The sequence below is a fragment of the Pseudomonas sp. WS 5146 genome, from assembly GCF_012985495.1.
Taxonomy (GTDB): Bacteria; Pseudomonadota; Gammaproteobacteria; order Pseudomonadales; family Pseudomonadaceae; genus Aquipseudomonas; species Aquipseudomonas edaphica.
Genome location: NZ_JAAQWL010000003.1, coordinates 171438 through 632810 on the forward strand (window position 1 = coordinate 171438; position 461373 = coordinate 632810).

Genomic DNA, 461373 nt, shown 5'->3' on the forward strand with positions numbered 1-461373 from the left:
GATCGTCGCCGAGGCCACCAATATTTCCGCGCAAGGCCGCGGTTACGCGGCCACCCCCGGCATCTGGAGCGAGGAGCAGGTTGCGGGCTGGAAGAAAGTCACGGACGCCGTGCATGCCGCCGGCGGGAAGATCGTCAGCCAACTATGGCATGTGGGACGGTTCTCCAGTGTCGAGCTGCAACCTGACGGTGCCGCACCGGTCGCACCTTCCGCGATCAAGGCTGAAGGCGACACCTATACCACCAACGGCTTCGTTCCGGTGTCGATGCCACGGGCACTTGAAACCGATGAGATCCCGGGGATCATCGAGAAGTACAAGCGTGCTGCCGAGAATGCCAAGCGTGCCGGTTTTGATGGTGTAGAGGTTCACTCAGCTAACAGCTACCTGCTGGACCAGTTCCTGCGGGACTCGACGAACCATCGCACCGACCAGTACGGCGGCTCCATCGAGAACCGTGCACGTCTGACCCTGGAAGTGACCGAAGCAATCGTCGAAATCTGGGGCAACGACCGTGTTGGCATTCGTTTGTCGCCGGTGACGCCTGACGCCGGCAACACGCCGCCCGACAGCAACGTGATGGCGATGTATGGCTACCTGATCCAGAAGTTGAACGCCTTCGACCTGGCTTACCTGCACTTCGTTGAAGGCGCTACCGCCACCTCGCGTGAAGTACCGGAAGGCGTGGACATGGACGCATTGAGCGCGCAGTTCAACGGGCCCTTCATCGGCAACAACAACTACGACCTGGACATGGCTATTGAGCGCCGCGCCCAAGGCAAGATCGACGCGGTAGCGTTTGGCCGCCTGTTTATCTCCAACCCGGACCTGGTCGAGCGCTTGCGCCGTGGGGCCGAACTGACCATCGCACCGCGCGAGTCGTATTACGGCGGCGGCGCCAAAGGCTACACCGACTGGCCTGTCGGCAACTACTGATCCGCTTACATCCGCGATAACCCCAAAAACTGCCCGCACAGACGGGCAGTCACCAACGAGAGGAACGCCCATGAACTATCTGCAGAATAAAACCGCGATCATCACTGGCGCATCGTCCGGCCTGGGTGCTGCATCGGCACGTGCCTTGTCCGAGAAAGGCGTTCGAATTGTCGCAGCAGCCCTGGACCAGCAAGGCCTGGACGCCATCGTCAGCGAACTGAAAGGCAAGGGCGGTGAAGCGGTAGGTCGCGTCAGCGACGTTACCAACCCTGAGGATATGAAAGCGCTCGCGCAATTCGCCCAGGACTCTTTCGGTTCGGTGGATATCCTGATCAACAACGCAGGCTTGATGCTGTTTTCCAACTGGGTCGACCTAGCCACCGATGATTGGGAAAAGATGATCAACGTGAACATCAAAGGCTACCTGCATGGTATCGCGGCGGTGTTGCCGTTCATGCTGAAACAGAAGTCGGGCCAGATCCTGAATATGGATTCGGTCGCCGGTCACCAGGTTGGGCCTGCTGCGGGTATCTACAGCGCCACTAAGTTTTTCGTGCAGGCCATGACTGAGTCGATGCGCAAAGAGCTAGGTGTGCAGCACGGCATCCGTGTCAACACGGTCAGCCCGGGTGTGATCAACACCGGTTGGGCCGATAAAGTCACCGACCCGGCAGGCCGTAAAGCGGCTCAAGAGCTGAATAAAATTGCTATCTCGCCGGACGATATTGGTCGCGCAGTGGTGTATGCACTGAATCAGCCTGAAAACGTCACCGTCAACGACCTGATCATTTCGCCGACCCGTCAGGATTGGTAAGTCATAAGCGTTGAAATCACCCAGCCCAGGCACCGGCGCGACGCTGTGTGCCTGGGCGCTATAGGATCCGTCCTGTGCTCCCGAGTAAAAGCACTGAGACCCTTCAATGACACTCGTATTTTGATTGTCGACGGTGGCGCTGGCGAAGAGCCTGCGTGACGCTGGAAGGATGGTTGGCGCGGGCGTTCTATGCATCGCTGTACCGCATGCCTCAAGTCGCGCGCTATGGCCTGGTACCCTATGCATTACTGATGTCGGGTAACCACCTGGGGCCAGGCACCGAGCCTCGGTTGAAACTGCACTAGATCACTGATGGGGTTAGCGCTTCTCCGATCGCATAAAAGTGGCCGCCTGCGATGTAGTGCAGGCTACGAAAGTCCGGGTGCGCACGCTCAAAGAGCCAATGACCGTCGCTGAATACCCGTGTGTCGGCCCAGGCAGCGACGACTTCACCGATAAACAGGTCGTAGGTCGACTGGTTGTGCGGTTCGGGCAATAGTTTGCACGCAAGCCAGGCCGAGCAGCCGGCCACGAATGGCACGTCATGGCCGCTGATACTGAATAGCTCCACGCCGCTATGAGCCAGCTTCTGTGGATCTTCCTGCAGGCTGACGCTGCCGACATCGCGGGTCAATTGCAGCTGTGCCACGGTGGGAACCTGAATCACAAAGAGGCCGCTACGCTCTACCAGTTCGCGGGTTTTGGCGATCTTGTCCAGCACCACAGTGACTTTGGGCGGTGAGAAATCCAATGCACAGGCCCATGCCGCGGCCATCACATTTCGAGTCTCCTCGTGTTGAGCAAAAACCAGCACGGTGGGACCGTGGTTGATCAGCCGATAAGCTTTTTCAAGCGGCACTTCGGCAATGTGATCGTGCATCGTAACTCCAGAAAAATTGAACCCCGCATCCATTGCTGGAGCGGGGTAGGGCACATTCACGCGGTGGCGGTTTGGTTCAGGTAAACCTGGAGGCTTTCATGCCCGCCGACAATGAGCGACTCGATGGTCGAGGTCCATTGCCCCTGGGGATCAGGCTCGCGCGTGTCGAAGGTCGCAGACCACAGAATCACGGTTTTCTGCTCGCCGGTCAGCGGGATCAGTCGCACGGTCAACACGTAGTTGTCGACGGGCAGTGGCGCTTCAACGAAGCGGTAGGAGAACTGCAGATTCACCGCGTCTACCGACAACAACTGCTCGCGCAGAATGGCGCCGTCCTGCAACGTCAGCCGACGAATGCAACCGACCAGACCGTCCGGCTGACCGTCTTCGATGACGCTCTGCGGGATCGCCGGGTGCCACTGGCTGATTTTCCCGAAGCGCTTGAGTACATCCCAAACGCGCTCGGCGCCGCCGTCTACCACTGCGCTGTATTCAACTTTTGCCATGATTCATCACCTTAAGAAACAGCATTACGTTCAGGCTGCTCGGGTCAGCCTTCAAACTGGTGATAAACCTTGGCGATCACCTTCCAGGTGCCGTCGATTTTGATCAGTGTCAGGTAATCGTTGTAGTCGGCACCGATCGCGTCCTTTTCCATGTCCACACGTACCACGGCGGTGGTTGGGGTGATCGCCAGCACGTCCAGGCGAGTGCTGATATCCGGGGCCTTGCCATTAGTGCGGACGAAGTCGAACAGGTTGCTGATCGGGCCGCCCAACAGTTTGCCGTTGGTGAAGCCGTACATCACCGCTTCCTTGTGGAAGGCCTGCTCCAGCACTTCCGGGCTGCCGGCACGCAGGCCGTCAGCGTATTGCTGGGCCACGGCGACAACGGCGTTGTAGTCCTGGGTGGGTACAGCTTTGATGTTTTTGCTCATGGTCAAACCCCTTTGCATGGTTTTGGCGCCAACAGGGCGCGGTTCAAACGGCTGGGTTAAGGAGCAACGTGGGTGTGGTAGATCTTGCTGATGACGGTCCACTTTCCGTCAACCTTCAGCAAGTTGAAGAAATCGGTGAAGCAGAAGCCGGAGATGTCATTGGTATCGATACGTGCGCTGGCAGCGGTGCCTACGATATCGACGTTGACGATGGCGCCTTTGGCTTCTGGTGAGGGACGGAAGGCGCTGTCGATGATGTCGAACAGACCCTGGATCGGGCCTCCGGTCAGCTTGCCTTCGCCATCTACACCAAAGATGGTGGCCTGCTCGCTGAAGGCTGGTTTCATGAGGCTGCTTTTGGCTTGCTTGCCACCTTCGTTGTAGTGGTTCAGCACCGTGACGATGGCGTTGTAGTCTTCGACGTAAGTTGGGTTGCTCATGGTGTAACTCCTAGTTTGAAGAGGGTTGAAGAAGGGCTTGGTTGATCGCTTTGCGTGCATATCTGGCGACGGTCAGTAAGGCGATCAATGCAACGACCAGACCCGTCCAAGTCATCATTTGAGTCGATCGATTGGTCGTTATCTCGCCACTGATTATCTGTGCGACGTCAGCCGCCAGAGAGCCCAAGTACGCATACAGAAATGTTCCAGGAAGCAGGCCGATCCAAGTCGCCAGGAGGAAATCTCGACGGGCGATTCGGCTGGTTCCGAGTCCATAGCTCAGCGGAGCGAACGGCACGATGGACGCTAGGCGTAAGAGAAAAACAATTCGAAAACCTCCTGACTCGATTGCGTGGTCGACCGCCGCTGATGTGGGGCTGTTCGCCAGGCGTCGTTTGACCCAAGGGCGCAGAAGCGATCTGCCCAAGGCAAACGCGACCGCTGCAGACAGCAAGCCAGCGGGCGAGATGAGCAGCGTTCCCCCCATCGGGCCGTACAAAAAACCGGCGAGCGCCGTGAGCATCGAGGCGGGTACGAAGGCGACAGTGCCCACCACAAATATCGCGGCATACAGCGCAATCCCGACGACTGCGAGCGAGCGAATAATCTCGGTCCACTGGGCGACGCTGTGTACGGCCAGGTCTATCACGTTGCCTACCCGATTCATTCAGTTTGTGGGAATGCTTCCCGTCCAGCGCATCACTGAAAGCCATTTAATTAGCGATCGCTACATATTGCGTGTATTTTATAGTGATCACTACAGTTAGTGTCAAGACATTTGCTTTCGGTGTTGGTGGGGGCGAAGTGGGCGTTCGACGGTGCTTTGCAACCAATGCCTGATGCCCTGCGGGAGAACACCATGACGCCAAGGTTTTACGCACAGGACACCTGTTTCTACAGCTCCATGGGCACCTACAGTTTTGAGGACAGGTGCGAGATGACTAAGGCGGTGGGTTATTACGCCACCTATCTTTCAATCTGCGATGGACGCAACTGGGCAGCTGTCCAGCAATTGAACAGCGTTAAGGAGCGTCACGACATTGAGGTAGCGGGCATCTATGTGGTGCTCAACCTGCGCCTTGGCGCAGAGGCGGAGCAGAACGCGGGCATTTATCAGATGCTGAAAGTGGCACCGCCACGCTCCACCGTCGAATTGGCGATTAAAACCGCGGGGGATTTCGCGCGTTCGGACCCAGTGGGCGATGAGCCTGTGGTGCGCTTGTTGGCCGAAGCCTTGTCTATCGCACAGCAGAGCAATATAGGCATCCTGATCTACTCGCATTTGTTGCACTGGAGCGAAAAGCACGACGACGCCCTGCGCATTTGTGAGCGACTCAATCACCCCAACCTGGGCCGCTGATTCACGCCAGTGTCAATATGATCACCTTCGGCCACGCGGAGTTTGCCCAGTTAATCCTGGAGGTGTTTACCCTTTTGCAAGACGGGCTTTGCTGCGGGGCTTCAACCGCAAGAAACTCATCGTGTACTTCGTCTCTGGGCTGATGCTTAAAGGGCGTCAACGCGCGCAGCGCCGGGATAATCATCTCACTGGAGCCGGTCTACGCCATGGCCTACGCGTGGTGGTGGTTCCATGGAGCGCCGTCATATCGGATGTTGACAGGAGCGGTGTTGATGGTGCTGGCGATTGTGTTGTCGGCACAGAGTGCGGGGGGAATCGCGCAGGACCAATAGCGGAGCGGCTACTTGACTCACCTATGGTGATCTCGCCACGTCTTGTGATAATCAGGGTAGGGCAGATCACAGGTGCTTCCTGTTTTTCAAAAAACTCTCAGGATTCCCACAGATATGTTGAAAGCCTCAGGCCGGTCTATCGATTTGCAGAGACTCCGATCGGAACTGCCCTTATCAATAGCCTGTTTGGCCTTAGGCTGGGGGCATCCTTTTCGAAGCATCCAATGCATGCCATCAGATGTGCCCCCAATTTAGCAATCCACCGGAAGTGAATGGAGCTCCATGGTTGGTGGAAACGCAAAAATGATCAGCCGAACAGCCTGCCAGACAACGCCTAAAGACTCTCAGGGTCGCCAAAAAACATCTGAATCCGCGACCTCAACCACCGCTCCCCCGGGTCATTATCCTGCGACCCACGCCACGCCATGTGCAGCTCAAACGTGCGCACCGGCAACGGTGGGTCTTCGGCGCGCAAACCGCCCGCGGAGGTCAGTGCTTCGGCGGCGTAATCCGGCACGGTGGCGAGGATGTCGGTGCCGGCCAGCAGTGTGCCCAGCCCGTTGAATTGCGGCACGGCCAATACCACGTGGCGTTTGCGATCGAGTTTTTCCAGCTCTTCATCAATAAACCCGCTCAGGTCGCCTGCGAAGGACACGAGGGCGTGAGGGCGGGCGCAGAAGTCGTCCAGGCTCAGGGAGCCGGGCACGCTGTCGGCGCGCAGCAGTTTTGGCAGGCTGCGGCGCAGCACTTTGCGCTTGGCGTTGGCCGGCAGGTCGGCGGTGTAGCTGACGCCGATGGAAATTTCCCCGGAGGCCAGCAGGCCCGGCATCAGGATGTAGTTGACGCGGCGCACCACCAGCACGATGCCAGGCGCCTCGGCGCGCAGGCGTTTGAGCAGTTGCGGCAGCAAGGCGAATTCAACGTCGTCGGACAGGCCGATACGGAACACGGCGGTGCTGGTGGCGGGGTCGAACTCGGCGGCGCGGCTCACCGCGGTGGAGATCGAGTCCAGGGCCGGGGAGAGCAGGGCGAAGATTTCCACGGCACGTGCCGTCGGCTCCATGCTGCGCCCGGTACGTACAAACAGCGGGTCATCGAACAGCCCACGCAGACGCGACAACGCCGCGCTGATGGCCGGCTGGCCAAGGAACAATTTCTCGGCAGCGCGGGTCACACTGCGCTCATGCATCAAGGTTTCGAATACGATCAAGAGGTTAAGGTCGACACGACGCAGGTCGTTACGGTTCATCTTGTGTCCTGGAAGAGTCAGCTAACTTGACGTGAGCGGCCACATGTAAACAATGACCGGCATGAATCTTACGGGGAAAGGCTGGTACTCTGCACCGGATAATTGAGTTTTCCTACGATACTTGAGGCAAATGCCTCAGTTGCGGAATCAATGACAGACATGTCGACTATTAATGGCGACCGGTGGCCTTACCTGGAAAGCCCAGATAGAGTTCATGGCATTAGAGGTTACTTTGACGAGGTTTGCGATGTCCCGCACGATCCGTTTTCACAAGTTTGGTCCGGCCGAGGTGCTCAAATGCGAAGAGCATGCAGCCGCGCAGCCCGCACCGGGCGAAGTGCAGGTGCGTGTCGAAGCGATTGGCATCAGCTGGTATGACATTCTGTGGCGCCAGAACCTGGCGTCTTCCCATGCACGTCTGCCGTCCGGCCTTGGCCATGAGATGGCCGGGGTGGTGGTGGCCCTCGGTGAGGGCGTAGATGACTTGGCGGTGGGCGATAAGGTGGCCAGTTTTCCGGCCGAGAGCCCCAATGATTACCCCGTGTATGGCGAGCAAATCGTGCTGCCGCGTTCGGCGCTGACCCGTTATCCGGATGTGCTGAGCCCGATTGAAGCCAGCGTGCATTACACGCCGCTGTTGATCGCCTACTTTGCCTATATGGACCTGGCGCGGGTCAAACCCGGCCAATTTGCCCTGGTGACTGACGCCAGCCACTGTGCTGGCCCTTCGTTCGTACAACTGGGCAAGGCGCTGGGCGTACGCGTGATCGCCGCCACCAAGGACAGCGCCGAGCGTGAATACCTGCTGTCGCTGGGGGCCGAGAAGGTCATTGTCACCGAAGAGCAGGACCTGCTGATGCAAATCAACAAGTTCACCGATAACCGCGGCGTGGATGTGGTGTTCGATGGCTTGGGCGGCCCGCAGATGTCATTGCTCGGTGATGTGCTGGCGCCCCGTGGCAGCCTGGTGCTCTACGGTTTGCAAGGCGGCAATCAGACGCCATTCCCGGCCTGTGCAGCGTTCCAGAAGAACATCCAGTTCTTTGTGCACTGTATCGGTAACTTCACCGGTAAGCCGGAGTTGGGCATCATTCAGGACCACGTTGCCTTGCAACGCGCCTTGCGTGACATCAACCAACTGACGGCCGATCGCGTGCTGGTGCCGCTGAAAACCACCGTGTTTGCGTTCAACCAGTTTGTAGAAGCACACCGTTACATGGACGAATGCCCGTGCCGCGAGCGCGTTGCGTTGCAGGTTGAGGCTGTTTGAGGTGTAGGAAGATTCGTAAATGAGTTTTACAAACCCTCGGCGCATGGGGCAAATGCGCCATTTGAAAGGGTTGAATCCGCGCGTTGTCTGAAACGCGCAACGGCCGTCCGGTCCCGCAAACGATGCCCTTTTTCCCGCCGCCGCCCTGAAATTCAGCGCGGCGTTGTTGTGTCTGCGCCCTGCGTATTTGGCCCGGCAACTATCTGAACTGGTTTTCGGCCAGCTTCTGTATCTGTTAATCATTATTTCAGCCCTGATAATTGGTACTTCACTTTCAACTCAAGGACTGAGTAATGAATGATTGTCTGATTCATCAGCAGGTACTTCCTGCAACTACGCGTGACGCCATTGCTATCAGGACGCGAGGTGATCGGCACGCCAAGGACTGGTTCCGATCGATGCATGACCGGAGATTGAAAATTGACAAGTTTTATTTGTCAGATGGATCTTTAAATTCGAGGTTAAAGAGCTGTAGGAGCTTGTCTGAATATTCCTAGGAGCGCTGCCGCAAATCGCTGGGATGCTTGTGGTACGGCCATTCGACTCCTGCGCTGTCGTGCAAGGAGCCCGTGCGCGGTCCTTATCGATTTGTTACCGGGTGCTAGTGTTTATCTGTCGCACACACTGCGCCGCAGGCAACGTTCTTACACATGCAATAGATCGGACAACTACGCTCGGTAGTTGTTTTGAACTGATATTTCAACTCAGGTAGTAGAACTATGAGCGCTATTCACGAGCAGGCCATGAATTATGTTTACCAGCAAGTTCAACAACGCTTGGTTGGGTATTTCACACGCGCGGAGCGCACCGCACTTCAATTGTTGATTCAGCGTATTGTCGTGGCCGCCGGCGGCATGGAACAAGTAGGCGATTACAAAGTGCTGGTGGCCCATGGCGGTGGCGAAGTCAGCAGCTACACCTTGGCGCTACTGCGTGCCGCACAGTTGAGTATTGCCGCACGTGCGCCCAGGACCTTCCAGTTACGGGTGGCAACGTTACGCCACGCGGGTATGACGCAAGAAACCCTCGACGCGATTCATCGCGGTTATAGCCGGCTGTTTTTCCATGATGACGAGCGGGTCGAGTTGTTGATGGTCGAAAACGAACAGGTGTTGCCCTTCAACCATCAGCGTCCGGCCTCCAGCCGTGGCTGTGAAGCTCACCAGCGCAACATGTTGATGGTGGGGCACCTGACCTCCGGCGATGTTCGCGCCACGCTGTGTAACGATGCCTACCTGGCACTGGGGGACTTTTATCAGCGTGTCACCGCCTGGAACGGTGGCGTGCACGCGCTGGTCAGCGGCGATTCCGCGCGCAAACAGAGCCAGCTGCTGGCCTGGCTGAAAAAAGCCGCCCAGGCCAAAAGCGTCAAGGCTGCCAAGGGTATACCGACGTCGCTTGGCGGGTTGTTCACGCGCATGGATGAGTGGAGCGGCGACTTCTACCGTGACCTGTACGGCGAGCACTATGTGCCCAAAGCTGACGTCAGCCCAGGCGGGTATCGCCACCTGGCCTATATCGGCATTGCCGACTTGCTCGAAGGCATCGACCGCGCGACTGCGCCGTTGCTCATCGACTTCATGGCTTACACGCCAGATCCGTTGGGCTTTCACTTTAGCCACCCAAGCTTTGCCAACCCACCGTTGATGGCGCACTTGCGCGGCCTGCAGGCCGAATGCCTGCGCGAGTTGCATTACGAGGAGGGCGTGGAGGAGTTCCTCGGGCAGGCGCGCAATTACCTGCGGCGTCGGCAGGTGCCCGAAGAGCTGGTGAACCAGGTCGCCAATCGCGGGGAGCGTGCGTTGTCGAGCAGCCTTGCCCAACAATTTTTCGGTCTGGACGAGAACCAGTTGGTCTGCCTGCTGTTTTCGCCTTTCATTCATCATGGCGAACGGCTGGAAGGCTATTTGCGTCAGTGCCACCCTGGCATGCTGGTGGCGTTGCCCGAGTTGCACAAGGTATTGCAGGGTAAACCGGCAGCCGAGATGCTGCAGCAATGGGTCGCCGATGCCAGTGGGTTGCCGTTGCCTTTGCTCCAGCATCTGTACCGCAAGCGGCCGATGAACCTGGCCCTCGGCGGTGCCCGCAGCGCGCCTGTGCAAAGGTCTCAAGCCCGTGATGGCATGGCCTTTCAGCTGTCTGGGCGATGACGCTGCGGGGCGCACGGCAGGCTGACTTTGCTTATCAGGCCGTCTACCGCTACATGATCAGCCTGATTAACGAGGTGAGCACGGATACGCGCGTAAAGCTGCCGTCGTTGCGCCAGTTATCCCAGCGACTCAACGTGTCGATCTCCACCATTCAATATGCGTATTCGTTGCTGGAAAAGGAGGGCAGGGTGTATTCGGTGGCCAAGTCGGGGTACTACGCCTGGCCGCTCGCCGGTGGACCCGTGGCGTGTCCCAGCGGGGATCTGCTCGAGCGTCTCTATGTGGCGTCCCGGCGCCCGGGCATGACAGTGCTCAGCGGCGATGAACCGGCCTTGCTGGCATCATTGGACGGCACCTTGCTGCGCCTGGAGCGCGAGTTGGTGCGCCAGTATCCTGGGCATCTGCAGCCTTGGTCACAGCCCTGCGGGGTGTGGGAACTAAGAGCCGCACTGGCGGCTCGCTACACCTCATCACCCACCCGCTGCTGGCATGCTGATGACGTGTACATCGGCGCGGACTTGCGCGGTGTGCTCGACATCCTTATCGAGGTATTGGGCTTGCGCGGTGCCTCGGTGGTGGTCGAGTCACCCTGCGAGTGGTCGATCCTGCGCCTGCTGCAGGATGCCGGGGTACGTGTCCTTGAACTGCCCTGGGGCGAGGATGGCCGCCTGGAACTGGCATTGCTTGAAGGGATGCTGCGTCACGAATCAGTGCAATTGGTCGTGCTGTCGTCGTCGATCAGCTTGCCGTCAGCCTTTGCCTTGCAGCCCCAAGACCGCCTGGAGGTGGCGCAACTGCTCGATCGGTACGATTGCTGGCTATTGGAAAACGATACCTGCGGCGAACTGGGATTCAAGCCGGCAGCGGTTGCCCTGCGCGATCTGGTCAACCCTGAGCGGTTGGTGGTGTTTGCCTCTTTCGAGAAAATACTCGGGCCAGAGGCGCCGTTTGGCTACGCATTGTCGCGGCACTTAAGCGGTGAGTTGCAGCGCCAGTTCCTGCTGCGCTCGTTCCGGCTATCCTCAATTCGCCAGCGCGCGATTGCGCGCCTGTACCACAGCGGCAAGATCGACCAGCACTTGCACCACTTACGCCTTCTGCTGCGTGAGCAGGCGCGCGAAATGGGCGAACTTGTGGGTCGGCACCTGGGTGATCAAGTGACTTACCGAATGCCGGCGGGCGGGGCCACCTTTTGGTTGGGCGCCTCCCGGGCGGTGGACATGCGCAAGGCTTTCCACGCCTTGCTGGCCCGTCAGGTAGTTGTGGCGCCCGGTGAGTTGTTCAGCCTGTGCGGCCTGCATCACCAGCATCTGCGGTTGAGCAGCACCTTCCATGGGCAGCCCAACCTGGACATTGCCCTGGCCTTGGTGGGCGAGGCGCTGCGTGATGCACAGATCAGCTAGATGCATGAAATTTCTCTGTGTCTTGTAGGATCAATACCGTCGCGCAGTAGTCCAACTCTCAGTAAACTGTCATTTTTTCCGAATCCTTCTTTCTCGAGGTTTATGCATGACAATCAGTCCTTTTGCGGGCAAGCCGGCGCCAGCTCAGTTGCTGGTGGATATCCCGCGACTGGTCACGGCCTATTACACCGGCCAGCCTGATGCAGCGATCTCCACCCAGCGCGTGGCCTTTGGTACTTCCGGGCACCGTGGCAGCTCGTTCGAGCTGAGTTTCAACGAATGGCACGTACTTGCTATCAGCCAGGCTATTTGCCTGTACCGTGAAGCCCAGGGCATCAATGGTCCCTTGTTCGTCGGCCTGGACACCCACGCACTGTCGACTCCAGCGGGCGCGAGTGCCCTGGAAGTGCTGGCCGCCAACGGCGTGCACGTGATGCTGGCTGAAGGTGATGAATACACGCCGACCCCGGCCATTTCCCACGCCATCATTTGCTACAACCGTGGCCGTACCAGCGGCCTGGCAGACGGCATCGTGATTACGCCGTCGCACAACCCGCCACAAAGTGGCGGTTACAAGTACAACCCGCCCAATGGCGGCCCGGCCGATACCCACGTTACCAAGTGGATCGAAGCCAAGGCCAACGAGCTGCTGGCCAACAAACTGGCCGGGGTTAAACGCATTACCCACGCCCAGGCACTCAAGGCCGACACCACCCATCGCCATGACTACCTCAACAGCTATGTGGCCGACCTGGTCAATGTGATCGATATGGACGCCATCCGCAGCGCCGACCTGCGCCTGGGCGTGGATCCGTTGGGCGGAGCAGGGGTGCGCTACTGGTCGGCGATTGCCGAGCACTACCGTTTGAACCTGGACGTGGTGAACACCGAGGTCGACTCGACTTTCCGCTTCATGAGCGTCGACTGGGACGGCCAGATCCGCATGGACCCGTCCTCCAGCTATGCGATGCAAGGCTTGATCGGCCTCAAGGACCGTTTCGACGTCGCCTTCGCCTGTGACCCGGACCACGACCGCCACGGCATCGTTACGCCCTCGGGTGGCCTGCTGGCACCGAACAACTACCTCGCCGTGTCGATTGATTACCTGTTCCAGAACCGTGCGCAGTGGCGCGCCGATGCTGCGGTGGGCAAGACCGTGGTCAGCAGTGGCTTGATTGATCGGGTTGCGGCGCGTATCGGCCGTCGCCTGTTTGAGGTGCCAGTGGGCTTCAAGTGGTTTGCCGATGGCCTGTTCGAAGGCTCACTGGGCTTTGGCGGCGAAGAAAGCGCCGGCGCGTCGTTCCTGCGCAAGGACGGCACGGTGTGGAGCACCGACAAAGATGGTCTGATCCCGGCCTTGCTGGCCGCCGAAATGACCTCGCGCAAAGGCCAGGACCCAAGCCAGATCTACCGTGGCCTGACTGACGCGCTGGGCGAGCCGTTCGCGATTCGTGTCGACGCCAAGGCGACCCCGGCGCAGAAAGCGTTGCTGGGCAAGCTGTCGCCTGCGCAGGTCACCTCCACGCAACTGGCCGGGGAGAGCATCGAGCAGATCCTCAGCCACGCGCCGGGTAATAACCAGGCAATCGGCGGCTTGAAAGTGATGACCAAAAACGGCTGGTTCGCCGCACGGCCATCGGGCACCGAGGACATCTACAAGATCTACGCTGAAAGCTTTGTGGGTGAAGACCACCTCAAGCAGTTGGTGGAAGAGGCGCAGGTGCTGGTAGACGGCGCCATCAGTTCTAACTGACGCAATGTGGGAGCTGGCTTGCCTGCGACTGCATCAACTCTGTGTACCTGATGTACCGAGTTGTGCGCATCGCAGGCAAGCCAGCTGCCACAGTTGATTGGGTTCAGTCTGTAGGTCAGGCCAGGTCTACCAGGACGATTTCACTGTCTTCAACCGCGGTTACCCGCAACACCTGCTCATCTTCAACCGCCACCCCATCTCGCGCTTGCGCACGCAGGCCATTGACTTCAATCACCCCCGTCGCCGGCACCAGATACGCCCGACGCCCGCTGTCCAGCCGATATTCGGCGCTTTCCCCAGCTTTCAGGTTAGCCGCTACCAGGCGTGCGTCCGCCCGAATGCGCAAGCTTTCAGTGTCACCGGCCTTGCCGCTGGCCAGGGTCACAAAACCCTCGCGATTGCCCTTGGGAAACGGCTTGGCACCCCATGATGGCGGCAGCCCGGCTTCATTCGGGATGATCCAGATCTGGAAAATCTTGGCGGGCATGGCTTCCAGGTTGTATTCGCTGTGGGCAATCCCGGTGCCGGCACTCATGACCTGTACGTCGCCCGCTTCGGTGCGGCCTTTATTGCCAAGGTTGTCGGCATGGCTGATGGCACCTTCACGCACATAGGTGATGATTTCCATGTCGCGATGCGGGTGCTGCGGGAAGCCCGTGCCGGGCGCAATGATGTCGTCGTTCCACACCCGCAGGTTGCCCCAGTGCATGCGCTTGGGGTCGTGGTACTCGGCGAAGGAAAAGTGATGATGGGCGTCGAGCCAGCCATGATGGGCGCCGCCCAGGGTAGTGAAAGGTCGAAGTTCAAGCATGATGGGTCTCCTGTGGATGGTGGCTATCATCCAGCAGTACATGATCGATAAAAAGCGTAAAAAATGCCGGATTCCAATCTGTTTATTCGATTGATTGCTGGCGTTTTGACTTTTACTTCATCGCCTAACTGCATGACAACAAAGCAATTGGCTGGAACTGCGCGCCGATTCCGGCGACCATGGCACCTTCGCCAGAACCAACCTCATCGCTGGAGTCCGCGTGCCGCAACAAACCCCCGATCTGCCCCCCGAACTGCGTCCCCTGGCAGAAATGCCCCTGCTGAAACGGCTCGCCGCCCGTTTGTTTGGCCATGGCCTGACGCGTTTGCGTGCCCAGCATCGGTTTTCCTGGCTGCACGGCCAGGCGGACGGCTTTCGCAGCGGGCACGAAGCCGGCGTGGAATATGGCTATCGCGAAGGCAAGGCCGACGGCCTCGAGGAAGGTCGGCAGGTGTTGCTGATCCGCGACTTTCGCCCCGACGAGCACCGCGCACCGGGGGTGGATGACAGCTTGTTCGACGATTGGCGCTTGCCACTCACGGCCGACGTGAAGAAGCGCATGAAGGCTGACGTAGCACGTCTGCTACCGGCCCACGCCCAGCCCAGTGCCGCGCAATGGAAGATGATCTTCAGTGACACCCCCTCGACCTCAGTGATTGCCGGTGCCGGGGCGGGTAAGTCCACCTCGCTGGTGCTGCGCATCCTCTTGCTTAACCACTATCTGGGCTTTGAGCTGAGTTCGATGACCGTGGTGACCTTCACCCGCGAATCGCGCAAAGACTTCATCAATAAGCTCATGGAAATTCTCGGCCTGTGGGGCCAGCCCCTTGGTTTCAAAGAAGCCCAGGCCGTGGTGCGTACCTTTCATTCGCGCATTCTGCCGATGGTGCGCAGCCTGCCGGGCTTCGAGCGGCTGCAAGCGTTTGAAAACCTCAGCAGCGGTTTCGACGATGCCGACAGCAACCCCTTCGACCTGCGTATCAGCGACGCCCAGCGCCAACAGATGAACACTTGTTATCACCGGCTGCATGGCCGCCATGCGCGCTTTCGCGAGCTGATCGCACCACTGGCCCGTCATGGCCTGCAACTCAAGGAACTGGAGCGCGACCACCCCGACGTGCAGAAACGCATCGCCGTCACCGAGTTGGCAGCCAAGCGCGATGAAGAACTTTGTGACGTGATCGAGGACCTGTGGTTTCGCGCCGGCGCCTGGCCGATCAAAGGCATAGAGCCCAGTCGCCAGACTTTCGAAATCAATGGTGCGCTATTCCACTGCCACGGCTACATCCCGGAACTGGATGCCTGGGTAGTACTGGGTTTTGATCCGCGGGAAAACGCTCAGATCAGCCGGCCGAATTCAAAGCTTTCAGTGCGCGCTGAGTGGGCGGTAAAGCGCACCTTGTTTCAAGCTTTCTGTCGCAAGCCATTGATATGGATCGATAACTACGAATCATCAAAGCGCCTTTTAAGCAGCCTGGCGGGCGATGCCAGCGCCGGGCCTGGATTTGATTACAAGGTCAAGGGCGAGCTGGCCTCGGCGCCGCTGTTGGACAGTTTCGTGATGGCGGCCGGGTTTATCGAGAATCTCGGGTTGGATGTGCCAACGGCTGTGGGCCAAATGAGCTTCGCCAAGGACGACCCGGACCGGGGCTACTTTGAAGCCTTGAGCATTTTCTGGAAGGCGCTGGAAGATCATTTGCTCGATCAATCGCCGCCGATCATGACCTATAACCGCATGTTTTCGCTGTTCGGTGAGAACACCCCGGAGAACCTCAAGCTGCTCAGCGATTCACTGCTACGGCCGATGTCGCACCTGATGATCGACGAGTTCCAGGACGTATCGCCGCAGATCGTCTCGTGGATCCGCGCCAGCCTGCGCGAGATTCGCAGCCGTGGCCCGGCGATGCACGTAGGGCGCGGGGCGCAACGCTCGTCGTTGCTGTGCGTGGGTGATGACTGGCAGTCGATCTACGGCTGGCGCGGCAGTTCACCCAAGTACTTCATGGCGTTCAACCAGGAATTCCCGTCACCCAGCACCACCCGCGTGATGCTCAGCGAGAACTACCGCAGCCACCAGCACATCATCGACGCCGCCGAACATGTGGTGCGCGCAGCCCCGGCGATCCCCGGCAAGAAGGCCAAGGCCAGTGGCGAGCCCAAGGCTTTGGTGCCCGTCGTGGTGCTGGAACGGGACGACGCCGCACTGGGGCGGCAGTTGCTGGAGCACTATCAGCGCGGTAATACAGTGCTAATGCTTTATCGAAAAAGTAGCGATAAGTTATTGATAAAAGAGCATATTCAGTCTGTAGTTAATGTGGATTCTAGCTTGAATCCACAGGATCGCCGACTCAAACAGCTGACTTATCACAGTGCCAAGGGCCTGCAAGCAGACGCGGTATTCCTGCTCGGGGATTGCCAGCACGTCACCAGCTCGCCTTACAAAAACCAGGTTTACCGCATGGCGGGCCTGGGCAAGGACGGCGACAGCGAGCCCTACGACAGCGCGCAGAAAGACGAAGTGCTGCGCCTGGCGTATGTCGGGATTACCCGGGCGGTGAGCCATTGCTATTGGTATGTGGAGAAGCCGGAAGGCCAGGGCGTGAACGTGCCAAGGGCTTCGGAGCGGGTTGATGGGCGCAAGGCGTTTTTTGATGACCGACGCAGCTAGCAGCTAAACACAGTACCCAATGTGTGGGCGGGCTTGCCCGCGATAGCAGTAGATCAGTTGGCAACTTTGCAAACTGACACTCCGCCATCGCGGGCAAGCCCGCTCCCATATTGGTTAAGATTTACCTGTTAAATCGGGTTCACGCCCGCAACGACAGCGGCGGCACAAAACACTCCAGCTCATCCTCCACCGCTTCGATGATGCGCTCCACATCGGCCGCATTCATCACCGTGGCGCAAGGAATGCCGGCAATCGCGATCAACGTCTCGCCGCTGGCCCGGTCGAACAGGCGCGCAACCATACTGCCGGGGGCGTCCATACTCCCCTCGAAGCCCATCGGATGAAAATGCCAGCGCATCAGCTGGCAGGCGTTGGGAAATGTCACTTTGTTCATGTTGCCCACCTTGTTCATTGAGCGCTTCCTTTAGCTCGCGGCAGGGGGCCATGGCCTTCACTGGTCGTGGCATCAAGACCTTCAAAATAGCATTCGTTCGCAAGCGCGCGGTGACTTTTTAGGGGCCGTTCGGCAGTTCTTTAGCGATCATATGACGTGGATCATTTCTTACTCAAAACCAGGCAAAAGGCCATTAGTCAGAAGTTCCAATTGACCATTGAATGCCGCCGGCAAATTCGGCAATCTCCCCGGCATTCCCGCCGCAGAGCCTTCCATGCAGCCCGTCTTGAGTGAAGAGTACGAACAAACCCAAGCCACCGGCGATCTGGTGTTGCGCCATCACCTGTGCTGGCGCCATCGCGACCTGGATGGCGTGATGTCCTACTACCACCCCGACATTCAGTACCACGACTTTTTCCAAAACCGCGTGGTGGGTCAGGCCGAGTTGCGCGAGTACCTGCAAGCCAGCATGCCGCGTGGCGCCGACGAGGCGATTGAGCACATCGACCGTATTCGCGCCGACGGCGATACCGCGTTTATCCAGTACCGCATTACGCTGCGCGGCGGCCAGGGCCTGGTGTCATTTCGCACCAGTGAGGCGATTACCGTGCGCGATGGGTTGATCTGGCGCGTCAACGAGTACGCCTCCCTGGTGCATGAGCAGCCGACCCAAACCCTGCGCCCGACAGTCAGCCGCCTGGGCCTGTCGCCCCAACAATTGGGGCATATGGCCAAAGATCTGCAGCAGTACTTCGAACTCAAGCAACCCTATCTCGACCCGGAGCTGGACCTGCAACGTGTGGCCAATGAGTGTGGCTACAGCCGCAACCAGATTTCCTACCTGCTTAACCAGGTGCTGGGGCAGAGCTTCTACCGTTACGTCAACCAGGCCCGGCTCCAACACCTGCTGGCTGCGCTGGACAAGGCTGTGCCGCCGATAAAGGTCGATGACCTGGCCTTTGCCGCCGGTTTTAATTCGCTGTCGGCGTTCTACAGCGCGTTCCGCCAGCACACCGGGCAATCGCCCAAGGCCTACGTCAAACAAATTTCTCTGCGTGCACGCGCGCAAGACAGCCCATAACGCCGCGCTCTAGGATCCAGCCTATCGAAATGAGGTTGGGGAGCTTGGCATGCCGGCATGGCGCAACATCAGTTTATGGATGGACCAGTTGGACGACCCGCTGGTGGCGCGGCCGTCCCTTGCGCACGACCTGGACGTCAATGTGGCGATTATCGGCGCCGGCTACACCGGGTTGTGGACCGCCTACTACCTCAAGCGCCAGGCCCCGGAGCTGAAGATTGCGATTATCGAAGCGCAGACAGCAGGCTTCGGTGCGTCTGGCCGCAATGGCGGCTGGCTGATGGGCAACCTGTTGGGCGAAGACCGCCTGCTGGCCGGCCTGTCAGCGCAACAACGGCGCGCCTCGTTTGACCTGTTGCATGGCATCCCCGACGAGGTCGCCCGGGTGCTGTCCCGTGAAGGCATCGACTGCGACTACCGCAAAGGCGGCGTGCTGTACTGCGCGGCGCGTTACCCGGAGCAGGAAGGCAGCCTGCGCCGTTACCTGGACACGCTCCACGCCCAGGGCCTCACCGAAGCGGACTACCGCTGGCTGAGCCCGCAACAGCTGGCCGAGCAAATCCGCATCGCCAAGCCGTATGGCGGTATCTATGCGCCCCATGTCGCAACCATCAACCCCGCCAAACTGGTACGCGGCCTGGCGCGGGTGGTGGAGAGCATGGGCGTGACGATCTATGAAAACAGCCCGGTCACCCATTGGCAGTCAGGCAGCATGCGCACGGCCAATGCCAGCGTGCGCGCCGCGTGGGTAGTGCCGGCGGTTGAGGGCTACGCCACCACGTTGCCGCCGCTGGGGCGCTATCAGTTACCGGTGCAAAGCCTGATTGTCGCCACTGAGCCGTTGCCGGCCAGCACCTGGGATGAAATTGGCTTGAGCCGAGGCCAGGCTTTTGGCGAAAGCAGCCGCCAGGTCACCTACGGCCAGCGTTCGGCGGATGACCGCCTGATATTCGGCGCCCGTGGCGGCTATCAGTTCGCCGGCAAGCTGCGCCACAACTTCGACCTGACCACCGACGAAGTGGAGCTGCGCCGCTACCTGTTCAGCGAACTCTTCCCACAGCTCAAACACGTCAGGATTACCCACTCCTGGGGCGGCAACCTCGGCATGTCGCGCAACTTCCGGCCGCACATGCTCTGCGATCACACCACCGGCATCGCGCTGTCCGGTGGTTATGGCGGGGAGGGCGTAGGTGCCACCAACCTCGGAGGCCGCACCCTGGCCGACATGATTCTGGGCCTCGATACGCCGCTGACCACCCAGCCCTGGGTGATTCGCGAGCGTGGCCTGGACGCGCTCAAGGCCTGGGAGCCCGAACCCTGCCGCTGGCTGGGTTACAACGCGATCATTCGCAGTTTTGTCCATGAAGACCAGGTGCTGGCCAACCCCAACAGTGCGCCGTGGCGGCGCAAATTGGCGACCGGCGTGGCCGGGTTCATGGAAGGTTTCATGCATTAGGCCGTTTCACTCACACGGGAAAACCCATGAGCATCACTCACTTCAAAGACACGCTGAACGCCCACCTGCCGGACTCGTCACCGGTGGCCGTGCCCTTGGGCGAGCCTATCGCCGTAGCCTCGACCTTAAGCGTTGAGCGCAACGATGGCGTCGAAACCGGCATTTGGGAATGCACCCCAGGCCGCTGGCGTCGGCAGATCAAATCCCAGGAGTTTTGCCACTTTATCCAGGGCCGCTGCACCTTCACCCCCGACAACGGTGAAGTCGTTCACCTACACGCCGGCGATGCACTGATGTTGCCGGCCAACAGCACCGGTATCTGGGACATCCACGAGACCGTGCGCAAGACCTACGTGTTGATTCTGTAACGCTTTGATCCTTGATCGCCTGCCATAAAAACAGCCCTAAAACCGCCAGGAAATCGAACCATGAAAGCCATTGCCCTGTTGCCCTTGATGTTGGTGGCCTCTATCAGTCAGGCCGCCGAGACGGTGAAGATCTACAACTGGTCGGACTACATCGCGCCGGACACCACCAAGAACTTCCAGAAAGAAACCGGCATCGGTTTTACCTACGACGTATACGACAGCAACGAAACCCTCGACGGCAAGTTGATGACCGGCAAATCCGGCTATGACGTGGTGTTTCCGTCCAACCACTTCATGGCTCGGCAGATCCAGGGCGGCGCCCTTAAAAAACTCGACAAGAGCCAGCTGCCCAACTGGAAAAACCTCAACCCGGTGCTGCTCAAGGCTCTGCAAAACAACGACCCGGGCAACGAGCATGGTTTCCCGTACCTGTGGGGCAGCACCGGCATCGGCTACAACATCGACAAGGTCAAGGCGGTGCTCGGCGACAACGCGCCGGTGGATTCCTGGGACTTGATCTTCAAACCCGAGAACATGGCCAAGCTGCAAAAATGTGGCGTGGCGATTCTCGACAACGGCCCGGAACTGCTGCCGGCGGCGCTTAATTACCTGGGCCTGCCGCCCCACAGCAAGAAGGCCGAGGACTACAAAAAGGCTGAAGGCCTGTTGATGAAAGTGCGTCCGTATGTGGCCTACTTCCATTCCTCGAAGTACACCGCCGACCTGGCCAATGGCGACATCTGCGTGGCTGTCGGCTTCTCCGGCGACATCCTGCAGGCCGAGAGCCGCGCCAAGGAAGCCAGGAACGGTGTGAATATCGGCTACAACATTCCCAAGGAAGGCGCCGCGATCTGGTTCGACATGGTCGCCATGCCCGCCGATGCCCCGAACGAAAAAGCCGGTTACGCGTTCATGAACTACCTGCTGCGCCCGGAGGTGATGGCCAGCATCACCAACTACGTGCACTACGCCAACGGCAACGCGGCGGCTGACAGCCTGGTAGACCCTGCAATCAAGGCCGACACCAAGGTGTACCCAAGCCCGGAAATGATGGGCAAGTTGTTTGCCCTGGAAGCAATGCCGCTGAACATCGACCGGATTCGCACGCGGGTGTGGAACACCATTCGTACCGGACGCTAGGGGTTACACCGAGCCCCTGTGGGAGCTGGCTTGCCTGCGATTGCGACCTGTCCGTCGGCTAGTGGGTGACTGACACACCGCTATCGCGGGCAAGCCCGCTCCCACATTTTGACTGTGCAATGCCGGTTTTCAGGGGTTTTCCAGATCATGCCCCAACGACTGGATAAACAACGAAAACAGCTCCGGCTGCGACGAAATATCCAGCTTTGCGTACAGGTGCCGCCGATGCACCTTGACCGTGTCCGGCGAGATTTTCAAACGCTCGGCCATGGCCTTGGATGAGAACCCACGCAGCACCAGGCGCGCCACTTCCAGCTCGCGCTCCGACAGTACACCGCTGCCAAAATGGCTCAGCGCATCGCGAATCTGCGTGTCCATCGCCGGCGCACGCTGGGTGCTTTGCTGCCAGTGCTGCTGCATCAACGGCAGCACCCAGGCCGCCAGTGTGGTCATCAACCCGGTCTCTTCAAAGTTGAAGCGTCGCTGCATGCCCAGCGACAAAGACAGCGTGCCTGTACCCGGTAACTGCAGAATGAATTGCACCTCGTCTTCCAACACGTTGTCGTGGAAGTAGTTGAGGAAGTATTCACTCTGGCGAAAATGGTCCGGTGCCACTTCCTCCAGGCGATACACGCCGCTGGCATAACCTTCGCGGTAAGCCTGGTAAAACGGGTCGATCAGGTACAGGCCATTGAGGTACACCAGCATCGAGGCCGGTTTACTGCTGGGCTGGGCGTCGTATTCTTCCAGGGCCACGGGCGGGCCATCGAGGGGGTAAAAAATCGCCAGGGCGTTATCGAACGGCAGGCATTGGTGCAGCAACAGCACCAACTGCTTCCAGAAGTGCTCGGTGCCCAGGTGTGCGACGGTGCGGCCCAGGCCTGCGTGCATGCCGACCTCTCTGAACAGGCTCATAAACACGGCTCCAGCCCTCAATAGATCAGCCAAGGGTTCGGCTTTTGCCGAGTATCGTCAAGGGGAGTACGCCAATAGGGGAATTGGCCCGCATAAACACAGCGTTTACTTTGCCGTCATCCAGCGAGAAACATATCTCGCAACCGCCCGACTTTTTTCGTTTCTGCCTCCTACCAAAAATAACGACAGAGGATAACGATATGAGTGCTTCCCCCGCGCCAGACGGCGTGCTCAAGCCAACGCTGAGTGTTTTCGATGTGGTGGCCATCACGGTTTCGGCGGTCACGCCGGCCAGCTCCGTATTCGTGATTGCGCCGTTTGCCATCCAGCAGGCGGGCAGTGGTGTGTTCATGGCGTTTGTGATGGCGGCCTTGCTCGCGCTGATGTTCGCCTTCTGTTACGCCGAACTCGGTCGCGCCCATAACAGCGCCGGTGGTGAATATGTGTATGCCAAGCGAGTGTTTGGCGGCATGGCCGGTTATGCGACGTTTCTGACGGTGCTGGTGATGCTGTTGTTTATCCCGCCGGTCTTGGCCACAGGGGCCGCGACGTACCTGAATAACGCCCTGGGCACAAAATTCGACTCGCAAACCGTCGCCCTGGTGATCGTGGTGTGCAGCTACGCCCTGGGCATCCTCAATATCAAGCTCAATGCCTGGATTACCGGCACCTGCCTGCTGTTGGAAGTGGCGGCGTTGCTGGTGATCGTGTTTATCGGCTTTGGTAATCCCGTGCAGCCCGCCAGCGTGCTGTTCCAGCCGCAGATCGTCGAAAACGGCGTGCTGCACCTGGCGCCCTGGGCATTGGTGATTGGCGCCGTCGGCATCGGCCTGTTCTCGTTCAATGGGTATGGTCCTGCGGTATTGCTGGCCGAAGACATGAAGTGCGGTGGCAAAGGCGTGCACAAAGCGGTGCTGTGGTCGCTGGGGTTGGTGGTGGTGATCGAGCTGGTGCCGATCACGGCACTGCTGATCGGCGCGCCGTCGCTGAGCGCGATGATCAGCAGCCCTGACCCGATTGGCTATCTGCTGACCAGCCACGGCAATGAAACCCTGTCACGCCTGGTCAGTGCCGGGATCTTCCTGTCGGTGTTCAACGCGATTGTCGCCATCGTCATCCAGATTGGTCGAGTGGTGTTCAGCAGCGGCCGCGATGCGCTGTGGACGCCGCGCATCAACGCGCTGTTCACGCGTATTCACCCGCGCTGGGATTCCCCATGGCTGGCGACGCTGTTCCTGGCGGTGCCTTCGGCGCTGTTGAGTTTCAGCTCGAACCTGGCGGACCTGACGTCCTTCAGTGTATTGCTGATCATCCTGGTGTACCTGGTGGTGGCGTTGAGCGCGCTGATGAGCCGGGTGCTGCTGCGTGATCGCGAGCACCCTTATCGCATGCCGTTATGGCCGCTGCCGGCAGTGCTGGCGGTACTGGGCGCCGGTTACCTGCTGGTGACCCTGATCGCCGCGGCGTCGGTGCGCGACATCATGATCATCATCGGCTTGCTGGCCTTGTCGGTGATTTTGTATTGCATCACTGGCCGGACGAGTCCGGCGTTTCAGAAATTGTAAGGAGTGGGTATGCGAGCACGTCAACTGGGCATTACGTTGGGGCTGGGCACGCCCGGCAAATTGAATGCCATCACCGATGTTCCCGGTGTCCGGGTGGGGCACGCCACGCTCAAGACCAGCATCGACGGCAAGCAGGTGCGCACCGGCGTCAGCGTGATCCAGCCGCGCGCCGGGGAGGCGCGACAGCAACCGTGTTTCGCCGGCTACCACGTGCTCAACGGCAATGGCGACGCCACCGGCCTTGAGTGGATCAGCGAAGCGGGGCTGCTGACCACACCCATCGCTATCACCAACACCCACAGCATCGGGATTGTACGTGACAGCCTGATCGCCCTGGAGCGCGAGCGCCTGGCGGACCCGGCGGTGTACTGGTGCATGCCGGTGGTGATGGAAACCTACGACGGCCTGCTCAACGATATCTGGGGCCAGCACGTCAAGCCTGAACATGTGCGCCAGGCGCTGGACGCGGCCGAGGGCGGCCCGGTGCAAGAGGGCGCAGTCGGCGGGGGCACCGGCATGATCTGCCATGAGTTCAAGGGCGGCATCGGCACCGCATCCCGGCGTGTGCCAGAGGAGCAGGGCGGTTGGACCGTCGGCGTGCTGGTGCAGGCCAACCATGGCAAGCGCCAGGAGCTGCGCGTGGATGGCTACCCGGTCGGGCGCCAGTTGATGGACATTCCATCACCCTTCGCCGAGCGCGGCACGCCGGGCATGGGTTCGATCGTGGTGATCATCGCCACCGACGCGCCGTTGCTGCCCCATCAATGCCAGCGCCTGGCGCAACGCGCCTCCATCGGTATCGCGCGCACGGGTGGCGGTACCGAGGATTCCAGTGGCGACCTGTTCCTGGCCTTCGCCACCGGCAATCACGGCCTGCCACCGGCAGATTACGGGCGCAAGGACCTGGCACTCAGCAGCGTATTGCGCATGGTCAACAACGACCATATTTCGCCCTTGTTCAGTGCCGCCGCAGAGGCGGTGGAGGAGGCGATTATCAACGCGATCCTGGCGGGCGAGGACATGACGACGGAAGACGGCATCACGGTGCCCGGACTTGCCGACGAAGTATTAATCGGCGCGTTAAACAAGTGCGGCTGGAGTCTGTCCCGGTAATGGGGGGCACGCACTTTAATAATGCGGGTGATGGCTCTTTAATATTGAACTATGACACCGTGTCAATATATTGGATCCATTATTAAAGAGGGCCGCTCAGCAAGAGCGGCTTTACCGCTATTTAATATTTAAATAACAGTCGGCGGCGATTTGCGGCGCTAGCGCAATTACCCCCAGCAAACGCTGTGTGCGACTTCCTTAAGTTGAATCTACGTCACATTTTTGTTGCGGAAATATTTGTAGACGAAAGATTTCAAGTTGTGTCAGTTTCGATACGCCTTCAAAAGAGGCGAGTGATAGGACGATCCTCGCCCGCGAGGTTCCTATCGAACAAAGACTGATGCACTTGCAAACAAGGAAGTACGTTTATGTCAAAAGTAAAAGACAAAGCTATTGTATCTGCCGCGCAAGCCAGCACTGCTTACTCGCAAATCGATAGCTTCAGCCATCTGTATGACCGTGGCGGTAACCTCACGGTCAATGGAAAGCCCTCGTTCACAGTGGACCAGGCCGCCGACCACCTGTTGCGCGAGAATGCTGCGTATCGGGACATTGATGGCAACGGCAAGATCGACCTCACCTACACCTTCCTGACCTCGGCTTCCTCGGCCACCATGAACAAACATGGCATCTCCGGGTTCAGCCAGTTCAACACCCAGCAGAAAGCACAGGCCGCATTGGCCATGCAATCCTGGGCGGATGTGGCCAACGTCACCTTCACCGAGAAATCCTCGGGCGGTGACTTCCACATGACCTTTGGCAACTACAGCAGCGGCCAGGATGGCGCAGCGGCCTTCGCTTACCTGCCTGGCACCAATGCCAAGTACAACGAGAGCGGGCTGGACGGTACTTCCTGGTACCTGACCAACAACAGTTACACACCGAACAAGACCCCGGACCTGAACAACTATGGCCGGCAGACCCTGACCCACGAAATCGGGCACACCCTGGGCCTCGATCACCCTGGCGACTACAACGCCGGGACCGGCAACCCTTCGTACAAAGACGCGGACTATGGACAGGACACGCGTGGCTACAGCGTCATGAGTTACTGGAGCGAGAGCAACACCAACCAGAACTTCAGTAAAGGCGGGGTCGAAGCCTATTCGTCCGGCCCGCTGATCGACGACATTGCCGCGATCCAGAAGCTCTACGGCGCCAACTACGCCACCCGCGCCGGCGACACCACCTACGGTTTCAACTCCAACACCGGGCGTGACTTCCTCAGCGCCACGTCCAATGCCGACAAGCTGGTGTTCTCGGTATGGGACGGTGGCGGCAACGACACCCTGGACTTCTCCGGTTTCACCCAAAACCAGAAGATCAACCTCAATGAGGCCTCGTTCTCCGACGTTGGCGGCCTGGTGGGCAACGTGTCCATCGCCAAGGGCGTTACCATCGAGAACGCGTTCGGCGGTTCGGGCAATGACCTGATCATCGGCAACAACGCCGCCAACATCATCAAAGGCGGTGCCGGCAACGACATCATCTACGGCGGTGGCGGTGCGGACCAACTATGGGGCGGCGCCGGCAATGACACCTTCGTGTACGGTGCCAGTTCCGACTCCAAGCCGGGTGCGGCGGACAAGATCTTTGACTTCACCTCCGGTTCGGACAAGATCGACCTGTCCGGCATCACCAAAGGTGCAGGCTTGAGCTTCGTCAATGCATTCACCGGGCATGCCGGCGATGCTGTACTGAGCTATGCCTCGGGTACTAACCTGGGCACCTTGGCGGTGGACTTCTCCGGGCACGGCGTGGCGGACTTCCTCGTCACCACCGTCGGCCAGGCAGTCTCCAGCGACATCGTAGCCTGATGTAAAGCGCGCGGCGCCCCGGCGCCGCGCTCTCAGGATGGAGCAGCAGATGCCGCGTTTTTCCCATTTGATCGCCTGTGCTTCACAGGTGTTGTTCGTTTCGGCAGGAGCCCACGTCATGGCGAGCAGTCTGGTTTTACCCACCACCGCGCAATTGGCCGGCCATTGGCAATTGCAGCAACAGGACCAGGTGTGTGCACTTGACCTGTTGGATGAGCCCAACGCCGTGGCCGGTGATGTCGCCTGCGCCGAGCTATGGCTGAGGGAAAAGCCCCTGACTTGGTCGCCGACCCCGGACGGTATCTGGCTGTTTAATGCAGAGGGCAGCGGGATTATTCATTTGAATCGCGAGAAAGACGGTGAATACAAAGGGCGCACGCCTTCAATACCGGAAGTTGTGCTGCAACGAACACCTTAATTAAAAAGTTATAAGCTTATAACAAGAGTTTAATAGTTGGCCGCCCACTTCAGGGCACGGGCAACTATTGCGCGTCATTGGCTTCGGGGAAGAACAGACACTATGGCGAAGTCCAATGTGGTTGCGCCCTTATTTAGGGCGCTGGGTGAATACAAGGGTATTTTGATCAGCATCGGCTGCTTTACCGCCTTGATTAACCTGTTGATGCTGGTGCCGTCGATTTACATGCTGCAAGTGTACGACCGTGTGTTGTCCTCCCAGAATGAAACCACCCTGGTGATGTTGACGCTGATGGTCGTGGGTTTCTTTGTCTTCATCGGCACGCTGGAAGTGCTGCGCAGTTTTGTCGTGATTCGCATCGGCAGCCAGTTGGAGCGGCGCTTCAACTTGCGCGTGTACAAAGCCGCGTTTGAACGCAACCTGCAACGCGGGCAGGGGCATGCCGGGCAATCGCTGGGCGATTTGACCGTGATCCGCCAATTCATCACCGGGCCTGCGTTGTTCGCGTTCTTCGATGCGCCGTGGTTTCCCATCTACCTGTTTGTGATTTTCCTGTTCAACGTGTGGCTGGGCGTGTTGGCCACGGCGGGCGCTGTGTTGTTGATCGCGCTGGCGTGCCTGAATGAATACCTGACCAAAAAACCACTGGGCGAGGCGGGTGTTTTTTCCCAACAATCAACCCAGCTGGCTACCAGCCACTTGCACAACGCCGAGACCATCCAGGCCATGGGCATGCTCGGTGCGTTGCGTAAACGCTGGTTCGCGGTGCATTCGCAGTTCCTCGGGTTTCAGAACCGGGCCAGCGACACCGGCTCGGTGATTACCTCGCTGAGCAAATCCCTGCGCCTGTGCCTGCAATCCTTGGTGCTGGGCCTGGGCGCCTTTCTGGTGATCAAGGGCGAGATGACCGCCGGGATGATGATCGCCGGGTCCATCCTGATGGGCCGTGTACTCAGCCCTATCGACCAATTGATTGCGGTGTGGAAGCAGTGGAGTTCGGCCAAGCTGGCTTACCAACGCCTTGACGACCTGCTGCGTGAATTCCCACCCGAAGCCGAGCAAATGGCGTTGCCGGCGCCCAAGGGCCAGGTGAGTTTCGAGCACGTCAGCGCCGGCCCGCCGGGGCGGCGTGTGGCGACCTTGCAACAGGTCAGTTTCAACCTCGGCGCCGGTGAAGTGCTGGGCGTGCTCGGTGCTTCGGGTTCGGGCAAATCGACCCTGGCCCGTGTGCTGGTTGGCGTGTGGCCAACCCTGGCCGGCACCGTGCGCCTGGACGGCGCGGATATCCATCGTTGGAACCGCGACGACCTCGGCCCGCATATCGGCTACTTGCCCCAGGACATCGAACTGTTCAGCGGCAGCATCGCCGACAACATTGCGCGCTTTTGTGAAGCCGACCCGGAGCGGGTGGTGAAAGCCGCGCAACAGGCCGGTGTGCATGAGTTGATCCTGCGTCTGCCGCAAGGCTACGACACCGTGTTGGGCGACAACGGTGGCGGCCTCTCCGGCGGCCAGAAGCAGCGGGTGGCCCTGGCGCGTGCGCTGTATGGCGCGCCGCGTTTGATCGTGCTGGATGAACCCAACTCCAACCTCGACACCGTGGGCGAGGCCGCCTTGGCCAGTGCCATCGTGCAGATGAAAGCCCAGGGCAGCAGCGTGGTGCTGGTCACCCACCGCTCCTCGGCGTTGGCCCAGGCCGACAAGTTGCTGGTGCTCAGTGAAGGCCAATTGCAGGCCTTCGGCCCCAGCCAGGAAGTGCTGCGCGCGTTGTCGGGCCAGCAACAGCAGGAAGCGCCACGGGAAAAGGCCGGTGTGAGCCTTAGCCGTCAGTACCAGACCGGAAGGAATCCAGGCGCATGAGCAGCCTTACTGTAGAGCCCCGCTTTAAAGAACGTGATGCCGGTTTTTTCGTAAAGATGGGCTGGTGGTTGACGATTGTCGGCGCCGGTGGGTTTTTCCTTTGGGCCAGCCTCGCGCCCTTGGACCAGGGCATCCCGGTGCAAGGCACGGTGGTGGTCTCGGGCAAGCGCAAGGCCGTGCAAACCTTCAGCCCTGGGGTGGTCAGCCGGATCCTGGTGAAGGAGGGCGAGTTGGTCAAACAGGGCCAACCGCTGTTTCGCCTCGACCAGACCCAGAACCAGGCCGACGTGCAGTCGCTGCAAGCCCAGTACCGCATGGCCTGGGCCAGCGTGGCACGCTGGCAGAGCGAGCGTGACAACCAAGCGGCGATTACCTTTCCCGCTGAGCTGAGCGCCAACCCCGACCCGGCCCTGGCCCTGGTGCTGGAAGGCCAACGCCAGCTGTTCAGCAGCCGCCGTGAAGCCTTTGCCCGTGAACAAGCCGGTATTCGCGCCAACATCGACGGTGCCACCTCGCAACTGAGCGGCATGCGCCGCGCCCGTACCGACCTGTCTGCCCAGGCGCAATCCCTGCGCGACCAACTGGCCAACCTGCAACCCCTGGCCGACAACGGCTATATCCCGCGCAACCGCTTGCTGGACTACCAGCGCCAACTGTCCCAGGTGCAACAGGACCTGGCGCAAAACACTGGCGAAAGTGGCCGCGTGGAGCAGGGCATTCTCGAATCACGCCTCAAATTGCAGCAGCACAGTGAGGAGTATCAGAAAGAAGTGCGCAGCCAGTTGGCCGACGCGCAACTGCGCAGCCTGACCCTGGAACAGCAACTGACCTCAGCGGGTTTTGATTTGCAGCACAGCGAAATCAATGCACCGGCCGATGGCATTGCGGTCAACCTCAGCGTGCACACCGAAGGCGCCGTGGTGCGCGCTGGTGAAACCCTGCTGGAGATCGTGCCCCAGGGCACGCGCCTGGAGGTGGAAGGGCGCCTGCCGGTGCATCTGGTCGATAAAGTGGGCACCCACCTGCCGGTCGATATCCTGTTCACTGCCTTCAACCAGAGCCGCACCCCGCGCGTGCCGGGCGAAGTCAGCCTGATCTCGGCCGACCAGATGCTCGATGAAAAGACCGGCCAGCCTTACTACGTGCTGCGCACCACGGTCAGCGAGGCTGCATTGGAAAAACTCCACGGCCTGGTGATCAAGCCGGGCATGCCCGCCGAGATGTTTGTGCGTACCGGCGAACGCTCGCTGCTCAATTACCTGTTCAAACCGCTGCTCGATCGCGCCGGTTCTGCGTTGACTGAGGAATGAGCATGCGCGTTGTGTTCATTTCGTTGATGTTGGTGTGCGGCGTTTCCCAGGCAGCCATGGGGCCGTTTGATGTGTACGAGCAGGCATTGCGTAACGATCCGGTGTTTCTGGGCGCCATCAAGGAACGCGACGCGGGCCTGGAAAACCGCACCATTGGCCGTGCCGGGCTGCTGCCGCGGCTGTCGTACAACTACAACAAGGGCCGCAACAACTCCGAGGCGCACCTGCCGGACGGGCGCGGCGGCAGTTATCGCGACGACCGCAACTACAACAGCTATGGCTCGACCTTCAGCTTGCAACAGCCGTTGTTCGACTACGAAGCCTATGCCAACTATCGCAAGGGCGTGGCCCAGGCGCTGTTCGCCGATGAAAGCTTTCGCGACAAGAGCCAGGCGCTGCTGGTGCGGGTGCTGAGCTATTACACCCAGGCGCTGTTTGCCCAGGACCAGATCGACATCGCCCGCGCCAAGAAAAAGGCCTACGAGCAGCAGTTCCAGCAGAACCAGCACCTGTTCCAACAGGGCGAAGGCACGCGCACCGACATTCTCGAAGCCGAGTCGCGCTATGAGCTGGCTACCGCCGAAGAGATCCAGGCGCTGGACGAGCAGGACGCGTCGTTGCGCGAGCTGGGGGCGTTGATCGGCGTACAAAGCGTCGACATCCACGACCTGGCGCCGCTGAACCAGAGCTTTGCTGCCTTCACCCTGACCCCGGCCAACTACGACACCTGGCATGAACTGGCGCTGAGCAATAACCCCACGCTGGCGTCCCAGCGCCAGGCCGTGGAAGTCGCGCGTTATGAAGTGGAGCGCAACCGCGCCGGGCATTTGCCCAAGATCACCGCGTATGCCAGCTCGCGCAAACAGGAGTCCGACAGCGGCAACACCTACAACCAGCGCTACGACACCAACACCATCGGCGTTGAAGTCAGCCTGCCGCTGTATGCCGGTGGCGGGATCTCCGCCTCGACTCGCCAGGCCAGCCGTGGCATGGAGCAGGCCGAGTACGAGCTGGAAGGCAAGACCCGCGAAACCCTGATCGAACTGCGCCGCCAGTTCAGTGCGTGCCTGTCGGGCGTGAGCAAATTGCGTGCGTACCAAAAGGCCCTGACCTCGGCCGAAGCGCTGGTGGTGTCGACCAAGCAAAGCATCCTCGGTGGCGAGCGGGTCAACCTCGACGCACTGAACGCCGAGCAGCAGCTGTACAGCACCCGTCGCGACCTGGCCCAGGCCCGCTACGACTACCTGATGGCCTGGACCAAATTGCACTACTACGCGGGCAACTTGCGCGACACCGACCTGGCGAAAGTCGATGAGGCTTTCGGCCCGGTGAAATGAGCATCCATAAGAAGAATAAGGAGGGGTTAGATGATCACCCATTCACCACGTTTCAAACCGTTTACCGCAGGCTCGTTACTCCTGTTGTCCGTTGCGGCACAGGCGGCCTATACCGAAAACGGCCAAGCGGGTAACCCCGCCAGTTGGCGCTCCGCCGAATTCCAGAGCGACTGGGGCCTGGGGCGCATGAAGGCGGATGAAGCCTATGCGGCCGGTATCACCGGCAGCGGGGTCAAAGTCGGCGCGCTGGATTCGGGTTTTGACCCCAACCACCCTGAAGCTTCCAAAGACCGCTACCACGCTGTCACCGCCAGCGGCACCTACGTCGATGGCAAGCCGTTCAGCACCACCGGCGCACTCAACCCCAACAATGATTCCCACGGCACCCATGTCACCGGCACCATGGGCGCAGCCCGTGATGGCGTGGGCATGCACGGTGTGGCCTACAGCGCGCAAATCTACGTGGGCAATACCAACGCCAACGACAGCTTCCTGTTTGGCCCGACCCCGGACCCCAAGTATTTCAAGGCGGTGTACACCGCGCTGGTGGATTCCGGCGTGCGCGCCATCAACAACAGCTGGGGCAGCCAGCCCAAGGATGTCAGCTACCAGACCCTCGGCGACCTGCACGCCGCCTATGCCCAGCATTACAACCAGGGCACCTGGCTGGATGCCGCGGCGGATGTGGCCAAGGCCGGGGTGATCAACGTGTTCAGCGCCGGCAACAGCGGGTATGCGAATGCCAGCGTGCGCTCGGCCTTGCCGTATTTCCAGCCGGAACTGGAAGGCCACTGGCTGGCGGTGTCCGGCCTGGATAAAGCCAATAACCAGAAATACAACAAATGCGGGATAGCCAAATACTGGTGCATCTCTACGCCTGGCGCGCTGATCAACAGCACCATTCCCGATGGCGGTTATGGGGTCAAGTCCGGCACCTCGATGTCGGCACCGCATGCCACCGGCGCGCTGGCGCTGGTGATGGAGCGCTACCCGTACATGACCAATGAGCAGGCGTTGCAGGTACTGTTGACCACTGCCACGCAACTCGATGGCTCTGTCACTCAAGCACCGAATACCATCGTCGGCTGGGGCGTGCCGGACCTTGGCCGAGCGATGCATGGCCCGGGGCAATTGCTCGGCAACATGAACGTCAACCTCGCGGCCGGGCAGGGCGATGTGTGGAGCAACGGCATCTCCGACCAGGCCTTGGTTCAGCGCCAGGCCGAAGACCGCGCCGAACACAGCGCCTGGCAGCAAACCCTGATCGACAAGGGTTGGCAGAACGGCGTGGGCGCGAATGCCAGCCAGCAGGACCAGACCGATTACGCCGTTGGCACTGCCCGTGATCAGGCTGCGGCCAACCGCGTGTATGAGGGTAGCCTGATCAAATCCGGCGCCGGCAGCCTGGTGCTCAGCGGCGACAGCACGTATCGCGGTGCCACCAGCGTGAATGGCGGCCTGCTGGCCGTGAATGGTTCGCTGACCTCGGCGGTGACCGTCAACAACAGCGGCACCCTCGGCGGTTCCGGGCGCATCGGCGCCTTGAGCGTCAACAGCGGTGGCACCGTGGCACCGGGTAATTCGGTAGGCACCTTGCAGGTAGCCGGTGATGTGAACCTGGGCGCAGGCTCCACCTATGCGGTGGAACTCACGCCCACCAGCAGCGACCGCATCGTCGCAGGCGGCAAAGCCGTGCTGGGCGGCGGCACCGTGACCCTGGCGCTGGAAAACAGCCCCACACTGCTCAGCCAGAGCCAAGTGCAAAGCCTGATCGGCCGCCAGTACACCATCCTCCAGGCGGCGGGCGGCGTTCAGGGCCAGTTTGGCCAGGTGCTGCCGAACTACCTGTTCCTCGGCGGCACCCTTGATTACGCCGCCAACGGCGTGCAGTTGGATGTGGGGCGCAATAACGCTGCGTTCGCCAGCGTTGCCGCCACGCGCAACCAGCGCAGTGTCGCGGCGGCGGCCGAGCAGTTGGGCGCCGGCAACCCGGTGTATGAAAGCCTGTTGCAGTCGGACTCGGTGGTCACGGCCCGCCAGGGCTTGCAGCAACTGTCGGGTGAGATCTACCCGGCGATTGGCGCGATGCTGATCAACGACAGCCTGCAGCTGCGCGATGCTGTAGGTGAACGCCTGCGCCATGTGCCGGTGAACGGCGAAAGCAACCTGTGGCTCAAGGCCCTTGGCGCCTGGGGCAAGACCGACAGCCGCAGCGAAACGGCAGGCTCGACCACCTCGATTGGCGGTTTGCTCGCCGGTGTGGACGGCGCGCTGGATGAACAGACCCGCGTGGGTGTGGTTGCCGGCTACAGCGACAGTTCGCTGAACATGGGCAGTGGCACGCACTCGTCGGCGTCCATCGACAGTTACCACTTCGGCGCGTATGCCGGGCGTGAACTGGGCGACTGGCGCGTCAGCGTGGGTGGTGCCTACAGCTGGCATCGCGGCGACGTAAAGCGTGACCTGCAGTACGGCGAAGTCAGCGGCAAGCAAAAGACCAAGCTGGATGCGCGCACGGCGCAGTTGTTCACTGAAGCTGCGTACCGCATTCACCTGCAACCGCTGGCGCTGGAGCCGTTCGCCAACCTGGCCTATGTACACCTGGACAGTGATTCCTTTCATGAAAAAGGCGCTGCGGCGGCGCTGGAACGTGGCAGCGATCGGCGCGATGCGGTGCTCAGCACCCTCGGTGTGCGGGCCTTGAAAACCCTGCCTCTGAATGACCATCAGCAGCTGGAACTGTCCGGTTCGCTGGGCTGGCAGCACAGCCTGACGGCGGTTGAATCCGAAGAACACTTGGCGTTTGTCGCCGGCGGGCCGTCCTTTGCCGTGCGCAGTTCGCCGTTGTTGCGCGATGCCGCGCTGGTCGGTGTGCAGGCCAGCCTGGCGCTGAGCAAGGCCACGCGGGTCAACCTGGATTACAACGGCCAGTTGGGTGGGCGTGCGAAAACCCAAGGCGTGGGGCTGAGCCTTAACTGGCAGTTCTAACTGTGGGAGCTGGCTTGCCTGCGATGGCGGTGCGTCAGTCGATGAAAATTTGGCTGAACTGACGCTATCGCAGGCAAGCCAGCTCCCACCTGAGCACTGCGGCGCTGAAGAAAAGTGATTCACATACCGGCAATAAGAAAACTAAGGAAGGTCACCGTGAACAAACGCAAACCAGGGTTAAATACCGCCACTCACACAGGCCCGGGCTACCCGCTCAAGGCTTTGAGCTGCGTGCCATACGGCGCGTTGCTGTGCTGCCTGGCAAGTCTGGGGACCGCCCAGGCCGCACCCTATGTGGAAACCGGCAAACTGGGCGATACCGCCAGTTGGCGCAGCAACGAGTTCAAGGCCGATTGGGGGCTGGGCGCCATCCATTCAGACACTGCGTATGCCGCCGGCTACACCGGCAAAGGCGTCAAGCTGGGCATCTTTGACCAGCCGGTGTATGCGCAGCACCCGGAGTTCGCCAGCCCCAACAAGGTGGTGACGATTGTCACCGAGGGCATCCGCCAATACACCGACCCGTATATCCCGGTGAAGGCCGGCGATGCGTTCCGCTATGACGGCACGCCGTCCAAGGACTCCAACGGCAAGCTGGGTAACCACGGCACCCACGTCGGCGGGATTGCCGCCGGTAACCGTGACGGCGGGCCGATGCATGGCGTGGCGTTCAATGCGCAGATCCTCAGCGCCGAAAACGGCGACCCAGGCCCGGAAGACGGGATCATCCTCGGCAACGACGGCGCGGTGTACAAGGCCGGTTGGGATGGGCTGGTGGCCAGCGGCGCACGCATCATCAACAACAGCTGGGGCATCGGCATTGGCGATCAATACGCCAAGGGCGGCCGCGATCCGGCGTACCCCAACTTCACGGTCAATGAAGCCCAGGCGCAGTTCAACAACATCCGGCCGATCCTCGGCACGCTTGCCGGCGGCGCCTACCAAGGCGCAATCGATGCCGCCCGCAGCGGCGTGCTGACCATCTTTGCCGCCGGTAACGACTACAACCGCAACAACCCGGACGCGATGTCGGGTCTTGCGTACTTTGTGCCGGAAATTGCACCGAACTGGCTGTCGGTAGCCGCCTTGCAGCAAAACTCGGACACCGCGAGTGCCAACCCGTATGTGATCAGCACCTTCTCGTCACGTTGCGGTTATGCGGCGAGCTTCTGTGTGTCGGCACCCGGTACCAAAATTTTCAGCTCGATCATCAACGGCACCGACCTGAGCAACCTGACCACCGACTGGGCCAACAAAAACGGCACCTCCATGGCTGCGCCCCATGTGGCCGGCGCAGCGGCGGTGCTGATGGAGCGCTTCCCGTACATGAGCGGCGAGCAGGTCGCCACCGTGCTCAAAACCACCGCCACCGACCTTGGCGCGCCGGGCATCGACGCGCTGTATGGCTGGGGCATGATCAACCTGGGCAAAGCAGTCAACGGGCCAGGGATGTTCGTGACCGCTGAGGATATTCCTGCTGAGTTCCGTATCGACGGCGCCTATGGCAGCAGCCAGTTTGTCGCCGACCTGCCAGGCATTGGTGCGGTGGTGGATGCCGGTAAACCGACCCAGCGTCTGTGCACCGACGTGCATTGCGGCCTGGATGTGTGGAGCAATGACATTTCCGGCCATGGCGGCCTGACCAAGCAAGGCATCGGTACGTTGGTGCTGAGCGGCACCAACACCTACAGCGGGCCGACCCTGGTCAACCAGGGCTTGCTGGCGATTAATGGCTCGGTCACTTCCGACGTCACCGTCAGCCAGGCCGGCGTGCTCGGTGGCTCGGGCCGTATCGGCTCGCTGACTGCCAAAAGCGGCGGCACCGTGGCGCCGGGCAACTCCATCGGCACCTTGAATGTGGCAGGCAATGTCACCTTTGATGCGGGTTCGACCTACGCGGTTGAGCTGTCGCCCACCAGCAGCGACCGCATTGTGGCCGGTGGCACCGCCACACTCAATGGCGGTACCGTGACCCTGGCCCTGGAGAACAGCCCGACGCTGCTAACCAACGCCCAGGCGCAAAGCCTGATTGGCCGCCAGTACAACATCCTGCAAGCCGCAGGCGGTATTAGCGGCAGCTTCGGCGCGGTGCTGCCGAACTACCTGTTTATCGGCGGCACGCTGAACTATGCCGCCAACGGCGTGCAACTGGACGTGGCACGCACCAACAGCTTCGCGAGTGTGGCGGTCACGCCGAACCAGCGTGCGGTCGCGGCGGCGGCGGACCAATTGGGCGCCGGCAATGCGGTGTATGAAAGCCTGTTGCTGGCGCCCAATGCGGCCTCGGCCCAAGGCGCGTTCCAGCAGCTCTCCGGCGAAATCTACCCGGCACTGCAAAGTGCGTTAATCAACGACAGCCGTTACGTGCGCGAAGCCGTTGGCGAACGCCTGCGCAATGGCGAGATGGGCGCCAGCAGCGAAACCATCGACAGCCGTGGCAACGTGTGGGTCAAGGCCTTGGGCGCGTGGGGCAAGACCGACAGCCGCAGCGACACCGCGGGCTACACCACGTCGCTGGGCGGCATGCTCGCCGGTGTGGATGGCGCACTGGATGACTCGACGCGTATCGGTTTGGTCGCTGGCTACAGTGACACCTCCTTGAACATGGGCAACGACACCCATTCCCGTGCCTCGGTCGACAGCTACCACTTCGGTGCCTATGCCGGGCATGAAATCGGTGCCTTGCGCCTGAGCGGTGGGGCGACCTACAGCTGGCATCGCGCCGATGTGAAGCGTGACCTGCAATACGGTGATGTGGCCGGCAAGCAGAAGGTCAAAGTGGACGCGAGCAGCACCCAGGTGTTTGGTGAGGCGGCTTACCGCGTCAACCTGCAACCGCTGGCCCTGGAGCCATTCGCCAACCTGGCCTATGTGCATCTGGACACTGATGGGTTCACCGAAAAGGGTGACGCCGCCGCGCTCAAAGGCCATGACGACACCCGCGATGTGGTGCTGAGCACCCTGGGCGTGCGCGCCTTGAAGACCTTTAACGTGAACGATCACCAGCAACTGGAAGTGTCCGGCACCCTGGGCTGGCAGCACAACCTGAGCAGCACCGATTCCGAGCAGCACCTGGCGTTCGCTTCGGGCGGCCCTGCGTTCGCAGTGGAAAGTGCGCCGATGGTGCGCGACGCCGCGTTGGTCGGTGCGCGGGTCAGCCTGGCGCTGAGCAAGGATGCGCGGGTCAATTTTGATTACAACGGCCTGTTGGCCAGCAAGGACAAAGTCCACGGGGTAGGGTTGAGCCTCGACTGGGCGTTCTAAAAGGCTTCACACCTTGTATGAGGTTGGGCTTATGTGGGAGCCGGGCTTGCCCGCGATGCAGACACCTCGGTCGGTCAGTTGTACCGAGGTGAGGCTATCGCAGGCAAGCCAGCTCCCACATAGGCTCACTCACCACGAGGGCCACACGTGTTTTCGCTTTCTCTACAAATCCAACAACAGAGAGGCACTACCATGGGTATCTTTGACTATAAAAACCTCGGCACCGAGGGCTCCAAAACACTGTTCGCCGATGCCATGGCGATCACGCTGTATTCCTACCACAACCTGGACAACGGCTTTGCCGTGGGTTACCAGCACAACGGCCTGGGGCTTGGCTTGCCGGCCACGCTGGTGGGGGCGTTGCTGGGCAGTACTAATTCGCAAGGGGTGATCCCGGGGATTCCCTGGAACCCTGACTCGGAAAAAGCCGCGCTTGAGGCGGTGCAAAAAGCCGGCTGGACGCCTATCAGCGCCAGTGACCTGGGCTATGGCGGCAAGGTCGATGCGCGCGGCACCTTCTTTGGCGAAAAGGCCGGTTACACCACCGCCCAGGTCGAGGTGCTGGGCAAGTACGATGACGCCGGCAAACTGCTCGAAATCGGCATCGGCTTTCGTGGCACTTCAGGGCCACGGGAAAGCTTGATCACGGATTCCATCGGCGACGTAATCAGCGACCTGCTGGCGGCCTTCGGCCCCAAGGATTATGCAAAGAACTATGCGGGCGAAGCCTTTGGCGGCTTGCTCAAGAATGTCGCCGACTATGCCGGTGCGCATGGCCTGAGCGGCAAGGACGTGGTGGTCAGCGGCCACAGCCTGGGCGGGCTGGCGGTCAACAGCATGGCGGATTTAAGCAACAACAAATGGTCGGGGTTCTACAAGGACGCCAACTACGTGGCCTATGCCTCACCGACCCAGAGCGCGGGCGATAAAGTGCTCAATATCGGCTACGAAAACGACCCGGTGTTCCGCGCGCTCGACGGCTCATCCTTCAACCTGTCGTCCCTGGGCGTGCACGACAAACCCCACGAGTCGACCACCGACAATATCGTCAGCTTCAACGACCACTACGCCTCGACGTTGTGGAATATCCTGCCGTTTTCGATCGTCAACCTGCCGACCTGGGTCTCACATTTGCCCACCGGTTATGGCGACGGCATGACGCGCATCCTCGAGTCCGGCTTTTACGACCAGATGACCCGCGACTCCACAGTGATTGTCGCCAACCTGTCCGACCCGGCGCGGGCCACTACCTGGGTGCAGGACCTTAACCGCAATGCCGAACCGCACAAGGGCAACACCTTCATTATCGGCAGCCACGGCAATGACCTGATCCAGGGCGGCAAGGGCGCAGACTTTATCGAAGGTGGCAAAGGCAATGACACAATCCGCGACAACAGCGGGCATAACACCTTCCTGTTCAGCGGCCATTTTGGCAATGATCGGGTGATTGGCTACCAAACCACGGACAAGCTGGTGTTCCAGAATGTGGAGGGCAGCACCGACCTGCGCGACCATGCCAAAGTGGTCGGCGCAGACACGGTGCTGACCTTTGGCGCCGACTCGGTGACCCTGGTCGGCGTCGGGCACGGCGGCCTGTGGGCGGATGGCGTCAGCATCGGCTGATCAGTGCCAGTGTTGCCCCCGCCAGCCACCGCCCCAATACGGCCGGTGGGGGTAGCCGTAGCCATAGCTGTAAACATGATGTGGGTAGTAATAAGGCCGTGGGGCGTAACCCCAATGCCCGTAATAAACCGGCGGCGGCGGGGGAGCAACCACGATGACCCGCGGCGGCTGACGAATGATGATGGTATCGGCAAACGCCGGCGCGCTGGCCAGCGCCGCCAGGCTCAGGGGGATGAGTAACAGCGCGCGTACCGTCCGGGACATGAGTGCCATGGCCGTCTTTCTCCGTTCTACCGCCTTCGAAGATGAAGGCGGCTTATCGGTTGAACGCCGGGTTGGCGAAAATCCTTCGGTAAATAAATCTTCACCGACCAGCGGCGCAACGCTGCGACGGGTCCGGCAGGCCTCACGCGTTTAATCACTACCCGCGAGCTGTTTCGCGCGTCATGTGAGGAACCGAACATGTCCCGACTTCGATTGCTGCTGTGCGCCTTGGTGCTACTGGGCTTGGGCGGGTGCGCGGTGTACCCGGCCTATCCTGGCCCATGCTGCTACCGGCCGTACTACCACTCGTATTACTACCATCCCTACTATCACCCGTATTACCACCCGTACTACCGGTACTGATCGTTCCCATGCTCTGCGTCACGCTTTGGGACGCGAAGCGTCCTGGGCTGCATTCCCACGCGGAGTGAGGGAACGATCAAACAAAAAGCCCCGCATTGCGGGGCTTTTTATGTTCAGGCGATTGCTTTCACTTTTCGCTGCGTACCGTCGCAACGTCATCAGCCTTGATGCGGATGTGCTTGCCGGCGATGTCGGTGAATTCATAGAACCCATCGGCTGTCTTGGTCTTGGGGGTGTCCTTGGTCAAATACTGCGTGCCATTTTGCAATGTCACTACGGTTTGCGTGGAGCAACCGGCCATTAGCAGAAAAGTGAGTGCAACCAGCGGCAGACCCAAATTCTTCATGTTCATTACCCTTACCTTTAACCCTGAAAAGTCCCGCGCCTAAGGCTTCGGGCCACAAATGTTACGCCATCAACTGTCCTATCTGATCACTTTTATACAAAAAGTTGCGTGGGCCATTTATCTATTACTGATTGCAACAGCCCGCCGCTGGCGGCACTCTGTATGCATAACCAGTATTTGATCAGTGCGCGACATGGCCAATCCCCTCGACGATCCCTTGTATTACCTGCATAACTTCCGCCAAGTCCTGCTGTGGCTGGGGCAGCGTTATGCCGATTTGCTCGACCCGGATGAAATGCAGTTTATTCAGCAATTTGACAGGTTACCGCAGCCGTCCCAGGCGTTATTGGTGCGCATGGTGATGCGCAAGGGCGCGCATTTTCGTGCGAGCAAACTCAATTACCTCGAAATTGGCTGCACTCACGCGGCGGCGCTTGCACTGGTGCAGCAGGGCTGGGTGGATCAGCAGGGCCAACTGGGTTTTGATGAATTGTTCGCACTGCTGCAAAAAGGCGAAATCCTCGCCGCCTTCGCGCCGTGGATTGACCAGCCCAAAGGCAAGAAGGCCGACTGGCTGGAAGGGCTGGCGGCGCAGTTCACTGAGTCACGCAGCTTTGCCCAGTGGTGCCCCGAACTTAGCGACACGCTCTACAGCCTCACCGTGATGGACCTGTGCGACCGCCTGCGGCTGATGTTCTTCGGCAACCTGCACCAGGACTGGTCGGAGTTCGTGCTGGCTGACCTGGGCATCTACACCTACGAAAAAGTCGAGTTCTGCGCCGAGTCCCGTGGCCTGCGCAGCCGTGACGATGTGCACGGTTTTCTGTATCTGCACCAATGCCAGCAGGCCTTCGAAGCCGGCCAGGCGTTGGACGAGGTACTGGCGCAGATCGTGCTGCTTGCCACGGATAACCCGTGGCTGGAAAAACGTCGGGCCAAGTTACTGTTCCAGATCGGCCACTATTGCGAACGCAGTGCCGAGCTGGAATTGGCGGCGCAGATCTACCGTGATTGCACCTATCCCGGCGCGCGCTCGCGGTTGATTCGCGTGCTCGAACGCCAGGAGGATTACGCTCAAGCCATGGCCCTGGCGTGCGCGGCGCAGCAAGCACCGCAAAGCGCTGCCGAACAGCAGCACCTGCTGCGCGTGCTGCCACGCCTGCGGCGCAAGCTCGGTGAACCGGCGCTGCCCAAGGTCAAGCCACGTGAAGTCACGCGCCTGGACCTGGCGCTGGTGCAGGCGCCGCTGATGTCGGTGGAATCCTGCGTGCAGGCGCACCTGAGCGCGCCCGATGCGCCGGTGCATTACGTCGAAAACGGGCTGATCAATTCGCTGTTCGGGCTGTTGTGCTGGGAGGCGATTTTCGCGCCGCTGCCGGGTTCGTTTTTCCACCCGTTCCAGCGCGGGCCGGTGGACCTGCACAGCGAAGACTTTCATCAACGTCGGGCTGTGTTGTTCGCCGCGTGCTTCGAACAGCTTACGGATGAGCGTTACAAAACCACCATCCGCCAGCGCTACGTGGACAAATGGGGCATCCAGTCGCCGTTCGTGTTCTGGAACCTGCTCAGCGAAGAGCTGCTGGAGCAAGCCCTGACGTGCCTGCCGGCCGAACACCTGCGTTACTGGTTTGAACGCCTGCTGCTGGATATCCGCGCCAACCGCGCCGGCATGCCGGACCTGATCCAGTTCTGGCCGGCGCAAAAGACCTACCGCATGATCGAAGTCAAAGGCCCTGGTGACCGACTGCAGGACAACCAACTGCGCTGGCTGGAGTTCTGCGGCGAATACCAGATGCCGGTGACTGTCTGTTATGTGCGCTGGGCGCAAACCGCTTGAGCTACAGCGTTGCGGTGCGCGCGCTGTGCGAGTTCACGGCCAAGGTCGGCGACCTGGACCTGCGCTTTACGCCGTCGCCCAGCGCCCAGGAAGGCATTATCGGCCATCGCACGGTGGCCTCACGACGCAGTGCCCATTACCAGAATGAAGTAGCCCTGGAAGGCGAATACCAGCAGCTCAAAGTGCGGGGCAGGGCAGACGGCTACGACCCGGACAGCAATCGCCTGGAAGAAGTCAAAACCTATCGCGGCGACCTCGACGCGCAACCCGCCAACCATCGCCAATTGCATTGGGCGCAGGTCAAGGTGTACGGCTGGCTGATGTGCCACAAACTCGGCCTGCAGGAAATCGACCTGGCGTTGGTGTACTTCGATATTGTTGGCGAAGGTGAAACCTTGCTGAACCAGCGCTTTCAAGCGGCCGACCTTGAGCAGTTCTTTAACCAGCAATGTGCGCTGTTCCTCGGCTGGGCACGCCAGGAAATGCAGCACCGCGAGGCGCGCAACGACGCCGCGCGGGCGCTGGCGTTTCCCCATGCGCAGTTTCGCACCGGCCAGCGTGCGTTGGCCGAGTCGGTCTACAAGGCCGTCAGCACCGGCCGCTGCCTGATGGCCCAGGCGCCTACCGGCATTGGCAAGACCGTCGGCACGATCTTCCCGCTGCTCAAGGCGCTGGCGCCGCAGCAACTGGACAAGGTGTTTTTCCTGACCGCCAAGACACCCGGGCGCAAGTTGGCCCTCGACGCCGCGCACGTGCTCTACACCAGCAGCCCCGATTTGCCGCTGCGCGTGCTCGAACTGGTGGCGCGTGACAAGGCCTGCGAGCACCTGGACAAAGCCTGTCACGGTGATTCCTGCCCGTTGGCCAAGGGCTTTTATGATCGCTTGCCGGCGGCACGCGTGGCGGCGTCCAAGGTGCGCCTGTTGGACCAGCGCAACCTGCGCGAGGTGGCGTTGGCCCATGACGTCTGCCCGTATTACCTGAGCCAGGAAATGGCGCGCTGGGCCGACCTGGTGGTCGCCGACTACAACTACTATTTCGACTTCGGCGCCATGCTGTTCGGCCTGGCCCAGTTGAACCAATGGCGCGCCGCCGTGCTGGTGGACGAAGCCCACAACCTGGTGGAGCGCGCCCGCTCGATGTACAGCGCCAGCCTTGATCAGTACAGCCTCAAGACCCTGCGCGACAGCGCGCCTGAGCCGTTGAAAAAACCGTTGCAGCGCCTGAACCGCGAATGGAACGCCGTGCACAAGGACCAAGTCGCACCGTACCAGGCCTACGCCAGCAAACCCGACAAGCTGCTGCAGGCCTTAAGCCTGTGCACCAGCGCCATGGGCGATTACTTCAACGACCACCCCTTGGCCCTCAGCGGCGACCTGCAAACCTTCTATTTCGAGGCGTTGCAGTTTGCCAAGGTGGCGGAGCTGTTCAATGAACACTTCATCTTCGATATCAGCCAGCGCCAGTTCGGCAAGCGCAGCGCCTCGACCCTGTGCCTGCGCAACGTGGTGCCCGCCGAGTTCATCCGCCCCAGGCTGACCGCCGCCCGCAGCAGCGTGCTGTTCTCCGCCACCCTGAGCCCGCGCCACTATTACGCCGACTTGCTCGGATTGCCTGCCGATACTGCGTGGGTCGATGTGGAATCACCGTTCCAGGCCGAGCAACTGCAGGTGCGCATCGTCGATGCGATCTCCACGCGTTTTGTGCATCGCCAAGCCTCCTTGGCGCCGATTGTCGAGCTGATTGCCGAGCAATTTGCCACGCAACCGGGCAACTACCTGGCGTTTTTCTCAAGTTTTGATTACCTGCAACAAGTGGCGCAGTTGATGGCCGAGCGGCACCCGCAGATTGTGCTGTGGCTGCAGTCACGCGGCATGGCCGAAGCCGAACGCCAAGGGTTTCTGGACCAGTTCACCCAGCACAGCCGGGGCATTGGCTTTGCCGTGCTGGGCGGCGCGTTTGGCGAAGGCATCGATTTGCCCGGCACGCGCTTGATCGGCGCTTTTATCGCCACACTGGGCTTGCCGCAACTGAACCCGGTCAACGAGCAAATGAAAGCGCGCATGGGCGCGATTTTCGGTGCGGGCTATGACTACACCTATTTGTATCCGGGTATCCAGAAGGTCGTACAGGCGGCGGGACGGGTGATCCGCAGCCAGCAGGACCAAGGCGTGGTGATGTTGATCGATGACCGCTTTGGCGAGGCCCGTGTGCGGCACTTGTTGCCGCGCTGGTGGGCGGTCGAGCGAGGCGCATAACTGGTATTGGGGTAACCGCGGCGTAGAGTTGCGCCATCACCCCAAGAACGGTTATGCCTCCCGCTCTTGCGATAGAGCGGCCCAGCCGAGGCCAAGACTTACCTAGATACCGACGCGCATTCCAGGCAAGCCAGCCCTCAAAGAGACCGCGTTATACCTTCAAGGTACGGGTCATGCGCAACGCCAACACACTGCCGGCCACAATCACCGCCGCCAGCAGGTACAGCGCCATGTCCGTGGACCCGGTGGCATCCTTCACGAAGCCGACGATATATGGGCTCAAGAACCCCGCCATCTGCCCCATGGAGTTGATCAGCGCCAGGCCGCCAGCCGCTGCACCCGCGCTGAGCAGGGCAGTGGGTACTGGCCAGAACATCGGCAGGCCGGTAAGGGCACCCATGGTGGCGATGGTCAGGCCGAGAATCGCAAGCGCCGGGGTGGTGGAGAAGTTCACCGCAATCACCAAGCCAATCGCACCCATCAACATCGGCACCACCAAGTGCCAGCGACGTTCCTTGCGCAAGTCGGCGGAGCGGCCCACCAACAGCATGAACACGGCGGCCAGCAGGTACGGAATCGCACTCAGCCAGCCAATCACCAGGTTATCGCTGAAGCCCAGGTTCTTGATGATGGATGGCAGCCAGAAGTTGATGGCGTACACGCCGCTCTGGATACAGAAGTAGATCAGGCCGAACGCCCAGATCGCCGGGTTCTTGAACACTTCGCCGAGCGAATCGGTGGTGGTTTTCGGTTTGTTGGCCAAGTCCGTCGCCTGATCGGCTTCCAGCACTGCACGTTCATGGGGCGTGAGCCACTTGGCGTTGGCAAAGCTGTCGCTGAGCAGGAAGTAGGCGAGGGCGCCCAGGATCACCGTGGGAATGCCTTGCAGCAGGAACATCCACTGCCAGCCCGCAAGGCCGCCCTGGCCGGCGGCGAAGTGGTTGAGGATCCAGCCGGAAAATGGGCTGCCCAGCAGGCCGGACACCGGAATTGCCGACATGAATAATGCCATGATCCGCCCACGGCGAAAGGTCGGGAACCACTGCGAGAGGTACAGCACCACGCCGGGGAAGAACCCGGCTTCTGCGGCACCGGTCAACAGGCGCAAGCCGTAGAAGTGGCTGGGAGTGGTGACGAACAGCAGGCAGGTGGAAAGCGTGCCCCAGACGATCATCATCAGTGCAATCCAGCGTCGAGGGCCGAACCTGGTCAGCGCCAAGTTGCTCGGTACACCACACAGCACGTAGCCGATAAAGAAGATCCCGGCCCCCAGGCCGTACACGGTCTCGCTGAATTTCAACGCATCGAGCATCTGCAACTTGGCAAAGCCAACGTTCACCCGGTCCAGGTAGTTGAACAAGTAGCAGATAAAAATGAAGGGGATCAGGCGCAGGGTAATGCGCTTGTAGATGGCGTTTTTATCGTCATCGGTGGCCAGTGTGGCAGCGGCGCTCTGTGACATGGCAGTCTCTCTTTATTATGATTTTTCGCGATGCGAGGGTAACGTTGATCGCCCAAAGAGTCTCGGCCACCTTGCTGGGTGCTGTCTTTGTGCCCGCGCACAGTCAAGCAGGCTTTGCGCTGTGCCTCTGAACAACAGGATGAACAACAGGATGAACACCCCATGAACAACCGCGCCTTTCAAGGAACTTAGCCTCATGTTCGAGCTCGATCATGACCTGGCGCAGGATATCGTCAATCGCACCATGGCGATCCTGCCCTATAACGTCAACGTCATGGACAGCCAGGGGCTGATTCTGGGCAGTGGCGAGCCGGAGCGAATCAACACTCGCCATGAAGGTGCGCAGTTAGTGCTGGCCAATGGTCGCGTAGTGGAAATCGACGGCCAGACCGCCAAACACCTGAAAGGCGTGCAGCCCGGTATCAACTTGCCGTTGATGCACGACCAGCGCCTGATCGGCGTGCTGGGCATTACCGGCGAGCCGGCGTTGCTGCGCACCTACGCGCAACTGGTGCGCATGACCGCCGAAATGCTGGTGAGCCATCGCCATCAGCAAGCCGAGCAGCAATGGCGGCGCCAACGCTGTGATGACCTGCTGGCCTTGCTGCTGGCCGACAGCGGTAACTCGCCGCGCCTGGTGGATGAAGCCCAGCAGTTGGGGCTCAAGCCTCAGCTGGCCCGCACGCCCTACCTGTTCGAGTTGGGCGCAGGCCAATCGGCGGAGGCATTGAGTGCCTGGCTGACCAGCCGTTACCCGGACAGCTGGTGCGTGAGTTCCGCACAATTCTCGTTGTTGTGGTGCCGGCCTGCGTTGGCCCAAGTGGATAACCCAAGACTGCTGGAAAAGCTTCAGGGTCTGGGCTGGAATATCTTGCGGGTCGCCGTCGGCGGGCAGGCCGATGGCCTCGCCGGGCTGCGTCGTTGTTACCGGCGTGTGGGGGATTTGCTGGCCTATGGTCGCGATATCCTGCCGCAATCGCAGCTGTTAACCCTCAATCGCTACCGCCTGCCGGTGATGCTCTGGCGTCATCGCAACGACGATGCCTTGGACGAACTGCTCAACCCCTTGCGCAAAGTCCTGGCCAAGGACACCAACGGCCAACTGTTGGCTACTTTGCGCAGTTGGTGTGAACACGATGGCCAAAGCCAGGCCTGTGCTGATGCCCTGGGCATTCATCGCAACAGCCTGCGTTACCGCATGGAACGCATTGCCGAACTCAGCGGCGTCGACCCGCTGACCCTTGACGGCATGCTCGCGCTGTACCTTGGCGTGCAGCTATTGCCCCAGGCTTTGTCGCAATGAACAACAAACCTCACCCGCACTTGTGCATCGGACCGGCGTCATTGCCGATGGCAACTGGCAGCATGGGCGTTATAAAAACCGGAGAAAGCCCATGAAAATCATCATCGCCCCCGACTCATTCAAGGACAGCCTGAGTGCCGAAGGCGTAGCCCAGGCGATTGCCGACGGCCTCGCGCAGGTGTGGCCGGATGCACAGGTAGTCCAGTGCCCGATGGCCGACGGCGGTGAAGGCACGGTGGACTCGGTTCTCGCCGCCTGCCATGGTGAACTGCGTCGCGAAACGGTGAACGGGCCACTGGGCGAGGCGGTGGAGGCACGCTGGGGCTGGCTTGCCGACAGCCATACCGCGATGATCGAAATGGCCGAAGCCAGTGGCTTGCAACGTGTACCGACGGGCCAGCGTGATGCTTGCATCAGCAGCACATTCGGCACCGGCGAGCTGATCCGCGCCGCTCTGGATGCCGGTGCGCAGCGCATCATCCTGGCGATTGGCGGCAGCGCCACCAACGACGGCGGCGCGGGCGCGATGCAGGCGCTTGGCGTGCAGCTGCTTGACGCCCAAGGCCAGGCACTTGCACCGGGCGGGTTGGCTCTCGCAGGCCTGGCGCGGATCAGCCTGGAACACCTGGACCCACGTTTGGCCCAGGTGCGTTTTGAAATCGCGGCCGACGTCAACAATCCACTGTGCGGGCCGCAGGGCGCCTCTGCCATTTTCGGCCCACAAAAAGGCGCCAACCCACAGCAAGTCGAACAGCTTGACGCGGCGCTTGGGCACTTTGCCGATCACTGCGCCCAAGTGCTGCCCAAAGACGTGCGCGATGAACCGGGCAGCGGCGCGGCAGGCGGTTTGGGGTTTGCCGCCAAGGCCTTTCTCGGCGCACAGTTTCGTGCGGGCGTGGAGGTGGTCGCCGAGCTGGTCGGCCTGGACTCGGCCGTGCGTGGTGCGGACCTGGTCATCACTGGCGAAGGCCGCTTCGACGCCCAGACCTTGCGCGGCAAAACACCTTTTGGTGTGGCACGGATTGCTCAACGTCATGGCGTACCGGTCATCGTGATTGCCGGCACCTTGGGCGAAGGCTATGAGCAAATGTACGCCCATGGTGTGGACGCCGCCTTCGCCTTGCCATCAGGCCCAATGAGCCTGGAACAGGCGTGCAGCGAGGCGCCGCGTCTGTTGCGCGAGCGCGCGGTGGACATAGCGCGGGTATGGCGCACAGCGTTCAGCCAGCGCAGTTAACAAGCCAGCTCCCACATTTTGACCGCGTAACTCGGCGTAACAGACCGACCGAGTTGCCTGCATCGCGGGCAAGCCCGGCTCCCATCCTAGCCAGCATGCAGCCTCGGCCCCTACACTGGCCGGCCACTTGTCTTTCATAGGATGAAACGCAATGCACACACCTGAACCCCATATCGTGATCCAGCGCTTTACCGAAGCCCACCTCGAAGGCGTCGCTGCGCTCTATAACGAACCGGCCGTGTGCCGTCAGGTGCTGCAAATGCCTTACCAATCGGTGGAGGCCTGGCGCAACAAGCTGGCGTTGGATAATGAGCGGCGGCTACAGCTGGTGGCGGTGCATGGCGGCGAGGTCATCGGCCAGCTTGGCCTGGAGCAGACCCTGCGGGTGCGGCGCAGCCATGTCGGCTCGTTCGGCATGGGCGTGGCCACGGCCTGGCAGGGCAAGGGTGTAGGTTCCAGGTTGTTGGCGGCCGCGCTGGACGTGGCGGATAACTGGATGAACCTGCACCGCGTGGAACTCACGGTGTACGCCGACAATCAAGCCGCGCAAGGCCTGTACCGAAAGTTCGGCTTCGAAGTCGAAGGCCTGTTGCGCGATTACGCTTTGCGTGATGGCAAGTTTGTCGACACCGTCAGCATGGCGCGCCTGCGCCAATCGGCCTAATCCGCCAGTGCAAACGCCACCGCAGCCTGCGCATGCAGCTCGGTGGTGTCCAGCAACGGCAGGTGGCTGTGTTGTGGCTTGATCAGCAGGCCGATTTCCGTACAGCCAAGAATGATCGCCTGGGCACCCTGTGCCGCCAATGACTCGATCACGCGTTGATAAACCTGGCGCGAAGCCTCGCTGATCACCCCGACACACAACTCCTCATAAATGATCCGGTGCACGGCCTCGCGCTCGCGCGCGTCGGGCACGAGTACGGTCAAGCCCTGCGCGGCCAGACGGGCCTTGAGAAAGTCCTGTTCCATGGTGAACGCGGTGCCCAGCAAGCCGACCGTCAGGGTGCCGGCTTCGACCGCTGCCGCTCCCGCCGCATCGGCAATATGCAGGAACGGAATCGACACCGCCGCCTCGATACGCGGCGCCACCAAATGCATGGTGTTGGTACACAGCACCACACAGTCGGCGCCACCCGCTTGCAGGCGGCGCGCGGCGTCTTCAAGGATCAGCGCGGTGTCATCCCAGCGCCCGGCGTGCTGGGCTTGTTCCACCGGACCGAAGTCCACGCTGTACATCAACAGTTGCGCCGAGCGCAGCGCACCGAGCTGGTCGCGCACGCGCTGGTTGATGATGCGGTAATACTCGGCGCTGGACTCCCAGCTCATGCCGCCGATAAGGCCGATGGTGCGCATGCGATGCTCCGGAACAGAAATGTTGCCTCACCTTACCCACAGGCCACGGATTAGTCATACGCAGTTGCCGGCGAAATTACCGGTGCAGTTGCGCAGGCGTTAATCAAACGGTCAGCCGCCGCATCTGCCATGATCACCGCTCGCAACCTGGTTAACCCAAGGAAAATGGCAATGGACGATGTACAGCAACTGGGCGAGATGCTTCGTCATTACGCCGACAGCGAAGCGCATAAAAAACAGCAATTTGACCTGCAGTCAGCGCGCTGGGCACAAAAGCTCGGTGAGTTGTTCGGGCAGATCGAACAGTGGCTGGAACCGGTCAAGCGCGTTGGTTTGCTCGAGGTTCAGCGTGAAGCCTACGTCGCCAGCGGCCCGGGCCTGCCGGCCGAGAGTTCGACCTTCAAGACCGAAAAACTCACCGTGCATATCACCGGCAAGCCCGTGGAGTTTGTCCCGGAAGTGATGGGGGCCGGTGGTTTGATATCGGTGTCGGTGATGGGCCTTACCGCTGCTCGGCACGGCAGTGTGTCGCTGGTGTTGCCGGCCGATAAAAACGATTGGCTGTGGAAGAAAACCAATGGTTTGAAAGACCCGGACACCTTTGCCTTCGATGCCAACTTCCTGGCCACGCAACTGCAGAGCCTGATCCCGCGTGAGCGCGGCTGAAGGCTATTGGCTCGACCCGGTCAAATGTGGGCGTGGAGCGTCGGCGTGATCGGGTAATCATTTTCGGGCGCGCAGGGCGAATTTCTTCGTTTTGCGCTTGATGAAACGTTTAATCAAACAAAAAAATGCACGCGCAAGCGCTTGCGTACGGAAATGCATCTGGCATAGAGTCGGCAACACTCGATTACAAAAATAATAAATCCAGGAGCTCATCCATGAGCCTTGAACCCTTGCTTGAGATGCAGGGCATCAGCAAAACCTTTAATGGTTTGCGCGTGCTCAAGAATGTCGGCCTGAAGGTTTACCCCGGTGAAATCCACGCCTTGATGGGTGAGAATGGCGCCGGCAAGTCGACCTTGATGAAAATCCTCTCCGGCGCTTACCAGGCCGACCCCGGCGGCGAAATCCGCATCGACGGCCAGCCCGTCGCCACCTTCGACCCCGCCACAGCCAAGACCCTCGGCATCGCCGTGATCTACCAGGAACTGAGCCTGTGCCCAAACCTCAGCGTGGCCGAGAACATCTACCTGGGCCGCGAACTGCGGCGTGGCTGGACCATCGACCGCAAAGGTATGCAGGAAGGTTGCATCGAAGTGTTGCAACGCCTGGGCGCCGAGTTCAAACCCGCCACGCCCGTCAGCAACCTGTCGATTGCCGAGCGCCAATTGGTTGAAATCGCCCGCGCCCTGCATGCCCACGCACGCATTCTGGTGATGGACGAGCCGACCACGCCGCTGTCATCGCGCGAAACCGACCGCCTGTTTGCCTTGATCAAACAACTGCGCAGCCAGGGTCTGGCGATCATCTATATCAGCCACCGCATGGCCGAGATCTACGAGCTGTCGGACCGGGTGTCGGTGCTGCGCGACGGCCAGTACATCGGCGAACTGACCCGCGATGCGCTGTCGGCCGAAGTGCTGGTGAAGATGATGGTCGGCCGCGATCTGTCAGGCTTCTACAAGAAGGAACACGCCGCGTACAACCCCGGCAACGTGGTGATGCGCGTGCGCGACATGGCCGACGGCAAACGCGTGCGCAATTGCAGTTTTGACCTGCATGCCGGTGAAGTGCTGGGCATTGCCGGGCTGGTCGGGGCAGGGCGCACGGAACTGGCACGGCTGATCTTCGGCGCCGACCCGCGCACCTGCGGCACCCTGGAAGTGGTCGGCAAGACCGTCACCCAACTGCGAAACCCGGCGGATGCGATTCGCGCAGGTGTCGTCTACCTCACCGAAGACCGCAAGGCTCAAGGCCTGTTCCTGGACATGAGCGTGGCCGACAACATCAACGTGTGCGCCTGTGTGCCGGATGCGCATGCCGGTGGCGTGCTGGACCGTGGGCACGCGGCGCAACGTGCCAATGATGCGATCAAGTCACTGTCGATTCGCGTGGCGTCGGGCAAGGTCAATGTCGGCGCACTGTCCGGCGGCAATCAACAAAAGGTGCTGTTGGCGCGGCTGCTGGAGGTCAAGCCGCATGTGCTGATCCTCGACGAGCCGACTCGCGGCGTGGACATCGGCTCCAAGTCCGAGATCTACCGCATCATCAATCAACTGGCGCTGGCCGGTGTGGGCATTGTGGTGATCTCCAGCGAGCTGCCGGAAATCATCGGCACCTGCGACCGTGTGCTGATCATGCGCGAAGGCCAGTTAGTGGCCGAAGTCGGCGGGGCTTCGGGCCACGTCATTTCCCAGGAACGAATTATCGACCTCGCCACTGGTGGCGATCAGGTGGCTGCCCATGGCTGATTCAATGATTGCAACAACTGGCAAGGCCGAACGCGTGCGTGAGCTGATGCGCACCGTCGGCATGCTGCCCGTGCTGGTCTTGCTGCTGGTGGGCTTTGCCCTGGCCAGCGAAAACTTCCTCACGGTGCAGAACCTGTCGATCATCACCCAGCAAGCTTCGGTGAATGTGGTGTTGGCGGCGGGCATGACCTTTGTGATCCTGACGGCGGGTATTGACCTGTCGGTGGGCGCGATTCTGGCGGCGTCTGCAGTGGTGGCCTTGCAGGCATCGATGTCGCCGCAGTTCGGCATGTTCGGGATTGCGGCGGGCATTGGTTTTGGCCTGTTGCTGGGCTTGGTCAACGGCGGGCTAATCGCTTTCATGCGGCTGCCGCCGTTTATCGTCACCCTGGGTGCGCTGACCGCCATGCGTGGCCTGGCGCGGTTATTGGCCGATGACAAGACTGTGTTCAACCCCGACCTGCCGTTTGCGTTTATCGGTAATGACTCCGTGCTCGGCGTGCCGTGGCTGGTGATCATCGCCGTGGCTGTGGTGCTGCTGTCCTGGTTCATATTGCGCCGCACCGTGATGGGCGTGCAGATCTATTCGGTGGGCGGCAACCCGGAGGCGGCGCGGCTGTCGGGCATCAAGGTGTGGAAAGTGCTGCTGTTTGTCTATGCCATGTCCGGCGCGCTGGCTGGGCTTGGCGCCGTGATGAGCGCCTCGCGGCTGTTCGCCGCCAACGGCCTGCAACTGGGGCAATCCTATGAGCTGGATGCGATTGCGGCGGTGATCCTGGGTGGCACCAGTTTTACCGGCGGCGTGGGCACTATCGGCGGCACGCTGATCGGCGCACTGATTATCGCGGTACTCACCAACGGCCTGGTGCTGCTGGGGGTATCGGATATCTGGCAGTACATCATCAAGGGCATCGTGATCATCGGCGCGGTGGCGCTGGATCGCTATCGCCAGTCCGGCGCACGAACCTGATACACCTCAACAACAATCACAAGAGAGACCGGTATGAACTTCAAACGTATCTTTCCCGTTATGGCCTTGGCTGCCCTGATGTCCCATGGCGTCGAAGCCCGCGAACTCAAAGCCCTGGGCATCAGCATGGGCTCGCTCGGCAACCCGTATTTCGTGACCCTGGCCGACGGCGCCGCCGCGCGGGCCAAAGAGCTGAACCCTGCTGTGAAGGTCACCTCGGTGTCGGCCGACTATGACTTGAGCAAGCAGTTTTCCCAGATCGACAACTTCATCTCATCCAAGGTTGACCTGATCCTGCTCAATGCCGTCGACCCATCGGCCATGGCCTCGGCGATCAAGAAAGCCAGGGATGCCGGCATTGTGGTAGTGGCGGTGGATGTGGACGCCAAAGGCGTAAACGCCACGGTACAAACTGACAATGTCGAAGCTGGCAAGCTGGCCTGCCAGTTCCTGGTGGACAAGCTGGCGGGCAAGGGCAATGTGATTATCCAGAACGGCCCGCAAGTGACCGCCGTGACCGACCGCGTCAAAGGCTGCAAAGCGGCATTGGCCGGTGCACCGGACATCAAGGTGCTGTCCGATGACCAGGACGGCAAAGGCTCACGCGAAGGTGGCTTGAATGTGATGCAGGGTTACCTCACGCGCTTCCCGAAAATTGACGGCTTGTTCGCGATCAATGACCCACAAGCCATCGGCAGCGACCTGGCGGCCAAACAGCTCAAGCGCAGCGGCATCATTATTACTTCGGTGGACGGTGCGCCGGATATCGAAAACGCGCTGAAGACCGACACCCAAATCCAGGCCTCCGCCAGCCAGGACCCTTGGGCCATGGCCCAGACTGCCGTCAACGTCGGCAATGACATTCTCAATGACAAAGCCCCGGCCGAAGCGGTTACCCTGCTCACGCCAAAACTGATTACCCGCGACAACGTTGCGACGTACAGCGGCTGGTCGAGTAAACATTGAGTTAAAGGGGAAAGCGTCGTGGTCACCATGGATGACGTGGCAAGCCGGGCCGGGGTGTCCACCTCGACCGTGTCCCACGTGTTGAACGGCACTCGCAAGGTCAGCCCGGCCACGGTGCAGGCGGTGCAGCGCGCGATCCAGGCGTTGGGCTATATCCCCAACACCCTGGCGCGCTCGCTGGCGCGTTCGAGCACCAATACCATTGGCGTGGCGATCTCGGCGCTGTCCAACCATTACTTCAGCGAAACCGTGCAAGCGATTGAAACCGAGTGCGTCCGCCACGGCTACATGATGCTGTTTGCCGACCCGCACGACGACCCGGAGCAGGAATTGCGGGTGGTCACGGCGCTGCATCACCGGCGGGTCGACGGGATTTTATTGGCGCCGTCGACCGGCTCCAGCGCGTTGGAATATCTGCAGGCCAACGAGATGCCGACGGTGCTGGTGGACCGCATGATGAGCGAGCAGTTTGATCAGGTTGGGGTGGAGAACACCCAGTCCACCCAGGCGCTGGTCGCACACTTGATTGAACATGGGCACCGGCGCATCGGCTTTATTGCCGGGCGCGAAGGGCTGAGCACTACCGATGAACGCGTGGCCGGTTATCGTGCGGCGTTACAGGCAGCGGGGCTGGTGTTCGACCCACAGTTACTGGTCAACGGCGGTTCCAACAGCGCGCCTGCGCGACAAGCAACCGCGCAGTTGTTGGCGTTACCGGTGCCACCCACGGCAATCATGGCCGGCAATAACCTGATGACGCTGGGCGCCATGCACGCCCTGCGTGAGGCACGCATTGAGGTGCCCGGCCAGATGGGCCTGGTGGGCTTTGATGATTTTGACTGGGCGGATTTCTTCGTGCCACGCCTGACCCTGATCGCCCAGCCGGTCAAGGAACTGGGCGCCCGCGCGGTGCATATGCTGCTGCAACGCATGGCCACGCCCGGCGCACCCACCCAAAGCGTGCGCCTGGCGCCGAGCCTGCAACGGCGTGACTCTTGTGGCTGTATTGAAGTGGAATAATCTACGTATGCGCAACCCTGTTTCCCTCGGCATAGACCTCGGCACGTCAGAGCTCAAGGCGATTTTGATGGACGTCGACGGCAGCGTGCTGGCCCACGTCGGTGTGCGCCTTGGCGTTTCACGGCGCCACAGCGGCTGGTCCGAACAGGCCCCCGAAGACTGGTGGCAAGCCTGTTTGCAAGCGCTGGCGCAGCTGCGCGAGCATGCGGCGTTTGCCCGTGTGGCGTGCATCGGCCTGTCCGGGCAGATGCATGGCGCGGTATTGCTGGGCAACGATGATCGCGTGCTGTACCCGGCCATCCTGTGGGATGACGCGCGCGCAGTGGCCCAGGCCACGCAACTGGGCAGCGGGTTTGCCGAAACCACCGGCAGCCTGCCAATGGCCGGGCTGACGGCGCCCAAACTGCTGTGGCTGCAACAGCATGAACCCGAGGTATTCAAGGCGATTGAGTGTGTGCTGTCGCCCAAGGATTACCTGCGGTTACGCCTGACAGGCGAGCGCATCAGCGATATGTCGGATGCCGCCGGCACCCTGTGGCTGGACGTCGCGCAGCGCGAATGGTTTGCGCCGATGCTCCACGCCACCGGCCTGACGTTGGCACACATGCCCCGGCTGGTGGAGGGCGGTGCGGCGAGCGGTGTACTGAATGTAAGCGGGTTGGGCCTGTCGCCCGAGGTGGTGATTGCCGGTGGTGGTGGCGATAACCCGGTGGCGGCGGTCGGCATCGGTGCGATCAATGCCGGTGACGGCTTTATCACCTTGGGCACCAGCGCGGCCATCGTCGCCATCACCGACCACGCCGCCGGCAACCCGGCCAGTGCCGTGCACAGTTTCTGCCACGCCTTGCCCAACCGCTGGTACACCATGGGCGCCATGCTCGCCGGGGCCAGTTGCTTGCGCTGGGTGACGCGCTTGACCGGCCAGCCGGATGAACAAACATTACTGGATCAGGTGCAGGCGCAGTTGCCCATCGAGCAGCCGGTGCCGCTGTCGACGCCGTTGTTTCTGCCGTACCTGGCCGGTGAACGCACGCCGCACAACGACCCGTTATTGCGCGGTGGGTTTATGAACCTGGGGCATGACTGCACCCCGGCGATGCTCGGTTATGCGGTGATGGAAGGCGTAGGTTTCGGCTTGCTCGATGCGCTGCGTGCGGTGCAGTCGACCGGTGCCGACGTGACCGCCTGCGCCTTGGTCGGCGGCGGGGCACGGAGTGCGTATTGGGCGCAGTTGCTGGCCAATATCCTCCAGCGGGAGATCTTCACGCTGCACGGCAGTGAATTGAGCGCGTCTGTGGGGGCGGCGAAGCTGGGGTTTATGGCGATTGGGCAGGGCGCGGATTTGCTTACGGCGGGGATGCCGGTCAAGGCGAGGTATTTGCCGAACCCTCTGCAACAGAAACTGTTAGAGGCTCGGCACTGTAAATTCAGGGGGCTCTTGGATGCTGCAAAATTTTTGAACGTTTGATTCAAGAGTCTCGTAGTTACGCACTCCTTTGTTGCCCCCGATATTAACGTCGATAAAAATTTCTTTTTTGCACATCGCTCAACATTGCACTCCACTCAGTAAAAGAGGGTTCGCCATTAACGAAGTCCGCCTCCAACCTCCAGGAACCGGCGTTACTTGAAAATTCAAGTACAGTCTCCTGCCTGCCGTCGCTATAAAAATGATAGTGCCCATTCACGTTTTGCTTTTCCCCCAAGGTCCGATCACTAAAATAGCCACTGAAATAGCCGTCCTTCTCGCGAAAGTAGTCGATTTCCAAGGTGTATTCATCATTGACACCGCTGTCGTAAAAACCGTTGATAGGATTTGACATGTTGATCGTCCTCTGCAGCGTTATAGATCATTGTGGCTATCGTTGAGTAATACACCAGCATAGGCCCGCCAGATTTGAGCACTTGTGCTTCAAAGCTCGCATCCTTAGCGTAGTTATGAGCATTGGATTCTCTCCAGTGATGCACAACGCTAACAAGTCGTACTCAGCTGAGCACCTGTGAAAATTGACAGTTTTTTATATTCAAAGGCAATAAGCGTCGCTGTTTCAGACGATTGTATCGGCTAACTCACGCAGCACCGTCAGCAACGATGTTTCCCCCTTAAGCACCTGCTCATGCTCAAAACAGATCCAGCCTTCATTGAATCCATCGACCATGCGCATACGTGGCAGTGGGTTCTGAGCGCCCTGGGCGCGCAACAAGGCTTCCCAGGTGTCACGCGCCACCCCTTCAGCGTGCACGTCGCGGCCGAGCACCTGTGACAAGCCTTGGGCGATGTCGTTGGGGCTGACCCATTGGCCTTCCAGTTCAACCACCCGATGGCCGGCCCACGCCTGTTGCAGCAACTGCGCGGCGAGGGTGCCGATATCCGCCGTGGCGATCATCGGCACCGACTTGTCCAGAGGTTGCAGAAAGCTGTGGATCACGCCGGTTTCCCGCGCAGTAATCAGGTCGTACGCCGCATTTTCCATAAACCACGCGGGGCGCAGGAAGGTGACCGGGAGGTCCAGCGCGCTCAGGGCCTGTTCCATCAGGGTACGCTGGGTCAGCAAGTTGACCTCAGTAGCCTGGGCACCGATGGTCGAGAGGCACAGCACCTTGTTCGGCGCAGCTGCCTGCAACGCCTGGCTGACTGCGGCAATCACCGCACGGGCTTCGGGAAAACCCGGCTGCGGATCAAACCCGGGAGGCGGCAGGATAAACACGCCGGTTGCGCCGATGAACGCTTCGGTTAATGCCTGTGCGTCGTCCATCTGCGCAAACACCACGTCGCAACCTTGGTCGGCCCAGTAGGCTGCCTTGCCCGCATCGCGCATCACCGCGCGCACCGGTTGTCCGGCCTTGATGAGGTTGCGCGCCAGGGCGCCGCCGACTTTGCCTGTAATGCCAGTAATCACGTACATAAGCTTTATACCTGTGGGTTCCAATCAGTGGAGCCCAGCATAAAGATCGGCCAGTGATGACAGAATAGTGATTGCGTCACTGCGTTGGTGACGCAGAATCACTAATCCGCCAAGGGCGGCAAACGGCGTTTTACCGGGGTTTTCTTGACGATGGCTGTGTTGGTTTCGGCATACACGTTAAGGCGGTCGAGCAGGCTGTCGAGTTGGTCCATGGTGCGCACATGCAGGCGCGCGATAAAGCAGTCGTCGCCGGTGACCTTGTCGCACTCGGTGAACTCGGGTATCGCCTGGATCTGGCGCTCCACCTCCTGCAACTTGCCGGGCAGGGGGCGGATACGCACGATGGCTTGCAGCAGGTAGCCGAAGTGTTTGGGGTCAATATCTACCGTGTAGTGGGTGAGCACGCCGCGCTCTTCAAGGCGCCGCAAGCGCTCGCCGACACTGGGCGATGACAGCCCGGTAATGCCCGCCAAGGCCTTGAGCGACAGGCGCGAGTCGTCCATCAAGGCGCTGATCAGTTGCTGGTCGATGGTGTCAATCATGCTGCCTGCCTAATAACAAAAGGTGAATAAAGGGTTTTGCCTTTTTTAGTCGGTGGAGCCGCTGACCAGCAGATTGCCATAATTGCGCCTCACTTGAGGAGCTTTCATCGTGGACACATCTATCCGTCGCGGGTCGTGGGAAATGGTCGCCGCCATGCTGATTTCGGGCACCATCGGCTGGTTTGTATTGGTCTCTGGCGTATCGGTGATCGAGGTGGTGTTCTGGCGCTGCGTGATCGGCGCACTGGCCTTGTTGCTGGTCTGCGCATTGTTGGGTTATCTGCGCCTGGAATTGCTCACCTGGGCCAAGTTCGGCCTGGCGATGCTCAGTGGCGTGGCCATCGTCGGCAACTGGCTGCTGTTGTTCGAATCCTATTCCCACGCCTCAATTGCCATCAGCACGGCGGTCTACAACGTGCAGCCGTTTATGTTGGTGATGCTGGCCGCGGTATTTCTCGGTGAGAAAATCACCGTGCAGAAAATGGCGTGGTTGAGCGTCGCGTTCCTCGGCATGTTGGCGATTGTCACCGCCCATGGTGAGCAGCAAAGCGGTGGCGAGGCTTACCTGGCAGGTATTGCGCTGGCCTTGGGCGCGGCATTTTTGTATGCGATTGCCGCGCTGATCATCAAGCGCCTGAAGGAAGTGCCGCCGCATTTGATGGCGTTGATCCAGGTGACAACCGGCGCACTGTTACTCGCGCCGCTGGTGCCCTGGAACAGCCTGCCGGTGTCAACCAATGCGTGGGCTGCACTGGTGACGCTTGGGGTGGTACACACCGGTTTGATGTACGTGTTGTTGTACGGCGCGATCCAGAAACTGCCCACCGCCATCACCGGGGCACTGTCGTTTATCTATCCGATTGCGGCGATTTTTGTTGACTGGATAGCGTTCGGCCATCGCCTGGGCTGGCTGCAATGGCTGGGCGTGGCCGCAATCCTGCTGGCGGCAGCGGGGTTGCAGCGGGGCTGGTGGTGGCCCCGCGCCCCAAGGGCTAGTGCGTGCCCTGAAAGATGATGTTTTCCGGGTTGAAATGCTCCACCTTACTGCCCGGCTGCGGCAACCCAAGGATATGCCCCTTGATCTTGCCCACCACGTGCATCTCGCATGGCTTGCAGTCGAACTTGAGGGTCAGCACTTCGTCGCCGTGAATCAACTGCATCGGCGCCACCTTGGTTTTCACGCCGGTCACACCCTTGGCCTGTTTAGGGCACAGGTTGAACGAGAAACGCAGGCAGTGCTTGGTGATCATCACCGGCACCTCGCCGGTTTCTTCGTGGGCTTCGAAGGCCGCGTCGATCAGCTTGACGCCGTGACGGTGATAAAAATCACGGGCCTTCTGGTTGTAGACGTTGGCCAGGAACGACAAGTGCGCTTCCGGGTAGACCGGCGGCGGTGAGGTTTCAGCTTTACGCCCACCACGCGGGTGCGCGGCAACGCGTGCGGCAGTCAATGCCTCGATCACTTCACGGCGCAAGGCCTTGAGTTGCGAGTTGGGGATGAAGAACGCCTGCGGCGCATCCAGCTCGATGTGCGTGGCGTGGTATTCGGTGGTGCCGAGTTGGCCGAGCAGATCGCGCAGGGTGTCGAGCGCCTGTTCCGGCTTGTTGGCCACGCCAAACGGACCGGGCAGGGTGACGCTGGCGCTGATGCCTTCTTCGCTGGTGGCGGTGACTTCAAGCTGGTCTTCACGCAGACGTGCCACCCAGGCCAGGCCGATGCGGCGCTCGGCGGAGGTTTTGAGCAGCGCTTGTTGCCAGTTATGGTCGAGGTTGCGGTTCAGCGGATGGTTCGGGCGCAGTTGATGCAATCCGGCCGGCATTTCATTTGGCTCGACGCGGTAGCGATAGCGCTTCTGGCCGTCTTCCTCGAACTCGCCCTTGGCTTCGGCGATGTTGGCACGGAAGCCCACCACTTCACGCTTGATCAGCACATTGAGACCGTCGCCATTGGACAGCGGCTCATGGGTGACCACCTGCAAGTCGCGCTTGCCGGCTTTTTCCACCACACCCACCGGCAGGCCGGTAAAGGTTGGGGTGTCGAAGGCGCCGATGTCGATCTTGCGGTCGCTGACGAAATAGTCGGTGCTGCCACGGTGGAAGGTTTTTTCCGGGTCGGGCAGGAAGAAGTGCGCGGTACGGCCGCTGGAGGCACGGGCCAGGTCCGTGCGGTCTTCGAGCACATCATCAAGGCGCTGGCGGTAATAGGCGGTGATGTTCTTCACATAGCCCATGTCCTTGTAGCGACCTTCGATCTTGAACGAACGCACGCCGGCTTCGACCAGGGCGCGGATGTTGGCGCTCTGGTTATTGTCTTTCATCGACAGCAGGTGCTTTTCAAAGGCCACGACGCGGCCCTGGTCATCTTTCAAGGTGTACGGCAGGCGGCAGGCCTGGGAGCAGTCGCCACGGTTGGCGCTGCGGCCATTTTGTGCGTGGGAGATATTGCACTGCCCGGAGAACGCCACGCACAACGCACCGTGAATGAAGAACTCGATGGCGGCATCGGTCTCGTCGGCGATGGCGCGGATCTCTTGCAGGTTCAGCTCACGGGCCAATACCAACTGCGAGAAACCGGCCTGGTCGAGAAACTTGGCGCGGGCCAGGGTGCGGATATCGGTCTGGGTGCTGGCATGCAGCTCGATGGGCGGAATATCCAGCTCCATCACGCCCAGGTCTTGCACGATCAAGGCATCGACCCCGGCGTCGTAGAGCTGATGGATCAGCTTGCGCGCAGGCTCCAGCTCGTTGTCATGCAGGATGGTGTTGATGGTGGTGAACACGCGGGCGTGGTAACGGCGGGCGAATTCGACCAATTGAGCGATATCGCTCACCTCATTACACGCATTATGGCGTGCGCCGAAGCTTGGGCCGCCGATGTAGATGGCGTCGGCGCCATGCAAGATAGCCTCGCGCGCGATGGCGACATCACGGGCAGGGCTGAGCAATTCCAGGTGGTGCTTGGGCAAGGACATAGTTTTTTTAGTCAGGCTTGTCACGGTTGAGGCGCGCATTGTAGCTGTGAAATGCCTGACCGGCATCTACCGCAGGGCTGTCATGTAGGAACTGGCTTGCCTGCGATGCAGGCAACCCGGTACATCAGGCATACCGAGGTGATGCCATCGCAGGCAAGCCAGCTCCCACAGTGGATGTGTGCTGAGGCTTGGAACTCAGGCTTTGGCGGCCATCGCGGTGACTTCCACACGCATGCCTTCTACCGCCAAAGCCGCCACGCCAACGGCGGCGCGAACAGGCCAGGGCTTGGCGAAAAAGCGTTTGTAGACTTCGTTGAATGCCGCGCGGTCAGCCATGTCGGTGAGATAGATGGTCAGGTGCATCACCCGGTCCATGGAGCTGCCGGCTTTCTCCAGCGCGACCTTCAGCGCTTGCAGGGTGCATTCGCTTTGCAGGGTGATATCGCCCAGTTCCAGGCTGCCGTCGGCGTGCGTCGGGATTTGGGTGGAAACCAGGATGCCATTGAAGCCGATGACGTCGCTGGAGATGGAGTCGGCATCCGGGTCGGGGGTGAAGGACAGGTCGTGGTTGGCCATGGGCGCCTCTTGTTGGCGGTTGCAGAAAGGCGCCCATGGTCCCCGAAATCTACGGCAGGGGCAAACTACACCCAGCGCCGGAACAGCACGCTGGCATTCACCCCGCCAAAACCGAAGCCATTGGACAGCGCGTATTCAATCGGCATGGGCCGCGCCTTACCGCGCACCATGTCCAGGCCGTGCGCCAGCGCATCCGGGTTGTCGAGGTTAAGGGTCATCGGGGCAATCTGATCGCGCAGTGCGAGGACGGTGAAGATCGCTTCAATACCGCCGGCGGCGCCCAACAGGTGGCCGGTGGCGGATTTGGTCGAGCTGATGGCCGGGTGGCCACTGGCGCCGAACACGGTCTTGATGGCTGCCAGTTCGCCCTTGTCACCCACGGGGGTCGACGTTGCATGCGCATTCAAATACTGCACCTGGGACGCCTCGATACCGGCCTGACGCAACGCTTGCGTCATTGCCCGCCGCGCGCCATCGCCGTCTTCCGGGCCTGCGGTCATGTGATAGGCATCGGCGCTGGTGCCATACCCGACCAGTTCGGCGATGGGTTGCGCGCCGCGTGCCAGGGCGTGTTCAAGCGCTTCGATGACCAGGATGCCGGCGCCTTCACCCATCACGAATCCATCACGTGCCTGGTCGAACGGCCGCGAAGCGAGCTCCGGCGTGTCATTGAAGTCGCTGGACAACGCCCGTGCGGCAGCAAACCCAGCAAGGCTGACCCGATGAATCGCCGCTTCCGCGCCACCGCACACCGCCACATCGATTTCCCCGGCGCGGATCATTCGCGCCGCATCGCCAATCGCCTGTACACCCGCCGCGCAGGCGGTCACCGGTGCGCCCAATGGGCCTTTCAAGCCATAGTTGATCGACACATGCCCGGCGGCCATGTTGCTCAGAAACGATGGAATGGTAAACGGCGACAACCGCCGTGGGCCTTTGCTGTCGGTGGTGCGCACCGCCTCGGCAATCGCCGGGAAACCGCCGACGCCGGAGGCAATGATGGTGGCTGTGCGTTCCTGCTCTTGCGGCGTTTCTGGCGCCCAACCGGCTTGCTTCAGGGCTTCATCCGCAGCGGCCAGGGCGAACAGGATAAAACGGTCCATCTTGCGCTGTTCCTTGGCGGCCAGCAGTCGATCGGGATCAAACCCGGCTTCGGGGTCTTGCAGCACAGTTTGCACCTGGCCACCGATGCTGACGGCCAGGTCGCCGATCAATTCTTCGGGCAGGCGACGAATGCCCGATTGCCCGTTCAACAAGCGCTGCCAGGTGGATTCCACACTCGACCCCAGCGGCGTCAGCGCGCCCATGCCTGTCACGACGATACGTTTACTCATGATCAATCGACTCCTGTTGCTTGAGGGATACACAGCTGTGGACGTCACTATCATGATGAAAGTAACATGGCGTCACACACTTTTGCACCCGCAGCCAGGAACGTCCATGCAACGCAAATCCCTTATCAGCGACGAATGCCCCATCGCCCGCAGTCTTGAACGGGTAGGGGAGTGGTGGAGCATGTTGATCATGCGTGACGCGCTGCACGGCTTGCGGCGTTTTGATGAGTTCTCGCGCAGCCTGGGCATCGCGCCGAACATGCTGACGCGCCGCCTGAATGGTTTGGTGGAGGCCGGCATGCTTGAGCGCCGCGCCTACAGCGAGCGGCCGCCACGTTACGAATACGTGCCGACAGCCAAGGGCGAGGACTTTCGTATGGTGCTGATGGCATTGGTGGCGTGGGGCAATCGGCATTACGCCGAAGAAGGCCGCAGCGTGGAGGTGGTGGAGCGCGAGACCGGCCAGTTGCTGGAGCCGATGATGGCGACCGCCGAAGGCTCGGTAGTGGGGTGGGATCGCTGCGTGGTGCAGGCCGGTCCAGCCGCCAGCGCAGGGATGCGCGAGCGGCTGAGCCTGGAGTGATTACAACAGAGTAAACGGATAGTCGACGATCACCCGCAGCTCATTCAACTTGCCATCGCGTTGGTCGGCGTTGGATGAAACCATGGCGTCACGCACACGAAACGACAGGTTCTTCGCCGGGCCGCTTTGCAGTACGTATTTGGCTTCCACATCGGTCTCGTGGTGGTCGCCGTCGGCGCCATAGTCGCCGGCGTAGGCACTGTTGGTCGGGGTGTGGGTGCCGTTGATGTCCGAGCCGTTGACGTAGCGGGTCATGAAGCTCAGGCCCGGTACGCCGTAGCTGGCCATGTTCAGGTCATAACGAATGCCCCACGACTGTTCGCCCGGCCCGTTGAAGTCGCCCCACTGGATCGAGTTGGCCAGGAACACCGAGTCGCCGCCTTCGCCCGCGCCATTGTTGCCGGTGCCGATGTAGTCGAACGGCGTGTCGCCGTGGACTTTCTGGAACGACAGCGTCAGGGTATGCGCCGTCAGGAACGAGTAGGCCGCCGCCACCGAGTAGGTGGTGTTGTTGATGGGCCCGGCCTTGGCGCTGCCGGTGTCGAGGGTGCGGTACAGGTTGCCGTCCAGCGCGAGTGACTGGTCATGCCCCAGTGGGATCACGTAGTTGAGGTTGGTGTAGTACTGGCGCCAGATGTCTTCCAGCTCGCCCGCATACAGGGTTGCACTCAACGATGGCGTAAAGGTGTATTTGCCGCCGACAAAACTTGCGCTGTTGGCCGCCACGTTGGCGTAGGTCGCGTAGATATCGTGGTCATGGTTGCTGGTCATGCCGCTGTTGGTGCTGGTGAAGTGCCCGGCTTCCAGGTCCAGGCCTGCGATTTCGCTGCTGGTCAGGTCAAACCCGGTGGCGGTCTGCGGCAGAATGCGCGTGCCGCCGGTGGCGAATACCGGCGCGGTGGGTTGCATGTCACCGAATTTAAGCTGGGTCTTGGAAACCTTGATCTTTACCGCAGCGCCCACAGAGCCATAGCCATTTTCCGGGTCGCCATTGCGGTTGGTCGGCAACTCGCCAGTGCCGGCGTCGGCATGGGTGGCGTCCAGTTTCATCGCGCCGTAGGCGTAGGCATCCACGCCAAAACCGATGGTGCCCTGGGTAAAGCCCGAGGCGTAGTTGAGCATCGCGCCTTGGGTCCAGTCGCGGTTGTCGGCCTTGCCACTTTGGCGGTCGCGGTCGAAGTAATAGTTGCGCAATAACCCGGTAATGCTGCTGCCGTCGATAAAACCTTTGGAATCGGCCTGGTCGCTGACTGACTCGGCGAGGGCCGCTTGGCTGATACTGGCGCACACCGCCAGCGTTAACAGGCACCACTGTTTGATCATGTTGTTAGTTCCCCAGAATAATTAACGCGTGCACAGAAACACCGCATGCTTGGATTGCGCTTAAGGTTGTATGGCAGATGTTTCAGGTGAGCGTAATGCTGTTTTTATTGTGCTCGACGTGGTTGTCGAAGCTGATTTTTATCATATTTTTCGAGGGCTGCAGCGGTGCCGAGGATTAAACTCGATTAATTAAACTTCACCTCTTTTAATGTCCCATGGGTGTAGCGTTGACAGGGTCTTAGCCGCTCTGCTTCGACAAAACCTTTGGTTTGCCGCCGCAGGCTCTGTGGCGGATTTTTTTAGCTGATATCAATAAATATATATCCATGTTGATACTTCTAAGTCGCCATCAGTAGTGGCGATATGCTTGCGCGCGCCTAATTATTTGTTTGTGCACTTACGCTCCAATAATCCTTCCCAGAGTGGCGTGAAAGACACACTGCGAGAAGGTGGACGTGGGAAATCCCAACGCCAATTACTGACGCAAGGCGCAACACCATCACTGTGGCGAGGGAGCAAGCTCCCTCGCCACAGTGGTTGCCTGTTTTACTTGGGTTGCAGTTGCGGCGCAGAACCCATGCCCTATCATGGCGCCCATCATCCTCTCTGAAAGGACCAGAGGCCTCATGAAAAAAGCGTCATGTATCCTGCTCGCTACCGTTTTATTGGGGCTTAGTGCCTCAGCGCTGGCGGCCGAAGGTTTTATTGGCACCGGCATCAATACAGGGAACGGTTATGAGCCGGACGGCCACGGCGGCCTTAGAGGTACCGGGGGAAACCTGGGCGGTGACTACGCGCTGCAAGAAGATGGATCACTCAGGGGCACCGGTAAAAATATCGGCAAAGGCTATATTCCCGCCGATGACGGTGGCCTCAAGGGCATCGGCTACAACAATGGCCGCGGGTTCAGCCCGGACGGCTCGGGCGGCTATAAGGGCACAGGTTTTAACACGGGTGAGGATTACCGGTCTGACGGCAAAGGCTATTTCCGTGGCGACGGCAAGGCCTCAGGCGCCAGCTGGCGCTCCGATGGCAACGGCGGGTATGAGGGCACCGGCGAGTACCGCAAGCGTGGGTACAAGTCCGATGGTCGGGGCGGCTATGTAGGCACCGGCAAGAACGAGGGCAGGGGGCTTGAGTCCGATGGTCGCGGTGGCTTTATCGGCACCGGCTTGAATGCGGGGGGCGGCTGGGAACCGGATGGAGACGGCGGCTACAAAGGCACGGGTAATAATCGCGGGGAACGCTGGAGGATTGATTGAAGCAGCCCTCACCGTGAGTATCCGGTGCTGATTGCAACAATCAGCACCGTTGCGGCAATTACTCTTTAACGTCCATGAACTCTTCAGCCCACGCCACATAGCTTTCCGGCAACGTGTAGGTATGGGTCAGCTCCGTAGCGCTGAGGTTGGACGTGCTGCTGGTCAGTTTGCGCTGGGCGCGCAGGCTGTCGTAAGTGGCCTTGATCGACGCAAAGTAGGCGCCGTGGCCGGCCACCACGATGCGCACGCCCAGGGCCGCCAGACGCTCACTGTCATTGAGCTGCGGGTTGCCGTAGGTCACCAGCATCAACGGCACCGTCAGGTTGGCGGCGATCTGCTCAAGGTGGTCGAAGTCTTTGACGCCAACCATGCAGATGCCGTCGGCGCCGGCTTTCTCATAGGCCTTGGTGCGTGCGATCACATCTTCGGTCGGCAGCACACCGGCGTTGGTGCGCGCGATGATCGACAGTTCAGGGTCGACACGCGCTTCAAGCGCCGCCTTCACTTTGCCGATCCCTTCTTCGACGGAAATCAGGTCGGTGGATTTGCGCCCGAACTGCGCCGGCAACAGCGTGTCTTCAATGGTCAGCGCGGCCACACCGGCACGCTCAAGCTCTTCGACGGTGCGCATCACGTTCAAAGCGTTGCCGTAACCGTGGTCGGCGTCGGCAATAAACGGCAGTTGGGCGACGCGGCCGATGCGGGTGGCCTGTTCAACGAACTCACTCAGTGTGATCAACGCAAAATCGGGGGCTGCAAGTACCTGCAACGAGGCGACCGAACCACCGAGGATACCGACTTCAAAGCCCAGGTCGGCGGCGATGCGCGCGGACATGGGGTCGAAGACGGAGGCGGTTTCAACGCAGATTTGTTTTGCAAGCAGTTCACGGAAGTTGCGGCGCAACGCTGAGTGAGAAATCTTTGGCATGTTCTTTCCTGGCTTTGGTCATCGTCATGTGACGATCAATGTCTATTCGTGGTGGCGCCAAGATTACCACGCAGAGGAACCTGGGATTATGACGTTTGAGCATGAGACAGGCGCCGAACACATGGATCATCGGTTCACGCTCAGGCGCTGGACAGGCCGATTGCACCGTCGCGGGGCAAAGCCGCCCCATCCTGCACAACTGCTGTGCCGGCGGAGTGCTTAATCCCCGCAAGCGCAATGCCTATAGTGGATTCAAACCCGCCCAAGCCTGAGGTGAACCATGAACAGCGAGTTCAAACCCGACCTGACCGATACAGTGCCAAACGAGCAAGTGGACGCCGAGTACTTCGAGTACAGCAAGGCGGCCAACCCGATCAGCGCCAACCTGATTACCCGGATTCCCTACCACAGCTTCCCGGCCTCGCTCTACGACAGCGGCGCCTCGCGGGTGGTCGCGCTGGACCTCAGCCAAGCGCTGGGCTGTGAAGGCCCGGCGACCGGGCCAGGGTTGTGCGCAAATTTTATCCGGTTGAACGCCGGTGACGCCCTGGACCTGCACCCCAATGCGACCTCACAGGTGTTTTATGTCATCGCAGGCGAAGGCCGCGTGGTGCAGGGCGAACATGAGATCCAATGGTCCAGCGGTTGCTTTATCGCGCTGCCTGGCCTGCAGCCCGCGCGTTTCAGCGCTTCACAGGATGCACGCCTGTACTACGTGCATGATGAACCGCTGTTGCGCTACCTGGGCGTGACCCGCAGCACTGATCGCTTCGTGCCGACGTTGTATCCCGCCGCGCTGGCCAACCAGAAGCTGCGGGAAGCAGCGGATGACCCCCGCGCCCAGGACCGCAGCCGCATCAGCATTTTGCTGGGCAACCGCAATTTTCCCCAGACCCGAACCGTCACGCATGTGCTCTGGGCCATGTACGGCATTCTGCCGGCGGGCTCGATCCAGAAGCCGCACCGGCACCAGTCGATTGCGCTGGACTTCATTATCGACTGCCCCAAGGGCTGTTACTCATTGGTGGGCACTGAGCTGGACGCTGATGGCCAGATCCGTAATCCGGTGCGGGTGGACTGGTCGCCGGGGCTGGCGTTCGTGACACCGCCGGGTTACTGGCATGCGCACTTCAATGAGTCAGACACCGAGGCATTCCTGATCCCTATCCAGGACGCCGGGCTGCAAACCTACCTGCGGGCGCTGGATATCCGCTTCAGCTGACAGTATTCGGTCAAAATGTGGGAGCTGGCTTGCCTGCGATTGCATCAACTCGGTATGCCTGATGTACCGAGTTGCTTGCATCGCAGGCAAGCCAGCTCCCACAGGTTTTGCTTTAGTACGAGCCGCTCAGGTCGGTCTTATTTCCAATAGGGCGTTTCACCCAGCTGCTCGACGACAAAGTCGATAAAACAGCGCACCTTGGACGACACGATCCGCTTGGGCGGGTAGACAAACCACACCGCAAACGCCTGTTCAGCCCCCAGAATGCTCCAGTGCGGCAACCAGACCTGCAACTCACCCGCCTCAACGCTTTTGCTCACCAGCCAATCAGGCAGCAAGGCAAAGCCCAGGCCTTGGCGTGCAGCGAGCAACTGCGCGTCCAGGTCGTTGATGCGGATACAGTCGCCGTATACCAGCGGCAGGACTTCACCACCGGCCTCGAAGGCAACATCATGCGCGCTCAGGATGGCCGGCAGGCCGGCCAGGTCTGCCGGTGTCGCTGGGGCCGCGTATTGCTCACAAAACCCCGGGCTGGCCACCAGCAGGTACTTTCCCGCGCAGATCTTGCGCGCCTTGAGCGTGGAGTCGGGCAGGGCGCCAATCCGAATGGCCAGGTCAACGCCTGCATGAATCAGGTTGACTTGGGCGTTATCCAGCACCAATTCCAGCTTGATTTGCGGGTAGCGCACCAGGAACACGTTCAAGACCGGCAGGATATGGTGCCGGGCAAACGCCGGAGGCAAATTGAGCTTGAGCACCCCACGGGGTTGCTGGTTGAGCGCCGAGGTCGCCGCCTTGGCTTGCTCCAGCTCATCCAGCACACGGCGGGCGTGCAGCAGAAACGTCTGGCCGCCTTCGGTCAGGTGCAGCGTGCGTGTCGAGCGGTTGAACAGGGCGATGCCCAAGTCCTGCTCAAGATCCTTCACATAGCGCGAGACGGTAGAGGCCTTGATGCCCAGTCGCTCAGCCGCCCGGGAGAAATTATTGCCTTCGGCGGCCTCGACAAAGGCGGTTAGCGCAGCGAAATAATCCAAGTGCCGCCTCGGTGGTCAGCGTGGGTGAGCGCTCAGGTTACCGGCTGTGGTCAGGCACCGCCACGGGCACGGATCCCGGTTGTTCGGCGTCCTTATGATGGGTTTCACCAATAAACATATACATCGCCGGCACCATAAACAGCGTCAGCAACGTGCCGATCGACAGCCCGCTGAAGATCACCAGGCCCATATCATGCCGCCCCGCAGCGCCAGCGCCCGACGCCCACACCAAGGGCACCACGCCCAACACCATGGCGGCGGTGGTCATCAGGATCGGCCGCAGCCGCACCGCCGCCGCTTCTTCAATCGCCTCACGCTTGCTGTGACCAGCGCGCTGCAATTCGTTGGCAAACTGCACGATCAGGATGCCGTGCTTGGTGATCAGCCCCAGCAACGTCACCAAACCGACCTGGGTGTACACGTTGATCGAGGCGTAGCCCATGGTGATAAAGGCCAGGGCGCCGAACAGGGCAGGCGGCACCGAGAACAGAATCACCACCGGGTCGCGAAAGCTCTCGAACTGGAACGCCAGCGCCAGGTAAACGATCAGGATCGAAAACAACAGCAGCCCGACGAAGCCGCCAGACTCCTGAATGAACTGGCGCGACTCGCCGGAGAAATCCGAGGTGTAGCCCGACGGTGCCACGTTGGTGAGGATGGTATTGAGCTTGGCCAGCAACTCGCCCTGGGCCACGCCGCTGACGCCCGATAGCGTTGCCGAGTTGAGTTGCTGGAAGTGGTTGATCGATTCCGGCTGGGTCGAGGTCTCGATGTGCGCCACCGTGCGCGCCTGGATCATGCTGCCCGAAGGCGTGCGGATGTAGTAATCGAGAATCTGGTCCGGGTTGAGGCGGTCGACTTGCAACACCTGGGGAATGACTTTGTAGGAGCGCCCGGCGGTGGAGAAGTAGTTCACATAATTGCCACCCAGTGCCGCCGACAGCGCGGCACCTACATCGGCCTGGGTCATGCCCAGCGCGGCGATTTTTTCGCGGTCCACCACCAGCTTGGCTTGAGGTTTGTCGAGTTTCAAATCCATGTCGGAGAACCAGAACAGCTGCTGTTTCTGTGCCTCGGCCATCACCGCCTGCGCCACTTCGTTGAGGTTTTCCACCGAATCGGTGGTGGTGATGACAAACTGCACCGGCAGCCCTTGGGCGCCCGGCAGCGAGGGCAGCGGGAAGGCCGCAATGGTGGCGCCCGGCACCTGGTTCCACTTTTGCTGCAAATCCAGAATCAGTTGGGCCTGGGAGCGTGTGCGCTCATCCCAGGTTTTAAGCAACACGCCGCCCAGGCCCTGGTTGAGCGCGGGCAGGCCGGTGAGCTGGAACATCTGCGCGTATTCCGGCTCTTTATTGGCGATCTGGAAGGCCTGGTCGGCAATCCGCTCCATCTGCTGCGGTGAGGCGGTGGGTGGGCCTTTGATCTGCATAAACACCAGCCCTTGGTCCTCGGTGGGCGACAGCTCACTCTTGGCCGTCATGCCACTGGCGGCCACCAGCAAGAACAGCACAAAACCAAAGGTCACCAGCACCGGCCAGATATTCAGGCCGCCCGCCAGCACGCGGTGGTAACGCTTGCGCAACCAGTCAAAATAGTCATCGAGCTTGCGCGCGAAACGACCTTCTTCCTGCCCTGGTTTGAACAACTTGGAGGTCATCATCGGTGAAAGGGTCAACGCCACCACGGCCGACACGGTCACAGCGCCCGCCAGCGAGAAACAGAACTCCTTGAACAATGCGCCCGTCAGCCCGCTGCGCAGCCCGATCGGCACATAGGCGGCAATCAGCACCACCGTCATCGCGATGATCGGCCCGCCCAACTCCCGCGCCGCCACCAGCGCGGCCTCCAGCACGCCTTTGCCTTCTTCCTTGATGTGCCGGTCGACGTTTTCCACCACGATAATCGCGTCGTCCACCACCAGGCCGATGGCCAACACCAATGCCAGCAAGGTCAGCAGGTTGATCGAATAACCCAGCAGGTACATGACAAAGAAGGTGCCGACCAGCGACAACGGGATCGCCACCAACGGCACAATCACCGCGCGGAACGAACCGAGGAACAGATAGATCACCACCGACACAATGATCATGGCCTCGACCAGGGTCTTCACCACCTCGTAAATCGAGGTGTTAATAAACGCGGTGGAGTCATACACAATTTCGCCGCGCACGCCGGCCGGCAGTTGCGATTGCAACTCAGGGAATGCCTCGCGCACGCTGCTGGCGACGGTGAGGATGTTGGCGGTGGGCGCCGCCTTGATGCCGATAAACACCGAGCGCTTGCCGGAAAACGCCACGCTGCTGTCATAGTTCTCGGCGCCAAGGGTGACGGTGGCCACATCCTCCAGGTACACCAGCGCATCGCCTTTCTGCTTGATCACCAGCCGCTTGAACTCATCCACTGTGTGCAAATCGGTGCCGGCGGTGAGGTCGACCGTCACGGTTTGCCCGCGTGTCGAACCAACGGCCGACAGGTAGTTATTGTTGGCCAGCGCCGTGGACACGTCCTGCGCGGTGACGTTATGCGCCGCCAGTTTGTCCGGGTCCAGCCAGGCGCGCAGGGCGAACTGGCGCCCGCCGAGGATCTCGGCGGTTTGCACGCCCTGGATCGAGTCCAGCTTGGGCTTGACCACCCGCACCAGGTAGTCGGTGATGTTATTGGTCGGCAGCGTGTCGCTGTAAAAACCCAGGTACATGGCGTCGGTGGTCTGCCCCACGGCAATGGTCAGCACCGGCTCCTGGGCTTGCGCCGGCAACTGGTTCTTGACCGAATTGACCTGTGTGTTGATCTCGGTAAGGGCTTTGCTGGCGTCGTAGTTCAGCCGCAGCGTGGCGGTGATGGTGGAGATGCCGGTGATGCTCGACGAAGCCAGGTAGTCGATGCCCTGGGCCTGGGCAATCGCCGATTCCAGCGGTTGGGTAATAAAACCGGCGACCGTGGAGGCGTCGGCGCCGTAGTAGGAGGTGGTGATGGTGACCACGGTATTTTCGGTGCGCGGCCATTGATTCACCGGCAGTTCAAAAATCGAGCGCAGCCCCAGGATCAGAATGAACAGCGAGACGACGATGGCCCACACCGGTCGCTGGATAAAGGTATCGGTAAGCTTCATGGGACACCTTTAATGTTCTTGGGGCGTCGGCGCCGGGTCGTTCAGCGGCGCGACGCTGTTGTCGACCTTCACCGGCGAGCCGTTCTTGAGCTTCATCTGGCCGCTGGTGATCAACAGATCGCCTTCCTTGACGCCGGACAGGATCGCGACCTGATCGCCACGGGTCGGCCCAGTCTTGATAAAGGTCTGTTGCGCGGTGAGCACCTCGTCACCCTTGTCATTCTTGCTCGAGGTGGCAATGAACACCGTGGTGCCATACGGGTTGTAGGTCACCGACGTTTGCGGGACGGTGAGGTAGCGTTGGGTGGCGCCCGAGCTGACCACGGCACGGGCAAACATGCCGGGCACCAGGTTTTGCTTGGGGTTCTCCACGGTTGCTTCAACGGTAATGTTGCGCGTGGTGGCATCGAACTGGGTGTCGATGGTGCTGATACGGCCCTTGAACGTCTGGTTGGACAGGCCGTCAGCCGTTACCGCGACGCTTTGGCCAATGGCGATGGCTTCCATCTGCGTCTGCGGTACGCTGAAGTCGATATAGACAGGATCAAATGTCTGCAACGTGGCGATCTTGTCGCCGGGGTTGAGGTATTGGCCGGGGTTGACGCTGGTGATACCGATGCGCCCGGCAAACGGTGCGCGAATGGTCTTTTTCGCCACCAGCGCACGCTGCTGCTCGGCGGCGGCAAGCTTGGCCTTCAAGTCGGCGGTGTCGCTGTCGACCTGGGCCTGGGAGATTGCGTTGACCGCCAGTTGCGCCTTGTCGCGCTTGAGCACGATGACGGCGAGGTCGGCTGTGGCCTCGAGCGAGTGCAGTTGCGCGATGTCGGAGTCGGCATTCAACTGCACCAGCAGTGCCTGGGCTTCGACATCCTGGCCCGGCTTAAACCCGATGGTGCGCACAATGCCGCCCACCTCGGTGGTCACATCCACGCCGCGCACGGCTTTCATCGAGCCCACTGCCGAGACGCTGGGTTGCCAATCGCTGAATGGCACCTGCATCGCCGTCACCACCGCTGCAGGCAAGGGCTGTTTGGACTGGGCGATCAGCGCCGAGATCTGCACGAACTTCACCCCGGCAATGATCGCGACAATCACCAGCACCACCACGATCATGATCAGCATCGGCCGCCACAGTCGCCGCTTGCGCGGACCATTGGGGGCCGGTGGTGGGGCAGAGACAGGGGTGACTTCAGCCATGGGGTTTCTCACTGTTGATTCAGTTGAGCCGCGCGGCATCGGCCGGCGCGGCTTTGCTCTTGGCCGGCATGATTTCCTGCCACGACGGCAGGCCGAAGCGATCCGGGCTGCCCTTGGTATCCGGGTTCACATCCGTACGGTTCCACCAGCCGCCACCCAACGCCTGGAACAGCGCCGTGGTGTCGCTGTAGCGGGCGGCCTGGGCCTTCACGCGTGACAGTGCAGTGTTTTGATAGGTCTGCTGGGCCGTGAGCAGGTTGATATAGGCCACCGCGCCGAGACGGAACTGGGCCTGGACCAGATCCAGGTTGGCCTGCGCGGAGCGCTCGGCCACGACCTGCTGGTTGAGCGAGTCGGCGTCGGCTTCCAGCGCCCGCAGTGCGTTGGCCACGTCCTGGAAGGCGGTCACCACCGTGCCGCGATAACGCGCCGCCGACTCGTCGTAAGCGGCCACGGCTGCGCGTTTACGGTGTTCGAGTGCGCCAGCGTCAAAGATCGGCTGGGTGATTGAACCCGCCAGGCTCCACACGCCGGAGCCCGATGAAAACAGTTTGGTGCCGCTTGCCACCGTGGAGCCCAGCGAGCCGGTAATGCTGAACTGCGGCAACTGGTTGGCGACAGCCACGCCGATATTGGCACTGGCCTGATGCAGTTGAGCCTCGGCGGAACGCACATCCGGGCGCTGGCCCACAATGGCCGACGGCAGGCTCACCGGCAGTTCTTCGGGCAGCTGCAAGGACGCCAGGTTGAAGCGTTCGCCCTGGTCCTGATTCGGGAAGCGCCCCAGGTAGGCCATCAACTGATTGCGTGTCTGCGCCAATTGCTTTTGCAACGGCGGCAAGGTCGCACGGGTTTGCGCCAGTGCGGTTTGCTGGGTCAGCACGTCGGAATCGCCAATCGCCCCCAAACGCCGCTGGGCTTGCAGCAGGTCAAGCTGGCCGCCCTGCAGGCGGATGATTTCCTCGGTAGACGCGATTTGATCACGCACAGACGCGAGGCTGATGGCGGTATTGACCACATTGGCAGTCAGGGTCAGGTAAGTCGCCTCCAGCTGGAAGCGCTGGTATTCGGCCTGCGCCGTGGTCGACTCGATTTGCCGGCGCGTACCGCCAAACACATCCGGGGCATAGGAGACGCTCAGCGACGCTGAACTGACGGTCAGTATTGGCGATTGCGGCACGCCGGAGGTGACTCCCGAGACTTTCTCACGGGCCTTCTGCACATTGCCGCTCACCGACGGGAACAACGAAGCTTGATCGGCATAGATCAGCTCGTTGGCCTGGCGCAAAGCGGCTTGCGCGGCGCTCACATCCGGGTTGGCCTTCAAGGCTTCTTCGACCAATGCGTTCAAGGCGGGCGAACGAAACAGCGTCCACCATTGGCCAGGAATATCCATCCCGGCGATCAGCCGCTGCGCGGCGCCACCGGTGTCGATATCGGCGTGGGCGGTGGTGGTGAGTTTTTCTTTTGAATAGTCGGCGTTCGCGGCCACATCGGGTCGGGCGAAATCCGGCCCGACGGTGCAGCCGGCGAGGGCCAGGCACAGGAGGCTAAGCGGAGCGAGAACGTGTGATACACGCTGCCGAGGCTGCTCTTTCATGTTGACTCTATTAATCAGTTGGCTAACTGTTTTTTTGTTGAGCAATGACTGCAGGTACATCAGGGACGCTGGACTCAAACCAGTGTAGGTGGTGCCGGGCGCTATGCAATGTCGGTACCTGAGTTTCGGCGGAACCGATGGCTATAAAATGCATTATCCGCATTGTTCTGTGTTTATTATATGCATTGTGAGTATTTTATGCGGGGTGATCAGTCCCTCATCTTCTCTGTCCTTATAAACAGGCATTTGGAGGTTTATCGCACGGCGTATGAAGGCACGACGTTGCGCGAGAGTTTGGGGTTGGGCGTTGCGTAGAGGGTTTTGGGCGCGCGTGGCCTGTTGCAACTTATCAGCGCAGGCCACCGTACCTGCAATAACAGACTCGAGGTTGCAACGGGCTCAACCCTGTCGAGGGTTGAGCAGTGTCCAGTCAAACTCGAGTTGCACACGCTTGACCATTTCGATGACCTGATAGGCAAAACCTGTCGGCTCACGGTCATTGAGCATTAGCCAGGCATCCGGATCAACGCTCCAGTCCGATGCAATGGGCAGCGAGGAGAATGCGCGGGCGTCGTATGTCCACCAGGGCCACCATTTCGTCGTGCCGCCTGACACATCACACAGTGCGTCCATGTGTTTACCGAGCCGCTGAACATCCAGCTCAGCATGTTCACCTTCGTCCCAGCGGCATATCCCGAAATAGAGCCTGCCGTGATTACCCCGATCAAACGCCCAGCCGAGGCCAAACAGGTGTGAGGGATCAAAACGAATACTGAACGACCCTTGCGGCGAACCGTCCAGCAATGTCTGGTCCCAAAACAACTCAGCATTTAAGTGACTAAGGTTGAGTTTCAGGTGAGCCAGAAAGCCTCGCCACATTTCGCGCTTGGCCTCACGCAACTGCTGGGAAATCAAGAATGCAGCCTTGATGTTTTTGTCATTGCGCAGCAACAAACGCGTGAGTTCCTGGGTTGTGTCCAAATGCCGTTCTCCATTGATGTGTTGATCTACAAACTGGGCGAGCGCCTCAACGAACACCCTTACTGAGTTTGCCCGCGTATGACGCGCACAGTCTTCGAGCCACGCCTTGAGACGGAAGAAATCAAAGGTGACGATCCGTTCAGCGAGTGAGGCTGGCGTGCCCGTGGGGAGGCTGCGTTCGCAAACATCACCATTGCTTAGGTAGATGAGCAACCACTCATCACCATGCTGCTTGTTAAGGTAGATTGCGTAGTCGAGCAATTGGTTGGGTTGATCGGGCGCCCAAGGTTTGTTCTCGATTGCTACGCTGCCAGAACTGAAGCGCAGGTACATGTCCAGACGGCGACCGCTGGGCAGCCTGAACTCCGTGTGGTTGCTCTTGTGTTCCGCTGGCGCGGGGTGAAATTTCTGATCCTGAAACAGACGCAGGAAGCTGCTCAAATACAGATCACTCTGCCCGTGTGCGCCATTCGGATCGAGCAGCAAGCTCAGATAGGCGGAGAGGGCGTTCTCGTCGCTTCGCAAAAACGCCATGAGCTGAAAGTCAGGGGCCAATTGCGCCTGGTAGCGACGTTTGGCCTGTTGGTCCACGTCATACCAGAGATGGAACTCGTTAAGCAGATCTTCAACAGCGCCGATATTCATCTCAATCCTTGTTGTTCGCAAAAAATCCGGCATTACGATCGCCGCGCCCCATTTGAATGCGTTTGCTTCATCCAGGACCCAGGGTGGCGCAGGCGCTGGCAGGCACCCCGAAGGCAGTGTCAGGCAATAAAAGCGGAGCATACCTAGGGCATGGAGGATTTACGCGAAAGTAAAGATCCGGGTTTTGCCCGCAGGCAAAAATAAAGATTGAGTATTCACACCAAATGTTATTTTAATAACACCCATAAGAGCGTCACGACCTTCCTGGACGTGCTCGCAAAAAATGGGATGCACCCTGTAAATGACAATTGAACAGCGTTTGATGGAAGAGGCCAAGCGGGCGGCCGAACGCACGTATTCGCCTTATTCCAGGTTTCCGGTCGGCGCGGCATTGCTGACCGCCGATGGTGAGGTCGTACTGGGCTGCAACGTGGAGAACATCTCCTACGGGCTGACCAATTGTGCCGAACGCAGCGCTTTGTTCAGTGCCATCAGCCAGGGCCATGCGCCGGGCAGTTTCAGGGCCATCGCGGTTTACGCACCCAACGTTTCACTGATAAGCCCTTGCGGTGCCTGCCGCCAGGTGATGCTGGAGTTGATGGCCAAGGATGCAGTGGTGATTTGCCAGGGCAGTGACCCTGCCACCACGCGTACCTGGACCCTGGCGCAATTGTTGCCGGGTGCTTTCGACGCTTTCTAATCCTGGGCAGGCCAATTGGCCTGTGTCCGCTCGGTCCATTATTGAGACGCCTGCATGATCAGTCTTGTCGGAATAGCGACCCTTATTGTCATTGCCATTGCTTTATCCCACCAGCGACGCTCGATCAACTGGCGCACGGTTTCGGTCGCCTTTGTGATCCAGGTCCTGATCGGCGCTTTTGCGCTGTACGTGCCCTGGGGCCAGACGGTGCTCGCCGCGCTGTCGGGCGCGGTAGCCTCCCTGCAGCTCTACGCCAACAAAGGCATCGAGTTTCTGTTCGGCGGTTTGAGTTCACCGCATATGTTTGAAGTGTTCGGCAATGGCGGGTTTGTATTCGCTATCCGAGTGTTGCCGATGATTGTGTTCTTCGGCAGCTTTATCTCGGTGCTGTATTACATCGGCGTGATGGGCTGGATTATCCGGTTGGTGGGCGGCGGCCTGCGTCTGTTGCTGGGCACCAGTCGCGTCGAGTCGATGGTGGTGACGTCGGCGATTTTCATCGGCCAGTCGGAGGTGCCGCTGGTGGTACGGCCGTTCATTGCCAAGCTGACGCGCTCTGAGTTGTTCGCGGTGATGGTCGGCGGTTTTGCCGCGGTAGCAGGTTCGGTGCTGCTCGGTTACGCCGGGCTTGGGGTGGAACTCAAATACCTGATCGCCGCATGTTTCATGTCGGCGCCGGGGGCGTTGTTGATGGCCAAGCTTATGGAGCCTGAGACCGAAGCGGCGCGCACCGACGAGGTGATTGAAGAGCTGGGACAGGCCGAGAATCGGCCGACCAATATCATCGACGCGGCTGCCGAGGGCGCGCAGGTCGGCTTGCGCCTGGCCTTGGCGGTGGGCGCGATGCTGCTTTCGTTTATCGCGCTGATCGCCTTGTTCAACGGGCTGCTCGGTTGGGCGGGCAACTGGTTTGGCTACCCGCAGCTGACCTTGCAACTGGTGCTCGGGCACGTGTTGGCGCCGATCGCTTTTCTGCTCGGGGTGCCGTGGCATGAGGCAGTGCTGGCCGGCGGTTTTATCGGGGAAAAACTGGTGCTCAACGAGTTCGTCGCCTATGCCGACCTGGCCAACTACCTGACCGCGGACAAGGCCGCCGCAGCCGGGGTGCCGCTGTTGTCGGCACACACCCAAGTGATCGTCACCTTCGCCCTGTGCGGTTTTGCCAACCTGTCCTCGATTGCCATCCAAATGGGCGGCCTCACGGGTATCGCCCCGCAAAGGCGTCAAGAACTGGCGCGGCTGGGCCTGCGGGCCATGATCGGCGGTACGCTTTCGAACCTGATGAGCGCGGCGATTGTCGGCTTTTTCATTTCGCTGTAAGGAGCACAGTATGTGGTTGCCACAAGAAGTGATTCGCCGTAAGCGCGACGGGCATGCCCTGGCCGCTATCGACATTCAACGGTTTGTCGCCGGCATTGCCGACGGTAGCCTCAGCGATGGGCAAGTGGCGGCGTTCGCCATGGCGGTGTTCATCAAGGGCATGGACGTGAGCGAACGCATCGCCTTGACCGAGGCAATGCGCGATTCCGGCCAAATACTGAAGTGGGAGCTGCCGGGGCCGATAGTCGACAAGCATTCCACTGGCGGCGTCGGCGACATGATCAGCTTGTTGCTCGCGCCCTTGCTGGCGGCCTGTGGCTGTTACGTGCCGATGATCTCCGGGCGCGGCCTGGGGCATACCGGCGGCACCCTGGACAAGCTCGAAAGCATCCCCGGCTACGACTGCCAACCCAGCACCGAACGCCTGCGCGCGGTGGTGGCTGAAGTCGGCTGCGCGATCATCGGCCAGACCGCCAACCTGGCACCCGCGGACAAGCGTTTGTATGTGATCCGCGATGTCACCGGTTCCGTGGAGTCGATAGACCTGATCACCGCGTCGATCCTCGGCAAGAAACTCGCCGCCGGCCTCGATGTATTGATCATGGATGTGAAGACTGGCAACGGCGCCTTTATGGCTGAGCCTGAGCAGGCGCGAGCACTCGCCGCCAGCATCGTTGCGGTGGCCAACGGTGCCGGAGTCAACACCCGTGCCCTGATCACCGACATGGACCAGCCGCTGGCCCGCAGTGCCGGCAATGCCCTGGAAGTGGCTGAAGCGGTCGCTTTGCTCAAAGGCGAGGTGCGCAGTGAACGCCTGTGGGCAGTGACGTTGGCGCTGGCCACACAGGCACTGACGATGGCCGGCCTGGCGAGGGACGAGGCTCAGGCCCGTGATCAATTGCTTCAAGCCTGGCAGAGCGGCGCGGCCTTGCAGCGATTTGAGCAGATGGTTGTTGCGCTGGGCGGCCCGCAGGGTTTTACCGACAAACCCGATGAACATTTACCCAAGGCGGTCGTGTCGGTGCCGGTGTGGGCCGAGGAGGAGGGCTGTGTCACCGAGATCGACACCCGCGCCGTGGGGTTGGCGGTGGTGACATTGGGCGGTGGACGCAGCCATCCGGACGACGTGCTGGACCTGTCCGTGGGCTTCAGCGAGTTGGCCTTCGTCGGCGAACAGGTGAATGCAAAACGGCCCCTGGGCTGGGTTCACGCGCGCACCCAAGAGCAGGCCGGGCAGGGCGCATCCGCCTTGCGCGCAGCGTATCGGCTGGGCGGTGAACGCCTGGCCGCGCGCGAATTGATCCAGGCAATCCTATGAGCAAGGCCATCGTATTAGTGCTGGACTCATTGGGCATCGGCGCGAGTGCCGACGCCGCGCTGTTTGGCGATACCGGCGCCGACACCTTGCGCCATATCGCCGAAGCCTGTGCCCGTGGTGAGGCCGATGGGCCATTGCGCCGGGGACCTTTGAACCTGCCGAACCTGGGCCAGCTGGGATTGGGCGCCGCAGCGGCGGCCAGTGGCAATGGCCCGCTGCCAGGCAACTGGGGCGACGCGACACCGATCGGCGCCTTTGGCCATGCGCGCGAGCAATCATCCGGCAAGGACACGCCGTCCGGGCATTGGGAAATGATGGGCGTGCCAGTGTTGTTTGACTGGGGTTATTTCGAGCAGCCGACCGAGTCCTTTCCACCCCAACTGCTGGCCGACCTGATCGAGCGGGCAGGGTTGCCGGGCATCCTGGGCAATTGCCATGCCTCGGGCACCACGGTGCTGGACGATTTGGGTGAATTACACATCCGCAGCCAGCAGCCGATTTGCTACACCTCGGCCGACAGCGTGATGCAGATCGCCGCCCATGAAAGCCATTTCGGCCTTGAAGCGCTGTACCGAGTGTGTGAAATCGCGCGCACCTTGTGTGATGAATACACGGTCGGCAGGGTCATTGCCCGACCGTTCACCGGGGAGCACGCGGGCCAGTTCCGGCGCACCGGCAATCGCCGCGACTACACCGTGCCGCCACCGTCAGCGACGCTGCTTGATCGCCTCTGCGACGCCGGCGGCACCGTGCACGCGGTGGGCAAGATTGGCGATATTTTCGCTCACCGAGGCATCAGCCGGTTGTACAAGGCCGATGGCAACGACGCGCTGTTCGACGCCACGCTCAAGGCCTACCGGGAAGCACCTGACAACAGCCTGGTGTTTGCCAACTTCGTCGACTTCGACATGCTCTACGGACACCGCCGAGACCTGGCCGGCTACGCTGCCGCGCTGGAAGCCTTCGACCGCAGGCTGACGGAATTACTGGCGTTGATGGACTCGCAGACATTGTTGATCATCAGCGCCGACCACGGCTGCGACCCCTCGCGCCCGGGCAGCGACCATACCCGTGAGCATGTGCCCGTACTGGCTTATGGTGCAGGCGTGGCGGCGGGGTGGTTGGGCGAGCGAGCCAGCTTTGCCGATATCGGCCAGAGCCTGGCGGTGCACCTGGGGTTGGAGCCGTTGGCATGGGGCACGTCTTTTTTGCTGCGTGAGCCATAGCATCGACAAGCGTCATCGGCTTCAAACTACGTTAAGGTGCTCATCACTTATCCATCATTACGTGAAGCATGAATCGTCCATTATTTGTTTCCCTGGATGGGCCAAAAGGCACGGGTAAAACCACGCTGTTGGAAGCCGTTACCCAAGCACTGCGGGCAGACAACAAAAAGGTGATCCGTCTTTGCGAGAGAAAAAGCGATCCCTACAGGGCCGAAACCATGGCCCTGGTCAACGCACACGCCAGAAACCCTACCGATGATTCGGAGTGGAGAGTGTGTGAGCGCTTTGCGGATAGTCGGCTCTGGATTTCCCGGCACGTGCTGACTAAACAGCCAGCCGACAGCATTATCCTGATAGACCGTTGGTACCCCTCAGATGCCGCGTTTCGCCGGACAGTCCCGTTCGCCGACATATTGCAGTTAAACCTGGACCGACACGTACGAGTGCCAGACCTGCATGTGGGCGTTATCACCGACCCCGAGATTTCATGGTCGAGGGCCGCGCAACGACGGCGCGGGATGGGCAGTACGTTGATCCATACGCTGCAGGAGCATGTCGAGTGTACCCAGGCGTTTTTGCGAGCGGCGGGTGATCAGGGCTGGGTTTTGTGCCGTAATGAAGGGGCGATTGAACAGGCGACGGGGCAGGTGATTTCCGAGATCTACAAGGTCCTTAAGGCAGTCGAAGCAGGTTAGAGAAATTGCTCCTGCCATCCCGGCCCTGGGATGGCAGAGGTACACAGCCGATACTCGAAAACCTTCAAATGAGAATGGTGCGCAGGCCGCGCTGGGTCAAGCACTGCAGAACGCCGCAGCACAGCAGGCGCGTGGCGACACGCTGGAGCAGCAGTTAGTGCAACTGCGCTCACCACCGGTAAGCGAGCGCAAGACACGCGCGAGGAAACAGCCCGAGCCCAAGCCAGCGAAGTAAGCACGCCAGGCTATATATTCAGCTTACGGCACTCTAGCTTAAACGGTTGGGAATGACACAACGCAAGGAATGTTAGATGGATGAATTGGGTTTCGCTAATGACCGGCCGATCAAGGCTGCCGAGCGGGATCTGCTGAGGCGATCAGCTTTTGCTAAAACCCTCGCGGCGGCGATTGTCGGTTGGAAAAACCAAGAGAGCCGGGTGATTACCCTGACGGGGCTATAAGGCAGCGGCAAGAGTTCGATCAAGAATCTGGCCATGCAGGAGTTAATCGCCACGCCACAGCTTGAAGTCATCGAGTACAACCCTTGGGAGTGGACCGGCCAGGAGAAACTGAGCGCGTCGTTTTTCGACGAGGTGTCGCGCGCCATTCGGCGAAAGGACAAAAGCAATGACGACAAGAAACTGGCCAAGGTCCTGCGCCAGTATGGGCGAAGGATCAATGCCAGCGCAGAATTGGTTGACGGAATGACCCGCTACCTACCACTGTTTCTCGGTTCGCCGCCACGTCACGGTGCCCGATCGTTAAACACTCAGGGTATGCGTTCCCTCGGTCTACGTCATGAGTTATCAAAAGTATGCATTCGACCGGATGACAAGCTGTGCTCTGACAGACGGTTGTTTCGCACGATTAATCATCTAATCTTTTACTCGCGTCGAAGTGTGCCCCAATATCAGGAATCGCCCGTGCTTTACCTGTCTGGACTTTTCGCTTATCTGGCGAGAATATGAGTTCTGAGCGATAAATATGCACATCTTTCGGCGCCTCGAACCCTAACTGAACACTATTACCTCGAGTGGCTAGAACTCGCAGTTTAGTCTCGCAGCCCAAGTGACAGGTGTTACCGACATTCAAATTTATGATATCCATGCGCATTGCTCTGTGGTGGTGGTCGCCTGCACATGATCCACGTGAACGAGCTGAAACTTAAATCAAAAACAATGAAAAACCAATTTAATTATCGGCCGAGAGCATGCCGTAAGCCGTGAGTCAGGCTGTCGAGCATCTTTACCATGATTTAGCTAAAAATAGAGTTTTTTAGATTTGAGCGCTCATGTTTTCGATTATTCTGGTGTGAATTTTATAGTTGGCTTGACTGACATCAGCGGCAAGCGTCTGTGACAGGCGGAATGAACGATGGAAGAAATTACAGCTGTTGCACTGAGCGGGCACTCTGAAAGGAGAGATAGGATAGCCGCTGTTTTGGAGCAAGCGTCTGTCAGCGTATTGATTAATACGCCGTGCTCGGTGAAGGTTGTTGAAGTAGCACGAATTAAACGCCCTGAAATTGCAGTGCTGGATATTCCTGCGTTCGATATCGAGGGCATCCATCTGATCAGGCAGATGCGTGAGGAGGACCGGGGGTTGAAAATAATTGTCCTGACAGAACAAAATCCCTTCCATTTTTCAGCGCGCTACAGGCGAGCCGGGGCAAGCGTACTGCTAAAAGCGTGTGGTGATATGGGGGGAGTCGCGTTTATTCTTCGAGCCATACGTTCGGGTTACGGTTATTTCGACTTTATTCATTCCCCCATAAAGACCCGCGAGCGATCTTTTGATAGTGATGCGGGCTTAATTGCAACGCTGACGGATCGCGAGCTGATGGTGTTTCAGCGCCTGGCAGCAGGATTGACCAATCAAAAGATTGCTGAAGAAATGAAAATTGGCAGTCGCTCTATCAGTGTTCATAAAACCAATATTTTCGAAAAAATCCAGCTGCAGTCAATGGCGCAATTAAACGCGTTAGCGGTTCGCAATAAGTTGATTTGATCGCCTGGCGCTCCTTCGTGCTCAAGGCCTGGCAGACCATCAAGATGGATTTATGTGTGAAAAGCTGTGATTCATTATTCTTGATTTGTGAAGCGCCGAATTGGGACTAGGGTTGCTTTAACGGAGGTGGCTACATGACTCGGCAAAACGCCGCCGTTCGTATCGTAGAGGGGTGAATGAATAATGATGTATAGATGCAATGCATGGGCAGTGACGGGTGGCCTGGTATCGCTGCTCGTAATGTCTGCCCAGACTGCCTTCGCTGCTGTAGCGATTGCAGGTGATGGCCAAATTCTGTTTGGTGGTAGTTTGGTGGCGGAGACATGCACCATTTCTGTCAACAATACGGTGGGTAGTACATCAAACATAGCGCTACCCAAGGTGAGTCGGACAGGTATGGTTGCAGAAGGCAGCACCAAGGGGGGTACTGGTTTTACGTTTAAACTGACAAGTTGTTCGGGAAGTACTGCTACTAAGGCGAAGGTATTTTTCCAAGGTGGGCCGCATGTCAATTCGGACGGCACACTGGGAAACACCATCACTGTCCATGGGGCCACGGGCGTCGCGCTAAAGTTATACGATGCTTCGATGAACCCCATTCTGATAGGAGACCCCTCTCAGTTAAATCAGCCAGCCACCACCTTTGGCGGTCTGATGGGATACACCGCTCAGTATGTTGTTAATAGCGATGCGGTAGGTTCCGGCCCATTTTCGACGAATGTAACGTATTCAATCAGCTACCAATGAAGAAGTGGGTAGTAACTTGAAGTGATTTTAAGAGATGGAGGTTATACCCTACGCGTTGGAGGAGGGCGTTGATCGGGTGGTGAATTGAAGTGTGAATGTTGTTTTTTGAGTTGTTCGAATGTCGTATAACATGATTGACTGATTGTGTCGCGCAATAGGAAGTGCGAAGGGCTCTTTATGTTGTGCTGCACCTGATTTTTAAGTTTAACCAAGGAAGTTCTTAAAATGAAACGTCAAATAATCGCTGTATCGTTGTTGATGGTTGCATCGTCTGTTCAGTTCGCTAATGCCGCTGCCAGTGACGGCACTATCAATTTTACGGGTGCAATTACTGCTGAAACGTGCACCATTAATGTTAATAACAATGGTTCGTCACCTAGTGTTATTTTGCCGACGGTCTCGACCGCAGGGATGAATGCAGTGGGCCTGACCAAAGGGAGTACTGCACTTAATTTTGCGCTGACTGCTTGTGCAGGAACGGCGTCGAATGCGTCTGTTTTTTTTCAAGGCGGCCCGGGTGTTACTGTGAACGGTACAGTGGCTAACACTGCGCCCGGCTCTAGTGCTGCAACGGGTATCGCGCTGCAAATCAACGATTCCAACAATGTTCAAGTGGCCATTGGCAGTTCCAATCAGCTGACATCGGGCCTCACGCCAATTGCAAGTGGCAATGCCTCAATGGCCTATACCGTTCAATATGTGACGACCAATGCAGCGCCAACAGCGGGTACGTTCGCGGGTGCCGTGATGTATTCCATCAACTACCAATAAGCAATAGCGTCCTGGCTTCTCTCGTTATCTTTGCCCATCAAGACAATAGCGGGAGGAGCCGGGCAGCCAGACAAGGGACTTTATGGCTTACTTCACGTTGATACGCCAAGGTGTAGTGGCAGCAATGATGTTAATGGCCTGTTGCCAAGCAATGGCCAGTGTTGTGATTAGCGGCACGCGTCTGATCTACCCCGCACACGAAACAGAAATTACCGTGACGCTGAAAAATAACGGTGAGTTGCCGGTATTAGTGCAAACCTGGGTTGACAGCGGCGACCCGGCGTCAAGTCCAACCCATTCAACCGCGCCTTTTGTGTTATCCCCTCCTGTTTTTCGTATGGACCCCAATAAAGGTCAGAGCGTGAGGATGATGTTCACCGGCGCGAGCGTGCCACAGGATAAAGAGTCGGTTTATTACTTCAACCTGCTTGAAGTGCCCGCCACCCCACCAGAGACCGGTACACCGGTCAACATATTGCAGATGGCCTTCCGTTCGCGAATCAAGATTTTCTACCGGCCCCAAACGCTAACGGGTGACGCATCGGACGCCATTGAGCGAGTTCAATGGCGGGTTGCTCGCCAGGCAGGTGGTATTGCATTGGTGGGGCATAACCCGACTGGTTTTCATATAACCGTGACCAGCGTGGTGTTAGTGGACGGTGAACAACGGTTTGCGGGGGGCAGCGAAATGATTGCGCCGGAGGCTACCCAAGCTTTTGTCTTGCCTGCGCTAAAGCATTTGCCAGGGCCTCAGGCCCAAGTGGAACTCAGCGCTATCAATGATTATGGCGCAGATGTGGTGATCAAACGGCCACTGGCGCCTTAGACGCTATTGGCGCGTACAGCGCAGACGAGTAATCCATGAAGATCCTTTTTTATTCCTGGGCCGAATTAGCTCGGTATCTGAGTGCCTCACGTTTGCCCAGGCCGATCGTTGTCTGGATGTTCACGGCGGTCATTCAGCCTTTGCAGGGGGCCCAGGCAGCTGAAGTACGTTTTAACAGTGCGTTCCTGCCTGAGGGTTCGGAGCATTTGGATCTGACGCCTTTTGAAAAGGGAAGTGTCGTTTTACCGGGAGCGTACCGGGTGGACGTGTTCGTCAACGATCAGTCCATTGGCCGAAAAAGCATTCTTTTTTCCGCGCTGGGGAGCGATGTAGTGCCCTGTTTCACAACGGTGCTGCTGGATGAATTGGGGGTCGATTCGCACGCGCTAAGTGGAGCCTTATCAGACCACCCAACGTGCCTGGTATTGCCGGATACCGTCAACGGCAGCAGCGTGGCATTCGACTCGCAGGCCTTGGCTTTACGTGTTTATGTTCCTCAGGTGGCGATGCGCCGTGACGCCAGAGGGTATGTCAACCCTGAGTTGTGGAGTCGTGGCGCGACCGCGGCGACGTTTGGCTATAGCCTCAACGCCACTCGCAACCTCAAGGGCGACGCCGAGGACTCGGCTTACCTCAACTTTGATGCCGGATTGAACCTTGGCAATTGGCGTGCCCGCCATAACGGCTCAGTAAGTTGGCAGCCCTCGAGCGGGTCAACGTATCAGGACCTGAGCACTTATCTGCAGCGTGATTTGGTGGCACTTAAAAGCCAACTAACCCTGGGCGAAGCCAATACCACGGGCGAGATATTTGACAGCGTGATCTATCGGGGAGCGCAAATAGCCACGGACGATCGAATGCTGCCGCAATCGTTGCGCGGGTATGCGCCAGTGATTCGTGGTATTGCCCGCACCAGCGCCCGAGTAGTCGTGCGCCAGGGAGGCAACGTTTTGCTGGAGACCCTGGTGGCGCCTGGCGCGTTTGTGATCGATGATCTTTACGCCAGTGGATATGGCAGTGATCTGAACGTAACCGTCATTGAAGCCGACGGCAGCGAGCAACGCTTTACCGTACCCTACGCGTCAGTCAGCCAGTTGCTGCGCCCCGGCGTTTCGCGTTACAGCCTGACGGCGGGGCAATTGCGTAACCAGTACCTTGATCATCCGCCTAGCTTCGTCCAGGCCACCTTTCAACATGGCCTGAACAACCTGTTTACGGGCGAAGGCGGCTTACAAGTCAGCGACTCGTACAATGCATTATTGGCTGGGGTAGCCATGAATACGCCGGTGGGGGCACTGGCGGTAGACCTTACGCACTCAAAAACCCGATTTTCCAGTGGTACAGAGGACGGCAGGACCTTGCGCCTGCTGTACAGCAAAAATATGCTCGCCACCGGTAGCTATTTCACTGCGGCGTCTTATTGGTACTCGGCGACGGGCGCACGGGACCTGAACGATGCCGCGCAGCGCCTAGAGCTTCAACAGAGTGCTCTGTCCGGTGGCTCTGGACTTTCGCTTGTGAGCAATCGCGTGATTCTGAGCGCCAATCAGCGTGTTGGAAACTGGGGGCAACTGGGTGTCAGTGCGTCTTCCCAGCGCTACTGGAACGCTGCCGGGAATGACTTGCAGTATCAGCTCAGCTACAGCACCCAGGTGGGACGTGTGGGCCTGAGTCTAAATGCCAACCGTAGTCGCCTGGCATTGGGGCCGATGGACACCAGCTACCTGCTGACTGTCAATTTTCCCTTGGAGTTCGGCGCAAAGCGCGGTTATTCCCAGTTGTCGGCGCGCTTGGGGCGCGATGCACAAGGCAAACTCAGCGAAGACTTATACCTGAGCAGCAGTGCCGGAGAGAATAATCAATACAGTTACAGTGTGGGTGTCCAACGTGACGGTGCAAGCGGTGCGACGGGTACTTCATGGAATGGCCAGTACCAAGGGACAAAAACTGCTATGAGCGGATCGTTGAGTCAGGGTGACGGTTACGCCGCTCTGGGGCTGAGCATGGGTGGCAGCCTGGTAGCCCACCCGAAGGGGATTACGCTCAGCCCGTTTCGTAGCGACACCATCGCAGTGGTCAGTGCAACTGGGGCGCAGGGTGCAGAAGTCCTGGGCTACCCGGGAGTCAGGCTGGATGGGCAGGGTAATGCGGTGGTGCCTTACCTGCGTCCTTATGAACTCAACGAAGTGGGCATCGACCCTCGCGGTGCATCCAGGGGGGTTGATTTGGCTGAGTCCAGCCGCAAAGTTGCGCCAACCGCTGGCGCCGTGTTGGCGGTTGATTTCGCGACCAACACGGGCAGGGCGCTGTTACTTAACGTGCATTTGGTCGATGGCAGCCCTCTGCCTTTCGGTGCGAACGTGAGCCTTCCCGCTGGACAGCCATTGGGCATGGTTGGCCAGGGCGGGCAGCTCTATGCGCGGGTGCCAGAAGGCGTGGATCAGGTACGGGTCAGTTGGGGGCGGCAGGCCAGTCAGCAGTGCCTGCTGATGCTCCCGGCGTCAGACGACAAAGGGCGAGGTTTACAGTCACAAGACGGCGTATGTACACCCATCCAACACTAATCCGTTCTGGCCTGAGGAGAGGGAACATGTTCACCCCTATCGGTATTCAATATGCATTGGCATGGGGCGTTGCACTGGCGTCCGGCACCGCCATGGCCTCTTGTGAATTGGTGGAGAGGAGCGGGTTGATCCAATCGACCCTGGCGTTGCGTGCCGTTCAGATTACCGTTGGGCGCGACATTGCAGTGGGAACCGAGGTCTACCGGCAAGTGTTCAATCTTGCAGGCAATCCCGCGATTCGCTGCGCCCCGGGGGTAGATGACATCAGTGTCAGGCGTAGCGTGGAGACCCCCGCTGCAGCGATTCCCGGCTATCAAACGCGCGCGGGGGGCAGCGTTTACCCGACCAATCTTGCAGGTATCGGCGTGCAAATTCTGGACGCAGATAATCGCCCCTTCCCATCCATCGCAAGGAGCGCCAACTGCCCTGGATCGGAAGGGTGTGTTTTGCGCAATCAGGGTCTGGATAAATTCACGCTGTCGTTTATAAAAGTCAGCGCCAACGTAGAAGCGGGGGCTATTTCTAGTGCAACATTGCCCACTGTGCTTATCGGCTATGACATCCGGGGGCAGCAGCTGCCGGTGCGCAAAGTGCGACTCTCTGGCCTGCTCAGAGTCGCGTCACAAACCTGCCGGACGCCCCATGTTCAGGTCAATCTGGGAAGGCATCCAATCAGTGAGTTCGAGCACCTCGGCTACACCCCGTGGCAGGACTTTGGCATCGCACTCAATCAGTGTCCGGGATTTCACGGCTATTACTCGGCAGGTGCGGTGGGTGGTGAACCTGGTGTGGTGTTAAACCCCAACAAAGTGGCGTTCAGAATCGACCCCACCCAACCGGCTGTGTCCAATGAAGAGGGGATCTTGAGTCTCACGCCTGGCCTGCAGGGTGCCGTGAAAGCTGCGCAAGGCATTGGCGTGCAAATCGCTCAAGAGAATGCTCAACCGATCAAGCTGTCCACCTCGCTTGACAGTGGTCTCTCACTGCAGTCGAACGAAGGAGGGAGTTATCTTATCCGTCTCAAGGCGCGTTACATCAAACAAGCCAACGCAGTGGCGCAAAGCGGTCCGGCGAATGCCACCGTGACCTTTACGATCAACTACCAGTAGTCAGAAATATCGGGCGTCCGGCCCGTTTGAATGTGTCTAAAATTGTCTATACTCTCGCTCATTAAGCGTGCCGCCGGTTGCCTAGGTGTATTCGCAATCTATCCAGGATGTCGTAGGCGGGTGCGGGGTAATAACGGTAATGCAACCCATTGAAAGCGCTGGTAGCAATACTCCACCGTCGGTGGGGCATCAGCAGGTGACACTCAAACTTCATGACACTTCGCGCTATGCGCAATTTACCCCCAGCCAGCATCTTTTGCTGGTAAGTGATGGACGCACTATCACCCGACTTGAGTTGAGCTACAGCTCAAGCAGGCTCCTTGAATTGTTGATTTCCCGGGCGGACCTGATCGTCGATCGTGAGGAGATGTTCGCCTTTGGATGGCCGGGCAGGGTGGTTGGGCAAAACAGCCTTAACCAGGCAATCTCCAATATCCGCGAACTGCTGGGTGATGATGAGCAACGGACCATCATTCAGACCGTTCCCCGACGCGGGTATCGTTTCAACTCGGCTCATCTGGACGAAGATCGCGATGAGTTCAGCGCTAGCAAAGGCGCTGAGCAGGCATGCGGCGTAATGACGGACAGTGCTGATGACGCAGTGCTGCCTGAACAAACCCAAGTGTCCTATTCGTTCCACCGCCTTTCACGGTTTACCAACCACCTGCTTGCAGCGTTAGTCGTGGTGTTGGCGGTGACGTTGGCCTGGCGTATCGACTGGTCGTTGTGGTTGCAGCAGGGCATGTACAGCGCCAGTGAAACACTGGGTGAGCTGGACGTTCAGTACATATCGGAAAGCCCACAAGAACTGCTCCAATTGCAGACCGATGTGCAGCCGTTACGCGATCGTCTGCTCACCTTCGTCAAGAACCCAGAAACCGTTATCTTCAATAAAATGCATGGGTTTTATGAAATTGTGTGCATTGACCAAGGCAAGTCAGTGCAGTTTATTACCGTTCATAAGTCAAGGCTCTCCCAATTGACGGATGAACAACTGAATAGGTGCATCAATTGAAAGCACCCAATGCTCGCTGGACAATCACCTTGTGTGCGGTCGCTAGTGTATTAGTGTTTTTGCATATCGCCTATTCGGCGCAGTCAAACAGACAAATGTTGCAAGGCACATTCTTTGCGTCAGGCATATTGATTATGAGTGGTGGCGCGGTCTATGACACCAGTCTGCGCTTACAGTCTCATGGCTACAAGTTACATGACTTTGAAGAAATCAATAAAAAAAGTCAGGACTTTTCCCTCACTCAAGTAGGCAGTTTTTTGGGGGGCGCCCGTTATGTGACCAACCAAGAACGCGGCGGTGAGTGGATTAAAGATACCATTAGCGTGGATCGGGACATTGCTTTTAACTACGCTTATTATTCCAATGAATTTTCCAGGCTGAGCTTTTATAAAATAGCGGCGCGTACCGGCAGCCAGTGTTTTTATTTGAAAGAGCTGGAAGCGCTCCGTTGTTTTGGTGCCGAACACTGAGCCTGGCTGTGATGATCCCCCTCTGAACATCCACACGTGCCCTGGTGGGCATGTGTGGCTAGTTCTTTCATATCGCTCACACCCGCGCTGGCGGTAACGTCGACCCCCTTTGAAAGTGGGTCGTACCCTCAATGAATTCTTGTGAAATCACCCTGATTGATTTGTGCGTGATGGCCTTCGCTGTCAGTTTGAGGCGGTCGGAATGGATGCAGTGAACCGATGGCTGGGGGGCTCTGAGCAACCCTTAACGTACGTAATGGATGTGTTGCACTCAATGTTCCAGCAATGCCGGCATGCTGGACGTTAAAGACGCGACTGCAGCCTACAAATCAATGGAAGTAATGTAATGAATAAGACAGTTCTGGCTCTTTGTGGCGTTGCATTTGCATTGTCCTGTGGGGGGGCGACGGCTGCGACTAGTACTACTTCTCCAACAGAAGTTGTCGGTGGGCAGATTCAATTCAATGGCAGGGTGGTGGATGCTGCTTGTGCTGTGAACACGACCAGTATTACAGTAGAAATGGGGCAGATTCGAACGGCTGCAATCGACTTGGGCATAGGTACACAGTCCGCAGCACGCGTTCCATTCAGTATCGTGCTGGAAGATTGTAACCCGACTGTTTCCGCCCAGGCAGCCGTCAGTTTCGATGCCACTATTGATACCACTAATACGAATGGCCTGGTGGCTGATAAAACAGCGATCGTTGCCGGTGAGGGGCCAGGCTCTTCAAATGGTGTTGCTTTGCAGATCTTTGATTCCAGTGGTAACCCTGTTGTGGCTGACAATACAACTAAGAGCGCGGCAACTAATTTGATTCCGGGCAAGAACACACTGATGTTTCAAGTTGGTTTTGTCTCGCTGGTCGCGGCAGGCGGTGTAACGCCGGGCGATGCCAGTGCGATTGTTAACTTTAATATGAACTATTTCTAATAGTGAATACTTCGAGTTATAAAGTGTCCCGAGCGGCATTTTGTAACTCGGCACCTATCGTTGAAGCAAGGAGTGCGCGAACTTGAATGTCCGCAGGTGTTCTGTATGGGGAGCCATCTTTCTTGGGTTTATTCAGCTGTCGGTTTATTCGAGCGCCCGCGCATCAGTCGCTAAACCCGATGAGGTGATTGCGCCGCATGTCCATGCCCTTTTTCCTGGTGGGCGAGTAACAGTGGTTGCGCAGGTATTGAATGGCGGCTGCCTGGTCAGCCTGAGTAATACCGACAAAATTGTGCAGTTGGGCGATGTGAGAAGTAACCAATTTTCAGGCGTCGGCAGCGATGCCGCGGCGGTTCCATTTAGTATTCAGTTGGATGGATGTTCCAGTAACGTCAGTGAATCCGTTGCTGTTGCATTCACAGGGGTTGTAGACACTCAGGATTTACAGGTGCTTGCTGTTACGCCTGGCCCTGGTGCGGCGGAAGGTGTCGGGGTCGCGATATTTGATGAGCGCAATCAATTACAACCCATTAATATTCCGCCTGCTCATTTTGTTTCTCTGAATAATGGCGTGAATACTCTGCGATTCTCAGCCAAATACAGAATGACCCAACTGTTTATCACGCCTGGTGCTGTCAACGCCTATGCTGATTTTACGCTGATTTATCAGTAAGTGATTCGAAACTGAACAAGGAGTAAGTCTTGAGTATTGTCTGTGCTTATAAGAAGCGATTAGGCGCGTGGGTGTTCTTATTGTCGTGTGCTGTTTCTACGGCTACGTATGCGGGCGGCGTAGGCGTTGGAACAACACGGGTTATTTACCCCTCCGACCGAGCTGAAGTCTCTATGTCGGTCAGTAATACAGACGCTGACAATGCCTATTTGATTCAATCCTGGATCGAGACGCCCGACGGCAAGATCGCGGCAGATTTCTTGATGACTCCGCCGTTATTCAAAATCAAAAGAAAATCCGAAAATACCCTGCGCCTGATGTATACAGGCGCGGCACTGGCCGAAGACCGAGAAACCCTGTTCCTGGTGAATGTGAAGTCGATTCCTTCAAAGAGCAAGGTGGCCATGCAAAAGGGCCAAAGCACTTTGCAGCTGGCGGTGGTCAGTCGCATAAAATTATTTTACCGCCCGGCAGCGCTGGTGAACGGGTCCCGTGATGCAGCGCTGCGTATTGAAGCTGAGCGAGCCGCGGATAAGGTCGTGTTTAAAAATCCAACGCCCTATTTTATTAACTTAACCAACATTTCCATCGGCGCCCATGAGCTTAAAAGCATCATGGTTGCACCTTTCTCTGAAGAGCGTGTTGACGTGCAAAAAGGGACAAATGGTGAGTTGGCCTATTCCTATTTAAATGATTATGGCGCCGTAGTAAAAATAAAATAAATCAGCGGTAAGTGACGTCACTATCTTTCTGAAAGTCGAGATGTAGTTGTGGCTGATTTTACATCGTTGTAATCGCCGTCAAGGATGATGGCGAATAAGTATTCTTCTGTAAAATGTTCCGTCTTTGGCGCGCAGCCATCTAAAAAGGCGAGGCCCGATTATGAGAGATTTTCAATCTCGATGCTCGGATGGATAATATTAAACATGGAGTGCAAAATGCAATATTGTCCCCGTCGTGACACTACGGATCAGGTTGTTGTGTATAACGCCGGACACCGATTTTATTTTCAGTATGCCAAGTTTTATATGTGCCTGACTGCTTCACTGTATGGAAACTTGGCCTATGCCGGTGATTATTTTGACCCTGCCTTTCTGTCGAAAACGCCGTCCAATGTTGCAGATTTATCAAGGTTTGAAACCTCTGATCTTGCGTCTCCCGGTTTGTACCGACTTGACCTTTATCTGAACGGGGCATTTTTTGATTCCCGGGATGTGTTATTTGAAGCCGTCACCGCACCGGGCCATCTGTCGGGGGCACTGACGCCCTGCTTTACCGCGCAGGACATCGGCAACTTCAATATTAACCCTGCTGCGGTACCTGGGTTAGCTGACGTATTGCCGGGGGCGTGTGTGCCCTTGGACTCTTTGATTCCCAGCGCCAAAACAGTGTTGACGCTGGAACAGCTAAGGTTGGATGTGAGTCTTCCTCAGGCCGTGCTGAATAAACAAGCCCGAGGTCTTGTAGCCGTCGAGAGTTGGGACAGCGGTCTCAACGCGTTTTTGCTCAACTACAACTTCACCGGTGCTCGCACCGAAGGCAGCAAAATAAAAAGTGGCGACAGCTATTTTTTGAATCTGGACAGCGGATTCAATCTGGGGGCCTGGCGCTTGAGAAACAATTCTACAGTCAGTAATGGCAACCGTTATAACAATGGTCAAGGCGCCAGTTGGAAAACCCTTAACAGCTATGCACTGCGAGCGCTGCCGAGCATTAAAAGCAGTGTGCTGCTGGGTGACACTTCAACCTCGAGCACCATTTTTAATAGCTTCAGCTTTCGAGGGGCCCAGCTTTCTTCCGACGACAATATGTTGGCGGACAGTGAGAGAGGGTTTGCCCCTGTTGTTCGTGGTATTGCCAACAGCAATGCCGAGGTGATCATCCGACAGGGTGGCAACGTTATTTATCAAACGTACGTCGCAGCAGGGCCTTTTGCGATCACTGATATTTATCCGACGGCCTCTAATGGCGATCTGCAAGTGAGCGTGGTGGAGGCTGATGGCCGAGTCAATCGATACAGCGTGCCATTTGCCTCGCTGCCTATATTACAGCGCGAAGGCCGTCTTAAATATGATCTGGTTGCCGGCACACTGCGAAACACGAATTACCAAACAAGCCCCACCATCCTCCAGGGCACAATGGGCTATGGTTTGTCTTCAGGCATGACTATTTACGGGGGGATGCAAAATGCCCAACGATACCAAGCGTACTCGATAGGCGTCGGACAAAACCTGGGATATTGGGGAGCCGCTTCGCTGGATATTACCGCAGCCAACAGTATCCTGGCCGACGACAGTGAGCATTCTGGATATTCACTGCGGATGCTATACGCCAAAACGGTTGTGAGCAGTGGTACAAATTTCAAGCTGGCGGGTTATCAATATTCCACGCGAGGGTTTTATAACTTCACCGATACGGCCAGCAAATTGATGGAGCGTCGGCCTACCTTTCTCGCACAGGACGGCGAGGTCTATGAGGCTCCGGTGTTTTCCGACTATTACAACTTGCGTTATCCCAAGCGCACCAATGCTCAGCTCAATATATCCCAGCCACTGGGAAGCCTGGGCTCGATGTATGTGAGTGGCAGTCGCCAAACGTATTGGAATACACCGGAAATGACTGATCTCTTCCAGGCGGGCTATCAAACCAGCCTCAAAGGGGTTAACTACACCTTCTCTTATAGCTACAACAAAGGTGCCTGGATTCAAAAGGCGGATCAGGTATTTGCGCTGAATGTCTCCATACCGTTGGGAAGTTGGTTGACGTCCGGTAAAGGGACGCGTTCCTCCCTGTATGCCACCTATGGCCAGACAGTCGATGATAAGGGGTATAGCCGTTACAACGCCGGCGTATCGGGCACAGCCCTGGAAAATAATAACCTGAACTACAGTGCTCAGCAGAGCTACAGCGATAGCAACCATCTGGCCAGCAGTAACGTTTCTGCCCAATACCGCGGTGGCACCGGTAACGCCAATATGGGTTACAGCTACAGTGGGCAAAGCAGTCGTCTTAACTACGGGGTTAGCGGCGGGATCGTAGCCCATGAAGACGGTGTCACCTTCGGTCAGCCGCTGGGTGAAACCAATATTTTGGTTAAAGCTCCGCGCGCCAAGGACGTTAGGGTTTCCAGTGGTGTTGGCATCACAACTGACCGGTACGGGTACGCGGTGGTGCCATCTGCTTCCAACTATCGCGAAAATCGCGTCGCGCTGGAAACCGGCACCCTGGCCAATAACATCGAGCTGGATAACCCTGTGGCCTATGTTGTACCGACCCGAGGTGCCCTGGTACGTGCAGACTTTGACGTGCGTGTTGGCGTGCGCGCATTGATGAGTATTACCCACAAGGGGCGGCCGGTTCCCTTTGGTGCCAGTGTGATTCAGGCCGGCAATGCAAACGACAATATCGTGGGTAACGACGGCCAGGTATTCCTTTCGGGACTTGCATTGAAAGGGCAGTTGAAAGTGCAGTGGAAAGCAGGGGCGGACGGGCAGTGCACAGTCGACTATCAATTAGACGATGACAGCGAATTCAAAAAAATCAGCAAGTTAGCCGCGGAGTGTGTGTAATGAGCTGGCGCTATCTGTGTGCGTTGAGTGGGTGGTTGTTTTGTCAACATGCGTCTGCTTATGACCTTCTGCTGAGTGTTCAAGGTGCAATTGCCGATAACGGCTGTGTGGTGTCGGCCGACTCGCAAAATATGACGGTAGCGATGGGGGATATCGCACTTAAACAGTTTTATGCCAATGACGTTGCGTTTGGAAAAACTCAGTTTGTTATAAAACTCGAGAATTGTGGTGTTTTGGCGAGCGGAGTGAAAGTGACTTTTCAGGGCGCTGCAAACTCTGAAAATTCAGAACTTCTTGAGCTTACTCAGGAGCCTGATACCGCCCCAGGGCTGGCGATTGAAATTTTGGATGCTAACAATGCCAGGCTGCCCATTAATACAAAAATGGCCACGGCCATTGTTATTAAACCGAGTACGTCCAATAATTTAGTATTTTATGCGCAATATCGTGCGGTGGACGTAGTGGATGCTGGGGTGGCCAACGCGACTGCGAACTTTCTTTTGGAGTATCAGTAATTATGACTATTGTGAGCGTTTTGAAAAAGCTTGGAACTGTTAGCCTCTCTGTGCTGCTTCTTATGCCTGTAGCGGGCAACGCCTTTGCTGATCTTTTTTCTACAACGTTGAATACTTTACCGATTACTATTCAGAAAGTTTCCAGTGGTTCAATAATAGGTCAAGCGTTAACAAGTTGGGTTAATACTTCGCTGCGCGTGGGGAATAACGGCGCATGGGGAGAGACAGGCATGTCTATGGATACCTCGCGGCTGACAAGTCTGAGCTACTATGAAGGAGGGCAGCAATATTCTGTTTATGGGTTAAATGACTACATCGGTTTTGTAATGAATGTTCGAGCGACAGGCTCCGGATTATTTTGCTCTCCTGATTCTGGCATTGTACCAATGCAGGGAGATGGCACTGGTGTGGGGGGGCTGCACAATGGCTGCGCCCAAGGGAGCGTAAGGTTTTCTTATAACGTTAAATTTATTTCTATCGCTGATAATATTCCGGCAGGACAGATGAATGTTCCTGAACTATATGTTGGAACTCCTCGGTTGGATGGTTTCTTTGGTCATGACAGCCCGCGGACCTCTATGGGAGCATTCTCTGTCGAATATACCGCAACGGGATGTGAAGTAAGTGCCTCCCCCTCCGTTGTCAGTATGGGGGTTATCTCTGCTAGTCGTTTCGATGCCGTAGGTGATGCAGTCGCGGGAACTCCCGTCACGGTAAATCTTCAGTGCACTGATCCAAATATGGGGATTTATGTGACGATGACAGATGAGAACGATCCCGGTAACAGCTCTCCAACGCTGAGCCTGACGCAAACAGGTAACCCAGCCACTGGAGTAGGTGTCCAGTTTGTAAAGCAAGATGGCTCATTGGTAACATACGGACCTAGCTCAAGCTTTGTAGACGCTACCTCGTCAGCCCAGTGGCAGATAAAAAGTAATACAACGATAAGTGCAAATCCCTCGTTTGTCCTGATTCCGCAATATGTAAAAACCAATACCTCCATAACCTCAGGAGAGGCCAACGCGTTAGTGAGTGTGACACTGGCCTATGATTAATGTGCAAACGCTTGATTTAAATTTTAGCCTAAGTCACATAATTGCACTGGCCTTCGCAGGTGTCGGGGCATGCTCCACACGCGTTCAACATCGAGTAAAGTGGTGAATAGTTATGAATTCACCACTCGTCACCCAGTCCTCAGCCCGATCTGCTTTATTCTCGCCCTCCCAATCAGGCAGTAGACAGATCATTCCATTCTTAGGCGGTCATGAAGAGATGTTGCTGACTTCATAGGGCCGCACGCCAGAATGAGTCATATCTGGCTTAGTTATTCGAGATGGGTCCATTCCCAGCAGGTTGATACGTGAAAGTACTCAAACGCGTTTTTAATAATGGGCATTCTATTGAGTGCCCATTGGCAAGTGAATCTAATGCTCCTTCCCGACACACGTTGTCTAGTCAGTTTAAAATAACCGGCGCCTATGGCGTACTCTGGCTGATATCAGCGTTGTTGATGGCCTGGGCTGCGCTGTACGCGGCGGAGCATTTGGCTGCGATGTACGTGGCCGAAAATATGCGCGATATTATCGATTTGGGTAATGGGAATTTCTCTGCTTATGACCCAGAAGTGCTTAATGAGTTGAGTGCCCTGGGCAATTACGACGCCATCACTCCAGCGCACTGGCCTACGTTATTAGCCAAAACCTATGCGTTTATCGAATACTGTATTCTGCTGTTTGTTTGGGCGGCAGGCCTGTTTTCCATATTGGCGGTTTTTAAGGTTTCTTGCTCGGCTTATGCCTTCTACTTTTCGCTGGAGGCAAAATTCCGCAGGGCCATAGTCAATGGCGAATTGGACATACGCTATCAACCAATGGTGGACATGAAAACCGGTATGTGGACAGGTGCCGAAGCATTACTGCGTTGGACACATAAAGGTCAAGTAGTCAGCCCGGCACTGTTTATCCCCTTGATCGAGCGGTCCGGGCTTATGCCATTGACGACCCGTTGGGTTTGCCAGCGCGTTATCGAAGATTATTCTCGCTTGATTTGGGCCTGTGATCGTTTTTACGTCAGCATCAACTTGTCGGCGCAGGATGTGCTCGATTCCACCTTCGCCGGCTATATCGAGCAACTCTTGGCTCAGTACAGAATACCTGCTTCGCGCATTGTATTTGAGGTGACCGAGGGGGTCATGCTGGATAAACAAGCTGCCACTGTGCAGTTGGATCGACTGCGAGCACTCGGCCACAAAATTGCCCTGGATGATTTCGGCACGGGCTATTCGAACTTATCTTATCTGGACTGCTTGCCCTTGGACATTATTAAAATCGACCGTTCTTTTGTGACGAGAAAAGATGATGGCCCGGCGAATATGGTGCTGGTCCATTTGTTGGATATGGCCTGGCACCTGAATCTCAAAGTCATTGTCGAGGGTATTGAGACGTCTGCGCAGGTAAAACGACTTCTCGCTTTAGGGGCGTTGACCGGACAAGGATGGTTCTACTCCAAAGACCTGGCGGCCGAAGAACTGGTCAACGGTTATTTTTCATTGGTTCATCCTGATATGAATCGAGTGATCTAAAGCAAGAAGTTAGTGCGGCAACGTAACAATCATCGTCGCAAGGAAAGAAATAATGCAATCATCGAATGAGTCGGTGTCGAGTGATAAAGCTGCGCAAGCAGAAGTTAAAAAGGTCGTGATCCAGTGTGCTGTCGGTGTACGCACTGTCGTGTTTTTGCCATCACATAACACTCTGATTATTCATGAGTACGGCAACCAACGTAAAGTCGAACTGGGGTATAGCTCCAGTCGGATTCTGGAAATTCTGATTGACAGGGCCGACAGCATCGTCAGCCGTGATGAGATATTCGCTTTTGCCTGGCCTGATCGCATCGTTGGGCAGAACAGCCTGAACCAAGCGATTTCAACGATTCGGGAGTTACTGGCGGACGAAGAGCATCGTGCAATTATTCAGACTGTTCCTCGCAGAGGTTATCAGTTCAACTCCGAGTTTCTGGTTGCGCCTGGGCAGCCCAGCGACGGCAGCGAACTCAACGCCATGCCATTGAGCAATACATTCAGCCTAGAGGTGCCCCAAGGTCGGTTCTCATGGCTCACAGCCCGAATTGGCGCTGAGAAAACGTTGATGGGAGTTGCGCTCATATTAGCCACCAGCTTTCTATGGCGGATCGATTGGAGCCTTTGGTTGCAACCGGATTTTGTAAAAAAAACGGACACGCAAGGCTTATTGACGGTTTGGTATACCGGGGCCAACACGCCAGAAGTCGAGAGGCTACAGAGCAGCATGGCGCCTGTGCTAACGCGCATAGAGAGTTTATTGGAAGCCCCCGGTACGGTAATTTTCAATACGATGCATAGCTTCTACGAAATCCTTTGTATCAGTGGCAGCACGGTAGAGTTTATTTCAGTGCACACGTCAAAGTTAGCTACCTTGACGGATGAGCAACTAGACAGGTGCCTGAAGTGAATAAGCGTACTATTGGGCTACTGGTGGGCATTGGGTTGCTCACGACCTTGCATTTTGTGTATTCATCCGCATCCCGTAACGATGTGCTTGAGGGAGCCTATTTCACTACCGGCGCCATGATCATGAGCAGCGGTGAAGCCTTTCCCGTGCTGATCAGGCTTCAGTCTCACGACAACCAAATTCATGATTTTGAGCAAATTAATAGTGACAGCCAAAAATTTTCGTTCGAATTGGTTAATAATTTTTTTGGCAGCGCACGTTTTTTGACCAAGCCGGTAGGGGGCAATGAATTGCTTAGAAGCCTGTCGGTACGTGATCGTGATATAGCGTTTAATTATGCTTATCTGTCCAGTTACGCCTCGCGGTTGACGTTTTATAAGTTAGACCTGGACCCGAAAACACCGTGTTTTTATATCAAAGAATTGGAGCGGGTATTGTGCCTGGGCACAGAGCGTAGCCGTAGGGCCCCGTAAACGGGTGGGTGTTTATAAAAATACCGCGCAGTGTGAATAGTTGTGATATTGGATCTCTTCAATTGTTTGCAAACTAATTTCCCATCAAGCTGGCTTCACACGACAAGGAAGCAGTGCGTAAAAGTTATGTTTGACAGGGAAAGTTTTCTGCAGTTATTTAGAGGTTCTCCTTATGTCTTGCAAACCCCAATCAGTGCTCTCTGAGTTGCCGTCGCGACGTATATGCCCCACCACATTCAGCCTTTTGGCGGCTGCGAGCCTTCAAGCCTCATTGCCTTCCATCGCGATGGCCGAAGGTTTGCCTACCGCCGGTGTAGTGACGCAAGGGCAGGCCAGCATCAATGCCTCCGGCGGCACCATGAACATTAACCAAAGCACTCATAATGCGGTAATTGGTTGGGGGTCGTTTGATATTGCCAGCGGCAACTCAGTGAACTTTCAGGTCCCTGGAGGTGGTGCAACGCTGAACCAGATTTCCGGTCCGGCCAGCCAGATCCACGGCAACCTGACTTCAAATGGCACGCTGTTCCTGGTGAACCCTAATGGTGTGCTTTTTGGCCAAGGGGCAAACGTAAATATCGGCTCTCTGGTCAGCAGTGCCAGTCACCTTGATCAACATGATTTCATGAATGGCAATTACCACTTTACGGCGGCCGGCGCCGGCACTATCAGCAACGCCGGCACGATTACTGCGGGCTCCGGTGGTTACGTGGTTTTGGCAGGGGCTGGGGATATTCAAAACACCGGTACTATCAATGTGCCGGGCGGCTCGATCCAGATGGTGTCGGCCGATACCTTTACCCTGAAATTGCCCACAGCTAACCCGCTGCTGGATATCACGGTAGACGGTACGGCAACCGGCACAAAAGTGAGCAATACCGGCACCTTGACCGCCAACGCAATCACCCTCAGTGCAGCCCAAGGCGTTGTCAGTACTTACGGCACTGTCAAGGCGACCTGAAAGGTTCGGTCAACCTGTCTGGCAAGCGGTTGTTCGTCAACGAACAGGTTGAGTCAGACGGTACTATCAAGCTGAGCAGCCAGGGCACCACGCGTATCGAAGGCAACCTGATCGCTGAGCAAAATATTGAGGTTAGCGCCAACGACTCGATCACTGTCGCCAATTCAAACATTGCGTCTAAAAATGGCGCCGTTGAATTGTCCACCGAGCGCAAAATTTTCATGATCGGTAGTAAAACGGCAGGCAATGACAACCGCTTGAGCGCTAAAAGCGGCGACGCAAGCCGGCAAGACGGTGCCGTGAATATTTTGAATTCGACGCTGACAGCGTCTTCCATGAACCAAGGCCACGGAAAGCTTCAGATCAAAGGTGACTTCGACGTCGTTGGACCAATCACACCGTTTGAAGACAGTAAGAAAGGTGTTGTGATTACAGGCAGCACTTTGAACGCTAATGAAATGGTTATCAAAGGCTCAGGTTCGGACGGCGTTCATCTGGCGGGCGGCAATACCTTTGTCGCAAACGACATCGACATTGTTGGTGTTGCTCCGGCGGGATACCTTGGCGATAGTTTCAGGACGGGTGACGGTGTAAAACTCACCGGCAGCAACACATTTACCGCGTTTAATAAAATAAGTATCAACGGTGATGGTGAACGCTACGGTGTATCGTTTAACGGCACATCGGTTTTCAACGCGGCCACTGTGAGTGTAACGGGTAATATTGAACTCAGTGCCCCTGAATATAATTACGGCATCAGGTTTAATGGCGCTGTTGACCTGCAAAACGCTGGAAATTTTGAATTCATCAGCAATGGTCAGGCTATCGCCGTACCGCGTTATCTCTAAGAGATACATCAAATAGCCATTGGGATAAGCACCCCGCTTTAAGAGGGCACGGTGTCTATTTGGTTGCTCCGCAGTTAACACGCGTGCTGCGGAGCAGCGTCCAAGCCCCTTCGTTTTACCCCCTCGTCCAACCTGCCTGGCAGCGTTGGCTCAGGTACTTTAATGACTCGCTTACATACTTCAGGAGGCCCGCCGGTTGCGGCGCCTCTTTTCATTGCGCTTGTTGCCGCAAGTTTGGGTGTTTCGGCACAGGCTAATCCTGCGGCCCCACCCTCTGCGGGATCGCTCGGTAACCAACTTAATCAGGAACCCATACCGCGGTTACCCTCCAGACCCATCGATACCCCCTTGCAAGACAATGCCACGCAACCCCCGATTGATACGCAGGACGCGACCACGACGGTCAGGCTTGAGCGCGTGCGCTTTGACGGAGCGCAGGCGCTGAGTGAGGACGAACTGCAGCGTGCCGTGCTGCCGTGGCTTCAGCGCGACCTCACCCTGGCTGAGCTGCATGCCATGATGGCGGCGGTAGAGCAGCTGTATCAAGTGCGTGGCTACCTGGCGGTCAGTGTGGTTTTGCCCGTCCAGACCATGCAGGAGGGGGAGCTGAGGTTGCGGGTGACGGTCGGGCGATATCAACCACCCTCAGTCGTCACCCAGAACTCGCGTGAGCAAGCATTTCTCAACGCGCTGGTGGTACGCGCCACCTGTAAACAGGCGTGTGATGGGCAAACGTTGATCGAAACCGCGCAGGTTGACCGTGCGTTGTACCTGGTTAACGACCTATCTGGCGTCAGTGCTCGGGGTACGCTGAAAGCCGGTGACCTTCCGGCAACCAGCGCATTCGGGGTGAACGTGGCGCCCATCAAACGGGTGGGGGGCTACCTGGACATGAACAATTTTGGCAATGCCTACACTGGACGCGAAGTGCTCAATGCCGGTGCGCAACTCAACTCGGCCTTGCTGGTCGGGGACCAGTTTACGCTGGATGGCGTCATTAGCCTGGAAGCGTTGCAGCATGCTACCGGTCTGCAGCAGGTCAGTGCCAAATACAGCTTGCCGATCGGCACCTTGGGCACACGCTTGGGCGGCGGCTTCAGCCACCTTGAATACCGACTTAACCAAACAGTTCGAGTCGCTGGATGCACACGGCCAGGCTGACACAGCAAGCGTCTGGGTCAACCACCCCATGTGGTTGTCACACAAAGGCCGGGTAGATGTGCGGCTGACCCATGAGCAGTCACGCTATATGGACGAACAATTACGTTACGCCCGCGCGCGTGATGTCGATACCACCACCTTGGATGTGTCCGGCACCCTGTACGGCAATCGCCAGATCGCCGGCTGGCGACTGTCCTCCACGATGGGGGCATTGGCCTATCACGACCCGCTGGATCAACTGCTCGACAGCACCACGCGCAAAAGCGCGGGGCACTTTACCCGCCATCGGTTGGTTGCCTTTGGCTTGATGGGACTGGGCTACCACTGGGAACTGTATGGCGCGCTCAGAAGCCAAGTGAGCAACCGAAACCTGGACAGTGCGCAAGGCTTCGTAATGGGTTGGCCCAATGGCGTGCGTGCGTTCGATAGTAACGCCGCCTCTGTCGACAAAGGCTGGCAGGCCAGCCTGGAAGTACGTTACCAGCGCCCCGCGTTAGGCCTGCAATGGACGGCGGCCGGGTTCTATGATGCCGCACAAGGGCGTCTCAACCACAATGCCTGGGACGCGGGCAGCGACACTCGGCTTCGGCTGTCGGGCGCCGGTGTTTACGTGGCGGGCACCCAGGCTAAGCAATACAGTGTACGGCTGACCTACGCGCAACGGTTGCGGGATAATTTGGATACGGATGTCGGCTCAGACCAACTGTGGCTGAGCCTTACCCGGTTTTTCTAAAGAACTCAGGTGTTACGGCTTGTCGTTTTCAAGCAGGGTCAGGTATTGGTCAATTAACTCAACGCCCTGTATCGGTGAATTATGCCCGGCGATAATCGCTTCAACGGGCATTTCACCGCTGTCGATCAGCCCTTGCAACTTCTTCAGGGTTTTCGGGTACTCGGTGCGATTGGCGAACGTCATGTTGCCCAGCTTTTCCTTGAGGATGCAGTTGCCATACAGCACACGCTCTTTTGGAAAGTACACAAAAATCCCATCTTCGGTATGAGCCGCGCCTAAAAACAGCGCGCGGACTTTGCCGTCCTGCAAGGCAAAGTCGCCCGGGTACACCTGGTCCGGCAGGCTTTGTTCCAGTACCGGGAAGTGCTCCATCCCTTGGCGGGTAAAGTCGACAATACTGCGCCACTGGCTTTTTTCCAGGTCATAGGTCAACTGTGTGGAAACGATACTCGCGCCGCGCTTTTTCCAGTACGCGTTACCGCCCGCGCGGTCGGTGTGGTAGTTGGTGTTGATCACGTCCTTGATGGGCAGAGGGCTGACTTTCCTGATTTCCTGCTCCAGCTTCTCGGCGGTTGCCGGGGTCCAGGTTGCACCGATAATCGTGATGTTTTGCGTACCGATGTAGACCATTGAGTTTTCCTGCACGTACTCCTTGTCTTCAACGATGTAGAGCGGACCTTTGAAGTGGGTGAGGGTCAGGTTGCTGTCGTTAGCGAGTGCCTGGCAGGTAATGCAGGCGAGGCTGAGGACTGAGAGTATGCTGGTAAACTTCATAAAGCTCCTGATAGTTGTTTATTTATGGTGTGATGAAACTGGAGTAGAACGGCAGCAGAGGGGTGCCAGTTTTAGCCGAAGGTTTATTCTCAAAAGCAGCCCACTTAATACTTTCCCAGCTTTTGTAGCCTGAGTGCCTCAGGCCAAAGTCTTTTAATCGTAATTGCATGTGAAAACCCGCCTCCATCGCCGCGACAAACGTGTGGTGACCATCCCCGCAAAGGTAGAGCTGTTCCTTAATATAAATGACGTTCACTTGGGGGATGACGTCTTGCGAAATGAACAATTTCTTTTTCTTTTCGATAATATTTTTGTTGACGCTTTCTTGGCAGGGTAAAATTAAAGAGTAATGTTTTCCTACTATGTTCGTGGGGTGAGATTTGCAGCGGAATATCCTGTTGTGTCTTGTGGCGTTGCCGGCAAGTGTCTTGAACATTGATAGGGGTATCGAGGGCATGTGCGTTACGTCCATGACCTCCATTACAACACCCATGTTGTCAGTTGCTGCCAAGGCGCACTGAGGTTGATGTCGTTTATCCAAGCCAGAATTTATTGCCGTGCTGCAACGAAAACACTCGTTGTTAATTAAATAGCTCATACAGTAAGGACAGGATGCTGGCATTGCTCGTTTCTCTCGTTGTCGAAGGGGTATTCAAAAAGTGCTCACTGCAGCCTATTCATACATTTCGCAATCCAGGACCGTCATGAAGCCTTATTGCTCTGCGGTTCTTCGCGGCCATTTACGGATTAACCATGCGCACTTCAAACTGGCCCGAGCCCTCCCATTCCTCATCAGCTCTGACGCGCGTGCCCGCACGGTCGATCCTGGCTTCGATCTCAACCTGTACAGTCAGGTATTCACCGATGGCAGGGCTTGCCCCTACGTAGGGGGATAGCGCCTGCCCAGACTGAACAAACAGTTCCGACGCGGTGGCTTCTGTGGGATCGAGGGGGCGTAAGCGAACCGGTTTGCCATCCAGTTGTGCATCAATGACCTTCACAACGAATACACCGTTGTTGGCAAAACGATAGCCTTGTTCATGATCCTGCTGCCCCTTGAAGGCCAAGGCCATAATGCTATTGGCACCGCAGGTCGCAGACAGGTTAAGTGTTCTTTTGCCCAGGCTCAGCAGGTTTGAGCCTTTGACTGGAACGGGCTGGTCGCGGTTGAACCGGCCAAGGTCGAGTGCCGACTCGCTGAGCTGAAGCTGGCATTGTTGCTCTGCCTGCGCGGGATTGCTGATAGCCAGGCCCAGCAGCGTGATGAGGGCCAATACACTCAGCTTGGCGTGCGTATAGAGGTGCGATAGTGATTTCAAGGCGTTCATCTCAAATAGGCACGCAGGTCGCTTCGATGGTTTCGATGATTTTCGACAGGTCGGCGTGCTTGGGTTGCGAATAACGGATCTGGCAGGTTTTTTCGTCGGCAAGCATGACGTTCAGCTTCGTGCCGGGTTCCAGAGTCGGGAAATAGACTTTGCCATTCCCGATGGTGGTCGTGACGTATTGCTGGTGCTCGTTGAGCACCGCCAGGCCTTTGGCCAGCGTTGCGCCCTTAGGGTCTTTGACCACGAGCATCGTGCGCCGAGTGGTACTGACGTCGAACGCGACTCGATTGACCGAGCCGCGGCTTGGCTTGAGTTTTTTCACGCCGTTTCCGATGTCGACATTGCGAGGCAGCGACTCGCCGCTCACCGACAGTTGGCTGTCGCGATGGGGCGCAAGGCTTGGTGCGATGGCTTGGCCAAACATATCGGTCCAGACCGGCCCGCGGGGCGTCATGATTTTCACGCCAGACAAATCACCCACCGAGAGCACGCCGAACGTGTCGTCGACCGGGTAGGGCGACAGCGTCACGCCGCTACTGTGAGCCACCACCGCACCGCTGAGGCGCGCGTTGTAGTTAGTACTGCCCTCGCTCGACCTGGCGTACCCCACGTTGGCGCGTACGTAGCGGGGCAGTAGGTTGGCGGATGCCGCGACATTGGTGCGATGGCTTGCATCGTCGTGATCCGCTCGTAACTGATAGCTCGCGCTGTCATTGACCTTTTCACTCAGGGTTGCACCTACACGGGTTCCGTTTTTATCGATATTGGCGTAGGTCCTTACGCTCTCACCAAAGGGCACCGTGGCGCTCACGTAAGTCGTCAGGCCTTTTTCGTAACCGCTGTTACCGATATTTTTGCGCACATTGACGCTGAACAAGGCCTTTTTATAGGAGGTCGACCAGGTAGCAGACAGGTGCTGAGTGTTTTGATTATCGAAGGTTCTCGAGTAAGACGTCGATACGCTGAAGTTTCCGACTGGCGTGTTTCCCCAGCCCAGAGAGGCGCCATATTGATCACGGGTTTGGCCTCTGAAGTTGTCGATGGCCTTTAGAGGGCCGCTGTTTTCCAGAATGTCTTCGACATCCTCGGCGCGATACACGCTGTCCAGAAAGTCTCGATAACCTTCGGTCCGTTGTGTGGTGCTCAGACCCAGCGACAGGTTTTTGCGTAATTGGGTCGACACCGATGCACTGAGCTGTGTGCCGCGCTGACCCAGCTTGCTCGCGTTGGAAGCTGCCTGAGACATGGAAAGGGTGGTCTCAGGTGTGAGTCGATAGCCCATGGACCAGGCGAACCCTTGATAGTCAGTGCCGCCCAGTGCGCCAGCGGTGACCTGAGTGGTTTGGCTGACGGGCCAGGTCCCGTTAACGCTCACTACAAACGGCTTTTCACTTTGGTTGCTGCCGGGACGATACTGCCCCGCCGCAAATGAGTAGCCCGGCGTGGTATCGAACGCGCTGCCATCGAGGCTGGCGGCAGGTAGCGTGAAGGTGTTTTTTGAGCCGTTGTCTTCAATCACGGTAACGACCACATCCTGGCGTCGATTGAGTGCGAGATCTGTCAACAAATAAGGGCCTTCCGGAATCACCGAGGTGTGAATCAGATTGCCGTTCTGTCGCACTTCAATGCGTGCTGGCGAGCGCGCGATCCCCTCTATTCGTACAGGGCTTTCGCCAGTACCGGCGCGCAAGCTGTCCTCGGGGACTACTTGTATTCCGGAAAGCGCAATGCCAGAGAATACCGAATTGGCGATATTGATTTGGCCCGCTTGCGCGGTGGCGTCAATGGCGCTAAAGGTACGTTGGCCGTAAGCATAAAGATGACTCAGCTGGCTGCCGCTGCTCGAAGCGCTATAGTTCTGGCCGCTGCGAAACAACCAGTCACCCACGTTGAGACCCGCCACGGTATTAATGTTTCGGTAGGACATGGACGTTCCTTTAGATTCTGTGACCGAATTAAAGGCCTCGTAGTTGAGCGTGGCGGCTGTACCGCCACTATTGAACTGGCGGGCCGCAGGTTCGCGGGGTTGCAGCGCTTGTACTGGAACAATCAGATGGACTTCTGATTTTCCCGGGCGCAAATCAACGACGGTCTGCGGGAATTGCGCTAGAAAACCGAGGCTGTCAACGTCGGCTGCGGATTCGCAGCTTGTCGCCTTATCAGCAGCACCTTGCGGGGTAATAAGTCCGGCATCTTCCAACAACTTGGCGTCCAGGCAGAGCTGCCCTTCATGATTGAATGACATATTCATGCTGCCCAGGCGGTTACCATTTACGATCAGCGTTACACGTTGGCGCCCAGCCAGAAACCTAGCCGAGCGCGCAAAGAACTGAACTTGCGTAGGGTCCAGTTTCCGGCCTTTGAGCCTGCCCAAGTCATACGTGATTTCTTTGACGGAGCCATTGTCACTTTCGGGCTGCGGCGCTTGGGTAGATGCGCCATGCGCCGAGGTGCTGACGCATATAAGCCCGATCATGCGAGCGGCAGGGCGAAACCAAAGAGCATGGTAAACAGACGTATTCATAAACAAGAAATCAGTGCTCAAATGCCGATGCAAAGTGCTGGGGGATATCGCACTTACTCAATTGGGGCGCTGAAAGGTTCGGCTGCGTAACCATGCAAGTTGGCCGGTTTTATCGTGACGCGGGTGGCAACGGCGCGTTGATCTTTAGGCAGATCAAGATTTAATGTTTGCCCCGGCAAGATATAAGTTTTTGGCAGCGAGAGGGTCTGATCACCTGGGAACAGCTCAACGAGCGGCAATAAACGAATGACGTAGGGACTTGGGTTTTTGACGGTCAACTTTCCAGCCGCGGATGTCCACTTTAAGTGTTTCCACGGCGTAAGGTCTTTTTTCAGGCCTTTTGGGTTAATGATAACGGGCATATCATGCATGAGCGTCATGCCCACTTTAGAGGTTTTTGACTCGGTATTAGGGGGGATGCCTTCAAACGTAACACGACGCAGCAGTTGAACTTGCAAGGGGGCTTTTTGTTCCAGAATAAACCGGACCGATTGCATATCTCCCGCTTCTACTCGTGCCATCGGAGGGTTAACCAGGATGATCTCTTCATCATCACCTTCAAGGTTGTAAATAGTACTGACCAACAATGAGGGACCGTTGTCAGTATTGGTGACGTTCATGGTGGTTTCACCTTGACCTTCATCAATCAGCAGTACGGTTTTATCCGGGCTCATGCCGCTGCCATAAGCCGGTTCAAGCCCAAAAATCAAGGCTGGCAATACCAGCGCGGTAACGGATAAGGAGTGTTTAAAGTAAGTATTCATAATGTTGCCTATGGTCCAGTGTGTTGAAGTATCAGAGGTCGGGGCAGCCTTAATCTGCTAAATGAGCAGATAATAAGATGTAGCGGTTCCAGCGTTGGGCACGCGAAAGCTTGCCATTAAGGAATGGCTCGCTAACGCGTTATTAAGTAGGGCGAGTAAGTGCGGCTTACATGTAAACCATTTTAAATGTAGTTTCGCCAACAAATTCCACGGGGGAGGCCGGGTCGAAACTAAATTGGGAGGTCGGCAGGATTTGTGATTCGACAGAGAAAACGAGTGTTAAGTCTTCGATATACTGAGGCGTGCCCGGTTCGTTGGTAAAGGTTGTCGTCGTGATGCTCCGATCTACGTCGCTTTTACTTGAGCGCAAATAGACATCCCAATAGGTGCCGTCAATATCGGTCATGTTGTAGTGATTGTCTTTCGAATCGCGGATATCTTTCATGTGCAGGACGTAACTGCCGATCAGGGCGTCTGGGTTGTTTTTGTCCACGAGTGCAAACTGCTGTGCCAGGCCACGCGCGCCAGGGAAAAGTTTGTTATGGGGGCCGGATGTCAGCGTATCCATGTGAGTGTCTTTGAGGCTCATGGTCAGCAACATTGGGCCTGCGCATGAAACGTTGAGGCTGGCGGCATGTCCAGGAATTGACTTGGAGTTGTCCTTGTCAAGCTGGCTGGGGGAGGTGAGACCCAAGTCGATGGTTTGCCCGCTGTTCAAATCAAACGTGCAGGACGGGGCGTTAATTTTGACGTTGACGTCGAGTTTCGCTTCAGTCTTCCCTTTTTTGCCGCTTTCGGTGGCCGGAAGGCCAGCGAAGGCTGACGAACTGATGGCAAGGGAGAGGGTCGAGATAAATAAAGCCTGTTTCACGTGTACTGCTCCGGCATGTCAATAGTTGGCTAAGGCCCAGAAAGCCTAAACTTGTGTGACGAAAGCCAATCCATTGCCAATCCGTATACGTTAAATCTGCTTCTGAAATTGCATCAGGTAGAGCAGTTGCACCTACGGCTAGTCCCTACGGTAGAAGTGACGCCGCAAATCATAACGAGCGGGTAGAAATAACCGGAGTGAATAGGTGTGAATTCACGGTTGTTGATGTTGTTGTGGGGGAGGCAGGTCCGTATGGGAACATGATGTCCAGTACATCACCGCGGCGCTTTATCTCGAGTCGGTTCGCCATCTCCTCGCGTGCGTTCGCTGGGGTCAATGACAAACGATCAAACAACAATGCCCAGGGTGATGGGATAAGCGCAGCGACATCCGTGGTTGAAGGTATAGCCATTCATTGATCCCTTCGTTAACACGTGCGTAATCGTTGGTTTCAGCTAGCGTTCAGATGCGGCTGAGCGGTAATTGGGAGATGTATGAGTTGACTATAACGGCGGGCGCCCGGATCTCAAGCGGTAGACGAATGAAAAGTCATGAGTGATCAATGAGAGTTCCAGTCATAATTAATAGTGGAACCCATGCTTTGAAAGAATAGGGGCAGAAAAGGCGCGTATAAGGCGGGGGAAGGGCAAGGGCCAAACAAAAAAATGCCCGCCATCAATCATTCAACTAATGGCGGGCAAAGGGGATGGTCGTTTAACGCAGTGCTATGAAATTACATGTACACCATTTTAAAGGTGGTTTCGCCGACGACATTCACGTCGCGACCAAGATCCAATTTTGAGGCAGGCAGGAACGACGCTTCAACATTGAAGACCGCTTCCATTTTTTCGGCATACACGTTGCCGTCACCGACCAGCATAATTGCCGGCTCTGTGCCTTCGTTGGTCTTGGTGGAAAAAATCTCGCCTGTTCTGCCAAGTTCAAAACCGCTCATACCGTGGTTCTGGGTGCTGCCGTCTTTATTCGATGTCGTGATTTTACCCAGGAAAAACACGTAGCTACCGAACAGTTTGGTTGGGTCGCTGGCATCCACCAAACCGAACTGATTGCGGGTAGGGTGAGGAAGGCCATCGCGTTTACTGTTGCGCAGGGTATCCAGGTAGGTGTCTTGAACGGTCATTTGGACCATCGTCTTGGCGTCGCAGGTAACCGCCACAGAAATCGCCTTGCGAGGCAGTTGGTAAATCTCGTGCAGTTTCAAGCTGCCAGGCTCAATACTGCCAAAGTCCAGCCCTGCGCCACTATTCAAGTCGAAATCACAAGTAGGTGCGTCGATCTTCGCCGTGACGGTCAGTGTCTTCTGATCTTTCCCTTTTACACCGTTGATGGCGTCTGCGTTGGCAACGATGGAAGTGCCCATGGCGGCAATGAGGGCGGAAATGGCAAAAACGTGTTTCATGGAAGGTGCTCCGGTCTATCAAAAGTTGGCACAGACTACTGAGAGTAAGTCTGATAAGCGGGGTGCGACGAATCCCAATCCTTTGCCAATTCGTTACAGGTACAGCATGAGTCAGATGACAATACAGGCGAGTGCCTTCAACACCGTCAGCTATCACATGCAGGGGCGTTACAGGTAAACCATTGAGAAGGTGGCATCGCCGATAATCTCAACGTCGTTACCTTCAGTGAACCAGGTTTTTTTCGGCAAAAAGTTAGGTTGGATAGTGAATCCGACATTCATCAACTTGCTGGCATAGCCGTTGGGGTTGTCGATGACTAACGTTTCTTGTTCGCCGCTGCCGCTATTGTCTTTGGTAGAAACAAATACGTTTGAGCGGCGGCCGCCTTGAATGTAGAGGTCATGACCTTCTTTGGTGGTGCCATTATCGGTTGTGGAGATTTTATTCTTCACAATGATATAGCTACCGATCAACGTGTCTGGGTTATTGGCATCAACCAAGCCAAATTGAGAATCAGGTCCATAATGACCAGGGAATAAGTCTTTATGCTTGTTGTCCTTGAGCAGGTTACTGGCGTAAGTGTCTTTTACCTGCAGCCTGACCAGAGTTTTGGCGTCGCACTCTACGGAAAACCCACCGGTAATCGAGCTGATGTTGCCTGCGGTCACCTGATCCATTTGTAGTTGGCTTGGGGCAATCGTGCCGAACTCAACTGCTTGCCCGCTATTCATTTCAAATTTGCAGGTCGGCGCGCCGATAGCGCCAGTGACGCTCAATACTTTGGAGCTTTGCCCTTTATCGCCGGTCAGATCCGCGGCGTTCGCTACGAATGAGGAACTCATAGCGAGGGTAAGGGCGGAAATCAAGAAAATAGGTTTCAACGGTATTGCTCCGGTGTGTCAGACATTGGCAAAGGCTTTAACAGGGCGTACCCAAATAAGCCTTATGTAAAGTGACGAATGCCAATCCGTTGCCGATCCGTTCTTGTGTACTGCATGCGCTGTACATGAGCGCAGAGTCATACTCCCCGTGTTCCGGTAGGCAGTGCTGACGAACAAAGGCTAAGTTAAAGTTCGCCAAACCCGGAGTGAATAGCTATGAATTCACGATTAATGATGATTTTCCCAGATGTGATCCAGGCTGAAAATGCCTGCGGTGTTCGTGCAGACATAGGGCTTGCGTGGTGTTGGGTGCCGATTCTGGCGAACCGTAAGAGGGCGCGCAGCGACGTCAGTGGGCGGTTAGTGTGGTGGTGGGTGGTGATAGGTTGTTAAGTTCTGCGGCGGATTAGTATTTTAGTTAAGTGATAGCGTCCGTGTGTGTAGGCTTGAGGGGTAAGAAGTTCCCATGTGGCTTACTAATCTGAAACGCTGAGGTAATGATGTTTAAAGTTGTCGTTATTGATGGGCAGCCGCTCGTACGGGCGGCTATTAAGGTTGTCTTGCGTCAGAATGATTTTGCCTGGGTGGCAGAGGCTGATAATGGTGCTGACGGCCTTGAGCTTGTGCATGAGCACAGTCCGGATTTGGTGATCTTGGATATCCATCTTTCCAGAGTCAGTGGGCTGGAGGTTATGGAAAAGATTTATAGCTTTGATAAAAACATCGAGATTCTGGTGCTGACATCCTATTCAGCGCGCCATTATTACAACCGATGCCGTGCGGCGCGGGCTTCGGCATTTTTGCCGAAAACATGCACTATCGAAGAGCTGGAAAGGACCGTCAACGTGTTGATGATGGGCGGAGCGTGCGTTCCTGATAGTGTTGATCGCCTCCCCGCAGCGGGTAGCAGCTTCGCCAATGAAGCCTTGCTTATCAATTCGCTGTCAAATCGTGAGTTAATGACATTTGAGCTGCTTATACGGGGTATGAGTAATAAAGAAATAGCGAGCTATTTGCAGCTCAGTAATAAGACGATCAGTACCTACAAAACGCGACTGCTGGAAAAGCTCAATGTGTTTTCTCTGGTTCATTTGTTCGAGTTCGCCAAGCGCAATGGCCTGGTTGGCTAGGATCTTTACGGACAGTGCATTGTAAACACTGAGGTGGCCCTGATTTCCCGTGCGCAAAGTGAGCCCGATAGTCTGCGGTTGCCGCTGTTCAGTTTATTAACGCTGATTCAAATGGCCGGCTTCGGCGTGGGGATGCTGGTGGTCGGGCCATTCTATTTGGCTTGGACGCCGGCTCAGGTGATTGTCTTGTTCCATGGTTTGCCCTTGACCGCGCTGGTCATCATGGCGATCTGGATGAAAAGACGCACATAGATGTGTGCTGGGTATAACAGCGATTTTGGCAGCGGTCATTAGCGGCCAGAATCGCTAACCGGTCGATTCTGAAAAAGTACACCCGCTCAAATTGAGCTTAATCACAGCTATTCACTTGCTGTTGTATCAGCTGCTTATGATGATTGAGGGAGGAAACGTAAACGCTATTGCTCTCGTTGCACCGCTGACAATTTAGATGTGTGGCCATACGGACGGTGTGCCACTTCAGTGAGCGGCAAGAGGGCAGCTGTACATGAAGGTCTAGGCGATGGAGTCTGCACAGGTAGAGGGGTTGCTCACGCGAAATTCTGATGTCGTGGGTTACATGCAAAAACCTTACGACAAATGCTTTGATTGCGCGGTTAAAGTCGCGAATATATTGCGCGCTAATAACGTCCGGCATCGCGTAGTAGGCATGTTGATCTGGAGCTCTTTTTCCCGGGCGACCGAGACGCACTTTGTTGTGTCGGTCTATGACCTGGATGACTCGCACAAGCGTGTTAATCGAGACGAGCCCTTTATTGTTGATCCGACTTCCGAGCAATTTCTAAACTGCGGGCCGCTGTTCAAATACTTTCATGAGTGGCGCTGTCAGTTGGTGGACGGTACGGAACTGGGGCGGAAGCTGGTCAAGCTAAAAGAATATGAAAATATCTGCCATGCTCGGCGCGATCTGGAAAGGTTTTATGGTTACCCGAGCGAGTTTGACGGCGGCTGTTTGACCACTCCCAGTTGGTACATGAAATATCGGAACGATACTGCATTGGCGGACGCTTTTGAAAATCCGAGCCTTCCAACACAGACGTTACTGGGTTCTCCGTTAGTGGGCTCGAAGGGCGTTATTCGCGATATGCTGGCGCGTCGAAGAACCCTTGGTTAATTGTCATTAGCGTCGACACTATTTAAATAGTGTGCTGAACGGCATCTTGTCAGCAAGTTGCATATCTTGTTCACGCGGTAAGTAAACACAGAGATCGCTCTGCACTCATGAATTATGTAGATGAATATATTGGCGCGCTCAGTAGCCGTTCCTGTGGCCGCGACCTTGAATATACGGCCGAATTTATCGCGCTGGAGCAGGCTGTACGCACCGCCGAAACTGTTGAATACGGCGAGCATGTGTATGTCGCGCAGGCTATCGATTGGCCGCATGTGGAGAGCCTGTGTCGAGGCCTGTATGAGCAGACGCTGGATCTGCGGGTCATGGTGCTTCTGACGCGTGCTTTGCTTGAGCGTTGTGGTTTGAATGGTTTTTTGGGCGGTTTGCGCCTGGTGGCCTGGTTGGTGCGACAACGCTGGGAAAGTGTGCACCCGCAGTTGGTGGCGGACGATCAGTTCGATCCATTGATTCGGATTAATACCCTGGCAGAGCTGGCGGTTCCGGCCACCGTGATTGCCCTGCTCAAGCGTCAGGTGCTGGCGAGGACGGAGGACGGGCAAGCGCTCTGCCTAGGGGATCTGGACGTTATATGCGGCACCGAAGGTGTGCAGCATGGCGAGCAGGTGGCGCTGTTGACCCGGTTGATCGAGCCTAACTGCTCAGCTGAATTAATGCGCAGCCTTGGGCTGATGAATGCCCTGCGTACTGTGCTTGATGAAATGACGGCGGATCTGGACGAAAAAACTGCTGTGCAGGGGATCTCTCCTTTTCTTGGGTTGAGCAAGTCGTTGCACAAATGGGCGCGGGTGATCGAGGACCGCTTACGTCTTGTGGTAACGAAACGGCCATCAGCACAGCCCCAGGAACGTTTGCCGAAGGCCCACAGCAACGAGCGCGTTGGTGGCAATTGTGATTCGCGCGAGGATGTGGTTCGCGCTTTGGATGCGATCTGCTCGTACTACCAACGGCATGAACCCTCGAGCCCGGTTCCCTTTTTGATTGCCAGGGTCCGTCGCGTTACCACCATGAGTTTCATCGATATTATCGAGGAACTGGCACCTAACTCTGTTACCGACTTGCGCCGTTTGGGCGGGCGCGTCGGTGATTAACTAACTTCTAGCAGGTTGAGTCGTATGTCGAGTAATAACAGCGGGCAAAAGTTTATTGGCCGTAACCGTGCGCCGCGCGTGCAAATTGAATATGAAGTTGAACTTTATGGCGCAGAAAAAACGGTAGCGATTCCGTTTATCAACGGTGTGTTCGCTGACTTGTCAGGGGCTAACCGCAGCCCGTTGCCGATTTTTTCAGAGCGTAAGTTTCTGGACATTGATATCGATAATTTTGATGACCGCATGGGGGCGATCAACCCTCAAGTAAAAATGACGGTGCCGAATAAACTCAGCGGTGAGGGCCAAATGGCGATCTCCCTGAGCATGAGCACGATGGAAGATTTTTCCCCAGGTGCTATCGCGCGCAATGTTGAGCCGCTGCGCGAGTTGCTTGAAGCGCGTAATCAATTGGCAAACTTGTTGACCTACATGGATGGCAAAAGCGGCGCCGAGCAATTGATGGCTCAATTGCTTGAAGACCCCGTGTTGATGGCCTCGTTATTGGCACAGAGCAATCCGCCCGCCGATTCGGCATTGGATGCTTGACGCGTACTTTCCATCTCTTCTTATACAGGTGCCCCCCATGTCAGGTGTTCTCCAGCAGTCCATTCCAGTCGTGGTTTCCAACAGTGAGTTTAATGACCTGTTGCAACGCGAATTCAAACCTCGCAGTGAACAAGCTCGGGGTCTGATTCAGACCGCCGTGCACACGCTGGCCAAGCACGCGTTGCGCAATACCCAGTTAATCGCCGATGACACCTTGAGTACCATTTCGGCGTTGATCGCCGAGATTGACCAAAAACTTGCCGAGCAGGTCAACGTGGTGTTGCATCACCCCGATTTTCAAGCCGTCGAGTCGGCCTGGCGGGGGCTTGAATACCTAGTGAGCAATACGGAAACCGACGAGCAATTGAAGATCAGATTCTTCAATGCCTCGAAGGCCGAAGTTGCTCATGAGTTGAAAAAATTCAAAGGTGCGGCATGGGACCAAAGCCCATTGTTCAAGAAGATCTATGAACATGAATACGGGCAATTCGGTGGTGAGCCATTTGGCGTGTTGATTGCCGATTACTATTTTGATCACAGCCCACCGGATATGGCGTTGCTCGCGTCCATGGCCAGGATTGCGGCGGCGGCCCATGCACCGTTGATCAGTGCGGCCATGCCGAGCGTGTTGATGATGGATTCCTGGCGTGAACTCGCCAACCCACGGGACCTGACGAAAATATTTCAAACGGCCGACTACGCCGCCTGGCGCAACTTGCGCACCAGCGAAGACTCGCGTTATGTCGGGCTGACAATGCCGAGGTTTCTTGGACGCATCCCTTACGGGGCTAAAACCGCCCCGGTAGACGAGTTCGCTTTCGAGGAAGTGACCGATGGGCAGGCTGACAACTATCTGTGGACCAACGCCGCTTACGCCATGGGCGTAAGTATTAACCGATCATTCAAAGAATATGGTTGGTGCTCACGTATTCGCGGGATTGAATCGGGTGGCGCGATCAGTGATTTGCCGCTGCACACCTACCCAACTGAAGACGGCGGTGTGGACATGACGTGCCCCACCGAAATCGCGATCAGCGATCGACGGGAGTTGGAGTTGGCAAAGAATGGTTTTATGCCGCTGGTGCATTGCAAAAATTCGACATTGGCGGCCTTTATCGGTGCGCAGTCGCTGCACCAGCCCCAGGAATACAGTGATCCCGACGCCACGGCCAACGCCAAGCTGTCTGCGCGCCTGCCTTATCTGTTTGCCACGTGCCGTTTCGCGCATTACCTCAAGTGCATCGTGCGCGACAAGATCGGCTCGTTCAAATCACGTGCTGACATGGAGACTTGGCTGAACAACTGGATTATCCGTTACGTCGAACGTAACCCAAGTACTGCGACAGATGCCGATAAGGCGCGCAAGCCACTGGCCAGTGCCGAGGTGGTGGTCGAGGACATTGAAGAAAACCCAGGGTTTTACCAGGCCAAGTTTTACTTGCGCCCGCATTACCAGTTGGAAGGCCTGACCGTCTCGCTACGCTTGGTCTCTCAACTGCCCTCCGTCAAGAACTGAGGCCGCCCGGTTTAGGGCTTGCGCCGTTATCCATCACACTATTTTTCTGAACCAGAAGGCTCATCATGATTGCACTTAAGTTTGAAACTGAAATTAAAGGCACTTGCACCGAAGCGAACCATAAGGGCGAGATTGTTATTGAATCTTACTCGTTTGGTTCTTCCCGTTACGTGGCCATTAACGATGGCGAGCGTCAAACCGGCGTCTCGAATATTTCCGAAATGAGCCTGACGAAATCCACCGACATTTCCTCCCCGGATCTGTTTTTGCAATCGACCAATGGCAAGTCGTTGGGTGTGGCCACCCTGACGGTGCTGCAAACCGGCGGCAGTACGGAAGACACCCAACCGTATTTGATTATTACCTTGAGTGATGCGCTGCTCACCAGCTATGTCATCGAAGGCTCCAAAAGTCGACCGACCGAACGCCTGCATTTGAGCTTCACCAAAATCAAGTTCAAGTACGTTGAATTTAACGGCAATACCAAGAATGGCGATGTTGAAAAGACCTACGATCTCTTGGCGAAAAAAGCCGGTTGATTGGGGTTGCCCGTTTTTGATAAGCGCTTATCGGTCTGTTGAGGTCTCTGCATGTCTATTGCCACGGCGTCACTGCTGGATCGTTTGATCAGCTCCACCGGTGCCTGTGGCAATGACCTGATGGCGCCTGCCGGCAGTGTTGAGCGCTTATGCCATGAGTTGGCACAGCTGTTCAATTCCACGGGGTTGGGCAGCCTATATGAACTGCACGGCCAGCCACGGGTTGCTCGTTCGGTCCTCAACTGCGGTCTCGGTAACTTTGCCGGTGTGCTGTTATCCAGCGTTGACCTAAAAGAATTGGAAGTGCGTATCCGTAACTTGATTCGGGACTTTGAGCCCCGGGTGCTCAGCCACAATCTGCAGGTACAGCTGTTGCCAGGTTCTGGTAGTCATAGTCACTTCACGTTTTTGTTACATGGCGAAATACGTCATCGCGCCTCACCGTGGTCGTTTCGGTTGCACGCTTCGTGGAATACCGAGAGCGGCGAAGTGAGCGTCCAGCCGTATGGCAAGCATCATGGATGACCGGTTGTTACGCCTGTATGAGCGCGAACTGAGCTTTTTGCGCGAGGCGGGCAGTGAGTTTGCCAAGGATTACCCGAAGGTTGCCGGCGCTTTGGGGTTGGATCATGACGAGGTCACGGACCCATCGGTGGAGCGTTTGCTGGAAGGCCTGAGCTTTCTCACCGCGCGCGTGCAGCTGCAAATGGAGGCTGAGTTTCCAACGTTCACACAGAACCTGTTGGCCTTGATCCAGCCTCATTTTTTGCTACCAGTGCCCTCGATGGCGGTGGTCCAGTTTACTCCCGATTTGCAAGAAGGCACCTTGGCGTCGGGTTATACCCTGCCCAGCAATACGGCCTTGCGCTCAAGTGTGGATCGCGAGGGACAGGCTCCTCGTTGCGAGTTCAGAAGCCTTGCGCCGGTCACGCTATGGCCGATCCGGCTGGAGTCTGTCGACTACCTTCCCAGCTCCAGATTGCTCAAAGGCTTGCCGCCGGCATTGGCTGGCCAAGCCGTCTCGGCGCTGCGCTTGCGTGTGCGCACGACCTCGGGGTTACGTTTCGAGCAATTGGCGCTTGAGGCGTTGACATTGTTTTTGCCGGGTGCCGATTCGTTGCCGATGCTTTTACAGGAGGCGTTGCTGGCACATGCCTGTGGCGTGATCGTGCGACCTGCCGGGAGCGATGCGCCAGGGGGACATTTGATCGAGCCGCACCAGATAACGCAAACCTATCGGGAGCCGCGCCAGGAAGGGCAGCAAATGCCTGCATCGATGAGCGGCTCGGCGTTTGCCCAACTGCGGCAGTTTTTGGCGTTCGCGCCTGCGCAACGCTTTGTGACAGTGGGTGGGTTAACGTCGGCGGTACGTGCCTGCCGCACTGATCAGCTGGAGCTTGTGGTGCTGTTTCGACCACTCACCTTACCGCTCCCGGCACGTTTGGATGTCAGCAGCTTTGCGTTGTTCTGTGCGCCGGCGATCAACCTGTTTACCAAGCATACCGATCGCATTGCGTACGACCCGCACCGTCAAGAGTTGCCGGTCGTTGTCGACAAATCCAATCGTCTGGCCCACGAGGTGCTGGACGTTCTGTCGGTGCAGGGTTATTGCGCCGGGTCCAGGGAGCGCCTGGTGTTTTTGCCGCTCTATGCGCCGCAGGCGCTGGCGGGGAGTGGTCAGCGGGCGGCGGGGTTTTATCAGTTGCATCGCAGCCTGAGTCGCAGGTCCGACCGGGCGCTGGGCCGCCCGTCCAACTATCAGGGCAGCGATGTGAGCCTTTCGTTGGTTGTTACCTCGCTCCCTGAAGACGAGAGTGACCTGCAGCAACTGGCGATGAAAGTCCGCTGCTCCAATCGTGATTTGCCATTGAGCATTCCACTGGGGCAGGGCAACACGGATTTTGCACTGGATGTGAGTGCGCCAGTGTTGTCCGTGCGCTGTGTCGCCGGCCCCTCCAGACCGGTGCCCGCGCCCCTGCAGGGCGAGCGGCAGTGGCAAGCGGTACGTCATCTTTCGCGCAATTTTCTGCCGCTGGCCGAGGGGGATGGCAAGGCCGGTGCGCGGGCTTTGTGCGATCTGCTGTCGTTATACATCGCCGACGATAGTGTGAGCAGCAAGCTGTTGCAGGCTATCCATTCGCTGCGTGCCCAAGTGATCACGCGACGCCTTCCGGGGCCGGGCCCTGTGACGTTCGGCCGTGGGTTAAAGCTGATGCTGACGCTGGACGACAGCGCTTGTGAGAGCACCGGGACTTATGCGTTCGGCTCGGTACTGGAGGCGTTCTTTGCCCATTACTCAGCACTTAATTCGTTCACCGAAACCGAGCTGCACAGTGTGACCCGCGGTCATATCAAGACCTGGCGGGCGAGGGGAACTCAATGCATGACCTTGTGACTCGCTTGCCAGCTCTGAGCAAGTGGCCATGGCGCTATGAGTTTTTCAGTGCCATGCGCTCTATTGAGTCGGCCTACCCGCAGATGCCGCGTTGGGGGACTGCGGACCATCTGCGCGACGACCCTGTGCGCCTGGCGCAGCAAGTATCCCTGGCGTTTCAGCCAGCGATGATTGCCGGTTGGCGCCTGCGTGAGGGGCAGGCGGCCTGCCTGCTGGTCAACTTCTTCGGTTTGACGGGTGTGAACGGCCCCATGCCGTTGCATTTCAGCGAAAGGCTGCTGTCGTTACAGGTCAATCATAACGATCCTGCTGCTGCGCACTTTCTGGACGTCTTTCATCATCGATTATTGAGCCTGCTCTACCGCAGCTGGGCCATGGCTCGCCCGGTTGTGTCGGCTGATCGGCCAGCACAAGACCGCTTCTGCGACTACGTATCGGCCTTTTCACCGGGACAGATGAGCGCATTGCCAGGGGCCGCAAGTTATTACGCCAGCCAGATGGTTGACCAGCGGCGCAATGCTCGCGGCCTGCTCGCGATGGTCAGCGACTTTTTGCACATGCCGGTTAGCGTGCAAACCTTGGTCGGCCGGCGGGCTGCGTTGGAGCCTGGGCAGCGCCTTAGTCTCGGGCGCCGACATGAGTCCAGCCAATTAGGCGTCGCGACGCTATTGGGCCGGCATGCCTGGAATGTTCAACACAGTTTTACGCTGCAACTGGGACCGTTGTCGTGGTGCGATTACCAGCGATTGCTACCTGCCGCAGAGTTCCTCTTGCCGCTTTATCAGTTGGTCGAGCGTTATGTCGGCCCGATTTTTCAATGGAGTCTTGAACTGCAGCTCGACCCTGCGCAGGTCGTGCACTTGCGCCTCGGAAACCGGTTACCCCTGGGCCAGGCAACCTGGCTGGCGGCTGCCGGTGATCCGCGCAGGCATCGGTATTGGCGCTTCACTCCGGCGCGATTTTTCAGTGATTGATTCAGGAGAAAGGGCATATGCCGGCACAAGTTGTCATGGGGGCTTCATTGCGTTGTTCATTCGGCAATGCACAAGCCAAGTTGCTCGTACTGCCCATCAATCGGGTGCTTGTCGAAGGCCAATTGGCGGCAACAATCATGGATCACTTACCGATGGCAAATATTCCCCCGTTTGGAATGTGCAGTTCCATCGCCAACCCTCAAGTCGCGGCCGCGACTTCGGCGGCCATGGGGGCATTGACGCCGATGCCGTGTTTGCCCGTGACGGTCACGCCCTGGATTCCCGACGTAACAAAAACCCTGATCGGCAAGCTCCCGGCTTTGGGCAGCACCGCAACCTGTTCCTGTACCTGGGCAGGCCTGATTCAGGTGGCAAATCCAGGCACCCAAAAAACACTGATTTCATGATGAAGCGAGTTGCACGATGAGCAGTTTCAAGGCCAGTCAAGTCAAGGCGCCTTCAGCGGCAGGGACGTTATCGCTGATTCGCTTCGAGGCGAGCGAGGGGCTGAGCATGCTCGGGCAATACACCCTTGAGGTACAGGGCAACAAAACCGAACTGGACGCCAATGGCTTGCTCGGTCAGACACTGGGTGTTGGTTTGAGTGCTTCCGACGGCGGCGTGCGCTGGGTTCACGGGCATATCAGCGCGGTGGCCCAGGATGATCGATTTGGCCAGCAGGGGCGTTACACGCTGACGCTGCGCCCGTGGCTGTGGTTATTGACGCTGGCGGGCCATAACCGTTTTTTCGAGGAGAAGACGGTGATCGATGTACTTAAGGCAGTGCTGGACGATTACCCCGGTACGGTGGACTGGCAAGTGACCGGTCGCTATGAGGCCCTGGAGTATTGCGTGCAGTACGCCGAAAGCGATTTCGATTTTTTCAGCCGGTTGATGGAGCGCGCAGGGCTTTACTATTTTTTCACGTTTGAGGACGGTGGCCATGAGTTGGTTATCGTCGACGCCATGAGTGCCCACAAAACGGCAGCGCATTGCGCGAAGATGAGCTACCGACCGCACCAGACTCATTTCCTCGCCAGCGTTTCCAGTTGGGTGTCGCGGTCTGAAATGACCACGGGAAAAGTCTCGCTGCAGGACTATGATTTCAGCAAGGCCAACAGCCGTGAGGCGAGCGTTCAAAGCGGTGAGGCCGCTGATGCTGCCGGGTATGAGCTGGATGATTATGAGCGCTCGTTGTACCCCGGCTTCTTTGCCGATCAACGCGCTGGCGATGCTGCTGCCAAGGTACGGGTGGAGGCTCTGCTCGCCCGCCAATGCCTGGCTCAGGCGACTCACTCGACACCGTACCTTTCGCCTGGTCATCGTTTCGAGCTGACCGGTCACCCGCAGTCGGCCCATAACGCCAAGTACCTGGTGGTGCGATCGACCCTGAAGGGCAGCTGCCCGGAATCGACGGGGGGGCTTGGTGAGCTTCGTTTTGAAGGCTGGGTTGAGGTGATCAACACCAGCCAAGTATTCCGTGCCCCTATCCTGACGCCAACGCCGGTCATTGGCGGGGCGCAGACTGCCTTTGTGGTGGGTAAGTCCGGCGAGCCGCAGTGGGTGGATAAGCATGGCCGGATCAAGGTGCAATTTCATTGGGACAACAGCGGCAAAGAGAACGAAAACTGTTCCTGCTGGGTACGCGTCGCCCAGCCGATGGCTGGCAAACGCTGGGGGGCTATGTTCTTGCCGCGGGTCGGCCAGGAGGTAGTGGTGCAGTTTCTGGACGGCAACCCGGACCGGCCTCTGGTGGTCGGTGGTGTGTACAACGCTGGAACGCGGCCGCCTTGGGATTTACCCGACTTGGCGTCACGCTCTGGCTTTAAGACGCAATCGCTCGGCGATGAGCAGGTGTACAACGAGCTGCGATTTGAGGACAAGAAGGACGCTGAACAACTGCTGATTTATGCCGGGCGCAACCAGGATGTCACGGTTGGCAATGATGCCTTCGTCAGCGTCGGCAACGATTGGCATATCAGCACGGGGGCTAACCAGTTCGTCAAGGTTGCCAAGGACCTGCACGAGTCGGTCGAGGGCAGTCGCAATGTCAAGGTAAGCAAGGACTGCTCGCTGAGTATTGACGGAGATAGCCACTCCGAAGTTGGGGGGAAACAGTATTTGACCGCCGGCAGCGTCGACGTCAAAGGGCAGCAAACGATCACCCTTGAGGCGGGCAGTGAGTTGGTGCTCAAGGTCGGTTCAAGCTCGTTGGTAATCAGTGCTTCGGGCGTAGCGATCAATGGGGTCAAGGTCACGATTGATGGCTCTGCCATGGTCGATATCAACGGCGGTGGCGGTGGTGTTGCTACCGGTGCTGATGCGGCGCAACCCGTGGCCGCGACACTGCCGGAGGAAGCCGATAATGGCCAGGCTTGAGCTGCTGACACGGTGGTGGCTGGCGAGTGGCCTGTTAGCTTGCATGAGCGGATGCAACCTGTTTGCCGACCCTGCACCCGAGCCTCCTGCGGACCCCCACCTGACCCTTACGTTGCAGGCGTCTTTGGATACTAATCGCAACCTCTACGGCAGGCCGTCGCCGGTGCGTGTTCAGGTGTTTCAACTGCTTGACCGCCGAACCTTCGAGCAAGCCAGCCTGGCTCAATTGAGTACGGCAGCCGAGCAGACTCTACGCGGTGACTGGTTGGGGCAGGAGATGATCGTGCTACGCCCCGGCGAGCGTTATCGCTACCACTTTATTCCTGAGCCACGTATGCGCTACATCGGCGTCATTGCCGAGTACCGCGATATCGACCAGGCGCGCTGGCGAGTCATCACCTTGCTGGATCAACGCAAGACCCCCGAGCTATCCGTGCTGATCGGACGGCATGCCATCGAGTTCATGGCCCCCTCAATGATAGAGCTGCAAACCAATGATTAACCAACCTAAAGTCGTGTGGTCAGAAGGCATGTTCCTTCAGCCTCAACACTTCCAGCAACACGAACGCTACATTCAAGCCCAACTGGTTCAAGCATTACGTGCCCTGCAAGTCGATGCCTGGGGGTTTACCGCGCTTAAAATTGACAAAGGGCAGTTGGCACTCGGGTGTATCGTTTTGACCGAGTGTGCAGGCGTGCTGCCGGATGGCAGTTTTTTTGTCCTTGGCGATGATGAGTTGGCGTTGTTGCGCTACACGGTGGGGGAGGGGGAACGAGATCAGCAGGTGGTCTTGGCGCTGGCCCTGCAACGTGCCCAAGGTATGGACACGGAAACCGCGCCGTCTGCTGACAGCCTGGCGCGCTATCGGGTGGTTGAGGCCTGCGTACCTGACAGCAACCTCCATGGCAGTGAAGCGGCTACGTTGCAGTTGGGTCAGCTGAACATGAAGTTGGCGCGTGAGCAGGATGTCGTGGTTTCCCATGTATTTTTGCCTATCGCCAGGGTGCTTGAGCGTTCTCCTGGAGGGCAAGTGCTGCTCGATGATGAGTTTATTGCGCCGGTAATGGCCTGGCGTCGTTCGCCGAAGCTTGCGGGGTTTGTCGATGACATCATTGGGCGTGTTCGCCAGCGTGCTTTTACGCTGGCGGCGAACCTTGGGGTGCAGGGGCTGGGCGGGGTTTCCGAGGTGCAGGACTTCCTGATGCTGCAAACGCTCAATCGTGCTCAGCCTTTGCTGGTACAGCTGGCCAGTCGCGAGGGCTTGCACCCTGAGCAGCTCTATCGTTCGCTGGTAACGTTGGCGGGCGATCTGGCGATTTTCTTTGAAGAGCAAAAACGCCCCAAGCAATACCCAATCTACCGCCACGATCAATTGGCCGACTGTTTTACACCCGTTATCCAGGACCTTCACCATGCCTTGAGTGCTGAAGCCGGCTCCGATGTGGTTCCGCTGGCGTTGAGTGACAGAGAATTGGGGGTGCGCTTTGCGTCGGTGCCTGACACGGAGCTGTATCGGACGGCGCGTTTTGTACTGGCTGTACGTGCACAGCTGCCTGACGATGAGCTACGTAAGCATTTCCCGAATAACCTGAAAATTGGTCCGATCGAACGCATGCGTGATTTGGTCGATTTGCAATTGCCTGGGCTGAAGGTGCACGTACTGCCCGCTGCGCCGCGCGAACTGCCTTACTACGCAGGATTCAGTTATTTCGAGCTGGAAAGTGAGCATCCCTTGTGGGCGGGCTTGAGCAGTAGCGCGGGGTTTGGTTTGCACCTTGCCGGAGATTTTCCAGGGTTGCAGTTGGCTTTCTGGGCCATTAAGGCCGGCCAATGAGTGCGGCCAAGCCACGTTACTGGCGTCGCTGGTTGCCGCGACGTAAACGGCCACTCAACCAGGGTGTCGACGAGCCTGCGCGTGCCTTTTCGGTATCGGCAAATGAAGTGCTGGTGCAATTGGCGGGAGATCTGCTCTACGAAGTGGTGCCGCTGCGAGGCTTGAACCATGTTCCCGATATCGACGAGCTACGCGCCCGGTTGATCACCCAGGTGCGTAGCTTTCAGCGCAATGCCATGGAAGCGGGTATCGATCAGCATACTCAGGAGCATGCCAAGTATGCGCTCTGTACGTTGCTCGATGAGGTGATTGCAAACTGTGAGTGGGGGCAGGGTGCGTGGTCCAAGCAAAGTCTATTGATGATTTTTCACAATGAAACGGCTGGGGGGGAAGGCTTCTTCGTACACCTCGATGCGGCGGAACTCAAACCGACCGAGAATCTTGCCCTGCTGGAGTTGATGTACCTGTGCCTGGCACTCGGGCTGGAAGGTCGCTACCGCATTCAGAGCGAAGGGCGTGCGGCCTTGGCGTTACGCAGACGTCAGCTGTACGAAACCATTCGGTTGCAACGGGGCCATCATCCCAAGGTGCGTTTGAATGAGCACCTGCTCTCCTTGAGCGACGACTATTTCAGTCGGCGTGAACGCTTATTCTGGTGGGGGTTTTGTCTTTCATTGCTGGTACTGGCCGCGGCCGGGGCACTTTACTTCGAAGAGCGCTCCTATCAACAGCTGCAGGCCCTGCAAGCCCTGCGTCCGCCACAGTCGACCACCGTTGCACAAACGTTGGCCGAGAAACTGGCCACCGACATCGAAGCCAACCGTCTGACGCTCATTGATGATGGGCGTAGCGTGCGCATCGTGCTCAGTTCCACCGGTTTGTTTGCCAGCGGTGGAAGCGAGATTGCCGAACAGACGCGTGCGCTGCTGTTGCGAATTGCGCAGGCGTTGGGCGACTGGCAAGGCCGGGTCCAGGTGATTGGCCACAGTGACGACACGCCAGTGGCCGGACGGCTGGGCTCCAACGAAGCGCTGTCGCTGGCACGGGCACAGTCGATCCTGAAGGTGTTGGTGGGCGACAAACGTGATCCGCTGCGGTTCAAGGCAGAGGGGCGGGGTGCAGCCGAGCCGCTGTTTCCTAACGACAGTGTGGAGCACCGCTCACGTAACCGGCGCGTCGAGATCTTGATCTTTGCTCCTGAGCCTGCGACGACCCCCTGATGGGGCAATGAAGTTTCCCCTCCTATCTGTGGATGAAAGGCGTCATGTTTTTGCGATTTTTTAAACCGCTGTCACGGGCCGTCGTGATGGTCGCGGGTTTGTATTGGGTGACGGTGTTGGTACGTGATTACGGCCCTCGCTTGTCGGTAGATGGCAGCGTGCTGTTCACAGACGCATGGCAGCAATGGGGGGTCTTGCTTGCGTTGTATGTTGGGGGGCTGATCTGGTTTTGCTGGAGATGGCGCGTTGACGTGCAGCGCGCCAAACACCGGGCTCTGGAGGTTAAAGCTGACCTGGAAAAACGGATAGCTCCCGGTGAGCGTGAATTGCAATTGCGTGAGCAGCTCACACAGTGGCGCTTGCAAACACAGGTCGAGGGCGTCCGGCCAACATTTTTGTTGTTCGATTTGCATGCCTCCTCGACCGTTGACCTGCGTATTGAACGGGTGGGGCGTTACAGCGTACTGACGGTGAGTGGCGGCTTCCTGTCGCAGGCTCAGTCGCGATGCTGGCAATGTTTGTTGGATGAGCTCAAAGGCGCTAAAGGTGACCGGTGCGCCTTGATGGGCGGCCTATTGTTATTGAATGCCCACAAGCTGCAGGCAGTAGACGGCGGTCAGGACTTGCAAGCATTGAATGTGCGCGAGCGTCTGGAGGAGCTGGCGTGCGCTATCGGTAAAGGCTTGCCGATTCAGGCCATTGTGACCCACTGCTCCAGTCTGCCTGGCTATGTCCCTTCAATCATGGGATTGCAGGGTGAGGCGCGTGAATTGGCGATCAGCTTCCCGTTGGCGGCTAACCAGTCCAACCTCTTGCGATTGGCCGAGCGCATGGGCAATCGCCTTGAGTGTCTTGATGACAGCCTGCTTGATCGGTTGCAAAAGGAGCCGCTGACCTTGCTGCGCACGCAGCTTTATGGGTTTTCACCGTTGTGGCGACAGTTCAGTGAACAGGTGCAGCTTTTTTTACAGACGGTCTTTCATGATCAGGCGCGTTTGCAGTCGTTGCGCTTCAGTGCAGGGGACTTGGTTGAGGACGCTCAAGGGGTTGGGAGCTCGACGCTGTTACTGCGGACTTTGCAGCGGTGTGAGCGTTATGGTGTATGGCGTACGTTTCTTAAGCATGCTGCAGGTTGGGCGCGTGCACATGCACGCTTGTGTTTGGCGCTGATCGTGGCAGGCGTGTGCGCGTTTGTGGCCAATCATTATTACCATCAAGCGCGGATGCTCGATAACCTGGCCGAGCAACAGGCGGCGCTGAAAACCCTGTTGCCGAATGTTCACCAGGGAGGACTTGAACGGCTCACTATCCTGGCCGATATGGTTGATGTGTCGCAGGGTAATAGCTGGCTGCCGAACCTGCGGCTGAGTCAGCACCAGCGCCTGGTGACACTGATTCAAACGTTATACGAGCAAGCGTTGAGCGAGGCCATTACACAGCCATTAGCCAACGCGCTGGAGGCGCTGATCAATGATCCCAAAGCGGATACCTACGATAGCCTGCGCCTGTATTTGATGTTGGGCGGGCAAGGTCGCTTGGATCTCAACTTCGTTGAACGCGGGCTCAAGAGTTTGTCGGATCAGCGGCTACCTCACCCACAGCGTGATTGGCTGAACGCGCATTTACAGCCTGTATTGCAGTCGATGCGTACGAATGTCAACGAAACCCTCGTAGAACAGGCGAGAGTGAACATTGCGCGTGAGCCCGTGGCGCAGCGTGCTTATCGCCAGCTATCGGCCGTGATGCAAAGTCCTGCCCACAAGGAACTGAGTGTCGCCAGCGAAATCGGTGCGGAAGGCTTGATGCTCTTTGCCTCGCGCAGTGGCCAGTCTATGACACGGGGGGTGCCCTGGCTTTTTACCCGGGAGGGCTATGAGCATTTGAACCCGCGATTGGTGCGGTTTATTGCCGATGCGCTTAGTGATGAGAATTGGGTCATGGGCGCAGCTCGTCAGCAAGACCCAGGCTACGTGCGTACGCAGGTGTTGAGTCTTTATCAACGCGACTATGTGCGGCGCTGGGAGCATTTCATCTCGGACTTGAAGGTTGCAGGCCTCAATGATCCAGAACAGTTGCCGGGGCGTCTGGAACGCCTGTCACAGGAGGAGGGGGCGTTAAGTCGGTTGTTACAGTTGATCGACCGTGAAACCCGTTTAAGCCTCAGTGCTGATAACACCGGCATGATCGAGCGTTTGCGTGCGCACACTGTTGCGTTGACGGCACCCTTGGGGGCCACTGACAACACCCAGGGGGCATCGGAGCCGAGTGCGGTAGCGCAGCACTTCGCTTCGTTTCATCGGTTGACCGAGTCTGTCGAAGGGCGTCCCGGCCTCCTGGATCAACTGCGTGAAGCGCTGGCTTACGCTGGGGTTTATCTATCTGCCCGTGAGGCGGCCATGGCGTCGGGTTTATCGGCACCCGACGTCAATGCGCTTGAGCGCCTGAATACACTGACGAACACCTTGCCGCTGCTGATAAGGCCGCTGTTGAGTGACATTGTTAACGTCGGCAAAGATTGGGTGCGTGAACACCAGTCTGTGACGCTTGCAAGAAAATGGGCACAAGACCTGGGGCCTTACTGTCAGCGTGTGGTCGAGCAACGCTACCCTTTTGAGCACAATGCGAGCACCGATGTACCATTGGAGGCGTTCAACCAGTTGTTTGCCCCTGAGGGGTTATTGCAAACATTTGCGCGCTTTTATCCTCGTCGGCACGAAGACCAGAGCACCGTGCTTCGCCCCGCTAATAGCGCGCTTGAAGCTGATGAGAACGATCCTTTGATTCTGTTGCAATTTGACCGCGCAGCGGCTATCGGCAAGGCGTTTTTTCCTGCTGGCGCCGCCAAGGCCCGGATTGATTTCGAGCTCAGCCCGGTGACCATGGACGAAGAGATCGCCTCCTTCAGCTTGGTTGTGGATGACCGTGAGTTGAGCTATTCCCACGGCCCTATTTTACCGAACTTGTTTACTTGGCCGTCCCAAACCCTGGGCACACGTCTCAAGGCCGTGGTGACGCTGTTGGATGGGCGTACCGTATCGCAATCGCAGGAAGGCGCGTGGGCGTGGTTTCGGTTACTCGACCAAGGGATGCTGAGTGCGGGGCCATCTGCTGACACGCAGTGGCTGACGCTTTCATTCGACGGCTACAAGGTCGTACTGCAAATACGCAATGGGGGGCTCGAACAGCCCTTCGGTGAGGCTAATTTGCGAGCGTTTCGCTGCCCATATTCATTGGGAACGTAATATTAAATGTTACCTGGGGTCAGTGACGTACGGGCGCAACTCTAGTGTGGAGTTATTTCCTACAAGTTGCCCTACAACACGCAGGTTTAAATATTGTTACTTTCCTCTGCGGTGTTCACCACGGAGTTCTGATTGATGAAGAAAGTAATGTTGAAAAAAACAGTTGGCCTCGCTATTACCCTGGCATCTTCACAGGCGTTTGCGAGTGGCTTTGCACTAAACGAACAAAGTATCAGTGGCATGGGAACAGGTTTTGCGGGGCGATCTTCATCGGCAGAAGATGCCAGTACTGTTTATGGCAACCCCGCCGGCATGGTTCGTCTGGAGGGCAAGCAAATAACCGGCGGTGCGGCGGTTATTGATGCCTCAACCAACATCAGCCAGGCCAGCGGCAGCTCAAACGGTAGTAACAAGGGCAATATGGTGCCGCTGACCGGCGTGCCCTTTGCTTTCTACACCCAAAAGCTCAACGAGCAATGGGCTGCAGGCTTTGGTTTCTACGTGCCGTTTGGCATGGTGGCCGATTATGAAAAAGGCTTCCAGGGCAAAGCATTCGGCAGTAAGAGTGAGGTGAAAGTTATCACCCTCCAGCCTACGGTCAGCTACGCATTCAACGATAAGCTCTCTATTGGCTTTGGCCCGACCATTAACCGAGTTGCCGGTGCTCTGGCGTCGGATGTCACCCTTCCGATCGCAGGCCTGGCTTCCAACAACATCAAAATCAAGGGGGACGATACCGCGTTAGGGTTTAACGCCGGTATTCTGCTTCAAGCCACCGACACTACGCGGGTGGGCCTGACATACCATTCGGAAGTCAAATACAAGCTTGAGGGGCACACTCAAGTCACTAAAGGTGCCAATGTTCCTGCTGGAACGCTGAGCAGCGGTCGATACGACGCTTCGCTCAAAATCGATACGCCCGAGTCCTGGGACTTATCGGTGACGCAAGATGTGAATGCAGATTGGAAACTCTATGCAGGGACCACCTGGACGCGTTGGAGCCGCCTGAAAGACATTACCGTGAACAACAAAGGCGTCACTAATAGCAACGGTATTTTTGCTCCGGCTTTGCTCAGTACCATTAAGGAAGAGCAAAACTGGCACGATACCTGGGCCTATGCCGTGGGGACCTCCTACCGGCTGAACAAGCAGTGGGTGCTGCGTACCGGTTTGACAGTTGATCAATCGCCGACCAACAACACTGACCGCTCGCCACGCATTCCTACCGGAGATCGGACCATCTTCAGTCTCGGCGCAGGTTATGACGTGACGCCGAATATGACTGTCGATGTGGCTTATGCCTACCTCAAGGAGGAAACGGTCAAGGTTAACCGCACCAACGAGCTGGGTCAGTACTACAAGGCCAAGTACGAAAACAGCGCCAATGGTTTTGGTTTGGGCGTTACTTACCGTTTCTGATTCTTCGTCACTTAAAAGCTCCGCTCTTTTTTTACAGGGCGGGGTATTTTTGTTTGTGGGTGATTTAAGTTCGTGTTGCAGACGACTGATGAGTCGGTGGGCACATGATTAACATTGGTTTTCTTGATTATGCGCAGTGAGGTTTTAGTGCGTCATTATTTTCTAAGTGCTGCTTTGTTGTTTAGCAGCTTGAGCCTCCCTGTGGCGCAGGCGGCTGAGCCTTATGTCGAGTTGCCTCGTAGCGCCTGGCTGGCACCGGGAGAAAAGGTAGAGGTGGCAGCACTGTTTTCGTACGGTTGTCGGTATTGCCGTGAACTTGAACCGCTGCTCAATTCATGGGTTGCGCAACTGCCCAGTGATGTGAATTTTACCCGCGTACCGGCGATGGCCGGAGGGATATGGAATATCTACGGTCAGTTGTTTTTGACGCTTGAAACCCTGCGGGTCGAGCCGGCGGTGCATGCGGCAGTGTTTGAGGCGATCGGCAGTCGCCAGTCATTGGCAACGCCTCACGAAATGGCATTGTTTCTGGCAGGGCATGGGGTTGATAAAGCGGTATTCCTTGATACTTACCAGTCTTTTGCGGTTCAGGCTAAAGTCAAGGAGGCCATCCGCAAGACTTCGGCTTTTGAAGTGTCGGGTGTTCCGGCATTGGTGGTGAACGGCAAATACCGTTTTGACCAAAGCGCAGGCGGAGCCCAGGGCATGTTGGCGTTGGCGCAGGAGCTGATTGACAGGGAGCGAGCTCTTCGAAAGTGAAGTGTGAATATCCAACGGTTAAATAGCCCGGCGATTGTCGGGCTGGTTTGATAGGTGCTCAGTTTTACCCTGGTATCACTATCCAATATCGACCTTGATCAGTTCTCTGATTCGCTGGTCCAGCGCCTTGATAGCGTCGGGTGTTTCTGCTTGTAACCACGCATCCACTGCAAAGACCTCTTCAAAGTCGCCACCGATGGAAGTGCCGGGTGCTATGTGAGTGCTCACGCTGAGCACGCCTGGTAACTGGCGTGCCGCCTCGGTGCCGCGGATACCTTTTAATATGCCACTGACCCGCGGATAAACCGCAGACATCGCGTAGTACCCGGACGTCGTGGGAGGTTCGGGGAAGTTAAACGGCTTACCCAACAGCTGTTGGACGTACATCGCTGCAATGTCTACGCCGCGCAAAGCCAGCAGGCTTTCTTTTACACGCATTCCACCGACGCGGGGGTTAACTTCGATGATACTGGCGCGGCCTTTGGAGTCGTATCGTAATTCAACGTGGCAGACGCAGTTCCTCAAACCCAGTGTGTTCAAGACAACGCGGGTGTAGATCAATATTTGCTGCTGTTCGTTGGGTGTCAGGCGTATGGGGGGAGTGACCAGGAGGTTTTCATAAGCTGAATATGAGCTCTGTTCCACGTCTAATTTATCGTGCATCAACAACGGCAGTATCTGATTCTCGGTGCATAAACACTCGACACTGATCTCATAACCATCAATCGCCTCTTCGCCAAGCATCTCGCGCATGGGCTCGAAATGTTCGTCACCAATGCCGTGGGCGCAAAAGTATTCGGTGTAATAGCCATCGCGGGCGTGCGCCTGGTAATGGCGAAATACTCGACGCATGTCAGCAATATTTTCACAGCGGGAGATGAAGCTGGAGCCCATACCAACCACTGGTTTCAATATCAGTGGGAAGCCCACGTGCTCGGCGGCGGTGACAAGGCTGGCGTCGCCGATGACGCGTGCGTAGCGAGCGGTATAGACATTGCGCTCACGCAAGCGTTGGCGCATGGCGAACTTGTTGTTGGCCAGGTACAGCGCTTCGATAGGAGGGTGGGTCAGGCCGCGTCGTGCGCACAGTTCTGCTACTTGGGCACCTAACAAGCCTTCGGGCGTGAAGAAGCCAATGCAGGTGCCAATGCCGACCACGGCTGCGTGCCGTTCGAGGCTGCACACCATTGTTTCCAAGCCGGCGCTGCTCCAGTCCCGAATGGGTACGGTACGAAATGGCAAGGCATCAATTTCATCGGGGCTGAGGACGTCGGGTACGATGGCGATCATCGTCACCCCGGCTTGAGTGGCCGCCGCGGCAATGGCGTGCAAGTTCGGCAGACGTATGATCAAGTTTTCTATAACAATAATAGTTCGTGGTTTCATAGAGGGCTTATTGGGTCAATAGGCGAGAAAGGCGTCGCTGCCATCTGGATAGTGCGAGACGATGTAGCCCTCGGCATCAATCTCGTGCAGTGGTGGCAAGCTTGAGTTGCCTGTGAGTGTTTTATACTTCTCGGCCTGACGGGGTGAGCGGGCGCGAACAAAGCGCTGGCCGTCAATATCTTTGTATTTAAGAACTTGATCGGGTGCGATGTAGTGTTTACCCAATGCAGTGACGTACCCATAAGGCATTGCATACGTGTCCGAACATTCCCTTAATTGGGTCATTAACGTATGGCCTTTTTGCACCGTGGTGCGCAGCAGTGCGCTGCCGGGAGCGTCTGTGCAGTGCAGTAAGTGATAAGGGGTGATACCAATCGCGAGAAAATGGTCGATCAGATTTTTAAGGCTGTGAAAATTATCGTTGATTCCTTTGAGTAGTACCGCTTGCCCACGTACGTTGATGCCATGACGGGTGAAGCGATCGAGCGCCCTGAGGGTCTCCGGTTGCAGCTCGCTGGCGTGGTTGAGTGATACATCCAGAGACACGCTTCGCGAGCGCAGAGGGTGCGTGTAATTGACGTGGTTGTAACTGGCCACGCGCTCTGCAAACTCTTCATTAATGCACTCTGGCTGGAGCAGAGCATGCCGGGTAGCAATCCGAATGCGGTTGAGGTGAGGGATGCCCGACAAGCTTTCCAGTAACGTGAACAGCTGTCGCGGTTTTGCCATGGGATCGCCGCCGCTGATCAATGCTTGGGTGATGCGTGAGTCGCCGCGCAGGTAATCAACGGCAGCATTGAGACTCTCCTCGCTCATTGATTGAGGCGAATAATGTTTAGCGCGTATTTTCCTGATGCAGTGGCGGCAGCGGCAACCGAAATAAGGCGTCAACACTGCGCTGTCTTCATCGATGCGCTCCAGTCCGTATATGCCCGTGTTCTTCTGGTTGTGCTGCATCATATTGCGTCCATTCTCAGAGTGGGCAGTGTGAGGGGGTGAGCAGCCCTACTCTGCTGTTGTTAAGGTGACGCTAAAGTGCCACCGGGTTGCCTCCTGCGGATACAGCTATTCAGTGGATTTGAGAGATATTCATAATGCATTTGATTTGGGGCGAATGTGCGCGTTCTCGAATTAGCTTCTGGCAAGATGCAACAAGATGAGAGGCGGTGAATTGTTTGTTTTCACGCGCGATGTCTGCGCACTTACCTATCGTGACACCCACCAGGGCAGGAGGGTGTCCGGTTTCATTAGACCACTACAGCCCAGAGATCGGTTACTTGCTCCATAGGGGGCCGTAGAGGCCGCCGCTATCACCTTGGAGCATTTCCAGACTACGCGATGGAGTGTGGTTTTGGAGATGCTGAGGCGAGTACAAAACCCGTGAACTCTTTTTTTTCCGCAAATCCAGGTCGCCGATCTTGTAGCTTGCGATGGCGGTTCGGTAAACAACCGCGTTTGCGTTACTTGCGACCCCCTGAAAGACAACGATGCTCTCAAGCTTCTCAAGAGCCCACTCACTTCGACCGCTTACCGTCGGGGGACACATCATGTGGACGTGCTCGACCACTACGTCTTTCACCGCGGACAGGTAGTGCTGCAATTCATACGCGCATTCGATCACTGCAGCGCGGTTTTTCTCACCCGTGCGCATAGACGTGATGGTAGCGATGAAGCAAGGACCTTCGATTTCGCCGTGAGTCCAGGTGCGAACCTCTCGATGGGCTGGGTCAAAAACAAAAATCACTCAAGGCACCGTGATAAGTGAGTTGTAACTGCTCTAGTGGACTGAGCGGTTAATTCATTTATCTAATGGTAACGATATACTGTGCGTCCAATGTCATGGATTGGTTATACGCATGGCCCGACCGACTTCCCCCTTCGCTTTAATGCCTTCCGATCTCATCGCCCTGCAAGGTTGGTTGCGTATGAGTACGCTGGAACAGAGCCTCGCCCAGAGAGCGCGCATCCTGCTTCTACTGGCTGACGGATTGACGCCCAAGGCCGTCAGCGAGCAGTTGCAGGTCACGCCGCCGACGGTATTCAAGTGGCGAAAACGTTATCTAGAGGCGAGAATCGAAGGGTTGAGCGATCTGCCGCGCAGCGGCCAGCCACTCAAACTTGGGCCCGATAAAATCAACGAAATCCTGACACTGACCACCCGGCGTGTACCCCAGGAAGCCACTCACTGGAGCGTCCGTTTGATGGCCAAGTATGCGCGGGTTACCGCGTGGCAGGTGCGGCAGGTCTGGGCCGCTTCCGACCTCAAACCCCATCGTCTGAAGACCTTCAAAATCAGCAACGATCCTCATTTCGCCGACAAGGTAGTCGACGTGGTCGGGCTCTATCTGAACCCACCGGATAACGCCCTGGTGTTGTCGGTTGACGAGAAAACCCAGATCCAGGCGTTGGATCGCACCCAACCGATGCTGCCGCTACGCCCAGGTCAAGTTGAGCGTCGGACCCATGATTACAAGCGCCATGGTACGGCGAGTCTGTACGCGGCTTTCGACATCCTGACCGGCCAAGTAATCGGACGGATTACCCAGCGCCATCGAGCCAAGGAGTTTCTGGCTTTTCTTCAACAGATTGAACGCAGCACGCCAGCCGGACTGGATCTGCATGTGATTCTAGATAACAGTTCGACCCACAAAACGGCTGCAATCAAGCAGTGGCTGGAAAAGCATCCGCGTTTCAAATTGCACTTCACACCAACCAGCGCGTCTTGGCTGAACGCCGTGGAAGGCTGGTTTGCACAACTGGAAAGACGAGCGCTATACCGGGGTGCCTTCACCAGCGTCGCCGACCTAAAAGTCGCTATCCGCCAATTTATCGAGGCTCACAATGAGCATTCAGCCAAGCCGTTCAAGTGGAATAAAACGGCTGAGGCCATCATTAGCTCGGTACATAAAGCGAAGCTGAGCGTGATAAAAAATAAATTAATGGATTAACCGCTCAGGCCACTAGCTGATACTGATGATCTGGGCTTGGTTGGTAGGGGGGGCTTTTTCGGTGACTTCGGACACTGTTAGATAGTGAGATGATGGAATGGAAAAGTTAACTGGCCGATTCACGATATATAGGGCTGAAAAGAGTACTTTGGTGACATCGGCCTAGGCGGTGAGGGAAGTTTGTCTGTGACGAATTCGCCTAGTAGAAAACCAGGTTTAAGCAATGCATTATTGAAATCAGCTGCATGGTGCACGCCCGGTGCAAACTTTTTGACCTGCCTATGGCGAAAAAAGCCAATTGGCCGAACACGTACTGTTAGCGAAAGCACTCTACGAGTAGCTACTGGCTCAGCGCGGTCTTGTGCCCAACGGATCAGCGACGACTAAGGCACTGACTTATAGTCTTAAACGCTGAGTAGCGCCGACGCGCTACTTGGAAAATGGCGCTATACCCATGGACAAAAACTCAGTCTTGAATCAGATCCGGCCGTGGGTAATGGGACGCTCCAATTGGTTGTTTTTCGGGTCGCTTCGCAGCGGCCAACCGGCGGCATTTCTTTTGGTTACGAGGAGTAACCTATGCATGAGCTTGCGATGTGGTCGAGAATACTGTTGCTAGCAGTTTTATTGTGGGCGTTATACGAGCAATTATTTCGCAGGTGAAATTTCAGAAAGTTTCTGAAGTTTCTTACTTCACAAAGTTCGGACTTTTTTCCTGATACAAATGGAGCCGCCTTTCCCAAGCCGGGAATAGAATTAAAGGTAAAGTCATTTTTACTCAAAAGACTTTATGAGGGGCTTACCGATCCACTCTTACGAGAACAAGTTAGGATGCTGAGACGTCGATATCTAATAGATTTGTATTTGGGGGTGAGTGTCTTGATTTTGATGGGGGGGTAATTTGCGTGGACAGCCTACGGTTACTGATCTCGCCTCCAGCCGGTATTGGTGGTAAAAGCTCAGCATCCAAACGACGCGCATGAACGCCCTGGAGAAACCGATAGGCAAATGTTAGAGGTCTGGAAGCGGACGTAGCGGTGATTCTGGACCCGAATGAGCTTTATGCCCTGCGACTATGAATAGTCTCGATCAGTCCGGATGAAATCCGCACTCGCATCAATGAACTTCCCGGCATGCGACGCACCGCGGTTGAATGGATCTCGTGCGGTTCCGAATTTCCGCCAATCCTGATAGGCGGAAATCGGGATCAAAGAGGAGGGCGGTCATCCCCTTTAAAAGACGCATGAAATTAGCCCCCCTGCGAAGCGCTTAAGACGTATTCGACTGCTGACACCCGATGATAGGATTATCAAAATCCTGCTTCCCGCGTGAAGGAGTAGAACCATTGAGCACTTCAGCACCTGAGCGGCGCCAAAGTGGAAAGCATGAGAGGTTGCGTAACTTAGGGGCCGAGGAGTTTTGGGCCTTCAGTTCCGGTCGCTTCGCACTTAGGGATTCTGAGCGACTGGCCCAGATTAAGAACGGATTTCCAGCCCATCTTTTTCAGGCCATGCGCCGAACTTTTAACCTTCAAGAACACGCCTTGAGTGTTCTCCTCAATACCTCGATGACAACGCTTGAACGACGAGTTCGTGAGCACCGAGCCCTTGATGCCGCCGTGTCCGAGCGCATGGATCGTATAGCGACCGTTTCACACTTGGCAGAAAGAGTCTTTGAGGACCGAGATGCCGTAGTGCAATGGATGACAAGGGCGAACAAGGCCCTGGCCGGGAACGCACCAATCCTGCTCTGCGAGACTGAAATTGGTGCTCGGCAAGTCCGCCGGGCACTCCGTGCTTTAGACTCTGGAGGCGTAGCTTGATTGCATCCGTGTCGACTAAAAGAGCAGCCATAAGCCGTCAGTCCATAATTGCTATGTCAACCCCGCTGCCCTCAGCCCCGATTCAGAGAGCTCTTAGCCGCAAGAACTGGTTCTTCGCCCAATCCCTACGCTACGGATTCGTCGTGCCTGAAGAGAGGTCTACTGTAACCGTCCGGCAAGTCACAAATCGAACTCCAGCATTAAGTGCGACGGTGTCCGCGTATGTTTAAGCGAACGCGATCATCCTTAGCGTTAGGATTTCCATGCGCCAACGTAGCTCTTATCCCAAACCGTTCAAAGTCCAGGTCGTCCAGAAAGTGTTTTGATCAGAGGTGTACTTTCATCTTTAGCAGGCAGCTCAATTTCGTTTCGATAAGACAAAAAAAATCATGGTTGTCATCTCTCAATCAGAATTATAAGGACTGCATCGGTGACGCAATTTCTCTTCCTCGAGAAAGGTCAAAAGGTCAGCAATTCTGTCTGTGCGGGAAGAGTGTCGCATTTTTGTTTTGTTAACCACTTTGTTCGAGGAGAAAGCGATGTCGCGTGAGGTCGCAACGAAGGAATCAGTCAGTGCCGCCCGACAGCACCTTTTAAGCCTCGGCATCACGCCAACACAACGCAACGTTTTGGAAATCACCGGCGGCTCTATGAGCACGGTTAACAGTTTCATGAAGGAGCTGGATGAGGAGGGCAGGGATATGCTCGGCCCCGGCGACCGCACCCAAGAGCGTCTCGGTGCCTTGGTAAAGGCCCTGCCTTCTGCTTCAAAAAATTAGGGAGGAGATGAATAACCGTCCGGGCATCACACTTTTCGAAAGAAGCTGCCGCAGACAGCGAAAACCTGAGCCACAGGCCCCTGGCCATATGATAAGTACGCGAGGAGATATCACTCGGCATAAACTTTGGAAGAAAAAATCAGTGCGGTGTAAGCTGCGACATTTTGGCCAGATGTGCACTCAAGGCTCGGAAGTAATTCGTCGGTCCCGTGTAAAACGCGTCAGTTCTCACGATTACTTCAGGTTCCGAACCAAGAATTATTTCCGAGGACTGCATGCGTGCGATCTCGAAGATACATACATCCGACAGCGTAGCTTCAAACTGGGAGCTGCAACGCTCAGCGGCGTTTCGCCTGCCGAAAGAAATGGACAGGAAACGTGCAGAACCAATCACTAGAGTTACACATTTGTACAAATTTTTACCACACAGTTTCAAATTTGCGAACACAAGGGAAGCAATAGGGGTATTCAGACTCGGAAGGTTTCAAAATCGCGCAGTCGCAAGGCAGTCGCAAGACTGAGCGCGTGGCGGTGATGACTTACCATCGCCAGTGCGTGATACATAATTTAACATAATATACATTATGCGTAACGCGATGTTACTTAATCAGGAGCAGTACGCGTCAGATTTTGAGTCAGCGTCTCCAGGCTTTTCCTCCTCTCACTGATCATCACCACTCAGTTGCCAGTACGCCGCAACCTCATCGTTTTCACCCACCACATGGCAACGCCCTCAGGTTTGATCTTTACTCGTCCCAACGCCACCCGTGCTCAAGGAAGATCTGCATGAAGCTCTATGCCGCCGTATTGCTCGCCGCTGCGTTGCTTGGCGGCTGCGATGTCAGTTTTAACAAGCCATCGCCCAAGGTCGTGGCCACTGATCCCGGAACGCCGCAAAAGCAACAACAGGTATTCGACACCGCCGTTGCGTTTCTCATGCTGCTGGATGCCGGCGAACCTGCAAAGACCTGGGCAGCCGTCAGCCCGGTTATGCAGGCGAAAACCTCTGAGCTGGCGTGGGTTGCTGGTTTGAAAGCGCTGCGTCTTGGACTGGGTTCGTTGCAGGCGCGCAAACCCGAGACCATTGGCTTTATTGTTGATCTGCCCGATGCGCCTACAGGACGCTATGCGGTGATCGAATTTGCGTCGACGTTTGCTACCGCCACCGTCAAAGAGAAAGTCATCTTTCGAGACGACGACACGCGCTGGGGCGTCGTAGGTTACTTCGTGCACAAGAGCGTCACATTTGGCGGTGATAACAAGAAGGCGCCCTAGCCTTATCGCTAATGCTCTTCATCGTGGGTGTTCAGCCTTTATTGCTTGCGCGCAATCTCATCGAGCATACGTTCACTGCCTTTGAGGTAACCCGTGAGCTCGCCATTGTCTCTTTTGAATTTGATGCCGATAACTTCATTGCCAAGTTTTGTCAGGCTGATCGATGCGCCTATGACTTCATGCGGATGTGAGATAACCGCAGCTGACTTGCCTTTTTGGAGGGAGACTTCATTGACGGTCTGCTCGAACAGGTTGCGTTCAGAGTCATACGACCAAGTGGACTTCTGGATAATCTTCTGCGAGGTATCCTGGTCGCCAACCATCAGGTAGTCTGTTGCCGTGCCGTCCTGTTTCAGGACCAACAACGCCAAACCTTGGGCATTTCCCTCATTAAGGTTGATGTACCAAACGCCGTACAGATCTGTTTTTTCATAGTGAGCAGCTGTGCTGCTGGGCGATGTGTCGCTGGCCATGACTGCGCCGACAGGCATTGACAGTGCAACCAATAGCAATGCGGCAGCCTTAATATGCTTTCTCATATCAACCTGATGTCCTTTCAGAAATAACCCGGAAACTGTTCTTATACGAGTGGTCGATGATGAACCCCTTGCTCATCAGTTGAACTACCCTCCTCCTTTTAATAACGGTTAAATATAACTCAACTAAATGTCTATTTAGTTGAGTTATATAAGCAGCGTTTCAATAACCGCCCACCGCCGCCATTTCCCCACCCACAATTGCAACCCCCGAGCTACTGCCCAAACGCGTAGCCCCGGCCTCAATCATCTTCACCGCCGTCGGATAATCACGCACGCCACCGGAGGCCTTGACCCCAACCCCAGCGCCTACTGTCTTGCGCATCAGTGCCACGTCCTCAACTGTGGCACCACTGCGGCTGAACCCGGTGGACGTCTTGACGAATGCCACGCCCAAATCCCGGCAGATTTCGCAGGCCTGGATCTTTTGTTCGTCGCTGAGCAGGCAGGTTTCCAGGATTACCTTCAATGGCACGGCGCCGCAGGCTTTATGCACCATGGCTATGTCTTCGCGCACGGCCTCAAGCAGGCCTTCCTTCAGCCAGCCGATATTGAGCACCATGTCGATCTCCCCTGCCCCGGCGGCTATCGCCCGTTCCGCTTCGAAGGCCTTGGTGTCGCTCAGGCCGGCGCCCAATGGGAAGCCCACCACCGCACAGATCACCACGCGATCGTCGGTCAGGCAGGACGCGGCGTAAGGCACCTGCCCCGAGTTCAGGCATACGGAATAAAAGCCGTGCGCCTGTGCTTCTTCGCACAAGGTGCGAATCTGTTCACGGGTGGCATCGGGGGCCAGCAAGGTGTGATCGATGTACTTGGCCAATGCTGCGGGTTGAAGCGTATTCATATAACGTGCCCTTGCCTGTATGTTGCCAATGGTGGTGTGCGCGTGTTGCGGTGCTCACATTAAGCGTTACAATATTCACAATTAATGTTACTTAGTTAACACAAACAATCAAGCCCTGGAATGCCCGTGGACAGTAAAAAAGCCGAGCGACTCAAGCTTATCCAGCAAGCCCTGCAGGACCAGAGCGCCATTCACCTGCGGGAAATGGCGGCGCTGCTGGATGTTTCCGAGATGACCCTGCGCCGCGACCTCAGCCACTTCAGCGAGCATTTGCGCCTGCTCGGTGGCTACATCACACGGGTCGGCAGTGAGGCCGGTGATTACCGGGTCGCCGACCAAGGCACGCGTCACGTCGAAGAAAAACGCCGCATCGGCAAACTCGCTGCGCGGTTGATACAGCCCGGCGACACGGTATTTTTTGACTGCGGTACCACCTCGCCGTTTGTGATTGATTTCATCCCCGACGAGTTGGAGTTCACCGCGGTGTGCAGCTCGTTGAACGTGTTGCTCAAGCTGCAGAACAAGCCCAACTGCCATATCGTGCTGTGCGGCGGCACCTTTCACCGCAAGAACCAGGTGTTTGAAAGCAGCGCCGAAAGCAGCATTCTCGACAGCGTGCGCCTCACGTGGGCCTTTGTGACGGCGGCGGGCGTCAGCCAGGAATTTGGCGTGACCTGCTTCAACTTCAATGAAGTCGAGGTCAAGCAAAAGGTCCTGCGCCAAGCCCAGCAGCGCGTGCTGCTGGCGGACTTCAGCAAGTTCGACACGGTGCGCACTGCGCACTTTGCCAGCCTTGCAGACTTTCAATACGTGGTCAGCGACAAGAAAATCCCCCAAGCGTACAAAGAAGCCATCCAGGCCAGCGGCGCGCAATTGCTGGTTTAACCCAGCAGCGTTTGGCGCTCCCGCGCATTCAAGTAGCCGGTGGTCACGCTGAACGAAGCGCTGGCCCCGGCCGCCAGCACACGCACGTGACCTTTGGCTTTTTCGGCGTTATAACCTTCGGGTTCACAGGTTGACGGCAGTACGAACGCCGCCACTTGCTGGTCCGGTGAGTGCAGGATCCAGCGTGCGGCGTGCTCGAACTCCTTGGGGCGATAACGGGTGTAAAACGCCGCACCATTCGGGTGGTCCAGCAGAAAATGCGCATGGCCGCTGGCGTCTGCGCCCACGTCGTCGAAGAAAAACACGATTTCAGGGTCGTACAACGCCGGTGTGTCGAGACACGCCAACTGCGCCGGATGCTCGGCCAGTTGCGCCATATAGGCGCTCCAGTCCGGCGTGGGCTTGACGTGGTCCGGCACGCTGGTGCGCAGGCGCAGGCGCTGCATGCCCAGCGGCTCGACAAACCGCGCGCCGGCCACATAGGCGTAGTTCATATGGGCCATGTACATCAGTTCCATGGGCTTGCCGGCCAGGTTGGTGACGTCCATATCGATATCGAACAGGGCTGAATCCGCGCGCAGTGTCACGCTCGGGGTTGCCCTGTATCGATCGCCAAAGCCCTTGGCATATTGGTAAGTGCCACCCAGGCTCACAACGCCCTCGCCTATTTCCAGCCAAGCTGTGTCCATGGGCGCGCAGGGCATTTCGCCGTGCAAGGCATGGGTGTCATCCGGCGCCGGGCAACCGTTGCGCAGCAGGCCACTGTGAAACATAAAGCAGCCATAAGTATCAATGACGGTCGGGCTGGGCCTTGGCTGCTCGAACAGGTTGGTCATGGTCAGGTCGCAGCCGTCGAACACCGCCGACCAGATCATCTGCCCTTGATAAGGCAACACCACCAGGCGTCCACGGCTGTTCTCCAGGCCCACGGCCAACACGCCGGACGGGTAAACCCAGGCACTGACCTTAAAGTCTTCGGACTGTAGCAAGACCTTTTCCTGCTCGCTGAACAGCACCGGATACAGCGGGATACGCGTGTTCATGAGGCCACCGCCGCCGCACCCGACGGCACGCTGTCCGACTGGCGCATGCACTTGAGCGCATACATCACGATCACGATAAAGCACAGCAACGGCACGCTGTAGGCCAACTGCATGTTGCCACCGCTGGCGTCAGACAACAGGCCCTGGAAGATCGGAATCACCCCGCCACCGACAATGCTCATCACCAGTAATGAACCGCCGACACCGGTGTCCTCACCCAGGCCATCGATGGTCAGGCCGTAGATGGTTGGCCAGCACGGGCCGAGAAAAATGCTCACGCCAACTGCCGCATATACCGCGGAAATGTTCGGCACCAGGATGGTGTAGGCCAGCAGCACAATGCACAGCACGCCATAAATCGCCAATACCCGGGCCGGGTGCAGGCGGCGCATCAGCAGGTTGGCGATCATCTTGCCGACAAAGTAGGCGGCAAACGTGGTCAGCAAAAACCATGAAGCGCTGCGCTCATTCATGCCGCCCATCTGCATGGCCAGGCGAATGGTGAAACTCCATACGCCGACTTGCGCACCCACATACAGAAACTGCGCGAGTACACCAAAGGTAAAACGCGGGTTGCGCCACAGGCGGCCCAGGCTTTGGCGCAGGCTGCCGGATTTATTGTCGACGGGGTTATTGCCCTTGCAGGCCGGAAACCGGGTAATGGCGATCAGGATGAACATCAGCACCAGTACGGCGATCATCCATTTGTAGGGCAACAGCGTGGACTGGATCATCTGCAACTGCTGCACCGCCGCCTCGGAGGCGCTCATCTGCGTCAGTTGCTCGGTGGTGGCATCGGTGTCCTTGAACATCACAAAGCTGCCCACGTACACCCCGGCCATGGCGCCGAACGGGTGAAAGGTTTGCGAGATATTCAAGCGCCGCGTCCCGGTTTCCCGTGGACCCATCAGGGTTGAATAGGTATTGCACGCTGTTTCCAGGAACGACAGACCGGCGGCAATCACAAACAGGGCCAGCAGGAACATGCCGTACTTGGCGGTGGACGCCGCAGGAAAAAACAACAGGCAGCCCAGCATGTACAGCAACAGGCCGATCAGAATGGTGCTTTTGTAGCTTAAGCGGCGCACCACCATCGCGGCCGGAATCGCCACGAAAAAGTACCCCAGGTAAAACGCCGACTGCACAAAGGCGGTTTGGAAATCGCTGAGCAGGAAGGCTTTCTTGAAGTGCGCGATCAGCACGTCGTTCATGCTCGCCGCTGCAGCCCACAATGCAAAAATGCTGCACAGCAGGATAAACGCGAACCAGGGCGTGCGGTTCAGATAGAAGCCATCGGGTGTCTGTTGCAGCGCAGGTTTGTTCATTATTGTTCTCCGGGCTGGGTTGAGAGTCTTACCGCTGTTGCTGGAAACGGGCGAACGCTTCGGCGTCGGGATAGGAGGTCTGTGTACCCAGCGCTGTGACCGAACAGGCGGAATACGCCACCGCTTGCTCCATGGCCTGGCGAATAGCGCCGTCGCGGCTCCAGTGCTGGATGAAACAACCGATAAACGCATCACCGGCGCCGGTAGTGTCGCGGGCCACCACCCGCTGGCCGGGCACCTGGAACTCGCCCTCCTCGCCCACGTACAGCGCGCCGTGCTCGCCGAGGGTGACGATCACGTGGCGAATGCCGCTGGCCACCAACGTACGCGCGGCGCTGCGGGCCGAGTCCGGCGAGTCCACGACGCGACCGGTGATCAACGCCAGTTCCGATTCGTTGGGAATCAGGAAATCCAACTGCGCCAAGTGCTCGGCACTCAAATCGGCCAGGGCCGGCGCCGGGTTGAGCAGCACCGTAATGCCATGACGGCGGGCAAATTCGATGGCGTAGTAGACCGTGTCCAGGTTGATCTCCAGTTGCAGCACGATCAGCGTGCATTCACGCAGGTCGGCAGCGGCCGTCTCGATGTCCGCTGGCAACAAATGCGCATTGGCGCCTTTGACGATCAAAATGCTGTTATGGGAATCGGCGCGCACAAAAATCGGCGCCACGCCGCTGGAGACGCCCGGCACACGCTGCACGTAACGGGTGTCGATACCAAAACGCTGGAAGTTGGCCAGGGTGTTGTCGGCGAACATGTCGTCACCGACTTTACTCAGCATCAGCACCTGCGCGCCAAGCTTGGCTGCCGCCACCGCCTGGTTGGCGCCTTTACCGCCACACCCCAGGGCAAAGCCCGGCGCTTCCAGGGTTTCGCCCTGGTCCGGCATGCGGTCGATGTAGGTAATCAAATCCACCATGTTGCTGCCGATGACTGCGATCTTGCCCATTGCTATCTCACCTTGTTGCGGCACGACCAGGCAGGTCGTAGCGCTCTTGTTTTGTTATTTAAATAACATTAAGTGTGATTATTCAATCTTTATTTTATGAAGATCAGTCAAGCCGCAGGAAAATGTAGCGTCTGTGTAAGCATCATCTTGTGTGCCCAGGTACAGCTCACTAAGCTGGCCGATCTTTTGCTGTGACCCGGAACCCCCATGTCTCGAAGTATTGCCCACCTCGCCTTGTTGCTCGGGTTGATCACCGCCATCGGCCCTTTCGCCATCGACAGCTATCTGCCTGCGCTACCCACCCTGGGTGCCAGCCTGCAGGCGTCGCCGGCGGCCGTGCAGATGAGCCTGACGGTGTTCTTCATGATCATTGGCGTGTGCCAGTTGTTTTACGGGCCGATCAGCGATGTGTACGGTCGCAAGCCGCCGATTTACGCGGGCCTGGCGATTTTTGCGGTGGCCAGCGTCGGCTGTGCGCTGGCGCCGACGATTGAAGTGCTGATTGGTTTTCGTGCCCTGCAAGCCTTTGGCGCCTGCGCCGGCATGGTGATCCCGCGGGCGGTGGTGCGTGACCTGTACACCGGCCACGAAGCCGCACGGTTGATGGCCCTGCTGATGCTGGTGATGAGTGTTTCGCCGATCCTCGCGCCCTTGGCCGGCAGCGTGGTGATTTCACTCTGGAGCTGGCGTGAAGTGTTCGTGGTGCTCGCAGTGGTTTCGCTGTTGTGCCTGGTGATGACCTTTGTGCAACTGCCCGAAACCCATCCTGCCGAACGCCGCCTGGGCAAGACCCTGGGCAGTGCGATCGGCAGCTACGGCGCCTTGCTGCGCGACCCGGTATTCACCGGCCTGTCGGTGGTGTGCGGGTTTGGCTTGGCGACGTTCTTTGTGTTTATCGGCAGCGCGCCGTTCGTGTACATCGAGTATTTCGGCCTGACGCCTACGCAATTCAGCCTGTGTTTTGCAGTAAACGCCGCGTCCTTCTTCGCCATGAGCCAACTGACCGCACGCCTGAGCGCGCGTTTTGGCTTGGCGCCGCTGATTCGCTGGTCGGTGATCGGCGTGGCGGTGGTTATGAGCGCGCTGGCCGTCACCACCTTGTGGAGTGACAACCTCGCCTTGATGATGGCACTGCTGTTTATCGGCTTCGGTTTTCTCGGCCTGTTATTGCCAGCCGCGGGGGTGTTGTCCATGGAGGATCACGGCGCAGTGGCAGGTTCTGCCTCGGCACTGCTCGGTGCTATCCAGATGATCACGGCGGCCGTGTCCATGACGCTGGTTGGCGTGTTTGCCGACCATACGCCTGCGCCCATGCTGGTCGGCATCGCGCTGTGTGCGGTGGCGGCGATGCTGGTGACCTTGTGGACCCTGCGTCGTTTGCCGGCTCACCTGGCGCGTGATTGACGCCATTCGTCGGGGGCGTGGCCCATCCATTACAACTATCGCGGGCGGCAAAACACCTAACTCCATAGCACCTTTGACGTTCTATGGAGTTAGACATGACCGACTACCCTCGCCCACCCTTCGCGCCTCAAGCCCAGTCCGTACCCGGCACCCAGAAGAAAATGGACCCGTACCCCGACTGCGGCGAGAAGAGCTACAAAGGCTCCGGCCGGTTGGCCAACAAGATCGCCCTGATCACCGGCGCCGACAGCGGTATTGGCCGCGCGGTGGCGATCGCCTTTGCCCGTGAGGGCGCCGACGTAGCCATCGCGTACCTGGATGAGCATGAAGACGCCCAGGAAACCGCACGCTGGGTCGAAGAAGCGGGCCGTCAATGCCTGTTGTTGCCGGGCGATATCGCGCAAAAAACCAACTGCCAGGCGCTGGTGGACAAGACCGTCGAGCAGTTTGGCCGCATCGATGTGCTGGTCAACAACGCCGCGTTCCAGATGACCCACGAAACCCTCGAAGAGATCGAGGATGAAGAATGGGTCAAGACCTTCGATATCAACATCACCGCGATGTTTAGGATCTGCAAGGCGGCCCTGCCGCATATGAAAGCCGGCAGCTCGATCATCAACACCAGTTCGGTTAATTCCGATATGCCCAAGCCAACCCTGTTGGCCTACGCCGCCACCAAAGGCGCGATTGCCAACTTCACCGGTGGCCTGGCGCAGTTGCTGGGTGACAAGGGTATTCGCGTCAACAGTGTGGCACCAGGGCCGATCTGGACGCCGCTGATTGTAGCGACCATGCCCGACAAGGATGTGCAGAGCTTTGGCTGCGAAACACCGCTCGGGCGGCCAGGCCAGCCTGTAGAGGTGGCACCGATCTATGTGCTGCTGGCCTCAGACGAAGCCAGCTATATCTCCGGCTCGCGGTACGCGGTCACTGGCGGCAAACCGATTCTCTAAACCTCACATAGCCCTAATGTGGGAGTGGGCGTGCCCGCGATTGCGGTGTATCAGGCAGTCAATCTGTCACTGACACACCGCAATCGCGAGCAAGCTCGCTCCCACAGTTTTAATCAGTGTCTGACCTGGAAGCTACAAATCAAACCTGTCCACCGCCCGGCGCCGCTCGTTGTCATCGCGCACGTCATAACTGGCGGTGGTCTGGATATTGGTGTGATGCGCCAGTTTCTGCGCAATCGACAGGTCGTGTTCTTCAATCACCCGCGTGATGAACGAGCGTCGGAAGTCATGGGGCATGATCTTCACGCCCACCTGCTCACCGCGTTGACGGGCGATGTAGTAAATCGCGTGCTTGGTGATGCGTTCACGGGTGATATGGCTGCCACGGCGAATACGATTGAACAGGAAGCTATCGTCCTGCTCACCTTCCTTGAGCTGCTCGCGACGAAACGCCAGCCAGGCCTGCAATTTGTCGAACGCCCAGGCTGGGGCGTACTTGATCAGTTCTTTGTTGCCTTTGCCAATCACACGCAAGCTGCGTTCATCGAAGTTGATCTGCGCCAGGTCCAGGTTGACCGACTCCGACTTGCGCATGCCTGAACCATACAAAATGCCGATCACGGCGGCATCCCGCAGGCCTTGAGGGCGTGGGTCGGCGGCACAGACTTCCATCATTTCGCGGATCAGGGTGCGGCGCAGGTTACGGCCCTGGCTGAGGCGTGTGCCCGGCGTGGCCTTGACCGAGCGCATCTTCAACAGGTGGTCCTGGCTGATCAGGCTCATTCGCCAGGCCTCGTTCATCACCCCGCGTACCGCATTCACATACAGCGAAGAAGTGTTCGGCGCGCAGCCGTCCTCGCGCAATGCGCCGACCAGCGCAATCACCTGTTCGGGTTGCAGCAGGTGCCAGTCGATCTCTTCCAGGTTGATATCTTCATAGCCCAGGCGGTCGGCGGCATCTTGCAGCACGTAGCGCATGGTCAGTTGGCTGGAGGGCGCCAAGCGGGTGAGGTAAAGGGTCAGTGGGTTGCGGATAGACTCAGTCAAAGTAGATCAGCCTTTGGATTAAATACCTCATTCAAGCCTTTGTTTAATCGAGGTATTTAGTGAATTGGCGGAGGTCGAGTCTAACTCAGGACCGGGCTTGGCACCAAATCACGGCACAACATCACGGCGCCGATTCGTCGTCCTCGGTCGGGTTTTCAGCCTGAGGTTGCGCCTGGGATTGGCTCCAGTCGGCATCCTGTTTGTGCATCAGTGCAAACCAGTGCTGACGCATGAACGCCAGGTAGCTGTCCGGCGCTTTGGCAAAGTCGCTTTCATCGCCATAACAGCCCGGCAGCGGCAACTCGGTGCCCTGCTCCTTGTACTGGCTGACCAGTGCCTGCTGTGCGGCAACGCTGCAGTCAGTAGGCAGCGGCATACCCCGCAGGGCACCGGCATCCTCGTCCCACCAGCTTGCACCGACGCGATCGACACCGCGCAGGCGGTACTTCTGGGACTTGCCGACATGCATGATCAGCTTGAACTCACGCGGGCTGACATCGCTGGTGCAGGTGCGCGAGTAACCCACCGTGGCCTGGGTAATGCCATCGCCGGCAAGGTCAGTGACCTTGGTTGCCGCCATATCAAAACGCAGCCCTGCATCGAATTCGCAATGCTGCACATCGTCATAGAGCATCCAGACACGCTTGGGGCGGTCGCCGCCGAGCAAATACTGGGCCGCGTAGACAAATGCCGACTGGGTACCGTCGTCATCACGCTCGCTGACTTGCTCGGCGAGTACCAGCAAGTTCTTGCCTTGGTGGTCGTCCCAGGTATAGGCCGCGACCTGTTTGCCGCGCACTTCCACGCCGTCCGGCACCTGCTCGATGCTGGTCAGCGCCACGCCATCGTCGGCTCGAACGGTGGTGACACAGGCCACTACCATCAACAAGCCCATCAATGCAGGCCGCAACTGGCCGTGCAAAATCCGCACACTATTCATCCGAGTACCCTGGCAAGAGATGGCTTACTTTACCGGCACTTGAGGGCCATTGCAGAGAAGTTTGTTGAATTACCTTGCGCGCCTGCGCAGCGGTGCAGAATCCGTCGCGGTTTTGCTTGCAGAACCAATCCCCAGGCGCTTCAGCGGTTTAGCTGAACCCTACCTGTCTACCTGTCAAATAAACGAGTTTTTCATCCGCCTTTCATATTCGTTCAACAATTTTCCGCTTAATCTTGACCGCAGGACTTGAGAACGAACCGCGTCTTCCCCGACTAACCTGTTGATTACGCTTTACCTTTCATAGTTTTCGTCTTTACTCTGCTAGCCCATGGAAGAAACCGTTGCCCGTCCTCAGGAAAGTCGAACGAATGCCGCACACCCACGCTACATTTAATCGGCCGGCGTTGTTGCCGACTGATTACTGCTGTTTTCACGCTCCAATTGTTCTAGCCCCGAGGTCATGAATCTTTGAAACCCTACCCTATTCATTGCGTGTCGATCGTTATCCCGGTCTACAACGAACAAGAGAGCCTGCCTGAATTGCTGCGTCGCACGACTGCAGCTTGCAAGCAATTGGCTTACGAATACGAAATCATCCTGGTGGATGACGGTAGCCGCGACAACTCGGCCCAATTGCTGGAAGACGCTGCCGCAGAAGACGGCAGCAACGTGGTGGCGGTGATCCTCAACCGCAACTATGGCCAGCATGCCGCGATCATGGCCGGCTTCGAGCAGTGCCGTGGCGAGGTGGTCATCACCCTTGACGCCGACCTGCAGAACCCGCCCGAAGAAATCCCGCGGCTGGTCGAGCAAGCCGCCCTGGGCTACGACGTCGTCGCCACTGTGCGTAACAACCGTCAGGATTCGGCCTTCCGCCGCTGGCCTTCGCGCCTGATCAACCTGGCCGTGCAACGCTCCACCGGCGTGGCCATGACCGATTACGGCTGCATGTTGCGTGCTTACCGACGCACCATCGTCGACGCCATGCTCGCCTGCCGTGAGCGCAGCACCTTTATTCCGATTCTGGCCAACGGCTTTGCCCGGCACACCACCGAGATCCTGGTGCACCACGCCGAGCGTGAGCATGGCGAGTCCAAATACAGCGCCATGCGCCTGATCAGCCTGATGTTCGACCTGCTGACCTGCATGACCACCACCCCGCTGCGTCTGCTGAGCATCGTCGGCTTCAGCCTCGCGGCACTGGGCATGCTGTTTGCCTTTGCGCTGGTGTTCCTGCGCTTGGTCTTCGGCGCCGAATGGGCCGGTTCAGGCATGTTCGTGCTGTTCGCGGTGCTGTTTGTGTTCACCGGCGGCCAATTCATCGGCATGGGCCTCTTGGGTGAATACCTGGGCCGCATGTACAGTGACGTGCGTGCCCGTCCACGGTTCTTTATTGAAAAGGTGCTGCGTAACCAACCCGCAGAGCCGGCTCCGGTCGTCGTGGTCGACGGCCTTACAACTTCCCACTCTCCTACTTCTCCTTCCGATCAGGTTTCGTCATGAATTCAAAAGCTGTTGTCTTCGCTTACCACGATATTGGCTGTGCAGGTATTGAAGCCCTGCTGACCGCCGGCTACGACATTGCTGCCGTGTTCACCCATGCCGACGACCCCAAGGAAAACAATTTCTACGGCTCCGTCGCCCAACTCTGCGCACGCAACGGCATCCCGGTACATGCTCCGGAAGACGCCAACCACCCGCTGTGGATCGAGCGTATTGCCAAGCTGAACCCGGATTTCATCTTCTCGTTCTACTACCGCAACCTGCTGAGCGAAGCCCTGCTGGCCACTGCCAAAAAAGGCGCGTTCAACCTGCACGGTTCCTTGTTGCCTAAATACCGTGGCCGCGCTCCGGCTAACTGGGTGCTGGTCAACGGCGAAACCGAAACCGGCGTGACCCTGCACCGCATGGTCAAGCGTGCCGATGCCGGCGCGATCCTGGCCCAGCAAAAAGTCATTATCGACCGCACCGACACCGGCCTGACCCTGCACGCCAAACTGCGTGATGCGGCCACCAACTTGCTGCGTGATGCCCTGCCACAGCTGGCCCAAGGCAAATTGGCCGAAACGGCCCAGAACGAAAGCCAGGCCACCTACTTCGGTCGCCGCACTGCCGCTGACGGCAAGCTGGACTGGAAAAAGCCGGCTGAAGAGCTGTTCAACCTGGTTCGTGCCGTGACCCAACCGTACCCAGGCGCATTCTGCGCTGTCGGCGAGCACAAACTCATCGTTTGGCAAGCTGAAGTGGTCAAGGGCAACGAAGGCCTGGCGCCAGGCCGTGTGATCAGCGTCAACCCGCTGCGCATCGCCTGCGGTGAAGATTCCCTGGTGGTCAAGTTCGGCCAGCGCAACGAAAACGGCCTGTACCTGGCCGGCCCTTCCCTGGCTGACGAACTGGGCCTGGTCGACGGTTCCGTGCTGCGCGGCGCCGAGTCCGGCCGCAAGCCACGTCGCACCCGTGTACTGATCCTGGGTGTGAACGGCTTTATCGGTAACCACCTGTCCGAGCGCCTGCTGCGTGACGACCGTTATGAAATCTACGGCCTGGACATCGGTTCCGACGCCATTGAGCGCCTGCGCAGCCACCCGAACTTCCACTACGTGGAAGGCGACATCAGCATCCACTCCGAGTGGATCGAGTACCACATCAAGAAGTGCGACGTGGTCCTGCCGCTGGTGGCCATCGCTACGCCAATCGAATACACCCGTAACCCGCTGCGCGTATTCGAACTCGACTTCGAAGAGAACCTGAAACTGGTTCGCTACTGCGTCAAGTACAACAAGCGCGTGATCTTCCCGTCGACCTCCGAAGTCTATGGCATGTGCCAGGACCAGTACTTCGACGAAGACACCTCCAATCTGGTGGTTGGCCCGGTCAACAAGCAGCGCTGGATCTACTCGGTCTCCAAGCAACTGCTGGACCGCGTGATCTGGGCTTACGGCGACAAGGGCCTGAACTTCACCCTGTTCCGTCCGTTCAACTGGATGGGCCCGCGCCTTGACCGTCTGGACTCGGCACGTATCGGCAGCTCCCGTGCCATCACCCAGCTGATCCTGAACCTGGTGGAAGGTACCCCGATCCGCCTGTTCGACGGTGGTGAGCAGAAGCGTTGCTTCACTGACATCGCCGACGGCATCGAAGCACTGGCACGCATCATTGATAACGACAACGATATCTGCAACGGTCAGATCATCAACATCGGCAACCCGGAAAACGAAGCCAGCATCCGTCAGCTGGGCGAAGAACTGCTGCGTCAGTTCGAAGCTCATCCGCTGCGCAGCAACTTCCCTCCGTTCGCCGGTTTCCGCGACGTAGAAAGCAAGGCGTTCTACGGTACCGGTTACCAGGACGTGGCGCACCGCAAGCCAAGCATCGAAAACGCCAAGCGCCTGTTGAACTGGGAGCCAACCGTTGAGATGAGCGAAACCATCGGCAACACGTTGGACTTCTTCCTCAAAGAAGCCATGCTCGAAATCGCGGACAAGAAGTAATGCAGGCAGGCTTGCGAATCGACGTCGACACCTACCGTGGCACCCGTGAGGGCGTGCCGCGGTTGCTCGAATCCCTGGATGAAGCCGGGGTAAAAGCGACGTTCTTCTTCAGCGTCGGGCCGGACAACATGGGGCGCCACTTGTGGCGCCTTATCCGCCCGCAATTTCTGTGGAAGATGCTGCGTTCCAATGCTGCCGGCCTGTATGGCTGGGACATCTTGCTGGCCGGCACCGCCTGGCCAGGCAAGCCGATCGGCCGTGACCTGGGGCACTTGATGCGCCAGGCCAAGGCCGCCGGCCATGAAGTCGGCCTGCACGCATGGGACCATCACGGTTGGCAAGCCAACACCGGGCGCTGGAGCGACGCACAGCTGGTCGAGCAGATCCGTCGAGGCGTGGACACCCTGAGCGACATCCTGGGTGAACGCATCGACTGTTCCGCAGCCGCCGGCTGGCGTGCCGATGAGCGCGTGGTGCAAGCCAAGCAAGGTTTCAACTTTCGCTACAACAGTGATTGCCGGGGCACCAGCCTGTTTCGACCAACCCTGGCCGATGGCAGTGCGGGTACCCCACAAATTCCGGTAGACCTGCCGACCTTCGACGAAGTCGTCGGGCCGGTGGTGGCTGCCAAAGATTTCAACGGCTTCATTCTTGACCGGTTCGCCGAGTCGAAGCTGAACGTCTATACGATCCACGCAGAAGTAGAAGGGATTCTGATGGCTGAAGATTTTCGCCAACTGCTCGCCCAGGCCGGGCAGCGCGGCATTGACTTCAAACCCTTGGGCGACCTGTTGCCCGCGGATGTGACCACCCTGCCCCAGCAACAGCTGGTACGCGGCGCGCTCAGCGGCCGCGAGGGTTGGCTCGGAGTACAGCAGGCATGATCCGGCGCTGGGCATTGCCCCTGCTCCTGTTGGCGTTTGCTGTGTTCTACCTGTTGCCACTGGCCAGCCATGGCCTGTGGATCCCGGATGAAACCCGTTACGCGCAGATCAGCCAGGAAATGCTGCTGACCGGCAAATGGGCCTCGCCGCACTTCATGGGTATCCGTTACTTCGAAAAACCCGCTGCCGGCTACTGGATGATCGCGCTGGGCCAGGCGATTTTCGGGCAGAACCTGTTCGGCGTGCGCTTTGCGTCGGCCTTGAGCACCGGGCTGAGCATCCTGCTGGTCTATCTGGTCTCGCGCCGGCTGTGGAACAATCCGCAAAAAAGCCTGGTCAGCAGCGTGCTGTACATGAGCTTTGTCAGCGTGGCGCTGCTTGGTGGTTACGCCAACCTGGACCCGCAGTTCACCTTCTGGGTCAACCTCACCGGCGTTGCGCTGTGGTTCTGCTTCGACAGCACCACGCGCAACGGCCGCTTGGGGTCTTGGGCCTTGCTCGGCTTTGCCTGCGGCATGGGCTTCATGACCAAAGGGTTTCTTGCCTGGCTGCTGCCAGTGTTGATCGCCCTGCCCTACGCTATCTGGCAGAAACGCTTTCGTGAATTGCTTGGCTATGGTGTGGTCGCTGTGGCCGTCGCAATTATCGTCAGCCTGCCGTGGGCACTCGCCGTGCACCTGCAAGAGCCGGACTACTGGAACTTCTTCTTCTGGCATGAGCACATCCAACGCTTTGCCGGCGATGACGCCCAGCATGCCGAGCCGTTCTGGTTCTACCTGCCGCTGATGGTTGCGTTCTCGTTGCCATGGATCGCCCTGCTGCCGTCCACGGTCAAACAGGCCTGGCTGGAAAAGCGCCTGCCCAAGACCGCGTTCCTGCTGCTGTGGCTGTTGATGCCTCTGGCGTTCTTCAGTTTGGCCAAAGGCAAGCTGCCGTCCTATGTCATGCCGTGCCTGCTGCCCTTGGCCCTGCTGATGGGGTCGACGCTAAGCGACAAGTTGGCCAAGGGCCATGGCCGCGCCTTGCGCATCAACGGCTGGTTGAACCTGGCTATCGGTATCGTGGCGTTGCTGGCCATCAGTTGGTTCCAATTGAAAAAACCGGTGTATGAGCCGGGTCAGGAGACTTTCAGCCTGGTGCTGGTGTTTACGTTCCTGTTCGGCTGGATCGTGGTCAACCTGCTGCAAGCTGCACGCCCATTGAAGCTATGGGCTGCGCCGGCCATCGGCAGTTGGTTGCTGGTGGCCCTGGTGCCGGCTGCCCTTCCGCATTCGGTGGTTTATAACAAGACCCCGGACCAGTTCATTATCGACCATTTGCCCGAACTGCAACCCACCGCGGCACTGCTCAGCAATGACCTTGGCGCTGCCTCGGCGCTGTCGTGGCGCCTGGGCCGCCCGGACGTTGCGCTGTACAACACGGTCGGTGAAGTGAAGTACGGCATTGCCTATCCAGACACTGCGTATCGCAAGATCGGCACCGCCGACGTCCAGCAATGGATGAGCGAGGCGCGTAAAAAAGGCTCGGTTGGCGTCGTCATGCGGGTCAAGGGCGACGATGAAGTGGCCGAAGTGAACCTGCTGCCCCAAGACGGCAAGCGCTATGAGCAAGGCAATATCGTCATCCTGATCTTCCCACAGGCTGCGCAATGATCACCTTGCTTCTCCTGTTGAGCGCCTGTCTGCTCACCTGCATGGGCCAGGTTTCGCAAAAGTTTGCGGTAGAAAGCTGGCGTGACCAGCCCGACGGTTGGGCGCCGAAACTGCGCTCGCCGTGGCTGTGGTCGGCGCTGGTGTGCCTGGGCCTTGGCCTGCTGGTATGGCTGCTGGTGTTGCAGCGCCTGGAAGTGGGCATCGCCTACCCCATGCTCAGCCTCAATTTTGTGCTGGTGACACTGATGGCGCGGTTTGTCTTCCATGAGCAGATCGATGGCCGTCATTGGCTGGGTGTCGCGCTGGTGATTGGCGGCGTTGTGCTGCTAGGGCGTCACGTATGAGCCGCACACAAGGGTTTGCCCTGGCCTTGGGCAGTGTTGGCCTGGTCAGTGCTGCTCAATTGGGCATGCGCTGGAGCATGACGCGCCTGCCGTTGCCCACTGAGTGGCTCAATGCGTTTAACAGTCAATCGATTGATCTTGGCGCCCTGGGCGTGGTGATCCTGGCGATCATCGCCTATGCGCTGTCGATGCTGTGCTGGCTCGGCGCGCTCAAGCACTTGCCCCTGGGCCGCGCCTATTCGCTGCTAAGCATCAGCTACGCGCTGGTGTACCTGCTGGCGGCCAGCCTGCCGGTGTTCAACGAACATTTTTCGCTTTCAAAAACCCTGGGGGTGGCCTTGGTCATTCTCGGTGTTCTGGTTATTAACTCTCGTCGTGCTAGCGTTGCAAGCCCCAGGAATGCCCCATGAAAATCAGTGTATTTGGTAGCGGTTACGTCGGTCTGGTACAGGCCACCGTATTGGCCGAAGTCGGTCACGATGTGATCTGCATGGACGTGGACAAGAGCAAAGTCGAGTCGCTGCAAAAAGGCCACGTGACCATCTTCGAGCCGGGCCTGGCTGCGATGGTCAAGGAAAACCTGGAAAGCGGGCGCCTGCACTTTACCTATGACGAAAAACTCGCCGTAGAACACGGTGAGGTGCTGTTTATCGCCGTGGGCACGCCGTCGGACGAAGACGGCTCGGCCGACCTCAAGTACGTGCTTTCGGTAGGCGATGCCGTATCCCGCCATCGCGTGGAACCGGTGATCCTGGTGGAAAAATCCACCGTGCCGGTCGGTACGGGCGACACCCTGCGTGCCCATATCGAAAAAAACCTGCACATTGCCGGTCGCCACCTGGAGTTCGATATCGTCTCCAACCCCGAATTCCTCAAGGAAGGCTCGGCCGTTGCCGACTGCCGCCGCCCGGACCGCATCATCATCGGCTGTGAACGCGAAGAAGTGCGCGAAGTGATGCGTGATTTGTACGCGCCGTTCAACCGCAACCATGACCGCATCATCTTCATGGACCTGCGCAGCGCCGAACTGACCAAGTACGCCGCCAACTGCATGCTGGCCACCAAGATCAGCTTCATCAACCAGATCGCCGAGTTGGCCGAACACTTGGGCGCCGACATCGAAGCCGTGCGTTTGGGCATTGGCGCCGACTCACGCATCGGCTACCACTTCATCTACCCGGGCTGCGGCTACGGCGGTTCGTGCTTCCCCAAAGACATGCGCGCCCTGATCCACAGCGCCAAGGAAGCCAACTGCTCCAGCGACCTGCTCGAAGCGGTCGAAGCGATCAACCAGCGCCAGAAGAGCAAGCTGTTCGAGCGTATCAATGCGTATTTCAAAGGCGAACTGCAAGGCAAGACCTTCGCCTTGTGGGGCCTGGCCTTCAAGCCCAACACCGATGACATGCGCGATGCCCCAAGCCGCGTGCTGATGGAAGCCCTGTGGGCGGCCGGCGCCAATGTCCGTGCGTTCGACCCCGAAGCCATGCAGGAAACCCAGCGCATCTACGGTGACGAGTCGCGTCTGACCCTGCTGGGCACGCCGGAATCGGCCTTGAGCGGCGCCGATGCGTTGATCGTGTGCACCGAGTGGCAGCAATTCAAGGCGCCGGATTTCGAACTGATCCACGCCCGCCTGAAAAACCCGGTGATCTTCGACGGTCGCAACCTGTACGACGGCGAGCGCCTGGCGCGCAAGGGCTTCAAATATTTCCCGATGGGCCGTGGCGACTCCTGCGAGCTGCCGATTCCACAGCAAAACTGGGTAGCGCCAGCCAAGGAAGACTAAAGACGTGAACAAAGCTCAATCGCCGCTGCTTACAGCAACGATCCGCAATCAGTCGCTGGGGCTCGGGCTCCTGGCGCTGGTGCTGTTTATTGTCGGCAACTGGCACCAGACAATCATCGGCTTTGACTCGCGTTTCGTGGTGTTTGCCCAGGAAATGCTGCGCCATGGACCGAGTTTTTTCCCCACCACCTATGGCCAGCCTTACGCGGACTACCTGGCGACCTCGACCCTGCTGACCTGGCTGTTGTCCCTGCCGTTTGGCGAGGTCAGCAGCCTCACCGCGTGGTTGCCCACCTCCATCGCCTCGGCGGTGATCGTGGTGCTGGTGTATCGCCTTACGGCGCCCTACTCCACGCGCTGGGGTTTGCTCAGCATCGCGATGCTGCTGCTCAGCAGCACCTTCATCAGCGAAACCCGCGCGGTGTCGCTGGACCAGATGCTCGCGGCCATCGCCTTGACCGTGTTCTATCTGGGCTATGCCCATGACCACTTCGGGGCAGCCAAACGCTTGCATTGGCTGTTTTTGCTGCTGATCCTGGGCTTTGCGGTGCGTGGGCCAATCGGCCTGGTGATCCCCACTGGCGTGCTGTGCAGCTATTACCTGATCAACCGCCAATGGCGCCAACTGTTCACCTTCGGCTTTATCGCGCTGGCAGTGCTGGCGGCGTGTGTCGGCCTGTTGTTGCTGCTGGCCAAGCTCAGTGGTGGCGAAGACTTCATGCAGGACGTGATCCGCATGCAGTTCCTGGGGCGTATGGACGGCACCGAAGGTTCCAGCGGGGTTTTGTATTACTTCACCAGTTCCATGGGCAACTACGCGCTGGCTTATCCGCTGGCGTTGCTGGTGCTCCTGGCAATCGCCATCGGCGGTCGTCGGTCACCCGACCCGGCACTGAAACTGGTGCTGTATTGCGCGGCGGCAGGTTTGCTGGTGATGCTCGGCCTGTCGGTCCCTCAGGCGAAGAAGGCACGTTACATCCTGCCGATGCTGCCCATGGCGGCGATCATTGCGGCCTACCCGTTCCAGGTCACCCAGGGGCGGCTGTTCGCCTGGCTGCGCGGCTTGATGCTGGGCATCTGGACGCTGCTGCCGGCGCTGCTGGTGATCGGGCTGGTGGTGGCGCGCAAGCGTTACCCGGCACAGCTGGACAACCTGGGCGTGGTCTTCGGCGTGCTTGGCGTGCTGCAAATAGTGTCGCTGCTGTCACTGCTCAAGGCGCGTCTACGCCCGCTGGGGTCGGCACTCGCGGCGGTGCTGGCGCTGTGGTCGACCTACATTGTGGTGGTCGAGCCATTGGAGCGTACGCTTTACGACACCCGCACATTCAGCCTTGGCGTCAAAGAACAGATCATGCAGCAACCGGCCCCCGTGGTGCTGCATGGCTTGGGCAAAGATGCAAAAGCCATCAAGTTCATGGTCAACTTCAACTGCGATAAGGTGCCGCTGTTTACCCAGTCGGCTGCAGACCTGGCGCCACTGCAAGGTCCGGCATGGCTGGTAATGAGCACGAAAGACTTCGAAAATCTGCAGGATCCGCGCTTGCGTTCGATCACCCCGACACTCACCGGGGAGTTCGACAAAGACCCGTATGTGTTGCTCCATCTAGAGAAAGTCAGCGCGCCGTAATTACGCTGACAGTGGTCTGACGGAAACAGCGCCCACTCCTTCAAGAGTGGGCGTTTTTCGTTATGACTGCCCGGAAAGCCCCTACATGGCTATGCGTAAACGCTGGCGCACTTTGCCTTCCGATGCCCGGAACCCAAATGTAGACTCCTTTGTCATGTGCGTTAACTATCTACTACCGGGCGCCGTCAGCCTTCCACGCACACAGACCTGCTTGATCAAAAGGGCAATGCCGTGCCAGAAGACCTGTTGCTTATCCCTGCGCCGAGGCTGGATCGATTGATGGCATTGCGCGATGCCTTGGTGGCATTGAAGGGGCCTTTGGCCGACGACCCTGCCTTGCGGGAGAACCTGCAAAGGCAGCTGTTCAACGAAGAGGCTGATAGCCGCGTGCTCGGACGCATCAGCACGCCGCTGCCGCAACCGACGCATCGCATCACCTATGACGAGGGTCACTAACTGCATTATTTTTGCATTTAACCCTCATTAATATGCATTGGCGCCATGGCATCAAGCTCGGCACACTGCACAGGTTCCTCCCCCAAATGTTGGAACGTTCAAAGGGCTTATCCGGGCAACCAGGCGAGCCTTTTTTTTCGTCTGCTGCTTTATGGATCGTGTCGATGCTCGCTCGCTGGTTACCCGCTGCAATCAATACCCGCCCCGTCGAATGGAGCCGCGCCGCCATTGGCATGGCCTTGGGCACGCTATTGAGTGTCTGGGTGTGTGCCCAGGTATTCGGTATGGAAGTCGCCTTGCACCTGCTCGGCCCGCTGGGGGCATCGGCGGTTTTGCTGTTTGCCGTGTCCTCCGGTGCGTTGGCACAGCCCTGGTCGATTATCGGCAGCTACTTGTGCGCTGCCGTTGTGGCTCTGCTGGTGGCGCGGGTGCTTGGCCGCACGCTGGGCAGCGCATGCCTGGCTGCGGGCATGACCGTCGTGTTGATTTGCTGGCTGCGCTGCCTGCACCCGCCCGCCGGTGGCTTGGCCATGACGCTGGTGCTCGCCGATCCGGCCTCTATCGCCCTGGGTTGGCAGGAAGTGGGGCCGGTGATGCTCGGGGCTGGCGCGCTGCTGGCCGGTGCGCTGGCCTATAACAACGTGACACGCACGCGTTACCCCAAAGGCGCGATCGAATCGCCCGCCGTGGTCCTGGGCAGCACAGCGCCGGTGACAGATGCCGCCATCACGGCAGCCGATCTGAAACTGGCCCTGGCCGAGATGGAACGGTTCTTTGATGTGGAGCCGACGGAGTTGGAGCAACTGATTCATGCGGCTGAAGGGCATGCCCGGCGCCGCAGCATCGGTGAAGTGCTGGGTGGCCGCAGCGCTGCATAAATGCAAAAACGACCTGCATGATTCCGGGTTGTACTGGGCAAATTTGCACTGGTACGATCGCGAGATAGTTCGTGCGCGAACATCTTGATAAAGAACAATAAAAGCAGGGAGTTAGTGATGACTGCTCAGGTTTCATCCGAAGCAAGCCACACCAGGATTCTTCAGGGCGAGGTGCTGGCCGAAGTCCGTAACCATATTGGCCACCTCACCCTCAACCGCCCCGCTGGCTTGAATGCCATCACTCTGGAGATGGTCCGCAGCCTGACCACACAACTGCTGGCTTGGGAGAGCGATCCGCAGGTGTATGCCGTGGTCCTGCGCGGTGCCGGTGAAAAAGCGTTCTGCGCCGGTGGCGACATTCGCTCTCTCTACGACAGCTTCAAGCAGGGCGACAGCCTGCACCAGGACTTCTTCGTCGAGGAATACGCCCTCGACCTGGCAATTCACCATTACCACAAGCCCGTGCTGGCCCTGATGGACGGCTTTGTCCTCGGCGGTGGCATGGGCCTGGTGCAAGGCGCCGACTTGCGTGTGGTGACCGAGCGCAGCCGCCTGGCGATGCCGGAAGTGGCCATTGGTTATTTCCCGGACGTAGGTGGCAGCTATTTCCTCTCGCGCATCCCTGGCGAGCTGGGGGTTTACCTGGGTGTCACCGGCGTGCAGATTCGCGCCGCCGATGCGCTGTACTGCGGGCTGGCGGACTGGTGTATCGACAGCGCGAAACTCGCCGAACTCGACCAGAAGCTCGACCACCTGCAATGGCAGGATTCGCCGCTCAAGGACCTGCAGGGCGTATTGGCAAAGCTCGCGGTACAACAATTGCCCGACGCCCCGCTGGCCGCGCTGCGCCCGGCGATCGACCACTTCTTTGCGTTGCCGGATGTGCCGAGCATGGTCGAGCAACTGCAGCAAGTCACTGTCGCCGACAGCCACGAATGGGCGCTCAGCACCGCCAGCCTGATGCAGACCCGCTCGCCGCTGGCAATGGCCGTGACCCTGCAGATGCTGCGCCGTGGCCGGCGCTTGTCGCTGGAGCAGTGCTTCGCATTGGAATTGCACCTGGATCGCCAGTGGTTCGAACGCGGCGACCTGATCGAAGGCGTTCGCGCGTTGATTATCGACAAGGATAAAACCCCGCACTGGAACCCCGCGACGGTCCATGAGTTGGACGCCAGCCATGTCGAGAGCTTCTTCAGTGACTTCAAGCAGAGTGGGAAATAAGCCATGCAAGATATTGAATACACTGAAGAACAAGTGATGATTCGCGACATGGCGCGCGACTTTGCCCGTGGCGAAATCGCCCCGCATGCGCAAGCCTGGGAAAAAGCCGGCTGGATCGATGACGCCCTGGTCGCGAAGATGGGCGAACTCGGCTTGCTGGGCATGGTGGTGCCGGAAGAATGGGGCGGCACCTATGTCGACTACGTGGCGTATGCCCTGGCCGTCGAGGAAATTTCCGCCGGTGATGGCGCCACCGGCGCACTCATGAGTATCCATAATTCAGTCGGTTGCGGGCCAATCCTCAACTACGGCACCGATGCGCAGAAACACACCTGGCTGGCTGACCTGGCCAGCGGCCAGGCCATTGGTTGCTTCTGCCTCACCGAGCCTCAGGCCGGTTCCGAAGCCCATAACCTGCGCACCCGCGCCGAGCTGCGCGACGGCCAGTGGGTGATCACCGGTGCCAAGCAGTTCGTCAGCAATGGCAAGCGCGCCAAGTTGGCCATTGTGTTTGCGGTGACGGACCCGGAACTGGGCAAGAAAGGTATTTCTGCCTTCCTGGTGCCCACTGACACACCAGGCTTTGTGGTCGACCGTACCGAACACAAGATGGGCATTCGTGCCTCGGACACCTGCGCCGTCACGCTGAACCAGTGCACCGTACCCGAAGCCAACCTGTTGGGTGAACGCGGCAAGGGCCTGGCCATCGCCCTGTCCAACCTCGAGGGTGGACGCATCGGCATTGCCGCCCAAGCGTTGGGCATCGCCCGTGCAGCCTTTGAGGCGGCGCTGGCGTATGCGCGTGATCGGGTGCAATTCAACAAGGCGATTATCGAGCACCAAAGCATCGCCAACCTGTTGGCCGACATGCAGACCCAGCTCAATGCCGCCCGCCTGCTGATCCTGCACGCCGCACGTCTGCGCAGCGCCGGCAAGCCGTGCCTGTCGGAAGCCTCCCAGGCCAAGCTGTTTGCTTCGGAGATGGCCGAAAAGGTCTGCTCCTCGGCGATGCAGGTCCATGGCGGGTATGGGTATCTTGAGGACTACCCGGTGGAGCGCTACTACCGGGATGCGCGGATTACGCAGATTTACGAAGGCACCAGCGAGATTCAGCGGATGGTGATTGCCAGGGAGCTGAAGAACTACCAGCTCTAAAAGCCACACAAGACCAATGTGGGAGCTGGCTTGTCGAATCGTCGCACCGCTGCGATAGCATCACCTCGGTCTAACCGATAAACCGAGGTGTCTGCATCGCAGGCAAGCCAGCTCCCACATTTTGATCTTCAGTGTTTACGGCCGGGTTACTGGTCCTTGAACTCCGGCGCACGCTTGGCCACAAAAGCCGCCATGCCTTCCTTCTGGTCCTGTGTGGCAAACGCGGCATGGAACACCCGCCGCTCAAAGCGCACGCCTTCAGACAGGCTCACCTCAAACGCACGGTTCACGCTTTCCTTGACCATCATGCTGATCGGCACGGACTTGCCGGCAATCAAGGTCGCGGTTTTCAGCGCTTCTTCAAGCAGGTCATCGGCCGGCACAATGCGCGCCACAATCCCGCAGCGCTCAGCTTCAACGGCATCAATAAAGCGCCCGGTCAGGCACATTTCCATGGCCTTGGCCTTGCCCACGGCGCGGGTCAGCCGTTGGGTGCCGCCCATGCCGGGCAGTACGCCGAGGTTGATTTCCGGCTGGCCGAACCTGGCGCCGTCACCGGCCAGGATAAAGTCGCACATCAAGGCCAGTTCACAGCCGCCGCCCAGGGCGAAACCGTTGACCGCAGCAATGATCGGCTTGCGGCGGTTGGCGACGCGGTCGCTGTCGCTGAACAGGTCGTCGAGGTAGATCTGCGGGTAGGTCAGCTCGGCCATCTCTTTGATGTCGGCGCCGGCGGCGAAGGCTTTTTTCGAGCCGGTCAGCACGATGCAGCCGATCTGCGGGTCGGCTTCCAGGCCGTCCAGTGCCTGGTTCAACTCGCTGACCAACTGGGCGTTCAAGGCGTTCAGGGCTTGCGGGCGATTGAGGGTAATCAGCCCGACGCGGCCCTGGACTTCGAGCAAAAGGGTTTCGTAACTCATGTATCGGCTCCTTAAAGGTTGCGTGAGATGACCATGCGCTGAATATCGCTGGTGCCTTCGTAAATCTGGCAGACCCGCACATCGCGGTAGATCCGCTCCAATGGGAAGTCGCTCAGGTAACCGTAACCGCCCAGGGTTTGCAAGGCGGCCGAGCAGACTTTTTCGGCCATTTCCGAAGCAAACAGCTTGGCCATCGACGCCTCGACCAAGGCCGGCTTGCCGCTGTCACGCAGGGCTGCGGCGTAATGCACCATCTGCCTGGCCACCGCGATTTGCGTGGCCATGTCGGCCAACCGGAAGGCCACGGCCTGGTGTTCGATCAGCGCCTTGCCGAAGCTTTCGCGCTCACGGGCATAGTCACGCGCGGCTTCGAAGGCGGCGCGGGCCATGCCCACCGATTGCGAGGCGATGCCGACGCGGCCGCCTTCGAGGTTGGCCAGGGCGATCCTGTAGCCTTCGCCCTCCTCGCCCAAACGGTTGGCGACTGGGACTTTTACGTCTTCGAAGAGGATCTGGCAGGTGTCGGACGCATGTTGGCCGAGTTTGTCTTCAACCCGCGCCACCGTGTAGCCCGGCGAGTCGGTCGGCACGATAAACGCGCTGATCCCACGCTTGCCTGCGGCCGGGTCGGTGACGGCAAACACAATCACGATCCCGGCGTTCTGCCCGGAGGTAATGAACTGTTTGCAGCCATTGAGCACGTAATGGTCGCCCTCAAGGCGTGCGCGGGTTTTCAGGCTGCTGGCATCGGAGCCTGCCTGCGGCTCGGTCAACGCAAAGGCACCGAGCATGGCGCCACTGGCCAGCGGCGTGAGGAACTGCTGTTTCTGCTGCTCGTTACCGAATTTGAGGATTGGCACGCAACCCACCGAGTTGTGCACGCTCATGATGGTCGAGCACGCGCCATCGCCGGCGGCAATTTCTTCCAGGGCCATGGCGTAGGCCAGGTAGCCCGTGTCGCAACCACCCCACTGTTCCGGCACCAGCATGCCGAAAAAGCCCAGCTCGGCCATTTCGCCAATGGCTTCCTTGGGGAAACGGTGCTCGCGGTCCCATTCGGCGGCGAACGGTCTCAGGCGTTCCTGGGCAAATTGCCGGGCCGCTTCGCTGATTTGCAGTTGTTCGTCATTGGGCAGCATGTTGAGTCCTTAATACAGGCATTCGACGGCCATGGCCGTGGCTTCACCGCCGCCGATACAAATGGCGGCAACCCCGCGCTTGAGGCCTTTCTGGCGCAGGGCCGAGAGCAACGTCACCAGGATGCGCGCACCGGAAGCACCAATTGGATGCCCCAAGGCACAGGCGCCGCCGTGAATATTGACCTTGCTGTGGGGGATTTCCAGCTTGCTCATGGTCACCAGGCTGACCACCGCGAAAGCTTCGTTGATTTCAAACAGGTCAACGTCGCCCAGGTTCCAGCCGGTCTTGCTCATGAGCTTGCGAATCGCACCCACGGGCGCCACCGGGAACAGCCCCGGCTCGTCGGCAAAGGCCGCATGCCCGTGGATCACCGCCAAGGGCTTGAGGCCACGCTGTTGCGCCTCGGACTGGCGCATCAACAGCAACGCCGCCGCACCATCGGAAATCGAGCTGGAGTTGGCCGCCGTCACCGTACCGCCCTCGCGGAACGCCGGTTTCAGGCTGGCGATCTTGTCCAGCTTGGCCTTGGGCGGTTGCTCGTCATGCAGGATGGTCTTTTGCTCTTTGCCGACGGTGACCTGCACCGGGACGATCTCAGCAGCAAAGCTGCCATGGGTGATGGCCTCTTGCGCGCGGGTCAGCGAGGCAATGGCGAAGGCGTCCTGGGCTTCACGGGTGAAGCCATTGTGCTCGGCGCAGTCTTCGGCAAAGGTGCCCATCAGGCGGCCCTTGTCGTAGGCGTCTTCGAGGCCGTCGAGGAACATATGGTCAAGCACCTTGCCGTGGCCCATGCGGTAGCCGCTGCGCGCGCGGTCGAGCAGGTACGGCGCGTTGGACATGCTTTCCATGCCGCCGGCGACCACCACGTCGACACTGCCGGCCAGCAGCGAGTCGTGGGCGAGGATGGTCGCTTCCATGCCCGAGCCGCACATCTTGTTCAAGGTGGTGCAGCGCGTGGCCTTGTCCAGCCCGGCGCCCAGCGCCGCTTGACGCGCAGGCGCCTGGCCCAGGCCCGCGGGCAGCACGCAGCCGAACAGCACTTCGTCCACGGCATCCGGGGCAATCCCGGCGCGTTCGACGGCGGCGCGGATCGCGGCAGCGCCCAGTTGCGGCGCGGTCAGGCCCTTGAGGTCGCCCTGGAAGCCGCCCATGGGTGTGCGCACGGCGCTGACAATAACAATCGGATCGTTCATGGGGTGTTCTCCTTACTTGGCTGCCATACGCAAGGCGCCGTCGAGACGGATCACCTCGCCATTGAGCATGCTGTTTTCAATGATGTGGCGTACCAGCGCGGCGTACTCGGACGGTTTGCCCAGGCGTGGCGGGAATGGCACACCCGCGGCCAGGGAATCGCGCACTTCGGGGGTCATGCCGGCCATCATCGGCGTTTCGAAAATGCCCGGGGCAATAGTCATCACGCGGATGCCAAAGCGCGCCAGTTCGCGGGCAGCGGGCAAGGTCAGGCTGGCGATGGCGCCTTTGGAGGCGGCATACGCCGCCTGGCCTATCTGCCCGTCAAAGGCGGCTACCGACGCGGTGTTGATGATCACGCCGCGCTCACCGTCGGCGTTCGCCGCGGTTTCAGCGATGGCGGCAGCCGCCAGGCGCAACAGGTTGAAGCTGCCGATCAGGTTGACGTTGATCACCTGGGCAAAGCTGGCCAAGGCGTGTGGGCCATTTTTGCCGAGGATTTTTTCGCCGCGTACCACCCCGGCGCAGTTCACCAGGCCGTGCAGGCCGCCAAAGGCTGCAACGGCGGCGTGTACGGCCGCTTCGGCGGCGGCTTCCTGGCTGATATCGGCCACAGCGCTGCGGGCGTTATCGCCCAGTTGCTTGGCTTTGGCCGCCACAGCGTCGGCGTTCAGGTCGACCAGCATCACCTTGGCACCAGCGGCAATCAACATCTCAGCGGTGGCCGCGCCGAGGCCCGAAGCACCGCCGCTGACCAGGAATACCTTGTTTTCAATCTGCATCATTGTTTCCTTAAAAGTGGATCAGGCGATGGCCTGTGCCTTCGCAATTTCCTGATTACGCAAAATAAAACGTTGCAGCTTGCCGCTCGGGGTCTTGGGCAAGTCGCTGACAAATTCGATTTCCCGTGGGTAGGCGTGGGCCGCCAAACGCTTGCGCACGTGCAGACGCAGCTCCTCGGCCAGCTCGGGCGTAGCGCGGTACTGTTCGTTGATCACCACAAAGGCTTTGACCAGCTCGGTGCGCTCCGGGCAGGGTTTGCCGACCACAGCGGCTTCGATCACGGCCGGGTGCTCGACCAGTGCGCTTTCGACATCGAATGGCCCTACGCGGTAGCCGGATGTGGTGATCACATCGTCACTGCGCCCGACAAAGCTGATGCTGCCGTCCGGGTTGAGCTCCACGGTGTCGCCACTGAGGTAGTACTTGCCGACAAACGCCTTGGTCTTTACGCCGTCGTAGCCGGCGAACCAGCACATCGGCGACTGTTCACGGTCGATGGCGAGAATACCGGGCTGGCCTGCCGGCAATTCCTGGTTCTGATCATCGAGCACCACAATGCGGTGGCCCGGTGAGGCAAAGCCCGCAGAGCCGACATGCACGGGGTGTTCCAGGCCGTGGTGGTTGCACAGCACCATGCCCAGTTCGGTCTGGCCGTAATGGTCATGAATGGTCACGCCCAGGTTGTCGGCAAACCAGCGGATCACTTCCGGGTTCAGCGGCTCGCCGGCGCTGCTGACGATACGCAGCTTGCCCTTGATAGCGCGCGCGAACTGTTCGCCACCAGCAATCAGCAGGCGGTAAGCGGTGGGCGAACCGGTGAGGTTGGTAATCCCATATTTATTGATCACCCGGCAGGTGCTTTCCAGGGTGAACGGCCCATCGTAGAACGTAATCGGGTGGCCCATGGACAACGGCCCGGTCACGCCAAAATAGATGCCATAGGCCCAGCCCGGGTCGGCGACATTCCAAAACGCGTCTTCGGGACGCAAATCCACCGCGTCGCGGGTGTAGCTCTGGAAGGCGACAATGGCCTTGAGCGGCACCGACAGGGCTTTTGACGGGCCGGTGGTGCCCGAGGTGAACATCAGCAGGAACGGGGCTTCTGCGCCCAGCAGCACCGGTTCGCAGGTATTCGAATAGTTCGGCAGTTCAGCCCAGAAGCTGTAGTCGCCGCGCACGATGCCTTCGCCCTTGTCCCCGGCCACCGTGACGATGGTCGGGCAGCCTTCGACTTCAGCCAGCTTGGGGCGGTTGACCGCATCCGTGACCACCAGTACGGCGCCGGAGCTGTTCAGCCGATGCTCGATGGCCTTGGGTCCGAAGGCGGTAAACAGCGGCTGATACACCGCGCCGATACGCCAGGTGGCGAACACCACCACCAATAACTCTGCCGTGCGTGGCAGCAGCCCCGCCACCTTGTCACCCTGTTGCACGCCTTGGGCCAGGAGGAAATTGGCAAAGCGCGCCGCCTGGTCCTGCAATTGGGTGAAGGTCACACTGGCGCTGCGCCCATCCTTACCTTCCCAAAACAACGCAATGCGCCCCGGCAGCGCGTGGCGATCGCAACACTCCACACAGGCATTCAGGGCTTGCAGGTTGCCGGACAGGGCGGCGTTGACGGTGTGCTGGTAGTCGAAGGCAGTGGTGGCAGCCAAATACTCACGCATGGTTCCAAATCCTTGTGTGTTTTTATTTTCAGGACATTTTTCACGACGAGAATCGCTGAAATAGTCGCTCTAGAGCGCTTTGGCGGCAATGGTCAAAGCCTTCAACTTGGCTGACTGGTTTGGCCAATCATTGATCCGGCTTATCAGCCGGTCAGCCGCAGTGATTGGACGCTCTGGGCGCAAACTCCTAATCTCCAGGCCTGCGCCGCCAAAGAAGCCGTGTCCCGATGATCGTCCGCCCCAAACCCAACCTCATGGGTATCCTGTTTTCCCTTAAAGGTTCGATTGCCAAGCGCATTGCCTTGCGCAGCCTGATGGTCACGTTGCTGGCTTCAGTGATCGTGCTGGTGGAGACCCTGCACCCGGCCTACTTCTCCAAGGTCAATGCAACGCCGTTCACCTTGCTCGGGTTGTCGTTGTCGATCTTCATGAGCTTTCGCAACAACGCCTGCTACGACCGTTGGTGGGAAGGCCGCAAGCAACTGGGGCAGATGATCATTGAGGTGCGCTCGCTGATTCGCGAAACCCAAGTGCTGGGCAACTCACCCGAGCGCGCCAGCCTGCTGCGTGGGGTGTGCGGGTTTGCCCACGGCCTGGTCGCGCACCTGCGCCGTGAAGACGAGGCCCGCGTTATCACACCCTGGATAACTGTTGACCGGGCGCATCCCAATCTCCCCGACAACGTGCTGCAACAACTGGGCGCGCGCTTTTCGCGGCTGGCCGAACAGGGTGTGATCAGTGAATGGCGCTACACCCAGCTGGAAACCCGGCTGGTCAGCCTCAGCCTGGTGCAGGCCGCCTGCGAGCGGATCAAGAGCACGCCACTGCCCTTCCCTTACACGCTGCTATTGCACCGCACCATCTACCTGTTCTGCATTTTGCTGCCGTTCGCCATGGCCGAACCGCTGGGCTGGTTGACGCCGGTGTTCACCGCCATCGTCAGCTACACGTTCTTCGGTTTGGATGAAATCGGTGATGATCTGGAAGACCCGTTCGGTTTTGATGAAAACGATCTGCCCTGCAATGCGATAGTGCGCACCCTGGAGCGCGAGATTCTCGCCGCCCTGGGCGAGATCGATCTGCCTCCTGCTCTGGAACCAGTGGAATACGTGCTCGGCTGATACGGGTTTGACACTCGTCGTGGTCTGACCGAAGCTTGAGGCTTTGCGATTAGCTGCCCCCAGCTTTTGGACGCCTGCATGTCAAAGTCACGCCGTTACTCCATCGTCGGCCTGTGCGCCCTGTTGTTGCTTGTCCTGGTCACCTGGTTTTTCTCCCGCTCCACTCCGGTGGCCGTGCCGCCGGCGATCGCCCATGGTTACGCCAAGGCGTTGAAGCAAGCACGTAACGGCGAACCCGGCGCCGCCCGTGTGCTGTATCAACAGCTAGGCCGCCCGGACCTGTCACCTGAACGCCGCGCGGCGCTACACGCCGAACTGCCCAATTACCCAAGCCCTCAGGCGTTGAAGCTGGCGGATAAAGACCTGGCTGATGAGTCGCCGTTGGTTCGTGAAGCTGCGATTCACAGTATTGTTGGCCTGGTGCCCAGCGGCCAACGCACCTTACTGCTTGGCCCGGCACTGGACGATCCTGAACAAGCCGTGCGTTTTGCCGCCGCCAATGCCCTGCTCGGCCTGTCGCCGGATACCCTGGGCCTGTATTTCGGGCCTTTGCAGCAAGTGCTCGATGAGTTTGTGAAAAAGCTCAAGGCTGAGCCCGAAACCGCCGAAGGCTGGATTCAGCTCGCGCGCTTGTACATCCACAGCGCCCTGCTGCCGGACGCGCAACATGCACTGGAGCAGGCCATGCGCCTGCAACCGGACAACCTGCAAGCTGTGGTCGCACAAATCGAATTGCTCGATAAGCAGGGCAAGACCGATGAGTCCCGCCAGTTGCTGGCGCGGCAATTGGCGGCACATCCGGAGTCGGCCTACCTGCAACACGCCCTGGGCATGTGGCTGTTGCACCATGGGGAGCGGCCATACGCGTTGCTTGGCCTGTCCAAAGCCGTGGAGCTTGAGCCTGACAATCAGGATTACCGCTTCGACCTCGCCACCACGCTGCACGACCAGGAAGAGGTGGACGCCGCCCAGCGTCAGCTGGAAGAAATCGTCCAGCGCCACCCCGCCAATCGCAAGGCGCGTGTGTTGCTGGTCAGCTATTGGAAAGAAACCGGGCAGTTGCAGAATGTGCAGGTGCTACTGGCGCAGCTGGAACAGCAGAATCCGGATGATCCGGCGTTGCAGCAGGGGCTTTAGTTTCGCGCGCTATGTGGGAGCTGGCTTGCCTGCGATACAGACACCTCGGTCTGACAGATAAACCGAGGTGATGCTATCGCAGGCAAGCCAGCTCCCACACAAAAGCAGCGCTTTGGCGCAGGTCACAAATCCACCACGATTTATACGACAGGTTGAACCGCCACAACCCGCTACGGTCAAGTAAATATGGCGCGTCCAAGCCGACGCGCCTCCCTTTACTTGTACGTGACCCGAGGGCACTTCTTGTCTACATCCAAAGAGCTGTTCAGTGAAAAGGCGGCCACCGGCATCGAAGGTCTTGATGACATTCTTTCCGGGGGGCTATCACGCAGCCACCTGTTCCTGCTGGAAGGCGAACCCGGCACCGGGAAAACCACCGTAGCGCTGCACTTTCTGCAAGCCGGCGCGAAAAACGGTGAGCGATCCTTGTACATCACCCTGTCAGAAACCGAACGCGAGTTGCGTCAGGGCGCCAAGTCCCACGGCTGGGACCTGGACGACAACATTCACATCTTCGAGCTGACCCCACCGGAAAGCCTGCTCAACGCCGAGCACCAGCAAAGCCTGCTGTATTCCTCCGACCTGGAACTGGGTGAGGCAACCCGGCAGATTTTTGAAGTGGTGGAACGGATCAAGCCCACCCGCGTGGTGGTCGACAGCCTTTCGGAAATCCGCCTGCTGGCCCAAAGCTCGCTGCGCTATCGCCGCCAGATCCTGGCGATCAAACACTACTTTGTGCGCTACGACGCCACCGTCCTGCTGCTTGACGACCTGACCACCGAATCCCTGGATAAAACCGTGCACAGCGTGGCCCACGGCGTAATTCGTCTGGAAGAGCTGACGCCCACTTACGGCGCTGAACGCCGCCGCATCCGCGTGGTGAAGTACCGTGGCCAGAAATACCGTGGTGGCTTTCACGACTTCACCATCATGCAAGACGGCATCCACGTGTTCCCGCGCCTGGTGGCCGCCGAGCATCGTGGTGGTTACGTGCGTCAGACTTTGAGCAGTGGCATCCGTGAAATGGACGCCTTGATGGGCGGCGGCGTAGAAACCGGCTCCAGCACGCTTATCCTCGGCCCGGCCGGTACCGGCAAATCGTTGATCTCGATGATATTTGCCGCCGCCGCAGTGGCGCGTGGTGAAAAAGCTGCGCTGTTTATTTTCGATGAAGAGCTGGGCCTGTTGTTCGAACGCATGAAAAATATGGGTATCGACCTCGCCGCGCTGCAAGACACCGGTAACCTGCTGATCGAGCAGGTGGATGCGGCAGAGCTGTCACCTGGCGAATTCTCCCACCGAGTCAGGCGTTGCGTCGATGAACGCGGGATCAAAACCGTGGTCATCGACAGTATCAACGGCTACCAGGCAGCGATGCCTGAGGAAAACTCTCTGATCCTGCATATGCACGAGTTGCTGCTGTACCTGAACCGTCGCGGCGCGGCGACGTTCATGACGGTGGCCCAACATGGGTTGGTAGGCGACATGCAGGCCCCCGTCGATATTACTTACCTGGCTGATACCGTGATCCTGTTGCGTTATTTCGAAGCACTCGGCAAGGTTCGCCGGGCCATTTCGATCATCAAGAAACGTACCGGCAGCCACGAGTCCACCATTCGTGAATACCGTATCGGCGGCAGTGGTTTGACAGTGGGCGAGCCGCTCGACAACTTCCAGGGCGTACTGCGCGGTATCCCGACTTATATGGGCGCCGGTTCCCCACTGCTCAAGGAAGAGGGCGTGTGACCGGCCTTTCTCCCCTCTCCGAGCGCGCAATTATTCTCGCGCCACTGGGCCGTGACGGCTCCCTGGCGCTGATGATGCTCAAGGAAGCCGGCTACACCGGCATGGTTGCCGGGAACCTGACTGAACTCTGCGAAGCACTTGGGCAAGGCGTCGGTATGTTGGTGATTGCCGCTGAAGCCCTGCGCGGTGTCGATCTGGAGCCCCTGCTGCATTACCTGCATGAGCAGCCGGCCTGGTCCGATTTGCCCATCGTGCTGATGACCCACCATGGCGGCCGTGAACAGAACGGCTCATCCCACCTGAGTGGCCTGCTGGGCAACGTGACCTTCCTGGAGCGCCCTTTCCATCCAGTAACCCTGATCAGTCTGGTGAGCGCGGCCCTGCGCGGCCGGCGCCGGCAATACGAAGCGCGTGACCGCCTGATCGACTTGAGCGAGAGCGAGTTGCGCCTGCAACGCACCCTGGAAACCCTTGAGCAGCAGGTTGAAGAACGCACGGCGCAACTGCGTAACAACGAAGATGCGCTGCGCCAGTCACAGAAAATGGAGGCCGTCGGCCAGTTGACCGGCGGTATCGCCCATGACTTCAACAACATGCTCACCGGCATTATCGGCAGCCTGGAGCTGCTGCGCAGGCGGGTGGCCCGCGGCAAGCTGGACGACCTGGACAGCTTGATCGACTTGGGCGTGACCTCGGCCAACCGCGCTGCCGGCCTGACCCACCGCTTGCTGGCGTTTTCACGGCGCCAGTCGCTGGACCCCAAACCCGTGGAGATCAACCAGTTGGTCAGTTCCATGGGTGAACTGCTGCAACGCAGTATCAATGAAAGCATCGCCTTGGACATGCGTCTGGCCGATGAACTCTGGACCGCCGAGGCCGACCCCAATCAGCTGGAAAGCGCCCTGCTCAACCTGGTGATCAATGCGCGCGATGCCATGCCCAGCGGCGGTAGCCTGACCGTTGAGACCACCAACCGCCACCTCGACAATGTGTTCACGGCCGCCTATGGCACCTTGCTGCCAGGCGATTACGTGGAACTGAGCGTCAGCGACACCGGCTGTGGTATTCCCGAAAGTCTGTTGGGCCGCGTCTTCGACCCGTTCTTCACGACCAAGCCGATCGGCCAGGGCACCGGCCTCGGCTTGTCGATGATCTACGGCTTTGCCCGCCAATCCCATGGCCATGTCACCATCCATAGTGAAGTCGGCAAGGGCACGACAGTCAGCCTGTTCCTGCCGCGTTTTATCGGGGAGCGCGTCGCGGACGCCGTCACCAACCCGGCACTGCTGCCATTCGCCAATGCCGGTGAGACGGTATTGATCGTCGAAGACGACGCCGCCGTACGCGTACTGGTCAGCGCAGTGCTCAAGGAATTGGGCTATGCCTTTGTCGAGGCTGGCGATGCCAATACCGCCGTGCCGATCATCGAATCCGACCAACGCATTGACCTGTTGATCAGTGATGTGGGCTTGCCCGGCATGAACGGGCGGCAGCTGGCAGAAATCGGGCGGCAATTGCGCCCGGAGCTCAAGGTATTGTTTATCACTGGCTACGCCGAGCATGCGGCGGTGCGCGGCGGGTTCCTGGACCCAGGGATGCAACTGATCACCAAGCCGTTCACCTTCGACCTGCTGACGGCCAAGGTGCGTGAGATGATCAAGCAATAGGGCTGCTGCGAGGCAGCCCTATTGCTTCAGGCCAGCAGGCGCTGGATATGCTCTTGCAAGGTATCCAGATCAAACGGCTTGGCCAGGATTGGCGCGTTGCGCGTGATCGGGCTGTTGCAGTCGAGTATTTCTTGCGGGTAACCGCTGATAAAGATCACTTTCAATTCAGGTCGCAGCTTGATCGCAGGCTCAGCGATCTGCACCCCGGAAATCCCGCCCGGCAGGCGGTAATCCGTGACCATCAGGTCCAGGTGCGGCTTGGTCGCCAGAATCTCGAAGGCCTGCTCCCCATCGATCGCCTTCAGCACCCGGTAGCCCAGGCCTGCCAGGTATTCACCCAGCACAAACATAATGGATTCGTCGTCTTCGACGATCAGTACGACATCTTGTGCATCTTCACTCATGGGAAGCCTTTGTCCGGTCAGTTGCTGCAAGTACGACCATGGGGTCACGCAGAGGTTGCGTCGAGGCGACGATTGATTTCATTGCGGCTCGCCAAGTGGCAGGCACACCCTGAACAACGCGCCCTCGCCTATCTGGCTTTCCACCTCGATGGTGCCGCCATGGGCCGTCACGATCTGCTCGGAAATAAACAGCCCCAAGCCCAGGCCTGCCGCTACATGGCTGGCCGAAACGCGTTCGAATTGCTGGAAAATGCGCTTCTGGTTGTCTGCGCTGATGCCGATGCCACGGTCACGCACCTCGACGCGCGCCTCACCGTGCTCGGTGTACACACGCACATCCACTGGGCTTTTGGCACCGTAACGCAAAGCGTTGGTGAGCAGGTTGGTGACCACTTGCTCAATACGGAACTCATCCCAATTGCCCTCCACAGGTTCATCGGCAACCAGGTGCATCGAAGAACCGGCGGATGCCACTTGCGGGGCGAAGTTTTTCACCAGGTTGCGCACCAGTTGCGCCAGGTCAAAGCGCGCCGGGCGAATCGACAGTTTGCCGGTGCGGATGCGCGACACGTCGAGCATGTCCTCGATCAGGCGGATAAGGCTCTGGATCTGGCGCTCGTCGCGGTCAACCATGGCGTGCATCTTGTCCAGGGTAAACGCGGCGGCGTTATCCCGAGCCAGGTGCATCTTGCGCAGCTGCGTTTCCAGGATCAGCCCGTTAAGCGGTGTGCGCACTTCGTGAGCGACGATCGACATGAAGTCGTCACGCATGCGCACGGCCTGCTCAAGCTCCGCCTGGGTGGCCTGCAGGCGCGTCAGCAGCAGCTCCTGCTCGCGGCGGCTGCGCTCCAGGGCTTCGACCTGCTGTTTCATGGCCTTGCTCTGGCGGTACAAGTCGACGAACACATTGACCTTGCTTTTCACCGCATGGATATCCAGCGGCTTGTGCAAAAAATCCACCGCACCGCTTTCATAGCCTTTGAAGGCATAGTTGAGTTCGCGGCCGGCGGCGCTGACGAACACAATCGGGATGTTCTTGGTCTTTTCGGTGCCGCGCATCAGTTCGGCCAGCTCGAAACCGTTCATGCCGGGCATCTGCACATCGAGAATCGCCATGGCGAACTCATGCTCCAGCAACAGTGACAAGGCCTCGTCAGCGCTCAAGGCCTTGAAAACCTGCCGATCTTCGCGCTTGATCAGCGCCTCAAGGGCCAGCAGGTTTTCCGGCAGATCGTCGACGATCAGCAGTTTGGCCTGGACAGTACTTAACATGGGGAAGATTCCAGGGAAGCCAGCAGTGAGCCAATCCGGCTCAAGGTGAGAATATGATCAGGTGTGTGCAAGGCCAGCGCCGCCAAGGGCATCACGGCGATACGTGCTTCTGTGGGCTCTTGGACGATGGTGGTGCCTCCCGAGTCTTTGACGTGGGCAAGGCCACGCGCGCCATCCTGGTTGGCGCCGGTCAGCAGAATCGCCAGCAGGCTGTTGCCGTAGGTGTCGGCAGCCGAGGCGAACAGGTAATCGATTGCCGGCCGCGAATGGTGCACGCGGTCTTCCTGGCTCATCGACAGGCTACGGTCGCTTTCTACCGACAGGTGATAGCCGGGGCCGGCGAAATACAGGGTGCCTGGCGTAATCGTTTCCTTGTCGCGTGCTTCTTGCACCGGAATGCTCAGGCGCCGCGCAAAGACTTCGGCCAGCTGGCTGCGGCGCTCATCCGGCAGGTGCAACACGGCAATAATCGGCAAACTGAAGGTGTCAGGCAACGTACCAAAAATCGTCAGCAACGCCTCAACACCGCCGGCGGAGGCGCCGACGACGATGGCTTCAATCCCGCGTGGCGGGTTAGTTGCGGCCTCGCTCATGATTTTCGGTAGATCCGTTCCTGTTTGACCAAGGGTTCGAATTGCTTGCTGTAGGCGGAGAAATCCAGGGTTTCCTTACTGCCCAGCACCAGGAAGCCGCGATGGCACAGCGATTCATGAAACAACCCAAACGCTCGATCCTGTAACTTTTTATTGAAATAAATCAATACGTTACGGCATGAAATTAACTGAGTTTCTGAGAAGACGCTATCGGTTGCCAGGCTGTGATCGGCAAAGGTTACGTTCTCGCGCAGCGTCTTGTCGAAGATCGCGTAATCGTAAGCCGCTGTGTAGTAGTCGGCAAATGAACGTTGGCCGCCCGCCTGCTGATAATTGGCAGTGTACGCACGCACGTTCTCCAGGGAGAAAATCCCTTGCTTGGCTTTGTCCAGGGACGCCGGGTTGATGTCCGTGGCGTAAATGATGGTGCGCTCCAGCAAACCCTCTTCGCGCAGCAGGATCGCCATGGAGTACACCTCCTCGCCCGTGCTGCACCCGGCGATCCAGATTTTGATCGACGGGTAGGTCTTGAGCAGCGGCACCACTTCCCGGCGAATCGCCAGAAAGTGCGACGGGTCGCGAAACATCTCGCTCACCGGGATCGTCAGAAACTGCAGCAACTGCATGAACGCCGTCGGATCATGCAACACCCGCTCCTGCAGCGCAGAAATGGTCGCGCAATCGAACTGGCGCAGTGCGTGGGCCACGCGGCGCTTGACGGACGCGCCGGAATAGTCGCGAAAGTCGTAGCTGTACTTGAGGTAAATCGCCTCAATCAGCAGGCGCAGCTCAATGTCGCTGCTTTTTTCCAAGAAAACTTGCTCCACTTAAATGCGTTCCATCTTCGGCAGCCATACGCGAATCAGCGAGAACAGCCGGTCCAGGTCAATCGGCTTGGCCAGGTAATCGTTGGAGCCCGCCGCGAGGCAGCGCTCCTGATCATCCTTCATGGCTTTGGCCGTCACTGCAATAATCGGCAGTTTCTTCCAGCGTGGGTCCTGGCGGATCAAGGCAGTCGCCTCGTAACCGTCCATCTCCGGCATCATTACGTCCATCAGCACCAGGTCGATGTCCTCGACTTCATTGAGTTTGTCGATGGCTTCATGACCGTTACGCCCGATCACCACCACCGCGCCTTTGTGCTCCAGGGCACTGGTCAGGGCGAAGATGTTGCGCACATCGTCGTCGACCAGCAGGATCTTGCGCCCCTCGAAGACCTTGTCGCGGCTGCGGGCGGTCTTGAGCATCTTCTGGCGGTCATGGGACAGCTGGGATTCGACTTTGTGCAGAAACAGTGTCACTTCGTCCAGCAAGCGTTCAGGTGAGCGCGCGCCTTTGATGATGATCGAGCGCGAATACTTGCGCAGCTCGGCTTCTTCGTCGCGGGTCAGGTTACGCCCGGTGTACACGATCACCGGCGGGAACGAGCAGATATCCTCGGTGGCCATGCGCTTGAGCAGCTCATTGCCGAGCATGTCCGGCAGCTTGAGGTCGATGATCATACAGTCGTAGACGTTAGTGCGCAGCAGGTCCAAGGCGGCCTGCGCGTAGCCGACGTCGGTGATTTCGATGTCATCGTCGCCGATCAGGCGGGCAATGCTGTCGCGCTGCAGGTCATCGTCCTCCACCAGCAACACGCGCTTGACCTTCTGGGTCAGCTTGGCTTCCAGGCGCGCAAACACGTCCTTGAGCTCTTCGCGGGTGGTCGGCTTCACCGCATAACCGATGGCGCCCATGTGCATGGCGGCTTCGACGCGGTCTTCAACGGAGATCACATGCACGGGAATGTGGCGGGTATTGGCGTGCTCCTTGAGGCGTTGCAACACGGTCAGCCCGGAATGGTCGGGCAGGCGCATGTCCAGCAGAATCGCGTCCGGGATGTACTCCTCGGCCAGACTGTAGCCTTCGTCTGCGCCGTGGGCGACCAGGCAGTTGTAGCCCAGTTCGTGGGCCAGGTCGTAAAGGATGCGGGCGAAATTGGGTTCATCTTCCACCACCAGGATGCAGCGGGTAGCGAACGGTGCCTTGTCGCGGTCGTCGGCAAAGCGCGGAATCTGCTTGGCATCGGCCACCGGCAGCGGTGAGATCGCGATGGGCTTGGGTGCAGGTGCCGCCACCACTTGGCGCGGCGGCTCGATCGGCGCGGCACCTTCATCGCGCTCTACATATTGCTCCGGCAGTACCAGGGTGAATACGCTGCCCTTGCCCGGTTCGCTGGTCACGCTGATATAGCCGCCGAGCAAGGTCGCCAGATCACGGGAGATCGACAGGCCCAGTCCGGTGCCGCCGTAACGGCGGTTGGTGGTGCCATCGGCCTGGCGGAAGGCTTCGAAGATACTTTCCTGCTGGTCTGGCGCGATGCCAATGCCCGAGTCGCGCACGGTAAAGGCTACGCCCTCCCCTGGTGCACGGGATACCGACAGGCTGACATCACCCTGCTCGGTAAACTTGACCGCGTTGGACAGCAGGTTCTTGAGGATCTGCTCCAGGCGCTGGCGGTCGGTGAACAGCATCGGCGGCGCATCCGCTTGAATGTCCACCTGGAAGCCCAGCTTGCGGTCAGCCGCCAGCGGCTCGAACATCCCGCGCAGGCCATCGACCAGGCGCGCCACGCTGGAGTTTTCCGGGCGCATTTCCAGCTTGCCGGCTTCGACCTTGGAAATGTCCAGAATATCGTTGATCAGGTTCAACAGGTCGTTGCCCGCCGAATAGATCGACTCGGCAAACTTGACCTGCTCGGTGCTGAGGTTTTCCTGCGGGTTCTCGGCGAGCAATTTGGCCAGAATCAACGAGCTGTTGAGCGGCGTGCGCAGCTCGTGAGACATGTTGGCGAGGAATTCGGACTTGTACTTGCTGGAGCGCTGCAGCTCGTCGGCACGGTCTTCCAGTTCCAGTTGAGCCTTGTTCAACTCGACGTTCTTGCGATCCATGGCGTCGCGCTGTTCGGCCAGAGTCTGGGTCTGTTCGGCCAGTTGCTCGTTGGTCTGCTCAAGCTCAGCCTGCTGGGTTTCCAGATGGGCCTGGGACTCCTTGAGGATACGTGACTGTTCTTCGAGCTCTTCGTTGGCGGTTTTGAGTTCTTCCTGCTGCACTTGCAGCTCTTCGTTGAGCTGCTGGGTTTCGGCCAGCACTTCCTGCAGGCGTTGGCGATAGCGCGCCGCTTCGATGGAGGTGCCGATATTGCCGGCAATCAGCTCCAGCAGCTCGACGTCACGATCATCCAACGGGCGCAGGAAGCCGAGTTCGATCACGCCGTTGACGCGATCATCGTCGCTGGTCGGTACCACCAGTACGCTGCGGGTCGAACCTTCGCCCAGGCCGGAACTGACCTTGAAGTAATCCACCGGCACATCATCCAGGCGAATCAGGCGATCAAGCTGGGCGGCCTGCCCGACGATGCCTTCGTCGCTGTAGATCGCCTGCTCTTTTTGCTCCTGCTCGCGGGAAAACCCATAGGTGGCCACGCGCTTGAGGCCGCCGTGCTCTTCGCGCACATACAGCGCCGCTACCGCCGAGCCCATGTATTGGGCGAAAAACTGCAGGATATTGCGCCCAAGCATGTTCAGCGTCAGTTGGCCGAGCACCTGTTCGGCCAGTTCGGTCTGGCCGTTACGCAGCCAGGCCTGTTGCTCCAGGCGCCGGGCGATCTTCTGTTGTGACGCGAGGTTTGCGCTGTAACTCTCTGACAATGCGAGTAAATTCTTTCTACCGATGTAGGCCAGAAAACCGCTCAGTCCAAGCACGAAGGCCAGGTACAAGGTCACGCTGATGATCGTGGTGCGGGTGACATCGGCATTGCGCGTGACACGGAACGCTTGCTCCATCGCCACCGCATCCGTGTATTCGTTGCGAATCGCGTCGGTCAGGCTCTTGCCGCGGCCGGCCTGCACCGCCCCGCGGTAATCGCCACTGCTGCGCTGCAAGTCGATCATCGATTGGGCGTACTTGTTCCACTCGTATTGCATCGACTCCAGACGCTTGAGGCGGTCGACCTGCTGTGGGTTGTCCGCCACCAGCTCCTGCAGGTTGCGCAGGTCACCAATGATGCGGGGCTTGGCCACTTCGTAAGGGTCGAGGAAATGCTCGTCGCCAGTGATCAGAAAGCCACGCAGGCCGGTTTCCAGGTCCACCGTCAGCTTGGATGACTCATTGAGGTTATTGATAACCCGGTCGGTGTGCTCCACCCACTGGATAACCGACAGCAAATAAGTGATCAGGCAGACGAAAAACACCGCGCTGAGCACGCCGACGCCCAAGGGTAACGCGACGTTTCGGCTCAACAGGGTACGGAAGCTCTTTTCATCGACGGACGACGCGGGAGTCATGGGCATGCCTTGGCCAAGTGCGGAAAAAGGGGGAGTTTGCCCGAATATCAGGGGGCAAGGCTATGTTTGTGCGTTGTTTTGAAGCGCTGGCCTACAGGCTGCGAGTGAGTTACACGCCAATTCGGGCCGGTTTCATCAGACCCCTTACATACGTGCATACAGATGCGGCGGAACGTAGGTGAAGGGTTGCGGCACTCAGGACAGCGCCTCACGAACACGGAAGATCTTTTGGAAGGCGTCTTTTTTGCCCCCCAAGGTACCCCCAATGAGCATAACCGCCCCTACCCGCACACTGGCAGACAACCCCAGCGCCTTTGTCGTCGAAGCTCCCGCGCCGGTTGCGCAAGACGCTTCACACACGTTCACTACAACCGCCTCGGATTCCCCACGCGTGGTTCAAACACCTGCCCCCGCCACCTTGCGCACACAACTGGCAGACCAGCAGAACCTGCGCAACCTGGCCGAGCAACTGCGCGGCATTGATACCCGGACGTATGGCAAGCCCGTTACTCCGGACAATGTCTCATTCGGGTTGAACAATAGTCGTCTGACGCCCCATAAAGACTCGGCGTACGCCCACGTGCAGCCGGCAGCGCAAACCCTGGCGACAGTGATCACGCACTTGGGTTTTGAACTGCCGCGCACGGTCGATGAGATGGCGGCACTCGCGCAGAAACTGGAGCAAAAGGCCTTACAGCATCCCCTGGGTGATTTCGGTGGCGCTCTCACCTGGCCAATGCCCATGGCGAAGGCGGACCAGCACAGCATTCGCGCCTTCCTCAAATCCGACACAACAGGTTTGCCAGGTTTGCCGTTGCCACCCCATGGCAATGGCGTACTGACCTATCTGCTGAGCGGCAGTTCGGTGAGCCAAAGCGACTTGCAAGACCCGACCGTGACGATACAAAAGCTGCTCGACTCGCCTAAGGCCCGAGCACTCGGCCTGGCTTTGCAGGCCCACCTGCAGGGCGCGGCCACGGACAACAGCCTCTACGACTACGTATTAGCGGCGATTCACCTGGGGCTCGACCCGGATTCACTCAGGGCACCTGAGCGCAACAAAATCGCCGAATGGCCTTTGCATGCCCCTGATCACTGGGGGCAGCGACCCTCAGAGGTTACCGCGTGTTTGAGCCGTCATCTTGAGAAAAATGGCCGCGCCAATTCCAGCACGGTCAAACTCGCTACCCATCTGTTGCTGTCCAGGGTAGCGCCGCAGTTTCTGATTAAAGATATTCCCGACAGTGTAAAAATCGGCAGCGTGGCGTGGTTCAACCTGACGGTTGCGGCCGCGGCTATCGAAGCCGAGCGGCCAGGTACCGTCGCCAATATGACCTTTGCCGAGGTCATGTGCGATGCACAAAAATGTGCACCATCGGCTGCGAATGCGCACGCTCAGACCCGCGCACTGGTGGATTGGGGAGTCGCCAACGGTGTATTCGTTGCAAATGCAGAGGACAGCTATAGCCCCGAACGACTCAATACCCTCAAGGATGAATTCAACAGACAAGTCAGCAAGCGGTTGGTTGCCAGCCAGACATTGGACAAAGCACTACCCACGCGAGAAGGTATTGCGCGGACCAAGCTCATCGAGCGATTTGGCGACCTCGGAGCGCTTTTCGACTTGAAGGTGCTCGGTACAGACCCGTATCGCGGGGAGCCTGGTCAAGTCGGGCTGGGCGGCATGCATTCGCTATTGGACATCGCCATGATGGACATGCCGAATCCGCGCCCCTTTATGTCAACTGACCCGCGTATCCCATTGGAAGCCTTGAACAGTAACCCAAGGTTTGGCGTCCAGGAGGCGTTCGATCAGCAATTTGCACGCGCAATCGCTGATAAAAAGGACGCGGTCGCTACGACCGTTCAGCACATGATCTCCCAACTTCTCTTAGAGGACCGAGAAAAATTCGATTTCGGGAAGCTCGAGTTTTTTTATGAACGCACATCCAGGCTGTCGACCGGCTTCTGGGGCAGCACGCCAGATAAAAATCAACCGGAACTGTTGGTCAAGGTTGAGCTGGAGGGGCAGATAACTACCTACGAAATCGACCTGAACCGCGGCACGATTGAAGAGGTGCCGCTGTCCAGGATCACGCAACCCAAGCCAATGATTGCCAACAGGGTATTTACCGTCAATCAGGTCAAGCTCGAGGGGGCAGACAGTCGTCTGAGCACGGAGCAACCGGTAAAGGACGGCCCCTTGGATAGCTTCAATAGCGAGCGCTCCCATCGCATAGGCACAGTATTTGCCGAACACCTTGAACTCGACGACCCCGCGATAAAAGAACTGGCGCGCGGCCAGACTACCCTGGATACATTGCAGGGCGGGCCAAAACCACTGAGTAATTTCCTGTTAAATCTGATTCCTTTCAGATCAGCCGTCATCAACTTTCAGAACGGCAACTATGGCGATGGAATATTCGACCTGACACTGGATATCTTCGGGTTCCTGAGTGCCGGTGCCGCCACCGCAGGAAAATTGATCAAGATAGGCGGCTCGGCTCTTTCCACGGGTGCCAAGGGGTTAAAGGCCGTCCAGATTATCGGCGCCTCCACGCTCGGCCTGCTCAACCCCGTGAGTGGTTTGGGTGATTTGGCGGTTGGAGGCCTCAAGCTATTGGGTAAAGGCGGCAATTACCTGTTGTCCAAAGGTGCCGATGCTATCAGCGCGCTCAAGGCAGCCAGTAATACCCACGGCATAGTGGCGACGGGGACCTTCAAACGTGCAGGGCGGGCTGTTGAAGAGGCGGCGGTGTTTCAAAAGGGCAAGTGGTATAGCTATAACCCTGGCACGCAACAACCGTATGGTACCGGGCTCACCGATTTCAAACCTGTAACCGTCGCGGCCAATGGTGAAATAAACAACAACTTCATAGATTGGCTGGCCACTTATGTCGCTCCCGTACCAAAGGCAACCGGAGATCAGTTCAGGCAAGCCTTACAGGCAGCGCAACAAAGCAACCCAGTTGCTTACGCTCGAGGTCTTTCCGGGGTTGTCGACGATATCCCGGGCTATCACTCGAGCATGAGGGTCTCGCAGATAAAAAGCTTGGCCGTCAGCAAGGCCGGGAATCCCGAAGCCATCGGCACATTGGCCAAAGAGATAGAAAAGCGCATGGCGATCCAGAGTCTTGAGAGCTTCAAGACGTTTGAAGCGGAAGTACTGGCCGAAGGTGGCAAGGCCTACATCATGCCGCAGAACTTCTATCTCAGCCAAACTGACCTGGCGTCCAATGGTGAGTGTGCAGCCCTGGTGAATACGATGGCGCTGGCCATTCTTAACAACCGCAGGGACGCCTTCATCAATAACTTTTTCAAAGCCGCCAGGAATGCTAACGACACCAAGGTTCGGGCCTTTCGCAAAGAGCTGAACGAAATGCATCAGGTGCTCCGCGAACAGTTTCACGGTATTCAACGCGTCAGCCAAGTGCCGTATACCGACGTTGCTGCGCGTTTAAGTACCGCAAGCCCTCCCACGCTCCTGAAGATCAGCACCCAGAACCATGGGCTTCTGGCAGGCGTCACGCTCGATAAAAACAACCAGAAGGAATGGTTTTTCTTTAATCCAAACTTCGGTCTTGCAACTTTTCCAAATGAAGCCTCAATGCGAAAAGGCTTGGAAGTCTCCTTGAACAGCGGGAAGACGGCGGGCACCCTTGATCCCGTGGCGGTGACCAAAGGTGTGCCGGAGTACCACATCAGCGAATTCAGTGATGGAGACTTTGTTATGACGGTGCCCTACAACAAACCGTATGCCCTGTTTAACACCACACTTTGACTTTCGCTTGACCCCCTGGTGTCAATGGCCCGCTTGTAGCGTGTCATTGACGCATTGCCCGCTCAGCACACCGCCTCCATGCCACGCGACATTTGCCCCCTTTCCCTTCACAATGCCCCACCAATGGAACTTGCCGAGATGGCCGTGACTCAGTAGAGAACGGTCTTACAACCGACAGACACCTGCCCTTCCATTTTTCAGGAATTCCCCCTATGTGCGCTGCCCCCTCCACCATCCTTGTAGTCGAAGACGACGCCATCGTGCGCATGCTGATCGTCGATGTACTCGAAGAGTTGGAGTTCTCGGTGTTTGAGGCTGCCGATGCCGAACAGGCCCTCAAGATGGCTGAAGATGCCGATCAGCATATCGACCTGATGATGACCGATATGGGCCTGCCAGGCATGAGCGGCAAGGATCTGGCCACCCAAGTACGCGTGCTTCGCCCTAGCCTGCCGATCCTGTTCGCCAGCGGCTATGCCGAAAACATCGACGTACCCGCAGGTATGCAGGTAATTGCCAAGCCGTTCTCCATTGATCAACTGCGTGACAAGGTCAAATCGATGTTGCCTGCCGCTTGAGGGCACTGCCTCACAGGCAATGCCCACAACTGCGGCACTCAAAACCGTGAACACCCCCACATCCACTACATTCCCATCGACTGGGCACGGGCACGGCCTGGAAAGCCGGCAGTCATATCCTTGGCGCTTTTGTCGAACCGCCATGGACAGTGGCACGCAAGGCCGACGGAGTCACTCAGTTCACGTTGTTTGCAGGGATTAACGTGACGTTCGGCCAATAAAACAGGAAACTCTGGGCTTTGATCCCACGCCCTCTAAAAAGCACTCAGGAAGGACGCAACAACATGATTGGAAAACCGACGCGCCTGCTGTTGGCGAGCCTCTCGATACTCATGAGCACCGGCGCCTGGGCCGATTTCACGGCGACCCCGACTGAAGCCCGGGCCATTGCCAAGGAAGCCTACCTGTATGGCTACCCGGTAGTGGAGATGTACAAGACGCTCTACACCCAGGCCGTTGATAAAGGCGGTGCCAACTACAAGGCACCGTTCAATCATATCGGCAACACCGCCCAGGTGTTCACACCCAGGGACACCGCATTCGTCACCCCGAACTCGGACACACCCTACTCTTTCGTGTGGATGGACCTGCGCAAAGAGCCGTTGGTGCTGACCCTGCCCAAGATTGAAGACAACCGTTACTACTCGGTACAGTTGATCGATCTATACACCCAGAACATCGCCTACCTGGGCACCCGCAGCACCGGCAACAATGGTGGCCACTACATGATCGCCGGGCCGGACTGGAAAGGTCAGCAACCTGTCGACGTCGATCGCGTGATCTACAGCGAAAGCAACATTGCCTATGCGCTTTACCGCACGCAGCTGTTTGATGAAAAGGACTTGAACAAGGTCAAGCAGATCCAGAATGGCTACAAAGTGCAGCCGCTGAGTGCCTACGTGAAACAGCCTGCGCCGGCCAAAGTAGCGAAGATCGAATGGCCCAAACCCATGGCAACCATGACCGAAGGCCCGCAGCTGTTTCGCTACCTCAACTTCATGCTGGCCTTTGCCGCGCCTCAGGACAGCGAGAAAGACCTGATGACGCGCTTTGCCAGGATCGGCATCGCCCCCGGCGCGCCCTTCAAGGTCAAAGACCTGACCGCTGAACAGCGCAAAGCCCTGGAAGATGGGATTGCCGATGGCCGCGCTGAGTTCGCCGCGTTCAAGAAAGACAAAATCGACACTCACCAAGTCACCAGCAGCGACCTGTTCGGCAGCCGTGACCGCCTGAAAAACAACTACCTGTACCGCTATGCCGGCGCAAACATGGGGATTTTCGGCAACTCCACCGACGAAGCCATCTACATGAGCTACTTCGTCGACAGCGAAGGCAAACCGGTCAACGGCGCACGCCACAGCTACACCGTGCACTTTGCCAAGGACCAACTGCCACCGGCCGAAGCGTTCTGGTCGCTGACCATGTACGACGCCAAAACCAAGCTGCTGGCGCCCAACCTCAAGAAGCGCTACCTGATCAACTCAGCGATGCTGCCCAACCTCAAACTGGACGCCGACGGTGGCCTGACCTTGGCCTTACAGCATCACGAGCCGCCAAAGGCCGAACAGAGCAACTGGTTGCCGGCCCCGCCCGGTCCGTTTTACGCCGTACTGCGGATTTACCTGCCCAAGCCTGAGGTGGGGAATGGCCAATGGAAGCTGCCGCCACTGACACCGCTTAAATAATGCTCGGGTGAAAGCAGCGTGCCCGTGCGCAAGGGCGGGCACGCGCCTGAAGACATCAGGCCAACAAGGGTGCTTGCGCCCTTGCCACAGTTAGTAGTCAGGGCTTTTTGAGCTTCACAAAGGACTGATGCAAGTCCGACGCCCAGCCGTCAATCACGCTTTTTACGTCATCGGCCTTCATCACCTGCGAGTCGTTGGACAACGGCTTGCCGGTGCCTTTGCGCACCACCTGGGCAATTACTTTGCCGCTGCCACCGTCGAGGAACTGCGCTTCAGTGCCCAGGGTGGTTTCCTGGTCACGAATGCCGGTGCCGGTGCTCACTGCAGCAGCCACCAGCGCCACAGGGACATACTCGTAGGGCTTGAGACTTTCGGTCTTGCTGCTGACGGCGGTAATGGCCGCGCGCACCACGATCACACCTGGGCCTGGCGCGTTGGCCAGCGGCAGCGATTTGGCCAGCTCACGCTTGAGCGCCTGGTTGTAATAGGTGTTGATGCCGTTGAGGGTGCTGTCGGGAATTTTCGCAGTAGCTTGGGGCTTGGGGTAAAACTGCGTCGGTTCGATGAACACCGCCGTGAAGTTATTCAGACTCAGCTCGGGATCAACCCAGCGCATCACCTCGGCCCCTGAAGGCGACTTCGCCTCTTTGAGGTGGCTGTAATCCGCGAGAAAGCCTGAATATTCGTCCGGTTGCGTTACCTTGCTGGCACAGCCGAGCATTGCGATAGCAACGCACAGCGTGCTGATCATTAGCCTTGATTTCATCATTGAACTCCCTGGCAGTCATCGTCGATGGCCCTGAACTGTAGGTATAGCCCACTTATCCATTGATCGAAGGCGACCTGGTTGCCGATTACGAGGGTAAATTGTGGGAGCGGGTTTGCTCGCGAATGCGGTGGGTCAGTCTACACGTCCTTCTCTAGATACTCCGCTTTCGCGAGCAAGCCCGCGCCCACAAGGGTTATGTGTAGGTCTGGGGATCTAAGGGTCCAGCACACCGCCGCTGTAGCTGTCCGACAACCGTGTGCCGGTGAATTTGGCCACCACCGCCCCCTGGGCCACCCGGCGCTCACGGTGGCGTGTCACCATGCGGCCGGTTTGCGCTGCCTGCAAAAACACTTCCGAAGACGGGTCGCCAGGGCAGCCTATAATGCGCGCGAAACGCTCGCCCTCTTCAACCAGGTCACCCAGGCTTTTTTCAAACACCAGCACACCGGCACAGGGCGCGAGGACGGTTTCCATGCAGCCCATGTCCACCACCTCGCCCTGCCATTCGCTGATCGTGGCGACTTCATCAATCACCCCATTGATGCACAGCCACGCCCACAGCCCGTCGGCGTCTTGTTGCGCGAGCGCATCGCTGACATCGGCCTGCCCGCGCAATTCGACAGTCGCGGCCAAGCGCGGCGCGCCATGGTTGATGATGGTTTCTTCAAAAGAGCCGTCACCGCCTTCATCCCAGACAATCACCACCTCGACCTGCAACGCGGCCGCCAGTGCCAGGCCTTGTTCAGGCCAGAAACTGCGATGAATATAAAGGTACAGCAAGGCCTCATCGTCGGTATGCAGGTCCAGCACCAGATCGGCGTCGGACGCCAACTGCACTAAACTTTTTTGCCAGTGCGCCAGGTTGCTCGCGGGGCGTTCCATGGCCAGGGAATGATCGAACGCACGGTTGAAGTTTTGCCCGGTGGCCTCATGGAAACGCCCGAGCAATTTGCCCTGGCGAAACTGGCCAATGCCAAAGGGGTTGGCCTGGGGCACCACGGTCACACTGCCGCGCAGGCGGCCCTGGGCCTGACACGCCTGCAAGCGCGGCAGCAGTTGGTGCAGCACCAGCATTCCGGCGATTTCATCGGCGTGTACACCCGCTTGCAGGTGCACCTTGGGGCCACTGCCGTCGCCTTCAAAGCGCCAGGCGCCGATGTGCAGTGTGTTGCCGGCATCACCTGGCACCTGCCACGAAAGGTCTTTTGCCATGCCTTGCCCTCCTCTGATCATTTAATCGCTAGAGATTGAACACACGTTCAATTAACCTGAGCACCCTGGTCTTTTATCAAAGGCATGCCCGTGACCATCGACCCTCCCAAACTGCGCCGCGCCGACCCCGATGAACGCCGCGACTTATTGGTTGCCGCGACCCTTACCTGCCTGGCCCGTGACGGCCACGCCGGGATTTCCGTGCGCCGCATTGCCGCCGAAGCCGGCGTTTCGGTGGGTTTGCTCAACCACCATTTCGGCAGCATCGACGCGTTGATCGCCGAGACTTACCACAAGCTCGCCAATGAGCTGACCAGCGCGTTATGGGCGCAAGTCGAGCTGGCCGAAGGCGCCGCTGCGCGCCTGGACGCGTTTCTTAGCGCGTCGTTTTCGCCACGGGTGATGGACCCCGACCTGCTCGGCGTGTGGGTGGTGTTCTGGAGCCTGATCCGCCACTCGCCCCACGTAAACCAGTCCCACGAAAACAGCTACCGCGCCTACCTGGCGCTGATCCAACAGCTGCTGGACGACCTGGCCCGCAGCGAAAACCTGCTGATCCACGACAGCCACCTGGCCGCCATTGGCCTATCGGCGATGCTCGACGGGCTCTGGCTCGAGGGGTGTCTGAACCCCGGTACTTTCAGCCCCGCCAACGGGCTGCACATCTGTCGTTGCTGGGTACAGGGGTTGCGTTACGGAGCATTCGGCGCCGACCACATCTTGTGATTCCGAGTGGCGGGCGCTGAGCATGGCCAGGGTGCCGCTGACCGCGATCAACACGGCGCCGATGATCAGCGACACATCCATTGACGTGCCCCAGATCAGGCTCGAAAGCAAAAACGCCCAGATCAACCCGGTGTATTCGAACGGCGCCAGCAAGGTCGCCGTGGCCCGGCGGAAACTCGCAAACAACAGGAACTGACCTATGCCGCCGACCAGACCTGCGGCCAGCATCCCCAACCAGGCGGGGGTCGGCGCTGGCGTGTGGGTCCAGGGCAAGGTCAGCGCAATACAAACCACGAACACCACATTGGTGATCAGCATCTGCTCCAGCACCGAGGTTGCCGGGTCGACCTGGCGCAGCTGGATATAGGTGAACGCCCAGCACAACGCGGCCGCCAGGGTCAGCGCGATAGGCACTGGATCGAGCATGTTGCTGGGGCGACAGGCGATCACCACACCCACAAACCCGATGATCAGCGCCACCCATTGCCCACGGCTGGCACGTTCCTTGAGGATCAGCGCGGCCAGCAGCGTGACCATGACCGGCGCGGAGAAATACAAGGTGGTCATTTCCGCCAGGGTCAGGTCCTTGGCGGCGGTGTAATACAGCAACCACGCCAGCAGCGAGAGCAGCCCACGAATGATCAGCAGCTTGCGGCTCACCGAGCTCCACACCCGACGCAACAAGCCCATGCGCCCGGCGATCACGCACGCACCGACCACCACCAGGCTGCGCCAGAACAGAATGCTGAACACCGAATAATCGGCCACCAGCCATTTGATCACCGCGTCCTGCAACGCCAGAAACGCGTAGGCCAATGAGCACAGGGCTATCCCTTGCAGCGCGCGGTCCTGTTTCATCCCGCCGACCTGCGCAGCGGCGTGCCGCGCCGTTCGGCGATGGCGTAGACGCCCTCGATGAGGAAGGTCAGGCACAGGTAAACACCGGCCACCAACAATAAGGGTTGATAGATCTGCAAGGTCTGCGCACGTACGACGTTAGCCGCGCCCAGCAGGTCGACCACGGCGATGGTCGATGCCAGCGCGGTGGATTTGAGCAGCATCACCGTCTCACCGGCCAAGGTCGGCAACAGCAGACGCATCGCCCGTGGCAAGCGCACCCGCAGCAGGGCCTGGCGCGGGGTCATGCCAAATGCCGAAGCGGCTTCCATCTCGCCCTTGGGCACCGCCAGCAGGCCACCGCGAATCACTTCACCGACGTAGGCGCCCACCGACAACACCAGGGCGAACACGATGTACCAGTAGCCGTCACGCAGGAACGGCCACAAAAAACTGCCGCGGATCATCGGGAACTGGGCAAACAGGCTGCCCAGGCCGTAGTAGAAAATGTAGATCTGGATCAGCAGCGGTGTACCGCGCAGCACACTGGTGTAGGCCAGCGCACCGCGCGCCAGCCATTTGCGCCGTGATAACCGCGCCAGAGCCACCAGCACCGCGAGGGCAAAACCCAGCACGGCGCTGATCAACAGCAATGACAAGGTGGTCTGCAAGCCCTTGGCGATCAGCCCGGCGTAGTAACTTATCCACTCAGGCATGCGCGCCTCACTCGACAACCGGCATCCAGCGACGAATACGTCGTTCCAGGCGTCCGGACAGGTAGTTGGAAGCCAGCGTCACCAGGTAATACAAGACGGCGGCCGTGAGGTAGAACAGCAAGTAATGACGGGTGGAACCCGCCGCCTGCTTGGCGGTGTACAGCAGCTCATTGGTACCGACCACGCTGATCAAGGCACTGTCCTTGATCAAGTTGATCCACAGGTTGGACATCCCCGCCAGCGCATACGGCGCCATGATCGGCAAGGTCACCCGGCGAAACAGGCCAAAGCCGCTCAAGCCAAAGGCCCGCGCCGCTTCGATCTGGCCGTGGGGAATCGCCAGGATCGCCGCGCGGAAAATCTCTGACGCATAGGCGCCCTGTACCAGCCCTAATACCAGGATCGCCACCAACGGCCCGCTGATGTTGACCTGGGCAAAACCCAGCCACAGCATCAACGCGTTGAGGCCCATGGCGCCTGCGTAATACAGCAGCAGGATCAGCAGCAGTTCCGGCACCGCGCGAAACACCGTGGTGTAACCGCGCATCAGCAGCGCAATCGGGCGCGGCGCGCTGAGCTTGGCGCAGGCCACCACCAGGCCGATCAGCAAGCCCACGGCAAACGCGCCAACGGAGATTTGCAGGGTCATCCATAACCCTTTGAGCAGTGCGTTGCCCCATCCTTGGTCACCAAAGCTGAGGAGATCGAGCATTATTCGGTCTTCTGGGCGATTTGCTGATAGGGGCTGTCACAGGTCTTGCTCACAAAGGCCGGCGTGTCACCGCGCTTGCACGGGCTGACCGACAGGCCGAAATAGTGCTGGGACAAGTCGTCATAGTCCTTGCTCACCAGCAGTTCGCCGATGGCTTTGTCCAGGCGTGCCTTGAGCGCGGTGTCTTCCTTGCGCAAACCAGCGCCGACGCCACGCCCGATGATCGGGTCGTAGGGCACGCTGGCGATATGCGCCAGGCCGCTGGCTTCCGGGGTCTTGACCATCATGGCGATGGCGGTGTCGTCGGCCATCATGTAGTCGATACGCCCGGCGATCAGGTCGGCATTCGCCGATTCCTGGGTGTCGTAGTACTTGAGGTCAGCGATGTTTTCGTAGTACTTCTTCAGGTAGTTGGCGCTGACCGTGGAGATCTGCACGCCGATCAACTTGCCCTTGAGGCCTTCGGGGGTGATGTCCACCGTAGCGCCTTTGGGGCCTGCCACGCCCAGCAGTGAATCGTAATAGGCGCGGCTGAAGGCGATTTGTTTTTCACGTTCATCGGTGACCGACATCGAGGAGAAAATCACGTCGATTTTCTTCGCCAGCAACGACGGAATGATGCCGTCCCACGCCACTTCCTTGATCTGACATTCGGCTTTCATGCCTTCACACAGCTTGTGGATCAGGTCCACTTCAAAGCCCGACCACTGGCCGTTACCGCCTTTTACGGTGAACGGCGGATAGGGTTCGGCCGCCACCGCGAACACGATGGGTTTTTCTGCCGCCAGGGTAAAACCTGCGGTCAACATCAACACTGCACTGCCCAACCACGTTGCCATGCGTTTGCATTTCATGATTTGCCCCGTCTTTTTCTGGAGTTAGCGAGTTTGATGCGCGTTGACGAACTGTCGGCAACGCTCACTGCGTGGGTCGAGGAACACCGCGTCCGGCGTGCCGGTTTCTTCGATCAAGCCTTGGTGCAGAAAAGCCACTTTGGAGGACACATCCCGGGCGAAGGCCATTTCATGGGTGACCAGGATCATGGTGCGGCCTTCTTCGGCCAGGGAGCGGATCACACGCAGCACTTCGCCCACCAGTTCGGGGTCGAGGGCTGAGGTGGGTTCGTCGAACAGCATGACTTTGGGGCGCATGGCCAACGCGCGGGCAATCGCCACACGCTGCTGTTGGCCGCCGGACAGGAACGCCGGGAATTCATTGCGTTTGGCGGCCAGGCCAACGCGGTCGAGCAAGGCTTCGGCGCGCTCGATGGCCTCGGCACGGCTTTCGCGCAGTACCTGGGTGGGCGCTTCGATAAGGTTTTCGAGGACGGTGCGGTGCGGCCACAGGTTGAAGTTCTGGAACACCATGCCCAGGGTCGAGCGGATGCGTACCAATTGCTTGGCATCGGCGACCAGCGGCGCGCCGGGCATGCCGTAGTTGAGCTTGATGCTTTCACCGTCGACATGGATGCTGCCCTGGTCGGGCACTTCAAGCATGTTGATGCAGCGCAGCAAGGTGCTTTTGCCTGAGCCGCTGGCGCCGATCAGCGAAATCACCTCACCTTCGTTGGCCGTGAGCGAGATGCCTTTGAGCACTTCGATATTGCCGAAGCGCTTGTGCAGGTCGATCACCTCAATCATCTTGCGCGCTTCGACAGGCAGCAGCACGTCGATCTCAGGCGTCGGCGCCACACGCGGCTCGCCGGCAAGCTTGGCGACGAACCTGGCGATACGCTGGCAGGCTTCGGCCAGGCGGGCTTCGCCCAAGGTGAACGACAACCGCACAAACCCTTGCGCCGGCTCGCCAAACGCCGCGGCATCCAGCACCGAAACACCCGCCTCGCGGAACAGGCGCCAGGCAAAATCCAATGAGCCCAAACCCGTGCCGCGCACGTCTACCAGCACAAACATCCCGGCTTGCGGCGCCTGTACCTTGATGCCGGGGCACGCACTCAGGCCGGCCACGACCAAGTCACGGCGGCGCCGGTAGATGTCGCGCATGCCCACCGTCACTTCGTCATGGGCCAGCACGGCTGCTGTGGCGGCTTCCATCACAAAACCCGGCAAGCCATAGAGCATGCTCAGCACCAGGGTTTCGGCGTGGGCGATCATTTCCGGCGAGGCGATCAACCAGCCGGTTCGCCAGCCGGTCATGGCGTGGGATTTGGACAGGCTGCCAATCACGATGCAGCGCTCGGCCATGCCGGGTAACGCGGCGAGGCTGTGGTATTGGCCGTCAAACACCAAGCTTTCGTAGACCTCATCCACCACCACCCACAGGTCGTGGGCGGTGGCCAGGTCGGCTATCGCTTGCAGCTCCTGCGGGTTGAGCACCACGCCGGTGGGGTTATTGGGGTTGGAGAAGAAGATGGCACGGCTGCGCGGGGTGATGGCGGCAGCCAGGCGTTGTGCATCCAGGCGAAACCCGGACTCCGGCGAGCACGGTACGCGCACCAGGGTGGCGCCGCTGGCTTTGAGCGTGGCTTCGTAGGTGACGTACATCGGGTCGAGCACCAGCACTTCATCACCGGCTTGCAGCAGGCACAGGGAACTGATGAACAACGCATTCTGTGCGCCGGGCACGATGATCACGTTGTCGGCGTTTAGCGAGCGTGCCAGGGTCTTGCTGTAGCGCGCCGCCACAGCCTCGCGCAGGGCGGCGCGGCCGGGGATTTCGGTGTAGTGCGTGTCACCGCTGTGCAACGCGCTGACTGCGGCTTCGGTGATGAAGGCCGGCGTGGCGAAATCGGGGTCGCCGACGCTGAGGATGATGATGTCTTCGCCCTGGCTGGCAGCCTGGAACGCGGCGTGGTGGATGTCCCAGGCGGCGACGCCCTGCCCTGCAATTCGTTCGACGAAGGGGGAAAGCCGCATGCCAGAGCCTCTCGTTCAAGAAGAAAAAGCGCGAACCCGGTTGTGTGCAAACGGGTGGATGCGGTCAACATAGTGCAAACTGAACAGTCGTTCAATGGGTATGTTTGAGGGGGTGTCGTTTATCGAGTGAACAGGTCGTGAATAACATTTGCGGGGGAGTTTGAGTGTGGCGGATGAGTGCATATCCGTTATCGGGGTAACGGCGGCTAAGGGTTGCGCCCTGACGGCGGTTCACCTTGGCAACAGCAGAGCTACACGCGATCAAATGTGGGGGCTGGCTTGTCGAGCCAGCTCCCACACTTGGAGCAGCAGGTAGATCAGATCAGATCAGATCAGATCAGATCAGGATAAAAATTAGCGCCAACCCAGCGAAAATCGCCCATTTTTCCAGGTAATACCGCGCACGATTACGCTTTTTCAGTTCCTTGCCACGCAAACGAATCTTGTACAACCGCGTAAACGCGCGGTTCAAACCACCGGTCTTGTCACCCTCATCATTAGGCGAACCCGCAGCCGCCATTACATTACGACTGAACCAACGGTTAAACGCCGCCGCCCAGCGGTACTTCATCGGGCGCTCAATGTCACAGAACAGAATGATGCGGTTCTGCTGCGTAGTGTTTTCCGCGTAGTGAATGTAAGTCTCGTCAAACATCACCGGCTCACCGTCCCGCCAGTAGTAACTCTCGCCATCCACATTGATGTAGCAACCCGGATCGTTCGGCGTGTCCAAGCCCAGGTGGTAACGATAAGAGCCTGCATACGGGTCACGGTGGCGCACCAGCTTGGAGCCCGGCGGCAACTCGGCAAACATCGCCGCCTTGATCGAGCCAATGCCTTGCACCAGCTCAGTGGTACGCGGGCACAGCTTCATCGCCGAAGGGTGACTGTCGCCGTACCACTTAAGGTAAAAGCGCTTCCAGCCCGACTTGAAAAACGAGTTGAAACCCACGTCATTGTATTGGTCCGAGCGCTTGATCTCGCCCGCGCGCATCAGGTTCTGACCTTCCTGGCGGATTTCCTCCCAGTGCTCCTGCAGCGGGCTCAGGTCCGGAAAGTCGCTGGGCGACAGAAACGGACGGCTTGGCTGCCTGGAAAACAAGTAGAGGAAACAGTTGATCGGCGCAAGGAACGTCGAGTGATCGCTAAGCTGGCGACCCAGCTTGTGTCGCACTCTGCCACGCAGGTGAACATACGCAATGGAGGCAACGTAGAGAACAACAATGATGAGTTTCAAGGGATTCGTCACAAGTTAGAAGAGAACAGGCTGCTCCTGCATGCCCACAACGGCCGAGGATAAATAAGCAGCACCTGAAATCACGATTACATAGTGGCGGCTGGCCGGACGAGTCACTTCCTAAACCACGCCTTAGACCTTTATTTAGCCACAGTTTGTAACCAAAGGTTAACTAAGAATTGTGAAAAGCTGTCTACGCAACGCGTAGGACTCACGTGCGCCTGCCTGGATGCAAGCCCAGAGTGAGGCTATTTACAGCGCAGGCGGTTGCGCTGGCAACCCACAAAAAACTCGGCACCCAACCAGGTTCAATCCCCTTTCAGTTATCATCGCGCCAATCAATCTCCAGCAAAAGGAACTTGCATGAAACTTCAACCAGACTCGGACTTCACCGCGCTTCAGGGCGCCTGGGAGCAGACTTCCCTGGAAGACAGCGGCGTACTCAACCCTGCGGACGCACACAGCGCGCCAGGCGCCATTACCACGATTGAGGGTGATCAGTTCGAAGTCCGAACCGTCGCTGGCAACGTATTGCTGGCTGGCCGGTTTTCCCTGGACAGCAGCACCACGCCCAAACGTATTACCTGGGTAGATTCCATGGGCGATGACGCCGGCAAAGCGTTACCCGCCAGTTATCGCCTCGAAGGCGATAATTTTGTGTTTATCGCAGCGGATGAAGGCATGCCCCGCCCAACGGTCTTCAGCACCGGGCCAGGGCAAACCATGCGCACCTTCGTGCGCCGCACCTGAAAACCGCATGCCATCCGAAACGCCGACATGCTTTTCACACGGTGTTTACTTCCTGGCCTTTAGCGTAAGGCCACCTACTCCAGTGAATCACTTGGCCCGCCTCTTCTGTCGCGGGCCTTTTTTTGAGCGCGAAAAACCCACTCAAACGGCGCGCTTGATGGCCGTCAGGGTGAAACACAACGGCAATTGGGCCGACTGGTGCTCGTACTGGTCATACAGCTCCTCGCGGTTGGAGTGCGGATACTCCTGCAGATGCTCGATCTGCAAGTGCGCCGCAATCGCCGCGGTGACGACGCTGCCCAGGGTGTGAACGTACCAGTAGGACGTCGGCCCAGGCACCTCTGTCAGCCCTTCATACACAATTGACGCCTGCAACACGAACGGATCGCGTTGAAAATACGAGCTGTCGGGCAAAAACGGGTTGCTGGCCTGAGGGTCGAAGACTTCCAGGAAAGGGTGAGTCTCGTAGATCACCAGGGTGCCGCCGGGCTTGAGGGTACTGGCCACATGTTGCATAAACAGCGCCACATCCGGCATCCAGCCGAGTACGCCAATCGTCACCAAGGCAATATCGAACCGGCCAAGCAAACGCTCAGGCAGGTGATGGATATCGGCTTCGATGAATTGCGGGTTATGCGGGGAAATATCAGCCAACTCCCGAGCTTGCGCCAGAAAGGCTGTCGATTGATCGACACCCACCACCTCACGCGCGCCCAGGCCAAACAGCGACAGGCTTTCACGCCCGTTGTTACAGCCGACTTGCACCACCGACTTGCCGGCAACGCCGACGGTTTGCAACAACGCGGTGATGGTGGGGTCGAGGCAGGAAAAAGCCGGCTCAACGACTGATTGCAGCAAGGTGTTCCAGGTCGCAGTATCTTTGTGCAGCGCGGCAGAGGCGTCCCAGGCGGCCTTATTATCGGCGATTGCCTGTTGGGCTGAGGGCATGTCCATTGCGTCTCCAGGGAGTCATTTCAGCGGGCTACGGAAAATAATCCAAACGCCCGTCAGATGAAACCCTCAGCGGCAGCGAAACTTCTGTTCAGGCCCACGGGTCACTAGCCCAATGAGTGTCCAGCCCCTGAACACCCTTTGCGAAGACAACGCCGTGGCCAATCACTCTGACTTGCGTAATACCTTGTCCCTGGACAGCCTCAATTTTTTCCTGGCCGATGTGCGCGACGGCCTCGGGCCTTACCTGGCGATTTACCTGCTGGCCGTGCACAAATGGGACCCGGCCAGCATCGGAGTGGTCATGACCCTGGCGGGCATCGCCGCACTGGTCACCCAAGGCCCGGCGGGTGCGCTGATCGACCGCACACGCAGCAAGCGCGCGGTGATTGCGGCGGCTGCCATCCTGGTGACCATCAGTTGCCTGATGCTGCCATTTGTCAGCGCCTTCAGTTGGGTGGCCTTGACCCAGGCCGCCAGTGCCGTGGCCGCCTCGGTGTTTGCACCGGCCATATCGGCCATTTCCCTCGGAATTACCGGGCCACGCGCCTTCACTCGCCGAACGGGGCGCAACGAAACCTTCAATCACGCTGGCAATGCTGTGGCAGCGCTGCTGGCCGGCGGCCTGGCGTACCTGTACGGCCCGGTGGTGGTGTTTTACTTGATGGCCTTTATGGCGCTGGCCAGTATCGTGGCCGTGAGCTGTGTGTCGGCCAAGGCGATTGACTATGAAGTCGCCAGGGGCTTTGACCCGGCCCACCACAGCGATCACGAACAACCGTCCGGTGTGAAAGTCCTGCTGGCCAACCGGCCGCTGCTGGTATTCGCCATCTGCTGCGCCCTCTTCCACCTGGCCAATGCGGCGATGCTGCCGTTGGTCAGCCAGAAGCTTGCGCAGATCAACTTGCAAATGGCTACGCCGCTGACCTCGGCGTGCATCGTCGCCGCGCAGTTGGTGATGGTGCCGATGGCCTGGCTGGTGGGGTTCAAGGCCGATGTGTGGGGTCGCAAACCGCTGCTGCTCGCAGGTTTCCTGATCCTGCCACTGCGCGGCGTGCTCTACACCTTGTCCAGTGATCCTTACTGGCTGGTGGCGGTACAGATGCTCGACGGCATCGGCGCGGGGATCTTTGGCGCGCTGTTCCCGGTGATCGTCAAGGACCTGACCCAGGGCACCGGGCGTTTTAATGTGAGCCTCGGCGCGCTGTCCACGGTGTTTGGCCTGGGTGCGGCGTTGAGTAGCAGCCTGGCCGGTTTCGTGGTGCAACAGGCCGGCTACAACGCGGCATTCCTGACCCTGGCCGGCGTGGCGGCCGTGGCCTTGGCGCTGTTATGGCTGGCGATGCCGGAGACTCTGGAGAAACCATCGTTCGCCTGCCATACAACTGTCGCCTGACATATGCGACAATGCGCGCCAAATTCCAACACACAGCCAAAATTTTCTGCTCAGCGACCGGGTTTCGCGCCTTGATGTCGCTGTTGACGCATGCCTGAAGGCTCCTGCCGCCACGCTCGCAACTCATTGATAGGTAAAGTAATTGATCTCCACAGCTAACATCACCATGCAGTTCGGCGCCAAGCCGCTCTTCGAGAACGTCTCGGTCAAATTCGGCGCCGGCAACCGTTATGGTTTGATCGGTGCCAACGGTTGCGGCAAGTCGACCTTCATGAAAATCCTCGGCGGCGACCTCGAGCCGTCCGGCGGCCAGGTCATGCTGGAGCCAAACGTGCGCCTGGGTAAACTGCGCCAGGACCAGTTCGCCTACGAAGAATTCACCGTACTCGACACCGTGATCATGGGCCACGAAGAGCTGTGGCGGGTCAAGGCTGAGCGTGACCGCATCTACTCGCTGCCGGAAATGAGCGAAGAAGACGGCATGGCCGTTGCCGAGCTCGAAACCGAATTCGCCGAAATGGACGGCTACACCGCCGAATCCCGCGCCGGTGAACTGCTGCTGGGCCTGGGTATTCCGCTGGAGCAGCACTTTGGCCCGATGAGCGAAGTCTCGCCAGGCTGGAAACTGCGCGTATTGCTGGCCCAGGCGCTGTTCTCCGACCCTGAAGTGCTGTTGCTCGACGAACCGACCAACCACTTGGACATCAACACCATCCGCTGGCTGGAAAACATCCTGACCCAGCGTTCCAGCCTGATGATCATCATCTCTCACGACCGTCACTTCCTGAACAGCGTGTGCACCCACATGGCTGACCTGGACTACGGCGAGCTGCGCCTGTTCCCGGGCAACTACGACGAGTACATGACCGTGGCGACCCAGTCCCGCGAGCAGCTGCTGTCGGACAACGCCAAGAAGAAGGCGCAGATCTCCGAACTGCAATCCTTCGTCAGCCGCTTCTCGGCCAACGCCTCGAAAGCCAAGCAAGCCACGTCCCGCGCCAAGGCGATCGACAAGATCCAGCTGGCCGAGGTCAAGCCGTCGAGCCGTGTGAGCCCGTTCATCCGTTTCGAGCAGAACAAGAAGCTGCACCGCCAGGCTGTGATGGTCGAAAAAATGGCCAAGGGCTTCGACGGCAAGCCTCTGTTCAAGGACTTCAGCTTCCAGGTTGAAGCCGGCGAGCGCGTGGCGATCATCGGCCCGAACGGTATCGGCAAGACCACCCTGCTGCGCACCCTGGTCAACGAACTGACCCCGGACGCCGGCAGCATCAAGTGGACCGACGCCGCGGAGCTGGGCTACTACGCTCAGGACCACGCCCATGACTTCGAAGACGACGTCACCCTGTTCGACTGGATGGGCCAGTGGACCCAAGGCGAGCAGATGATCCGTGGCACCCTGGGCCGCATGCTGTTCTCCAACGACGAGATCCAGAAGTCGGTGAAGGTGATTTCCGGTGGTGAGCAAGGCCGCATGCTGTTCGGCAAGCTGATCCTGCAAAAGCCGAACGTGCTGATCATGGACGAACCCACCAACCACTTGGACATGGAATCCATCGAAGCGCTGAACCTGGCGCTGGAAAACTACCCGGGCACGCTGATCTTCGTCAGCCACGACCGTGAGTTCGTATCGTCCCTGGCCACCCGCATCATCGAGTTGAGCGCCACCGGCGTGATCGACTTCAGCGGCACCTATGACGACTACCTGCGCAGCCAAGGCGTGGTGTTCTAAGCCCCCGCGGCTAGCCGGCTTGTTGTGGCGAGCAGGCTTGCCCTGCGCTGGGCTGCGAAGCAGCCCCAATAAAAAACACCGCGTTCTGCCAGGCAAAACGCGGTGTTTGGTTTTAGGGCCGCTGCGCAGCCCAGCGCAGGGCAAGCCTGCTCGTCACATCGAGCCTGTTCACTACAATAGAGCGGCTTATGATGACGGGCCTCTTCAGCAAAACCCGTTAGCCAGCTTCCTTTTCCCCCACGCCCTTGCCATCATGCCCTCACCGCCCGCCCGCGAATGAGTGACCATGCCTGCCGCCGCCCCCAGCTCCCTGTCGATCACCCTGCAGATCGTCTCCATTGTCTTCTACACCTTTATCGCGTTTATCTGCATCGGCCTGCCGATTGCGGTGATCCCAGGCTATGTGCATGAACAACTGGGCTTCAGCGCCGTAGTCGCCGGGGTCACCATCGGCTCGCAATACCTGGCCACCCTGCTCAGCCGCCCGATGGCTGGGCGCATGTCGGATAACGTCGGCACCAAACGCGCCATTGTGTTGGGTTTGGCTGGCATCCTGGTCAGTGGCGTGCTGACATTTTTCGCAACCTTGCTTGAAAGCATGCCCGCCGTGAGCCTTGGGGTATTGATCGTTGGCAGGCTGTTGCTCGGCGTGGCCCAAGGCCTGATCGGCGTTGGCACCATCAGCTGGTGCATGGGCGCGGTCGGTGCCGAACACACGGCGCGCTCGATCTCCTGGAACGGTATCGCGTCCTACGGCGCCATCGCGATTGGCGCGCCGCTGGGCGTGGTGATGGTGGCCGATTATGGCTACACCAGCCTGGGCATCGCGCTGTCCGTGTTGGCCGCCTTGGGCCTGGTGTTGATCCGCAATAAACCGTCGGTGCCGGTGGTGCGTGGCGAGCGGCTGCCATTCTGGTCGGTGTTCGGGCGCATCGCGCCGTTTGGCGCCAGCCTGTGCCTGGCGTCTATCGGCTACGGCACGCTGACCACCTTCATCACCCTGTATTACCTCAACCGTGGCTGGGTCGGTGCGGCGTACTGCCTGACGGTGTTTGGCGTGTGTTTTATCTTGTCGCGCCTGGTGTTTATCTCCGCCATCAGCCGCTTCGGCGGGTTCAGCGCGGCGATTGCCTGCATGACCATCGAGACCGTCGGCCTGACCCTGTTGTGGCTGGCGCCCTCCACCGGTGTGGCGCTGATCGGCGCCGGGCTGACCGGCTTCGGTTTGTCGCTGGTGTACCCGGCGCTCGGCGTGGAGGCTATCAAGCAAGTGCCCAACAGCAGCCGGGGCGCGGGGCTGAGTGCGTATGCGGTGTTTTTTGATCTGGCCCTGGCGATTGCCGGGCCATTGATGGGCGCCGTGGCACTGAACCTCGGCTATGGCTGGATCTTCTTCTGCGCCGCGCTGCTGTCGGTCACGGCCCTGTGCCTGACCGTGCAGCTCAAGCGCCGCGCTTACTGATCAGCGGTCTGCAAACCGGCGCGGGTCGACTGACCCAGGGTATGCTCGAAGAAGCGCCCCGCCTCCGAGATCAGGTCGCGGTGGATGCCTTCGCGGTCGACACCGTCGGCATCCGTGCAAATCGCCGGCATGGCCAGCAGTTGGTCGCTGTCACACGGCGCCATGAACACAAAGTGCCCGGCCCCGGCCAATAGTTTGAAATCCGGCGGCTGCGGCAGTTTGCGCGCCAGGGCAGCGGCGTTCTTGTCCACGGCCACCAGCTTGTCGCCGTCGCCACTGTAGAGCAGCACCGGCACGTGCACATCGGCCAACGTGTGGCGGCCAAACATCAGGCTCAACGGCGCCATCAGCATCAAGGCGTGAATACGCGGGTCGGCTTGCGGCTGCAGGTCTTCACGGTCGACCACCAGCTCACCTTTGGTGGTGCAGGCGTCGCGGTCTTCCGGGCGCTCCTGGCAATAGCGGCGCAGGCGGTCGAAGTCCGGCTTGGCCCCGGCCAGGATCAGCGCGGTTTCGCCACCGGCTGAGTAACCGATAACGCCCACCTGGTCGATATTGACGAACGGCGACAGCATCGTATCCCCGAGCGTGGCGGTAATCGCTGCGGAAATCTGGATCGGCCGCCCGTACAGGTTGCTCACCGTGCCCAGGCGGCTGTGATCCTTGTAGTTGTCGCCGGGATGCAAAACGGCCACCACCACAAACCCTTTGCGCGCCAGCGAAGTGGCCAGGTCGTGCAGCGCCAGCGGTGTACCGGTGTTGCCGTGGGACAACATCAGCATCGGGAAACGCCCGATGGCCACTTTGGAATCCTGGGTGGCAGCCACGTGGTAGGGACCCAACTGCGTGGAATGCTCGTCATCGGTAGACGGGTAAAACGCGATGGCGTTCATCGGCTGCTGATCCAGCGGGTCGAGAAAACTCATGCGATGAAAGCCCACACTCCAATGCGGGTGCGGCGCCGGGGCAGCGTGCACTGAAATCAGGCCACCGAGCAGGGAAAGAACCAAAACAGCACAAAGACGCATCATGGGGATGTCCACCTTTGCTGCGCGACCACGTTCAACACCCGCGGCATGTCGGTTTGAAAAGTCCATGGGCCAAGGCACTCGCTCCGGGTGATAAACCCATGCATGCATAACCTGGGCCAAAGTAATGACAGCGGGTAAACGAAAAAACTCCGTACTCCGGTCGCGTTCAGGCGATCAGAATACAGAGTTTAGGCGCCCCGGTTCAGATTGGAACCGAACAGAGGCGAACTTTACACAAGCCTTACGCGGCGGCGAACAATTGTTCGTTGATCACTACGTTGGCGTCGCTCAAGGCCTTGCTGCGAACTTCTTCACCGTACGCCAGGCCTTGGGCGCGGACAAATTCGATATCAGTGATGCCGAGGAAGCCAAACACCAGTTTCAAGTAATCCTCGTGCCCCACATTGCTCGCCTGGCCCGCATGCAGACCGCCAGCGGTGGAAACAATGATCAGCTTCTTGCCGCCGCACAGGCCTTCAGGGCCGGCTTCGGTGTAACGGAAGGTTTGGCCGGCCACGGCAATACGGTCGATCCAGGCCTTGAGCTGGGACGGCACCGAGAAGTTGTACATCGGCGCACCGATGACTACAGCGTCGGCGGCGATGAATTCAGCCAGGGACGTAGCGCTCAGTTCGGCCTCGTGTTTTTGTACGGCGTCGCGCAATTCGGCAGCGGTGCCCAGGGCGCCCAGGGTCAGGCCGGAAAAGTGGCTGATGCCTTCGGCAGCCAAGTCACGATAGGTCACTTCCACACCTGGCTCAGCCGCTTGCCAGGCCTTGACCACACCAGCGCTGAGCTGACGCGAAGCCGAGTTGTCGCCGAGGATGCTGGAATCGATATGCAACAGTTTCATGCGGGTTCTCCAAGTGAGGATCGCGGCTGGGCGATCGAATGAAGTTAATCCTACACATGAACCCAATAGTCGATTAGACGGCACAAATGTGATTGTTCGTCCTGCCAGCAGGACAATCAGCTCGCCAACTCAGTGCGAAGACACATAAATCGATGCCGACGTAGGCGCCGGCAGCGCATAGGTGCGTTTCATCCACTGAATCTCCTCCTGGGGCGTACGCCCGAACAAGCGCTTGAACTCTCGGCTGAACTGCGAGGCGCTTTCATAGCCCACCTGGGCACATGCCGTGGCGGCAGTGATGTCGTTGCGCAGCATCAGCAAACGCGCCTGGTGCAGGCGCGTGGACTTGAGGTATTGCATCGGTGAGGTGTCGGTGACCGTGCGAAAGTGTGCGTGAAAACTCGGCACGCTCATCATCGCCTCGCGCGCCAACGCTTCCACGTCCAGGTGCTGGTGGTAGTCCCCATGAATCTTGCGGATTGCGCGTGCCACCTTGCCGAACTGGCCTTGGCGGTTAAGCGCGGCGCGCATCGAACCGCCCTGCTCGCCTGTAAGGATGCGGTAGTAGATCTCGCGCATCAGCGCGGGGCCGAGAACCTGTGCCTCCATCGGCGCACTCATGGCTTCGAGAAACCGCAGCAGCGACTCACTGAGTTTGTCGTCCATGGGCGAGGAATACATGCCGCGCGGCTTGGCTTCGAGCAATTCGGGAAACGCATCCAGCGCCAACATCAATTCGGCGGCGAGGGTGAAATCCAGGCGCAAGTACACCGCCAGCATCGGCTCTGCTTCGCTGGCCTCGGTTTCCATGGTGAACGGCACCGGCACCGACACCACCAGGTAATGCTGGGCGTCGTACAGGTAAATCTCTTCACCCAGGTAACCGCGCTTGCGCCCCTGGCAGACGATCACGATGCCGGGGTCGTACAGCACCGACACCCGGTGCAGCGGCCGATTTGAGCGCAGGAAACGCACATCCTCCAGAGCGCTCAGGTTATAGCCTTCGACAGGCGCCAAGCGCCCCATCAGCTCGATGATTTTTTGGGTGCGGCCCATGGCGCATGGCTCCTGGCGAAAACAGCACGGTACTGCGCAAACACCGGTATGGCTATGCACTCATAGGAATAGGCAATCAGCACATTGGAATGGATATTCGCTCAAACCGCAGTGTTCCGTAGCCTGAAACAGCACTTTCAGCCTTCGGAGTTTGCCCATGCTTATCGTCTACAACCCTGCCACTGGCGAAGAAATCGGCCGTGTGACCAAGCACACCTCAGCCCAGGTCAAGGCCGCCGTTGACCGCACCTGCGCCGCCTTCCCCGAATGGTCCGGCAAACTCGCCAAGGAGCGCAGCGACATTCTGCGCCGCTGGCACGACAGCGTTAAGGCGGACAAGGAGGCCTTCGCCGAACTGCTGTGCCGCGAAAACGGCAAGTGCCTGAGCGAAGCCCGAGGTGAAATCGACTACGGTTTGGGCTTTATCGAGTGGTACGCCGAAGAGGCCAAACGCGTCTACGGCGACACCATTCCCACCCACGACCGCAATGCCAATGTCATGGTGACCAAAGAAGCCATCGGCCCCGTAGCGGCCATTACGCCGTGGAACTTCCCGTTCATGATGATCACCCGCAAAGTCGCCACGGCCCTGGCCGCCGGCTGCACCATGGTGATCAAGCCCGCCGAAGACACACCGCTCACCGCCCTCAAGCTGCTGGACTACGCACGCAAGGCCGGTATCGAAGCCGGTGTGCTTGAAGTGGTGGTGGGTGATCCCAAGGAGATCGGCCTGATCCTCACTGGCGACCCACGTATCCGCAAGATCTCGTTCACCGGCTCCACCGGTGTGGGCAAATTGCTCGCAGCGCAGTGCGCAGCGACTATCAAGAAGATGACCCTGGAGCTGGGCGGCAATGCGCCGTTTATTGTGTTTGAGGACGCCAACCTGGATGAGGCGGTAAAAGGACTGGTCGGCGCCAAACTGCGCAACTCGGGCCAGGTGTGCATCTCGCCGAACCGGATCTTTGTGCAGCGCAGCATTCTCGAAGACTTTATCGAACGCATGAAGGCTGCCGTCGCCAACATCGAAGTGGACCAGGGCCTGCGCGAAGGCTTTGTGGTCGGGCCGCTGGTCAATCAACTGGGTTTTGACAAAGTCGTGCGTCTGGTCGAGGACGCCAAGGCGGCGGGCGCCAACGTGCTGATGGGCGGCAAACCCCACGCCAAGGGCGGGCTGTTCTATGAACCGACCGTATTGACCGGCTTGCAGGACGATTCACCGCTGGCGACCGAGGAGATCTTCGGCCCCGTGTTCGCCGTCTACTCGTTCAAGGACGAAGAAGAAGTCATCGCCCGCGCTAACCAGACCGAGTTCGGCCTGGTGGCCTATGCCTACACCAGCGCGCAGGGCCGGTCGTTGCGCCTGTCACGTCAACTGGAGGCCGGCATGGTGATCCTCAACTCGGGTTCTGTGGGCACGGCGTCGGTCCCGTTTGGTGGCATCAAGCAGTCCGGCTATGGGCGTGAAGGCAGCTATTACGGGATCGAGGAGTACGTGCACGTGAAGTATGTGTTGATGGCGGGGGCGCAGTTCTAAGCCCTCTCACCCTCCAAAAGCCAGTGCCTGCAAGGTGCTGGCTTTTTTTTAGGCTGGATTTGCGCACGCCACACGCGGATAGTTCGTCCCACTGACAGGACAATAGGTTGACCATGCAAGACCTCAACGACCTCTACTACTTCGCCAAAGTCGTCGAAGCCGGCGGCTTTGCGGCGGCCGGCCGGCTGCTGGGGATTCCCAAGTCACGGCTGTCGCGGCGCATCGCCGAACTGGAAGAACGCCTTGGCGCCCGCCTGTTGCAACGCACCACGCGGCAATTGACCCTCACTGCCGTCGGCGAGCGCTACCTGCGCCATTGCCAGGCGATGCTGCTGGAAGCGGAAATGGCCGACGAGGCCGTGGCCAGCATGTCCAGCGAACCCCGCGGGCGCCTGCGCGTGAGTTGTCCGGTGGGCATGGCGCAGCACATGTTGCCAGGCATCGTTGCCGGCTTTCTCGCCGCTCACCCACTGGTGCAGCTGGAGATGACACTGGTCAACCGACGCGTCGACCTGGTGGCCGAAGGTATCGATGTGGCCCTGCGCGTGCGCGAGTTGGGCGATGAAGACCCGTTGCTGGTGACCAAGCGCCTGCGCCAGGCCCAGACAGTCTTGGTGGCCAGCCCGCAGTTCCTGCAAGGCCGCCAAATCAACACCCCGGACGATCTCAAGCAATTGCCGGTACTCGCTGCGCTTGAGGCCGATCGCCTGGTGCACTTGCGGTTGATCGACCCGCAAGGCAATACCGAAAACTTATCCATGGAAGCGCGCCTGGGCATCGACGACTTTATCGTGCGCAAAGCCTGCGCCTTGCAGGGCCTGGGCTTTACCCTGCTGCCAATGATGTATTGCGAAGAGGAGCTGGCCAGCGGCCAATTGGTGCAGTTGCTGCCGCAATGGTCTTCGCCGGGCGGCTGGTTGCAGGCGGTCTACCCGCACCGCCGTGGCGTGTTACCGGCGATTCGGGCCTGGATCGACTATCTGGAAGAAGCCTTCAAGGGTTGCGGAGACCGTTTGCTATGAAGATGAGCGAAGCACAAGTCGCGGCATTCTGCCTGGGCCTGCCCGGCGCGCGGGAAGACTACAAGTGGGGCGGCGTGCGCGTGTTCTCGATTGCCGGCAACAAGATGTTCGCCCTGCAGAACCTGCGCGGTGACTCGCTGGCGTTCAAGGTCGACAAGGAGCTGTTCCTCGGCCATGTGGACCGCCCTGGCATCCACCCCGCGCCGTACCTGGCGCGGGCGCAGTGGGTGATCATGAACACGCCCTACCCGCTGGGCGCCGAGGAACTGCGTGGCCTGTTGCAGCGCTCGCACCAGTTGGTGGTAAGCAAATTGCCCAAGCGCGCGCAGGTGGGACTGAAGCTGGATTGATGGTTCAACGCGCAAACGGCAGTGCGCGCTCAATGGCCATCGCCGCCCCCAGCGCCAAATGCTCGTGCCAGGCCCGTGCAACGATCTGTACACCCACCGGCAAACCCGAGTCAGCAGTACCGGCGCGCACCACCACACAGGGCCAGCCGGCCAGGCTGTATGGCAGCGTATGGCTGAACAACCCTGGCCGGGCGGTGCCCAGCAGCGGCGCCGGGGCCGCGTCAACCGGGCACAGGATAATGTCGTAGTCCGCCATGAACCCCAGCATGGCACTGCGAAACTGATCCCAATCCGAGAGCAACTGTATCGCCTGTGCCCCGGAGCCTTTGCCCATTGCCCAGTAGCGCTCGGTAATATCGCGAGCATTACGCAATGCCGAAGGGAACGCCTGACGGACCACGGCGCCCGCACCTGCCAGCAGGTCGGCAGCCACCTGCAGCGTGACCTGGGTACACGTGTCTACCGGTTCGATGCCGCCCTCGCTGTACCAGGCGACGCGCAAACCATTCAGTGCCTGTGGAGGCATATCCGGCAGCGGCATTGGAATCACCCCACAATCGTGCCCATCCTCACCGGCGATCACCCGGAACACCAGGTCCAAGTCTTCGACATGCCGGGCCATCGGGCCGATCTGGCTGCGGCTATCACTCAACCCACCAGGGTGATCGAAAACCCCGGTGTTGGGCACCCGGCCCGTGGTGGGCTTCAAGGTACTGACTCCGCAAAAATGCGCCGGTATGCGCAGGCTGCCACCGGAATCGCTGCCCAGTCCCAGCGGCGAAAGGCCGGCAGCCACCGCAGCAGCTTCGCCACCGCTGCTGCCGCCGGGGCCATGGGACAGCGCATGGGGGTTACGGGTAGCGCCGTAGACCGGGTTATCGGTCACTCCACCGCCACCGCCCGGCGGGCAGTTGCTTTTACCCAAAAGAATGGCGCCGGCCGCTTTCATGCGCGTCACTGCAAGAGCATCGTGCTGAGGACAATAATGAGCCCGATCAACCAGACCCGCTGCCGACACTACCCCACGGGTATCGAAAACATCTTTGACCGTGAAGGGAACGCCCTGCAACACGCCGCCATACTCGCCTTGGGCGATAGCACGATCAACCGCCCAAGCATCGGCCAACGCCGTATCGGCACAGACCTGCACCAGCGCGTTGACCGAGGGGTTGAGCGCCTCGATACGCGCAAGGTAAAAGCTGACGATGGCGGTGGAAGTAAACTTGCGTTGTTGAATCAGCGCTGCAAGCTCAGTTGCCGAATGATGGAGCAATGAATCTGAAAAAGACATTCGTGTGGGCCCCGTGCGCTCAAGTGCCCGAAGCATAACGCGAGCCTGCTGCCGGTTTACAGGGCCGTCTGGGTAAGCTGCCTCCCGCAATCGCGTAGGAAATATCCCAGACACCTCAACACTATAAAACCGAGAGCAGCGTGCCGCCCAGGAACAGCTGGTCCAGCCAGAACACTTGGTGCAGCAACACAATCACCCAGAACAGCACCTGATACGACACCTTGCGCGTCTTGTGGCGAAACACCTGCTGGGCAATCAGCGCCCCCGGCCAACCGCCCGCCAGCTCCACGGCATGCAGGATATTTTCGCGCACGCGCGGGCCTTCGGCTTGGGCCTTGCGTTTGTCGCCCCAGTACAGGAAAAACGCCACCACGCTGACCACGCCATAGGCGGCCAGCGGGATCAGCGTCTCGCCGCGATGCCACAACAGTGCCGCGCCAGTCAGCGGCGCGGCGCATAGCAAAACAAAGATGAACGCCTTCAAGCGCGGGTGTTGAATGCTCATGGCTTGACCGCCGTCCAGTCGATCCAGCCAAACTGCCAGGTCGCCAGGATCACCAGGCCAAACGCAATCCGATACCAGGCAAACGCCGCGTAACTGTGGCTGGCGATAAACTTGAGCAACGCCTTGACCGCAATCATCGCGAAGATGAACGAGGTGACAAAGCCGATAGCAAACACCGGCACGTCATCGGGCTGGAACAGGTGACGGTACTTGTAGCCCGAATACACGGCAGCGCCGACCATGGTCGGCATGGCCAGGAAGAACGAGAACTCGGTGGCGGTCTTGCGCGACAGGCCGAACAACAGGCCGCCGATAATGGTCGCGCCGGAGCGCGAAGTGCCTGGAATCATTGCCAGGCACTGGGCCACACCGACCTTGAGCGCGTCTTTCCAGGTGATCTCATCCACCGTTTCAGCGTGCACTGCATGTTGGCGGCGCTCGGCCCACAGCATGATCACCCCGCCCACCACCAGCGCGGTGGCCACCGTGATCGGGTTAAACAGGTAATGCTTGATCAGGTCGGCAAAAATCACCCCCAACACCACCGCCGGCAGCACTGCGATGATCAGGTTGACGGTAAAGCGCTGGGCGTTGCGCTGGGTCGGCAAGCCGATCACCACGTCGAGGATCTTGCGCCGAAACTCCCAGACCACCGCGAGGATCGCGCCCAGTTGAATAATGATGTTGAACGCTTCAAAGCGTTCTCCGCCGAAGCCGATCAAGTCGGCGACGATAATCTGGTGCCCGGTGCTGGAGATCGGCAGGAACTCGGTCAGCCCCTCCACCACGCCAAGAATCAATGCCTGTATGGCGGTCCAAAAATCCATGTATCCCCCAAAGATCATGCGCTGCGGCATGCCTTGTCTGTCTTTTTAATGTTCACTGACCACGTGCAATCGTGATGCGCTGCGGATTTTCACCAGCCGTGCGCAAAAATTTCGTGAAAAATCAGGGAGTACTCAGGTTTTTCGATTACAGGCCGAAAGCCTATCAGACAAGCTGGAATTGTCGATGCAGCACACAATTATAAAAAGCACGGAGTGACAGGACGATGAACAGTTTGCGCAGCATGTCGATCAGCCGCCGTCTTTGGCTGATCCTGATAGTCGCCGTGTTGATGCTGCTAACCTTGGGGCTGTTGATGCTAAAGCAGATCCATGGCGACCTCTACCAGGCCAAACGCCAGCAGACCCAGCACGTGGTGCAAACCGCCAGCGGCGTGCTGGCTTACTACCAGAACCTTGAAAAAACCGGCGTTCTCACCCGCGAGGCCGCGCAACAGCAAGCCCTCAGCGCAGTCCGTGGCTTGCGCTACGACCACGATGATTACTTCTGGATCAACGACCTGACGCCCGTGATGATCATGCACGCGGCCAACCCCAAGCTCGACGGCCAGAACCTCTCGGCCATCCGCGACCCGGACGGTTTTGCGGTGTTCAATGAATTTGTGCTCCTGGCCAAGGCCAAGGGCGCCGGCATCGTCAACTATCGCTGGCCCAAACCGGGCGCCGACGCGCCGGTGGAGAAAACCTCGTATATCCAACTGTTCGAGCCGTGGGGCTGGATTATCGGCTCGGGCGTATACGTGGACGATGTGCAGGCCGAATTCACCGGCCAGGTGTGGAAAGCCTCATTGATCGGCCTGGGCATTGCGCTGCTGATGGCGCTGTTGGTGATCCTGATCGCGCGCAGCATTGTGCATCCATTGCAGGCGGCGGTGAATGCCATGGGCAATATTGCCAGCGGCGAAAGCGACCTGACCCGCACCCTCGACACCCACGGGCGCGACGAGGTCACTCAATTGTCGCAGCACTTCAATAGCTTTACCGCCAAGCTGCGCCAGGTGGTCGGCCAATTACAGGAGTGTGCCAACGCGCTGGGCCAATCTTCCACGGAACTGGGCACCAATGCCAGCCAGGCCCACGATCGTAGCCAGCAACAATCCCAGCAGATGGAGCTGGTGGCTACCGCGATCAACGAAGTGACCTATGGCGTGCAGGACGTGGCAAAAAATGCCGAGCATGCCGCCAGCGAAATGCGCGACGCCCAGGCCCAGGCGCAGCAGGGCCAGGTGAATATCGACGGCAGCCTGCAACAGATCGACCAGCTCTCCAGCACCATCAGCCAGGCCGTGGAGGTGATCCGCACGCTGTCCAGCGAAAGTACACAGATTGGTGGTGTGCTGGAAGTGATCCGTTCGATTGCCGACCAGACCAACTTGTTGGCCCTCAACGCCGCCATCGAGGCGGCGCGTGCCGGTGAACAGGGTCGCGGGTTTGCCGTGGTCGCCGATGAAGTGCGGCTGTTGGCCCAGCGCCCGCAGAAATCCACCGCCGAAATCCAGGTGATGATTGAGCGCCTGCAAGGGCATTCGGAAGCGGCGGTCAAAGTGATCAGCGACAGCCACAGTGCCTCGCAACTGACCATTGAACAAGCTGGCCAGGCAGGTGCGAGCCTCACCGCCATTGGCCAGGCGTTGCGCAACCTCAATGGGCTGAATGCCTCGATCGCCAGCGCGACCTTGCAACAGGCGCACGTGGTGGAGGATATCAACCAGAACGTCACCCAGGCGGCGGGTTTGTCCCACAGCACGGCGCTGGCGGCGGAGCAGTCCAGTGTGGCGAGCGCGCATTTGCGTGGGTTGAGTGAGCAGCTTGGAGGGTTGTTGCGCCAGTTCAAGATCTAGCACTCATGCTCGTTCCCACGCTCCGCGTGGGAACGCCGCCACGGACGCTCTGCGTCCAGGCCTGACGCGGAGCGTCTGGGGATGCATTCCCACGCAGAGCGTGGGAACGAGCATTCCTCCGCCCCACCATCTTGGTTACAATCACCGCCCTCACCCACTCTCCCAAGGAACCGCCATGTCCGGGCTTGAATTGTTCGCCGCCGCCCTGGGGGTGATCGCTGTCTGGCTGACGGTCAAGCAAAACCCATGGTGCTGGCCCATCGGCCTGGTAATGGTGCTGCTCTACACCTGGGTGTTCTTCGACGTAAAACTCTATTCCGACATGCTCCTGCAAGTGGTCTACGCCGCCCTGCAACTCTACGGCTGGTGGCAGTGGACCCGCGCCGGTGAGGTCGCGCAGGGTCGCCAGGTCACCAGCCTGGGCTGGTCCGCGATCATGGTCAGCCTCACCGTCGGTGCCGTGTTCAGTGGCCTGCTCGGCGCCGCCATGGCCCACTGGACCGATGCCGCGCAACCCTGGCTCGACGCCGCACTCACCGGTTTCAGCCTGGTGGCGCAAATGTGGATGGCGCAAAAACGCGTGCAATGCTGGCCGCTGTGGATCGCCGTGGACGTGATCTTCGTCGGCCTGTTCCTCTACAAAGGCCTCTACCTTACCGCCGCGCTGTATGCACTGTTCACCGCGATCGCCGTACAAGGCTGGCGTGAATGGCGCGCCGACCCGGCGTTGCACGCATGAAAGTGGTGGTACTGGCCGGCCCCGAATCCAGCGGCAAAAGCTGGCTGGCCGCGCAACTGCACGCCCGTTTCGGTGGGTTGATGGTGGGTGAATACGTGCGCTACTTCATCGACCATTACCAGCGCGACACCACCCTGGCGGACATCCCGGCCATCGCCCGTGGCCAACTGGCCTGGGAAGACGCTGCGCGCGCCGAGCAGCCTCGCCTGCTGATCCTCGACACCCACCTGCTGACCAACAAACTCTGGAGCCAGACCCTGTTCGGTGATTACCCGGCGTGGCTAGATGATGAGTTGCTGGCCCGCCATTACGACCTGCACCTGTTGCTGTCCCCCGAGGACGTGGAATGGAGCGCCGACGGCCAGCGCTGCCAGCCGGAACTGGCGGATCGCCGGGTGTTTTTCCAGGGCAGCCTGGACTGGATCGAACAGCATCAGCAACCCGCCCTGGTGATTCGTGGCGACTGGGAAGCACGCCGCGCCATAGCCTTTGAGGCGGTCGAGCAACTGCTTGCCCAGCCGTGCCGAGGACATCTTGCATGACCATCTCACTGCGTATCGCCATTGTCGGCGCCGGCCCCGGCGGTTTGACCTTGGCGCGTATCCTCCACCGCCACGGCGTGGCCGCCTGCGTATTCGAACGCGAACGCGGGCCTCTGGAACGCCCCCAGGGCGGCACCCTGGATCTGCATGTCGAATCCGGCCAACTGGCGCTGCAGCAGGCCGGGCTGGAAGACGCCTTCCGGCGTATCGCGCGCTATGAAGACCAAGGTGCGCGCCTGATGGATCAGCACGGCCATCTGCTGTTCGAAGCCCCCAACCCCGATGACGGCGAGCGCCCGGAAGTCGACCGCACCCAATTGCGCCAGATCCTGCTGGATTCGCTGCCTGAAGGCTGTGTGAAATGGGGTGTGAACATCAATGACATCCGCCCGGCCGGTGTTGCACGCTGGACACTGCATCAAGGCGAGATCACCCACGGCCCCTTCGACCTGGTGGTCGGTGCCGATGGCGCCTGGTCCAAACTGCGCCCATTGCTCTCGCCCTACCTGCCGCAGTACAGCGGGCTGACGTTTATCGAATTCGGCATCGATGATGTCGACCGCCAACACCCGCACATTGCCACGCTGGTGGGGCGCGGCAGCCTGCAAGTGCTGGGCGGCGCCAAAGCGATCATCGTGCAGCGCAACGCCCATGCGCATCTGCGCGGGTATGCGATTTTTCGCGTGCCCACCGAGTGGGCAGCCGACCACCTCAGCCTGCCTGCACTCAAGGCTCAGTTTGCAGGCTGGCACCCGGACATTCTGGCGCTGTTTGAAGCGGCAAATGCAACCGTCCTGGCCAGGCACATCCACGCCCTGCCGGTGGGCCATCGCTGGGTCCACCGCCAGGGGTTGACGTTGATTGGGGATGCGGCGCACCTGATGTCGCCGTTTGGCGGCGAAGGCGTGAATGCCGCGATGCTCGATGCGGCCGAACTGGCCCAGCAGCTGCTCCACACGCCTGGCTGCTCAGCCGCAGTGCAGGCGTATGAAAACCACATGTTCGAACGGGTGATACCGGCAGCCCAGGGCAGCGCCGAGGGCGCCGCCATCCAGTTATCCCATGACAGCCTGGCGCTGTCCCTGGCCTTCCTGAATCAACACCTCACACCTCAGTAACCGAGCGACAACCCGGTATTGCGGCGTGGGTCGTTAGCCCCGTAGAAACGGTTGTTGCCCACCGGCTTGCCACCCAGCGAAGGCGCACCCACCAGGATCGCCGCCAAGTGGTTGGCATCCTGGGGGCCGGCAAACTTGTGGCCCCAGCTTTCCAGAATCTTCTGGGTGTCAGGGCTTACCGCGAAGGTTTCCAGGTTGGTGGTTTCAGGCATCCACTGCTGGTGGAAGCGTGGCGCGTCCACGGCTTCCTGGATGTTCATCTTGTAGTCGATGACATTGAGGATGGTCAGCAAGGTCGCGGTGATGATCCGGCTGCCGCCCGGCGTACCGACCACCATCACCGTCTTGCCATCCTTGGTGACGATGGTCGGGCTCATCGACGACAGCGGCGCCTTGCCCGGTGCGATGGCGTTGGCTTCGCCCTGCACCAGCCCGTACATGTTCGGCACACCGACCTTGACGGTGAAGTCGTCCATTTCATCGTTGAGGATCACCCCGGTCTTGCTCGCCATCACGCCGGCACCGAACCAGTCGTTGAGGGTGTAGGTCACGGACACCGCGTTACCCCACTTGTCGACGATCGAATAGTGCGTGGTGTTGTTGCCTTCATGGGGCGACACACCCGGCTTGATCGCCTGGGAATCACCCGCCTTCTGCGGCTCAATGGCGGCACGCAGCTTGGCGGCGTAGTCCTTGTCCAACAGGTGCGCGATAGGGTTCTTGACGAAATCCGGGTCACCCAGGTAGCTGTTACGGTCCACGTAAGCGTGACGCATCGCTTCGATCTGGTAGTGCAGGCCTTGGGCCGAGTGATAGCCGAGGTCGGCCATCGGGTAACCTTCGAGGATGTTCATGATCTGGCAGATCACCACACCGCCGGAGCTTGGCGGTGGCGCCGAGACCACGTGGTAGCCACGGTAGTCGCACTCGATGGGCGCCAGCTCGCGAGTCTTGTATTTGTCGAGGTCGGCCTGGGTGATGATGCCCTTGCCGGCCTGGCTGGAATCCACCAGCGCCTTGGCCACCCAGCCTTTATAAAAGCCGTCGGTGCCCTTGGCGGAGATTTCCTTGAGGGTCTTGGCCAGGTCTTTCTGCACCAGTTTCTGGCCGACCTGCATCGGTTGGCCGTTGTGCAGGAAGATTCCGCGCAGGTCTTTGTCTTTTTCGAACTCGCCGGTGGCGGTGTGCAGCAGGTCGATATCGCCCTGCTCCAGTTCAAAGCCGTTTTCGGCCAGTTTGATCGCCGGGGCAATCACCTGGGCGCGCTTGAGGGTGCCGTATTTGTTCAGCGCGGTTTCCATGCCGGACACGGTGCCGGGTACGCCGACGGCCAAGTGGCCCTTGGCGCTGAGGCCGTCGATCACCTTGCCGTCTTTGTCCAGGTACATGTCGGCAGTGGCCGCCAGCGGGGCTTTTTCACGGAAGTCCAGGAAGGTCTTGCGCCCATCTGCCAGCTGCACGGTCATAAAGCCGCCGCCACCGAGGTTGCCCGCTGCCGGGTACACCACGGCCAGCGCATAGCCCACGGCAACCGCCGCATCCACTGCGTTGCCGCCGGCCTTGAGTACATCCACGCCAACATGAGTGGCCAAATGCTGGGCGGTCACCACCATGCCGTTTTCACCGGCCACCGGGGCCTGTGAGGCGGCTTGCACGCCGTTGACCGTCAACACCAGCGCAGTGGCAATCAGGGTACGGCTGAAGGGTTGGTATTTCATCCATGGCTACTCTATTTATTGAGGTGCACCAAAATAGCCCGACTAGGATCCAATCCCCAGCGCAATGGCGTTTTTATTACAGAACTTGTCGGTCATAGAACGGGCACGAAAAAGCCCATGCTATATTTCGCGCCCCGACTGGCGGCAAGGCGCTTTGTGATGGCGATCAAGAAGACCGGAATTCGAACGCAACAGGCCGACCAGACACGTGCGCGTATCTTGCAGGCGGCAGTCAAGGTGTTCACTCGCGACGGCTATTCCGGTGGGCGCGTCGACACTATTTCCAAGGCCGCCGACTCCAACGACCGCATGCTTTATTACTATTTCGGCAGCAAGGAACACCTGTTCGTCTGTGTGCTGGAACATGTCTATGAACAGTTCAATAAAGCCGAAAGCAAACTCAAGCTGGACCTGGGAGACCCCGTGCAAGCCTTGCGTGAACGGGTGGCATTTATCTGGAGCTACTACGTCAAGCACCCCGAGTTCGTAGCGATCCTGAGCATCGAGAATCTGCACCAGGGCAAGCATGCCCAGCAGTCCGGCGAGATGCGCAGGTTGTCGGGCGAAGCGGTTGGCGTGTTGCGCCCGATCATCGAAGCCGGCCAGGCCCAAGGTGTGTTTCGCCAGGACATCGACCTCAAGCACGTGTATTTGATGATTGCCTCGCTCTGCTACTTCTACAACTCCAACCGCCACACGCTCAGTTCGTTCCTGGGTGAAGACTTGGGGGATAAGGAGCATCAGCAGGATTGGCTGGGGTTTATCAGTGACTTGGTGCTGCGTGGTGTAACGCCGATTCCACTGTAGCAACCGGCTCATCCTGTGGGAGCTGGCTTGCCTGCGATGGCGGTCTTTTGGTGTACATATCCGTCACCGCAGCAACGGATATACACCCATAGCCCCTCTCAAAAGCACCACCGAAACAAATAAAACAATCCCATGCTCAACAGCACCGTAATCAACACGCTACGCGTCCAAAACATCAAGGCCACCGCGCAGACTCCCGCCAGCAAGTAAGGATTCGTCGGGCTCAAATTCAGCGTGTGATCAGCGAGAAAAATAATCGGCCCGCAGATCGCCGTCAGCATGCCCGGCACCGCAAACCCCAGGAACTCCCGCGCCCCCCGATTAAGCCGTACCGGCAGGCGCGGCTCGATAAACAGGTATCGGTTAAGGAAAACCACCAGCCCCATGGCCACAATCATGATGTAGATCACTTCTGCCCTACCCCCAGCCGCTTGCAGGCAAACCCCGCACTCATGCCCAACACCCCGGACACCACCACCGCCGACTCCCAGTGCAAAAAGCTCAACCACACCGAAAACAGCAACGACACCGCCACGCACACAACCGTCGGCACATCACGCACCACGGGTGTGATCAACGCGATAAAGGTGGCGGCAATCGAAAACTCCAACCCCAACTGGTCAAGCCCAGGAATGCTTTTGCCAAGCACGATGCCAGCCAGGGTGAAGAGGTTCCAGGCGATGTAGAACGTGAGGCCCACCCCCAGCGCATACCAGCGATTGAACGTCTCGCGGTCATAGTGGTTGACCAGCGCGAAGAACTCATCGGTCAGCAGAAAGCCCAGGCTCATGCGCCAGCGGGCGTTGAGTGACGAGAGTGTCGGGCGCATGTGCATGCCGTAGAGCAAATGTTGGGAAGTCAGCAGCAGCGTGGTCAGCACGATCGAGATCAGGCTGGCGCCGCTCTTGACCATGCCGATGGCCACCAGTTGCGCGGCACCGGCAAACACGATGGCGGACAAGCCCTGGGCCTGCAGCGGGGTAAATTGCGCATCAATGGCCATGGAGCCGGCGAGCAGCCCCCACGGCGCACAGGCCAGGGATAACGGGATAACGGCGATAGCGCCGCGGGCGAAGGCGTAATGCGGTAAGGCAGTGGGCATGGAGACGGCTCGTCGACAGACAGTCGACAAGCATGCCAGCGTTTAAAGCGGGTTGTCTTGAACGATCTTGCTCACTCAGGCGAGCTTGACCGATACCTGCTCCACCGAGTCGCGCGCCTCACGCAATTCATGGGCGTCCTGATTGAGCCGGTGAATGGTGTTGAGCAGGCGTTGGCGCAGCACTTCATCGCCGAGCTTTTCGACGGCGCGCATCAGGTCAAACGCCGCGGTTTCGTTATTGTCCGCGACGGAATCGAGGGTCTTGCGCAGGTTGCGAGTGGCACGGGTCACGCGGGTTCATCCTTCATCAGCAATGGGCAGGCACTTTAGGACATTCGTGTTTCATTTTAATTTCAGTCACTTGTGGTGGATTGAGCGGGGTTTGATCCACATCAATCGAATTCAGGAATTGACCTACATATATGGATATTCGTATATTCGGATAACCATATACAAAGAAGACCCTGATCATGTCGGCCCCCTTCTCACCGCCCACCCTGTTCAAATGCCTGGCTGACGCGACTCGCGCCCGCTTGACGTTATTGATCCTGCGCGAAGGCGAACTTTGCGTGTGCGAACTGATCCATGCTCTGGACGACAGCCAGCCAAAGATCTCCCGGCACCTGGCGCAACTGCGCAGTTGCGGGCTGCTGCTGGATCGTCGTCAGGGCCAATGGATCTACTACCGCATCAACCCGGCACTACCCGCCTGGGTCACGCAAGTGCTGGACACTACCTTGCAAGCCAACCAACCCTGGTTGCACCACGACGCGCAGCGTCTTGATGCCATGGGTGACCGACCACAACGGGCCAGCACCTGCTGCTGAGCCATCGGAGCGTTTATTCATGCTTGTCGCAATTGGCATTTTTATCTTCACCATCGTTCTGGTCATCTGGCAGCCCAAAGGCCTCGGGGTCGGCTGGAGTGCAAGCATGGGCGCCATTCTGGCCCTGGCCTGCGGGGTGATCAGCCTGGCGGATATTCCGGTGGTGTGGCACATCATCTGGAACGCCACCGGCACCTTTGTTGCGCTGATCATCATCAGCCTGCTGCTCGACGAAGCCGGCTTCTTTGCCTGGACCGCCCTGCACGTGGCGCGCTGGGGCCGTGGGCGTGGCCGGCGGCTGTTTGCCTATATGGTGTTGCTGGGCGCGCTGGTCTCGGCGCTGTTTGCCAACGACGGCGCCGCGTTGATCCTCACGCCCATCGTCATGTCGATGCTGCTGGCCTTGCGCTTTTCCCCGGCGGCCACCCTGGCGTTTGTCATGGGCGCTGGGTTTATCGCGGATACCGCGAGCTTGCCGCTGGTGGTGTCGAACCTGGTGAATATCGTCTCGGCGGATTACTTCAAGATCGGCTTCAACGAGTACGCAGCAGTAATGGTGCCGGTGAACTTCGTCAGTGTCGCCGCCACCCTTGCGGTGCTGCTGTGGTTCTTTCGCCGCGACATTCCCCAAGCCTACGACCCGGCCGACCTGGAAGACCCCGCCAGCGCCATCCACGATCGTGCGACCTTTCGCGCGGGCTGGTGGGTGCTGGGTATCCTGCTGGTGGGCTGTTTCGCGCTAGAGCCGCTGGGCATTCCCATCAGTGCGATTTCTGCCGTGTGCGCCGTTTTGCTACTGGTGATCGCCGCCAAGGGCCACAAGATCTCTACGCGCAAAGTGTTGAAAGAAGCGCCGTGGCAGATCGTGGTGTTTTCCCTGGGCATGTACCTGGTGGTCTACGGCCTGCGTAACGCAGGCCTGACCACCTACCTCGCGACCTGGCTCGACACTTTTGCCACCTACGGCGTGTGGGGCGCGGCCATGGGCACCGGCGTGCTGACGGCGCTGTTGTCGTCGGCGATGAACAACCTGCCGACGGTGCTGATCGGCGCGCTGTCGATCGAGTCCAGCCATGCCGTGGGCGTGGTCAAGGACGCGATGATCTACGCCAACGTGATCGGCAGCGACCTGGGCCCCAAAATCACTCCGATCGGCAGCCTGGCCACCTTGCTGTGGCTGCATATCCTGGCGCGCAAAGGCATCACCATCACTTGGGGTTATTACTTCAAGGTCGGCATCGTGCTGACCTTGCCGGTGCTGTTGATCACCCTCGCCGCCCTCGCCTTGCGCCTGAGTCTCTGAAGGAAATACCGCTATGAAAGTCCTGTTCATGTGTACCGCCAACAGCTGCCGCAGCATCTTGTCCGAGGCGATGTTCAACCACCTGGCGCCAGCAGGTTTCGAGGCGATCAGCTCCGGCAGTTTCCCCAAGGGCCAGGTGCTGCCGCGCAGCCTGAGCACGTTGCAGGCAGCGGGCATCAGTACCGAAGGCTTGTACAGCAAGGGCAATGAGGCCTTTGAGGGCAGCCCGCCGGATGTGGTGATTACAGTGTGCGACAAAGCTGCGGGCGAAGCGTGCCCGGTGTATTTCGGGCCGGCGGTGAAGGCGCACTGGGGGTTGGAAGACCCGTCGAATGTTCAGGGTGACGAGGCCCGTGTAGACGCCGCCTTCAAGGCCACGCTCAGCACCATCGAAAGGCGTTGCAAGGCGTTCCTGGCCTTGCCCTTCGCCCAACTCAGCCCTGCCGAGTTGAAGGCAGAACTGGCCCGCATCGCAGCGCTTTAACCGGAGAACACAATGACCACCCTGCCCAACCTCAACAGCACCCTCGCAGGCCCGCTGCCTGTCGGGCCAGGCCACCCGCCGCGCATCCTGCTGCTTTACGGCTCCACACGCCCGCGCTCATTCAGCCGCTTGCTGGTGGAAGAAGCCGCGCGGCTGTTGCGCCACTTCGGAGCCGACACGCGAATTTTCAACCCTTCGGGCCTGCCGTTGCCCGACGATGCGCCCATCGATCACCCTAAAGTCCAGGAGCTGCTGGACCTGATGCAATGGTCCGAAGGCCAGGTGTGGTGCTCGCCCGAGCGCCACGGTTCGATGTCGGCAGTGTTCAAGGCCCAGCTCGACTGGGTGCCGCTGGCCCTCGGCGCCGTTCGCCCGACCCAGGGCAAAACGCTGGCGGTGATGCAGGTGTCCGGCGGCTCGCAATCGTTCAATACCGTCAATCAACTGCGCGTGCTGGGGCGCTGGATGCGCATGTTCACGATCCCCAACCAATCCTCGGTGCCCAAGGCGTTCATGGAGTTCGATGACCAGGACCGCATGAAACCATCGGCGCTCTACGATCGCGTGGTGGACGTGATGGAAGAGTTGGTGAAGTTCACCGTTTTGCTGCGTGATCGCCCGGACCTGGTGGACCGCTATTCAGAGCGTAAGGAAAGCGCCGATGAGCTGTCGCAGCGTGTCAACCAACGGTCGATTTGAGCAGCCCTGCTGGCGTATGCTCGTGCCAACCGCATCCTGAGCTGAATCATGAGCACTCTGCACCACGCCTTGCTGGGCAACTACGAAGTCAGCAGTACAGCCTGCACGGGCCTGACCTTTGCCAGACACAGCCATGATGAGTGTGTAATCGGCGTCAACCTGGTCGGTGAGGAAAAGGTCTGGCTGGACCGCCGCGAATTCGAAGCCGGGCCGGGCAGCATTACCCTGTACAACCCCGGTCAGATTCAAGGTGGCGGCGCGGCGCAAGGCGCGCCTTGGCACTTTGTCAGCCTGTATGCCACAGCCGATCAGCTGGCGGCTGACCTTGGGTTGGCGCAGCTGGAGTTCGATCGCTCGTTGTGCTTTCAACCTGATCTGGCGCAGCGCCTGGCGGTAGCGGTGAAAGGCGCCTTGAGTACCGATGCATTGGTCCGCGATCTCAATGAAGAGGCGTTGGTGTTGCTACTGGGTGAAGTGGTCGGCGTCAGTGGTGTACGTGTGCCTGGCAGCATGGCAACGGGCAAAAGCATGATCAGCCGAGCCCAGGAATTGCTCGCTGCACACTTGCATCAAGGGTTGCCCCTGGACCACCTCGGCGATGAGCTGGGATTGTCCAAATTCCATCTGCTGCGCGCTTTCCAGAAGGAAACCGGACTCAGCCCGCGCCAGTGGGCGATGCAACTGCGCACCCGCCGCGCCAAAAGCCTGTTGCGCAACGGGGTGGCGGCCGGCGAAGTCGCCCATGACTTGGGCTTTGCTGACCAAAGCCACCTCAACCGCCATTTTCGCGCCGCCTATGGCATCACGCCCGGCCGCTATCAAAGCGTGTTGAAGCGCTGAACAGCGCAATCTGGTTCAAGACGAACGCTTTCCCCATCGCCACACTGCCTGGACTTTCTTGAAGGAACGCGGGCATGTTAACGATCTTCTTTTATGCGCTGGTATTCGGTTTTGTGTTTTGCCTCTCGCCCGGTGCCGTGCTGGCGGAAACGTTGCGCCGTGGCTTGCTGCACGGTTTTACCCCGGCCTTGCTGGTGCAGATCGGCTCGCTGGTAGGCGATGCGGTGTGGGCGGTGATCGGTCTCACCGGCATTGCCTTGCTGATCCAGCATGACGCGGTGCGTGTGCCCCTGACGGTGGTCTGCGCGCTGTACCTGGCCTGGCTGGGTATCCGCAGCTTGATTGATGCCTGGCGCTTGCCCGAGGCGAGCGACGCGCCCGCCAGCTCCGGGAAAAATGCGCTGGCGGTGGGCGCGGCGATTTCACTGGCTAACCCGAAAAACATCGTCTATTGGGGCGCGCTGGGCAGCGCCTTGTCCGGCATCGTCGGGGCTGCGCCCAGCCATGGGCAAACGCTGATGTTTTTTGCAGGCTTTATGCTGGCCTCGGTGTTGTCCTGCTTTCTGATTGCAGCGTTGGTCAACCTGCTGCGCAAGAACGCCTCAGCGTTATGGCAACGCATCAGTTATGGCGCCTGTGGTGTGGTATTGATTTATCTGGCAGTTCTGGCCGCGCAAGGCATATGAAGTTATATAAGGTGAAACTTGTCTGCGCCTCTTATCTGAATGAACTCTGAACACAGGGTAATTTAACTCATCCTGCGTTGACATTTTGCAACCAGCTAAGTAGATTGCCCCTGCCCACAACTGGGGCCTTTTTTAAACCTCACAAAAGAAGCCAATGGACACAGTATCTAGTCGCTGTCCGAGCACCGTTCACGCGGGCATCGGGCGCCAAACCCAGAATATGACAGGACTCGCCTTCCAGGTCCGGTAAGCTGCGCTAGAGCTTGATGCTCCACCGTAACTGCCTCACCGGTCGCCCGTCCGGTCCCGAGGTGTGTTATGACCTTTCAACTGATTGTTTTGCCTGACATTCGCACGCTAGCCGCAGCCCTGCGCGCCAAGCTGTGCCGCGAGCCCGCTGGCTTTTCACCTACCCGCTCGGCCTTTGCTGCACCCTCTCCCCTAGCCAGTAAAGATCAGCTGCGCCCAGCTCCCCCGCTGGCGCACTGGCGTGTCTGCCCTGCCAGCGGCCAATTGCTGCAGCACTGGGACCACGCCGACCCTCAAGACCCGCAGAGACCTCAGGTTTCCACCCTGGCTCAAGCCAGCCTGTTGCTCGGTTTTTACCTGAGCAATCGCGCCGCTTAAACCAGCTGGAAACAGCAACTTCCTGATAATTATTCTGGAGTTCGTTATGAACACATCCAGTAGTAGCCCGCTGCGCGCCAGTTAACTAACGCGCACTTGGCGGGCGCTGTAGAAGTTATGTGAACACCCTATTTAAACCGATCGCGAAGTCCGCGGCTCGGCATGCTTTCGCTCGCCTGTATTCAGGTAAGTACCGGGTATGTTTTGTCGAGAATTGGCGACAGGAGTACAGACAATGAGCGCCGTAAAAAACACGCCTCTGCACAAAAAGAATGGCACCGACACCGACACCAAACTGTCGATGCGTGCCGCCCGTGAAGCCCAGAACGGCCTGTCGGCTACTATGGCCAACGTCCGCGCCACCCAGGACGGCCTGACCGAACTGGACGCTTCGGCACGTCTGCAACGCGAAGGCTACAACGAAGTGGCCCACGACAAGCCGCCTCACGCCATCGTCCAGTTCCTGCAGGCACTGAACAACCCGTTCATCTATGTACTGCTGACGCTCGCCGGGATCAGCTTTGTCACTGACTACTGGTTACCATTGCAGGCCGGTGAAGAAGTGGATTTGACCAAGGTCATCATCATCATGACCATGGTGCTGCTCAGCAGCCTGCTGCGTTTCTGGCAGGAGCACCGCTCGGCCAAATCCGCCGAAGCCCTCAAAGCCATGGTGCGCACCACCGCCACCGTATTGCGCCGCGAGCAAGTCGGCAGCCAGCCGATCCTGCGCGAAGTGCCGATGCGCGACCTGGTCGCCGGTGACATCGTGCAGCTGTCTGCCGGCGACATGATTCCGGCCGATATCCGCCTGATCGAATCCCGCGACCTGTTTATCAGCCAGGCCGTGCTGACCGGCGAAGCCTTGCCGGTAGAGAAGTACGACACCCTGGGCGATGTCACGCAAAAATCCGCCTCTACACTGGCGGCCGACCAAGGCAACCTGCTGGACCTGCCGAACATCTGCTTCATGGGCACCAACGTGGTCAGCGGTCGCGCCAAGGCCGTGGTGGTCGCTACCGGGCCGCGCACTTACTTCGGCTCCCTGGCCAAGGCAATTGTCGGCTCCCGCGTGCAAACCGCCTTCGACCGTGGGGTGAACAGCGTCAGCTGGCTGTTGATCCGCTTCATGCTGGTGATGGTGCCGATCGTGTTCTTCCTCAATGGCTTCTCCAAGGGTGACTGGGGCGATGCCTTCCTGTTTGCCCTGGCGGTGGCCGTGGGCCTGACCCCGGAAATGCTGCCGATGATCGTCAGCGCCAACCTGGCCAAGGGGGCTACCGCCATGGCCAAGCGCAAAGTGGTGGTCAAGCGCCTCAATGCGATCCAGAACTTCGGTTCGATGGACGTGTTGTGCACCGACAAGACCGGCACGCTGACCCAGGACAAGATCATCCTTGAGCATCACGTCAACGCCTTCGGCCAGCGTGATGACGCAGTGCTGTCCCTGGCCTGGCTCAACAGCTTCCACCAGAGCGGCATGAAGAACCTGATGGACCAGGCCGTGGTGCAGTTCTCGGAGCAGAACCCCAAGTTCCAGTTGCCACTGGCCTACAGCAAGGTCGATGAACTGCCGTTCGACTTCGTACGCCGTCGCTTGTCGATTGTGGTGCGCGACACGGCCGGCGACCAGTTGCTGGTGTGCAAGGGCGCCGTAGAAGAGATGTTGAGCATCTCCACGCACATGCTCGAAGGTGGCACCGCCGTGCCGCTGGATGATCAACGTCGTGAAGAACTGTTGGCATTGGCCAACGACTACAACGAAGACGGCTTCCGCGTCTTGGTGGTGGCGACCCGCAATATCCCTAAATCCATGGCGCGCCAGCAGTACACCACCGCCGATGAGCGCAACCTGGTGATCCAGGGTTTCCTGACCTTCCTTGATCCACCCAAGGAAACCGCAGGCCCGGCGATTGCCGCACTGCAACAAATCGGCGTAGCGGTAAAAGTGTTGACCGGCGACAACGCTGTGGTCACCAGCAAGATCTGCCGACAGGTCGGCCTCGAACCCGGCCAGCCGCTGCTGGGTGTGGAAATCGAAGCGATGGACGACGCCACCCTGCTGCGCCGCGTCGAAGAACGCACAGTGTTTGCCAAGCTCACGCCACTGCAGAAGTCCCGCGTACTCAAAGCCTTGCAAGCCAACGGCCACACCGTGGGCTTCCTCGGCGACGGCATCAACGATGCCCCGGCGCTGCGTGATGCCGATGTGGGTATCTCGGTGGACAGCGGCACCGATATCGCCAAGGAATCGGCCGATATCATCCTGCTGGAAAAGAGCCTGATGGTGCTGGAAGAAGGCGTGCTCAAGGGCCGCGAAACCTTCGGCAACATCATGAAGTACCTGAACATGACCGCCAGCTCCAACTTCGGCAACGTGTTCTCGGTGCTGGTGGCCAGTGCGTTCATCCCGTTCATGCCGATGCTGGCGATTCACCTGCTGCTGCAAAACCTGATGTACGACATCTCCCAGCTGGCCTTGCCGTGGGACAAGATGGACAAGGAATACCTGGCCAAACCGCGCAAGTGGGATGCGAAAAACATCGGCCGCTTCATGATCTGGATCGGGCCGACCTCGTCGATCTTCGACATCACCACCTTTGCGCTGATGTGGTACGTGTTCAGCGCCAACAGCGTGGAAATGCAAACCCTGTTCCAGTCCGGCTGGTTTATCGAGGGCCTGCTCTCGCAAACCCTGGTGGTGCATATGTTGCGCACCCGCAAGATCCCGTTCTTTCAGAGCACGGCTGCCTGGCCGGTGTTGATGATGACCACCATCGTCATCTGCCTGGGGATCTACGTGCCGTTCTCGCCGCTGGGCACCCTGGTGGGCCTGGAGCCGCTGCCGCTGGCGTACTTCCCATGGCTGGTCGGTACCCTGCTCGCCTACTGCTGCGTGGCCCAACTGATGAAAACGATCTACATCCGCCGCTTCAAGCAGTGGTACTGATCACCCCCGCCGTTTAAACGGTGGCGGTCGCCCGATCGCCACCGTGCATCACAAGGACCCTGACTATGCGCATCCTGATCTGTGCAGGTCGTCATTACGCCGACACCAAAAAGACCCGCCAAGTGCTGGACGCCTACCACCGCTTGCGCCCGGTACAGGTATTGATACACGGCGGCAACCAGTTCCTGGGCAGCGACATCGAGGAATGGGCGCGGGAAATGAGCATCGACGTGGTGCGCTACCCGCCCAATTGGCAACGCCACGGCAAGCAGGCGGAACGCCAGCGCAACCATTTCATGCTCGCCGACAGCCGCCCCGACGTGATCATCGCCCTGCCGGGTGGTGACGACACCTCGGAGCTGGTCTGCCAGGCCAAAGCCAGCGGCATTTCGGTGCTGACCGTAGAAAGCTGAATTCAAGCGAGGTGCATCATGCACAAAAAACACAGCCCTGAACGTCACGACGGGTTTGCCAAATATCGCGCGCGCCATTATCGCGGCGCTCGCCACACCCTGCTGTTGCTGCCACCGGCCAAGCGCCGCGCGCTGCAACGTAACCTGATCTTTATCGGCACCACACTGGGCCTTATTTTACTGATCGCGCTGTTTTCAAAAGCCCAGGCGGCCGGCGGCTCCTACGTGGTCGACGACGGCGGGATCAACGATCCGGGCGAGTGCAGCGTCGACGCCTGGTACACCGCCAACCGGCATCAAGGCAACATTCATAACCAGACGCTTAACCCGGCGTGTACCTTCAGCGCGCTACCTGCCGTGGAATGGAGTGCAGCACTGTCGCGCGCCAGCAATGCGGGGGAAGCCGAGACGCAAATCAGCCCGCAGGTAAAGGCCCAAGTGTGGTCGCAGGAGGCGTTGGGGCTGCAAATCGCGGTGTCTGCCACCAGCCACTTTGCCCTGGACCGCCAGCATGCATTCGACGGCGCGGACTTTAATGTACCGTTGACCTGGCAACCGGTGCAGGCATTGCGCCTGAGCCTCAATGGCGGCTGGACCCATGCCTATAATGGCGGTGAACAAAACCACCGCCTGACGTGGGGTGCAGGCTTTGAGTACCAGTTGGCAGACGCGCTCACGCTGATCGGGGAGCGCTACGGCCAGGAAGGCGGCGACCAGGCTTGGCAGGCCGGGCCGCGGTTCCATGTGGGCAAGCTGGTGGATGTGGATGTGGTGGTCTGGCAGAGCCTCACCGGTGATCACAACCAATGGTTGACCACCGGCGCGACCGTGCGTTTTTAAGGTTTTTTAGCTTGCTGCTCCAGGTGTAGTTGCAACTCTGGTTCGAGTCGCAACTGCGCCGCCAATTCGTCTAGATAGCTGCGTTCCTTCGGCGCCTGGTCATTGACCAGCATCACGCTGGCCAGGTAGACCTCGGCCGCCATCGCCCCGTCACCGGCATATTCGGCAAAATCGGCGGCGTTCAGCGGCTTGGCGACTTCTTCGTCGAGCCACTGCTGCAATTGAGGGTCGTCGGTATGGCGGCCTATCTCGGCTGAGATCATTTGCTTCTCGTTGTCATCGATACTGCCGTCGGCCTTCGCTGCCGCAATCAGAGCGCGTAACACCGCATGGCTATGAGCTTCAGCTTCCTGACCATCAAGCTGGTCAACCGTCTGGATGGCTTGCTGCGGTGCGCTGGCCTGCTGGCGTTGCCAGGCCTGGTAGGCCTGGAAAGCCGCCATGCCCAAGGAGGCCAATGCTGCGTAGTTCATCCCACCGGAGCGCGTTTGGGGGGTGCCACTTGCAGGTGCACCGCCCAACAATCCGCCCAGGCCACCTAATAAACCACCCAGCCCACCGCCTGCCGAAGCGTTGGTGCCGCTGGCGGAGCTGTTCAACAGGCCGCCCAGCAAGCCACCCAGGCCGCCGAGCCCACCGCCCTGCGCACCGCCTGAGCCGCCGCCTTGCTGGCTGGCACGCAGCAGTTGTTCCAGTAAATTGCCGGTATTCATGGTGTCACTCTCCCGCAGCGTAATATTGGCGTTCAACAACCATACCCCGCCTGCGCAGGAACACCAAGACCGCCGAGCGGGCACGCCTTATGATGGCCTCACCACGTTGAAGGAGAAACCTTGTGAACCGTCTTGAGCACATAGTGTTGATGGCTGACTACAACCAGTGGATGAACCGCAAAGTCTATGCCGCCGCCAGCCAGCTTACCGACGCAGAGCTGACCACGGACCGGCAGGCGTTCTTCGGCTCGATCCTCGGCACACTCAATCACCTGACGCTGGGGGACACGGTGTGGCTCAAGCGATTTGCCGAGCATCCGGCAGGCTTTGCCCGGCTGGCGCCATTAACGTCGATTGCCACGCCCTCTGACTTGAAGCAACTGGCTTTCGCCAACCTGCGCGAGCTGGCGGCCCGCCGCACCTGGCTGGACCAACTGATCATCGACTGGGCTAACAGCCTGCGCGAGCCCGATCTGGACCAGCGCTTGCAGTACCACAACATGCGCGGCGTGGCGAACCACAAGCCGTTCTTCGCGCTGCTGGTGCATTTTTTCAACCACCAGACCCACCACCGAGGCCAGGCAACCACGTTGCTGACCCAGGCGGGCGTGGACGTCGGTGATACCGACTTGCTGGCCCTGATTGATTGAACTCAGCGGGCACTGAAGGTGGCGTAAGCCTGCATCAAGCGCGGGAAGTCCTGCGGCTCGGGCAGTTGCGCGAAGCTTTCGAGCGCCGGCGTCGCGGCCCAAGGCAGTTTTTCGCTGGTCCAGGTTTCCATGAACGGCACGTAATCGCGGGCGTTATCCAGCAAGGTTGCGCGCACATTGACGAACTCATCGATGCCATGGGGGCGCGTAAACAGCCAGCTCATGCAGTGCGGGCAGCAATAATGGCGGTCCACGCCGTGCAAGCCACCTATCACCGGGCAACCCTGGGTCACGGTGAAGCCTGCGGCCGGAATCAACGCGCTAAGGGAAAACGCACTGGCGGTCATCTTCTGGCAGCCGTTGCAATGGCACGCCATGGTGATTACCGGCGGCAAACTCACACTGAAACGCACCCGGCTACAACGACAACTGCCTTCCAGCGGCAAGGTTTCGACGCTCATCACTCACTCCTTTTCATGATTGTTGGCACCGCAGGGTAACGTGAACTGCCCCCGGAATAAAACCGAACGCCGCGCCGCCTGCGAGGTCACAACCCTGAGGGCGCGGGGTTGTTTGCCCGCGCCCTGCCCACGCGCCGCCGCTGCTTTATGGCCGCGCGTACCCCCATAAGAAGGAGACGCTTACATGGTCACTCACTTCAAGGTCGCCGGGCATCTGGCTTGCGGCCATCACGGCACCAACCTCACGTCCAGCACCGAGCTGAACCGAGTCAAATGCCGCACCTGCCGCAATACCGACGCCTACAAAGAAGCGCGCCGCACCCAGCGCAACGCTGCCCGCCGCTCCGCGCGCAAAGCGAAAACCCATACTGCCGTTGACTGGCGCAGTGCCTGGACGCAACGCCTCACCGACTTGCCTGGGCTGCAGCGCCTGCCACGCGGTTTCAGTGGGCAGCCATTTGTCTGAGCTGTTCAGGCGTTGAAAACAGATTAACCCGGTTCCCATCGGGTTCCTGCAGCAGATGCTAGGTGTCAGTGCGCCGTGTGCTCGGCTGGCGGTGCATCGGCCTGCAACTTCTGCACGTCGCTGACCGCCAGCTCCCTCGACTGGCCACCCCAACCCTGGCGCAGATAGTTGAGCAGGTCGGTCAGCTGTTGGTGATTGAGCTTGTCGGCAAAGCCCGGCATCGGTTGCATGCGCTCGAACCCGGTGAATTGCTGCTCGCCGATGCCGTCCTCGATCACCCGCAGCAGGTTGCGCGGGTCTTCCAGGCGCAGCGTGGTGTTGCCGCGCATGGCCACCGCGATGTGCGGCTTGCCCTCGCCGTTCGGCGCGTGGCAACCGGCGCAGACGTTCAGATAGTCCTGGCGGCCGCGTTGGGCGCTTGGGCTCATGGCGTCCAGCGACGTCTCGCTCAGCACCTTGGCCACCGGCGGTTGATCGCCCAGCAGGAAAGTCGCCATGGCGGCCAGGTCCGGATCGCTCAGGCCCTGGGTGCTGTTGTGGAACACCGGGAACATCTCATTGAAAATCGTGCCCTGGGCACTCATGCCGTGCTTGAGGAACGTGCTCAGGTCCTGATGATTCCAGCCGCGAGCGGCCAGGTCATTGGCCAACAGGCTGGGTGCCAGATAGCCATTGAGCAGGCCGCCGGTCAGGCGTTTATCCTGCTGCATTGCGCCGGGCAACCCGCGTGGCGTGTGGCATTCGCCGCAGTGGCCGAGCACCTCGACCATGTATTGGCCACGCTGGAATGCTTCACTTTTGCCCTCGGTCGGGGCAAGTTTTACATCCTTGCCGTAGAGCATGTTCCAGCCCATCAGGCCCAGACGCACGTTGAATGGAAAGCTCAGGCGGGTAACCGGCGCCGCACGCTCGATAGGCTCGATGGTTTTCAGGTACGCATGGATCGCGTCCGAATCTGCACGGGGCATCAAGTGGTACGAGGTGTACGGCATCGCCGGGTACAGATTCGCGCCGTCCCGGCGTTTGCCTTCAGTGAGCGCGGCGAAGAATTCGTCATCGGTGTACAGGCCAATGCCGTGCTCTTTGCTCGGGGTGATGTTGGTGCCATAGATGGTGCCGAACGGCGAAATGATCGGCAGACCGCCTGCAAACGGTGCGCCACCCGGTGCGGTGTGGCAGGCCATGCAGTCAGCGGCGCGGGCGAGGTATTCGCCGCGTTTGACTTGATCATCCGCGTGCGCCAACAACACCGGCGTAGCCAGGCCAACCGCCAGCGCAAGACGGGAAAGTAGTTGCTTCATGCTTAACCCTCCTTGACCAGGCCGAGATCGGTCAGCACGTTGCGGGTCGCGTTGTAGTAACGCACGTAGCCGGTGCAGCGGCATATGTGGTGGCCGAGGCTGTCCTCAATGACTTTTTCCAGCTGGCTTTTGACGATGGGCTGACGCTGCAGCTTCTCGACCAGCACGGTCGCGGCATTGACGAAACCCGGCGCGCAGTAGCTGCACTGGAAGGCGAATTCATCGACAAAACGCTGCTGGATCGGGTTCAGCTCAGTGACTTTACCCTGATCGTCGCGGGTTGCGTGGCCTTCGATGGTGCGGACTTTTTTGCCTTCGAAATAGTGTGCCCCCGTGATGCAGGTGCGCACTTCTTCGCTGGTGCCGTCCGGGTTGTCGACGATCACCACACAGGCGTGGCAAATGCCCTGGCCGCAGCCGAGGCGCGAGCCAGTGAGGTTTTTGTATTCGTGCAGGTAATCGATCATCGGCAGGTCATCAGGGATGTCCACCGGGCCGACGGATTGACCGTTGAGGGTCAGTTGAAACGGACGGTTAGCCATTGAGGGCCTCCTTGATGCGCGCAGAAGTGATGGGCAGGTCGCGGACACGTTTGCCGATGGCGTGGGCCACGGCGTTACCGATGGCGCCGACAATCGGGATCATCACCACTTCGGCAATGCCCTTGGACGGGTCGCTCGGCGACAGCGGCGCCAGGATTTCGGCCGTCTGGTTCCACACCGCAACGTGGCGGGCCATCGGCAAACGGTAACGGTTGAAATTCCAGTCCCCCTCGCCCGGCCCGCCTTCGTACAGCGGCATCTCTTCCATCAACGCATGGCCAATGCCCATGGCGATCCCGCCTTCGAGCTGCCCCTTGACCAGCTCCTCTACCAGCACCCGACCGCACTCGACCCACGAGTGATGGTTGAGCACTTGCACGTCGGCGGAGCCCTTGTTCACTTTCAATTCCACCAGCGTCGCGACCGGGCTGTAGTAAGTCACCGCCGCGTTGTTCAACTGGGTGTCCGGGTAGTGGACGTTCTGGCGATCCAGCAGGTGGAAACCGTTGCTGGTCATTTGCGCCAGTTTCGCCTTCGGCGCGCCGTCGCCGTACTTCACGGCCAGACCGTCGAGCGGCAGGCGTTCACGCACGCCGTCGATGCTGTAATCGGCCTCGGCCCAGCTCCAGCGGTTGAAGCCGTGCACGGTAGCGCCGGTCACCAGGCCTTTTTCGTGGGCATGTTTGGCCAATTGCGCAAAACTCAGCGGCTGCATGCCATTGGCGGTGAGCTTGCCGTCAACCCAATGCGCGTCTTCGCGGCGCACCACATACGGGTTGGCCTGGCCGCCGTAAGGGCCTTGGCCCCAGATCTGCAACGCCGCCGGCCACAGGCCGTGGTTGAACAGCACCCGAGAGGCTTCACGGGTGGCGTGGCTGAAGTAATACGCAGAATTGGTCGCCGACGAGGCCGACGCCAGTTTGCCGACCCAACGTGGGTTGCGCAAAAAACCATCCTGCTCGGCCTGGCTCATGACGTAAGGGTTGCCGCCCGTGATCAGTTGCAACTCTTCCCATTCGGTTTCGCCGGTCTTCACTTGCGTGGCCGGAATGCCGATGAAATCCGCCACCACCAGCGCTTGCGAGGTGGACATGCCGGTGCCGATTTCAATGCCGATATGGCGCAACGTCACGTGGCCTTCGGCGGTGAATTCGATGCTGGCCATCGGCGCCTCGGAACCGGTGCCGAAGTCTTTCTGGCAGATGGCAAAACCCACGCCATACCAGTTATCCGGGTCAGCGGCTTCGCGCGTCTTTTTGATTTGGTCGCGGTTTTTCCAGACGTCGTGGGCAGCCGCTTTGTCGAGAATCTCGTGTAAGCGCAACGCCCCGGCCGGCACCGCGCCCTGGGTGTTTTTCATGCCCGAGAGCATGGCGTTTTTCTTGCGCAGGTCGATGGCGTCGATGCCCAGACGCCCGGCGATTTCGTCGACCATCATCTCGGTCGAGGCCATGCTCTGCAGGGTGCCGTAACCGCGCATCGAACCCGCTTCAACCGCGCGGGAATGGTAGGCCGTGACCTGCAAATCGTTCTGCGGCATGTAGTAGATCGACTGCGCTGCCGTGGCGCCAACCGCCGCCACCGAAGGGCTGTAGTTGATCCGCCCGCCGCCATCGACGTTCATCTCGGCGCGAAAAATCTGGAAACTGTGATCGTTCTTGTCCACCGCCAATTGGTAGCGGATGTCGAACGGGTGACGCTTGATGCCACTCTGGAACTGCTCATAGCGGTCGTTGGCCAGGCGCACCGGGACACCGGCGCCATACAACGCGGCGAGGGCTGCGTAGTAGACAAAAATGTTGTGGTCCTTGGAACCGTAACCAACGGTGTAGCCCGGGTGCATGTTCAGGTTCGCCAGGCCGAAGCGCGATGGCGCGATCATTTTTGCGGTTTCGGTGGCGGCTTCCAGCGGGCACTGAGTCGCGACGACAAAGTGCAAGGTTTTGGTGGCCGGGTCGTACCAGCCGTTGCCATTGTCCGGTTCCATCGCCGCCGGTTCAATCGACGGGGTTTTGTAGCGCTCGTCGAACACCAGCCAGTTGTCGGGCGGCGCGTCGATTTGCTGCTGCATCCGGTCGGCGTAAAACAGCCCGCGCTCGGTCAGGTTGCCGTGCAGGTCCGGCTGGGAATTCCACACCGGGCGACGGTTTTTCAGCATGGGGAACAGGATCGAATCCTTGAGGCTGGCGAATTCATCCTCGTCCGCCGAGGTCGCACCGCCGACGCGCACGTAGCGGAAGCTGCCGTATGGGTCACGTTCGTAGTACGGCACCTGGGCGCCGTAACGGATGGCTTTGTCATTGAATTTGAGTTTGGCCTTGGCCTGGCGGAAACGCTCGAAGTCGTTCCAGATCAGGATCGCCACAGGGTGACCGATGAACATCGGCACCTTGCCTTCCGGCAGCAGCGGATCCGGCGCGTGTTCTTCCGGGAAGACGATACCGTCCTTGTCCAGGTCGGCGGCGGTCACAATGCGGTCAGGCTGCAAATCGGCACCGAGCCACGACAGATCGTAGCCGGCGTAGATGCGATCGGCCTTGGTTGTTTTCAGCAACATGGCGTGGCCCTGCTGCTGCGGCCAGCCCGGCATGTCCTTGGCGCGGATGTCGCGGGCAAAGACTTTGCTGCCGCAGACCTTGGACAAGGCGTCGTTACGCGAGCGCGCCTTGCCGTTGTTGCCCAGCCATTGCTCGGACGGCACGGTCACGCTGTTTTCCATCAAGGCAGCCAGCGCCTGGGTGCTGAGCGGTGTAAGCGTCACGCTCACACCCGCCACCAGCCCGCCCTGAAGGAACGAGCGCCGGGAGATATCACGGTTGGACATGGATCATCCTCTGGGCGGTTATGGGTCCGCCCTTTTAGTTATGTTCTGGGGGTCTCGATCCTTGCAGGAGCGCTTTCGCTGGAAACAAAAGGCTGGAGTTGACAGTGCAAAGCTGACCGAAAGGTTAACTTTATAGGTTTCTGCGCCTGCCGCAAACAATCTGTTACAAAAACCGAACAAAGAATCAACGCGTTGCCGCTTTGCTCTGAGTAAAAGCAAAGGTCGCGAAGGATCAGGGGAATGTCAGGATGGCTACACACGCAAAAGGATCGGCAAACAGGTCATGCCGACAAAACGAGCGGTGGAGTTTTCTAATTTGGGGGAGCACAAACGAAAAAGGGCTCGCATGAAAAATCATGCAAGCCCTTGATATCTATGGTGCCCGAACCCGGAATCGAACCGGGACGCCCTTACGAGCGGGGGATTTTAAGTCCCATGCGTCTACCAGTTTCGCCATTCGGGCGGTAGCGCGATGTTGCAGGGTTGGGAATATATAGACCCCGGCGCTTGGATGCAAGGTCGAGGCGCACCTTTATCGTGCTCTTCCTGAGCTGAAAAACCTTGTCAGATCAGTGATCTACGCAGCCAACCTGGCATTGCACCAAGCGGGTTGGGTGACCGTCCTGGGCCGATGCCACGGGTTAAATGCAGCACTCGTTTTCCAGAATCAGCTAAGTTGAAGACTTTGGCGACACCAAAACCAATGATCAAACAGGAATGATCGCAATGCGCACCTTTTCAATCCAACATATAGATCATGTTGTTTTACGCGTGAAAGACATCACCCGCAGCCTGGCGTTTTACACCTCGGTACTGGGCTGTGAGGTCAAAAAACGCCGTGACGACCTCGGCATGATCCACCTGAGTGCCGGGACGTCCCTGATTGACCTGGTCGATGTGAACGGGTCGATCGGCCGTGAGGGTGGGGAGCCGGCGGGCAAGCAGAGGCATAACGTCGATCACGTTTGCCTCAGGGTTGAGCCTTTTGATGAGTCCGCGATTCTCAACCACTTGGCTGAGGCGGGTGTGTTTGCGGAAAAGGCGCAGAAGCGCTATGGCGCAGACGGAACAGGCTGGTCGATTTACTTCAACGATCCGGATGACAACCGGATCGAGCTGAAGGGCCCTGCCATTTAGTCTGGTTGCTTAGAGGGCGGCGAACGATACGTTTATCGTGCGCCAGGCTTTCAGCGCACTAGTCAAAAGCGCCGTTAAGCACTTCGTAGATGATCCCGGAAGCAATTGCCACGAGGATCAAATCCGTGCCTGCCTGCTGCCATTCGTAGCCGTCGTAATGAGGCAGCCTGCCGAGTAATCGGCCGTCCAGTTTTTTTGCGATCCCTGGAGGCAGCGGCTTTCCTCGAGCGAGGTTCTTTTGTATGCCAGGTGGCAGTGATGGGCCAGGCCGCCAATAATCACGATAGCCACCCAGCACGCCTAGCACGCTGCCTCGATCAATGCTGGGAGCATATTGCGAATCGCCGCCTTTGCCCTTCTTGCCCTGCCCCCCATGGCCGTTGCCGTTGCCGTTGCCATGGCCTTGCCCCTTCCCGTTACCAGGATCAGCCAACGCCGTCGCCGAGCCCGCGACCAGGGCAATGCAAGTGATGACGACTACCAACGAGCGAGATTTGAACATGATCATTCACTCCAGAAGGGACTGCCCTTTTGAATATAGATCGAATTGCCGAAATCAGTAGCGCTCGCCCATTACGGAGCGCTCAAATGCAGCACGCTCAACTTTATAAAAACGATTCTCTTGCGAACGCCCAGCGAACGTTTTTACCGAAGTATGCGAAAGCTGCCCGCCGATTTTCTCCATTGCCCGTTGCGAGCGAATGTTGTCGGCGCCGACATGGAACCATACGGTATCGACCCACTGAAAGGCGTGCTTGAGCATCAGTTGTTTAAGCTCGCCATTGGCCCCGCCGCCCCATTTTTCACGGGCCAGAAACGTGTAACCGATGGCCACCTCACGTTGCGGCTCACTGAAGTCGTAGTAACGAGAGCTGCCCACCACCCTGTTGCTCTCAAGGTCGATCACCACCAGTACGCTGGGGGATGCCAGCGCCTGCTCGAACCATTCGCGAAACACCGGTTCCTGGTAGCGCGTGGGGCTGGGGTGCTGGGCCCAGATCAACGGGTCGCAGGCGACGCCATACAGGGCCTCGAAATCCCTGGCTTCCAGCGGGCGCAGCTCAAGTAACACACCCTTGATGGAGGGCGGTATGGGTAGCGATTGCATCACTGTACTCCAGGCGCTGACAGTGCCAGATCATCGCGCATGGGCGATGGCATTCGCAACAACCGGTGAGCCACCGTGAAGCTACACCCCCACTTCTCTGTTGCGTGCAGTGGCCACAAGGCTGGGATCAACCCTGGCCATGAGCTGGGTGAGCGTGTCGAGGTCCGGCAACGGCAATGCACTGATCAATACCTTGTCCTGACGGCACACCAGAAACGCCGGGATACCCGATTGCCTTTCATCGTAGATCATTGCGTAACGCACGTACGGGTTGTCCATGCAGAACGAAAACAGATCAAATTTCACGCCTTTCACCAGTGAAGCGTTGATGATCAGCAGGTCCAAGGGTTCGCAGTCATACTCCAGCGCGCTTAATACCTCCTCCAGCCGGTGCATCGGCGCAATCCGGTAGTAACCCAGATGGTTCAGGGCACGCTCGATCCTCAACCGGGAGAAATGCTGGTCATCTGCGATCAGAATCCTGAGTGCTTTATTTGGCATCTTTCGCATCCTCGCGATTAGTCTTACGTACTCCATCACTGATAAATAATCGTAAACGTTGCCGACGCGTTGGCCGGCCCCGGCGTGACCTTGGACTGGGTTTGCAGATAACGTGCGCGCAACGGGATTGAATAGCTGCCCTCGGTCGCTCGCAGGGCCAGGCCACTGTTTTGATTCGTCGCTAAAGGCAAGCCGATTCCGTTAGGGGTTGCGACCTGCACACCTACGCCTGTGGCGGCAGGTGCACTGCCGCCCGTTGTAGAGTCGAGGCTCAGCACGCCATTGCCGCCGTTGATCGCAGTCCGCGACGGGTCGACGCGATATTGCAGGGTGTTATTGACCACGGTGCCAGGCGTGCTGCTGCCGGAGGGTGAATTGCCGCTCTGGGAAATCCAACCGGGACCTGTGGTCCTGAAGGTCCCCGTAAACGCCGGGCAATCATTTAATCGAATGGCAAAATCGACCCAGGCGCTGGCAGTGTTGACTCCCGTAAATGTCTTGGTCTGATGTGTACCCATAGGGACGTTCACATCCGGCGTGCTGCAGGTGCGCGAGACAATCTGGATAGTGCCGGAGATACCCATTTTGAAGCCCAGCATTCTGGCGTCGCCAAAACTGCCAAATAGGCTCACGGTCGGCAACGTATTACCCACCAATACACCCGGTGCCACATCGCCCAGTTTGATTAATATCAATTCAAAATTGGAAGGTCCGTCAAATGGGACCAGGCACCGCCAGCCCGGCGTACACGAGGTCCACATTTTGCTCGATGCCCTTGGCAGAGGGCCGCCCACGCTAGCAAAGGCGACTCCTAGTCCTTGAATGCTGGTTCTGTAGACTTTGTTGGCATACACCCCGCTGGTCACGTTGGCCAGGCCATAGCTCGAATCAACCGTAAGCTCGGTCGACTGTTCGTAAGGGGCATACAGGCACTCCAGCTTTACCGCCTGGCCCGCTGCCATGCTGAACTTCTGTCGATAAACTTCGGTGCCCACAGGCACATCGCGCCCGACGGTGATCGCCGATATTTGCAACGGCATGGAGCCATTCGCTGGCTGGATGCCATTCATGTAGGTGCAGGTTACCGCCATGGCCGTATTGGCTGCAGCCCACAACGCCATAACTGCCAATCCCGAGTTGATCAACGCCCTGATATTCATAACGGTACCTTTTGCATAGTGTTGGGCCGCACGCGGTCAGCGACCTGTTTGCCTGCAGCACACACGGCGTCCAACTGCTGCAACTGCTGGCCCTCGCCCGGGCCCGGTGGAATGACCAGTGCACACTGCTGATGCGCTTTGCTGCCCCAATTGATCAGCAACTGGCGGGTGTCCGGCTTGATGCGTGCGTAGAGCTGACCGCCCTGCCCGACCACGCCCACCGTGGCGCCTTCGCCGTCCGTTACGCCGGCACCGAACGGCAAACTGTTGCCATCGTCCAGGCGCACATTGAGCAGTACTGCCCGCCCCTGGTTGGTGGTGTATTTGAGGTGCACTACGGCGCCGGCACGCGGCGCGACCTGCTGGCTGGTTTCGTTGAATTCAACGTCCAGGGAACTGCCGATCGGGTCGATGGCGACCTCGTTCAGCTCATAGGGGCGCAAATACGGCACCACGGCGTTACCGCTTGCATCAAGCCTCAGACCTGGATAGCCCGACACCTTGGCACCCTGCGCACCCGGCGCGCTGATCACCGCCATGGTCTCGCCACGATAAGGCGTCATGGTCATACCGTTGGCATGGGCCACCAGCGTGCCGCTGGCACCCATGGAAGCACTGGTGTAGCCATCGCCACGCCCCAGTGCGGCACTGAGCATCGCCCTGGCACCGGTGTACTGCCCGTTGAGCGCTACACTTTTGCTATTGCTGCCACCGTCATGCCCGAAGGTTGCGCCGTAGCCGTACTGGCGATCGTCGCCCGCGGTGCCGCTGATGCCGGCCTGCTCGCTGTAGTTGCCGCGCGTGTCACGGCCAACCTGCGCCGTCATCTGTGGGCCATAACCAGACCCACCAAACTCCAGGGGCATGCTCATGGTCAGCAGGAAGCTGTTCTCCATATCGCCCAGGCCCATGCGGCTGCGATTGGCGTTCACGCTGAAACTCACGCGATTGAATTGCTTGCTGTAGCTGAACTGGTACTGCACATCACTGCCCGGCTGGTTCCAGTAGTTCTGCGCGTAACCGCTGAGGGTCACTTGGCCCCAAGGCCCCAACGTCTGGTCTGCGGTGATGGACAGGCGGCTGCGCGGGCGCCCGAACATACGGGTGTCCCAACCATTTTTCTCGGCATCCACCAGTTGCACGGCATTGCTGAAATCCAGGTAGTCACCGGTAGAAAAACGGTAAGCCGCCACCGAGAAGTTGCTGCCGGTACTGAGTACATTCTTGCTATAGGACACACGCATGCTCTGCCCTTTGGCCGTCCCGGCAGCCAGCTCGGTCTGTGCGTGAGTCACGTCCACCGCCATGGCGCCGATGGGCGTGCCAAACGCCAGGCCCGTGAGCAGCGCCGTGTAGTGGTCGCTCGACTGCAGGCCACCGAAGCCTGTGAACGTGTTGTTCAGGCCGTACTGCAGCGTGCCTTGCAGCACGCGTGCCTGTTGGTCGACAAAGTTGTTGCGGGTTTCACCGGCGGTGAAGCTGAATCGCGAGGTACCGGGGCGCAACAACTGGCTGACCGAGGCATAGGGCACGATAAAGTTTTGCTCGGTGCCGTCTGCCTCGGCAACGCTCACGTTAAGGTCACCGCCGTAGCCGGTGGAGTACAGGTCATCGATCACGAAAGCACCCGGCGCTACGGTAGTTTCCAGCAGGACGTTGCCGGCCTGGCGAATGGTCACGCGGGCGTTGGTGCGGGCAATGCCACGGATGACCGGGGCATAACCGCGCATGGAATCAGGCAGCATGCGGTCATCGCTGGCGAACTGCACGCCGCGAAACGACAAGGTGTCGAAGATCTCGCCACTGGTGTTGGACTCCCCCACCGTCAACTGGCTTTTCAGCGCCGTCACATCACGTTGGGCGTAGGTGTCCAGAGCCTGGTACTTGTTGCCCTGGCGCGACTGCCAGCTCATCGACGCGTTGTGGCGCAGGCGCCAGTCACCCAGATTAAGGCCCGCATTAAGGCCCATGAACGCCGAGTCATAGTCGCCCGTGCGGGTGCGATTACGGTTGGCGTTGAAGGTGTAACTGAGCATGCCGGCGGTCACACCGCGGTCCCATAGCTCAGGGCTGACGTAACCCCGGGAATTACGCTTCAAGGCGGCCTGAGGAATGCTGAGGTCGAGCGCCTGGTTCTCCGGTGAAAAACTCGCACTGGCACCTTGGATCAAACTGCCCAAAGACACGCAGCCTGTGGTGTCCAGCGGTTCGGACAGCTTGGACATGTCCACGCCCTGACGTTCAAGCAAGCCATGGTCCATGCACACCACCGGTTTGCTGCCGTCGGGCTGGGCCTCAATGCGAATGTCCTGGCGGCTGTTCAACTGGCCGTTGAGCAACACATCGGCGCGGTATTGCCCCGGCGTCACCGGGTTGCCGGTCTGGTATTTACCCAGGTCGAGGTTACGCGAGTCCTCAGGCAGGAATGCGTCGTTGAACTGCACCTCTTGCGCCAATGCGCCCTGTATTCCCCATGCACCAGGCGCGATGGCCAGCACCTTGAGCACCAAGGCTGTAAGCGGATTCAAGGCAAAGCGAGGCTGCGCCCGCAGGGCAAGCCTGGAGCTGGAAGAGGTTTGCATAATTAACTCGCGTGTAAAGACGTCAGGAGTTGATCAAGGCTTGAGTGCTTTCCGAGTCGGGATCAGCGCGCCGTAATCGTTGATGGCGTTGAACTCCACTTGGGCATCGGCGGCAGGCCGAGTCTTGAGAGTCGGCAGCGGGAACTGTCGGGTTTCACCCGGAGCGACCATGCCGTCCTCACTGCGAGCACGTACTGAGCCCGACACCAGTTCCAGTTCAACCAGCGATACGTAAAAGGCCGACGGGTTGAACGCCTGCAAAGCCAGGCCCAAGCCATCACGGCTGGAAACCACTTGCCATTGCACCTGTTCAATCGCTTCAGTGGCGGTTCCGGGCAACTCGGTGGGGCGATAGAACAGCTTGATTCGAGAGCGAAATGCCATTTGCAGGGTGTTAAGGTCCTCACCCGCCTCGGGCTTGGGCGGAATTTCCAGTACGTTCAGCCAGAACACCGACTCCTTGTCCGAGGCCAACGCCGCCCCCGTGAACAATACCCGCAGGCTTTGGCCTTTGGCCGGGTCGATACGTGCCACCGGCGGCGAAAGCAGAAACGGTGCCTTGGAACTAGTGGGCGTGGACTCGACACTGCCAGTATCGATCCAGGCTTGCATCAGTGCAGGCTGCGTGCCGTTGTTATTGAGTTTGACGGTGACTTCCTTCTGGCCAGCCGGGTAGATCACCCGCGTGCCGGTAATCACCACGCCCGCAATGGCTTGGGCGCTTGCCAGGGCCAGAAGGCTTGCCAGCAGCAACTGTTTGAGTGGAAGTTTGCAAGGCATGACAGTGTCCCATCGCCGCCAGAAAACACGCCCTTTTATCGACCACACAGGGCGTGTGTTCATTGGCGAGCGACTTACTGATAATTAATGGAGTACGTCACGTTACTGATAACGGTGCCCGGCGTAGTTGCGGCCTGGGCGTAGTACTGGACGGCGTAAGGCAGGTCGGCACTCAGTGTTGTTGTATCGATGCTGATACGGCTGGTAGACGCCACTTGCCCGGTGTCACCGGCTTTGATGGCTTTACCATTTGAGGCGTCAACCAATTGCAGTTGCGCCTTGGTGGCGGTGCCGCTCAAGTTCTTCAAGTTGCCGCTGGCCGGGTCCACCGAGCCACCTGCTTCAAAGAACGCAGAGGCGGTTTTAAGCGCCGCAGAGCACTTGCTCAGTTGAATGCTGAACCCGGTCTGGCCCGCCACTTGGCCCTGTGCAGCCAGCGAAGCGGTCGAAATCGTCGGCAGCGTGACGGTGCTGCCTGCTGAGCCTGCCGCGCCATTGACTGCGACTTGGCAAGTTTCGGCTTTCAGTTCACCGTTGAAGTTGATAGTACCGTCCGACGCCATGGCGGCGGAGGTGGCAGTGGCGGCGACCAGTACAGCGAGGACGCGGGCTTTGTAATCCATGAGTAACTCCAAGAGCGCAAGATGCTGAGTAGAGAGTGAGTTCCCTGTTGCAGGAGAACTGCTGTGTTGTTGCGGAGTTAAGTGTAAGGAAGTCACCGAACTGTCCAAATAGGACTGCTCCGAAAAAGCAACTAAGCCCCGCAGATTTTAATTAATTAACTTGGCGATGGCCGCGCAAAAAAAATTCAATCTACCGAGGAGGGTTTTTATTCTGCAGACAACTTTATGGTCAATAGGAGTGCTCCTAAAAACAACGCCGTCACCCCAATAATTCAAGGGCAACACTCAAGCGCTTAATGCTGCCCACTGTTCAACCATACGGCTGAGATGACCGGCAATAACGACAGTTGGCCAGGCTGTTTTATCCTGCAAGGCCGCATCGATCAGGTCAGCCGTGGTCGCGATGTCTATCCACCCCGCCACTAGCGCGGCAGCCTGCAGGTTATGCGCGGCGAGCAACGCCAGGCTGCGATCACGCAGGGCTGCCGCCTCAAGCAAGCCGCCAAGCTGTTTGCGCAGTATTTCAGGCCCGGAAGTACTCGGCGCCGATGAGGGTTGCAGCAAGTTGACCTCGCACCACAGTTCAATGGTTTCGCGTAGAAGGCCCTCGCCAATGGGTTTGCTCAGCGCGCCATCCATACCCGCTTCAAAGCAGCATTCCAGCATGTCATTGCCGGTAAGCTGTGAGACCGCGATGATCGGGCAGTGTGTACGCTGTCGCTGGCTCTGCACCTGCCTGAATTCACCGGCCAGTTTATAGCCAGCGCCTGCTGGCAGGTCGCAGTCGATAAGTATCAAATCAACCTGGTGTGCATTGAAAAACCTTAAACCCTGGTTGGCATCGTCCATTGGTAAGGGATGGCAACCTAACGCGCGCAGCTGCGTCACCAGCCCTTGCTGGTCGACATTGGTGCCCCCCACCACCAACACCGTCAAGCCCACAGGTTCGTCGGGCGAAGGCATCACCTGCGCAGGTGAATCAAGCGGCGCAGCCCATTCAACCGGCAACCTCACACCCACGCGGGTGCCTTTGCCCTGGAGGCTGCTGAGCGTCAACTCGCCCCCCATCAACTGCACTAACCGCTGGCAGATCACCAACCCCAGCCCGTTACTGCCACTGGCACGCGCGGATGAACTCAGCAATGAGGCGTGTGCCTGGTCGGACAACCCGATCCCATTGTCGATGACCTCAATCATCAGGTGGTGATCGCCCTCAAGCACCTGAAGCCGAATCTCTACATGGCCCCTGTCGGAGAACTTGATGGCATTGACGATCAGGTTGCGCAAGACCTGCGCCACGCGCAGTTCATCCAGCAATAACGGGGCGTGCAGGTGCTCACCCGTTACCGTCAGTTCAAGGCCTTTTGCCTCGGCAGACGCGCGCTGGCTGTCCACCACGCGCTGGACCAGCACACCCAGGTCCACGGCTTCCACATTCAGCGTCAATTGCCCGGCCTCCATCCTGGAGATATCCAGCACATCGTCCACCAACCGCAACAGGGTATTGGCGCCGTTGTTCGCAAGGGCCGCAAAGTGATGTTGCTGTTCGTCAAGTGCGGTGTGCTCCAGCAACTCAACAGCGGCCAGTATTGCGTTCATGGGCGAACGGACTTCGTGGCTCATAACCGCCAGGAACATCGCCTTCTCCCGTTCGTTATGGATGGCGCGCCGGCGTTGCACGCGGCTTTGCCACACCAGCGTGATGAGTATCAGCACGCTGCTGAGCAGCAACCACAACTCACTTTTGTAGTGATCAAGGATGGCCTTGATGGGCGGGATATCGAGGTTCATGTCCGCGAACCAGGCATCGTAGATCGCCTGGCGCTCATCGCCCGAAATGGACCCCAGTACCTTCTGCAGAATCGATAGCAAAATCACGTCGTTGTCGCGCACCGCCATGCTTACCCCAGTACGCTGCTCGGGCACCACACCGGAAACCTGCAGCACGCCCTGGTACTGGCGAGACAGATACGGGATCAGCAACCACTCCGAAGCAATGGCGGCGTCCGCATCGCCGTCCTTGACCATTGCCATCATGTCGATCGCGTTCTGGGCCGAAATGATCGTGATGCCCGGCGCCCGCTCACGCAAAAACGCCGAATAGCCTTCACGCCCCAGCATCACCAGGCGTTTGCCGGCGAGCTGGCCCAGTTCGGCAAACGGCTGGTCGTCAAAACGGCTGATAAGGATGGTCGAGCTGGTGTTGTAAGGCGCGGTATAGAGAACGCCGCGATCTTCAGCAGGGTCGTCCGACCGGCGCCGGGTGGACAAGATATCCACCTCACCACTGAGCAGCATGTCTTTGCGCGCACTGCGTGAGGTAGTCGGCACAGACTTGAAACGCAGCCCCGTACGCCGTGCGATCAAGTCCAGGTACTTGGCCGACAGCCCTCGCAGTTCGCCACCGCTGATGTACTCAAAGGGCAACAGGTTATCGAACACCCCCACACGCAATACCGGGTGGGCTGCAATCCAATCGAGTTCCTGTGGTGTCAACGCCAACGCCGGCGCGTTGGCTTGCGCAACACACAGACCAATCTGGCCCATCAGCGCCAACACCGCCAACAAGCGCCACATCAAGGCAGCATCCGGTGCGAACGAGTGGCAGGCAGTGCATCAACCTGCCGATCGCCGCCCAGGTCACGCCATTGCTGGAGCAGCAACCGCAAAGCCTGCGCATACGCCGGGTCATCCCATCCCGACTGCGCGCGCAGCAGGTTCTGCAGGTTTTCGGCAGCCTGACCCATCGCCGACCATTCCATGATCAGCGCTGCGCCGTGCAAACGGTGGGTCACGTGCAGAGCGGAGGAGCGATCACACAGCGCAAGCGCTTTGGTCAGGCTGCCCAGGTCAGCGGCCACTTCGCGATTGATCCCGGCCTGGTCCAGCACAGGGGCCATCAGGTTTAACCGAGGGTCTGCCAGTGTGACGTCGCACCAACGCTCAATCACCCCGCGCAATGGCTCCAGGCGAATAGGCTTGCTCAACACCGCGTCCATTCCCGCCGCCAGGCAGCGCTGAAGATGTTGCTCACCGGTCAAGGCAGAGATGGCAATGATCGGGCAACGCAGTCGGCCCACCTGCTGTTCGAATCCGCGCAGTTCGCGGGTCAGGCTGTAGCCATCCTGGTCCGGCAGATCACAGTCCATCAGGACCAGGTCGTAACGGGTATGCACAAACAAGGCGCGGGCTTGGGCGGCATCGCCGGCTATCACCGGCAGGCTGCCGAAGCTGTTGATTTGCGCGCCCAACACCTGCTGGTTCGCCCGGGTGTCCTCCACCACAAGGATCTGCAATGCTTTGCCAGCGTTTGCCGTTAATGGCGCCTCTGCCGGTTGCGATGCAAGGGGTTGCGGGGCGTTTATCACGGGCAAGCAGATCGTCACCGTGGTGCCCGCGCCCGGCGCGCTCTTGAGCGTCAACGTCCCGTGCATCAAGTTGACCAACTGCTGGCAGATCACCAGCCCCAAGCCTGAGCCGCCCGCGCGTTTGTATGACTGGCTATGCTGCGCGTAGGGTCGAAACAACGACGCCTGAACCGCCGCCGAAATGCCGATGCCGGTGTCGCGGACCTCGATCTGCAAGCGGCCGTTGCTCGCGTCCAGGCCAACCTGGCGCACGTCGATATCAATACTGCCCGCATCGGTAAACTTGATCGCATTCGAGAGCAGGTTATGCAGGATTTGCGTCAGGCGCGCACTGTCGAGCATCAACAGGGGCAACGCCTCTTGGATATGCGCATTGAGCTCCAGGCGTTTTTCCCTGGCCCGCAGGCGATGCAGCCCGACGACTGCCTGCACCAACGCTGTCACATCGGTCGACTCGACCTTCAGGCGTTTCGGCTTGACCTGCGACCCGGAGGTTTCAAGCACATCGTCCAGCAAATGCAGCATCGCGTCGGCGCCACTATTTGCCAGCTGGGCAAAGTGGCGTTGTTGCTGATTGAGCCGTGTGTGCCCCAGTAACTCCATCGCCGCCAGCACTGCGTTCATGGGCGAACGTATTTGATGGTTCATGACCGCCAGGAACATGGATTTTTCTTGTTCATTGCGCAACGCCCGCCGGCGCAACCGATGACCGCGATAGACCAGCGCGCAAAGGCTGGCCAACGCCAACACGCCGAGGATGAACACATGCGCATAATGATTGACGATGTTTGACAGGGACGGCACGTCCACTTCCAGGTCGTGATACCAATTCTCATAGATATCATTGCGCTGCTCCGCCGTTATGGAGCCCAGTACCTTTTCAAGTATGGAGCGCAACATGAGGTCATCAGCGCGCACGGCCATGCTCACATCCAGCATCTGGCTGCCGACCACGCCGGAAACTTCCAGCACGCCCTGGAATTGTCGATACAGGTAAGGCATTAAAAAGGTTTCCGAGGCCACTACCGCATCGGCCTTGCCCTCCTTCACCATGGTCAGCATCTGCAGGGCCGAGGTGCTTCTGATCAGATGGGACTTGGTCGCCTTGTCCCGGAATATCGTCTCGTAATATTCCACATCGGGAATCATCACGTTTTTGCCCTGTAGTTGTTCAAGGTCGAAGACACCCGGGCTGTCGACACGCGTGACGATGATGGGCGAGGTGGTGTGGTAAACCAGCGCAACAATGCCCTTGGTTGCAGGCTCAGAGCGAAAGCGCAAGTATGAGGACAGCAGGTCCACCTGCCCTGCCAGCAGCATGTTTTCGCGTGCGGCCATTGTATTTCCGGGCACGTAGCTGAAACGAAGGCCCGTAGCGGCCGTCACGAACTGCAAATACTGCATGGACCGCCCGCGCAGTTCTCCACCGTTCATGTACTCGAACGGAATCAAGCCCTCCACCACCCCGACGCGCAACACCGGCTGCAGTGCTATCCACTGCAGTTGCTCGTCGCTCAGCGCGACGGCAGCCGCACAGACGAGCGGCGAGCCCAGCACAATCAGCGCCAATAGCACTGCCCTCCACAACCCGATTGTCATGGCGTGCCGATGAGTTTATTCAGCTTGAACAGCTCGTTGTTCGAGGTGACCCCAAGCTTGCGAAACGCTGCGGTTTTCTGGGTGCTGATGGTTTTGATGCTGCGGTTGAATTTCTCGGCAATCTCACTCACCGTCATGCCCGCCAGGTAACAGCGAATGACTTCCTGCTCACGGCTGGTCAACTCCGCCTGGACCAACGCGTCAGGCGCATCGCCACGGCCTTGACCAGTATCGCTGGTCACCGTCTCCGCCAGGCGGTAGGTCATGTCGGTACTCAGGTACACCGCACCCGCCGCCACCTTGCGGATGGCCTTGACCAACTGCGCCATTTCTTCACCCTTGCCGACAAAGCCACGGGCACCGACACGCATGGCCAGGCTGACCGTCGCCGGGTCGTGATGCGTGGACAAAACAAGGATATGACAGCTGGGAAATTTGACCCGCAAGGCGCGGATCAGTGAGACCCCGTCCAGCTCGTCAGGGTTCAGGGAGAAGTCCAGCAGCAGCAGGTCTGCTGGCGCCGAGGCGAGGCCGGCGATCAGGTCGCGGCTGCGCGCATAAATGCCAACCACTTCAAAGTTCGCCTCGGCCGCCAACGTGGCGGCTAGCCCGTGTCGAACAACTGCGTGATCATCCAGCAAAGCAATACGTATTGGTTTCATCGTGATCGACCCACTCGGCACAACGCTGTCGGAATACGGGGATACCCCACCGCTACAACGTTCAACCCGTCTTTGAGTATAAGCAAGGATCGGTAAATCACACCCCGCTCGTTGCTGGGTGTCGGAAACCAGGATCAAATACCATCAATAATGTGTTTGATCCTGAACAACTCATTGTTCGATACCACGCCCAACTTGCGAAACGCCGAGGCTTTTTGTGAGCTGATGGTCTTGATGCTGCGATTGAATTTTTCGGCGATATCGGTAATGGTCATACCCGTCAAGTAACACCGAATCACGTCCTGTTCACGCGCGGAAAGGCTGACAAAACGCAAGGCTTCATCGCGGTTCTGATCGTCACCGATATGGTTCACCGCCGTCGCTTCGGCTACCCGGTAGGCCATGTCCGGGCTCAGGTAGACCTCCCCGGATGCCACCAACCGAACCGCACTGATCAACTGGTTGATATCTTCACCCTTGCCAAGAAACCCGCGCGCGCCGACACGCAGGGCCAGGATCACGGTGGCGGCATCGTGGTGCGTGGAGAACATCAGAATGCGGCATTGCGGGTACTTCACTCGCAACGCACGAATCAACAAGATGCCGTCCAGTTCACTGGGCCCGAGCACGAAATCCAGCAACAGCACATCGGCGGGCAGCAACGCGAGCCCAGCCATCGCTTCACGGCTGCGGGCGTAGACACCCACCACTTCAAAATCAGGTTCCTGCTGCAATCGATTGATTAACCCGTGCCGCACGATTGCATGATCATCGAGCAAAGCAATTCTTAAGCATTTCATAACGTGGAAGGCACTCTTTATAACGAGCAAAAGGATGAGGCCTGCAACATTCTCATCTTTAGTAAGTTCTCGTCATCGCAGACGAACCTATAAAATCAACGGCATCCGTGATATTGAACAATCGCACATAACACACATAACAACAGCCAAACCAACTCAGCAACCGATAGTTCTTAAACAGTGAGCGGATGCGAAAGTTAATGCACGGGCACTCATTCGGGTATCAGATCACTCCTAAAAGCGCTCAGCACCAGCACTATTTTCCCGCTGAATAACAAAGTTCAAGAAATCGTCCATTTCCATTGGGCGAGCCAACGCGTAACCCTGCCCCACTCGGCAACCCAAACGATAGAGCAACGCAATCGTCGACTCGTCTTCGATGCCCTCAGCCACCAAATTCAAACTGAGCAGTCGCGCCCAATTGACAATACCGGCAATGACTTTGCGTGAAGACGAGTGCTGTTCAACCCCACGCACAAACGATCCGTCGATTTTCATCTCATCAAACGACAGGTTCGCCAACAGGTTCAACGTAGCAGCGCCCGTGCCGAAGTCGTCCATCGATACCTGGAACCCCTTGGCCCGAATCGCCGTCAACGAGGCGGATAGGTAGAGCTCATCCGGTTCGGGTACATCTTCAGTAAGCTCGATTTTCAGCAGCCGGTTCGGCAGGCCGGCCTGGCGCATCCGCGCGGCCAGGCGCTCGGAGAAATCGGGGGTGCAAATGGTTTTAGCCGACGCGTTTACAGCAATGGGAATCCCGATATGTTCGCGTTTGAGCGCGAGCATGGCCTTGATCGTCCACATCTCCACCAGGCTGAACAGCAGCAGGTCCAGGCCCAAGCGGTTGACCAAGGGCATCAATACCGAAGGGGGGATTTCCCCAAATCGTGGATGCTTCCAACGCACCAGCGCTTCGGCCCCCACGATACGCCGGCTCAGCAGCTCAAATTGCGGTTGGAACACAAAACGCAAGCCCTCGCCTGTGGTCAGCGCGTTGATCACCTCATCTTCGGCCAAGTCATCAAAAGTGTTCATATTCAGCCTTGCATCCGGCTGCGCGCGCGTCAGCACGACCGCGCGCAAGGCGTCGCCCAGCGCCAGGGTTGCGCCTTCGCGCAGGATTTGCACGGAGATCCCCGCCGTTCGCGCCAACCGCGCATGGGACTCCAGCGCACTGACCGCAACCCCGCCCATGTACTTGATCCAGAGCGGGCTTGCAGGCGTTTTACGGGTCACGTCGACCTCGCCCGCGGGCGCGTCCAAGGCCGTCTCTCCGGTCCAGAAGATGCAGGGCAACCGGGCCAGTGTGCCTGCTTCGTGCAGCCCCCTGAGCAGGCTCGGCAACATCAGCCCATCACCGCACTCTGGGCGAATTTCGCAGACAATGACGTCGATCGGGGACTCGCGCAGCCAAGCCTCAACGGCGCTCAAGGTGCCAATATTGGCAATCGGAGTTACCCCCATGCTGCTCAAGGCGAAGGCGAGCCGATGCGCACAGGCAGCATCGGATGCCAACGTGACGACACGTAGCGCGCTGAACTCGTTGGGCACGACGGCATTTTGGATCATGACAAAAATTTCCCGAGATTGTTTCAGGAAAAAAGCTTATCAGCGCCAAAACAGAAACAAATAGGACTGGGACTAAAACCGCAGTACCGCTCAGTCGACCAGTTCGCCCTTACGCGCCAACGCCCACGGCGCAATCAACCGTTGCGGCGTCTGGCAGGCTTTACGCTTGAACACAAAGTTGCGGCACTTCTCGGCAAACTGCTGGCGGTTGTGCACCATGTCCAGTTCCATCTGGGCCAACTCGTTTTGGCGGCAGCGATCCATTGGCTCAAGGTCGATAGTGGCTTTGCGCATGCGTTGCGCGGCGTATTTCTCATCGCTCAGCGCGCCTTGGGCCGCTTGCAGCAACCATGCACTGAACGCACTCGGGCAACGTGGCCCAATGTCCTGCACCATGCCCCACTGCTGTGCCTGAATGGCGCTGATCGGCAGGCACTCTTCAGTGAGCTTATGGGCAATTTCACTGCCCACCGCACGCGGCAGGCTGTAGGTCCAGTATTCGGAGCCATACAGGCCCATGCTCTTGTAATGCGGGTTGAGCACTACGCCGGCACGGGCGAAGACGATATCGGCCGCCAGGGCCAGCATTACACCGCCGGCACCGGCACTGCCGGTCAGGCCGCTGACCACCAGTTGCCGGGCGGTCAGCAGTTCCTGGCACACATCATCGATCGCCTGGATATTTGCCCAAGCCTCCAGCCCCGGCACGGGTGCGGCCTGGATGACGTTGAGGTGTACGCCGTTGGAAAAGCTGCCGCGCCCGCCTTTGATCAGCAGCACCTGGGTGTTCCGTGCCTTGGCCCAGCGCAGTGCAGCGACCAGCCGCTGGCATTGTTCAGTGCTCATGGCGCCGTTGTAGAACTCGAAGGTCAATTCGCCGACATCGCCGCATTCACGGTAGCGAATCGGTTGATAGGCCTGTTCATTGAAGGCTTGGTGGGCAATTGAGCTGTCCAGCACGGGCACACGCGCCAGGCGCCCGGCCAACACGTGACGGGCCGGCAACTTGAAGGTTTCCTCGCCTGGCTGGGCCTTGCGTTTAAGTGAGCCGACCCACACGCTCTGATCGCCGGCTGCGACCAATACCGCATCATCCTGTACCGCGAGCATTTCACCCGGCAGGCCCCGGCGTGCATCCAGGTGCGCGTCGTACAAGTAGTACTGCTCGCCTTGGATGCTGGCCAACACACCCGGCTGGCCGTCGGCGGCGTCGATGCTGCGTTTGATGAAGCGCGCGCAGTCGTGCCAGCTGAAAGCACGGTCTACCTGCTTCATGTTCGGCTGCAAGCGCCCGATAACGTTGGGCTGCGTGTAATCCAGTGGCGCAGGGAGCACACCACGGGTGAATTTTTCCACCACGTAGCGAATACAGGTGATCGCAGCGTCACTCACCAGGCCGTTGTACAACTCGGCCTTTCGCACCTCGGCGGGCATGTCGAACTCACAGGTCGACCAGACCGGCCCTGCGTCCATCTCCTCCACCGCCTGCAACGCGGTGACGCCCCAGCGACGGGCCTGCTGGGTGATGGCCCAGTCCAACGCGCTGGCGCCACGGTCACCGACAATCCCCGGATGAATGATCACCACCGGGCGGTCGAGGTTGCTCCACAACTGCTGCGGCACGCGGTCCTTGAGAAACGGGCAGATCACCAGGTCGGCGTCCGCCGCCTCGATTTGCCGGCACACCGTGGCTTCATCGGTGAACAGCACCACGCTGGGGTCAAACCCAGACTGGCGCAAATCCAGCCAGGCCCGTTGGGTCAAACCGTTGAATGCAGAGGACAACAAGATGATCTTCAGTGATCGCATGGCAGACTCTTCCTTGAGGTGCACGGCCACAGGCTCGCATTGAGCCGTCCCTGGCCTTTGATGGAAGCGCAAGGTTAAAAGGCCTGTCAGGCGGGGCACCTGATCGAGATCAATGTTCGGTCAGCCAGGGAGAATTGCGTCGCAAGAACCGGAGTTTCAGTGGGTTGGCGCCTGCCTACACTGGCGCAAATGCACAGTGACCGAGGCTTTCATGACTCCCCTTGCCGCCACCCTGGTACACCTGGATTGGCAAACCATCGGCCTGGAACTCGACCGCGAAGGTTTCGTCGTGCTGCCCGGCATGTTCGGGCTTGAGGTCCCAGGCTTGTTCACCCACCTACTGAACGGCTTTTATCCGCCATTGGCACAGCTTTCCAACCGGTGGAACGACATCCTGCAACTGCCCTACCGCTACCCTCCCCAACTCACCGACTTTCATGCGCAGTGCCGCGCCGTCGGCCAGCAGCAAGCACTGCCCCAACTGACATGCCTGCGCAAAGACGAGCACCAGGCGCTGGGGAAGGACGCCGAGGGCGAGCACGTATTTCCATTTCAGTTGGCCGGCGTGCTGTCTGCGCCCGGCGAGGATTTCACCGGCGGCGAATGTGTCCTTACCGAGCAACGCCCCAGAATGCAATCGCGGCCGATGGTGGTGCCGTTGCAGCGCGGCGATCTGGCCGTGATCACCACGGCACACCGCCCGTTCAAGGGCAGCAAGGGTTACTACCGGGTGAATATGAAACACGCGATCAGCAGCGTCCGAAGCGGCGAACGGCGCGGTTTTTTGCTCAGTTTTCACTTATGCCCTGGGGCGGCGCATGACTGACGAGCGCATGTGGCGGCTATTGGGCAGCGATGGCCAAGCCTACTCAAGCGCCGAACCGGGCACGTTGGCTGGTCATCGACGCGGTAAACGCTACGGCACGCTGGATTGCCGTGCGGCACTGTACGCCATCGCCCGTGGCTGCTATGTGCAGCACCGGGTGTTTTTCCTCAATCAATCCAGCGCCATCGCAGCGGGCTATCGCCCTTGCGCCGTGTGCATGCCGGCCGAGTATCGCCAATGGAAACTTCAGCAGCCTTTATGAACACTCACCTGGAAAATCTCGATTGGCCAATGATCGAAGCGGCCTTGATGAACGACGGCTTCGCCCTGCTGCCACGACTGTTGACTCGGCAAACTTGCCGGCAACTCGCGGCACTCTATGCCGATGAAAGCCACTTTCGCAGCCGCATCGTCATGGAGCGCTACGCCTTCGGGCGTGGCGAATACCAGTACTTTCGCTACCCGCTGCCGGCACTCGTCGACAGCCTGCGCTCGCATCTTTACGCGCGCCTCGCACCAGTCGCCAACCGCTGGCACGCGGCGCTGAAGATGAATCAACGATTCCCCGACACCCATGTGGAATTCAAAGCGCTATGTCACCAGGCCGGCCAATGCAGGCCCACGCCGCTGATGCTGCGCTATCGGCAAAATGACTACACCTGCCTGCACCAGGACTTGTATGGCGAGCAGGTGTTTCCGTTTCAGGCGGTGTTTCTGCTGGATCAGCCAGGTGTGGACTTCGAAGGGGGTGAGTTCGTCCTCACCCACTCCGGCTCCAGCAAACCCGCACGGGCTGAGGTAGTGCCCCTTGAACAAGGCCAGGCACTGATCTTTGCCGTCAACAGCCGCCCGGCACGTTCCGCGCGTGATTTTTGCACAGTCAGCGTGCGTCATGGGGTGAGCCGCCTGCATCGCGGAGAGCGCCACACGCTGGGCATCATCTTTCACGATGCCAAATGAATGCGGTTAACGGGTTAGCTTCACGCCCTTGATCCACTTAACCGTATCATCAACCGACTGGCCTGCACCGCCGGGCGAGACGTTGTGCCCCAACTCGGGATACAGCCGGTATTCAAAGGGTTTGCCCTGGGCTTTAAGCGCACCCAGCCGTTCGATGGCCATGAACGCCGGGGTTTGCAGGTCCTGGCCGCCCAGCAACCATAGCCCCGGCACCGAGATGCTGGCGAGTGCGTCGCGTGGGTCGGTAGCGGCAAAATCATAGCGGTCCGGGTCTTGCGCGATATGTTGGCGGGCATCGGCCTCGCTGTGGGTATGCCAGAAATCTGCCTTGCCCTGGGTCAGAAACTGGAACCGTAGCTGCTCAAGTGTCGTCAGCAGTGGGCCGCTGAATAGCACCATGAAGTTGATGCTCCGATTACGCTCGGCGGCGAGGGGAATGATCCAGCCCGCCTGGCTGAAACCCACCAGCCCAACGGGCACTGGGTTGGCCGCAAGCGTGGTGGATAACACCACGAGCGCCGCATTCGCATCACCCGCCAGCGCCGCCAGATTGGAAGCGTCGAGGTTATTGCCGCCGACTTCCGGGCCAGCGTACACACCGCCAGATTGCCCGACGCCGCGTTTGTCGTAGGTCAACACCGCGATGCCACGTTGGGCCAGGGTTGTGGCAAAACTACTCATACGCGGCACCTGGCCGGAACCGTGTACCAGCACCACGCAGGCTACTGGATGCTCGGGCAGGTAAACCGTGCCGGCCAGTGCAACATCAGCATTGGCAAATGTAATGTCCCGCGTCACAAAACTGGCGGGGGCAGCCAGGGCCAACCCAGGCGTCAACATGAAAAGGCCCAGCCAAAAGCCGATGTTTCGCAGCATGATTCAATCCGCACAAAGGGACGTCCGAGTACCGGTGCGCCACTGTGCCTGGGCAGCGTTACTATCTTATGACTGGCGGCTTTTATGGGGGATACGCTGTGTCAGACACCTGGATTTTGACTGACCCACCGCATTCGCGGGCAAGCCCGCTCCCACACGAAAAGTGCGGCCCTTGGATTTGGCGCCTATAACTGCTGTAGTGAAAAAACCACCTGACGGAGCATCACTATGAACCCGACGAAAACCGCATTGGTCCTGATTGAATTCCAAAATGACTTCACCACTGCGGGTGGGGTGTTTCACGACGCGGTCAAAGGCGTCATGCACAGCACCGACATGCTGGCGAACACTGCAACCACCGTTGAGCAAGCCCGAAAACTCGGTGTGAAGATCATCCATATGCCGATTCAATTTGCCGACGGCTACCCCGAGCTGACGCACCGCTCCTACGGCATTCTCAAGGGTGTGGCAGACGGCAGTGCCTTCCGGGCCGGCAGCTGGGGCGCCGAAATCAGCGAGGCGCTCACCCGTGAGCCGGCTGACATCCTCATAGAAGGCAAACGCGGCCTGGATGCGTTTGCCACCACCGGCCTGGACCTGGTGCTGCGCAACAACGGCATCCAGAACCTGGTCGTCGCAGGCTTTTTGACCAATTGCTGCGTTGAAGGCACGGTTCGTTCGGGCTATGAGAAAGGCTACGACGTGGTGACGTTGACCGACTGCACCGCGACCTTCAGTGATGAGCAACAACACGCCGCCGAGAACTTCACCTTGCCCATGTTCTCGCAAACGCTGAAACACACCCAGTTTCTACAAGCGTTGAACGCCCAATAAAAACGGCGGCGACTCATCACTGAGTCGCCGCCTGCTTGCGGGCCTGCCTCACTCGTCGGGCACGTACTGCATCTCTCCGTTGCCAAACGACCAATCCTCGCGTTTCACATCCACCAGGTTGATCCACACATCCTCTTTGCGCAGCCCGGTTTTGGCGTGGATGCCCTCAGCGATACATTTATAAAAAGCCTTTTTTACCGCGATGCTACGCCCGGCGCTCCAGGTCACCTGGATAAACACGATATTCGGCGTGTAGGTAACCCCCAGATAACCCGCCGCCGGATACACCAACTCATCCTTGGCGTGACGATTGATGATCTGGAATTTGTCGTGTTCAGGCACATTGGCCACGCTGGTCATGGCGGCGTAGACCACATCGCCAATCGCAGCGGCGGTTTCAGTGGAGGTGTCGGCGGCCAGGTCGATTCGAACTAAAGGCATGGGAAATTCCTCGGCAGGTCAGTGGCCGGTGCTCGAAAGTGGCCATTGGCACTACGCTAGCCCGAACAACAAAATTCATCAAGCGCATATTAGTTTATTTAATAATGCGTAAATGGCATGTTATTCATTCTCCCGGCAAATGCATAATCAGCGCTGATCGACCAGGCGATCAGCGCTTCGCGCCCCTAAAGCATCGGCGACAGGCTGACCACCCGCAGCGCCAGCCCCTCATATGCGTCCAGCGTGATGGTGAACTCACCTTCAGCGGTGAGATCGCCCTCGACCCGCTCATTGATGATGTCCACCACCGGCCCCGGCGCAATGTCGGGCAGGTGCAGGGTTTCGGTCAGCGCCGTAGAGCCGAAATTGAGCGCGGTGATTTGCGTGCCCTTCCCCGCTGGCAACTCGTGAACCATGATCAGCAAACCGGGATGTTCGACATCCGGCACCAGGATCTGGCGGCTGGCGGCGATTCCGTAGGCGTTGCGCACGGCGAGAATTTTCTGCAACTGGGACGCAAACGAGTCCGGGTCCTGCAACTGGCTGTTGAGGCTGCCGTACAAGGTTTGTGCGCGCGGCATCTGGCCGGCGGACAGCTCAGCATCCGGGTTCAAATCCACCAGGTCATAGGCGCCGCGATGAATCCAGCGCGTGTCGCCATCGCCCATCAAGTGCGCAACCGCATCGGCCGCCAACGGCAACGCGCCGACCAGGTCCCAACCCGACAACGCAAACACCCCAGGCTGCATGGCGTTGTACATCACCAGCAGCACATGGATCCGGCGAATCTGCTCGATATCGGCCGGCGTGATCGCCTCCAGGTCACGGATGCCCAGGGCCGCCGTGATAATGCTGGCGGTGGTGCAGGAAACCCCATTGGTGACGAACTTGAGGTTATACGGCGCATGCTCGCCGGCCAGGCGCTCGTACATCTGCTCGCGGATATGCTCACGCAGGCTGTTGCCGGGGAACGTCTGGCCTTGGTAGAGGTAACTGTCGTGGGCGTGCAGGGTCCAGAAATGCACCAGCTCCAGGGTCAGCTCATCGTGGTTTTGCAGCGCATGGATCAAAGAGCCTGGGTCAATGCCCTGGCTGTGCATCTCACGCAGCATCAGGCGCAGAAATTCGGTGTCGCCCAGCAGTAACGCATGCTGATACGCCGGGCGCGTGATGAAGTCATAGGACAGGTCGGCGCCGCCGTGGGACATGGCGGCAATATCGTCGACAGTGAGGTTCAACTCCTGAAAGCTGAACCCGCCCGCCTTGCGAATCGCCCCGCCCAGCAACTGGTTGCCGGTGATCGACAACGGGTGGCTTTCCGACCAGGCAGTGCCGTCCAGCTTGCGTTCCACGCCGAGGAAGCCGTTGGCGTCCAGGCGCAGGATCTTGGCGCCCATCACATCAATGGCATGCAGGGCGTCGCCGATGATCATCTGCTGCGCGGCAAACGAGGGGTCCAGCCAGTTCAGCGACGGCTGGCCTTCCTTGAAGTAATGCAGGTACACCCAGCGGCGCGGCTTGTCATCCACACCGATGACCACCGGGGTTGCACTCCAGTCAGTTTCCTTGACGCCGGGTTCGAAGAAGATCACCCGCTGCAACTGGCCGACGATGTAATGCTTGTCGCGCAGCGCATCCACCTGCGCGGGGCTGAGGTTCTGCGCATCACGCCCTTCGGCGACGTCAGGTAACAGCGGCCAGTCTTCCTCGCGGATCTCGACCATGTGGTAGAGCCCCGGATAGTCCTCATACGCCATCTCGGCCAGGCGGAAGTCCGCGCCCTTGCCCGTGTGGGAGGGGATCACATCGTCGATGATCACCGCGTTGTGCGCGGCGGCCATGCGCGTCAGGGCCTGCAACTGCGCTTCGGTGCCCAGCTGTGGGTCAATCTCGAAGCTGATGCGGTCGAAATTGCCATCGATGGTCGGCGTATGCCGTGTGCCGTCGAGCCCGCCGGACTTTTTCAGCGGGCCGTTGTGAATGCCCTGGATGCCGATCTTCGACAACGCCTGCCACAGGCTTTCATCGCCCAGGGCTTCGAGCACCGTGCCGTTCTCACGGGTCACAATCGAGGCCGGATAAGCGGTGAACCATACCGACGACAACGCTGAGGCATCACGCGGCCGGGTCTGCGCATACGGCTGCTGCCACAAACGCCCTTGCCCGCTGTACAGCCTTGCCCGCTGACGCGCCGCATTGAGCATGGATTGTTGCACCAGCCAGTTCACATGATCGTTATCCGCCGCCGTCATAAGCCTGTTTCCTATTGCCGTGAAAAGGTGATTGGTAAGCATAGGAGCGGCGGAGGCCTTGATTCGTTGCATTTACTCCAATTGCCGGTACTGCCTGGGCGTAAACCCGGTCAATGCCTTGAACTGGCGGGTAAATGCGCTGTGGTCGGTGTAGCCGCATTGCAGCGCCACCTCGGTGATCGGCAGGTCGGTGTGCAACAGCCGGTGCGCATGCTCCAGGCGCACCTTCTGGATCATCTGCCGGGGTGTGAGGTGGAATACACGTTTGCAGTAGCGCTCCAGTTGCGCCACGGAAATCCCGGCAATGCGGGTCAGCTCGCCGAGGGTGACACGGCGGTTGAAATGTTGGCGAATGTGCTCATCCACGGCGGCCAGGCGCTGGTAGGCCGGATGCTTTTCGCTGGCCGATTGCAGGTCCACCGAAATACCCGCCAGGCCGATGATCGCGCCCTTGTCGTTGTACAGCGGCCATTTGTGCGTCAGGCACCAGCCCGGTTCGCGGCTGCCATACAGGTGCAGCTCTAGCTGGTCTTCTAGCACAAAACCCTGCTGCAGCACGCGCCGGTCCTGCTCGGTGTAGCCCGGCCCCAATTGTGCAGGGAACACTTCGGCGCTGGTCTTACCCAGCAGCGGCTGCAACTGTTTGAGGCCGCAGCGTTGCACCAGGGTGTGGTTGGCGAGGACGTAGCGGGCGTCGATATCCTTGATGAAAATCGCCGCGTTGGGGATTACGTCGAGCAAGGGCAACAACTGCGCGACCCCCGCCAATAGTTGCTCGATGCTGTTGGGGCGGTTGGTCTGTAGAAAGCTCGCAAATGCACTGGGCAGCATGGCCTGCACTCCATTTTTCTTAAGCAGATTGCCCTATGCCAGCCTGAGTATCTACACAAGGTTGTGGCAGCCTTGGAAGCCACACTCGATCAAAAATGTGGGAGCTGGCTTGCCTGCGATGCAGACGCCTCGGTCATTCAGGCAAACCGAGGTGATGCAATCGCAGGCAAGCCAGCTCCCACAAAAAAAAGCCTGGATCTACGCATTCAAACTGTGCCGAATTCGTCATTCACATCAACGCAAAACATCAATCGCAGCGCCCTTGATCGGTTCAGGATATCGCCACTGCATGCCTATCCAATAACTCACAAGAAGGCGCCGCCATGTCTGCTCAAGGCAAGTTCAAGAAACAACTTTCACTGATGGACCTGACCTTTATCGGGTTAGGCGCCATCTTCGGTTCGGGCTGGTTGTTTGCGGCCAGCCACGTGTCCGCCATCGCCGGCCCGGCGGGGATTATTTCCTGGCTGATCGGCGGTTTCGCCGTGCTGCTGCTGGGCATTGTGTACTGCGAACTCGGCGCCGCCCTGCCCCGCGCCGGTGGCGTGGTGCGTTACCCGGTGTATTCCCATGGCCCGCTGCTGGGCTACCTGATGGGCTTTATCACGCTGATCGCGTTCTCCAGCCTGGTGGCGATCGAAGTGGTCGCCTCGCGCCAATACGCCGCGGCCTGGTTTCCCGAGCTGACCAAGGTCGGTTCCAGCGACCCGACCACCCTGGGCTGGTTGGTGCAATTTGCACTGCTGTGCCTGTTCTTTGTGCTCAATTACCGCAGTGTGAAGACCTTCGCCATCGCCAATAACCTGGTCAGCGTATTCAAGTTCATCGTGCCGCTGCTGGTGATTGGTGTGCTGTTCACCTTCTTCAAACCGGCGAATTTCCAGACCCAGGGTTTTGCCCCGTTTGGCCTGTCGGGCATCGAGATGGCGGTGTCGGCCGGCGGAGTGATTTTTGCCTACCTGGGCCTCACGCCGATCATCTCGGTGGCCAGTGAAGTAAAGAACCCGCAACGCACGATTCCGATTGCCTTGATCCTCTCCGTGCTGCTGTCGACTGCCATCTATGTGCTGCTGCAAACCGCCTTCCTCGGTGGCGTGCCGACCGAGATGCTGGCCGATGGCTGGGCGGGTATCAGCAAGCAACTGGCGCTGCCTTATCGTGATATTGCCCTGGCGTTGGGCGTGGGTTGGCTGGCCTACCTGGTGGTGGCCGATGCGGTGATCTCACCCAGCGGCTGCGGCAATATCTACATGAATGCCACGCCGCGTGTGGTGTACGGCTGGGCGCAGACCGGCACGTTTTTCAAGATCTTTACGCGCATTGATGAGAAGTCCGGCATCCCGCGCCCGGCGCTGTGGTTGACCTTTGGTTTGTCGGTGTTCTGGACCCTGCCGTTTCCGTCCTGGGAAGCACTGATCAATGTGGTGTCGGCGGCGCTGATCTTAAGCTACGCCGTGGCCCCGGTGACCGTCGCGGCGCTGCGCCGCAATGCGCCCGGCATGGCCCGGCCGTTCCGGGTCAAGGGCATGGCGGTGCTCGGCCCGCTGTCGTTCATCATCGCCGCGCTGATCGTTTACTGGTCCGGCTGGAGCACCGTGTCGTGGCTGCTTGGCCTGCAAATCCTGATGTTTGTGGTGTACCTGCTGTGCGCACGCTGGGTGCCGACCGCGCACCTGAATCTCAAGCAACAAGTGCGCTCGTCGGCCTGGCTGATCGGCTTCTACGCGGTGACTATCCTGCTGTCCAAGCTCGGCAGTTTCGGCGGCATCGGCGCGATCAGCCACCCGTTTGACACGCTGGTCGTCGCCCTCTGCGCCCTGGGCATTTACTACTGGGGCGCCGCCACTGGCGTGCCCGCGCACCTGGTGCGCCTGGAACACGAAGACGACGAAAGCGAAGCGGTCAGCGACGCGCATTACAGCGCGCCACTGTCGCCAGCCACTCACTGATGGAGCCTGTTATGAAGCGCCTGCATGTTATCGACTCCCACACCGGCGGCGAACCGACGCGCCTGGTCATGGACGGCTTCCCTGCGCTCGCCGGCGCTACCATCGCCGACCAGTTGCACACGTTGCGCAGCGAACACGATCAATGGCGCCGCGCCTGCCTGCTGGAGCCACGTGGCAATGACGTGCTGGTCGGCGCGCTGTACTGCGCGCCGGTCACGCCAGGCGCCACCTGCGGGGTGATCTTTTTCAACAATGCCGGTTATCTGGGCATGTGTGGCCACGGCACCATCGGCCTGGTCGCCTCCTTGCACCACTTGGGCCGCATAACGCCCGGCGTGCACACCATCGACACGCCGGTCGGCCCGGTAGCCGCCACCTTGCACGACGACGGCGCGGTGACCTTGCGCAACGTACCCGCCTACCGTCATCAGCGGCAGGTGCCGGTGGACGTGCCGGGCTATGGCGTGGTGCATGGCGATGTTGCCTGGGGCGGCAACTGGTTTTTCCTGGTGTCGCAGCACGGCCACAGGCTGGCGATGGACAACGTCGACACCCTCACCGACTACACCTGGGCGATGCTCAAGGCCCTCGAAACCCAAGGCATCCACGGTGCCGACGGCGCAGTGATCGACCATATCGAACTGTTCGCCGACGACGCCCACGCCGACAGCCGCAACTTCGTCATGTGCCCCGGCAAAGCCTACGACCGCTCACCGTGTGGCACCGGCACCAGCGCCAAACTCGCGTGCCTGGCGGCTGACGACAAACTCGCGCCCGGCGCCACCTGGGTGCAGGCCAGCATCACCGGCAGCCAATTCGAAGGCCGTTATGAATGGGATGGCGAGCGCATTCGCCCCTTCATCACCGGCCGCGCCTACATGACCGCCGACAGCACCTTGCTGATCGACGAACAGGACCCTTTTGCCTGGGGCATCTGAGCCCGGGCCTTATTTAACTGAACGCTGGAGTTAGAACAATGAGCGACAACATCTTCACCGGTTGCATCCCTGCACTGATGACCCCGTGCACGCCTGAACGCAAACCGGACTTCGACGCCCTGGTCGCCAAGGGCCGTGAACTCATCGATATCGGCATGAGCGCCGTGGTGTATTGCGGTTCCATGGGTGACTGGCCGCTGCTGACCGAAGCCGAACGCCAGGAAGGCGTGGCCCGTTTGGTTGCCGCTGGCGTGCCGACCATCGTCGGCACCGGCGCGGTCAACAGCCGTGAAGCGGTGGCCCACGCCGCCCACGCGGCCAAGGTCGGCGCCCATGGCTTGATGGTAATCCCGCGCGTGCTGTCCCGTGGCGCTTCGGCCACCGCGCAAAAGGCGCACTTCTCGGCGATCCTCAAGGCCGCGCCGAACCTGCCGGCAGTGATCTACAACAGCCCGTATTACGGCTTCGCCACCCGCGCCGAGCTGTTCTTTGAACTGCGCCGTGAACACCCCAACCTGATCGGCTTCAAGGAATTCGGCGGCGGCGCCGACCTGCGCTACGCGGCAGAAAACATCACCTCCCAGGACGATGCCGTGACCCTGATGGTCGGCGTCGACACCCAAGTGGTACACGGCTTCGTCAACTGCAACGCCACCGGCGCCATCACCGGTATTGGCAACGCACTGCCGCGCGAAGTGCTGCAACTGGTCGCCCTGAGCAAAAAAGCCGCCAAAGGCGACGCCAAGGCCCGGCGCCTGGCACGTGAGCTGGAAGCCGCGCTGGCCGTGCTGTCGTCCTTCGACGAGGGTTGCGACCTGGTGCTGTATTACAAGCATTTGATGGTGCTCAACGGCGACCAGGGCTACGCCCTGCACTTCAACGAAACCGACGCACTCAGCACCGCCCAACAGCGTTACGCCGAAAACCAGTACGCACTGTTCCGCCAGTGGTACGCCAATTGGTCGGCTGAACAGAACGTGGCCTGACACCCTCGCGCGCCGCTGTGGTTCTCACAGCGGCCAACCCTCATTTTTCAAGGACACCCCATGACTCTGACGGGCAAGATGCTGATCGGTCAGCACGCAGTCTGCGGCCATCGCGAAGCGATCCAGGCCATTAATCCCGCCACCGACCAGCCCCTGGCGCCCGCCTACCCAGGCGGCGCTGGCGAGCATGTCGAACAGGCCTGTGCCTTGGCTTGGGCGGCGTTTGACAGCTATCGCGACACCTCGCTGGCAGCACGTGCGGCCTTTCTTGAAACCATCGCCGACAACATTGAAGCTCTCGGCGATGAGTTGATCGAACGCGCCATGGCCGAAACCGGCCTGCCACGCCCGCGTATCCAGGGCGAACGCGGCCGCACCTGCGGGCAATTGCGCACATTCGCCCGCACGGTGCGCGCCGGTGAATGGCTGGACGTGCGCGTCGACACCGCGCAACCGGCGCGTGAGCCATTGCCACGTGCAGACCTGCGCCAGCGGCACATCGCACTGGGGCCGGTGGCGGTGTTTGGTGCGAGCAATTTCCCCTTGGCGTTCTCAGTAGCGGGCGGCGATACCGCCTCTGCACTCGCCGCCGGTTGCCCGGTGATCGTCAAGGCCCATGGCGCGCATCCCGGCACCAGCGAACTGGTCGGCCGTGCGCTGGCCAAGGCCGTTAAAGACTGCGGTTTGCCCGACGGTGTGTTTTCGCTGCTGTATGGATCGGGTCGCGAAGTCGGCATCGCATTGGTCACCGACCCGCGTATCAAGGCCGTGGGGTTTACCGGCTCACGCAGCGGCGGTATCGCCCTGACCCAGGCGGCGCAAGCGCGGCCGGAGCCGATTCCGGTGTATGCGGAAATGAGTTCGATCAACCCGGTGTATCTGTTTCCTGCGGCGTTGCACACGCGTGCAGAGGCGTTGGCCCAAGGTTTTGTTGCCTCATTGACCCAAGGCGCCGGGCAGTTTTGCACCAACCCTGGCTTGGTGGTTGCGGTCGCAGGCCCGGCACTCGAGCGCTTTGTCGCCACGGCGAGTGAGTTGCTCCCGGCGTGCGCCGCCCAGACCATGCTGACGCCAGGTATTTTCCAGGCCTATGAAGCGGGCGTCGGCAGCTTGACTGAACACGCACAAATCGCCGCCAAAGGCTTGGCGGCGCAAGGCCCGAATCAAGGCCAGGCGCAGCTGTTTGTGACCCAGGCCAGCGCGTTTTTGCGCAATGAGCATCTGCAGGCGGAAGTCTTTGGCGCAGCCTCCTTGGTCGTGGTGTGTGCCAATGACGAAGAAGTGCGCCAGGTTTCCGAGCAGTTGGAAGGCCAGTTGACCGCCACACTGCACCTGGACTGCGCCGACCTGGCACGCGCCCAAGCCCTGCTGCCGGTATTGGAGCGCAAGGCCGGGCGCCTGCTGGTCAACGGCTGGCCGACCGGTGTGGAAGTGTGCGACGCCATGGTCCACGGCGGCCCGTTCCCGGCCACCAGCGACTCGCGCAGCACCTCGGTCGGCACCGCAGCGATCCTGCGTTTTCTGCGCCCGGTGTGTTACCAGGACTTCCCGGACAGCTTGCTGCCCGCCGCGCTGCAACACGCCAACCCGCTGCTGTTGCGACGCTTGCTCGACGGCCAGAGAGAGGCCTGAACGATGAGCGACAGCAACCGTGCTGATATCGCTGTGATTGGCGCCGGCATCATTGGCGTCGCCTGCGCCCTGCAATTGGCCCGTCAAGGCCAACGCGTGGTGGTCATCGACCCACAGGCGCCGGGCATGGGCGCGTCCTATGGCAACGCCGGGCATTTGGCCACCGAGCAAGTGTTCCCGATTGCCGACGTGTCGATCCTCAAGCGCCTGCCCGCCATGCTGATGGACCCTATGGGTCCGTTGCGCCTGGACTGGAAGTACCTGCCACGCGCCCTGCCCTGGTTCGTGCGCTTGTTGCTCAACCTACGCCCGGCGAACTACCGGCGCACGGTGGCGGGCATTCGTGCGCTCAATGAGGCCAGCCTGGGCGCTTGGCAACGTCTGCTGCAGGCCATTGAGCAGCCGCAGCTGTTGCGCGCCGAGGGTTCGTTGCTGGTATTTGAGCGTGCCGCGTCCGGGGAAGCCATCGACGCGTTGCGCCAACGCATGCAGCAGCAGAATGTGCCGGTGGATTTCTGGTCGGGCGAGGCAATACGCAAGGCCGCGCCGCAACTGAACGGTGCGATCCAGGGCGGCCTGTTCTTCCCGGGTACCGGGCATTTTATTGATCCGTACAGCGTGGTGTGCGCACTGGTGAGCGCGGCCAAGGCTTGCGGTGTGCAGTTTGTGCAGCAACGCGTGCTCGATGGGCGCCTGGAATCGGACGGCGTATCGCTGCTGACCGATCAAGGCAGCCTGACTGCCCGCCAGGTGCTGATCGCCTGCGGCGCCCATTCGGCCAAACTCACCGCTGCACTCACCGGCAAGCATGTCCCGCTGGACACCGAGCGCGGCTATCACCTGATGCTGCCCCACGAACACCAGCGCTTGCCCTTTGCCGTGACCTCGTTCGAGCGCAAATTTATCATGACCCCCATGAACGATGGCTTGCGCCTGGCCGGCACGGTCGAATTCGCAGGCCTGGAGCGCCCCGCCAATATGCAACGCGCCTGGCAGTTACACCGGTTGAGCCAGGGCTTGTTTCGCCAGGACTTGAGTACCCGGGACGCAACCCCATGGATGGGCTTTCGCCCGTCGCTGCCGGACTCGCTGCCGATCATTGATCGGGTGGCTGATGGCAAGGTACTGCTCGCGTTTGGGCATCAGCATTTGGGGTTGACGCAGGCGGCGGTGACGGCGGAGATGGTCGTGCAACTGGTTACGCTTGATAAGCGCATAGTGCTGCCGGACCTGGCCCCTTACCGATTGGCGCGCTTTTAGGTCTTTGCCGTTTTTGTGGCGAGCAGGCTTGCCCTGCGTTGGGCTGCGCAGCAGCCCCATACCGTTACACCTGACTCACCGAGTCGTCTGAATGAGGGGCGGCTTCGCCACCCAACGCAGGGCAAGCCTGCTCGCCACAGTGACAATCACAGTGGCAGTGCTCGCCCTCAACGCTACTTGACCAAGCGCTTCTCTTTGGACGGCCGATAGCCGAAATACGCGCTGTAGCACTTACTGAAATGGCTCGGCGACACAAACCCGCACGCCACCAGCACATCCACCTGTGACAGTTCGGTGTGCTGCAACAAACGCCGCGCCTCGGTGACACGTAACTCCATGTAATAGCGTTGCGGCGTAGTGCCCAGTTGCTCCTTGAACAGGCGTTCGAGCTGGCGCCGCGAGCGGCCGGCGTAGACTGCCAATTGATCCAGTTCCAAGGGTTCTTCGAGGTTGGCGTCCATCAGTTTCACCACTTCACGCAGTGGCGCGCTGACGCTGATGTTCTCTGTGGGTTTGATACGCCGGTAGCGTGACTCTTCAAACGCCAGGATGTCTTCGATACCTTCGACCAAGGCCTTGCCATGCAGGCTTTTGATCCAGTCCAGGGCCATATGGAACGCGCCCGATGGGCTGGAGGCGGTGAGGCGATCGCGGTCAATCACGTAGGGTTCGCTGGTGACCTGCGCAGCTTTGGACACTTCCGACAGCGCCGGGCGATGTTCCGGGTGGATCGCGCAGTGGTAACCCTGCAACAGCCCGGCGCGACCAAGGAACCAGGCGCCGTTCCATAGGCCGGCGAGGCTCACACCCTGTTCGGCGGCGCTGCGCAACAGCTGGATGAAATCCTCGCTGGCTTTGAGTTCGGTGCGAAAACCGCCGCAGATCACCAGCAAATCCAGGTCGGGCAATGCCGACGCTTGCAGGCGGGCATCCGGGCGGATCACCAGGCCCAGGTCGCTGATAACTTCGCCCTCGTCACACCCGAAGGTACGCGTGGCAAACAGCTCGGGGCGCAACAGGTTGGCGGTGATCAGGGTGTCGAGGGTCTGGGTGAATGCCGGCAGGGAAAAGTGTTCGAGCAGCAAAAAACCAACGCGGGTGACCGGCGACGGCTGCTGGAAGTTTTCATTCAGGTAGCGCAGGTTCTTGCCTTTCATGCCACCGCTGAACTGGCGTCTTTCCATCGAGGGTTGGCCCACTCTTTTTGTTTATGCAATGGGCGCTATCTTAGGGGCAAATGCGCCGGCTGTCGTGCCGCATTCCCACGAAGAATAATGACTATGCTGCGTGGCCGCCGCCACGATGGAGGACGCTTGCCTGTTGATAGTCAACACGACCTTTAAGCCTGATCTTTACAAAAGCAACCGCATCCCAGGCCCGCAGCCTGGCAGCTGCGGCACCATCTGATACGGTTTTTTCTTTGCTATCTGCGTCTGTATCGAAACGCCAGTGAAGCGGACAATGGGCGCCATTCCGACACTCCTGTCGACTCCCTTCCCTTCGGAGGCCTTATGACCAAGATGGCAATTTTCCTGTTCGGTTTTCTGGTGCTGACCATCGGTATCGGCTTGCTGGCAACCATCTCGCCGGTGTGAGGCACTGCTTCACGCAAAAAGCATCGGGTACAACGACAGCACCAACAGCGCCGCCATCGACCCGTTGAATACCCGCAACCAACGCGGCTCGCGCAGCACGTTGCGCAATCCACTGCCGCAGCCCACCCACACGCACACACTGGGCAGGTTGACCACCGCAAATACCAGCGCAATCACCAGTACATTGGTCACATAACCTTCGGCCGGCGTATAGGTGGTGATTGCTCCCAGCGCCATGATCCATGCCTTGGGGTTGACCCACTGAAACGCGGCCGCGCCAAGAAAGGTCATGGGTTTGCCACGCTCGTCAGGGTTCTCGGACATGCCGCCAGCGGTGGCAATCTTCCACGCCAGGTAGAGCAAATAGGCCGCTCCCACATAGCGCAACACCGTGTAGGCCCACGGGAATACCTTGAACACTTCGCCCAGGCCCAGGCCTACCGACATCACCAACAGCATGAAGCCGATGCTGATCCCCAGCGCGTGGGGCATCGAGCGGCGAAAGCCAAAATTCACCCCCGAGGCGAGCAACATGGTGTTGTTCGGGCCGGGCGTGATCGAGGACACGAAGGCAAACAGGACAAAGGCGGACAAGAGGCTGGTGGACATGAACATGGCGCGGCATCCAGGCGGTAGTGGTATGCCTGCGACAGTAGTGGGTTACAGCCCTTGCCGCCCCGTACAGCTAGGGGCGGATCGAGGCATACACTTTGGCGTTATCGAGCTGATCGGTAGAGTTGCGCGCCTTGCTTGAGTCTGCGCTGAACACATCACAACGGCGTACCGGCCGACTACGGTTCCCGCTGAGCCCGCCGGGAACCGTTGGTGTTGGCAGACAACCCACGCGTCTCAGTTTTGGGGCCGTTGCTTGGTCGAGTCCAGCTCAGCCTTTTTGCCCGTGGAGATCTCGGTGATCTGCGCGGACTTGGCGATGGCAAAGTCGAAGGTGTCCTGCATTTTGGCGATGGCGTCGGTCGAGGTGCCATCGAGCCCACCCTTGGCCGCCCAATCAAAGTTCCACACGCCGGAGAGGTTGTCGGCCCCCGCCACGTCGTGGGTTTCAATCGCGGTGAACACGTCCGGGTGGCGCTCCATGTACTTGGCAGCGTCGGACACATCCGTGGGCACTTTGCCCGAAGCGTTGTTGGCCAGTTGCGTGAGCTCCTGCTTGGTGATCGCTGACTTGCCCGTTTGGCGCATGTAGTCGGCAATAACCTTGCTGGACTTGGCAATGTTCAACTTGTCGTCGAACGTGGAAGGCGAAGACTTTGGCGTATTCGACCCGCCAGACGCGGGCGTTACGGTAGTAGACATCGGCGCTGCTCCTTCAATGGAACGAATGAAATCGTCAAGCTGACGATACCCCGACGCGGACGTTAGCATGGGCAAAGGGCCATTCCGCACGCTTCACAACATTTCACAACGCCAGGCGGGTTTTGCCGGTGTTTTCGAAGCGCCGTTACCCTGTGCTAGCTGACAACCTCTAGTATGAGTGGGCTGTTGTGGCGAGCAAGCTTGCTTGCGCTGGGGTGCGAGCGGCCCCAATAAAGGCACTGCAATGTTCCTGAAAGAACTCAGCGACTGGGTTTGGGGCTGCTTCGCAGCCCAACGCAGGCGGTGCGACGATTCGACAAGCCTGCTCGCCACAGGAGAAATTGGCTGCCTTGAAAAGTTGTGTAGGTACCTAGGGCCATCGCAGGCAAGCCAGCTCCCACATACAAGCAATTCGAAAAAATCATCAGGCCGTGCGCACATCCCGCTGCCTGGCCAACCCTTCCAGCGTAAACCGTGCCTGCATCAGCACCACATCGCGCACCGCCTCCATCTCCTTCTGATTCACCTCGGTCCACTTCAGCGCTTCCAGCAACTTGGGCTTCTGCACCCGAAACGCCAAGCCCTGGGTGAACAGCGCCATGGAGTGAATCACCGTGCGCTCGTCTTCCACGGCAAAGCCGGAAAGGCGCGCGATCAGTTGGCGTATGACCCGACCAATGCGTGCCTTGAAGCGGTCTTCAAAGGCGGTGGTTGCGCTTTGCGGGCACAGGCCGGCCTGATGACGATCCATAAATGCGCGCCAGATCGTGGTCTGGGGGCTGTCCTGGATGGTGGAGACCACCGTACCCAGAATGCCCAGCGAGACGTCGATCAAGGTTTTATCGCTCGCCTTGGCATCCGCCAACGCGGCCTCGGCCGCTTCCACGCACGGCGACATCTTGCGCCACAGCAGCGTGATCAAATGCTCGACACACTCCAGGTACACGCCTTCCTTGCCATCGAAGTAGTACTGGATCGCGGGCGCATTAACCCCGGCAGCCGTGGCGATGTCACGGGTGGACGCGCGGTCATAGCCGCGTTCGCCAAACACCTCGACCGCCGCTTCGACGATACGTGCGCGGGTTTCTTCACCGCGCTGGTAACCACCTTCGGCAGCAGGTTTATGTCGTGCCATGTGCAGCTCCTCTCGAATACCGGACCAAAATATACCAGTTGACAAAAATTCGCGAAAAATAGAATTTATTCCATCCGATATAAAACCGGCTCTCACAAACAGGAATGACTCGATGTCCGCTGCAACCCCCTCCCCTCAGGTCATTCCTGAAGACACCGTTAATGGCCAGCGCAGCAAAGCGCGCCGCATTCTCCTGAGCATCGCCACCCTCGCGCTGCTGGGCGGCCTTGGCTGGGCCGGGTGGTGGTGGCTGAACGGGCGCTTTGTCGAAACCACCGACGATGCCTACCTGCAGGCCGACAGCATCAGCGTAGCGCCCAAGATCAACGGCTATGTGGCCGAGGTGCTGGTCAGCGACAACCAGAACGTCAAGCGTGGCGACGTGCTGGTGCGCCTGGATGCGCGCAAATACCAGGCGGTGAGCGACGAAGCCTCGGCGACGATAGCTGCGCGCAATGCCGACTACGCCAAAGCCCAGGCCGACCTGGTACAGCAAGATTCCACCATTGCCGAAGCCCGCGCCCAATTGCAAGGCGCCCAGGCCGACGCACAACACGCACAAACCGAAGTGGCCCGTTATGCACCGCTGGCCCGCTCCGGCGCCGAGCCAGAAGAACGCCTGGCGCAACTCAACAACCAACTGGCGCAGGCACGCAGCACCGTGGCGGCCAAACAGGCTGCACTGCGCTCCAGCGAAACCCGCTACGGCACCCTGCAAGCCCAGCTCAAGCAGGCCCAGGCGCAACTCGGCGTGGCCAAGGCCAGCGAAGCGCAGAGCCAGCTGGATGTAGATGATGCGGTGATCCGCAGCCCGCTGGAGGGTCGGGTGGCCGACCGTGGTGTGCGCGTCGGCCAGTATGTGCAGCCCGGCACGCGCTTACTGACGGTGGTGCCGATCAGCGCGATTTACCTGACCGCCAACTACAAGGAAACCCAGATCGGCGCCATGCGCCCCGGCCAGGCTGTGACGGTACACGTGGATGCACTGCCCGGCCGCAACCTGCAGGGGCATGTCGACAGCCTGTCGCCCGGTACTGGCGCGCAGTTCGCCTTGCTGCCGCCCTCAAATGCCACCGGCAACTTCACCAAGATCGTGCAGCGTGTGCCGGTGAGGATTGCCCTTGATGTACCCGATGATATTCGCGCGTCGTTGATGCCCGGCCTATCGGCCACCGTCGAAGTCGACACGCGTAGCCACGCGGCGGATGCCAACCATGGCTGAGGCGCTGATGGCCGAGGCCGTCGCCGAAAAACCGCGCAACGCCTCGTTGACCGACTGGATCGCCGTGGCTGCCGGGGCATTGGGCGCGTTGCTGGCGACGCTGGACGTGTCGATCACCAACTCGGCGCTGCCGCAGATCCAGGGCCAGATCGGCGCGACCGGCACCGAAGGTACGTGGATCGCCACCGGCTACCTGATGTCGGAGATCGTCATGATCCCGCTCGCCGCATGGCTGACGCGGGTATTCGGCCTGCGCCGTTTTCTGATCGGCACCGCGCTGATGTTCACCGCGTTTTCGATGTTCTGCGGCTTGTCCTCCAGCCTCGGTGCGATGATCGCCGGGCGCATCGGCCAGGGCTTTGCCGGCGGCGCCATGATCCCCACCGCGCAGACCATCGTGCGCACGCGCCTGCCCCCGCACCAACTGGCGATCGGCACCACGATGTTCGGCATGACTGTGATTCTCGGCCCGTTGCTGGGCCCGGTGATCGGCGGCTGGCTCACGGAAAACATCAACTGGCGCTGGTGTTTCTTTCTCAACCTGCCCATCAGCATTGCGCTGATCACCTTGCTGATCACCGGCCTGCCGACCGAGCGCATGAACCTGCAACGCTTTATCAGCGCTGACTGGTTGGGCATCCTCGGCCTGGCCATGGGTTTGAGTTCGCTGACCGTGGTGCTCGAAGAAGGCCAGCGCGAACACTGGTTTGATTCGCTGCTGATCATCTGGCTGAGCATCGCCACCGTCACCGGGTTCTTCCTGATTGCCGTGGGGCAACTGCGCTCAACAACCCCGATCCTGCGCCTGCAACTGGTGCTCAACAAAAGCTTTGGCAGCGTGCTGTTGATCGGCACAGCGGTCGGCGCCGGCATCTATGGCACGGCGTACCTGGTGCCGCAATTCCTGGGCATTTTGTCGGGCTACAACGCGCAGCAGTCGGGCGCGATCATGCTGTTATCGGGGATTCCGGCGTTTGTGTTGATGCCGATTCTGCCGAGAATGCTGGGCCGCTACGACCTGCGCTGGATGGTCGGCGCCGGGCTGTTGCTGTACTGGGCCAGTTGCTACGTCGACACCACACTCACCACTGACAGCGTTGGCCATGACTTTATCTGGTCGCAACTGCTGCGCGGGTTCGGGCAGATCCTGGTGATGATGCCTCTGAGCCAATTGTCGATGCGCTCGGTGCAGACCCACGAAGCCGGGGACGCTGCCGGGCTGTACAACATGTCGCGCAACCTGGGCGGCACCATCGGCCTGGCCCTGCTCGGCGTGTTGATGGACCGGCGCAGCCACTTTCACGACGACATGCTGCGTGAAGGCATCCCGGCCAACAGCCAACTGGCCCAGGACCATATGGCCAGCAGCACCGCCAGCTACCTGGCACAAACCGGTGATGCCTCCACCTCACAGCTGCAAGCCTTCGCGCAACTGGCCAATGACATCGCGCGGCAAGCCTCGGTCATGGCCTACAACGACTCGTTTTATCTACTGGGACTGGCGATGCTGGCGTGCCTGCCCCTGATCTTTATTCTGAAAAAGCGCACGGTAACCCGATGATCCCTCGCAAGCTTCCTCTTCTGCTCAGCGTTGCGCTGCTGTCCGCCTGCACGGTCGGCCCCGACTACCAGGGTGCCCCCAACGTTGCGCCAAAAACCCTGGCGGCCGGGCGCCTGCCGCATGCCGATAACACCTCCGCTGGCGCACCCGCTGTCGCGCAGTGGTGGCGCACGCTGGGCGACGCGCAGCTCAACGAACTGGTGGACAAAGCCCTGCGCAACAGCCCCGACATCGCCACCGCCCAGGCCCGGTTGAAGCAATCGCGCGCCAGCCTTAGCGGCGCACAGGCCAACGCGATGCCCAAGGTCAGCGGTGATGCTGCGATGCTCAAACTGCGCTCGCCCGACACCTCCGCGCTGGGTGGCAACAGTGGCGGCGGCCGCGGCCCGCTGAACCTCTACCTCGCCGGCTTCGATGCCAGCTGGGAAGCCGACCTGTTCGGCGGCACCCGTCGCGCCGTCGAGGCTGCGCAGGCCGAAGCCGGCGCGTCCCAGGCGCAATTGGCCGATGCCCAGGTGCAACTGGCCGCCGAAATCGTCCAGGCCTACACCGACCTGCGCGACCAGCAAACACGCCTGGCACTGGTGGACTCCAGCGTCGACATCGAAAACCAGGCCCTGGACCTCACCCAGCAGCGCCGCGAGCGCGGCGTGGCCTCGCAACTGCAACTTGAACAAGTCATCACCCAAGCCGAAAACACCCAGGCCCAGCGCCTGCCACTGCAAGCCGCCATCGTCGAATCCCTCGACCAACTCGGCCTGCTTTGCGGCCTGGAACCCGGCGAACTGGATGGCCAACTCGCCACTGCCCGCGCCCTGCCCGCCTTACCCAGCGCCGTGCCGTTGGCCGACCCGGCGGCGCTGCTGAGGGCGCGCCCGGATATCCGCATGGCCGAGCGTAAACTGGCCTCCAGCAACGCACAGATCGGCGAAAAAACCGCCGACTGGTTCCCCAAGCTCAGCCTCACCGGCGACCTGTCCTTCTCCGCCAGCGACCCCGGCCACCTTGCGCGTAAAGACAGCGGCACCTGGCTGGTTCTGCCGCGCATCACCTGGAACGCCCTCGACTTCGGCCGCGTCGCCGCCAGCGTCAAAGGCGCCGAGGCCGGACGCGATGAAGCCTTGGCGCAGTACAAGAGCGTGGTATTGAGTGCATTGCGCGATGCGGATGTGGCCTTGGCACGCTATGGGCATCAGCGTCAGAATGTGGTGCTGCTGCGTAACGTGGAATCTTCGGCAGTACGCGCCGCCGACCTGACACGCCAGCGTTATCGCGCGGGCACGGCCAGCACCCTCGATTGGCTGGATGCCGAGCGCACGCGCTACCAGGCGCAAGAGAGCCGGATATCCGGCGACGCTGAACTGCTGAAGGATTTTGCCTCGCTGCACAAGGCGCTTGGGTTAGGCTGGACGCTGTAAAGGGTTCTACGCACATAAACCAAGGAACAACATGATCACCCTTCGTAAAGCGACAACGGCCGATATCGATACGCTGCGCGAGGTTGGTTGCCAGACCTATCGCGAGCATTTTTCGACATTATGGTCGCCTGCCGGTATGCACGGTTTTCTTGAGCAGGATTTTTCATCCAGTGCGCTGCGCCAGTCACTCGAGTTGCCAGGCAAGCATGCGTGGTTCACTGCTTTCGATGAACAAGGCAACGCCGTCGGGTTTGCCAAAGTGAATTGGGCAGTGCCGGCGCCGTTAACCGCTGAAGTGGGCGCGGAGCTGCAGAAAATCTACCTGCTCAAATCCGCCGCCGGCAGGGGTTACGGCAAACAACTGTTGCAGTGTGTTCGCGATGAAGTGGCGCAACGTGGTGAGCATTTACTGTGGCTGGACGTGCTCAAAACCAACGTCAGTGCACAGGGCTTTTATGAGGCATTCGGGTTTCGGCGCATGGGCGAAATCCCCTTCAGCACGGACCTTGCCGACATAGGGATGGTCGTCATGGGACTTCAATTGAAACAGCAGGCGCAGTGCTAAATGGCCGAACTGATAGAGGGGCTCGACGGGCCCAGAACCGCACAACAAGAACTGTTTTACGACCTTGACGATGCACGCGCAGTTATCGGCTGGTCGGTGGTGGAGCTGACGGCGATGGCCGCGAACGGCCGAACACCCGATGAAGCGGTGGCGCTAATGAAAATGTGTGCATTGCTGGCTGCGCAGCAGGAAAAGCTTGGCGTGTACGCCGAAGAGGTGAAGGCACAGCGTATTGTCCGCGCTGGGGCCTAGCGAGTAATAAAAAAAGGAATATATACATGCCGTTTTCATTGGAAGAAAGAACCGCTTTGCTCGCTCTCAAGGGCGTAGGTCCCACCGTGATTACACGGCTGGAGCAGTTGGGCATTGACTCATTGGAAGTGCTTGGAAAGTCCGACGTGGGTGACATTCTCGCGCAAGCATCGGCAGCAGTCGGGTCGACCTGCTGGAAGAACAGCCCCCAAGCGCGGGCGGCCATTACTGCAGCTGTGGCGCTCGCGCAAAAAGCCTGACAAGAAGGTCTAAACCACTGCCGGAATCCTGCACGTTGGTTAATGGCCGTTACCCATCACTTAAAGGCGAACACCGTTACTGTGGCGAGCAGGCTTGCCCTGCGTTGGGCTGCGAAGCAGCCCCAGCTCCCTCTAACTGACACATCACGTCGCCTGAATTGGCTTGCACCGGGCCAAGCCCGCTCACCACAAGGCCACTCAATCAATCGATAATCGCATCGCGACCTTCCGCCTTCAAACGGGCAAGGTTGTCCTTCATCTGCTGCAACCGCTCAGGCGCATGCCCCTGCCACTTCGTCACCTCAGCCACCACCCGTAGCGGCTCCAACGAGCGATAGGACAGCGTCGGGTTACCGGCAAATTTCTTATCCGTCACGTTGGGGTCATCCAAGATTGGCCCGGTGGCCTCTACCACGTAAATCCGTTCTGGACCGTCACCCAACGCCAGCTCAGCGCCCCAAATCGCAGCGTCCAACGTGCCCGCGAAATACACCCAGGACAGTGGCTTGCCCGTTGTGAAGTTGGAGGGGTAGCCGACGCGGACGGTGTCGCCTGGCTCCAGGTCAGCCCGGGTGCCGTGGAAGAACTGGCGGGTGAATACGCCGGCAGTAGTGGACATGGCTGGGTGCTCCTTGGAGGAAGGGAGTTGGGGGGTAATAACACAAAAAATGGATGAAATGGAGAAGCCAAAACAGTGATGGCACTGTAGCATCACTGCTTTTCTTTTGAGGCCCCCGCGTGAACAAGAAATTTCTATATTGCACTGGCGCGTTCATTCCGTTGGCCGCTGTCGTTTATGCCTTCCCCCTTTACGTCCGTGTTGACCCGTCGATTAAATTCTGGCTTTTCCTTGGGGTTCTGGCGCTCATCGTGATGATCATGCACGTGGCTGCGCACCTTGGCGCACTCGCTGATAACAAAGCGTTTCTGGAGGCAATAAATCGCCTTCCCACCGTGCGCATCACCCATCGACTGACTCGGGAAAACCTGATCAAGAAAATGCAGGCTGGCGTATTGATGCCCTACCCGGCAAAGCGCGGGCGCCTGCCAGAATGGTTCGCCCATTGGATGGATGGCAAACACCCCGCCACCTGGGTATCCATTGGCAAACCTGAAGACGTCAGCCCTGCTCTGCTGGGGTCCGTTCGTCAAAAAGAATGGCCCATGGCAATTTCGTTCCATGTGCCAAGTACAGACATCGTGATGCCACCTGGTTTTCTGAAACACCTGTATGGCTGCTACCAACAGCGGCTGCTCAATACGGTGAAGATCCCACACAACGCCGATCTGTATAAACGCGTCGGGAAAAATTGGCAGTTGCTGAGCCTTCAGGAACGCCAAGCACTGTACGCTCCGGTTGCTATGGCGGTGGCGGCTTAACAAAAGAAAGGGATGGATTCATGTCACTGAACATAGGTCCGCCCCTTCTCTCGGCAGCAGAGCATCAGCGCTGGTCGATTTCGATTTTTTGAGTTGGATCGGGGCTGTACTTTTGGCGTTTTAATTGCGGGTCGCCTTTGGCCAGGCAAAAGAAGAATATCTCCGCCTCCCCGCAGCCGCCGTGCAAGGCGCATTCGCTTGACTGCATGTGGTCTAGAAGAATTTCACGGCCTTGAGACTCACAAAACTGATTCGCTTCTTTCAGCGCCTGGCCTTTCGCCGAGGCCGGCCCACCAAGGGGAACTCGCGTTGAGATGGTGTAGGTGTCAGGCCCCACTTTTATAGGACCGCTGTCGGCGCAGGCTGCGAGCATCGCCGTGACTAAAACCATTAGCCAGATTTTCATTGTTATCCCCCAGGAAAGGCATGAGGGTACATGGCAGCTCGCCAGCTCGCCTTATAATTCTACTTTCTGAACGTCGCTAACGCTGCTCTGCTTGGTCTCGGACGTATCCCACAAACTAACGAGGTTGAGCCATAGGAAGTGACTTTGTTAGGATTTGCCGTCGCAGTAATTACTGTGACCGGGCGTCGCAACCTGAATTATCTGAGTATTGCCCTTTGGAGCATCACTCTTGAAAACACCCACACCTGGCAACGACCATTCGACTAACGCGTTTAAAGTGAGGACAGAGTTAAGCACGGAAGATGCGCTAGTGAATGCAAGTGAAATTTTGGCTTCGGCATCGGTTATGGCGAATGAACAAGCGTTCGGATCAACTGGATCTCGGCGCCTTCAAATATTTGGGTTGGCACAATTGATTGAGAACGCGCAACTGCTCGTGGATGATGCGCTGGATAAATTGAGTCCAACAGCCGCTGAGCATTGACCGCCTAAAAATTGAACATGGGGAAGACCACCTTTTTAACATTCAGAAATTGTGGTCTGGCCCATTTAGTCAGAGAAATCGAGTTAGTACATTCGAGCCGTTTGCTTGGCCACTCCACCGATAGGCAACCAAGAAGGTTTGCCGGCCATGGGTGAGATCGTAAAACCTAAAAACTACGTGCTACATTCCCTCCGCTGTCCCTCATAAAGAAACAGGAATTCTAGATATGGAAATGGTCATGACCATAGGTACTGGGGATGTATATAAATTCGATTTGGCCGTGGAGAAGATTTCAGATGTCGAAATAATTATTGCTGCGGCCGAGACAGAAGACGAACTGGGGTGCGTGCTACGCTTCCATCTGATGCTAGAAAGCCTCCTATCATTTTACCTTGATGAAAAATGCCAGGGCGAAGTGGGCAAATACGCTAAGCCCCCGCGAGATTTCGGCCAGAAGTTGGGCATGGCTGCTGCGTTCGGAATTCCAATGCAAATAGCAGCAGTGATCCATCAAGTAAATAATATGCGGAACAAACTCGCCCATGGTCATAGTCCGGGGCTAGACAAAGGGGATGTGAAGCAACTCGCGAGACTTGTAAATTTAATGTCCGCCATCGACCCCGAATTCACGCCCTTGGAGAAACGCTACATCGAACTCCCGGTGAAACGTCCCGGCGAAAGGATAACCTTTGGCAAGGAAGGACCACGAACCGACTTCTTAATGGCATGCACTGCATTTTGGGGCACCGCACTAAATGCACTCACTCAAGAAACGGCGCTGAATAAGCTACGACTCCTCATCGAAGCTGAGAAAGGCTCCGCGAAACAGCCTTAAGACTTACCAGTCAGCCCATTTATTGCATGGGATTGCAGAAACAATCCAAAATCACAAGCAATAAAAAACCCCGTAGACGTTAATCTACGGGGCTTTAAGAGTGGAGGCCGAGGCCGAGGCCGAAGTCGGAATCGAACCGGCGTAGGCGGATTTGCAATCCACAATTAAAACTCTAAAAATCAATTAGTTAAATAAATTACTTTTCCGCATTTGTGATGTATTTAAACGGCCGGAGACCTTTGTTTGCGCGACGTTGATTTTTCATTGCGGAACTGTTTTTCGCTCCAATCTTGGCTGATCAGCATCGCCGCCGTCGCTTCACCCACTCCCTGAGCTGGCCCTCGACACAACGGCAAGACAGGCAGCTATCGGCCCAAAACATTCCTTCACGAAGAGCAGGAATTGGCTGATTCCTGCTGCCTGCAACCGACACAAGACCGAGCGCATGGGGCTATTTTTTGGGCGCCATAGATCACTCCCCCCATATTTCTTTGAGAAAATCAGGTCCTTGCGTTTTCTTAATTTACCGGTGGCTTCCTTAGGCCAACCGAGTCGCCGGCCTATTCAATGGCTACAAGGCATCTAGATCGATCGGGGCGAAAGCGACAGGCAGTTGCACCTTCACAGCGTCCCGTTGTGCCAGGGGTATCAACATGCCCATGCTCTGATCGAAAGAGTCCAATATGCGCGGCATAGCGGTCAACGGTTGGTCCAAGGGCTCAAAAAAATTATCCCAATGGATCGGGATCACGATTTTAGCGCCCGTCTGGACAACCGCCTCTTGCCAATATTGCGCGACAAACTCCGGGGTTTGTTTACCTAACGTTCCGATGCCAAGGAACACCACATCTGCCCTGACATCCTTGAACTTGCCTGGACTGTAATTACCACTGGCGATCACCAGAAGACGACGGCTGCCATGAGTAATCAGGTACGAGAAGTTTTCGCCAACTTTGAAATCCTCCTGCCGGGCAGGAGTGTGCAGCGGATGATCGATGAAGCCTGGTGAGGTGGGATGTGGTGAATGCGGGGTCTCGAAGGCTTTGATTTGAAATTGACCAAACGAAAAAGAATCTCCGTCTTTGATTACCTTGATACGCTCAGGAGGTAATCCGGCACCCATAACGGCGTTGGCAGTCGATGCTGTACCCAATACCGTAGCGCCTGTTTTGAGAGCAACCAAGCCACTGTCCAGGACATGGTCGTAATGCGAATGCGCGACGAATATCGCTGCAAGCTTGGAAATGCCAGCGCTGCGCAAACTTGCATCAATGCGCTGCTCATTAGGCTGTATAGCCGTCAGTAGCACCGAATAAATACTTGGCCGTGAGAAAAAACCGTCCTCCATGATCGCAGTCTCCCCATCATCGAAGCTCAATGTGCCAGCGCCCAGAAAACGCACCGTCAAGTCCGGAGATCCTTGACCGACTTGCGGTCTTAGCGAAGCAAAGGGTTGAACCGAGGGTGATGAGAATTTCCATGCCCCCCAGAGCGTCCCTGCCAACACTGCCATAACAAATGCACAGCCCAACACTTTTTTGCTACGACTCACGCTACATCTCCTGATATTGATATTGAAATGGATAGGCATCGCTGCCCTCCATAGCCGGATCTAGTTTTTTATCTAAGCTGCCCGCCTCATATAAGACGAGACGCATTAAGCTACGCTGTAAGCGCCCGCTAAGTAAGCGTTTGCCAATCACACTTTGCGATGACGCCAAGACTGTGTCTATATTAAACGGATCGTTTCCCCACGTCTCATATTCGTAATCCAGTCCAGATTGCCAGGTCGGCAGAGTCAGCCCAAGAATATCAATTTCCCTGGTTACTACCCGGCGCTGGTGTCCATGTTTGCAGTAGCGCTACAGCGCTGCCCAGAATTTCAGGCTGTCATCGATTGCTTTGCTGATGGCCGAACCTTCGGGCTCGAGGTCGCACTGGGCGCTCATCCAGGCATGCAAAATATTCATCACCAATTCACACCAAAACCGGCTGTATATCTAGCACTGTCCAAGTTGCTATTATCGGATTTACCCGCGACTACCGCGTGTTCATATTTCAGATTTAAGGAAGCCCATTCCGTGACACTGTAACGCAAGCCTAGCTCAGAGTCATAAGCATAATATGCTATATCGCTGAGTGGCCTTCCCAGCTCACCCGATGTAAAAAATTCAAACTTTTTTTTCCAACCAGATATCGTTTGAAGTCCCAGCGGGCAGATGTGAAGTAAAACGTACTACTGCTACCGTCTGAGTACCCGAAACGCATACGATTCAACAGCGCTACGATGGTAAGCTTGCCTAATTGATCGTCCCAGAATTGGTAACCGGGACCGGTGCCAATTTTTCGCCTGGTTATTAGGTCTTCGAACTGATCCTTTTTGTAATTGAAGCCTCCTTCCCAAAGCCAGTTATCGGTTAGGAAACGATCCACGGAGTACTCGGCACTCCAGTTTGCCGTACTTGCAACCTCTGCGTCATCTTCGCGGACGTGAGCAGTCGCGCTATGCCGCCAAGAGCCACTGACAAAACTTGTTTGTGCCGCAAGTTCAACATTTTCACTCTCTGCCTTAGCCTTTTCGGCATGAACCGCAAGGTCAATGTTCCCCTTCCAAATTGCAGCCGTGAGGTTGGGTTGGGGCTTCATAATCTGGTCGATATTGTTAAGGTCGACAAGACTCAAACCAACGCCCACACCAACTCGCACGTTGCCTTGCGGACCGGTTTGAATCGATTCAACAGTTCCTTGCAACTGGCCCACTTGCTTTACCATGAGCGGCTGTTTGCTTTCCAAAGTTTGAATCTGGTCCTTACTGATCGTTATATCGCCTCCGTAATTCGTACTCAGAACAAGATTTGCGCCCTCCATCAAAATGATGTCTCCGCTAACACGGTCACCATTTTTCAGCATTACATTGTCCGCAGATGCGCACAGTGAAAGAACGCTCACGTAGACAGAGCACGACAATATCACCGCTGTTAATCGCATGACGAACCCACCGGGCTTGAGAAACCTGCCATATGTCACAATTACCGTGTTTTACATTATGAAGAACCGCCCTCCGTTCGCTTTGCAGCGTGAAGTCAGCATCGCAATCTCAATGCCGTCGTTAGCCGCGAGATCTGAGTTTCTAAATAGAGCTATTTAGCTTGACCGATTCGAAATCATACAGGACTGCTGCGCATCACTTATTTACTTGACAGTTGACGCTCATACCAGCATTAAAGAAAACAAGCTATTTTATCCATAGCTTGTTTCGCTTCAGGTATCGGAAGGATTGGCCACACGTGAATCATTCCTCTCCCGATATGCAACTGAACCTCACCTCCAAGCGCCAACGTTTTCTCACAGAAATTAATTGCATCGTGGTGAATAATGTCGCGGGTGCCAGCGAAAATAAGGATCGGAGGTAGATTTTCTGGATCTCCGTTAATCGGACTTACGTAGTTGTGGTCCGTACCAAGATCTCCCGCATACATCATGCCGGCCGCTCTTAAACCTCTCGCGGAGAGCATTGGATCTGACTTCTCGGTTTTTGAAATTAACTCGTTACTCAACGTGACATCCATCCAAGGGCAGATCAATACTAGCTTAGTAGGTTGCACATATCCGATATCTGTTAACGCGAAGCAGAGGGCAACTGCAAGGCCGCCGCCAGCTGAGTCGCCCATTACATTCATTGCGTGACATCGAGCGTTAAAACAAGCAAGCTTATATATAGACAACATGCGAAAAATAACGGTTTTACATTTAGTCTCTGGTGCAAGGGGATAAAGCGGCACTATGATAATATAGCCATATCTTTCGACTAACGTTTGAAGAAAGCGCCAGTGCAGAAACGTAATAGGCCAAACGTAAGCTCCACCATGAAGATAGAAAATATGTTTGGAGCTTGCTTGGTCATCTTTAGGGGCTAGCCTGTAGACTTCGATACCATCAACCATTTGGAGTTCGATGGAGATTTTCTTTTGCATTTTAATAGTTGGTCTTGCAGGGCCCTGCTCTCGTGATTTCCGAAAACTCTTCAGCACTCTATCCAAGGAGCCATAAACTGATTTTCGCCTGACCAGCAAAAGATATGCTATAAGTGCGCGACTTCTAAAACTAGATTTTTGAGGATTAGTTAGCGAGCCCACAATATATTCCAGTATAAATATTATTAAAAATTAAAATAAGTAATCGTTCAAACCAGCGTTGGTCAACCGGTCTAAGCAGTATTCGTTATTGCGAAACGACTCAACATTGGCGAATGGTACATCGCGGAACACTGCCGCCCACTCTCCAATGCCTGCTATTACCGCTTTTCATCGCACTATAGCGAGCTGGCCATCAGATGATTGGCCACCGCTCGATAGGCGGGCAAGGTAGTCGGATCGAAGTTCGAACTGCTAGCCAAGGGGTGCGAGGCATAACGCACAATGACCATTTTCGCCTTGGGGTCGATATACATGCTTTGTCCGTGGAGCCCACGTGCCGAGTAGACGCCATGAGTGTCGTGGGACACCCACCACATGTTGCGATAACTCCAGTTTGGCAGCAGCTCATAGCCTGCCTTGGCGAAGTCTTGCTGGCTGGCGCCCCCACGAATATTCGCGATCACGCTCTTGGGCACTATCTGCTGGCCATTAAACTTGCCGTCCAGGCGCATCATCTCGCCGAAACGGGCCAAGTCGCGCAACGAGGTGTTGAAACCGCCACCGGTAAACGCGGTACCCACCTCATCGACGATCAAGTAGGCGTCCTGCTCGGCCCCCAGCTTGCTCCAGATGCGCTCTTGTAGATTGACTGCGATGGGTTTGCCCGTCGCGCGCTGGATCACCCAGGACAAAACGTCGGTATTGACCGTCTTGTAAGCAAAGGCCTGACCGTGCTCGCCCTCTTTGCGCAGTTTCATCAGGTATTCGGTCACCGCGGTTGCGCCGACGTATCCCTCCGGTCGCGATGTCATATGGGCGGCTCGTAAGTACTCCCAGATTTCCGCTTTGGGGTCGGCGTAGTCTTCCGAGTAGCGAACACCGACTGTCATATCCATTACTTGGCGTACCGTGGCATCGCCAAATGCACTGTCCCTCAACTCCAGAACGTAGTGGCTGACCTTCGCCTGTGGGTCGATACTACCTTCCTCGACCAGCATCGCCGCCAAGGTGCCGATAAAAGATTTGGTGACCGACATGGCAATGTGCTGGCCCTGATCAGTCAACGCGCCGAAGTAGCGTTCATAGACCACTTGCCCGCGGTGCAGTACCAGGATCCCATCGGTGTAGTTGGCCTTCAGTGACTGTTCCCAGGTCATAGTGCGGTCGCTGCCCAGTAGGGTGAAGACCAGGGCGTCGATGTCTCCGCGTTCGGCGCGAGGTAACGGGCTGGCTGCTCCCTTTCCACGCGCGACCTGCACGCTTGGCAACAGCTCGCGCAGATGCGAGAACGACCAGCGCGTCTGGGGGAACTGCAGGATGTTGCTGAATCGCACGACCTTTTCCGGCACCGGCGGTGAACCTTGCATCCAGCCTATGACCTGCGGATCGCTGGCGTCGGCGCTGAGGAACTGCGGCTGGACGTCAGACTGGGCTATAGCGCTGCCCGGCAAGGTTTGCAGAGCGTCTATTTTCACTTGCATTTTAGTCTCCTTCGCACGCTTGATTACTCGGATTGCGTCGCAATCGGGTGGCCAGCAGGCCTTTTCTGTTCACGGCAACCAATTAGACCTAAGGCCGCAAGATCACACGGAGCTCTGTACTCAATTGCAGGTCGTGAATGCCTTTGAAGATCTTCGAGAAGGTCTCACCCTTTTTAAAGTTGAGCCGGCCGTCATCGTTTCAGGGCATCGAAACGCAAACGCACAGGTTGCCAGCCAAGCGCAAACTCTGGCGAATTTTCTGGGAGTGAGGTACAACCGTCCAATGCAAATATGAAGAGCGATTGATGCATTGAGCGACTTAATTGACTTGAAGCGAATTCGTCACCTGGTCTTGCTTGGAGAGGAACTGCACTTCTCCCGGGCCGCGGAGCGAGCCCATCTTTCGCAGACGGCGTTCAGCCGTAGCATCCAATCGCTGGAAAAAGACCTAAAGGTGCGCCTGTTTGATCGGGACACCCGCTCAGTGACGCTGACATGCGCTGGTCACCAGCTCATTGCTCGGGCGCGCGAGATGCTGGCGTGCGCCGACAAGTTGGTCGCGGAGGCCAGCGACATCGCCGGGGGGCAGGGAGGTGAACTCAACTTCGGCGTCGGCATGATGACCGCCAACACCACCCTTCCCAACGTGCTGCTGGCCTTGCGCAAGAGCGCGCCCAAGCTGGTGGTGACCCCTGAAGTCAATTACTGGCATCACTTGGCCAACCAACTGGCACAGGAAGACATCGAGTTTGTCGTAGCGAGCGTGCGGGTCGAGCAGGGGGTAGACCCACGCTTTGACGTTCGGAGTTTGCCGCCACAACCGGCCTCTATCTTCTGTCGCCACGAGCACCCACTGGCTCGACAGGCCGAGCCGGTGACGCATCAGCAACTACTCGCCTACCCGTGGGCTGCTGTGACCACGGACGACGTGCACGCCCGGGCGCTATTCGGAATGCCCTCGACGACACTACTGCCGTGGAAGTTGGTATGCAATGAGCTGAACTGCCTGCGTCAGGCCACGCTGACTAGCGACGCGCTACTGCTCACTTGGCAATCTTGGCTAGCGCCTGATTTGGAGAGTGGCGTGCTGATCGATCTAATCGAAAAAATCCAGCCTGCGATCCCCATACATTTGCGCTCTATCCCGGAAACCATCGTGTTTCATGCCGGCCGTACGTTGTCACCCATCGCCAGAAAAACCATCGCACTGATTATCGACGAGGCAGAAAAACGCCTGCCTGTCGTAACTCAGTCAGCGGCCATCTCGGACTAACTTCAGACTACGGTCGAGCTCCATCTGAGCAAACGAAGCGCTGGTCAGCATGAGAACCGAACTTTCTCTCTTTCCCCTCCGTTGTATGCAGGGCTGACTGACAAAGCAAACCCTTGCTTTGACGTTCGCCGAAACAAGGAAAAGCCACGGGACTATTATGCCGGTGAAACCGTATGGAACGCGGTATACGCGGAAGCGGTACAGGAGTTCAAGAACGGGATGGATCTGGCCTACCTGACCGGCCAACGTCCCGCCGATGTGCTCAAGATTGCAGCCACCGACTTGAACAATGGCTTTTTGCTGATTGGCCAGGGCAAGACCGAAAAACGCCTCCATCTTCGTTTGGAGGATGCCGGAATCCAATCCGGCCTGAGTAGCTTTATCGACGACCTGCAAGAACGCAGAGCCGTCAATGGAATCCGAACGTCAACCTTGATATCAAACGCGTCTGGACTTCGGATGAGCCAGCAGATGCTACGTATGACCGCTTCCGGCCGTTGTGGGCGCTTAGGCTCCTTAGTCTCAAGCACAATCCCACGTCCAATCGAGGAGAGGCATAACGATAACGGCGTCTTGAATTTCCCGAAAAAAGGCAGTGTTGCGGAAGTGATCCGAAAAATTGCGAAAGCGATGAGCAAATCTCAGACAATAAAAAACCCCGTAGACGTTAATCTACGGGGTTTTCAAGAGTGGAGGCCGAGGTCGGAATCGAACCGGCGTAGGCGGATTTGCAATCCGCTGCATAACCATTTTGCTACTCGGCCTCAAACGATCAACGCCCTGACTGCTGACATTCACCGCATAAAAACTTGAGTGGGCTGTAAAACCCTGTCTCTACTCTAACTCATTGAATGCATTGAAGTTTTAAATGCTTCGTTGCGTTCGATGGGCGCCATTATGTACGCATTTGCTTTTACCTGCAACCCCTTGATTTCAAAAATATTTCGTATAGTCATCAAGGAGTTGCGGGCCTGCCCTACTCCTGGATGCGCTGTTGCTGATAGTGCGGGTCGGCCTTGATCTGGGCTTCGGTGAAAGGCAGCGCGCGCAGCTTTTTCTCGGAGAAGGCTTGGGTCTGGTCCTTGGCGTGTTTGGATGCGGGGTTGCTGGATTCGGAGAAGGCCAGCACGCCCAGTGCCTGGGGGCCTTTGTCGTCGAAGGTGACGATTTGCAGGTAGCTGGTGCCGCTGACGACTTCGCGTTTGCCGTCGGCGCGGGGCACGGTTTGCATGGCGTTGTAGATGCCCAGCTGTTGCGGGCCGCCGTGCATGGGGGTTTGGCCGCTGACCTGGATGTCGCCCCAGCGGGTGGCCTTGAGTTTACCGACCTCTTCACTGGAGGCCAGCATGGCTTCGCGCAGGGCTTTGGCCACCTCGATGCGGTCGATGGCCAGGCCACGGGGTGTGGTCAACGGCTGCGCCGGGTCGAAGGCGACGCGCCAGGCGTCGGGGATTTGTTGCAGGTGTTCGACCAGGTTAATGAAATGCACCAGGCCGATGCCGCTGTCGAGGTTGGCGTGCTGGTCCCAGGCTTTCAGGCTGGTACACAACGGTTGCAGCGCGGCGGCGTCAGTGCCCAGATGTTTGGCGCAATATTCGAGCAGGTCTGGCATGACTTGTCCGGCGAGATACACCTCGTTGTCCATGACCATGTTTTGCAGGTCGGCCACGCTGATCGGTTGCTTCTCCAGGGATTGCAGGCGTTGCACGGCGAAGCGTGCGCGCGGGCCGAGGCCGATGTGGTCCTGGCTGATCACCGGGGAGAAGCCGTTGAGTGGCGCCTTGGGGTTGGCCAGCCACGCCGAGTCGTTGGAGTGTTGCACGTAGTCGGTGCGCTGCAATTGCGGCAACTGGTCGGCAGCGAAGATGCCCGGTTGCGCTGCACGCGGGTCAACGTCCCAGGCGCAGGCGCTGTGGGCGCCGTCGAGCATGATCATTTGCAGGCCCGCGCGAGGGTCGCTGCATTGCGCCAGTTTGGCGGCGCTGACGTTGGGCATCACCGACAGGTTCATGTAGAGGCTCTGGCCCTGGTCGTCGGCGGCCACGGTATTGACCCACGGTATGCCTTGCAGGGTGTGCACCGAGGTTTGCAGGTCTTTAAGGCTGGTGGCGCGGTTCATCGCGTACCACTGTTGCAGCACGCGGTCGTTACCCAGGTTGGCGTCGCGCAGGCTGAAGGCGTAGTGGCTGTCCCAGTCGAGCTTGCCGGGCCATTGCACCACGGGGCCGAATTGCGAACTGTAGACCGTATGAGTGACCTCTTTGAGGCTGCCATCGGGTTGTTTGACTTGGACCTTCACCGCACGATGCTCCATAGCGATGGATTTCCCATCCAGCAGATAACGCGTGGAATCCTTGGGATCGAGGGTCAGTCGATACAGCGTGAAATGCTTGGACGTGTCCACCGTGTGGGTCCAGGCCACGTGCTGGTTAAAGCCGATATTGATCACCGGCAAACCCGGCAGTGCTGCGCCCATCACGTCCAGTTGGCCCGGGATGGTCAGGTGCATCTCATAAAAACGCATGCCACCGACCCACGGAAAATGCGGGTTGGCCAGCAGCATGCCACGGCCATTAAATGAACGATCACGGCCCACGGCCACGGCGTTGCTGCCACGGTCGAGGCTGAAACGTTGTTGATTGGCTGCTGCCAGTTCAAAGGCCTTCATGCTCGACGGCACAGCGGCAGTCGCGTTAGGCGGCGTGGCGCCGACCAGGGCTTCGGCGAATTGGCCGACACCGCCTTCCACCAGCAGCCTGCGGGTCAGCTTGACCAGGTCGTCCACGACCAACGGGCGCACCCACGTGGCGTGGCACTGGGTCGGTGCGCCCTGCTCTTTCAGATAACGGTTGTAGCCGGCGACATAGCCTTCGATGCGCTGCTGCATCTGTGGGGTTTGCGCCTTCCAGAATGCGGCAACCGCCTGGGGCGTATTCAGCCAGTTGAAAAACACATCACTGGCCAGGTTGTTGCGCTCTTCGAGTGTCGCCTGGTCCGGGCCGAAAAACCGCGCACGCTCGCCGTTCACCGTGACCACTTCATTGGCCAGCAGGCACAGGTTGTCTTGCGCATACGCGTAACCAATACCGTAACCCAAGCCACGCTCATCGTTGGCGCGGATGTGCGGCACGCCGAAGGTGGTGCGGCGAATATCGGCTGAAGCCTGTGTCACCTGTTCACGCGCTGAAGCATTCAGGCTCAGCCCCAGCAACAGCCCTGCCACGCACGCCTTGGACAACCGGTTGGAAATAATCACGCAAGCTCCACAGTCAATTTGGACACCCTTACAGGGGGCAACGACCCCACCGTAAGAACGCAGGCAACCGGGAATAATTTAGCCGCAGCGGGTGTTTTTTAAGGGCGGTCGACGTGTGACAAAGCGGATACCGACAAAATTTCTACATCCAGGACTTCATGATTTCGCTCGCTCGTTCGTCTTATTCAAATAAGAGCGCCATCATTTTCCTGATCAGGCTCTGATAAGGAGTTTTTTGCATGTACAACCCGCAACCGCCCATGGATGGACATTCACCGGCTGCCGACGCCAATTACGGCGGCGGCGCACAAGCGTTCGGCAAAGCGCCGGAGCACGGCAACCAGCGTATCCGCCATTTGCTCAAGTGCTTCGGTTTGCGCACCAGCCTGATCCGGCTGAAGGTCATTGACGCCCTCCTCACTGCTGCCGACAACCAGCGCACATTGGGCGTGCGCGGCGTGCACAGCCATTTGCTGGAACTGGGCATTCCGTTGTCGTTTCTCAGTGTGCGCGAGGTGCTCAAGCGCCTGTGCAGCGAGGGCGTGATCACCCTCAATGCCGATAAAAGCTACAGCCTCCATGCAGAGGCTGCCAAAGTGCTCGACAGTCGCGCCTGACGCTTTCGCCCGGCGCTCCAGCAGGCATCAGAAGTGAGGCTTGACCTTGCGACGCATGATGCCGTTGATCACCACTACCACGACGGCAATCGCAATCGCCAGGTACTGGAACGTTTTTTCGCTGATCACGCCGGTGTTTTGCAGATAAGACAGGCCAAACATCGACGCCAGTACTGTCAGGGCGATCAGAATCGAATATTTCAAACGTTGCTTTTGGGTCATGACGGGTTCCTGAAGCTTAAGAATGTATCCACTTTGTATCGCCGAGCATGCCAAGCACATACCCGGTTACGGGGATGGCACCGGTTCGGCAGGGTCATATGTTACAGGCGCTGAGAAATTTTGGCTTGTTCCGCACCTGATTGAACCTGTCGGTACTTTAGAGGATTTGAAAATGCTCCGTCGAATCACACTGTTGATTCCATTGCTGATCATGTTGACCATGAGCGGCTGCTTCTTTTTCCCACGTGGCGGCGGTGGCGGCTGGCACGACCACGACCATCGCTACGATGGCGGCCGTGGCTACGAGCACCGCTGACACCACGCGCGTCTCGCTTTGCAGTGAGCAAAGCGAGACGCCTGCAGTCAGCCTGCGTGCACCCAACGTTGATATAGCCAGCGCGCAAAGGCATCCAGCGCAAACCCCAGCAAGCCGATCACCACCACCATCGCCATCAACTCCGAATACGCCAGGCGGTCACGCGTGTCGAGGATGTAATACCCCAGCCCCGCGCTCACCCCAAGCATTTCGCACGGCACCAGCACGATCCACAAAATGCCAATGGCCAGGCGCACGCCGGTCAACACATGCCCGACTACGCCGGGAATGATCACCCGTCGCAGGGTTTCCCAGCGCGTGGCGCTGAGGCTTTTACTCAGTTGCAACCAGCGCGGGTCCAACTGGCGTACGCCAGCGGCGGTATTGAGCATGATCGGCCACACTGCCGCAAACGCCAGCAGGAAGTAAATCGGCTGGTCACCCACCCCCATCAACATCACCACAATGGGCATCCAGGACAGTGGCGAGATCATCCGCAGAAACTGGAACGCCGGTGTGGTGGCGGCCTCCAGGTTGCGCGAACTGCCCACCAGCAGCCCCAACGGCACACCGACCAACAACGCCAGAAACAGCCCAACGAATATGCGCTTCAGGCTCACCGCGATGTGCAGGTACAGCTCGCTGCGCCCGAGCAATTCCCACAAGCTGCTTGCCGTTGCCGCCAGCGAAAAGCGCGCCGACAAGCCACCGGTATCGCCAAACACTTTCACACCCAACCACCACAGCAACAGCAAGCCGGCCAAACCACTCAGCCCCAGCCACCAGCCAGGGATTCTGCCGTTGTTCAAACGCCGATCTCCTCGTGCCGTTCGTAACCGTCGGGCAAGCCGAAGGTTTTCATGCCGCCCACGGACTCGATGGCATTGCGCACGAAGCGGTCGTCCACCAGGTCCTTGGCCACGAACGTTGGGTCCAGGTCAGCGAGGAATTTCTTGTCGCCTTCGATCAAAGTCTCCTTCAAGCGCCGTACCAATTCCTCGGTGTAGCTGGGAAATGGGTACGGCTGGAAGTCGATGCGATGCTCGTCCCAGTTGGCATGCTGGATCGCGCCGTCAGCCAGGTACGCGGCACGGTCGGCGGCGGCCGGGGCCAGCACCTTGCTCAACACCGGCTCGGCGTGCGGTGTATAGCGGTTCGGGCCGTCCTTGGACAGCAGCTTCACCGCCTCTTCGCGGTTCTCGCGAGTCCACACCTGCGCCTTGACGATGGCATTGACCACCTTCTGCGACCACTCCGGGCGGTTGGTCAGGTCATGCTCGTGCATGAACACCACGCAGCAGGCGTGGTTGCGCCACACATCGCCGGTAAAGCGCTGCACGCGGCCGACCTTGAGGTTTTCCGCCAGGGCGTTGAACGGCTCGGCGACGATGTAGCCGTCAATGCGTTTACTCGCCAATGCCGGCGGCATATCCGAAGGCGGCAACACGATCAGGTTGACCTCATTGGCCGCAATCGCAGCGCCGGCGGCACGCGCTACTGGCGTGAGGCCGTTGTCGCGGAACAGTTGCTGCACCACTACGTTGTGGATCGAGTACCAGAACGGAATCGCCACCGACTTGCCGCCCAATTGCTTCACCTCGGTAATGCCCGGCGAAACCGTCAGGCCCGAACCGCCGACATGGTTCCAGGCCACGACTTTGGCCGGCACCTTGCTACCGTAGCGCGCCCATACCGTCATCGGCGACAGCAAGTGAATCACGTTGACCTGCCCGGAAATAAACGCCTCGATCACCTGCGCCCAACTGCGCAACAGCACCGGGCGCTCGGCCTTGATGCCTTCGGCCTCGAACAAACCGTTGTTATGCGCCACCAGCAAGGGCGTGGCGTCGGTGATCGGCAAATAGCCGATGCGTACCGGCGCGTCCGGCTCGCTGGCGGCGCGGGCTTGCAGGCTGCTGAGCAGCGGCAAGGCACCGGCGGCACTGAGCACCGCCGAGAGTTTGAGAAAGTCACGGCGCGAGTGCGTAAGGTCATCCAGACACATGTGAAAACTCCTGTTGATCAATGGGGTTGGGTTGAGGGCGGCTCGCCTGCCGTAAGGTTTTCAGAATCTCGATACGCAACGCGCCGATGGCTTCAACCTGCTCTTCGCGCGGTTGCGGCAAATCGATGTGCCATTCGCCCAAGGTCCGCGCCGGGCGGTTGCCCAGTAGCAGGATGCGGTCGGACAACAGCAGCGCTTCGTCGATGTCGTGGGTGATCAATACCGCGGCCGAACCCTGCTCGCGGTTGACCTTGAGCAGCAGGTGCTGCATGTCGGCGCGGGTAACTTCATCCAGCGCGCCGAACGGCTCATCCAGCAGCAACACCTGCGGCTGGCGGGCCAGGCAACGGGCCAACGCGGTGCGCTGGGCCATGCCGCCGGACAACTGCGCTGGAAACTGCTGGCGCGCATGTTCCAGGCCGACCGCCGCAATGGCGTGGTCGACGCGCTGGCGGCGCTGCTCAGGGCTCAAGTGCGGCTGACGGGCGAAATCCAGGCCAAAGGCGACGTTCTTTTCCAGGTTCAGCCAGGGCAACAGGCTAGGGTCTTGAAACGCCACTGCCACCCGTGGATGCGGCCCGGCCAGCGGCTCGCCCAGCACCTGCACGCTACCGCCCTGGGGCGCCTGCAAACCGGCCAGCACGCGCAACAGGCTGGATTTACCCACGCCGCTGGGGCCGAGAATCGACACCACTTCGCCCGGCTGCAGCTGCAAATCAAACCCTTGCAACACCGGCCCACTGGCATAGCCCAGGCAAATACCCTCGGCGCTCAGTACCGCCTGACTCATAGGTTGGCCTGACGGTGCAGCTCGGTGCGCAGCTGCACCAGGCTTGGCGTCACGATCGGCACAAAGGCCGACTCGCGCCAGCGCCGTGCAAAGCCACTGCCATGGGCTGTGAGGTAGGCCTTGCCACCACTGGCTTGCAGTTCCAGCTGCACCGCGCTGGCGGCGGTTTCGGCCAGGGCGATGCGCAGTTTGAACAAGGGCACCGGCTCGACGGCAAAACGACCGGCCAACAGGCCGCCTTTGAGTTCTGTGACCAGGTGATCGAGGGTCGCTCGCAAGGCTTCCAACTCGTCACGCAACACCGTGCGTGAGGAGCCCAAATGGTTGGCCACTTCCGCCAGTGAGCGCCTCGCCAGGCCAATGGACATGCCGCACTGCAAACCCAGGAACGCCGGGCGTACGGCCGGCAGAAACTTGCGTGCATCTTCATGCAGCAACCAGTCGCGGCTCAGCTCCACGCCTTCCAGGCCCAGGGCCGCGGTATTGCTCGATTGCAGGCCCATCAGTTCCAGGTCACGCGAACGCTGCAGCCCTGCGACCGAATCCGGGATGGCCAGGATAAACGGCGCGCCGCCGCCGGCATGCTCAATCGCCGCCGCCGCAACAAAACCGTTCTTGCGCAGGTTGGTCACCCAGTGCAGGCGGCCGTTGAGGGTCCACCCGTCCTCGGTCGGCTCCGCGCTGATTTGCAGGGTCTCGATGCCGGACAAAAATTTCATCGCGTTCGACAGCCCGGTCGCCCCGGCCAGCTTGCCGCTGAGCAGGTCCGGCAACAGTTGCTCGCGCAGCCGCTCATTCGGGCTCTGCAACAAATATTCGATAAAAGAGCGCTGGCCCCAACACACAAACGCCGCCGCCAGGGAATGGCTGGCCACGTTGGCAATGGCTTCCACCGCGCCGGTCACATCACCGCCCAAGCCGCCCAGCGCCTTGGGCACGCCAATGCTTAATACATTCGACTCTGCCAGCCTTGGCAGCACTTCCTGTGGATCGCAACTGCCCACATCCAGGGCCTGCGCTTGAACATCGAGCCAACGGCTCAAGATAGGGTCAAGCATTCGTTTCTCCTTTTACAGCAGGTGGACCATCGCCGATTCAGCTTGCCGGTTTTTCCCAACGGTATTGCGCCAGCTCCGGGTTCAGCGGGGTACGGGCAAACACGTTAGCGAAGTTGCACAGGGTTGCCAGGCTGACGCCCAAAATAACTTCCAGCGCCTGGCCCTCGGTATAACCGGCGGCGCGGAACGCTTCAAAACCCGCGTCGCTGACATCGCCACGGGTGGCGATCACTTCGCGGGTGAACGCGGCGAGTGTCTCATAACGGGCGTTGGGCAATTCACCGCGCTGGCGCAGGGCGTCAATCACGTCTTCGGGCAGCTTGGCTTTATTGCGCGCCACGGCGGTATGGCCGGCCACGCAGAAATCGCAGCCGTGGGTGGTGGCGGCAATCAGCTGCACCACTTCGCGGTCGGCCAGGCTCAGCTCAGACTTGGCGTTGAGCCCGGACACGGTGATGTAGGTTTCCAGCGCCGCCGGTGCATTGGCCAACACGGCGAGCAGGTTGGGAATGAAACCCGAGCCTTTGAGGGCATTTTCCAGGAAGGGCTTGGCCGCTTCCGGAGCGGTTTCGGGGGTGAGCAACGGTACACGGGACATGGAGTGGTCTCCTGATGGGTTCATCGCCTAAGTCTGTTGGTTATAAAAAAACGCCTCAATAGGCTAAAGTAGCGATTACTTGCTCTAGAGTCTTTCCGTTAGATGAATTCGTCCAGTGCGCTCGTTGATTGGTTATTAGACAGCCTCGAACTCAACACCAGCCTGTTCCATGTCGGCCGCTATTGCGGCGCGTGGCATGCCAGCACCCATGGGCTGGCCAGCGCGAGTTTCCACCTGATTGTGCAGGGCCAATGCTGGTTGCATATTGACGGCGAACCCCTTCCCCATCACCTGAATAATGGTGATGCGGTGTTTCTGCTGCGTGACCTCGAGTATCGGCTGTCTGGCGAGGCCACGGCCGCGGCAGCGCAGGAATGCCCGCGCCGACCGATGCTGGCGCTGGACAGCAACGCCGAAGATGGCGTCGGCCTGGTCTGCGGTTTTTTTCACTTCCATTCCGGTTTGTCGGCGATGATCGTCGACGGCTTGCCCGCCTGGATCATCCTGCGCGCCGGCGACCCATCGCTTACTGCCGCGCGTAATCTGTTCGAATTGATCCTGCAAGAGTGCGAGCGCGTCCCGGCGCCCTCCTCGGCATTGCTCGAGCGTTTGTGCCATTTATTGTTTCTGTATGTGCTGCGTCAGCAAGTCATCGATAACAGCGAACTGGGCGGTCTGGCGGCACTGGGCCGACAACCGGCATTCGCCGAGTTGCTCGAGCAATTGATCGCCCGACCGGCAGACCCATGGACCCTGGAAAGCATGGCAGCCTGCACCGGTTTGTCGCGCTCGGCATTTTTCAAGCGTTTCAGCGAGCTGTGCGGGCAATCGCCGGGGCAGGTGCTGTTGATGATGCGCATGCGCCATGCCTGCCGCCTGTTCAAAGAAGACATGACCGTGGCCGATGTGTCACTGGCGGTGGGTTATCAGTCGGTGGCAGCGTTTACTCGGGCGTTCTACAGGACCACGGGCCAGCAGCCTGGGGCTTATCGCAAAGGTCAATGGCGGAATTAGCAACCAGGAAAGCCGGAAATTGCGTGAAAACGCACCACACAACAGGCCCGGCTCACGTGCCGACGCGGCAGTGGTGTATTGCGATCCGACCGTTTTAGGCGATGAGAGAGGCTTCCTGTTTATACCTCCAGTCGTGAAATGGACCGGCCTTTGCGCAAGCGCTACCTGGTCTGACCCTCTACGGCCGATCATCACCGGACGAACGACATATCCAGTCGCAAGCTCTGCGCGGTTGCCAGGAACGCTCTTGCATCGATCGCCCACGTAAGAGGAGCCCTGACCTGCTGTCAGGTTTATACCTTGGTTATCGAGAAGGACATCACCATGCTCTCTCCCTACGCTCACGCCCCAGCAACCGCGCGTCACCTTGTGCCAAGCGTCGAGCCGGTCAAGCCCAAACCTTCACCCTATGATCCACCCGCCGACCTGTCACCGGGCGCGCGCGACGTCAGGACACACATACTGCTCCAAAAAGGCGATGTGACCTTTAGCCGCGAAATCACCTGGAGCACGGCGTACCCCGGTAAACCTAAGATTGTTGCCAATCAACTTAAGGTGGAAACCGGTAACGACGACGACATCATTCGCGTGCGCAGCTGGCCAGGTGACAAGTTGCAGTTCATCGTCAACGGACAGTCGTATGTGGTCGATATCCCACCCCAACAAAGCTTGAACAACAACCTGTTGATCAAGACCAATGGCGGTAATGACACAGTTATCGTCGAGGATGACGTCAAGCATTACGTGTTAATCGAGGGGGGTGATGGCGACGACAGACTCCAGGCCGGCGCAGGCCCGACCGGACTCCTTGGGCAAGACGGCAACGATACGCTGCGCTTGGGCAGTGGCTTTGGCGTTGCACAAGGTGGCGACGGCAACGACAGGCTGTACGGCGGCAGCGGCCCTACCATTCTGTTCGGCGAGGCTGGCGACGACCACCTCCAGGCCGGGTTCAGCAGCGCGCATAAATGGAACCTTCTCAATGGTGGCCCCGGCGACGACACGCTCTTGGGTGGGAGTGGGGACAACTACCTGCACGGAGAAGGCGGCGACGACCAATTGGTGGGGCATGACCGTACGTCGTTCTTCACCGGCGAAGGTAATGACCGCATTCGGAATAATCGGAGCAAGGACCGTATTTTCGCTGGCGCCAATGATCACTTCGACACCACGCAAGGCTCGGCTTTCACTGAGGTGAAACCGAGCACCACTGGCCAATAAGGTCAGCTCAAGGGGTGACCTTGCAATGGCGAACACCTGCAAGGTCACCGTTGCCCACTCACTTTGCACCATCGTACCTAAAGCTCCTTCTCTCCAAGCCGATAGCCCTACGAAGCTCTAACAAAGCCGCGTCGATAATAACGCTTCGTAAGGACGATCCCATGCCCCCTCTGCGCTCCATCCAAACCCGCTACACCTTGTTTCTGGTGCTGTTCGTCCTGCTGATATTGGTGTTGACCGTTGTCGGTATCGGCCAGTTGGTGGCCCCCACGCTGCGCCATACCGAAGAACAGGTGGTGCTCAACCGCGTCGCCGAAGTGGCTGAGCGCATCCAGGGCGAACTGAACAAGGTTCAAGCCCAACAACGCAGCATCACCCAAACCATTCCCCTGCTCGACAGCGATGCCATCGACAAGGTGCTGCCCGGCCTGGTGGACCAGTATGGCGAGCTGAAAGTCTTCGGCGGCGGTATCTGGCCACTGCCCAACCAGCGCGCCCCAGGGCGCAACAAGTTCAGCACCTTCTGGCACCGTGATGCGTCGGGCAAACTGGCGGTCAACACGTTCTGGAACAGCGACGCTGCGCCCAACTACTACGACCAGAGCTGGTACAAAGGCGGCCTCGCCTCGCCGCGCGGCCAGTGCGCCTGGGCCGCCGCCTACAAGGACGACGCCAGCCAGGAGCCACGCACCAACTGTGCCATGGCCATTCAGCGCGATGGCGCAGCCTATGGCGTGGCCACCATTGACGTAACCCTGGGGTTCTTCAATGAGCTGGTGGCCAGCAAGGAAAAAGACATCGGCGGCCAGATGCTGATCGTTGAAGGCGACGGCAAGATCATCAGCAACAGTTCGCGCATCAGCGGCCCGGTGGTGTTGAAGAACATCAGCGAACTGGCTGGCACCTCGGCGTTTGCCGCCCAGGTGAGTCAAGCCCTGGCCCATCGTGACCAAGGGCTTGTGCGTAACGAGTTCGACAACCAGGGCGTGGCCAGCACCTTCTACCTGCGCCCGATCGAGGGCACGCCGTGGTTCCTCGCCACCGCCCTGCCCACCTCGTTGATCACCGCCCAACGCGATGACGTGCTCGGCAGCCTGGCCCTGATACAAATCCCCATGGTGTTGCTGCTGGTGCTGCTGGCCGCTTTTGCGATCCGCCAACTGGTGCAGCGCATGAAGTCGTTGAAGACCAATATCGATGCCTTGTCAGCCGGCGACGCCGATCTGACGCGGCGCATCACCATTCGCGCCGAAGACGAACTGGGCGCGATCGGCCATTCGGTCAACCACTTTATCGTCTACCTGCAGAACATGATTGGTGAAGTGACCCAGGCCACGGGCGCCATGTCGTCGAGCCTGGCGCAACTGCAGCAGACATCGGCCCACACCAACCAGATCCTGGTGCGCCACGCCTCGGAGACCGACCAGACCGTTACCGCCATCACGCAAATGAGCTCGACTGCCGACACCGTGGCGCAAAACGCGGCGGAAACCGCCTCGTTCACCCAGCGCGCCAACGAGCATGCCGACCGCTCCCGCGTGGTGGTGGGCGAAGCGTCCACCAGTGTCAGCGCCTTGATCGGCGAAGTCGCCAGCGCCACCCACACCGTGGAGGCCATGCGCCAGGACGCTGCACGCATCACCGAAACCCTCGGCGTGATCGGCGCGATTGCCGGCCAGACCAACCTGCTGGCCCTTAACGCAGCCATTGAAGCAGCGCGGGCTGGCGAGCAAGGCCGTGGTTTTGCGGTGGTGGCCGATGAAGTACGGGCGCTGGCGGCACGGACCCAGGCCAGCACCTCGCAGATCAACGAGATGCTCGCGCGCCTGACCACCGGCGTGAGTTCGTCGGTGGCGGCCATGGAAAACACCCAGGCCAGTTGCCAGTCGGCGGCGGATGCCACGGCACGGGTGAACACCGGGCTGGATGAGATGGCCGGTTCCGTCAGCCATATCAATAACCTCAGCACCCAGATCGCCACGGCGGCCGAGCAGCAAAGCGCGGTGACCGAGGAGATCAACCGCAGCATGGTGCAGATCCGACAGATGGTCGATGAGTTGGTAGAAAGTGGCCACGCCACCCAAACCAACACTCAGAGCCTGTTGGATGCCAATGGCCGGGTCATTGCATTGATGGGCCGCTTCAAGGTGCGCTGATAAAAGACTGAGACACTCCCGTGCAATGCGCGGGAGTGGGACTATTCTGACAGTTCTCAGGACAAACTCTCGCCACACAGGAGGTGTGTCATGCATGCAGCTGAGCATTCGGCCCGCTTGGAGCGGATCAGTCAGGAACGCTTTATCCAGGCGCCAATCGAGGTCATCTACGACTATGTGACCCAGCCGGATCGCTGGCACGAGTGGCACCCCACCTCCCTGAGTGCCGACACCGGCACCACCGGCTCACTGCCGGCCGGCACGCGCTTTACCGAAATCATCGACCTGCTGGGCGTGCGCGTCCCCATGAGCTATCGCGTACAAATCGCCCGCCGCCCCAGTGAATTCAAGACCGTGTTCACCTCCCTCGCGGTAGACGGTTCGATTCACTACTTCCTGCAACCCCACCGTGGCGGCACGCTGTTCAAACGGGTGCTCACCTACGAAACCGAATTGCAATTGGCCACCTTGCACGCGCGCATGATCGACCTGTCGACCATTGCGCTGGACCAACTCAAGCACCGCCTTGAAAACGCGGCTTTCGTATAATTTAGAAACATTACTGCCACCCCTCTCACCCTGTGGGAGCTGGCTTGCCTGCGATGACGTCGTCATGATCGCCGCAAAATCCCGACGCCGTCCTCTTGCCCACGAGCCCCACATGAAAAACCCCCTGCGACTGGCCCTACTTTGCGCCCTGTTCACCACCACACTGGCCCAGGCGGCCGACCTGATCCCAATCGACGTGCACCGCGATGCCAACTGCGGTTGCTGCAAAAAATGGATCAGTCACCTTGAAACCAACGGTTTCAAGGTTAATGACCATGTCGAAGCCGATATGAGCGCCGTCAAGCAGCGCCTGGGCGTAGCGCCGCGCCTGGGCTCGTGCCATACCGCCGTGATCGACGGCAAGTTCGTCGAAGGCCATGTGCCCGCCGAGCAGGTGCTGGCACTGCGCGAACGCGATGATCTGCTAGGCATTGCCGCGCCCGGCATGCCCATGGGCTCGCCCGGTATGGAAATGGGTGACCGCCGCGAGGCCTACCAGGTCATCGGCCTGACGCGCGACGGTCAGGATGTGGTGGTGGCTGACTACCCGGCCCACTGATTAATGCTCGCCGGTTACCTGGGGCTGTTTTTTGCCGCCTTTGGCGCAGCAACCTTGTTACCACTGCAATCGGAAGCCGTGCTGGTTGGCTTATTGCTCAGCGGCCACTACAGCCTGTGGCTGCTGCTGGGTATTGCGACGGTGGGCAATGTCCTGGGGTCGGTGGTCAATTGGTGGCTGGGCCGCTGGGTTGAACACTTCAAGGATCGCCGCTGGTTTCCGGTCAGCGCAAAGCAACTCGACAAGGCCAGTCGCCATTACGAACGCTGGGGGCACTGGACGTTATTGCTCAGTTGGGTGCCGATCATCGGTGACCCGCTGACCTTGGTCGCTGGGGTAATGCGCGAACCGCTGTGGCGGTTTTTGCTGTTGGTCACGCTGGCCAAGAGCCTGCGTTATGGCGTGCTGGCGGCGCTGACCCTGCACTGGGTGTTAATCCCCACTTAATCCCCTCGCAACAGCATCCGGGCATTCCTTCCGGAGCCCTGTTCATGTCGCTAATCCGCGCCTTTTGCATCACCGGCCTGCTCACGGCGAGCGCCGCTCCCGCCCTCGCCGCTGCTCCCCTTGCCACTACCTATGGCCCCGAGCTGCAAGGCTTTCAATACCCTCACCCGGTCGAACATTTCAGTTTCCAGTCCCAAGGCAAAACCCTGCACATGGGTTATATGGACGTGCCCGCCAAGGGCCGTGCCAATGGCCGCAGCGTGGTGTTGATGCACGGCAAGAACTTTTGCGGCGCCACTTGGGAAGATTCGATCAAGGCCTTGAGCGAAGCGGGTTACCGTGTGATCGCGCCGGACCAGATCGGGTTTTGCACCTCCAGCAAACCGGACCACTACCAGTACAGCTTCCAGCAACTGGCGATCAACACCCACCAACTGCTGGAGAAACTCGGCATTCAGAAGGCCACCCTCATCGGCCATTCCACCGGCGGCATGCTCGCCACCCGTTATGCACTGCTGTATCCGCAACAAACCGAGCAGTTGGCACTGGTCAATCCCATCGGCCTGGAAGACTGGAAAGCCTTGGGCGTACCGTATCGCAGCGTCGACCAGTGGTATGAGCGCGAGTTGAAACTCAGCGCCGAAGGCATTCGCCAGTATGAACTCAACACTTACTACGTCGGGCGCTGGAAGCCGGAATACGAACGTTGGGTCGACATGCTTGCCGGCCTCAATAATGGACCGGGCCATACCCAGGTCGCATGGAACTCGGCGCTGATTTACGACATGATCTTCACCCAGCCGGTGTACTACGAGTTCAAGGATTTGCAGATGCCCACGCTGCTGTTGATCGGCACGTCCGACACCACCGCCATTGGCAGTGATATCGCGCCGCCGGCGGTCAAGGCCAGGCTCGGTCACTACGACGTGCTGGGCAAGCAGGTGGCCAAGCTGATCCCCCATGCGACCCTGGTGGAGTTCCCGGGCCTGGGCCACGCACCGCAGATGGAAGAACCGGCGCAGTTTCATAAGGCACTGTTACAGGGGTTAAACGCCCTTTAATCCAACCTTTTTCGAGGCACTTCTGAATGTCGGTACAGATCGCAGTCATTGATGATTGGCAGAATGTGGCCAGTGGTGTGGTGGATTGGTCGGCATTGGCGGCGGTGGGCCAGGTGCATTTTCTGCACGATTACCCCGCCGATACCGCCACGATGGTTGAACGTTTGCAGGGGTTCGACGTGATTTGCCTGATGCGCGAGCGCTCGACCTTCGATCAGGCCCTGTTGCAAAGCCTGCCCAAGCTGAAACTGCTGGTGACCGGCGGCATGCGCAACGCGGCCATCGACATTGCCGCGGCTAAAGCCCTGGGCATCCAGGTGTGCGGCACCGACAGCTACAAGCAGGCGGCGCCGGAGTTAACCTGGGCGCTGATCATGGCCTCGACCCGCAACCTGCTGGCCGAAGCCAACTCACTGCGCGCCGGCGGCTGGCAGGTCGGGCTGGGTGGCGATCTGTATGGCAAAACCCTGGGGGTTCTCGGACTGGGCAGCATCGGCCAGAAGGTTGCGCAGTTTGGCCAGGCATTTGGCATGCGCGTGATTGCCTGGAGCGAGAACCTTACGCCGGAGCGGGCCGCAGAGGCGGGTGTGAGCTGGGTCAGCAAGCGTGAGTTGTTCGAACAGGCGGATATTCTGAGCGTGCATCTGGTACTCAGTGAGCGCAGTCGCGGCCTGGTGGATACGCAGGCGCTGGGTTGGATGAAACCGAGTGCGCGCCTGGTCAATACCTCACGTGGGCCGATTGTGGATGAGCAGGCGCTGATCGAGGCGTTATCGGCCGGGCGACTGGCGGGGGCCGCATTGGATGTGTATAGTGAAGAGCCACTACCGGTTGATCATCCCTTCCGGCGCTTGCCGAATGTGTTGGCCACGCCCCACGTCGGGTATGTGAGTGAACAGAATTATCGGCAGTTTTATCAGCAGATGATCGAGGACATTCAGGCCTGGGCCAGCGGCACGCCGATTCGCAGCCTATAAGCGGTATCGCAAGCAAGCTTGTCTTGCCATGCAGGCTTGTTGTGGCATGCAAGCTTGTTGTGGCGAGCAGGCTTGCCCTGCGTTGGAGCGCGCAGCGCTCCCAAATCGCCCAATCGGTGCATCATATAGGCCGGGTGTGCTCATTATGGGGCTGCTGCGCAGCCCAACGCAGGGCAAGCCTGCTCGCCACAACAAGCCTGCTCGCCACACCAGCTCTTTTCACTTCAATTACCCGCCGTTCTCCCAGAATCACCGCAAGTTCCGAACGGTGCATATCGTTACAAGTTTTTTGTCCTACAAAAAACCCCTAGAAACCGTACAGTCTCTGGGATCTGTCCTAGACTGATGACCGATGGGTCCGTTTCAAAACAAAAACCCCGCAAAAAATCGAAACTTTACAACTCTGTCGCAGGTCAAGTTTTTAAGGGAGACGAGCGCAGGCGCTTCAGCCGAACGCCCGTCCATCCACTCTTTTTTCGCAATGGGTGCAACTGGCATACGCCTTGCCAGCTTGTACTGTGCTTGTGCGCCTGGCCGCAGGATGTGGCCAATCGGAGCCGATGGCAGCGGGCCATCAGCCGACCAAACATGTAGGAGAGAACTATGATCAGTGCTGCAGTCGATACTCAGGGAGAGCGTTTTAGTCAGCCGGCAGGGGGACCGACTTCGTTGGCCGACCTGCCCAACACTGTGCGGCCGATCGTGAGTCAGAACCCTAATCGTAAGAAAGTCCTGTTTGTGACGTCCGAATTCGCCGACCTGGTGAAAACCGGCGGCCTGGGCGACGTCTCCGCTGCCCTGCCCCGCGCCATGGCGCACCTGCATGATGTGCGCGTGTTGATCCCGGGCTACCCGCAGGTAATGGAAAGTGACAACCCGATCCATATCATTGGCGAGCTGGGCGGGCACGCAGCGCTGCCGCCGTGCAAGATCGGGCGCATGGACCTCAAGGATGGCCTGGTCATCTATGTGCTGATCTGCCCCGAGCTCTACGAACGTGAAGGCACGCCCTACGGCGCCAACAACGGCCGCGACTGGCCGGACAACCATATCCGCTTCGCTCGCCTGGGCCTGGCCGCCGCCGACATGGCCGCCAACCTGGCGCAGATCCACTGGTGCCCGGACCTGGTGCACGCCCATGACTGGCCGGCTGGCCTGGCGCCGGCTTATATGCACTGGCGTGGGTCGCGCACCCCCACGCTGTTCACCATTCATAACCTCGCCTACCAGGGGGTGGTCAGCCTGGCGTCGACCCCGGAATTGGGCATTCCACCCCATGCCCTGCAACAGGAAGGCATGGAGTTCTACGGCAAGATGTCGTTCCTCAAGGCGGGCATGGCGTATTCCAGCCATATCACCACCGTGAGTGCGACCTACGCCCAGGAAATCACCACCCCGGAATTCGGCTGTGGCCTCGACGGCTTCCTCGCCAGCAAGACCCAGCAAGGCCTGCTCAGCGGGATTCCCAATGGCATCGACGAAAGCTGGGAAACCTCCACCGACACGCATCTGACCCATAACTTCAATATTGGCGACTGGGAAGGCAAGGCGGTGAACGCCGCCCATGTGCGCGAACTGTTCGGCCTGCACGAGTCCAGCGGCCCGCTGTTCGCGGTGGTATCACGGCTGGTGTACCAAAAAGGCCTGGACCTGACCGAAGCGGTCAGCAGCTTTATTGTCGAGAACGGTGGCCAGATCGCCATCATCGGCCGTGGCGAGCCGGAGGAAGAACACGCCATGCGCGAACTCGCCCTGCGCTTTCCTGGCCAGGTCGGGGTGCGCATCGGCTTCAACGAAACCGATGCACGGCGCATGTTCGCCGGCAGCGATTTCCTGCTGATGCCCTCGCGCTATGAGCCGTGTGGCTTGAGCCAGATGTACGCCCAGCGTTTCGGCTCGCTGCCGGTGGCGCGCAATACCGGCGGCTTGGCGGACACCATCGAAAATGGCGTCACCGGCTTCCTGTTCAATGAGTCCACTGTCGAGAGCTATAAAGAAGCACTGAGCCGCGCGTTCAGGGTGTTTGCCAATAAAGGCCTGCTTAACGCCATGCGCAGCCGCTCCATGACCCAACCGTTCAACTGGTGCCAGGCGGTGGAACCCTACGCCGAGCTTTACGAGCAACTGGTGGCCAAGGCCCTGGGGAAACCCACGAAGTAATTTTTTGGTTGTTGTTTCAAAAAAGGGAGGTCTTCATAGATGCCGTCACGGACTCTGGAAACCTGGCCCCACGGCGCAATCATGCTGGACGCGCAACACACGCGTTTTGCCTTGTGGGCGCCAGACGCGTTTTATGTCAGCGTTGAATTGCAAGACGGCAAGTCCATCGCCATGCTGCCCCAGGCAGATGGCTGGTTCGAGGTAGAAACCGAGTGCCCGGCGGGCACTTGTTACCGCTACAACATTGATGGCGAACAGGACGTGCCGGACCCGGCATCCCGGGCCCAGGCACTCGACGTGCACGGCTGGAGCGTGGTCGTCGACCCCCTCGCCTACGAATGGCGACACAGCCAGTGGCAAGGTCGCCCTTGGCATGAGGCGGTGATCTACGAACTGCATGTGGGCGCACTGGGTGGCTATGCCGGCGTGCAAAAGCACCTGCCACGCCTGGCCGAACTGGGCGTGACCGCCATTGAACTGATGCCGCTGGCGCAATTTCCCGGCGAGCGCAATTGGGGCTATGACGGGGTGCTGCCCTACGCCCCGCAAGCCTCCTATGGCTCCCCCGAACAACTCAAGGCCCTGATCGACAGTGCCCACGAACACGGTTTGGCGGTGATCCTGGATGTGGTCTACAACCACTTCGGCCCCGATGGCAATTACCTGAGCCAGTACGCCCAAGGCTTCTTTGAAGAAGACGTGCACACGCCGTGGGGCGCCGGGATTGATTTTGATCGCCGTGAGGTGCGCGACTTTTTCCTCGACAACGCACTGATGTGGTTGCTCGAGTACCGCTTCGACGGCCTGCGCCTGGACGCGGTACACGCCATCGACAACCCCGGTTTCCTCAAGGAACTTGCGCAACGGGTACGCCAGCAGGTGGACACCGGCCGGCACGTGTGGCTGGTGCTGGAAAACGAACTCAACCAGGCCCGCCTGCTCAAGCACGACTTTGATGCGCAGTGGAATGACGACTTCCATAACGTACTGCACGTACTGCTCACGGGCGAAACGGATGCGTATTACAGCGACTTCGCACAAGACCCCACCGAGAAGCTCGCGCGCTGCCTGGGCGAAGGTTTTATCTACCAAGGCCACACCACCCGTCACGGCCATGCGCGCGGCGAACCCAGTGGTGATCTGCCACCCAGCGCCTTCGTGGCGTTTTTGCAAAACCACGACCAGGTCGGCAACCGCGCCCTGGGCGAGCGCCTGCACCAACTGTGCTCGCCCCAGGCGTTGAAGGCGGCCACCACCTTACTGCTGATGTCGCCGATGATTCCGCTGATGTTTATGGGCGATGAAGTCAACGCCGAGCAGCCGTTCCTGTTTTTCACCGATCATCACGGTGAGCTGGCCGAAGCCGTGCGCGAAGGCCGACGCAACGAATTTGCCGATTTCGCCGCGTTTAAAGACCCTGAGCGGCGCGAACAGATCCCCGACCCGAATGCGCTGCCGACTTTCCTGCAATCGGCGCCCCGCTTCACCGAGAACGAACACGCGCAGCTTTACCGTCAGTTGCTGAGCCTGCGCCATCGGCACATCGTGCCGCACTTGCCCGGCAGCGTGGCCCTGGGCGCGCAGGTACTGGCCGACGGCGCCGTCACCGCGCGCTGGCGCCTGGGCAACGGCAGCCTGTTGCAGATTGACCTGAACCTGGGTGCCACGCCGCTGGATCACCCGGCGCCGCCGCACCTGCTATTCGAGACGTCTGCCCATGAAGGCGCGCAACTGGCGCCGTTCAGCGCACGCGTCGCCTTATCCCCTGTTGGAGATCACCCTTGAGCGAAGCGAACCTGGAAATACTCGCCAGCCGCGCGGGCCTGGCCGTCGATTGGATCGACGCAAACGGCCGCCCGCAACATGTCGAACCCGCCGCCTTGCGTGCCGTCCTCAAAGGCCTGGGCCACCCGGCCGATACTGACGCCGAGATCAATGCCAGCCTGCTCGAAATGGAACGGGTGCAACAAGACAAGCACCTGCCACCGCTGATGACCGTGGACACCGGCGTGGGTCTGGACCTCGCGCATTACTTCGCCCCGGACACACCGTGCCGCGTCAGCCTGGAACAGGGCGAAACCCTGGAGTTGCGCCTGGACGGCAATGCCGAACTGCCCGGCGTAATCGCGCTGGGTTATCACCAGGTGCATATTGACGACCAAACCTTCACCCTGGCCGTGGCCCCTACCCATTGCTACAGCGTCGCTGAAGCGGTCGACAGCCAACCGGCCCGCGCCTGGGGCCTGAGTGCGCAGCTGTATGCACTGCGCCGCCTGGGTGACGGCGGCTTCGGTGACACCCTGGCATTGGAGCACCTGGCCCGCAGCGCCGCCGAACGCGGCGCCGATGCCTTGGCCATCAGCCCGATGCATGCGATGTTCAGCGCCGACACCGAGCGCTACAGCCCCTACTCACCTTCCAGCCGCCTGTTCCTCAACAGCCTGTACGCCTCGCCCGCCTGCATCCTTGGCGAGCGCGAAGTGCGCAACGCCATCGAGGCACTGGACCTTACGGATGAGCTGCACGCCCTGGAACAGCTCACCTTGATCGACTGGCCCACCGCCGCCCGCGCCAAGCAGCGCCTGTTGCGTGCCTTGTATGAAGATTTCCGCCACGGCCAGCACCCGCAACACGCCGACTTCCTGAGCTTTCGCCAGGCCGGCGGCGAAGCCCTGGAGAACCACTGTCGCTTTGAAGCCGTGCAAGCCTTGCGTGCCGCCGCCGGTGAAGACCTCGACTGGCGCCACTGGCCCGAAGCATGGCGCTCGCCTCAGAGCCCGGCGCTGACGCAATTTGCCGCCGACCATACGAATGAGATCGGCTATTTTGCCTTCTGCCAATGGCTGATCGCACGCAGCCTGGAGCGCGCGCAACAAGCCGCGCGTGGCAGCGGCATGGGCATCGGCCTGATCGCAGACCTGGCGGTCGGTGCCGATGGCGGCGGCAGCCAGGCGTGGAGCCGGCAGGACGAGCTACTCGCCAACCTTACCGTCGGCGCGCCACCGGACATTCTCAACCGCGCGGGTCAAGGCTGGGGCATCTCGGCGTTTTCCCCCGAAGGTCTCAAGCGCAACGGCTTTCGCGCCTTTATCGAAATGCTGCGGGCCAACTTCGCCCACGCCGGCGGCCTGCGCATTGACCATGTGATGGGCCTGCAACGCCTGTGGGTCATCCCCATGGACGCTACGCCGCGCGAAGGCGCGTATTTGTACTACCCGGTGGATGACCTGCTGCGCCTGCTGGCGCTGGAATCCCACCGCCACCAGGCCATCGTGCTCGGTGAAGACCTGGGCACCGTGCCCGATGGCCTGCGCGAAAAACTCAGCGGCCGCTCGATCCTGGGCATGCGCGTCTTACTCTTTGAACAAAACCACGACGGCCACTTCAAGCCGATCCTCGACTGGCCGGACAACGCCCTGGCTACCACCAGCACCCACGACTTGCCAACCCTCAACGGCTGGTGGCACAGCCGCGATATCGAATGGAATATCCAGCTGGGCCTGATTGATGCGCCCACCGTGGAGCAATGGAGCGAACACCGCCTGCGCGAACGCCAGGCGCTGCGCCAGGCCTTGAGCCAGGACCCGCAGAACTTCGTCGATGAAATCCGCAATGACACCGACCACATGCTCGACGCCAGCGTGCGCTACCTGGGCCACACCCGCGCGCCGTTGGTGCTGTTGCCGCTGGAAGACGCGCTGGGCATCGAGGAACAAGCCAACCTGCCCGGCACCACCGACACCCACCCCAATTGGCGCCGCCGCCTGCCGGGTGAAGCCGCCAGCCTGCTCGACAACGACAGCGCCGCCCGCCGCCTGGAGCTGCTGGCCGTGGCGCGCAACCAGGCCCATGAGCGTGACCGATGAACGCATTACCCCTGCGCGCGACCCAGCGCCTGCAATTTCACAAAGGCTTCACCCTGGATGATGCCGTGCCCCTGGTGCCCTACTTCGCCCAACTGGGCATCAGCCACCTGTATGCCTCGCCGCTGCTGGCCGCCCGCGCCGGTTCCATGCACGGCTACGATGTGGTTGACCCGACCCGCGTCAACCCCGAACTTGGCGGCGAGCCGGCCTTGCACAGGCTGGTTGCGGCACTGCGTGAGCATGGGATGGGGCTGATCCTCGATATCGTCTCCAACCATATGGCCGTCGGCGGTGCAGACAACCCGTGGTGGCTGGACCTCTTGGAATGGGGCCGCCTGAGTCCCTACAGTGAGTTTTTCGATATCCAGTGGCACTCGCCGGACCCGCTGCTCAAGGGCCAATTGCTGATGCCGTTTCTGGGCAGCGACTACGGTGAAGCGCTGCAAAGCGGCAACCTGGCGCTCAAGTTCGATGCCGTGCAGGGCGGTTTTTACGTCGAGCATTACGAGCACCGCTTCCCGATTTGCCCGCGTGACTACGCCATGATTCTGGGCGGCGATGAATTGTTGAAGCCCCTGGCCGAGCGTTTCAGCGCCCTTGCCTACCAGGATGACGCCTACACCGAAGCCGGCTGGCTCAAACACGTGCTGGCCGAACGGGCCACCGAAGCCTCGGTGCTGCACGCCATCGAACGCCAGCTGGCCGAATTTGATGGGCGCCAGCCGGACGGCTTCAATCACTTGCACGCCTTGCTGGAACAACAGGTTTATCGGCTGGCCAGTTGGCGCACCGCAGCGGACGATATCAACTGGCGGCGCTTCTTCGACGTCAACGAACTCGGCGGCCTGCGCGTAGAACGCAGCGCCGTGTTCGAAGCCACCCACGGCAAGATTTTCGAGCTGATCAGCCAAGGGCTGGTGGACGGCTTGCGCATCGACCATATCGACGGGTTGGCTGACCCACGCGGGTATTGCCGCAAGTTGCGCAGGCGCGTGGATTCCCTTTCGCCCAACCGGCATTTGCCGATCTTCGTAGAAAAAATCCTCGGTGAAGGCGAAACCCTGCGCGAAGACTGGCAGGTAGACGGCACCACCGGCTATGAATTCATGAACCAGCTGTCGCTGTTGCAGCACGACCCAACAGGCTTTGCGCCGTTGGCGCAGCTGTGGACGCGCTACAGCGAACGGCCCGCCGCGTTTATCGAAGAAGCCTGGCTGGCCCGCCAGCAGATTCTCAACGGTTCCCTGGCCGGTGACTTCGAGAGTGTGGCCCAGGCGCTGCTGCAAGTGGCCCGCGACGACGTGATGACCCGCGACCTGACCCTGGGCGCAATCCGCCGTGCCTTGCAGGAGCTGATCGTGCACTTCCCGGTGTACCGCACCTACATCAGTGCCCGTGGGCGCAGCGCCCATGATGATGTGTTTTTCCTGCAAGCCTTGGCCGGTGCTCGCAGCACCTTGGGCGAAGGCGACTGGCCGGTGCTCGACCACCTGGAAAAATGGCTGGGCGGCCAGCCGTGGCGCAACCGCCCGGTCGGGCGTGAACGCAAGATGCTCAAGCATGCCTGCGTGCGCTTCCAGCAGCTCACGTCGCCGGCGGCGGCCAAGGCCGTGGAAGACACCGCCTTCTACCGCTCGGCGGTGCTGCTGTCGCGTAACGATGTGGGCTTCAGCACCGAACAGTTCAGTGCGCCGTTGGCGGATTTTCACGCGGCTAACCAGCAGCGTTTGCAGACCTTCCCCGGCAACCTGCTGGCCACCGCCACTCACGACCACAAGCGCGGTGAAGACACGCGAGCGCGCCTGGCGGTGCTGAGTGAATGTGCGCCGTGGTATGTCGAACAGGTGGAGCATTGGCGCCGCCTCGCCGCACCGTTGCGCGACGATGCACACAGCCCGTCGGCGGGCGATGAACTGATCCTTTACCAAGTGCTGCTCGGCAGTTGGCCGCTGGATAGCAACCCGGACATGCAGGGTTACCAGCAACGCCTGTGGCAATGGCAGCAAAAAGCCCTGCGCGAAGCCAAGTTGCAAAGCAGTTGGAGCGCGCCCAACGAAGCCTATGAACAGGCGGTCGATGCCTTCCTGTCACGCCTATTGCTCAGCGATGCCGGCACCCCGTTACGCAAGGCCATCGGCAGCGCCGCCCAGGCCATCGCCCCGGCGGGCGCACTGAACGGCCTGGCGCAATCCTTGCTTCGTATCACCGTGCCGGGTGTACCGGATTTGTACCAGGGCGATGAGTTCTGGGACTTCAGCCTGGTAGACCCGGACAACCGCCGCCCGGTGGACTTCAACGCACGGCAACAGGCGTTGAACACACCGCCGGACGTCGGCGAGCTGTTGTCCCATTGGCGCGACGGGCGTATCAAACAGGCGCTGATTGCCCAGGTGCTGGCCGTGCGCAAGGCCAACGCCGAACGCTTCCAACGCGGCAGCTACACGCCGCTGGAAGTGGTAGGCAAACACGCCGATCACGTCGTCGCATTTTGCCGCACGTATCAAGGCAAACACCTGCTGGTGGTGGTGCCACGCTGGCCCCATCGCCTGCTGGAAAACGGTGAGCAACCCCATATCAATGCGCAGGTTTGGGGCGATACGCGGGTGAAATTACCGTTCGCCACCACAACACAAAACTGGAAGGGACTTTTTCATACAGGCGCAGTCACACCAAACAAGGAGCTGTTGATCAGCGCTGCCCTGGGGGATTTCCCGGTCAATGTCTTTATCAATCCCGATGATCAAGAAAGCTGAAAATTTTCTGTGAGGAGTATTGTGATGAGTACTGAAGACAAACGCATACGCGAGTTGGCGCATCAGATCTGGGAATCCGAAGGCAAGCCCCACGGTGAAGATGCACGCCACTGGGAGATGGCGCGCAAATTAGCCGAAGCCGAAGCGCTGACCCCAAGCAAACCCAAAGCTGCGGCCAAACCCAAGACCGCTCCCAAGCCTGCGCCAAAAGCCAAGCCGCCGGCCCCGGCGGCCAGCAAGCCCGCACCGTCAGCGGCCAAAAAGCCTGCGGCGCCGAAAAAGCCCAAGCCTTAACAGCCCACGCGCCTCCTGCCGACACTGTCGCCAGGAGGCCCTTTTTACTTTTCAGTGCGCCAGCTGAGCAACCGTCGGCACGGTAGCGCTTGGCCCGAAAAAAGACCCTTGCAGGAGCAATTTAATGAGCAAACCCGAGAACAACCCAGCCACGCCGGAAAACGAGCCGTCGCGGATTCGTGAAGGTTTGCCCTTCCCTCTAGGCGCCACCTGGGATGGCCTGGGTGTCAACTTTGCGCTGTTCTCAGCCAATGCCACCAAGGTCGAGCTGTGCCTGTTCGATGATACCGGCGAGGTCGAGCTTGAACGTATCGAACTGCCCGAATACACCGACGAAACCTTCCACGGCTACCTGCCCGACGCCCACCCCGGGCTGATTTACGGCTACCGCGTGTACGGTGCGTATGACCCGGCCAATGGTCACCGCTTCAACCACAACAAATTGCTGATCGACCCCTATGCCAAACAGCTGGTGGGTGAACTCAAATGGTCCGAGGCACTGTTCGGCTACACCATCGGCCACCCGGACGACGACCTCAGTTTTGACGAACGCGACAGCGCGCCCTTTGTGCCCAAGTGCAAGGTCATCGACCCTGCGCACACCTGGGGCAACGACCAGCCGGTACGGGTGCCATGGGACCGCACGATCATCTACGAAACCCACCTGCGCGGCATTAGCATGCGTCACCCTTCGGTGGGCGAGTCGGTACGCGGCACCTGTGCCGGGCTGATGGAAGATGACGTGCTCAAGCATATTCGCCAGCTCGGCGTGTCATCCGTTGAGCTGCTGCCGGTGCATGCCTTCGTCAACGACCAGCACCTGCTGCAAAAAGGCATGACCAACTATTGGGGCTACAACAGCATCGCGTTCTTTGCGCCTGACCCGCGTTACCTGGCCAGCGGCAAGATCGCCGAGTTCAAGGAGATGGTCGCGCACCTGCATGAGCAGAAGCTCGAGGTGATCCTCGATGTGGTCTACAACCACACTGCTGAGGGCAACGAGCGCGGCCCTACCCTGTCGATGCGCGGCATCGATAACGCCTCCTACTATCGGCTGATGCCCGACGACAAGCGCTTCTACATCAACGACTCCGGCACCGGCAATACCCTGGACCTGAGCCACCCCTGCGTGCTGCAAATGGTCACCGACTCACTGCGCTACTGGGCCACCGAAATGCACGTGGACGGCTTCCGCTTTGACCTGGCGACCATTCTGGGGCGCTACCGCGACGGTTTCGACGAGCGCCACAGCTTCCTTGTGGCCTGCCGCCAGGACCCGGTGCTGCGCCAGCTGAAAATGATTGCCGAACCCTGGGACTGTGGCCCCGGCGGCTACCAAGTGGGCAACTTCCCACCCGGCTGGGTGGAATGGAACGACCGCTTCCGCGACACCGTGCGCGCCTTCTGGAAAGGCGATGACGGCCAGTTGGCGGACTTTGCCGGGCGCATGACCGCCTCGGGCGAGATGTTCAACCACCGTGGGCGCAGGCCCTACAGCTCGGTGAACTTCATCACTGCCCACGATGGTTTCACCCTGCACGATCTGGTGTCGTACAACGACAAGCACAACGAGGCCAACGACGAAAACAACCAGGACGGCAGCAACAACAACCTGTCCTGGAACCACGGCGTCGAAGGCCCCACCGAAGACCCGGAAATCAACGCCCTGCGCCTGCGCCAGATGCGCAATTTCTTCGCCACGCTGCTGCTGGCCCAAGGCACACCGATGATCGTGGCCGGTGACGAGTTCGCGCGCACCCAGCACGGCAACAACAATGCCTATTGCCAGGACAGCGAGATTGGCTGGGTCAACTGGGACCTGGACGACGACGGCAAGGCACTGCTCAAGTTCGTCAAACGCCTGATCAAATTGCGCCTGGCCTACCCGATTCTGCGCCGTGGGCGTTTCCTGGTGGGCGACTACAACGAAGACCTCGGCGTAAAAGACGTCACCTGGCTGGCGCCGGATGGCAACGAGATGAGCACCGAACAGTGGCAAGACAGCCATGGCCGCTGCCTGGGCATGCTGATGGACGGCCGCGCCCAGGAAACCGGGATTCGTCGCGCTGGGGGTGATGCGACCTTGCTTCTGGTGGTCAATGCCCACCACGACATGGTGAATTTCCGCCTGCCGCCGGTGCCCCAGGGTGAATTCTGGACCTGCATGCTCGATACCAATGCCCCCGCAGTGCGCGGTCAGGAGCGTTTTGACTTCGAGCACGAGTACGCGGTGACCGGACGCTCACTGCTGCTGTTCGAATTGCAACGCGACGACGAGGTGTGAGATGGCTCTGCATGGATTCCTTCAAGGCAACCGCAGCTACGCCGACACGCAGGCGCTGGGCGTTGCACTGAAGAAGCTTCAGGAAGAAGGCCTGGACCAACTGCCATTGCCCGGCAGCGGCCAGACGTTGGAACGCTTCAGCCGGCTGGCGCAGGTGGCAGGTCATGACCTGCGCCTGTGCAAGCTGTTCGAAGGTCACACCGATGCCCTGGCGATCATCGCCGAGCTCGACAGCCCCTTGCCGCCCGTGGGCAGTGTTTGGGGCATGTGGGCCGCCGAACCGCCGACGGCCAAGGTACGCGTACGCCGCGACGGCCAGCGCTTGATCGTCGATGGGCGTAAAGCCTGGTGTTCCGGTGCAGCGGTGGTCAGCCATGGCTTGCTGACCGCCTGGGACGAAAACGACCGCCAACAGTTGGTGGCGGTCGAGATGGACCAGCCCGGCGTCACCGTCACCCACGAAGGCTGGAAAGCCGTGGGCATGGCGGCCACCGGCAGTGTCGAAATCATCTTTGATGAGGCCCGCGGCATCGCAGTTGGCGAGCCGGGCGACTACCTGTCACGGCCTGGCTTCTGGCACGGCGGCGTCGGTATCGCCGCGTGCTGGTATGGCGGTGCGCAACGTCTGGCTGAGGTGCTGCGTGCGCATTGCAGCCAGCGTCCCGAACAGCATGCGCTGGCGCACTTGGGCGCGGTCGACAGCGTGCTCAACAGCGCCGCCTGTGTACTGCGCGACGGTGCTGAGCAGATTGACCGCCACCCTCGCGCCAATGCGCGGCAACTGGCCCAACAGGCACGGGCGTGCGTCGAGGATACCGTCGAGCAGGTCATTCATCACGTCGGGCGCGCCGTGGGTGCCGGGCCTTACTGCAAAGATCCGCATTTCGCCCAATTGATGGCGGACTTACCCGTATATGTACGTCAAAGCCACGCCGAGCGTGACCTGGCGGCGCTGGGAAAGCTGGTTGCGGACGACCCCACAGGTAGGTGGCTGTTATGAAACTCAACCCGATCGTTGGCCAGGGCACGCCGTTGCATCAATGGCAGGGTTCAGCCCATATGGCCCAATTGCCGCACATCAGTGTTGAGCAGTTGGTACCCGCTGGGCACCGCGCCGTGATCATTGCTCCGCACCCGGACGACGAGGTGCTGGGCTGCGGCGGCCTGCTGCAAGGCCTGGCCATGCTCGACCGGCCGATCCAACTGATTTCCGTCACCGACGGCAGCGCCAGCCATCCAGGCTCCAGGCGCTGGCCAGTCGAGCGCTTGAGCATCGTGCGCCCGCAGGAATCGGCCCAGGCCCTGCACCGTCTCGGCATGCCACTGCACAGTTTGCAGTGGCTGCGCGCAGGCTTTGCCGACAGCCAGGTGGCGGCCCGTGAAGATGAGTTGAGCGCGTTCATAGAGCGCTATCTCAAGCCCACCGATGTGGTGTTCACCACCTGGCGCGAAGACGGGCATTGCGACCATGAAGCCGTTGGCCGCGCCAGCGCCAAAGCGGCGCAGGCGGTAGGTGCGACGCTCTACGAGTTGCCCGTTTGGACCTGGCATTGGGCAACACCTGAGGACAGCCAAGTGCCGTGGCACCGTGCGCGCAAGATCGCGCTGACACCTGAAGCCGTGGCGCGTAAACGTCACGCCATTCATGCCTTTGCCAGCCAGTTGGAAGGCGACCCGCAGGTGGGCCTGGCACCGGTGCTGGCACCTTACGTGGTGGAGCGTTTGCTGCAACCTTTTGAAGTGGTGTTTGTATGAGTGTGGCCACGCCCTATTTTGATCAGCTGTTCGCCGGCAATGACGACCCCTGGGCCTTTCGCCAGCGCTGGTACGAACAGCGTAAACGCGCACTCACCCTGGCGGTGCTGACACGGCCCCGCTATCGCTCGATTTTTGAACCCGGCTGCGCGAACGGCGAGCTGAGTGCCGAATTGGCGCCGCGCTGCGAGCGCCTGGTGTGTTGCGACACGGCCGCCGCTGCCGTAACGCTGGCGCAAACCCGATTGCGGGGGTTCAGCCACGCCCAGGTTCATCAAAGCCGTTTGCCTGAGGAATGGCCGCCCGGCCAGTTCGAACTGATTGTGTTGAGCGAACTCTGCTACTACCTCGATGCCGAGGATTTACAGCGCTTGATCGACTGTGCCCTGAATGCGCTGACCGACAACGGCCAACTGCTCGCCTGCCACTGGCGCCCGCGCATTGATGGCTGCCCGCAAACGGCCGAACAGGTGCACGAAATGCTCGCGCAACGCCTGGGCATGGCCCACCTCGCCCACCATCACGACAGTGACTTTCTACTCGACCTGTGGAGCCGTGACGGCACCTCGGTCGCCACCCATGAGGGCTTGCGATGATCGGCATTCTAATCCCGGTACATAACGAAGAAGCGCTATTGGGCGAGTGCCTCAAAGCCGCGATGATTGCCGCCAGCCACCCTGATTTGCTGGGTGAGCCTGTGCAGATCCTGGCCGTGCTCGACAGCTGCAGCGATGGCAGTGCGGCGATTGCCCAGGCGTATCCGGTGCAGTGTTTACACGTGCTGGCACGTAACGTCGGGCAGGTGCGCGGAGTGGGTGCGCGGCACTTGTTAAACCAGGGTGCACGCTGGATTTCGTGCACCGACGCCGACAGCCGTGTCGCCCCCGATTGGCTGGTGGCGCAACTGGCCTTGGGCGCCGATGCCGTGTGCGGCACGGTAACAGTGGATGCCTGGAGCGAAGGCTTCGACGCAACGGCGCAGATCCGCTACACCCAAGCCTACGAAGCCCGCGACGGCCATCGGCATATTCACGGTGCCAACCTCGGCGTGAGTGCCGCGGCGTATGTACAGGCAGGCGGCTTCGAGCCATTGGCCTGCCACGAAGATGTGCAACTGGTGCGCAACCTGGAGCGCTGCGGCGCTTCCATCGCCTGGAGCCACACGCCCCAGGTGATTACCAGTGCGCGCCTGGACTGTCGCGCTCAAGGCGGTTTTGGTGATTATTTGAAGAGCTTGATGCAGGCCACTTGAATATTTCGACCGTGCAAGATGTAAAAACGCCGAATCCTTGACTATGCTGAAATCGCCTTGCTGGTCATCCAGGGTTGGATGGCCGCAGTTCATCGCAGCGGAGCCTGTGCTGAGTACAAGAGCGTCGTCCCGTCAACGGGGTACGACCCGGCATCATTTGACAAGGACGTGACACCGATGAAATCTGCCTCATTAAGCGAGGGCCGTCGCGGCCCTGCGCAAATCTGGAACAGTGCGCCGCAGTTGGCGCAAATCCCCTTTATCAAGCCCTCCTCCCTGGTGCCACGCGGTGCGCGGGTGGTGGTCATCGCGCCTCACCCCGGCGATGAGGTGCTGGCGTGTGGCGGTTTATTGCAACTGCTCAGCACCCTCGACCACCCGCTGCAACTGATCTCGATCACCGATGGCAGCGCCAGCCACCCAGGCTCGAATGCTTGGCCGGCAAGCCGCCTGAGTGTGATCCGCCCGCAGGAAAGCGCTGAAGCGCTGCGGCGCCTGGGGATGCCGCTGCACAGCCTTAAGTGGATTCGCGGCGGCTTTTGCGACGACGCCCTGGCCGCCCGCGAACAGCCCATGAGCCAGTTCATTGCGCGCTATCTGCAACCGGGCGACGTGGTGTTTACCACTTGGCGCCACGACGGCAAGGACGACCATGACGCCGTCGGCCGAGCCAGCGCCAAAGCCTGCCAGCTCACCGGCGCGCGCCTGTATGAACTGCCGATATGGGCCTGGCATTGGCCGCTGCGTGAAGGCTCGGTGATCCCCTGGCATCGCGCGCACAAGGTGCGCCTGGACAGCTGGAGCGTTGCGCGCAAGCTTCACGCCGCCCATGCGTATGCCAGCCAATTGGTCGGCGACCCGGAGATCGGCCTGGCGCCAATGCTTGCCCAGGAGTTGCTGGAGCGGATGCGTGAGCCCTATGAGATCGTGTTTGCCTAGGCCAGCACTCGCCTGTACCTGTCAGTTCTCACAGTAGCACCCGGCTCACTCTGCGACTAAGGTGCAAAAAGCCTGCACAGCTTGATGTGCAGTCGAGAAAGCCATGCCAACCCCTTGCATTCGCCGGTGTTTTCGTAGAACAGGCAACCCATCGTGCCTGCTCCGTATCGCGCTCTACCTTCCCATGGCTTGAACCGCACCTGATTGCTCAGGTGCGGGAACTTCCTTCGGACAAGGAGCCGTCATGCGCACACTGCCAGTTTTTCTGACTTACCTGGGTATCACGTTGATGGCGGTGTGGCCGCTGCCGTCGCTTGGCGCCTGCACGATCAACATTACCGCCGGCAATGACACCTCGACCTGCAACAGCGGCGCCGCGCCGGGCTTTACCGACACCGCCGGCAACAACACGCGGAACCTCAGCGGCAGCGGCTCCCTCAACGGTGATGTCACCTTGGGGGCCGGCAACGATCTGGTTGACATCAACGGTGGGACAGCGGCAATCAATGGGATGCTGCACCAGGGCGACGGTGCGAATACGTTTCGTCTGACGCTGGGCGCGGTCACGGGATCCATTACCCAGGGCGATGGTGTGGATCTGGTGCAGATCAACGGTGGGCACGCGGGGGCGATCATCCAGGGCGGGGGCATTGACAGTTTTGTCATGCGCGATGGCACTGTCGAGTCACTGGCCCAAGGCGACGGCCATGACACATTCGTTATGAGTGGTGGCACCATCAAGGGCGCCTTTGAAGACGGCGATCAAGCATTGATGACCGGCGGCACCATCGGCCGGGTCGACATGAAACTCGATAACAACGTCTTCGATATGCGCGGCGGCACCATCGTCGGCAACCTTGTCACAGGGCTTGGCAGGGACACCATTCTCGTCTCGGGCACCAGCACCATCGGCGGCAACATCAGCACCAGCGCCGGCGTGGATTTGATCCAGGTCAGCGGTGGCAGGGTCAACGGCCAAATCCTCACGAGCTTCGGCGCCGATCAGTTCATTTGGACCGACGGGGGAACAATCAACGGGGCAATTCTCATGGGTGCCGATGATGATTCTGCCCTGCTGAAAAACCTCCGCGAAACCTTGCTGGCCGCCACCCCCCAACTGGACGGCGGCGTGGGTAACGACACCCTCACCTTTGACGCAACGCAAACCAGCGTCCCGAGCCGCTACACCGGCTGGGAGCGGGTGTCTATGGTCAATGGGTCGGCCCTGACACTGGGTGGCACATTCGTATTGGGAGGCAGCGATACCGGTACCGGCGCAATGAGCATCGATGCAACGAGCAGATTGATCGTCACAACGGGCACTCTCGCGCCCTTCACGTCCGGACAATTGGCAACCTTGAACAACGCCGGTCTGATCGATATGAGTACCTACAGTTCCAGCACGACCGACAGCTTGACGGTCAACGGCAATTACATCGGCACGAGCGGTCGGCTGGCGCTGCAAACGGTGTTGGGCGCGGATAACTCACCCAGCGACAAACTGGTGGTCAGCCAAGGCACCCTGCAGGGCGCCACGGCGATCAGCATCACCAACCTGGGCGGTGCAGGTGCGCTGACCGTGAAGGATGGCATAGAGGTGGTACAGGCAACCCAGGGCGCAACCAGCAGCGTCGGTGCGTTCTCGCTGGCTGGCCCCGTGTCTGCTGGTGCGTTTGACTATCACTTGTTCAGAGGGGGCGTGACCGCGGGTACGGAACAGAATTACTACCTGCGCTCCACCGTGCCGGCGCAGCCTACGCCGGATGCGGTGATTACCCCGCCCACCCCAGCGCCTGGCACCCCGGCATTGCCGCCCAATCCAGGCAACACCGCAATCCCCCTTTACCGCGCCGAAGTGCCGGTGTACGCCGTGCTGTTTCAAGCTGCCGAGCAAATCGTGCAAGGCATGCTGGGGACTTACCACGAACGCGTGGGCGATCAGCGCCAGCAGCAACAAACCGGGGTATTCCCCACGGGTTGGGCCAGGGTGTACGGCGGCAACAGTCGCCAGAGTTTCGCGGGAACGGTCAGCCCGACACTGGACAGTTCGCTGTCGGCCTTCCAGGTGGGCAGCGACCTGTACGCCACCAGCACGGACAGCGGCCAGACTCACCGGCTTGGCTTCTTTGTGGGCCACAGCCGCCTGCAAGGCGACGTCAAGGGTTTCAACGGTGGCTTCCAAGACAAGGACGCAGGCCGCCTGACCTTGCGCGGCGACAGCCTGGGCGCCTACTGGACACTGATCGGCGCCAACCGCGCCTATCTGGACCTGGTGGTAATGGGCACCCGCTTCACCGGCAACAACGAGTCCGACCGGGGCATCAAGATGAAAACCAAAGGCAGCAACGCATTGGCGTCCGCCGAAGCGGGCTGGCCTTTTACTGTGAGTGCCCAATGGGAACTGGAGCCACAAGCCCAGCTCATCGTCGACCGCACGCGGCTGGACAGCCAGAACAACCGAATCTCCGCCGTCTCCTACGACGCTGACACGCATGTCACCACCCGCCTGGGTGCCCGCTTGCGTGGCAGCTATGAGGTGAGTGGTATGCCCCTGCAGCCATACGCGCGTGCCAACGTCTGGCATGCCCGCGCCGGCACCAACACCGTTAGGTTCGATGATGCTACCGACATAAACACCGAGCAAAAGTCGACCACGCTGGACCTCAACGTCGGCGCCACCTTGACCGTTGCCCAAGGCATCAGCCTGTACGGCCAACTGGGCTACAACCGCAACCTGGACAGCAATGCCCTCAACGGCCGCCAAGGCACGCTGGGGCTTCGAATGGATTTCTGATCCGCGTATGTGTATCGCACTGTATCCAGGGCCCGTTGCGATACACAACGTTTAACCCATGGCACTTGCTGAAACACAGCCGATACAGCACGACGTTCAACTGAGCACTCGGCACACATCAAGCCCCAGGAGGCTCGCCATGCACGCTCAGTTGAAACGCCACCCACTTTTCCTGGCTTTTGCCCTGTTGCCATTCGCGGCCATGGGCATGGCCCATGCCGAGATGCCCGAACCGCAAACCCCGGCACCGCAGCATCAATCAGCGTTCGGGACGCTCAAGCACATCAAGGCCGGCCTGCTGGATGTGGCCTACGCCGAGGTCGGCCCGGCCAATGGCCAAGTGGTGATCCTGTTGCATGGCTGGCCCTACGATATCGACAGCTACGCCAACGTCGCACCGCTGTTGGCCGGCAAGGGCTACCGCGTGTTGATCCCGTATGCGCGTGGGTATGGCGATACGCGTTTTCTGTCGGATAAAACCTTACGCAATGGTGAACCGGCGGCGCTGGCCCAGGACGTGATCGATTTCATGGACGCGCTGAAGGTCCAGCAAGCGGTACTGGGCGGTTATGATTGGGGCGCGCGCTCAGCAGATATCGTCTCGGCGCTGTGGCCGGAACGGGTCAAGGCATTGGTGTCAGTCAGTGGCTACCTGATCGGCAACCAGGCCGCCGGTAAGAACCCGCTGCCACCCAAAGCTGAGTTGCAGTGGTGGTACCAGTTCTACTTCGCCACCGAACGCGGCGCCGCCGGTTACCAGAAAAACACCCACGATTTCGCCAAGCTGATCTGGCAGACCGCCTCGCCGAAGTGGGCCTTTGACGAGGCCACCTTCGAACGCAGCGCCAAAGGCCTGGACAACCCCGATCACGTGGCCATCACCGTCTTCAACTACCGCTGGCGCCTGGGCCTGGTACAGGGCGAAGCGCAATACGCTGCGTTGGAGCAAACACTCGCGCAGTCACCGAGCATTGGCGTGCCGACTATCACGCTTGAAGGCGACGCCAACGGTGCGCCGCACCCGTTACCTGAGGACTACGCCAAACGCTTTACCGGCAAGTACCAGTTTCGTCTGGTGAGCGGCGGCATCGGCCATAACCTGCCGCAAGAAGCGCCGGCGGCGTTTGCCAAGGCCATAGTGGACGCCGATCGCCTGTGAAGCGACGTGAACTGCTTGGCAGCCGTGCCTAAAGTCGCCCAAAGGAATGCCGATACGCTTCTGGCGCCGCCCTTTGGCGTTCCTTTTGCGAGCCGTCATGGCACGCCGCATGCTTTGTTCCTGGCTCGACCACATGGAGTAAGAGTGAATGCCCGAACGCGCCCGCTTCCTGGAGCACTACCGCAAAGCCGACCGCATCATGCTGGCGTTGATCTGGCTGATGTTTTTATTCTCCCTGGGCCTGGCCTTCTGGCACGACACCTGGCTGCAAGCGGTGATCGTCGGCGGCGGCGCCAGCGTGGTGCTCACCTTGCTCTATCGCGCCCTCGGTGGCACCCGTTTGATGCGTTGTTTGCTGGGCGCCGGCCTGATGGTCATGGCGGCGCTGCAGATTAACCAGGCGCAGGGCTTGATCGAAGCGCACTTCGGTATCTTCGCGCTGCTGGCGGTGCTGACGTTTTACCGCGACTGGCTGCCGATCCTCGTCGCGGCGCTGACCATCGCCGTCCACCACGTGGTGTTTCACGCGTTGCAACATCAGGGTTTCCCGGTATTTGTGATGGACCATCATGGCGGCTGGAACATGGTGTTCGTGCACGCCTTCTACGTTGTGATGGAGACGGTCGCCCTGCTCTACCTCGCCATTCATAGCCAGGCCGAGGCGGTCGAAAGCCAGGAGATGCTGGAAAAAATGCTCGCCGTGACCTCCCAGCTCACGGTAGAAACCGCCCAGGGTGAAGGCAAGGTGCATGTGTCCCTGGCCAAGCGTTTCGACCACTTCCTGCAGCAGATCACCCACCTGATCGATGGCGTGACCCGTGACTCCCACGGTCTCGGCCAACTCGGCCAGGCATTGGCCAGCGCCAGCGGTACCCTGGAAACCGGCGCACGCCATCAGTTGGCGGAAATCAACCAGATGACCGGCTCCATGCAGCGTATGGAAGACGCCACCGCCCACATCACGCAACACGTCGAACACGCGGTGGAGCATGCAGGCCAGGCCCGCGAACAGATTGTGCGCGGCCAGCAAAGCGTCGGCCGTGCCCAACATGAAATCACCCAACTGGCCTCACGCATCGACGGCACCAACCACACCGTACAAGGCCTGGCCACCCAGGCCGAGCAGATCGGCTCGGTACTCGAAGTGATCAGCAGCATCGCCAACCAGACCAACCTGCTGGCGCTCAACGCCGCCATCGAAGCCGCCCGCGCCGGCGAGCAAGGCCGGGGTTTTGCGGTGGTCGCCGATGAGGTCCGCAGCCTGGCGCAACGCACCGCCGTCTCCACCCAGGAAATCAAACAGATCATCGAAGGCCTGCAACACGGCAGCCGCCAGGCCGTCGAGGCCATGCACGACAGCCAGGCAGGTGTAGCGCGTTGTGTGGAGGACAGCCAACTGGCGGTGGACATGTTGCAGGCCGTGGGCGCCGACATCGCGCATATCGACGAGCTGAACGGGCGAATCGTGATGACCACCCGCGAACAAACCTCGGCCAACCTGGAGATCGTCGGGCGCCTGCAGTCCGTGCAGAACATTGCACAAAACACCGCGGATGATGTGGAAACCCTCGCGCGCAGCAGTGAGCAGTTGCCGCCGATAGCAGTGCGGCTGGATGCGTTGGGGCGCAGGTTTCACCCCTGAAAAACGCCTCAACGTGAGGATGGCTCAGCCTGGCAAAATCCCAAGGTTTTTAGCCCGCATGCGCGCCAAGGCATACACGGTGCGCGTGCGAGGTATCGGTGCCCCGATGCGATCAGCCACTGAAACAAGCGTGCCAAGGATGGCCTCGATCTCCACCGGTTTGTGCCCCTCAACGTCTTGCAGCATCGAGGTTTTCACCTTGCCGAGCTTGCGGGTGATCGCAATGCGTTGCGCGGAATCAATCTGGGGCGCGATGCCCAGTGTGCGTCCCAAATCCAGCAACTCATCCATCATGCCGATGAACAGTGCGTGCAGGAATGGGTCGTCGATCAACTCATCGGTTGCGCAGCCCACCAACAGGCTGACCGGGTTGAAGCAGGCATTGCCCAGCAGCTTCAACCATATTTCTTCGCGCACATTGGCGTGGGCGTGGGCATCAAAACCTGCCTCACGAAAAGCCTCGGTGGTTGCATCTACGCGCGCGCTATTACCACCGGCCGGCTCACCGAACACCATTCGGCTTCCGGACATGTGCTTGATCACACCGGGACTCAACACGGTACATGAGGCAAATACAACGCAACCGACAACGGCTGCAACGGGCACAGCCTTTTCTATCACGCCACCGGGGTCGACAGCCTCAAGACGCATACCCGCCAAAGCGCCTGCCGACTGCAGGAAATACCACCAGGGTAAGCCGTTGAGTGCAGGAATAACCAGGGTTTGCGGGCCAATCAATGCCTTGGCCTGTTCCACCACACTGGGCAATGCCGGCGCCTTGACGGCAAATATGACCATCTCCTGAATGCCAAGCTCTTCAGGTGCGCAGGTCGCTTTCAGCGGGGCAACCAACACCTCATCGCCCGTGTGCAGCTTCAGCCCATGCTCGCCAATGGCGGCGAGTGTTTCGCCACGCGCGATCACGCTGACGTCGTGGCCGGCGGCGAACAATTTGCACGCCAGGAAACCACCGATTGCTCCAGCACCTACGACCGTGACGCGCATGGGTAAACCTCACTGAGGGAGTGGAACAGAATACTGGCTAAACAGGCCGGAACAAGCCCGTCTCATTGAAAAACAGCCGCACTTGGCTCACACCCATCAGCCAAGGCAAACACTACCACTGTGGCAAGCGGGCTTGCCCCGCACTGGGTGGCGAAGCCGCCCCACTTCAGCCAACGCGGTTAGTCAGTTAGCAAGGCTGAGGGCTGCTACGCAGCCCAACGCAGGGCAAGCCTGCTCGCCACAGGTTACTTTTGCAGCGCATCCAGCGTGCGTTTCAGTCGCCTCAGGTTGCTGTTGACGATCAGCTTGTGCGCCGGCCCCACCGGCAACATGTACAGACGCCCAAAGGTGTTATGGGTAAGCACCGATGAGGTAATCGTAAACACCCGATCAGTGATCGACAGACAAATCATCACATCCAGGTGCCGGTCGCGCTCGGTCAGCACCAACACGTCCGGGGCGCTGTGTTCTACCAGGAAAAAATCCAGCCGCTCGCCCACCTGCACGCTGATTCGCGGTGAGCCCGAGAACCCACCGATGCGTTTCACACCGAACAACGAAGAAATCCGGTCGCGGATTCGAAAGGCCAACCGCATGAACATGCCAGGTTCGGCGGTCATGATGTTCCACGCCGCCAGTGCAGTGATATCAACGGGCAACACAACCGACCTGCGGTCGTAGTAATCAAGCGCTGTCGGTGCACCCAGCGTGTGAACAATGTTCGTGGTAACCAACTGATTTTCTCCCTGAAAAACGCGGTTTGTGATGAAACAGGGCGATGCCTGCAGGGCGCAGGTTATTTTGCACCGCAACTCAAGTAAAGCGCGGGACAGGCTGGGTATCGTGGTAAGCCAAAATAAACCTGACCTCACGGGCTGCCTTCTTGATTGTGCCCCACGCGCGTTGGGGTTCACGTGCTAATTGCTCAAGCGCCTCAACTGCATTTATCCTCAACGCTTCCATCCGCCCCCACCCAGAGCCGCCATGGACCTCGCCACCCTCGCCCTATTCTTGCCCGCCTGCTTCGCCCTGAACATGGCGCCGGGCCCCAATAACCTGCTGTCCGTAAGCAACTCCACGCGCTATGGCTATCGCACTTCTTGCCTTGCGGGTATTGGCCGTTTGCTGGCCTTTGCCGGCATGATCGCCCTCGCCTCTGCCGGCTTGGCGGTGGTGCTGCAGACTTCGGAGCTGCTGTTCTACGGGATCAAGATTCTCGGTGCGGCGTATCTGTTTTATCTGGCATTTCAGCTTTGGCGGGCTAACCCGCAGAAAGAAGCTGAATCAGCGACAGACAAGGTGGGATTGTGGGCCTTGGCACGTCAGGAGTTCCTGGTGGCAGCCGGCAACCCGAAAGCCATCCTGATCTTCACCGCGTTCCTCCCGCAATTCGTGGTACCCGGCCAACCGATCACCCCCCAATTCGCGCTGCTGGGTGGGATGTTCCTGGGTTTAGAATGGATAGCGATCAGCGCCTACGCCTACATGGGCACGCACATGCGCCGCTGGTTTGCCGAACCCAGCGGCAAGCGCTTATTCAATCGCTGCTGCGCCGGGCTGTTATCGGCGGCGGCGACGGTGTTGTTGATGGCGCGCAGGGCCTGAGGGCGGCCCCGCGCACTCAACCACCATGCAAATCAAAAAATTTGAGCCAACAAAGTCAGCACCGAGTGCTGTTCTTCATGGCAGCACTAAAATGAAAGAATATTTGATTTAATATATTGCAGACGGGTACACCAAGACATAATATTTATTAAAATTATCATGAGCATCATCTATCCCACCTACCAACGTAAACCCAGGACAGCAGGTCAATTACTAAATGGATTTAAGAAAAGCCCCCTCCCTATATTTCCAACTTAAATTTGGGTACCCTCCACTACCCAACTTCGAAAAATTCGATGCCAATATAGGCGTCGCGGGATACTGCGCAGCGATACGAAAGTACTTGATGCCCGACTCAACGCCCGAAACGTTCAGTGTCGCGCAGCTACCCTTTGAGTCTCGCCTATACTGCAAAGGATCGATTTTCTCAAGGGTCCGGAGAATAAGAAATGAAAAACTTGATGAGTTCCTAAGCTCGCCCTTAAAGAATAGCGACTTCTGCGCTCCAGAAGTTGAAAAAACCCGTGCGGGTCGTTTCAATGCACAAGGAGAACGCACACTTTATCTGGCCGACCATCCTTTCGTTGCTTTAAAAGAATGTGAAGTTGAGCCAGGCGATCATTTCCTACTCAGTTACTTTGTATTCAAAACTGATACACAATTTGTAAGCGCCAGTGCTAGCAAATCCAAATACACCAAGCTTTTAAACTCACTACTCACAACTAAAGATAAAAACTTCTACGAAGTCATCACACGCACCTATAACAACCTCCTGAACTATAAAACCCATCATGGAATTGCTTACAACTCCGTAAAGATCCCAGAAAAATACTGCCACACAACGTGGGGAGAAATAGACTCTATTACAAATCTCGCCATGACCGAGGAAAAACTTTCCGCCGCCGAGCTACAAGTCGGCTGGCTTGCCCGATGCGACGAGCATTATCGCCCTTACTATATAAAAATTCTGTCACACGACGTAAAAAACGAAAAAAGAATATTCACATCGCAGGATTATCATAAAAATAAATCAAGATTCATGACTGAACATCGCAAGGCAATGAGGCAGATCTATCAACTCAGCAAAAGGACAAAAACACTCATCAAACGAAAAGACCATGAAGGCGTCAATGCCGCCCCGCTGAAACTGCTCACTCAAGAGTGGAGTTTATGACCGCGCAAAACAACAAACCAAACCAACTAGCACAGCTTTGAATACTTATAACTGGAGGAATGATGCAATTTGCAGTAGCACTTATAGAGTATTTGATTTCTGGCGTCGTGGCGTCGGCTTGGCTAACTGCGGTATTTGCCAACTACTACCCACTTCTGCTGCACACTATTCATGACTATAAAGAATTCATTATCATCATCTATCTACCCATTGCCTATATCCTGGGAATCTATGTGGACACCACGTCGTCGTTTTTCATACGACGATCGGGAGAAATAACCAAGTTGGCAAGCAAAGCAATAATACTTCCGCCTTCAATCCGTGACACAACGTTAGCAATGTATCGTACTGTCGCAGGAAAACCAAAAGAAGACCCTTACAAAAAAGGCGCCGCGATCCTCGCATTTTCCCCTTCCGATGCAATTAGGACGATGGAGGCTTATATCAGCAGAGATCGAATTGCCCGCGGCGCGACCTTAAATTCTTTTGCTGGGGCAGTCACTGCTTTATGTTACGCGCCTCCTGAGCACAAGTTTCTGGTGACGATTATCTGCAGCATCGCCTGCGTATACTCCTATATGATGCACAGACGACTAAGCCGGCTATCTTCAAGCTTTAAAAAAGTGGCCTTGGCGAATCTGCAAATGCGCACACCTACCGAAGCCGGGAAACTGCAAGCGTCTACAATTGAATGCGCGCAGGATTGCAATAAGCCCTAAGAAATCAATCCTCCTGAGGCTTCAACACACAGAACCCCACCATCCCAAACAACGGTGAATTAACCGACACCAAACTCCCGATTTTAATCGAGCAACCTGTAATTCAAGATGTCCTTGGCGTTCGTCAACACAGGTTGGATTTCACCCTTCTGTGGCCATTCTCATCAGTTCGAACCGGCACAACAGGCTCAAGTAAACTGTATTCTGTAGTGCTTTACCACCTCCCAAGACAAGGAAAAAGTCGATGAAAACCCTGGTAGTCGGTGCAAGCAAAGGCCTTGGTAAAGCCTTGATGGAAGGCCTTGGCGAGCCTGGGGACACGCTGATCGGTGTGTCCCGCAGCCGTCCTGAAAACCTCGCGCCGCTTGCCGGTGTACACCTGCATTGGGTCGAGGCCAACCTGGCCGAGCCCGCCAAGTCTGCGCAGGTCATCGTCGACGCAGTCGCAGAACACGGGTTGGACACGCTGATCTACAACCTCGGCATTTGGGAAGAATTGGCCTTCGACCCGGCCTACCGCTTCACGGCAGACAGCGACGACCAATTGGAGGCCATCGTCAGTTGCAACATCACCTCAACGATCCTGCTGATCAAACGGCTGCTACCGGTGTTACTCAAAAGCACTAACCCGAGGATTATCCTCACCGGCTCCACCTCCGGCCTGCCGCAAAGTGGCCGCCCGGAAGTCGCCTTTGGTGCCTCCAAATTCGCCCTGCGCGGAATCGCCGATGCATTGCGCGAAGGCTACCGACAACAGCACCTGGCGGTGACCTGCCTGAACCTGGGCTACCTGAACACCGAAGACCCGCTGAGCACACCACGTGCCGAGGCCGCGCAACGCGATGAAGGCCACTCGATTCCCGTGCACGATGTAGTGCAGGTGGTGCGTATGACCTTGAGTTTGTCTTCCGCCAGTTTCGTCAAGGACATCACCTTGCCAGCCATCCTTGACGAGCGCTTTTGAACCAGGAGAACGCAGCATGACCCGAGCCGAACTCGCCGACTTTTACCAAGGCTACATCGACTGCCTCAACCGCCAGGACTGGGAGCACCTGGGCCACTTCGTCCACCCGCAGGTGACCTACAACGCCACCACCGTCGGCCTGGCAGGCTACCGCGCGATGCTGGAACGCGACTTTCGTGAGATCCCGGACCTGGTGTTTCGCATCCAACTGCTGGTAGCCGACCCGCCTACCATCGCCAGCCGGTTGAATTTCAACGTCAGCCCCAGAGGCGAGTTCTTCGGGCTGCCGATCAACGGCAGGACCGTGGCCTTCGATGAAAACGTATTCTACGAGTGCTGCGACGGGAAAATTGCGCGGGTCTGGTCGGTCATCGACAAAGCCGCGATAGCCCAACAGCTGACACCCGATAAACCTTGATCGACCGTCTAGACTCTCTACACCCAACCACCCCGTGGAGACCCAAGATGAACAAAAACACCCTCTGCCTCTGGTACAACGGTACCGCCCTGGAGGCGGCCACTTTCTACGCCCGGACGTTCCCGAACAGCGCTGTGACGGCCGTGCATCACGCCCCTGGCGACTTTCCGGCGGGCAAGCAAGGCGATGTATTAACCGTCGACTTCAGCGTGCTGGGCATTCCCTGCCTGGGCCTGAATGGTGGCCCGGCGTTCCCGCACAGCGAGGCGTTTTCGTTTCAGGTGGCGACGGACGACCAGGCCGAAACCGACCGCTATTGGAATGCCATTATCGACAACGGCGGCCAGGCCAGCGCTTGCGGCTGGTGCAAGGACAAATGGGGCGTGTCCTGGCAGATCACCCCGCGCGTCTTGTCTGCGGCGGTGACGCATGCCGACCCGGCCATCGCCAAGCGTGCGTTCGATGCGATGATGACCATGACCAAGATCGACGTGGCCGCCATCGAAGCTGCGATAGCTGGGCGTTGAACGCTATACAGACCAGTGTGGGAGCGGGCTTGCTCGCGAATGCAATCTTTCAGACAGGCAGATATTGACTGACCCACCGCTTTCGCGAGCAAGCCCGCTCCCACACCCGCCCGCAGTCTGGCATTCTTGCGGCCTCAGTCGTCGAACACGAGTCTCAGGCCCATGATCCATGGCGTAAAACTTGAACCGCGCACCATCCCGGTCCCAAGCTCGATCAGCGCCCTAGCCCAGGCGACACTCCAGCGCCTGGTCGGGGCTGATGGCGTGCCGTTGAACGCACTGCACAGCATGCCCGCGCCGCACGACCACGATGGCTGGCGCCAGCTGCAAGCCGTCGTCGACCAGAACTACACCAGCGCCAATGCCGGGCAGGCGGACGCACTGCGCGCCAACCTGCACACCATCACAGTAGAAAGCGCCACCGTGCACGTGGCCACACCGCCGGGCCACACGCCCTTTGCCTACATCGATCTGCACGGCGGCGCACTGGTGTTCGGTGGCGGCGAAAACTGCCGTATTGCCGCCGGCAAGCAGGCCGACCTGCACAACCTGATGTGCTACGGCATTGATTACCGCATGCCGCCTGATCACCCGTACCCGGCGGCGCTGGATGACTGCGTGGCCACCTACCGCCATGTACTCAAGCACCATGCGCCTGAGCACATCGTGATTGGCGGCCGTTCGGCAGGCGGTAACCTGGCGGCGGCAATGGTCTTGCGCGCCCGTGACGAAGGGTTGCCAATGCCAGCGGCGCTGGTGCTGCTCTCGCCGGAGGTCGACCTGACCGAATCCGGCGACAGTTTCCACGTCAACCGAGGCGTCGACGTGGTTCTGCCCATGCCGCTGATGAGCACCAACCTGCTGTATGCCAATGGCGCGGATTTGTCCCACCCGTACCTGTCGCCCCTGTTTGGTGATTTGGCCGGCTTCCCGCCGACCTTCCTGCAAAGCGGTACACGGGATCTGTTCCTGTCCAACACCGTGCGCATGCACCGCGCCTTGCGCCAGGCGCAGGTGCCGGCGCTGCTGCATGTGTTCGAGGCCATGCCCCATGGCGGCTTCATGGGCGCACCGGAAGATGCGGAACTGGCAGCCGAGGTCGCCGCATTTGTGCGCGAGCACCTTCGGCGGAGTTGACATATTCAGTCACATCCCCTGAAGATGGAGATCTTATTCAGGGTGTGCCAGCGCATGTCAGCAACGTCTTTCGTTAACCTTTGTGCCATTGGCTTGATTGCCAAGGCGCAAGGTTGCGTGGCGCACGCCCTTAAATCGAAGAAACAGTCGCTCATGTGACCGGGGCGCGCTGTCCCGTCAGATGAGCTGACAGGACATTGAGCGCGGCGGCCCCTCCTCCTTCTGCACACTCCCTCTGCCCTTCTGACGGTGACTTTAGCGGTCAACCATCAGGAGAAAGTGCATGTCATCGTTTCAAGGTATCTGGGTTCCCATAGTCACGCCGTTTCAGGATGGCGCCATCGACTTTATCGGCCTGCACCGGCTGGTCGGTCACCTGCTGGAAAAACACGTCGCCGGGATCATGGTCTGCACCACCACGGGCGAAGCCGCGTCGTTGAGCCGTCAGGAGCAGCTCGCCGTGCTCGATGCCGTGCTGCAATGGGTGCCCGCACAGCGGGTGGTGATGGGCCTGGCGGGCAACAATCAGATTGAACTGCTGCACTTTCAAAGCGAAATTCTCCAGCGCCCGGTAGCCGGTCTGCTGGTGCCCGCGCCCAGCTATATCCGCCCTTCCCAGGCTGGCCTTGAGGCGTTTTTCCGCACGGTGGCGGATGCCTCCAGCGTGCCGATTGTGCTCTACGACATTCCCTACCGCACCGGCGTGACCTTTGAGCAGGCCACGTTGTTGAGCATCGTCAAACACCCGCGAATCAGCGCGATCAAAGATTGTGGCGGCAACCTAACCAATACCCTGGCGTTGCTGGCCAGTGGTGACGTGAATGTGTTGTGCGGCGAAGACGTCCAGATTTTTAACGCGCTGTGCCTGGGCGCCAGTGGCGCAATTGCGGCCTCGGCGCATCTGCATACCGAGACCTTTGTGGCGCTGTGCCAGCAAGTGCGCGATAACCAATTGGCCGAGGCCAGGGCGACGTTTTTCACGTTATTGCCACTGATCAACACGATGTTCATGGAGCCCAACCCGGCACCGGTGAAGGCTGGGTTGGCGTTGCAGGGCTTGATCGGCAGCGAACTGCGCGCGCCAATGCAAGCTGCCAGTGCGCGCGTACAGCAGGCGTTGGGCGAGCTGCTGTAAACGCCCTGTCGGGTTCATGCGCCAAAAAAAGACATCCAACGGACCGCCCGGTTGCGACCGGCGCGATCCCGGCCTATGTTCCAAGGCACGCCTTTACTTTGCTGCTCCACCTCTGTCTGCTCGCAACCAAGGTGAATTCATGCCCAGCCTCCCACGTCCCGCCGTGCTCGAACTGATCGGCAACACGCCGCTGGTCAAGGTCAGCCGTTTCGATACTGGCCCTTGCACGCTGTTTCTCAAGTTGGAATCGCAAAACCCCGGTGGCTCGATCAAGGACCGTATCGGCCTGGCCATGATCGACGCCGCTGAACGTGACGGCCGCCTGCAACCGGGCGGCACCATTATCGAAGCCACCGCCGGCAACACCGGCCTGGGCCTGGCGCTGGTCGGCCGGGCCAAAGGCTACCGTGTGGTGCTGGTGGTGCCCGACAAGATGTCGACTGAAAAGGTCTTGCACCTCAAGGCCATGGGCGCCGAAGTACACATCACCCGTTCCGATGTCGGCAAGGGCCATCCCGAGTACTACCAGGATGTGGCCGCTCGCCTGGCCAAAGACATTCCCGGTTCATTCTTCGCCGACCAGTTCAACAACCCCGCCAACCCGCTGGCCCACGAAACCAGCACCGCCCCGGAAATCTGGGCGCAAACCCAGCATGATCTGGACGCGATTGTGGTCGGTGTCGGCTCGGCCGGCACCCTCACCGGGCTTACGCGCTTCTTCAAACGCGTGCAGCCCGAACTGGAAATGGTGCTGGCCGACCCCGTGGGCTCGGTGATGGCCGAATACAGCCGCAGCGGGAAAATGGAAACGCCCGGCTCCTGGGCCGTGGAAGGCATCGGCGAAGACTTTATCCCCTCGATTGCCGACCTCTCCAGTGTGCGCCATGCCTACTCCATCAGCGATGAAGAAAGCTTCGACCACGCCCGTCAGTTACTCAAGGCCGAAGGTATCCTCGGCGGCTCATCCACCGGCACCCTGCTTGCCGCCGCACTGCGTTACTGCCGCGAACAAACCGAGCCAAAACGTGTGGTCACCTTCGTCTGCGACACCGGTACGCGCTACTTGTCCAAGGTCTACAACGACCAATGGATGAACGACGCGGGCCTGTTGCAATACAAACACTACGGCGACCTGCGCGACCTGATCGCGCGGCGCTTCGAAGACGGCCGGGTGATCAGCGTGAGCCCCGACGACAGCTTGCTCACCGCCTTCCAGCGCATGCGCCTGGCGGATGTCTCGCAACTGCCGGTGCTGGTGGATGGGCGTGAATTGGTCGGCGTCATCGACGAATCCGACATCCTGCTGGGCCTGCATCAGGACGCCACACACTTTTCCATGGTGGTGGCAGACGCCATGAGCAAAACCTTGCAAACCCTGGCCCCCAGCGCCAGCCTGGCCCAATTGCAGGCGGAACTGGATCGCGGCCTGGTCGCGATTATTGCCGACACATCCGGCTTCCATGGCCTGATCACCCGCGTCGACCTGCTTAACCACCTACGGAGATCCCTTGCATGAGCCTGCCCGATAAAAGCGCGTTTGCCACCCGTGTGATCCATGCCGGGCAATCCCCCGACCCAACCACGGGCGCGCTGATGCCGCCGATCTACGCCAACTCCACCTATTTGCAAGACAGCCCCGGCGTACACAAGGGTTTTGATTACGGGCGCTCCCACAACCCCACGCGGTTTGCCCTGGAGCGCTGCGTGGCCGACCTGGAGGGCGGCAGTGCGGCGTTTGCGTTTGCTTCGGGGCTGGCGGCGATTTCCACTGTGCTGGAACTGCTGGATGCCGGTGCGCATATTGTCTCCGGCAACGACCTGTATGGCGGCACGTTCCGGCTGTTCGACAAGGTGCGTCAACGCAGTGCCGGGCACCGTTTCAGCTTTGTCGATTTAAGCGACCTGTCGGCCTTTGAAGCCTCACTGCAGAGCGACACACGCATGGTCTGGGTCGAGACCCCGAGCAACCCGCTGCTGAGCCTCACCGACCTCAGCGCCATTGCGCGTATCTGTCGCGATCGCGGCATCATCTGCGTGGCCGATAACACCTTCGCCAGCCCATGGATCCAGCGCCCACTGGAGCTGGGCTTCGACATCGTGGTGCACTCCACCACCAAATACCTCAACGGCCACTCCGACGTGATCGGCGGTATCGCCATCGTCGGCCACAACCCGGAACTCGCCGAGCGCCTGGGCTTTTTGCAAAACTCGGTCGGCGCGATTGCCGGCCCGTTCGATGCGTTCCTGACCCTGCGCGGGGTAAAAACCCTGGCACTGCGCATGGAGCGCCATTGCAGCAACGCACTGGACCTGGCCACCTGGCTGGAACAGCAGCCGCAAGTGTTGCGGGTGTACTACCCAGGCCTGGCCTCGCACCCGCAGCACGCACTGGCGCGCAAGCAGATGCGTGGATTTGGCGGGATGATTTCGGTGGATTTGAACAGTGATCTGGCGGGTGCCACACGTTTTCTGGAAAACGTGAAAATTTTCGCGTTGGCCGAAAGCCTCGGCGGCGTGGAAAGCCTGATCGAACACCCGGCGATCATGACCCATGCAAGCATTCCTGCGGCGACGCGGGCGCAGTTGGGGATCGGCGATGGGTTGGTGCGGTTGTCGGTGGGGGTTGAGGATGTGGAAGATTTGAGAGCCGATCTGGCTCAGGCGCTGGCCCTGATCTAGACGCCTGTGGGAGCTGGCTTGCCTGCGATACAGACACCTCGGTGTATCAGTTGCACCGCGGTGATCCTATCGCAGGCAAGCCAGCTCCCACACAAGCCAGCTTTCACAAGGGGGATTGTGTCAGGCTGAAGTGACGTTGGCCCGCGCCGAATGCAGTTTTTTATAGCTCTCGATCAAACGCAAATGCCGATCCAGGCCTTCCAGCTTCATGCTGGTCGGGGTCAAGCCATAAAACCGCACACTGCCATCGACCGAACCCATCACCGCATCCATCCGCTCGTTACCGAACATTCGGCGGAAGTTGGCCTCGTAATCGGCGAGGTCCAGGTCGTCGTCCAACTGCATCTCCAACACTGCGTTCACGGCCTGGTAGAACAGGCCGCGTTCAGCGGTGTTGTCGTTGTATTGCAGGAACATCTCCACGCACTCCTTGGCCTCCTCATATTGCTGCAAGGCCAGGAAGATCAGCAGTTTCAACTCCAGGATGGTCAACTGGCCCCACGCCGTGTTGTCGTCGAACTCAATGCCGATCAAGGTGGTGATGTCGGTGTAATCGTCCAGCTCGCTTTCGATCAGACGCTCGACCAACGCCTGCAGCGCCTCCTCGTCAAGGCTGTGCAGGTTGAGGATATCGGCACGGAAAAACAGCGCCTTGTTGGTGTTGTCCCAGATCAGGTCGTCCACCGGGTAGATTTCCGAGTAGTCCGGCACCAGGATCCGGCAAGCCGTGGCGCCGAGGTGTTCGTACACCGCCATATAGGACTCTTTGCCCATGCCTTCGAGAATGCCGAACAGGGTGGCGGCTTCTTCGGCGTTGGAATTTTCACCTTCGCCCGAGAAGTCCCACTCGACGAACTCATAGTCCGACTGCGCACTGAAGAAGCGCCACGACACCACGCCGCTTGAGTCAATAAAGTGCTCGACAAAGTTGTTCGGCTCGGTCACCGCCTGACCTTCAAAGGTCGGCTGCGGCAGGTCATTCAAACCCTCAAAACTGCGGCCCTGGAGCAGTTCGGTGAGGCTGCGTTCCAGCGCCACTTCCATGCTTGGGTGTGCGCCGAACGAGGCGAATACGCCGCCGGTGCGCGGGTTCATCAGGGTGACGCACATCACCGGGAACTCGCCGCCCAGGGATGCGTCCTTGACCAGCACCGGGAAGCCCTGGGCTTCCAGGCCTTCGATACCCGCGACAATGCCGGGGTATTTGGCCAACACTTCTGCGGGCACGTCCGGCAAGGCGAACTCGCCTTCAATGATTTCGCGCTTCACGGCGCGCTCGAAAATCTCCGACAGGCACTGCACCTGGGCTTCAGCCAAGGTATTGCCCGCGCTCATGCCGTTGCTGAGGTAGAGGTTTTCGATCAGGTTGGACGGGAAATACACCACTTCGCCGTCGGACTGGCGCACGAACGGCAGCGCAACAATCCCGCGTTCTTCATTGCCCGAGTTGGTGTCGAACAGGTGCGAGCCACGCAGCTCGCCCTCACGGTTGTAGACCTTCAGGCAGTAGGCATCGAGGATTTCACTCGGCAGCTCGTCCTTGGGCCCAGGCTGGAACCAGCGTTCGTCCGGGTAATGCACGAACGGCGCGTTGGCCAGCTCCTCACCCCAGAACTGGTCGTTGTAGAAGAAGTTGCAGTTCAGCCGCTCGATAAACTCGCCCAGGGCAGACGCCAATGCGCCTTCCTTGGTTGCGCCCTTGCCGTTGGTGAAACACATCGGCGAGTGTGCGTCGCGGATATGCAACGACCACACGTTGGGCACGATATTGCGCCACGAGGCGATTTCAATCTTCATGCCCAGGCCGGCGAGAATGCCGGACATGTTGGCGATGGTCTGCTCCAGCGGCAGGTCCTTGCCGGCGATGTAGGTGCCCGCCTCGGAGGTTGAATTGGGCATCAACAATGCCTGCGCATCCGCGTCGAGGTTTTCCACTTCCTCGATCACAAATTCCGGCCCGGCCTGCACGACTTTCTTCACGGTGCAGCGGTCGATGGAACGCAGGATGCCCTGGCGGTCCTTGTCGGAGATGTCCGCTGGCAACTCGACCTGGATCTTGAAGATCTGGTTGTAGCGGTTTTCCGGATCAACGATGTTGTTCTGTGACAGGCGAATATTCTCGGTGGGAATATTGCGTGTTGCGCAGTACAGCTTCACAAAGTACGCCGCGCACAACGCCGACGAAGCCAGGAAGTAATCGAACGGACCCGGGGCCGAACCGTCGCCTTTGTAGCGAATCGGCTGGTCGGCAATCACCGTGAAGTCATCGAACTTGGCTTCAAGCCGAAGGTTGTCGAGAAAGTTGACCTTAATTTCCATGCGGGCACACCAGAATAACGAGCTAAACAAATTGGCCGCCATTATGAAGATTTTCGCCGGGAAGTCTCAGGGTTTTGCGAATCGGCTGCCGATCGGTGCTAACGTCCACCCACCACACTTTGAGCCATCGGCCCATGTCCATTACCGATAACCTCCTCGCCTTTACCTTCGCCGCCACCCTGCTCACGCTCACGCCGGGGCTGGATACCGCGCTGGTGCTGCGCACCGCCACAGTCGAAGGCAAACGCCAGGCGCTGCACGCCACCTTCGGCATCAACGCCGGTTGCTTGCTGTGGGGCGCGGCCGTGGCGTTTGGCCTGGGCGCTTTGATTGCAGTGTCGGAGCTGGCGTACAACCTGCTCAAATATTGCGGCGCGGCTTATCTCGCGTGGCTGGGCCTGAACATGTTGGTGCGCCCACGCCGCTCACTGTCACCCGCCAAAGCCGAGGGCAAACCGGGCGGCAACTGGTTCCTCAAGGGCATGTTGGGCAATGTGCTGAATCCCAAAGTGGGCATCTTCTACGTGTCCTTCCTGCCGCAATTCATCCCCCAAGGCCAGCCGCTGATTGCCTGGACCTTTGGCCTGGTCAGCATTCATGTGCTGCTGGGCCTGCTGTGGTCACTGCTGCTGATTGGCGCCACCCGGCCGCTGTCCGGTTTCCTGCGCAGGGAAAAGGTGATCCGGTGGATGGACCGCACCACCGGCATGATCTTCGTGTTGTTCGCCGCGCGCTTGGCGTTGAGCAAGCGCTGAACCTTAGCCGAGGCGGATCGACAGTTCGATATCATCGGCAAACGGCACCGACAGATAGCCGTTCCCAGGTTCGCGCACGTGCGCCAGGTATTCAGGGCAGTAGTTGGTGTTGTCAGCCACCACCAGCGCGCCCGGCCGCAGGTGCTTCTCTACCAGGTTCAACACATCGCCATACAGCGACTTGGCGCCATCGAGCAGCAGCAGGTCGACCGTTTGCGGCAGGTTTGCAGCCAATGAGACCAGCGCGTCGCCTTCGCGCACCTCGATCAGGTCGCTGACGCCGCCTTCGATGAAATGTTCGCGCGCCAGGGCAATCTTTGACGGTTCGAATTCGCTGCCGATCAACACGCCGCCGCCGTTGTCGCGCAGTGCGGCAGCCAGGAACATGGTGGACAACCCGAACGAGGTGCCGAACTCGACAATAGCTTTTGCATGGCTGCTGCGGGCCAGCATATAGAGCAGGTTGCCGGTGTCACGCGAGACGGGCAGCCACAGATCCTTGAGCATCGTGTAAAGCTCAAGGTACTCGGTTTTGCTGTGCATCAGGCGGTTGCGCTCTTGCGGCGACACAGTGTCGATGAGCGGGCTGGTCGCCGCATTGGCTTGGGCGTAGAGGCGTTCGATCAGGGCTGCAAGAGGCGCGGTGGTCAGGGTGGTCATGATTGATTTCCGTCGAAGGGGGACTAAGATGCGATTAATTCGTCGCATTAAAAGTATGCGAGTGATTCATCGCCTTCGCTATTCGCGTTCGCCCAGCGCTCGGAGCCCGAAATGACCACCCGCCAGACTCCCCGTATTGCCTCGCGCAAACAGCCACAACAGGCACGCTCGACCGAGTTGGTGGCGGCGATTCTCGAAGCCGCTATTCAGGTTTTGGCCAAGGAAGGCGCTACGCGTTTCACCACCGCGCGGGTCGCGGAAAAAGCCGGCGTGAGTGTCGGCTCGGTGTATCAATATTTCCCCAACAAGGCCGCGATCCTGTTTCGGCTGCAAAGTGATGAATGGCAGCAGACCACCCAAATGCTGCGCGACATCCTCGAACAAACCGAAATAGCACCGCTGACCCGCCTGCGTACCTTGGTGCATGCATTTATCCATTCCGAGTGCGAGGAGGCGCTGATGCGCGGTGCGCTGCACGACGCGGCGCCGCTGTACCGCGATGCGCCGGAAGCGGAGCAAGTGCGCGCGGCCGGCCGGCAAGCCTTTGAGACATTCATGCATGAGTTGCTGCCCGAGGTGCCCGACGCAACCCGCGCACTGGCGTGTGACCTGATCCGCAGCACGCTGGGTTGCGTGGGCAAGGACTTTTCCTTCAGCCCGCGCACCGCTGCCGAAATCGAGGTGTATGCCGATGGCATGGCCGCTATGTTCAGTGCTTATGTGAATACACTCAATCGGCCCTGATTGCTTACGAAGCCGTAGCGGAAGGTTCACACGGCGATTGAAGGCACCAGCGCTCGATGGGAGTATCGGCGACTGTGGGAGCTGGCTTGCCTGCGATGGCGATGGGTCAGTCACCGATGTATGCACGGATAGACCGCTATCGCAGGCAAGCCAGCTCCCACTTTGGATCGATGTGCATCGTGCAAATGAGCTTCGAACAATAGACCTGTTTAAGCACGCCCAATCGCTGCTATGTTTCGCGCCTGATCCAGCCAAAGGATGTGCCATGGAACCGCTAGCCACAAACGCCGCGTTGTTGATCATCGACATGCAGCAAGGCATGAATGACCCCACGCTGGGGCGCCGCAATAACCCCGACGCCGAGGTGCAGATACAGCACCTGCAGCGTGCATGGCGGCAGTCCAATCGCCCCGTGGTGCATGTGCGGCACATGTCCCGCAGCGAAGGCTCGGTGTTTTGGCCGGGCCAACCGGGCTGTGAGTTCCAGCCGGCACTGGCACCGCTCAAGCATGAGCATGTGGTGGAAAAAAACGTCCCGGATGCGTTCGCCGCCACCGGCCTGGAGCGTTGGCTGCATGTGCGTGGGATCCGGCAATTGGTGATCGTTGGGGTGATCACCAACAACTCTGTCGAGTCTACGGCGCGCTCCGGCGGCAACCTGGGTTTTGAGGTAACAGTGGCGGCGGACGCCTGCTACACCTTTGATCAAGCCGATTTATCGGGCCGCCTCTGGCCTGCCGAGGATGTGCATGCACTGTCGCTCAGCAACCTGGCGATGGATTACGCCAGGGTCACAGCCACTGCCGATATCCTGGCCATGCTTTAAAAAACGCCTGCCTGCGCGAGCATGTCGATAAGCCCTTCTGGCCATACCGTGTCTGCCGTCGAATGCAGCGCCTCGGTGGACCACCAATGGTGATCCGCCATGACCTGGGCTTCTTGCACTGTCCATTCGTCTCGCGACAGGTGCTCGTTTTGCGCCTGCACAACAAAGTACTGCTCAATGGCCAACACCGTTTCACCACTGGGTAGCATCAGCTCAAATCGGCGATCTGCTACCGGCGCTTGTACGTCACTGACCACAATGCCGGTCTCTTCGCGCAGCTCACGGATCGCAGCGGTGTGAAAGGTTTCCCCGGCTTCAACACCGCCGCCGGGCGTCGCCCAGTAATTCCTGCCGGCCAGTGCCCCGTCCTTGTGGACGAACCGGAACAGCAGCACTTTTCGAGCCGGGCTGATCACCAAAAGGCGTGCCGCCTTGCGCTCACGCATTGTCTCTCGTCCTTTCACCAAGCCGCTCTACCAGTCTTACCAGATAACCATCCGGGTCCTGTACCAGAAACTCGCGCTGCCCAACCTCGACCTCGCCTGCCCGGTACCACACGTCTTTGCAGGCCTTGAACACGGGATAGGCCGCCCTCTCCAGCCGTTGAATAACCGGATGTACCGCCACGACATCAATTTGCAGGTTCATGCCGCGCCCGAATGGCCTTTCCAACGCCCCCGTGAGCCATTGACTGGCGAGTGGGTCGACTTGTTCAAGCATCACCTGGGCTCCGTCCAGGTCAAGATACGCGAAGCCGTCTTCCAGGCGCTGATAAGCCACCGTGAACCCCAGACAACCGACCCAGAACTCAAGGCTGCGGTTCAGGTCGGTCACCATCAATTCCGGGACCAGATTATTTCTATGCATCGCCCATCACCGCCCAACCTGAGGCCATGCGGCAGATGACTTTATCGTTGGCACCGCTGCGGGCCAGTGCGACACGTTCCGTGATCAGTGGCATGCATCATCCTTAATGAAAAAATATCGATGGCATCTTAACGGTGAAAACACCCCAGGGCTCAACACTTTCAACCTGGCGGGCCCCATGCTTGTGCATGGTTAAATTTTCAGGACAAAAACATTTTTTGTTGTACACAAAATAAAGCTAAAGCTTTATAACCCTCGGGCCGAGACAGTCAGTGATATCAAATCGCCTCTTCGCCCAGTGGTCGTCTCGATGAAAATAAAAAACAAGCTCGTCCTCGCGTTCGTCTCTGTCGCCTTTATCCCGGTTAGCCTGGTTGCAGTTATCTCCGTCATGAACACGCGGACTCAGGCGGTCGATCAGTTTATTGATGGCAGCACCCGCGAAATACGTCAGATCGATGGCAATATCCGGCAATTCTTCGACGGCACCTTGCAGAACGTCGATCAAATGTCTGCTGATCCTGTATACACTTCAGTGAACACCCTAAAGGATTATCAGCCTGCAAACGCCGCGAGCCAGCCAATGCCCGCCCAGGCGCAGCAGGTAATCGACCAGTTTGCCCGTTTTGGCGCCACCCACCCTTCCGCTGCGATTCTGTCCATTGGCCTCGAAGACGGCACCTACGCCAAATGGCCCGATGACCCACAACTGGCCAAATACGACCCGCGCACCCGTCCCTGGTACAAGGCTGCCATGGCCAGCCCCAACAAGACCGTGCGCACACCCGCTTACTACTATGACAAGGATGATGTGGCGCTGGTGGGCACCGCACGTGCGCTGCTCGATAGCAGCGGCAAGGCCAAGGGCGTGTTCGTGGTCAGCGTGTCGCTGAAGAACCTCACCGAATTGCTCAAGAGCATCAAGCTGGGTGAAAGCGGCTACGTGATGTTGATCGAAGACGGCGTGGTGCTGGTCGACCCGCGCAACGCCGCGCACAACTTCAAGCCGCTCAAGGACCTCGGCGCGCCGTATGCGCACTTGGCCGAGACGCCCCAGGGCTCAACCGAGGTGGTCATCGACGGCGTGCGCTACATGGCCAACGTGTGGACCTCGCCGGGCCTGGGCTGGCGGTATGTGGGGCTGATCGAATACAGCGAAGTCATGGCAGCGGCGACGCGCATGACCTACCTGACCACGGCAATCGTGGCCGTGCTGGTGCTGATCTTCGGGCTGATCGCCGCGGCGTTTTCCAAGGTGATCGTCAAACCGATCGGCCAGGTCAGTACCGGCTTGCAGTCCATCGCCCAGGGTGAAGGCGATTTGCGCCATGAGCTGCAAGTACAGGGCAAGGATGAAACTGCCGAGCTGGCGGGCTGGTTCAATAAATTCCTCGCCGCAATCCGTCAGCTGATCCAGCATATTGGCGCGGCCTCCACCAATCTTCAGGACGCGTCACGGGTCAACAGCGAAGTGGCACACAACATGAACGAAGCCGCCGGGCGCCAGCGTGAGGCGGTGGAATTGGTGTCTACCGCGTTCAATGAAATGGTCGCCACCGCCAACGAAGTCGCACGCTCGTGCAGCGGCGCGGCGGAGTCGGCCGAGAACGGCCATCGCCGTGTGGCCGAAGGCAAACAGCAGATCGAAGTCACCACCGATAACGTCAACCGCCTGGGCCGCCGCCTGACCGAGTCATCCCAGGCCATGGTCGAGCTGGAAGCCGGCAGCCGCAGCATCAACCAGATCCTCGGCACTATTCGCGCCATCGCCGAGCAGACCAACCTGCTGGCCCTCAACGCCGCCATCGAAGCCGCCCGCGCCGGTGATCAGGGCCGTGGTTTTGCCGTGGTGGCCGATGAAGTGCGCGCGCTGGCCAAGCGCACCTCCGACTCCACCGGCGAGATCGAGCAGTTGCTCGGCACCCTCGGCAGCAAGACCGAAGAAGTCACCCAGAAGATGAGCAGTTGCCTGGACCTGTCCCGCGCCAGCGTGTCGTCCATCGAAAACGCGCGGGACAGTTTCGAGGGCATCCAGTTGTCGGTAAACGAGATCCGCGACCAGAACCTGCAGATTTCCGCCGCCGCCGAGGAACAACACAGCGTGGCCGAAGAAATCAACCGCCATATCCAGCAGATCTATGACGAGGCAAGGTTGGTGGAGAGCCTGGCCAATGCTGCGCAGGATGATTCGGGGCGGTTATCGAGCCTGTCGCAGGAGCTGAATGGCTTGGTCGGGCGTTTTAAATCCTGATGTGCGCAGCGTAGGTAAAGTGAGCCTGAGTGCCAAATTACCTATCTATACCTGCTGTCTATACCTGCTGTGAAACCATCCACTCGATAAAGGTTTGCAGTCGCACGCTGAAGGGCTCGCCCACGGCACTCGGGTTTCGCGCCTCGAACAGGAAATACGCGATCTGGATGCGCATCGCGGGGTGATGCTGTACGAACAAGGCAACGTGCTCTTCGAGGGTGTACGGCCAGGGCGCGTCGGGGCCGCGCAATATGTTGGTCGCTCGAATCAGCTTGCGAGCCGCTTCGCGTTGCAGCCGCAGGCGCTCGGTTGGGGTATTGGCCTGATGGATGAGGTTGAGATAGCCGCTCAACACGGATTCAAAATCACCATTCAACGCCAGGGCGATTTCGCGCGAAGGCAGGAAGCATTCAAAGCGCAGCGAAAGATCCTCGCCCCACACACAACGGCAATGATGCTTGAGCCAGAAACCCCATTTACTTGCGTTTTCGGGCGCCAGTACTTCGGCGCGGTGGCCGATATCGAAGTCAATCTTGGTGACCACCGGGTGGCGTTGCTCCAGCGCCTGGCGCAGCGTTTCCAAGTGTGCCAATACCTGTGCATCCGGCGGTTCGAGCAGAATCAGGCTAAGGTCCAGGTCCGATTCGCCTGGGCTTGCTTCGCCCCTGGCGACACTGCCATACACATAAATGCCGTCCAGCCCGGACTGGGAGAGGCTGGCGATGACATCCGCCAGCAGCGGCTCAAACTCAGGCTGGAAGGCGGCATTGCCCAGCGTCAGCACACAGCCCTGGGCATCCACACCGGTCACCGTACTCATGGGTGATGCACCTCGATCACCAGGCCTTCCGCCTCACTCGGCACACAGAAATGGCGGGTGATCAGGTCAAACTCGGCGTCGGTGGCGGCGAAATCATGCTCGCCCTGGGCATTGCGCGCCTGTAAACGGCTGCGGCAGGTGGCGTCATCCAGCTCCAGATAGTGCAGGCAGTGCGGCGCTTGCGCAGCCTGAGCCAAGCTCAGCAGCCACTCGCGATTAGCCAGCGTATTGGCTGGGAAGTCCAACACCACGTTGATGCCCGATTGCAGCACGTTGATCAGCAACGGCCCGAGCACACCTCGAATACGCTGGGCGCAGCTCACGTAATCGGCAATCGAGAGGACTTCGCCTGGGTAAAGTGTGGCGAGCCAATGGTCTTCGCTCAACAGGATGGCGGCGTGTTCAGCGGCCAAAGTGTTGGCCAGGGTGGATTTGCCGGAGGCGATCTTGCCGCACAGCAGGTGCAGGGTTGGCATGGACAGGGTTCCTTTTGTCAGGCCCTGAAGCATGCCAGTTTTCAGGGTTCTGCATAATGAGAACCTATTCTGTAACAGTGAATGGGCACCCTGGTTTCGACAAATTAACGACAAGGGATGGTTATGATTCGCGATGCATTGCCCAAGGACGCCAAGCACATCGCTCAGGTGCATGTGAGCAGTTGGCAACAGGCTTATGTAGACCTGATGCCAGCAGATTTTCTGGCCTCGCTGAGCACAACACTGCCGCAGAAAGAGGCTAACTGGGCGCGCTTGATTGAAAGCCAAGACGCTGGCGTATTAGTCGCCGAAGTGGATGGCAACGTTATCGGCTGGCTGTCGCTGGGCCTTTGCCGGGATACGGACACGCCCGAGGTCGCATCGGGAGAGGTCATGGCTATCTACGTGTTGGCGGACTACTGGGGTCACGGCATCGGCGCGCAATTGTGGCAGGCGGGTTTCCAACGTTTGGTTGAACAGGGTTATAAACGCATTTCCTTATGGGTTTTAGCCGCCAACCAAAGAGCCGTACGTTTCTATACACGCTTTGGCGGCACTGAAGACCCGGGTAGCCGTCGCACGCTGGTGCGCGGTGGCGTGACGCTGGAAGAGGTGCGCTATGTGTGGACCCGTTAAAGCCCTGTCAAACCCTGAAATAATATTTCGACACGAATTGCGCTGAACTATCCGCCAGGCTCTACGCTCCTTCCCTATGCGCTGCCCCGCCCCGGGGCGTTGGATAAAACAAGGAGCCGCGACCCCATGACCACCCTTCCCGCCTACCCACTCGTCAGGCCTGGCCCGCTGCACTCGACCCTGTTGGCCGGCACCGTGCCGCTGTTTCTCGGTGCATTGCTCAGTGACATCGCCTACGGCCAGACCTATCAGATCCAATGGGCCAACTTCGCGTCCTGGCTGATCGCCGGTGCCTTGGTGTTTTGTGGCTTTGCATTGTTGTTCGCGCTGGTCAACCTGGTGCGCGCCGAGCATAAAGGCGGACGCCCCGCCGCGTACTTCCTGCTGTTACTGATCACCTGGGGACTCGGGCTGGTCAACGCCTTCCAACATGCCAAGGACGCCTACGCCATGATGCCTGTTGGCCTGGTACTGTCGGTGATCGTGACGGTTCTGGCGATTGTTGCCACATGGGTCGGCCTGACCAACCTGCGCTCGGGAGCTGCCAAATGAACCCACTCAATACGCTGACCTTACTGAGCGCAGCGCTGTTGCTGAGCGCGTGTGGCGATGCTGGCGACAAGACCCAGGCACGCGGTCCCGATCCCAAACTGCCCGAGCAACAAAGCAGCCTGCTGCCGAGCATGAAGATTGCCGAGCCGACACCCTGGGGCGAGCAAAAACCCACGGTGCCGCAAGGCTACAGCGTCACGGCCATCGCCACCGACCTGGCCATTCCACGGCAAACCCTGGTGCTGCCCAATGGCGATATCCTCGTCGCCGAAGGCCGTGGCGGCAGTGCGGCCAAGCTCAAGCCCAAGGATGTAATCGCCAGCGTGATCAAGGCCCAGGGCAACACCAAGGTCAAGGGTGGTAACCGCCTCACGTTGCTGCGCGATGCCGACGGTGACGGCAACTACGAGCTCAAGACCGTGTTTGCCGACAACCTCAACGCGCCCTATGGCCTGGCTTTCGCCGACGGCAAGCTGTACGTGGCCAACCAGGATGCCCTGGTGCGCTTCGACTATACCGACGGCCAGACCGAAGCCAGCGGCGCGCCGACCAAAATCACCGACCTGCCGGCGCAGATCAACCATCACTGGACCAAATCCCTGGCCATCAGCGAGGACGGGCGCCAGCTCTATGTGGGCATCGGCTCCAACAGCAATATCACCGAACGCGGCATGGAAGTGGAGATCGACCGCGCCATGGTCTGGCAGATCGACGCAGCCACCGGCGCGCACAAGCCCTACGCCACCGGCCTGCGCAACCCGACCGCGCTGACCATTCAGCCGGGCTCGGGGCAATTGTGGACGGTGGTCAACGAACGCGATGAACTCGGCCCCGACCTGGTGCCGGACTACCTCACCTCAGTGCGCGAAGGCGCCTTCTACGGCTGGCCCTACAGCTACTGGGGCCAGAACGTCGACCCCCGCGCGCAACCGCAGAACCCGATGAAAGTCGCGGCCGCGATCAAGCCGGATTACAGCCTGGGCTCGCATGTTGCGGCACTCGGCGTGGATTTTTCGATACCGGCCATGGGTGAACAATTCGCCGACGGCGTGTTTGTCGGCGAACACGGCAGCTGGAACCGCGACAACCCGGTGGGCTACAAGGTGATCTTCGTACCGTTCAGCAACGGCAAGCCGACTGGCGAACCGATTGATTTCGCCACCGGTTTCCGTGGCGACGACGGCAAGACCCGTGGCCGCCCGGTGGGCGTGACGGTCGACCCCAAAGGTGCGCTGATCATTGCTGACGACTTGGCCAACACCGTTTGGCGGGTGACACGCAATCGGTAACCGCCGTTGGACCCTGTCACTGTGGCGAGGGAGCTTGCTCCCGCTGGGCTGCGAAGCGGCCCCTGCTCTTTGCTTCAAGAGCATGGGACTGCTACGCAGTCCAACGGGAGCAAGCGCCCTCGCCACAGGGGACGGGTTTACAGGTCAGTGATTTCCTTATGCCGCGGCACCAGCGCTTTCATCACGCTCCACGCCACGAGGTAGGCCAGGGCACAGATCGCAAACATGATCATATAGCCGGTGTGAATGTCGTTGATGGACTTGTAGTAGTCGAACACCCAGCCACCGATCTTGGTCATCACTACACCGCCCAGGCCGCCCGCCATACCGCCGATGCCGACCACCGACGCCACGGTTTTTTGCGGGAACATATCCGACACGGTGGTGAAGATATTGCACGACCACGCCTGGTGCGCCGAGGCGCCCACGCCGATCAACAACACCGGCACCCAGAAGCTCAGGTAACCGAACGGTTGCGCCAACAGCACCACCAGAGGGAACAGCGCGATCACCAGCATGGCTTTCATGCGGCCGTCATACGGGGCATCACCGCGCGCCATAAAGTAGCTGGGGAACCAGCCGCCGCCGATACTGCCGACCATGGTCATGCTGTACAGCACGGCCAACGGCATCACGATATCCGCGCCTTTCATGTTGTATTGCGCCGACAGGTACGTGGGCAGCCAGAACAGGAAAAACCACCACACGCCGTCGGTCATGAACTTGCCGAAGGCGAACGCCCAGGTCTGGCGGTAGGTCAGCAGCTTGAACCACGAGACTTTTTTCGGCGTCGCCCCCACAGGCTCAGGCGCGAAAGGCTGTACGGTCTGGTCACTGCGGATGTAGGCCAGTTCTTCGGCGGACAAGCGCTTTTGCTGCTCCGGTTTCTCATAGAGCATCGACCACACCGCCACCCACACAAACCCGAGCATGCCGATCACGATAAACGCGGCTTCCCAGCCCCACATGCCGGCAATCAGCGGCACACAGATCGGCGCGAGGATTGCACCCACGTTGGCGCCGGAGTTGAAGATGCCGGTGGCCAGGGAGCGTTCTTTTTTCGGGAAATATTCCGCAGTAGCCTTGATCGCGATGGGGAAGTTGCCCGCCTCGCCAATCGCCAGCACGGCGCGGGAGAGCATAAAGCCAGCAATCGATACCGGAATCACCGCCAGGCCGATGGCGGCGCTGAGCGAGGCAATCCCCGCGCCCATCGGCACCGAGAACGCATGCATGATCGCGCCGGTGGACCAGATGGCAATCGCCACCACATAGGCCGCCTTGGTGCCGATCTTGTCGACAAACCGCCCGGCAAACAGCATGGCAATCGCATAAACGAACTGGAACACCGCAGCGATGTTGGCGTAATCGGTGTTGCTCCAGCCAAATTGCGTCGACAGTTGCGGCGCCAAGAGGCTGAGCACCTGGCGGTCGAGGTAATTGACGGTGGTGGCAAAGAACAACATCGCGCAGATGGTCCAGCGATAGTTGCCGACTGCCTGGCCGACGCGGTGGGCGTTGATGGGCTCATTCAAATTCATGGCATCACTTTTTATTTTTGTTAGATAGGACATATGTAACGTCATATGTCGTCGTACAACTGCGACTTTTATAGCCGGGCGCCTTGGCGGTGTCAATCTGAAAGATTGCCGTTTCTTCAGGTATTACTTGGGCGTATAAACAATCAGTTCAAAGCGGTTGTAGGATGACAAACGCGAAACACCCGGCTAGGCGCCTTGCCCGGTACATCGTCGAGCAGGCCGTAGGGCTGCATGCCTAGCTTTTCCAACACACGGATCGAAGCCGCATGATCGGGTCGCACCAGACCGAAAACCTCCGGCAGATTCAGTGTTTGGAAGGCCAGCGCCAGCGCATCCCGACCCAGCTCAGTGGCGTAGCCCTGCCCCCACGCCTCCACGGCGAAGCGATAACCCAGGTTGATGCGCCGCTCGGTCAGGTAATTAAGCGGCGCTATGCCGCCAAAGCCAATGAGGTGCCCAGGCTGCTCCTTACGGGCGATCGCCCACCAGCCATAACCCTGGGCGGCCCACTGTTCGAGCCAATGGTTGAGCACACGCTGGGCGTGCTCCAGGCTGGCCATCGGCCCTGCAGGGTTGAACATATTTGTCTGCGGGTCGCCGAAGATCGCGAACAATCGCTGCACATCGTTGGCTTCGGGCTTGCGGTAGATCAGGCGTGAGAGGGTGTCAGGCATGCGCATAATTCCTTGTTGATGCCATGAAGTTCAACGCATCAGCAAAAAAACGCAAATAGAGGTGAATTATTTCATGTCGGCTTGTATCTGAACTGACAGAGCGGTGCCATCGCAACGATGGCACCTCCCCTGTTCAGTTTTAGAGTGACCCGCATGAAATTACGTAAGAAAAGCGTCAAACCCATCGGTTTGAAAGACATCACCATCGTCGACGATACCAAGGTGCGCAAGGCGATCACCGCCGCCGCACTGGGTAACGCCATGGAGTGGTTCGACTTTGGTGTCTACGGGTTCGTCGCCTATGTGCTCGGCAAGGTGTTCTTCCCCGACGCCTCGCCCAGCGTACAAATGATCGCTGCCTTGGGCACCTTCTCCGTGCCCTTCCTGATTCGCCCGCTGGGCGGCCTGTTCTTCGGTGCCCTGGGTGACAAATACGGGCGGCAGAAAGTATTGGCCGCCACCATCGTGATCATGTCCCTGAGCACCTTCGCCATCGGCCTGATCCCCGGCTACGCCTCGATAGGCATCTGGGCGCCGATCCTGCTGCTGTTGTGCAAAATGGCCCAGGGCTTCTCGGTGGGCGGTGAATACACCGGCGCCTCGATCTTTGTCGCCGAATATGCACCGGACCGTAAACGCGGGTTCCTTGGCAGCTGGCTGGACTTCGGCTCCATCGCCGGTTTTGTGCTCGGTGCCGGCGTCGTGGTACTGATCTCGACGATCCTCGGTGAAGCCGACTTCGAGGCCTGGGGCTGGCGCCTGCCGTTCTTCCTCGCCCTGCCCCTGGGCATCATCGGCCTGTACCTGCGTCACGCGCTGGAAGAAACCCCGGCCTTCCAGCAGCACATGGACAAACTCGAACAAGGCGACCGCCAGGGCCTGACCCACGGCCCCAAAGTCTCGTTCAAGGAAGTCGCGACCCAGCATTGGCGCAGCCTGCTGACCTGCATCGGTATCGTCGCGGCCACCAACGTGACGTACTACATGCTGCTCACGTATATGCCCAGCTACCTGTCGCACAACCTGCATTACAAAGAAAACAGCGGCGTACTGATCATCATCGCGATCATGGTCGGCATGCTGTTCGTGCAACCGTTCATTGGTTTTGTGAGTGACAAGATCGGCCGAAAACCCTTCATCATCGCCGGCAGCGTGGGCCTGCTGTTCCTGTCCATTCCGGCGTTCATGCTGATCACCAGCGGCAAGATCGGCCTGATCTTCGCCGGCCTGCTGATCCTGGCGGTGGTCCTCAACTTCTTTATCGGCGTGATGGCCTCGACCCTGCCGGCGATGTTCCCCACGCACCTGCGCTACAGCGCGCTGGCCAGTGCGTTCAACGTCTCGGTATTGATCGCCGGTGTCACCCCCACCGCCGTGGCGTGGCTGGTGGAAAGCACCAACGACCTGTTCATGCCCGCCTACTACCTGATGGTGTTTGCCGTGGTCGGCTTGATCACGGGCCTGACCATGAAGGAAACCGCCAACAAGCCACTGCGCGGCGCCGCGCCTGCGGCCTCGGACATGGCAGAAGCCAAGGAAATACTGCAAGAGCACCACGACAATATCGAGCAGAAGATCGAAGACATCGACACTCAGATTGCCGAACTGGAAGCCAAGCGCCAGAACCTGGTGCAGCAGCACCCACGCATCAACTGACTACTGACCTGGTGTGGCGGCCCCTGCCGCCATGCCTTTGGAGTGCCTGAACATGGTTCCAAGCGTCACCGCAGCACACTCGCTACTCAGCGCCGACGAACGCGCTGCCATCGCCGAAATAGAAGCCACCACCAGCATCCTGCAACTGGTTACCCGCCTGACCGGCATGCGCTTTGCCGGCATCGCCAAATTCACTGACCTTGAGTGGGTCGTCTGCTCGGTGCACGACACGGCCGATATGGGCATTCATGTCGACGACGTGCTCGACCTCGAAACCACACTGTGCAGTGAGTTCTGCATCAACCCGCAGACCCTGTTCATCCCGCAGATCAGCCACAACGGCCGCTTCGCCGCGCGCCCGGTGGTCAAGCAGTTCGCCATCGAAAGCTACGCCGGTGCGCCGATATTCCTGCCTGATGGGCGCCTGTTCGGCGCATTGTGCGCGCTGGATTCGCGCGCGATGCTGTTTGAAGACCCCAACCTGCCGGAAACCCTGAGCCTGTTTGCGCGGCTGATCGGCTGTATTTTTTTCGCTAACTTGAGCTCGGTTGATCAGTGAGCTTGCCGCGCAAGGCGGCCATGTCGCGCTTGGGCGGCACACCGAACAGCCGGCTGTACTCGCGACTGAACTGTGACGGGCTTTCATAACCCACCTTGAACGCCGCACTGGACACGTCTTGATGTTCGTTGAGCATCAAGCGCCGCGCTTCATTCAAGCGCAGCCATTTCTGATACTGCAAAGGGCTCATCGCGGTCAGGTGACGAAAGTGATGATGAAAGGTGGCAGCGCTCATCTGCACCCGCGCAGCCAATTCCTCCACCCGCAACGGCGCGGTGTAATTGAGCTTCAGCCAATCGATCGCCTTGGCGATCCGATAGCCCTGCCCGTCAACGGCGCAGATCCTGCGCAGGCGCCCGGCCTGGTCGGTCTTTAACAGCCGGTAATGGATTTCACGCTGAATCAACGGCGCGAGTACCGGGATCGCCTCGGGTTCGTCCAGCAAAGCGACCAAGCGTGCGAACGCTGCCAGCATGCCTTCGGTGACCGTGCCGATTCCCACCCCTTTCATCACTGCCCGCTCCCGAGTGGGCGGCAACTCACTCTGGGCGATCAGCTCGGCGAGGATGCGCAGGTCCAGTTTGTAGGTCAGGCCCAGGCAGGGCCGGGTCGGGCTGGCAACCAGCACTTCGGAGTTGGCCGGGATATCCAAAGACGTCAGCAGAAACCGCGTCGGGTCATAGGGGTAGCCTTCACCGCCGACCCACAGTTGTTTTTCACCCTGGGCGACCAGCACGACGCACGGCTCGACCATGCACACCACCGGCGCTGCCGGCTGCTCACGCCGATAAAAGCCCAGGCCCGGGACTGGCATGGGGTAATCGCCGGGCGCCGTGACCTGCGCGTTGATCGCCTGGATCAAGGCGTCCAGGGGCAATGGATTAATCGTCATAAAAGGCTCTTTTAACGCGTGACCGAACTGTACCGCGCACACCAAGCAAGTGTCACCGACAACCCACAAGACTCAGAGGATCAGGCAAGTAATCCACTGGAACGCACTACAGAACGCCGGTCCATGCCGGGAAAATGCGCGGACCAACCTTATCCGGGATCACGCCATGAAAAGCCTTTTGCTCGCCCTGAGCGTGCTGCTGACGTCTTTTTCTTCATTGGGAGCCGATATGTCCAACGGTGCTGACAACTTCTACAAAAGCGACAAAGTGACGGTGCAAAAGGTCACCTTCAACAACCAATACGGCATGGCGGTGGCGGGCCATTTGTTCATGCCGAAAAACCTCGCCCCCGGCGCAAAAAACCCAGCCCTTGTGGTTGGGCACCCGATGGGCGCCGTCAAAGAGCAGAGCGCAGACCTCTACGCCACCAAAATGGCCGAACAAGGCTTCGTCACCTTGTCTCTGGACTTGTCATTCTGGGGCGATAGCGCAGGCTCACCACGCAATGCGGTGCTGCCCGACCTCTACGTCGAGGACTTCAGCGCTGCCGTGGATTTCCTCGGTACCCGCCCGCAAGTTGATCGCGAGCGCATCGGTGTGATCGGTATTTGCGGCAGTGGCAGCTTCGCCATTGCCGCCGCGAAGATTGACCCACGCTTTAAGGCAATCGCTACCGTGAGCATGTACGACATGGGTGCGGCCAACCGCAATGGCCTCAAACATAGCGTGACGCTGGCGCAACGTCAGCAACTGCTGCGCCAGGCCGCCAACCAGCGCTATGTGGAATTCCAGGGCGGCGAGACCGTCTACACCGGCGGCACGCCAGCCACCCTCACCGGCGATGCGGTGGGTGATGAGTTTTACGATTTCTACCGTACGGCGCGCGGCGAATTCACACCCGTCGGCGGCTCACCGCAAACCACCACGCGGCCGACCCTGACCAGTAATGTGAAGTTCCTGAACTTCTACCCCTTCAACGATATCGAGACGCTATCCCCTCGCCCGCTGTTATTGATCGCCGGCGCCGACGCGCACTCACGTGAATTCAGTGAAGACGCCTACCAACGCGCGGCCGAGCCCAAGGAACTGCTGATTATCCCGGGCGCAGGCCATGTCGATCTTTACGACCGGGTCGATCTGATCCCTTTCGACAGACTCGCCACTTTCTTCAAAGGCCACTTGAAATAATGCCCGATAAATCACAGATGCATAGCTGGGCTGCGGTGTTTGCGATGTCGTTGGCGGCGTTCGCACTGGTGGCCTCTGAGTTCATGCCGGTAAGCCTGCTGACGCCGTTGGCCGCCGACCTGCAGATTTCCGAAGGCCAGGCCGGCCAAGGCATCTCGGTGTCCGGTCTGCTCGCCTTGCTCACCAGCCTGGTCATCGCTGCCGTCGCTGCGCGGGTTGAGCGCAAGCGTCTGCTGTTGGCGTTGACCGTCCTGATGATCCTGTCTGGAACCGTGGTGGCGCTGGCGCCGAACTACCTGACGTTCATGCTCGGTCGCGCGCTGATCGGCGTGGCCATCGGCGGTTTCTGGTCGCTGTCGGCGGCGACCGCCATGCGCCTGGTGCCCACGGCCCAAGTACCGCGCGCGTTGGCGATCGTGAATGGCGGCAACGCACTGGCGACGGTGATCGCGGCGCCCTTGGGCAGTTTTCTCGGCGCACTGATCGGTTGGCGTGGCGCATTTTTCTGCGTCGTGCCGGTGGCGGTAGCGGCTGGCCTATGGCTGCTGTTCAGCTTGCCCGCGATCAAGGTGCAAGGCCAGGCCAAGACTGGCAACGTGCTGCGCTTGTTCAAACAGACGCCTGTGGCCCTGGGCATGCTCGCCATCAGCGGCTTTTTCATGGGCCAGTTCATGCTGTTCACTTACCTGCGTCCGTTTCTGGAAAGCGCCACGCGGGTCAGCACCTCCACACTCTCGTTGCTGTTGTTGGTGCTCGGCCTGGCCGGGCTGGCGGGCACTGTGCTGATAGAGCGCGTGCTGAAAAACCGCCTGTATCCTGTGCTGATTGCCATTCCATTGATCATGGCGTTGATCGCCGTGGCCCTGGTGGCCTTCGGCGGCTCGCCGATCACCACAGCCGTGTTACTCGGTTGCTGGGGTTTCGTGGCTACCGCCGCGCCGGTGGGTTGGTGGACCTGGCTGGCGCACGTGTTGCCGGACGATGCCGAGGCCGGCGGTGGATTAATGGTGGCAATCATTCAATTGGCGATTACTGCCGGTGCCACTGTCGGTGGCGTGGCGTTCGACCACAGCGGTTATCAGGCCACCTTTGAACTGAGCGCAGCCACGCTGGGGGTAGCTGCGCTGCTGGCAGGCCTGGCCGCGCGGCACTCAGCGCCGGGGTTGATGGCCAGCCGCCCTACCTGAAAAACTGACTCGGCGTCTTGCCAAACTGTTTCTTGAACATGCTGGTAAAGGCGCTCGGGCTCTCGTAGCCCAGTTCGATGGCAACATCGATAATCTTCTGCCCCACCGCAATCCGCTCCAGCGCCAGCAGCAAGCGCGCCTGCTGGCGCCATTGGCCAAAGGTCAACCCGGTTTCCTTGCGAAACAGACGCTGGATGGTCTTCTGGTCCAGCTCAAGGCGCCCACTCCAATCCTCCACCGTCGACGCATCCCCGGGATCCTGCTGCAGCGCCAGGCAAATCCGGTTGATACGCGGGTCGCCGGGCTGCGGCAACGACAGCGGCAAGGCCGGCAGAATCGCCAGCTCATCGAGGATCAGGTGCATGATCCGCGCATCGCGTGAGTCCTCGGCATACGGCGGTTTCAAACTCACCGACGCCTTGATCAGCTCACTGAGCAACGGTGAAACGCTCACCGCCTTGGTCTCGGTCGGCAGGTTCGGGAACGCATCGGGGCGCACAAACACACTGCGCATTTTCAACGGGCCGACACAGCGCAGCGAGTGGACTTGCCCGCAAGGCATCCAGAAGCCACGATTGGACGGCACCGTCCATTGGTTGTGCGCCGAGTGCACCACCATCACGCCCTCGATGGCGTAGAGTAACTGGTGCTTTTCGTGGCTATGCTCGGGGATCACCCAGTTTTCGGGGTAATCGGTGGCGGAACTGATGACAGCCCAGTCGCCTGCGTCGATTTCCTGCAAAAATTCATTCAGTGGTTTGATCATTTCGCCCTTTTTGCGACAGTTGCCTCCCGAATTTCGTGAGACAGGCATTGGCACCGAATTTAGCATAACCGCCGAAACAATTAGAAATGGGTGCCGGGCTCAAGTACTCGCCACCTCAGTTTGCTGCCCTGTATGGAATGCCTGCATGACGACCGTTACCGCGTCACCCGCCGCTGCAACCACTACACCCCAAGTGAGCCCCTTGGTTATGCGCGTCCTCGGCGCCTGCGCCTTGGCCCACCTGATCAATGACCTGATCCAGGCCGTGCTGCCCTCGATCTACCCGATGCTCAAGGCCAACTACGGACTGAGTTTCACCCAAGTGGGCCTGATCACCCTGACCTTCCAATTGACCGCCTCGCTGCTGCAACCCTGGATCGGCTACCACACCGACCGCCACCCCAAGCCCTGGCTGTTGCCGGCCGGCATGGTGTGCACCTTGATCGGCATTCTGATGCTGGCGTTTGTCGGCACCTTCCCGGCGATTTTGCTGGCGGCGGCCCTGGTGGGCGTCGGCTCGTCGACCTTTCACCCGGAAACCTCGCGCGTCGCACGCCTGGCCTCCGGTGGGCGTTATGGCCTGGCGCAATCGACCTTCCAGGTCGGCGGCAACACCGGCAGCGCCTTCGGCCCATTGCTGGCGGCGGCGATCATCATTCCTTACGGCCAGAGCCATATCGCCTGGTTCGGGCTGTTCGCCGTGTTTGCGATTCTGGTGCTGTACGGCCTGAGCCGCTGGTACCGCAACCACCTCAACCTGTTCAAGCTCAAGCAAGGCGGCAAGGCCACTCATGGCCTGTCCAAAGGCCGCGTGACCTTTGCCCTGGTGGTGCTGGCGCTGCTGGTGTTCTCCAAATACTTCTACATGACCAGCCTGACCAGCTACTTCACGTTCTACCTGATCGAGAAGTTCCAGCTGTCGGTGGCCAGTTCGCAGATGTACCTGTTCCTGTTCCTTGGCGCGGTGGCGGTGGGCACCTTCGCCGGTGGCCCGATTGGCGACAAGATCGGGCGCAAGAAAGTCATCTGGTTCTCGATCCTCGGCGCGGCGCCCTTCACCCTGGCCCTGCCCTACGTCGACCTGTTCTGGACCGCCGTACTCAGCGTGGTGATCGGCTTTATCATCGCCTCGGCCTTCTCGGCCATCGTGGTCTTCGCCCAGGAACTGGTGCCGGGCAATGTGGGGATGATCGCCGGTATCTTCTTCGGCCTGATGTTCGGCTTCAGCGGCATTGGCGCCGCGTTGCTGGGCTTGCTCGCTGACAACCATGGCATTGAGTACGTTTATAAGATCTGCTCGTTCCTGCCACTGGCGGGCATCCTCACGATATTGCTGCCCTCGACCAAAGGCGTCTGACCCGCCGATTATCGGCTGGCCGTGTGCTATTAGCCGGAATGCTCTGAAAAACCTGCGTGTGCGCTTACAATCCCGATTTTCAAGCGTACACCCAGGCAGCCCGGCACGACATGACGCTCGACCCTCCTACGATTCTGATTCTGACCATCGCGCTGGCAGCCGCTGCCGCGTTGTACCTGGCTATTGAATGGCGCAGCGTGCGCGAGCCTTCCCTGCTGTTCTGGGCTGCAGGTTTTGCGACTATCAGCGTCGGCTCTACCCTGGCGTTGCTACGCGGCAGTGGCCTGTTGATGATCGGTATCTGGTTCGCCAACGGCTTGCTGGTCACCGCGCACTTTTTGTTCCTGCTCGGCGTGGCGCGTTTTACCCAGGCGCGCCTTTCACCACTATGGCTGTTGATGCTGGTGGTATGGCTGGGGATGCTGATGCTGCCGGTGGAGCTGCCATGGTCCAAAGCCATGCTGGCGGTGCAGTCGCTGCTGGTGGCAGTGCCGACCCTGCGCGCCAGCTTTCTGCTGCGTCCCCATGGCAAGTCCCTGAGCATCGGCGCGGTGCAGTTGCGCTATGTGCTGCTGATTCACGGCGCGTTTTATGTGGCCAAGGCATTGTCGGTGCTGATCCCCGGCACACTGATTGACCTGGCAGCCTTCAAGGGCGAAATTATCCAGGTGTCCTTGGTGGAAGGTGCGATGGCGATCATGTTGATCGCGTTGTCGATGACCGGCTCCGAACGCTACCGCCGCGAGCAGCACATCGCACGGCTGGCGGCCCGCGACCCACTCACAGCACTCTTCAACCGTCGCGCCCTTGACCTTCAAGCGCCACGCCTGTTGGCACAAGTCTCGTCGGCCCAGCCAGGCGCCGTGCTGTTGATCGATATCGACAACTTCAAAGGGGTCAACGACCTCTACGGCCATACCGCCGGCGACCGTTTGCTCATCGCCCTCAGCGAGATGATCCGCAGCGTCGTACCCCAAAGTGCGTTAGCTGCGCGCCTGGGTGGGGACGAGTTTTTGATTCTACTGAACAACACCTCGACCCAGCAGATTGTCGAGCTGGGCAGCCGCTTGCGTGAACAGTTCCAGCAAGTCGCCGCTGAAACCTTTACCACGCCGGCGCCGGTGACCTTGAGCATCGGCGCCAACCTGTTCGACCAACCACCGGCAAGCCTGGCCGCGCTGATCGAACAAGGCGACACCACGCTCTACGAAACCAAGCGTGGCGGGCGCGACAGCATTCGTCTGGTGGACCAGACCGGCACGTTCGGCTAAAGGTCGTAATGCACCGCTACGCTGCGCCCGGTCTTCACCGACTCCAATGCACTATCGGCCAGGTGCAAGGCATACAGGCCATCACGCACGCTGGTCGGTAGCTCTCGGCCAGCGTTCAGCGCGTCAATAAACTGTGTTAGCTCATTGCGATAAGCATCCGCGTAACGCTCGAGGAAAAAGTGCTGCAACGGCTCCAGCGCTTCGGTGTGGTCGGCACTCCAATGGCGCAACGTGCTGGGGCGGTGGTTGTCGGTGAGCAGCACGCCCGTGGCGCCGGACACTTCCACGCGCTGGTCATAGCCGTACACCGCCTGGCGACAGCAGTTGATGTGGCATTGCTTGCCGGAGGCCGTGCGCAGCAGCACCATCACACTGTCGTAGTCGTCGATGTCGGCCAGGCTCGGGTCCACCAAGCGGCTGGCGAAGGCACTGACTTGCACCGGCTCCTCGCCGAGCAGGTGGCGGGCGGTGTCGAAGTCATGGATGGTCATGTCGCGCAGGATGCCACCGGAGTGTTCCAGGTAGTCACGCGGCGCCAGGCCGGGGTCGCGACTGGTGATGATCACCTGGCGCACCGCGCCGATCTGGCCGGCGTCCAGCGCCTGGCGCAGACGCAGCATGTCGGGGTCAAAACGTCGGTTGAAACCGAGCATCACCTTGCCGCCCAGGCGTTCGACGGCCTGGGCGGCGCTGCGAGCCTTGGCGATATCCAGGTCGATGGGCTTTTCGCACAGTACCGCCTTGCCTGCGGCCACCGCTGCCAGCAGCAAGTCGATATGGGTGTCGGTGGGCGTGCCGATCACCACGGCATCAATGTCTTGGCGGGCAAGCACGGCGGCGCAGTCATAGGCCGCTTCGCAGCCCAATTGTGTGCTGAGCGCATCGACACCTTCGCGCCAGGGGTCGGCCACCAGCACCAGCGTGGCGTTGGGGTGAGCGGCGACGTTGGCGGCGTGGATCCTGGCGATGCGCCCGGCACCTAAAACGGCAATACGTAGCATGGTCGAACTCCTGGCGTTGTTATTGAGGGAGCTTCAGTCCGGCAGGTTGAACGGTGTCACGATCTGCACCTGTGACGGCGCAATCGGCCCGGTTTTCCATAGCCGGTGGTGTTGCAGGATGTGCAAAAACACGCTGCGGGCATCGATCTGCAGGTTGTGGTCGATGATCGCGGCGACTTTTTCTTCCAGCAGCAGCTGGCGATTTTCTTCGTCCAGGTCATGGCCGATAAACACTTCCAGCGGGCGCTCGAGCGCGGTGAAGGCATCGACAATCGCGCGGTTACCGCCGCCGACGCTGTACACCGCCTTGAGTTCGGGGTGTTGCTTGAGGGCCTGGGTGACGCGCTCAAACGTGCGGTCGTACACGCCATAGCCGCCGCTGATATCCAGCACCCGCAGGTGCGGGGCACGCCCACGCAGCCAGGCGCGAAAGCCCATCTCGCGCTCTTCTTCGCCACGGAACAGTTCGCTGCCGATCACCACCGCTACGTCCTGGGGTTGCGCCGGCAGCCAGCGCGACATCAGGTAGGCCGCGGTTTGGCCGGCGGTGCGGTTGTCCATGCCTACATAACCGATGCGCTCGCTTTGCGGCAGGTCGGTGACCAGGGTTACCACGGGAATGCCGGCCGCGATCAGCTGCTTGACGGCCTGATTCACCGCCGGCTCATCCGCCGCTTTAAGCACCACGCCCTGGCTGCCGGTGTCGAGGCAGCGCAGTAATTGGTCATGCATGGCCTGGGGTTCGATTTCTTCAAACAGGTGAAAACGCGGCGCGATGCGAAACGGCGCCAAGCTGCCCAATTGCGCGGTGATCGCCGCCTGCACCGCCGCGCTGAAGCGCTGGGGTGTGTGCATGATCACATCGACGTGAAACGTGCGCCCCACCGCCAGACCGTTTTTTTCCTGGGCCTCCAACTCATCCAGCGCCTGCTCGATGCGCCGGGTGGTCTGCGCATGCACGCTACCGCGCTGGTGCAACACGCGGTCGACCGTGGCTTTGCTCACGCCGGCCTGGGTCGCGAGCTGCTTGATGGAGAAGTGTTTTGCGCGTTCGAGCATGCGGTTCGCCTGAGGTGTTTTTGAGGTCTTTTTTGGGCGTTACTGAGGTTTTGCAATGCTAGTCTCAGTTTTGCCCGGCGTCGAGCCGGGTCGATAAAACAACAACAATTTCAGGAGAACCGCATGCCTCACACCGATCTCGCCAGCGCATTCAACGGCCAATATTTTGTTGTCACCGGCAGCACTCAGGGGCTGGGCGCTGCCGTGGCACATACCCTGGCGCAGCGTGGCGCTGCCGGGCTGATCGTCTGCGGGCGCCGCCGCGCCGAGGGCGAAGAGCAGGTCCGGCAACTGGCACAGCTCGATTGCCAGGCATTTTTTGTCGAGGCCGACCTGGAAAACGTCGAGGATTGCCGTGCGATCATCGACGCAGCACGCACCCACTTCGGCACCTTGCACGGGCTGGTGAACTGCGCCGGCATGTCGGATCGCGGCACTATTCTCGACACCTCGCCCGAGCTGTTTGACCGGCTGTTTGCGGTGAACGTGCGGGCGCCGTTTTTTCTGATGCAGGAAGCACTCAAGCTGATGATCAGCACCGGCGTGGAAGGCGCGGTGGTGAATATCCAGAGCATCACCGGGCATGGCGGGCAATCGTTTTTGAGCGCCTATGCGGCGTCCAAGGGCGCGCTGGCGATTTTGACCAAGAACGTGGCGTTCAGCGCATTGCGTAATCGCATCCGCGTGAATGGCCTGAATATCGGCTGGATGGACACGCCTCACGAGGATCAGATCCAGCGCCAATACCACGGCGCGCAGGACGGCTGGCTGGCCGAGGCCGAGCGCGCGCAGCCGTTCGGGCGGCTGCTCAAGCCCGAAGAAGTGGCGCAAAGCGTGGCGTTTTTGCTCTCGCGTGAAGCCGGGATGATGACCGGCTCGGTGATCGACCTGGAGCAAGGCGTGGTCGGCTGCACCGACAGCGGCAGCCCGCAACCGCACCAGGCGCTGAGCCTGCCGGGAGGTGTGTGATGTCGGCGTTCGTGACCGGCGCGGCGGTGCGCCTGGCGGATTTCAGCCGTATTTGCGCCCAACGGACCAACGCCGAGGACTACCCGCTGTGTGCCGAGGTGGTGAGCAATGTGCCGATCTATCAGGCCGGCACTTTACGCAACAGCGAGCGCTTGCGCGTCATGGATGAGCTGCATCACCTGTTCCGCGACGGGCCTGGGGTGATGGTGGTGCGCCAGGCCTATGAAGACCTGGCGGTGGTCGATCGCCATAGCCAGGTATTCGAGGCGATCTTTGCCCATGAGGCTGCGCAAGGCGTGGCCGCCGACCATTTTGCCCAGGCCGGCAGCAACGGGCGCATCTGGAATTCGCTGCAGAAAGCCGCGCTGCAGTCGCCGGAATCGTTTGCCGAGTACTACGCCAACCCGCTGCTCGGTTTGATCGCCGAAGCGTGGCTGGGGCCGAGCTTTCAGATGACCGCGCAAGTGAACGTGGTCCACCCTGGCGGGCAGGCGCAACAGCCGCACCGTGACTATCACCTGGGCTTTCAGACCACTGAGGTGGTTGAACGCTTTCCGCTGCCGCTGCATCTGTTGTCGCAATACCTGACGCTGCAAGGCGCGGTGGCCCATTCGGATATGCCGCTGGAAAGCGGGCCGACCCAACTGCTGCCCTTCTCCCAGCAATACCCGCTGGGTTACCTGGCCTGGCGCTGCGCAGAGTTTATCGACTACTTCCAGCAGCACGCCGTGCAATTGCCGCTGAACAAGGGCGACCTGCTGTTCTTCAACCCGGCGCTGTTCCACGCGGCGGGTACCAACCGCACGACCCACCACCGGCGTATGGCCAACCTGCTGCAAATCTCGTCGGCGTTCGGCAAGCCCATGGAAGCCCTCGACCGCGACCGCATGATGCTCGCGGTGTACCCGGTGTTGCTGGCCAACCCTGCGTTGAATGCCGAAGCGGTGATCGCCTGTACGGCCGACGGTTATGCCTTCCCCACCAACCTCGACACCGACCCGCCCTTGCACGGGCTCGCCCCGCAAACCGGGCAGCAATTAATGCAACAAGCCCTTGACGAACGCTGGCCCTATTCAGACTTCGCCGCTGCCGTGGCGCAACTGCGGGCCAAGCGCCAGGCGTGAATCCCACTGCTTTTACAACAACAAAAAGAACGGAGCATAACCATGAAGAAGCAACTCCTCGCAGCACTGCTGACCCTCGCTGTTACGCCCTGGGCCTGGGCGGATATACGTATCGGCGTGAGCATCGCCCAGGTCGACGATGTGTTCCTCGCACAGATGCGTGACTACATGGCGGCCCACGCCAAGGAGCTACCCGGCGTGACCCTGCAATTTGAAGACGCCCAGGGCGATGTGGTGCGCCAACTCAATCAGGTGCAGAACTTTACCGCCCAGGGCATGGACGCGATTATCGTCAACGCGGTGGACACGGCGGCCACGCAGAAAATGACCGTCAATGCCCAGCAGGCCAAGATGCCGCTGGTGTACGTCAACCGCCGCCCGGAGTTCCAGGACGTGCCGCCGGGCGTGGGTTATGTTGGCTCGGATGAGATCAAGGCCGGGGAAATCCAGATGCGCTACCTGGCAGAGAAAATGGGCGGCAAGGGCAACCTAGCGATCATGCTCGGGCTGTTGTCCAACAACGCCACGCACAACCGCACGCTGGGGGTGAAGACGGTGCTCAAGGATTACCCGGACATCAAGATTGTCGAGGAGCAAAGCGCCGAATGGCAGCGCGGCAAGGCGATTGACCTGATGAGCAACTGGATTGTGTCCGGACGCAAAATCGATGCCGTGGCGGCGAATGCCGATGAAATGGCGATTGGCGCCGCCATGGCGATCAGCCAGGCGGGCATGCAACCGGGCAAGGATATCCTGGTGGCCGGCAGCGATGGCGGCGCAGCGGGGCTGGACGCGGTGAAGAAGGGCCAGTTGCTGGTGACGGTGTATCAGGACAACAAAGGCCAGGCCGTCGGCTCGATTGATCTGGCGGTGAAGATGGTCAAGAAGGAACCCTATGTGGCTGAGCTGACCATTCCTTATCAGCAGATCACCAAAGACAATTACCAGGCGTTTCTGAACCCTTAATCCCTTGCCTATGGCCAGGTTTTCTTGTGGCGAGCGGGCTTGTTGTGGCGAGCGGGCTTGCCACAATAAGTTTGCTCAGCCAGGGGGGATTTCATCTCAGCCTCAAGACCACCAGGGCACCGAGCCCGAAGAGGCAGGCCACGCCCACTGCATAGGCCAGCGTGCGCCAGGGTTGCAGCCCTGCCAGATACGTCACCGTGTGCGCCAATCGGGCCAGGGTAAACAGGCCAAAGAGCCAACCCGTGACACCCTGGGAACTCCCCAGCGCCACACATAATCCGCCCAACACAAAAAACAGCGGGATGTTTTCCAGGTCATTGGCCCACGCCCTTTGCGCCCTCACGACGTGTGGCAATTCTTGTGGCTGCGCCATGCGGCTGAAGAATGCTGCATCTTCAAGGTTGGTGAACGCCCGCCGCCGAATCCGCCAAAAACCCTGGTAGCAGGAAATCGCGAACATTTTCAGGCACAGCACCAGCACACAGCCTGCGTAGATAGCCAGCAGGTCATTCATCGCGCAACCCATTGACGACGATATAAAGCAACGGCCCCACCGAAACAAACACTGCCGTCAGCAAGAAATACGGCAGCACAGACACTACCGACCGCCCGCGACCACGCGCATCCCGATACATCCACACACACGCCAGCACCGCCATCAGGTACAGGTCCATCACTACCTGCGCGGTGTCCGGACGCGACATCAATTGCCGCCCGAAGGCCAGCAGCGATTGCTCGGCGGTGAGCATCGTCACCAGTGTATAGAGTGAAAATCCAACTAACCCGACCAGGGCAATAGAGGGTCTGTGCATGGTCTCGTCCTTGAAGTGAATGAAGCTCACGATAGTGATAAGGTCTTGGCCCTCGCAATGACCTCACAGGTTATGAACCCGCCATGGACACTACTGCCGGCGACCAACTGCGCCAACTGCGTCGCCACGCCAAGCTGAGCCAGCTGGACCTGGCGCTGATCACCGGCGTTTCGCAACGCCACCTCAGTTACATCGAAACCGGCCGCGCCAAGCCGAGCCCGGGCACGTTGCACAATTTACTGACCGCGCTGGATGTGCCGCTTGAGCAGTGCAATCGCGTGTTCCTCGCCGCCGGCTACGCGCCACGCTACACCGCCACCCCGCTCGCCTCACCGGCCATGGCCGCGATTCGCGAAGCCGTCAGCCATGTGTTGCACGCCAATAACCCGGCCCCGGCGATTCTGCTCGGCAGCCAATGGCAAGTGCTGGCGGCGAATGCGAGTACCGGCGTCCTGTTTGAATTGTTGGGGCTTGAACCGGATGCGGCAGACGGGCTGAACCTGCTGACCACGCTGCTGCAAACCGGCGGCTTTGGCGACCACCTGATCAACGCCGAAGAGATCCGCACGCTTGCCTGGCAACGCGCCAGCCGGGAGGCGTTGGGCAATCCTGAATTGGCGGTTTTATTAGCCAGCCTGCCGACGCCCACCCACACCGAACCACCCGGCCACATGCCGCCCTTGGCGCTGACGCGCATCCGCTCACCCCAGGGCGAGCTGAGCTTTCTGTCGACCTTCACCACGTTCGGCATGCCCCAGGACATCACCCTCACGTCGCTGCGTATCGAGCATCTGATTCCGGCTGACGAGCCGACGTGGCAAGTCATGCGCGCCGCCTATGCGGAGCATGCCGCGCTGGTTTTGTGAAATATCTGTCCGTAGACTGCCGCCATACCTCCCACTTGAAGGCGGCGAAAAAAACGTGATGCAAGTTACCGAAGTCTCCATTGCCCAACTGCGCGCGGCGCTTGAAACCGGCCAGACCACTGCCGTTGAACTGGTAAACGCCTACCTGGCGCGGATCGATGCCTATGACGGCCCGCAGACCGCCACCGCCTTGAACGCCGTGGTAGTGCGCAACCCCGAAGCCCTTAAAGAAGCCGAAGCGTCCGATGCGCGCCGGGCCAGGGGCGAAACGTTGGGGCCATTGGACGGCATTCCCTATACCGCCAAGGACAGCTACCTGGTCAAGGGCCTTACGGCCGCATCCGGCAGCCCGGCCTTTGCCAAGCTGGTTGCGCAGCGCGACGCCTTCACCATCGAACGCTTGCGAGCGGGCGGCGCCATCTGCCTGGGCAAGACCAATATGCCGCCGATGGCCAATGGCGGGATGCAGCGGGGTGTGTATGGCCGTGCCGAAAGCCCTTACAACGCCGACTACCTGACTGCACCATTTGCCTCCGGTTCGTCCAACGGCGCGGGTACCGCCACGGCGGCAAGCTTCGCCGCCTTTGGTGTGGCTGAAGAAACCTGGTCGAGCGGGCGTGGCCCGGCGTCCAACAATGGTTTGTGCGCCTACACACCGTCCCGTGGGGTGATTTCGGTACGCGGCAACTGGCCGCTCACGCCGACCATGGACGTGGTGGTGCCCTATGCACGCACCATGGCCGACCTGCTGGAAGTGCTGGATGTGGTGGTCGCCGAAGACTCCGACACCCGTGGCGACCTGTGGCGCCTGCAGCCCTGGGTGCCAATCCCAAGCGTAGCGTCGGTGCGCCCCGTGTCTTACGCCGACTTGGCGGTAAGCAGCGAAGCCCTCGCCGGTAAACGTTTCGGCGTGCCGCGCATGTACATCAATGCCGACCCCGAGGCGGGCACCAGCGAAAAGCCCGGCATTGGCGGGCCGACCGGGCAGAAGATCAACACCCGCGCCAGCGTGATCGACCTGTGGGAAGCTGCACGCAAGGCGCTGCAAGCCGCCGGCGCCGAAGTGATCGAGGTGGATTTCCCGCTGGTGTCCAACTGCGAAGGCGATCGCCCTGGCGCGCCAACCGTGTTTACCCGTGGCTTGGTTTCCAGGGAATTCCTGCACGACGAATTGTGGGAACTGTCGGCCTGGGCTTTTGATGACTTTCTGCGCGCCAACAACGACCCGGCACTCAACCGCCTGGCGGATGTCGATGGGCCGAAAATCTTCCCGCACGACCCGGGCACCCTGCCCAACCGCGAAGATGACCTGGCCGCCGGCATGGACGAATACGTGCGCATGGCCGAGCGCGGCATCACGCCGTGGAACGAGATCAGCACGGTGCCGGACGGTTTGCGCGGCCTGGAGCAAACCCGGCGCATCGACCTGGAAGACTGGATGGACACGCTTGGGCTCGATGCGGTGCTGTTCCCGACCGTGGCCGATGTAGGCCCGGCAGATGCCGACGTGAACGAAGCCAGTGCCGACATCGCCTGGAGCAATGGCGTGTGGGTCGCTAACGGCAACCTCGCCATCCGCCACCTCGGCGTGCCCACCGTCACCGTGCCGATGGGCGTGATGGCCGACATCGGCATGCCCGTCGGCCTGACCTTTGCCGGTCGTGCTTACGATGATTCGGCGCTGCTGAGCTTTGCCAGCGCGTATGAAGCCACCGGCAGCAAACGCCTGATCCCACCGCGCACACCGCCGTTGTAAAAAATGTGGGATCACTGATCGTTCCCACGCTCCGCGTGGGAACGCATTCTGTGACGCTCCGCGTCACGACTTCAAGAGCGGACGCAGAGCGTCCAGGGTTGCATTCCCACGCGGAGCGTGGGAACGATCAGGGCGATCAGGGTTGTGTTTCAGATCAGGCCATGTAGGGCACGGCGATCAGCAGGATGGCGGTGCCGTGGGCGAGTGCGGCGGGCAGTACGCCGTAACGCATGCGCACCAGCGCACAGGCCAACCCTTCAAGCAGGGTGAACAGCAACACCGGCCAGCCCAGTTGGGTAACGCTTAAGGCCAGGAACCCATGGCAGGCTGCAAAGGCCACGCCGCTGATCAACGCAGCGCGCAATGGCGAAACCTGTTGCTCCAGGTAACCCTGCAAAAAGCCGCGGAACAGCACTTCCTCCAACGCATTGGCGCCATAGGCCAATACCACCATGCCCGGCAACCACACCCAGTAGCCGTGGAACTGGCTTGCATCAATGCCTTGGTAAACCCGCAGTGGCACGCCGATCAAACAGCCGACCACAACCCCCACCGCCATGCCAACCAACGGGTTGCCAATGGACCAACGCATCAACCGCCACAACTCGGGTGCCAGGCGTGAGAGCAGCATGATCAGCAGCACCGACAGCCCGCCGAGCGCCGCCAGTACGAAGGCATTGCCACTGAATGCGATCTGCACATCGCGACTCACCGCCCACATACCCAGCGGCGTCATCACATCGCGCATCAGCACAAACGCCGCCAGCAGAATCAGGATGCGCATCGCCACCTGCGCCCTCGGTGTCAACGCGAACCACGCACCAAACAGCAGCAGACCCGGCGCCAAGTGCACGGCGTAGTCGATCAGTACCTCAAGCCCTTGGGTAATCATCGGTCACTCAACCGTGTGCGACAGCAATCATGTCGATCTCGACCGCCGCCGACTTGGGCAACTGCATCACCCCCACCGACGTGCGCGTGTGCACACCGGCAGCGCCGAGGATTTCGTGGAACAGGTCCGACGCGGCGTTGGCCACTTCACTTTGCTGATCAAAGTCTTCTGCGCTGCGCACATACACGGTGATACGCACGAGGGTCTTGACCTGATCCAGCGAACCCAGCGCTTGCTTGAGCAACCCCAGGCAACGCAACGCGCTGATACTGGCGGCGATTTGCGCCTGGGCCAGGGTCAGGCTTTCACCGACCTTGCCCGGCAGCATGAGGGTGTCACCGACACGCGGAATCTGGCCGCTGATGTACAGTTGGTTGCCATCGCGCACCAACGGCGTGTAGTTGCCGCCGATTTTGAATTCCTCCAGCAGGTAGCCGATGCGTTCCTGGACAGCCTGGTATTTTTCGTCGCGTGTCATGGGCGTGCGTCCTCGTTGCGGCGTTGCCACTCATCCACCACATCGCCCAAGGTTTTGGGCATGTCGTTGCGAATCCAGGCCATGAACGGCCGGTCGAACTTGAACGTCGGGCCGCAGTGTTCGAGCATGAAACGGCGAACGTTCTGGGTATTTTTGTAGTGTGGGGTCACGGGAGTGGCGCGGGTGATGGCGTCGCTGTGCCAGTCAAAATCCATGTTGTCTCTCGGGCGGCTTGTTATTTGCGCAGTAGCATAGCGATCGGCTTGTTGGGCTGGAAGCGACAAGGTGTACCGCCCTCAGTTATTTATTGTGTTGGGACGTCGTACAAGAAGCTATGTGATTTACGACGCCATCTAGCTTAATCTTTTCGAGATATTTCAAAATTTCACTTTCCTTGCCCCCCGAAAATATTGCATGGTTGTACGACGACTTAAGTTGTCGTGTTCACCCCAACAACAATAAGGAAACACCCATGCCAAACGTCAAAGTGCTGATCGGTTTTCTGTGCCTGTTCACCGGCTACGTCGCAGCTGCGCCTGCCCCGGCCGAAAAGGATGTGGCTCAAGCGGTCGACCAACTGACCCAAGCCATGCTGCACCTGGACCTCAAGGCGCTGCACGCGCTGACGTCCGACAAGCTCACCTATGGCCACTCCAGCGGCAAGGTGCAGAACAAAGCGCAATTTATCGCTGACCTGGAAACCCACACCAGCGCGTTCAAAACCCTCGAAATGCAAAACCAGACCATCACCCTGGACGGCGACACCGCGCTGGTACGCAACCACTTTCACGCCCTGGCCGTGAACAGCGGCGTCGAAGTGCCGACCGATATCGACAACTTCCAGGTCTGGCAGAAGCAAAAAGGCAAATGGCTGCTGATCGGGCGTCAGGCTTACAAATACTGACGCCAAGCGGTGCGGCTCACCACCGCACCGCTTCCCGGACCTTCAGCAGCGCCTCACCCAGCGCGGCCATGCTCACCGAACCCAGCGCCAGGCGCAGCGCGTGCGGCACCGTGGCCGAGACCGCAAACGGCTCGGCGGTGGACACGGAAATCTGCTCGCGCTGCAAGGCCATGGACACCTGATCGGCCCGCGCCTCGTCCCCCAGCGGCAACCACAAAAAATACGAAGACGGATGGCTGATGTAAGGCACGCCTTTGAGCACCTGCGCAGCCAAGGCTTGGCGTGCACGTGCGTCCTGGCGCTTTTGTGCTTCGAGCTGCGCGACGGTGCCGTCCTCGATCCAGCCCACCGCAATCGCGCTCATCACACCGGGCACGTTCCAGGTGGTGGCCATGATCGTGCGCTCCAGTTTTTTCACCCACTCCAACGGCGCGGCGATAAACCCGACGCGCAAACCCGTGGCAACGCTTTTGGATAACCCGCCCACGTACACCGTGCACTCAGGCGCCAATGTGGCCAGCGGCGGTGGCGCGTCTTCGGCCAGAAACGCATAGGCCGCGTCCTCAATGAGCATCAGATGGTGCTCACGCGCGATGGCAATCAGTTGCACGCGTTGCGCAAGGCTCATCACCCACCCCAACGGGTTATGCAGGGTTGGAATGCTGTACACCGCACGCACCGGGCGCCTGCGGCACAGCGCGTGCAGGAACGCCAGATCCGGGCCGCTGGCGGTCACCGGAATGGCGACGATTTCCAGGTGCAGGGTTTCGGCCAACACCTTGAAGCCTGAATAGGTCAGCGCATCCACGGCAATTACATCCCCAGGCTTGAGCAACGCCATCATCGTCACCGCCAGGCCGTGCTGGGCGCCGCTGACCATCAGCACCTGCTCCGCCTCAACCGCCAGGCCTCGGCTCAATAGATGCCGTGCCACGGCAGCGCGCTCATGCAGACGACCGGCATGCGGCTGGTAACGCAACAGCGCTTCCAGGTCGCCCGACAGCGCCAATTGGCGCAGAGCGGTGCGCAGCAGGTCTGCCTGGCCGGGCAGCGAGGGGTAATTGAAATTCAGGTCGAGCATGCCGGTGGCCACATTCATCTGCCCACTGCCCTGCCCCGGCGGCAAGGCGATTTCCCGCACAAAGGTGCCGCGCCCGGTTTCGCCGCTGACCAGGCCCATGGCTTCAAGCTCGGTGTACACCCGGCTCGCGGTGACCAACGCCAGGCCATGTTCAGCCGCCAATTGCCGGTGCGTGGGCAGGCGTGTGCCGGGCGCCAGTGCGCCGCTGCGGATGTCTTGGGCAAAGGTGTCGACCAGCGACTTGTAGCGGGCGCGCGGCATAGGCGGTGTATCCATGACAATTTTTTGATTGTCTTAATCCTGGCCCCTAGGATGGTGTTTACGCAACCACCTAGTTCGAGCCCTCACCATGGAACGCACCGCAAGCCTCACTGCACCGGATACCAACGCCCAAGGCTGGATCAACGGCTTTATCGGCGTCGTCATCTTCAGCGGCTCCTTGCCAGCCACGCGCCTGGCGGTGATGGAGTTCAACCCGGTGTTTCTGACCATGATCCGCGCCGCCATTGCCGCCATGCTCGGCGTGCTGTTGTTGTGGTTGTTCAGGGAAAAACGCCCTGCACGCCACCAATGGGGGCCGCTGGTGATCGTCGCCCTGGGTGTGGTGATCGGTTTTCCACTGCTCACGGCACTGGCGCTGCAATACGTGACCTCGGCGCACTCCATCGTGTTCATTGGCCTGCTGCCGCTGGCCACTGCAGTGTTTGGTGTACTGCGTGGCGGCGAGCGCCCGCGCCCGGTGTTCTGGCTGTTTTCGATTCTCGGCAGCCTGCTGGTGATGGGCTACGCCGTTGCCCAAGGCTTGAGCGCCGCGCCGGCCGGTGACCTGCTGATGCTGTTGGCCGTATTGGTGTGCGGCCTGGGATACGCCGAAGGCGCCACGTTGTCGCGCAGCCTGGGCGGCTGGCAGGTGATCTGCTGGGCGCTGGTGGTGTCGTTGCCGGTGGTGGCGCCGTTGAGCGTGATGCTGGCGCCGGCAACCCTCACGGGCATCAGCCTGCCGGCGTGGCTGAGCCTGGGCTATGTGTCGCTGTTCAGCATGCTGATCGGCTTTGTGTTCTGGTATCGCGGCCTGGCCCAGGGGGGCATCGCTGCGGTCGGCCAGTTGCAGTTGCTGCAACCGTTTTTCGGCCTGGCGCTGGCGGCGAGCCTGCTGCATGAGCAGGTCAGCCTGGGCATGGTGCTGGTGACGGTTGCGGTGATCGGCTGTGTGGCCGGGGCCAAGAAGTTTGCCCGTTAGCGCTGCGGCGCAACCATCTTGAATTTGATGTTGATGTCATTGGACACCACGCTGTTGCCCGCCCATTCACCCTCACCAATCTTGAAGTCGCTGCGCTTGAGGATGAACGCCCCGTCAAACACGCCGATGCCGCTTTGCTCCTTGAGCTGCACCTCAATATCCACCGGCCGCGTGATGCCCCTGATCGTCAGGTTACCGGTGATCTTGTAGCGGTTATCGCCCAGCGCCGTGGCGCCATTGGACTCATACACGCCCACAGGATAGGTCGCGGTGTCGAACCACGCCGGTTGCTGCAATTGGGTATTGGCGTCCTGGCTGCCGGCGTCGATGCTGGCGAGCTGGATCTTGAGCAACGCATGCGCCGCCTCAGGCTTTTGCGTGTCGAAGGTCAGGGTGCCTTCAAAGTCACTGAAGGTGCCATACACGCGCTGCCCGAATTGCTGGAAGGTAAAACTGATCTGGCTGGCGGTGCGGTTGACGTCTTTGTATTCCACGGCCTGCGCGTTGCCGAGAAACACACCAAGGAGCACCGCCAGGCTTACAAACAGGGGCATTCGACACTTCATGCAACACTCCGCAAGACAAATGAACAGATGTGCTGAGCTAACACGCCATGCCATGGTTTTATTCCCTTTCGCAGCGTGCCCTGCTAAACAGAGTAGTCGCCAAAAGAAACAATAAGGACTTTGCATGCACACCCCTTCCCTGCAGGACATCACCGCGCCCGAAGGCATCTGCTACGGCTGCGGCGGCAGCAACCCCCATGGCCTGCACATCAAAAGCCGTTGGGATGCCGATGGTATCCATGTGATCGCAGAGCACCTGCCTGAAGCTCAATACAGCGGCTGGCCGGACCTGGTCTACGGCGGCCTGATCGCCATGCTGGTCGACTGCCACTCCAACTGGACGGCCATGGCCTACCACTACCGCAACGAGCAGCGCGAGCCCGGCAGCCTGCCGCGCATCGACTGCGTGACCGGTAACCTGGGAATCAAATTCATCAAGCCCACGCCCATGGGCGTGACACTGACCCTGCGCGCGCGGGTTGAAGGCCACGTGGGGCGTAAAAGCCGCGTGGTCTGCGAGGTGTACGCCGGTGACGTGCTCACCGCCCTCGGCGACTCGGTGTTCGTGCGCGTCGATACCCGGCAATTGTCGGATTCCGCCCATGGCCGCGAACGTTGATCCTGGTCTACAGTGATGACCACCGCTAATCGAGGACTGCTCCGATGACTCGTCTCACCGCGAAAGACTTCGCCCCCGAACTGCTGGAACTCTACGACGGCTACGCCCACGGCAAACTCAACCGCCGCGAATTTCTCGACCGCGCCGCGCTGTTCACCTTCGGCGGCCTCACCGCCTCGGCCCTGCTGGCAGCCCTGAGCCCCAACTACGCGCTGGCCGAACAAGTCAAATTCACTGACCCAGACGTCGTCGCCGACTACATCACCTACCCCTCGCCCAAAGGCAACGGCACCGTACGCGGCTACCTCGTTCGCCCGGCCAAGGCCAGCGACAAACTGCCCGCCGTGGTGGTGGTGCACGAAAACCGAGGCCTTAACCCCTACATCGAAGACGTCGCCCGGCGCCTGGCCAAAGCCGGCTTCATCGCCCTGGCACCCGACGGCCTCACCTCCGTGGGCGGCTACCCCGGCAACGATGAAAAAGGCGTGGAACTGCAACAAAAAGTCGACCCCACCAAACTCATGAACGACTTCTTCGCCGCCATCGAATGGCTGATGCACCACGACAGCAGCACCGGCAAAGTCGGGATCACCGGCTTCTGTTATGGCGGCGGCGTGACCAATGCGGCGGCGGTGGCTTATCCAGAACTCGGCGCAGCTGTGTCGTTCTACGGCAGGCAGCCGGATGCGAAGGACGTACCACGCATCAAGGCGCCGATCATGCTGCATTACGGCGAGCTGGACACGCGCATCAACGAGGGTTGGCCGGCGTATGAACAGGCGTTGAAGGCCGCAGGCACGACCTATGAGGCGTTTATTTATAAGGGCGCCAATCATGGCTTTCATAATGATTCGACGCCGAGATATGACGAGGCAGCGGCGAATCTGGCGTGGGAGCGCACGTTGGGCTGGTTCCGCAAATACCTGGTCTGAACACGTTCAGAACTGTGGCATCTAACTTCTTGTGGCGAGCGGGCTTGCCCCGCGTTGGGGCGCGAAGCGGCCCTGACACCTCACGACGCGATACATCTGGAAAACCGCGTTGACTCCCCTGGGGCTGCTGCGCAGCCCAACGCGGGGCAAGCCCGCTCGCCACAACACCCCGCCTCTCAGCTTTGATCGGTGTTGCCTGATCGACATGCAGTGTTAAAGGCCAGCAATCCATATCCCTTAACCTTGCAGGAAGCTTCCTAAGCAGCCCTTCGGCCTTGCGCCTGCGCATGCCACTGGCTAGCCTGTGCTCTGTCGCTGCCTATCAGCGAACAGGTGTGGAAACCTGAAACAAGTAGGCCCCTTATCAGGAGCTTATGCATGAGCAATACAACGCGCTTCACCCCCAGCCGCGAAATATTTGAACGCGCCCTGAGTCACTACCTGCAACCCACCTCACCGCAGCCCTTTACAGTGCATCACGACCTCAGCTTCGAAGACGCCCTCGCCCAACTCTGCGACCTGCTGCGCTGCGCAGCCGCCACCGCTGCCGACACCACCCAAGGCCTGACAGGCGATCAACGCCACATGGCCGGTGCCACCGAACACCTGATCGACATGGCCCAAACCCTGGCCGACCGTGCGCTGGAGTGCCTGGAACCCAAAACCTGCTGACACACCACAAACCAACTGTGGGAGCTGGCTTGCCTGCGAAGGCGGTGTGTCAGTGGCGAGTTAATTGGCTGACACACCGTTATCAAATAAAAAAGAATAGAAAAATAGGCGGCGCACCACGTTTAATGCTGAGCAATAGCCGAGTTTTATTAACGCCATAAACAGCCACACCGCTCATGCGCCGCTTCTAGTGCTCCAACGCATACCGCCGACAATGGTTGAGATACCCCTGCTCATGGCTGCCCACCAACTGCACCACGCTGGTCCATAACCACGACGGCGCATCCAGCTGTTTGGAGCGGTTTTCCTGCAACACCGCCATCCACTCCTTGCGCGTATCGCGGTCCATCTGGCGGGCATGGGCGATGCCGACCACGCGGGCCAGGTAACCGGCGGCGTGCATGGCGTCGATCTCGCTCAGCTCATCGAGTTCCAGTTTCATGTCTTGAGGCAGCAGTTCCCGGATGAAGAAACCGTGATCGAGAAAACGTGTGGCCAGCATGCGCTCGCCCAGGCCCGGTGACAGCTGGCGGGCGCCTTCCACCACACGCCGGCCATTGTCGCGTGGCATTTTCGCGCGTGCCGCCCGGGGCGCGGCGGCGCCGACGGCTTCCTTGATGTCGATCAGGCAATATTCCTGGTCGTCCTTGTCGCCCACGCCCAACAAGGCTGCATAACGCAGCAAGCCGAGGGAGCTGCAGCCTTTGACCCAATAGGCCGAATCAAGCAATTGGACCTTGGCGTCTTTGGGCCGGCCTTTGAGCGAGGTCACCAACTGGTGGATTTCATCCGAGGCGCAAACACTTTGCAGCGCGCTCTTTTCCGCCCGTGACAATGACCAGAAGTGCTTGCCCAACGGAATAGTAGGCCGGGCATTTTCAATGCGTTCACGCGCCAGGTTTTTCCAGGTGCGTTCCACCGCGCTGCGCATGCCAGCCTTGACTTGGGAAGGACGCGGCGGCGCTTCATCGGGCTTGTCTTTGAAGGCTTGTTCGTAGCCCACCATCATTTCTTCCAGCATGCGTGCGGTGGTCACGCCCGGCAGGTCCGAGCCGCGCGCGGCGGTGGCCAACGACAGCGCCAGGCGCACCAGGTCATGGGCCGGGTTGCCGATCACGGTTTGGTCGAGGTCGCGGATATGCATGTCGATACGGCCCTTGGTATCACCCGTGGGGCCGAGGTTGCCCGCGTGGCAATCGCCGCAGATCCAGATCGCCGGGCCATGGGGCAAGCGGCGGCCGGGCTGGCTGTGCAGCCACTCGTAAAACTGCACCGTGCTGCCGCGCACATAAGCATGGGCCGAGCGCGCCATCTTCAGGTTGCGCAGTTGGATGAGGTGGGGCATGCGGGCAGAGGGGCGCGGAATTTTCATGGAAGCACTCGGTACGGGGTACGGTAGAGGCTGGCCCGTCACAAATGTTTCATTTTGTTTCAAGAATAAAAACTTCAAGCCTGGGCGCTGTGCGCTTTCAACCAGCCTTTGAACGCGGCCATGGCCGAGGTTTCGGCCCGCGACTGCAAGCGCGTCAGCCAATAACTGCCGGTGCTGATGCCCACGCTGAACGGCTGGCGAATCAGATCACTCTCCAGTTGCCGTGAGAACATCATCGCCGGCGCCAAGGCCACGCCGATGCCCTGCTGCGCGGCCTCCATCATCGCCAGGGACGAGTCGAACACGATGCTGCGCGGCACCGGCGTGTCGGCCGGCAGCCCGGCGGCCTGGAACCACAGGTTCCATTCATCGGCGCGGTAAGAGCGCAATAAGGTGTGCTTGAGCACGTCGTCCGGCGTGTGCAATTGCTCGGCAATCTGCGGCACGCACAGCACGGTCAACGGCGCTTCAAGCAACTGGCAGGCGTCGGTGCCATGCCAGGCGCCAGCGCCGAAGCGGATCGCGTAGTCGAGGCCCTCGGCGGCGACGTCAACACGGTTGTTGTGGGTCGACAGGCGCAGGTCGATAAACGGGTAGCGGCTTTGAAAGTCCGGCAAGCGCGGCAGCAACCAGCCGACGGCGAAGGTGCCCACCGCCCCGACTGTGAGCACTTCACGGTAATGGCCACCTTCGAACTGGCCTAAGGTAAGGGCAATCCGGTCGAAAGAGTCGCGCACGACCGGCAGCAGTGTTTCGCCTTCGCGGGTCAGCATCAGGCCGCGTGGCAGGCGCTTGAACAAGGTGACGTTCAACTGCGCCTCCAGGCTTTTGACCTGATGACTGACTGCCGCCTGGGTCACGCACAGCTCGATGGCCGCTCGGGTGAAGCTCAAATGCCGGGCGGAAGCTTCGAATGCGCGCAACGCATTGAGCGGTAAATGGGAGCGCAGCATGCATGACCCTAAATTAACTAATGGCTGATGCGAGATATCATCGTTTGCCCGCCGAACAAAATCCACCTAGATTTGCCCCGCCTGCGCAGGCCTTGATCGTCAGCACATCTTTTACATGGAAGCGAACCCGCATGAATCACACCTTACAAAAAATTCTGTTCAGCGCCCTGTTAATAGGCTCCGGTAGCTGCATGGCCGCCACCGACCTGCGCACGGTAGTCGATGCCAGCGTGGAGCCGCTGATGCAGCAACAAGGGATTCCCGGCCTGTCGGTCGCGGTGGTTAACCAAGGCAAGGTTCAATACTTTAACTACGGTGTTGCATCAAGGGAAACCAAACAGGCCGTCAACCAAGACACCCTGTTTGAAATCGGATCGATCAGCAAAACCTTTACCGCCACCCTCGGCGGCTACGCCCAGGCCACCGGTAAGCTCGAGCTCTCGGATACCGCCAGCCAGCACCTGCCAGCCCTGGCCGCTGGCGTATTCGATCACATCAGCCTGCTGCAACTGGCGACCTACACACCGGGTGGCCTGCCGTTGCAGTTTCCCGACGCGGCCGACAACGCCGGTGCCATGCTCGGTTATTTCCAGCACTGGAAACCCGCGTATGCGCCGGGCGAACAGCGTTTGTATTCCAACCCCAGCATCGGCTTGTTCGGCTACCTCGCGGCGCAAAGCCTGGGGCAGCCGTTTAACGTTGCCATGGAGAAAACCTTGCTGCCCAAGCTGGGCCTGACCAACACCCACGTCAGCGTGCCGGCGAGCAAAACCGCTCAATATGCGCAAGGCTATGACAAAAATCTGAAACCCATTCGCGTCAGCCCCGGCGCCCTGGACAGCGAAGCCTACGGTATCAAGACCAGCACCCAGGACCTCGCCCGCTATGTGATCGCCAACCTGCGCCCCGAGACCCTGGAAAAACCGCTGCAACAAGCGATCGCCACCACTCACGCGGGTTACTACACCGTCAATGGCATGACCCAGGGCCTGGGCTGGGAACGCTACCCCTACCCGATCAAGCTGCAGGCCTTGCTGGAGGGCAACTCGACCGAAATGGCTATGCAGCCGCACAAGGTCAATTGGCTGACGCCGGCGCAGGCACAACCGGCCAACGTGCTGTACAACAAAACCGGCTCCACCGGCGGTTTTGGCGCGTATGTGGCTTACGTACCGAGCAAGGACATGGGTGTGGTGATTCTGGCTAACCGCAATTACCCGAATGCCGAGCGGGTTAAATTGGCTTATGCGATCTTGAATGCGATGGACAACTAAGGCCTGACAAGAATCAAAGGTGGGAGCTGGCTTGCCTGCGATGGCGGTATACCAGCCACTGGATAGGCTGACTGAACCACCGCTATCGCAGCATGGGTTTCTACGCAACTGCCGGCTAAAACAAAGTCTGCGGTACGCCGCTTGTTGTGGCGAGCAGGCTTGCCACAGGGGAACGGGGTGCCTTCGAACGTATGGCGATCGCAGGCAAGCCAGCTCCCACATTTTCAGACCGTGTTACATGCCCAGCCAGTGCGGCAGCGCCAGCGAGATAAACGGCAAGTACGTGACCATGATCAAAAACACCAGCAGGATCATCAGCCACGGTAACGCTGCGCGAATCGTCTGCCCGAGGGTCAACCCGGTCACCGCCGAGGTCACAAACAGGTTCAACCCTACCGGTGGGTGTACCAGGCCGATTTCCATGTTGACCACCATCACAATCCCCAGGTGAATCGGGTCAATCCCCAGCTTCATGGCAATCGGGAAGAAGATCGGCGCCAGGATCAGCACAATCGCGGAAGGCTCCATAAAGCTGCCGGCCACCAGCAACACCACGTTGACCATGATCAAAAAGCCAATCGGCGTGAGGCCTTCGGAGATCACCCAGGCGGTGATTTCCTGCGGGATCTGTTCGGTGGTCAGTACATGGGCAAAGAGCATGGCGTTGGCGATGATAAACATCAGCATGATCGCCAGGCGCCCGGATTCCAGCAGCACCTTGGGGCAATCGCGCAGCTTCATGTCCTTGTACACAAACAGCGCGACAAACGCCGAATACACCGCCGCCACGGCCGCCGCTTCCGTCGGCGTGAACATGCCGCTGTAGATGCCGCCGAGGATGATCACCAGCAACAGCAAGCCCCAGAACGCGCGACGTGCGCAGGTCAGCCACTCGCGGAAGGTCGCACGGGGCTGCGCCGGCAGCTTCTTGATGCGCGCGACGATGTAGATCGCGACCATCAGCATCAGGCCCAGCAGCAATCCTGGAATCACACCGGCCATGAACAGCTTGCCCACCGAGGTTTCGGTGGCTGCCGAGTACACCACCATCACAATCGACGGCGGGATCAGGATGCCCAGGGTGCCGGCGTTGCAGATGATCCCGGCGCCGAACTCCTTCGGGTAACCCGAGCGCACCATCCCCGCCACGGCAATCGAGCCCACTGCCGCCACCGTCGCCGGCGATGACCCGGACAGCGCCGCAAACAGCATGCACGCCAGCACCGCCGCAATCGCCAGGCCGCCTCGGATATGCCCGACACAGGCGTTGGCGAAGTCGATCAGCCGTTGCGCCACACCGCCAGTGGTCATGAACGCACCGGACAGCAGGAAGAATGGAATCGCCAGGAAGGTGTAGGCGTCGGAGGTTTCAAACAGCTTGATGGCCAGCGAACTCACCGAGTCCTGGCTGAACATCAGGATCGACACCGCGCCGGACAGCCCCAGGGAAATCGCGATCGGCACCCCGAGGAACATGAAGACGAATAGCAGCAAAAACAGACAGAGCACGGCCATCAGTGACGCTCCTCATGGCTGCCAGCCAGCTTACTGGCCTCCCCGGCCTCGTCGGCCAGCCCCAACCCGACCTGACGGTGGGTAAAGATGCGGTAGAAAATTTCCAGGTAGCGGATAAACACCAGGGCAAAACCGATGGGCACGATGATCACGATATCGCCCACGTCCACGCCGTATTGGTCGAGGTCTTCGGCGCCGATCTGCGCGGTCATCACCGCACTCACCCACTTGTAGCTGGCGACCATGAACAGCCCGGCATAGGCCAGGCAACACAGGCACGCGAGCATGCCGAGCAGGCGTTGCACCGGGCGTTTGGTCAGCTTGACCAGCGCATCTACGCCAAGGTGGCCGGCGGTGCGCACGCCGTAGGAGATGCCGAAAAAAATCAGCCAGCCGAACATGGCCTTGGTCAGCGCCACGCTCCAGGTCATGTCCTGGGCCCAGGTCATGGTGTGGTCGCCCAGGGCACCGAAAAAGCTGCTGCTCCATGTCCACTTGTCAGACAGAGCAAAAAACAGGGTGTAGATGTTGTTGAGCATGACGTAGACGAATGTCACCAGGGTCATGGCGGCCAGCAGGAAGGCGATAAACCCTTCCTCCAGGTGCTCCCAGACGCGCCTTAGCGTTTGCATGGCAAAACCTCGCGAAGCGGGAATGATGTCGGGGTGGAAAGCGGAACAAACTGTGGAAGCGGACCTCTGTGGGAGCCGGGCTTGCCCGCGATGGGATCAACTCGGCGCTACAGATACACCGAGTTGCCTGCATCGCAGGCAAGCCAGCTCCCACATAAAGCCCTTTCCACAGTAGTTTTGGGTGGTCGCCCAATCACTGGTTGGAGGCGTCCGCCGCCTTGATCAGGTCGGCGCCGATCTCACCTTCGAACTTCTGCCACACCGGGCGCATGGCTTCGCGCCACAGTTGGCGTTGCTGCGGGGTCAGTTCGATGATTTCGCTGGTCTTGGCGTCGATGATCTTCTGCTTGGCCGACTGGTTCAGCGCTTCGGCCTGCTTGTTCACCTCGACGGTGACTTCGACCATGATCTGGTCCAGGGTGGTGCGCACATCCGGCGGCAGGCCGTTCCAGAACTTGGCGTTGGTGATCACCATGTAGTCGATCAGGCCATGGTTGGACTCGGTGAAGTACTTCTGCACCTCGTTGACCTTCTGGCTTTCATAATTGGACCAGGTGTTCTCGGTACCATTCACGGTGCCGGTCTGCAGGCCTTGATACACCTCGGCAAAGCTCATCTTGCGCGGGTTGGCGCGGATCGCCTTGAACTGCTCTTCAAGTACGCTGGAAGCCTGCACACGGAACTTCAGGCCACGGGCGTCCTTGGGTTCACGCAGTGCTTTGTTGGCCGAAAGCTGCTTGAGGCCGTTGTGCCAATAGGCCAGGCCGAGGATGTTCTTGTCTTGCATCGAGGTCAGCAATGCCTTGCCCTGAGCAGCCTGAAAACGGTCGACGGCGGCCAGGTCGTTGAACAGGAACGGCAGGTCGTAGATCTGCACTTGCTTGGTGTATTGCTCAAACTTGGCCAGGGACGGCGCCAGCATCTGCACATCGCCCAACAACAACGCTTCCATCTCCTTGCCATCGCCGAACAGCGAGGAGTTGGGGTACACCTCGACCTTCACACGCCCCGGCAAGCGCTCTTCAGCGAGCTTTTTGAAGAGCAGCGCGCCCTGGCCTTTAGGGGTGTTTTCGGCAACCACGTGGGCGAACTTGATCACAATCGGGTCTGCCGCCTGGGCCAGGCCCGCGGTAAACAGAGTGGCGGCGCACAGCAGCGCCCGAGAAAGCTTGAGCATGGGGAATCACCTTCTTATTGTTGTGTTATAGGGCAAGGTGCCTGATGTGGTGCGTGTAGTGAATTTCGAATTTTAGATACCTGCGTTCGGCCAGGCCGAACGCCATACTTCAGAACAATGAAGATCCAGTGTGGGAGCTGGCTTGCCTGCGATGGCGGTGTGTCAGGCAGTCGATTCATGGGCGGGTCCACCGCTATCGCAGGCAAGCCAGCTCCCACATTTTGCTCCAGGTTGTGTCAGTCAGAGTTGGCCGGCCAGGAGCCTTTGTGCGCGCAGCAACACCGGCGCATCCACCATCTGCCCATCCATCTGATAAGCCCCGGCCCCATGGGCACCCGCCTCTACCACGCGCTTGGCCCAGGCCAGGTCTTCAGCGCTGGGCGCCAGTGCGGCATGAATCACTGCCACCTGCTTGGGATGGATGCACAGCGCGCCGGCAAAGCCCATTTCATAGGCATGCCGGATCGAACGGCGCAGGCCTTCAGGGTCGTCGATGGCCGGGTGCACGCCGTCCAGTGGCGCCACCAAGCCAGCAGCACGGGAATGCACAATCAGCGCCAGGCGTGCCTGATCCAACGCAAACTGCGCAGCCGCGGAACCGCTGCTCAGGTTCAAGTCCAGCGCCAGGTCCAGCCCGCCAAACGACAGGCGCTCAACCTGCGGCGCGTGGGCAATCTCAGCCACCGCCAGCAAGCCCCTGGCGCTTTCGATAATCGGCCATATCACCTTGCCGGCAGCCGCCACCACGGCCACCTGGGCGGCGCTCTCTACCTTGGGCAGCAGCACACCCGTCACATTGGCATGGGCTTTACAGAACGCCACATCCTCAAAATGCTCGGCATGCTCCGGCGCGTTGATGCGCACCCACACCTGAGCCTCTGGATGCGCTTGCAAGAACACCCCGAGGTCATCCCGCGCCTGGCGCTTGAGGGGTTCTTCAACCGCGTCTTCAAAATCCACAATCACCGCGTCGGCGCCACTGGCCAGCGCTTTGGAAAAGCGCTCCGGGCGGCTGCCGGGTACAAACAAGGCCGAACGAACTATAGGCTTTGGCATCACTTGAATTCCTTATTAGATAACGCCGCGTGCGCGTAGGCCGTCGATGGTTTGCGCCGAAAACCCAAGCTGATCGAGAATGCCCTGGCTGTGCTGGCCCAAGGCGGGAACGCCGTCCATGCGCGGGGTAAACGCAGCATTACGCGCCGGCGGCAACAACGACGGCAGCGGCCCGGCCGGGCTCTGGACTTCACGCCAGCTGTCTCGCGCCTTGAGCTGCGGGTGGTCCCACACGCCTTGCATGTCATTGACCCTGGCGCTGGCAATCTGCGCGTTTTCCAGGCGTTGGATCACGGCTTCAGCGTCCAACTGCGCGAAGCTGTCAACGATGATCTGGCGTAGCACGTCACGGTTGGCCGAGCGCTTGAAGTTGGCCGAGAAACGTTCATCGGTAGCCAGTTCAGGCGTGAGCAGTACTTTGTCGCAGAACGCCGCCCATTCGCGTTCGTTCTGCAAGCCGAGCATCACCGTGCCGCCGTCGCCGGTGGGAAACGGCCCATACGGGTAGATCGTCGAATGCGCCGCCCCGGCCCGTGGTGGCTGGGGCGCGCCGTCGAAGGCGTAATACATCGGGTAGCCCATCCACTCCACCAGGCTTTCGAGCATGCTCACATCGATGCGGCTGCCCTGCCCCGTCTTGCCGCGCAACAGCAGGGCCGAGAGGATGCCGCTGTAGGCGTACATGCCGGCGGAAATATCGGCGATCGAGCAACCGGCCTTGGCCATCTGATCTTCACCTGGGCCACCGGTTACCGATAAAAAACCGCCCTCGCTTTGGATCAGCAGGTCATAAGCTTTCTTTTTCTCGTAAGGCCCGCCTTCGCCATAGCCGGAAATATCGCAGACGATGAGCCGTGGAAAGCGCTCATGCAGCGCTTCAAACGACAGGCCCATGCGCGCCGCCGCGCCGGGTGCAAGGTTCTGCACCAGCACGTCGGCATCGGCCAGCAGGCGTTGGAGGATGTCGCCGGCCTCGTCCTGCTTGAGGTCCAGGGTCAGGCTTTCCTTGGAGCGGTTGGTCCACACAAAGTGCGAGGCCAGGCCGCGTACGCGCTCGTCATAGCCACGGGCAAAGTCACCGGCGCCGGGGCGTTCGATCTTGATCACACGGGCGCCGAGGTCTGCCAATTGGCGGGTGCAGAATGGCGCAGCAATCGCGTGCTCCAGGCTGATCACGGTGATGCCGTCCAGCGGTCGTTGATTAGTCATGACGCTTCCTCAAAGCCAGTGGGCCATGGACGCTGCACTGCGCAGGTGCCAGACCTTTTCGATCAGTGCATTGGCCTGCGCGGGTGTGCGCGCGCCGCTGAATTGGGTAAGGCGCCGGAATTTATCCGCGAGCTCCACCCGACTCAGGGTGTTACCAGGGTCGCCCTTGGGTTCATCGATGGCGCCTTGCAGCGTGCGGCCATCGAGCGTGGTGACGGTGACGCGGCCCAGCCAGCGCTGCGGGTAGGCGCCGTCAACTTCTGCGTCGAGGGTCATGCTGACCTTGTCGCGGAAAGCCGAGACGGCGGGGTCGGTCAGCGCCCGTTCGTGGAACTCGGTGAGCCCGGCTTTACCGTGCACGGCGATCAGGCCGAGCACGGTGCCCATGGAGAATTTGGCCTGGTGCACAGTGGCAGGCGTGGTCACGCGGCCCAGCACGTCGATGGCACCTTGATGGACACGCGTTTCAACCGTGGCGATATCGGCAGCGCACAGCCCTTCGCGCTGCATCAGATCCAGCAGCGCATCCGCGGCCGGATGGGTGTGACGGCACGAGGCGTGGAACTTGAACGAGGTTTCCAGCAGCGCCCAGCGGCTGCCAAGGTCGGTCGATAACTTGCGAGGCTCGGCATCACTGGACATGCCTGCTGCCAAGCCTTGATCGCCTTCCAGAATATTGCGTGCGCCGGTGAGCCCGTCCGCCGTCAAATACGCCGCGAGCAAGCCATCCGCCGCCGCCTTGGCGGTGTGCAGTTGCTTGGAGTCGGCGGCATCGCGCAAAAACTCCCACAGCCCGGCGGCCTGGGTGCCGGCGCTGCCGAGCAGGTTGATGAACTGTTCCTGGTTAAAGTCCAGCAGTTTGCCCACGGCCACCGCCGCCGCCAGGGTGCCGACGGTGGCTGTGGTGTGGAAGATGCGGTAGTGGGACCGGCCCATGAATTCGCCGATGCGAATTCCGGCTTCATAACCGGCCACCGAGGCCAGCAGCAATTCACGGCCGGATTTCCCGAGGTCCTGGGCGGCAGCCAGCGCGGCCGGAAACACCACGGTCGCGGGGTGCAGCACCGAGCTGTTGTGCAGGTCATCCTGCTCCACCAAGTGTGAGGATGCGGCGTTCACCAGCGCCGCAAAATACGCGCTGGTGGTGCTGCCATTGACGATCACCTGGGCGGGACCGCTGTGGGGTCCCATTTTTTGTGCATAGCGTTCAAACAACGGGATCGGGTGCGCGCCCTTGCTTGCCAGCGCCGAGGCCAACCAGTCCAGATACAGGTCTTCGGTGCGTGCCAGTACCTTTTCCGGCAATTGTTCGTAGTTCAGGTCCGCAAGGAACCGGCACAGCGTTTGGGTATGGCTCATGCTCAGGCCCTCAGAAGCTGCGTGGCAGTTCGAGCAGGTGCTCGGCCACGTAGGACAGGATCAGGTTGGTGGAGATCGGCGCCACCTGGTACAGGCGTGTTTCGCGGAATTTGCGCTCTACGTCGTACTCACAGGCAAAGCCGAAACCGCCGTGGGTTTGCAGGCAGGCGTTGGCCGCTTCCCAGGACGCCTTGGCAGCCAGGTACTTGGCCATGTTGGCGCTGGCCCCGGCATTCTTGCCGCTGTCGTATTCTTCGCAGGCACGCCAGCGCATCAGGTCCGCCGCTTCGATTTCGATATGCGCCTCGGCAATCGGGAACTGCACACCCTGGTTCTGCCCGATCGGGCGGCCAAACACCACGCGGTCGCGGGCGTAGGCGCTGGCCTTTTCGATAAACCAGCGACCGTCGCCGATGCACTCGGCGGCGATCAGGGTGCGTTCGGCGTTGAGGCCGTCGAGGATGTATTTAAAGCCTTTGCCCTCCTCGCCGATCAGGCTGTCGAGGGGTAGCTCCAGGTTGTCGAAAAACAGTTCGTTGGTTTCGTGGTTGACCATATTGGCGATGGGCTGCACGGTCAGGCCGTTGCCGATGGCTTCGCGCAGGTCGACCAGGAAGATCGACATGCCTTCAGACTTCCTCTTCACCTCGGCCAGCGGCGTGGTGCGCGCCAGCAGAATCATCAAGTCGGAATGCTGGATGCGCGAGATCCAGACCTTCTGGCCATTGATCACATATTTGTCACCACGCTTGATCGCCGTGGTCTTGATTTTGGTGGTGTCGGTGCCGGTGGTGGGCTCGGTCACACCCATCGATTGCAGGCGCAATTCGCCGCTGGCGAGCTTGGGCAGGTAGAAGCTTTTTTGCGCTTCGCTGCCGTGGCGCAGCAAGGTGAACATGTTGTACATCTGGCCGTGCACGGTGCCGGAGTTACCACCGCAACGGTTGACTTCTTCGAGGATCACCGAGGCTTCGGCCAGGCCCAGGCCAGAGCCGCCGTATTCTTCAGGGATCATCGCCGACAGCCAGCCGGCGTCGGTCAGGGCTTTGACAAAGGTTTCGGGGAAGCCTTTTTGTTCGTCGATCCTGCGCCAGTACGCCGCGTCGAACTCGGCGCACAAGGCGCGCACGCCTTCACGGATGGCATTGAGTTCTTCGTTGTCATTGGGGTTCATTAACGGCTCTCCGCCTGTTGTTCTTGGATTATTCGAAGTGGACCTGAGCGGTCTGCGCCAGGCCACCGGCGTTGCCCGCCCACAACTGCGCCACACCGGTTTCGGTCACGCGCCCACCGACCACAAATGGCTGCGGTGCAATCAGTGGGCGAACACCGCGATAGGCAAAACGGCGCAGGGTCGCGTCGGGATGGGCGCGGCAAAACGCGCACAGGCTCAAGGTAGCGATCAGCGGGCCGTGCACCACCAGGCCTGAATAGCCTTCGGTGTCGGTGACATACGGGTAGTCGTAGTGGATGCGGTGGCCGTTGAAGGTCACGGCGCTGTAACGAAACAGCAGGGTTGGCGTGGGGCTGATCGATGCCTGCCATTCGCCTTCGGGCAAGGCGTCGCCACTGCCCTGTTTGGGCGGCGTCGGTTCGCGGTAAACGATGTCCTGTTCTTCGCGGATCGCCAGGCGACCGTCCTGGGAATAGTCATGACGCACGGTGACAAACAACAGCGAGCCGGTTCGCCCGGTCTTTTCTTCGACCTGGGTGATGGTCGACACGCGGGTCGCCGCCTCACCCGCGCGCAAGGCATGCACGAATTCGATGCGCCCACCGGCCCACATGCGATTGCGGTTATCAGCGGGCGGCAGGAACCCGCCACGGGCCGGGTGGCCGTCGGTGCCCAAGGCCGATTCCGGCAGCGGGTCCTGGAAAAAACACCACTGCCACAGCGGCGGCAAATCGGCGCCCTGTTCCGGCACAGCTTCGCCAAAAGTAGCAGCAATGCGTTTGAGCAGGTTAAGGCTCAGGTGGTCGTGGGCAGTCTCGCTTCGGCCGATCCAGTCAGTGGCGCTCATCGGGTGCAGGTCCTCGGGCAGTGAGTGTCTGCCCCGGATCATGCAAGCGCCTGCCCGTTCTGAGAATTTGCATTTCAATAAACCAGCGTTCGGTTATGCTGAACGCTAGCCATGAGTACCACTCCATCCCCTGTGGGAGCTGGCTTGTTGTGGCGAGGGAGCTTGCTCCCGTTGACTGCGCAGCAGTCTCCGGTTTTTTGGGGGCGCTTCGCACCCCAGCGCAAGCAAGCTTGCTCGCCACAACAAGCCAGCTCCCACACTTGAACCTCACCGTTGCCAAAATAGGGGTTTGCATGCATTTCGATCTCGCCGACCTGCGCCTGTTTATCCACATCGCCGAATCCCCCAGCCTCACCCAGGGCGCCAAGCGTGCGTTTCTCTCGCCGGCCGCCGCCAGTGCGCGGATCAAGGCGTTGGAGGGGCAGTTGGACACGCGCCTGCTATACCGCGATAGCCGTGGCGTGGAGGTCACCCCGGCCGGCGAACGGCTGTTGCACCATGCGCGGCTGATCATGCGCCAGGTGGACTACCTAAAAAGCGAGTTCACCCAATACGGCGTGGATTCGGCCGGGCATATCCGCATCTTCGCCAACACCACGGCGGTGACCGAGTTTCTGCCGGAGGTGCTGGCGGGTTTTCTGTCCCAGCGCCCGGGCGTGACCGTCGACCTGCAAGAGCGTTTATCCCGCGACATCGTACGTGGCGTGCTTGATGGCACCAGCGACATGGGCATCATTGCCGGGCCGGTTGAGGCAGCAGGTTTGCAGGTGTTGCATTTCAGCACCGATGAATTGGTGTTGATGGTGCCCGTGGGCCACCCATTGGCCGACCAGTCTTCGGTGACGCTGGAGCAAACCCTGGCCTACCAGCACATCGGCCTGCATGAAGGCAGCACGTTATTGAGTTTTTTGCGTGAACACGTCGATCGCCTGGGCAAGCAGTTGTCGTTGCGCATTCAGGTGTCGAGCTTCGAAGCGATCTGCCGAATGGTCGAGGCCGGCGTGGGCATTGGCATCATTCCCGAATCCGCCGCCGTGCGGCACAGCCGGACCATGCAGTTGGTGACGGTGAAGCTCGATGAGCCATGGGCGATTCGCGAACGCAGTATTCTGGTACGCGAGCTTGAGGCATTGCCCGGCACCATTCGGGCGTTGATCGCCACCTTGATGCCGGACACACTCAGTGCAGGCTGATGTTGCGCTGGCTGGCGTTATCAATATTGATATGGCTCAGCCGGCCCTGCCCATCGAACAGCAACAGATCAGACCCGAGGCGGCGAAGCTGGGCCGGCGATTGCGGCCAGTGCAACGTGACGCAAAGCCGATCGCTGGCACGGTGGATCACGTGCCAGCAGGTGTCGTGCTCCTCAACCCGATAACTGATCAGCAACCAGTCCTCAAATAGAAACGGGCTGACGGACTCATCCCATTCTTCTTCCGGTAAGTTGCCAGGCAGCCGGTAGCGCTTTCGAACCCCGTGCTGCTTCAGTATCAGCGTGGGTGTTCCATAGTCGTGCTTGATCCGATACTGCGCCGATTCAGCCGTGGCACTGGGAACCTGGAAGTCCGTCGCGACGATGTCAAACGCGCTTTCGCGACTGACCAGGCGCCGCTCCGGCAGACGATAATGCCACAGCATCAGGCACCCGCCCGGCGCCGACAGCCACAGGTATTCATTGTGTTCATCCACCTTGATGGCACGCACCGACTCCGGTAGATCACTCACATGCCAGAGCGTTTCAAAGCCACGGTCAACATCCACCACGCGCAACTGCGGGCCTTTGCCGATGGTCCAGTTGCTGCCATCAAACGCGTGTGCAAAGACATCCATGGCCAGCATACCGAGGTCTTTGGCGACACGATTGACCAGGTCCAGTTTGCTCACGCGCCATACATTCCCCCGCCAGATCAGCACCAACGCAACCTGTCGGCTATGGGCAATCACGATTTTCTGCGCCGGTACAGCAAAGTGAAACAACGTTGTGCCCGCCGCATCCACCACCATCACACCCGACTCGCCCAGCGCCACCAGGTAACGCTGGTCTTCCAGCGGCGCCGCGTCGAAAATCGGCCGGCTGCCAGCCGCCGGCGCAGCCCACTCGCGGGTGTCGCCCAAGTGCTCCAGTGAGACCACGGGCGTACGCTTCAGGGCTTGGCCCGGCAAGTCCGCCTGAAGCGCTTTATCGCGACTCATCTTGACCAGCGCTTGTAACTGGTTATGGGTCAGTTGGCCTTGATCGCTGAATTGATCGGCCAGAATCGCGTGCACAGTGGCACCTGCCAGCCAGGCCAAGGCGGTGGTGTGTGCCTTGTGTTGCAACAACGCCTGCGCCAGGGCGGCGCGTTCCCCGGCGCGCGCGGGGTCGTCACGCAATTGCTCGACCCACGGCCCGTAAGCGTGCAGCGTTTCGGGCAACAGGACCGCGCGTTTAACCAGCGCCTCAATGCCCAAGCGCCCGCCGGCAGCCTCGGCGTTGAGCAGCCATTGCGCGGCGCGTGGGCGCTCTGCGGGCAGGCTCCAAATAACATCGACGGCTTGCAACCACAGGCCTTTGGCGATCAACGACTCGGCCCATTCCAGGCGCAAGCGGTCGGCGGCTTCCGGCGACTTGGCCTGGAGCATCACCACGGCGTCAGCAAACGCATTGTCGCGCCGCGCCACCAGCACGGCGCGCTGCCACTGCTCGGCCAGGCACAGCAAGCGCACGATCACCGCAGGCGGCATGTCCCACGCCAGGGCCAGGTCAGCGGCCTGCTGATAGCGCGCGTGTTTCTCCAGGTAATCGAGAGCTTGCTGATGCTCCTTGAGCAATTCGGCAAGGACAAACACCACTTCCTCGATACGACCGGCACGGTCCAGGCGTTCAAAAGTCTGGCGATACACCTGGCGCAAATGCTCGGTCAAGTCGTCTTCAAACAGCATCGAGCGCGCGGGGCCAGCCTTTTGGCTGAGGCTCAAATCCTCGCGGCGCTGTGGCGTACCAAAGCTCTGTTCACCGCTGGAGGCAGCGCTGTTCAAGGGGATCGCGTGGCGCAAGGCTTCTTCGAAATTGCCGTCTTCGAACATCTCCAACATGCGCTGCATGTAGGCGGCCTGGCGTTTGCCATACAGTTTGGACAGCTGGGAATGCTGGGTCAGCCGGGTCAACAAACGGCGCCATGCGGCAGGTTTATAACTGCGCGGGGTGGCACGCGCAGCGATGCCTGGGTTAGCGGGTGCGCGAGCCACCGGCCGGGGCGCCGCTTGGGCGGGGGCAGACGCGCCACGGTGCAGGAAGCGGTTCAACCCGTACAACAACGCGGTGATCACCACCATCCAGATCACGGCGCCCAGGAGCATGCCGCCGAAGGACTGTGTGTGCTCGGCCAACAGCGCGGCGGGCTCGCTCTGGCCGAAGAGGCGGACCAGCCCACCCAGCAGTACCAGGCCGATCACGATTTTCAGCACCGGGGAAGAGACTTCGCGGGCGCTGTTTGCGTTGTTTTGCGCAGACGCCGCGCTGGCGCCAGGCCCTTTACTCGACGTGTGACGCGGGCGCTCCAGCAGTGCTTGCATGATTGCTTCGCGCTCCGGGCTGACGGGCTCCAGTGGCCCACCGAGGATTTCACGCAGGTCGGTGACCACCGCCTCCGGCAGCGTTGCCGGCAACGGGGTATGGCAGTCAAAGGTGTCGAGCAGCGTGTAGGTACTGATGTCGAGCCACAGCCCAGGCGTCAGCACGTGTGCATCGCGCAACTGCAATGCATGGATCTGGCTGCCGCGCACCAGCCACAAGTCGGCAACGGGCAGCCCGCGCAATTCCTCAGGGTGCAGCGCGGCAGACGACAAGCCCAGGCCCTGGCGGATCAGCGGCCAGCCGTGCAGGCTTTCGCAGTGTACCGGGCAAGGTGTGTGGAACTGCAGCAAGTCGCCGTCGGCAAAACGGTAGGCACGCGCGTCGACTTGCCAATACTTGAGGATCAGGCGCCTGCGCTCGCTCTCATCAAAACGCTCGGCGGCAAACCATAGGCCGTCAATCTGTTGGTGCCCGGTGAGTACCGGGCGGCGAATCAGCATCCGTTCTGGCTCATGCATTGGCAGCTTCCTGGGTGAGCTGCGGTGCCTGGTTGCACATCACTTGCAAACGCATGGAGCGCTCGCCAACCGAGTAAACCAGTAATTCGCGGTCAGTGGTCAGTACGGCGATCAAGCCGCTCATGGGGCAAAAGCTCGCGCGGGCAATTGGCGCCGAGGTGGTGAACAACGTGCGCTGTTGCCCCTCGGCGTACAGCCCGACGCTGTGCTGGTTCGGCCCCAGCAGCACCAGTGAGTAAGCCGGCCGTTGGGCGTACGTATAGTGCAGGCCGATGGCTTTCCAACCGGGCGCCAAGTCGATCTGTTCGTATTTCGCCGGAAAGCTTTCATGGGTCACCAGGCGCCAACTCTGGTAGCCGTCCTCGGTGGTCAGCAGCGCGCAACCACCGCAGTACTGGCGCCAGTAAAAGTTGGCAGCCAACAATACCTGGCTGACGCCCGCTGCCGAGCCGACCGCATGACCATTGGCGCGTAAACCGTCAGCAGACCCGGAATACGCGACAATCTGCCCGCCTTCTCTGCGCGCATAAGCGATGGTCAAGGGGTCGACCTGCACCAGGCTCATCACGTCATCCGCCACCTGGCAAAGTTGACGCGACTTCCAATAGGCAAGCCGCCCCTGGCTGTCGAGCAAGTACACACGCACGGCGTTCTGACTGTGCAGCCAGACACTCGGCAGGAACGTCGCGGTGCCCGGTGGCAGTTGCAGCTGTTCACGGGCGGGCTTGTCGACGGTGGGCATACCGGGAATGTTCCAGAACGTCAGGCTGTCGTTGTCGCTCAACACGGCACCGAGGCTGCGGTGGTGAAAGGTGGTGCTCAATACGCGCTGATGCTTGCCCCACAGACGGCGTCGAACCTCCAGCGACTTTTTCTGGTTTTTGTGCGGCAGCTTGATCACCACCATGCCCGCCTCATCGAGCAGGCGCAGCGCCACATAGTTACCGGCGCTGGAGATTACCGGCGGCAAGGTCAAGGCTACGCGTGGCACCGCACGTGCGAGATTCGGCGGCGGCGCCTGGACTTCATCGTCGAACTGGCCTTTGAGCAGTTGCACCGCGTGCGCCTCATCCGGCATAGGCAGCAGCACGCGCCGCACAGAACCGGCTTGCAACTCGAATGACAGGCTGTGCCCATCCAGGCTGCGCTGCACCTGCACCCGGTGCGTACAGGTCTTGGTCGTGTCCTTGGGCAAGCGTTGCCCGACTGTCCAGCACTCACCCAACGTCTCACCCTGCGTGGCCAGCCATTCCTGCCAGGCTTGCCAGTGCGCCGGGGCGACACTTTCATAGGTGCGCGCCCTGAGCAGTTGCTTGAGCTGCCCCGCGCTATCGAACTCATGCAGCAGCGGCGCGCCTTGCAGGATCCCCCAACGCAACTGCGCCCCTGCCTCCTCGGCACGCCGGGCCAGCAGCATCAGCAAGGCGATATGCACCAGCCGCGCGGCGCCCCATTGCAACGGGCCGGCGTCGAACAGCACGACAATCAGGCGGTTGGCTTCACGGGCGCGGTACTGCGGCGCCAGGAACATATGCTCGCCGCCGACAGCCCTGCGCATAAACTCATCCGGCACTTCATCGGCCAGCAGCCATTCGCTGGAAAGCAGGCGCTCGTAAGGCCCACGGCGTTGCAGATCGCCCACGCCATCCGGCTCAGGCACCCCGCCTTGCTGCCTACCGCGCAGTGGCCCCAGCACCGGGTTAAGCCGCCCAAGCAAGTCGGCGAACAGCGGCAGATGCTGCGGCGCAAACCACTCCAGCCACTGGCGCCAGGGTTGCAAGGCTTCAGGCAGTTGCATGGCGGGTGCCCCAATTCGTCGCGATGCGCTGAAGGTGTTCAACCGTCACCGGCAACAGGCGATCCAACGGCACTACAACTTGCGGTTCGCGCCACAACAGCAAGGGCGAGCGCTTGAAACGTGCCGACAGCGTCTGGCCGAGCAAGTCTACCGGCACTGTCGGCTCCCAACTGGTGGGCAGCCATACGCCAGGCGCGCCGGGGTGTACTGCGGCGTATTCGACACCGTCGACCCACGGCAAATCCGCCACCGCCCCAGTGACGACCAATACATCGCCATTGGCGGTAGCGTGCAAGCGGGCAGCCTGTTCATCTGCGAGCAGCAGCAAGCGCGCAAGCAAGCGGCGCGCGGCGTCGCCCCATCCGACGGCTGCTTGTGGCTCGGCAGGCACCGGCCTTGGGCGCCAGGTCCAGGCGTAGTGGTCTGCACTCATGGCGTCAGCATTCGGGACAGTTGCCCGCGTACCTGCTGCAAGGTTTCCGGCATTGTCTCGCTATTGAAGTTGGCGTCGATCTCGCGCAGCAGCCCTTCGATGACCGGGCTGTCGGGCGGCTCGCTGCGGGCCAGGTAGTCTTGCGCAGTTTCCAGCAAGCGATTCAAGCGCGACATCGGTTGCAAGGTGGCCTCTTCGACCGCACTGAACAAATGGCTGTTGCTGGACGCGGCAAACAGGTCGCGCAGCACCTCGCGGCCATGCTGCTGAGTCTCTTTAGTGGGCAGCACATACAGCAGGGGCCATAGATCCGCGTCGCTGGCGTCCAGCCGCCCGCCCAGCAACGCGGCGGCCGCGATCAGCCGTTGAGACTTGACGATACGGCGGTCCGATAACGCTATGCCGGCTTCGCGCAGGCGCCGAATCGCCTGGGCCAGGGCTGGACGCACCGCGCCCAGGTCGACGTTTTTCAGGGCTTGGCTCAGCGTATCCAACTGGGCCAGACCCAGTAACTGTTGCACCGGGCGCTGCTCCGACTGCCAACCGCCCGCCAGCATGGCTTCCAGTTGATTGTCCGGCACCGAATCGACGAACAGGTGCAACAGGAAGCGGTCGCCAAACGCCGCCAGTGCCTCATCGTCCGGCAAACCGTTGGCCGCGCCGACACACACACGCAGCGGACATTGAATTTGAGTATGACCCCGGCGAAAGCGACGCTCGTTGAGCACGCCCAGCAAGGTATTGAGAATGGCGGTCGAGCCCAGGAAGACTTCATCGAGAAACACGATATCGGCCTCTGGCAGCATGCCGCTGACGTCGGTTTCCACCGTGCCTTCACGCAATTTCTTCAGGTCTACGGCACCAAAAAGCTCCGACGGCTCAGTGAAGCGCCCCAGCAAGTATTCGAAGTAACGCCCACCCATGGACTGCGCCACACGGCGTACCACGGCGCTCTTGGCCGTGCCAGGCGGGCCGATCACCAGAATGTGCTCTTGGGCGACCGCCGCCAGCACAATCAGCTCGGCCAATTGCTCGCGCCCGATCAATCCTTCGGTCGCCTTGCGCACAGCGTGGCGGATTTGCGTGGCAGCGCTTTGCAACTGAGCAATCATGGGTGTCTTCCCTGAAACCAAAGCAGAGAATCTTGCCTGAGGCTAAGGTATTAGCAAAGTGTTGTTACACACTCTTAGAGGAGCCAGCCCATGCAACTCGAAGGATCCTGCCATTGCGGCGCCGTAACATTCAGCCTGAACAGCCAGCATCCCTACCCGTACCAGCGTTGCTATTGCTCGATCTGCCGCAAGACCCAAGGCGGCGGCGGTTATGCGATCAACCTGGGCGGCGACGCCAAGAGTTTGAAGGTACGCGGGCGCAAGCTGATCTCGGTCTACCACGCCAGGCTCAAGCCCGAAGGCGCCAGCCGCGCGCATGCGAGCACTGCCGAACGGCATTTTTGCTCGCAATGCGGCAGCGCCTTGTGGCTGTTCAGCCCCGAATGGCCAGAGCTGATTCACCCGTTTGCTTCGGCCATCGACACGCCATTGCCGGTGCCGCCCGAGCACACGCACCTGATGCTCGGCTCGAAGGTGCCGTGGGTCGAAGTCAGTGTGCGCAAGGGCGATTTGCAGTTCGACGGGTACCCCGAAGAATCCATCGCCCAGTGGCATGAGCGTTTGGGGCTCGCGCGTTAACACTCTTTGACAGTTTCTCGACAAAGCTCTCAAAGATTGTTGGCCAGCATCGCCTTAGCATTCGAGCATCCAAACCACCATTCGGGTGCTCTTCATGTTTCGCACATTGCGCGGTATTCCGTTATGGGGTTGCCTGCTCGGCACGCTCGGCTGCCACGTGCAGCCGCCTGCCCCGCCCGCGATTCCCAAGGGCGATTACGGCGCGATCATCCGTTACCTGCAAGCGCGCATCCCCAAGGACCTGGCCCGCGAGAATGTGCCCGGTTTGTCGATTGCGCTGGTCAATGGCCAGGAGCTGATCTGGGCGCGCGGCTTTGGCCTGGCCGACAAGGCCCAGGGTGTGCCGGTGACCGCCAACACGGCGTTTCGCGCCGGCGGCATTTCCAAGTTACTGACGGCCACAGCGGCCATGCAGTTGGTCGACCAACAGCGCCTGGCCCTCGACGCGCCGATCCAGCAGACCTTGCGCGAATTCTACGTGCGTTCGCGCTTTCATACTGACCAGGCCGCCGCCGACCGCGACATCACCCTGCGCCGCCTGCTCAGCCATCAATCCGGCTTGCCCAGCGAGCACCTGCGCGACGTGCGCAGCACTTACGCCATGGGCCAGATGCCGATGCGGGTGTCGGGTGTATGGCTGAGCAGCCCGCCAGGCTCGCAGGTGGCCTATTCCAACCTCGGTTATTCGCTGGTCGGTGCGGCCATCGAGCGCAGCAGCGGCAAGAGTTTTGAAGCCCAACTGCAAAGCCGCCTGCTCAAGCCCCTGGAGATGAACCAGTCGAGTTTTGTCGGCACCGGCACGCAATTGAGCTTTCGCGCCCTGGGCTACGAAGACGGCGTGGCAAGTACCGATGCACAGGTGCGTGACCTTGCCGCCGGCGGCTTGTGGGCCAGCCCCAAAGACCTTAGCCATTATGTGCAGATGCTGTTTGCCCACGGCCTCTATAAGGGCAACCGTGTGCTTGAGAGCCCGTCGATTGATCAGATGTTCACCCAGCAAAACACCGGCAATGCCCTGGACTTCGATTGCCAGATGGGCCTGGGCTGGTTCCTGGCGCCCTGCGGCGATGAACCCGTCGCCCCCGGCGTGCGCACTTACCAGCACAGTGGCGGCGGCGATGATTTTGCCGCGCAGCTGAGCGTGCTGCCAGACCAGCAGTTGGCGGTGATCATCATGGCCAATGACAGCAACGCCGAAGAACTGGTCGCGCGCCTGGCCACCGAGACCCTGCGCCTGATGTTCCAGGCGCAAACCGGGCAGTCCGTGTGCGCCGACGACTGCCAGGCGCCCAGCCATGGGCTCAAGTTGCGCCAGGTGCCCGCCGCCGTCGACCGCAAGCGCCTGGCCGGGTTTTATGCCACGGCCTGGGGCGTATTCCGGGTCAAGGATGAGGGCGATCGACTGAGCGGTGAGCTGGCCGGGTTTGACTTCGAGTTGTTGCGCGACGAACACGGCTGGCTGCGCGCGCAGAAAAAAGTCCTTGGCTTTTGGCTCAAGGACTTGGGTGAGCTGGGCCGCGTGCAGCTGGACGTGGTCACGGTGCAGGGCCGCCAAGTACTCACGGCCCGCAGCCATGGCCAACGCCTGGCCATCGGCGAGCGCATCGACCCGCCGCCGCTGCCGCTGGCGTGGGCCAACACCATCGGCACCTACCAGGTGCTTAACACCCACGAACCCGACGCGCCGTTGAGCGGTATCAGCGTGCGCCTGGAAGAAGGCTTTCTGGTGATTCGCGGCCAATTGCACAACGAGCCGCTCACCGACTACATCCTGCTTCCCGTCGACAACGCCCACGCGGTGCTGGCCGGCAACGGCTACGGCCTGGGCGACACGGTAAGCCGCCAGGTAAACGGACTCAGCGCTTCGGGTTACTCCTTCAAACGCACGCAATCGCGAGATAAACCCTTGAGTTTCTGAACCTGGGCTGAAGCAAAAGCCATCATTGCGCACCGATACAATTTACCAACAGAACTGAACACCCCCTGCCGCTACGTTGGTGCTCGAACGCTTCATTCAATATCAACCGATCAGTGACATCGTGCATTGGCGCGCCGACCAACGCGCCCATCGCATGAATACCGCAGTATCCGTATTTAACCGGGGAACGACCATCAAGCCTCTTAACCGATCGCATGCCTTTCGATCGCTATGTGCACTCTCGTTAGTGTCAATGGCGCTTGCAGGATGCTCAACAGCCCCCCTGCCGGTATTGAAACCGTCTACACCGGAGCAATGGCGCAACGTCCAACCTTCTCTTGCGCCGCCCCCACCCGACCTGAACCAATGGTGGCATGCATTCAACGACCCCCAGCTCAATACGTTGGTAGATCGTGCACTGCAAAACAACCTGAACGTCGCCGTAGCGGTGGAGCGCTTGCGCGCCATCCGGATTATGAGCCAGCACGCGCAGTCCCCTTACCTGCCCTCGCTGAGTATAAAAACCAAGGATGCCGTCAGCCCTGATACCAGTACTTCTTATTTCCTGATCGGCTTCGATTCGGTCTGGGAGTTGCCATTGTTTGGCATGCAACAAAGTGCCGAGCGCCTCGCCCAAGGGAACCAGGCATTGGCGGATAACAACCTGCGCACCCTACAAGTTTCATTGGTGGCTGAAGTCAGCCGGCGCTGGATCGAATTGCGAGCAGCCCAACAAACGGAGCAGACCCTTGCAACCCTGCGCGAAGTTGGCCATGGAAAACTGGCACGGCTGCGCGCCCGGGAACAGCTCGCACTGGCCTCCTGCGCAGACGTTGCCGCTGCACAGGCTGAACTGGCCCTCGCTGAAATGGCGCTGACGCGCGTGCACCAGCGGACAAACCGCAGCGCGCAGCAATTGGCATTATTGTTGGGCCAGAGCGCGCCCGACCCTCTTTGGCTGCAACCGGGGCGGCTACCGACGCTCGGTGACTGGCAACTCAATAGCGTTCCCACAGACCTGTTGCGCACCCGCCCGGAAATTGCCGGCGCCGAAGCCTCGGTGATTATCGCCGCCGGTGAGCTGGGCATGAGCCAGGCCGATATTTACCCGCACATCAGCTTCGGCACCTCACTGCAGTGGTCGCTCAATATCGCCAGCAACCGCAACAATACCCCCAATGGCAACAGCATCTTCTCGGCGGGCCCCGGCATCAGTATTCCCTTGTTCGACTGGGGCCTGCGTGTGGCGGCTGCGAAAGCCAAGGACCACCATCTGCAGGCCGCCGTCCTTGGGTATCGCCAAGCGGTGCTGGAGGGGGTTGCCGAAGTCGAAAACGCCTTGGGTGACCTGGAGCAATTACGTGCACGCGAACAATTGTCCCGTCAGGCCTATGCCGCCAGGCAAACCCAGCTTGGCGCACTGCAACAACGGGCAGCGTTGAAGCTCTTGAGTCCATTGGACCTGGTAGAAGCGCAGGTTCAGACACTGCATGCGCAGCAACAAGTCGACCGGGCCGGCACCGAGCGTGCCATTGCCTACGTCGCACTCTACAAGGCACTCGGCGGCGCACCGTTGCCAAGCGCTGCACCTCAGACAGCCACGCGCCATAAGGAGACTGACTGATGGTTGCGCTTGCACGCCTGACGCTGATCCATGAATGGCGGCGCTTCCTGCCAGCGATTATTGCAGTGGGCTTCGCAGGGCTGCTGCAACTGCTTCAGACCGCGTTGGTACTGGGTATCTTCAGCAGCGCCAGTGTGTACGTCACCGGCTCGCGCGCCGACCTTTGGGTGGGCTACCCCGGCACCCAAAGCGTCAACCTGGGTCGACCGATCGATGCCGGTGTAGAGATGCGTATACGCATGGACCCCGATGTCCTCAGGGTCGAGCCCTACCGCTGGGTGGATGCTGACTGGCGGGGTACCCAGGACACAGGTGGAGTCTCGGTATTTGTTTCCGGTATCGACGCAGACCCACAAGGTTTGATGTTCGCCCGCTTACTGCCCGGCTCGTTGCGGGCACGCCTGAATGAACCGGGAGCGGTCATCGTTGACCGCGCCGACCTCGACAGCCTGGGCCTTGATCCTGGAAACGCGGCCACTATCAACGGCCACCGGGTGCATGTAGTCGGCGTCATCAGCGGATTACGCGCACTGGGTGGGGTTAACGTGATTGCATCGTTAGCCACGGCCCGCCAGCTGGATACGAGCGCCGATACAGATCGCATAACCTACTGGGTGGCCAAGGTCCGAGACCCAAGTCAGGCGGACGCGGTTGCAGCACGCATCGACGGCAGCCCGGCATTCGGCAAATACGCGGTGTGGACCGCAGCGCAGTTCAGCTACCGCTCGCAGATGCATTGGATGTTCGACACCGGGGCCGGCGCGGGTGTGTTGTTTTTGGCAGTGATCGTGTTCCTGGTAGGGGCGGTGATTACCAGCCAGACCCTGGTGGCGGCCGTGATTGGATCGATCCGCGAATACGCAACCCTTAACGCCCTCGGCGTCGGCGTCACGTCTCTGCGCAAAGTCGTGATGGAACAAGCGTTCTGGGTGGGCGCCCTGGGCTTGCTGGGCAGCACTGGGCTGACCGGTCTGTTCTTCGCCCTGGCGCATTACTACAACGTTCCGATGACTCTTTCCCCCGTCGCAGCCCTGGCCTGCCTGCTCTTGAACATGACCCTGGCCCTGGTTTCCGGCCTGGCCGCGATGCACTCATTGCGTCATGCCGACCCAGCAAGCCTTTTGAGATAGAACCCACGATGACCACATCCTTCACCCTGCATGCCACTGGCATCGGCAAGGCATTTGTATCAGGCCAGGTTATGACCCCTGTACTGCACGACATCACCCTGGCAATAAGGCCCGCGGAACTGACCCTGATCGCGGGGCCATCCGGTTGCGGAAAAAGCACGCTGCTGGCGATTCTCAGCGGCTTGCAGCAACCCGACCAAGGCCGTGTGGAGGCCCTCGGGCAAAGCCTGGGAACGCTTGCCCCACGGGCGCTGGAGCATTTTCGGCTGCATCACACGGGCTTCATATTCCAAGGCTTCAATCTGTTCCCGGCGCTGACGGCCTTGCAACAGGTCGAGTTGCCCCTGAGTTACCTCGGGCTCACTTCGCAGGAAGTGCGCAGGCGCGCGACTCAGGCTCTGGAAGATGTAGGCCTCGGTTCGCGCATGGCCTTGCGCCCGGCCGCGCTGTCCGGGGGAGAAAAACAACGGGTGGCTATCGCCCGCGCCGTGGCGAAGGCGCCCGAGTTGCTGTTCGCAGACGAACCCACCAGCGCCCTGGACGCGGCCAACGGCCAGATCGTGATCGATATCTTGCACCGTATCGCCCGTGAACGCGGCACTACGGTGCTGTGCGTCAGCCACGACCCGCGTTTGATCAGCCACACCGACCGTGTATTGGCCATTGAAGACGGCCGCATCATCAGCGACTCCCACCATCACCTGCGGCCCGCCAGCCCTGCCGCCCCCCAGGAACACTGCGTATGAATGTCCGCTCCCTCTCCCCTTGGCTGACCCTGTTCAGTGCCTGTTTGCTCCTGAACGGCTGTTCACGGGAGGATACGCCGGCTCAAGCCACGGCCTCGTCGCCGACTTACCTGGCAGTGGCTCGCGGCCGCGTCGATGTCGAGGGTGGCCTGCTCAACCTGCAGTTTGCCCGCGATGGCGTGGTGGCCGAGATCAAAGTCAAAGAAGGTGATTCTGTAAAAAAAGGCCAACTGCTCGCCTCCCTGGACAGCGAACAGGCGCGCCTGGCCGTAAGTGCCGCGCTTGCCGACCAACAACAGGCTCAAGTGCACGCCAGGCACCTGCAAAGACAGTTCAACTTTGCCGACCAGAAAGCCACGCGCCTGTCAAAGGCGGCCGCGGCTGGAGCCGCAGATGGCCAGAGTGCCGATGATGCGCGCGAGGCCGCCGAGCAACTGCGCGACGCTATTGAAAAAAACCAAGGACACCTCGAAGCCGCCACAAGAACACTCACCGGTGCGCGCTACGAACTGACCCAGCGCAACCTCTATGCACCGGCGGACGCCGAAGTCGTGCGGCGCCTGACCCAACCTGGCGCTACCGTTTCATCGGAGTCAGGGCCTGCCTTCGTGTTGCTGCCGAACGAGGTACGCATCGTGCGAGCCGAGCTCAACGAGTCGTTTATTGCGCAGGTCCACGCCGGTATGAAAGCCGAAATATCGACCGAAAACGGCAACGACCAACCGTCGCTGTCCGGTCATGTGGTGCGTATCAGCTCCGTGCTGGGTAACAGCACGCTTGAAGGCGACCCACAGGCACGAGCCAATATGCGTACCGTGGAATGCATAGTGGCGTTCGAACAACCTGCACCTGCGTCACTGCGTGTGGGCCAGCGCATGCTGGTACGGTTCGGGGCACCTTAATGCCCTTGGCGGCTGCCCGCGACCGCCGGCAACCGCCTACTCGCCATACGCCCACGTCATCCGAAACGACGCCCCGCCCCACTCCGAGTCCAGCACTTCAACCTGCCCGCCATGCCACTGGCTGACGCGTTTGACCAACGCCAGGCCCAAGCCAAAGCCACCGGTGCGGCGATCGCGGCTGGCATCCAGGCGCAGGAAGGGTTCGAAGATTTTGGAACGGCCCTCCATCGGCACACCTGGGCCATCATCATTAACCCGCACTTCGTAACCATTGCCGAACTTGACCAGCGACACTTCTACACGGCGCTCGGCATAACGAATGGCATTGCGCAGCAGGTTGATCACTGCGCGCGCCATAAAGCGCGGCTCGATCTGGATAAAGTCGACGTCACAGGTGCGCAACGAGAGCTGCACACCCGCGGCTTCAGCTTCCAGGGCCACACTGCCGATCACACTATCGAGCCAGCTATGCGCTTCGATATTTTCCCGGGTGACCTGTGTGGCGCCGCGCTCCAGGCTGGCATAGGTCAACAACTCAGACACCATTTCTTCCAGTTCGCCAAGGTCGGCGTACATATCGGCGATCAATTCGCGGCTCTGGCGTGGGTCGGCCTGTTGCTTGAGTTGGTCCAGCTCAAACGACAAGCGCGCAATCGGTGTGCGCAACTCATGGGACACCGCGTTGGTCAGTTCACGCTGGTTGGCGATCAGGCTTTCGATGCGCTCGGCCATCTGGTTGAAGTGCCCGGCCAGCTCACGCACGGTGGAACGGCGCGGCAGCAGGATGCGCGAGCCGAGGTCGTTATCGCCAAAACGCTGCGCGGCCAGGCGGATATGCTCCAGGTCGCGCCAATGCGGGCGTACCCAAAAATACAGGACGATGGCCAGGCTCACACCCAGGAAGCCATAGGCCCACAGGTACAACCATTTGGGCTCTTCCGGCAGCTTGATCTGCAACAATTGCGGGCCGCCATCAATGGTGGTCAGGAACTCCATGAAGTCGCCGCGCACCACCAGTTGGCCGCCCGCCAACAGTTGCTGTTCGCGGTCATTGAGCGCCAGCGTGTCGCGCGGCACCAGCTTGAGGCGCAAACCATAATGGGGTTGCAGCTCAGCCAGGCGCGCATCGCGGGCCGCCCCCTGCACCGGGCGCAGTTGCTCGACCAGGCCATAGGCCGGCCCGCGCAAGGCTTCACGGTTATAAACCTCGTTGGCCTCGGGCAATAACTCATCGAAGGTGTAGTTGACCAGCCAGATTGCCCCGGCCAACCCCAGCGCCAGGATCACATACAGGCGCAGAAACAGGCGCAGCATCTAAACCTCCCACGCAAACGGATTGAACAGATATCCCTTGCCCCAGATGGTCTTGATGCACACCGGTTCGCGCGGGTTGTCATTGAGCTTGCTGCGCAATTTGCTGATGTATACGTCGACACTGCGGTTCAGGCCGTCGAAGGCAATACCGCGCATGCGGTTGAGAATGTCGTCGCGCGAAAGGATAGTCCCAGAGTGACTGGCCAGCAGCCACAGCAACTCAAACTCCATGGTGGTGAGGTCGATGGCCTCACCGCCCAGGCTGACGCCCCGGCAACTGCGATCAATCGACAAGCGGCCGAACTCCAGCGCACCGCGCACCGTGGGCTCCGGCACCTGGCGGCGCTGCAGCGCGCGCAGGCGGGCGAGCAATACCGGCGGCTTGATCGGTTTGATCACGTAGTCATCGGCGCCCGACTCCAGGCCCAGGATGTGGTCCAGGTCGTCTTCCTTGGCGGTGAGGATGACGATGGGCGTGTCGGACACGCTGCGAATTCCCCGGCACACGTGCAGCCCGCTCTGGCCCGGCAGCATCAGGTCGAGCACCACAATTTTCGGCTTGAAGTCGAGAAAGGCCGCCAGGGCCTCATCGCCCCGGTGCACCACGCGCACCTCGAAACCGTGTTGCGACAGGAAGTGCGCGATCAGCCCTGCCAGCTTTTCATCGTCCTCAACGAGCAGGACCTTGCCCAGACCCAGGTTTTCCATAAGTTCTCAGTGTGGATGCGCGGATTGAAGTTGGAGCATTATAGGTGGCAAGCTGGCCTGAAAAGGTACTGGGCGCGGCAAAAAAAGCCTTTCTGTGGGGCTTTCGAACAACCTTCATGTTTTTAAAGGTTTTTAACATTTCACCCGGAGTTTTTAACGTATCAAATCGCGGCGTTCGCAGCCTTGCCCAAGAAAGATAGTGATTTTTCTGACAGCCATAACTCACGTCATTTTCGGAAGTTTCGACACTAACATTTATTGAGTAAACGGCTTAAATTGTCACGACGCAGTGACAAAACAGTGACGCGGCCGTCGTTGACAGCCCAACAACGCCAATGAAACTATCCATGCACTTTTCAGCGACACCTGCCGGTGAAAGTCATGGAAGATAATTAAAATAAATATCAAAGGAGTTGATATTGTGCACCCGCAACTTTTATCGATTGCTACCCCTGGCGCTTACCTCAGCGCTTTATTCAAACACAGCCTTTATTTAATTTAGCGAACCGCTCTCACACAGCCGTTCTGTCTTTATTTAAGCGTGTTATTGAATACAGGTACACGCCATGCTTTTGTATCACGAGGTCATCGAACATAACGCCTCCCGCCACCCGCACAAGTGCGCTGTTGCGCTCGATGCCGTCCATTACAGCTATGGAATGCTTCAAGCAAGAACGACACAAATAGCCCGACTGCTGGTCGCCAGCGGTGTTCAACCAGGCGATCGCGTCGCCCTGTATTCACCGATCTGCATCGATCTCATTGCCGCTTATCTCGCCGTCCTGCGCGTGGGTGCAATTACGGCGGCAACGCACCCCACTTGACGCTTTGATCGATTGAAACGAGAGCACCATGCGCAAGGACTACCTGGCTTTTTTTATCTCGCTGTTCCTGTCGCGGCTGGCGGACCAGATTCTGTTATTTATCGTGCCGCTGATCGTATTCCAAACCACCAACAGTGTGTCGTGGGCTGGCTTGGCGTTTTTCGTCGAGTCACTGCCGCGTTACCTGGCGTTCCCGGTGTGCGGCGCATTGTGCGACAAGTTCTCGCCGGTGCGCATCCTGCATATCAGCCAGGTTTACCGCGCATTGGCGTGCGTGCTGGCGGTGGCGTTGTATGGCGTGTTCGACGGCATCTATTGGCTGGTCATCCTGTCGGCGCTGTGCGGCGTGTTGACGACCCAGGGCATCATGGCCCGCGAAGTGGTGATGCCGCATATCTTCAAGCATTACACCTATGCCAAGACCTTGTCCTACTCACAGATCGCCGACCAGAGCGGCCTGGTGCTGGGGCCACTGGTGGCGGCGCTGATGCTGGAGGTGTGGGCGTGGCCGTGGGTGGTGGTGGGCATTGCCGGGCTGTTTGTGCTGGCGGACCTGGCGATGTTGGTGTGGCAGCGCAACACCACGGTCAGTCTGGAGAGCTTTGAGCAACATCAGGATATCTGGCTGCAACCCCTGCGCATTGCCTTCGGGCATATCCGCAAACTGGCGGAACTGAAGCGGGTCATTGCCCTGGCGGTGGGCGTCAACTTGATCATCGGGGTAACGCTGGCCACGTCCGCGGCCATGGTCACTGGCCTGTTCGACGCCGGCAAAGATGCCTATGCGTTGTTGCAGGCTGCGGGCGCGGTGGTGACCATCGTCATTCTGTTTTACCTGGCGCGTTCCAGCCTGCCGTTGAAGGTGCTGGGCGGGCTGTCTTATTCAATGATCGCGGCGGGGGCACTGGTCATGGCCGTCAGCCCTACCCTGTGGGCTTACACCCTGGGATTTTTACTGATCACCGGCTTCGACAAGATGTTCAACGTGTACATGCGCAGCACCCGCCAGCGGGTGATTCCGGTGCAGGACTTCGGCAAGACAGTGGGCGTGATCACCTTGCTCAACAACCTGGCGCAGCCGCTGGCGGGTCTGTTGATTGCCGTGCTGGCGGCGCCGTTGGGCACGCAAACGGTGATCCTGCTGCTGGCCGGGATCACCGCACTGATCGGCGTGGCCGTCGCCTCAGGTTGGCACGCCACTGTGAAAGCGGAACTCGATGTCGGGTGACTCGATCAGTTCCTGCTCGGCGGCGCGCACCCGTTCTATCACCTGGGCGATGTCCTTGGCGTCGCCGTACTGGTAGGCAAGCTTCAGGTAACCCTGGAAGTGCCGGGCCTCGCTTTTGAGCAAACCGAAGTAGAACTTGCCGAGTTCTTCGTCCAAATGCGGTACCAGGGCTTCGAAACGCTCGCAACTGCGCGCCTCGATAAAGGCGCCGACCACCAGCGTGTCCACCAGCTTGACCGGCTCATGGCTGCGCACAACCTTGCGCAAGCCCGAGGCATAACGGCCGGCATGCAGTTGGCGCAGCTCGATCTTGCGCTTTTTGATCAGGCGCATGACCTGTTCGTGGTGCACCAGCTCTTCACGGGCCAGGCGCGACATCATGCTGATCAGGTCCACATGGGCGTGGTACTTGGCGATCAGGCTGAGGGCGGTGCTGGCGGCTTTGAATTCGCAGTTCTTGTGGTCGATCAGCAGGGTGTGCTGATCGGCCAGCGCGGCCTGGACCCAGGCGTCGGGGGTGCGGCAGCCGAGGAATTCGTGGATTTCGGGCAGGTTCATCGGGCTCACGGGCAAAAGGATCACAAAAGGCCGGCGATTATACCGACCCCGCCGCAGACCACCAGCTACTGGCTTTGATGTGCATCAACATGACGTCTGGCGGGCAGCAACTATAGTTGTTCCAGGCCCACCCTTTGGAGACCCCGACCATGCAAGCCATCCGCAGCATCCTGGTGGTTATCGAACCCGAGCATTCCGAAAGCCTCGCGCTCAAGCGCGCCAAGCTGATTGCCGGGGTCACCGGCGCGCACCTGCACTTGCTGGTGTGCGACAAAAAGCACGAGCATTCGGCGCTGCTCAGCCTGCTCAAGTCCGGCCTGCAGGAGGACGGCTACAGCGTGACCACCGAGCAGGCGTGGAATGACAGCCTGCATGAAACCATCATCGACGTGCAGCAGGCCGAAGGCTGTGGCCTGGTGATCAAGCAGCACTTTCCGGACAGTCCATTGAAAAAGGCCCTGCTGACGCCAGCAGACTGGAAACTGCTGCGCTACTGCCCTACGCCGGTGCTGCTGGTAAAAACCTCGACGCCCTGGGCCGGCAAGGTGGTGCTGGCGGCCATTGATGTGGGCAACACCGACAGCGAACACCAGGCACTGCACAACGCTATCGTCGACCATGGGTTCGATATTGCAAGCCTGGCCAAGGCCCAGTTGCATGTGATCAGCGCTCACCCGTCCCCCATGCTGTCAGCAGCAGACCCGACCTTCCAGCTCAAGGAAACTATCGAGGCGCGCTATCGCGAGCAATGCAAGGCGTTCCAGGCCGAGTTTGATATCGACGACACCCACTTGCATATTGAGGAAGGCCCGGCGGATGTGTTGATCCCCTATGCCGCGCACACACTGCAAGCGGCGGTGACCATTATCGGCACAGTGGCGCGCACCGGGATTTCCGGCGCATTGATCGGCAATACGGCGGAGGTGGTGCTGGATGCGGTGGAAGGTGATGTGCTGGTACTTAAGCCGCAGGCGTTGATGGATCACCTTGAGGAGTTGGCCACCAAGGCCTGACATAGCCTCTTCAGACTATGGAGATCAAAGGTGGGAGCTGGCTTGCCTGCGATAGCGACCTTTGAGTCAAAACACCTTTGGCTGATCTGCCGCCATCGCAGGCAAGCCAGCTCCCACATTGACCTGCGCGGTCAGTGTCCCAGTGCGTCTCTCAGGAACCCCGGCGCGATATAGCGCTGGTAATGCGCCTCGGACAAGATAAAGAACTCACGATCGATGGCATCGCGCAGTTCCGGGAGTGCCCACTCACGAAACTCCGGCAGCAACACCATGCCATAGGCTTCAAGGTTGGAAATCACCCGCGCGCCTCGGGCGATCAACTGGTAGGCCCAGCAGTACTCGGACTGGTGCGGCACGAAGCGAATCTTGCGCAGCTCAAGCTGCCCGCGCAGCATCTTGGGGTCGAAGACTTCCAGTTTGCCGGCCATCACTTGCACCAACAGTTGCTCCAACCGCAGCCATACCGCACGTTTTTCTTCTTCGTTATAGCCATTCCACTGAATCACTTCATGGTGGAAGCGCTTGCAACCGCGGCAGACGAGATCGCCGTAAACCGTGGAGCACAGGCCGACGCAGGGGGTCTTGATGGCTTGGTTGGACATGGGCAATGCACACAAATCAGCGAAACAGTGCGCCATGTTAGCCCTTTGTCTAAGGTTGATCACCCAGCAAACTTGGCTAGGTAACTTACCTTTAGATTTTTTTTGCCGTAGAATCATCCGGCCTTGTAAGGCGCCAATAATCCGCTGGAAGCTGTTTTCAAAGCGTCACGAGCACAGTCGTTCCTTCAGAACGGTGTTGGCGCAGGTTCGACCCGGTAGGTCAGAGCCCGCGCCAACCCTCATCAGCTCCGTTCTGCAGGCGTAAAACTTTGAAAGCAGCTTCTGTGAGGAATGCCGGCAGCGCTGGCTTTGCGGCCCAAAAAGCCCCCGAGCGCATGCGTGCCGTTCATTTCTGGATGAGCGTCCCGTGGGACCACTGATGAGGGTAATAACTGTGCTTGAAGCCTACCGCAAACATATCGAAGAGCGTGCAGCACTGGGTATCGTTCCCCAGCCGCTTAACGCCGAACAAACCGCAGGCCTGGTCGAGCTGCTGAAGAATCCTCCGGCTGGCGAAGAAGAATTTCTCGTTGACCTGATCACCAACCGCATTCCACCAGGCGTTGACGAGGCTGCCTACGTCAAGGCCGGTTTCCTGTCCGCCCTGGCCAAGGGCGAAGTCACTTCTCCCCTGATCGACAAGAAACGCGCGGTTGAACTGCTTGGCACCATGCAAGGCGGCTACAACATCGTGACGTTGGTCGAGCTGCTGGACGACGCCGAGCTGGCACCTGTCGCTGCCGCCCAACTCAAGCACACCCTGCTGATGTTCGATGCGTTCCACGACGTGGCCGAAAAAGCCAAGAACGGCAACGAACATGCCAAAGGCGTGATCCAGTCCTGGGCTGACGGCGAGTGGTTCCGCAACCGCCCAACCCTGGCCGACAAGATCAGCCTGCGCGTCTTCAAGGTCACCGGCGAAACCAACACCGACGACCTGTCCCCTGCCCCGGACGCCTGGTCCCGCCCTGACATCCCGCTGCACGCTCTGGCCATGCTGAAAATGGCGCGCGAAGGCATCGTGCCGGACGAGCAAGGCAAAACCGGCCCGATGAAGCAGATCGAAGAAATGCGCGGCCAAGGTTTCCCGATCGCCTACGTCGGCGACGTGGTGGGTACCGGTTCGTCGCGTAAATCGGCAACCAACTCGGTACTGTGGTTCTTCGGCGACGACGTACCTTACGTGCCGAACAAGCGCGCCGGCGGCTTCTGCTTCGGCAGCAAGATCGCTCCTATCTTCTACAACACCATGGAAGATGCCGGCGCACTGCCAATCGAATTCGACGTCACCAACATGAACATGGGCGACGTGATCGACCTGTACCCGCATGCTGGCAAAGTCTGCAAACACGGCACCGACGAAGTCCTGACCACCTTCGAAATGAAGACCCCGGTTCTGTTGGACGAAGTTCGCGCCGGCGGCCGTATCCCGCTGATCATCGGTCGCGGCCTGACCGACAAGGCGCGTGCTGAACTGGGCCTTGGCCCTACCGACCTGTTCAAACTGCCTGAAGCACCTGTCGACACCGGCAAAGGCTTCACCCTGGCACAGAAAATGGTCGGCAAGGCCTGCGGTCTGCCAGAAGGCAAAGGCGTTCGTCCTGGCACCTACTGCGAACCGAAGATGACCACCGTAGGTTCCCAGGACACCACCGGTCCAATGACCCGTGATGAACTCAAGGACCTGGCGTGCCTGGGCTTCTCGACCGATCTGGTAATGCAGTCCTTCTGCCACACCGCGGCTTACCCTAAGCCGATCGACGTGACCACCCACCACACCCTGCCTGACTTCATCATGACCCGTGGCGGTGTTTCGCTGCGTCCAGGCGACGGCATCATCCACAGCTGGCTGAACCGTATGCTGCTGCCGGATACCGTCGGTACCGGTGGTGACTCCCACACCCGTTTCCCGATGGGCATCTCGTTCCCGGCCGGTTCCGGTCTGGTCGCGTTCGCCGCAGCCACTGGCGTAATGCCACTGGACATGCCGGAATCGATCCTGGTGCGCTTCAAAGGCAAAATGAAACCTGGCATCACCCTGCGTGACCTGGTTCATGCCATTCCTTACTACGCGATCCAGGCTGGCCTGCTGACCGTAGAGAAGAAAGGCAAGAAGAACGCCTTCTCCGGCCGCATCCTGGAAATCGAAGGCCTGAACGACCTGACGCTGGAACAAGCCTTTGAGCTGTCCGACGCCTCGGCTGAACGTTCGGCTGCCGGTTGCACCATCAAGCTGTCCAAGGACTCCGTCACCGAGTACCTGAACTCCAACATCACCCTGCTGCGCTGGATGATCGGCGAAGGCTACGGCGATGCACGCACCCTGGAACGTCGCGCCCAAGCGATGGAAGCCTGGGTTGCCAACCCGGAGCTGATGGAAGCCGATGCCGACGCCGAATACGCCGAAATCATCGAGATCGACCTGGCCGAAATCAACGAGCCGATCCTCTGCGCACCGAACGACCCGGACGACGCCCGTCTGTTGTCCAGTGTTGCCGGCGAGAAGATCGACGAAGTGTTCATCGGTTCGTGCATGACCAACATCGGTCACTTCCGCGCTGCCGGTAAGCTGCTGGAGCAGGTCAAGGGTCAGCTGCCAACCCGTCTGTGGCTGTCGCCGCCGACCAAGATGGACGCTCACCAACTGACCGAAGAAGGCTACTACGGCATCTACGGCAAGGCTGGCGCGCGCATGGAAATGCCGGGCTGCTCGCTGTGCATGGGTAACCAGGCACGTGTAGAGCCGAACTCGACTGTCGTATCGACTTCGACCCGTAACTTCCCGAACCGTCTGGGTGATGGCGCGAACGTCTACCTGGCTTCGGCAGAACTGGCGGCAGTTGCCTCCACGCTGGGTCGCCTGCCGACCGTCGAAGAGTACATGGGTTACGCAGCGAAACTGGACACCATGGCCAGCGACGTTTACCGCTACCTGAACTTCGACCAGATCGCCGAGTTCCGCAAAATCGCAGCAAGCGCCAACATCCCGGTGATTCAAGCCTAAGATGTTGTGATTTAAAAAACGCCGCGCATCGCAAGATGCGCGGCGTTTTTTTATGCCTGGAATACGAGTATTCGTCACACTGATAAACAACTGTGGGGGCTGGCTTGACTGCTGTGGCGGGCTTTTGGTGGTGTACATATCCATTTCTTTGATAGCGGCGACCTATGGTTCCGCTCTTACAGCGGGTCACTTTTGGCAAACGCCCGGAATGCCGGCCCAGCCAAAAGTAACCAAAAGGTTTGTGCCTCACCACTCGGTGCCTCGCCTAGGCTCGGCATGCCCGCACTCCGGCCATCGTGGTTAACGGGCCGCCTCAGATCAAAATCAAGATCAAGATCTACAGCACGGCGGCCTGAAAGCCGACCTGAGTGGTTAGATCAAAAGCGAAAAGCGGATTTACATACACTGAGGATCTGCTTTTCTGTGGGAGCTGGCTTGCCTGCGATGCAGACACCTCGGTACATCAGACACACCGAGTTGATGCTATCGCAGGCAAGCCAGCTCCCACATTTTTTGATCACTTGCACTCAAGACCTGGCGTGCAACGCCAACTGCACTGCACCATCAACACTCAAGGCACTCAGCAAAACCTGTGGCGCAACGGCTTCGGGCAAGGCTTGCAGCACTTCCATCGCCGCATGCCGCACCCGCGCCAGTACCAGCCGCTTGCCCTCCCCGTGCACCTGCGCAAAAAACGCCGCCAGCGCCTCGATACTGGTGCCGTCAAGGTCGGGCGATTCTTCCAGGCTCAACACCACCGCCTCGACCGGCGACTGACGCATCAAGCGCAACGCCGCGCCCAGGATGCGTTCGGCATTGGCGAAAAACAGCGCCTCACTGGGCCGCACAATCAGCAAGCCAGGCACCTGCACCGCATCCGCATGGTGTTGACGGTCAACAAAGTCATGACTGTCGCCCAGGCGCCCCAGCACTTGAATATCCGCCGAAGACATCTGGCGCAGCATCAACACTACGCTGATCGCCACCGCCACCAGCAAGCCATCCAGCACGCCCAGCACAAGCACTGCCGCCACCGCGCAGATCACCAGCAACCGGTCGCGGCGCCACAGGAAGTAACGGCCCAGGGGTTGCAGGCTCAAGCCACGGCCCAGCGCATAGATGACGATGGCTGCGAGCACCGGCTCCGGCGTTAACGCCACATACGGCAGCACCGTCAACACGATCACCAGCACCACCAGCGCCGCAACGATGCCCGCCAGGCGCGAACCGGCGCCGGCAGCCTCATTCGCCGACGTCGCCGAATAGCCCGCGCCGGCGGGCATGCCGTGGAACAACCCGGACACCAGGTTCGCCGCGCCCAGCGCCAACAGATCGCGATTGGATGACACCCGGTCGCCATGTTTAAGTGCGAACGAACTGATAGAGCCGTAGGACTCCGCATACAGGATCATGACCAAGGCAAAGGCTAACTCGCCCAGGCGCAACCAATCCGCGAACGGCAGCACGGGAAAGTGCCCCAGCTCCAGGCGCAGATCAATCATGCCGATCAAGGCCACGCCATGGGCCTGCAAGCCCAGGTACTGCCCGGCAACAATCCCCAGGACCACCACCAGCAAGCCGCCCGGCAAGCGCGGGATTCGCGCGCACAGCCATAACACCGCCAATGCTGCCGCTGCGACCAGCGCCGCCGGCCAGTTCCAGTGCGCTAATTGCTCCAGTAACTGCGGCAGGAAGCGGATCAGGTTGTTATCGGTCAGGTGTACGCCCACCACACTGGCCAGTTGCTTGAGGATGATGGTCAACGCCAGGCCGAAGGCAAAACCGCGCAACACCGGCTTGGCGATAAACGACGTAACACCGCCCAGCTTGAACAAACCGGCCAACACAAACAGCACGCCGGTGATCAGCACCAGCCCGAAGGCCAGGGACAGTCTCAGCGCCGGATCATCCCCGGCCAGGCTGGCGGTAGCTGCCGCCAATACCGCCGCAGAAGAGGAAGTGGCCGAGACAATTGCAAAACGGCTGGTGCCCAACAGGCCGTAGCACACCAACCCGGCAAACAAGGCGATCACACCGGCCTGCGGCGGCAACGCAGCGATGCTGGAATACGCCACAGCCTCCGGCAGCAGTAACCCGGCGATAGACAACCCGGCCAGGATGTCCTGGGTACGATTAGGGGGTACGGCAACGGGCGTAACGGTTTCAGTTTTCAATCGGCCCAACCCATCCTGGCAAATAACGGGCTTCCTGGCTGCGCGCCAGAGTCATGGCCTTGCCCAACAATTTGGCATTTGGCTGGCTGACAACATCGCTGCCGATACGGCTGCGAAAGAAGTCCGCCCACAAAAACTCGCTGAACGGTGTTGCGTCCTTGGCGTAACCGCCGGCGGTACGCAGCAGGCCGGCAAGGCTGCGGTAAGGGTCGTCCTGCAGGTCGGTAATCTTGCGGGGAATGGCCTCATAGGTACGCCGCAAACCGCGCGCGTCGTAGGGGTGGACCCATTGATTGAATGCCATGACATTCCAGAAGGTGCTGCGCTCCACGAAAGACAGGTCCTTGAGCATCAGCAGCGACACACTCTTGACCTCTTCCAGAATCAAAGCCATACCGAAGTGGTGATGATCGGTGATGTAGTAGCGCTCGTCCGGCCCCAGCACACAAGGGAACCAGTGCTTGTCGAGGGCGGCGGCGCGCTCCTTGCGCTTGAGTTTGGTCCAGGCGTCGCGCTTGGCAGCGACTTCAGCCATACCGACCGTCAATTGTGTAGGGTGCAGTTTTTCCAGCTTGCCTGTGACCAATTGCGGGCGGGGCCGAGCCATGGGTATCTCCAAAGGGAACCAACACGTCGACAGCTTAGCCCTCATTGGCATGGGGATTTTTTCGGACACAAAAAAAAGCCGATTCACGCAGTGCGCGAATCGGCTTTGCTACCCGGCGTCTGTCATCAGGACAACAGCGAGTAAACCAACGCAGTAATCGCGACCAGGCCCACCGCGGTGACAAACACATTGGATGCTTGCCCACGGTACTTGGCCATGGCCGGCACCTTGCGGATCGCGTACATCGGCATCAGGAACAGGATCGACGCGATGATCGGGCCGCCCAGGGTTTCGATCATGCCGAGAATGCTCGGGTTGAGCGTGGCGACCAGCCAGCACACTACCAGCATGAACGCGGCGGTCATGCGGTCCAGGGACTTGGCAGCCGGACGACGCCCGGTTTTCAATACCAACCCCTTAAGGCCCTCACTGGCACCGATGTAGTGGCCCAGGAACGACTTGGCAATCGCCACGAATGCAATCAACGGTGCGGCGAAGGCGATGGTCGGGTTGTCGAAGTGGTTGGCCAGGTACGACAGGATCGACAGGTTCTGCGCTTTTGCTTCGGCCAGCTGTGCCGGCGACAGCGTCAGCACGCAGCTGAACACGAAGAACAGCACCATTACCACCATCAACAGGTGCGCGCGGCACAGGATCTGCGAGCTGCGCTCATCGGCATTGGCGCCGTACTGGCGCTTCTGGTCGACCGCGAACGCCGAGATGATCGGCGAATGGTTGAACGAGAACACCATCACCGGAATCGCCAGCCACAAGGTATTGAGCAGCGCAGACGGCGCCGGTACTTCTTTGGCAGTGCTGAGAATGCCACCGGTCCAGTGCGGGACCAGGTACACCGCCAGGAACAGCAAGGCAACGATAAACGGATACACCATCAGGCTCATGGCCTTGACGATCACTTGCTCGCCGCAACGCACCACGGCCAGCAAGCCGAGGATCAGCACAAAGGCCAGGATCGCCCGTGGCGGCGGCATGATGTGCAGTTGGTGTTCCATGAAGCTGCTGACGGTGTTGGTCAGGGCCACACTGTAGATCAGCAGGATCGGGAAGATGGCGAAGAAGTACAGCAAGGTGATCAGTGCACCGGCCTTGAGGCCGAAATGCTCTTCAACCACGTCGGTGATGTCAGAGCCGGCACGGCCGGACAGCACGAAGCGCGTCAGGCCACGGTGAGCGAAGAACGTCATCGGGAACGCCAGCAATGCCAGGATCACCAGGGGCCAGAAGCCGCCCAGGCCGGCGTTGATCGGCAAAAACAAAGTACCGGCGCCAATAGCGGTGCCGAACAGGCCGAGCATCCAGGTGGTGTCCTGGCGGCTCCAGCTTGTGAGGGTTGCAGGTGTCGTTGCATAGCGTTCGTCGACGCTATTGGCCTGATCATTCATCCGGTCGGATCTCCGCATTTACACGGCCGGGGCGAGTCAGAAAAACCTGACAGGCAGCGCCTCGACCATAGAAGGGGCCGGATTGTCCGGGATTCTCTCGAATAAGCAAAGACTTAGCTGAGGAATGGTTGAGCGGCGCAGCAATTCAAGGAGGGTGGCGGACGGCAGCTTTCGTGGGCTGCGAAAGGTTATGGCCTTGCCAAAAATCCGTTAAACGAAGCAACTTCCAAGAAGTATCCGACATTTAAACCAGACACAGCCTACATCTAAATAATATTTCCACTGAGATAGACCATTAACTATTACAAGACCATACATAACCATTGAGCCGCCGCCAGAGCACACACTAAGATCGCCGCGTCCCTCGCACAAACATCATGCCGCGCTCTTAGCCAGCAGCCTCAGGAATTCAAGAATGAAAACACTCAGTATTGTATTAACTGGTCTGTGTCTTATCGGCCTATTTAAATCCAGCGAAAGTTACGCAACGCCAACCGCGCCTGAACGGGATATCCAGGCGCTGGCCTCTTCCCCACAATGGTTGACCACCAAAGTCTATATCGAGGGTGCCCCGGATAAGGATGTCAAGGCCAACTACCCCGGTGTGGTGGGCATTTCAATGTGGGACCCACAGCGCAACCGTTATGAGTTCTTCTATGCTGACACCGGGCTTTCAAAATACGCCGATGGCGGTGGCGGCTACTTCCTCGTCACAGGCGACCAAAATACCCATATTCTGGTGCCCGATGTGGGACCGACCAAAACCGTGGTCAGGCGACTGGAAAAACTGGATAAGAACGAGTTCATCTACTCGCGCGAAGTACCTCGCGACATGATTGCCAACAACCCTCCTGTTCGAATCTATGTCGTCCATGCGCCTTATATCGGCCCGATAAAAACTGCGCTGTCGAACTAGTCAGCCCTCACGCCTGACGATACGCCGCTTGAATTAATAGACTGCAAGGTGCCCAAGATGAAGCCATGTAACGCCCTCACATCATTGTTAATACCTGTGCTGTTGACTGTTGCTCTGTTGCCCGCAGCAGCCACTGCCAACACCGCCGCTCCCTCCAGCGTAAGCACTGTGGCGGCCACAGCTGATAACGCCGTCATGTTAACGGTGTTTCTCAAACATGATCAGTCGCGGCCCTTGAGCGAGTTGAAGGCACAATTGGCGAAGCAAGCCTTTCACAAGGTATTTCCTCCTGCCGGGGTTGAAGTGGTCAGTTGGAATGTCACCATGGGCATCGGACAGATCGTCGTGCTACGCCTGCCGGCTTCGCGCCTGGTAGAGGTCAATCTGGCGATAGAGCGCACTGCCTGGGGCGCCTACACAACGGAATTCTATCCTACCTACGATTTCAGGCCGATCGCGCAAGCAGAGCAAATCCAGGCGCAGCAGGCGGATTCTGCCCAATAATGGCAGTGTGGCGGCGGCCCTTTGAGGAAGCTATGGCAGCGCCGTTGACAGCCACGCGCCCGCCCCAGCATGATCGAGCCATGAATCTCATTCAGCGCCGCCTCACCCGCACCACCACCACGACCGCTTATGGCGGGTCGGGCGGTGGCTGTGGGTGCGAAAGCTAAAAACACCCCGAAACACCCCAAGGCCCCGCCAGCAATGGACGGGGCCTTTTTATTGCCCCGCCCGCTGGCCACTGCAAGGAGCAAGACCATGGCTAACGCCCTGTTGATCATCGATATGCAAACCGGTTTATACGACGGGCCGCAACAGCCCTTCGAGCGCGAGCGCGTGCTGGGCACCATCAACCAGCTTATCCAGCGCGCCCGCAGGGCCAACGTAGCTATCTTCGTCGCTCGCCACACCGGCCCGGCAGGCTCACCGATCGAAGCCGGCAGCCCGTTATGGCAACTGTGGCATGGCCTCGACGTCGACGACGCTCACGATCACCTGTTCAACAAAACCCGCCCCAGCTGCTTCCTGGGCACTGACCTGGCGCAACAACTGGCGGCGGCACAGGTCGATGAATTGGTGGTGGTCGGCATGAAAACCCAGTTTTGCATCGACACCACGTGCCGAGTGGCGGTGGAGCTTGGGTTTACGGTGGTACTGCCCGAGGACGCCCACACCTGCATGGACACCCCGACCTTGCCGGCCAAGGCGATCATCGAGCATCACAATGCGACCTTGGCGGGGGCGTTTGTGAAGCGGGTGAAAGCTCAGGATGTTGAGTTCTAGAACTGCCTGTGCGGGATTTTTTCTGACCGAACAAATCGTTCCGTCTTACAAATCCCGCATACTCCTCCTATCAAACCCTTCAGGAAGAGCCTTCCGATGTCCACCACTGTTCTGGTCCTGGTTGAAACCATCAACGAATACCTGCAAATCATCGAGAGTAACGACTTCCATGTGATTCTGGCGCCGACACCGGCCGAGCGTGCCCAGGCGATCAAGGCCCACGGCGCGCAGATCAAGGCGGTACTCACCCGTGGCCCGCTGGGGCTGTATGCCGAGGAAATCGCGGCGCTGCCGTTGCTCGAGATTATCTGCGTGATCGGCGCCGGCTATGAGCACGTGGACCTGCAAGCGGCGAGCAATCGCGGGATCGTGGTAACCAACGGCGCCGGCGTAAACGCGCCGTCAGTGGCTGACCACGCCATGGCGTTGCTGTTGTCGCTGGTGCGTGGCATTCCCCAGACTGACGCGGCGGTGCGGCGCAGCGAATGGCCCAAAGTGATGCGCCCTTCCCTGGGCGGCAAGCAACTGGGCATTCTCGGTCTCGGCGCAGTGGGCATGGAGATTGCCAAACGTGCCGCCCTCGGCTTTGGCATGGAAGTGAGTTACCACAACCGCCAGCCCCGCGACGATGTGGACTACACCTATTGCGCAACCGCCGTGGAGCTGGCGCGCACCTCGGACTTCCTGATCCTGGCCACGCCGGGCGGGGCCAGCACCCGCCACCTGATTGATCGCCATGCCCTGGATGCGCTGGGGCCGAACGGTTACCTGGTGAACATCGGACGCGGCAGCGTGGTGGTGACTGCGGACTTGGTGGCTGCGCTGGAGCAACGGCGTATCGGCGGTGCCGCGCTGGATGTGTTCGACGATGAACCGAAAGTGCCCGACGCCCTCAAGCGGCTGAGCAATACCGTGCTCACCTCCCATGTCGCCGGCCTGTCGCCGGAAGCGGCCCACGACACCGTGCAACGCGTGGCCGATAACCTGGTGGAATATTTCGCCGGCCGCCCAGTGCTGACACCGGTTACCCTGCCGCCGCGCAACTAGTAGCGATTAGCCAGCGCCGACGCAAAACCTGACTACACTGCTTGCGGGGATGCTCAGGACGTCGGTGCAGGACCGGCGAAGGAACGCACAATGATTGGCCATGGACTCGGCCCGGCCCGCCAACGCGGCGCCATCGGCCTGATAGGCGCGGTAACCCTTGGTATTGCGCTGCTGTTTCTGCTGCTGGTGGTCGACAGCGGTCGCCTGTATCTGGAGAAACGCAAATTGCAGCGTGTGGCCGATACGGCTGCGCTGGAAGCGGTGAGCCGCAGCGGCACATGCGCGGCGCCCGCTAACAATGCCGCACAATTTGCGACCGAAAGCGCGGCACGCAACAACTTTAGCCTTGACGACAATCGCACGCTGGCGACCGCCTGCGGCACCCTGGCCACCGGCGCAGATTTTATGCGCACGTTCAGCGCCGACCCGAGCAAAACCGATGCCATCCGGGTGATTGCTACCCATCGCGTGCACACCAGCCTTGCCCATGGCTTGCTCACGCTGTTCTCGGGCCAGCCCGTCAACCTGACAACGCTGCTCAGCGCCACCGCCGTCGCCGCCGCACCCACCCCAACGGTTGCCCAGCTCACGGTTCGCAGCACCTTGTTAACGGTGGACAGCACCCAGTCGGTCGCCCTCAACGCCTTGATCGGCGGCCTGCTGGGCGGCAAGTTGCAGTTGGACGCAGTCGGCTGGAATGGGCTGCTCAATACCGATATCAGCTTGCTCAAGTACCTGGATGCGCTGGCCATCCAATTGAAAGTCAGCGCCGGTAACTACGACCAACTGCTCAAGACCGACGCCACTGTAGGCCAACTGATCCAGGCGGCCATTGATGTGCTCAAGCTGGGCGGTGACGCGGTCAAAGTGGTGATCAACAACCTGGAAGCCATCAAGCTGATTGCGCCGGGCACGCAGATCCTGCACCTGGGCGACCTGATCAATATCCAGAACGGCACCGACAAAAGTGCGCTGGATGTGAACCTGCAACTGTTCAACCTGATCCAGGGCTTTGTGCAGCTGTCGAACAAGGCCAGCGCAGTTGCCGTGGAGCTGCCGGTGGATGTGCTGGGCCTGCTCGGCGTGACCGTGTCGACCAAAGTGATCGAGCCCGGGCAGGTTTCCAGCATCGGCAACCCCAAAGATATCGCCAAGCAGCCCATTTATGTGCGCACCGCCCAGGTGCGCACTTTGATTTCGGTAAAACTGCCGATCGTCACGCTGGTGAATAACCTGCTGGGTGGCACGGTGCAAGCGCTCAGTGACCTGCTGGGCGGCCTGTTTGGCTTACTCGATCCCAATTGTTGCCTGGTCGCCAGCCTGGAAATCGGCGACACCCTCGACATCGCCCTGGAAGCCGCTGGCGGCAGCGCTATGGTCACTGGCTACAGTTGCGACAGCGGCAAAAAGTCGTTGTCGGTACTCGGCGAAACCTCGGCATTGCGCGCGATGATTGGCCAGGTTGACCCCAAGAATCTGTACTCGTCCACAGAAAAACTCAAGGTAGACGAGTACCCGGTGGTGGATATCGGCACCAAAACCTGCAAGCGCGGCACCGGCGTGTGTAGCGACAGGCAGGCCTTTGCGGCGGGCGGCCTGGGCATCCGAATCGACAGCGACGTGTTGAAAACCCAGCGTGCGCACACCTACACCGAGCCGCCCGCTATCAACCAGCAACCGCTCTATTACGCATTCGCCAGCTCGAACGCAGTCAGCAGCCTCAAGCAAACACTCACCGGCATCCAACTGATCAACCACCCGCCCAAAATGGCCAGCCTGTTGGGCGCCGTGTTGGGCCTGGTCACGGGCGTGGTCAACGGCTTGCTCACCACCCTGGGCGGCTTGATTGCCGGGCTGCTCGGCCCGCTGCTCGACCCCATCGTCAACAACCTGCTCGCCGGCCTGGGCATCGACCTGGCAAAAGTCGAAATCGGTGCCAATTTGTCGTGCAACCCCGGTGGCCGGGCCATGCTGGTGATTTGAGCACATCAGGCCCGCTGATCATCGTCCAACACGCTAACCTATTAAGCCGCCCCGACCTTGTCGCTGGGCGGCGGTGCGCATTAGATTAGCCAATAGTCCAAGGCCTTTAGAATAAGCAGAAGGGATAAGCATGGCGCTTAACGACCAATCGACCCATATTCGCCCCGGCGAAGAACTTGATGCCAGCCTCATCGATCCCTACCTCAAGGCGCATATTCCGGGCCTTGCCGGCACGGTCAAGATCAGCCAGTTCCCCGGTGGCGCATCCAACCTGACTTACCTGCTGGAATACCCTGGCCAGGAATTCGTGCTGCGCCGCCCGCCATTTGGCCACAAAGCCAAGTCCGCCCACGACATGGGCCGCGAATACCGCATTCTCAACCAGCTCAAGGACGGCTTCCCGTATTGCCCCAAAGCCTATGTGCACTGCCTTGACGAGTCGGTGATCGGCGCCGAGTTCTATGTGATGGAGCGCGTCAACGGCATCATCCTGCGCTCTGACCTGCCGGCCGAACTGGGCCTGGACGCGGCCAAGACCGAGGCGCTGTGCAAGAGCTTTATCGATAAATTCGTCGAACTGCACCAGGTCGACTACGCTGCCTGCGGCCTGGCCGACCTGGGCAAGCCCGAAGGTTATGTAGCACGCCAGATCCGCGGTTGGAGCGACCGCTACGAAAAAGCCCTGACGCCCGACGCACCCAGCTGGGAAACCGTGCGCGCGTGGCTCAACGACAAGATGCCGGCCGACCACCCGACCTCCAGCATCGTGCACAACGACTACCGCTTCGACAACGTGATCCTCGACCCGCACAACCCGATGCAGATCATCGGCGTGCTGGACTGGGAACTCACCACGTTGGGCGACCCGCTGATGGACTTGGGCAACACCCTCGCCTACTGGATCGAAGCCGCTGACCCTGCGCCCGTGCAACTGATGCGCCGCCAGCCCAGTAACGCGCCGGGCATGCTGACTCGTCGCCAATTCGTCGACTATTACGCCGAGCGCTCCGGCATCCAGATCGATAATTTCGACTTCTACTACACCTACGGCCTGTTCCGCCTGGCCGGCATTGTGCAGCAGATCTACTACCGCTTTTTTCACGGCCAGACCCAGGACAAACGCTTTGCGCAGTTCATCCATATGAACAAGCTGCTGGAGCAAATGAGCCTGAATGTCATCGCTAAATCAGCCCTCTGACTACAAGAGCAAGGAACCCAGCATGTCCAAGACCCACCTGTTCGACCTCGACGGCAAGATCGCTTTCGTTTCCGGCGCCAGCCGTGGCATCGGTGAAGCCATCGCCAAGCTCCTGGCCCAGCAAGGCGCCCATGTGATCGTCTCCAGCCGCAAGCTCGAAGGCTGCCAGCACGTGGCCGACGCGATCATCGCCGCGGGCGGCAAAGCCACCGCCGTGGCCTGTCATATCGGCGAAATGGAGCAGATTACCCAAGTGTTCGCCGGTATCCGCGAACAGTTTGGGCGCCTGGATATCCTGGTTAACAACGCTGCAACCAACCCGCAATTCTGCAACGTACTGGACACCGACTTGGGCGCCTTCCAGAAGACCGTTGACGTGAACATCCGCGGTTACTTCTTCATGTCGGTGGAAGCCGGCAAGCTGATGCGCGACAACGGCGGCGGCAGCATCATCAACGTGGCCTCGATCAACGGCATCTCCCCGGGCGTGTTCCAAGGCATCTACTCGGTGACCAAGGCCGCCGTGATCAACATGACCAAAGTGTTTGCCAAGGAATGCGCGGCGTTCGGCATCCGTTGCAACGCCTTGCTGCCGGGCCTGACCGACACCAAGTTCGCCTCGGCGCTGGTCAAGAACGACGCGATCCTGAAGGTGGCCCTGGCGCAGATCCCGCTCAAGCGCGTAGCCGACCCGAGCGAGATGGCCGGTGCGGTGCTGTTCCTGGCCAGTGATGCGTCCAGCTACACCACCGGTGTGTCGCTGAATGTGGACGGTGGCTTCCTGTCCTGACCTGACCTTCCAGGCACCGCAAAATCCCTGGGGTAGCAAGCTTACTGTGGCGAGCAAGCTTGCTTGCGCTGGGGTGCGAAGCGCCCCCAAAAATCGGGAGACTGCTGCACAGTCCAACGGGAGCAAGCTCCCTCGCCACACACTCAAGGGCGCTTGAACTGTTGGCGTATCGCCTCTATGCGCGGGCGGCAAACGCAGCCCTCCAAGTGATCATTGACCATCCCCATCGCCTGCATCAGCGCGTACATCGTGGTGGGGCCAACAAAGGTCCAGCCGCGCTTCTTCAAGGCTTTGGACAAACGCACCGACGCCGGTGACGTCGGGTTGCCGGTCCAGTACGCCATGTCCACCACCGCCGGGCGTTCCTCGGGCGTGGGTTCAAACGCCCACAACCAGCGCGCCAGCGAACCGGTTTCGTCCACCAACTCACAGGCCCGGCGTGCGTTATTGATGGTCGAGACGACCTTCGCGCGGTTGCGCACGATGCCTGGGTCGTTCATCAGCCGCTCGATATCGGCCTCGGTGTAGTGGGCGACACGGCGAAAATCAAACCCTTCGAACGCCGCCCGAAACTGCTCGCGCTTGCGCAAAATGGTGATCCACGCCATGCCCGCCTGGAAACCTTCCAGGCAGATCTTCTCGTACAGTTGGATATCGTCTGCGACCGGCACGCCCCACTCGGCGTCGTGGTAACGCGGGTACTCCGGCGCGGCCGTGCGCCAGGTGCAGTGAGTCTGGCCTGCTGAATCCGTGGTCAACCCTGGTTTGTCCATCGACTACCTCGCCAATCAAGGCGCGGATCATAAGCGAAAAAATTTACCGCCCGCCAACCGCTCAAGCATCACCCTTACCGACCAACTGGTCAGACCGGGACCTGACAACCGTCGAATATTTACTTGTGATTTGAAAAAAACCCAGCGTAGACTGGCCGCGCACTGGACATACCGGTAAGACCACAACAATTAAGCCCTGGAACCACCAGGGCACCGAATAGAGATCCCTCCCATGCTCAGATGGTGCTCGCGTTCGATTTTCCTGCAAGTCGTGATTGGCCTGATGTTAGGCGTTATCTGCGGCCTGGCCCTTCCCGAATTCTCCTCACAACTCAAACCCCTGGGTGACGGCTTTATCAAGCTGATCAAAATGCTGATTGGCCTGATCGTATTCTGCGTGGTGGTCAGCGGGATCTCCGGCGCCGGCGACCTGAAGAAGGTCGGACGCATTGGCTTGAAGTCAGTGATCTACTTCGAAGTGCTGACCACCGTCGCCCTGGTGATCGGCCTGATCATGGCCTTCAGCACGGGTATTGGCCAAGGCGCCAATATTCACTTGGAGCAACTGTCATCCGCCGGTCTCAATGAGCTGGCCGACAAGGGCCAGCACATTCGCGGCACCAGCCAGTTCCTGATGGACCTGATCCCCAATTCGGTGATCGGCGCCTTTGCCGACAACAATGTGCTGCAAGTGCTGCTGTTTTCGGTGCTGTTCGGCAGCGCGCTGAACCTGGTGGGCGAAGCCGCTTCCGGTATCTCACGGCTGATCAACGAGCTTAGCCACGTGATCTTTCGCATCATGGGCATGATTGTGCGTCTGGCGCCGATCGGTGTATTCGGCGCCATCGCCTTTACCACCAGTACCTACGGCCTGGATTCGCTGCAGCACCTGGGCAGCCTGGTGGGTTTGTTCTACCTGACCTGCTTTGCTTTTGTCGGGCTGGTGCTGGGCCTGGTGATGCGTTTGTCCGGCCTGCGCATGCTGCCGCTGCTCAAGTACCTGCGCGAAGAGCTGCTGATCGTGATGGGCACCGCCTCCTCCGACGCGGTATTGCCGCAGATCATGCGTAAACTCGAGCACTTGGGCATTGGCAGCTCCACCGTCGGCCTGGTGATTCCGACCGGTTATTCGTTCAACCTCGACGGTTTCTCGATCTACCTGACCCTGGCCATCGTATTTATCGCCAATGCCACCGGCACACCGCTGTCGATGACTGATTTGCTGACCATCCTGCTGGTGTCGTTGATCACCTCCAAAGGTGCCCACGGCATTCCGGGCTCGGCGCTGGTGATTTTGGCGGCCACGCTGACCGCGATCCCGGCGATTCCGGTGGTGGGGCTGGTGCTGGTGTTGGCGGTGGACTGGTTCATGGGCATCGGCCGCGCGCTGACTAACCTGATCGGCAACTGTGTCGCTACCGTGGCCATTGCCCGTTGGGAAAAAGACATTGATATCCAGCGCGCCAACAAGGTGCTCGATGGCGAGCAAGGGTATGCCTTCCAGGCCAAGAAGCCGGTGCTGCCGGCGCATCAGGAATTCTAGCAACGCGATCCAACTGTGGGAGCTGGCTTGTCGGGTCCCACATGGAATCGCGACCCTATTGGCAACATCAAGGAGACGTAGACGTGATCAGCACTTCAACCGTCGTCAACTCAGTCGTAGAAAAACTGCGCGCCGCACTCAAGCGGGGCCAGTGGCGCCAGGGCGACATGCTCCCCGGCCAGCGTGAACTGGCCGAGCAGATGGGCATCAGCCGCCCGAGCCTGCGCGAAGCCGTGATCGTGCTGGAAACCCTGGGCCTGGTGCGCTCGATGCCCGGCAAAGGCGTGGTCGTGCTGGAAACCAGCGTCAGCGAGCCACAGTCCAGCGACGCCGTGGCCGACGCCAGCCTCGAAGATATCCTGCAACTGCGCTACACCCTCGAACCCTTCATTGTCGGCCTGGTGGCCCAGTCCATCAGCAGCAAGGAAGTCGGCCAATTGCGCCTGACCTTGATGGACATGCGCGAAGCCCTGGATGCCGGCGACGCCGAAGCGGGCATGAACGCCTACATCGGCTTTCACGAAGAGCTGTTCGCGCTGACGTCCAACCCGATCTTCCAGAACGTGGTGCAACAAACCAGCAACGCCCTCAAGCAAAGCGCCCAGGTACTGCGCAATTCACCCGAGCACTTGGCCGAACGCCTGCAGGAAAACGACGCCGTGGTGCGCGCCATCCGCAACAAGAACAGCGCCCTGGCCAGCGCCGAAATGCGCCGACATATCCTCCAGGAAGGCCTGCGCATGGGCATTCGTTTGAATATCCCGGACGACCATCTGGGCAGCTGATTTTTTGGAGACCGACCATGAGCGCCCCCGCCCTGCAACGCAATGCCGTCCTCCCTGCCCTGCGCCTGGTTGGCGGTAAAAAACTTTCGGTGGATGACATCTACCCACGCCTGTTCGATGCCATCCTCGAACAACGCATCGCCCCGGCCAGCCGTTTTACCGAAGAGAGCCTGGGCGAAACCTTTGGTGTGAGCCGCAGTGTGATTCGCCGTGTGCTGGCCAAGCTGTCCCATCAGCAAGTGATCATCCTGCGCCCCAACCAGCGTGCCCAGGTGGCGGCGCCGGATGCGCAGCAGGCGCGTCAGATTCTGGAGGCGCGGCGGATGACCGAGATCACCGTGGTGCAGTTGGCCTGCGCCCAAGCGACCACCCCGCAGATACGCCAGCTGCGCGAGTTGATTGCACGGGAGCGCGACTGCATCGAACGCGACCAGCGCGGGCCAGCGATTCGATTATCGGGGGAGTTTCATCTGCAATTGGCGCAGATGGCAGGCAACGCACCGTTGGCGCAATTCCTCAACAGCCTGGTGCCACTGACGTCGTTGATCATTGCGCAATATGAGGCGAAAGCCTGCACCTACTGCGCCTGGCAGGAGCATCTGGGGATTGTCGATGCGGTGGAGCAACGCGATTCAAGTGGCGCCGTGACCCTGATGACTCAGCACCTGGATCATCTGGAAAGCAAATTACTCAAACACCACTGAGTCCAAGTGGATGAACATCAAACTGTGGGAGCTGGCTTGCCTGCGATAGCGGTGGGTCAGCAGCCTTCCTGTTACTGAAAGACCGCTATCGCAGGCAAGCCAGCTCCCACATTGGGTGTGTGGTGTTTGCTGGAGGGCGTTCCAACAAAAAGCCCCCGCATCTTACGATACGGGGGCTTTTGTTTTACCGAGGGATCAAGCCGGTTGCAGCACCGACTGACCGCTCAACGCCAGGTCGAGCAACTCACGGTTGGCGACCGCATACATGGCGTAGTCCGTGCCGACTGCTGCACGGATTTCGACCATCATTGCGCGCCAGCGATCGGCCATGTCCTGGTGCTGCTCAAGCCACAGGGCCACGCGGGCTTCCATGTCTTGTGGCGCGTCGGCCATTTGCAGTACCGAGATGGTGATCGCCCGTTGCTGCCAGTCCACATCGTCGCGGAAAGCTTCGCGGGCCTGGGCCTGCCAGTTGTTGGCCACCGGCAGATCGCTGATCTGCTGCAGGTACCACGGCAGGTCCAGCGCGCTGCCGACGGCGAAGTAGGCCTTGGCCACTTCGGCGGCGTCATGCCCGGTCACGTCGGCGGCTTCGATAATCGGCAGCAAGGTGTACAGGTGGGTCGTGCCTGCAACCATGCGCGCCAACAACTCCGGTACGCCGGCTTCGGTATAGGCCTGGTAGCGGTTCTGCCAGCCTTCGCGGGTCGGGCCTTCCAGCAATTCGTCGAGCTTGAGGCCCAACGCCGCCAGGTGCGGACCGAAGTGCGCGGTGTCGCGGCCAGCGTCCTGCTCGTTGCGACGGCTGCGCAGGAACCAGCGCGTGGCACGACGGCCCAGGCGCATCAGCTCATCCATCAGCTCCAGTTGCACGTCGGCGGACACCTGGTGGTCCAGGGCTTCGATCTGACGGAACCAGTGCGGGAGGTGGAAGATGTCACGCACGATCACGTAAGCACCGGCCACGTTCGCCGGGCTCATGCCGGTCGACTCTTTGAGTCGTTGAACGAAGGTAATGCCCATGTGGTTGACCAGGTCGTTGGCGATCTGGGTGCTGACGATTTCGCGCTTGAGGCGGTGACGGCGCATGGCTTCGCCGAACTTGGCCACGAGGCTCGGTGGGAACGCGGTCTCCATGTCACGGGTCAGGTAGTCGTCATCCGGCACCAGCGACTTGAGCAGGGCTTCCTTGAGGTCGATCTTGCTGTAGGAGATCAACACCGACAGCTCAGGACGGGTCAAACCCTTACCGGTGGAGGCACGCTCCACAAGCTGCTCTTCGGTCGGCAGGTACTCGATGGCGCGGTCCAGCTTGCCACGGCCTTCCAGGTCGCTCATCAGGCGCTTGTACTCGGCAGCACGCTCGTAAGCCTTGCGCGCGGCCAGGGACAACGCCTGGGTCTGCTTGTAGTTGTTGCCCAACACCAGGTTGCCGACTTCGTCGGTCATGCTCGCCAGCAGCTGGTTGCGCTGCTTGTCGGTCATGTCACCGGCCTGCACCACTTCGTTGAGCAGGATCTTGATGTTCACTTCGTGGTCGGAGCAGTCCACACCACCGGCGTTGTCGATGAAGTCAGTGTTGGAGCCGCCGCCATTGAGGCCGAATTCCACACGGCCCAATTGGGTCATGCCGAGGTTACCGCCCTCGCCCACTACTTTGCAGCGCAGCTCATTGCCATTGACGCGCAGCGCGTCGTTGGCCTTGTCGCCCACATCGGCGTGGCTTTCGGTGCTGGCCTTGACGTAAGTGCCGATACCGCCGTTCCACAACAGGTCCACCGGCGCCTTGAGCAAAGCGTTGAGCAGTTCGGTCGGGGTCAGCTTGTCGGCCTGGATGTCGAAGCGTTCTTTCATCTGTGGCGAAATAGCGATGCTTTTGGCACTGCGCGAGAAGATCCCGCCGCCTTCGGACATGATGCTGGTGTCGTAGTCGGTCCACGCCGAACGCGGCAGCTCAAACATGCGCTGGCGCTCGACGAAGCTGGTCGCCGGGTTCGGGTTCGGGTCAATGAAGATATGCAGGTGGTTGAAGGCCGCGACCAGTTGCAGCTTGTCGGACATCAGCAAGCCGTTACCGAACACGTCACCGGCCATGTCGCCGACGCCCACCACGGTGATGCTGTCTTCCTGCACGTTGATGCCGCGCTCACGGAAGTGACGCTGTACACCGACCCACGCGCCCTTGGCGGTGATGCCCATTTTCTTGTGGTCGTAACCTGCCGAACCACCGGAAGCGAACGCATCGCCCAGCCAGAAGCCGTAGTCGATGGCAATGCCGTTGGCGATGTCGGAGAAGGTCGCAGTGCCCTTGTCCGCCGCGACGACCAGGTACGGGTCATCGTCGTCATGACGCACGACGTTGACCGGTGGCACCAGGGCGCCGTCCTTGAGGTTGTCGGTAATGTCCAACAGGCCGGAAATGAAGATGCGGTAGCAGGCGATGCCCTCGGCCGCGATCTCGTCACGGGTGCCGCCCAATGGCAGGCGACGCGGCAGGAAGCCGCCCTTCGCGCCCACTGGCACGATGACCGAGTTCTTGACCTGCTGGGCTTTTACCAGGCCGAGCACTTCGGTACGGAAGTCTTCTTCACGGTCGGACCAGCGCAGGCCGCCGCGCGCAACGTTACCAAAGCGCAGGTGCACGCCTTCAACGCGCGGCGAGTACACGAAGATTTCAAACTTCGGCACCGGCTTGGGCAGCTCAGGAATCGCACGCGGGTCGAACTTGAAGCTGAAGTACGACTTGTTCTGGCCGTTGGCGTCGGTCTGGTAGAAGTTGGTGCGCAGGGTGGCCTTGATCAGGTCCAGGTAGCGACGCAGGATGCGGTCTTCGTTAAGCACCTGAACATCGTCCAGGGCCGTGAGAATCGCTTGTTCCAGGCGTTGCTGCTTGTCTTCCAGGTCATCGGCGGTGAGCTTGCGCGCCAGGTAGAAGCGGGTCTTGAACAACCGGGTCAACTCACGAGCGATGTCGGTGTGGTTGTTCAGGGTGCTGGCGATGTAACCCAGGTCGAAGCCCAGGCGGATCTGCTTGAGGTAACGCGCGTAAGCACGCAGCAGCGCCACGTCGCGCCAAGGCAGGCCGGCGGTAAGTACCAGACGGTTGAACGCATCGTTTTCGGCATCGCCATGCACGATGTGCACGAACGCGTCCTGCAGGGTGTCGTTGAGCTGCTGGATATCCAGGTTCACGCCTTCGGCGGCAATGAACGCAAAATCATGGATCCAGAACTCACGGCCATTGGCGTGACGCAGGCGGTACGGGAACTCGCCCAGCACGCGCAGGCCGAGGTTTTCCAGGATCGGCAGCACGTCGGACAGCGCCAGTGGCGTGTCGGCGTGGTAGAGCTTGCAATGCAGCTCTCGCTGGCCGGAGACCTGGCCCAGCGGCTGATAGAAGCTCATGACCAACGGGTTGGCTTCGGTCAGGCTGTTGAGGTGCTGCATATCGACCACAGCCGAATGCGCAGCAAAACGCTCGCGGTAACCTGCCGGGAAGCCTTTCGGGAAATCCGCCAGCACGTTGGTGCCCTGGGCTTCGCCGAAGCTTTCCACCACCAGGCTGGCGTAGTCGTCCTGCCAGCTGCGGCAGGCCTGCACCACTTCTTTTTCCAGTTGAAGCGGGTCGATGTCCAGGCGGTTCTTCGGGTCAACCCGCAGAATCAGCTGCACACGGGCCAGGACGGACTCGGAGAAGAAGGTCCAGAATTCGCAGTCCGAGGCTTTCAGGCGATCCATCAGCACTTGCTGGATCTTCTGGCGCACTTCGGTGGAATAGATGTCGCGCGGCACGTAGGCCAGGCAGTAGCAGAAACGACCGTACGGGTCTTTGCGCAGGAACACGCGAATCTTGTTGCGCTCCTGGATCTGCACGATCGACATCACGGTGTTGAACAGCTCGTCGACCGGGGTCTGGAACAGGTCATCACGCGGCAAGACTTCAACCACCTGGGCCAGCTCTTTGCCCAGGTGTGCCTTGGCCTGGAAGCCCGAGCGGCGCTCGATTTCCGCGACTTTACGGCGGATGTAAGGGATCACTCGCACGCTTTCGCCGTACACCGACGAGGTGTAGAGGCCCATGAAGCGGTGTTCCTTGATCACCTTGCCGTCGGCGCTGATCTCACGGATCGACACATAGTCCGGGTACGCCGGACGGTGCACGCGGCTCGGGTGCGCGGCCTTGGCGAACGACAGCACGGTCGGTTCACGCAGGTAAGCCACGGCGTAGTCTTCGATGCGCGTGTCTTCGGCGGTGAGGCCGGCACGCAGCAATTTGGTCAGACCGAGGAAGGAGCCGGTGTCATATTCGATATGACCGCCGTCCGCCTCGTCACGTACCACAAACTCTTCATAACCAAGGAAGGTGAAGTGGTTGCCCACCAGCCATTCCAGGAAGCTCTTGATCTCGGCTTTTTCTTCGCCGTCGATGCTGAACTGGCTCGCGTCGATACCGGCCAGCAGGTCCTGGACCTTGGCTTTCATCGGTTCGAAATCGGCCACGGCCACGCGCACTTCGCCCAACACTTGCTCAAGCTCTTTGCTCAGCACGTTGAGTTCGGCGGCATTGGCGCAACGGTCGATTTCCAAGTACATCAGCGATTCTTGCAGAATGCCTTCGCCCTGGGTGCCTTTGGGCAGGATTTCCAGCAACTCGCCTTTTTTGCCGCGACGCACGCTGAGCACGGTGGTTTGCAGGGTGTGGATGCTGTAGCCACGGCGGTTCAGCTCGGTGCGTACCGAGTCGACCAGAAATGGCAGGTCATGGTGCAGTACTTCGACCGCGGTGTGGGTCGACTGCCAGCCATGACGTTCGTAATCGGGGTTGTAGACCCGCACTTGCGGTTGGGTGTGATCAAAGCGCTCAAGCAGGCGCCAGGCAGACAGGGTGCAACCGGCCAGGTCGGAAAGGCGACGTTGGGTCAGTTCGTCCAGGGAAATAATGCCGAAAAATTGCTCAGCGAACAGCGCCACTTGTGGCAGTGCCTGTTCACTGATGTGCTGCGCCAGTGCCGCTTGCAGTTGATGCTGGAAGTCGGACTTGCTGGCTGCGGTGAAGAACGCCATCTGTGGTACTCCGCTTGGGCTTGTTATTGATGGAAGCGTCGCGTGTTATCCCCTTGCGGGGAGACCGTCAGCTCTGTTCGTCAATAACCTTATAACGAATCGAGGTGACAGGTGGGTGAAGCTGCGCAAGGCGATCAGGTCACATCGGATGCGCCGTTTGGCAGGTAACGGTACGACGGGCAGGTCAACGGCCTGACGGTGGCGCATCCACTGCGCAGCTTAACGAGTGTAGGAAGACGGTTGCTTTCCGTACGGCGACATATTCGGTCAAGCGCAGGCAGCGCTGAACATTCTCTAGCGCCCTGCACCTGGGCGAGTAGGACGATAGTTTTTTTCTGTGTAGGCCATAGGCACTTTGAATGGAGTGAATACAGCTCGTTCGACCAATTAGAACTGACTCGATGCACACAGCATCGATTGCGCAAACACACCACGGACGGCCCACTGATTAATTGAAGTGAGCGTTTAGTATGACCAGCATAACTGCAACTGTAAGTCAGGGTACTATCAGTGCCTCGACGAATGTACCGAATGGCGTTCCCACTTACCCAACACCGCGCCAAGCCCATAATAAGCCTACCCTCCCTGAATTAAACTGGGATCGTCCGGAGTTGAAGTGGGGCGAGCAGACCGTCCGGCCAGAACAACCTGCCGTGCAACACGATAGCAGGCCAGCCTCTTATTTTTCCGAGCCATTAAAAAGAAACAACGCGCTCGACAGGTATGCAGCCGACAAGTACAAACCCTTCATGTCCGCCACTCAACATACCTCAGAACATGTGGCAGCCCAGATTAAACAAAAGTGGGGGGTCGACGTCGATCCGGAAAAAACCTTTCTGGTCACCTTTGCTTATGACAAAAACACCACGCCTCACAAGGCGGTCATTACACAAAAAATCTCCCTGGCGGATGCGGCATGCCTGAATATTCAACACACACCACGGCCCAAGGGGATGACTGGAAAACAAGAGGCTCCCAAAGGGCAACCTACCGAACCCTTCGACATACAGCCTAATTCCCGCCACACGGAAAAGCCCAATTGGGACGGCACTTTCCCACGTCCACTCGTGGGCAATTTCAATACTTATTATCACGGTATTGTGACTGAGCCCTCGCCCGACGCACCCACTACTTACGGTGCGGGCCAGCATGTTCAGATCCCCCCGGCCGACTTCAAAAAAATGGTCTGGGACCATGCCTATAAAAAACCCTACGACCAGTACCTGAACTTCAAGTGGTCGCCTGAAACCCGTGAGTCCTATACCGCACTTGCCAAAATTAGCTACCTTAATGCTGCGCACGCGCAACATCATGAGCGCTCGCTGGACGAGGAAGGCCGAAAGATCGCCATGAGCCTCGTCGGTGTACCCGCCAACCAGACTTATCTGGATGCAGGGCTGGAAACACTGGTTAAACCGCACACGCCAGACGCAAGCCTGGAGACCAAATTTCTGAGTTTCAATGGCTTCCACTCCACTGACATTTTCTATACCAGAGACGTCAATACTCAGAAAACGCTTCTATACATTCCAGGCAATTCGTCCCCCATCCACTCGTTCGATTCGCCCCAAGCAATGAATAAATGGCTGGCTACCCAATTGATTGACGAAGATAAAGCCGCCGCTTTCAAAAAACATTTCTCCCCAAAAGATGCTTCGTCTTCATTATTTAAAAAAGGCTTCGATGCGCGATTGGAGCTGATTCGACAGCACATCAAAGAGCCAGGCGCTGTGGACTTCCTGGAACGGCAAGGCTTTTGGGAAGAGGGTGGCGTATTTGATGGTAAAAAGATCACGGGCGACCCTTTCAACGAGGTTCAAGAGCGCACAGAAAAAAGCATGAAAGCCAGTACCAACCAGGAGTTCGTGCTGAACACAGACCACAACAAGCAAACAATTCTTAAGGCAAAAAAATGGTTGGATGGAGCGCTTCTGCTTGCAACCCCCATTGGCTTGGCACTGCCCCCCGTGGGCATCTTGCTGACGGCGCTGAGTGTGGGCTCCGGATTGCTGGAAGTGGGCGTGGGCATTCACGACAACGCCAACGACCGCGCAAACGCCGATGACAGGATTACGTTCGGTGTATTCAATGCGCTCAAGCCAATACTGACTGCGGGGGCTGGCAAGGCTTCAGAGCCCATCACCGGGCCGATCAAAACAGTGTTAAAGGCCACTATTTTGGCGAAATAACCCGTTGCAAGTGCGATACCCGTAGTTGCAGGGGCAGTCCCATCCACTTAAGAGCAGCGTAAACGTTTGTACGATGGCAAAATTAGCCGCCCGTCGTTCAAGTACGCTGCTTTTAGAGGACTGCCCATGCAACTGACCACTCCCCACCTGATCGCCACACCCTGTGACGAAGAAGAAGACAACATGGCCATGCTGTGCTGCCACGGCAATAATGGCGAAATGTTCATGCTCAGCCGTTACCCGGACGAAGATGAGGTTGAGCTGACCTGGGATTACGAACCGTCGACCCTGGATGGGCTGAAAGTGACCTTGAGTGACACCACGCTGGTGATTGAACTGGCGGCGGGTGATGCCGATGCACTGGGCGGCAAGGACCACTTGCGGATCAACCACACCACCGCCGCGTCGGATTTGGCTGAAGTTGAAGAAACCTTGCAGAACATCCTCAAGGGCACCGGCACCTTTAGCCGGATTTAGGCTGTTCCAAGGATCAAATGTGGGAGCTGGCTTGCCTGCGATGCAGGCACCTCGGTGTATCAGGTCACTCCAGTTGATGCCATCGCAGGCAAGCCAGCTCCCACAGGGGCCGAGCGACCCTCAGTGGAATTTGTGCTTTCCACACAAAAATCCTACAAGTTTTGCTAAAAATACCCGCCGCGCCGTTAGTCGCTACACCCCGCGATGCATTAAAGTAGACGCCCCAGGCCCGGCGGTTTTTTTCGACGTTGGGGCTCATCTCTCCAGGAACCGTCATCGATGGAACATCGTGAAGCGCTGCTTGCGCTGCGAACCTTTCTTTCTACGCAGATTCTCGGCCAGGAAAAACTCATCGATCGCCTGCTGATCGCCCTGCTCGCCGACGGCCATATGCTGGTAGAAGGCGCACCGGGCCTGGCCAAGACCAAGGCCATCAAAGAGCTGGCCGAAGGCATTGAAGCGCAGTTCCATCGTATCCAGTTCACCCCCGACCTGTTGCCGGCCGACATCACCGGCACCGAGATCTATCGCCCGGAAACCGGCAGCTTCGTGTTCCAGCAAGGCCCGATCTTTCACAACCTGGTACTGGCGGACGAAATCAACCGCGCGCCAGCCAAGGTGCAGTCGGCATTGCTCGAAGCCATGGCCGAGCGCCAGGTCAGTGTGGGTCGCAGCACCTACGACCTGTCGCCGCTGTTTTTGGTCATGGCCACGCAAAACCCCATTGAGCAGGAAGGCACTTACCCACTGCCCGAGGCCCAGCTAGATCGCTTCTTGATGCACGTCAAAATCGGTTTCCCGGACGCGGCGGTCGAACGACGCATCCTGCAGCAAGCCCGTGGCGAGGCGCTCAATGGCGAAACCAAGCCCGAGCGCCGCGTGAGCCAGCAGGCGATTTTTGCCGCGCGCAAGGAAATCCTCGGCCTGTACATGGCCGATGCGGTGGAGGAATACCTGGTGCAACTGGTCATGGCCACGCGCACCCCGGCCAAGTTCGATCCTGAAATGGCCGAGTGGATCGCCTATGGCGCCAGCCCGCGCGGCTCCATCGCCCTCGACCGCTGCGCCCGCGCCCATGCGTGGCTGGCCGGGCGCGACTTTGTCAGCCCGGAAGATATCCAGGCAGTACTGTTTGATGTGCTGCGTCACCGCATCATCCTGTCGTTCGAGGCCGAAGCGGCCGGCATTGACCAGGACCGCGTGGTGCAACGCATTCTCGACGTCGTTGCCGTCGCTTGAACCCCATGAATGCCGGCGATGGAATCCGCGTCACGCTCAGCGAATTGATTGAGATGCGCCACCGCGTGCGCGAAGTGCAGCTGTTTTCCACGCCAAGCCAGCGCAGCCCGCTGATTGGCCTGCACCACTCCAAACTGCGTGGGCGCGGTGTCGACTTCGACCAAGTTCGCGTGTACCAGGCTGGCGACGATGTGCGCACCATCGACTGGCGCGTGACGGCCCGCACCCAGGAGCCGCACACCAAGCTGTTCCATGAAGAACGTGAACGGCCGATTTTCATCATGGTTGAGCAAAGCTGTCGGCTGTTCTTCGGCTCCGGGCAAATGTTCAAATCGGTACTCGCCGCCCAAGCCGCCAGCTTGATCGGCTGGGCAGCGCTGGGGCACAACGACCGCGTCGGCGGGTTGGTCTTCGGCGACAGCGAGCACTACGAAATCAAGCCCCGGCGCAGTAAACAAAGCCTGCTGCAATTGCTTAACCGCCTGGTGCGCGTGAACCAGAGCCTGAATACCGAAAGCCGCCCCGAAGCCGACGCGTTGGGCATGGCGCTGCGCCGTGGCCGCGAAGTCTTGCGCCCGGGCAGCCTGGTGATTGTGATCTGCGATGAACGCGCGTTGACCGAAGGCGCCGAGCAACAGCTGAGCCTGCTGTCACGCCATTGCGACCTGTTATTGTTGCCGATCTCCGACCCACTGGACCACGCCCTGCCCGCCGCCGGGCTGCTGCGTTTCGCTGAACGTGGCGCGCAATTGGAACTGGACACGCTGAATTTCGATTTGCGCCAGGCCTATAAAGCCCAGGCTGAGGAACGCATTGCGCGCTGGGAACTGCTGGCACAGAAGCTGCGCATTCTATTGATGCCCCTGAGCACCCAAAGCGAGATGGTCGAGCAATTGCGCGAATACCTCAACCCGCAACGCCCGGTTAAAAAGCAATGAGCAGCCTCGACCAACTGCAGCCACTGATCGCCCCGCCGGCCATCGGGTTCTGGCCGCCTGCGCCGGGTTGGTGGCTGTTGCTGCTGGTGATCCCGCTGCTGGGCTGGGGCCTGTGGTGGTTGCGCCGTTTCCTGCCCACCCGGCGCCCCGTGGCCCGCGCCGAACAACCGCTGGACCCGCTGCGCATCGCCGCCCTGGCCGAACTTGCGCTGATGCCCAAACCCTACGACGGCGCGCCCGCCGGTGCCTGGCTGCAGCAGCTCAATGGCCTGCTCAAGCGCCTGTGCCGCAACGACTACCCCTACAGCCAGAGCCACACATTAAACGGGCGCAAATGGTTGGCGTTCCTCGACAACCGTTGCCCGGCCGCCGGGCTTACACGCTGGATGGTGTTGGTCGAAGGCGCCTACAAACCCGAATGCAAACTCGACGACAAGGCCATCGCCGGCCTGACCCAAGCGGTCGATACCTGGATTCGCAAACATGTTTGAGTTCGCCTGGCCGTGGATCTTCGCCCTGTTGCCCTTGCCGTGGTTGATGCGCTTCATCCTGCCAGTGGCCGACAGCGGCGAACCCGCGCTGAAGGTCAGCTACCTGGCCGACCTTGAGGGCCTGGCGCGCCGCCGTGCGCGGGTCAACCTGCCCGGCTGGCGCCAGCAAGCGCCGTTCGTGGTGCTGTGGCTGCTGCTGCTGACCGCCGCCGCGCGCCCGGAATGGCTTGGCGAACCGCTGCCCATTGCCGCCAGCGGCCGTGACTTGCTGGTGGCCGTGGATGTGTCCGGCTCCATGGATTTCCCTGACATGCACTGGCAGGACGATGACGTCAGCCGCCTGAGCCTGGTGCAGCATTTGCTCGGCGACTTCCTGGAAAGCCGTGAAGGCGACCGCGTGGGCCTGATCCTGTTTGGCAGCCAGGCTTACCTGCAAGCCCCGCTGACCTTCGACCGGCGCACCGTGCGCACCTGGCTGGATGAAGCACGTATCGGCATCGCCGGCAAAAACACCGCCATCGGCGATGCGATTGGCCTGGCCTTGAAACGCCTGCGCCAGCGCCCGGCGCAAAGCCGTGTGCTGATCCTGGTCACCGATGGCGCCAACAATGCCGGGCAGATCGACCCGCTGACCGCCGCACGCCTGGCGGCCGAAGAAGGCGTAAAAATCTACCCGATCGGCATCGGCGCCGACCCCGAGCAAACCGGTTCGTTGGGCATCTTGGGCGTCAACCCGAGCCTGGACCTGGATGAACCGGCCTTGAAGGCCATCGCGGACGCCACCGGTGGCCGCTACTTCCGCGCCCGCGACGGCGACGAGCTGCAAAAAATCAAACAAACCCTGGACCAGCTTGAGCCCGTCGCGCAACAGCCGACCCAGGCACGCCCGGCCCAGGCGCTGTACAGCGCACCGCTGGCGCTGGCGTTGATCCTGAGCATGTTGCTGGTGGTTCAAGAACGCTGGCCTAATAACCCCTTGCAACGCACCTTCAACAAACTCTCGACCAAGGGCATTTTCCTGCAACAGCACCCGCAATGGCGCCAACGCCTTAAACGCCTGCGCTTGCGGAGGCGTCGATGATCGACCTGTGGCCACACTGGTTTCGCCCTTGGTGGTTGCTGCTGCTGCCGTTGCTCGGCTGGCTGCTGTGGCAGCTGTGGCACCGACAAAAGCGCGCCGGGCGCTGGCAAATGATTTTGCCGCCGGCGTTTCATGCGGTGCTGCTCAGTGGCGGCAATGGCCGCGAGAGTAAATCGCCCTGGGTGGTGTTGGGCATCGCCTGGCTGCTGGCCGTGCTGGCATTGCTTGGCCCCAGTTGGCAAAGGGTTGAACAGAACAGCCAGAAACCGGCCGACCCGGTGGTGGTGCTGTTGGAGCTGACCCCGGAAATGCTCGCCACCGACAGCCCGCCCAATCGTTTAGAGCAGGCGCGGCGCAAGCTCTATGACTTGCTGCAGGCACGCGACAACGCGCCCACCGCCATCGTCGTGTATGCCGGCAGCGCCCATACGCTGGTGCCGCTGTCGGATGATCTGGCCACCAGCCGCAACCTGCTCGAAGCCCTGAGTCCCTCGATCATGCCCGAGCCCGGCCATCGCGCCGATCTGGCGGTGGAAAAAGCCCTGGGTTTGCTCAAGCAAGCCGGTCTCGGCCAGGGGCGCCTGTTGCTGGTCGGCTCGTCGCTGTCGAAACAGGAGCGTCAAGGCATTCGCCTGCAGTTGCAGAGCGCCCAGGCCCCCAGCTTGTCGATCCTCGGCATCGGCAGCCGCGAAGGCACGCCGGTGACCCAGGAAAGCGGTGAGTTCCTTAAGGATGACCAGGGCGCCATTCTGGTGCCGCGCCTGGACGGCCCGACGCTCAAGGCGTTTGCCAGTGAAATGGGTGGCCGCTACCGCGCCGCGCGCCTGGATGACAAAGACCTGCGCCAGCTCAACCTGCTCGATGGCCCGCAGGCCCTGCGCAACGACGGCCAACTGCTGCACCTCGACACCTGGGCCGACCAGGGTTACTGGCTGCTGCTACCGTTATTGTTGCTCGCCGCCTGCGCCGGGCGTCGCGGCTGGCTGTTCTGCGTGCCGTTACTGTTACTTGGTGCGCCGCAGCCCAGCTATGCCTTTGAACTTCAGGACCTGTGGCTGCGACCCGACCAGCAAGGCCAATATCTGCTGAAGAAACAACGCCCCAACGAGGCCGCCAAACACTTCGAAGACCCGCAATGGCAAGGCGTGGCACTGTATGAGGCGGGCAACTACGCCGAGGCGATCAAGCGTTTTGCCCAAGGCAATGACGCGTATTCCCACTACAATCGCGGGAATGCGCTGGCCAAATCCGGCGAACTGGAAGCCGCCATCGACGCTTATGAGCAAGCACTCGAAGCCCAGCCCGACCTGCAACCGGCGCTGAAAAACAAAGCGCTGGTCGAAACCCTGATCCAGGAAAAAGCCCAGCCCGAGCCGGCCAAGCCTGTCAAAAATGAGGATGACGAAACCACCCAACCCGGCCAAACTGCGCAACCGGGCAGCAGCGGCCAAAGTGCCACGGGGGGCGAGCAATCACCCCAAGGCCAAGGCCAGGCCAGTGCCGGCGATAACCAGACGGGCGCCACGCCCAAAGCCGGCGGCAACGACGTACCGGGCAGCGAGCTAGGGGACGAACACACCACCACCCCGCCCTTGCGCCCCGCCGATGCCAGCCTCGATGGCGAGCACCGCCAGGCGCTGGAGCAATGGCTGCAGCAGATCCCGGACAACCCCGGCGAACTGCTGCGACGTAAATTCTGGTACGAACAGCAACAACATCAGGACAAGACTCGATGAGCCGCCGCACCACCCTTCTGCTCCTGCTCGCCCTGTCGGCAAGCCACGCCCAGGCGGCCAACCTGGTGGCGAGTGTCGACCGCAGCCGCGTCAATTCCGGGGAAACGGTGGAGTTGACAGTGGAATCCAGCGACGTCACCCAGTTCGGCAAACCCGACTTGTCACCCCTGGATGCGCAGTTTGAAGTGAGCGGCACGCGCCAGATCAACCAGCTGACTACCTTGGGCGGCGATAACCACGCCACCACGCGCTGGATCATCACGTTGCTGCCCAAGGAAAACGGCACCGTGGTGATTCCGCCGCTGCAAGTGGGCGAACTCAAGACCCAGCCGATCAGCCTGCAAGTGCTGGAAACCGCCAGCCAGAACACCAGTGCCGAACTGGCCCCGGTGTTTATCGAAGCCAATCTGGACCAGAGCAGTGTGTACGTTCAGGCCCAGGTGCTGTTGACCGTGCGCGTGTACCACTCGGTGTCGCTGTATGACGACAGCAGCCTCACGCCGTTGCAAATCCCCGATGCGCGCATTGAACAATTGGGCGAGTCGCGCACTTACGAGAAGGTCATCAACAGCATTCGCCACGGCGTAATCGAAACCCGCTATGCGATTTACCCGCAGCACAGCGGTGCCTTGGTGATTCCGGCGCAGACTTTCAGCGCCACCTTGGTGGAATCGCGCCCGCCCCAAGAGAACACGCTGCAGGGCACCAAACCGGGCAAGTTGATTCACGTAAGCTCTGCCCAATTGCCGCTGACCGTCAAGCCCAAGCCGGAGTTCTACCCCGCCGACGCCGCCTGGCTGCCCGCGCGCAGCTTGACCCTGAGCGAAGTCTGGAACCCCGAGCCTGATCACGTTCAAGTGGGCGACTCCCTGACCCGCAGCCTCACGGTCAAGGCCGAAGGCCTGTCCAGCGCCCAGTTGCCGGCCCTGCCCAGCAGCGACATCAATGGCCTGCGCCGCTACCCGGACCAGCCGGTGCTCGGCAACCAAAACAGCGACCGTGGCCTGATCGGCAGCCGTGAGGACCGCGAAGCCCTGGTGCCAACCCGCGCTGGTGCCGTGGAGTTGCCCGCCGTGGAAGTGGTGTGGTGGAACACCCACGAAGATCACCTGGAACGCACCAGCCTGCCCGCACGCACGCTGCAAGTGGCGACCAACCCAAGCCTGGTGGTGGACACGCCCGCCACGCCAACGGTGATTACCGCACCGGACGATAGCCGCCTGTGGCTGTGGCAACTGAGCACCTTGATACTTGCCTGCACCACGCTGTTGGGTTTCGGCCTGTGGTGGCGCGCACGTCGCCAACCCGCCGTGCAACGCGCCGTACAAACCGGCCCGAGCCCGCGCTCGCTGTTGGACGACCTCAAGCGCGCCACCCAGGCCAACGACCCGCAAGCCACGCGCCAGGCACTGGATGCCTGGGCGCGGCAACAGCCGGAAACCCTGGCCGACATGGCGGCGCGGTTCGTGCCGCTGTCGGATGCCTTGGATGGGTTGAACGGCGCGCTGTACAGCGAGAGCGGCCAATACTGGCTGGGTGAAGATTTATGGCGTGCAGTCAAAGCAATTCCGATGGTCGAGCGTGCGCAAGACCCGGCAACGGACACCACCAGCTTGCCGCCGTTGTATCCCAAGTAAATCTCTCTCTACCTGACAGCACAAAACCCATATGGGAGCTGGCTTGTGTGGGAGCTGGCTTGCCTGCGATGGCCATACACGAAGTCTGTAGCACGCGGGCTGTTGTGGCGAGCAGGCTTGCCACAACAGCACACTTGCCACAGGCTTCGTGTTGCTGAAATACCGAGGTGTCTGCATCGCAGGCAAGCCAGCTCCCACAGATGATGGGTGTTGCCTGGGTGACATGCATTGTTAAAGGCCAGCAGTCCATATCCCTTTAATTTGCGGGAAGTTTCCTAGACAATCCTTTGGCCTTGCGCCTGCTCACTTCACTGGCTAGCCTTCGCTCCGTCGCTGCATATCAGCGATCGGGAGTGAGATCCTGTGAACGGAGTGCCAAGTGCCACAACCGCGAGCAACATGCTCTATGGCGGCTGTGTGCGGGCAGACCTAGGTCTGGCCGGGTGCTCCTGACCGGTTATCTCACCCCGCACATAGCTGCCACCTTTTGTCGAGTGAGATCTGCAAAAGAATGGCTCCCAACCTTTTAGGAGTTTCATTCATGACCAAAATCGTCCCAGACCCACCCCGTTTCACCCCCGACCGTAAAATCTTCGAACGCGCCCTGAGCCACTACCTGCAACCCACCCTACCGCCATCCTTCGCCGTGCATCACGACCTCAGCTTCGAAGACGCCCTCGCCCAAATCTGCGACTTGCTGCGCTGTGCAGCCGCCACCGCAGCGGCCACCCGCCAGGCGCTGAGCGGTGATGAACAGCACATGGCCGGCGCCACCGAGCACTTGGTCAACCAGGCCAAAACCCTTGCCGACCGCGCGCTGGAGTGCATGAACGCCGCGTAACCCTCTGCCGGAACTGGCTTATGTGGGAGCTGGCTTGCCTGCGATGGCCATAGGTCTCTACACAACTTCTGAAGGCAGCCAATTTCTCCTGTGGCGAGCAGGCTTGTCCTGCGTTGGGCCGCGAAGCGGCCCCAGTAAAGGCACTGCAATTTTCCTGAAAGAACTCAGTGTCTGGGTTTGGGGCTGCTTCGCAGCCCAACGCAGGGCAAGCCTGCTCGCCACAACAGCCCACTGGCCGCAGGCTTCGCGTTAACCGGTTGTGTAGATACCTATGGCCATCGCAGGCTTGCCTGCTCCCACTGGTCAGCGTCTACGCGTGAACGTCAGGTCTTTGCGCGACTGCGCTTGTAGACATAGGCGATGTTTTCAATATCGAACCGGCCGTCCTGCTTACCTGGCCCATCGTCGCCAATCCCGATATCCAGCGCCAGCAGCAACTCCGGGCGGGCCAGAAGTTCCAAAGCGCTCTCTTGTGCCTGTGCCGAAAAAGTCCGGGTGCTGGGCACCATGCCGGCGGCTTCTTTCAACTCATGAATATTCACAAAACGGTCGTTTTTACCGGCGGCAAACTCGCGCAAGTGATAGGCGATGTGCCGCAATAAGTATTCGTTGCTCCAGAACGGCTGTGGGCCGACCTTATGCGGCGCATCTTCGCGGGAAGCCAGCCATTGCTTATCGCTGAGAGCGCCATACCCCTCCTGGGTGAAGGCTTGCCACATGCTTGCCGGTGTTTCGGCCACCGCATAGCCGCTGCCGGTGAACCCTTCGAGTACACCGTTGTTTGCATCCTCACCGCGAGTTTTGCCTGCTGCACTCAGAGACGCATCAATCCAGTTAAGTACTCTGGCCGCGTTGTAGGCCGCATCCGCTCTAGACTGGGGGTAAGGGTTACTGGAGGTCCAATCGCCCAATTGCCTATAGGCCATTTCAAAGTAAATATTATTTTCACGCACGGGTTGTCTCACCACTATTTTGCCGTTCACTTTACCGACCCAGTCACGACGTATTCCTCGTTGGCTGTCCAGCCATTTGAGTATGGGGTTGTCATTAATGATTTGCTCAGCGGATCGAGTATCGCCCTGGGGGCGCTGGAGATTTTCCTTCGGGACAACATGCTGATTTTTCTCGCCGCGCAGCGGGTCGATGGGGCCGCGCACAGGCGTTGGCACATAGATTGGAAAGAGTTCCCCTGCGCTAAAGCCCCGTCGTTCATGTTCGTGCTGATCAATATTACCCAGAGACATTGTGTAGTGACTCCAAAAGGAAAAAGATGCCTCGCAGAATTCGGGAGGTCATTCTTAATTAACGCATGTCAGAACTCTGGTTCCCTTACAGGGATCACCGAATGGGGCTGCATTCGTCGGCAAATGTTTCCACTGTGGTGTTGCGTAGATTCCCCGGTCTCCCCCCGACAAGCCCGCATACCAGCGGTTTTTACAGGTAAACTCCCTTCTTTTTCACCGCCCTTCTCTGTTCACGGCGGCCATTCACCTCTTGTATTTAACGGAGTTCGCCTTGCGTCTGTTCCACACCTCCGACTGGCACCTTGGCCAAAACCTGCACGGCCAGGAACGCGACTTCGAACACGCCTGTTTTCTCGACTGGCTGCTGGGCCAATTAAAAGCCGAGCAGCCGGATGCGCTGCTGATCGCCGGCGATATCTTCGACACGGTCAACCCGCCGCTCAAGGCACAGGAGCGCCTGTACGACTTCATCATCAGCGCCCACGAACAAAACCCCAAGCTGACCATTGTGATGATCGCCGGCAACCACGATTCCGGCTCGCGGATCGAGCTGCCCGCGCCGTTGATGCGCCGTTTGCGCACCCATGCATTGGGCCGCGTGCTGTGGCTGGACGACGGCCAATTGGACGCCGAGCGCCTGCTGATCCCGCTGCCCGACGCCAAAGGCAAGATCGCCGCCTGGTGCCTGGCGCTGCCGTTTTTGCGACCGGCGGAAGTCACGGGTGCGCACTTGGGCGACGACTATCTGCGGGGCATTGGCCAGGTGCATGAATGGCTGATCGCCGCCGCCAATGCCAAACGCAAGAAAGGCCAGGCGCTGATTGCCATCAGCCATGCGCACATGGCCGGTGGTTCGGTGTCGGAAGACTCCGAACGCAGCCTGATCATTGGTAATGCCGAAGCACTGCCTGCCAGCCTGTTCGATGCCAGTGTGAGTTATGCGGCGCTGGGCCATTTGCACAAGCCGCAGCAGGTCAACGGCGAAGAGCGCATTCGCTACAGCGGCTCGCCCATTCCCTTGTCGTTTTCCGAAATCGGCTACAAGCACCAGATTCTCGATGTGACCTTCCAGGGCCAACGCCTGGTGGGCGTCGAGCCACGCCTGATCCCACGCTCGGTCAACCTGCAACGCCTGGACGCTGCGCCGCTGGCGGATATCCTCGCACAGCTCGCCGACCTGCCCGACATCGACCTGCTCGCCGAAACCCAGCGCCACCCCTGGCTGGAGGTACGCGTGCGCCTCGACGAGCCGCAGCCGGACCTGCGCCAGCAAATCGAGACTGCCCTGCAAGGCAAGGCCGTGCGCCTGGTGCGCATCGCCGCCGAATACGCAGGCAAACGCGGCAGCGACGACACGGACGAAGCCGGTCTGGTCGAACTTGACCAGCTCACGCCCCAGGAACTGTTCAGCCGCGCCTGGCACGACAACTACGGCAGTGAGGTGGATGAACAGACCATGAAGGATTTCGCCGTGCTGCTTCAGGAAGTGCAACAGGAGGGCGAACAGCCATGAAGATCCTCGCCATCCGCCTGAAAAACCTCGCCTCCCTGGCTGGCCCGTTCGAGATCGACTTTACTGCCGAGCCCCTGGCCAGCGCCGGGCTGTTCGCGATTACCGGCCCAACCGGCGCGGGTAAAAGTACCCTGCTCGATGCCTTGTGCCTGGCACTGTTTGGCGCCGTGCCACGTTTGGGCGATACCGGCCAGGCCAAAATGCCGGATGCCGACAGCGATATCTCCATCGGCGACCCACGCACGCTGATTCGCCGCGGCACCGGCGGCGGGTATGCCGAGGTGGATTTTGTCGGCGTCAACGGCCGCCGTTACCGCGCCCGCTGGGAAGCCAACCGCGCCCGCGACAAGGCCAGTGGCAAGTTGCAGAACAGCCGCCAAAGCCTGATTGACCTGGACAGCGACCAACTGCTGGCCAGCCAGAAAACCGAATACAAGACCCAGCTGGAACTGGCCCTGGGCTTGAATTTCGAGCAGTTCACCCGTGCCGTATTGCTGGCGCAAAGTGAGTTCAGCGCGTTCCTCAAGGCCAACGACAATGAGCGCAGCGAACTGCTGGAAAAGCTCACCGACACCGCGCTGTATACCCAGCTCGGCCGCCGCGCTTTCGACAAGGCCAAGGATGCCAGGGACGCGCATAAACAGCTGCAAGACCAGGCCACCGGCCTGGTGCCGCTGGCGCCTGAGGCCCGCGCCGAACTTGACCAGCAGTTGGCCGAGGCGCAGCAGCACCTCAAGACCCAGCAGGCGCAACTCAAGCAGTTGGAGCTGCAACACACCTGGCTCAAGGAGCTACGTGAGTGGCAGGAGCGCCAGCTCAGTGCCACCGAACAATTGCAGCAAGCCCAACAGCTCTGGGACAGCCAAGGCCAACAGCGTCAGGACCTGAGCCGCCTGGAGCAGTTAGCGCCACAACGCCATCAGTTCGCGCGGCTGGCTGAACTCGACACCCTGCTCACCCCGCTGGCGGCGCAGATTCAACAGCACATCGAGCAGCAAACCGCGCTGCAAGCACGCCAGGAGCAGGCGCAACAACAGCAGGCCGCCGCCCAGGTCGCCTTGGCTGACGCCTTGAAACACCAGGCCGACGCCGTGCCCTTGCTGCGCCAGGCGTTCGAACAGCAGAGCACCCTCGCCCATCTGAGCAAAGACCTGGCCAAACGCAGTGACGACAAGCAACAACAGGAAACCGCCTGCGCCGAAGGGCAGTCGTTGCTCAATGGCTTGCTGGAGAAACAGGCCCAGGTTGCCGGACGCCTGCAACGCCTGGCCGCTGAGCTTGAGCGCAGCGCTGCCTTTGCACCGCTGAGCGACGCTTGGACCGCCTATCGCGACCGCCTGCAACAGCTGATGCTGATCGGCAACCGCCTGAACAAGGGCCAGGCCGAACTGCCGCAGCTTGAACACAAAGCCGCCACCGCTGCCGAAAAATTCACCCAGCAGCGCGAGGCGTTGGACCTGCTGTACCAGGAAGCCGGCGCCGAACCGCACGCCGTCGCCGAGCAGGTCCAATTGCTCGCAAGCCTGCTGCAGGACAATCGCAAGCAGCAACGCGCCTTCGAAGACCTTACGCGCTTGTGGGACAGCCAGCAGCAGCTGGATATACAGAGCGCCGCGCTGACGCAAAAACTCGCAGACGCCCAGCAACAGCGCGAACAGTTGAACCAGACCGGCCTGCAAACCAAGGCCGAACTCACGGTGGCCGAGCAAACCCTGTCGGTGACCAAGCAACTGCTGGAACGCCAGCGGTTGGCGCGCAGTGCCAGTGTCGAAGAGTTGCGCGAGCAGTTGCAGGACGACCAGCCGTGCCCTGTGTGCGGCAGCCATGAGCATCCGTACCATCAGCCCGAAGCCTTGCTGCAAAGCCTTGGCCGCCATGATGAAAACGAAGAAGCCACGGCGCAGAAGGCCGTCGATACGCTGAAGGAAAAACTCACCGAGCTGCGTGGCGAAGTGGGCGGCTTGATCGCCCAGCAAAAGGAGTTCCTGCAACAGCAAGAGCTGTTGGCGACACAACAACAGGGCCTGGCCCCCAGCTTGCAAGCACATCCATTGTCGGCCTCGCTGTTTAATCAGGACGCCACCCAGCGCAGCGCCTGGCTGGCCCAGCAGTTAGCGCAACTCACGCAAAGCATCGCCCAGGATGAGCAACGCCAAGGCGCCCTGCTCAACCTGCAACAAAATGCCGGGCGCTTGCAGCAACAACTGCAAGCGGCCCAGGACGCCAGCCAGCAAGCCCGCCAGCTGCTGGTGGACCAGCAACGCGAACTGTCCAATGACCGTGAGCGCCTGGACGAAGAACTGCAGGCCTTCGCCGGCCTGCTACCGGCCGACACCCTCGACGGTTTGCGCCGTGAACCGGCAGCGACCTTTATGCAGCTGGACCAGCACGTCAGCCAGCGCCTGGAACAGCTGGGCCATCAGCGTGATGAGTTGGCTGAACAGCAAGAACGCCAGCAGGCCATCGAAAAAGAGCAGACCCATCAGCAGCATCGCCAGCAGCAGGTGGAAGCCTTGCAACAGCAAGTCACCGAGCTGACCACCCAGCAACAGGCCGCCCAGGCAATACTCACCGCCTTGCTCGGCGAGCACACCAGTGCCCAACAGTGGCAACACCGGCTGGATGAGGCCGTGGCGCAAGCTCGCCGAAGCGAGACAGACGCCAACCAACAGCTGCAAGAGCTGCGCGATGCCCTGATCCAATTGGCTGCCGACCTCAAGGCCCAGCAGGAACGCGTACAGGCGCTGACCGCCGAGCAGCAGACCCTCGATGCGCGCCTGGGCGAATGGCGCGCGCTGCACCCGCAACTGGATAACGACGGTCTTACGCGTTTGCTGGCCTTTGATGACAGCCAAGTCAGCGCCTTGCGCCAGCAGTTGCAGCACAGCGAAAAAGCCGTCGAGCAAGCCAAGGTGTTGTTGCAGGAGCGCGAACAGCGCCTGGCCGAACACCAGGCCTTGCACAATGGCAACCTGGACGCCGAACAGCTGGACAGCAGTCTCGCCGCGCTTAATCAGCAATTGGCCGAGGGCGACAGCCGCTGCGCCGAATTGCGTGCGCGTCAGTCCGAAGACCAACGTCGCCAGGACGCCAACCATGTCCTGGGCGAGCATATCGCCAAGGCTTATGACGAGTGGCAGCGCTGGGCACGCCTGAATGCGCTGATCGGCTCGGCCACCGGCGACACGTTCCGCAAGATCGCCCAGGCCTACAACCTCGACTTGCTGGTACACCACGCCAACGTGCAGTTGCGCCAACTGGTGCGCCGCTATCGCCTCAAGCGCGGCGGCAGCATGTTGGGGCTGTTGGTGATGGACACAGAGATGGGCGACGAATTGCGCTCGGTGCATTCGCTGTCGGGTGGCGAGACGTTCCTGGTGTCGCTGGCGTTGGCGTTGGGGCTGGCGTCGATGGCGTCCAGCACCTTGAAGATCGAGTCGCTGTTTATCGACGAAGGTTTTGGCAGCCTGGACCCCGAATCGCTGCAATTGGCGATGGACGCGCTGGACGGCTTGCAAGCCCAGGGCCGCAAGGTGGCAGTGATCTCCCACGTACAGGAAATGCATGAGCGCATCCCGGTGCAGATCCAGGTCAAGCGCCAGGGCAATGGTTTGAGCACGCTGGAGGTCAAGTGAGCGAGGCGCTGCTGTATTCGTTTCGGCGCTGCCCGTACGCGATGCGGGCGCGCCTGGCCGTGCGCTATTCGGGCCTGCCCGTGCAGATCATCGAAGTGAGCCTCAAGGCCAAGCCGGCCGAGATGCTGGCACTGTCGCCCAAGGGCACGGTGCCGGTGCTTTGCGTGGGCGGCCAGGTGATCGAGGAAAGCCTGGAAATCATGCATTGGGCGCTGGCGCAGCACGATCCTGATGATTGGTTGCTACAGGGCGACCCGAGGGTTCAGGAACTGATCGCTGAGAACGACCAGGTGTTCAAACATCATTTGAATCGATACAAGTACGCCGAGCGCTACCCCGAGCAGCCGATGGAACATTATCGGGCCGAGGGCGAGGTGTTTTTGCAGAAGCTGGAAGCGTTGCTGGCGGGGAATGATTACTTGCTGGCCGAGCATTTGAGCCTGGCCGATATGGCACTGGCGCCGTTTGTGCGCCAGTTTGCGCATGTCGACCGCGAGTGGTTTGCTTGTACCCCGTATCACCGGTTACAGACCTGGCTACAGCGCTTTCTGGAATCGCCGCTGTTTGTGGCGGTCATGGCAAAACCCTGAGGTCCACACAATCAAATGTGGGAGCTGGCTTGCCTGCGATGCCGACGACTCGGTGTAACTGATCCACCGCATCGATTTCATCGCAGGCAAGCCAGCTCCCACATTTGACCGTCGCTTGGCTCAAGCTCAGTGCTGGGCTTTGTGATCCAGTGCGGCATAGAAGTTGGCGCTTTGTTGCAGGTATTTCTGGGTGTAGGCCGTGGTGGTGGATTTTTTGCCGGTGACTTCCACGCTGGCGGCAGCAGGCAATGCCACGGTGGCGGAAACAGCGGAAGCAGCGATGATGGAGAAGAGGTTCAAGTTCATGGCGGTAACCCTTGTGTTCGTTTGGTTAGGTGGCCAGGGAAGGCCTTGGAACCAAACTTACGCCCGAGGGTTAAACCTTAGAAATGCTTTGAAACAGTAGCCGCTATTAATAGAATTAATACAAAGGGTCAGGCCCCGCACTGCGGGGCCTGTGGCTTATTGACGCACCAGGAACTTGAGGTCGCTGGGCGCATCGATCGACTGTTTCTGCACGGTTTTACCCAGCAGGCCGGTCTTGGGGTCGCGTTCGACCACCACGATTTCATTGCTTTTCTGGTTGGCGATCAGCAAAAACTTGCCGCTCGGGTCCAGGCTGAACTCGCGCGGGTGGTCACCTTCTACCGAACGGCGCTGCAGTTCCTTGAGGTGCGCGGTGGCCGGGTCGATGCTGAACACCAGCACCTGGTTGGCCGTGCCACGGTTGCTCACGTACAGGAATTTGCCGTCGCTTGAGGCGTGTACGGCGGCACCGGCCTTGTCGGAAACCGGCTGCCCGGCGGAAAAATCGACCAATTGGGTCTGGCTGAGCTTGCCGTCGTTGTAATCGAACACAGCCACCTGAGCGCTCATTTCAGTGGTCAGCCAGGCATGCTTGCCATCGGCGCTGAACAACAGGTGGCGCGGGCCGCTGCCCGGTGGCAGTTGCACAAAGGCGGGATCGGCCGGGGTCAAGGGCAGTTCGTGGTTGGCCTTGGGATCGTAGTGGTAGGCAAACACCTTGTCGGCGCCCAGGTCCTGTACAAACACATACTTGCCGTCCGGTGACGACACTACCGAGTGGACGTGGTTGGAGGCCTGACGCTCCGGGTTCACGCGGCTGGCCGGGTGCCCGCTCAACTGCACCGGCGCCGACAGCTTGCCGTTGGCGTCAACCGGCAGCACGGCCAGGCTGCCGCCCGGGTCTTCCAGCACCGAATAGTTGGCGACGAACAGGTAACGGCCATCAGCGGCCAGGCTGGAATGGGTCGGTTCGTTGCCCAGGCTCTGCACCTGGTTGATCAGGCTGAGCTGATGATTCTGCGGGTCGATGCTGTAGCTGCTGACGCGGCCGACCGGATCTTTTTGCCCTGGGCCGTTCTCGTTGACCACAAACAGGTGCTTGCGGTCTTTGGAAATCGTCAGCCACGAGGGGTTGGCCGCTTTGGCCGCCAGCACGGGTTTGCCGCTGAATTGGCCGGTGCGGCTGTCAAATTGCAGGCGGTAAATACCTTCGCTGGTGCCGGCGGTGTAGCTGCCGACCAACAGTTCATAGGTGTCGGCCGGCGCGGCTTGCACCGACATCGCACCGACACTGCCCGCCATCAACAGGGGCCAGAATTTACGCATCATCATCCGCTTCGTCCTCGTCGTTATTGTTGCCGGTGACGCCGCTCATGCAGACCAGGCGATGCTCGCCCGAGTCACCGGTAAGGGTCCAGCTTTGCAAGGTGGGATCAAACACTGCTGCTTTGACTTGCTCCAGGCTGAAGCTCCAGCGCTTTTCGGCGCGACCGTCCATGCAAATGATCAACAGTTTCTGGTCATCCAGGCTGAAATCAAAGGTGTGCAGCCCATCGATTTCAACCATCTGGCAGTCTTCAAAAGCATGCAGCAAGGTAGCGGTGTCGGCAGTCATAGACATCAATCATCAAGGGGAAAGCGCTCATGATAGGGCAAATTACTGCATCAGCCTAAAACCCTGCCTCAAACACACCAACGCGCATCATGCAGTACCCAGATACCGCTCCTTTACCACGAGATCGACGTTAACTCGCCATGACACCTGTGATGTTCGATTAACCAATCGTGGAGACCTCAAAAAATGCTACCACCGTCCATCAACGAGCCGCCTGCCAGCGATGTGATGCTCGCGCAATGCCCAAGCATGGGCGCTACCGTCAGCGCGCAGTTCGCAGACCGCCCCAGGCTTGAAGCCGTCGTTGAGCAAATGTTGGCGACAACCCTTACGCAAAAATACCCGGGGATGGCGCTGGACCTTTCCCGCACCCAACTGGCGACGCCCCAGGCCGATGGGCGCTATACCTTCGAGCGACTCACGACAAAAGCGCTGGACTATCTGGCCGATGGGGCCGCCTTGGACTTTAGCGCGGTAGGCTCGCACGCCTTTTTCCTCACTGAGCAGGCACCCACGCCCATCACCACCCCCGCCGGTGACGCGCTGGACATGATGCAGGTCGAGGCACTGATTGGCGAACTGGCCTGGTCGCTGCCGATCGGCCTGCAAGATGCCTTGACGGCCTATTGGAACCCGGCCGGCGAGCTACCCAGCCGTTGGAGTTTACTCAGTGAGAGCTTGGTGCAAGCGCTGCAGATTTCAGTGCTGACCCAGCCAGGCTTGAGCGATATTGAGCGCGAGACGGTACAACAGGTCATTGACTTCCCTGACAGTTATCCGCGTCAGCAAAATAACGACAGCAACACCCTTGTCTACGAACTGGAAACCTACCTGAACAGCGCCAGCGGCAACTCGGTTTTATTCGCCCCCGAGCTGTTGCTGGAGCGTACCGTCAATACGCATACGGTCGTTCTGTTATGCCATCCGGGTGGAAAAATCGAAACATTTAGCTCAATGGATGCCTTTAACCAGCATTGGGGCAGCGCCCTCACCGCTCAATACAGCGTCGATTCGCTGAGCTGCAAACGTTACGAGGTTTATGGCGATGCGTTCGGGCATCAAGCCGAACTGATCCTGAATCAACAATTACTCAACATTGAAGCCGTGAAACTGCCTTGCTCCTTCGGGAAGGCTAAGCTGCAAGCGCTTTACCATGAGCTCAGTGACCCGACGCCCTGCTTTGCCAACACGACCCAAGTCCAGGCACAGTTTCAGAACGTGCTGAGCCCGCAACTGCCAGACTGGCTCCAAAACGCCTCGCACATCCCCAAAAAAAACTACTCCCGCTACAGTTTGGGGTTGGCGAACAGTAAGCGGCTCAGCAGGGGCCATACCTTTCTCAGCGGCATTACGGACATCAACGCCTTCACCACCGCAGCCTTGTCAAAGGCGCTCGACGCCGAGCAGCAAAGCCTGCCCGCGAGCGACGAAGAGGCTGCGCTACCCGAGACCTATGCGCCCGACAAAGTGCTTGTCACGGTGACCCCTGCTGCTGACGCTGAAGACACCGCACAGGGCATTTCCACTGAGTCGATGAGCCTGACAGACCTGGTGATCACCTGCCTGAAAGGCCGCCCTGCTGGCACCTTTACCCTGGCGCACCGTGACGGCCTGCCCCTGCCTGGATGGTTGACGGCGGACTTCATCACCCGCAACGGCGGGCTAATTGAGAGACTCGACATCGGCAAGGCTTATTCCGACTACCTCGAAACACAGTTATTGAATCACACGCCAGAGTCTTTCGCGCGCAAGCGCCAGCTCGTCGCCCAGCTATGTTATCAACTACCGTTGCAGGCGCTGGAGTTGCATCTGAAACAACCGAGCAGTGTCAGCGCACTGGCCGCCGGATACGTTGCCACGCTGCTGCAGCACAACGCCAACGAAGCCTCCATTGGCAGCAAAGGCTTCGTCGACACCCCATCGGTGATCATTCAACCGTTGGCACTGTTGCGCGCAGCGCAAGCGGAACCTGACGTCGTCAGCGCTATGTTCATCATCGAAGCGCAGGACAAGAGCAAAGGCCCCCATCTGCTTTACCGCCCCTTTTATGCACACGCCTTATGTGAGTTCGCCACACGCGACGCGCTGTTGAATGCTATCTCGCAGCCAGGAGAACTGCACGACAGTGTGCTGGCCTGGATGTCCGATGAAGCCCGGGCTGTCTATGACAACGGTGGCCTCCTGGCACCCCATCCCCTGGATGTTGGCCTGAATGCCGAGTCTGTACCCGATTCACCCCTACCCACGGCACAACTGGCCGATCAACGCGAGGTCGACAAATCGCTGACAAGCATGAACTTCTCCAGCGCCCAGTCCTTCCTCTACTTCTACATCGTAGAGGCGCTGACCAATGTGGGAGGTGATGGCGCGCCGCTGAATAAAACAAAACGCTGGGCAGCATTGCTGGAAATGGGCGGCGGCCCGTTTGATGCGTTACTGCAGCCGCAACAGCGAGCACCGGTTTTGCTGACCGCCTGGCTAGGCACACTGGTGAATCAATTGACGCCTGATCTGCCTGCACTCAATAGCAATGACCCCATCACACGCGAAGTGGCCATAGCCGACATGACACTCAACCTGGCTATCCTGCTCGCTGAAAGCATGCCGGTTGCCTCGACCACCGAGCCTGTGGACGCCACGCTCAAAGACCAGGCGTTACGCCCGCCCGCGCCGCGTCAATCCCAAGAGGGACGGCAGCTCTCCAGCAACGTGGTACTGACGGAAAACGTCATTGGCTACTACTACGGAGCCAACAAAAAGCTCGATTCAGCACTGGAATTTGGATACACCTTTTTCCAAAACAGAATGCCGTACGGGCATTGGGCGAACGTCACCAGCTTTTTCGGCTTTGCCTGTTTTGAAGCGCTGCCTGAAGCTTCGTCTGACGGCCCGTACCGAGGGCTCTACCGGATCGACAACGCCTGGCACTTGAACGTCTATGGGATTCTTTTCAAGGTCATCATGCTCGACGACGAGCGTGTGGCGATCGTTCGCGCGAGTTCAGGCACCCGCGGACCTCGCTTAAAAGTCGACGAGCAAGGCAATTGGTCGTTCGATATGAGCCTACGCGTAAAAGGCGGTAGCGTGCTCAAGCGCCTGGCCACCGAACGCACCCGCAGGGCCCAAATCCCGCCAGCCGTGGCAGGCCTGTAGCGTGCAAAACAAGGCACGGCTTCGCCATCGGTAGGCACACAGTAAAACGCCCGACGGGTCAGGTCGGGCGTTTGTTTCCAAATTGCCTGTGGTCAAGCACGCTCAGTGCGCAAACAATGAATTGCCCTTCTGCCCCGCCAGCTTCTCGGGTTTGATCAGGAACCGCGCCAGTGCCGGCAACAGCCACAGCGCACCGAACATGTTCCAGAGCAGCATGAAGGTCAGCATCAGGCCCATGTCGGCCTGGAACTTGATAGCCGAGAAGATCCAGGTGCACACACCGATGGCCAGGCACAGGCCGGTGAACAGCACGGCTTTACCGGTGGACTTGAGCGTCTGGTAGTAGGCCTCTTGCAACGGCAGGCCGGCGCGCAGGAAGCTTTCCAGGCGGCTGTAGATGTAAATGCCGTAGTCCACGCCAATCCCCACGCCCAGCGCCACCACCGGCAAGGTTGCGACCTTGACCCCGATGCCCATGAACGCCATCAGGGCATTGCCCAGCACTGAGGTCAGCACCAGCGGCAACACGATGCACAGGGTCGCCGCCCAGGAGCGGAAGGTGATCATGCACATGGTGGCCACGCACAGGTACACCAGAATCAGGATGGTCAGCTCCGACTCCTTGATCACCTCGTTAGTGGCAGCTTCGATCCCGGCGTTACCGGCGGCGAGGATAAATTCCAGGCCGTCCTTGTTGTTTTCCCTGGCGAAGTCCTGCACCGCATGCACGGCGCGGTCGAGGGTTTCGGCCTTGTGGTCGTTGAGGAACACCAGCACCGGCGCCAGTGAGCAATTGTTGTTGTACAGGCCGTCGGCGCGGGCAATGGAGTTGTTCAGTACGTCGGGGTTACGCGACAGGGTTTCCCATTTGAGGTTGCCCTCGTTCATGCCCTTGATCATCTGCTTGGACACGGTCACCAGCGAGATCGCCGACTGGACGCCCTCGGTGTTCTGCATCTTCCACATCAACTGGTCGATGGGCGCCATGGCTTCATAACGCGAGCAGTCTTCGGCCTTGGTCTTGACCATCACCACCAGCACATCGGAGCTGGTGGAGTAGTTACTGATGATGAAGTTGTTGTCTTTGTTGTAGCGCGACTCCGGGCGCAGTTCCGGCGCGCCCTGGTCGAGGTCGCCGATCTTGAGGTTCTGGCTGTACCAGAGGCCGCCGCCGAAGGCGACCAGCGCGAGCAGGATCGAGACTGGCGCGACTTTCGCGCTGGCGAATTTGGACAGCAGGCGCCAGAACGGGTGTTCGCGGTGCGCGTCCTTCTTGCTCTTGGCGATCGCGCGCTTGCTGATGCCGACATAGGAGATCGCCACCGGCAGCAGGATCAGGTTGGTGAATACGATCACCGCCACGCCGATGGACGCGCCGATGGCCAGTTCACGGATCACGCCGATGTCGATGATCAGCAGCGTGATAAAGCCCACGGCGTCGGCGAGGATCGCAATCATGCCGGGCAGGAACAGTTGCCGGAACGTGCGCCGTGCCGCGGTCAGGGCGTTATCTGCCTCGCTGGATTGCAGGGCGATGCCGTTGATCTTCTGCACGCCATGGGAAATACCGATGGCAAAGATCAGGAACGGCACCAGCATCGAATAGGGATCCAGGCCGAAGCCGAAAAAGTGCATCAGCCCCAATTGCCAGATAACCGCCACCAGCGTGGTACTCAACACCGCGACAGTACTGCGCAGGCAGTTGGTGAACCACAGCAACAGGATCAAGGTGATCACAAACGCGATGCCGAAGAACATCACCACCATTACCAGGCCGTCGATCAGGTCACCGACCTTCTTGGCGAAACCGACGATATGGATCTTGACGTTGGGGTTCTGGGCTTCGAACTTGTCGCGGATCTTGTCTTCGAGTTCATGGGAGAACTTGCGGTAGTCCAGGGCCAGCAACTTGCCTTGGTCCTGCGGGTCCGGGTAGGACTCCAGCAAAGGAATATCGACGATACTCGACTTGAAATCGTTGGCCACCAGACGCCCGACCTGGCCGGACTTGAGCACGTTGTTGCGCAGTTGGTCGAGGCTTTGCGGCGAGCCGTTGTAGCTTTGCGGGATTACTTCACCGCCGGCAAAACCCTCTTCGGTGACTTCGGTCCAGCGCACGCTGGGGCTCCACAGCGACTTGAGGCCCGAGCGGTCAACGCCGGAGATGTAGAACACCTCGTCGTTGATCTGCCTCAGCGTCTCCATGTACTCCTTCGAGAAGATGTCGCCATCCTTGGCCTCCACCGAGATGCGCACGGTGTTGCCCAGGTTCGCCAGGTCGTTACGGTGCTCCATCATCTTTTCGATGAAGGGGTGCTTGAGGGGGATCATCTTTTCAAAGCTGGTGGACGGGCGGATCAAGGTCGCCTGCCAGAACAGGAAAATACTCACCAGCAGGCAGATAACGATCACTGCCGGGCGGTTGTTGAAGATCAGGCGCTCAAGAAAGGTCGCTTTATCGTTGTGATGACTGCTCATTCTTTCCCCGCCTTCTTATTGTTTTTCGAGTTCAGCGCCGGTTGCCTTGGCAACACGAACGCCGCCCTGCCCCGCCAGAATCAAGTTGCCATTGCCCGCCGCCGTGACCGAGGAGAGCGAAATGCGGTCCGGGCGGTTGAATACGCTGAAGGTCTGGCCGTCGTCGTGGCTGATCACCACGCTGCCGCCGTTGCCGACCACCACGATGGCGCCGTCATCGAGCAACGTCGCCCCCGACAAGCCAAACTCCAGGGCACCACGCGCCGCATTCAACGCCACTGGCTCCCACGTGCTGCCAAAATCGGTGGAGCGGTAGAGATTGCCGCGCAGGCCATACGCCAACAGGGTCTGCGGCTGGGCGGTGCCGATCACTCCGAACAGCGAGCCCTCATAGGGGCCTTCGAGTTTTTCCCAGGTCTGGCCGTCGTCGCTGGAGCGGAACATGCTGCCCTGCTCGCCGACGATAAACAGCCCGGCACCCTTGATAGCGGCGATGGCATTGAGGTGGAACTGGTCTTCGTTGTCGAGGCGATCACTCACGTCGTCCCAGGTTTTGCCGCCGTCGGTGGTTTCGATCAGCGCACCGTAGGCGCCCACGGCCAGGCCATGCTCGGCATCCTTGAACCACACGTCGAGCAATGGCGCTTCGCGCTTGAGGTCCTGGTATTGCTGAACCCAGGTGGCGCCACCGTCGGTGCTGGCCAGGATCTGCGCGTCATGGCCCACCGCCCAACCGTGTTTGTCGTCAACGAAATACACCGCCGTGAGCAGTTGCCGGGTCGGCACTTTGGCTTGGGTCCAGGTGTTGCCCTGGTCATCGGAATAAAGGATGTGCCCGCGATCGCCGACCGCCACCAGGCGCTTGCCGGCATGCACGACATCGATCATCAGGCCTTTGGCGGCCTTGGGAGACTCAATTGCAAATACCGGCTGTGCGCTGCTGGTGTCGCCGGTTGCCAGCGCGGGTGTCGACAACGCCCCAAGCAGCGAGAGCGCTGTGGCCAGCATCGCAACCCTGCGTGCGGCGCGCGGGCGGCAAACAGCCCAACCCATGACAGGCTCACTCATAGACCTTTCTCCCCATTTATTATTGTTAGGTGGTCTCGCCTTCCCGGGCTCTGAAACCTGCAATCTAGAGCGCCTGGAGGAAGCAGGGGCCATCCTATCGGGCTTTGGAATCGTCTGACAATCGGCGCTACGTTATCTTTTGTTAACTGACGGGTTTTGGCGTTGGCCTGAATATGCCTGCATTACCCAGGCTGATTAATGAATTTTTATTCCATCTATTGAATTATGGGAATTTTTATTCCATTAATAGCCTTCCTGACAACAATAATCCAAAGGACCACGGCGATGCGTGAACTCGGAATCGGCTTGATCGGCACAGGCTTTATGGGGCGCGCCCATGCGCTGGCGTTCAACAATGCCCGCGCGGTGTTCGAACTGCCGGTACACCTCAAGCTGGCGGCGCTGGCCGATGCCGACACCGAACGCGCCCAACGTTGCGCCACGGCCTGGGGCTTTGCCCAGGCCCACGGTGACTGGCAGGCGCTGGTCAACGACCCTAATGTCGATGTGGTGGCCATCACCACGCCCAATCACTTGCACTACCCCATGGCCATGGCGGCCATTGCGGCGGGCAAGGCGGTGTATTGCGAAAAACCCCTGGCGGTTAGCCTGGAACAGGCCGACGCCATGCGCCGTGCCGCAAGCGCTGCCGGCGTGGTCACCCGGGTCGGTTACAACTACCAGCACAACCCGATGATTGGCCTGGCCAGGCAGATGATTGTCGACGGCGAACTGGGCGAGATCATCAGCTTCCAGGGCGAGTTCAGCGAAGACTTCATGGCCGATCCGGCCTCGCCGTGGTCATGGCGCTGTGAAGTGGAACATGCCGGTGGCGCGCTGGCGGATCTGGGCAGCCACCTGCTATCGATGGCGCGTTATCTGGTAGGCGACGTGGTGAGCGTGTGTGCCGACACACACACCGTGCATGCCCAACGCCCTGCCGTCAAAGGCAGCAACGCGCTCAAACCCATTGCAGTGGATGACCAAGTGCATGCGCTGCTGCGTTTCGCCAATGGCGCCCGTGGCACCGTGAGCAGCAGTTGGCTCAAGCAGGGCTACAAGAACCACCTG

410 protein-coding genes, 2 tRNA genes and 7 pseudogenes (2 of these 419 running past the window's edge) are annotated in these 461373 nt (G+C 59.5%); 252 read left to right on the forward strand and 167 right to left on the reverse strand.

The genetic code is table 11. The features are described from left to right. The 3 genes and pseudogenes from HBO41_RS09625 to HBO41_RS09635 all read left to right on the forward strand — a co-directional run. On the forward strand, positions 1-934 hold the 3' portion of the coding sequence (locus HBO41_RS09625) for an alkene reductase (protein ID WP_099549803.1). Its footprint begins 170 nt before the window's first position; the window shows 934 of its 1104 coding nt (coding positions 171-1104); the start codon falls outside the window, past its left edge; the stop codon is at positions 932-934. A 70-nt stretch (positions 935-1004) separates the two neighbouring features. After that, positions 1005-1748, forward strand: a complete 744-nt coding sequence (locus tag HBO41_RS09630) for an SDR family oxidoreductase (RefSeq protein WP_010656559.1) — start codon at positions 1005-1007, stop codon at positions 1746-1748. A gap of 155 nt (positions 1749-1903) precedes the next feature. Beyond that, a pseudogene (locus tag HBO41_RS09635) lies at positions 1904-2053 on the forward strand (FAD-dependent oxidoreductase); the annotation flags it as partial. Here HBO41_RS09635 and HBO41_RS09640 read toward each other — a convergent pair. From HBO41_RS09640 to HBO41_RS09660, 5 genes are read right to left on the reverse strand one after another with little or no spacing between them, the layout of a single operon-like run. Beyond that, on the reverse strand, positions 2050-2628 hold the full coding sequence (locus HBO41_RS09640) for a flavin reductase family protein (protein WP_099549802.1): 579 nt from the start codon (positions 2626-2628) through the stop codon (positions 2050-2052). The pseudogene HBO41_RS09635 and the gene HBO41_RS09640 overlap by 4 nt on opposite strands. Before the next feature lie 56 nt (positions 2629-2684). Then, positions 2685-3134 (reverse strand): SRPBCC family protein, encoded by a 450-nt coding sequence (locus HBO41_RS09645; protein ID WP_034105446.1) that lies wholly within the window; start codon positions 3132-3134, stop codon positions 2685-2687. Between the two features lie 44 nt (positions 3135-3178). After that, positions 3179-3565, reverse strand: coding sequence for a nuclear transport factor 2 family protein (locus HBO41_RS09650; protein WP_064052537.1), 387 nt, complete (start codon positions 3563-3565; stop codon positions 3179-3181). Positions 3566-3621: 56 nt separating this feature from the next. Continuing rightward, positions 3622-4005 carry a nuclear transport factor 2 family protein gene (locus HBO41_RS09655; RefSeq protein ID WP_010656555.1) on the reverse strand — a complete coding sequence of 128 codons (384 nt, stop codon included), beginning with the start codon at positions 4003-4005 and terminating at the stop codon, positions 3622-3624. Positions 4006-4015: 10 nt separating this feature from the next. Then, positions 4016-4654, reverse strand: coding sequence for a VTT domain-containing protein (locus HBO41_RS09660; RefSeq protein WP_320403341.1), 639 nt, complete (start codon positions 4652-4654; stop codon positions 4016-4018). Between the two features lie 210 nt (positions 4655-4864). Between HBO41_RS09660 and HBO41_RS09665 the strand changes: the two genes are divergently transcribed. Together HBO41_RS09665 and HBO41_RS09670 are read left to right on the forward strand one after the other, a co-directional pair. Then, entirely contained in the window at positions 4865-5365 is a 501-nt protein-coding gene (locus HBO41_RS09665; protein WP_169985959.1) for a hypothetical protein, read from the forward strand. Between the two features lie 206 nt (positions 5366-5571). Then, complete coding sequence (locus HBO41_RS09670; protein ID WP_256591561.1) at positions 5572-5697, forward strand: hypothetical protein; 126 nt, start codon at positions 5572-5574, stop codon at positions 5695-5697. A 334-nt stretch (positions 5698-6031) separates the two neighbouring features. On the opposite strand, the gene HBO41_RS09675 is transcribed toward HBO41_RS09670, so the two are convergent. Continuing rightward, positions 6032-6946: a LysR family transcriptional regulator gene (locus HBO41_RS09675; RefSeq protein ID WP_099549801.1), complete on the reverse strand. Its 915-nt coding sequence runs from the start codon at positions 6944-6946 to the stop codon at positions 6032-6034. A 247-nt stretch (positions 6947-7193) separates the two neighbouring features. Here HBO41_RS09675 and HBO41_RS09680 point away from each other — a divergent pair, with 247 nt between their 5' ends. From HBO41_RS09680 to pgm, 4 genes are all read left to right on the forward strand, one after another. Then, positions 7194-8216: a zinc-dependent alcohol dehydrogenase family protein gene (locus tag HBO41_RS09680; RefSeq protein ID WP_017135574.1), complete on the forward strand. Its 1023-nt coding sequence runs from the start codon at positions 7194-7196 to the stop codon at positions 8214-8216. A gap of 719 nt (positions 8217-8935) precedes the next feature. Continuing rightward, positions 8936-10366 (forward strand): hypothetical protein, encoded by a 1431-nt coding sequence (locus tag HBO41_RS09685; RefSeq protein ID WP_099549800.1) that lies wholly within the window; start codon positions 8936-8938, stop codon positions 10364-10366. After that, the gene (locus HBO41_RS09690; protein ID WP_169985961.1) at positions 10363-11769 is read left to right on the forward strand and encodes a PLP-dependent aminotransferase family protein; all 1407 of its coding nucleotides are present in this window, start codon (positions 10363-10365) and stop codon (positions 11767-11769) included. The genes HBO41_RS09685 and HBO41_RS09690 overlap by 4 nt, the downstream gene beginning before the upstream one ends. Positions 11770-11875: 106 nt before the next feature. Continuing rightward, complete coding sequence (gene pgm, locus HBO41_RS09695; RefSeq protein ID WP_099549798.1) at positions 11876-13522, forward strand: phosphoglucomutase (alpha-D-glucose-1,6-bisphosphate-dependent); 1647 nt, start codon at positions 11876-11878, stop codon at positions 13520-13522. Positions 13523-13637: 115 nt separating this feature from the next. On the opposite strand, the gene HBO41_RS09700 is transcribed toward pgm, so the two are convergent. Continuing rightward, positions 13638-14333 carry a pirin family protein gene (locus HBO41_RS09700; protein WP_169985964.1) on the reverse strand — a complete coding sequence of 232 codons (696 nt, stop codon included), beginning with the start codon at positions 14331-14333 and terminating at the stop codon, positions 13638-13640. Positions 14334-14553: 220 nt separating this feature from the next. Between HBO41_RS09700 and HBO41_RS09705 the strand changes: the two genes are divergently transcribed. After that, the gene (locus HBO41_RS09705; RefSeq protein ID WP_169985966.1) at positions 14554-17001 is read left to right on the forward strand and encodes a UvrD-helicase domain-containing protein; all 2448 of its coding nucleotides are present in this window, start codon (positions 14554-14556) and stop codon (positions 16999-17001) included. 139 nt (positions 17002-17140) lie between these two features. On the opposite strand, the gene HBO41_RS09710 is transcribed toward HBO41_RS09705, so the two are convergent. Next, positions 17141-17413: a DUF1652 domain-containing protein gene (locus tag HBO41_RS09710; protein ID WP_026013572.1), complete on the reverse strand. Its 273-nt coding sequence runs from the start codon at positions 17411-17413 to the stop codon at positions 17141-17143. Positions 17414-17669: 256 nt separating this feature from the next. On the opposite strand from HBO41_RS09710, the gene HBO41_RS09715 reads away from it, so the two are divergent. The 4 genes from HBO41_RS09715 to HBO41_RS09730 are packed head-to-tail and all read left to right on the forward strand — an operon-like array spanning position 17670 to position 21440. Further along, entirely contained in the window at positions 17670-18476 is an 807-nt protein-coding gene (locus HBO41_RS09715) for an AraC family transcriptional regulator (protein ID WP_017135582.1), read from the forward strand. Between the two features lie 49 nt (positions 18477-18525). Then, on the forward strand, positions 18526-19932 hold the full coding sequence (locus HBO41_RS09720) for an FAD-binding oxidoreductase (protein WP_169985968.1): 1407 nt from the start codon (positions 18526-18528) through the stop codon (positions 19930-19932). Positions 19933-19958: 26 nt separating this feature from the next. After that, positions 19959-20300, forward strand: coding sequence for a cupin domain-containing protein (locus HBO41_RS09725; protein WP_099549793.1), 342 nt, complete (start codon positions 19959-19961; stop codon positions 20298-20300). A gap of 60 nt (positions 20301-20360) precedes the next feature. Continuing rightward, positions 20361-21440 carry a polyamine ABC transporter substrate-binding protein gene (locus HBO41_RS09730; RefSeq protein ID WP_138450826.1) on the forward strand — a complete coding sequence of 360 codons (1080 nt, stop codon included), beginning with the start codon at positions 20361-20363 and terminating at the stop codon, positions 21438-21440. A 129-nt stretch (positions 21441-21569) separates the two neighbouring features. Here HBO41_RS09730 and HBO41_RS09735 read toward each other — a convergent pair whose 3' ends face one another. Beyond that, positions 21570-22355, reverse strand: coding sequence for a helix-turn-helix transcriptional regulator (locus HBO41_RS09735; protein ID WP_099549791.1), 786 nt, complete (start codon positions 22353-22355; stop codon positions 21570-21572). Positions 22356-22555: 200 nt separating this feature from the next. Here HBO41_RS09735 and HBO41_RS09740 point away from each other — a divergent pair, with 200 nt between their 5' ends. The 10 genes from HBO41_RS09740 (at position 22556) to HBO41_RS09785 (ending at position 39650) form a co-directional block, all read left to right on the forward strand. Continuing rightward, positions 22556-23920 carry an APC family permease gene (locus HBO41_RS09740; RefSeq protein WP_017135587.1) on the forward strand — a complete coding sequence of 455 codons (1365 nt, stop codon included), beginning with the start codon at positions 22556-22558 and terminating at the stop codon, positions 23918-23920. 9 nt (positions 23921-23929) lie between these two features. Continuing rightward, positions 23930-25033 carry a P1 family peptidase gene (locus tag HBO41_RS09745; protein WP_099549790.1) on the forward strand — a complete coding sequence of 368 codons (1104 nt, stop codon included), beginning with the start codon at positions 23930-23932 and terminating at the stop codon, positions 25031-25033. A 368-nt stretch (positions 25034-25401) separates the two neighbouring features. Next, the gene (locus HBO41_RS09750) at positions 25402-26850 is read left to right on the forward strand and encodes a serralysin family metalloprotease (protein ID WP_099549789.1); all 1449 of its coding nucleotides are present in this window, start codon (positions 25402-25404) and stop codon (positions 26848-26850) included. A gap of 49 nt (positions 26851-26899) precedes the next feature. After that, the gene (locus HBO41_RS09755) at positions 26900-27268 is read left to right on the forward strand and encodes a protease inhibitor Inh/omp19 family protein (RefSeq protein WP_026013573.1); all 369 of its coding nucleotides are present in this window, start codon (positions 26900-26902) and stop codon (positions 27266-27268) included. Between the two features lie 102 nt (positions 27269-27370). Continuing rightward, a complete protein-coding gene (locus tag HBO41_RS09760) occupies positions 27371-29128 on the forward strand; it encodes a type I secretion system permease/ATPase (RefSeq protein ID WP_017135591.1) in 1758 nt (585 codons plus the stop codon). After that, positions 29125-30438, forward strand: a complete 1314-nt coding sequence (locus HBO41_RS09765; protein WP_017135592.1) for an HlyD family type I secretion periplasmic adaptor subunit — start codon at positions 29125-29127, stop codon at positions 30436-30438. The genes HBO41_RS09760 and HBO41_RS09765 overlap by 4 nt, the downstream gene beginning before the upstream one ends. A gap of 2 nt (positions 30439-30440) precedes the next feature. After that, complete coding sequence (locus tag HBO41_RS09770) at positions 30441-31775, forward strand: TolC family outer membrane protein (protein WP_017135593.1); 1335 nt, start codon at positions 30441-30443, stop codon at positions 31773-31775. Between the two features lie 30 nt (positions 31776-31805). Further along, complete coding sequence (locus tag HBO41_RS09775; RefSeq protein WP_169985970.1) at positions 31806-34763, forward strand: autotransporter serine protease; 2958 nt, start codon at positions 31806-31808, stop codon at positions 34761-34763. Between the two features lie 156 nt (positions 34764-34919). Then, on the forward strand, positions 34920-38027 hold the full coding sequence (locus tag HBO41_RS09780) for an autotransporter serine protease (RefSeq protein WP_169985972.1): 3108 nt from the start codon (positions 34920-34922) through the stop codon (positions 38025-38027). Between the two features lie 192 nt (positions 38028-38219). Next, positions 38220-39650: a lipase gene (locus HBO41_RS09785; RefSeq protein WP_169985975.1), complete on the forward strand. Its 1431-nt coding sequence runs from the start codon at positions 38220-38222 to the stop codon at positions 39648-39650. Here HBO41_RS09785 and HBO41_RS09790 read toward each other — a convergent pair whose 3' ends face one another. Next, entirely contained in the window at positions 39651-39923 is a 273-nt protein-coding gene (locus tag HBO41_RS09790; protein WP_017135597.1) for a hypothetical protein, read from the reverse strand. It abuts the gene before it with no gap. 189 nt (positions 39924-40112) lie between these two features. Between HBO41_RS09790 and HBO41_RS09795 the strand changes: the two genes are divergently transcribed. Continuing rightward, complete coding sequence (locus HBO41_RS09795) at positions 40113-40277, forward strand: hypothetical protein (protein WP_164487936.1); 165 nt, start codon at positions 40113-40115, stop codon at positions 40275-40277. Between the two features lie 127 nt (positions 40278-40404). On the opposite strand, the gene HBO41_RS09800 is transcribed toward HBO41_RS09795, so the two are convergent. Then, positions 40405-40629, reverse strand: coding sequence for a YgdI/YgdR family lipoprotein (locus HBO41_RS09800; protein ID WP_017135598.1), 225 nt, complete (start codon positions 40627-40629; stop codon positions 40405-40407). Between the two features lie 187 nt (positions 40630-40816). Between HBO41_RS09800 and HBO41_RS09805 the strand changes: the two genes are divergently transcribed. Both HBO41_RS09805 and HBO41_RS09810 read left to right on the forward strand, forming a co-directional pair. After that, positions 40817-42460, forward strand: a complete 1644-nt coding sequence (locus tag HBO41_RS09805) for a VRR-NUC domain-containing protein (protein ID WP_017135599.1) — start codon at positions 40817-40819, stop codon at positions 42458-42460. Further along, complete coding sequence (locus tag HBO41_RS09810; protein ID WP_169985977.1) at positions 42457-44718, forward strand: ATP-dependent DNA helicase; 2262 nt, start codon at positions 42457-42459, stop codon at positions 44716-44718. Before HBO41_RS09805 ends, HBO41_RS09810 begins: the two co-directional genes overlap by 4 nt. 151 nt (positions 44719-44869) lie before the next feature. Here HBO41_RS09810 and HBO41_RS09815 read toward each other — a convergent pair whose 3' ends face one another. Then, positions 44870-46180 carry an MFS transporter gene (locus tag HBO41_RS09815; protein WP_169985979.1) on the reverse strand — a complete coding sequence of 437 codons (1311 nt, stop codon included), beginning with the start codon at positions 46178-46180 and terminating at the stop codon, positions 44870-44872. A 196-nt stretch (positions 46181-46376) separates the two neighbouring features. Between HBO41_RS09815 and HBO41_RS09820 the strand changes: the two genes are divergently transcribed. The 3 genes from HBO41_RS09820 (at position 46377) to HBO41_RS09830 (ending at position 49384) form a co-directional block, all read left to right on the forward strand. Continuing rightward, positions 46377-47483 carry a sugar diacid recognition domain-containing protein gene (locus HBO41_RS09820; protein WP_169985981.1) on the forward strand — a complete coding sequence of 369 codons (1107 nt, stop codon included), beginning with the start codon at positions 46377-46379 and terminating at the stop codon, positions 47481-47483. Between the two features lie 91 nt (positions 47484-47574). After that, a complete protein-coding gene (locus tag HBO41_RS09825; protein WP_169985983.1) occupies positions 47575-48720 on the forward strand; it encodes a glycerate kinase in 1146 nt (381 codons plus the stop codon). Between the two features lie 151 nt (positions 48721-48871). Then, a complete protein-coding gene (locus tag HBO41_RS09830; RefSeq protein WP_017135604.1) occupies positions 48872-49384 on the forward strand; it encodes a GNAT family N-acetyltransferase in 513 nt (170 codons plus the stop codon). Here HBO41_RS09830 and HBO41_RS09835 read toward each other — a convergent pair. Next, positions 49381-50073 carry an aspartate/glutamate racemase family protein gene (locus tag HBO41_RS09835; protein WP_169985985.1) on the reverse strand — a complete coding sequence of 231 codons (693 nt, stop codon included), beginning with the start codon at positions 50071-50073 and terminating at the stop codon, positions 49381-49383. The two genes, HBO41_RS09830 and HBO41_RS09835, sit on opposite strands and share 4 nt — an antisense overlap. A gap of 171 nt (positions 50074-50244) precedes the next feature. Between HBO41_RS09835 and HBO41_RS09840 the strand changes: the two genes are divergently transcribed. The 6 genes from HBO41_RS09840 to xylB all read left to right on the forward strand — a co-directional run bounded on the left by HBO41_RS09840 (position 50245) and on the right by xylB (position 56911). Next, complete coding sequence (locus HBO41_RS09840; protein ID WP_169985987.1) at positions 50245-50739, forward strand: hypothetical protein; 495 nt, start codon at positions 50245-50247, stop codon at positions 50737-50739. 215 nt (positions 50740-50954) lie between these two features. After that, positions 50955-52487, forward strand: a complete 1533-nt coding sequence (locus HBO41_RS09845; RefSeq protein ID WP_017135607.1) for a sugar ABC transporter ATP-binding protein — start codon at positions 50955-50957, stop codon at positions 52485-52487. Continuing rightward, on the forward strand, positions 52480-53457 hold the full coding sequence (locus tag HBO41_RS09850; protein ID WP_017135608.1) for an ABC transporter permease subunit: 978 nt from the start codon (positions 52480-52482) through the stop codon (positions 53455-53457). Before HBO41_RS09845 ends, HBO41_RS09850 begins: the two co-directional genes overlap by 8 nt. Before the next feature lie 33 nt (positions 53458-53490). Further along, entirely contained in the window at positions 53491-54423 is a 933-nt protein-coding gene (locus tag HBO41_RS09855; protein WP_069787533.1) for an ABC transporter substrate-binding protein, read from the forward strand. An 18-nt stretch (positions 54424-54441) separates the two neighbouring features. Continuing rightward, positions 54442-55443, forward strand: coding sequence for a LacI family DNA-binding transcriptional regulator (locus HBO41_RS09860; protein ID WP_169985989.1), 1002 nt, complete (start codon positions 54442-54444; stop codon positions 55441-55443). Between the two features lie 7 nt (positions 55444-55450). Further along, on the forward strand, positions 55451-56911 hold the full coding sequence (gene xylB / locus HBO41_RS09865) for a xylulokinase (protein WP_017135611.1): 1461 nt from the start codon (positions 55451-55453) through the stop codon (positions 56909-56911). Positions 56912-56954: 43 nt separating this feature from the next. On the opposite strand, the gene HBO41_RS09870 is transcribed toward xylB, so the two are convergent. The 3 genes from HBO41_RS09870 to HBO41_RS09880 form a co-directional block, all read right to left on the reverse strand. Further along, on the reverse strand, positions 56955-57263 hold the full coding sequence (locus HBO41_RS09870) for a hypothetical protein (protein ID WP_138449488.1): 309 nt from the start codon (positions 57261-57263) through the stop codon (positions 56955-56957). A gap of 225 nt (positions 57264-57488) precedes the next feature. Further along, a complete protein-coding gene (locus HBO41_RS09875) occupies positions 57489-58346 on the reverse strand; it encodes an NmrA family NAD(P)-binding protein (protein WP_169985991.1) in 858 nt (285 codons plus the stop codon). A gap of 101 nt (positions 58347-58447) precedes the next feature. Then, positions 58448-58888, reverse strand: coding sequence for an Lrp/AsnC family transcriptional regulator (locus HBO41_RS09880; protein ID WP_099549775.1), 441 nt, complete (start codon positions 58886-58888; stop codon positions 58448-58450). Between the two features lie 109 nt (positions 58889-58997). Here HBO41_RS09880 and HBO41_RS09885 point away from each other — a divergent pair, with 109 nt between their 5' ends. Continuing rightward, on the forward strand, positions 58998-59903 hold the full coding sequence (locus HBO41_RS09885) for a DMT family transporter (RefSeq protein WP_138449487.1): 906 nt from the start codon (positions 58998-59000) through the stop codon (positions 59901-59903). On the opposite strand, the gene HBO41_RS09890 is transcribed toward HBO41_RS09885, so the two are convergent. The 3 genes from HBO41_RS09890 to fabF form a co-directional block, all read right to left on the reverse strand. Next, positions 59881-61860, reverse strand: coding sequence for a U32 family peptidase (locus tag HBO41_RS09890; RefSeq protein WP_169985993.1), 1980 nt, complete (start codon positions 61858-61860; stop codon positions 59881-59883). The genes HBO41_RS09885 and HBO41_RS09890 overlap by 23 nt on opposite strands. Positions 61861-62055: 195 nt before the next feature. Then, entirely contained in the window at positions 62056-62436 is a 381-nt protein-coding gene (locus tag HBO41_RS09895) for a RidA family protein (protein WP_017135617.1), read from the reverse strand. 65 nt (positions 62437-62501) lie between these two features. Beyond that, complete coding sequence (gene fabF, locus HBO41_RS09900; RefSeq protein WP_169985995.1) at positions 62502-63770, reverse strand: beta-ketoacyl-ACP synthase II; 1269 nt, start codon at positions 63768-63770, stop codon at positions 62502-62504. A gap of 106 nt (positions 63771-63876) precedes the next feature. Between fabF and HBO41_RS09905 the strand changes: the two genes are divergently transcribed. Continuing rightward, a complete protein-coding gene (locus HBO41_RS09905; protein ID WP_169985997.1) occupies positions 63877-64353 on the forward strand; it encodes a helix-turn-helix domain-containing protein in 477 nt (158 codons plus the stop codon). Here the strand turns inward: HBO41_RS09905 and HBO41_RS09910 are convergent, their stop codons facing one another. Next, entirely contained in the window at positions 64354-65676 is a 1323-nt protein-coding gene (locus tag HBO41_RS09910; protein WP_169985999.1) for an OprD family porin, read from the reverse strand. A gap of 626 nt (positions 65677-66302) precedes the next feature. On the opposite strand from HBO41_RS09910, the gene HBO41_RS09915 reads away from it, so the two are divergent. Next, positions 66303-66938 (forward strand): hypothetical protein, encoded by a 636-nt coding sequence (locus HBO41_RS09915; protein ID WP_099549771.1) that lies wholly within the window; start codon positions 66303-66305, stop codon positions 66936-66938. 58 nt (positions 66939-66996) lie between these two features. Here HBO41_RS09915 and HBO41_RS09920 read toward each other — a convergent pair whose 3' ends face one another. Next, a complete protein-coding gene (locus HBO41_RS09920) occupies positions 66997-67866 on the reverse strand; it encodes an oxaloacetate decarboxylase (RefSeq protein ID WP_017135623.1) in 870 nt (289 codons plus the stop codon). 280 nt (positions 67867-68146) lie between these two features. Between HBO41_RS09920 and HBO41_RS09925 the strand changes: the two genes are divergently transcribed. Next, on the forward strand, positions 68147-69088 hold the full coding sequence (locus tag HBO41_RS09925) for a cupin (protein WP_169986001.1): 942 nt from the start codon (positions 68147-68149) through the stop codon (positions 69086-69088). A gap of 137 nt (positions 69089-69225) precedes the next feature. On the opposite strand, the gene HBO41_RS09930 is transcribed toward HBO41_RS09925, so the two are convergent. The 5 genes from HBO41_RS09930 to HBO41_RS09950 form a co-directional block, all read right to left on the reverse strand. Then, on the reverse strand, positions 69226-70122 hold the full coding sequence (locus HBO41_RS09930) for a LysR family transcriptional regulator (RefSeq protein ID WP_169986003.1): 897 nt from the start codon (positions 70120-70122) through the stop codon (positions 69226-69228). A 37-nt stretch (positions 70123-70159) separates the two neighbouring features. Next, positions 70160-73234, reverse strand: coding sequence for an efflux RND transporter permease subunit (locus HBO41_RS09935; RefSeq protein WP_169986005.1), 3075 nt, complete (start codon positions 73232-73234; stop codon positions 70160-70162). Positions 73235-73243: 9 nt separating this feature from the next. Continuing rightward, positions 73244-74356, reverse strand: a complete 1113-nt coding sequence (locus tag HBO41_RS09940; protein WP_169986431.1) for an efflux RND transporter periplasmic adaptor subunit — start codon at positions 74354-74356, stop codon at positions 73244-73246. A 94-nt stretch (positions 74357-74450) separates the two neighbouring features. Beyond that, positions 74451-76031 carry an efflux transporter outer membrane subunit gene (locus tag HBO41_RS09945; RefSeq protein WP_099549766.1) on the reverse strand — a complete coding sequence of 527 codons (1581 nt, stop codon included), beginning with the start codon at positions 76029-76031 and terminating at the stop codon, positions 74451-74453. A gap of 399 nt (positions 76032-76430) precedes the next feature. After that, entirely contained in the window at positions 76431-77690 is a 1260-nt protein-coding gene (locus tag HBO41_RS09950; protein ID WP_262380261.1) for a PD-(D/E)XK nuclease family protein, read from the reverse strand. A 268-nt stretch (positions 77691-77958) separates the two neighbouring features. On the opposite strand from HBO41_RS09950, the gene HBO41_RS09955 reads away from it, so the two are divergent. The 7 genes and pseudogenes from HBO41_RS09955 to HBO41_RS29395 form a co-directional block, all read left to right on the forward strand. Then, complete coding sequence (locus HBO41_RS09955) at positions 77959-78357, forward strand: cytidine deaminase (protein ID WP_026013575.1); 399 nt, start codon at positions 77959-77961, stop codon at positions 78355-78357. A gap of 54 nt (positions 78358-78411) precedes the next feature. Next, on the forward strand, positions 78412-79677 hold the full coding sequence (locus tag HBO41_RS09960) for a NupC/NupG family nucleoside CNT transporter (RefSeq protein WP_169986007.1): 1266 nt from the start codon (positions 78412-78414) through the stop codon (positions 79675-79677). A gap of 10 nt (positions 79678-79687) precedes the next feature. After that, complete coding sequence (gene deoA / locus HBO41_RS09965) at positions 79688-80995, forward strand: thymidine phosphorylase (protein ID WP_099549764.1); 1308 nt, start codon at positions 79688-79690, stop codon at positions 80993-80995. Next, complete coding sequence (locus HBO41_RS09970) at positions 80992-82221, forward strand: phosphopentomutase (RefSeq protein WP_138454250.1); 1230 nt, start codon at positions 80992-80994, stop codon at positions 82219-82221. Before deoA ends, HBO41_RS09970 begins: the two co-directional genes overlap by 4 nt. 68 nt (positions 82222-82289) lie before the next feature. Further along, positions 82290-82916, forward strand: coding sequence for a dTMP kinase (locus tag HBO41_RS09975; RefSeq protein WP_169986009.1), 627 nt, complete (start codon positions 82290-82292; stop codon positions 82914-82916). Positions 82917-83227: 311 nt separating this feature from the next. Further along, positions 83228-83377 carry a hypothetical protein gene (locus HBO41_RS29390; protein ID WP_177033032.1) on the forward strand — a complete coding sequence of 50 codons (150 nt, stop codon included), beginning with the start codon at positions 83228-83230 and terminating at the stop codon, positions 83375-83377. Between the two features lie 12 nt (positions 83378-83389). Next, positions 83390-83884 (forward strand): annotated as a pseudogene (locus tag HBO41_RS29395) (hypothetical protein); the annotation flags it as partial. Here HBO41_RS29395 and HBO41_RS29805 read toward each other — a convergent pair. Next, positions 83784-84029 carry a carbon storage regulator gene (locus tag HBO41_RS29805; protein ID WP_407073958.1) on the reverse strand — a complete coding sequence of 82 codons (246 nt, stop codon included), beginning with the start codon at positions 84027-84029 and terminating at the stop codon, positions 83784-83786. The pseudogene HBO41_RS29395 and the gene HBO41_RS29805 sit on opposite strands and share 101 nt — an antisense overlap. A gap of 261 nt (positions 84030-84290) precedes the next feature. Here HBO41_RS29805 and HBO41_RS09990 point away from each other — a divergent pair, with 261 nt between their 5' ends. From HBO41_RS09990 to HBO41_RS10090, 21 genes are all read left to right on the forward strand, one after another. Beyond that, on the forward strand, positions 84291-84923 hold the full coding sequence (locus HBO41_RS09990; protein WP_169986013.1) for a response regulator transcription factor: 633 nt from the start codon (positions 84291-84293) through the stop codon (positions 84921-84923). A gap of 240 nt (positions 84924-85163) precedes the next feature. Further along, positions 85164-85670 carry a fimbrial protein gene (locus HBO41_RS09995; RefSeq protein WP_161905785.1) on the forward strand — a complete coding sequence of 169 codons (507 nt, stop codon included), beginning with the start codon at positions 85164-85166 and terminating at the stop codon, positions 85668-85670. A 225-nt stretch (positions 85671-85895) separates the two neighbouring features. Then, a complete protein-coding gene (locus HBO41_RS10000; RefSeq protein WP_169986015.1) occupies positions 85896-86441 on the forward strand; it encodes a fimbrial protein in 546 nt (181 codons plus the stop codon). 82 nt (positions 86442-86523) lie between these two features. Further along, positions 86524-87267, forward strand: a complete 744-nt coding sequence (locus HBO41_RS10005; protein ID WP_161905783.1) for a molecular chaperone — start codon at positions 86524-86526, stop codon at positions 87265-87267. A 35-nt stretch (positions 87268-87302) separates the two neighbouring features. Next, positions 87303-89831: a fimbria/pilus outer membrane usher protein gene (locus HBO41_RS10010; RefSeq protein WP_244972954.1), complete on the forward strand. Its 2529-nt coding sequence runs from the start codon at positions 87303-87305 to the stop codon at positions 89829-89831. Positions 89832-89857: 26 nt separating this feature from the next. After that, on the forward strand, positions 89858-90940 hold the full coding sequence (locus HBO41_RS10015) for a fimbrial protein (RefSeq protein WP_161905782.1): 1083 nt from the start codon (positions 89858-89860) through the stop codon (positions 90938-90940). 139 nt (positions 90941-91079) lie between these two features. Beyond that, the gene (locus HBO41_RS10020) at positions 91080-91955 is read left to right on the forward strand and encodes a winged helix-turn-helix domain-containing protein (RefSeq protein ID WP_161905781.1); all 876 of its coding nucleotides are present in this window, start codon (positions 91080-91082) and stop codon (positions 91953-91955) included. Next, positions 91952-92425, forward strand: a complete 474-nt coding sequence (locus HBO41_RS10025) for a hypothetical protein (RefSeq protein WP_161905780.1) — start codon at positions 91952-91954, stop codon at positions 92423-92425. The genes HBO41_RS10020 and HBO41_RS10025 overlap by 4 nt, the downstream gene beginning before the upstream one ends. 346 nt (positions 92426-92771) lie before the next feature. Beyond that, on the forward strand, positions 92772-93356 hold the full coding sequence (locus HBO41_RS10030) for a fimbrial protein (RefSeq protein WP_169986017.1): 585 nt from the start codon (positions 92772-92774) through the stop codon (positions 93354-93356). An 82-nt stretch (positions 93357-93438) separates the two neighbouring features. Continuing rightward, positions 93439-94029, forward strand: a complete 591-nt coding sequence (locus HBO41_RS10035; RefSeq protein WP_169986019.1) for a fimbrial protein — start codon at positions 93439-93441, stop codon at positions 94027-94029. A 29-nt stretch (positions 94030-94058) separates the two neighbouring features. Beyond that, entirely contained in the window at positions 94059-94751 is a 693-nt protein-coding gene (locus tag HBO41_RS10040) for a molecular chaperone (RefSeq protein ID WP_161905777.1), read from the forward strand. A gap of 216 nt (positions 94752-94967) precedes the next feature. Further along, positions 94968-97598 carry a fimbria/pilus outer membrane usher protein gene (locus tag HBO41_RS10045; RefSeq protein ID WP_169986021.1) on the forward strand — a complete coding sequence of 877 codons (2631 nt, stop codon included), beginning with the start codon at positions 94968-94970 and terminating at the stop codon, positions 97596-97598. After that, positions 97598-98113 carry a fimbrial protein gene (locus HBO41_RS10050; protein ID WP_169986023.1) on the forward strand — a complete coding sequence of 172 codons (516 nt, stop codon included), beginning with the start codon at positions 97598-97600 and terminating at the stop codon, positions 98111-98113. The genes HBO41_RS10045 and HBO41_RS10050 overlap by 1 nt, the downstream gene beginning before the upstream one ends. Positions 98114-98115: 2 nt before the next feature. Further along, positions 98116-99168, forward strand: a complete 1053-nt coding sequence (locus HBO41_RS10055) for a fimbrial protein (RefSeq protein WP_169986025.1) — start codon at positions 98116-98118, stop codon at positions 99166-99168. Positions 99169-99473: 305 nt separating this feature from the next. Next, complete coding sequence (locus tag HBO41_RS10060; protein WP_161905773.1) at positions 99474-100694, forward strand: EAL domain-containing protein; 1221 nt, start codon at positions 99474-99476, stop codon at positions 100692-100694. 52 nt (positions 100695-100746) lie between these two features. After that, positions 100747-101601: a winged helix-turn-helix domain-containing protein gene (locus tag HBO41_RS10065; protein ID WP_161905772.1), complete on the forward strand. Its 855-nt coding sequence runs from the start codon at positions 100747-100749 to the stop codon at positions 101599-101601. Next, complete coding sequence (locus HBO41_RS10070; RefSeq protein WP_169986027.1) at positions 101598-102074, forward strand: hypothetical protein; 477 nt, start codon at positions 101598-101600, stop codon at positions 102072-102074. Before HBO41_RS10065 ends, HBO41_RS10070 begins: the two co-directional genes overlap by 4 nt. Positions 102075-102246: 172 nt before the next feature. Beyond that, a complete protein-coding gene (locus HBO41_RS10075) occupies positions 102247-103035 on the forward strand; it encodes a filamentous hemagglutinin N-terminal domain-containing protein (protein WP_169986029.1) in 789 nt (262 codons plus the stop codon). Positions 103036-103064: 29 nt separating this feature from the next. Further along, on the forward strand, positions 103065-103883 hold the full coding sequence (locus HBO41_RS10080) for a hypothetical protein (protein ID WP_169986031.1): 819 nt from the start codon (positions 103065-103067) through the stop codon (positions 103881-103883). Positions 103884-104300: 417 nt separating this feature from the next. Beyond that, positions 104301-105044 carry a ShlB/FhaC/HecB family hemolysin secretion/activation protein gene (locus tag HBO41_RS10085; RefSeq protein WP_169986033.1) on the forward strand — a complete coding sequence of 248 codons (744 nt, stop codon included), beginning with the start codon at positions 104301-104303 and terminating at the stop codon, positions 105042-105044. Continuing rightward, a complete protein-coding gene (locus HBO41_RS10090; RefSeq protein ID WP_169986035.1) occupies positions 104989-105777 on the forward strand; it encodes a ShlB/FhaC/HecB family hemolysin secretion/activation protein in 789 nt (262 codons plus the stop codon). The genes HBO41_RS10085 and HBO41_RS10090 overlap by 56 nt, the downstream gene beginning before the upstream one ends. Before the next feature lie 12 nt (positions 105778-105789). Here the strand turns inward: HBO41_RS10090 and bla are convergent, their stop codons facing one another. The 8 genes from bla to HBO41_RS10130 form a co-directional block, all read right to left on the reverse strand. Continuing rightward, positions 105790-106551, reverse strand: coding sequence for an SFH-related subclass B2 metallo-beta-lactamase (gene bla / locus HBO41_RS10095; protein WP_161905768.1), 762 nt, complete (start codon positions 106549-106551; stop codon positions 105790-105792). A 22-nt stretch (positions 106552-106573) separates the two neighbouring features. Then, a complete protein-coding gene (locus HBO41_RS10100) occupies positions 106574-107149 on the reverse strand; it encodes a hypothetical protein (protein ID WP_169986037.1) in 576 nt (191 codons plus the stop codon). 142 nt (positions 107150-107291) lie between these two features. Continuing rightward, positions 107292-107879 (reverse strand): hypothetical protein, encoded by a 588-nt coding sequence (locus HBO41_RS10105; RefSeq protein ID WP_161905766.1) that lies wholly within the window; start codon positions 107877-107879, stop codon positions 107292-107294. Between the two features lies 1 nt (position 107880). Further along, entirely contained in the window at positions 107881-110403 is a 2523-nt protein-coding gene (locus HBO41_RS10110; RefSeq protein WP_161905765.1) for a fimbria/pilus outer membrane usher protein, read from the reverse strand. Between the two features lie 53 nt (positions 110404-110456). Further along, positions 110457-111167: a fimbria/pilus chaperone family protein gene (locus HBO41_RS10115; protein ID WP_169986039.1), complete on the reverse strand. Its 711-nt coding sequence runs from the start codon at positions 111165-111167 to the stop codon at positions 110457-110459. Between the two features lie 166 nt (positions 111168-111333). After that, positions 111334-112038: a DUF1120 domain-containing protein gene (locus HBO41_RS10120; RefSeq protein WP_169986041.1), complete on the reverse strand. Its 705-nt coding sequence runs from the start codon at positions 112036-112038 to the stop codon at positions 111334-111336. A gap of 733 nt (positions 112039-112771) precedes the next feature. After that, positions 112772-113458: a DUF1120 domain-containing protein gene (locus HBO41_RS10125; RefSeq protein WP_169986043.1), complete on the reverse strand. Its 687-nt coding sequence runs from the start codon at positions 113456-113458 to the stop codon at positions 112772-112774. Between the two features lie 168 nt (positions 113459-113626). After that, positions 113627-114340, reverse strand: coding sequence for a DUF1120 domain-containing protein (locus HBO41_RS10130; RefSeq protein WP_169986045.1), 714 nt, complete (start codon positions 114338-114340; stop codon positions 113627-113629). A gap of 500 nt (positions 114341-114840) precedes the next feature. Here HBO41_RS10130 and HBO41_RS10135 point away from each other — a divergent pair, with 500 nt between their 5' ends. From HBO41_RS10135 to HBO41_RS10220, 18 genes are all read left to right on the forward strand, one after another. Then, on the forward strand, positions 114841-115470 hold the full coding sequence (locus HBO41_RS10135; protein WP_169986047.1) for a response regulator transcription factor: 630 nt from the start codon (positions 114841-114843) through the stop codon (positions 115468-115470). 33 nt (positions 115471-115503) lie between these two features. After that, positions 115504-115722 (forward strand): hypothetical protein, encoded by a 219-nt coding sequence (locus HBO41_RS10140; protein ID WP_407073959.1) that lies wholly within the window; start codon positions 115504-115506, stop codon positions 115720-115722. 325 nt (positions 115723-116047) lie between these two features. After that, positions 116048-116602 (forward strand): hypothetical protein, encoded by a 555-nt coding sequence (locus HBO41_RS10145; RefSeq protein WP_169986049.1) that lies wholly within the window; start codon positions 116048-116050, stop codon positions 116600-116602. Between the two features lie 107 nt (positions 116603-116709). Beyond that, on the forward strand, positions 116710-117711 hold the full coding sequence (gene tssA / locus HBO41_RS10150; protein ID WP_169986051.1) for a type VI secretion system protein TssA: 1002 nt from the start codon (positions 116710-116712) through the stop codon (positions 117709-117711). Between the two features lie 24 nt (positions 117712-117735). Next, on the forward strand, positions 117736-118257 hold the full coding sequence (tssB, locus tag HBO41_RS10155) for a type VI secretion system contractile sheath small subunit (RefSeq protein ID WP_169986053.1): 522 nt from the start codon (positions 117736-117738) through the stop codon (positions 118255-118257). 37 nt (positions 118258-118294) lie between these two features. Then, the gene (tssC, locus tag HBO41_RS10160; protein ID WP_169986055.1) at positions 118295-119773 is read left to right on the forward strand and encodes a type VI secretion system contractile sheath large subunit; all 1479 of its coding nucleotides are present in this window, start codon (positions 118295-118297) and stop codon (positions 119771-119773) included. Positions 119774-119838: 65 nt separating this feature from the next. Continuing rightward, complete coding sequence (locus HBO41_RS10165) at positions 119839-120312, forward strand: type VI secretion system tube protein Hcp (protein WP_169986057.1); 474 nt, start codon at positions 119839-119841, stop codon at positions 120310-120312. 51 nt (positions 120313-120363) lie between these two features. Beyond that, positions 120364-120837 (forward strand): type VI secretion system baseplate subunit TssE, encoded by a 474-nt coding sequence (locus HBO41_RS10170; protein WP_169986059.1) that lies wholly within the window; start codon positions 120364-120366, stop codon positions 120835-120837. After that, entirely contained in the window at positions 120830-122707 is a 1878-nt protein-coding gene (gene tssF / locus HBO41_RS10175) for a type VI secretion system baseplate subunit TssF (protein WP_169986436.1), read from the forward strand. Before HBO41_RS10170 ends, tssF begins: the two co-directional genes overlap by 8 nt. Further along, positions 122692-123681 (forward strand): type VI secretion system baseplate subunit TssG, encoded by a 990-nt coding sequence (tssG, locus tag HBO41_RS10180; RefSeq protein ID WP_169986061.1) that lies wholly within the window; start codon positions 122692-122694, stop codon positions 123679-123681. The genes tssF and tssG overlap by 16 nt, the downstream gene beginning before the upstream one ends. Positions 123682-123698: 17 nt before the next feature. Beyond that, entirely contained in the window at positions 123699-124088 is a 390-nt protein-coding gene (locus HBO41_RS10185; protein ID WP_169986063.1) for a DUF4280 domain-containing protein, read from the forward strand. A 16-nt stretch (positions 124089-124104) separates the two neighbouring features. Continuing rightward, on the forward strand, positions 124105-126060 hold the full coding sequence (locus tag HBO41_RS10190) for a type VI secretion system Vgr family protein (RefSeq protein WP_169986065.1): 1956 nt from the start codon (positions 124105-124107) through the stop codon (positions 126058-126060). Continuing rightward, positions 126047-126562: a type VI secretion system lipoprotein TssJ gene (gene tssJ, locus HBO41_RS10195; protein WP_262380268.1), complete on the forward strand. Its 516-nt coding sequence runs from the start codon at positions 126047-126049 to the stop codon at positions 126560-126562. Before HBO41_RS10190 ends, tssJ begins: the two co-directional genes overlap by 14 nt. Then, a complete protein-coding gene (tssK, locus tag HBO41_RS10200) occupies positions 126555-127895 on the forward strand; it encodes a type VI secretion system baseplate subunit TssK (protein WP_262380269.1) in 1341 nt (446 codons plus the stop codon). The genes tssJ and tssK overlap by 8 nt, the downstream gene beginning before the upstream one ends. Next, positions 127892-129115 (forward strand): type IVB secretion system protein IcmH/DotU, encoded by a 1224-nt coding sequence (gene icmH / locus HBO41_RS10205; protein ID WP_169986072.1) that lies wholly within the window; start codon positions 127892-127894, stop codon positions 129113-129115. Before tssK ends, icmH begins: the two co-directional genes overlap by 4 nt. Positions 129116-129159: 44 nt before the next feature. Next, on the forward strand, positions 129160-132357 hold the full coding sequence (tssM, locus tag HBO41_RS10210; RefSeq protein WP_169986075.1) for a type VI secretion system membrane subunit TssM: 3198 nt from the start codon (positions 129160-129162) through the stop codon (positions 132355-132357). A 135-nt stretch (positions 132358-132492) separates the two neighbouring features. Further along, positions 132493-133776 (forward strand): OmpP1/FadL family transporter, encoded by a 1284-nt coding sequence (locus HBO41_RS10215; protein ID WP_169986077.1) that lies wholly within the window; start codon positions 132493-132495, stop codon positions 133774-133776. Positions 133777-133923: 147 nt separating this feature from the next. Continuing rightward, on the forward strand, positions 133924-134535 hold the full coding sequence (locus HBO41_RS10220; RefSeq protein WP_169986438.1) for a thiol:disulfide interchange protein DsbA/DsbL: 612 nt from the start codon (positions 133924-133926) through the stop codon (positions 134533-134535). A gap of 78 nt (positions 134536-134613) precedes the next feature. Here the strand turns inward: HBO41_RS10220 and HBO41_RS10225 are convergent, their stop codons facing one another. From HBO41_RS10225 to HBO41_RS10235, 3 genes are all read right to left on the reverse strand, one after another. After that, the gene (locus HBO41_RS10225; protein ID WP_169986079.1) at positions 134614-135921 is read right to left on the reverse strand and encodes an ATP-grasp domain-containing protein; all 1308 of its coding nucleotides are present in this window, start codon (positions 135919-135921) and stop codon (positions 134614-134616) included. A 15-nt stretch (positions 135922-135936) separates the two neighbouring features. Then, entirely contained in the window at positions 135937-136881 is a 945-nt protein-coding gene (locus HBO41_RS10230) for a radical SAM protein (protein ID WP_169986082.1), read from the reverse strand. Between the two features lie 313 nt (positions 136882-137194). Further along, positions 137195-137665 carry a hypothetical protein gene (locus tag HBO41_RS10235; RefSeq protein ID WP_169986085.1) on the reverse strand — a complete coding sequence of 157 codons (471 nt, stop codon included), beginning with the start codon at positions 137663-137665 and terminating at the stop codon, positions 137195-137197. A gap of 112 nt (positions 137666-137777) precedes the next feature. Between HBO41_RS10235 and HBO41_RS10240 the strand changes: the two genes are divergently transcribed. From HBO41_RS10240 to HBO41_RS10260, 5 genes and pseudogenes are all read left to right on the forward strand, one after another. Then, the gene (locus tag HBO41_RS10240) at positions 137778-138869 is read left to right on the forward strand and encodes an IS630 family transposase (RefSeq protein WP_169986087.1); all 1092 of its coding nucleotides are present in this window, start codon (positions 137778-137780) and stop codon (positions 138867-138869) included. A 206-nt stretch (positions 138870-139075) separates the two neighbouring features. Beyond that, positions 139076-139431, forward strand: a pseudogene (locus tag HBO41_RS29475) (transposase); the annotation flags it as partial. A 735-nt stretch (positions 139432-140166) separates the two neighbouring features. Further along, positions 140167-140691, forward strand: a complete 525-nt coding sequence (locus tag HBO41_RS10250) for an MbcA/ParS/Xre antitoxin family protein (RefSeq protein ID WP_262380270.1) — start codon at positions 140167-140169, stop codon at positions 140689-140691. Positions 140692-141230: 539 nt separating this feature from the next. Continuing rightward, complete coding sequence (locus HBO41_RS10255) at positions 141231-141470, forward strand: DNA-binding protein (RefSeq protein ID WP_169986095.1); 240 nt, start codon at positions 141231-141233, stop codon at positions 141468-141470. Between the two features lie 786 nt (positions 141471-142256). Further along, positions 142257-142745 (forward strand): DUF4019 domain-containing protein, encoded by a 489-nt coding sequence (locus tag HBO41_RS10260; protein WP_017135704.1) that lies wholly within the window; start codon positions 142257-142259, stop codon positions 142743-142745. A 38-nt stretch (positions 142746-142783) separates the two neighbouring features. Here the strand turns inward: HBO41_RS10260 and HBO41_RS10265 are convergent, their stop codons facing one another. Both HBO41_RS10265 and deoC read right to left on the reverse strand, forming a co-directional pair. Continuing rightward, the gene (locus HBO41_RS10265) at positions 142784-143284 is read right to left on the reverse strand and encodes a hypothetical protein (protein ID WP_157786474.1); all 501 of its coding nucleotides are present in this window, start codon (positions 143282-143284) and stop codon (positions 142784-142786) included. A 160-nt stretch (positions 143285-143444) separates the two neighbouring features. Further along, complete coding sequence (deoC, locus tag HBO41_RS10270) at positions 143445-144128, reverse strand: deoxyribose-phosphate aldolase (RefSeq protein WP_169986097.1); 684 nt, start codon at positions 144126-144128, stop codon at positions 143445-143447. A 126-nt stretch (positions 144129-144254) separates the two neighbouring features. Between deoC and deoR the strand changes: the two genes are divergently transcribed. Next, a complete protein-coding gene (gene deoR / locus HBO41_RS10275; RefSeq protein ID WP_017135707.1) occupies positions 144255-145013 on the forward strand; it encodes a DNA-binding transcriptional repressor DeoR in 759 nt (252 codons plus the stop codon). Here deoR and HBO41_RS10280 read toward each other — a convergent pair. The 3 genes from HBO41_RS10280 to rbsK are packed head-to-tail and all read right to left on the reverse strand — an operon-like array spanning position 145010 to position 148330. Further along, the gene (locus tag HBO41_RS10280) at positions 145010-146056 is read right to left on the reverse strand and encodes an aldose 1-epimerase family protein (RefSeq protein ID WP_169986100.1); all 1047 of its coding nucleotides are present in this window, start codon (positions 146054-146056) and stop codon (positions 145010-145012) included. The two genes, deoR and HBO41_RS10280, sit on opposite strands and share 4 nt — an antisense overlap. Next, on the reverse strand, positions 146053-147381 hold the full coding sequence (fucP, locus tag HBO41_RS10285) for an L-fucose:H+ symporter permease (protein ID WP_099549755.1): 1329 nt from the start codon (positions 147379-147381) through the stop codon (positions 146053-146055). The genes HBO41_RS10280 and fucP overlap by 4 nt, the downstream gene beginning before the upstream one ends. A gap of 28 nt (positions 147382-147409) precedes the next feature. Then, on the reverse strand, positions 147410-148330 hold the full coding sequence (gene rbsK, locus HBO41_RS10290) for a ribokinase (RefSeq protein ID WP_017135710.1): 921 nt from the start codon (positions 148328-148330) through the stop codon (positions 147410-147412). 207 nt (positions 148331-148537) lie between these two features. On the opposite strand from rbsK, the gene HBO41_RS10295 reads away from it, so the two are divergent. Next, complete coding sequence (locus HBO41_RS10295; protein ID WP_169986102.1) at positions 148538-149734, forward strand: multidrug effflux MFS transporter; 1197 nt, start codon at positions 148538-148540, stop codon at positions 149732-149734. A gap of 95 nt (positions 149735-149829) precedes the next feature. Continuing rightward, positions 149830-150687, forward strand: a complete 858-nt coding sequence (locus tag HBO41_RS10300; RefSeq protein WP_099549754.1) for a glucose 1-dehydrogenase — start codon at positions 149830-149832, stop codon at positions 150685-150687. Between the two features lie 132 nt (positions 150688-150819). Here HBO41_RS10300 and xerC read toward each other — a convergent pair whose 3' ends face one another. Next, on the reverse strand, positions 150820-151734 hold the full coding sequence (gene xerC / locus HBO41_RS10305) for a tyrosine recombinase XerC (RefSeq protein ID WP_099549753.1): 915 nt from the start codon (positions 151732-151734) through the stop codon (positions 150820-150822). 121 nt (positions 151735-151855) lie between these two features. Next, positions 151856-152674, reverse strand: coding sequence for a M949_RS01915 family surface polysaccharide biosynthesis protein (locus HBO41_RS10310; RefSeq protein ID WP_099549752.1), 819 nt, complete (start codon positions 152672-152674; stop codon positions 151856-151858). Between the two features lie 468 nt (positions 152675-153142). On the opposite strand from HBO41_RS10310, the gene arnC reads away from it, so the two are divergent. The 12 genes from arnC (at position 153143) to HBO41_RS10370 (ending at position 166168) form a co-directional block, all read left to right on the forward strand. Further along, the gene (arnC, locus tag HBO41_RS10315) at positions 153143-154177 is read left to right on the forward strand and encodes an undecaprenyl-phosphate 4-deoxy-4-formamido-L-arabinose transferase (protein ID WP_099549751.1); all 1035 of its coding nucleotides are present in this window, start codon (positions 153143-153145) and stop codon (positions 154175-154177) included. Further along, positions 154174-156165 (forward strand): bifunctional UDP-4-amino-4-deoxy-L-arabinose formyltransferase/UDP-glucuronic acid oxidase ArnA, encoded by a 1992-nt coding sequence (gene arnA / locus HBO41_RS10320; protein ID WP_017135715.1) that lies wholly within the window; start codon positions 154174-154176, stop codon positions 156163-156165. The genes arnC and arnA overlap by 4 nt, the downstream gene beginning before the upstream one ends. After that, positions 156165-157049 carry a 4-deoxy-4-formamido-L-arabinose-phosphoundecaprenol deformylase gene (arnD, locus tag HBO41_RS10325; protein ID WP_099549750.1) on the forward strand — a complete coding sequence of 295 codons (885 nt, stop codon included), beginning with the start codon at positions 156165-156167 and terminating at the stop codon, positions 157047-157049. The genes arnA and arnD overlap by 1 nt, the downstream gene beginning before the upstream one ends. Beyond that, positions 157046-158701, forward strand: a complete 1656-nt coding sequence (gene arnT, locus HBO41_RS10330; protein WP_017135716.1) for a lipid IV(A) 4-amino-4-deoxy-L-arabinosyltransferase — start codon at positions 157046-157048, stop codon at positions 158699-158701. Before arnD ends, arnT begins: the two co-directional genes overlap by 4 nt. After that, positions 158698-159045, forward strand: coding sequence for a 4-amino-4-deoxy-L-arabinose-phosphoundecaprenol flippase subunit ArnE (arnE, locus tag HBO41_RS10335; protein ID WP_017135717.1), 348 nt, complete (start codon positions 158698-158700; stop codon positions 159043-159045). The genes arnT and arnE overlap by 4 nt, the downstream gene beginning before the upstream one ends. After that, a complete protein-coding gene (arnF, locus tag HBO41_RS10340; protein ID WP_017135718.1) occupies positions 159042-159455 on the forward strand; it encodes a 4-amino-4-deoxy-L-arabinose-phosphoundecaprenol flippase subunit ArnF in 414 nt (137 codons plus the stop codon). Before arnE ends, arnF begins: the two co-directional genes overlap by 4 nt. Next, positions 159452-160831: a UDP-glucose/GDP-mannose dehydrogenase family protein gene (locus tag HBO41_RS10345; RefSeq protein ID WP_017135719.1), complete on the forward strand. Its 1380-nt coding sequence runs from the start codon at positions 159452-159454 to the stop codon at positions 160829-160831. The genes arnF and HBO41_RS10345 overlap by 4 nt, the downstream gene beginning before the upstream one ends. Before the next feature lie 4 nt (positions 160832-160835). Beyond that, a complete protein-coding gene (locus tag HBO41_RS10350; RefSeq protein ID WP_169986104.1) occupies positions 160836-162458 on the forward strand; it encodes a phospholipid carrier-dependent glycosyltransferase in 1623 nt (540 codons plus the stop codon). A gap of 267 nt (positions 162459-162725) precedes the next feature. Next, positions 162726-162914: a type VI secretion system contractile sheath small subunit gene (locus tag HBO41_RS10355; protein WP_256349256.1), complete on the forward strand. Its 189-nt coding sequence runs from the start codon at positions 162726-162728 to the stop codon at positions 162912-162914. 164 nt (positions 162915-163078) lie between these two features. Next, the gene (locus tag HBO41_RS10360; protein ID WP_169986106.1) at positions 163079-163792 is read left to right on the forward strand and encodes an HPP family protein; all 714 of its coding nucleotides are present in this window, start codon (positions 163079-163081) and stop codon (positions 163790-163792) included. Between the two features lie 117 nt (positions 163793-163909). Then, on the forward strand, positions 163910-165013 hold the full coding sequence (locus HBO41_RS10365) for an enoyl-CoA hydratase/isomerase family protein (protein WP_169986108.1): 1104 nt from the start codon (positions 163910-163912) through the stop codon (positions 165011-165013). Between the two features lie 3 nt (positions 165014-165016). Next, positions 165017-166168 carry an acyl-CoA dehydrogenase family protein gene (locus HBO41_RS10370; protein WP_099549746.1) on the forward strand — a complete coding sequence of 384 codons (1152 nt, stop codon included), beginning with the start codon at positions 165017-165019 and terminating at the stop codon, positions 166166-166168. Positions 166169-166314: 146 nt separating this feature from the next. Here HBO41_RS10370 and HBO41_RS10375 read toward each other — a convergent pair whose 3' ends face one another. Genes HBO41_RS10375 through HBO41_RS10395 form a run of 5 tightly spaced genes read right to left on the reverse strand, consistent with a single transcriptional unit; the run spans position 166315 to position 171869 of the window. Continuing rightward, positions 166315-167088 carry an enoyl-CoA hydratase gene (locus HBO41_RS10375; RefSeq protein ID WP_017138783.1) on the reverse strand — a complete coding sequence of 258 codons (774 nt, stop codon included), beginning with the start codon at positions 167086-167088 and terminating at the stop codon, positions 166315-166317. 11 nt (positions 167089-167099) lie between these two features. Next, complete coding sequence (locus HBO41_RS10380; protein WP_169986110.1) at positions 167100-168227, reverse strand: acyl-CoA dehydrogenase; 1128 nt, start codon at positions 168225-168227, stop codon at positions 167100-167102. Positions 168228-168236: 9 nt separating this feature from the next. Continuing rightward, positions 168237-169421, reverse strand: coding sequence for an acetyl-CoA C-acyltransferase (locus HBO41_RS10385; RefSeq protein ID WP_138450501.1), 1185 nt, complete (start codon positions 169419-169421; stop codon positions 168237-168239). Positions 169422-169433: 12 nt separating this feature from the next. Continuing rightward, positions 169434-170201 (reverse strand): SDR family NAD(P)-dependent oxidoreductase, encoded by a 768-nt coding sequence (locus HBO41_RS10390; RefSeq protein ID WP_099549743.1) that lies wholly within the window; start codon positions 170199-170201, stop codon positions 169434-169436. 21 nt (positions 170202-170222) lie between these two features. Next, complete coding sequence (locus tag HBO41_RS10395) at positions 170223-171869, reverse strand: AMP-binding protein (protein ID WP_017138788.1); 1647 nt, start codon at positions 171867-171869, stop codon at positions 170223-170225. A 227-nt stretch (positions 171870-172096) separates the two neighbouring features. Here HBO41_RS10395 and HBO41_RS10400 point away from each other — a divergent pair, with 227 nt between their 5' ends. The 4 genes from HBO41_RS10400 to HBO41_RS10415 all read left to right on the forward strand — a co-directional run bounded on the left by HBO41_RS10400 (position 172097) and on the right by HBO41_RS10415 (position 177540). Next, a complete protein-coding gene (locus HBO41_RS10400) occupies positions 172097-172990 on the forward strand; it encodes a bestrophin family protein (protein ID WP_099549742.1) in 894 nt (297 codons plus the stop codon). Positions 172991-173068: 78 nt separating this feature from the next. Continuing rightward, positions 173069-174127, forward strand: a complete 1059-nt coding sequence (locus tag HBO41_RS10405; protein WP_017138790.1) for a HEAT repeat domain-containing protein — start codon at positions 173069-173071, stop codon at positions 174125-174127. A 243-nt stretch (positions 174128-174370) separates the two neighbouring features. Beyond that, positions 174371-175873, forward strand: a complete 1503-nt coding sequence (locus tag HBO41_RS10410; protein WP_138451583.1) for an ATPase domain-containing protein — start codon at positions 174371-174373, stop codon at positions 175871-175873. Further along, positions 175870-177540 (forward strand): ATP-binding protein, encoded by a 1671-nt coding sequence (locus HBO41_RS10415; protein WP_017138792.1) that lies wholly within the window; start codon positions 175870-175872, stop codon positions 177538-177540. The genes HBO41_RS10410 and HBO41_RS10415 overlap by 4 nt, the downstream gene beginning before the upstream one ends. A 26-nt stretch (positions 177541-177566) precedes the next feature. Here HBO41_RS10415 and HBO41_RS10420 read toward each other — a convergent pair whose 3' ends face one another. The 5 genes from HBO41_RS10420 to HBO41_RS10440 form a co-directional block, all read right to left on the reverse strand. Further along, the gene (locus HBO41_RS10420; RefSeq protein ID WP_003217591.1) at positions 177567-177944 is read right to left on the reverse strand and encodes a response regulator; all 378 of its coding nucleotides are present in this window, start codon (positions 177942-177944) and stop codon (positions 177567-177569) included. A 78-nt stretch (positions 177945-178022) separates the two neighbouring features. Next, positions 178023-179216, reverse strand: coding sequence for a hybrid sensor histidine kinase/response regulator (locus HBO41_RS10425; protein ID WP_017138793.1), 1194 nt, complete (start codon positions 179214-179216; stop codon positions 178023-178025). Next, positions 179210-179809, reverse strand: a complete 600-nt coding sequence (locus HBO41_RS10430) for a chemotaxis protein CheB (protein WP_017138794.1) — start codon at positions 179807-179809, stop codon at positions 179210-179212. The genes HBO41_RS10425 and HBO41_RS10430 overlap by 7 nt, the downstream gene beginning before the upstream one ends. Beyond that, a complete protein-coding gene (locus tag HBO41_RS10435) occupies positions 179806-180636 on the reverse strand; it encodes a protein-glutamate O-methyltransferase CheR (RefSeq protein ID WP_017138795.1) in 831 nt (276 codons plus the stop codon). Before HBO41_RS10435 ends, HBO41_RS10430 begins: the two co-directional genes overlap by 4 nt. Then, entirely contained in the window at positions 180637-184134 is a 3498-nt protein-coding gene (locus tag HBO41_RS10440) for a response regulator (RefSeq protein ID WP_169986112.1), read from the reverse strand. 265 nt (positions 184135-184399) lie between these two features. Here HBO41_RS10440 and HBO41_RS10445 point away from each other — a divergent pair, with 265 nt between their 5' ends. The 3 genes from HBO41_RS10445 (at position 184400) to HBO41_RS10455 (ending at position 190178) form a co-directional block, all read left to right on the forward strand. Further along, complete coding sequence (locus HBO41_RS10445; protein WP_169986114.1) at positions 184400-187915, forward strand: hypothetical protein; 3516 nt, start codon at positions 184400-184402, stop codon at positions 187913-187915. A gap of 212 nt (positions 187916-188127) precedes the next feature. Further along, a complete protein-coding gene (locus HBO41_RS10450; protein WP_017138798.1) occupies positions 188128-188493 on the forward strand; it encodes a response regulator in 366 nt (121 codons plus the stop codon). 284 nt (positions 188494-188777) lie between these two features. Further along, positions 188778-190178, forward strand: coding sequence for a DUF1254 domain-containing protein (locus HBO41_RS10455; RefSeq protein ID WP_017138799.1), 1401 nt, complete (start codon positions 188778-188780; stop codon positions 190176-190178). Positions 190179-190275: 97 nt separating this feature from the next. On the opposite strand, the gene HBO41_RS10460 is transcribed toward HBO41_RS10455, so the two are convergent. Both HBO41_RS10460 and HBO41_RS10465 read right to left on the reverse strand, forming a co-directional pair. Beyond that, the gene (locus tag HBO41_RS10460; RefSeq protein ID WP_099549737.1) at positions 190276-190944 is read right to left on the reverse strand and encodes a DUF3313 domain-containing protein; all 669 of its coding nucleotides are present in this window, start codon (positions 190942-190944) and stop codon (positions 190276-190278) included. Between the two features lie 216 nt (positions 190945-191160). After that, positions 191161-192159 carry a succinylglutamate desuccinylase/aspartoacylase family protein gene (locus HBO41_RS10465; RefSeq protein ID WP_169986116.1) on the reverse strand — a complete coding sequence of 333 codons (999 nt, stop codon included), beginning with the start codon at positions 192157-192159 and terminating at the stop codon, positions 191161-191163. Between the two features lie 84 nt (positions 192160-192243). Here HBO41_RS10465 and HBO41_RS10470 point away from each other — a divergent pair. Next, positions 192244-192789, forward strand: a pseudogene (locus HBO41_RS10470) (TetR/AcrR family transcriptional regulator); the annotation flags it as partial. On the opposite strand, the gene HBO41_RS29480 reads toward HBO41_RS10470, so the two are convergent. From HBO41_RS29480 to lpxO, 6 genes are all read right to left on the reverse strand, one after another. Beyond that, positions 192745-193743, reverse strand: coding sequence for a DMT family transporter (locus HBO41_RS29480; protein WP_262380272.1), 999 nt, complete (start codon positions 193741-193743; stop codon positions 192745-192747). The pseudogene HBO41_RS10470 and the gene HBO41_RS29480 overlap by 45 nt on opposite strands. Beyond that, positions 193740-194438, reverse strand: coding sequence for an ABC transporter permease (locus HBO41_RS10475; RefSeq protein WP_017138806.1), 699 nt, complete (start codon positions 194436-194438; stop codon positions 193740-193742). Before HBO41_RS10475 ends, HBO41_RS29480 begins: the two co-directional genes overlap by 4 nt. Positions 194439-194445: 7 nt before the next feature. Then, the gene (locus HBO41_RS10480; RefSeq protein ID WP_169986118.1) at positions 194446-195150 is read right to left on the reverse strand and encodes an ABC transporter permease; all 705 of its coding nucleotides are present in this window, start codon (positions 195148-195150) and stop codon (positions 194446-194448) included. After that, on the reverse strand, positions 195150-196004 hold the full coding sequence (locus HBO41_RS10485; RefSeq protein WP_026013821.1) for a transporter substrate-binding domain-containing protein: 855 nt from the start codon (positions 196002-196004) through the stop codon (positions 195150-195152). The genes HBO41_RS10480 and HBO41_RS10485 overlap by 1 nt, the downstream gene beginning before the upstream one ends. A gap of 24 nt (positions 196005-196028) precedes the next feature. Continuing rightward, entirely contained in the window at positions 196029-198023 is a 1995-nt protein-coding gene (locus tag HBO41_RS29670) for an aminotransferase class I/II-fold pyridoxal phosphate-dependent enzyme (RefSeq protein ID WP_169986120.1), read from the reverse strand. A 337-nt stretch (positions 198024-198360) separates the two neighbouring features. Further along, positions 198361-199260, reverse strand: coding sequence for a lipid A hydroxylase LpxO (lpxO, locus tag HBO41_RS10495; RefSeq protein WP_017138809.1), 900 nt, complete (start codon positions 199258-199260; stop codon positions 198361-198363). A gap of 363 nt (positions 199261-199623) precedes the next feature. Here lpxO and HBO41_RS10500 point away from each other — a divergent pair, with 363 nt between their 5' ends. Further along, entirely contained in the window at positions 199624-200010 is a 387-nt protein-coding gene (locus tag HBO41_RS10500; RefSeq protein WP_169986121.1) for a TIGR03067 domain-containing protein, read from the forward strand. A 141-nt stretch (positions 200011-200151) separates the two neighbouring features. Here HBO41_RS10500 and HBO41_RS10505 read toward each other — a convergent pair whose 3' ends face one another. Further along, the gene (locus tag HBO41_RS10505; protein WP_017138811.1) at positions 200152-200964 is read right to left on the reverse strand and encodes a bifunctional 2-polyprenyl-6-hydroxyphenol methylase/3-demethylubiquinol 3-O-methyltransferase UbiG; all 813 of its coding nucleotides are present in this window, start codon (positions 200962-200964) and stop codon (positions 200152-200154) included. 154 nt (positions 200965-201118) lie between these two features. Between HBO41_RS10505 and HBO41_RS10510 the strand changes: the two genes are divergently transcribed. The 3 genes from HBO41_RS10510 (at position 201119) to HBO41_RS10520 (ending at position 205548) form a co-directional block, all read left to right on the forward strand. Next, a complete protein-coding gene (locus HBO41_RS10510) occupies positions 201119-202357 on the forward strand; it encodes an MFS transporter (protein WP_169986440.1) in 1239 nt (412 codons plus the stop codon). Positions 202358-202499: 142 nt separating this feature from the next. Further along, on the forward strand, positions 202500-204086 hold the full coding sequence (locus HBO41_RS10515) for an ABC-F family ATPase (protein ID WP_074854431.1): 1587 nt from the start codon (positions 202500-202502) through the stop codon (positions 204084-204086). A 286-nt stretch (positions 204087-204372) separates the two neighbouring features. Next, a complete protein-coding gene (locus tag HBO41_RS10520; protein ID WP_169986122.1) occupies positions 204373-205548 on the forward strand; it encodes an MFS transporter in 1176 nt (391 codons plus the stop codon). Here HBO41_RS10520 and HBO41_RS10525 read toward each other — a convergent pair. The 3 genes from HBO41_RS10525 to HBO41_RS10535 all read right to left on the reverse strand — a co-directional run bounded on the left by HBO41_RS10525 (position 205542) and on the right by HBO41_RS10535 (position 208488). After that, positions 205542-206579 carry a dienelactone hydrolase gene (locus HBO41_RS10525; protein WP_169986123.1) on the reverse strand — a complete coding sequence of 346 codons (1038 nt, stop codon included), beginning with the start codon at positions 206577-206579 and terminating at the stop codon, positions 205542-205544. The genes HBO41_RS10520 and HBO41_RS10525 overlap by 7 nt on opposite strands. Before the next feature lie 241 nt (positions 206580-206820). Further along, positions 206821-207432 carry an FMN-dependent NADH-azoreductase gene (locus HBO41_RS10530; protein WP_017138816.1) on the reverse strand — a complete coding sequence of 204 codons (612 nt, stop codon included), beginning with the start codon at positions 207430-207432 and terminating at the stop codon, positions 206821-206823. A gap of 129 nt (positions 207433-207561) precedes the next feature. Beyond that, a complete protein-coding gene (locus HBO41_RS10535; RefSeq protein WP_169986125.1) occupies positions 207562-208488 on the reverse strand; it encodes an AraC family transcriptional regulator in 927 nt (308 codons plus the stop codon). A 157-nt stretch (positions 208489-208645) separates the two neighbouring features. Here HBO41_RS10535 and HBO41_RS10540 point away from each other — a divergent pair, with 157 nt between their 5' ends. From HBO41_RS10540 to HBO41_RS10550, 3 genes are all read left to right on the forward strand, one after another. Next, positions 208646-210025, forward strand: a complete 1380-nt coding sequence (locus tag HBO41_RS10540; protein ID WP_169986127.1) for an NAD-dependent succinate-semialdehyde dehydrogenase — start codon at positions 208646-208648, stop codon at positions 210023-210025. Positions 210026-210138: 113 nt separating this feature from the next. Then, entirely contained in the window at positions 210139-211047 is a 909-nt protein-coding gene (locus tag HBO41_RS10545) for a LysR substrate-binding domain-containing protein (protein ID WP_017138819.1), read from the forward strand. Then, positions 211044-211397, forward strand: a complete 354-nt coding sequence (locus HBO41_RS10550) for an MmcQ/YjbR family DNA-binding protein (protein ID WP_017138820.1) — start codon at positions 211044-211046, stop codon at positions 211395-211397. The genes HBO41_RS10545 and HBO41_RS10550 overlap by 4 nt, the downstream gene beginning before the upstream one ends. Before the next feature lie 4 nt (positions 211398-211401). Here HBO41_RS10550 and HBO41_RS10555 read toward each other — a convergent pair whose 3' ends face one another. The 3 genes from HBO41_RS10555 to HBO41_RS10565 form a co-directional block, all read right to left on the reverse strand. Continuing rightward, entirely contained in the window at positions 211402-212688 is a 1287-nt protein-coding gene (locus HBO41_RS10555; RefSeq protein ID WP_169986130.1) for an amidase, read from the reverse strand. Positions 212689-212809: 121 nt separating this feature from the next. Then, the gene (locus tag HBO41_RS10560) at positions 212810-213193 is read right to left on the reverse strand and encodes a DUF1294 domain-containing protein (protein ID WP_017138822.1); all 384 of its coding nucleotides are present in this window, start codon (positions 213191-213193) and stop codon (positions 212810-212812) included. Further along, positions 213190-214020: an undecaprenyl-diphosphate phosphatase gene (locus HBO41_RS10565; protein ID WP_169986132.1), complete on the reverse strand. Its 831-nt coding sequence runs from the start codon at positions 214018-214020 to the stop codon at positions 213190-213192. The genes HBO41_RS10560 and HBO41_RS10565 overlap by 4 nt, the downstream gene beginning before the upstream one ends. Positions 214021-214244: 224 nt before the next feature. Here HBO41_RS10565 and HBO41_RS10570 point away from each other — a divergent pair, with 224 nt between their 5' ends. The 4 genes from HBO41_RS10570 (at position 214245) to HBO41_RS10585 (ending at position 218278) form a co-directional block, all read left to right on the forward strand. Further along, positions 214245-215879 carry a methyl-accepting chemotaxis protein gene (locus HBO41_RS10570; RefSeq protein ID WP_169986134.1) on the forward strand — a complete coding sequence of 545 codons (1635 nt, stop codon included), beginning with the start codon at positions 214245-214247 and terminating at the stop codon, positions 215877-215879. A gap of 175 nt (positions 215880-216054) precedes the next feature. Next, positions 216055-216618 carry a nicotinamide riboside transporter PnuC gene (gene pnuC, locus HBO41_RS10575; protein ID WP_017138825.1) on the forward strand — a complete coding sequence of 188 codons (564 nt, stop codon included), beginning with the start codon at positions 216055-216057 and terminating at the stop codon, positions 216616-216618. Beyond that, the gene (locus tag HBO41_RS10580) at positions 216615-217160 is read left to right on the forward strand and encodes an AAA family ATPase (RefSeq protein WP_099549725.1); all 546 of its coding nucleotides are present in this window, start codon (positions 216615-216617) and stop codon (positions 217158-217160) included. The genes pnuC and HBO41_RS10580 overlap by 4 nt, the downstream gene beginning before the upstream one ends. Beyond that, positions 217157-218278, forward strand: coding sequence for an NAD(P)/FAD-dependent oxidoreductase (locus tag HBO41_RS10585; RefSeq protein ID WP_099549724.1), 1122 nt, complete (start codon positions 217157-217159; stop codon positions 218276-218278). Before HBO41_RS10580 ends, HBO41_RS10585 begins: the two co-directional genes overlap by 4 nt. Here HBO41_RS10585 and ggt read toward each other — a convergent pair. Continuing rightward, a complete protein-coding gene (gene ggt / locus HBO41_RS10590; protein ID WP_099549723.1) occupies positions 218272-219996 on the reverse strand; it encodes a gamma-glutamyltransferase in 1725 nt (574 codons plus the stop codon). The two genes, HBO41_RS10585 and ggt, sit on opposite strands and share 7 nt — an antisense overlap. Positions 219997-220155: 159 nt before the next feature. Between ggt and HBO41_RS10595 the strand changes: the two genes are divergently transcribed. After that, on the forward strand, positions 220156-220803 hold the full coding sequence (locus HBO41_RS10595; protein WP_017138828.1) for a TetR/AcrR family transcriptional regulator: 648 nt from the start codon (positions 220156-220158) through the stop codon (positions 220801-220803). 98 nt (positions 220804-220901) lie between these two features. Here HBO41_RS10595 and HBO41_RS10600 read toward each other — a convergent pair whose 3' ends face one another. The 3 genes from HBO41_RS10600 to HBO41_RS10610 form a co-directional block, all read right to left on the reverse strand. After that, positions 220902-221213: an AzlD domain-containing protein gene (locus HBO41_RS10600; protein ID WP_017138829.1), complete on the reverse strand. Its 312-nt coding sequence runs from the start codon at positions 221211-221213 to the stop codon at positions 220902-220904. Further along, the gene (locus tag HBO41_RS10605) at positions 221210-221905 is read right to left on the reverse strand and encodes an AzlC family ABC transporter permease (RefSeq protein WP_017138830.1); all 696 of its coding nucleotides are present in this window, start codon (positions 221903-221905) and stop codon (positions 221210-221212) included. Before HBO41_RS10605 ends, HBO41_RS10600 begins: the two co-directional genes overlap by 4 nt. A gap of 75 nt (positions 221906-221980) precedes the next feature. Further along, on the reverse strand, positions 221981-222196 hold the full coding sequence (locus HBO41_RS10610; RefSeq protein ID WP_017138831.1) for a hypothetical protein: 216 nt from the start codon (positions 222194-222196) through the stop codon (positions 221981-221983). Positions 222197-222375: 179 nt separating this feature from the next. On the opposite strand from HBO41_RS10610, the gene HBO41_RS10615 reads away from it, so the two are divergent. From HBO41_RS10615 to HBO41_RS10660, 10 genes are all read left to right on the forward strand, one after another. Next, on the forward strand, positions 222376-222732 hold the full coding sequence (locus HBO41_RS10615; RefSeq protein ID WP_138454111.1) for a metalloregulator ArsR/SmtB family transcription factor: 357 nt from the start codon (positions 222376-222378) through the stop codon (positions 222730-222732). 19 nt (positions 222733-222751) lie between these two features. Then, positions 222752-224035 (forward strand): arsenic transporter, encoded by a 1284-nt coding sequence (locus HBO41_RS10620; RefSeq protein WP_017138833.1) that lies wholly within the window; start codon positions 222752-222754, stop codon positions 224033-224035. 13 nt (positions 224036-224048) lie between these two features. Continuing rightward, the gene (locus HBO41_RS10625; protein ID WP_099549720.1) at positions 224049-224519 is read left to right on the forward strand and encodes an arsenate reductase ArsC; all 471 of its coding nucleotides are present in this window, start codon (positions 224049-224051) and stop codon (positions 224517-224519) included. Between the two features lie 12 nt (positions 224520-224531). Beyond that, positions 224532-225218 carry an arsenical resistance protein ArsH gene (arsH, locus tag HBO41_RS10630; protein ID WP_169986143.1) on the forward strand — a complete coding sequence of 229 codons (687 nt, stop codon included), beginning with the start codon at positions 224532-224534 and terminating at the stop codon, positions 225216-225218. Between the two features lie 48 nt (positions 225219-225266). After that, positions 225267-226058, forward strand: coding sequence for an AraC family transcriptional regulator (locus tag HBO41_RS10635; protein ID WP_017138837.1), 792 nt, complete (start codon positions 225267-225269; stop codon positions 226056-226058). Between the two features lie 74 nt (positions 226059-226132). Further along, on the forward strand, positions 226133-226744 hold the full coding sequence (locus HBO41_RS10640) for a LysE family transporter (RefSeq protein ID WP_017138838.1): 612 nt from the start codon (positions 226133-226135) through the stop codon (positions 226742-226744). Positions 226745-227062: 318 nt separating this feature from the next. After that, entirely contained in the window at positions 227063-227371 is a 309-nt protein-coding gene (locus HBO41_RS10645) for a hypothetical protein (protein ID WP_099549718.1), read from the forward strand. Between the two features lie 235 nt (positions 227372-227606). Beyond that, a complete protein-coding gene (gene mgtA / locus HBO41_RS10650; RefSeq protein WP_099549717.1) occupies positions 227607-230321 on the forward strand; it encodes a magnesium-translocating P-type ATPase in 2715 nt (904 codons plus the stop codon). Positions 230322-230386: 65 nt separating this feature from the next. After that, positions 230387-230734: a DUF2493 domain-containing protein gene (locus HBO41_RS10655; protein ID WP_026013827.1), complete on the forward strand. Its 348-nt coding sequence runs from the start codon at positions 230387-230389 to the stop codon at positions 230732-230734. Between the two features lie 18 nt (positions 230735-230752). After that, positions 230753-231574: a hypothetical protein gene (locus HBO41_RS10660; protein WP_169986145.1), complete on the forward strand. Its 822-nt coding sequence runs from the start codon at positions 230753-230755 to the stop codon at positions 231572-231574. Here the strand turns inward: HBO41_RS10660 and HBO41_RS10665 are convergent. Beyond that, a complete protein-coding gene (locus HBO41_RS10665) occupies positions 231571-232287 on the reverse strand; it encodes a tellurite resistance TerB family protein (RefSeq protein WP_099549715.1) in 717 nt (238 codons plus the stop codon). The genes HBO41_RS10660 and HBO41_RS10665 overlap by 4 nt on opposite strands. Positions 232288-232409: 122 nt before the next feature. Here HBO41_RS10665 and HBO41_RS10670 point away from each other — a divergent pair, with 122 nt between their 5' ends. After that, entirely contained in the window at positions 232410-232937 is a 528-nt protein-coding gene (locus tag HBO41_RS10670; RefSeq protein WP_099549714.1) for a DinB family protein, read from the forward strand. 2 nt (positions 232938-232939) lie between these two features. Here HBO41_RS10670 and HBO41_RS10675 read toward each other — a convergent pair whose 3' ends face one another. Next, positions 232940-233398: a GFA family protein gene (locus HBO41_RS10675; protein WP_169986147.1), complete on the reverse strand. Its 459-nt coding sequence runs from the start codon at positions 233396-233398 to the stop codon at positions 232940-232942. A gap of 184 nt (positions 233399-233582) precedes the next feature. Between HBO41_RS10675 and HBO41_RS10680 the strand changes: the two genes are divergently transcribed. Then, entirely contained in the window at positions 233583-233864 is a 282-nt protein-coding gene (locus tag HBO41_RS10680) for a hypothetical protein (protein WP_017138846.1), read from the forward strand. A 65-nt stretch (positions 233865-233929) separates the two neighbouring features. Here HBO41_RS10680 and HBO41_RS10685 read toward each other — a convergent pair whose 3' ends face one another. The 4 genes from HBO41_RS10685 to HBO41_RS10700 form a co-directional block, all read right to left on the reverse strand. Beyond that, positions 233930-235165: a cytochrome c gene (locus HBO41_RS10685; protein WP_169986149.1), complete on the reverse strand. Its 1236-nt coding sequence runs from the start codon at positions 235163-235165 to the stop codon at positions 233930-233932. A 2-nt stretch (positions 235166-235167) separates the two neighbouring features. Beyond that, positions 235168-235707 carry a (2Fe-2S)-binding protein gene (locus HBO41_RS10690; RefSeq protein ID WP_017138848.1) on the reverse strand — a complete coding sequence of 180 codons (540 nt, stop codon included), beginning with the start codon at positions 235705-235707 and terminating at the stop codon, positions 235168-235170. Continuing rightward, positions 235700-238531 carry a xanthine dehydrogenase family protein molybdopterin-binding subunit gene (locus tag HBO41_RS10695; protein WP_099549711.1) on the reverse strand — a complete coding sequence of 944 codons (2832 nt, stop codon included), beginning with the start codon at positions 238529-238531 and terminating at the stop codon, positions 235700-235702. Before HBO41_RS10695 ends, HBO41_RS10690 begins: the two co-directional genes overlap by 8 nt. 376 nt (positions 238532-238907) lie before the next feature. Continuing rightward, a tRNA-Leu gene (locus tag HBO41_RS10700) sits at positions 238908-238994 on the reverse strand. A 263-nt stretch (positions 238995-239257) separates the two neighbouring features. Between HBO41_RS10700 and HBO41_RS10705 the strand changes: the two genes are divergently transcribed. Beyond that, positions 239258-239668, forward strand: coding sequence for a VOC family protein (locus HBO41_RS10705; RefSeq protein WP_017138850.1), 411 nt, complete (start codon positions 239258-239260; stop codon positions 239666-239668). Between the two features lie 58 nt (positions 239669-239726). On the opposite strand, the gene HBO41_RS10710 is transcribed toward HBO41_RS10705, so the two are convergent. The 13 genes from HBO41_RS10710 to HBO41_RS10770 all read right to left on the reverse strand — a co-directional run bounded on the left by HBO41_RS10710 (position 239727) and on the right by HBO41_RS10770 (position 256232). Beyond that, positions 239727-240170, reverse strand: a complete 444-nt coding sequence (locus tag HBO41_RS10710; RefSeq protein ID WP_169986151.1) for an anti-virulence regulator CigR family protein — start codon at positions 240168-240170, stop codon at positions 239727-239729. 54 nt (positions 240171-240224) lie between these two features. Then, positions 240225-240776 carry a GNAT family N-acetyltransferase gene (locus tag HBO41_RS10715; RefSeq protein ID WP_169986153.1) on the reverse strand — a complete coding sequence of 184 codons (552 nt, stop codon included), beginning with the start codon at positions 240774-240776 and terminating at the stop codon, positions 240225-240227. An 81-nt stretch (positions 240777-240857) separates the two neighbouring features. Then, positions 240858-241277, reverse strand: coding sequence for a hypothetical protein (locus tag HBO41_RS10720; RefSeq protein WP_017138852.1), 420 nt, complete (start codon positions 241275-241277; stop codon positions 240858-240860). 35 nt (positions 241278-241312) lie between these two features. Next, the gene (locus tag HBO41_RS10725) at positions 241313-242437 is read right to left on the reverse strand and encodes a fimbrial protein (RefSeq protein ID WP_169986154.1); all 1125 of its coding nucleotides are present in this window, start codon (positions 242435-242437) and stop codon (positions 241313-241315) included. Next, complete coding sequence (locus tag HBO41_RS10730; protein ID WP_262380275.1) at positions 242434-245019, reverse strand: fimbria/pilus outer membrane usher protein; 2586 nt, start codon at positions 245017-245019, stop codon at positions 242434-242436. The genes HBO41_RS10725 and HBO41_RS10730 overlap by 4 nt, the downstream gene beginning before the upstream one ends. Positions 245020-245052: 33 nt before the next feature. Next, a complete protein-coding gene (locus HBO41_RS10735; RefSeq protein WP_017138855.1) occupies positions 245053-245799 on the reverse strand; it encodes a molecular chaperone in 747 nt (248 codons plus the stop codon). Positions 245800-245873: 74 nt separating this feature from the next. Further along, on the reverse strand, positions 245874-246422 hold the full coding sequence (locus tag HBO41_RS10740; protein WP_017138856.1) for a fimbrial protein: 549 nt from the start codon (positions 246420-246422) through the stop codon (positions 245874-245876). Between the two features lie 285 nt (positions 246423-246707). Then, on the reverse strand, positions 246708-248999 hold the full coding sequence (locus tag HBO41_RS10745; RefSeq protein WP_169986157.1) for an ATP-binding protein: 2292 nt from the start codon (positions 248997-248999) through the stop codon (positions 246708-246710). After that, positions 248999-251359 carry an ATP-binding protein gene (locus HBO41_RS10750; RefSeq protein ID WP_169986159.1) on the reverse strand — a complete coding sequence of 787 codons (2361 nt, stop codon included), beginning with the start codon at positions 251357-251359 and terminating at the stop codon, positions 248999-249001. Before HBO41_RS10750 ends, HBO41_RS10745 begins: the two co-directional genes overlap by 1 nt. 26 nt (positions 251360-251385) lie before the next feature. Continuing rightward, positions 251386-252051 carry a response regulator transcription factor gene (locus tag HBO41_RS10755; protein WP_017138859.1) on the reverse strand — a complete coding sequence of 222 codons (666 nt, stop codon included), beginning with the start codon at positions 252049-252051 and terminating at the stop codon, positions 251386-251388. Positions 252052-252185: 134 nt separating this feature from the next. Beyond that, positions 252186-252851 carry a response regulator transcription factor gene (locus tag HBO41_RS10760; protein ID WP_017138860.1) on the reverse strand — a complete coding sequence of 222 codons (666 nt, stop codon included), beginning with the start codon at positions 252849-252851 and terminating at the stop codon, positions 252186-252188. Between the two features lie 234 nt (positions 252852-253085). After that, positions 253086-254423, reverse strand: coding sequence for an EAL domain-containing protein (locus tag HBO41_RS10765; protein ID WP_017138861.1), 1338 nt, complete (start codon positions 254421-254423; stop codon positions 253086-253088). Between the two features lie 90 nt (positions 254424-254513). Continuing rightward, complete coding sequence (locus tag HBO41_RS10770; protein WP_169986161.1) at positions 254514-256232, reverse strand: hydrogenase maturation protein; 1719 nt, start codon at positions 256230-256232, stop codon at positions 254514-254516. Positions 256233-256443: 211 nt separating this feature from the next. Between HBO41_RS10770 and HBO41_RS10775 the strand changes: the two genes are divergently transcribed. The 3 genes from HBO41_RS10775 to HBO41_RS10785 are packed head-to-tail and all read left to right on the forward strand — an operon-like array spanning position 256444 to position 258018. Then, entirely contained in the window at positions 256444-257058 is a 615-nt protein-coding gene (locus HBO41_RS10775) for a 2OG-Fe(II) oxygenase (RefSeq protein WP_169986163.1), read from the forward strand. After that, complete coding sequence (locus HBO41_RS10780; protein WP_169986165.1) at positions 257051-257320, forward strand: metal-binding protein; 270 nt, start codon at positions 257051-257053, stop codon at positions 257318-257320. The genes HBO41_RS10775 and HBO41_RS10780 overlap by 8 nt, the downstream gene beginning before the upstream one ends. Then, on the forward strand, positions 257317-258018 hold the full coding sequence (locus HBO41_RS10785) for a 2OG-Fe(II) oxygenase (RefSeq protein ID WP_169986167.1): 702 nt from the start codon (positions 257317-257319) through the stop codon (positions 258016-258018). Before HBO41_RS10780 ends, HBO41_RS10785 begins: the two co-directional genes overlap by 4 nt. A 6-nt stretch (positions 258019-258024) precedes the next feature. Here the strand turns inward: HBO41_RS10785 and HBO41_RS10790 are convergent, their stop codons facing one another. Continuing rightward, the gene (locus HBO41_RS10790) at positions 258025-258894 is read right to left on the reverse strand and encodes a S9 family peptidase (protein WP_169986169.1); all 870 of its coding nucleotides are present in this window, start codon (positions 258892-258894) and stop codon (positions 258025-258027) included. 228 nt (positions 258895-259122) lie between these two features. Between HBO41_RS10790 and HBO41_RS10795 the strand changes: the two genes are divergently transcribed. Next, a complete protein-coding gene (locus HBO41_RS10795) occupies positions 259123-259728 on the forward strand; it encodes a cysteine hydrolase family protein (RefSeq protein ID WP_169986171.1) in 606 nt (201 codons plus the stop codon). Positions 259729-259776: 48 nt separating this feature from the next. Here HBO41_RS10795 and HBO41_RS10800 read toward each other — a convergent pair whose 3' ends face one another. The 3 genes from HBO41_RS10800 to HBO41_RS10810 form a co-directional block, all read right to left on the reverse strand. Continuing rightward, positions 259777-260169: a tautomerase family protein gene (locus HBO41_RS10800; RefSeq protein ID WP_169986173.1), complete on the reverse strand. Its 393-nt coding sequence runs from the start codon at positions 260167-260169 to the stop codon at positions 259777-259779. Between the two features lie 185 nt (positions 260170-260354). After that, positions 260355-262421 carry a maltose alpha-D-glucosyltransferase gene (treS, locus tag HBO41_RS10805; RefSeq protein WP_169986175.1) on the reverse strand — a complete coding sequence of 689 codons (2067 nt, stop codon included), beginning with the start codon at positions 262419-262421 and terminating at the stop codon, positions 260355-260357. A gap of 72 nt (positions 262422-262493) precedes the next feature. Next, a complete protein-coding gene (locus HBO41_RS10810; RefSeq protein WP_017138870.1) occupies positions 262494-263252 on the reverse strand; it encodes an AraC family transcriptional regulator in 759 nt (252 codons plus the stop codon). A gap of 323 nt (positions 263253-263575) precedes the next feature. On the opposite strand from HBO41_RS10810, the gene HBO41_RS10815 reads away from it, so the two are divergent. The 5 genes from HBO41_RS10815 to HBO41_RS10835 are packed head-to-tail and all read left to right on the forward strand — an operon-like array spanning position 263576 to position 270017. Further along, the gene (locus tag HBO41_RS10815) at positions 263576-265201 is read left to right on the forward strand and encodes an APC family permease (RefSeq protein ID WP_017138871.1); all 1626 of its coding nucleotides are present in this window, start codon (positions 263576-263578) and stop codon (positions 265199-265201) included. A gap of 11 nt (positions 265202-265212) precedes the next feature. Further along, a complete protein-coding gene (locus HBO41_RS10820) occupies positions 265213-266139 on the forward strand; it encodes a 4-hydroxyproline epimerase (protein ID WP_169986177.1) in 927 nt (308 codons plus the stop codon). 38 nt (positions 266140-266177) lie between these two features. Then, positions 266178-267125, forward strand: a complete 948-nt coding sequence (locus HBO41_RS10825; protein WP_169986179.1) for a dihydrodipicolinate synthase family protein — start codon at positions 266178-266180, stop codon at positions 267123-267125. A gap of 60 nt (positions 267126-267185) precedes the next feature. After that, a complete protein-coding gene (locus tag HBO41_RS10830; protein WP_169986181.1) occupies positions 267186-268757 on the forward strand; it encodes an aldehyde dehydrogenase (NADP(+)) in 1572 nt (523 codons plus the stop codon). 3 nt (positions 268758-268760) lie between these two features. After that, positions 268761-270017, forward strand: a complete 1257-nt coding sequence (locus tag HBO41_RS10835; RefSeq protein WP_169986183.1) for an FAD-binding oxidoreductase — start codon at positions 268761-268763, stop codon at positions 270015-270017. A 173-nt stretch (positions 270018-270190) separates the two neighbouring features. On the opposite strand, the gene HBO41_RS10840 is transcribed toward HBO41_RS10835, so the two are convergent. The 4 genes from HBO41_RS10840 to HBO41_RS10855 form a co-directional block, all read right to left on the reverse strand. Further along, on the reverse strand, positions 270191-271174 hold the full coding sequence (locus tag HBO41_RS10840; protein ID WP_169986444.1) for a GlxA family transcriptional regulator: 984 nt from the start codon (positions 271172-271174) through the stop codon (positions 270191-270193). A gap of 447 nt (positions 271175-271621) precedes the next feature. Beyond that, on the reverse strand, positions 271622-272227 hold the full coding sequence (locus HBO41_RS10845; protein ID WP_017138877.1) for a LysE family translocator: 606 nt from the start codon (positions 272225-272227) through the stop codon (positions 271622-271624). 234 nt (positions 272228-272461) lie between these two features. Beyond that, the gene (locus HBO41_RS10850; protein ID WP_017138878.1) at positions 272462-272926 is read right to left on the reverse strand and encodes a hypothetical protein; all 465 of its coding nucleotides are present in this window, start codon (positions 272924-272926) and stop codon (positions 272462-272464) included. Positions 272927-273350: 424 nt separating this feature from the next. Then, complete coding sequence (locus tag HBO41_RS10855; protein WP_099549690.1) at positions 273351-274061, reverse strand: CerR family C-terminal domain-containing protein; 711 nt, start codon at positions 274059-274061, stop codon at positions 273351-273353. Between the two features lie 112 nt (positions 274062-274173). On the opposite strand from HBO41_RS10855, the gene HBO41_RS10860 reads away from it, so the two are divergent. From HBO41_RS10860 to HBO41_RS10885, 6 genes are read left to right on the forward strand one after another with little or no spacing between them, the layout of a single operon-like run. Beyond that, the gene (locus tag HBO41_RS10860) at positions 274174-275283 is read left to right on the forward strand and encodes an HlyD family secretion protein (RefSeq protein WP_169986185.1); all 1110 of its coding nucleotides are present in this window, start codon (positions 274174-274176) and stop codon (positions 275281-275283) included. Next, positions 275276-276844, forward strand: a complete 1569-nt coding sequence (locus HBO41_RS10865; protein ID WP_169986187.1) for a DHA2 family efflux MFS transporter permease subunit — start codon at positions 275276-275278, stop codon at positions 276842-276844. Before HBO41_RS10860 ends, HBO41_RS10865 begins: the two co-directional genes overlap by 8 nt. Next, a complete protein-coding gene (locus HBO41_RS10870) occupies positions 276841-278262 on the forward strand; it encodes an efflux transporter outer membrane subunit (protein ID WP_169986190.1) in 1422 nt (473 codons plus the stop codon). Before HBO41_RS10865 ends, HBO41_RS10870 begins: the two co-directional genes overlap by 4 nt. 31 nt (positions 278263-278293) lie before the next feature. Next, positions 278294-278827 carry a GNAT family N-acetyltransferase gene (locus tag HBO41_RS10875; RefSeq protein ID WP_169986192.1) on the forward strand — a complete coding sequence of 178 codons (534 nt, stop codon included), beginning with the start codon at positions 278294-278296 and terminating at the stop codon, positions 278825-278827. Next, complete coding sequence (locus HBO41_RS10880) at positions 278828-279079, forward strand: hypothetical protein (protein WP_169986194.1); 252 nt, start codon at positions 278828-278830, stop codon at positions 279077-279079. A 26-nt stretch (positions 279080-279105) separates the two neighbouring features. After that, positions 279106-279339: a helix-hairpin-helix domain-containing protein gene (locus HBO41_RS10885; RefSeq protein ID WP_169986196.1), complete on the forward strand. Its 234-nt coding sequence runs from the start codon at positions 279106-279108 to the stop codon at positions 279337-279339. Between the two features lie 202 nt (positions 279340-279541). Here HBO41_RS10885 and arr read toward each other — a convergent pair whose 3' ends face one another. After that, positions 279542-279958: an NAD(+)--rifampin ADP-ribosyltransferase gene (gene arr / locus HBO41_RS10890; protein ID WP_169986198.1), complete on the reverse strand. Its 417-nt coding sequence runs from the start codon at positions 279956-279958 to the stop codon at positions 279542-279544. A gap of 119 nt (positions 279959-280077) precedes the next feature. Between arr and HBO41_RS10895 the strand changes: the two genes are divergently transcribed. Beyond that, a complete protein-coding gene (locus HBO41_RS10895) occupies positions 280078-280719 on the forward strand; it encodes a hypothetical protein (protein WP_169986200.1) in 642 nt (213 codons plus the stop codon). A 64-nt stretch (positions 280720-280783) separates the two neighbouring features. Here the strand turns inward: HBO41_RS10895 and HBO41_RS10900 are convergent, their stop codons facing one another. After that, positions 280784-281125 (reverse strand): hypothetical protein, encoded by a 342-nt coding sequence (locus HBO41_RS10900; protein ID WP_232626434.1) that lies wholly within the window; start codon positions 281123-281125, stop codon positions 280784-280786. Positions 281126-281354: 229 nt separating this feature from the next. On the opposite strand from HBO41_RS10900, the gene HBO41_RS10905 reads away from it, so the two are divergent. Then, on the forward strand, positions 281355-281609 hold the full coding sequence (locus tag HBO41_RS10905; protein ID WP_017138889.1) for a DUF6124 family protein: 255 nt from the start codon (positions 281355-281357) through the stop codon (positions 281607-281609). A gap of 226 nt (positions 281610-281835) precedes the next feature. Then, positions 281836-282444, forward strand: a complete 609-nt coding sequence (locus HBO41_RS10910) for an AhpC/TSA family protein (RefSeq protein WP_017138890.1) — start codon at positions 281836-281838, stop codon at positions 282442-282444. Between the two features lie 571 nt (positions 282445-283015). On the opposite strand, the gene HBO41_RS10915 is transcribed toward HBO41_RS10910, so the two are convergent. The 5 genes and pseudogenes from HBO41_RS10915 to HBO41_RS10935 all read right to left on the reverse strand — a co-directional run. Beyond that, positions 283016-283996 (reverse strand): MBL fold metallo-hydrolase, encoded by a 981-nt coding sequence (locus HBO41_RS10915; protein ID WP_236447893.1) that lies wholly within the window; start codon positions 283994-283996, stop codon positions 283016-283018. 417 nt (positions 283997-284413) lie between these two features. After that, a pseudogene (locus HBO41_RS10920) lies at positions 284414-285432 on the reverse strand (DUF481 domain-containing protein). 233 nt (positions 285433-285665) lie between these two features. Further along, entirely contained in the window at positions 285666-286580 is a 915-nt protein-coding gene (locus tag HBO41_RS10925; protein ID WP_346342939.1) for an alpha/beta hydrolase, read from the reverse strand. 176 nt (positions 286581-286756) lie between these two features. Further along, positions 286757-288061, reverse strand: coding sequence for a serine hydrolase (locus tag HBO41_RS10930; RefSeq protein WP_017138894.1), 1305 nt, complete (start codon positions 288059-288061; stop codon positions 286757-286759). A gap of 121 nt (positions 288062-288182) precedes the next feature. Beyond that, positions 288183-288260 (reverse strand): annotated as a pseudogene (locus HBO41_RS10935) (hypothetical protein); the annotation flags it as partial. A gap of 111 nt (positions 288261-288371) precedes the next feature. Between HBO41_RS10935 and HBO41_RS10940 the strand changes: the two are divergent. Continuing rightward, positions 288372-289334, forward strand: coding sequence for a LysR family transcriptional regulator (locus HBO41_RS10940; protein ID WP_017138895.1), 963 nt, complete (start codon positions 288372-288374; stop codon positions 289332-289334). Here HBO41_RS10940 and HBO41_RS10945 read toward each other — a convergent pair. From HBO41_RS10945 to HBO41_RS10955, 3 genes are all read right to left on the reverse strand, one after another. Beyond that, positions 289314-289730, reverse strand: a complete 417-nt coding sequence (locus tag HBO41_RS10945) for a hypothetical protein (protein WP_169986202.1) — start codon at positions 289728-289730, stop codon at positions 289314-289316. The genes HBO41_RS10940 and HBO41_RS10945 overlap by 21 nt on opposite strands. A gap of 294 nt (positions 289731-290024) precedes the next feature. Next, positions 290025-290098 (reverse strand) — tRNA-Cys (locus tag HBO41_RS10950). A gap of 212 nt (positions 290099-290310) precedes the next feature. After that, complete coding sequence (locus HBO41_RS10955) at positions 290311-292590, reverse strand: acylase (protein ID WP_169986204.1); 2280 nt, start codon at positions 292588-292590, stop codon at positions 290311-290313. Between the two features lie 239 nt (positions 292591-292829). On the opposite strand from HBO41_RS10955, the gene HBO41_RS10960 reads away from it, so the two are divergent. Continuing rightward, the gene (locus tag HBO41_RS10960; RefSeq protein ID WP_099549681.1) at positions 292830-293207 is read left to right on the forward strand and encodes a fe2+ zn2+ uptake regulation protein; all 378 of its coding nucleotides are present in this window, start codon (positions 292830-292832) and stop codon (positions 293205-293207) included. A gap of 27 nt (positions 293208-293234) precedes the next feature. Here HBO41_RS10960 and HBO41_RS10965 read toward each other — a convergent pair whose 3' ends face one another. After that, complete coding sequence (locus HBO41_RS10965) at positions 293235-293429, reverse strand: hypothetical protein (RefSeq protein WP_017138898.1); 195 nt, start codon at positions 293427-293429, stop codon at positions 293235-293237. A 172-nt stretch (positions 293430-293601) separates the two neighbouring features. Here HBO41_RS10965 and HBO41_RS10970 point away from each other — a divergent pair, with 172 nt between their 5' ends. Then, complete coding sequence (locus tag HBO41_RS10970; RefSeq protein WP_169986206.1) at positions 293602-293745, forward strand: hypothetical protein; 144 nt, start codon at positions 293602-293604, stop codon at positions 293743-293745. 47 nt (positions 293746-293792) lie between these two features. Here HBO41_RS10970 and HBO41_RS10975 read toward each other — a convergent pair whose 3' ends face one another. From HBO41_RS10975 to HBO41_RS10995, 5 genes are read right to left on the reverse strand one after another with little or no spacing between them, the layout of a single operon-like run. Further along, complete coding sequence (locus HBO41_RS10975) at positions 293793-294554, reverse strand: ABC transporter permease (protein ID WP_099549680.1); 762 nt, start codon at positions 294552-294554, stop codon at positions 293793-293795. After that, the gene (locus HBO41_RS10980; protein ID WP_099549679.1) at positions 294551-295750 is read right to left on the reverse strand and encodes an ABC transporter substrate-binding protein; all 1200 of its coding nucleotides are present in this window, start codon (positions 295748-295750) and stop codon (positions 294551-294553) included. The genes HBO41_RS10975 and HBO41_RS10980 overlap by 4 nt, the downstream gene beginning before the upstream one ends. Further along, positions 295737-296540, reverse strand: a complete 804-nt coding sequence (locus HBO41_RS10985; protein WP_099549678.1) for an ABC transporter ATP-binding protein — start codon at positions 296538-296540, stop codon at positions 295737-295739. Before HBO41_RS10985 ends, HBO41_RS10980 begins: the two co-directional genes overlap by 14 nt. Beyond that, a complete protein-coding gene (locus HBO41_RS10990) occupies positions 296537-297598 on the reverse strand; it encodes an acyl-CoA dehydrogenase family protein (RefSeq protein WP_169986208.1) in 1062 nt (353 codons plus the stop codon). The genes HBO41_RS10985 and HBO41_RS10990 overlap by 4 nt, the downstream gene beginning before the upstream one ends. A gap of 37 nt (positions 297599-297635) precedes the next feature. Further along, the gene (locus HBO41_RS10995; protein WP_099549676.1) at positions 297636-298196 is read right to left on the reverse strand and encodes a carboxymuconolactone decarboxylase family protein; all 561 of its coding nucleotides are present in this window, start codon (positions 298194-298196) and stop codon (positions 297636-297638) included. 102 nt (positions 298197-298298) lie between these two features. Between HBO41_RS10995 and HBO41_RS11000 the strand changes: the two genes are divergently transcribed. The 22 genes from HBO41_RS11000 to HBO41_RS29810 all read left to right on the forward strand — a co-directional run bounded on the left by HBO41_RS11000 (position 298299) and on the right by HBO41_RS29810 (position 327078). Then, positions 298299-299210, forward strand: a complete 912-nt coding sequence (locus tag HBO41_RS11000) for an AraC family transcriptional regulator (RefSeq protein ID WP_169986210.1) — start codon at positions 298299-298301, stop codon at positions 299208-299210. A 324-nt stretch (positions 299211-299534) separates the two neighbouring features. Continuing rightward, positions 299535-300431, forward strand: a complete 897-nt coding sequence (locus HBO41_RS11005) for a calcium-binding protein (RefSeq protein WP_262380279.1) — start codon at positions 299535-299537, stop codon at positions 300429-300431. A gap of 161 nt (positions 300432-300592) precedes the next feature. After that, positions 300593-302587: a methyl-accepting chemotaxis protein gene (locus HBO41_RS11010; RefSeq protein WP_099549673.1), complete on the forward strand. Its 1995-nt coding sequence runs from the start codon at positions 300593-300595 to the stop codon at positions 302585-302587. A 90-nt stretch (positions 302588-302677) separates the two neighbouring features. After that, entirely contained in the window at positions 302678-303136 is a 459-nt protein-coding gene (locus HBO41_RS11015) for an SRPBCC family protein (RefSeq protein WP_017138908.1), read from the forward strand. A gap of 112 nt (positions 303137-303248) precedes the next feature. After that, positions 303249-303695: a DUF411 domain-containing protein gene (locus tag HBO41_RS11020; protein WP_169986211.1), complete on the forward strand. Its 447-nt coding sequence runs from the start codon at positions 303249-303251 to the stop codon at positions 303693-303695. Positions 303696-303698: 3 nt separating this feature from the next. Continuing rightward, a complete protein-coding gene (locus HBO41_RS11025; protein WP_017138910.1) occupies positions 303699-304142 on the forward strand; it encodes a YqaA family protein in 444 nt (147 codons plus the stop codon). Positions 304143-304186: 44 nt separating this feature from the next. Next, complete coding sequence (locus HBO41_RS11030; protein ID WP_099549670.1) at positions 304187-305203, forward strand: alpha/beta fold hydrolase; 1017 nt, start codon at positions 304187-304189, stop codon at positions 305201-305203. Between the two features lie 26 nt (positions 305204-305229). Next, positions 305230-306180: a D-2-hydroxyacid dehydrogenase family protein gene (locus HBO41_RS11035; RefSeq protein WP_169986212.1), complete on the forward strand. Its 951-nt coding sequence runs from the start codon at positions 305230-305232 to the stop codon at positions 306178-306180. Positions 306181-306783: 603 nt separating this feature from the next. Continuing rightward, the gene (glgA, locus tag HBO41_RS11040) at positions 306784-308340 is read left to right on the forward strand and encodes a glycogen synthase GlgA (RefSeq protein ID WP_169986213.1); all 1557 of its coding nucleotides are present in this window, start codon (positions 306784-306786) and stop codon (positions 308338-308340) included. Between the two features lie 39 nt (positions 308341-308379). Continuing rightward, the gene (gene treZ / locus HBO41_RS11045; RefSeq protein ID WP_169986214.1) at positions 308380-310125 is read left to right on the forward strand and encodes a malto-oligosyltrehalose trehalohydrolase; all 1746 of its coding nucleotides are present in this window, start codon (positions 308380-308382) and stop codon (positions 310123-310125) included. Next, the gene (malQ, locus tag HBO41_RS11050) at positions 310122-312206 is read left to right on the forward strand and encodes a 4-alpha-glucanotransferase (RefSeq protein WP_099549667.1); all 2085 of its coding nucleotides are present in this window, start codon (positions 310122-310124) and stop codon (positions 312204-312206) included. Before treZ ends, malQ begins: the two co-directional genes overlap by 4 nt. Further along, entirely contained in the window at positions 312203-314959 is a 2757-nt protein-coding gene (locus tag HBO41_RS11055; protein ID WP_169986215.1) for a malto-oligosyltrehalose synthase, read from the forward strand. Before malQ ends, HBO41_RS11055 begins: the two co-directional genes overlap by 4 nt. Positions 314960-314983: 24 nt before the next feature. Continuing rightward, positions 314984-315253, forward strand: coding sequence for a DUF2934 domain-containing protein (locus HBO41_RS11060; RefSeq protein ID WP_169986216.1), 270 nt, complete (start codon positions 314984-314986; stop codon positions 315251-315253). A 124-nt stretch (positions 315254-315377) separates the two neighbouring features. Beyond that, the gene (gene glgX / locus HBO41_RS11065; protein WP_169986217.1) at positions 315378-317537 is read left to right on the forward strand and encodes a glycogen debranching protein GlgX; all 2160 of its coding nucleotides are present in this window, start codon (positions 315378-315380) and stop codon (positions 317535-317537) included. 1 nt (position 317538) lies between these two features. After that, positions 317539-318537, forward strand: coding sequence for an acyl-CoA dehydrogenase family protein (locus tag HBO41_RS11070; protein WP_169986218.1), 999 nt, complete (start codon positions 317539-317541; stop codon positions 318535-318537). After that, positions 318534-319292: a PIG-L deacetylase family protein gene (locus HBO41_RS11075; protein WP_169986219.1), complete on the forward strand. Its 759-nt coding sequence runs from the start codon at positions 318534-318536 to the stop codon at positions 319290-319292. The genes HBO41_RS11070 and HBO41_RS11075 overlap by 4 nt, the downstream gene beginning before the upstream one ends. Then, positions 319289-319888: an SAM-dependent methyltransferase gene (locus tag HBO41_RS11080; RefSeq protein ID WP_138453669.1), complete on the forward strand. Its 600-nt coding sequence runs from the start codon at positions 319289-319291 to the stop codon at positions 319886-319888. Before HBO41_RS11075 ends, HBO41_RS11080 begins: the two co-directional genes overlap by 4 nt. Next, the gene (locus tag HBO41_RS11085) at positions 319885-320544 is read left to right on the forward strand and encodes a glycosyltransferase family 2 protein (RefSeq protein ID WP_169986221.1); all 660 of its coding nucleotides are present in this window, start codon (positions 319885-319887) and stop codon (positions 320542-320544) included. Before HBO41_RS11080 ends, HBO41_RS11085 begins: the two co-directional genes overlap by 4 nt. A 177-nt stretch (positions 320545-320721) precedes the next feature. Next, entirely contained in the window at positions 320722-321483 is a 762-nt protein-coding gene (locus HBO41_RS11090; RefSeq protein ID WP_169986223.1) for a PIG-L deacetylase family protein, read from the forward strand. A gap of 244 nt (positions 321484-321727) precedes the next feature. Then, positions 321728-324277: an autotransporter outer membrane beta-barrel domain-containing protein gene (locus HBO41_RS11095; protein ID WP_169986225.1), complete on the forward strand. Its 2550-nt coding sequence runs from the start codon at positions 321728-321730 to the stop codon at positions 324275-324277. A gap of 139 nt (positions 324278-324416) precedes the next feature. Continuing rightward, entirely contained in the window at positions 324417-325436 is a 1020-nt protein-coding gene (locus tag HBO41_RS11100; protein WP_169986227.1) for an alpha/beta fold hydrolase, read from the forward strand. A 937-nt stretch (positions 325437-326373) separates the two neighbouring features. Next, positions 326374-327078: a methyl-accepting chemotaxis protein gene (locus HBO41_RS29810; protein ID WP_256592468.1), complete on the forward strand. Its 705-nt coding sequence runs from the start codon at positions 326374-326376 to the stop codon at positions 327076-327078. A gap of 24 nt (positions 327079-327102) precedes the next feature. On the opposite strand, the gene HBO41_RS11110 is transcribed toward HBO41_RS29810, so the two are convergent. Continuing rightward, a complete protein-coding gene (locus HBO41_RS11110) occupies positions 327103-328083 on the reverse strand; it encodes a ketopantoate reductase family protein (protein WP_099549658.1) in 981 nt (326 codons plus the stop codon). Between the two features lie 245 nt (positions 328084-328328). Then, on the reverse strand, positions 328329-328817 hold the full coding sequence (locus HBO41_RS11115) for a DUF2867 domain-containing protein (protein WP_099549657.1): 489 nt from the start codon (positions 328815-328817) through the stop codon (positions 328329-328331). Between the two features lie 250 nt (positions 328818-329067). Between HBO41_RS11115 and HBO41_RS11120 the strand changes: the two genes are divergently transcribed. The 10 genes from HBO41_RS11120 (at position 329068) to HBO41_RS11165 (ending at position 338441) form a co-directional block, all read left to right on the forward strand. Continuing rightward, positions 329068-329688 (forward strand): LysE family translocator, encoded by a 621-nt coding sequence (locus tag HBO41_RS11120; protein WP_169986231.1) that lies wholly within the window; start codon positions 329068-329070, stop codon positions 329686-329688. A gap of 346 nt (positions 329689-330034) precedes the next feature. Beyond that, positions 330035-330862 carry an RES domain-containing protein gene (locus HBO41_RS11125; RefSeq protein WP_169986233.1) on the forward strand — a complete coding sequence of 276 codons (828 nt, stop codon included), beginning with the start codon at positions 330035-330037 and terminating at the stop codon, positions 330860-330862. A 62-nt stretch (positions 330863-330924) separates the two neighbouring features. Next, positions 330925-331581 carry a hypothetical protein gene (locus tag HBO41_RS11130; RefSeq protein ID WP_099549654.1) on the forward strand — a complete coding sequence of 219 codons (657 nt, stop codon included), beginning with the start codon at positions 330925-330927 and terminating at the stop codon, positions 331579-331581. A gap of 244 nt (positions 331582-331825) precedes the next feature. Then, the gene (locus HBO41_RS11135; RefSeq protein ID WP_099549653.1) at positions 331826-332545 is read left to right on the forward strand and encodes an SDR family oxidoreductase; all 720 of its coding nucleotides are present in this window, start codon (positions 331826-331828) and stop codon (positions 332543-332545) included. 16 nt (positions 332546-332561) lie between these two features. Beyond that, the gene (locus tag HBO41_RS11140; protein ID WP_169986235.1) at positions 332562-332963 is read left to right on the forward strand and encodes an ester cyclase; all 402 of its coding nucleotides are present in this window, start codon (positions 332562-332564) and stop codon (positions 332961-332963) included. Between the two features lie 47 nt (positions 332964-333010). Then, positions 333011-333490, forward strand: a complete 480-nt coding sequence (locus tag HBO41_RS11145; RefSeq protein WP_017138934.1) for a VOC family protein — start codon at positions 333011-333013, stop codon at positions 333488-333490. Between the two features lie 162 nt (positions 333491-333652). Beyond that, positions 333653-334627 (forward strand): alpha/beta hydrolase, encoded by a 975-nt coding sequence (locus HBO41_RS11150; RefSeq protein ID WP_169986237.1) that lies wholly within the window; start codon positions 333653-333655, stop codon positions 334625-334627. 283 nt (positions 334628-334910) lie between these two features. Further along, positions 334911-335762: a 4-hydroxy-tetrahydrodipicolinate synthase gene (dapA, locus tag HBO41_RS11155; protein WP_169986239.1), complete on the forward strand. Its 852-nt coding sequence runs from the start codon at positions 334911-334913 to the stop codon at positions 335760-335762. Between the two features lie 139 nt (positions 335763-335901). Continuing rightward, positions 335902-337278 (forward strand): cystathionine beta-synthase, encoded by a 1377-nt coding sequence (locus HBO41_RS11160; protein ID WP_017138937.1) that lies wholly within the window; start codon positions 335902-335904, stop codon positions 337276-337278. Continuing rightward, positions 337275-338441, forward strand: a complete 1167-nt coding sequence (locus tag HBO41_RS11165; protein WP_169986241.1) for a cystathionine gamma-synthase — start codon at positions 337275-337277, stop codon at positions 338439-338441. The genes HBO41_RS11160 and HBO41_RS11165 overlap by 4 nt, the downstream gene beginning before the upstream one ends. 120 nt (positions 338442-338561) lie before the next feature. Here HBO41_RS11165 and HBO41_RS11170 read toward each other — a convergent pair whose 3' ends face one another. Further along, a complete protein-coding gene (locus HBO41_RS11170) occupies positions 338562-340760 on the reverse strand; it encodes an OsmC domain/YcaO domain-containing protein (protein WP_169986243.1) in 2199 nt (732 codons plus the stop codon). 134 nt (positions 340761-340894) lie between these two features. Here HBO41_RS11170 and HBO41_RS11175 point away from each other — a divergent pair, with 134 nt between their 5' ends. Beyond that, on the forward strand, positions 340895-341515 hold the full coding sequence (locus tag HBO41_RS11175) for a LysE family translocator (RefSeq protein WP_017138939.1): 621 nt from the start codon (positions 340895-340897) through the stop codon (positions 341513-341515). A 3-nt stretch (positions 341516-341518) separates the two neighbouring features. Here the strand turns inward: HBO41_RS11175 and HBO41_RS11180 are convergent, their stop codons facing one another. After that, positions 341519-342175 (reverse strand): O-methyltransferase, encoded by a 657-nt coding sequence (locus HBO41_RS11180; protein WP_169986245.1) that lies wholly within the window; start codon positions 342173-342175, stop codon positions 341519-341521. A 111-nt stretch (positions 342176-342286) separates the two neighbouring features. Here HBO41_RS11180 and HBO41_RS11185 point away from each other — a divergent pair, with 111 nt between their 5' ends. Both HBO41_RS11185 and HBO41_RS11190 read left to right on the forward strand, forming a co-directional pair. Next, on the forward strand, positions 342287-342919 hold the full coding sequence (locus HBO41_RS11185; protein ID WP_017138941.1) for a TetR family transcriptional regulator: 633 nt from the start codon (positions 342287-342289) through the stop codon (positions 342917-342919). Between the two features lie 265 nt (positions 342920-343184). Next, on the forward strand, positions 343185-343745 hold the full coding sequence (locus tag HBO41_RS11190; protein WP_017138942.1) for a cysteine hydrolase family protein: 561 nt from the start codon (positions 343185-343187) through the stop codon (positions 343743-343745). Here the strand turns inward: HBO41_RS11190 and HBO41_RS11195 are convergent. Both HBO41_RS11195 and HBO41_RS11200 read right to left on the reverse strand, forming a co-directional pair. Then, complete coding sequence (locus tag HBO41_RS11195; protein WP_017138943.1) at positions 343742-344191, reverse strand: NUDIX hydrolase; 450 nt, start codon at positions 344189-344191, stop codon at positions 343742-343744. The genes HBO41_RS11190 and HBO41_RS11195 overlap by 4 nt on opposite strands. Beyond that, positions 344184-344612, reverse strand: coding sequence for a VOC family protein (locus HBO41_RS11200; protein WP_169986247.1), 429 nt, complete (start codon positions 344610-344612; stop codon positions 344184-344186). Before HBO41_RS11200 ends, HBO41_RS11195 begins: the two co-directional genes overlap by 8 nt. A gap of 391 nt (positions 344613-345003) precedes the next feature. On the opposite strand from HBO41_RS11200, the pseudogene HBO41_RS29815 reads away from it, so the two are divergent. Together HBO41_RS29815 and HBO41_RS29820 are read left to right on the forward strand one after the other, a co-directional pair. Further along, positions 345004-346008 (forward strand): annotated as a pseudogene (locus HBO41_RS29815) (cache domain-containing protein); the annotation flags it as partial. 87 nt (positions 346009-346095) lie between these two features. Then, entirely contained in the window at positions 346096-346863 is a 768-nt protein-coding gene (locus HBO41_RS29820) for a methyl-accepting chemotaxis protein (RefSeq protein WP_371919082.1), read from the forward strand. A gap of 58 nt (positions 346864-346921) precedes the next feature. Here the strand turns inward: HBO41_RS29820 and HBO41_RS11210 are convergent, their stop codons facing one another. Beyond that, the gene (locus HBO41_RS11210) at positions 346922-347683 is read right to left on the reverse strand and encodes a nucleotidyltransferase domain-containing protein (protein ID WP_169986251.1); all 762 of its coding nucleotides are present in this window, start codon (positions 347681-347683) and stop codon (positions 346922-346924) included. Beyond that, on the reverse strand, positions 347680-348159 hold the full coding sequence (locus HBO41_RS11215) for an ATP-binding protein (protein WP_169986253.1): 480 nt from the start codon (positions 348157-348159) through the stop codon (positions 347680-347682). The genes HBO41_RS11210 and HBO41_RS11215 overlap by 4 nt, the downstream gene beginning before the upstream one ends. Before the next feature lie 123 nt (positions 348160-348282). Here HBO41_RS11215 and HBO41_RS11220 point away from each other — a divergent pair, with 123 nt between their 5' ends. The 3 genes from HBO41_RS11220 to HBO41_RS11230 all read left to right on the forward strand — a co-directional run bounded on the left by HBO41_RS11220 (position 348283) and on the right by HBO41_RS11230 (position 350636). After that, on the forward strand, positions 348283-348795 hold the full coding sequence (locus HBO41_RS11220) for a GNAT family N-acetyltransferase (RefSeq protein WP_017138949.1): 513 nt from the start codon (positions 348283-348285) through the stop codon (positions 348793-348795). Positions 348796-348921: 126 nt separating this feature from the next. Beyond that, positions 348922-349347 (forward strand): DUF2231 domain-containing protein, encoded by a 426-nt coding sequence (locus HBO41_RS11225; protein ID WP_138451243.1) that lies wholly within the window; start codon positions 348922-348924, stop codon positions 349345-349347. Then, entirely contained in the window at positions 349344-350636 is a 1293-nt protein-coding gene (locus HBO41_RS11230) for a sorbosone dehydrogenase family protein (RefSeq protein ID WP_169986256.1), read from the forward strand. Before HBO41_RS11225 ends, HBO41_RS11230 begins: the two co-directional genes overlap by 4 nt. Before the next feature lie 137 nt (positions 350637-350773). Here the strand turns inward: HBO41_RS11230 and HBO41_RS11235 are convergent, their stop codons facing one another. Further along, the gene (locus tag HBO41_RS11235) at positions 350774-352177 is read right to left on the reverse strand and encodes an MFS transporter (protein WP_099549644.1); all 1404 of its coding nucleotides are present in this window, start codon (positions 352175-352177) and stop codon (positions 350774-350776) included. A 143-nt stretch (positions 352178-352320) separates the two neighbouring features. Continuing rightward, entirely contained in the window at positions 352321-352851 is a 531-nt protein-coding gene (locus tag HBO41_RS11240; protein WP_017138952.1) for a GNAT family N-acetyltransferase, read from the reverse strand. Between the two features lie 153 nt (positions 352852-353004). On the opposite strand from HBO41_RS11240, the gene proP reads away from it, so the two are divergent. Both proP and HBO41_RS11250 read left to right on the forward strand, forming a co-directional pair. Continuing rightward, positions 353005-354507: a glycine betaine/L-proline transporter ProP gene (gene proP, locus HBO41_RS11245; protein WP_017138953.1), complete on the forward strand. Its 1503-nt coding sequence runs from the start codon at positions 353005-353007 to the stop codon at positions 354505-354507. Between the two features lie 52 nt (positions 354508-354559). Next, positions 354560-355066 (forward strand): GAF domain-containing protein, encoded by a 507-nt coding sequence (locus HBO41_RS11250; RefSeq protein WP_017138954.1) that lies wholly within the window; start codon positions 354560-354562, stop codon positions 355064-355066. On the opposite strand, the gene HBO41_RS11255 is transcribed toward HBO41_RS11250, so the two are convergent. Next, entirely contained in the window at positions 355041-355958 is a 918-nt protein-coding gene (locus HBO41_RS11255; RefSeq protein WP_017138955.1) for an AraC family transcriptional regulator, read from the reverse strand. The two genes, HBO41_RS11250 and HBO41_RS11255, sit on opposite strands and share 26 nt — an antisense overlap. 166 nt (positions 355959-356124) lie before the next feature. Between HBO41_RS11255 and HBO41_RS11260 the strand changes: the two genes are divergently transcribed. Next, positions 356125-357147 (forward strand): alpha/beta hydrolase, encoded by a 1023-nt coding sequence (locus tag HBO41_RS11260; RefSeq protein WP_169986258.1) that lies wholly within the window; start codon positions 356125-356127, stop codon positions 357145-357147. Further along, entirely contained in the window at positions 357147-358334 is a 1188-nt protein-coding gene (locus HBO41_RS11265) for an MFS transporter (RefSeq protein ID WP_099549641.1), read from the forward strand. The genes HBO41_RS11260 and HBO41_RS11265 overlap by 1 nt, the downstream gene beginning before the upstream one ends. Here the strand turns inward: HBO41_RS11265 and HBO41_RS11270 are convergent. Then, positions 358327-359148 (reverse strand): helix-turn-helix domain-containing protein, encoded by an 822-nt coding sequence (locus HBO41_RS11270; protein WP_065931628.1) that lies wholly within the window; start codon positions 359146-359148, stop codon positions 358327-358329. The two genes, HBO41_RS11265 and HBO41_RS11270, sit on opposite strands and share 8 nt — an antisense overlap. A 97-nt stretch (positions 359149-359245) precedes the next feature. Between HBO41_RS11270 and HBO41_RS11275 the strand changes: the two genes are divergently transcribed. Continuing rightward, positions 359246-360457 (forward strand): MFS transporter, encoded by a 1212-nt coding sequence (locus HBO41_RS11275; RefSeq protein WP_017138958.1) that lies wholly within the window; start codon positions 359246-359248, stop codon positions 360455-360457. Positions 360458-360567: 110 nt separating this feature from the next. Further along, complete coding sequence (locus HBO41_RS11280) at positions 360568-361728, forward strand: GGDEF domain-containing protein (RefSeq protein WP_169986260.1); 1161 nt, start codon at positions 360568-360570, stop codon at positions 361726-361728. On the opposite strand, the gene iolG is transcribed toward HBO41_RS11280, so the two are convergent. Next, positions 361725-362729, reverse strand: a complete 1005-nt coding sequence (gene iolG, locus HBO41_RS11285) for an inositol 2-dehydrogenase (protein ID WP_099549640.1) — start codon at positions 362727-362729, stop codon at positions 361725-361727. The genes HBO41_RS11280 and iolG overlap by 4 nt on opposite strands. A 33-nt stretch (positions 362730-362762) precedes the next feature. Further along, positions 362763-363788 carry a LacI family DNA-binding transcriptional regulator gene (locus tag HBO41_RS11290; RefSeq protein WP_099549639.1) on the reverse strand — a complete coding sequence of 342 codons (1026 nt, stop codon included), beginning with the start codon at positions 363786-363788 and terminating at the stop codon, positions 362763-362765. A 123-nt stretch (positions 363789-363911) separates the two neighbouring features. On the opposite strand from HBO41_RS11290, the gene HBO41_RS11295 reads away from it, so the two are divergent. Genes HBO41_RS11295 through HBO41_RS11305 form a run of 3 tightly spaced genes read left to right on the forward strand, consistent with a single transcriptional unit; the run spans position 363912 to position 366847 of the window. Next, complete coding sequence (locus tag HBO41_RS11295) at positions 363912-364757, forward strand: SDR family oxidoreductase (protein WP_017138961.1); 846 nt, start codon at positions 363912-363914, stop codon at positions 364755-364757. Next, positions 364757-365881 (forward strand): phytanoyl-CoA dioxygenase family protein, encoded by a 1125-nt coding sequence (locus tag HBO41_RS11300; protein ID WP_099549638.1) that lies wholly within the window; start codon positions 364757-364759, stop codon positions 365879-365881. Before HBO41_RS11295 ends, HBO41_RS11300 begins: the two co-directional genes overlap by 1 nt. A 42-nt stretch (positions 365882-365923) precedes the next feature. Beyond that, entirely contained in the window at positions 365924-366847 is a 924-nt protein-coding gene (locus HBO41_RS11305; RefSeq protein ID WP_169986262.1) for a sugar ABC transporter substrate-binding protein, read from the forward strand. A 91-nt stretch (positions 366848-366938) separates the two neighbouring features. Here the strand turns inward: HBO41_RS11305 and HBO41_RS11310 are convergent, their stop codons facing one another. After that, complete coding sequence (locus tag HBO41_RS11310; protein WP_099549637.1) at positions 366939-367361, reverse strand: MAPEG family protein; 423 nt, start codon at positions 367359-367361, stop codon at positions 366939-366941. Next, positions 367354-367659 carry a DUF2834 domain-containing protein gene (locus tag HBO41_RS11315; RefSeq protein ID WP_169986264.1) on the reverse strand — a complete coding sequence of 102 codons (306 nt, stop codon included), beginning with the start codon at positions 367657-367659 and terminating at the stop codon, positions 367354-367356. Before HBO41_RS11315 ends, HBO41_RS11310 begins: the two co-directional genes overlap by 8 nt. An 83-nt stretch (positions 367660-367742) precedes the next feature. On the opposite strand from HBO41_RS11315, the gene HBO41_RS11320 reads away from it, so the two are divergent. Continuing rightward, complete coding sequence (locus tag HBO41_RS11320) at positions 367743-368525, forward strand: helix-turn-helix domain-containing protein (protein ID WP_099549636.1); 783 nt, start codon at positions 367743-367745, stop codon at positions 368523-368525. A 55-nt stretch (positions 368526-368580) separates the two neighbouring features. After that, positions 368581-370281 (forward strand): amidase, encoded by a 1701-nt coding sequence (locus HBO41_RS11325; protein WP_169986266.1) that lies wholly within the window; start codon positions 368581-368583, stop codon positions 370279-370281. Positions 370282-370435: 154 nt separating this feature from the next. Here HBO41_RS11325 and HBO41_RS11335 read toward each other — a convergent pair whose 3' ends face one another. From HBO41_RS11335 to HBO41_RS11345, 3 genes are read right to left on the reverse strand one after another with little or no spacing between them, the layout of a single operon-like run. Continuing rightward, positions 370436-371173, reverse strand: coding sequence for a CPBP family intramembrane glutamic endopeptidase (locus HBO41_RS11335; RefSeq protein WP_099549634.1), 738 nt, complete (start codon positions 371171-371173; stop codon positions 370436-370438). Between the two features lie 7 nt (positions 371174-371180). Next, positions 371181-371651: a RidA family protein gene (locus HBO41_RS11340; protein WP_169986268.1), complete on the reverse strand. Its 471-nt coding sequence runs from the start codon at positions 371649-371651 to the stop codon at positions 371181-371183. Beyond that, positions 371648-371866, reverse strand: coding sequence for a DUF6434 domain-containing protein (locus HBO41_RS11345; protein ID WP_017138970.1), 219 nt, complete (start codon positions 371864-371866; stop codon positions 371648-371650). Before HBO41_RS11345 ends, HBO41_RS11340 begins: the two co-directional genes overlap by 4 nt. A 257-nt stretch (positions 371867-372123) precedes the next feature. Between HBO41_RS11345 and HBO41_RS11350 the strand changes: the two genes are divergently transcribed. Beyond that, complete coding sequence (locus HBO41_RS11350) at positions 372124-372555, forward strand: nuclear transport factor 2 family protein (RefSeq protein WP_017138971.1); 432 nt, start codon at positions 372124-372126, stop codon at positions 372553-372555. Positions 372556-372571: 16 nt separating this feature from the next. On the opposite strand, the gene HBO41_RS11355 is transcribed toward HBO41_RS11350, so the two are convergent. Further along, on the reverse strand, positions 372572-373897 hold the full coding sequence (locus HBO41_RS11355; protein ID WP_169986270.1) for a PLP-dependent aminotransferase family protein: 1326 nt from the start codon (positions 373895-373897) through the stop codon (positions 372572-372574). A gap of 88 nt (positions 373898-373985) precedes the next feature. Here HBO41_RS11355 and HBO41_RS11360 point away from each other — a divergent pair, with 88 nt between their 5' ends. After that, the gene (locus HBO41_RS11360; protein ID WP_169986272.1) at positions 373986-374876 is read left to right on the forward strand and encodes a DMT family transporter; all 891 of its coding nucleotides are present in this window, start codon (positions 373986-373988) and stop codon (positions 374874-374876) included. On the opposite strand, the gene HBO41_RS11365 is transcribed toward HBO41_RS11360, so the two are convergent. Beyond that, positions 374873-375430 carry a YceI family protein gene (locus HBO41_RS11365; RefSeq protein ID WP_395599751.1) on the reverse strand — a complete coding sequence of 186 codons (558 nt, stop codon included), beginning with the start codon at positions 375428-375430 and terminating at the stop codon, positions 374873-374875. The two genes, HBO41_RS11360 and HBO41_RS11365, sit on opposite strands and share 4 nt — an antisense overlap. Before the next feature lie 136 nt (positions 375431-375566). On the opposite strand from HBO41_RS11365, the gene HBO41_RS11370 reads away from it, so the two are divergent. The 3 genes from HBO41_RS11370 (at position 375567) to HBO41_RS11380 (ending at position 377665) form a co-directional block, all read left to right on the forward strand. Further along, on the forward strand, positions 375567-376061 hold the full coding sequence (locus HBO41_RS11370) for a PaaI family thioesterase (protein WP_169986274.1): 495 nt from the start codon (positions 375567-375569) through the stop codon (positions 376059-376061). 44 nt (positions 376062-376105) lie between these two features. Then, positions 376106-376993 (forward strand): YghX family hydrolase, encoded by an 888-nt coding sequence (gene yghX / locus HBO41_RS11375; protein WP_169986276.1) that lies wholly within the window; start codon positions 376106-376108, stop codon positions 376991-376993. A gap of 378 nt (positions 376994-377371) precedes the next feature. After that, the gene (locus HBO41_RS11380; protein WP_169986278.1) at positions 377372-377665 is read left to right on the forward strand and encodes a DUF6124 family protein; all 294 of its coding nucleotides are present in this window, start codon (positions 377372-377374) and stop codon (positions 377663-377665) included. A gap of 187 nt (positions 377666-377852) precedes the next feature. Here the strand turns inward: HBO41_RS11380 and HBO41_RS11385 are convergent, their stop codons facing one another. Together HBO41_RS11385 and HBO41_RS11390 are read right to left on the reverse strand one after the other, a co-directional pair. After that, the gene (locus tag HBO41_RS11385) at positions 377853-379037 is read right to left on the reverse strand and encodes a DUF2252 domain-containing protein (protein WP_026013734.1); all 1185 of its coding nucleotides are present in this window, start codon (positions 379035-379037) and stop codon (positions 377853-377855) included. A 74-nt stretch (positions 379038-379111) separates the two neighbouring features. After that, complete coding sequence (locus HBO41_RS11390) at positions 379112-379990, reverse strand: LysR family transcriptional regulator (RefSeq protein WP_169986280.1); 879 nt, start codon at positions 379988-379990, stop codon at positions 379112-379114. A 131-nt stretch (positions 379991-380121) separates the two neighbouring features. Between HBO41_RS11390 and ampC the strand changes: the two genes are divergently transcribed. Continuing rightward, positions 380122-381264: a class C beta-lactamase gene (gene ampC, locus HBO41_RS11395; protein WP_169986282.1), complete on the forward strand. Its 1143-nt coding sequence runs from the start codon at positions 380122-380124 to the stop codon at positions 381262-381264. Between the two features lie 234 nt (positions 381265-381498). Here the strand turns inward: ampC and dctM are convergent, their stop codons facing one another. From dctM to HBO41_RS11435, 8 genes are all read right to left on the reverse strand, one after another. Beyond that, on the reverse strand, positions 381499-382779 hold the full coding sequence (gene dctM, locus HBO41_RS11400) for a C4-dicarboxylate TRAP transporter large permease protein DctM (protein WP_017137472.1): 1281 nt from the start codon (positions 382777-382779) through the stop codon (positions 381499-381501). Beyond that, positions 382779-383411 (reverse strand): TRAP transporter small permease, encoded by a 633-nt coding sequence (locus HBO41_RS11405; RefSeq protein ID WP_169986284.1) that lies wholly within the window; start codon positions 383409-383411, stop codon positions 382779-382781. The genes dctM and HBO41_RS11405 overlap by 1 nt, the downstream gene beginning before the upstream one ends. A gap of 193 nt (positions 383412-383604) precedes the next feature. Then, the gene (locus tag HBO41_RS11410; RefSeq protein ID WP_169986285.1) at positions 383605-384588 is read right to left on the reverse strand and encodes a TRAP transporter substrate-binding protein; all 984 of its coding nucleotides are present in this window, start codon (positions 384586-384588) and stop codon (positions 383605-383607) included. Positions 384589-384828: 240 nt separating this feature from the next. After that, positions 384829-385644 (reverse strand): CoA ester lyase, encoded by an 816-nt coding sequence (locus HBO41_RS11415; RefSeq protein WP_169986287.1) that lies wholly within the window; start codon positions 385642-385644, stop codon positions 384829-384831. A 15-nt stretch (positions 385645-385659) separates the two neighbouring features. Then, positions 385660-386853, reverse strand: coding sequence for a CaiB/BaiF CoA-transferase family protein (locus HBO41_RS11420; protein WP_099549623.1), 1194 nt, complete (start codon positions 386851-386853; stop codon positions 385660-385662). Positions 386854-386862: 9 nt separating this feature from the next. Next, positions 386863-388212 (reverse strand): MmgE/PrpD family protein, encoded by a 1350-nt coding sequence (locus HBO41_RS11425; RefSeq protein WP_169986289.1) that lies wholly within the window; start codon positions 388210-388212, stop codon positions 386863-386865. Positions 388213-388222: 10 nt separating this feature from the next. Beyond that, positions 388223-389386: an acyl-CoA dehydrogenase family protein gene (locus tag HBO41_RS11430; protein WP_169986291.1), complete on the reverse strand. Its 1164-nt coding sequence runs from the start codon at positions 389384-389386 to the stop codon at positions 388223-388225. A 28-nt stretch (positions 389387-389414) separates the two neighbouring features. Next, positions 389415-390233, reverse strand: a complete 819-nt coding sequence (locus HBO41_RS11435) for a MaoC family dehydratase N-terminal domain-containing protein (protein ID WP_169986293.1) — start codon at positions 390231-390233, stop codon at positions 389415-389417. A gap of 293 nt (positions 390234-390526) precedes the next feature. Here HBO41_RS11435 and HBO41_RS11440 point away from each other — a divergent pair, with 293 nt between their 5' ends. Beyond that, a complete protein-coding gene (locus tag HBO41_RS11440; protein WP_169986295.1) occupies positions 390527-391426 on the forward strand; it encodes a LysR family transcriptional regulator in 900 nt (299 codons plus the stop codon). Here the strand turns inward: HBO41_RS11440 and HBO41_RS11445 are convergent. Genes HBO41_RS11445 through HBO41_RS11460 form a run of 4 tightly spaced genes read right to left on the reverse strand, consistent with a single transcriptional unit; the run spans position 391413 to position 397650 of the window. Further along, positions 391413-394307 carry a bpX6 domain-containing protein gene (locus HBO41_RS11445; protein ID WP_169986297.1) on the reverse strand — a complete coding sequence of 965 codons (2895 nt, stop codon included), beginning with the start codon at positions 394305-394307 and terminating at the stop codon, positions 391413-391415. The genes HBO41_RS11440 and HBO41_RS11445 overlap by 14 nt on opposite strands. Next, a complete protein-coding gene (locus tag HBO41_RS11450) occupies positions 394300-396105 on the reverse strand; it encodes a hypothetical protein (RefSeq protein WP_169986299.1) in 1806 nt (601 codons plus the stop codon). Before HBO41_RS11450 ends, HBO41_RS11445 begins: the two co-directional genes overlap by 8 nt. Beyond that, positions 396092-396538 (reverse strand): hypothetical protein, encoded by a 447-nt coding sequence (locus HBO41_RS11455; protein WP_099549617.1) that lies wholly within the window; start codon positions 396536-396538, stop codon positions 396092-396094. Before HBO41_RS11455 ends, HBO41_RS11450 begins: the two co-directional genes overlap by 14 nt. After that, a complete protein-coding gene (locus tag HBO41_RS11460) occupies positions 396535-397650 on the reverse strand; it encodes an AAA family ATPase (protein WP_169986301.1) in 1116 nt (371 codons plus the stop codon). Before HBO41_RS11460 ends, HBO41_RS11455 begins: the two co-directional genes overlap by 4 nt. 90 nt (positions 397651-397740) lie before the next feature. Here HBO41_RS11460 and HBO41_RS11465 point away from each other — a divergent pair, with 90 nt between their 5' ends. The 6 genes from HBO41_RS11465 to HBO41_RS11490 all read left to right on the forward strand — a co-directional run bounded on the left by HBO41_RS11465 (position 397741) and on the right by HBO41_RS11490 (position 404549). Next, positions 397741-398229, forward strand: coding sequence for a GFA family protein (locus HBO41_RS11465; protein ID WP_169986303.1), 489 nt, complete (start codon positions 397741-397743; stop codon positions 398227-398229). Positions 398230-398323: 94 nt separating this feature from the next. Further along, entirely contained in the window at positions 398324-400147 is a 1824-nt protein-coding gene (locus HBO41_RS11470) for a serine hydrolase (protein ID WP_017137485.1), read from the forward strand. A 79-nt stretch (positions 400148-400226) separates the two neighbouring features. Next, positions 400227-401771, forward strand: a complete 1545-nt coding sequence (locus HBO41_RS11475; RefSeq protein ID WP_346342940.1) for a TolC family protein — start codon at positions 400227-400229, stop codon at positions 401769-401771. Further along, positions 401771-402901: an ABC transporter permease gene (locus HBO41_RS11480; protein WP_169986306.1), complete on the forward strand. Its 1131-nt coding sequence runs from the start codon at positions 401771-401773 to the stop codon at positions 402899-402901. Before HBO41_RS11475 ends, HBO41_RS11480 begins: the two co-directional genes overlap by 1 nt. Positions 402902-402909: 8 nt before the next feature. Further along, positions 402910-403647: an ABC transporter ATP-binding protein gene (locus HBO41_RS11485; protein ID WP_099549613.1), complete on the forward strand. Its 738-nt coding sequence runs from the start codon at positions 402910-402912 to the stop codon at positions 403645-403647. Continuing rightward, positions 403644-404549 (forward strand): HlyD family secretion protein, encoded by a 906-nt coding sequence (locus tag HBO41_RS11490; protein WP_138450110.1) that lies wholly within the window; start codon positions 403644-403646, stop codon positions 404547-404549. The genes HBO41_RS11485 and HBO41_RS11490 overlap by 4 nt, the downstream gene beginning before the upstream one ends. Before the next feature lie 36 nt (positions 404550-404585). Here HBO41_RS11490 and HBO41_RS11495 read toward each other — a convergent pair whose 3' ends face one another. Both HBO41_RS11495 and HBO41_RS11500 read right to left on the reverse strand, forming a co-directional pair. Next, positions 404586-405863 (reverse strand): ATP-binding protein, encoded by a 1278-nt coding sequence (locus HBO41_RS11495; protein WP_017137490.1) that lies wholly within the window; start codon positions 405861-405863, stop codon positions 404586-404588. After that, positions 405864-406571 carry a winged helix-turn-helix domain-containing protein gene (locus HBO41_RS11500; RefSeq protein WP_017137491.1) on the reverse strand — a complete coding sequence of 236 codons (708 nt, stop codon included), beginning with the start codon at positions 406569-406571 and terminating at the stop codon, positions 405864-405866. It abuts the gene before it with no gap. A gap of 566 nt (positions 406572-407137) precedes the next feature. Between HBO41_RS11500 and HBO41_RS11505 the strand changes: the two genes are divergently transcribed. Both HBO41_RS11505 and HBO41_RS11510 read left to right on the forward strand, forming a co-directional pair. After that, complete coding sequence (locus HBO41_RS11505) at positions 407138-407395, forward strand: AMP-binding protein (protein WP_099549611.1); 258 nt, start codon at positions 407138-407140, stop codon at positions 407393-407395. Positions 407396-407423: 28 nt separating this feature from the next. Continuing rightward, on the forward strand, positions 407424-408623 hold the full coding sequence (locus HBO41_RS11510) for an MFS transporter (protein WP_017137492.1): 1200 nt from the start codon (positions 407424-407426) through the stop codon (positions 408621-408623). Here the strand turns inward: HBO41_RS11510 and HBO41_RS11515 are convergent. Continuing rightward, the gene (locus tag HBO41_RS11515; RefSeq protein WP_169986308.1) at positions 408579-409181 is read right to left on the reverse strand and encodes a tRNA-(ms[2]io[6]A)-hydroxylase; all 603 of its coding nucleotides are present in this window, start codon (positions 409179-409181) and stop codon (positions 408579-408581) included. The genes HBO41_RS11510 and HBO41_RS11515 overlap by 45 nt on opposite strands. Before the next feature lie 149 nt (positions 409182-409330). Between HBO41_RS11515 and HBO41_RS11520 the strand changes: the two genes are divergently transcribed. Beyond that, on the forward strand, positions 409331-410194 hold the full coding sequence (locus HBO41_RS11520; protein ID WP_169986310.1) for a universal stress protein: 864 nt from the start codon (positions 409331-409333) through the stop codon (positions 410192-410194). Between the two features lie 131 nt (positions 410195-410325). Here the strand turns inward: HBO41_RS11520 and HBO41_RS11525 are convergent, their stop codons facing one another. Then, entirely contained in the window at positions 410326-410796 is a 471-nt protein-coding gene (locus HBO41_RS11525) for a DUF1289 domain-containing protein (protein ID WP_017137495.1), read from the reverse strand. Between the two features lie 394 nt (positions 410797-411190). Here HBO41_RS11525 and acnB point away from each other — a divergent pair, with 394 nt between their 5' ends. Next, positions 411191-413800: a bifunctional aconitate hydratase 2/2-methylisocitrate dehydratase gene (gene acnB / locus HBO41_RS11530; protein WP_017137496.1), complete on the forward strand. Its 2610-nt coding sequence runs from the start codon at positions 411191-411193 to the stop codon at positions 413798-413800. A 527-nt stretch (positions 413801-414327) separates the two neighbouring features. Here the strand turns inward: acnB and HBO41_RS11535 are convergent. The 3 genes from HBO41_RS11535 to HBO41_RS11545 all read right to left on the reverse strand — a co-directional run bounded on the left by HBO41_RS11535 (position 414328) and on the right by HBO41_RS11545 (position 417984). Then, the gene (locus HBO41_RS11535) at positions 414328-415974 is read right to left on the reverse strand and encodes a SulP family inorganic anion transporter (protein WP_169986312.1); all 1647 of its coding nucleotides are present in this window, start codon (positions 415972-415974) and stop codon (positions 414328-414330) included. Beyond that, entirely contained in the window at positions 415964-416581 is a 618-nt protein-coding gene (locus tag HBO41_RS11540) for a ParB-like protein (protein WP_017136633.1), read from the reverse strand. The genes HBO41_RS11535 and HBO41_RS11540 overlap by 11 nt, the downstream gene beginning before the upstream one ends. A 125-nt stretch (positions 416582-416706) precedes the next feature. Then, positions 416707-417984 (reverse strand): serine/threonine transporter, encoded by a 1278-nt coding sequence (locus tag HBO41_RS11545; RefSeq protein ID WP_169986314.1) that lies wholly within the window; start codon positions 417982-417984, stop codon positions 416707-416709. A 415-nt stretch (positions 417985-418399) separates the two neighbouring features. Here HBO41_RS11545 and HBO41_RS11550 point away from each other — a divergent pair, with 415 nt between their 5' ends. From HBO41_RS11550 to HBO41_RS11580, 7 genes are all read left to right on the forward strand, one after another. Next, entirely contained in the window at positions 418400-418900 is a 501-nt protein-coding gene (locus HBO41_RS11550; protein ID WP_169986316.1) for a DUF4822 domain-containing protein, read from the forward strand. Between the two features lie 57 nt (positions 418901-418957). After that, on the forward strand, positions 418958-419404 hold the full coding sequence (locus tag HBO41_RS11555; RefSeq protein ID WP_169986318.1) for a hypothetical protein: 447 nt from the start codon (positions 418958-418960) through the stop codon (positions 419402-419404). A 255-nt stretch (positions 419405-419659) separates the two neighbouring features. After that, positions 419660-420184, forward strand: coding sequence for a cysteine hydrolase family protein (locus HBO41_RS11560; RefSeq protein WP_169986320.1), 525 nt, complete (start codon positions 419660-419662; stop codon positions 420182-420184). Between the two features lie 96 nt (positions 420185-420280). Further along, a complete protein-coding gene (locus HBO41_RS11565) occupies positions 420281-421231 on the forward strand; it encodes a 2-hydroxyacid dehydrogenase (protein ID WP_169986322.1) in 951 nt (316 codons plus the stop codon). Positions 421232-421321: 90 nt separating this feature from the next. Then, positions 421322-423214, forward strand: coding sequence for a pilus assembly protein TadG-related protein (locus HBO41_RS11570; RefSeq protein WP_099549330.1), 1893 nt, complete (start codon positions 421322-421324; stop codon positions 423212-423214). A gap of 130 nt (positions 423215-423344) precedes the next feature. Beyond that, a complete protein-coding gene (locus tag HBO41_RS11575) occupies positions 423345-424412 on the forward strand; it encodes a phosphotransferase family protein (protein ID WP_169986324.1) in 1068 nt (355 codons plus the stop codon). A gap of 22 nt (positions 424413-424434) precedes the next feature. Next, positions 424435-425202 carry an SDR family oxidoreductase gene (locus tag HBO41_RS11580; RefSeq protein WP_017136641.1) on the forward strand — a complete coding sequence of 256 codons (768 nt, stop codon included), beginning with the start codon at positions 424435-424437 and terminating at the stop codon, positions 425200-425202. 143 nt (positions 425203-425345) lie between these two features. On the opposite strand, the gene HBO41_RS11585 is transcribed toward HBO41_RS11580, so the two are convergent. Beyond that, positions 425346-425975 (reverse strand): DNA-3-methyladenine glycosylase I, encoded by a 630-nt coding sequence (locus HBO41_RS11585; RefSeq protein ID WP_099549328.1) that lies wholly within the window; start codon positions 425973-425975, stop codon positions 425346-425348. 217 nt (positions 425976-426192) lie between these two features. Here HBO41_RS11585 and HBO41_RS11590 point away from each other — a divergent pair, with 217 nt between their 5' ends. From HBO41_RS11590 to HBO41_RS11600, 3 genes are all read left to right on the forward strand, one after another. Then, positions 426193-427518: a C4-dicarboxylate transporter DctA gene (locus HBO41_RS11590; protein ID WP_169986452.1), complete on the forward strand. Its 1326-nt coding sequence runs from the start codon at positions 426193-426195 to the stop codon at positions 427516-427518. 83 nt (positions 427519-427601) lie between these two features. Then, entirely contained in the window at positions 427602-428303 is a 702-nt protein-coding gene (locus tag HBO41_RS11595; protein ID WP_017136644.1) for a FadR/GntR family transcriptional regulator, read from the forward strand. A gap of 17 nt (positions 428304-428320) precedes the next feature. After that, positions 428321-429007 carry a GntR family transcriptional regulator gene (locus HBO41_RS11600; RefSeq protein ID WP_017136645.1) on the forward strand — a complete coding sequence of 229 codons (687 nt, stop codon included), beginning with the start codon at positions 428321-428323 and terminating at the stop codon, positions 429005-429007. 195 nt (positions 429008-429202) lie between these two features. Here the strand turns inward: HBO41_RS11600 and HBO41_RS11605 are convergent, their stop codons facing one another. Then, entirely contained in the window at positions 429203-434071 is a 4869-nt protein-coding gene (locus tag HBO41_RS11605) for an NAD-glutamate dehydrogenase (RefSeq protein ID WP_017136646.1), read from the reverse strand. A 470-nt stretch (positions 434072-434541) separates the two neighbouring features. Here HBO41_RS11605 and HBO41_RS11610 point away from each other — a divergent pair, with 470 nt between their 5' ends. The 9 genes from HBO41_RS11610 to HBO41_RS11650 all read left to right on the forward strand — a co-directional run bounded on the left by HBO41_RS11610 (position 434542) and on the right by HBO41_RS11650 (position 444700). Next, on the forward strand, positions 434542-436260 hold the full coding sequence (locus HBO41_RS11610) for a dermonecrotic toxin domain-containing protein (protein ID WP_169986326.1): 1719 nt from the start codon (positions 434542-434544) through the stop codon (positions 436258-436260). A gap of 126 nt (positions 436261-436386) precedes the next feature. Next, complete coding sequence (locus tag HBO41_RS11615; protein ID WP_017136648.1) at positions 436387-436737, forward strand: hypothetical protein; 351 nt, start codon at positions 436387-436389, stop codon at positions 436735-436737. 279 nt (positions 436738-437016) lie between these two features. Next, complete coding sequence (locus HBO41_RS11620) at positions 437017-437976, forward strand: MoxR family ATPase (RefSeq protein WP_003174327.1); 960 nt, start codon at positions 437017-437019, stop codon at positions 437974-437976. A gap of 5 nt (positions 437977-437981) precedes the next feature. Continuing rightward, entirely contained in the window at positions 437982-438914 is a 933-nt protein-coding gene (locus HBO41_RS11625; RefSeq protein WP_017136649.1) for a DUF58 domain-containing protein, read from the forward strand. Further along, on the forward strand, positions 438911-439405 hold the full coding sequence (locus tag HBO41_RS11630) for a DUF4381 domain-containing protein (protein ID WP_017136650.1): 495 nt from the start codon (positions 438911-438913) through the stop codon (positions 439403-439405). Before HBO41_RS11625 ends, HBO41_RS11630 begins: the two co-directional genes overlap by 4 nt. After that, positions 439398-440486, forward strand: coding sequence for a VWA domain-containing protein (locus HBO41_RS11635; RefSeq protein WP_017136651.1), 1089 nt, complete (start codon positions 439398-439400; stop codon positions 440484-440486). Before HBO41_RS11630 ends, HBO41_RS11635 begins: the two co-directional genes overlap by 8 nt. Beyond that, positions 440483-442222, forward strand: a complete 1740-nt coding sequence (locus HBO41_RS11640) for a tetratricopeptide repeat protein (protein ID WP_169986328.1) — start codon at positions 440483-440485, stop codon at positions 442220-442222. The genes HBO41_RS11635 and HBO41_RS11640 overlap by 4 nt, the downstream gene beginning before the upstream one ends. Then, positions 442219-443859, forward strand: a complete 1641-nt coding sequence (locus HBO41_RS11645) for a BatD family protein (protein ID WP_099549321.1) — start codon at positions 442219-442221, stop codon at positions 443857-443859. Before HBO41_RS11640 ends, HBO41_RS11645 begins: the two co-directional genes overlap by 4 nt. A 541-nt stretch (positions 443860-444400) precedes the next feature. Continuing rightward, positions 444401-444700 carry a DUF6124 family protein gene (locus HBO41_RS11650; protein WP_169986330.1) on the forward strand — a complete coding sequence of 100 codons (300 nt, stop codon included), beginning with the start codon at positions 444401-444403 and terminating at the stop codon, positions 444698-444700. A gap of 323 nt (positions 444701-445023) precedes the next feature. Here the strand turns inward: HBO41_RS11650 and HBO41_RS11655 are convergent, their stop codons facing one another. Beyond that, positions 445024-445944, reverse strand: coding sequence for a hypothetical protein (locus HBO41_RS11655; protein WP_169986332.1), 921 nt, complete (start codon positions 445942-445944; stop codon positions 445024-445026). 271 nt (positions 445945-446215) lie between these two features. Here HBO41_RS11655 and HBO41_RS11660 point away from each other — a divergent pair, with 271 nt between their 5' ends. From HBO41_RS11660 to HBO41_RS11670, 3 genes are read left to right on the forward strand one after another with little or no spacing between them, the layout of a single operon-like run. After that, a complete protein-coding gene (locus HBO41_RS11660; protein WP_099549319.1) occupies positions 446216-447457 on the forward strand; it encodes an exonuclease SbcCD subunit D C-terminal domain-containing protein in 1242 nt (413 codons plus the stop codon). Further along, entirely contained in the window at positions 447454-451092 is a 3639-nt protein-coding gene (locus HBO41_RS11665) for an AAA family ATPase (protein ID WP_169986334.1), read from the forward strand. The genes HBO41_RS11660 and HBO41_RS11665 overlap by 4 nt, the downstream gene beginning before the upstream one ends. Beyond that, on the forward strand, positions 451089-451682 hold the full coding sequence (locus tag HBO41_RS11670; protein ID WP_169986336.1) for a glutathione S-transferase: 594 nt from the start codon (positions 451089-451091) through the stop codon (positions 451680-451682). The genes HBO41_RS11665 and HBO41_RS11670 overlap by 4 nt, the downstream gene beginning before the upstream one ends. Before the next feature lie 126 nt (positions 451683-451808). Here HBO41_RS11670 and HBO41_RS11675 read toward each other — a convergent pair whose 3' ends face one another. The 3 genes from HBO41_RS11675 to HBO41_RS11685 form a co-directional block, all read right to left on the reverse strand. After that, positions 451809-451988 carry a hypothetical protein gene (locus HBO41_RS11675; RefSeq protein ID WP_017138150.1) on the reverse strand — a complete coding sequence of 60 codons (180 nt, stop codon included), beginning with the start codon at positions 451986-451988 and terminating at the stop codon, positions 451809-451811. 156 nt (positions 451989-452144) lie between these two features. After that, entirely contained in the window at positions 452145-453320 is a 1176-nt protein-coding gene (locus HBO41_RS11680) for a lactonase family protein (RefSeq protein ID WP_169986338.1), read from the reverse strand. Further along, the gene (locus tag HBO41_RS11685; protein ID WP_017138148.1) at positions 453307-453603 is read right to left on the reverse strand and encodes a DUF5629 family protein; all 297 of its coding nucleotides are present in this window, start codon (positions 453601-453603) and stop codon (positions 453307-453309) included. Before HBO41_RS11685 ends, HBO41_RS11680 begins: the two co-directional genes overlap by 14 nt. 186 nt (positions 453604-453789) lie before the next feature. Between HBO41_RS11685 and HBO41_RS11690 the strand changes: the two genes are divergently transcribed. Further along, positions 453790-456756 (forward strand): dermonecrotic toxin domain-containing protein, encoded by a 2967-nt coding sequence (locus HBO41_RS11690; protein WP_169986340.1) that lies wholly within the window; start codon positions 453790-453792, stop codon positions 456754-456756. Positions 456757-456858: 102 nt separating this feature from the next. On the opposite strand, the gene HBO41_RS11695 is transcribed toward HBO41_RS11690, so the two are convergent. Together HBO41_RS11695 and HBO41_RS11700 are read right to left on the reverse strand one after the other, a co-directional pair. Beyond that, positions 456859-459234 carry an RND family transporter gene (locus HBO41_RS11695; protein WP_169986342.1) on the reverse strand — a complete coding sequence of 792 codons (2376 nt, stop codon included), beginning with the start codon at positions 459232-459234 and terminating at the stop codon, positions 456859-456861. A gap of 15 nt (positions 459235-459249) precedes the next feature. Further along, positions 459250-460287, reverse strand: a complete 1038-nt coding sequence (locus tag HBO41_RS11700; protein ID WP_169986454.1) for a YCF48-related protein — start codon at positions 460285-460287, stop codon at positions 459250-459252. 300 nt (positions 460288-460587) lie between these two features. Here HBO41_RS11700 and HBO41_RS11705 point away from each other — a divergent pair, with 300 nt between their 5' ends. After that, on the forward strand, positions 460588-461373 hold the 5' portion of the coding sequence (locus HBO41_RS11705; protein ID WP_099549311.1) for a Gfo/Idh/MocA family protein. Its footprint extends 330 nt past the window's final position; only the first 786 of its 1116 coding nucleotides appear in the window; its start codon is at positions 460588-460590; its stop codon lies off the right edge, out of view.

Bases quoted from the DNA above. Each gene is read 5' to 3' on its own strand.
- HBO41_RS09630 (WP_010656559.1), top strand. From the start codon at position 1,005: ATGAACTATCTGCAGAATAAAACCGCGATCATCACTGGCGCATCGTCC.
- HBO41_RS09640 (WP_099549802.1), bottom strand. From the start codon at position 2,628: ATGCACGATCACATTGCCGAAGTGCCGCTTGAAAAAGCTTATCGGCTG.
- HBO41_RS09645 (WP_034105446.1), bottom strand. From the start codon at position 3,134: ATGGCAAAAGTTGAATACAGCGCAGTGGTAGACGGCGGCGCCGAGCGC.
- HBO41_RS09650 (WP_064052537.1), bottom strand. From the start codon at position 3,565: ATGAGCAAAAACATCAAAGCTGTACCCACCCAGGACTACAACGCCGTT.
- HBO41_RS09655 (WP_010656555.1), bottom strand. From the start codon at position 4,005: ATGAGCAACCCAACTTACGTCGAAGACTACAACGCCATCGTCACGGTG.
- HBO41_RS09665 (WP_169985959.1), top strand. From the start codon at position 4,865: ATGACGCCAAGGTTTTACGCACAGGACACCTGTTTCTACAGCTCCATG.
- HBO41_RS09670 (WP_256591561.1), top strand. From the start codon at position 5,572: ATGGCCTACGCGTGGTGGTGGTTCCATGGAGCGCCGTCATATCGGATG.
- HBO41_RS09675 (WP_099549801.1), bottom strand. From the start codon at position 6,946: ATGAACCGTAACGACCTGCGTCGTGTCGACCTTAACCTCTTGATCGTA.
- HBO41_RS09680 (WP_017135574.1), top strand. From the start codon at position 7,194: ATGTCCCGCACGATCCGTTTTCACAAGTTTGGTCCGGCCGAGGTGCTC.
- HBO41_RS09685 (WP_099549800.1), top strand. From the start codon at position 8,936: ATGAGCGCTATTCACGAGCAGGCCATGAATTATGTTTACCAGCAAGTT.
- HBO41_RS09690 (WP_169985961.1), top strand. From the start codon at position 10,363: ATGACGCTGCGGGGCGCACGGCAGGCTGACTTTGCTTATCAGGCCGTC.
- pgm (WP_099549798.1), top strand. From the start codon at position 11,876: ATGACAATCAGTCCTTTTGCGGGCAAGCCGGCGCCAGCTCAGTTGCTG.
- HBO41_RS09700 (WP_169985964.1), bottom strand. From the start codon at position 14,333: ATGCTTGAACTTCGACCTTTCACTACCCTGGGCGGCGCCCATCATGGC.
- HBO41_RS09710 (WP_026013572.1), bottom strand. From the start codon at position 17,413: ATGAACAAGGTGGGCAACATGAACAAAGTGACATTTCCCAACGCCTGC.
- HBO41_RS09715 (WP_017135582.1), top strand. From the start codon at position 17,670: ATGCAGCCCGTCTTGAGTGAAGAGTACGAACAAACCCAAGCCACCGGC.
- HBO41_RS09720 (WP_169985968.1), top strand. From the start codon at position 18,526: ATGCCGGCATGGCGCAACATCAGTTTATGGATGGACCAGTTGGACGAC.
- HBO41_RS09725 (WP_099549793.1), top strand. From the start codon at position 19,959: ATGAGCATCACTCACTTCAAAGACACGCTGAACGCCCACCTGCCGGAC.
- HBO41_RS09730 (WP_138450826.1), top strand. From the start codon at position 20,361: ATGAAAGCCATTGCCCTGTTGCCCTTGATGTTGGTGGCCTCTATCAGT.
- HBO41_RS09735 (WP_099549791.1), bottom strand. From the start codon at position 22,355: ATGAGCCTGTTCAGAGAGGTCGGCATGCACGCAGGCCTGGGCCGCACC.
- HBO41_RS09740 (WP_017135587.1), top strand. From the start codon at position 22,556: ATGAGTGCTTCCCCCGCGCCAGACGGCGTGCTCAAGCCAACGCTGAGT.
- HBO41_RS09745 (WP_099549790.1), top strand. From the start codon at position 23,930: ATGCGAGCACGTCAACTGGGCATTACGTTGGGGCTGGGCACGCCCGGC.
- HBO41_RS09750 (WP_099549789.1), top strand. From the start codon at position 25,402: ATGTCAAAAGTAAAAGACAAAGCTATTGTATCTGCCGCGCAAGCCAGC.
- HBO41_RS09755 (WP_026013573.1), top strand. From the start codon at position 26,900: ATGCCGCGTTTTTCCCATTTGATCGCCTGTGCTTCACAGGTGTTGTTC.
- HBO41_RS09760 (WP_017135591.1), top strand. From the start codon at position 27,371: ATGGCGAAGTCCAATGTGGTTGCGCCCTTATTTAGGGCGCTGGGTGAA.
- HBO41_RS09765 (WP_017135592.1), top strand. From the start codon at position 29,125: ATGAGCAGCCTTACTGTAGAGCCCCGCTTTAAAGAACGTGATGCCGGT.
- HBO41_RS09770 (WP_017135593.1), top strand. From the start codon at position 30,441: ATGCGCGTTGTGTTCATTTCGTTGATGTTGGTGTGCGGCGTTTCCCAG.
- HBO41_RS09775 (WP_169985970.1), top strand. From the start codon at position 31,806: ATGATCACCCATTCACCACGTTTCAAACCGTTTACCGCAGGCTCGTTA.
- HBO41_RS09785 (WP_169985975.1), top strand. From the start codon at position 38,220: ATGGGTATCTTTGACTATAAAAACCTCGGCACCGAGGGCTCCAAAACA.
- HBO41_RS09790 (WP_017135597.1), bottom strand. From the start codon at position 39,923: ATGGCACTCATGTCCCGGACGGTACGCGCGCTGTTACTCATCCCCCTG.
- HBO41_RS09795 (WP_164487936.1), top strand. From the start codon at position 40,113: ATGTCCCGACTTCGATTGCTGCTGTGCGCCTTGGTGCTACTGGGCTTG.
- HBO41_RS09800 (WP_017135598.1), bottom strand. From the start codon at position 40,629: ATGAACATGAAGAATTTGGGTCTGCCGCTGGTTGCACTCACTTTTCTG.
- HBO41_RS09805 (WP_017135599.1), top strand. From the start codon at position 40,817: ATGGCCAATCCCCTCGACGATCCCTTGTATTACCTGCATAACTTCCGC.
- HBO41_RS09815 (WP_169985979.1), bottom strand. From the start codon at position 46,180: ATGTCACAGAGCGCCGCTGCCACACTGGCCACCGATGACGATAAAAAC.
- HBO41_RS09820 (WP_169985981.1), top strand. From the start codon at position 46,377: ATGTTCGAGCTCGATCATGACCTGGCGCAGGATATCGTCAATCGCACC.
- HBO41_RS09825 (WP_169985983.1), top strand. From the start codon at position 47,575: ATGAAAATCATCATCGCCCCCGACTCATTCAAGGACAGCCTGAGTGCC.
- HBO41_RS09830 (WP_017135604.1), top strand. From the start codon at position 48,872: ATGCACACACCTGAACCCCATATCGTGATCCAGCGCTTTACCGAAGCC.
- HBO41_RS09835 (WP_169985985.1), bottom strand. From the start codon at position 50,073: ATGCGCACCATCGGCCTTATCGGCGGCATGAGCTGGGAGTCCAGCGCC.
- HBO41_RS09840 (WP_169985987.1), top strand. From the start codon at position 50,245: ATGGACGATGTACAGCAACTGGGCGAGATGCTTCGTCATTACGCCGAC.
- HBO41_RS09845 (WP_017135607.1), top strand. From the start codon at position 50,955: ATGAGCCTTGAACCCTTGCTTGAGATGCAGGGCATCAGCAAAACCTTT.
- HBO41_RS09850 (WP_017135608.1), top strand. From the start codon at position 52,480: ATGGCTGATTCAATGATTGCAACAACTGGCAAGGCCGAACGCGTGCGT.
- HBO41_RS09855 (WP_069787533.1), top strand. From the start codon at position 53,491: ATGAACTTCAAACGTATCTTTCCCGTTATGGCCTTGGCTGCCCTGATG.
- xylB (WP_017135611.1), top strand. From the start codon at position 55,451: ATGCGCAACCCTGTTTCCCTCGGCATAGACCTCGGCACGTCAGAGCTC.
- HBO41_RS09870 (WP_138449488.1), bottom strand. From the start codon at position 57,263: ATGTCAAATCCTATCAACGGTTTTTACGACAGCGGTGTCAATGATGAA.
- HBO41_RS09875 (WP_169985991.1), bottom strand. From the start codon at position 58,346: ATGTACGTGATTACTGGCATTACAGGCAAAGTCGGCGGCGCCCTGGCG.
- HBO41_RS09880 (WP_099549775.1), bottom strand. From the start codon at position 58,888: ATGATTGACACCATCGACCAGCAACTGATCAGCGCCTTGATGGACGAC.
- HBO41_RS09890 (WP_169985993.1), bottom strand. From the start codon at position 61,860: ATGTCCTTGCCCAAGCACCACCTGGAATTGCTCAGCCCTGCCCGTGAT.
- HBO41_RS09895 (WP_017135617.1), bottom strand. From the start codon at position 62,436: ATGGCCAACCACGACCTGTCCTTCACCCCCGACCCGGATGCCGACTCC.
- fabF (WP_169985995.1), bottom strand. From the start codon at position 63,770: ATGAGTAAACGTATCGTCGTGACAGGCATGGGCGCGCTGACGCCGCTG.
- HBO41_RS09905 (WP_169985997.1), top strand. From the start codon at position 63,877: ATGCAACGCAAATCCCTTATCAGCGACGAATGCCCCATCGCCCGCAGT.
- HBO41_RS09910 (WP_169985999.1), bottom strand. From the start codon at position 65,676: ATGATCAAACAGTGGTGCCTGTTAACGCTGGCGGTGTGCGCCAGTATC.
- HBO41_RS09915 (WP_099549771.1), top strand. From the start codon at position 66,303: ATGAAAAAAGCGTCATGTATCCTGCTCGCTACCGTTTTATTGGGGCTT.
- HBO41_RS09920 (WP_017135623.1), bottom strand. From the start codon at position 67,866: ATGCCAAAGATTTCTCACTCAGCGTTGCGCCGCAACTTCCGTGAACTG.
- HBO41_RS09925 (WP_169986001.1), top strand. From the start codon at position 68,147: ATGAACAGCGAGTTCAAACCCGACCTGACCGATACAGTGCCAAACGAG.
- HBO41_RS09935 (WP_169986005.1), bottom strand. From the start codon at position 73,234: ATGAAGCTTACCGATACCTTTATCCAGCGACCGGTGTGGGCCATCGTC.
- HBO41_RS09940 (WP_169986431.1), bottom strand. From the start codon at position 74,356: ATGCTGATCATGATCGTGGTGGTGCTGGTGATTGTCGCGATCATTGCC.
- HBO41_RS09945 (WP_099549766.1), bottom strand. From the start codon at position 76,031: ATGAAAGAGCAGCCTCGGCAGCGTGTATCACACGTTCTCGCTCCGCTT.
- HBO41_RS09950 (WP_262380261.1), bottom strand. From the start codon at position 77,690: ATGCCGGATTTTTTGCGAACAACAAGGATTGAGATGAATATCGGCGCT.
- HBO41_RS09955 (WP_026013575.1), top strand. From the start codon at position 77,959: ATGACAATTGAACAGCGTTTGATGGAAGAGGCCAAGCGGGCGGCCGAA.
- HBO41_RS09960 (WP_169986007.1), top strand. From the start codon at position 78,412: ATGATCAGTCTTGTCGGAATAGCGACCCTTATTGTCATTGCCATTGCT.
- deoA (WP_099549764.1), top strand. From the start codon at position 79,688: ATGTGGTTGCCACAAGAAGTGATTCGCCGTAAGCGCGACGGGCATGCC.
- HBO41_RS09970 (WP_138454250.1), top strand. From the start codon at position 80,992: ATGAGCAAGGCCATCGTATTAGTGCTGGACTCATTGGGCATCGGCGCG.
- HBO41_RS09975 (WP_169986009.1), top strand. From the start codon at position 82,290: ATGAATCGTCCATTATTTGTTTCCCTGGATGGGCCAAAAGGCACGGGT.
- HBO41_RS29390 (WP_177033032.1), top strand. From the start codon at position 83,228: ATGGATGAATTGGGTTTCGCTAATGACCGGCCGATCAAGGCTGCCGAG.
- HBO41_RS29805 (WP_407073958.1), bottom strand. From the start codon at position 84,029: ATGCGCATGGATATCATAAATTTGAATGTCGGTAACACCTGTCACTTG.
- HBO41_RS09990 (WP_169986013.1), top strand. From the start codon at position 84,291: ATGGAAGAAATTACAGCTGTTGCACTGAGCGGGCACTCTGAAAGGAGA.
- HBO41_RS09995 (WP_161905785.1), top strand. From the start codon at position 85,164: ATGTCTGCCCAGACTGCCTTCGCTGCTGTAGCGATTGCAGGTGATGGC.
- HBO41_RS10000 (WP_169986015.1), top strand. From the start codon at position 85,896: ATGAAACGTCAAATAATCGCTGTATCGTTGTTGATGGTTGCATCGTCT.
- HBO41_RS10005 (WP_161905783.1), top strand. From the start codon at position 86,524: ATGGCTTACTTCACGTTGATACGCCAAGGTGTAGTGGCAGCAATGATG.
- HBO41_RS10010 (WP_244972954.1), top strand. From the start codon at position 87,303: ATGAAGATCCTTTTTTATTCCTGGGCCGAATTAGCTCGGTATCTGAGT.
- HBO41_RS10015 (WP_161905782.1), top strand. From the start codon at position 89,858: ATGTTCACCCCTATCGGTATTCAATATGCATTGGCATGGGGCGTTGCA.
- HBO41_RS10020 (WP_161905781.1), top strand. From the start codon at position 91,080: ATGCAACCCATTGAAAGCGCTGGTAGCAATACTCCACCGTCGGTGGGG.
- HBO41_RS10030 (WP_169986017.1), top strand. From the start codon at position 92,772: ATGAATAAGACAGTTCTGGCTCTTTGTGGCGTTGCATTTGCATTGTCC.
- HBO41_RS10045 (WP_169986021.1), top strand. From the start codon at position 94,968: ATGCAATATTGTCCCCGTCGTGACACTACGGATCAGGTTGTTGTGTAT.
- HBO41_RS10050 (WP_169986023.1), top strand. From the start codon at position 97,598: ATGAGCTGGCGCTATCTGTGTGCGTTGAGTGGGTGGTTGTTTTGTCAA.
- HBO41_RS10055 (WP_169986025.1), top strand. From the start codon at position 98,116: ATGACTATTGTGAGCGTTTTGAAAAAGCTTGGAACTGTTAGCCTCTCT.
- HBO41_RS10065 (WP_161905772.1), top strand. From the start codon at position 100,747: ATGCAATCATCGAATGAGTCGGTGTCGAGTGATAAAGCTGCGCAAGCA.
- HBO41_RS10075 (WP_169986029.1), top strand. From the start codon at position 102,247: ATGTCTTGCAAACCCCAATCAGTGCTCTCTGAGTTGCCGTCGCGACGT.
- bla (WP_161905768.1), bottom strand. From the start codon at position 106,551: ATGAAGTTTACCAGCATACTCTCAGTCCTCAGCCTCGCCTGCATTACC.
- HBO41_RS10100 (WP_169986037.1), bottom strand. From the start codon at position 107,149: ATGAGCTATTTAATTAACAACGAGTGTTTTCGTTGCAGCACGGCAATA.
- HBO41_RS10105 (WP_161905766.1), bottom strand. From the start codon at position 107,879: ATGAACGCCTTGAAATCACTATCGCACCTCTATACGCACGCCAAGCTG.
- HBO41_RS10110 (WP_161905765.1), bottom strand. From the start codon at position 110,403: ATGAATACGTCTGTTTACCATGCTCTTTGGTTTCGCCCTGCCGCTCGC.
- HBO41_RS10115 (WP_169986039.1), bottom strand. From the start codon at position 111,167: ATGAATACTTACTTTAAACACTCCTTATCCGTTACCGCGCTGGTATTG.
- HBO41_RS10125 (WP_169986043.1), bottom strand. From the start codon at position 113,458: ATGAAACACGTTTTTGCCATTTCCGCCCTCATTGCCGCCATGGGCACT.
- HBO41_RS10135 (WP_169986047.1), top strand. From the start codon at position 114,841: ATGTTTAAAGTTGTCGTTATTGATGGGCAGCCGCTCGTACGGGCGGCT.
- HBO41_RS10145 (WP_169986049.1), top strand. From the start codon at position 116,048: ATGCAAAAACCTTACGACAAATGCTTTGATTGCGCGGTTAAAGTCGCG.
- tssA (WP_169986051.1), top strand. From the start codon at position 116,710: ATGAATTATGTAGATGAATATATTGGCGCGCTCAGTAGCCGTTCCTGT.
- tssB (WP_169986053.1), top strand. From the start codon at position 117,736: ATGTCGAGTAATAACAGCGGGCAAAAGTTTATTGGCCGTAACCGTGCG.
- tssC (WP_169986055.1), top strand. From the start codon at position 118,295: ATGTCAGGTGTTCTCCAGCAGTCCATTCCAGTCGTGGTTTCCAACAGT.
- HBO41_RS10165 (WP_169986057.1), top strand. From the start codon at position 119,839: ATGATTGCACTTAAGTTTGAAACTGAAATTAAAGGCACTTGCACCGAA.
- HBO41_RS10170 (WP_169986059.1), top strand. From the start codon at position 120,364: ATGTCTATTGCCACGGCGTCACTGCTGGATCGTTTGATCAGCTCCACC.
- tssF (WP_169986436.1), top strand. From the start codon at position 120,830: ATGGATGACCGGTTGTTACGCCTGTATGAGCGCGAACTGAGCTTTTTG.
- tssG (WP_169986061.1), top strand. From the start codon at position 122,692: ATGCATGACCTTGTGACTCGCTTGCCAGCTCTGAGCAAGTGGCCATGG.
- HBO41_RS10185 (WP_169986063.1), top strand. From the start codon at position 123,699: ATGCCGGCACAAGTTGTCATGGGGGCTTCATTGCGTTGTTCATTCGGC.
- HBO41_RS10190 (WP_169986065.1), top strand. From the start codon at position 124,105: ATGAGCAGTTTCAAGGCCAGTCAAGTCAAGGCGCCTTCAGCGGCAGGG.
- tssJ (WP_262380268.1), top strand. From the start codon at position 126,047: ATGGCCAGGCTTGAGCTGCTGACACGGTGGTGGCTGGCGAGTGGCCTG.
- tssK (WP_262380269.1), top strand. From the start codon at position 126,555: ATGATTAACCAACCTAAAGTCGTGTGGTCAGAAGGCATGTTCCTTCAG.
- icmH (WP_169986072.1), top strand. From the start codon at position 127,892: ATGAGTGCGGCCAAGCCACGTTACTGGCGTCGCTGGTTGCCGCGACGT.
- tssM (WP_169986075.1), top strand. From the start codon at position 129,160: ATGTTTTTGCGATTTTTTAAACCGCTGTCACGGGCCGTCGTGATGGTC.
- HBO41_RS10215 (WP_169986077.1), top strand. From the start codon at position 132,493: ATGAAGAAAGTAATGTTGAAAAAAACAGTTGGCCTCGCTATTACCCTG.
- HBO41_RS10225 (WP_169986079.1), bottom strand. From the start codon at position 135,921: ATGAAACCACGAACTATTATTGTTATAGAAAACTTGATCATACGTCTG.
- HBO41_RS10230 (WP_169986082.1), bottom strand. From the start codon at position 136,881: ATGATGCAGCACAACCAGAAGAACACGGGCATATACGGACTGGAGCGC.
- HBO41_RS10240 (WP_169986087.1), top strand. From the start codon at position 137,778: ATGGCCCGACCGACTTCCCCCTTCGCTTTAATGCCTTCCGATCTCATC.
- HBO41_RS10250 (WP_262380270.1), top strand. From the start codon at position 140,167: ATGATAGGATTATCAAAATCCTGCTTCCCGCGTGAAGGAGTAGAACCA.
- HBO41_RS10255 (WP_169986095.1), top strand. From the start codon at position 141,231: ATGTCGCGTGAGGTCGCAACGAAGGAATCAGTCAGTGCCGCCCGACAG.
- HBO41_RS10260 (WP_017135704.1), top strand. From the start codon at position 142,257: ATGAAGCTCTATGCCGCCGTATTGCTCGCCGCTGCGTTGCTTGGCGGC.
- HBO41_RS10265 (WP_157786474.1), bottom strand. From the start codon at position 143,284: ATGAGAAAGCATATTAAGGCTGCCGCATTGCTATTGGTTGCACTGTCA.
- deoC (WP_169986097.1), bottom strand. From the start codon at position 144,128: ATGAATACGCTTCAACCCGCAGCATTGGCCAAGTACATCGATCACACC.
- HBO41_RS10280 (WP_169986100.1), bottom strand. From the start codon at position 146,056: ATGAACACGCGTATCCCGCTGTATCCGGTGCTGTTCAGCGAGCAGGAA.
- fucP (WP_099549755.1), bottom strand. From the start codon at position 147,381: ATGAACAAACCTGCGCTGCAACAGACACCCGATGGCTTCTATCTGAAC.
- rbsK (WP_017135710.1), bottom strand. From the start codon at position 148,330: ATGGGCAAGATCGCAGTCATCGGCAGCAACATGGTGGATTTGATTACC.
- HBO41_RS10295 (WP_169986102.1), top strand. From the start codon at position 148,538: ATGTCTCGAAGTATTGCCCACCTCGCCTTGTTGCTCGGGTTGATCACC.
- HBO41_RS10300 (WP_099549754.1), top strand. From the start codon at position 149,830: ATGACCGACTACCCTCGCCCACCCTTCGCGCCTCAAGCCCAGTCCGTA.
- HBO41_RS10310 (WP_099549752.1), bottom strand. From the start codon at position 152,674: ATGAATAGTGTGCGGATTTTGCACGGCCAGTTGCGGCCTGCATTGATG.
- arnA (WP_017135715.1), top strand. From the start codon at position 154,174: ATGAATTCAAAAGCTGTTGTCTTCGCTTACCACGATATTGGCTGTGCA.
- arnD (WP_099549750.1), top strand. From the start codon at position 156,165: ATGCAGGCAGGCTTGCGAATCGACGTCGACACCTACCGTGGCACCCGT.
- arnT (WP_017135716.1), top strand. From the start codon at position 157,046: ATGATCCGGCGCTGGGCATTGCCCCTGCTCCTGTTGGCGTTTGCTGTG.
- arnE (WP_017135717.1), top strand. From the start codon at position 158,698: ATGATCACCTTGCTTCTCCTGTTGAGCGCCTGTCTGCTCACCTGCATG.
- arnF (WP_017135718.1), top strand. From the start codon at position 159,042: ATGAGCCGCACACAAGGGTTTGCCCTGGCCTTGGGCAGTGTTGGCCTG.
- HBO41_RS10345 (WP_017135719.1), top strand. From the start codon at position 159,452: ATGAAAATCAGTGTATTTGGTAGCGGTTACGTCGGTCTGGTACAGGCC.
- HBO41_RS10360 (WP_169986106.1), top strand. From the start codon at position 163,079: ATGCTCGCTCGCTGGTTACCCGCTGCAATCAATACCCGCCCCGTCGAA.
- HBO41_RS10365 (WP_169986108.1), top strand. From the start codon at position 163,910: ATGACTGCTCAGGTTTCATCCGAAGCAAGCCACACCAGGATTCTTCAG.
- HBO41_RS10370 (WP_099549746.1), top strand. From the start codon at position 165,017: ATGCAAGATATTGAATACACTGAAGAACAAGTGATGATTCGCGACATG.
- HBO41_RS10375 (WP_017138783.1), bottom strand. From the start codon at position 167,088: ATGAGTTACGAAACCCTTTTGCTCGAAGTCCAGGGCCGCGTCGGGCTG.
- HBO41_RS10380 (WP_169986110.1), bottom strand. From the start codon at position 168,227: ATGCTGCCCAATGACGAACAACTGCAAATCAGCGAAGCGGCCCGGCAA.
- HBO41_RS10385 (WP_138450501.1), bottom strand. From the start codon at position 169,421: ATGAACGATCCGATTGTTATTGTCAGCGCCGTGCGCACACCCATGGGC.
- HBO41_RS10390 (WP_099549743.1), bottom strand. From the start codon at position 170,201: ATGCAGATTGAAAACAAGGTATTCCTGGTCAGCGGCGGTGCTTCGGGC.
- HBO41_RS10395 (WP_017138788.1), bottom strand. From the start codon at position 171,869: ATGCGTGAGTATTTGGCTGCCACCACTGCCTTCGACTACCAGCACACC.
- HBO41_RS10400 (WP_099549742.1), top strand. From the start codon at position 172,097: ATGATCGTCCGCCCCAAACCCAACCTCATGGGTATCCTGTTTTCCCTT.
- HBO41_RS10405 (WP_017138790.1), top strand. From the start codon at position 173,069: ATGTCAAAGTCACGCCGTTACTCCATCGTCGGCCTGTGCGCCCTGTTG.
- HBO41_RS10420 (WP_003217591.1), bottom strand. From the start codon at position 177,944: ATGAGTGAAGATGCACAAGATGTCGTACTGATCGTCGAAGACGACGAA.
- HBO41_RS10425 (WP_017138793.1), bottom strand. From the start codon at position 179,216: ATGTTAAGTACTGTCCAGGCCAAACTGCTGATCGTCGACGATCTGCCG.
- HBO41_RS10430 (WP_017138794.1), bottom strand. From the start codon at position 179,809: ATGAGCGAGGCCGCAACTAACCCGCCACGCGGGATTGAAGCCATCGTC.
- HBO41_RS10440 (WP_169986112.1), bottom strand. From the start codon at position 184,134: ATGACTCCCGCGTCGTCCGTCGATGAAAAGAGCTTCCGTACCCTGTTG.
- HBO41_RS10445 (WP_169986114.1), top strand. From the start codon at position 184,400: ATGAGCATAACCGCCCCTACCCGCACACTGGCAGACAACCCCAGCGCC.
- HBO41_RS10450 (WP_017138798.1), top strand. From the start codon at position 188,128: ATGTGCGCTGCCCCCTCCACCATCCTTGTAGTCGAAGACGACGCCATC.
- HBO41_RS10455 (WP_017138799.1), top strand. From the start codon at position 188,778: ATGATTGGAAAACCGACGCGCCTGCTGTTGGCGAGCCTCTCGATACTC.
- HBO41_RS10460 (WP_099549737.1), bottom strand. From the start codon at position 190,944: ATGAAATCAAGGCTAATGATCAGCACGCTGTGCGTTGCTATCGCAATG.
- HBO41_RS10465 (WP_169986116.1), bottom strand. From the start codon at position 192,159: ATGGCAAAAGACCTTTCGTGGCAGGTGCCAGGTGATGCCGGCAACACA.
- HBO41_RS29480 (WP_262380272.1), bottom strand. From the start codon at position 193,743: ATGAAACAGGACCGCGCGCTGCAAGGGATAGCCCTGTGCTCATTGGCC.
- HBO41_RS10475 (WP_017138806.1), bottom strand. From the start codon at position 194,438: ATGCCTGAGTGGATAAGTTACTACGCCGGGCTGATCGCCAAGGGCTTG.
- HBO41_RS10480 (WP_169986118.1), bottom strand. From the start codon at position 195,150: ATGCTCGATCTCCTCAGCTTTGGTGACCAAGGATGGGGCAACGCACTG.
- HBO41_RS10485 (WP_026013821.1), bottom strand. From the start codon at position 196,004: ATGAAATGCAAACGCATGGCAACGTGGTTGGGCAGTGCAGTGTTGATG.
- HBO41_RS29670 (WP_169986120.1), bottom strand. From the start codon at position 198,023: ATGCGGCTTTCCCCCTTCGTCGAACGAATTGCAGGGCAGGGCGTCGCC.
- HBO41_RS10500 (WP_169986121.1), top strand. From the start codon at position 199,624: ATGAAACTTCAACCAGACTCGGACTTCACCGCGCTTCAGGGCGCCTGG.
- HBO41_RS10505 (WP_017138811.1), bottom strand. From the start codon at position 200,964: ATGGACATGCCCTCAGCCCAACAGGCAATCGCCGATAATAAGGCCGCC.
- HBO41_RS10520 (WP_169986122.1), top strand. From the start codon at position 204,373: ATGCCTGCCGCCGCCCCCAGCTCCCTGTCGATCACCCTGCAGATCGTC.
- HBO41_RS10525 (WP_169986123.1), bottom strand. From the start codon at position 206,579: ATGATGCGTCTTTGTGCTGTTTTGGTTCTTTCCCTGCTCGGTGGCCTG.
- HBO41_RS10530 (WP_017138816.1), bottom strand. From the start codon at position 207,432: ATGAAACTGTTGCATATCGATTCCAGCATCCTCGGCGACAACTCGGCT.
- HBO41_RS10535 (WP_169986125.1), bottom strand. From the start codon at position 208,488: ATGGGCCGCACCCAAAAAATCATCGAGCTGATGGGGCGCTTGGCGCCT.
- HBO41_RS10540 (WP_169986127.1), top strand. From the start codon at position 208,646: ATGCTTATCGTCTACAACCCTGCCACTGGCGAAGAAATCGGCCGTGTG.
- HBO41_RS10545 (WP_017138819.1), top strand. From the start codon at position 210,139: ATGCAAGACCTCAACGACCTCTACTACTTCGCCAAAGTCGTCGAAGCC.
- HBO41_RS10550 (WP_017138820.1), top strand. From the start codon at position 211,044: ATGAAGATGAGCGAAGCACAAGTCGCGGCATTCTGCCTGGGCCTGCCC.
- HBO41_RS10555 (WP_169986130.1), bottom strand. From the start codon at position 212,688: ATGTCTTTTTCAGATTCATTGCTCCATCATTCGGCAACTGAGCTTGCA.
- HBO41_RS10560 (WP_017138822.1), bottom strand. From the start codon at position 213,193: ATGAGCATTCAACACCCGCGCTTGAAGGCGTTCATCTTTGTTTTGCTA.
- HBO41_RS10565 (WP_169986132.1), bottom strand. From the start codon at position 214,020: ATGGATTTTTGGACCGCCATACAGGCATTGATTCTTGGCGTGGTGGAG.
- HBO41_RS10570 (WP_169986134.1), top strand. From the start codon at position 214,245: ATGAACAGTTTGCGCAGCATGTCGATCAGCCGCCGTCTTTGGCTGATC.
- pnuC (WP_017138825.1), top strand. From the start codon at position 216,055: ATGTCCGGGCTTGAATTGTTCGCCGCCGCCCTGGGGGTGATCGCTGTC.
- HBO41_RS10580 (WP_099549725.1), top strand. From the start codon at position 216,615: ATGAAAGTGGTGGTACTGGCCGGCCCCGAATCCAGCGGCAAAAGCTGG.
- HBO41_RS10585 (WP_099549724.1), top strand. From the start codon at position 217,157: ATGACCATCTCACTGCGTATCGCCATTGTCGGCGCCGGCCCCGGCGGT.
- ggt (WP_099549723.1), bottom strand. From the start codon at position 219,996: ATGAAATACCAACCCTTCAGCCGTACCCTGATTGCCACTGCGCTGGTG.
- HBO41_RS10595 (WP_017138828.1), top strand. From the start codon at position 220,156: ATGGCGATCAAGAAGACCGGAATTCGAACGCAACAGGCCGACCAGACA.
- HBO41_RS10605 (WP_017138830.1), bottom strand. From the start codon at position 221,905: ATGCCCACTGCCTTACCGCATTACGCCTTCGCCCGCGGCGCTATCGCC.
- HBO41_RS10615 (WP_138454111.1), top strand. From the start codon at position 222,376: ATGTCGGCCCCCTTCTCACCGCCCACCCTGTTCAAATGCCTGGCTGAC.
- HBO41_RS10620 (WP_017138833.1), top strand. From the start codon at position 222,752: ATGCTTGTCGCAATTGGCATTTTTATCTTCACCATCGTTCTGGTCATC.
- HBO41_RS10625 (WP_099549720.1), top strand. From the start codon at position 224,049: ATGAAAGTCCTGTTCATGTGTACCGCCAACAGCTGCCGCAGCATCTTG.
- arsH (WP_169986143.1), top strand. From the start codon at position 224,532: ATGACCACCCTGCCCAACCTCAACAGCACCCTCGCAGGCCCGCTGCCT.
- HBO41_RS10635 (WP_017138837.1), top strand. From the start codon at position 225,267: ATGAGCACTCTGCACCACGCCTTGCTGGGCAACTACGAAGTCAGCAGT.
- HBO41_RS10640 (WP_017138838.1), top strand. From the start codon at position 226,133: ATGTTAACGATCTTCTTTTATGCGCTGGTATTCGGTTTTGTGTTTTGC.
- HBO41_RS10645 (WP_099549718.1), top strand. From the start codon at position 227,063: ATGACCTTTCAACTGATTGTTTTGCCTGACATTCGCACGCTAGCCGCA.
- mgtA (WP_099549717.1), top strand. From the start codon at position 227,607: ATGAGCGCCGTAAAAAACACGCCTCTGCACAAAAAGAATGGCACCGAC.
- HBO41_RS10655 (WP_026013827.1), top strand. From the start codon at position 230,387: ATGCGCATCCTGATCTGTGCAGGTCGTCATTACGCCGACACCAAAAAG.
- HBO41_RS10660 (WP_169986145.1), top strand. From the start codon at position 230,753: ATGCACAAAAAACACAGCCCTGAACGTCACGACGGGTTTGCCAAATAT.
- HBO41_RS10665 (WP_099549715.1), bottom strand. From the start codon at position 232,287: ATGAATACCGGCAATTTACTGGAACAACTGCTGCGTGCCAGCCAGCAA.
- HBO41_RS10675 (WP_169986147.1), bottom strand. From the start codon at position 233,398: ATGAGCGTCGAAACCTTGCCGCTGGAAGGCAGTTGTCGTTGTAGCCGG.
- HBO41_RS10680 (WP_017138846.1), top strand. From the start codon at position 233,583: ATGGTCACTCACTTCAAGGTCGCCGGGCATCTGGCTTGCGGCCATCAC.
- HBO41_RS10685 (WP_169986149.1), bottom strand. From the start codon at position 235,165: ATGAAGCAACTACTTTCCCGTCTTGCGCTGGCGGTTGGCCTGGCTACG.
- HBO41_RS10690 (WP_017138848.1), bottom strand. From the start codon at position 235,707: ATGGCTAACCGTCCGTTTCAACTGACCCTCAACGGTCAATCCGTCGGC.
- HBO41_RS10695 (WP_099549711.1), bottom strand. From the start codon at position 238,531: ATGTCCAACCGTGATATCTCCCGGCGCTCGTTCCTTCAGGGCGGGCTG.
- HBO41_RS10705 (WP_017138850.1), top strand. From the start codon at position 239,258: ATGCGCACCTTTTCAATCCAACATATAGATCATGTTGTTTTACGCGTG.
- HBO41_RS10710 (WP_169986151.1), bottom strand. From the start codon at position 240,170: ATGTTCAAATCTCGCTCGTTGGTAGTCGTCATCACTTGCATTGCCCTG.
- HBO41_RS10715 (WP_169986153.1), bottom strand. From the start codon at position 240,776: ATGCAATCGCTACCCATACCGCCCTCCATCAAGGGTGTGTTACTTGAG.
- HBO41_RS10720 (WP_017138852.1), bottom strand. From the start codon at position 241,277: ATGCCAAATAAAGCACTCAGGATTCTGATCGCAGATGACCAGCATTTC.
- HBO41_RS10725 (WP_169986154.1), bottom strand. From the start codon at position 242,437: ATGAATATCAGGGCGTTGATCAACTCGGGATTGGCAGTTATGGCGTTG.
- HBO41_RS10730 (WP_262380275.1), bottom strand. From the start codon at position 245,019: ATGCAAACCTCTTCCAGCTCCAGGCTTGCCCTGCGGGCGCAGCCTCGC.
- HBO41_RS10735 (WP_017138855.1), bottom strand. From the start codon at position 245,799: ATGCCTTGCAAACTTCCACTCAAACAGTTGCTGCTGGCAAGCCTTCTG.
- HBO41_RS10740 (WP_017138856.1), bottom strand. From the start codon at position 246,422: ATGGATTACAAAGCCCGCGTCCTCGCTGTACTGGTCGCCGCCACTGCC.
- HBO41_RS10745 (WP_169986157.1), bottom strand. From the start codon at position 248,999: ATGTGGCGCTTGTTGGCGGTGTTGGCGCTGATGGGCCAGATTGGTCTG.
- HBO41_RS10755 (WP_017138859.1), bottom strand. From the start codon at position 252,051: ATGAAACCAATACGTATTGCTTTGCTGGATGATCACGCAGTTGTTCGA.
- HBO41_RS10760 (WP_017138860.1), bottom strand. From the start codon at position 252,851: ATGAAATGCTTAAGAATTGCTTTGCTCGATGATCATGCAATCGTGCGG.
- HBO41_RS10765 (WP_017138861.1), bottom strand. From the start codon at position 254,423: ATGATCCAAAATGCCGTCGTGCCCAACGAGTTCAGCGCGCTACGTGTC.
- HBO41_RS10770 (WP_169986161.1), bottom strand. From the start codon at position 256,232: ATGCGATCACTGAAGATCATCTTGTTGTCCTCTGCATTCAACGGTTTG.
- HBO41_RS10775 (WP_169986163.1), top strand. From the start codon at position 256,444: ATGACTCCCCTTGCCGCCACCCTGGTACACCTGGATTGGCAAACCATC.
- HBO41_RS10780 (WP_169986165.1), top strand. From the start codon at position 257,051: ATGACTGACGAGCGCATGTGGCGGCTATTGGGCAGCGATGGCCAAGCC.
- HBO41_RS10785 (WP_169986167.1), top strand. From the start codon at position 257,317: ATGAACACTCACCTGGAAAATCTCGATTGGCCAATGATCGAAGCGGCC.
- HBO41_RS10790 (WP_169986169.1), bottom strand. From the start codon at position 258,894: ATGCTGCGAAACATCGGCTTTTGGCTGGGCCTTTTCATGTTGACGCCT.
- HBO41_RS10795 (WP_169986171.1), top strand. From the start codon at position 259,123: ATGAACCCGACGAAAACCGCATTGGTCCTGATTGAATTCCAAAATGAC.
- HBO41_RS10800 (WP_169986173.1), bottom strand. From the start codon at position 260,169: ATGCCTTTAGTTCGAATCGACCTGGCCGCCGACACCTCCACTGAAACC.
- treS (WP_169986175.1), bottom strand. From the start codon at position 262,421: ATGACGGCGGCGGATAACGATCATGTGAACTGGCTGGTGCAACAATCC.
- HBO41_RS10810 (WP_017138870.1), bottom strand. From the start codon at position 263,252: ATGCTGCCCAGTGCATTTGCGAGCTTTCTACAGACCAACCGCCCCAAC.
- HBO41_RS10815 (WP_017138871.1), top strand. From the start codon at position 263,576: ATGTCTGCTCAAGGCAAGTTCAAGAAACAACTTTCACTGATGGACCTG.
- HBO41_RS10820 (WP_169986177.1), top strand. From the start codon at position 265,213: ATGAAGCGCCTGCATGTTATCGACTCCCACACCGGCGGCGAACCGACG.
- HBO41_RS10825 (WP_169986179.1), top strand. From the start codon at position 266,178: ATGAGCGACAACATCTTCACCGGTTGCATCCCTGCACTGATGACCCCG.
- HBO41_RS10830 (WP_169986181.1), top strand. From the start codon at position 267,186: ATGACTCTGACGGGCAAGATGCTGATCGGTCAGCACGCAGTCTGCGGC.
- HBO41_RS10835 (WP_169986183.1), top strand. From the start codon at position 268,761: ATGAGCGACAGCAACCGTGCTGATATCGCTGTGATTGGCGCCGGCATC.
- HBO41_RS10840 (WP_169986444.1), bottom strand. From the start codon at position 271,174: ATGAAAGGCAAGAACCTGCGCTACCTGAATGAAAACTTCCAGCAGCCG.
- HBO41_RS10845 (WP_017138877.1), bottom strand. From the start codon at position 272,227: ATGTTCATGTCCACCAGCCTCTTGTCCGCCTTTGTCCTGTTTGCCTTC.
- HBO41_RS10850 (WP_017138878.1), bottom strand. From the start codon at position 272,926: ATGTCTACTACCGTAACGCCCGCGTCTGGCGGGTCGAATACGCCAAAG.
- HBO41_RS10855 (WP_099549690.1), bottom strand. From the start codon at position 274,061: ATGGCACGACATAAACCTGCTGCCGAAGGTGGTTACCAGCGCGGTGAA.
- HBO41_RS10860 (WP_169986185.1), top strand. From the start codon at position 274,174: ATGTCCGCTGCAACCCCCTCCCCTCAGGTCATTCCTGAAGACACCGTT.
- HBO41_RS10865 (WP_169986187.1), top strand. From the start codon at position 275,276: ATGGCTGAGGCGCTGATGGCCGAGGCCGTCGCCGAAAAACCGCGCAAC.
- HBO41_RS10870 (WP_169986190.1), top strand. From the start codon at position 276,841: ATGATCCCTCGCAAGCTTCCTCTTCTGCTCAGCGTTGCGCTGCTGTCC.
- HBO41_RS10875 (WP_169986192.1), top strand. From the start codon at position 278,294: ATGATCACCCTTCGTAAAGCGACAACGGCCGATATCGATACGCTGCGC.
- HBO41_RS10880 (WP_169986194.1), top strand. From the start codon at position 278,828: ATGGCCGAACTGATAGAGGGGCTCGACGGGCCCAGAACCGCACAACAA.
- HBO41_RS10885 (WP_169986196.1), top strand. From the start codon at position 279,106: ATGCCGTTTTCATTGGAAGAAAGAACCGCTTTGCTCGCTCTCAAGGGC.
- arr (WP_169986198.1), bottom strand. From the start codon at position 279,958: ATGTCCACTACTGCCGGCGTATTCACCCGCCAGTTCTTCCACGGCACC.
- HBO41_RS10900 (WP_232626434.1), bottom strand. From the start codon at position 281,125: ATGAAAATCTGGCTAATGGTTTTAGTCACGGCGATGCTCGCAGCCTGC.
- HBO41_RS10910 (WP_017138890.1), top strand. From the start codon at position 281,836: ATGGAAATGGTCATGACCATAGGTACTGGGGATGTATATAAATTCGAT.
- HBO41_RS10930 (WP_017138894.1), bottom strand. From the start codon at position 288,061: ATGCAAGTGAAAATAGACGCTCTGCAAACCTTGCCGGGCAGCGCTATA.
- HBO41_RS10960 (WP_099549681.1), top strand. From the start codon at position 292,830: ATGTACAACCCGCAACCGCCCATGGATGGACATTCACCGGCTGCCGAC.
- HBO41_RS10965 (WP_017138898.1), bottom strand. From the start codon at position 293,429: ATGACCCAAAAGCAACGTTTGAAATATTCGATTCTGATCGCCCTGACA.
- HBO41_RS10970 (WP_169986206.1), top strand. From the start codon at position 293,602: ATGCTCCGTCGAATCACACTGTTGATTCCATTGCTGATCATGTTGACC.
- HBO41_RS10980 (WP_099549679.1), bottom strand. From the start codon at position 295,750: ATGTGTCTGGATGACCTTACGCACTCGCGCCGTGACTTTCTCAAACTC.
- HBO41_RS10985 (WP_099549678.1), bottom strand. From the start codon at position 296,540: ATGAGTCAGGCGGTACTGAGCGCCGAGGGTATTTGCCTGGGCTATGCC.
- HBO41_RS10990 (WP_169986208.1), bottom strand. From the start codon at position 297,598: ATGCTTGACCCTATCTTGAGCCGTTGGCTCGATGTTCAAGCGCAGGCC.
- HBO41_RS10995 (WP_099549676.1), bottom strand. From the start codon at position 298,196: ATGTCCCGTGTACCGTTGCTCACCCCCGAAACCGCTCCGGAAGCGGCC.
- HBO41_RS11000 (WP_169986210.1), top strand. From the start codon at position 298,299: ATGAATTCGTCCAGTGCGCTCGTTGATTGGTTATTAGACAGCCTCGAA.
- HBO41_RS11005 (WP_262380279.1), top strand. From the start codon at position 299,535: ATGCTCTCTCCCTACGCTCACGCCCCAGCAACCGCGCGTCACCTTGTG.
- HBO41_RS11010 (WP_099549673.1), top strand. From the start codon at position 300,593: ATGCCCCCTCTGCGCTCCATCCAAACCCGCTACACCTTGTTTCTGGTG.
- HBO41_RS11015 (WP_017138908.1), top strand. From the start codon at position 302,678: ATGCATGCAGCTGAGCATTCGGCCCGCTTGGAGCGGATCAGTCAGGAA.
- HBO41_RS11020 (WP_169986211.1), top strand. From the start codon at position 303,249: ATGAAAAACCCCCTGCGACTGGCCCTACTTTGCGCCCTGTTCACCACC.
- HBO41_RS11025 (WP_017138910.1), top strand. From the start codon at position 303,699: ATGCTCGCCGGTTACCTGGGGCTGTTTTTTGCCGCCTTTGGCGCAGCA.
- HBO41_RS11030 (WP_099549670.1), top strand. From the start codon at position 304,187: ATGTCGCTAATCCGCGCCTTTTGCATCACCGGCCTGCTCACGGCGAGC.
- HBO41_RS11035 (WP_169986212.1), top strand. From the start codon at position 305,230: ATGTCGGTACAGATCGCAGTCATTGATGATTGGCAGAATGTGGCCAGT.
- glgA (WP_169986213.1), top strand. From the start codon at position 306,784: ATGATCAGTGCTGCAGTCGATACTCAGGGAGAGCGTTTTAGTCAGCCG.
- treZ (WP_169986214.1), top strand. From the start codon at position 308,380: ATGCCGTCACGGACTCTGGAAACCTGGCCCCACGGCGCAATCATGCTG.
- HBO41_RS11055 (WP_169986215.1), top strand. From the start codon at position 312,203: ATGAACGCATTACCCCTGCGCGCGACCCAGCGCCTGCAATTTCACAAA.
- HBO41_RS11060 (WP_169986216.1), top strand. From the start codon at position 314,984: ATGAGTACTGAAGACAAACGCATACGCGAGTTGGCGCATCAGATCTGG.
- glgX (WP_169986217.1), top strand. From the start codon at position 315,378: ATGAGCAAACCCGAGAACAACCCAGCCACGCCGGAAAACGAGCCGTCG.
- HBO41_RS11070 (WP_169986218.1), top strand. From the start codon at position 317,539: ATGGCTCTGCATGGATTCCTTCAAGGCAACCGCAGCTACGCCGACACG.
- HBO41_RS11075 (WP_169986219.1), top strand. From the start codon at position 318,534: ATGAAACTCAACCCGATCGTTGGCCAGGGCACGCCGTTGCATCAATGG.
- HBO41_RS11080 (WP_138453669.1), top strand. From the start codon at position 319,289: ATGAGTGTGGCCACGCCCTATTTTGATCAGCTGTTCGCCGGCAATGAC.
- HBO41_RS11085 (WP_169986221.1), top strand. From the start codon at position 319,885: ATGATCGGCATTCTAATCCCGGTACATAACGAAGAAGCGCTATTGGGC.
- HBO41_RS11090 (WP_169986223.1), top strand. From the start codon at position 320,722: ATGAAATCTGCCTCATTAAGCGAGGGCCGTCGCGGCCCTGCGCAAATC.
- HBO41_RS11095 (WP_169986225.1), top strand. From the start codon at position 321,728: ATGCGCACACTGCCAGTTTTTCTGACTTACCTGGGTATCACGTTGATG.
- HBO41_RS11100 (WP_169986227.1), top strand. From the start codon at position 324,417: ATGCACGCTCAGTTGAAACGCCACCCACTTTTCCTGGCTTTTGCCCTG.
- HBO41_RS29810 (WP_256592468.1), top strand. From the start codon at position 326,374: ATGGAAGACGCCACCGCCCACATCACGCAACACGTCGAACACGCGGTG.
- HBO41_RS11110 (WP_099549658.1), bottom strand. From the start codon at position 328,083: ATGCGCGTCACGGTCGTAGGTGCTGGAGCAATCGGTGGTTTCCTGGCG.
- HBO41_RS11120 (WP_169986231.1), top strand. From the start codon at position 329,068: ATGGACCTCGCCACCCTCGCCCTATTCTTGCCCGCCTGCTTCGCCCTG.
- HBO41_RS11125 (WP_169986233.1), top strand. From the start codon at position 330,035: ATGCCCGACTCAACGCCCGAAACGTTCAGTGTCGCGCAGCTACCCTTT.
- HBO41_RS11130 (WP_099549654.1), top strand. From the start codon at position 330,925: ATGCAATTTGCAGTAGCACTTATAGAGTATTTGATTTCTGGCGTCGTG.
- HBO41_RS11135 (WP_099549653.1), top strand. From the start codon at position 331,826: ATGAAAACCCTGGTAGTCGGTGCAAGCAAAGGCCTTGGTAAAGCCTTG.
- HBO41_RS11140 (WP_169986235.1), top strand. From the start codon at position 332,562: ATGACCCGAGCCGAACTCGCCGACTTTTACCAAGGCTACATCGACTGC.
- HBO41_RS11145 (WP_017138934.1), top strand. From the start codon at position 333,011: ATGAACAAAAACACCCTCTGCCTCTGGTACAACGGTACCGCCCTGGAG.
- HBO41_RS11150 (WP_169986237.1), top strand. From the start codon at position 333,653: ATGATCCATGGCGTAAAACTTGAACCGCGCACCATCCCGGTCCCAAGC.
- dapA (WP_169986239.1), top strand. From the start codon at position 334,911: ATGTCATCGTTTCAAGGTATCTGGGTTCCCATAGTCACGCCGTTTCAG.
- HBO41_RS11160 (WP_017138937.1), top strand. From the start codon at position 335,902: ATGCCCAGCCTCCCACGTCCCGCCGTGCTCGAACTGATCGGCAACACG.
- HBO41_RS11165 (WP_169986241.1), top strand. From the start codon at position 337,275: ATGAGCCTGCCCGATAAAAGCGCGTTTGCCACCCGTGTGATCCATGCC.
- HBO41_RS11170 (WP_169986243.1), bottom strand. From the start codon at position 340,760: ATGGAAATTAAGGTCAACTTTCTCGACAACCTTCGGCTTGAAGCCAAG.
- HBO41_RS11175 (WP_017138939.1), top strand. From the start codon at position 340,895: ATGTCCATTACCGATAACCTCCTCGCCTTTACCTTCGCCGCCACCCTG.
- HBO41_RS11180 (WP_169986245.1), bottom strand. From the start codon at position 342,175: ATGACCACCCTGACCACCGCGCCTCTTGCAGCCCTGATCGAACGCCTC.
- HBO41_RS11185 (WP_017138941.1), top strand. From the start codon at position 342,287: ATGACCACCCGCCAGACTCCCCGTATTGCCTCGCGCAAACAGCCACAA.
- HBO41_RS11190 (WP_017138942.1), top strand. From the start codon at position 343,185: ATGGAACCGCTAGCCACAAACGCCGCGTTGTTGATCATCGACATGCAG.
- HBO41_RS11195 (WP_017138943.1), bottom strand. From the start codon at position 344,191: ATGCGTGAGCGCAAGGCGGCACGCCTTTTGGTGATCAGCCCGGCTCGA.
- HBO41_RS11200 (WP_169986247.1), bottom strand. From the start codon at position 344,612: ATGCATAGAAATAATCTGGTCCCGGAATTGATGGTGACCGACCTGAAC.
- HBO41_RS29820 (WP_371919082.1), top strand. From the start codon at position 346,096: ATGAACGAAGCCGCCGGGCGCCAGCGTGAGGCGGTGGAATTGGTGTCT.
- HBO41_RS11210 (WP_169986251.1), bottom strand. From the start codon at position 347,683: ATGAGTACGGTGACCGGTGTGGATGCCCAGGGCTGTGTGCTGACGCTG.
- HBO41_RS11215 (WP_169986253.1), bottom strand. From the start codon at position 348,159: ATGCCAACCCTGCACCTGCTGTGCGGCAAGATCGCCTCCGGCAAATCC.
- HBO41_RS11220 (WP_017138949.1), top strand. From the start codon at position 348,283: ATGATTCGCGATGCATTGCCCAAGGACGCCAAGCACATCGCTCAGGTG.
- HBO41_RS11225 (WP_138451243.1), top strand. From the start codon at position 348,922: ATGACCACCCTTCCCGCCTACCCACTCGTCAGGCCTGGCCCGCTGCAC.
- HBO41_RS11230 (WP_169986256.1), top strand. From the start codon at position 349,344: ATGAACCCACTCAATACGCTGACCTTACTGAGCGCAGCGCTGTTGCTG.
- HBO41_RS11235 (WP_099549644.1), bottom strand. From the start codon at position 352,177: ATGAATTTGAATGAGCCCATCAACGCCCACCGCGTCGGCCAGGCAGTC.
- HBO41_RS11240 (WP_017138952.1), bottom strand. From the start codon at position 352,851: ATGCCTGACACCCTCTCACGCCTGATCTACCGCAAGCCCGAAGCCAAC.
- proP (WP_017138953.1), top strand. From the start codon at position 353,005: ATGAAATTACGTAAGAAAAGCGTCAAACCCATCGGTTTGAAAGACATC.
- HBO41_RS11250 (WP_017138954.1), top strand. From the start codon at position 354,560: ATGGTTCCAAGCGTCACCGCAGCACACTCGCTACTCAGCGCCGACGAA.
- HBO41_RS11255 (WP_017138955.1), bottom strand. From the start codon at position 355,958: ATGACGATTAATCCATTGCCCCTGGACGCCTTGATCCAGGCGATCAAC.
- HBO41_RS11260 (WP_169986258.1), top strand. From the start codon at position 356,125: ATGAAAAGCCTTTTGCTCGCCCTGAGCGTGCTGCTGACGTCTTTTTCT.
- HBO41_RS11265 (WP_099549641.1), top strand. From the start codon at position 357,147: ATGCCCGATAAATCACAGATGCATAGCTGGGCTGCGGTGTTTGCGATG.
- HBO41_RS11270 (WP_065931628.1), bottom strand. From the start codon at position 359,148: ATGCCTGTCTCACGAAATTCGGGAGGCAACTGTCGCAAAAAGGGCGAA.
- HBO41_RS11275 (WP_017138958.1), top strand. From the start codon at position 359,246: ATGACGACCGTTACCGCGTCACCCGCCGCTGCAACCACTACACCCCAA.
- HBO41_RS11280 (WP_169986260.1), top strand. From the start codon at position 360,568: ATGACGCTCGACCCTCCTACGATTCTGATTCTGACCATCGCGCTGGCA.
- iolG (WP_099549640.1), bottom strand. From the start codon at position 362,729: ATGCTACGTATTGCCGTTTTAGGTGCCGGGCGCATCGCCAGGATCCAC.
- HBO41_RS11290 (WP_099549639.1), bottom strand. From the start codon at position 363,788: ATGCTCGAACGCGCAAAACACTTCTCCATCAAGCAGCTCGCGACCCAG.
- HBO41_RS11295 (WP_017138961.1), top strand. From the start codon at position 363,912: ATGCCTCACACCGATCTCGCCAGCGCATTCAACGGCCAATATTTTGTT.
- HBO41_RS11300 (WP_099549638.1), top strand. From the start codon at position 364,757: ATGTCGGCGTTCGTGACCGGCGCGGCGGTGCGCCTGGCGGATTTCAGC.
- HBO41_RS11305 (WP_169986262.1), top strand. From the start codon at position 365,924: ATGAAGAAGCAACTCCTCGCAGCACTGCTGACCCTCGCTGTTACGCCC.
- HBO41_RS11310 (WP_099549637.1), bottom strand. From the start codon at position 367,361: ATGAATGACCTGCTGGCTATCTACGCAGGCTGTGTGCTGGTGCTGTGC.
- HBO41_RS11315 (WP_169986264.1), bottom strand. From the start codon at position 367,659: ATGCACAGACCCTCTATTGCCCTGGTCGGGTTAGTTGGATTTTCACTC.
- HBO41_RS11320 (WP_099549636.1), top strand. From the start codon at position 367,743: ATGGACACTACTGCCGGCGACCAACTGCGCCAACTGCGTCGCCACGCC.
- HBO41_RS11335 (WP_099549634.1), bottom strand. From the start codon at position 371,173: ATGATTACCCAAGGGCTTGAGGTACTGATCGACTACGCCGTGCACTTG.
- HBO41_RS11340 (WP_169986268.1), bottom strand. From the start codon at position 371,651: ATGACACGCGACGAAAAATACCAGGCTGTCCAGGAACGCATCGGCTAC.
- HBO41_RS11345 (WP_017138970.1), bottom strand. From the start codon at position 371,866: ATGGATTTTGACTGGCACAGCGACGCCATCACCCGCGCCACTCCCGTG.
- HBO41_RS11350 (WP_017138971.1), top strand. From the start codon at position 372,124: ATGCCAAACGTCAAAGTGCTGATCGGTTTTCTGTGCCTGTTCACCGGC.
- HBO41_RS11355 (WP_169986270.1), bottom strand. From the start codon at position 373,897: ATGCCGCGCGCCCGCTACAAGTCGCTGGTCGACACCTTTGCCCAAGAC.
- HBO41_RS11360 (WP_169986272.1), top strand. From the start codon at position 373,986: ATGGAACGCACCGCAAGCCTCACTGCACCGGATACCAACGCCCAAGGC.
- HBO41_RS11365 (WP_395599751.1), bottom strand. From the start codon at position 375,430: ATGCCCCTGTTTGTAAGCCTGGCGGTGCTCCTTGGTGTGTTTCTCGGC.
- HBO41_RS11370 (WP_169986274.1), top strand. From the start codon at position 375,567: ATGCACACCCCTTCCCTGCAGGACATCACCGCGCCCGAAGGCATCTGC.
- yghX (WP_169986276.1), top strand. From the start codon at position 376,106: ATGACTCGTCTCACCGCGAAAGACTTCGCCCCCGAACTGCTGGAACTC.
- HBO41_RS11380 (WP_169986278.1), top strand. From the start codon at position 377,372: ATGAGCAATACAACGCGCTTCACCCCCAGCCGCGAAATATTTGAACGC.
- HBO41_RS11385 (WP_026013734.1), bottom strand. From the start codon at position 379,037: ATGAAAATTCCGCGCCCCTCTGCCCGCATGCCCCACCTCATCCAACTG.
- HBO41_RS11390 (WP_169986280.1), bottom strand. From the start codon at position 379,990: ATGCTGCGCTCCCATTTACCGCTCAATGCGTTGCGCGCATTCGAAGCT.
- ampC (WP_169986282.1), top strand. From the start codon at position 380,122: ATGAATCACACCTTACAAAAAATTCTGTTCAGCGCCCTGTTAATAGGC.
- dctM (WP_017137472.1), bottom strand. From the start codon at position 382,779: ATGGCCGTGCTCTGTCTGTTTTTGCTGCTATTCGTCTTCATGTTCCTC.
- HBO41_RS11405 (WP_169986284.1), bottom strand. From the start codon at position 383,411: ATGCAAACGCTAAGGCGCGTCTGGGAGCACCTGGAGGAAGGGTTTATC.
- HBO41_RS11410 (WP_169986285.1), bottom strand. From the start codon at position 384,588: ATGCTCAAGCTTTCTCGGGCGCTGCTGTGCGCCGCCACTCTGTTTACC.
- HBO41_RS11415 (WP_169986287.1), bottom strand. From the start codon at position 385,644: ATGCCAAAGCCTATAGTTCGTTCGGCCTTGTTTGTACCCGGCAGCCGC.
- HBO41_RS11420 (WP_099549623.1), bottom strand. From the start codon at position 386,853: ATGACTAATCAACGACCGCTGGACGGCATCACCGTGATCAGCCTGGAG.
- HBO41_RS11425 (WP_169986289.1), bottom strand. From the start codon at position 388,212: ATGAGCCATACCCAAACGCTGTGCCGGTTCCTTGCGGACCTGAACTAC.
- HBO41_RS11430 (WP_169986291.1), bottom strand. From the start codon at position 389,386: ATGAACCCCAATGACAACGAAGAACTCAATGCCATCCGTGAAGGCGTG.
- HBO41_RS11435 (WP_169986293.1), bottom strand. From the start codon at position 390,233: ATGAGCGCCACTGACTGGATCGGCCGAAGCGAGACTGCCCACGACCAC.
- HBO41_RS11440 (WP_169986295.1), top strand. From the start codon at position 390,527: ATGCATTTCGATCTCGCCGACCTGCGCCTGTTTATCCACATCGCCGAA.
- HBO41_RS11445 (WP_169986297.1), bottom strand. From the start codon at position 394,307: ATGCATGAGCCAGAACGGATGCTGATTCGCCGCCCGGTACTCACCGGG.
- HBO41_RS11450 (WP_169986299.1), bottom strand. From the start codon at position 396,105: ATGCAACTGCCTGAAGCCTTGCAACCCTGGCGCCAGTGGCTGGAGTGG.
- HBO41_RS11455 (WP_099549617.1), bottom strand. From the start codon at position 396,538: ATGAGTGCAGACCACTACGCCTGGACCTGGCGCCCAAGGCCGGTGCCT.
- HBO41_RS11460 (WP_169986301.1), bottom strand. From the start codon at position 397,650: ATGATTGCTCAGTTGCAAAGCGCTGCCACGCAAATCCGCCACGCTGTG.
- HBO41_RS11465 (WP_169986303.1), top strand. From the start codon at position 397,741: ATGCAACTCGAAGGATCCTGCCATTGCGGCGCCGTAACATTCAGCCTG.
- HBO41_RS11470 (WP_017137485.1), top strand. From the start codon at position 398,324: ATGTTTCGCACATTGCGCGGTATTCCGTTATGGGGTTGCCTGCTCGGC.
- HBO41_RS11480 (WP_169986306.1), top strand. From the start codon at position 401,771: ATGGTTGCGCTTGCACGCCTGACGCTGATCCATGAATGGCGGCGCTTC.
- HBO41_RS11485 (WP_099549613.1), top strand. From the start codon at position 402,910: ATGACCACATCCTTCACCCTGCATGCCACTGGCATCGGCAAGGCATTT.
- HBO41_RS11490 (WP_138450110.1), top strand. From the start codon at position 403,644: ATGAATGTCCGCTCCCTCTCCCCTTGGCTGACCCTGTTCAGTGCCTGT.
- HBO41_RS11495 (WP_017137490.1), bottom strand. From the start codon at position 405,863: ATGCTGCGCCTGTTTCTGCGCCTGTATGTGATCCTGGCGCTGGGGTTG.
- HBO41_RS11500 (WP_017137491.1), bottom strand. From the start codon at position 406,571: ATGGAAAACCTGGGTCTGGGCAAGGTCCTGCTCGTTGAGGACGATGAA.
- HBO41_RS11505 (WP_099549611.1), top strand. From the start codon at position 407,138: ATGCTTTTGTATCACGAGGTCATCGAACATAACGCCTCCCGCCACCCG.
- HBO41_RS11510 (WP_017137492.1), top strand. From the start codon at position 407,424: ATGCGCAAGGACTACCTGGCTTTTTTTATCTCGCTGTTCCTGTCGCGG.
- HBO41_RS11515 (WP_169986308.1), bottom strand. From the start codon at position 409,181: ATGAACCTGCCCGAAATCCACGAATTCCTCGGCTGCCGCACCCCCGAC.
- HBO41_RS11520 (WP_169986310.1), top strand. From the start codon at position 409,331: ATGCAAGCCATCCGCAGCATCCTGGTGGTTATCGAACCCGAGCATTCC.
- HBO41_RS11525 (WP_017137495.1), bottom strand. From the start codon at position 410,796: ATGTCCAACCAAGCCATCAAGACCCCCTGCGTCGGCCTGTGCTCCACG.
- HBO41_RS11540 (WP_017136633.1), bottom strand. From the start codon at position 416,581: ATGGCTCGGCCCCGCCCGCAATTGGTCACAGGCAAGCTGGAAAAACTG.
- HBO41_RS11545 (WP_169986314.1), bottom strand. From the start codon at position 417,984: ATGAATGATCAGGCCAATAGCGTCGACGAACGCTATGCAACGACACCT.
- HBO41_RS11550 (WP_169986316.1), top strand. From the start codon at position 418,400: ATGAAAACACTCAGTATTGTATTAACTGGTCTGTGTCTTATCGGCCTA.
- HBO41_RS11555 (WP_169986318.1), top strand. From the start codon at position 418,958: ATGAAGCCATGTAACGCCCTCACATCATTGTTAATACCTGTGCTGTTG.
- HBO41_RS11560 (WP_169986320.1), top strand. From the start codon at position 419,660: ATGGCTAACGCCCTGTTGATCATCGATATGCAAACCGGTTTATACGAC.
- HBO41_RS11565 (WP_169986322.1), top strand. From the start codon at position 420,281: ATGTCCACCACTGTTCTGGTCCTGGTTGAAACCATCAACGAATACCTG.
- HBO41_RS11570 (WP_099549330.1), top strand. From the start codon at position 421,322: ATGATTGGCCATGGACTCGGCCCGGCCCGCCAACGCGGCGCCATCGGC.
- HBO41_RS11575 (WP_169986324.1), top strand. From the start codon at position 423,345: ATGGCGCTTAACGACCAATCGACCCATATTCGCCCCGGCGAAGAACTT.
- HBO41_RS11580 (WP_017136641.1), top strand. From the start codon at position 424,435: ATGTCCAAGACCCACCTGTTCGACCTCGACGGCAAGATCGCTTTCGTT.
- HBO41_RS11585 (WP_099549328.1), bottom strand. From the start codon at position 425,975: ATGGACAAACCAGGGTTGACCACGGATTCAGCAGGCCAGACTCACTGC.
- HBO41_RS11600 (WP_017136645.1), top strand. From the start codon at position 428,321: ATGAGCGCCCCCGCCCTGCAACGCAATGCCGTCCTCCCTGCCCTGCGC.
- HBO41_RS11605 (WP_017136646.1), bottom strand. From the start codon at position 434,071: ATGGCGTTCTTCACCGCAGCCAGCAAGTCCGACTTCCAGCATCAACTG.
- HBO41_RS11610 (WP_169986326.1), top strand. From the start codon at position 434,542: ATGACCAGCATAACTGCAACTGTAAGTCAGGGTACTATCAGTGCCTCG.
- HBO41_RS11615 (WP_017136648.1), top strand. From the start codon at position 436,387: ATGCAACTGACCACTCCCCACCTGATCGCCACACCCTGTGACGAAGAA.
- HBO41_RS11620 (WP_003174327.1), top strand. From the start codon at position 437,017: ATGGAACATCGTGAAGCGCTGCTTGCGCTGCGAACCTTTCTTTCTACG.
- HBO41_RS11625 (WP_017136649.1), top strand. From the start codon at position 437,982: ATGAATGCCGGCGATGGAATCCGCGTCACGCTCAGCGAATTGATTGAG.
- HBO41_RS11630 (WP_017136650.1), top strand. From the start codon at position 438,911: ATGAGCAGCCTCGACCAACTGCAGCCACTGATCGCCCCGCCGGCCATC.
- HBO41_RS11635 (WP_017136651.1), top strand. From the start codon at position 439,398: ATGTTTGAGTTCGCCTGGCCGTGGATCTTCGCCCTGTTGCCCTTGCCG.
- HBO41_RS11640 (WP_169986328.1), top strand. From the start codon at position 440,483: ATGATCGACCTGTGGCCACACTGGTTTCGCCCTTGGTGGTTGCTGCTG.
- HBO41_RS11645 (WP_099549321.1), top strand. From the start codon at position 442,219: ATGAGCCGCCGCACCACCCTTCTGCTCCTGCTCGCCCTGTCGGCAAGC.
- HBO41_RS11650 (WP_169986330.1), top strand. From the start codon at position 444,401: ATGACCAAAATCGTCCCAGACCCACCCCGTTTCACCCCCGACCGTAAA.
- HBO41_RS11655 (WP_169986332.1), bottom strand. From the start codon at position 445,944: ATGTCTCTGGGTAATATTGATCAGCACGAACATGAACGACGGGGCTTT.
- HBO41_RS11665 (WP_169986334.1), top strand. From the start codon at position 447,454: ATGAAGATCCTCGCCATCCGCCTGAAAAACCTCGCCTCCCTGGCTGGC.
- HBO41_RS11675 (WP_017138150.1), bottom strand. From the start codon at position 451,988: ATGAACTTGAACCTCTTCTCCATCATCGCTGCTTCCGCTGTTTCCGCC.
- HBO41_RS11680 (WP_169986338.1), bottom strand. From the start codon at position 453,320: ATGATGATGCGTAAATTCTGGCCCCTGTTGATGGCGGGCAGTGTCGGT.
- HBO41_RS11685 (WP_017138148.1), bottom strand. From the start codon at position 453,603: ATGACTGCCGACACCGCTACCTTGCTGCATGCTTTTGAAGACTGCCAG.
- HBO41_RS11690 (WP_169986340.1), top strand. From the start codon at position 453,790: ATGCTACCACCGTCCATCAACGAGCCGCCTGCCAGCGATGTGATGCTC.
- HBO41_RS11695 (WP_169986342.1), bottom strand. From the start codon at position 459,234: ATGAGCAGTCATCACAACGATAAAGCGACCTTTCTTGAGCGCCTGATC.
- HBO41_RS11700 (WP_169986454.1), bottom strand. From the start codon at position 460,287: ATGGGTTGGGCTGTTTGCCGCCCGCGCGCCGCACGCAGGGTTGCGATG.